The 430,484-nt window shown below is 50.1% G+C and carries 391 protein-coding genes, 1 tRNA gene, 3 pseudogenes and 7 riboswitches (2 of these 402 running past the window's edge); of the genes and pseudogenes, 329 read left to right on the plus strand and 66 right to left on the minus strand.

Annotated features, from left to right (window positions below; all coding sequences use genetic code 11):
• Together NYE70_RS02060 and NYE70_RS02065 are read left to right on the plus strand one after the other, a co-directional pair.
• A protein-coding gene (locus NYE70_RS02060) for a hypothetical protein (RefSeq protein ID WP_341044868.1) crosses the window boundary here: on the plus strand, window positions 1–374 show its 3' portion. The gene continues 208 nt to the left of window position 1, outside the view; only the last 374 of its 582 coding nucleotides appear in the window; the start codon falls outside the window, past its left edge; its stop codon occupies window positions 372–374.
• On the plus strand, window positions 371–673 hold the full coding sequence (locus NYE70_RS02065) for a DUF5316 domain-containing protein (protein WP_213654935.1): 303 nt from the start codon (window positions 371–373) through the stop codon (window positions 671–673). The genes NYE70_RS02060 and NYE70_RS02065 overlap by 4 nt, the downstream gene beginning before the upstream one ends.
• Window positions 674–677: 4 nt before the next feature.
• Here the strand turns inward: NYE70_RS02065 and NYE70_RS02070 are convergent, their stop codons facing one another.
• Entirely contained in the window at window positions 678–1,385 is a 708-nt protein-coding gene (locus NYE70_RS02070; RefSeq protein ID WP_341044869.1) for a M50 family metallopeptidase, read from the minus strand.
• A gap of 162 nt (window positions 1,386–1,547) precedes the next feature.
• On the opposite strand from NYE70_RS02070, the gene NYE70_RS02075 reads away from it, so the two are divergent.
• The 30 genes from NYE70_RS02075 to cysK all read left to right on the plus strand — a co-directional run bounded on the left by NYE70_RS02075 (window position 1,548) and on the right by cysK (window position 25,717).
• Window positions 1,548–3,308 carry a TerB N-terminal domain-containing protein gene (locus NYE70_RS02075; protein WP_341044870.1) on the plus strand — a complete coding sequence of 587 codons (1,761 nt, stop codon included), beginning with the start codon at window positions 1,548–1,550 and terminating at the stop codon, window positions 3,306–3,308.
• A gap of 39 nt (window positions 3,309–3,347) precedes the next feature.
• Entirely contained in the window at window positions 3,348–4,688 is a 1,341-nt protein-coding gene (locus NYE70_RS02080) for an ATP-binding protein (protein WP_341044871.1), read from the plus strand.
• A complete protein-coding gene (locus tag NYE70_RS02085) occupies window positions 4,685–7,012 on the plus strand; it encodes a DEAD/DEAH box helicase (RefSeq protein WP_341044872.1) in 2,328 nt (775 codons plus the stop codon). The genes NYE70_RS02080 and NYE70_RS02085 overlap by 4 nt, the downstream gene beginning before the upstream one ends.
• Window positions 6,996–7,643 carry a pentapeptide repeat-containing protein gene (locus NYE70_RS02090; RefSeq protein ID WP_290408046.1) on the plus strand — a complete coding sequence of 216 codons (648 nt, stop codon included), beginning with the start codon at window positions 6,996–6,998 and terminating at the stop codon, window positions 7,641–7,643. The genes NYE70_RS02085 and NYE70_RS02090 overlap by 17 nt, the downstream gene beginning before the upstream one ends.
• Before the next feature lie 217 nt (window positions 7,644–7,860).
• Window positions 7,861–8,394: a hypothetical protein gene (locus NYE70_RS02095; RefSeq protein WP_341044873.1), complete on the plus strand. Its 534-nt coding sequence runs from the start codon at window positions 7,861–7,863 to the stop codon at window positions 8,392–8,394.
• 104 nt (window positions 8,395–8,498) lie between these two features.
• Window positions 8,499–8,777 carry a hypothetical protein gene (locus tag NYE70_RS02100; protein WP_341044874.1) on the plus strand — a complete coding sequence of 93 codons (279 nt, stop codon included), beginning with the start codon at window positions 8,499–8,501 and terminating at the stop codon, window positions 8,775–8,777.
• Between the two features lie 29 nt (window positions 8,778–8,806).
• The gene (locus NYE70_RS02105; RefSeq protein ID WP_341044875.1) at window positions 8,807–9,313 is read left to right on the plus strand and encodes a hypothetical protein; all 507 of its coding nucleotides are present in this window, start codon (window positions 8,807–8,809) and stop codon (window positions 9,311–9,313) included.
• Between the two features lie 60 nt (window positions 9,314–9,373).
• On the plus strand, window positions 9,374–9,874 hold the full coding sequence (locus tag NYE70_RS02110; RefSeq protein WP_341044876.1) for a GNAT family N-acetyltransferase: 501 nt from the start codon (window positions 9,374–9,376) through the stop codon (window positions 9,872–9,874).
• Window positions 9,875–10,185: 311 nt separating this feature from the next.
• Window positions 10,186–10,509, plus strand: a complete 324-nt coding sequence (locus NYE70_RS02115) for a hypothetical protein (protein ID WP_341044877.1) — start codon at window positions 10,186–10,188, stop codon at window positions 10,507–10,509.
• A gap of 21 nt (window positions 10,510–10,530) precedes the next feature.
• A complete protein-coding gene (locus NYE70_RS02120; protein WP_211021245.1) occupies window positions 10,531–10,896 on the plus strand; it encodes a DUF4180 domain-containing protein in 366 nt (121 codons plus the stop codon).
• A 48-nt stretch (window positions 10,897–10,944) separates the two neighbouring features.
• Window positions 10,945–11,835, plus strand: a complete 891-nt coding sequence (locus NYE70_RS02125) for a TIGR01777 family oxidoreductase (RefSeq protein WP_341044878.1) — start codon at window positions 10,945–10,947, stop codon at window positions 11,833–11,835.
• A gap of 22 nt (window positions 11,836–11,857) precedes the next feature.
• Window positions 11,858–12,418 carry an AAA family ATPase gene (locus NYE70_RS02130; protein WP_341044879.1) on the plus strand — a complete coding sequence of 187 codons (561 nt, stop codon included), beginning with the start codon at window positions 11,858–11,860 and terminating at the stop codon, window positions 12,416–12,418.
• Between the two features lie 22 nt (window positions 12,419–12,440).
• Complete coding sequence (locus NYE70_RS02135; protein ID WP_341044880.1) at window positions 12,441–13,232, plus strand: lipid II flippase Amj family protein; 792 nt, start codon at window positions 12,441–12,443, stop codon at window positions 13,230–13,232.
• A gap of 52 nt (window positions 13,233–13,284) precedes the next feature.
• Window positions 13,285–13,623: a DUF4181 domain-containing protein gene (locus tag NYE70_RS02140; RefSeq protein WP_341044881.1), complete on the plus strand. Its 339-nt coding sequence runs from the start codon at window positions 13,285–13,287 to the stop codon at window positions 13,621–13,623.
• Between the two features lie 29 nt (window positions 13,624–13,652).
• Window positions 13,653–14,207, plus strand: coding sequence for a GNAT family N-acetyltransferase (locus tag NYE70_RS02145; protein WP_341044882.1), 555 nt, complete (start codon window positions 13,653–13,655; stop codon window positions 14,205–14,207).
• A gap of 4 nt (window positions 14,208–14,211) precedes the next feature.
• Window positions 14,212–14,910 carry an HAD family hydrolase gene (locus NYE70_RS02150; protein ID WP_341044883.1) on the plus strand — a complete coding sequence of 233 codons (699 nt, stop codon included), beginning with the start codon at window positions 14,212–14,214 and terminating at the stop codon, window positions 14,908–14,910.
• A 16-nt stretch (window positions 14,911–14,926) separates the two neighbouring features.
• Window positions 14,927–15,409: an NUDIX domain-containing protein gene (locus NYE70_RS02155; RefSeq protein ID WP_290408056.1), complete on the plus strand. Its 483-nt coding sequence runs from the start codon at window positions 14,927–14,929 to the stop codon at window positions 15,407–15,409.
• Window positions 15,410–15,426: 17 nt separating this feature from the next.
• Complete coding sequence (locus NYE70_RS02160; protein WP_290408057.1) at window positions 15,427–16,134, plus strand: class I SAM-dependent methyltransferase; 708 nt, start codon at window positions 15,427–15,429, stop codon at window positions 16,132–16,134.
• A 99-nt stretch (window positions 16,135–16,233) separates the two neighbouring features.
• Window positions 16,234–17,010: a class I SAM-dependent methyltransferase gene (locus tag NYE70_RS02165; protein ID WP_341044884.1), complete on the plus strand. Its 777-nt coding sequence runs from the start codon at window positions 16,234–16,236 to the stop codon at window positions 17,008–17,010.
• Between the two features lie 19 nt (window positions 17,011–17,029).
• A complete protein-coding gene (locus NYE70_RS02170; RefSeq protein WP_213654948.1) occupies window positions 17,030–17,629 on the plus strand; it encodes a GNAT family N-acetyltransferase in 600 nt (199 codons plus the stop codon).
• A gap of 23 nt (window positions 17,630–17,652) precedes the next feature.
• Window positions 17,653–17,994, plus strand: a complete 342-nt coding sequence (locus tag NYE70_RS02175) for a hypothetical protein (RefSeq protein WP_213654949.1) — start codon at window positions 17,653–17,655, stop codon at window positions 17,992–17,994.
• Window positions 17,995–18,318: 324 nt separating this feature from the next.
• Window positions 18,319–18,840: a GNAT family N-acetyltransferase gene (locus NYE70_RS02180; RefSeq protein WP_341044885.1), complete on the plus strand. Its 522-nt coding sequence runs from the start codon at window positions 18,319–18,321 to the stop codon at window positions 18,838–18,840.
• Between the two features lie 26 nt (window positions 18,841–18,866).
• The gene (locus NYE70_RS02185) at window positions 18,867–19,430 is read left to right on the plus strand and encodes a GNAT family N-acetyltransferase (protein WP_213654952.1); all 564 of its coding nucleotides are present in this window, start codon (window positions 18,867–18,869) and stop codon (window positions 19,428–19,430) included.
• Between the two features lie 56 nt (window positions 19,431–19,486).
• The gene (locus NYE70_RS02190) at window positions 19,487–20,068 is read left to right on the plus strand and encodes a DJ-1/PfpI family protein (RefSeq protein WP_341044886.1); all 582 of its coding nucleotides are present in this window, start codon (window positions 19,487–19,489) and stop codon (window positions 20,066–20,068) included.
• A gap of 35 nt (window positions 20,069–20,103) precedes the next feature.
• Window positions 20,104–20,667 (plus strand): histidine phosphatase family protein, encoded by a 564-nt coding sequence (locus tag NYE70_RS02195; protein WP_341044887.1) that lies wholly within the window; start codon window positions 20,104–20,106, stop codon window positions 20,665–20,667.
• A 3-nt stretch (window positions 20,668–20,670) separates the two neighbouring features.
• Window positions 20,671–21,501 carry a class I SAM-dependent methyltransferase gene (locus NYE70_RS02200; protein WP_341044888.1) on the plus strand — a complete coding sequence of 277 codons (831 nt, stop codon included), beginning with the start codon at window positions 20,671–20,673 and terminating at the stop codon, window positions 21,499–21,501.
• Complete coding sequence (gene yqeK / locus NYE70_RS02205; RefSeq protein WP_341044889.1) at window positions 21,498–22,616, plus strand: bis(5'-nucleosyl)-tetraphosphatase (symmetrical) YqeK; 1,119 nt, start codon at window positions 21,498–21,500, stop codon at window positions 22,614–22,616. The genes NYE70_RS02200 and yqeK overlap by 4 nt, the downstream gene beginning before the upstream one ends.
• Window positions 22,617–22,645: 29 nt before the next feature.
• Window positions 22,646–23,260: an NUDIX hydrolase gene (locus NYE70_RS02210; RefSeq protein WP_211021263.1), complete on the plus strand. Its 615-nt coding sequence runs from the start codon at window positions 22,646–22,648 to the stop codon at window positions 23,258–23,260.
• Window positions 23,261–23,302: 42 nt separating this feature from the next.
• Window positions 23,303–24,676 (plus strand): DUF4269 domain-containing protein, encoded by a 1,374-nt coding sequence (locus NYE70_RS02215; RefSeq protein WP_341044890.1) that lies wholly within the window; start codon window positions 23,303–23,305, stop codon window positions 24,674–24,676.
• 105 nt (window positions 24,677–24,781) lie between these two features.
• The gene (gene cysK / locus NYE70_RS02220; RefSeq protein ID WP_211021265.1) at window positions 24,782–25,717 is read left to right on the plus strand and encodes a cysteine synthase A; all 936 of its coding nucleotides are present in this window, start codon (window positions 24,782–24,784) and stop codon (window positions 25,715–25,717) included.
• A 53-nt stretch (window positions 25,718–25,770) separates the two neighbouring features.
• Here the strand turns inward: cysK and NYE70_RS02225 are convergent, their stop codons facing one another.
• On the minus strand, window positions 25,771–26,607 hold the full coding sequence (locus NYE70_RS02225; RefSeq protein WP_341044891.1) for a helix-turn-helix transcriptional regulator: 837 nt from the start codon (window positions 26,605–26,607) through the stop codon (window positions 25,771–25,773).
• Between the two features lie 192 nt (window positions 26,608–26,799).
• On the opposite strand from NYE70_RS02225, the gene fabF (NYE70_RS02230) reads away from it, so the two are divergent.
• Complete coding sequence (gene fabF / locus NYE70_RS02230) at window positions 26,800–28,038, plus strand: beta-ketoacyl-ACP synthase II (RefSeq protein ID WP_341044892.1); 1,239 nt, start codon at window positions 26,800–26,802, stop codon at window positions 28,036–28,038.
• A gap of 82 nt (window positions 28,039–28,120) precedes the next feature.
• Here fabF (NYE70_RS02230) and NYE70_RS02235 read toward each other — a convergent pair whose 3' ends face one another.
• Window positions 28,121–29,023: an AraC family transcriptional regulator gene (locus NYE70_RS02235; protein ID WP_341044893.1), complete on the minus strand. Its 903-nt coding sequence runs from the start codon at window positions 29,021–29,023 to the stop codon at window positions 28,121–28,123.
• A 162-nt stretch (window positions 29,024–29,185) separates the two neighbouring features.
• Between NYE70_RS02235 and NYE70_RS02240 the strand changes: the two genes are divergently transcribed.
• The 3 genes from NYE70_RS02240 to NYE70_RS02250 all read left to right on the plus strand — a co-directional run bounded on the left by NYE70_RS02240 (window position 29,186) and on the right by NYE70_RS02250 (window position 38,029).
• The gene (locus tag NYE70_RS02240) at window positions 29,186–30,964 is read left to right on the plus strand and encodes an ABC transporter ATP-binding protein (RefSeq protein ID WP_211021269.1); all 1,779 of its coding nucleotides are present in this window, start codon (window positions 29,186–29,188) and stop codon (window positions 30,962–30,964) included.
• 118 nt (window positions 30,965–31,082) lie between these two features.
• A complete protein-coding gene (locus NYE70_RS02245; RefSeq protein WP_341044894.1) occupies window positions 31,083–32,174 on the plus strand; it encodes a DUF4349 domain-containing protein in 1,092 nt (363 codons plus the stop codon).
• Window positions 32,175–32,422: 248 nt separating this feature from the next.
• Window positions 32,423–32,511: riboswitch (cyclic di-GMP riboswitch) on the plus strand.
• Between the two features lie 151 nt (window positions 32,512–32,662).
• The gene (locus tag NYE70_RS02250; RefSeq protein ID WP_341044895.1) at window positions 32,663–38,029 is read left to right on the plus strand and encodes a MucBP domain-containing protein; all 5,367 of its coding nucleotides are present in this window, start codon (window positions 32,663–32,665) and stop codon (window positions 38,027–38,029) included.
• 55 nt (window positions 38,030–38,084) lie between these two features.
• Here the strand turns inward: NYE70_RS02250 and NYE70_RS02255 are convergent, their stop codons facing one another.
• Entirely contained in the window at window positions 38,085–38,738 is a 654-nt protein-coding gene (locus tag NYE70_RS02255) for an anthrax toxin lethal factor-related metalloendopeptidase (protein ID WP_211021273.1), read from the minus strand.
• Between the two features lie 90 nt (window positions 38,739–38,828).
• Window positions 38,829–38,916, minus strand: a riboswitch (cyclic di-GMP riboswitch).
• Between the two features lie 86 nt (window positions 38,917–39,002).
• Window positions 39,003–39,091, minus strand: a riboswitch (cyclic di-GMP riboswitch).
• Window positions 39,092–39,443: 352 nt separating this feature from the next.
• Between NYE70_RS02255 and NYE70_RS02260 the strand changes: the two genes are divergently transcribed.
• From NYE70_RS02260 to NYE70_RS02285, 6 genes are all read left to right on the plus strand, one after another.
• Complete coding sequence (locus tag NYE70_RS02260) at window positions 39,444–40,598, plus strand: response regulator (protein WP_341044896.1); 1,155 nt, start codon at window positions 39,444–39,446, stop codon at window positions 40,596–40,598.
• Window positions 40,599–40,797: 199 nt separating this feature from the next.
• Window positions 40,798–45,351: a DUF7601 domain-containing protein gene (locus NYE70_RS02265; RefSeq protein WP_341044897.1), complete on the plus strand. Its 4,554-nt coding sequence runs from the start codon at window positions 40,798–40,800 to the stop codon at window positions 45,349–45,351.
• Window positions 45,352–45,446: 95 nt separating this feature from the next.
• Window positions 45,447–46,247, plus strand: a complete 801-nt coding sequence (gene srtB / locus NYE70_RS02270) for a class B sortase (RefSeq protein ID WP_341044898.1) — start codon at window positions 45,447–45,449, stop codon at window positions 46,245–46,247.
• 249 nt (window positions 46,248–46,496) lie between these two features.
• On the plus strand, window positions 46,497–49,634 hold the full coding sequence (locus NYE70_RS02275; protein ID WP_290408078.1) for a hybrid sensor histidine kinase/response regulator: 3,138 nt from the start codon (window positions 46,497–46,499) through the stop codon (window positions 49,632–49,634).
• Window positions 49,635–49,673: 39 nt separating this feature from the next.
• Complete coding sequence (locus NYE70_RS02280; RefSeq protein WP_211021277.1) at window positions 49,674–50,303, plus strand: GGDEF domain-containing protein; 630 nt, start codon at window positions 49,674–49,676, stop codon at window positions 50,301–50,303.
• A 116-nt stretch (window positions 50,304–50,419) separates the two neighbouring features.
• Window positions 50,420–52,609, plus strand: a complete 2,190-nt coding sequence (locus NYE70_RS02285; RefSeq protein ID WP_341044899.1) for an alpha-galactosidase — start codon at window positions 50,420–50,422, stop codon at window positions 52,607–52,609.
• A gap of 87 nt (window positions 52,610–52,696) precedes the next feature.
• Here NYE70_RS02285 and NYE70_RS02290 read toward each other — a convergent pair whose 3' ends face one another.
• The 4 genes from NYE70_RS02290 to NYE70_RS02305 form a co-directional block, all read right to left on the minus strand.
• Window positions 52,697–54,025, minus strand: a complete 1,329-nt coding sequence (locus NYE70_RS02290) for an IS3 family transposase (RefSeq protein ID WP_211026252.1) — start codon at window positions 54,023–54,025, stop codon at window positions 52,697–52,699.
• A gap of 137 nt (window positions 54,026–54,162) precedes the next feature.
• Window positions 54,163–54,615 carry a carboxymuconolactone decarboxylase family protein gene (locus NYE70_RS02295; protein WP_290405817.1) on the minus strand — a complete coding sequence of 151 codons (453 nt, stop codon included), beginning with the start codon at window positions 54,613–54,615 and terminating at the stop codon, window positions 54,163–54,165.
• 83 nt (window positions 54,616–54,698) lie between these two features.
• Complete coding sequence (locus NYE70_RS02300) at window positions 54,699–55,583, minus strand: sigma-70 family RNA polymerase sigma factor (RefSeq protein ID WP_341044900.1); 885 nt, start codon at window positions 55,581–55,583, stop codon at window positions 54,699–54,701.
• A gap of 115 nt (window positions 55,584–55,698) precedes the next feature.
• Window positions 55,699–56,949 (minus strand): methyl-accepting chemotaxis protein, encoded by a 1,251-nt coding sequence (locus NYE70_RS02305; protein ID WP_290405819.1) that lies wholly within the window; start codon window positions 56,947–56,949, stop codon window positions 55,699–55,701.
• A gap of 301 nt (window positions 56,950–57,250) precedes the next feature.
• Between NYE70_RS02305 and NYE70_RS02310 the strand changes: the two genes are divergently transcribed.
• The 3 genes from NYE70_RS02310 to NYE70_RS02320 all read left to right on the plus strand — a co-directional run bounded on the left by NYE70_RS02310 (window position 57,251) and on the right by NYE70_RS02320 (window position 60,285).
• Window positions 57,251–58,759, plus strand: coding sequence for a DHA2 family efflux MFS transporter permease subunit (locus NYE70_RS02310; RefSeq protein ID WP_341044901.1), 1,509 nt, complete (start codon window positions 57,251–57,253; stop codon window positions 58,757–58,759).
• 285 nt (window positions 58,760–59,044) lie between these two features.
• A complete protein-coding gene (locus NYE70_RS02315; RefSeq protein ID WP_213653792.1) occupies window positions 59,045–59,383 on the plus strand; it encodes a helix-turn-helix domain-containing protein in 339 nt (112 codons plus the stop codon).
• An 11-nt stretch (window positions 59,384–59,394) separates the two neighbouring features.
• Window positions 59,395–60,285 (plus strand): IS3 family transposase, encoded by an 891-nt coding sequence (locus NYE70_RS02320; RefSeq protein ID WP_341044902.1) that lies wholly within the window; start codon window positions 59,395–59,397, stop codon window positions 60,283–60,285.
• A 321-nt stretch (window positions 60,286–60,606) separates the two neighbouring features.
• Here NYE70_RS02320 and NYE70_RS02325 read toward each other — a convergent pair whose 3' ends face one another.
• The 4 genes from NYE70_RS02325 to NYE70_RS02340 form a co-directional block, all read right to left on the minus strand.
• Complete coding sequence (locus tag NYE70_RS02325; RefSeq protein ID WP_213654080.1) at window positions 60,607–63,048, minus strand: GH36-type glycosyl hydrolase domain-containing protein; 2,442 nt, start codon at window positions 63,046–63,048, stop codon at window positions 60,607–60,609.
• Window positions 63,049–63,146: 98 nt separating this feature from the next.
• Window positions 63,147–64,199, minus strand: a complete 1,053-nt coding sequence (locus tag NYE70_RS02330; RefSeq protein ID WP_341044903.1) for a LacI family DNA-binding transcriptional regulator — start codon at window positions 64,197–64,199, stop codon at window positions 63,147–63,149.
• A gap of 151 nt (window positions 64,200–64,350) precedes the next feature.
• Entirely contained in the window at window positions 64,351–65,280 is a 930-nt protein-coding gene (locus tag NYE70_RS02335; protein ID WP_290405821.1) for a molecular chaperone DnaJ, read from the minus strand.
• A gap of 158 nt (window positions 65,281–65,438) precedes the next feature.
• Complete coding sequence (locus tag NYE70_RS02340) at window positions 65,439–66,317, minus strand: C40 family peptidase (protein WP_341044904.1); 879 nt, start codon at window positions 66,315–66,317, stop codon at window positions 65,439–65,441.
• A 285-nt stretch (window positions 66,318–66,602) separates the two neighbouring features.
• Here NYE70_RS02340 and NYE70_RS02345 point away from each other — a divergent pair, with 285 nt between their 5' ends.
• Window positions 66,603–67,595, plus strand: a complete 993-nt coding sequence (locus tag NYE70_RS02345) for an aldose 1-epimerase (protein WP_341044905.1) — start codon at window positions 66,603–66,605, stop codon at window positions 67,593–67,595.
• A gap of 67 nt (window positions 67,596–67,662) precedes the next feature.
• Here the strand turns inward: NYE70_RS02345 and NYE70_RS02350 are convergent, their stop codons facing one another.
• Window positions 67,663–68,028 (minus strand): LytTR family transcriptional regulator DNA-binding domain-containing protein, encoded by a 366-nt coding sequence (locus NYE70_RS02350; RefSeq protein WP_211021287.1) that lies wholly within the window; start codon window positions 68,026–68,028, stop codon window positions 67,663–67,665.
• 175 nt (window positions 68,029–68,203) lie between these two features.
• Between NYE70_RS02350 and NYE70_RS02355 the strand changes: the two genes are divergently transcribed.
• On the plus strand, window positions 68,204–69,295 hold the full coding sequence (locus tag NYE70_RS02355) for a lactonase family protein (protein WP_341044906.1): 1,092 nt from the start codon (window positions 68,204–68,206) through the stop codon (window positions 69,293–69,295).
• A gap of 8 nt (window positions 69,296–69,303) precedes the next feature.
• Here the strand turns inward: NYE70_RS02355 and NYE70_RS02360 are convergent, their stop codons facing one another.
• Window positions 69,304–70,377, minus strand: coding sequence for a bifunctional 3-deoxy-7-phosphoheptulonate synthase/chorismate mutase (locus tag NYE70_RS02360; RefSeq protein WP_211021289.1), 1,074 nt, complete (start codon window positions 70,375–70,377; stop codon window positions 69,304–69,306).
• A 536-nt stretch (window positions 70,378–70,913) separates the two neighbouring features.
• On the opposite strand from NYE70_RS02360, the gene NYE70_RS02365 reads away from it, so the two are divergent.
• Entirely contained in the window at window positions 70,914–71,975 is a 1,062-nt protein-coding gene (locus tag NYE70_RS02365; RefSeq protein WP_211021290.1) for an AI-2E family transporter, read from the plus strand.
• 97 nt (window positions 71,976–72,072) lie between these two features.
• Here the strand turns inward: NYE70_RS02365 and NYE70_RS02370 are convergent, their stop codons facing one another.
• On the minus strand, window positions 72,073–72,588 hold the full coding sequence (locus NYE70_RS02370; RefSeq protein WP_341044907.1) for a hypothetical protein: 516 nt from the start codon (window positions 72,586–72,588) through the stop codon (window positions 72,073–72,075).
• A gap of 309 nt (window positions 72,589–72,897) precedes the next feature.
• Between NYE70_RS02370 and NYE70_RS02375 the strand changes: the two genes are divergently transcribed.
• The 8 genes from NYE70_RS02375 to NYE70_RS02410 all read left to right on the plus strand — a co-directional run bounded on the left by NYE70_RS02375 (window position 72,898) and on the right by NYE70_RS02410 (window position 83,803).
• A complete protein-coding gene (locus tag NYE70_RS02375; protein WP_341044908.1) occupies window positions 72,898–73,920 on the plus strand; it encodes an FUSC family protein in 1,023 nt (340 codons plus the stop codon).
• 282 nt (window positions 73,921–74,202) lie between these two features.
• Window positions 74,203–76,545: an RNA polymerase recycling motor HelD gene (gene helD, locus NYE70_RS02380; RefSeq protein ID WP_341044909.1), complete on the plus strand. Its 2,343-nt coding sequence runs from the start codon at window positions 74,203–74,205 to the stop codon at window positions 76,543–76,545.
• Window positions 76,546–76,632: 87 nt separating this feature from the next.
• Complete coding sequence (locus NYE70_RS02385; protein WP_211021294.1) at window positions 76,633–77,907, plus strand: MFS transporter; 1,275 nt, start codon at window positions 76,633–76,635, stop codon at window positions 77,905–77,907.
• A 103-nt stretch (window positions 77,908–78,010) separates the two neighbouring features.
• Window positions 78,011–78,682 (plus strand): DsbA family protein, encoded by a 672-nt coding sequence (locus NYE70_RS02390; RefSeq protein ID WP_213654088.1) that lies wholly within the window; start codon window positions 78,011–78,013, stop codon window positions 78,680–78,682.
• A gap of 228 nt (window positions 78,683–78,910) precedes the next feature.
• Window positions 78,911–79,588 (plus strand): ribose 5-phosphate isomerase A, encoded by a 678-nt coding sequence (gene rpiA / locus NYE70_RS02395; RefSeq protein ID WP_211021296.1) that lies wholly within the window; start codon window positions 78,911–78,913, stop codon window positions 79,586–79,588.
• 133 nt (window positions 79,589–79,721) lie between these two features.
• Window positions 79,722–80,027 carry a GNAT family N-acetyltransferase gene (locus NYE70_RS02400; protein WP_341044910.1) on the plus strand — a complete coding sequence of 102 codons (306 nt, stop codon included), beginning with the start codon at window positions 79,722–79,724 and terminating at the stop codon, window positions 80,025–80,027.
• 189 nt (window positions 80,028–80,216) lie between these two features.
• Window positions 80,217–80,663: a MarR family winged helix-turn-helix transcriptional regulator gene (locus NYE70_RS02405; RefSeq protein WP_213654089.1), complete on the plus strand. Its 447-nt coding sequence runs from the start codon at window positions 80,217–80,219 to the stop codon at window positions 80,661–80,663.
• The gene (locus tag NYE70_RS02410; protein WP_341044911.1) at window positions 80,660–83,803 is read left to right on the plus strand and encodes an MMPL/RND family transporter; all 3,144 of its coding nucleotides are present in this window, start codon (window positions 80,660–80,662) and stop codon (window positions 83,801–83,803) included. The genes NYE70_RS02405 and NYE70_RS02410 overlap by 4 nt, the downstream gene beginning before the upstream one ends.
• Before the next feature lie 76 nt (window positions 83,804–83,879).
• On the opposite strand, the gene NYE70_RS02415 is transcribed toward NYE70_RS02410, so the two are convergent.
• Window positions 83,880–84,554 (minus strand): tetratricopeptide repeat protein, encoded by a 675-nt coding sequence (locus tag NYE70_RS02415; RefSeq protein WP_211021300.1) that lies wholly within the window; start codon window positions 84,552–84,554, stop codon window positions 83,880–83,882.
• A 171-nt stretch (window positions 84,555–84,725) separates the two neighbouring features.
• Window positions 84,726–85,175: a hypothetical protein gene (locus NYE70_RS02420; RefSeq protein WP_211021301.1), complete on the minus strand. Its 450-nt coding sequence runs from the start codon at window positions 85,173–85,175 to the stop codon at window positions 84,726–84,728.
• A 170-nt stretch (window positions 85,176–85,345) separates the two neighbouring features.
• On the opposite strand from NYE70_RS02420, the gene gpmA reads away from it, so the two are divergent.
• From gpmA to coaD, 6 genes are all read left to right on the plus strand, one after another.
• A complete protein-coding gene (gene gpmA / locus NYE70_RS02425; protein ID WP_211021302.1) occupies window positions 85,346–86,095 on the plus strand; it encodes a 2,3-diphosphoglycerate-dependent phosphoglycerate mutase in 750 nt (249 codons plus the stop codon).
• A 69-nt stretch (window positions 86,096–86,164) separates the two neighbouring features.
• Window positions 86,165–86,878, plus strand: coding sequence for a glycoside hydrolase family 73 protein (locus tag NYE70_RS02430; protein ID WP_213654091.1), 714 nt, complete (start codon window positions 86,165–86,167; stop codon window positions 86,876–86,878).
• 249 nt (window positions 86,879–87,127) lie between these two features.
• Window positions 87,128–87,523: a hypothetical protein gene (locus tag NYE70_RS02435; protein WP_341044912.1), complete on the plus strand. Its 396-nt coding sequence runs from the start codon at window positions 87,128–87,130 to the stop codon at window positions 87,521–87,523.
• A gap of 913 nt (window positions 87,524–88,436) precedes the next feature.
• A complete protein-coding gene (locus NYE70_RS02440) occupies window positions 88,437–88,631 on the plus strand; it encodes a single-stranded DNA-binding protein (RefSeq protein WP_211021535.1) in 195 nt (64 codons plus the stop codon).
• Between the two features lie 21 nt (window positions 88,632–88,652).
• Entirely contained in the window at window positions 88,653–89,246 is a 594-nt protein-coding gene (rsmD, locus tag NYE70_RS02445) for a 16S rRNA (guanine(966)-N(2))-methyltransferase RsmD (RefSeq protein ID WP_290405828.1), read from the plus strand.
• A 1-nt stretch (window position 89,247) separates the two neighbouring features.
• Complete coding sequence (coaD, locus tag NYE70_RS02450) at window positions 89,248–89,748, plus strand: pantetheine-phosphate adenylyltransferase (RefSeq protein ID WP_211021307.1); 501 nt, start codon at window positions 89,248–89,250, stop codon at window positions 89,746–89,748.
• 13 nt (window positions 89,749–89,761) lie between these two features.
• Here the strand turns inward: coaD and NYE70_RS02455 are convergent, their stop codons facing one another.
• Window positions 89,762–90,994: a nucleoside recognition domain-containing protein gene (locus NYE70_RS02455; RefSeq protein ID WP_373316803.1), complete on the minus strand. Its 1,233-nt coding sequence runs from the start codon at window positions 90,992–90,994 to the stop codon at window positions 89,762–89,764.
• Between the two features lie 135 nt (window positions 90,995–91,129).
• Here NYE70_RS02455 and NYE70_RS02460 point away from each other — a divergent pair, with 135 nt between their 5' ends.
• On the plus strand, window positions 91,130–92,155 hold the full coding sequence (locus NYE70_RS02460; protein WP_213654093.1) for a SepM family pheromone-processing serine protease: 1,026 nt from the start codon (window positions 91,130–91,132) through the stop codon (window positions 92,153–92,155).
• Window positions 92,156–92,343: 188 nt separating this feature from the next.
• Here NYE70_RS02460 and NYE70_RS02465 read toward each other — a convergent pair whose 3' ends face one another.
• On the minus strand, window positions 92,344–93,579 hold the full coding sequence (locus NYE70_RS02465; RefSeq protein WP_341044913.1) for a nucleotidyltransferase: 1,236 nt from the start codon (window positions 93,577–93,579) through the stop codon (window positions 92,344–92,346).
• Between the two features lie 248 nt (window positions 93,580–93,827).
• Between NYE70_RS02465 and NYE70_RS02470 the strand changes: the two genes are divergently transcribed.
• The 13 genes from NYE70_RS02470 to trhA all read left to right on the plus strand — a co-directional run bounded on the left by NYE70_RS02470 (window position 93,828) and on the right by trhA (window position 107,361).
• Window positions 93,828–94,343, plus strand: a complete 516-nt coding sequence (locus tag NYE70_RS02470; protein WP_211021311.1) for a YceD family protein — start codon at window positions 93,828–93,830, stop codon at window positions 94,341–94,343.
• 241 nt (window positions 94,344–94,584) lie between these two features.
• Window positions 94,585–94,758, plus strand: a complete 174-nt coding sequence (gene rpmF, locus NYE70_RS02475) for a 50S ribosomal protein L32 (RefSeq protein WP_211021312.1) — start codon at window positions 94,585–94,587, stop codon at window positions 94,756–94,758.
• 240 nt (window positions 94,759–94,998) lie between these two features.
• Entirely contained in the window at window positions 94,999–95,583 is a 585-nt protein-coding gene (gene fapR / locus NYE70_RS02480; RefSeq protein WP_211021313.1) for a transcription factor FapR, read from the plus strand.
• Window positions 95,584–95,585: 2 nt separating this feature from the next.
• A complete protein-coding gene (gene plsX, locus NYE70_RS02485) occupies window positions 95,586–96,587 on the plus strand; it encodes a phosphate acyltransferase PlsX (protein ID WP_211021314.1) in 1,002 nt (333 codons plus the stop codon).
• Window positions 96,584–97,570 carry a beta-ketoacyl-ACP synthase III gene (locus tag NYE70_RS02490; RefSeq protein WP_445323740.1) on the plus strand — a complete coding sequence of 329 codons (987 nt, stop codon included), beginning with the start codon at window positions 96,584–96,586 and terminating at the stop codon, window positions 97,568–97,570. The genes plsX and NYE70_RS02490 overlap by 4 nt, the downstream gene beginning before the upstream one ends.
• Before the next feature lie 47 nt (window positions 97,571–97,617).
• The gene (gene fabD, locus NYE70_RS02495) at window positions 97,618–98,562 is read left to right on the plus strand and encodes an ACP S-malonyltransferase (protein ID WP_341044914.1); all 945 of its coding nucleotides are present in this window, start codon (window positions 97,618–97,620) and stop codon (window positions 98,560–98,562) included.
• An 83-nt stretch (window positions 98,563–98,645) separates the two neighbouring features.
• Window positions 98,646–99,395: a 3-oxoacyl-[acyl-carrier-protein] reductase gene (gene fabG / locus NYE70_RS02500; RefSeq protein WP_211021518.1), complete on the plus strand. Its 750-nt coding sequence runs from the start codon at window positions 98,646–98,648 to the stop codon at window positions 99,393–99,395.
• A 66-nt stretch (window positions 99,396–99,461) separates the two neighbouring features.
• Window positions 99,462–99,695 carry an acyl carrier protein gene (gene acpP, locus NYE70_RS02505; RefSeq protein WP_018750834.1) on the plus strand — a complete coding sequence of 78 codons (234 nt, stop codon included), beginning with the start codon at window positions 99,462–99,464 and terminating at the stop codon, window positions 99,693–99,695.
• A gap of 146 nt (window positions 99,696–99,841) precedes the next feature.
• On the plus strand, window positions 99,842–101,080 hold the full coding sequence (fabF, locus tag NYE70_RS02510; RefSeq protein WP_211021317.1) for a beta-ketoacyl-ACP synthase II: 1,239 nt from the start codon (window positions 99,842–99,844) through the stop codon (window positions 101,078–101,080).
• Between the two features lie 12 nt (window positions 101,081–101,092).
• A complete protein-coding gene (gene rnc, locus NYE70_RS02515; protein WP_211021318.1) occupies window positions 101,093–101,800 on the plus strand; it encodes a ribonuclease III in 708 nt (235 codons plus the stop codon).
• Window positions 101,801–102,052: 252 nt separating this feature from the next.
• Window positions 102,053–105,625: a chromosome segregation protein SMC gene (gene smc, locus NYE70_RS02520; RefSeq protein WP_290405832.1), complete on the plus strand. Its 3,573-nt coding sequence runs from the start codon at window positions 102,053–102,055 to the stop codon at window positions 105,623–105,625.
• Window positions 105,626–105,649: 24 nt separating this feature from the next.
• Entirely contained in the window at window positions 105,650–106,651 is a 1,002-nt protein-coding gene (gene ftsY / locus NYE70_RS02525; RefSeq protein WP_211021320.1) for a signal recognition particle-docking protein FtsY, read from the plus strand.
• Between the two features lie 62 nt (window positions 106,652–106,713).
• Window positions 106,714–107,361 (plus strand): PAQR family membrane homeostasis protein TrhA, encoded by a 648-nt coding sequence (gene trhA / locus NYE70_RS02530; protein ID WP_213654098.1) that lies wholly within the window; start codon window positions 106,714–106,716, stop codon window positions 107,359–107,361.
• Window positions 107,362–107,506: 145 nt separating this feature from the next.
• Here trhA and NYE70_RS02535 read toward each other — a convergent pair whose 3' ends face one another.
• Together NYE70_RS02535 and NYE70_RS02540 are read right to left on the minus strand one after the other, a co-directional pair.
• On the minus strand, window positions 107,507–108,397 hold the full coding sequence (locus tag NYE70_RS02535; RefSeq protein ID WP_341044902.1) for an IS3 family transposase: 891 nt from the start codon (window positions 108,395–108,397) through the stop codon (window positions 107,507–107,509).
• A gap of 11 nt (window positions 108,398–108,408) precedes the next feature.
• Window positions 108,409–108,747: a helix-turn-helix domain-containing protein gene (locus NYE70_RS02540; protein ID WP_213653792.1), complete on the minus strand. Its 339-nt coding sequence runs from the start codon at window positions 108,745–108,747 to the stop codon at window positions 108,409–108,411.
• Between the two features lie 380 nt (window positions 108,748–109,127).
• Between NYE70_RS02540 and NYE70_RS02545 the strand changes: the two genes are divergently transcribed.
• The 12 genes from NYE70_RS02545 (at window position 109,128) to NYE70_RS02600 (ending at window position 121,003) form a co-directional block, all read left to right on the plus strand.
• Window positions 109,128–109,481: a putative DNA-binding protein gene (locus tag NYE70_RS02545; protein WP_211021322.1), complete on the plus strand. Its 354-nt coding sequence runs from the start codon at window positions 109,128–109,130 to the stop codon at window positions 109,479–109,481.
• A gap of 45 nt (window positions 109,482–109,526) precedes the next feature.
• A complete protein-coding gene (gene ffh, locus NYE70_RS02550) occupies window positions 109,527–110,903 on the plus strand; it encodes a signal recognition particle protein (RefSeq protein WP_213654099.1) in 1,377 nt (458 codons plus the stop codon).
• A gap of 63 nt (window positions 110,904–110,966) precedes the next feature.
• Window positions 110,967–111,239, plus strand: a complete 273-nt coding sequence (rpsP, locus tag NYE70_RS02555; RefSeq protein WP_341044915.1) for a 30S ribosomal protein S16 — start codon at window positions 110,967–110,969, stop codon at window positions 111,237–111,239.
• A gap of 22 nt (window positions 111,240–111,261) precedes the next feature.
• The gene (locus tag NYE70_RS02560; protein WP_059053652.1) at window positions 111,262–111,492 is read left to right on the plus strand and encodes a KH domain-containing protein; all 231 of its coding nucleotides are present in this window, start codon (window positions 111,262–111,264) and stop codon (window positions 111,490–111,492) included.
• Between the two features lie 72 nt (window positions 111,493–111,564).
• Window positions 111,565–112,200: a hypothetical protein gene (locus NYE70_RS02565; RefSeq protein WP_341044916.1), complete on the plus strand. Its 636-nt coding sequence runs from the start codon at window positions 111,565–111,567 to the stop codon at window positions 112,198–112,200.
• A 30-nt stretch (window positions 112,201–112,230) separates the two neighbouring features.
• Window positions 112,231–112,749 (plus strand): ribosome maturation factor RimM, encoded by a 519-nt coding sequence (gene rimM / locus NYE70_RS02570; RefSeq protein WP_211021326.1) that lies wholly within the window; start codon window positions 112,231–112,233, stop codon window positions 112,747–112,749.
• 2 nt (window positions 112,750–112,751) lie between these two features.
• The gene (gene trmD, locus NYE70_RS02575; RefSeq protein ID WP_341044917.1) at window positions 112,752–113,561 is read left to right on the plus strand and encodes a tRNA (guanosine(37)-N1)-methyltransferase TrmD; all 810 of its coding nucleotides are present in this window, start codon (window positions 112,752–112,754) and stop codon (window positions 113,559–113,561) included.
• Window positions 113,562–113,757: 196 nt separating this feature from the next.
• A complete protein-coding gene (locus tag NYE70_RS02580; protein ID WP_341044918.1) occupies window positions 113,758–114,459 on the plus strand; it encodes a class I SAM-dependent methyltransferase in 702 nt (233 codons plus the stop codon).
• 45 nt (window positions 114,460–114,504) lie between these two features.
• The gene (locus NYE70_RS02585; RefSeq protein ID WP_341044919.1) at window positions 114,505–115,335 is read left to right on the plus strand and encodes a glycosyltransferase family 2 protein; all 831 of its coding nucleotides are present in this window, start codon (window positions 114,505–114,507) and stop codon (window positions 115,333–115,335) included.
• A gap of 905 nt (window positions 115,336–116,240) precedes the next feature.
• Complete coding sequence (locus NYE70_RS02590; protein WP_341044920.1) at window positions 116,241–119,657, plus strand: collagen-like protein; 3,417 nt, start codon at window positions 116,241–116,243, stop codon at window positions 119,655–119,657.
• Window positions 119,658–119,678: 21 nt separating this feature from the next.
• Window positions 119,679–120,770: a tetratricopeptide repeat-containing glycosyltransferase family 2 protein gene (locus NYE70_RS02595; protein WP_341047496.1), complete on the plus strand. Its 1,092-nt coding sequence runs from the start codon at window positions 119,679–119,681 to the stop codon at window positions 120,768–120,770.
• A 110-nt stretch (window positions 120,771–120,880) separates the two neighbouring features.
• Entirely contained in the window at window positions 120,881–121,003 is a 123-nt protein-coding gene (locus tag NYE70_RS02600) for a hypothetical protein (protein WP_280520362.1), read from the plus strand.
• A gap of 263 nt (window positions 121,004–121,266) precedes the next feature.
• Here NYE70_RS02600 and NYE70_RS02605 read toward each other — a convergent pair.
• Window positions 121,267–121,343, minus strand: a tRNA-Pro gene (locus NYE70_RS02605).
• Between the two features lie 2,074 nt (window positions 121,344–123,417).
• Here NYE70_RS02605 and rplS point away from each other — a divergent pair.
• The 7 genes from rplS (at window position 123,418) to NYE70_RS02640 (ending at window position 129,393) form a co-directional block, all read left to right on the plus strand.
• The gene (rplS, locus tag NYE70_RS02610; RefSeq protein ID WP_211021330.1) at window positions 123,418–123,762 is read left to right on the plus strand and encodes a 50S ribosomal protein L19; all 345 of its coding nucleotides are present in this window, start codon (window positions 123,418–123,420) and stop codon (window positions 123,760–123,762) included.
• Window positions 123,763–123,861: 99 nt separating this feature from the next.
• Window positions 123,862–124,485: a signal peptidase I gene (lepB, locus tag NYE70_RS02615; RefSeq protein WP_211021331.1), complete on the plus strand. Its 624-nt coding sequence runs from the start codon at window positions 123,862–123,864 to the stop codon at window positions 124,483–124,485.
• Window positions 124,486–124,532: 47 nt separating this feature from the next.
• The gene (ylqF, locus tag NYE70_RS02620) at window positions 124,533–125,396 is read left to right on the plus strand and encodes a ribosome biogenesis GTPase YlqF (RefSeq protein ID WP_341044921.1); all 864 of its coding nucleotides are present in this window, start codon (window positions 124,533–124,535) and stop codon (window positions 125,394–125,396) included.
• A 292-nt stretch (window positions 125,397–125,688) separates the two neighbouring features.
• Window positions 125,689–126,306 carry a ribonuclease HII gene (locus NYE70_RS02625; protein ID WP_341044922.1) on the plus strand — a complete coding sequence of 206 codons (618 nt, stop codon included), beginning with the start codon at window positions 125,689–125,691 and terminating at the stop codon, window positions 126,304–126,306.
• Between the two features lie 243 nt (window positions 126,307–126,549).
• Entirely contained in the window at window positions 126,550–128,634 is a 2,085-nt protein-coding gene (locus NYE70_RS02630; RefSeq protein ID WP_341044923.1) for a flagellar hook-length control protein FliK, read from the plus strand.
• Window positions 128,631–128,936, plus strand: a complete 306-nt coding sequence (locus NYE70_RS02635) for an EscU/YscU/HrcU family type III secretion system export apparatus switch protein (protein ID WP_211021335.1) — start codon at window positions 128,631–128,633, stop codon at window positions 128,934–128,936. Before NYE70_RS02630 ends, NYE70_RS02635 begins: the two co-directional genes overlap by 4 nt.
• On the plus strand, window positions 128,929–129,393 hold the full coding sequence (locus tag NYE70_RS02640; RefSeq protein WP_341044924.1) for a YraN family protein: 465 nt from the start codon (window positions 128,929–128,931) through the stop codon (window positions 129,391–129,393). Before NYE70_RS02635 ends, NYE70_RS02640 begins: the two co-directional genes overlap by 8 nt.
• Before the next feature lie 200 nt (window positions 129,394–129,593).
• Here NYE70_RS02640 and NYE70_RS02645 read toward each other — a convergent pair whose 3' ends face one another.
• Complete coding sequence (locus NYE70_RS02645; RefSeq protein WP_341044925.1) at window positions 129,594–131,195, minus strand: YifB family Mg chelatase-like AAA ATPase; 1,602 nt, start codon at window positions 131,193–131,195, stop codon at window positions 129,594–129,596.
• Window positions 131,196–131,642: 447 nt separating this feature from the next.
• On the opposite strand from NYE70_RS02645, the gene sucC reads away from it, so the two are divergent.
• From sucC to pduL, 96 genes are all read left to right on the plus strand, one after another.
• Window positions 131,643–132,803 carry an ADP-forming succinate--CoA ligase subunit beta gene (sucC, locus tag NYE70_RS02650; protein ID WP_290405843.1) on the plus strand — a complete coding sequence of 387 codons (1,161 nt, stop codon included), beginning with the start codon at window positions 131,643–131,645 and terminating at the stop codon, window positions 132,801–132,803.
• A gap of 34 nt (window positions 132,804–132,837) precedes the next feature.
• A complete protein-coding gene (gene sucD / locus NYE70_RS02655) occupies window positions 132,838–133,767 on the plus strand; it encodes a succinate--CoA ligase subunit alpha (protein ID WP_290405844.1) in 930 nt (309 codons plus the stop codon).
• Between the two features lie 88 nt (window positions 133,768–133,855).
• The gene (dprA, locus tag NYE70_RS02660; RefSeq protein WP_341044926.1) at window positions 133,856–134,944 is read left to right on the plus strand and encodes a DNA-processing protein DprA; all 1,089 of its coding nucleotides are present in this window, start codon (window positions 133,856–133,858) and stop codon (window positions 134,942–134,944) included.
• Between the two features lie 117 nt (window positions 134,945–135,061).
• Window positions 135,062–137,164, plus strand: coding sequence for a type I DNA topoisomerase (topA, locus tag NYE70_RS02665; protein ID WP_211021341.1), 2,103 nt, complete (start codon window positions 135,062–135,064; stop codon window positions 137,162–137,164).
• A gap of 39 nt (window positions 137,165–137,203) precedes the next feature.
• Window positions 137,204–138,523: a methylenetetrahydrofolate--tRNA-(uracil(54)-C(5))-methyltransferase (FADH(2)-oxidizing) TrmFO gene (gene trmFO / locus NYE70_RS02670; protein WP_341044927.1), complete on the plus strand. Its 1,320-nt coding sequence runs from the start codon at window positions 137,204–137,206 to the stop codon at window positions 138,521–138,523.
• A 69-nt stretch (window positions 138,524–138,592) separates the two neighbouring features.
• Complete coding sequence (gene hslV / locus NYE70_RS02675) at window positions 138,593–139,135, plus strand: ATP-dependent protease subunit HslV (protein WP_211021343.1); 543 nt, start codon at window positions 138,593–138,595, stop codon at window positions 139,133–139,135.
• A 17-nt stretch (window positions 139,136–139,152) separates the two neighbouring features.
• Window positions 139,153–140,559: an ATP-dependent protease ATPase subunit HslU gene (gene hslU / locus NYE70_RS02680; RefSeq protein WP_213654130.1), complete on the plus strand. Its 1,407-nt coding sequence runs from the start codon at window positions 139,153–139,155 to the stop codon at window positions 140,557–140,559.
• 398 nt (window positions 140,560–140,957) lie between these two features.
• Window positions 140,958–141,365 carry a flagellar basal body rod protein FlgB gene (gene flgB, locus NYE70_RS02685; RefSeq protein WP_213654131.1) on the plus strand — a complete coding sequence of 136 codons (408 nt, stop codon included), beginning with the start codon at window positions 140,958–140,960 and terminating at the stop codon, window positions 141,363–141,365.
• Between the two features lie 6 nt (window positions 141,366–141,371).
• The gene (gene flgC, locus NYE70_RS02690; RefSeq protein ID WP_211021346.1) at window positions 141,372–141,821 is read left to right on the plus strand and encodes a flagellar basal body rod protein FlgC; all 450 of its coding nucleotides are present in this window, start codon (window positions 141,372–141,374) and stop codon (window positions 141,819–141,821) included.
• A gap of 30 nt (window positions 141,822–141,851) precedes the next feature.
• Window positions 141,852–142,160, plus strand: a complete 309-nt coding sequence (gene fliE / locus NYE70_RS02695; protein ID WP_244861424.1) for a flagellar hook-basal body complex protein FliE — start codon at window positions 141,852–141,854, stop codon at window positions 142,158–142,160.
• A 32-nt stretch (window positions 142,161–142,192) separates the two neighbouring features.
• On the plus strand, window positions 142,193–143,779 hold the full coding sequence (gene fliF, locus NYE70_RS02700; protein WP_341044928.1) for a flagellar basal-body MS-ring/collar protein FliF: 1,587 nt from the start codon (window positions 142,193–142,195) through the stop codon (window positions 143,777–143,779).
• A gap of 11 nt (window positions 143,780–143,790) precedes the next feature.
• A complete protein-coding gene (gene fliG, locus NYE70_RS02705; protein WP_341044929.1) occupies window positions 143,791–144,807 on the plus strand; it encodes a flagellar motor switch protein FliG in 1,017 nt (338 codons plus the stop codon).
• Window positions 144,800–145,654: a FliH/SctL family protein gene (locus tag NYE70_RS02710; RefSeq protein WP_341044930.1), complete on the plus strand. Its 855-nt coding sequence runs from the start codon at window positions 144,800–144,802 to the stop codon at window positions 145,652–145,654. Before fliG ends, NYE70_RS02710 begins: the two co-directional genes overlap by 8 nt.
• Window positions 145,641–146,960, plus strand: coding sequence for a flagellar protein export ATPase FliI (fliI, locus tag NYE70_RS02715; RefSeq protein WP_211021350.1), 1,320 nt, complete (start codon window positions 145,641–145,643; stop codon window positions 146,958–146,960). The genes NYE70_RS02710 and fliI overlap by 14 nt, the downstream gene beginning before the upstream one ends.
• 10 nt (window positions 146,961–146,970) lie before the next feature.
• Window positions 146,971–147,414: a flagellar export protein FliJ gene (fliJ, locus tag NYE70_RS02720; protein WP_211021351.1), complete on the plus strand. Its 444-nt coding sequence runs from the start codon at window positions 146,971–146,973 to the stop codon at window positions 147,412–147,414.
• A 42-nt stretch (window positions 147,415–147,456) separates the two neighbouring features.
• Window positions 147,457–148,401 carry a MotE family protein gene (locus tag NYE70_RS02725; RefSeq protein WP_341044931.1) on the plus strand — a complete coding sequence of 315 codons (945 nt, stop codon included), beginning with the start codon at window positions 147,457–147,459 and terminating at the stop codon, window positions 148,399–148,401.
• A 33-nt stretch (window positions 148,402–148,434) separates the two neighbouring features.
• Entirely contained in the window at window positions 148,435–149,841 is a 1,407-nt protein-coding gene (locus NYE70_RS02730) for a flagellar hook-length control protein FliK (RefSeq protein WP_341044932.1), read from the plus strand.
• 21 nt (window positions 149,842–149,862) lie between these two features.
• Window positions 149,863–150,414, plus strand: coding sequence for a flagellar hook capping FlgD N-terminal domain-containing protein (locus NYE70_RS02735; RefSeq protein ID WP_213654136.1), 552 nt, complete (start codon window positions 149,863–149,865; stop codon window positions 150,412–150,414).
• A complete protein-coding gene (locus tag NYE70_RS02740; RefSeq protein WP_213654137.1) occupies window positions 150,411–150,794 on the plus strand; it encodes a TIGR02530 family flagellar biosynthesis protein in 384 nt (127 codons plus the stop codon). The genes NYE70_RS02735 and NYE70_RS02740 overlap by 4 nt, the downstream gene beginning before the upstream one ends.
• Window positions 150,795–150,897: 103 nt before the next feature.
• The gene (gene flgG, locus NYE70_RS02745) at window positions 150,898–151,719 is read left to right on the plus strand and encodes a flagellar basal body rod protein FlgG (RefSeq protein ID WP_213654138.1); all 822 of its coding nucleotides are present in this window, start codon (window positions 150,898–150,900) and stop codon (window positions 151,717–151,719) included.
• Window positions 151,720–151,778: 59 nt separating this feature from the next.
• Window positions 151,779–152,003 carry a flagellar FlbD family protein gene (locus tag NYE70_RS02750; RefSeq protein ID WP_211021357.1) on the plus strand — a complete coding sequence of 75 codons (225 nt, stop codon included), beginning with the start codon at window positions 151,779–151,781 and terminating at the stop codon, window positions 152,001–152,003.
• Window positions 152,000–152,470, plus strand: a complete 471-nt coding sequence (locus tag NYE70_RS02755) for a flagellar basal body-associated FliL family protein (protein WP_213654139.1) — start codon at window positions 152,000–152,002, stop codon at window positions 152,468–152,470. Before NYE70_RS02750 ends, NYE70_RS02755 begins: the two co-directional genes overlap by 4 nt.
• Window positions 152,471–152,510: 40 nt before the next feature.
• Window positions 152,511–153,509 carry a flagellar motor switch protein FliM gene (fliM, locus tag NYE70_RS02760; RefSeq protein WP_211021359.1) on the plus strand — a complete coding sequence of 333 codons (999 nt, stop codon included), beginning with the start codon at window positions 152,511–152,513 and terminating at the stop codon, window positions 153,507–153,509.
• On the plus strand, window positions 153,499–154,767 hold the full coding sequence (fliY, locus tag NYE70_RS02765; RefSeq protein WP_341044933.1) for a flagellar motor switch phosphatase FliY: 1,269 nt from the start codon (window positions 153,499–153,501) through the stop codon (window positions 154,765–154,767). The genes fliM and fliY overlap by 11 nt, the downstream gene beginning before the upstream one ends.
• 27 nt (window positions 154,768–154,794) lie before the next feature.
• On the plus strand, window positions 154,795–155,160 hold the full coding sequence (locus tag NYE70_RS02770) for a response regulator (protein WP_211021361.1): 366 nt from the start codon (window positions 154,795–154,797) through the stop codon (window positions 155,158–155,160).
• 10 nt (window positions 155,161–155,170) lie between these two features.
• Window positions 155,171–155,716: a flagellar biosynthetic protein FliO gene (locus NYE70_RS02775; protein WP_211021362.1), complete on the plus strand. Its 546-nt coding sequence runs from the start codon at window positions 155,171–155,173 to the stop codon at window positions 155,714–155,716.
• The gene (gene fliP / locus NYE70_RS02780) at window positions 155,713–156,477 is read left to right on the plus strand and encodes a flagellar type III secretion system pore protein FliP (RefSeq protein ID WP_211021363.1); all 765 of its coding nucleotides are present in this window, start codon (window positions 155,713–155,715) and stop codon (window positions 156,475–156,477) included. Before NYE70_RS02775 ends, fliP begins: the two co-directional genes overlap by 4 nt.
• Before the next feature lie 69 nt (window positions 156,478–156,546).
• Window positions 156,547–156,816 carry a flagellar biosynthesis protein FliQ gene (fliQ, locus tag NYE70_RS02785; protein ID WP_211021364.1) on the plus strand — a complete coding sequence of 90 codons (270 nt, stop codon included), beginning with the start codon at window positions 156,547–156,549 and terminating at the stop codon, window positions 156,814–156,816.
• A gap of 12 nt (window positions 156,817–156,828) precedes the next feature.
• On the plus strand, window positions 156,829–157,617 hold the full coding sequence (gene fliR / locus NYE70_RS02790) for a flagellar biosynthetic protein FliR (protein ID WP_211021365.1): 789 nt from the start codon (window positions 156,829–156,831) through the stop codon (window positions 157,615–157,617).
• Between the two features lie 14 nt (window positions 157,618–157,631).
• Window positions 157,632–158,726, plus strand: a complete 1,095-nt coding sequence (flhB, locus tag NYE70_RS02795) for a flagellar biosynthesis protein FlhB (RefSeq protein WP_211021366.1) — start codon at window positions 157,632–157,634, stop codon at window positions 158,724–158,726.
• A 23-nt stretch (window positions 158,727–158,749) separates the two neighbouring features.
• Entirely contained in the window at window positions 158,750–160,786 is a 2,037-nt protein-coding gene (gene flhA, locus NYE70_RS02800; protein ID WP_341044934.1) for a flagellar biosynthesis protein FlhA, read from the plus strand.
• Window positions 160,783–162,258 carry a flagellar biosynthesis protein FlhF gene (locus NYE70_RS02805; RefSeq protein ID WP_341044935.1) on the plus strand — a complete coding sequence of 492 codons (1,476 nt, stop codon included), beginning with the start codon at window positions 160,783–160,785 and terminating at the stop codon, window positions 162,256–162,258. Before flhA ends, NYE70_RS02805 begins: the two co-directional genes overlap by 4 nt.
• Window positions 162,255–163,145 carry a MinD/ParA family protein gene (locus tag NYE70_RS02810; RefSeq protein WP_341044936.1) on the plus strand — a complete coding sequence of 297 codons (891 nt, stop codon included), beginning with the start codon at window positions 162,255–162,257 and terminating at the stop codon, window positions 163,143–163,145. Before NYE70_RS02805 ends, NYE70_RS02810 begins: the two co-directional genes overlap by 4 nt.
• A gap of 31 nt (window positions 163,146–163,176) precedes the next feature.
• Entirely contained in the window at window positions 163,177–164,649 is a 1,473-nt protein-coding gene (cheB, locus tag NYE70_RS02815) for a chemotaxis-specific protein-glutamate methyltransferase CheB (RefSeq protein WP_211021370.1), read from the plus strand.
• A 29-nt stretch (window positions 164,650–164,678) separates the two neighbouring features.
• A complete protein-coding gene (locus NYE70_RS02820; RefSeq protein ID WP_211021371.1) occupies window positions 164,679–166,754 on the plus strand; it encodes a chemotaxis protein CheA in 2,076 nt (691 codons plus the stop codon).
• 58 nt (window positions 166,755–166,812) lie between these two features.
• Window positions 166,813–167,274 (plus strand): chemotaxis protein CheW, encoded by a 462-nt coding sequence (locus tag NYE70_RS02825; RefSeq protein WP_211021372.1) that lies wholly within the window; start codon window positions 166,813–166,815, stop codon window positions 167,272–167,274.
• 3 nt (window positions 167,275–167,277) lie between these two features.
• A complete protein-coding gene (locus NYE70_RS02830) occupies window positions 167,278–167,904 on the plus strand; it encodes a chemotaxis protein CheC (protein ID WP_211021373.1) in 627 nt (208 codons plus the stop codon).
• Entirely contained in the window at window positions 167,897–168,394 is a 498-nt protein-coding gene (locus tag NYE70_RS02835; RefSeq protein WP_211021374.1) for a chemotaxis protein CheD, read from the plus strand. Before NYE70_RS02830 ends, NYE70_RS02835 begins: the two co-directional genes overlap by 8 nt.
• Window positions 168,395–168,396: 2 nt before the next feature.
• On the plus strand, window positions 168,397–168,843 hold the full coding sequence (locus NYE70_RS02840; protein WP_211021375.1) for a hypothetical protein: 447 nt from the start codon (window positions 168,397–168,399) through the stop codon (window positions 168,841–168,843).
• 15 nt (window positions 168,844–168,858) lie between these two features.
• Entirely contained in the window at window positions 168,859–169,647 is a 789-nt protein-coding gene (locus tag NYE70_RS02845) for a FliA/WhiG family RNA polymerase sigma factor (RefSeq protein ID WP_211021376.1), read from the plus strand.
• A gap of 43 nt (window positions 169,648–169,690) precedes the next feature.
• Window positions 169,691–171,097: a DUF342 domain-containing protein gene (locus NYE70_RS02850; protein WP_211021377.1), complete on the plus strand. Its 1,407-nt coding sequence runs from the start codon at window positions 169,691–169,693 to the stop codon at window positions 171,095–171,097.
• Between the two features lie 33 nt (window positions 171,098–171,130).
• Window positions 171,131–171,457 carry a hypothetical protein gene (locus NYE70_RS02855; RefSeq protein WP_211021378.1) on the plus strand — a complete coding sequence of 109 codons (327 nt, stop codon included), beginning with the start codon at window positions 171,131–171,133 and terminating at the stop codon, window positions 171,455–171,457.
• Window positions 171,458–171,746: 289 nt separating this feature from the next.
• Window positions 171,747–172,424, plus strand: coding sequence for a hypothetical protein (locus tag NYE70_RS02860; protein WP_213654145.1), 678 nt, complete (start codon window positions 171,747–171,749; stop codon window positions 172,422–172,424).
• Entirely contained in the window at window positions 172,421–173,017 is a 597-nt protein-coding gene (locus tag NYE70_RS02865) for a hypothetical protein (protein WP_341044937.1), read from the plus strand. The genes NYE70_RS02860 and NYE70_RS02865 overlap by 4 nt, the downstream gene beginning before the upstream one ends.
• Before the next feature lie 259 nt (window positions 173,018–173,276).
• Window positions 173,277–173,975, plus strand: coding sequence for a 30S ribosomal protein S2 (gene rpsB / locus NYE70_RS02870; RefSeq protein WP_211021381.1), 699 nt, complete (start codon window positions 173,277–173,279; stop codon window positions 173,973–173,975).
• 129 nt (window positions 173,976–174,104) lie between these two features.
• Window positions 174,105–174,755 carry a translation elongation factor Ts gene (gene tsf, locus NYE70_RS02875; protein ID WP_211021382.1) on the plus strand — a complete coding sequence of 217 codons (651 nt, stop codon included), beginning with the start codon at window positions 174,105–174,107 and terminating at the stop codon, window positions 174,753–174,755.
• A 126-nt stretch (window positions 174,756–174,881) separates the two neighbouring features.
• Entirely contained in the window at window positions 174,882–175,610 is a 729-nt protein-coding gene (gene pyrH / locus NYE70_RS02880; protein ID WP_213654147.1) for a UMP kinase, read from the plus strand.
• The gene (frr, locus tag NYE70_RS02885; RefSeq protein WP_211021384.1) at window positions 175,611–176,165 is read left to right on the plus strand and encodes a ribosome recycling factor; all 555 of its coding nucleotides are present in this window, start codon (window positions 175,611–175,613) and stop codon (window positions 176,163–176,165) included.
• A gap of 71 nt (window positions 176,166–176,236) precedes the next feature.
• Complete coding sequence (locus NYE70_RS02890) at window positions 176,237–177,007, plus strand: isoprenyl transferase (protein ID WP_211021385.1); 771 nt, start codon at window positions 176,237–176,239, stop codon at window positions 177,005–177,007.
• Between the two features lie 21 nt (window positions 177,008–177,028).
• Window positions 177,029–177,832 (plus strand): phosphatidate cytidylyltransferase, encoded by an 804-nt coding sequence (locus NYE70_RS02895; protein ID WP_211021386.1) that lies wholly within the window; start codon window positions 177,029–177,031, stop codon window positions 177,830–177,832.
• Between the two features lie 26 nt (window positions 177,833–177,858).
• A complete protein-coding gene (locus NYE70_RS02900; RefSeq protein WP_213654148.1) occupies window positions 177,859–178,998 on the plus strand; it encodes a 1-deoxy-D-xylulose-5-phosphate reductoisomerase in 1,140 nt (379 codons plus the stop codon).
• Window positions 178,999–179,127: 129 nt separating this feature from the next.
• On the plus strand, window positions 179,128–180,402 hold the full coding sequence (rseP, locus tag NYE70_RS02905) for an RIP metalloprotease RseP (protein WP_213654149.1): 1,275 nt from the start codon (window positions 179,128–179,130) through the stop codon (window positions 180,400–180,402).
• Between the two features lie 21 nt (window positions 180,403–180,423).
• Entirely contained in the window at window positions 180,424–181,875 is a 1,452-nt protein-coding gene (gene proS, locus NYE70_RS02910) for a proline--tRNA ligase (protein ID WP_341044938.1), read from the plus strand.
• A 258-nt stretch (window positions 181,876–182,133) separates the two neighbouring features.
• The gene (locus NYE70_RS02915; protein WP_341044939.1) at window positions 182,134–186,450 is read left to right on the plus strand and encodes a PolC-type DNA polymerase III; all 4,317 of its coding nucleotides are present in this window, start codon (window positions 182,134–182,136) and stop codon (window positions 186,448–186,450) included.
• A 152-nt stretch (window positions 186,451–186,602) separates the two neighbouring features.
• Complete coding sequence (gene rimP / locus NYE70_RS02920) at window positions 186,603–187,064, plus strand: ribosome maturation factor RimP (RefSeq protein ID WP_211021391.1); 462 nt, start codon at window positions 186,603–186,605, stop codon at window positions 187,062–187,064.
• 48 nt (window positions 187,065–187,112) lie between these two features.
• The gene (gene nusA / locus NYE70_RS02925; protein ID WP_211021392.1) at window positions 187,113–188,210 is read left to right on the plus strand and encodes a transcription termination factor NusA; all 1,098 of its coding nucleotides are present in this window, start codon (window positions 187,113–187,115) and stop codon (window positions 188,208–188,210) included.
• A gap of 40 nt (window positions 188,211–188,250) precedes the next feature.
• Window positions 188,251–188,571: an RNase P modulator RnpM gene (rnpM, locus tag NYE70_RS02930; RefSeq protein ID WP_211021393.1), complete on the plus strand. Its 321-nt coding sequence runs from the start codon at window positions 188,251–188,253 to the stop codon at window positions 188,569–188,571.
• Complete coding sequence (locus tag NYE70_RS02935) at window positions 188,564–188,887, plus strand: L7Ae/L30e/S12e/Gadd45 family ribosomal protein (protein ID WP_211021394.1); 324 nt, start codon at window positions 188,564–188,566, stop codon at window positions 188,885–188,887. Before rnpM ends, NYE70_RS02935 begins: the two co-directional genes overlap by 8 nt.
• A complete protein-coding gene (infB, locus tag NYE70_RS02940; protein ID WP_341044941.1) occupies window positions 188,880–191,546 on the plus strand; it encodes a translation initiation factor IF-2 in 2,667 nt (888 codons plus the stop codon). The genes NYE70_RS02935 and infB overlap by 8 nt, the downstream gene beginning before the upstream one ends.
• Before the next feature lie 15 nt (window positions 191,547–191,561).
• The gene (rbfA, locus tag NYE70_RS02945; RefSeq protein WP_211021395.1) at window positions 191,562–191,915 is read left to right on the plus strand and encodes a 30S ribosome-binding factor RbfA; all 354 of its coding nucleotides are present in this window, start codon (window positions 191,562–191,564) and stop codon (window positions 191,913–191,915) included.
• 18 nt (window positions 191,916–191,933) lie between these two features.
• Window positions 191,934–192,911, plus strand: a complete 978-nt coding sequence (locus NYE70_RS02950) for a DHH family phosphoesterase (protein ID WP_211021396.1) — start codon at window positions 191,934–191,936, stop codon at window positions 192,909–192,911.
• A complete protein-coding gene (gene truB, locus NYE70_RS02955; RefSeq protein ID WP_213654152.1) occupies window positions 192,908–193,828 on the plus strand; it encodes a tRNA pseudouridine(55) synthase TruB in 921 nt (306 codons plus the stop codon). The genes NYE70_RS02950 and truB overlap by 4 nt, the downstream gene beginning before the upstream one ends.
• A 53-nt stretch (window positions 193,829–193,881) precedes the next feature.
• The gene (locus NYE70_RS02960) at window positions 193,882–194,829 is read left to right on the plus strand and encodes a bifunctional riboflavin kinase/FAD synthetase (RefSeq protein ID WP_290405864.1); all 948 of its coding nucleotides are present in this window, start codon (window positions 193,882–193,884) and stop codon (window positions 194,827–194,829) included.
• A gap of 162 nt (window positions 194,830–194,991) precedes the next feature.
• The gene (rpsO, locus tag NYE70_RS02965; RefSeq protein ID WP_076168040.1) at window positions 194,992–195,261 is read left to right on the plus strand and encodes a 30S ribosomal protein S15; all 270 of its coding nucleotides are present in this window, start codon (window positions 194,992–194,994) and stop codon (window positions 195,259–195,261) included.
• A 562-nt stretch (window positions 195,262–195,823) separates the two neighbouring features.
• A complete protein-coding gene (gene pnp, locus NYE70_RS02970; protein WP_211021400.1) occupies window positions 195,824–197,929 on the plus strand; it encodes a polyribonucleotide nucleotidyltransferase in 2,106 nt (701 codons plus the stop codon).
• A gap of 208 nt (window positions 197,930–198,137) precedes the next feature.
• Window positions 198,138–199,124, plus strand: coding sequence for a polysaccharide deacetylase family protein (locus NYE70_RS02975; protein WP_341044942.1), 987 nt, complete (start codon window positions 198,138–198,140; stop codon window positions 199,122–199,124).
• A 125-nt stretch (window positions 199,125–199,249) separates the two neighbouring features.
• Window positions 199,250–200,503 carry a M16 family metallopeptidase gene (locus tag NYE70_RS02980; protein WP_211021402.1) on the plus strand — a complete coding sequence of 418 codons (1,254 nt, stop codon included), beginning with the start codon at window positions 199,250–199,252 and terminating at the stop codon, window positions 200,501–200,503.
• The gene (dut, locus tag NYE70_RS02985; protein ID WP_211021403.1) at window positions 200,487–200,942 is read left to right on the plus strand and encodes a dUTP diphosphatase; all 456 of its coding nucleotides are present in this window, start codon (window positions 200,487–200,489) and stop codon (window positions 200,940–200,942) included. The genes NYE70_RS02980 and dut overlap by 17 nt, the downstream gene beginning before the upstream one ends.
• A gap of 153 nt (window positions 200,943–201,095) precedes the next feature.
• On the plus strand, window positions 201,096–201,995 hold the full coding sequence (gene dpsA / locus NYE70_RS02990; protein ID WP_211021522.1) for a dipicolinate synthase subunit DpsA: 900 nt from the start codon (window positions 201,096–201,098) through the stop codon (window positions 201,993–201,995).
• Window positions 201,992–202,585 (plus strand): dipicolinate synthase subunit B, encoded by a 594-nt coding sequence (locus NYE70_RS02995; protein WP_211021404.1) that lies wholly within the window; start codon window positions 201,992–201,994, stop codon window positions 202,583–202,585. Before dpsA ends, NYE70_RS02995 begins: the two co-directional genes overlap by 4 nt.
• Before the next feature lie 231 nt (window positions 202,586–202,816).
• The gene (gene dapG, locus NYE70_RS03000; RefSeq protein WP_211021405.1) at window positions 202,817–204,037 is read left to right on the plus strand and encodes an aspartate kinase; all 1,221 of its coding nucleotides are present in this window, start codon (window positions 202,817–202,819) and stop codon (window positions 204,035–204,037) included.
• Between the two features lie 45 nt (window positions 204,038–204,082).
• A complete protein-coding gene (gene dapA / locus NYE70_RS03005) occupies window positions 204,083–204,946 on the plus strand; it encodes a 4-hydroxy-tetrahydrodipicolinate synthase (protein ID WP_211021406.1) in 864 nt (287 codons plus the stop codon).
• 252 nt (window positions 204,947–205,198) lie between these two features.
• Window positions 205,199–206,878 carry a ribonuclease J gene (locus tag NYE70_RS03010; RefSeq protein WP_211021407.1) on the plus strand — a complete coding sequence of 560 codons (1,680 nt, stop codon included), beginning with the start codon at window positions 205,199–205,201 and terminating at the stop codon, window positions 206,876–206,878.
• 432 nt (window positions 206,879–207,310) lie between these two features.
• A complete protein-coding gene (locus tag NYE70_RS03015; RefSeq protein WP_373316805.1) occupies window positions 207,311–208,075 on the plus strand; it encodes a ClpP family protease in 765 nt (254 codons plus the stop codon).
• Window positions 208,072–208,296, plus strand: coding sequence for a YlzJ-like family protein (locus NYE70_RS03020; RefSeq protein WP_211021408.1), 225 nt, complete (start codon window positions 208,072–208,074; stop codon window positions 208,294–208,296). The genes NYE70_RS03015 and NYE70_RS03020 overlap by 4 nt, the downstream gene beginning before the upstream one ends.
• Window positions 208,297–208,361: 65 nt before the next feature.
• Complete coding sequence (locus NYE70_RS03025) at window positions 208,362–211,028, plus strand: FtsK/SpoIIIE family DNA translocase (RefSeq protein ID WP_341044943.1); 2,667 nt, start codon at window positions 208,362–208,364, stop codon at window positions 211,026–211,028.
• 189 nt (window positions 211,029–211,217) lie between these two features.
• On the plus strand, window positions 211,218–212,084 hold the full coding sequence (sleB, locus tag NYE70_RS03030; protein WP_211021409.1) for a spore cortex-lytic enzyme: 867 nt from the start codon (window positions 211,218–211,220) through the stop codon (window positions 212,082–212,084).
• Between the two features lie 130 nt (window positions 212,085–212,214).
• A complete protein-coding gene (gene yfmF / locus NYE70_RS03035; protein ID WP_341044944.1) occupies window positions 212,215–213,495 on the plus strand; it encodes an EF-P 5-aminopentanol modification-associated protein YfmF in 1,281 nt (426 codons plus the stop codon).
• A 3-nt stretch (window positions 213,496–213,498) separates the two neighbouring features.
• A complete protein-coding gene (yfmH, locus tag NYE70_RS03040; protein WP_341044945.1) occupies window positions 213,499–214,779 on the plus strand; it encodes an EF-P 5-aminopentanol modification-associated protein YfmH in 1,281 nt (426 codons plus the stop codon).
• 1 nt (window position 214,780) lies between these two features.
• Window positions 214,781–215,548 (plus strand): elongation factor P 5-aminopentanone reductase, encoded by a 768-nt coding sequence (ymfI, locus tag NYE70_RS03045; protein WP_211021412.1) that lies wholly within the window; start codon window positions 214,781–214,783, stop codon window positions 215,546–215,548.
• Between the two features lie 111 nt (window positions 215,549–215,659).
• Window positions 215,660–215,914 (plus strand): DUF3243 domain-containing protein, encoded by a 255-nt coding sequence (locus NYE70_RS03050; protein WP_211021413.1) that lies wholly within the window; start codon window positions 215,660–215,662, stop codon window positions 215,912–215,914.
• Between the two features lie 210 nt (window positions 215,915–216,124).
• Window positions 216,125–216,895, plus strand: coding sequence for a DUF3388 domain-containing protein (locus tag NYE70_RS03055; RefSeq protein ID WP_213654158.1), 771 nt, complete (start codon window positions 216,125–216,127; stop codon window positions 216,893–216,895).
• Window positions 216,896–216,969: 74 nt separating this feature from the next.
• Window positions 216,970–218,010, plus strand: a complete 1,041-nt coding sequence (locus tag NYE70_RS03060) for a helix-turn-helix domain-containing protein (RefSeq protein ID WP_213654159.1) — start codon at window positions 216,970–216,972, stop codon at window positions 218,008–218,010.
• Between the two features lie 157 nt (window positions 218,011–218,167).
• Window positions 218,168–218,659 (plus strand): YajQ family cyclic di-GMP-binding protein, encoded by a 492-nt coding sequence (locus NYE70_RS03065; protein ID WP_211021416.1) that lies wholly within the window; start codon window positions 218,168–218,170, stop codon window positions 218,657–218,659.
• Between the two features lie 171 nt (window positions 218,660–218,830).
• Window positions 218,831–219,175, plus strand: a complete 345-nt coding sequence (locus tag NYE70_RS03070) for a hypothetical protein (protein ID WP_213654160.1) — start codon at window positions 218,831–218,833, stop codon at window positions 219,173–219,175.
• Entirely contained in the window at window positions 219,172–219,759 is a 588-nt protein-coding gene (gene pgsA, locus NYE70_RS03075; RefSeq protein WP_213654161.1) for a CDP-diacylglycerol--glycerol-3-phosphate 3-phosphatidyltransferase, read from the plus strand. Before NYE70_RS03070 ends, pgsA begins: the two co-directional genes overlap by 4 nt.
• A 34-nt stretch (window positions 219,760–219,793) precedes the next feature.
• Window positions 219,794–221,059, plus strand: coding sequence for a competence/damage-inducible protein A (locus NYE70_RS03080; RefSeq protein WP_341044946.1), 1,266 nt, complete (start codon window positions 219,794–219,796; stop codon window positions 221,057–221,059).
• Between the two features lie 250 nt (window positions 221,060–221,309).
• Window positions 221,310–222,371, plus strand: a complete 1,062-nt coding sequence (recA, locus tag NYE70_RS03085) for a recombinase RecA (protein ID WP_211021420.1) — start codon at window positions 221,310–221,312, stop codon at window positions 222,369–222,371.
• A 97-nt stretch (window positions 222,372–222,468) separates the two neighbouring features.
• The gene (locus NYE70_RS03090) at window positions 222,469–223,320 is read left to right on the plus strand and encodes a regulatory protein RecX (protein ID WP_341044947.1); all 852 of its coding nucleotides are present in this window, start codon (window positions 222,469–222,471) and stop codon (window positions 223,318–223,320) included.
• Between the two features lie 314 nt (window positions 223,321–223,634).
• Window positions 223,635–225,176, plus strand: a complete 1,542-nt coding sequence (gene rny / locus NYE70_RS03095; RefSeq protein ID WP_211021421.1) for a ribonuclease Y — start codon at window positions 223,635–223,637, stop codon at window positions 225,174–225,176.
• Between the two features lie 76 nt (window positions 225,177–225,252).
• Complete coding sequence (locus NYE70_RS03100; protein WP_213654282.1) at window positions 225,253–226,047, plus strand: TIGR00282 family metallophosphoesterase; 795 nt, start codon at window positions 225,253–225,255, stop codon at window positions 226,045–226,047.
• A 107-nt stretch (window positions 226,048–226,154) separates the two neighbouring features.
• On the plus strand, window positions 226,155–226,415 hold the full coding sequence (locus tag NYE70_RS03105) for a stage V sporulation protein S (protein ID WP_006286829.1): 261 nt from the start codon (window positions 226,155–226,157) through the stop codon (window positions 226,413–226,415).
• A 109-nt stretch (window positions 226,416–226,524) separates the two neighbouring features.
• Window positions 226,525–227,478: a dipeptidase gene (locus NYE70_RS03110; RefSeq protein WP_341044948.1), complete on the plus strand. Its 954-nt coding sequence runs from the start codon at window positions 226,525–226,527 to the stop codon at window positions 227,476–227,478.
• A gap of 226 nt (window positions 227,479–227,704) precedes the next feature.
• Window positions 227,705–229,480, plus strand: a complete 1,776-nt coding sequence (locus NYE70_RS03115) for a 2-oxoacid:acceptor oxidoreductase subunit alpha (protein WP_341044949.1) — start codon at window positions 227,705–227,707, stop codon at window positions 229,478–229,480.
• On the plus strand, window positions 229,467–230,333 hold the full coding sequence (locus NYE70_RS03120; RefSeq protein WP_211021424.1) for a 2-oxoacid:ferredoxin oxidoreductase subunit beta: 867 nt from the start codon (window positions 229,467–229,469) through the stop codon (window positions 230,331–230,333). The genes NYE70_RS03115 and NYE70_RS03120 overlap by 14 nt, the downstream gene beginning before the upstream one ends.
• Before the next feature lie 120 nt (window positions 230,334–230,453).
• Window positions 230,454–231,026, plus strand: a complete 573-nt coding sequence (pduL, locus tag NYE70_RS03125; protein WP_211021425.1) for a phosphate propanoyltransferase — start codon at window positions 230,454–230,456, stop codon at window positions 231,024–231,026.
• A gap of 49 nt (window positions 231,027–231,075) precedes the next feature.
• Here pduL and spoVAD read toward each other — a convergent pair whose 3' ends face one another.
• The 3 genes from spoVAD to NYE70_RS03140 are packed head-to-tail and all read right to left on the minus strand — an operon-like array spanning window position 231,076 to window position 233,463.
• The gene (spoVAD, locus tag NYE70_RS03130) at window positions 231,076–232,086 is read right to left on the minus strand and encodes a stage V sporulation protein AD (RefSeq protein WP_211021426.1); all 1,011 of its coding nucleotides are present in this window, start codon (window positions 232,084–232,086) and stop codon (window positions 231,076–231,078) included.
• A gap of 3 nt (window positions 232,087–232,089) precedes the next feature.
• On the minus strand, window positions 232,090–232,578 hold the full coding sequence (gene spoVAC / locus NYE70_RS03135; RefSeq protein ID WP_211021427.1) for a stage V sporulation protein AC: 489 nt from the start codon (window positions 232,576–232,578) through the stop codon (window positions 232,090–232,092).
• Between the two features lie 24 nt (window positions 232,579–232,602).
• Entirely contained in the window at window positions 232,603–233,463 is an 861-nt protein-coding gene (locus tag NYE70_RS03140; protein WP_211021428.1) for a DUF421 domain-containing protein, read from the minus strand.
• 166 nt (window positions 233,464–233,629) lie between these two features.
• Between NYE70_RS03140 and NYE70_RS03145 the strand changes: the two genes are divergently transcribed.
• The 10 genes from NYE70_RS03145 (at window position 233,630) to NYE70_RS03190 (ending at window position 244,495) form a co-directional block, all read left to right on the plus strand.
• Window positions 233,630–233,836 (plus strand): DUF1657 domain-containing protein, encoded by a 207-nt coding sequence (locus NYE70_RS03145; RefSeq protein WP_211021527.1) that lies wholly within the window; start codon window positions 233,630–233,632, stop codon window positions 233,834–233,836.
• A gap of 205 nt (window positions 233,837–234,041) precedes the next feature.
• Window positions 234,042–235,592, plus strand: a complete 1,551-nt coding sequence (gene miaB / locus NYE70_RS03150) for a tRNA (N6-isopentenyl adenosine(37)-C2)-methylthiotransferase MiaB (RefSeq protein WP_211021429.1) — start codon at window positions 234,042–234,044, stop codon at window positions 235,590–235,592.
• A gap of 56 nt (window positions 235,593–235,648) precedes the next feature.
• A complete protein-coding gene (locus NYE70_RS03155) occupies window positions 235,649–236,110 on the plus strand; it encodes a RicAFT regulatory complex protein RicA family protein (RefSeq protein WP_211021430.1) in 462 nt (153 codons plus the stop codon).
• Between the two features lie 139 nt (window positions 236,111–236,249).
• Window positions 236,250–236,663 (plus strand): PaaI family thioesterase, encoded by a 414-nt coding sequence (locus tag NYE70_RS03160; protein WP_341044950.1) that lies wholly within the window; start codon window positions 236,250–236,252, stop codon window positions 236,661–236,663.
• A gap of 98 nt (window positions 236,664–236,761) precedes the next feature.
• Window positions 236,762–237,541, plus strand: a complete 780-nt coding sequence (locus NYE70_RS03165; RefSeq protein WP_211021528.1) for an NUDIX domain-containing protein — start codon at window positions 236,762–236,764, stop codon at window positions 237,539–237,541.
• Between the two features lie 118 nt (window positions 237,542–237,659).
• Window positions 237,660–239,114 (plus strand): nicotinate phosphoribosyltransferase, encoded by a 1,455-nt coding sequence (locus NYE70_RS03170; protein ID WP_211021432.1) that lies wholly within the window; start codon window positions 237,660–237,662, stop codon window positions 239,112–239,114.
• Between the two features lie 332 nt (window positions 239,115–239,446).
• Window positions 239,447–240,454, plus strand: coding sequence for a 2-oxoacid:acceptor oxidoreductase family protein (locus tag NYE70_RS03175; protein ID WP_213654166.1), 1,008 nt, complete (start codon window positions 239,447–239,449; stop codon window positions 240,452–240,454).
• 26 nt (window positions 240,455–240,480) lie between these two features.
• Complete coding sequence (locus NYE70_RS03180; RefSeq protein ID WP_211021433.1) at window positions 240,481–242,787, plus strand: thiamine pyrophosphate-dependent enzyme; 2,307 nt, start codon at window positions 240,481–240,483, stop codon at window positions 242,785–242,787.
• A 72-nt stretch (window positions 242,788–242,859) separates the two neighbouring features.
• Entirely contained in the window at window positions 242,860–243,855 is a 996-nt protein-coding gene (locus NYE70_RS03185) for an acrylyl-CoA reductase family protein (RefSeq protein ID WP_213654167.1), read from the plus strand.
• 103 nt (window positions 243,856–243,958) lie between these two features.
• Window positions 243,959–244,495, plus strand: coding sequence for a hypothetical protein (locus NYE70_RS03190; RefSeq protein ID WP_211021435.1), 537 nt, complete (start codon window positions 243,959–243,961; stop codon window positions 244,493–244,495).
• Between the two features lie 88 nt (window positions 244,496–244,583).
• Here the strand turns inward: NYE70_RS03190 and NYE70_RS03195 are convergent, their stop codons facing one another.
• The gene (locus tag NYE70_RS03195) at window positions 244,584–245,096 is read right to left on the minus strand and encodes a MogA/MoaB family molybdenum cofactor biosynthesis protein (RefSeq protein WP_211021436.1); all 513 of its coding nucleotides are present in this window, start codon (window positions 245,094–245,096) and stop codon (window positions 244,584–244,586) included.
• Window positions 245,097–245,283: 187 nt separating this feature from the next.
• On the opposite strand from NYE70_RS03195, the gene NYE70_RS03200 reads away from it, so the two are divergent.
• From NYE70_RS03200 to NYE70_RS03220, 5 genes are all read left to right on the plus strand, one after another.
• Window positions 245,284–246,318: a CobW family GTP-binding protein gene (locus NYE70_RS03200; protein WP_341044951.1), complete on the plus strand. Its 1,035-nt coding sequence runs from the start codon at window positions 245,284–245,286 to the stop codon at window positions 246,316–246,318.
• Window positions 246,319–246,430: 112 nt separating this feature from the next.
• Entirely contained in the window at window positions 246,431–246,766 is a 336-nt protein-coding gene (locus tag NYE70_RS03205; RefSeq protein ID WP_211021437.1) for a four-helix bundle copper-binding protein, read from the plus strand.
• Window positions 246,767–246,900: 134 nt separating this feature from the next.
• Entirely contained in the window at window positions 246,901–248,805 is a 1,905-nt protein-coding gene (locus NYE70_RS03210) for an OPT family oligopeptide transporter (RefSeq protein WP_341044952.1), read from the plus strand.
• 12 nt (window positions 248,806–248,817) lie between these two features.
• Window positions 248,818–249,207 carry a PqqD family protein gene (locus NYE70_RS03215; protein WP_244861429.1) on the plus strand — a complete coding sequence of 130 codons (390 nt, stop codon included), beginning with the start codon at window positions 248,818–248,820 and terminating at the stop codon, window positions 249,205–249,207.
• Between the two features lie 92 nt (window positions 249,208–249,299).
• Window positions 249,300–250,196, plus strand: a complete 897-nt coding sequence (locus NYE70_RS03220) for a protease complex subunit PrcB family protein (protein ID WP_341044953.1) — start codon at window positions 249,300–249,302, stop codon at window positions 250,194–250,196.
• Between the two features lie 69 nt (window positions 250,197–250,265).
• Here NYE70_RS03220 and NYE70_RS03225 read toward each other — a convergent pair whose 3' ends face one another.
• The 3 genes from NYE70_RS03225 to NYE70_RS03235 all read right to left on the minus strand — a co-directional run bounded on the left by NYE70_RS03225 (window position 250,266) and on the right by NYE70_RS03235 (window position 254,601).
• The gene (locus NYE70_RS03225) at window positions 250,266–250,631 is read right to left on the minus strand and encodes a RidA family protein (RefSeq protein ID WP_341044954.1); all 366 of its coding nucleotides are present in this window, start codon (window positions 250,629–250,631) and stop codon (window positions 250,266–250,268) included.
• 144 nt (window positions 250,632–250,775) lie between these two features.
• Window positions 250,776–252,842: an ABC transporter ATP-binding protein gene (locus NYE70_RS03230; RefSeq protein ID WP_341044955.1), complete on the minus strand. Its 2,067-nt coding sequence runs from the start codon at window positions 252,840–252,842 to the stop codon at window positions 250,776–250,778.
• A 1-nt stretch (window position 252,843) separates the two neighbouring features.
• The gene (locus tag NYE70_RS03235) at window positions 252,844–254,601 is read right to left on the minus strand and encodes an ABC transporter ATP-binding protein (RefSeq protein ID WP_211021442.1); all 1,758 of its coding nucleotides are present in this window, start codon (window positions 254,599–254,601) and stop codon (window positions 252,844–252,846) included.
• A 441-nt stretch (window positions 254,602–255,042) separates the two neighbouring features.
• Here NYE70_RS03235 and NYE70_RS03240 point away from each other — a divergent pair, with 441 nt between their 5' ends.
• The 4 genes from NYE70_RS03240 (at window position 255,043) to NYE70_RS03255 (ending at window position 260,291) form a co-directional block, all read left to right on the plus strand.
• The gene (locus tag NYE70_RS03240) at window positions 255,043–255,330 is read left to right on the plus strand and encodes a HesB/YadR/YfhF family protein (RefSeq protein ID WP_211021443.1); all 288 of its coding nucleotides are present in this window, start codon (window positions 255,043–255,045) and stop codon (window positions 255,328–255,330) included.
• A gap of 208 nt (window positions 255,331–255,538) precedes the next feature.
• Complete coding sequence (locus NYE70_RS03245) at window positions 255,539–259,159, plus strand: AAA family ATPase (RefSeq protein WP_341044956.1); 3,621 nt, start codon at window positions 255,539–255,541, stop codon at window positions 259,157–259,159.
• A 6-nt stretch (window positions 259,160–259,165) separates the two neighbouring features.
• The gene (locus NYE70_RS03250; RefSeq protein WP_341044957.1) at window positions 259,166–259,645 is read left to right on the plus strand and encodes a hypothetical protein; all 480 of its coding nucleotides are present in this window, start codon (window positions 259,166–259,168) and stop codon (window positions 259,643–259,645) included.
• Complete coding sequence (locus tag NYE70_RS03255; protein WP_341044958.1) at window positions 259,617–260,291, plus strand: hypothetical protein; 675 nt, start codon at window positions 259,617–259,619, stop codon at window positions 260,289–260,291. The genes NYE70_RS03250 and NYE70_RS03255 overlap by 29 nt, the downstream gene beginning before the upstream one ends.
• Window positions 260,292–260,361: 70 nt before the next feature.
• Here the strand turns inward: NYE70_RS03255 and NYE70_RS03260 are convergent, their stop codons facing one another.
• Window positions 260,362–260,868 carry an ADP-heptose synthase gene (locus tag NYE70_RS03260; RefSeq protein WP_211021447.1) on the minus strand — a complete coding sequence of 169 codons (507 nt, stop codon included), beginning with the start codon at window positions 260,866–260,868 and terminating at the stop codon, window positions 260,362–260,364.
• A 201-nt stretch (window positions 260,869–261,069) separates the two neighbouring features.
• Here NYE70_RS03260 and NYE70_RS03265 point away from each other — a divergent pair, with 201 nt between their 5' ends.
• The 3 genes from NYE70_RS03265 to NYE70_RS03275 all read left to right on the plus strand — a co-directional run bounded on the left by NYE70_RS03265 (window position 261,070) and on the right by NYE70_RS03275 (window position 264,863).
• Window positions 261,070–262,047 (plus strand): aminoglycoside phosphotransferase family protein, encoded by a 978-nt coding sequence (locus NYE70_RS03265; protein WP_341044959.1) that lies wholly within the window; start codon window positions 261,070–261,072, stop codon window positions 262,045–262,047.
• Window positions 262,048–262,334: 287 nt separating this feature from the next.
• Complete coding sequence (locus NYE70_RS03270; protein ID WP_341044960.1) at window positions 262,335–264,089, plus strand: ABC transporter ATP-binding protein; 1,755 nt, start codon at window positions 262,335–262,337, stop codon at window positions 264,087–264,089.
• Between the two features lie 483 nt (window positions 264,090–264,572).
• On the plus strand, window positions 264,573–264,863 hold the full coding sequence (locus tag NYE70_RS03275; protein WP_341044961.1) for a hypothetical protein: 291 nt from the start codon (window positions 264,573–264,575) through the stop codon (window positions 264,861–264,863).
• A gap of 77 nt (window positions 264,864–264,940) precedes the next feature.
• On the opposite strand, the gene NYE70_RS03280 is transcribed toward NYE70_RS03275, so the two are convergent.
• Window positions 264,941–265,393, minus strand: a complete 453-nt coding sequence (locus NYE70_RS03280; RefSeq protein WP_213654177.1) for a DUF441 domain-containing protein — start codon at window positions 265,391–265,393, stop codon at window positions 264,941–264,943.
• A 36-nt stretch (window positions 265,394–265,429) separates the two neighbouring features.
• Window positions 265,430–266,422, minus strand: a complete 993-nt coding sequence (locus NYE70_RS03285; RefSeq protein ID WP_213654178.1) for a YpdA family putative bacillithiol disulfide reductase — start codon at window positions 266,420–266,422, stop codon at window positions 265,430–265,432.
• Between the two features lie 219 nt (window positions 266,423–266,641).
• On the opposite strand from NYE70_RS03285, the gene NYE70_RS03290 reads away from it, so the two are divergent.
• The 4 genes from NYE70_RS03290 to NYE70_RS03305 all read left to right on the plus strand — a co-directional run bounded on the left by NYE70_RS03290 (window position 266,642) and on the right by NYE70_RS03305 (window position 269,769).
• Window positions 266,642–267,115 (plus strand): DUF3939 domain-containing protein, encoded by a 474-nt coding sequence (locus tag NYE70_RS03290; protein WP_211021452.1) that lies wholly within the window; start codon window positions 266,642–266,644, stop codon window positions 267,113–267,115.
• Between the two features lie 133 nt (window positions 267,116–267,248).
• On the plus strand, window positions 267,249–267,947 hold the full coding sequence (locus tag NYE70_RS03295; protein ID WP_341044962.1) for an HAD family hydrolase: 699 nt from the start codon (window positions 267,249–267,251) through the stop codon (window positions 267,945–267,947).
• Between the two features lie 408 nt (window positions 267,948–268,355).
• Entirely contained in the window at window positions 268,356–269,444 is a 1,089-nt protein-coding gene (gene rsgA / locus NYE70_RS03300; protein WP_445323826.1) for a ribosome small subunit-dependent GTPase A, read from the plus strand.
• Window positions 269,445–269,628: 184 nt separating this feature from the next.
• Complete coding sequence (locus NYE70_RS03305) at window positions 269,629–269,769, plus strand: hypothetical protein (RefSeq protein WP_211021454.1); 141 nt, start codon at window positions 269,629–269,631, stop codon at window positions 269,767–269,769.
• A 72-nt stretch (window positions 269,770–269,841) separates the two neighbouring features.
• On the opposite strand, the gene NYE70_RS03310 is transcribed toward NYE70_RS03305, so the two are convergent.
• Window positions 269,842–270,081, minus strand: a complete 240-nt coding sequence (locus tag NYE70_RS03310) for a hypothetical protein (protein ID WP_211021455.1) — start codon at window positions 270,079–270,081, stop codon at window positions 269,842–269,844.
• A gap of 360 nt (window positions 270,082–270,441) precedes the next feature.
• On the opposite strand from NYE70_RS03310, the gene NYE70_RS03315 reads away from it, so the two are divergent.
• The 5 genes from NYE70_RS03315 (at window position 270,442) to NYE70_RS03335 (ending at window position 274,238) form a co-directional block, all read left to right on the plus strand.
• Window positions 270,442–271,269 (plus strand): hypothetical protein, encoded by an 828-nt coding sequence (locus NYE70_RS03315; protein ID WP_341044964.1) that lies wholly within the window; start codon window positions 270,442–270,444, stop codon window positions 271,267–271,269.
• A gap of 183 nt (window positions 271,270–271,452) precedes the next feature.
• The gene (locus NYE70_RS03320; RefSeq protein ID WP_211021457.1) at window positions 271,453–271,839 is read left to right on the plus strand and encodes a GntR family transcriptional regulator; all 387 of its coding nucleotides are present in this window, start codon (window positions 271,453–271,455) and stop codon (window positions 271,837–271,839) included.
• On the plus strand, window positions 271,836–272,702 hold the full coding sequence (locus NYE70_RS03325) for an ABC transporter ATP-binding protein (RefSeq protein ID WP_341044966.1): 867 nt from the start codon (window positions 271,836–271,838) through the stop codon (window positions 272,700–272,702). Before NYE70_RS03320 ends, NYE70_RS03325 begins: the two co-directional genes overlap by 4 nt.
• Entirely contained in the window at window positions 272,695–273,333 is a 639-nt protein-coding gene (locus NYE70_RS03330) for an ABC-2 transporter permease (protein ID WP_290405896.1), read from the plus strand. Before NYE70_RS03325 ends, NYE70_RS03330 begins: the two co-directional genes overlap by 8 nt.
• 98 nt (window positions 273,334–273,431) lie before the next feature.
• A complete protein-coding gene (locus NYE70_RS03335) occupies window positions 273,432–274,238 on the plus strand; it encodes an SDR family oxidoreductase (RefSeq protein WP_341044967.1) in 807 nt (268 codons plus the stop codon).
• Between the two features lie 69 nt (window positions 274,239–274,307).
• On the opposite strand, the gene gluQRS is transcribed toward NYE70_RS03335, so the two are convergent.
• Window positions 274,308–275,273, minus strand: coding sequence for a tRNA glutamyl-Q(34) synthetase GluQRS (gene gluQRS / locus NYE70_RS03340; RefSeq protein ID WP_341044968.1), 966 nt, complete (start codon window positions 275,271–275,273; stop codon window positions 274,308–274,310).
• A gap of 15 nt (window positions 275,274–275,288) precedes the next feature.
• Window positions 275,289–276,620 carry a hemolysin family protein gene (locus NYE70_RS03345; protein WP_341044969.1) on the minus strand — a complete coding sequence of 444 codons (1,332 nt, stop codon included), beginning with the start codon at window positions 276,618–276,620 and terminating at the stop codon, window positions 275,289–275,291.
• Window positions 276,621–276,796: 176 nt separating this feature from the next.
• On the opposite strand from NYE70_RS03345, the gene hrpB reads away from it, so the two are divergent.
• Both hrpB and NYE70_RS03355 read left to right on the plus strand, forming a co-directional pair.
• Window positions 276,797–279,349, plus strand: coding sequence for an ATP-dependent helicase HrpB (hrpB, locus tag NYE70_RS03350; RefSeq protein WP_341044970.1), 2,553 nt, complete (start codon window positions 276,797–276,799; stop codon window positions 279,347–279,349).
• Window positions 279,350–279,423: 74 nt separating this feature from the next.
• Complete coding sequence (locus tag NYE70_RS03355; protein WP_213654184.1) at window positions 279,424–279,966, plus strand: general stress protein; 543 nt, start codon at window positions 279,424–279,426, stop codon at window positions 279,964–279,966.
• Window positions 279,967–280,007: 41 nt separating this feature from the next.
• Here the strand turns inward: NYE70_RS03355 and NYE70_RS03360 are convergent, their stop codons facing one another.
• Window positions 280,008–282,197, minus strand: a complete 2,190-nt coding sequence (locus NYE70_RS03360; protein ID WP_341044971.1) for a YhgE/Pip domain-containing protein — start codon at window positions 282,195–282,197, stop codon at window positions 280,008–280,010.
• Window positions 282,198–282,564: 367 nt separating this feature from the next.
• Here NYE70_RS03360 and NYE70_RS03365 point away from each other — a divergent pair, with 367 nt between their 5' ends.
• The 3 genes from NYE70_RS03365 to NYE70_RS03375 all read left to right on the plus strand — a co-directional run bounded on the left by NYE70_RS03365 (window position 282,565) and on the right by NYE70_RS03375 (window position 285,150).
• On the plus strand, window positions 282,565–283,065 hold the full coding sequence (locus NYE70_RS03365) for a PTS sugar transporter subunit IIA (RefSeq protein ID WP_341044972.1): 501 nt from the start codon (window positions 282,565–282,567) through the stop codon (window positions 283,063–283,065).
• Window positions 283,066–283,097: 32 nt separating this feature from the next.
• Window positions 283,098–284,567, plus strand: coding sequence for a PTS transporter subunit EIIC (locus NYE70_RS03370; protein WP_211021467.1), 1,470 nt, complete (start codon window positions 283,098–283,100; stop codon window positions 284,565–284,567).
• Between the two features lie 202 nt (window positions 284,568–284,769).
• Window positions 284,770–285,150 (plus strand): cupredoxin domain-containing protein, encoded by a 381-nt coding sequence (locus NYE70_RS03375; protein WP_341044973.1) that lies wholly within the window; start codon window positions 284,770–284,772, stop codon window positions 285,148–285,150.
• 183 nt (window positions 285,151–285,333) lie between these two features.
• On the opposite strand, the gene NYE70_RS03380 is transcribed toward NYE70_RS03375, so the two are convergent.
• From NYE70_RS03380 to NYE70_RS03400, 5 genes are all read right to left on the minus strand, one after another.
• The gene (locus NYE70_RS03380) at window positions 285,334–285,477 is read right to left on the minus strand and encodes a hypothetical protein (protein WP_341044974.1); all 144 of its coding nucleotides are present in this window, start codon (window positions 285,475–285,477) and stop codon (window positions 285,334–285,336) included.
• Complete coding sequence (locus NYE70_RS03385; protein WP_211021469.1) at window positions 285,461–285,757, minus strand: metal-sulfur cluster assembly factor; 297 nt, start codon at window positions 285,755–285,757, stop codon at window positions 285,461–285,463. Before NYE70_RS03385 ends, NYE70_RS03380 begins: the two co-directional genes overlap by 17 nt.
• A gap of 42 nt (window positions 285,758–285,799) precedes the next feature.
• A complete protein-coding gene (locus NYE70_RS03390) occupies window positions 285,800–287,032 on the minus strand; it encodes a hypothetical protein (RefSeq protein ID WP_341047497.1) in 1,233 nt (410 codons plus the stop codon).
• Between the two features lie 22 nt (window positions 287,033–287,054).
• Window positions 287,055–287,621, minus strand: coding sequence for a DUF2249 domain-containing protein (locus NYE70_RS03395; RefSeq protein ID WP_445323827.1), 567 nt, complete (start codon window positions 287,619–287,621; stop codon window positions 287,055–287,057).
• 92 nt (window positions 287,622–287,713) lie between these two features.
• Window positions 287,714–288,700, minus strand: coding sequence for a multicopper oxidase domain-containing protein (locus NYE70_RS03400; protein WP_341044976.1), 987 nt, complete (start codon window positions 288,698–288,700; stop codon window positions 287,714–287,716).
• A 259-nt stretch (window positions 288,701–288,959) separates the two neighbouring features.
• Between NYE70_RS03400 and NYE70_RS03405 the strand changes: the two genes are divergently transcribed.
• The 46 genes and pseudogenes from NYE70_RS03405 (at window position 288,960) to NYE70_RS03630 (ending at window position 337,215) form a co-directional block, all read left to right on the plus strand.
• A complete protein-coding gene (locus tag NYE70_RS03405) occupies window positions 288,960–289,319 on the plus strand; it encodes a helix-turn-helix transcriptional regulator (protein WP_341044977.1) in 360 nt (119 codons plus the stop codon).
• A 79-nt stretch (window positions 289,320–289,398) separates the two neighbouring features.
• Window positions 289,399–289,595, plus strand: a riboswitch (cobalamin riboswitch).
• A 164-nt stretch (window positions 289,596–289,759) separates the two neighbouring features.
• Window positions 289,760–292,066 carry a 5-methyltetrahydropteroyltriglutamate--homocysteine S-methyltransferase gene (gene metE / locus NYE70_RS03410; protein ID WP_341044978.1) on the plus strand — a complete coding sequence of 769 codons (2,307 nt, stop codon included), beginning with the start codon at window positions 289,760–289,762 and terminating at the stop codon, window positions 292,064–292,066.
• 105 nt (window positions 292,067–292,171) lie between these two features.
• Window positions 292,172–292,798, plus strand: coding sequence for an FMN-dependent NADH-azoreductase (locus NYE70_RS03415; protein ID WP_211021474.1), 627 nt, complete (start codon window positions 292,172–292,174; stop codon window positions 292,796–292,798).
• A gap of 215 nt (window positions 292,799–293,013) precedes the next feature.
• Window positions 293,014–293,115: a YjcZ family sporulation protein gene (locus NYE70_RS03420; protein WP_244861432.1), complete on the plus strand. Its 102-nt coding sequence runs from the start codon at window positions 293,014–293,016 to the stop codon at window positions 293,113–293,115.
• A gap of 636 nt (window positions 293,116–293,751) precedes the next feature.
• On the plus strand, window positions 293,752–294,255 hold the full coding sequence (locus NYE70_RS03425) for a metal-dependent hydrolase (protein WP_211021475.1): 504 nt from the start codon (window positions 293,752–293,754) through the stop codon (window positions 294,253–294,255).
• Window positions 294,256–294,369: 114 nt separating this feature from the next.
• Window positions 294,370–296,055, plus strand: coding sequence for a M20/M25/M40 family metallo-hydrolase (locus NYE70_RS03430; protein ID WP_341044979.1), 1,686 nt, complete (start codon window positions 294,370–294,372; stop codon window positions 296,053–296,055).
• Window positions 296,056–296,181: 126 nt separating this feature from the next.
• Window positions 296,182–296,361, plus strand: coding sequence for a hypothetical protein (locus NYE70_RS03435; RefSeq protein ID WP_341044980.1), 180 nt, complete (start codon window positions 296,182–296,184; stop codon window positions 296,359–296,361).
• 21 nt (window positions 296,362–296,382) lie between these two features.
• Window positions 296,383–297,105, plus strand: a complete 723-nt coding sequence (locus NYE70_RS03440; protein ID WP_213654193.1) for a hypothetical protein — start codon at window positions 296,383–296,385, stop codon at window positions 297,103–297,105.
• Window positions 297,102–298,298: a glutathionylspermidine synthase family protein gene (locus NYE70_RS03445; protein WP_290405908.1), complete on the plus strand. Its 1,197-nt coding sequence runs from the start codon at window positions 297,102–297,104 to the stop codon at window positions 298,296–298,298. Before NYE70_RS03440 ends, NYE70_RS03445 begins: the two co-directional genes overlap by 4 nt.
• On the plus strand, window positions 298,299–298,922 hold the full coding sequence (locus tag NYE70_RS03450; RefSeq protein WP_211021480.1) for a hypothetical protein: 624 nt from the start codon (window positions 298,299–298,301) through the stop codon (window positions 298,920–298,922).
• Window positions 298,922–299,311, plus strand: coding sequence for a DUF350 domain-containing protein (locus tag NYE70_RS03455; protein WP_211021481.1), 390 nt, complete (start codon window positions 298,922–298,924; stop codon window positions 299,309–299,311). The genes NYE70_RS03450 and NYE70_RS03455 overlap by 1 nt, the downstream gene beginning before the upstream one ends.
• 27 nt (window positions 299,312–299,338) lie before the next feature.
• Complete coding sequence (locus NYE70_RS03460; protein ID WP_341044981.1) at window positions 299,339–300,355, plus strand: potassium channel protein; 1,017 nt, start codon at window positions 299,339–299,341, stop codon at window positions 300,353–300,355.
• Between the two features lie 154 nt (window positions 300,356–300,509).
• Entirely contained in the window at window positions 300,510–301,226 is a 717-nt protein-coding gene (locus NYE70_RS03465; protein ID WP_211021483.1) for an MgtC/SapB family protein, read from the plus strand.
• An 88-nt stretch (window positions 301,227–301,314) separates the two neighbouring features.
• Window positions 301,315–303,120 carry an ABC transporter ATP-binding protein gene (locus NYE70_RS03470; RefSeq protein WP_341044982.1) on the plus strand — a complete coding sequence of 602 codons (1,806 nt, stop codon included), beginning with the start codon at window positions 301,315–301,317 and terminating at the stop codon, window positions 303,118–303,120.
• A 5-nt stretch (window positions 303,121–303,125) separates the two neighbouring features.
• Window positions 303,126–303,803, plus strand: coding sequence for a response regulator transcription factor (locus NYE70_RS03475; protein ID WP_341044983.1), 678 nt, complete (start codon window positions 303,126–303,128; stop codon window positions 303,801–303,803).
• Window positions 303,800–304,879, plus strand: coding sequence for a sensor histidine kinase (locus NYE70_RS03480; protein WP_341044985.1), 1,080 nt, complete (start codon window positions 303,800–303,802; stop codon window positions 304,877–304,879). The genes NYE70_RS03475 and NYE70_RS03480 overlap by 4 nt, the downstream gene beginning before the upstream one ends.
• A 122-nt stretch (window positions 304,880–305,001) precedes the next feature.
• A complete protein-coding gene (locus NYE70_RS03485) occupies window positions 305,002–305,697 on the plus strand; it encodes a response regulator transcription factor (RefSeq protein WP_341044986.1) in 696 nt (231 codons plus the stop codon).
• Window positions 305,687–306,796: a sensor histidine kinase gene (locus NYE70_RS03490; RefSeq protein ID WP_341044988.1), complete on the plus strand. Its 1,110-nt coding sequence runs from the start codon at window positions 305,687–305,689 to the stop codon at window positions 306,794–306,796. Before NYE70_RS03485 ends, NYE70_RS03490 begins: the two co-directional genes overlap by 11 nt.
• A 213-nt stretch (window positions 306,797–307,009) precedes the next feature.
• Complete coding sequence (locus NYE70_RS03495) at window positions 307,010–307,942, plus strand: D-alanyl-D-alanine carboxypeptidase family protein (protein WP_341044990.1); 933 nt, start codon at window positions 307,010–307,012, stop codon at window positions 307,940–307,942.
• Between the two features lie 11 nt (window positions 307,943–307,953).
• A complete protein-coding gene (locus NYE70_RS03500) occupies window positions 307,954–308,445 on the plus strand; it encodes an RNA polymerase sigma factor (protein WP_211023939.1) in 492 nt (163 codons plus the stop codon).
• A gap of 58 nt (window positions 308,446–308,503) precedes the next feature.
• On the plus strand, window positions 308,504–308,953 hold the full coding sequence (locus tag NYE70_RS03505; RefSeq protein WP_341044992.1) for a VOC family protein: 450 nt from the start codon (window positions 308,504–308,506) through the stop codon (window positions 308,951–308,953).
• A gap of 221 nt (window positions 308,954–309,174) precedes the next feature.
• Window positions 309,175–310,191, plus strand: a complete 1,017-nt coding sequence (locus tag NYE70_RS03510) for an NAD-dependent epimerase/dehydratase family protein (protein WP_341044993.1) — start codon at window positions 309,175–309,177, stop codon at window positions 310,189–310,191.
• Entirely contained in the window at window positions 310,191–311,267 is a 1,077-nt protein-coding gene (locus NYE70_RS03515) for a dihydrodipicolinate synthase family protein (protein ID WP_341044995.1), read from the plus strand. Before NYE70_RS03510 ends, NYE70_RS03515 begins: the two co-directional genes overlap by 1 nt.
• A gap of 31 nt (window positions 311,268–311,298) precedes the next feature.
• Entirely contained in the window at window positions 311,299–313,353 is a 2,055-nt protein-coding gene (locus tag NYE70_RS03520) for an alginate lyase family protein (RefSeq protein ID WP_341044996.1), read from the plus strand.
• Between the two features lie 144 nt (window positions 313,354–313,497).
• Complete coding sequence (locus NYE70_RS03525; protein WP_211023950.1) at window positions 313,498–314,856, plus strand: ABC transporter substrate-binding protein; 1,359 nt, start codon at window positions 313,498–313,500, stop codon at window positions 314,854–314,856.
• Between the two features lie 66 nt (window positions 314,857–314,922).
• A complete protein-coding gene (locus NYE70_RS03530) occupies window positions 314,923–315,888 on the plus strand; it encodes a carbohydrate ABC transporter permease (protein WP_341047499.1) in 966 nt (321 codons plus the stop codon).
• A gap of 19 nt (window positions 315,889–315,907) precedes the next feature.
• Complete coding sequence (locus tag NYE70_RS03535; RefSeq protein ID WP_290405918.1) at window positions 315,908–316,732, plus strand: carbohydrate ABC transporter permease; 825 nt, start codon at window positions 315,908–315,910, stop codon at window positions 316,730–316,732.
• 238 nt (window positions 316,733–316,970) lie between these two features.
• Window positions 316,971–317,945: a Gfo/Idh/MocA family protein gene (locus NYE70_RS03540; protein ID WP_211023956.1), complete on the plus strand. Its 975-nt coding sequence runs from the start codon at window positions 316,971–316,973 to the stop codon at window positions 317,943–317,945.
• Window positions 317,938–318,897, plus strand: a complete 960-nt coding sequence (locus NYE70_RS03545; RefSeq protein ID WP_341045001.1) for a sugar phosphate isomerase/epimerase family protein — start codon at window positions 317,938–317,940, stop codon at window positions 318,895–318,897. Before NYE70_RS03540 ends, NYE70_RS03545 begins: the two co-directional genes overlap by 8 nt.
• 73 nt (window positions 318,898–318,970) lie before the next feature.
• Window positions 318,971–320,305, plus strand: coding sequence for a transcriptional regulator (locus tag NYE70_RS03550; protein WP_211023960.1), 1,335 nt, complete (start codon window positions 318,971–318,973; stop codon window positions 320,303–320,305).
• Complete coding sequence (locus tag NYE70_RS03555; RefSeq protein WP_341045002.1) at window positions 320,298–321,506, plus strand: M20 metallopeptidase family protein; 1,209 nt, start codon at window positions 320,298–320,300, stop codon at window positions 321,504–321,506. Before NYE70_RS03550 ends, NYE70_RS03555 begins: the two co-directional genes overlap by 8 nt.
• A gap of 74 nt (window positions 321,507–321,580) precedes the next feature.
• Entirely contained in the window at window positions 321,581–322,876 is a 1,296-nt protein-coding gene (locus NYE70_RS03560) for a hypothetical protein (RefSeq protein ID WP_213654207.1), read from the plus strand.
• 47 nt (window positions 322,877–322,923) lie between these two features.
• Window positions 322,924–323,931: a dihydrodipicolinate synthase family protein gene (locus tag NYE70_RS03565; protein WP_341045003.1), complete on the plus strand. Its 1,008-nt coding sequence runs from the start codon at window positions 322,924–322,926 to the stop codon at window positions 323,929–323,931.
• An 84-nt stretch (window positions 323,932–324,015) separates the two neighbouring features.
• Window positions 324,016–324,858, plus strand: a complete 843-nt coding sequence (locus NYE70_RS03570) for an aldo/keto reductase (RefSeq protein WP_341045004.1) — start codon at window positions 324,016–324,018, stop codon at window positions 324,856–324,858.
• A gap of 39 nt (window positions 324,859–324,897) precedes the next feature.
• On the plus strand, window positions 324,898–326,121 hold the full coding sequence (locus tag NYE70_RS03575) for an MFS transporter (protein ID WP_211023970.1): 1,224 nt from the start codon (window positions 324,898–324,900) through the stop codon (window positions 326,119–326,121).
• Window positions 326,122–326,723: 602 nt separating this feature from the next.
• The gene (locus NYE70_RS03580) at window positions 326,724–327,314 is read left to right on the plus strand and encodes a nucleotidyltransferase family protein (protein ID WP_341047500.1); all 591 of its coding nucleotides are present in this window, start codon (window positions 326,724–326,726) and stop codon (window positions 327,312–327,314) included.
• Window positions 327,311–328,062: pseudogene (locus NYE70_RS03585) on the plus strand (DUF817 domain-containing protein). The gene NYE70_RS03580 and the pseudogene NYE70_RS03585 overlap by 4 nt, the downstream one beginning before the upstream one ends.
• Before the next feature lie 36 nt (window positions 328,063–328,098).
• On the plus strand, window positions 328,099–328,497 hold the full coding sequence (locus NYE70_RS03590; RefSeq protein ID WP_211023974.1) for a hypothetical protein: 399 nt from the start codon (window positions 328,099–328,101) through the stop codon (window positions 328,495–328,497).
• 86 nt (window positions 328,498–328,583) lie between these two features.
• Window positions 328,584–329,474 (plus strand): NAD-dependent epimerase/dehydratase family protein, encoded by an 891-nt coding sequence (locus NYE70_RS03595; RefSeq protein WP_341045005.1) that lies wholly within the window; start codon window positions 328,584–328,586, stop codon window positions 329,472–329,474.
• 155 nt (window positions 329,475–329,629) lie between these two features.
• The gene (locus tag NYE70_RS03600) at window positions 329,630–330,949 is read left to right on the plus strand and encodes an MFS transporter (RefSeq protein ID WP_341045006.1); all 1,320 of its coding nucleotides are present in this window, start codon (window positions 329,630–329,632) and stop codon (window positions 330,947–330,949) included.
• 307 nt (window positions 330,950–331,256) lie between these two features.
• Window positions 331,257–332,549 (plus strand): arsenic transporter, encoded by a 1,293-nt coding sequence (locus tag NYE70_RS03605; protein ID WP_213654213.1) that lies wholly within the window; start codon window positions 331,257–331,259, stop codon window positions 332,547–332,549.
• Between the two features lie 158 nt (window positions 332,550–332,707).
• Window positions 332,708–333,604 carry a polysaccharide deacetylase family protein gene (locus NYE70_RS03610; protein WP_341045007.1) on the plus strand — a complete coding sequence of 299 codons (897 nt, stop codon included), beginning with the start codon at window positions 332,708–332,710 and terminating at the stop codon, window positions 333,602–333,604.
• Between the two features lie 99 nt (window positions 333,605–333,703).
• Window positions 333,704–334,636 carry a Gfo/Idh/MocA family protein gene (locus NYE70_RS03615; RefSeq protein WP_213654215.1) on the plus strand — a complete coding sequence of 311 codons (933 nt, stop codon included), beginning with the start codon at window positions 333,704–333,706 and terminating at the stop codon, window positions 334,634–334,636.
• Window positions 334,637–334,743: 107 nt separating this feature from the next.
• Complete coding sequence (locus NYE70_RS03620; RefSeq protein WP_341045008.1) at window positions 334,744–335,643, plus strand: hypothetical protein; 900 nt, start codon at window positions 334,744–334,746, stop codon at window positions 335,641–335,643.
• Window positions 335,640–336,200 carry a hypothetical protein gene (locus NYE70_RS03625; RefSeq protein WP_341045009.1) on the plus strand — a complete coding sequence of 187 codons (561 nt, stop codon included), beginning with the start codon at window positions 335,640–335,642 and terminating at the stop codon, window positions 336,198–336,200. Before NYE70_RS03620 ends, NYE70_RS03625 begins: the two co-directional genes overlap by 4 nt.
• Window positions 336,201–336,273: 73 nt before the next feature.
• On the plus strand, window positions 336,274–337,215 hold the full coding sequence (locus NYE70_RS03630) for a hypothetical protein (RefSeq protein ID WP_341045010.1): 942 nt from the start codon (window positions 336,274–336,276) through the stop codon (window positions 337,213–337,215).
• A gap of 188 nt (window positions 337,216–337,403) precedes the next feature.
• Here NYE70_RS03630 and NYE70_RS03635 read toward each other — a convergent pair whose 3' ends face one another.
• Window positions 337,404–340,592: an alpha-mannosidase gene (locus NYE70_RS03635; protein ID WP_341045012.1), complete on the minus strand. Its 3,189-nt coding sequence runs from the start codon at window positions 340,590–340,592 to the stop codon at window positions 337,404–337,406.
• A gap of 255 nt (window positions 340,593–340,847) precedes the next feature.
• Here NYE70_RS03635 and NYE70_RS03640 point away from each other — a divergent pair, with 255 nt between their 5' ends.
• The 6 genes from NYE70_RS03640 (at window position 340,848) to NYE70_RS03665 (ending at window position 350,976) form a co-directional block, all read left to right on the plus strand.
• Entirely contained in the window at window positions 340,848–342,698 is a 1,851-nt protein-coding gene (locus NYE70_RS03640; protein WP_341045013.1) for a cache domain-containing sensor histidine kinase, read from the plus strand.
• A complete protein-coding gene (locus tag NYE70_RS03645) occupies window positions 342,698–344,260 on the plus strand; it encodes a response regulator transcription factor (RefSeq protein WP_341045014.1) in 1,563 nt (520 codons plus the stop codon). The genes NYE70_RS03640 and NYE70_RS03645 overlap by 1 nt, the downstream gene beginning before the upstream one ends.
• Window positions 344,261–344,576: 316 nt before the next feature.
• The gene (locus NYE70_RS03650) at window positions 344,577–345,506 is read left to right on the plus strand and encodes an ABC transporter permease (RefSeq protein WP_211024006.1); all 930 of its coding nucleotides are present in this window, start codon (window positions 344,577–344,579) and stop codon (window positions 345,504–345,506) included.
• A gap of 18 nt (window positions 345,507–345,524) precedes the next feature.
• Window positions 345,525–346,457: a carbohydrate ABC transporter permease gene (locus NYE70_RS03655; RefSeq protein ID WP_341045016.1), complete on the plus strand. Its 933-nt coding sequence runs from the start codon at window positions 345,525–345,527 to the stop codon at window positions 346,455–346,457.
• Window positions 346,458–346,592: 135 nt separating this feature from the next.
• Window positions 346,593–348,104: an ABC transporter substrate-binding protein gene (locus NYE70_RS03660; protein ID WP_211024010.1), complete on the plus strand. Its 1,512-nt coding sequence runs from the start codon at window positions 346,593–346,595 to the stop codon at window positions 348,102–348,104.
• 73 nt (window positions 348,105–348,177) lie between these two features.
• Window positions 348,178–350,976 carry an endo-beta-N-acetylglucosaminidase gene (locus NYE70_RS03665; protein ID WP_341047502.1) on the plus strand — a complete coding sequence of 933 codons (2,799 nt, stop codon included), beginning with the start codon at window positions 348,178–348,180 and terminating at the stop codon, window positions 350,974–350,976.
• A gap of 89 nt (window positions 350,977–351,065) precedes the next feature.
• On the opposite strand, the gene NYE70_RS03670 is transcribed toward NYE70_RS03665, so the two are convergent.
• The 4 genes from NYE70_RS03670 to NYE70_RS03685 form a co-directional block, all read right to left on the minus strand.
• On the minus strand, window positions 351,066–352,253 hold the full coding sequence (locus NYE70_RS03670; protein ID WP_341045018.1) for an outer membrane protein assembly factor BamB family protein: 1,188 nt from the start codon (window positions 352,251–352,253) through the stop codon (window positions 351,066–351,068).
• A 67-nt stretch (window positions 352,254–352,320) separates the two neighbouring features.
• Window positions 352,321–354,003, minus strand: coding sequence for an RNA polymerase sigma factor (locus NYE70_RS03675; RefSeq protein WP_341045019.1), 1,683 nt, complete (start codon window positions 354,001–354,003; stop codon window positions 352,321–352,323).
• 29 nt (window positions 354,004–354,032) lie between these two features.
• Window positions 354,033–354,356, minus strand: coding sequence for a hypothetical protein (locus NYE70_RS03680; protein ID WP_211024020.1), 324 nt, complete (start codon window positions 354,354–354,356; stop codon window positions 354,033–354,035).
• Between the two features lie 47 nt (window positions 354,357–354,403).
• On the minus strand, window positions 354,404–355,576 hold the full coding sequence (locus NYE70_RS03685) for a multidrug effflux MFS transporter (protein ID WP_341045020.1): 1,173 nt from the start codon (window positions 355,574–355,576) through the stop codon (window positions 354,404–354,406).
• Window positions 355,577–355,960: 384 nt separating this feature from the next.
• Between NYE70_RS03685 and NYE70_RS03690 the strand changes: the two genes are divergently transcribed.
• The 6 genes from NYE70_RS03690 to NYE70_RS03715 all read left to right on the plus strand — a co-directional run bounded on the left by NYE70_RS03690 (window position 355,961) and on the right by NYE70_RS03715 (window position 362,163).
• A complete protein-coding gene (locus tag NYE70_RS03690; protein WP_290408195.1) occupies window positions 355,961–357,649 on the plus strand; it encodes a glycoside hydrolase family 13 protein in 1,689 nt (562 codons plus the stop codon).
• Window positions 357,650–357,683: 34 nt separating this feature from the next.
• Window positions 357,684–358,613, plus strand: a complete 930-nt coding sequence (locus NYE70_RS03695; protein ID WP_341045022.1) for a DUF7916 family protein — start codon at window positions 357,684–357,686, stop codon at window positions 358,611–358,613.
• Between the two features lie 5 nt (window positions 358,614–358,618).
• Window positions 358,619–359,131 (plus strand): metallophosphoesterase family protein, encoded by a 513-nt coding sequence (locus tag NYE70_RS03700; protein WP_341045024.1) that lies wholly within the window; start codon window positions 358,619–358,621, stop codon window positions 359,129–359,131.
• A gap of 203 nt (window positions 359,132–359,334) precedes the next feature.
• Window positions 359,335–360,420 (plus strand): ABC transporter substrate-binding protein, encoded by a 1,086-nt coding sequence (locus NYE70_RS03705; RefSeq protein ID WP_211024030.1) that lies wholly within the window; start codon window positions 359,335–359,337, stop codon window positions 360,418–360,420.
• A 31-nt stretch (window positions 360,421–360,451) separates the two neighbouring features.
• Window positions 360,452–361,366: an ABC transporter permease gene (locus NYE70_RS03710; RefSeq protein WP_211024032.1), complete on the plus strand. Its 915-nt coding sequence runs from the start codon at window positions 360,452–360,454 to the stop codon at window positions 361,364–361,366.
• Window positions 361,366–362,163, plus strand: a complete 798-nt coding sequence (locus tag NYE70_RS03715) for an ABC transporter ATP-binding protein (RefSeq protein WP_290408191.1) — start codon at window positions 361,366–361,368, stop codon at window positions 362,161–362,163. Before NYE70_RS03710 ends, NYE70_RS03715 begins: the two co-directional genes overlap by 1 nt.
• A 79-nt stretch (window positions 362,164–362,242) precedes the next feature.
• On the opposite strand, the gene NYE70_RS03720 is transcribed toward NYE70_RS03715, so the two are convergent.
• Complete coding sequence (locus NYE70_RS03720; protein WP_211024036.1) at window positions 362,243–362,599, minus strand: DUF2512 family protein; 357 nt, start codon at window positions 362,597–362,599, stop codon at window positions 362,243–362,245.
• Between the two features lie 161 nt (window positions 362,600–362,760).
• Here NYE70_RS03720 and NYE70_RS03725 point away from each other — a divergent pair, with 161 nt between their 5' ends.
• The 7 genes from NYE70_RS03725 (at window position 362,761) to NYE70_RS03755 (ending at window position 368,523) form a co-directional block, all read left to right on the plus strand.
• The gene (locus NYE70_RS03725; protein WP_341045027.1) at window positions 362,761–363,669 is read left to right on the plus strand and encodes an NAD(P)/FAD-dependent oxidoreductase; all 909 of its coding nucleotides are present in this window, start codon (window positions 362,761–362,763) and stop codon (window positions 363,667–363,669) included.
• A gap of 31 nt (window positions 363,670–363,700) precedes the next feature.
• Entirely contained in the window at window positions 363,701–363,994 is a 294-nt protein-coding gene (locus NYE70_RS03730) for an antibiotic biosynthesis monooxygenase family protein (RefSeq protein WP_211024040.1), read from the plus strand.
• Window positions 363,975–364,520 (plus strand): GNAT family N-acetyltransferase, encoded by a 546-nt coding sequence (locus NYE70_RS03735; protein ID WP_290408189.1) that lies wholly within the window; start codon window positions 363,975–363,977, stop codon window positions 364,518–364,520. The genes NYE70_RS03730 and NYE70_RS03735 overlap by 20 nt, the downstream gene beginning before the upstream one ends.
• Window positions 364,517–365,125, plus strand: a complete 609-nt coding sequence (locus NYE70_RS03740) for a TVP38/TMEM64 family protein (protein WP_341045030.1) — start codon at window positions 364,517–364,519, stop codon at window positions 365,123–365,125. The genes NYE70_RS03735 and NYE70_RS03740 overlap by 4 nt, the downstream gene beginning before the upstream one ends.
• Before the next feature lie 82 nt (window positions 365,126–365,207).
• Window positions 365,208–365,900 (plus strand): hypothetical protein, encoded by a 693-nt coding sequence (locus NYE70_RS03745; RefSeq protein WP_341045032.1) that lies wholly within the window; start codon window positions 365,208–365,210, stop codon window positions 365,898–365,900.
• Window positions 365,830–367,215 (plus strand): type I pullulanase, encoded by a 1,386-nt coding sequence (pulA, locus tag NYE70_RS03750; RefSeq protein WP_341045033.1) that lies wholly within the window; start codon window positions 365,830–365,832, stop codon window positions 367,213–367,215. Before NYE70_RS03745 ends, pulA begins: the two co-directional genes overlap by 71 nt.
• 81 nt (window positions 367,216–367,296) lie before the next feature.
• Entirely contained in the window at window positions 367,297–368,523 is a 1,227-nt protein-coding gene (locus tag NYE70_RS03755) for an MFS transporter (RefSeq protein WP_341045034.1), read from the plus strand.
• A 91-nt stretch (window positions 368,524–368,614) separates the two neighbouring features.
• Here the strand turns inward: NYE70_RS03755 and NYE70_RS03760 are convergent, their stop codons facing one another.
• Entirely contained in the window at window positions 368,615–369,313 is a 699-nt protein-coding gene (locus tag NYE70_RS03760; protein ID WP_341045036.1) for a metal-dependent hydrolase, read from the minus strand.
• Between the two features lie 120 nt (window positions 369,314–369,433).
• Here NYE70_RS03760 and NYE70_RS03765 point away from each other — a divergent pair, with 120 nt between their 5' ends.
• Entirely contained in the window at window positions 369,434–370,087 is a 654-nt protein-coding gene (locus NYE70_RS03765; protein WP_341045038.1) for a bifunctional 4-hydroxy-2-oxoglutarate aldolase/2-dehydro-3-deoxy-phosphogluconate aldolase, read from the plus strand.
• 110 nt (window positions 370,088–370,197) lie between these two features.
• Here the strand turns inward: NYE70_RS03765 and NYE70_RS03770 are convergent, their stop codons facing one another.
• Window positions 370,198–372,501 (minus strand): Ig-like domain-containing protein, encoded by a 2,304-nt coding sequence (locus NYE70_RS03770; RefSeq protein WP_341045039.1) that lies wholly within the window; start codon window positions 372,499–372,501, stop codon window positions 370,198–370,200.
• Between the two features lie 279 nt (window positions 372,502–372,780).
• Window positions 372,781–373,019: riboswitch (cyclic di-AMP (ydaO/yuaA leader) on the plus strand.
• A gap of 117 nt (window positions 373,020–373,136) precedes the next feature.
• A riboswitch (cyclic di-AMP (ydaO/yuaA leader) is annotated at window positions 373,137–373,310 on the plus strand.
• 170 nt (window positions 373,311–373,480) lie between these two features.
• Here NYE70_RS03770 and NYE70_RS03775 point away from each other — a divergent pair.
• From NYE70_RS03775 to NYE70_RS03795, 6 genes are all read left to right on the plus strand, one after another.
• Window positions 373,481–373,894, plus strand: coding sequence for a hypothetical protein (locus tag NYE70_RS03775; protein ID WP_290408183.1), 414 nt, complete (start codon window positions 373,481–373,483; stop codon window positions 373,892–373,894).
• Window positions 373,895–373,920: 26 nt separating this feature from the next.
• Window positions 373,921–373,998, plus strand: a complete 78-nt coding sequence (locus NYE70_RS25990) for a potassium-transporting ATPase subunit F (protein ID WP_354006027.1) — start codon at window positions 373,921–373,923, stop codon at window positions 373,996–373,998.
• A 26-nt stretch (window positions 373,999–374,024) separates the two neighbouring features.
• Window positions 374,025–375,704: a potassium-transporting ATPase subunit KdpA gene (gene kdpA, locus NYE70_RS03780; RefSeq protein ID WP_290408182.1), complete on the plus strand. Its 1,680-nt coding sequence runs from the start codon at window positions 374,025–374,027 to the stop codon at window positions 375,702–375,704.
• Between the two features lie 19 nt (window positions 375,705–375,723).
• On the plus strand, window positions 375,724–377,754 hold the full coding sequence (kdpB, locus tag NYE70_RS03785) for a potassium-transporting ATPase subunit KdpB (protein ID WP_290408181.1): 2,031 nt from the start codon (window positions 375,724–375,726) through the stop codon (window positions 377,752–377,754).
• A 68-nt stretch (window positions 377,755–377,822) separates the two neighbouring features.
• A complete protein-coding gene (kdpC, locus tag NYE70_RS03790) occupies window positions 377,823–378,458 on the plus strand; it encodes a potassium-transporting ATPase subunit KdpC (protein WP_290408180.1) in 636 nt (211 codons plus the stop codon).
• A 19-nt stretch (window positions 378,459–378,477) separates the two neighbouring features.
• Window positions 378,478–380,808: a histidine kinase gene (locus tag NYE70_RS03795; RefSeq protein ID WP_290408179.1), complete on the plus strand. Its 2,331-nt coding sequence runs from the start codon at window positions 378,478–378,480 to the stop codon at window positions 380,806–380,808.
• Between the two features lie 69 nt (window positions 380,809–380,877).
• Here the strand turns inward: NYE70_RS03795 and NYE70_RS03800 are convergent, their stop codons facing one another.
• A complete protein-coding gene (locus NYE70_RS03800; RefSeq protein ID WP_290408178.1) occupies window positions 380,878–381,798 on the minus strand; it encodes a hypothetical protein in 921 nt (306 codons plus the stop codon).
• 404 nt (window positions 381,799–382,202) lie between these two features.
• On the opposite strand from NYE70_RS03800, the gene NYE70_RS03805 reads away from it, so the two are divergent.
• From NYE70_RS03805 to rpoD, 3 genes and pseudogenes are all read left to right on the plus strand, one after another.
• Window positions 382,203–382,358, plus strand: a complete 156-nt coding sequence (locus NYE70_RS03805) for a hypothetical protein (protein ID WP_213654240.1) — start codon at window positions 382,203–382,205, stop codon at window positions 382,356–382,358.
• Window positions 382,359–382,391: 33 nt separating this feature from the next.
• Complete coding sequence (locus NYE70_RS03810; RefSeq protein WP_290408177.1) at window positions 382,392–383,042, plus strand: DsbA family oxidoreductase; 651 nt, start codon at window positions 382,392–382,394, stop codon at window positions 383,040–383,042.
• Window positions 383,043–383,324: 282 nt separating this feature from the next.
• A pseudogene (gene rpoD / locus NYE70_RS03815) lies at window positions 383,325–384,188 on the plus strand (RNA polymerase sigma factor RpoD); the annotation flags it as partial.
• Between the two features lie 90 nt (window positions 384,189–384,278).
• On the opposite strand, the gene NYE70_RS03820 reads toward rpoD, so the two are convergent.
• Window positions 384,279–385,364: a hypothetical protein gene (locus NYE70_RS03820; protein ID WP_341045040.1), complete on the minus strand. Its 1,086-nt coding sequence runs from the start codon at window positions 385,362–385,364 to the stop codon at window positions 384,279–384,281.
• A gap of 139 nt (window positions 385,365–385,503) precedes the next feature.
• On the minus strand, window positions 385,504–385,917 hold the full coding sequence (locus NYE70_RS03825; protein WP_211024073.1) for a DUF4183 domain-containing protein: 414 nt from the start codon (window positions 385,915–385,917) through the stop codon (window positions 385,504–385,506).
• 422 nt (window positions 385,918–386,339) lie between these two features.
• Here NYE70_RS03825 and NYE70_RS03830 point away from each other — a divergent pair, with 422 nt between their 5' ends.
• The 3 genes from NYE70_RS03830 to NYE70_RS03840 all read left to right on the plus strand — a co-directional run bounded on the left by NYE70_RS03830 (window position 386,340) and on the right by NYE70_RS03840 (window position 388,649).
• Window positions 386,340–387,152 (plus strand): DUF4183 domain-containing protein, encoded by an 813-nt coding sequence (locus NYE70_RS03830; RefSeq protein ID WP_341045041.1) that lies wholly within the window; start codon window positions 386,340–386,342, stop codon window positions 387,150–387,152.
• A gap of 94 nt (window positions 387,153–387,246) precedes the next feature.
• Window positions 387,247–387,666, plus strand: coding sequence for a metallothiol transferase FosB (fosB, locus tag NYE70_RS03835; protein ID WP_341045043.1), 420 nt, complete (start codon window positions 387,247–387,249; stop codon window positions 387,664–387,666).
• Between the two features lie 101 nt (window positions 387,667–387,767).
• Window positions 387,768–388,649, plus strand: a complete 882-nt coding sequence (locus NYE70_RS03840) for a radical SAM/SPASM domain-containing protein (protein ID WP_211024079.1) — start codon at window positions 387,768–387,770, stop codon at window positions 388,647–388,649.
• A 402-nt stretch (window positions 388,650–389,051) separates the two neighbouring features.
• Here the strand turns inward: NYE70_RS03840 and NYE70_RS03845 are convergent, their stop codons facing one another.
• From NYE70_RS03845 to namA, 3 genes are all read right to left on the minus strand, one after another.
• Window positions 389,052–389,903: a 1,4-dihydroxy-6-naphthoate synthase gene (locus NYE70_RS03845; RefSeq protein WP_341045045.1), complete on the minus strand. Its 852-nt coding sequence runs from the start codon at window positions 389,901–389,903 to the stop codon at window positions 389,052–389,054.
• A complete protein-coding gene (locus NYE70_RS03850; protein WP_341045047.1) occupies window positions 389,900–390,640 on the minus strand; it encodes a futalosine hydrolase in 741 nt (246 codons plus the stop codon). The genes NYE70_RS03845 and NYE70_RS03850 overlap by 4 nt, the downstream gene beginning before the upstream one ends.
• Window positions 390,641–390,713: 73 nt before the next feature.
• The gene (gene namA / locus NYE70_RS03855; RefSeq protein WP_211024085.1) at window positions 390,714–391,724 is read right to left on the minus strand and encodes an NADPH dehydrogenase NamA; all 1,011 of its coding nucleotides are present in this window, start codon (window positions 391,722–391,724) and stop codon (window positions 390,714–390,716) included.
• Window positions 391,725–391,917: 193 nt separating this feature from the next.
• Here namA and NYE70_RS03860 point away from each other — a divergent pair, with 193 nt between their 5' ends.
• The 7 genes from NYE70_RS03860 (at window position 391,918) to NYE70_RS03890 (ending at window position 397,047) form a co-directional block, all read left to right on the plus strand.
• Window positions 391,918–393,144 carry a cell wall-binding repeat-containing protein gene (locus tag NYE70_RS03860; protein ID WP_211024087.1) on the plus strand — a complete coding sequence of 409 codons (1,227 nt, stop codon included), beginning with the start codon at window positions 391,918–391,920 and terminating at the stop codon, window positions 393,142–393,144.
• Window positions 393,145–393,226: 82 nt separating this feature from the next.
• Window positions 393,227–393,475, plus strand: a complete 249-nt coding sequence (locus tag NYE70_RS03865; RefSeq protein WP_341045049.1) for a hypothetical protein — start codon at window positions 393,227–393,229, stop codon at window positions 393,473–393,475.
• A 383-nt stretch (window positions 393,476–393,858) separates the two neighbouring features.
• A complete protein-coding gene (locus NYE70_RS03870) occupies window positions 393,859–394,563 on the plus strand; it encodes a response regulator transcription factor (protein WP_211024091.1) in 705 nt (234 codons plus the stop codon).
• Window positions 394,560–395,978, plus strand: coding sequence for a sensor histidine kinase (locus NYE70_RS03875; RefSeq protein ID WP_341045051.1), 1,419 nt, complete (start codon window positions 394,560–394,562; stop codon window positions 395,976–395,978). The genes NYE70_RS03870 and NYE70_RS03875 overlap by 4 nt, the downstream gene beginning before the upstream one ends.
• A complete protein-coding gene (locus NYE70_RS03880) occupies window positions 395,975–396,163 on the plus strand; it encodes a hypothetical protein (protein ID WP_211024095.1) in 189 nt (62 codons plus the stop codon). The genes NYE70_RS03875 and NYE70_RS03880 overlap by 4 nt, the downstream gene beginning before the upstream one ends.
• Before the next feature lie 43 nt (window positions 396,164–396,206).
• Window positions 396,207–396,308: riboswitch (guanidine-I (ykkC/yxkD leader) on the plus strand.
• 84 nt (window positions 396,309–396,392) lie between these two features.
• Complete coding sequence (locus tag NYE70_RS03885; protein WP_211024097.1) at window positions 396,393–396,731, plus strand: DMT family transporter; 339 nt, start codon at window positions 396,393–396,395, stop codon at window positions 396,729–396,731.
• A gap of 1 nt (window position 396,732) precedes the next feature.
• On the plus strand, window positions 396,733–397,047 hold the full coding sequence (locus NYE70_RS03890) for a DMT family transporter (protein ID WP_211024099.1): 315 nt from the start codon (window positions 396,733–396,735) through the stop codon (window positions 397,045–397,047).
• A gap of 67 nt (window positions 397,048–397,114) precedes the next feature.
• Here NYE70_RS03890 and NYE70_RS03895 read toward each other — a convergent pair whose 3' ends face one another.
• Together NYE70_RS03895 and NYE70_RS03900 are read right to left on the minus strand one after the other, a co-directional pair.
• Complete coding sequence (locus NYE70_RS03895; protein WP_211024101.1) at window positions 397,115–397,306, minus strand: hypothetical protein; 192 nt, start codon at window positions 397,304–397,306, stop codon at window positions 397,115–397,117.
• Window positions 397,303–398,457: a DUF4062 domain-containing protein gene (locus NYE70_RS03900; protein ID WP_211024103.1), complete on the minus strand. Its 1,155-nt coding sequence runs from the start codon at window positions 398,455–398,457 to the stop codon at window positions 397,303–397,305. The genes NYE70_RS03895 and NYE70_RS03900 overlap by 4 nt, the downstream gene beginning before the upstream one ends.
• Window positions 398,458–398,645: 188 nt before the next feature.
• On the opposite strand from NYE70_RS03900, the gene NYE70_RS03905 reads away from it, so the two are divergent.
• Window positions 398,646–399,242, plus strand: coding sequence for a nitroreductase family protein (locus tag NYE70_RS03905; protein ID WP_341045053.1), 597 nt, complete (start codon window positions 398,646–398,648; stop codon window positions 399,240–399,242).
• A 63-nt stretch (window positions 399,243–399,305) separates the two neighbouring features.
• On the opposite strand, the gene NYE70_RS03910 is transcribed toward NYE70_RS03905, so the two are convergent.
• The 4 genes from NYE70_RS03910 to NYE70_RS03925 form a co-directional block, all read right to left on the minus strand.
• Window positions 399,306–401,123, minus strand: coding sequence for an SgrR family transcriptional regulator (locus NYE70_RS03910; RefSeq protein ID WP_341045054.1), 1,818 nt, complete (start codon window positions 401,121–401,123; stop codon window positions 399,306–399,308).
• A gap of 404 nt (window positions 401,124–401,527) precedes the next feature.
• Window positions 401,528–402,502: an electron transfer flavoprotein subunit alpha/FixB family protein gene (locus NYE70_RS03915; RefSeq protein WP_290408165.1), complete on the minus strand. Its 975-nt coding sequence runs from the start codon at window positions 402,500–402,502 to the stop codon at window positions 401,528–401,530.
• A gap of 42 nt (window positions 402,503–402,544) precedes the next feature.
• Window positions 402,545–403,312 carry an electron transfer flavoprotein subunit beta/FixA family protein gene (locus NYE70_RS03920; protein WP_290408164.1) on the minus strand — a complete coding sequence of 256 codons (768 nt, stop codon included), beginning with the start codon at window positions 403,310–403,312 and terminating at the stop codon, window positions 402,545–402,547.
• Between the two features lie 43 nt (window positions 403,313–403,355).
• Window positions 403,356–403,937 carry a TetR/AcrR family transcriptional regulator gene (locus tag NYE70_RS03925; protein WP_290408163.1) on the minus strand — a complete coding sequence of 194 codons (582 nt, stop codon included), beginning with the start codon at window positions 403,935–403,937 and terminating at the stop codon, window positions 403,356–403,358.
• A gap of 182 nt (window positions 403,938–404,119) precedes the next feature.
• Here NYE70_RS03925 and NYE70_RS03930 point away from each other — a divergent pair, with 182 nt between their 5' ends.
• The 10 genes from NYE70_RS03930 to NYE70_RS03975 all read left to right on the plus strand — a co-directional run bounded on the left by NYE70_RS03930 (window position 404,120) and on the right by NYE70_RS03975 (window position 417,528).
• Window positions 404,120–406,264: a (Fe-S)-binding protein gene (locus NYE70_RS03930; RefSeq protein ID WP_341045056.1), complete on the plus strand. Its 2,145-nt coding sequence runs from the start codon at window positions 404,120–404,122 to the stop codon at window positions 406,262–406,264.
• Window positions 406,265–406,302: 38 nt separating this feature from the next.
• The gene (locus NYE70_RS03935) at window positions 406,303–408,699 is read left to right on the plus strand and encodes a 3-hydroxyacyl-CoA dehydrogenase/enoyl-CoA hydratase family protein (RefSeq protein ID WP_341045057.1); all 2,397 of its coding nucleotides are present in this window, start codon (window positions 406,303–406,305) and stop codon (window positions 408,697–408,699) included.
• A 24-nt stretch (window positions 408,700–408,723) separates the two neighbouring features.
• Entirely contained in the window at window positions 408,724–409,905 is a 1,182-nt protein-coding gene (locus tag NYE70_RS03940; protein ID WP_341045058.1) for an acetyl-CoA C-acetyltransferase, read from the plus strand.
• Window positions 409,906–409,964: 59 nt separating this feature from the next.
• Window positions 409,965–411,755 carry an acyl-CoA dehydrogenase family protein gene (locus NYE70_RS03945; RefSeq protein ID WP_445323741.1) on the plus strand — a complete coding sequence of 597 codons (1,791 nt, stop codon included), beginning with the start codon at window positions 409,965–409,967 and terminating at the stop codon, window positions 411,753–411,755.
• Window positions 411,756–411,783: 28 nt separating this feature from the next.
• Window positions 411,784–413,493 carry an AMP-binding protein gene (locus NYE70_RS03950; RefSeq protein WP_341045059.1) on the plus strand — a complete coding sequence of 570 codons (1,710 nt, stop codon included), beginning with the start codon at window positions 411,784–411,786 and terminating at the stop codon, window positions 413,491–413,493.
• Between the two features lie 60 nt (window positions 413,494–413,553).
• On the plus strand, window positions 413,554–413,970 hold the full coding sequence (locus tag NYE70_RS03955; RefSeq protein ID WP_211024123.1) for a PaaI family thioesterase: 417 nt from the start codon (window positions 413,554–413,556) through the stop codon (window positions 413,968–413,970).
• 167 nt (window positions 413,971–414,137) lie between these two features.
• Entirely contained in the window at window positions 414,138–414,599 is a 462-nt protein-coding gene (locus tag NYE70_RS03960; RefSeq protein WP_211024125.1) for a MarR family winged helix-turn-helix transcriptional regulator, read from the plus strand.
• Window positions 414,600–414,620: 21 nt separating this feature from the next.
• Window positions 414,621–415,874, plus strand: coding sequence for an MFS transporter (locus NYE70_RS03965; RefSeq protein ID WP_341045060.1), 1,254 nt, complete (start codon window positions 414,621–414,623; stop codon window positions 415,872–415,874).
• A gap of 164 nt (window positions 415,875–416,038) precedes the next feature.
• Window positions 416,039–416,695: a phosphatase PAP2 family protein gene (locus NYE70_RS03970; RefSeq protein ID WP_341045061.1), complete on the plus strand. Its 657-nt coding sequence runs from the start codon at window positions 416,039–416,041 to the stop codon at window positions 416,693–416,695.
• 155 nt (window positions 416,696–416,850) lie between these two features.
• The gene (locus tag NYE70_RS03975; RefSeq protein ID WP_341045062.1) at window positions 416,851–417,528 is read left to right on the plus strand and encodes a succinylglutamate desuccinylase/aspartoacylase family protein; all 678 of its coding nucleotides are present in this window, start codon (window positions 416,851–416,853) and stop codon (window positions 417,526–417,528) included.
• 10 nt (window positions 417,529–417,538) lie between these two features.
• Here NYE70_RS03975 and NYE70_RS03980 read toward each other — a convergent pair whose 3' ends face one another.
• Window positions 417,539–418,399 carry an SDR family oxidoreductase gene (locus tag NYE70_RS03980; protein ID WP_341045064.1) on the minus strand — a complete coding sequence of 287 codons (861 nt, stop codon included), beginning with the start codon at window positions 418,397–418,399 and terminating at the stop codon, window positions 417,539–417,541.
• A gap of 142 nt (window positions 418,400–418,541) precedes the next feature.
• A complete protein-coding gene (locus tag NYE70_RS03985; protein ID WP_211024140.1) occupies window positions 418,542–418,724 on the minus strand; it encodes a hypothetical protein in 183 nt (60 codons plus the stop codon).
• Between the two features lie 267 nt (window positions 418,725–418,991).
• Between NYE70_RS03985 and NYE70_RS03990 the strand changes: the two are divergent.
• Together NYE70_RS03990 and NYE70_RS03995 are read left to right on the plus strand one after the other, a co-directional pair.
• Window positions 418,992–420,248 (plus strand): annotated as a pseudogene (locus tag NYE70_RS03990) (glycosyl hydrolase family 8); the annotation flags it as partial.
• Window positions 420,246–420,647, plus strand: a complete 402-nt coding sequence (locus NYE70_RS03995; RefSeq protein WP_341047505.1) for a discoidin domain-containing protein — start codon at window positions 420,246–420,248, stop codon at window positions 420,645–420,647. The pseudogene NYE70_RS03990 and the gene NYE70_RS03995, both read left to right, overlap by 3 nt.
• A 235-nt stretch (window positions 420,648–420,882) precedes the next feature.
• On the opposite strand, the gene NYE70_RS04000 is transcribed toward NYE70_RS03995, so the two are convergent.
• A complete protein-coding gene (locus NYE70_RS04000; protein ID WP_341045065.1) occupies window positions 420,883–424,221 on the minus strand; it encodes a DEAD/DEAH box helicase in 3,339 nt (1,112 codons plus the stop codon).
• Between the two features lie 137 nt (window positions 424,222–424,358).
• Here NYE70_RS04000 and NYE70_RS04005 point away from each other — a divergent pair, with 137 nt between their 5' ends.
• From NYE70_RS04005 to hemG, 3 genes are all read left to right on the plus strand, one after another.
• The gene (locus NYE70_RS04005) at window positions 424,359–425,339 is read left to right on the plus strand and encodes an aldo/keto reductase (protein WP_341045066.1); all 981 of its coding nucleotides are present in this window, start codon (window positions 424,359–424,361) and stop codon (window positions 425,337–425,339) included.
• Window positions 425,340–426,362: 1,023 nt separating this feature from the next.
• Complete coding sequence (locus NYE70_RS04010; RefSeq protein ID WP_341045067.1) at window positions 426,363–427,130, plus strand: MerR family transcriptional regulator; 768 nt, start codon at window positions 426,363–426,365, stop codon at window positions 427,128–427,130.
• 138 nt (window positions 427,131–427,268) lie between these two features.
• Complete coding sequence (hemG, locus tag NYE70_RS04015) at window positions 427,269–428,657, plus strand: protoporphyrinogen oxidase (RefSeq protein ID WP_341045068.1); 1,389 nt, start codon at window positions 427,269–427,271, stop codon at window positions 428,655–428,657.
• A 362-nt stretch (window positions 428,658–429,019) separates the two neighbouring features.
• Here hemG and NYE70_RS04020 read toward each other — a convergent pair whose 3' ends face one another.
• Window positions 429,020–430,249, minus strand: coding sequence for an aminopeptidase (locus NYE70_RS04020; RefSeq protein ID WP_290408149.1), 1,230 nt, complete (start codon window positions 430,247–430,249; stop codon window positions 429,020–429,022).
• A 183-nt stretch (window positions 430,250–430,432) separates the two neighbouring features.
• On the opposite strand from NYE70_RS04020, the gene NYE70_RS04025 reads away from it, so the two are divergent.
• On the plus strand, window positions 430,433–430,484 hold the beginning of the coding sequence (locus tag NYE70_RS04025; RefSeq protein ID WP_211024155.1) for a hypothetical protein. Its footprint extends 218 nt past the window's final position; only the first 52 of its 270 coding nucleotides appear in the window; it begins with the start codon at window positions 430,433–430,435; its stop codon lies off the right edge, out of view.

The following is a 430,484-nucleotide window of genomic DNA, read 5'->3' on the forward strand; positions in this document are numbered from 1 at the left end:
AAGGGATCATTAACATAGAGGGCGAGGATATACCAGTTCCCGCAGATCAGAGACAACTTAAGATGCCCATTTCAGAAGATGGTTGGGGCGTGATCAGCTATCCTTATTTTGAATACAAAAAAGCGAGTGATGGGACACCAGGAGCAGTAAACAATACACATATATATCAGTATGGCTCTCTATTCATAAATAGTGATTTCAGTAAGGTAACGATTTTGGTCTCGGATCAAAAAGAATCGGATGGTACGGGAGCGTCATCTTGGAGCGCCGAAGATGGTCAAATGATCACTGTACCGGCCAGCAGCAGGTCCGAAGCGATTCGCCTCTCAAATGAGCTGATGAGGGATTTTTTGAAGGGATTTGAATTGAAATGAGGAATTTCGCGATAAGAGCTTTCCTTGTCGGAACGGTTTTGGGTATCGTTACAGCCTTAACTGCCGGACTCTTGAGTCATTGGGAAATGGCCATTAAAATTACCGGGGGAATCGGAGTCGTGTCCTGGCTGTTAGCGGGATTATTATCTGGGGCGTTTATTAGCGGTGACCGGACAAGGGCCAACGAGAGCATCGAAACGGCAGAGGATAAAAGGTTTAGAAGTAAGTTTTCTTCCGTATTGTTTCTGTTTGGCCTGCCGTTTCTAACTGTCGCGTTACTTATTTATTTGCTGACTTAAGAGGTTATCTGACCGCCGCATCATTCATGCTTTTGGCATGACGGCTTTGCCCCCTGTCTTTCCAATACAGTTGTAAAGCGGACATGGCGCAGAAAATCGAAATGACAAAGAAAAGAAGAGACCAGGCAAAAGCCGGCATGATTGTGATGTGCGCCAGATTGGATGCATCCCCGGCTTGACTCGGATCCGTGAGGGATCGCAGCAACAGCGTGAACGGCCCCATTACCGATTCCTCCAGACACAGGAATGCCAGCAATAAATAATAGAAATTTAGAATCCGTCCTCCAAGAAGCAAAAACACAAAATTTACCACGATGAAAATGATCAGCCACCACAGCCCGTATCCCGACCGCACGAACAGGAGAATCATTGCCAGTGCAATGACACTAATGATCATAATCCCTGCCCGTTGTTGATGCTTGTAACGGACATAAAACAAGGCGATCGCAAACAAGGATGCTGAAATGTATCCGGCGAGTGACACGGCAACCTGGCTCCAGCCCGACGTGGCCAGCACGGAGTAAGTTACACCGCTGTGATCGGGATTCAACTCAATGCGCAGCACGCGGCCTGACATCAACAAGGTCATCACGGCATGACCGAGCTCATGGATCATCGTGTCCAGTATACGGAACCAGTCGGAAAATGGAATCAGCCTCGTAAGGATAGCGGCCCCCGCAAGAAACAGGAATGCCTTAAGCCATTTATTCATATTTAATCCCCTTTAAATCCATCTTCGATTACAACTCTTCTACAGCATAATATGAAATCTGGCTGGATGCCAGTCGTGAAAAAGGAATACAATTTGCCTTCAAAAAAGCGAACAAATTTTCGGTTCAATGATATAATGGAGTCGTGATGGAGGTCTGGAGTCATGAACGATAAAACGGACAAACACGACATTCATATAGAGCAGAGCGGACAACAGAATAGACGCGAGCAGCAGTTGAGGTTTGCCGAATTGGAACTCGGCGCGCCGGAACCGCAGGAGCGGGAGACCGTCAGCCGGGTCGTTACGCCGGATGGCTGGGAGCGGAGCCTGGATTGGCAGCAGGATTTTCGGTATGTTTCGCGCGAAGGGCAATTTGTTCAGAAAGCGCGGGAACTTGAATCACAAACTGAGGATCATGCAGAGTTCGTCCCTTTTCAAACTTACTGGCCGACCTATGATCAAATGCAGCCGGGACAGCTTAAATGGTATTTGTACTGGAGGGGAGAGGTCCGTTCGGAACGTTATCATGATACTGACCTATCTTATCTGTTTGTGTACTTGTATGAGCTGATTCACGGAATCGGCTGGAGCGAGCCAGTGCAGGGGGTCCAGTTGATGGACAGGGTATGGCACGCCTACCGGAAAAGGTATCCGAAGCTGGATCAATATGTACGGGAATGGAAGTATGATTTTGCGCTGGTATTCGGGTTGGATCTGCCGCCTTTCGAGCCGCTTGCAAAGCTTCCCAGAAGTCTGTCGCCCGAGCTTAGGGAGCTGGAATGGAAACGGAGATTTTCCGCCGAGCCGGTGGAATTGACTTGGGATTTGGTTTTGCATCTGTGCGACTATGATATTGAAAAAAGCCGTTATTACAATGAACAGGGTCGAAAGGACCTGCGGGAATATATCCCGAAAGTGATAGTGCTGGTAGATGGGTACCTGGCAAAGACTACGGGAAACAAGCTGATTAATCATTTTATGCCCCGTGAAAAGAAGGTTACCCGCTACTTGTTCCGCAGCGCCGTCTATGACTACGAGCAATACGGGCGCACAGCGACGGTTTCTATATTGGCGATCAGTGAGCATCTCCCGCTCCGCGCTTATTTGACACAACTGGTCAGGTTTACGGAAAACAAGCTGCGGGAGCTGTCCGGCTTTAAAGGGAAGCTGCGCGGGATCACCCTTGAAGCTGAGGTGGAGGAGCTTGTTTCCCGCTTTCTGCATAAGGAGTTTGAGCTCCGCAAAGCGGAAGAAGCCAAAGCCCGCGCTCCTAAGGTGAAGATCAACACCGCCAAGCTCCGCAAACTGCAGCATGAATCGGATGAAGTACGGGACATGCTGTTGACCGAGCAGTTTCCGGTGATTCCGGAGAATCAAGGTTCATTGGTGGAGCATCCGGTTTCATCGGGTTTGCCGGCCATGGAGATATCCCTTGGCCACCTCGTTTCGCAGGCCAAGCAGGAGCTAGGTTCATTGCGCAGCCGGAACCGGAATCGGAAAGATACCGACGGCCCCCAGCAGGCAGAGATGGATTTTGAACGCGGCTGGCAGATTTTTGAGGAAGAGTCGCCTGCAAACGTAGCGTTGGAAACAATGAAGAGTGAAGCACCGAAAGGCGATCAGCGTCCAGAATTGTCAGACGAAGATAATTGTGCTGAGGGGATGGAATTACCGGAGGAGTGGCGAGAGTTGTGGGGCCGATTGTCCGAGTCTCACAAGAAGATGCTGTCCGCGTTGCTCAATGGCGATGGGGATGCGGTGCGATACGACATCGCCGAGCAAGCGGGCTCGATGCCAGAGCTGCTCCTTGACGAGATTAACGGGTTGGCAATGGAGTGGATCGGCGATTTGCTGATCGACGGAGATGAGATTACGGAGGAGTACCGGCAGGAGCTTTCGGATATGCTTGGGAGCCGCTGTTGATATAATTATAGTGTTTAGATTTCAAGAGGTGATAACGAGATGAAACAGATGCAAATCCCTAAACGGCTGACTACGGCGCTGGTGAATTCCTTGACGGCGGGAGTGGTGCCGCGGGTCGGACTGGAGCATATCGCGGTTGGAAGAAAAGCCGAGGTGGCGTCGATTCTGCAGGATATGGACAATATCGCAGAGGGCGGAGCGGCGTTTCGGCTGATTACCGGGCGGTACGGGAGCGGGAAAAGCTTTTTGCTGCAAATGATCCGTAATTATGCGATGGACCGGGAATTTGTGGTGGCGGACGCCGATTTGTCGCCCGAGCGAAGACTGGTCGGCACGAAAGGACAGGGGCTGGGCACATACCGGGAGCTGATGATGCATTTATCTACCCGGACAAGACCGGACGGCGGAGCCTTGGAGAGCATGCTACAAAAATGGATTGCCGGACTCCAGCAGGAACAAATGCAGGCCACCGGTCTGCGTCCGGGTGATCCGCAATTGTATGAAGCGGTGGAACTCCAAATCTATGCGGTCAGCAATGAATTACAGAGCCTGGTGCACGGGTTTGATTTTGCCAAGGTGCTGGCCGCATACTGGTCGGGCTACAAGCTGGGGGATGATGACCGGAAAGCGGCGGCGCTGCGCTGGCTGCGTGGGGAATTTCCGACCAAGACGGAGGCGCGCAAAGAGCTGGGGGTCGGCGTTATTATCGATGATGACAATTGGTACGACTACATGAAGCTGTGGTCCGAATTTGCGGTGCGCATCGGCTATAAGGGATTGCTGCTGTTTATCGACGAGGGCGTGAATTTGTACAAAATTACGAACAGCGTGTCCCGACAAAGCAATTACGAAAAGCTGCTGACGATGTTCAATGACACGATGCAGGGAAAAGCTCAATACCTGGGCATTTACCTGGGCGGAACACCACAGTTTGTGGAGGATGAACGCAGAGGCCTGTTCAGCTATGAGGCGCTTCGGTCGCGATTAATGGATGGCCGTTACAGCAGCGGTTCGCGGCGGACATATACTTCGCCGATTCTGAGACTGGACATGCTGTCGCATGAGGAGATTCTGATCCTGCTGCAAAAGCTGCGCAATATTCATGCGATGCACTCCGGTTATGAGCCTCGCTTGAGCGATGGGCAGCTGATTGCTTTCATGCAGGCGGCGGTGGGCCGACTTGGAGCCGAGGAACTGCTGACAACCCGGGAAGTAGTCCGGGATTTCATGGATGTGCTGCATATGCTGCACCAGCATAAAGAACTGACTTTTGAGGAACTGATAGGCGAGCGTGAGCAAGAATATTTGGCATCCGGCCCTTCCGGTAATTCCGGCAGCAAAGACGAACTCGATGACTTTTTGGCGGAGTTTGACCTATGAGCGGATCCGATCGGCATTACGATAACCGAGGCCAAGGCCAAGGGGCGGATCGGGGGCAACAGGGGAATCCTTTTGCCCGGCTGGCCCCGTTCATTCAGGAATACATTTACCGCAAGAAATGGGACACCCTCCGCGAAGCCCAGGTTGAAGCGTGCAGAGTGTTGTTCGATACGCAGCATCATCTGCTGATCGCATCTGGGACGGCATCGGGAAAGACGGAGGCGGCTTTCTTTCCGGCGCTTACCGAGCTGTATCATCGACCATCGGAATCGGTGGGCATCCTTTATATCGGACCGTTGAAGGCGCTGATCAATGATCAATTCGAGCGGATTAGCGAACTGCTAAGGGAAGGGGAAGTGCCTGTCTGGCATTGGCATGGAGACGTATCCCAAGCGGAGAAAACGAAGCTCATGCAACGGCCTTGCGGTGTGCTGCAGATTACTCCAGAGTCGCTGGAGGGGCTGCTCATGAACCGGCCGAATGCGATTCCTGCGCTGTTCCATGATCTACGGTATATTATGATCGATGAGGTGCATGCTTTCATGGGTGCGGACCGGGGCATTCAGGTACTGAGCCAGTTGACCCGGCTGGAGCGGATGGCCTCTTGTACACCGCAGCGGATCGGGCTGTCGGCCACGCTGAGCGATTATGATACCGCCGCCCGCTGGCTTGGGGCCGGAACCACGCAACCGGTGGAGGTGGTATCGCCGCAGGGCGGACGGAAGCTGAAGCTGTCGGTTGAGCATTTCTCGTTCCCGGATGCCCGGGATGAACGGGAGGCTGAGCATCTGGAACTCGCCAAGCAGAATTATTACAATTTCATCTATGACCATACCCACCGGAAAAAAGCGCTCGTCTTCACCAACAGCCGCTCGGACGCCGAGCTCACCACGCTCGAGATGCGCCGAATTGCCGCGAAGCGGGAGGAGCGCGATGTGTTCCATGTGCATCACGGAAGCATTTCCGCGATGCTGCGGGAGGAGACCGAGGCCGCGCTGAAGTCCGGCCAGGGTCCTGCAGTGGCCGCCGCGACAGTGACGCTGGAGCTCGGCATCGACCTCGGCGAGCTGGAGCGGGTCATCCAGCTCGGGGCGCCGTACAGCTGCTCCAGCTTTGTGCAGCGGCTCGGCCGTTCCGGACGCCGGGGGGATGCGGCGTCGGAGATGATGTTCCTCTGTGCGGAGGAAGAGGACGAGGAGGCGCAGTTGCCCGCGCGGATGCCGTGGACGCTGCTGCGGGCGATCGCCGTGATCGAGCTGTACGTCCGCGAGCGCTGGGTGGAGCCGCTAGATCTGCGGCGGAAGCCGGTCGGGGTGCTCTATCATCAGACGATGAGCACTCTGAAGAGTATCGGCGAAGCCGAGCCCGCCGAGTTGGCGCGGGCGGTCCTGACGCTGCCGGCTTTTCGCGGCATTGAGCCGGACGAATATAAGAAGCTGCTGCAATATTTGCTGCAGACCGACCATATCCAGCAGACGGAGGAAGGCTCGCTGATCATTGGACTCGGCGGGGAGAAAGTGGTGAACAACTACCGATTCTATGCCGTGTTCAAGGATGATGAGGAACATGTGGTGTATAACGGTTCGGAGGAGATCGGAAGCATTACCACCGTACCGCCGCCGGGCTACTGCTTCTCGCTTGCCGGCAAGCTCTGGAAGGTCGAGGAAGTGGACGGCAAGCATAAGGCGGTCTACGTGAAATCTTCCAAGGGCAAGGTAGACACCCTTTGGCTAGGAGCCGGCGGCGACGTTCATACCAGGGTAATGCAAAAAATGCGCCAGGTGTTAGAGGAACAAACGCTGTATCCCTATCTGGCGCCCGGAGCGGTAAACCGTCTGGAGCGGGCGCGCAGGCTGGCCCGGGAAAGCGGGTTATTGCGCAGTCCGGTGATTCCGGCGGGCGGAAATTCGCTGTTCATTTTACCGTGGGCGGGAAGCAAGCAGTTCCGTACGCTGGAGCGTTTGCTGAAGCATAATCTTACGGAACCGATGGGACTGCGCCAAGTCGTCCCGATGGAACCGTATTATATGGTCGTGGCCGGAACAGCTGACGCAGAAAGTCTGCTGGCCAGCATTCGGGACGGGCTGTCCGGGGCACATGACCCTGAAGCTTTGCTCGATGCAGCGGAGGCTCCATACCTCGGCAAGTATGACGAGTATGTGCCGCCCGAGTTGGTTCGGCGCGCTTTTGCCGTGGATGGTCTGGATGTGAAAGGACTGGCCGAAGTACTTCGAAAACAATCGGGCGAAAGACCGGTAATCGCAGAGAGAAACGGGCTGGTAACCCGACAACAGAAAGGTGATCAGGATGGCTTCAAAAATTAAAATGATGTCCCCGCAGCTCCCTGCGGATTTATATGAGGTTGATTTGGAAACATTGCTTGAGGACGCGGATCATGAGCTGGTAAACAGTATGATGAATGGTGCCCAGTATGAACATGAAGTTATGGAGAAATGCATTTTGTCCAAGGTGCTGCTTCGCGGCTGTTCCTTCTCGCATACCACCTTTGATCGGATGGATATGACCGATACGGTGCTGGAAAATTGCGATTTCTCCAATGCCGTACTGCAACGGGGCATTATTCACCGCGTTCATTTCAAGGATTGTAAACTGACCGGGGTGAATCTGTCCAAGGCCAACCTGGGGTTTGTGACCTTCGAGAATTGCTTGATGAATCTGAGTGATCTGGTGGAGGGTTCTTTGAAGCAAGTGAGGTTTACTGGTTGTTCCCTGCAAAATGCTAATTTTTACGGATGTAAGTTTAAGGATGTCGAGCTGCAGGAATGCGATCTAAATGAGGCGGATTTTACGGACACTTCGCTTAAAGGTATGGATATCAGCACCTGTACTTTTGATCGGGTCGATATTCCCGTCTCCGCGTTGCCGGGATGCACCGTGTCTCCCGAGCAGGCGACCGGCTTTGCCAAGCTTCTTGGGCTGAAGGTAAAGGAGTAACAAACAGACCGATAGTCAATTTGTCGGGAATACGTAATAATCGGACAGAACTCTTGAGTTTGAAGAGGTCTGTCCTTTTTTGTTTGAGGGTAACAATCGGGAGTTCCGCTTCCAGGATAATGGAAATGAGGTATAATCAGGGTAGAGTTTTATAAGATTTAAAAATCTCCATATAAAAATCAATTGCAAAAAGTGCAGAGAAAGGAGGAGTATCTTTTTGAGAAAAGCTCTGGTTTTGTTGATGATGTTAATTGTTATTGTCGGTTGTAGTAAAAAAACTGATAGTTTGATAAAAGCACAGGAAAAAATTAATAATACAGGGATTCATTTCAATCTGCCCACTTTCCCTAATTACTCAATAAGTTATATACATATCTTGCACCCACCAAGGGATAAATCGGGCCAAAACATGGGGAGTAAGGTTGAGGTCCTAGTCACCTATACGGATCAGTTGGGTGCGTTGGAAGAAGTTGATTTAAGGGGATCAGATCATGAACGAGAGATCGTTTATGGTCCTTATAAAGGAGAAACAATAATCGAAGTAACCTTAACTAACACAATGGTCGGCATGGAAGGATCAGAGCAAATAAAACTTAATGATCAATTAATTCATGTTGCTCAGCCGGATAAAGATACGAGAGTATATTTATATAATAGCGAAAAGAACGCGTTGACAATGACGGTTGACGCTAACCAAATAACTGATGAAGAAGCGAAAGACTATTTTAGGAGAATAATCTCAGAGGGATAGAGAAAGTTCCACCGCGATATTTTGAGATGATAGAAAGTGTTCACACGAATTTCAGCTTCGTTCAATACGACGTGGAGGAACAGATTCGAGATTGGAGGAAAAACATGAATACTAATATTAAATCTAGTTTTATTTTAGGAGCTTCGATCATTATAGGATTCATCCTTTTGGGGCTCATGCAAGGATTGTTTCGTGAGGAAGAAACCGTAATTACCGAAAAAGTTAGTCATGAAGGAAGATATGAATTTATAAGGGCGGCTAATGATAATAATGTAATCATTTTTGATAAAGAAACGGGAGAGTATTGGAGAAAGTTTATCTCTGTTTCTGAGGGACCGACGGATTGGACGAAAGAAGAATCACCCGTGACATCATCCAAATAATCTAAACGAATCAAAGAAGGGAGCATGCAATGCTGACAAGAATGAAGCAAGAGCTTTTACAAAGTGAAAACCTTAGCTGGTTGTGCATCGAACCCATGTTACTTGCAGTTCGAGGGAAGAGTCCTGGTGCGAAACTGGAAATGTTCAATCAATTAAACGAAGGCCAGCAAGCTTTGTATTTATTTTATGCCTTCCATAATCATGCCAATACGGTGGCTGAATTTTATTGGTTTTCATCCTATTTCATAGGTGAACTCCTTGCTTGGAAAGGTTTAAAGACAGGAGTGCTTTTTTTCCAAGGATATGAATTGATAAAGGTATTGGAACAAATGGAAAGCGTGATACATCTCAAAAACAAATTAGCTGATGGAAGTTGGAAAGAGGCATCCCCGGCTGATCTCGAACGGGATACGGAATTGAATGAATTAATATCACCAATCTTCAAAGAGTACCAGATAAACGCACGGAAATTTATTGAGAGTACGAACACGTACATTCAAGACAATCCGCAAGAGTTTATAGAAATCGAAATTTAGATAACAAACCAGATAAAAAAGGCGTTTAACATATTACATAGTCGTTAGGGGGAAGTAAGATTGCCTTATACAATTAGACCTTTATCTCAAAATGATATCCCTTTTATGTGGGAAATGCTGTATGAATCCTTATATGTTCCGGAAGACCATGAACCTTTTAATAGAGAGATCTTAAAGGATCCCCTCATTTCAAAGTATGTTGAAGGCTGGGGGCGGGAAGGAGATTTTGGATTTATCGCGATTAATAAGGACGGTAAGCCGATAGGTTCCATCACAGCACGTAACTTTAATGAAAGTAATAAAGGATTTGGATATATAGATGCGGATGTGCCGGAGTTAGGAATGGCACTGCTGGAGGAACACAGAGGTAAAGGAATAGGAACAGCATTACTGGATCATCTATTTCATGAAGCAAAGCAGAGGGGAATTAAGAGACTGTCCTTAAGCGTCGATCCCGGCAATTTGCCCGCTGTGAAGCTTTACCAACGGTTTGGATTTGAAGAAGCAGGCATGGTTGGAACATCCATAACTATGGTGGCGTGCGTAAACGGGGGGAGATAGTCATGAAATTGAAGTTGCGATTTTTTCTCGAATCCATCATTGTGTCAGTAACCTTGTTGCTATTTTATTATGGCTTTCAGATGTTTCGAGGATTATTGCTTACAAAAAATTATGAACCTGCCATAGTACTAAGTCATGAAACAAATGATCAACTTCAATCGAGCGTTTCTTTTGGGTCGATCTACGAGTATGAGTGGGTAGTTGGATTAGTAAGTTTTGTGCTGATGTCAGTAGTCTATTATGGGGTTCGAAACGGGATGTATCGTTTTATACAGGCAGGCAGACGAAACTAGAAAAGGGATGGTTATAAAATGTTGTTCATTGGAATGGTTATCGGAGCCATTATTTTATTTCTATCCTTTTATATTGTAGGTCCATATGGAGCGGGCATCTTCCTTATTGTCTTATTCGGACTGGTATTCAGCACGTATCAGAAAAATAAAGAGATCTATGAAGACGTGAAAATAATAAGAGAAAAACTGGGACTCTTGCACGAAGAGGAGAAATTTCAACAAGAAATCGAAATGAACCAAAAAGAATACGATAACAACAAAGACGAACCCAAATTTATATCTAAGTTAGATGAAGAGATCGAGGAAGAATTAGAAAAGTATATGAAAGACAATAAAGAGTAGGAATGATTAGGTGAGGACAATATGAATATCACTACAGTTTCTAAGAACGGTGTGGAAATAGCTTCAGTTCATAGCGATGAAATATTAATTAGCGATGTTCAATCTGCTTTGGATCTTATAGCGACGGTAAGCTATGAAGTTGGATGTCATCGAATTATTTTACAGAAGTCTGTCGTTAGTGAGGAGTTCTTTGATTTGAAAACGCGACTTGCCGGAGATATCATTCAGAAGTTCATTAACTATCAAGCTAAAATTGTCATTGTTGGTGACTTCTCCGTGTATTCAAGCAAGAGTCTTAGGGATTTCATATACGAGAGCAATAAAGGAAAAGATTTATTCTTCTTACCCAATGAAGAGCAGGCTATCGACAAATTGAGCTTAGTTTAATTGAAGTTATCATCTTATCGCTCAAGGCGGGGAAGAGAGTGGATACCCATGACCAAAAAAATAGTATTAGCAGGCGGCACCGGGTTTGTCGGAAAATATCTCGAAGAAAAGTTTCAGAATTCCGGGTACGAAGTGATCCTCATTTCAAGGAAAGAAGGTCATGTTTCTTGGAATAATCAAGCGGGAATTTTAGAGGCAATCGATAATTCGGAAATGTTAATCAATCTTGCGGGGAAATCCGTGAACTGCCGTTATAATGCGAAGAACAAGGAAGAGATCTTTAATTCCAGAACAGAGACAACCCGAATACTCGGAGACGCCGTCCTGGAATGTAAGAATCCGCCCTCCCTTTGGATTAATTCCAGTACGGCAACGATTTATAGACATGCTGAAGATAGACCCATGACCGAAGAAGGCGGGGATATCGGATTCGGTTTTTCGGTTGACGTGGCCAAAGAATGGGAGAAGTCCTTTTTTGCTTTTACGTTGCCAGAAACAAGGAAGGTCGCTCTAAGGATGGCTATTGTATTAGGGAAGGACGGGGGTGTCATTCCGACCTACAAGAACTTAGTCAGATTTGGACTCGGAGGGATTCAAGGTTCAGGGAATCAAAAATTCAGTTGGATTCATATAGAAGATCTATATCAGATTATTCTCTTTTTTAGAGAGAAGAAAGAGCTGAGCGGGGTCTTTAATTGTTCTTCTCCTAATCCGGTAACCAATCGTGAGTTAATGAGTCATTTGCGAAAAGCATTGAATACGAATATCGGATTGCCTTCACCAAAATGGATGCTTGAAATGGGAGCTATATTAATTAATACAGAAACTGAATTAATTTTAAAGAGTCGTTGGGTTATTCCGGAACGCTTAGAAAGATCGGGTTTTAAATTTAAATATAGCAGCCTTGATGAGGCGCTCCAGCAAATATTTACGAAGTAATAAAACTATGGAGGCGGCGGGCATGAAGCTTGTAATTATTTTTGGGCCGCAGGCCGTGGGGAAAATGACGGTTGGACAAAGCTTGGCGGCAATGACCGGTTTTAAGCTTTTTCATAACCATATGTCCATTGATTTTGTGTCACAGTTTTTTGATTACGGCACGCCTGCCGGCAAAAGATTAGTAGGATTGATCCGCCAAGGGATTTTTGAAGAGGTATCCAAAAGCGATTTGGAGGGCCTCATTTTTACTTATGTTTGGGGATTTGACATACAAGAGGATTGGAATTATGTCGAACAAATCTCGGAGATTTTTGAATCTAAAGGAGGGACCGTCTATTTGGTAGAGCTTGAAGCCGACTATGAAGAACGCTTAAGGCGAAACAAAACGGAGAACCGCCTGCTAAACAAACCAACGAAGAGAGACACCGAAAAATCGGAAAGAGATCTGATTCGCTCATTTGAAAAACACCGATTGAACTCTGTTGCAGGGGAAATCACGGGTGAAAATTACTTGAAAATAAATAATACAAGCCTAGAACCTGAGGTAACTGCTAAAATGATAAAGGAACATTTTAACTTTTGAATGAGCTTATGGAGATTGAATGATGATTAATTACCTGATAACCATCTTCATATTAACGATGATTATACATACAGCTGAAACACTATCCTATTCGTTAAGATTTGCGGGTGTAAAAATAAATAAAATTGCTGTTGCGCTATCCTTGACGGGAATTATTGTACTTGTATCGAGAACAGCTAACTTGATTCAAGCGCCGTTGACTGCAAAGTTTATAGATTTTGCAAAAAAGGACCCTGCTTTTAATGTTTTGGGGTATATGAGAATAATATTGATTTCCTCATCGATAGGAACGCTTATCGCAATGATTTTATTTCCGACATTTGTTGTCTTATGGGGCAGAGTGATTGCAAAGCTGGAGATTGCGGGCTCATTGCCAAGACTTATTTCGAGTGTGACTATTGGGCAATTAAGAAATACTCGGTATTATTTAAGAAAACCCACATTTCAACTACATCAATTCAGATATTTAGGGATCTCTAAGAGATTTATTATTCTAAATATCCTGGTCACTGCAATTTATACAGTCGGAGTATTGTCCTCACTTTATGCAGCCCATCTGGTGCCTGAATTAAGTACAACTGCCTCTCAGTCTTCGGGTCTGATTAACGGAATTGCGACCATTTTGTTGACTATATTTATCGATCCTCAAGTTGGTTTAATAACGGACCGGGCCATTCATAATGAGGCATACAGAGATCGGTTAGGCAAAATCTATATTCTATTAATGGGATCGCGTTTGTTGGGTACAGTGCTTGCACAATTAATCATCTTACCGGCTGCTTATTTCATTGCTTTTGTAATAAAGCTCCTGTGACTGACAGATGAGAGATTTTTATGCGTGCATGATGGGGAGGAGGCGTAAGGCGATGATCATAGTGATTTGTATTCTTCTCGCATTTTTTCACCTTATATTGAGAATCTGTATTGTGGATAAGGAGCAAAAAGAACTTCCCGAAGAGGGGAAAGAGCTCAGTATCTGGAGTAAACTAATCTTTGCTCTCATAGGAATCGTTGCTTTTATCATTATTCTTATCGCAGACGGTTCGGACGGTATGGCCATGAAATGGTTCTGGATGATACTTGTCGTTGTGGCGTTAGGTCTTCAGGCATTTATCGATTGGAAGTATATAAGAGCATCGAGGCAGCATATCGTCTCGGCCATTGTGCTGGTTCTTGGCGTTATCATGTTTTATTTTTGGATTTAACAATGCGACCTTATTAAGGAGGGATAATCATGGTTATCGAAGAGGTTTACGGGAATCTCCCCGTATTGGAAACGGAAAGACTGATATTGCGCAAGCTCAGACCGGAAGATGAGGATGCTGTGTTTGAATATTGTTCCGATGCAGAAATTTCGAAATACACGGTATGGAGCTCTCATCAATCTATAGAAGATACAAGAGGGTTTTTGAATTTTGTATTCGATAAATATCAACAAAATACGGTCGCACCATGGGGAGTGGAGGATAAGACGTCGGGCCGGATCATTGGGACAACCGGTTATATTACATGGGATACCCATAATTCAAAGGCGGAAATCGGTTATGCTTTAGCGCGGACACATTGGGGAAAAGGGTATATGTCGGAGGCGGTAAAAAGCGTAATCGACTTCGGATTTGATGTGATGAAACTGGTCCGGATCGAGGCAAGATGCCACCCAAACAATACCGGATCGAGCAGAGTTATGGAGAAGTCCGGTATGACATTCGAAGGAATATTGCGGAAGCATATTTTGGTTAAGGGAGTCCACGAAGACGTTAAGATGTATTCTATTCTCTCCGAGGAGTGATTACATGGCTTTTAAAGCCGTATTTCTAGACTTCTACGGTACACTGGTTCATGAAGACGAGGAGATTATCCCGCTCATTTGCGATGAAATCAGAGCAAGCAGTTCTGTTTCCTGCGAAAACGGACAGATTGGCGGGTATTGGTGGCAGCGGTTTTCGAGTGTTTTCAGGCAGAGCTATGGGGATTCATTCCTTCCTCAGCGGGAAATCGGGATTCGATCCTTAACTGATACAATCAACAACTTTCAGGCGAATGGAGTGGCCGAACAGCTCATCCAGAAGCAGTTTGACCATTGGATCAAGCCGGAGATTTACGAAGATACAATACCGTTTTTGCAATTCCTTCAGGAGACCCCGGTGTATATTCTTTCTAATATTGATACCGAGGACATTAAGGAGGCCATCGCCTACCATGAGCTTCGGGTGACCGGGGTCATTACAAGTGAAGACGTGAGAGCCTATAAGCCCAGACCGGAGTTGTTTGAGGAAGGCTTGAGAAGAAGCGGGTTAAGCGCGAAGGATGTTATACATATCGGGGATTCGCTCTCAAGCGATGTGGAAGGGGCTCGGAAGCTTGGGATTGCGACAGTATGGCTTAACCGGTTAAACAAGCGGATACCGGAGAATATCATTCCGGATTTTATTTGCAAAGATTTGAATGAAGTAAGAAACCGGGTGTTTCAGGAATCTAGCCCTCCTTACTAAAGTTAAGAGGTGTCTTATGTCGTATCATATCAGAGTCAGGCCGACCGCTTTAATTATCGAAAATGACCAGGTTTTGCTTATTGAATACTGCGATAAACACGGAGTACATTATAACCTCCCCGGCGGCGGGGCGGAGCCCGGCGAGACTCTTGTCGACGGCGTGCTGAGAGAGTTATATGAAGAGACGATGGCGGAAGCCGAAGTCGGTCCTTTGGCATTCGTGTACGAGTTTGCGCCCCATAAACAATCCGGTGACTATCAATCGGAGATTCACACTTTAAATATAGTGTTTGAGTGTTTTCTTAAGGAGGGTTCCACTCCCAAGCTTCCCGTTACACCGGACCCCGATCAGACGGCGGTAAAATGGATTCCTATAGCCGACTTGAACTCCATCATTCTATACCCCAACATTAAAGATCACATCAAACGCTATATCCAGGAACGAAAAAATATAGAGATCATCGAGGACTATAAGTTAGAAAGTTATACAAAGAGGTAAAGATCGGAGGAATTGTCTTGCTAAGAAATGACGATATTTATGAATATATATCGACGCCTTATGATCTGCTCGTTTCGAAGGAGGATTATGAGGGGAACATTCCCGCTGCCTTGTTCAAAATCGCCGAATTTAAACAAAAGGATGTTGCCGATCTTGGAGCGGGAACAGGCAGATTAACCCAAATGGTGGCTGCGGAGGCCAGGAGCATCGTGGCAGTTGATTTTGCGGCGGATATGCTTAAGGTTGCCGCTAACAAATTGACAGAAGCGGGATTGAAGAACTGGAAGACATGTGTTTCCGATTTGAGGCATATTCCCTCCCTAGAGGATGAGAGTGTAGACATCGTGTTGGCAGGCTGGAGTGTCTGTTACCTAAGCAGCTCTGACCACCAAGAATGGGAACTTCATTTAGAACAAGTCATCACGGAGATGGAACGGATTTTAAGACCTCAGGGAACAATCATCATTCTGGAAACCTTGGGGACAGGCAACACGGAGCCGGTTCCGCCGGATTTTTTGAGAAAATATTTTGAAGCGCTGGAACAGAAGTATGGATTTAACCCGAAAGTCATAAGAACCGATTATGCATTTGATTCAGCCGAGCAAGCGGAGCAGTTATGCCGTGATTTTTTCGGGGATGAGTTGGGTGATGTAATCAGGGAAGAGAAAACGAATATCGTTCCCGAGTGTACCGGGATTTGGTGGCGGAACGCTCTAAAAGGCTGACACAAGCAGCAGCTCCGGGGAATTCTAACATTAACTTTCAATAATACAGCTTATAGAAACGCAAAAATCGGACCGCCTAGAGCGCAAGTGGAGGACATCATGGAATCAAACGAAAAGAACAAGCAAGCATGGGATACGGGGGCTTTCGAGGCATGGATCAAGAGATTCGGAACCCCGGGTGAAGCCGCTCAAAAACTGCAGACCAACCCGCAAAAGAAAATCGGCGAAATCTATCCCTATTTTGGAGAGGTAGCCGGCAAGAAAATGATCAATTTACTAGGTTCCAATGGAATGAAGGCCGTTGCCCTATCGCTGCTTGGCGCAAACGTCACGGTTGTGGATTTTTCCGCCGACAACGAAAAATATGCGAAGGAATTGGCGGAAGCGGCTGGCACTCAAATCCGCTATATCCAATCCGATGTATTTCAGTTGCCGCAGAATGAACTTACGTCAGAATATGATGTCGTGTTCATGGAAAAGGGAGTTCTCCACTATTTCCTGGACCTTCAGCCGCTGTTCGAGGTGGTTGCCAAGCTCTTAAAACCGGGAGGTCGTTTCGTATTACAGGATTTCCACCCGGTAACGACGAAGTTGATCTCATCCAGAGGAACTACCGCCAACATTAGAAAACATAAAGTAACCGGCAATTACTTTGACGATTCGGTCGTCGAACGTGAGGTGGCTTATTCGAAATATAGTGATGAGGATTCCGCCAAGAAGGTTTACCAGAGATATTGGACTTTGGGGGAAGTCATTACTTCGATTGCTACTACGGGGCTATTTATAAAGGAATTAAGGGAGCTGCCCAACCTGTCTTCGGAAGTGTTCGATGCCGGCATCCCCAAGAGTTTTATTGTTGTTGCAGAAAAGCTTTAAGGATTTGAAGGAGCCAGGTATGGATAACAAGCATTTTAGAATTGAATGTAAGGACATCGTATTAATCGAGTTCAGAGCCGAGGATTTTGAAGAAATGCAGCGTCTGACCTGGCAGCCGGAAATCTATGAATTTTTACCTGATTGGAATGTTGCCCCGGAACAACGGAAGGAATGGCTGATTAACTATGAAATTCCTGAGAACCAACGTTTTTTGGAATCGGTGGCTAACGGGGGACGGATCGGTGATTTGCGCCTTCGCCTGGGTATTATTTTAAAAGAGACAGGGGAATTCATCGGTTGGTGCTGTACCGGCCCTAAAGACGAATTGCCTGAGCCGAACAGAGAGATTATGTATGCGATATCGAAGGACTACCGCGGCAAGGGTTACACGACGCAAGCGGCCCAAGGACTCATCCGGTATTTATTCGAGAATACGGAAGTCGAGGTACTGAATGCTTTGGCGCTCACCGAAAATCTGCCCTCCAACAAGGTGATTTTGAAATGCGGATTTAAGCAGATCAACGATATCATAATAGACGAGGAGCAGTACCATTTATACAAACTTCACAAAAGCGACTGGGTAAGCAGACTGCAGGGGAAAGAAGTCAGCCTTACATAAAATCGCAAGGGGGTATGCCTGCTTTGGAGAGAAGGATTGTAAAAAGCGGAATTTATAGTTTTATACTCGGCCTGTTAATCGGAATCGTTTTTTTGAAAGATACTGAAGTGATCCGATACGACGGGTCCACGGTTAAAGAAATCGTTCAGCTTCCAGTAAGAGTGTACCTGTTTAAGCTGCTTCGGTTCTCGTCCGTTTTATCGCTGGTTTCTATGGTGGTTGCCTGGATATCGGGTTACTTTGTGATTACCGGAGAAAAGACGAAGTTCAGCGTTCTTGTGAAAAGTTACTTTAAAGCTTTGATTCTTGGCTTGCTGATTATCCTTGTAGCTGTCTTTATTCAATCTTTGCTGTATCGCAATTGATCGAACAATTCGACTCTCAATAGGAGTGACCATGTAAATTAGGTTTAAAGTATAAGGAACCGGGGATAAAGGATGATCAAAGATGATAAAGCATGATGGTTCACTGGGCAACGTTTGTCTTATTATTAATTAAAAGTATTTGTGAGAAACCGCCTGTGGCGGGAAGGCCGCAGCCTTTCCTCTGGCCGAGGCGGTTTTTTTCGTTGGTTTCTTTTAACAAAAAAATCTCTTGAATTCATGCCGGATACAGGATATGGTCTTGATAAATAAACCTAGGCTGGAAAAAATCTTTAATTTTAATCTTATTAACCGAAGGGGGATTACATGGAAATCCAACTATCTGTCATATCGAATAGTGATCAAGAAAGATTCTTCAATCTCTTTAATTTATATTTATATGAATTATCCCAGTTTACCGGAGAAGATGTTCGTGAGGACGGAAACTTCGATCAAGGCAATAACCATCTATACTTGGAGAAGCAAGCGCTTCATCCTTATTTGATTCGGGCCGATGACCGGATCGCCGGATTCGTGCTGGTATGTTCGCCACCCTACACCCCTGAGGGAGCGGAGTTTTCGATTCAGGAATTATTCCTGCTAAAAAAGTTCAGGGGGCTGAACTTGGCGGCTGAGGCGGTAAACGAAGTATTCAAGATGCACCCGGGCATCTATCATGTGGAGCAGCTAGCTAATAATCAGCCGGCCGTTCGTTTTTGGAAAAAGCTGTACGCTGATCTGAATATTCAATTTACCGAAGAACGGGACTTGATTGAAATCGACGGGCTTCCGGGGGAACATGAGATATTGTCTCAAACCTTCTCCGTAGCCGGAGTAAGAGTTCAATAATAACTTCTGTGGAAAGGAAGATGTGTATGGGCTGGTTTGAACCTATCAAAATCGTGGATAAATACAATCAAATCATTGAGATCAGAACGGCGGTGGGTGCGGATGCCGAGGTGATCCTCGCTTATAATCGGGCGATCCTTTCATCCGAATCTTCTTACTTGCTCACCGTACCGGAAGAATATGATATGACGGTTGAGATGGAAAGGGAATGGATAGAAGAAACTTTGAACAAAGAAAACAGCCTGATTTTGATCGCCGAGGAGCATGGAAAGGTCGTCGGTTTTCTTGATTTCCACAGCGGGAATAAACTGAGGATCTCCCATACCGGATATTTCGGTATGAGTGTTCGCAGCGATTACCAGGGAGGCGGCATCGGAAAAGCCCTGCTGCAGGCGCTCATTGATTGGGCGGAAAAACATCGTCAAATCGAAAAAATTACCCTCGAGGTATTCGCCAATAACAGCAAGGCGATCGAATTATATCGCAAAATGGGTTTTGTGCAGGAGAGCCTGATGCGTAAACAAATTAAATTGCAAGATGGAAAATATGTAGATGTCATTGGCATGGGGCTGCTGCTCAATCCATCCTGAAATGGGATGATCAAGCTTGATGTCAGCGGAAAAATCGTTTCATAGGAGGGACAGTATTGAAGATCGCCTTTGTTGTATTTAACGGGCTGACTTTTTTGGACTTGATCGGCTTTTATGATGTTATTTATCGGCTCAATATGTTTGAACAAACAAAGGGTGTGACCTGGGACTTTTGCGGACCTGCGGATGAAGTGACGGATGAATTGGGTTTGACGATCAAAGTAAACAAGGTAAATCCTGATCTGTCCCAGTACGATATGATTTTTGTGCCCGGAGGTATGGGAACGAGAACGTTGCGGTTCAACGAAGAGTTTGTATCCTGGCTCCGACATGCGGAGGATTGCCCTTATATCGTATCGGTGTGCACGGGTTCACTGCTGCTCGGAGCGGCGGGATTCCTGGAAGGGAAAAAGGCGACGACGCATCCGAATGCCTATGATTTGCTCGAGCCCTATTGCGACGAAGTCATCCGGACAAGAATCGTCAAAGATGGAAAGCTCATTACGGCAGGAGGGGTGGCTACCTCGATTGACCTGGCATTGTACATCGTCAAATGGCTTGCTGGCGAAGAAGCGTTACGGCAGGTAAAAGCGTCAATTGACTACCCTTACGACATGGAGGGCGTCATTGAATTCTAAAGAATAGATTCATTCGGAAGCAGGGTGAAATCGGGATGGAAACGGTCGTTTATTTTGTCAGACATGCGGATTCCGCCTTTGTAGAAGGGCAGGAAAGAGAAAGAGGACTGTCGGAACAAGGTGCCCGGGATGCAAAGATAATCAAGGAGTTGCTGCATGATGAGCCATTGGACGTCTTTGTGTCCAGCCCTTATGTGAGATCCGTTGAAACCATTCAGGAGTTGGCGGATTGGAAAGGGAAGCCGATCAAGCAGTTTGAAGATTTAAGAGAACGAAATATCGGGCGGTTTGCTCCTTTGAGTTTTGCCGATGCAAAGCGGAAAGTGTACGAAGAACCTCAGTTTGCTTTTCCGGAGGGAGAATCCAGCTTGGAAGCAGCGGACAGGGCGGTCCAAGCGTTATTGTCCCTGTTGGTGCAATATGAGGGGCTGACCCTGGTGCTGGGAACGCATGGAGATATCATGACTCTCATGTTACAGACCTTTGACCCAAGGTATGGCTTCGAATTTTGGAGGTCGACAACGATGCCGGATATATACCGGGTTCATTTTGACGGCACCGCCTTAAAGCAAGTATCCAGAATAATGGGAGGCGTTTGAAGCATGAGCCGAATCGTTAGGGACTATTACGATAGCCATGCGGAGCAGGAGTGGTACCGGTTGAACGATCCGTACAGTCAGGTGGAATGGCTTTCAACCCTGCGGCTGATGGACAGGTACCTGCCGGATTCGGGACATATCTGCGATATTGGCTGCGGGCCGGGGCGGTACGCGATCGAGCTGCTGCAACAAGGGTACCAGGTCACCTTATTTGACCTATCCGTAAAGGAGCTTGCCTTAGCGGAGGAACGGATCGGGGAACTCGGACTGCAAGCGGAGGCTTACATATGTGAGGATGCAAGAAATCTGCAGGTTTTGGATGCGGAATTATACGATGGCGTTCTCCTCCTGGGGCCGTTGTATCATGTGCAAGATCGTCAGGAGCGCATAAACATCATCCGTGACGCCTTCAGAGTGTTGAAACCGGGCGGGATCGCCATGTTTTCCTATCTCAATTCCTGGGGTGTTCTGAAGGCGGGGGTGACGGAATTTAGCGACTCTTACAGAGACCCGGAACATATTTATATGTATTTGCAGGAGCAGGCTCTGGATGAGAATCAGGGGTTTACCGAATGTTACTTTTCGATTCCGACGCGCGCGTTGGAGGAAATAGAACTAGGCGGTTTTGATGTCGTCTCGTATGCCGGGGCGGAGAGCTTCCTGGCGGGGATGAGAGCCGAAGTCACCCGGCATTACAATGAGGATCGGCAAGTCTACGATCATCTGGTGCAAGCGGCCAGCGAAACGAGCGAAGCCCCCCAATACCGGGATGCCACGGAGCATGTACTGATTATCGCGCAAAAAAAACCGGAATCAGAACAGGAGCGGGCATGATGGAGAATACAAACGATGAACAAGTACTGGGCAAATATGCCGCTGGTTTTGAGCTGACGGGAAGTCTGTTACAAGATGTCGGCACGTTTTTCAAACTGCATCAGGATACCGATACTTGGGAACATACCCTAAAAGTGACGAGCCATGCGGTCCGTATTGCCCGGCTTTATGGCGCCGATCCGCAAAAGGCCGAGCAGGCTGCGCTGCTGCATGATGTCAGCAACGTCATCCCTGTGAGTCGAATGCTTGAAACGGCAGAGGAGATAGGCATTGAGATCCAGGATGAAGAACGGACCTACCCTCGGATTCTGCATCAGAAATTATCGCGGGCGATGGCGGAGAAGTTGTTTCATATCACGGACGAGGAGATTTTGCGGGCCATCGAGTGCCACACGACTTTGAAGCCACATGCTGCTTTGTTTGATAAGGTGGTTTTCATTGCCGATAAAGTGTCCTGGGATTTGCCTGGCGACCATCCTTATTTGAACGAAGTTCGCAGACAGGTTGATGAACACCAGCTCGACAAGGCGGTATTTGCCTATCTGGATCATGTATGGAGTCAACGGGATAAAATGAAGCTCGTTCATTCCTGGCTGATTCAGGCCAGAGAGGAGCTTCTGGAATTGGCGGAAAACGAAACCGATCCCGTGAAGCGGCATTTGATGCGCGTCTATGATCATATGTCTTGGGCCAATCGCGAGATTATTAATCGTCTGCAAGAAGAGCAAAACGTGCCTGAACGGCCGCTTTCGCTCTTTGGTCATATTTTATCGGCCGAAGCGGTATGGCTCTCCCGTCTGAATGGGTCCATGCAGACAACGCGGGAGATTTGGCCGTCGGAGGGCTTGAATCTGCAGTATTGCGTCGATTTGGCCTTGGCAAACGCGGAGGGCTATCGGCAGTATTTTGCAAACCTGAGGGCGGGCCAGTTAAAAGGTGAGGTTTCCTATCGGAGCAGCAAAGGGGAACCGTTTACGTCAGCTATTCTGGATATTTTAACGCACGTCTCACTCCATGGAAGCTATCATCGGGGACAAATCGCAACCCATTTGAGAATGGAAAATATAACGCCGCCAATGACCGATTACATTCTTTATGCGAGGAATGAAGGATAATCTTCATAGTCACGGAAGGGGAGCGGGTCATGCAACTGAAATGGTTGGAATGGGCCAAGCAGATCCAGGCGATTAGCCAGGCCGGGCTTGCCTATTCAAAAGATATTTATGATCTCGAGCGATTTGAGATGCTGCGGGATTTAAGCGTAGAGATCATGAATCAGTATACAGAGGTAGAGAGTGATAAGATTAAGACGCTCTTTGCCAGCGAAACCGGATATGCGACGCCTAAAGTGGATGTCCGCGGGGTTATATTTGAGCAGGACAAGATTTTGCTGGTCCGCGAAAAGCTGGATGGAGACTGGGCGCTCCCGGGCGGTTGGGCCGATATCGGACTGTCTCCGAAAGAAGTGGTTGTCAAAGAAGTTAAAGAGGAGGCCGGGCTTGAGGTGCAACCGGTCAGGCTGCTGGGCGTACTGGACAAGAAGTTCCATGATCATCCTCCGGCGGCATCCCATGTATACAAGATGTTCATCCTATGCGAGGTGACGGGCGGAGAGGCGCAAGCCGGGCTGGAGACGCTTCAGGTCGGATATTTCAGCGAGGATGAATTGCCTCCGCTTTCGGCGGAAAGAGTCACGCTGAAGCAGATTCAGTGGCTGTTTCAAACAAGGAATTCGGCTCATGAAGTATGGCTGGATTAGCAGGTAAACTGCGAATTGTCATAAAGAAAGGTAACAAACACCATGACCTGTAAATTAGTATTGATCGAAGGGCTGCCCGGTGCGGGCAAGTCAACCCATGCGAGATGGGCAAGTGAAATTCTAGCCGAATTGGGACTAGAGACAAAGCTGTTTCTGGAAGGGAATCTGGAGCATCCGGCGGATTATGACGGCGTCGCCTGCTTCCCCGAAGAGGAGTACCGCAATCTGCTCTCGGATTACAGCACCTTTGCGCCTATTTTTGAGCAAAATTCGGTACGGAGAGGCAGTCACTTTTTTCTGTCGTACCGCAAGCTAAGAGAAGTCGATGGCTTGGATTTTCCCGAGGAGCTCGCCAATTTAATGTTCCGGAATGATATCTACGAATTGCCTTTTGAGCAAAATGCGGAATGGATTGTGCAGAAATGGACCGAATTTGCGGAGATAGCCGAACGGCAGGAAGCGATCTATATTTTTGAATGCTGTTTTATCCAAAATCCTCTTACCGTAGGCCTCGTCAAGCATAATGTTCCAAAAGAGGCAATTCACCGGTATGTGAGGCGCCTGGAACAAGCGGTTCAGAACCTGAATCCTGTAGTCATCTATGTTGATCAAGAGGATGTGGATCACACTTTTCGGAAGGCGGTAGAGGAGCGGCCACAAACCTGGTCAGAAGGCTTTATCGAATATTATACCGGGCAGGGCTATGGAAAAAGCTGCGGTTTGACCGGCGTGGATGGCACCATCGAGGTGCTTCGTTGCAAAAGAGAACTGGCGCTCGAAATCGTTGATACTTTGGAAAGCACCAAAACGATTTTGAACAATACGGCGTACGATTCGGTAAAGGGAAAGAGGAAACTGGCAGAATTCCTAAGCTCGTCAGTCGTACCGCATCATTTCCGCGAAATTGATTCGTTGATCAAGCGGCACTCCTTTATGGACATACTGCAATCCTTCGATCCGATACTGGTGGGCACCTTTCCTATTGATATCCAGGTACAGGGAAGTGATTTGGATATTGCTTGTGAGGTCCATGATTTTGAATGGTTTGAGGACCTTGTGCAGCGAAGCTTCGGTCACATGGACGGGTTCACCATGGTTAGGCGCGAAGTCGGCGGGATTGAAAGATGCAAAGTGAATTTTCGGTGTGAAGGATGGCAGGTGGAATTGTTCGCCCAACCTGTGCCTACCCGGTCGCAAAACGGATACCGCCATATGATGGTGGAGGCTCGGTTGTTGAAGCTGTTCGGGGAAAGTTTTAAGCGGAGTGTTATCGAATTAAAGCAAAACGGAGTCAAAACCGAGCCGGCGTTTGCCCGTTTGCTTAACTTGGATGGCGATCCGTATTCGCAACTGCTGGATTTGGAGACATGGTCGGATGATGCTTTGCTGAACTTGCTGAAGAAATCAAGCGATTGATTTCTCCGTCTGGGTTGGCCGTTATTTTACTTCCGCTCCGGACGGTGTTAGAGTGAAAGAAGGCCGACTTATTACGTCGGAATTTAGTAAAGTGAGGGATTTTTCTTGGGTAATATAGCTAACAATTTAACGGATCTGATCGGAAATACTCCGATGCTGGAGCTTAACAATTTTGGAGAGAAAACGGAAGCTGGGGCCAGACTGGTGGCTAAGCTGGAATATTTCAATCCGGCGGGCAGCGTCAAGGACCGAATCGGCTTTGCCATGATCAAGGACGCCGAGTCCAAGGGCCTGCTGCATCCGGATTCCATCATCATTGAACCGACCAGCGGCAACACCGGAGTAGGTCTTGCGTTTGCAGCGGCTGCGCTGGGATATCGCCTGATTATTACGCTGCCGGAGAGCTTTACGATTGAACGCAGAAAGCTCCTCTTGGCGTTGGGCGCTGAATTGGTGCTGACACCTGCCGCGGAAGGAATGGGCGGAGCCATTCGCAAAGCGGAAGAATTGGCTGCGGAGACGCCGAATTCGTTCATCCCCCAGCAATTTGAGAACCCGGCCAATCCGGATGTACATAAGGAGACGACCGCGGAAGAAATTTGGAGAGACATGGACGGCAAGGTTGACATCTTCGTGGCCGGTGTCGGAACCGGCGGTACGATTTCCGGGGTCGGCGCGGTTTTGAAGGAACGCAATCCTTCGGTACAAATCGTGGCGGTGGAGCCTCATGAATCGCCTGTTTTGTCCGGAGGAAAACGCGGCGTCCACAAAATCCAAGGCATCGGTGCGGGCTTCGTCCCGAGAAACTTTGACGGCAGTCTTGTGGATGAAATCATGCCGGTGAAGGATGAAGACGCCTTTAGCACATCGCGCCTGCTCGCGAGAACCGAAGGATTGTTGGTCGGGATTTCATCGGGTGCCGCGGCCTTTGCGGCACTTCAACTGTCTAAACGGCCGGAGAATGCGGGCAAGAACATCGTTGTGCTGCTGCCGGATACGGCTGAGCGCTACTTGTCTACACCTTTATTCCCGGAAGAATAAAACATGATATGAGTTTTAAAGGCGGCACCTTTTACAGGGTGCCGCCTTTAAATTTATCCCTCGATCAATTTCTTGAGTTTAATTTCCGTTGCCGTTTGCGGTGCCGGCGTATAGATGCTCAGACGTAAATCCGCTTCCCCCTGGACTTGAAGAGAGGATAGATTGAACAGCATTTTGCCGGCTTTGGCATGACGAAATTCAATCATGACCTCGGGAGCGGCACTGACCTCGCTTTGATTCCAGAGCTCCTGGAAATCGGGAAAGGTCCCTGCCATATGCTCGATGAAATTTGAATACCAAGGATCGGCGACATACTGGCCGTAATAGGCCCGGAAGATCGACAGAAATCCTTTGACGAAGTGAGCCCAATTGACGGCGAGACTGCGCAGCTCTTTTTTGCTGAACAACAGGGAAATCAGGTTTCTCTCCGGCTCAGGAATCTGTTCGAAATTTAAGAAAACGTGGGAGGCCGCGGGATTCCAGCCGACGATATGGCAGTGCCGGTCCGAAATCAGGGTCGGACAATATTTCAGCTCTTCTAGGATTTTATGCAGCGAAGGGCTGATTACGGCTTCTTTCTCGCCGCCCAGCTCAGGATGAAATCCGTTGTCGAGCGCCAGATCAAACAAGTATTTCCGCTCATCGCCATTCAGGCGCAGCGCCCCCGCGATGGCATCGAGTACGGAAGCGGACACTTTGATGTCGCGGCCTTGCTCCAGCCAGGTGTACCAGGTTGTGCTGACACCAGCCAACTGGGCGACTTCCTCACGGCGCAATCCGGGCGTCCGGCGCCGCGAACCCGACGGCAACCCTACGCTGTTCGGGTGGAGCTTGGAGCGTTGGCTTTTTAAGAATTCGGAAAGTGCCTTCAAACGGGGATCGGCTTGCATTGTTCTGCCTCCAGTCCTGCTTGGCTTGAGTTGATTTGGTTGATTTAAGGTTAGGCTGTTATTGTATTATACAATATACTAGGATAACTACAAACTTGTAATAGGATAAGGAAGGGATACAATAGGAACAAAGACGGCTGAACTGGTGACAAGGCCGGATGGAACACAAGGAGATTACAAGGAGGTCTTGTTATGGATAGAGTTGTAGTTACGGGAATGGGTATCGTTTCGCCGCTTGGCAATGAAGTGGAGACGTTTTGGAGCAACCTGAAGGAAGGGAAATCCGGAATATCCTATATTGATTTGTTTGATGCATCGGCTTTCGGGACACGGATTGCGGGGCAGGTTCGGGATTTTGATCCGGAAGCGCTGTTCGGCCGTAAAGAGGCTCGAAAAATGGACCGCTTCGTACAATTTGGTCTATATGCCGCAGAACAGGCGGTAAAGCAAGCCAACATTGACGTGAACCTGATCGATCGTGAGCGGTTCGGGGTTTATGTCGGGACCGGAATCGGAGGTATTCAGACGTTGACAGATAACATGGAGGCCTATCAAAACCGCGGGCCCGGCCGTGTAAGTCCGAGTCTGGTCCCGATGATGATTTCCAATATGGCGGCCGCGCAAATCAGCATTCGATTCGGAGCGATGGGGCCAACGCTGTCGCCGGTGACTGCTTGCTCGATCGGCAATACCGCGATAGGCGAAGCGTTCCGCTTGATTCGTAGCGGCGATGCGGATGTAATCCTTGCCGGCGGGACGGAGGCGGCGATCCACCCGCTGTCGCTGGCCAGCTTCGGTAACGCCACGGCGTTGTCCAAGCGCGGCGAGCATCCGGAGAAGGCCAGCCGTCCGTTCGATGCGGATCGCGACGGATTTGTCATGGCCGAGGGCGCCGGTATTCTTGTCTTGGAGTCATTGGACCATGCACTTCGCAGAGGGGCTCCCATCTACGCCGAAGTGATCGGATACGGCGCGAGCTCGGACGCCTATCATGTCGTGGCATCGCATCCCGAAGGGGAAGGAGCTTTCCTGGCTATGAAGCGGGCTCTCCAATCGGCAGGGATTACTCCGGCAGAGGTTGACGTGGTGAGTGCGCATGCGACCAGCACCCAGGTAGGGGATCTGGCGGAAACAAAGGCGCTCAAGAAGTTGTTCGGCGAACAGGCCAAAGACATTCCTATAACGGCGAACAAATCGATGACCGGCCACATGTTTGGCGCTGCGGGAGGGGCGGAGGCGATTGCGTTAATTCGGAGTCTGAATGACGGCATCATCCCTCCTACGATCAATCTGGATCATCCCGATCCGGCTTGCGACCTGGACTACGTTCCGAATCAAGCTCGGGAAGCGGACCTGTCGATCGGCCTGTCCAATTCGTTCGGGTTCGGCGGCCATAACGCAGCAATTCTGCTTGCACGATATCAAGCTTAAGCCCATGGAAACAGGAAGCTAACAATAAAAATAAGACAGCGGCGTGGATGGACTCCACGTCAGCTGTCTTTTTCACGTTTACTTATGATCCAACATCTATCGGCGTTAAATGGAAACATTGATCCATGTTGTTTTTCCGGAAAACACTTGGCGTGCATCCGGCCCAGGCCGCAAATTGGCGGCTAAAGCTCTGTACATTCTCATAGCCGACCCGGTACGCGATTTGCTCGATCGATTCGTTGCTGGTGACCAGCATATGCATTGCTTCCTGCTGTTTAAGCACCATGAGATATTCACGGGGAGGCATTCCGAACGCCTGCGTGAAGATACGGTGACAATGTCTGCGGCTCATTCCGAAGCGGCGGGAAATTTCCTCCAGCCAATCTCCGGTTGAGCTCGATTCGTCCTCATCCCGCCGCAGCACCCTTCCTTGTATTTCCCGGGCGATTCTGGTAGGGAGCTCGCTCTGGAAGGCGGTTTCTTGCTTATCCTTGGCAGCGGCAAAATAATCCTGCATATGCCCCAGTATTGTATAGAGCTCCCGCAGAAGCGGTATCCGCGGACTATTTTCCTGATACAGGGTATTCATGATTCGTCGCATGGAAGGAACGAGGTTATCGTTTAACGGGTGACCCTGCGGATAGTAACTATGGTTGAGTGCGCCGATCAAATGGAGAAATGCCGTATCTTCAAGATCAAGATGGATATGCATCGTAAAAAAAGAGGCGTTGTCCGCCTGCCGCACTTGAAAATCATGCACCTGCATCGGAGATACAATGATAAGATCACCCGCTTGCTGCTCATATTCCTTTGATCCGAGGATCGCCGTTTGGCTTCCGTCCAGCACCAGCAGCATTTCAAGCATCATGTGATGCACATGCCGCCCGCAGATCCAACCTTTTTCCACGTGACGGGTATGAGGCGAGAACAGGCATATTTCTGATCGGAAATGCGGGAACACTTTTTCGGGATAAATCGTGCTCATGTTGACTATCAGCTCCTTTATGTCCGATTTGGTTAAATGTTATGTAATAACGGGGCCGAATATGTTATAGAGAAAGCCGGGCAGGAGCCTTATACTAAACTCTGTCGTTCGACGGGATACACATACATATTACTATCATAAGGGATAAAGCGGGTGAAACCTATGGCAAAAACAGAATCAAATTTGGATTATTCCAAAGCATTTGAAACGGAGCAAGGAACCAGGATCAAACCGTTCAGCCTCCTCACCAGATTGTACAGGGACCATGTGAGCAAAGTGGCCTTATCGGCGCTTTATTATACGATCAAGCATTCGCCGACCTGGGTATTGTCGATCATTACCGCCAATATCATTAACATCGTAAGCTATCCGGATCGTCATTCGATGAGCGAGTTCTGGATCAACCTGGCGGTCATCGTGGTGCTGATCGTTCAGAACATTCCCATGCATACGCTGCACATCAGTTACATCAGCAAGGCTGTCCGTCATGTGGAGGCGGGTCTGCGCAGCACGCTGGTTCGCAAAATGCAGCAGCTGTCGCTCAGTTATCACGGGGACATGAACGCTGGACGGCTTCAATCCAAAATACTGCGGGATGTCGAGGCCATCGATTTTCTTTCCCGGCAGATGCTGATGTCCATCATCCCGGCAGCCATCAATTTAATTATTGTGATCGGGCTGACCCTGTACAATAGCTGGATCGTCGCGCTGTTCTTCTTGTTTATGGCGCCGACCTCGATTTTTCTGGTTCGTTTCTTCCGATCCAAAATGGCGCAGCGTAACCGGGATGTCCGCCAGAATATCGAGGAGATGTCCGGTAAAGTATCGGAGACCGTTGAAATGATTCCGGTTACCCGGGCTCACGGGCTGGAGGATGTGGAAATCCGCAAAGTTGATATGGCGCTGCAAAATATCCGGGAACGCGGCCATCAACTCGACGTTGTCGAAGCCTATTTCGGTTCTTCCAGTTGGGTCGTTTTCCAGCTGTTCCAGGTCGGGTGTCTGTTCTTTACCGCCTTCCTGGCTCATCTGGGCTATATGGAAATCGGGGATATCGTGATGTATCAGGGATTTTTTAATATGATCACGGGCTCTGTGAGTTCGATACTGAACGTGTACCCTAACTTGGTCAAGGGATTTGAGTCCCTGCATTCGGTAACGGAAGTGCTGCTGTCTCAAGAAACGGAAGAGTACAAAGGACGGCAGAAGCCCGACCAAATCGCCGGGGCGTATCGCTTCAAGGGCGTTAGCTTCCAGTATAAAGGCTCTGACCGCCATGTGCTCGATGACTTCTCGCTGGATGTGAAGCCGGGCGAAACCGTGGCCTTTGTCGGGGAATCGGGCTCTGGCAAGTCGACGATATTGAATCTGATTATAGGTTTTTATAAACCGCAGTCAGGTACAATTATGATCGACGGCATTCCGATGAGCGACCTCAGCATGACGAGATACCGGCAGTCCTTGGCGATCGTGCTCCAGAACAATATCTTGTTCTCAGGCACCATCCGGGAGAATATTACGTACGGGCTGCCACATATATCCGAGGAAAAGATCCGGGAAGCGATCTGGATGGCCAACCTGCAGGATGTAATCGACGGCCTGCCGGACGGTCTGGAGACCTCGGTCGGTGAGCATGGCGGACGGCTGTCCGGCGGCCAGCGCCAGCGGATCGCCATCGCCCGCGCATTGATCCGCGATCCGCAGATCATCATTCTGGACGAAGCCACGTCCGCGCTCGATAATTTGTCGGAGCGCCATGTCCAGCAGGCGATGGAGCAGCTCATGCGGGGCAGAACGACGTTCATCGTCGCTCACCGTTTGTCGACCGTCAAGAACGCCGACCGGATCGTCGTCATGAAGAAAGGAAAAGTGGTGGAATCCGGCACGTATGATGAGCTATTAGCCTTGAAAGGCGAATTCTATAAACTGAAAAACTTATAAGCATTTCGATGTTCTGATATCGGATTGAAGATTTAATATTTTCGGCAACTTTCCAGACCTTGGAAGCGTCTTTGATTTTGAATAGAGCCAATATAGATCTAAACAGGGGGCGATTCAAATGAAAAGATGGGGAATCCGTGCAATTGTTTTAACCATGGCATTAGCTTTACTGCTCGGCGGGTGCAGCAGCGCCGACAGGTCCAGCAGCAATGATGCGGGGGCTTATGAAAGCTCGGCGACCAGCACTTCGAATCAGGCTGCGTCCGACTCCAAGGAGAGTCTGACGTCCGAAAGTCCGGCCGCCGATACGGGAGGAAATGTCCCGTCTGGAGAGACAGCGGTCGAATCGGAACGCGCATCATCCGGTTTTCAGGGAACGGATTCGGCAGCAGGCCTGAATAAAAAACTGATTTACCGGGCCAATGTCGTGATGGAAGTCAAGGACTACGGGAAGACGCAGTCGGAAATCCGCAATCTGATCACGCTGGCCGGCGGATACATTGTGGAATTTTCAGAAAATCAATCCCAGCATGAGCGCGGCGGCAATTTTATAATCAAAGTTCCGTCCTCCGGATTTTCTTCTTTTCTGGACCGGTTGGAGCAGTTGAAGCCGGAATCCTTGCAGCAGGGCATCCAGGGACAGGACGTTTCCGAAGAATATGTGGATTTGGAATCGCGTCTTAAAGTAAAACAGGCCATGGAAGCAAGGTATCTTAAATTCGTGGAAGAGGCCACAAAAACGGCCCAACTGGTCGAATTCGTCAACGAACTGGAACGGATTCAGACGGAAATCGAGCAGATTAAGGGGAGAATGCGTTATATTGATAACAATGTTTCCTTCTCAACTATTGAAATCCGTTTGTATCAACCGATGGAGAAATCGATTATTAAACAGGACCAAGATAAAGAGCCTCTCTTCAAGCGGGCCCAAAATGCTTTAAATGGAAGCATCGACGCCATCTCGATTGTTCTTCAATGGCTTGTGGTCGTACTGTCCGGCGCCCTTCCGTTATTGTTGATCACCGCGCTGATCCTGGCCATCGTCTGGCCGATTCGGAGAAGAAACCGTAGTCGCCGCAACCGCGCAAACTGGACCTCAGGACAATCGATAGAAAGAACTCCTTCTTTGCCTGGAGATCCCGAGATTAGAGAATCAACGGTTTCGTCACCGGAAACCACCGAACAAGAGGATGGGCAGGAGCCGAAGTAAGAGGCCGGAACGAAAGGTGTATCCTTTCGTTCCGGTTTTTTCAATTGTATTAATTTGTGCTTTATTGAAAAATGATAGAATAAAGAATGTCGGAATTTATCGAAGGAAAGTTTTTTTGAAATAATATGATATATTTCTCATATTCGTTAGTTGACAAGCTTTTTTTTTTGAAATATATTGAAACCATCATAGGAATGATTAATCTACATAATTCGGATTAACTAGAGCTTGGGACCTTTTAACTAGAAATTGAATATTGGCACACTAATCGAAAGATTAGGTCGCAAAGCCTTGGAGTCTAACAATCTTTGGGATTAATGACCGTCCGGCTGCATAACAATGTATTAATCATTGTCTGTGTAGCCGGTTTTTTTATTTTCCTATGTTCTCAGCGGTTCCAATCCGTGAGAAATAGATGCTCCACAGTAAGGAGGGTAGAAACTAGTGCCTGAAAGGGAGGAATTCCATGAAAAAATGAGGAGGAACCTATGAAACGCGGGTTAAAGATTGTAGTATCTTGGTTATGTTTGTTTTCACTTTTAATTAGTCCTTTGACAGCTTCTGGAGCAGGGACGACTTCGGGCGATCCGGTCTGGCCTAATCCCGGTGCAATTCAATTAAGCAAAACGGCAGAACCTACAGGCAAGTCGGGCGAGTGGAAAATTACGCTCAAAGCCGAGGGGAAAAATATCAAATCGAGCTCTGATGTAGTGCTTGTAATTGATAAGTCCGGGAGTATGGATGACCGAGATTGGTGGTGGGAAACTGACTACAAATTGGCTGACGCAAGAACGGCTGCGAAGAAATTCGTGGACAATTTGCTGTTAAACGGGTCATCGACTAGAATTGCCGTTGTTTCCTTTAATAAGTCAGCCACAAATGTCTCTGACTTTAAAGGCCCTAGTCAAAAGGATGCCCTTAAGACTTCCATTGACAATATCAGTGCGAGTGGCGGTACCAATATTCAAGCAGGTTTGAAAAATGCCCGCGATCTTTTGGCGAACAGCTCCGCTCAGAATAAAGTAATCGTCGTATTAAGTGACGGAGAGCCAACCTACAGTTTCAAGGGAACACAGGCCAAAAGTTCCAGTTGGCAAAATAACAGCTATAGTTTTGCCATTACGAAATTTGATTATGGAACTACGCTTGGAACTGGTGGAGATTATGATCTTTCCAAATCTTCACGGTATGAAATTAACAATTTCTCCGTAAAAGATAACGGTATCGGAACAATTTCGGAGGCGAAGCTCGCTAAAGATGCAGGCCTCAAGATTTTTTCGGTCGGGCTCGACGTTTCCAAAAACAGCAATGCGATCAAAGTTCTGAAGGATGTTCAGAATGAAGGTTATTTTTCTGCCAACAGCGATGAGCTGAACACCATTTTCCGCGAAATGGCCGGGAAAATCTCTTATGCGGCACAAGGCGCAAAAGTAATTGATCCGATGGGAGATATGTTCAACCTCAAACTGCAGGGAGCTCAAATTAGTCCAGCAGATTACACAGTATCGCAAGGGACTGTAACTTGGGACGCCGCTACTGAAAAATTCAATTGGAATGTCGGCAATATTGCCGAGGGCGAACCAGCAACATTCACTTACACAGTGGTCATGGACCAATCCAAAAACCCGGTTTCTAATACCCTCTATCCTACGAACGGTAAGACTACCATGGAATATACGGACGTAAATAACCAAAAAGTTTCGAAGGATTTTGAGGTGCCGAAAGTAAGCATCGGTAATGGTTCCATCCTCATGAAGGGCTATAAAGTCAATGCGAACGGCAAGCCGATCAATGCCGAAGGCGTTGAAGTCGAGACACCGGAATTCGCAGAAGCACTATATAGCGAGTATTACAAGGATCAAAACGGTAAGGAAGCTTTCCCTATGGGATCAACTCATTCTGTACCTGCCAAAACGGTTGCAGGATACCAGTTGAAAGTAGGAGAAAGTCCTAGGAATGTAACTCTGACAGTTACTAATCCTTCACCAGTCATTTGGTTCGGTTATACGGCAGCAGTAGAACAAACCGTAACCGTAAAATATCTGGAAAAGGATTCAGGCAAACAACTGAAGGACCCTACTTTCCAAAAGGGCTTCTCTGGTTCGAAAGTTGAACTGAAGGCTTTGCTCGTGGACGGCTATAGTGTAGTGGCGCCTGATAAACTGGAATATACGTTTACTTCTGAACCAAATCAAGTGCACACGTTCTTCTACACCGCCAACGAACAAAACGTAACGGTGAAGTACTTGAAGAAAGGTACGACGGATGAAGTTGCTCCAAGCACGACAGTGAAAGGCCTGACGGGTCAAACGATCGAACTGACAGCGGCGAACGCTCCGGGCTACACCCCAGAGAAAGCTACTGACAGTTACACGATTAAAGCCGAAGGCAACAACGAGTACATCTTCTTCTACACCGCCAACGAACAAAACGTAACGGTGAAGTACTTGAAGAAAGGTACGACGGATGAAGTTGCTCCAAGCACGATAGTGAAAGGCCTGACGGGTCAAACGATCGAACTGACAGCGGCGAACGCTCCGGGCTACACCCCAGAGAAAGCTACTGACAGTTACACGATTAAAGCCGAAGGCAACAACGAGTACATCTTCTACTACACCGCCAGCGAACAAAACGTAACGGTGAAGTACCTGAAGAAAGGTACGACGGATGAAGTGGCTCCGAGCACGATAGTGAAAGGCCTGACGGGTCAAACGATCGAACTGACAGCGGCGAACGCTCCGGGCTACACCCCAGAGAAAGCTACTGACAGTTACACGATTAAAGCCGAAGGCAACAACGAGTACATCTTCTACTACACCGCCAGCGAACAAAACGTAACGGTGAAGTACCTGAAGAAAGGTACGACGGATGAAGTTGCTCCAAGCACGACAGTGAAAGGCCTGACGGGTCAAACGATCGAACTGACAGCGGCGAACGCTCCGGGCTACACCCCAGAGAAAGCTACTGACAACTACACGATTAAAGCCGAGGGCACTAACGAGTATATCTTCTACTACACCGCCAGCGAACAAAACGTAGAAGTGAAGTACCTGGAGCAAGGCACGAATAAAGTTCTTGCCGAACCGACAACGGCCAATGGCGTAACCGGTCAAACGATCGAGCTGAAGGCGAAGGACATCGCAGGTTATACGGCGGTGGAACCGACTCACAGCTACAAGTTGGACGTTGAAAATGCAGCGCATGTGTTCTACTACACCGCAAACACGCAAAGTGTGAGCGTGAAGTATGTAGATCGCGAAACAGGTAAGGAAATTGCCGAAGCGACAAGCGTGAATGGGGTCACCGGTGATACGGTAACTCTCGAGGCGAAGGACGTAGCGGGCTACACCCCGGAAAAAGCGACCGACAGCTACACGTTGAAAGCGGAAGGCAACGAATATACCTTCTACTACACGGCTAACGCGCAAAGCGTAGAAGTGCAGTATCTCGAGCAAGGCACGAATAAAGTTCTTGCCGAACCGACAACGGCCAATGGCGTAACCGGTCAAACGATCGAGCTGAAGGCGAAGGACATCGCAGGTTATACGGCGGTGGAACCGACTCACAGCTACAAGTTGGACGTTGAAAATGCAGCGCATGTGTTCTACTACACCGCAAACGCCCAAAGCGTGAGCGTGAAGTATGTAGATCGCGAAACAGGTAAGGAAATTGCCGAAGCGACAAGCGTGGACGGGGTCACCGGTGAAACGGTAACTCTCGAGGCGAAGGACGTAGCGGGCTACACCCCGGAAAAAGCGACCGACAGCTACACGTTGAAAGCGGAAGGCAATGAGTATACCTTCTACTACAACGGCGAAAATCGTACAGTGGAAGTATACTATCTGCTTGACGGAACGGATGAAGAACTTGTTCCTCCGGATACGGTAGAAGGCGTAACGGGTAAAAAAGTAAACTTGGAGCCAAAAGTGATACCGGGCTACACCCCGATAACTCAAGGTTACAGTTATACTTTTGAAGTCGAAAACTTACCGCAATACTTCTACTACACAGCTGACGAGCAAAGCGTGGAAGTGCAGTACTTGGAGCAAGGCACGGACAAAGAACTTGCCGATCCAACGACATCCAATGGCGTAACTGGTCAAACGATCGAGCTGAAAGCAAAGGATATCGCGGGCTACACCCCGCTTGAACCTACTTACAGCTATACGCTGGACGTTGAAAATGCACCGCACGTGTTCTACTACAAGGCTAACGAGCCGGATAACAACAGAACCTTGACCGTAAGATATGTTGATTTCATTACCGGCAATGATTTGTTAGATCCGACCGAGCATTCGGGTAAAGTGGGTGAAGAAATCACGCTCACCGCGAATGATTATACGGATTCGGTAACTGGTGCGGTTTATAAACCACACGATTACAGCGTTCCGTATACATTCAAAAACGAGCCGCTTCACGACGTATTCACTTTCACTTACACGCAAGACGTTTCAAGCTTGGAACGGACGGTTCTCGTTCATCATGTTGACAGAGAATCCAATCTGCCGCTTATGGAACCAACTCCTGCCAGTGGAAAAGTCGGTGAGACAATTATTCTGAAAGCAGGTCCGATTTCCGTAGCAGATGCGGTTTATATGCCGGAAGAATTCTCTTATAACTATTCGGTAACCCTTGATTTGGAGCAGCAATTTACGATTTACTATAACCTTGGCGAGCCTTCTGGTGACGTAGTGAAACTCACTATTTCGTACCTCGACAGAGAAACGAATGGGGAAATTGCTTCACAGGAAGTCATCGAAGGAAAAGCAGGAACGCAATTTACGCTGAATGCGAAAAACGTTCCAGGTTATACTCCTGAAATTCCAAGCTTCGAATATCGTTATAGCGACGAACCAAACCAAAATTACGTGTTCTACTATACGAAAAACGCACCAACTGATCAGCAACTCACCGTCAAGTATTTGTTGAACGGAACAAACGAGCAGCTTGCAAGTCCAAGCGTATTTACAGGCAAACCAGGCGAGACGAAAACTCTGACGGCCGTATCGATCTCCGGCTACACTCCGGTGAAATCGACCGATGCCTACACATTTACAACGCAGGCAGGCCAAGAGTATATTTTCTACTACACTAGAAATTCGTCTAACCCGGGTGGATCCGGAGGTTCGAATACCTCGAGCGGATCGACCGTAACTCCGCTGCCGGCCTTGCCGCCGCTGCCAGCTGTTCCGCCAACCCTTGAAATGGAGAATCACTACGACTATATTAACGGGTATCCTGACGGCTCGGTGAAGCCGCTTAACAACATTACCCGCGAAGAAGTAGCAGCGATTTTCTACAGGTTGCTGGATGATGAAAGCCGTTCTGAATACCTGAAAACCGGCAATTCCTTCTCCGACGTAGGGGCTACGCGTTGGTCCAACAAGCATATTTCCACGATGGAAAATGCAGGAGTCATTACCGGATATCCAGACGGTACCTTTAAACCGGGACAATACATTACCAGAGCCGAGTTCGCGGCGATCGCTTCCCGTTTTGACAAGCTTGATGAGCGGGCAAACGATAGTTTCACGGATATTACAGGACACTGGGCAGAAAAGTATATTGCCTCCGCAGCCAATAAAGGCTGGATCAAAGGCTACACGGACGGAACCTTCAAACCGAATCAATACATTACTCGGGCTGAAGCCGCCGCGTTCATCAACAGCGTGCTGAACAGAAAAGTCGATAAGGACGGAATTCATGAAGATGCCAAGATGTGGCCGGATAATGTCTACGGTAAGTGGTATTACTACGACATCCTTGAAGCCACGAATCATCATGACTACTCCAGAGAAGAAGACGCTGAAGTAGAGGTTTGGGAAGAAGTACTTCCTAACCGTGTCTATCCTTAAAAACCCAAAAGGCTCCCTTTCGGTTAGAATCCTTAACCGAAAGGGAGCTTTTTATTTATTGTGCACTCGAGAACAGCTTGTCCAAGAATTCATAGGTTAAAGGCATGTCCTCTTTCAGGTGGTTCCGTGTTTTGTCGCTGTAGAAATACAGCGTTGCGGTTTCCGCAAAATACTCGGTCGAGTAAACCGATACATAGCCGTCGCCTTCATAATCGTTGTTCGCTTCTTTCTTCCAGACCTCAAGAAAATCGGAAGAGGAGCTTACATTGTTCAGAACGATCCGGTCGATCGCATGGAAGGTTTCATGAAGTTCGAGGTTTTGTCCATTGTGTCCTTTGCCTTTGTTGCTGTATCCGATTCTTGCGATAACGACATTAGAGCTGACGCCCGGAACATCGTCCCATGTAAGTCCTGTGTTTTCCCAGCCTCTAGGCGTAACACCTTTGTATTGAGCGAACTCGGGTTCATCGGTAATCTTTCCATTGACCAGTTTGACCTTAACGCCGTTGTCTTTCAAACCTTGCAACAGAGAAGAGGGAATCAAGGACAGCCGGTTCATCATTTTATTCGCATCGGTTTTGTTATATTCACCTTGAGGCAATACGACTATATCATCTATCAATTTGTTGGTAGAATTGGCGTATGCCGGAACAGCAGCTAAATTTAAAGTGAAAATGATAGCGATTGCCAAATAAAAAACACGTTTCATTTCGGTTCCTCCCAAATTGCACCAAAAATTGATGCATACTAACCGAATCAGGAAGTAACGAAATAACATGTATTTACGTTTGGCTTCCATATCGGCAACTGGCTGGCGTTACGGCTTGTCCGTGGTAGCCCCTATAGCTTTGCGTCCCCATCTTTCGATGGATTTGCCTTTATCAATATGAAAATATGAAGTTGGTTTACGATAACAAAAAACCTTCTTACCGAATAAGAAGGTTGAGATCAACAAAAGAGTTGAGCTTCTTCAATCGGTAACTGGCTGGCTTAGCGGAAAATTCCGCCTTAACCCCTATAGTTTTGCGTCCCCACTTTTCAATGGGTTTGCCTTTATCAAATCAAGAAGTATGTAATTAGGTAAAAATATGAATCTAGCTACCATTAGAATAAGTCTAATAGACTATATAGTCAAGCATTCTTTTGGAAACGTTGTGTAGCTTTGAAAAAGTTGAAATTGCTGTTGTATTTCAAGTGAACTGGGATACCATATAGCTGTTTTTTTTGTTCTTATGAGGCACCTAAGTCCTATATTGTTTATGCTTTAAGAGCTTGGCTCAGAGTTTTCGATTTTGTTTTTCTTTCGAAAGTCCCGGACGATGCGCCCGGGACTTCTTTGTTCTCGTCAGTTGTGCTATCCTTTTAATCAGATGGATAAATTTAGGTCATGATTTTTAGCTAAGGAGTCTAGTCTATGAAAGTAGTCCTGGTAGATGATGAACGGCTGGCTTTGGATTATTTGGAGCGTCAATTGAGAAAGCTCGCCATGGATATAGAGATTGTCGGGAAGTATACCGATCCTTTGGAAAGCGTTACAGAGATCATTCGACTTCAGGCCGATCTTGTGTTTCTGGATATCAATCTTCCCGAGATGAGCGGCATCGAATTGGCTGAACAAATTTTGGAGCGGAAGCCGGACATCCAGGTTGTGTTTGTCACGGCTTATGATGAATTTGCGGTCAAAGCTTTTGAACTGAATGCGCTGGACTATATTCTGAAACCGATTAGGTCGGAACGGCTCGAGAAAACATTGAATCGGATTGCGGCGAATATGGATGCAAAACCGATCGAGAATACTGCAAATGATAAAATCAGGCACACACGCATCAATTTGTTCAGGCAAGTCAGCGTCGAAACGGAAGAAGGACGTCAAAGCCTGCTTCAATGGCGAACGACAAAAGCCCAAGAGTTATTTTTATACCTGCTTCAGCATCGGGGCAAATGGGTTCGCAAATCGCTTCTGACGGAAATGTTTTGGCCGGAGTACGAACAGGATAAAGTGTATTCGCAGCTCTACACCGCTATTTATCATATTCGAAAAACGTTGAAGCCTTTCGGTGACCAGGTTCAAATCGTAAATGCATCAGAGGGATACATGATGAATCTGGAGCAAATTCCGCTGGATATTGAAGAGTGGGAATTGAAGCTAACGGCTTTGCCCCCTGTATCCAAGGAATCGATTGAAGATTACATAGAGGTTATGAAGCTGTATACCGGGGATTATTTGCAGGAATATGATTATTGGTGGGCTGAAAGTGAGCGGCAGCGTCTCAGGAACCTTTGGTTAAGGGCTTCTTATTCGATCGGGGAATGGTACGTCGGACAGGAGGAATGGGAGAAGGCCATCTCTATCTACGACAATTTGTGCGAGCTGCATCCTCAGGAGGAAGAACCCTATTTTGCCTTGATGAAAATATATGCTTCGCTCCATAATCCTACTATGGTTGAAAAGCACTATCTCTCATTGAACTCGGTTTTGCAGCAGGAATTTAACGTTCTATTGCCTGACTACATTACCGATTGGTATGAGGAATGGACAAAATGCCTGGAATCGGAACTACATAATTAATAGAGATCGGGGTGCCTGATAAGGCATCCTTTTTTTTGCGTCTTGAATTTGAAATTGTAGAGATTTTGTCCAGATTCAAAAGGTAATATGTACAAACAAGCATTGCAAAAATTGTCGGAGAGGGGTTGAGGGTGGAACGTTTGAATGATTATAAACTGCTACAGACAAAAAATAACTATGAAAATAAGGAGTTGATGAAGTGAAATCCAAGCTAATGAATTGGCTGCTGGTTCTGATCATTCTGATAAGCACCGTAGCTCCCGCCGGCGGAACGGCTATAGCCGCTGAAGATAAGACGGGCGTGCTTACGAACCTGACGGCTGTGGTTATGCAAGATGGAAAGATCATTACGGAAAACGACAAGATCAACAGCAAGAAACCGATTGAGGTTTCAGTTTCCTTCGGTGTTCCGGTGGCAGGAGACAATCCTACCCCGCCAGAGATCATCGAATACGGGGATAAGGCCAGTATTCTGTTAAGTCAAGGTTTCACCGCGATACCGGATCCGATTCCTCCGCTTAAATTCGGACCTAAGCAGCTTGCTAGTGCGAGCCTGTCCCAGGCGGGGAGTACCGTAACTGCGGCGGTTTATTTTGACGGGGACGCCGATATTTTTGATGGGAATGGCGGTTATATGAATGTTGCAGGAGAGTTTACAGCAAAGCTGCAATATGATGACAGCGGAAGCGCCGGGACCGAAGGTGATCATACGGTAACCATTCTTGGAAAGACCTATATCGTAACTGTTCCTCCGGCTGAGATTATCTACAATGTTGAAAAGAACGGGACAGTCGATTTATCCAATCGAGTGATTGATTGGGAGGTGGAGTTAAGTGCGACCCAAAACAGTAATTCACTGGATCTGAAGGATTACATATTTAATGATGATCTGACCGGAGTAGGTGAAATGGTGTCGGGTTCTTTCGAGTTGGGAGGAACTCCTGTTACACCCGATCCGATAACGGGAAATGTAGTTGAGTATACATTCCCTGAGAATTCGGTGAGCCCTCAAATCATTACTTTCCAGACGAAGATTCCGGAAAACAAGTACTATGCTAACAATAGTCAATCCGTAAACAATACTGCAAAATTGATGAAAGGCAATGTCTCCGTTAAGGACGACTCGACCACGGTGACATTTACGCCGCCGAAATGGATTGAAAAGAGTGGGGTAGCCAGCAACGAGATCGTTGGCGGCGTATATGATCCAAATGACCGCACTATCACCTGGACGATTACAGCCAACCGGGCAAAGGCTACTCTAGACAATCTGACGATCAAGGATCAATTACCGGATGGCCTGACCTTTGATTCGGCGGAATGGGAGACTTCTGCAGACGGTACGACATGGACTAATCATAGCGACATTTCCTCGGAGCCTGCAGGCGGCGAATATACGCTTCCGGGCACGGTCAATGAAATCGTTCGCCTGATTATCACGAGCAAAGTGACAGATACCAACATTACAACAGGCACGAGAACATTTTATAATTCCGCGACGCTGGACTGGGACGGCAAGCCAGCCGGAGTGAATCCGGGCACAGGCAATATTGGGGTAGGCATCGGCTACAATGCTATTACCAAGACGGGTACGCTCGATAGAACCAGTCGCGAAATTACATGGACGGTCAACGTGGACGCAAAAGGCCAAAACATCCCGGACATGAAGGTGTACGACCTGCTTGTCTACAAAAACAGTATTAACCTTAATACAGTGACTGGCCTCCCGTCAGGTATTAATAAAGGGGAACTTACTCCGCGTTATGGCTTGAAATTTGTAACAGGCAGTTACACGGGAGACGGAAATTTGAACGTTATACCGATTGAGCAAGACGGGGAGCGAGTTGCAGATCTGCTGGAAATCAGCACTCTTTCAACAACAGCGGCTAACAGTTTCTCATTTAAGACGCTTGTGGTAGACCCTGGAGTTTTCGCAGGAAACAAGACATCTACCGTAAATAATACGGCTTCATTGTTTAGTAATACCACTAGGCTGAATACAGCTACAGGAAACGTGAGCTATGACAGCCGAATGCTGGAGAAGGAACTGCTGAAGCGCGATGCGCAAGCCGATCCAGCCGCAGGCGTTAACATTCATCGCACGACCAACGCTGCGGAAGGCTTTGATTATACCGACAAGTCGGTGATTTTCCGGCTTAGCGTCAACGCAGACGGTTTGGATTTCAATGCCGTGAAAAATGCGGACGATGAGGCACTGGGAGCAGGTACCATTACGGATACCTTACCTGCGGGTTGGGAATTTACGGAGATTGCACCTGGCCAAAACTACCTTGTATTCGAGGGAACGGCGGGCTCAGGCTCTTCTGTGAATGCTGTCGACTCCACGCCGGATACGGTAGCAGGAATGACGGCTGATTTTACTGAGACAGGCAAGGCTGCCTTTACATTCAGCCCGCTGAACAAGCCTTATGTTATTTTAGTGAAGGCTAAGCCGAACAACACTACGCTTGACGCCTATTTTAGCAACAATAAGACTTCGACAGTTACCAACAACTTGGAGCTGAAGGCGGAGAAATGGGCGACAGGAGTATCTAAAACCCGGAACGTATCGATTAAGAGCGAGATTCTGAAAAAATCCTACACGGTTCCCCAGCAGGGCACCTTGAAGTGGACTGTGGATTATAACCCTTATGCTTTGACAAATGTAAGTGAGAAGATTGGGGACACACTGCCCATCGGTCTTGATTTACGCACGGATTCCAAGGGCGTGCTGTTGCTGGACAACAATATTACTGCCACGGAACTAACACTGAAGGAGGATGGAACGCTTGAGGAAGCAAATCCTGTTTCTCTCCAACTGGGCGGTAATATTTCTTACGACAATACAACCCGTGTTTTGACCTTTATCATTCCGGATAGCAGCAAGGCTTACCGCTTAACTTATTTGACGGACATAACTGGTGATCCAGGCTCCGTTACTAACCAGGTACGTTTATCTAATAGCAATGTCAACATAGAAAATCAAGCTGTGAATTATGCAATCAGCATGGCGGACAGCAACGCAACCATGCAAAGAGGCGGTTGGCTTGAAATAACGAAAACGGACGGAGCGACAGCGGCCGTACTTCCTGGTGCCGAATTCACCCTGTTCTCGGAGGATGGAAACACTGTTATTCGTAAGGCTCTCAGCGCCGGTAACGGTAAGCTGACGATGAGAGCAATCCCGGCCGGACAATATGTGCTTAAAGAAACGTCTGCTCCTTTCGGTTATAGATTGGATAATGAAGCCCATTCGGTCAGCGTAGATACTTCCGGTCCTACTGTTGTCACTTCCATTGACGGTAAGACCGGCACGGGCTCTAACCTGCTCACGGTAGTGAACTACCGTGAGAATACCGCAGGCAATCTGGCCATCAGCAAAACAGTTGCCGGAAATGACGGAGATTTGGCCAAGAAGTTCAATTTCACGGTCACATTTACCGGAGCTACAGGAACGTATAGCTACATTGGAACCGGCGGCGCAAGCAATGGTAACATCAGCAGCGGAGGTACGATTGCTCTGGCACATGGGGAAGGCGTTATCATTACCGGCCTGCCTAAAGATGCGGAATATACGGTAACGGAAGCCGATTATTCCTCCGAAGGGTATATCACTGCAAGTATTGACGCTGCTGGCAGCATTGTTGCGGATGATACGGAGTCGGCTTCATTTACGAATACGAAGGATAAGCCGGGCAGTCTGGTTATCAGCAAAACAGTAGCCGGCAATGCGGGAGACCAAAGCAAAAAATTTGATTTTACGATTACTTTTAGCGCAACAGGAACTTATAATTATACGGGAGCAGGCGGTGCGGCTGACGGTACTGTCAGCAGCGGCGATACCGTCTCGCTGGCCCATGGAGAAAGCATTGCTATCGCGGGTCTGCCGAAGGATACGACTTATTCGGTAACCGAGGCGGACTATGCCGCGGATGGATATGTAACTGCAAGCACGGGCGATACCGGCACGATCGTGACAGACGATGTCCAGACAGCCGCATTCGTTAATACGAAAAATGTTTCTGTACCGCCGGGCCCTGGGCCGGGTCCCGGACCGGGTCCTGGACCTTCGGAGCCGAATACGCCTTCCGAGACAGGTGGCCTGACAGTAGGGAAGACTGTTGCCGGCAATGCAGGCGACCGCGGGAAGAAATTCAGCTTCACTATTGTCTTTAGCGGCGCGCCGGGCATCTACAGCTATTCAGGAAACGGCGGAAGCGGGGTTATTCAAAGTGGGGGCACCGTTTCGCTGGCTCACGGGGAGAGCATTACAGTTTACGGGCTGCCTAAGGGAGCAAGCTATACGGTTAGCGAAGCTGATTATACTGCAGAAGGATATGTGTCGGTCAGCACAGGACCATCCGGTGTGATTCAAGGCAATACGACGCAGAGCGCAGCTTTCATCAATTCCAAGAGTGACAATGAGCCTGAACAGCCATCGCCTGAGGAGCCGCAACCGGGAGAAAATGGTGGCGACAACGGCAACAACGGAAATAACGGAAATAACGGAAATAACGGCAGTAACGAAGACGGAGGATCAGCCGGCGGCGATGGCTCTACCGGCAGCAATGAGAGTACCGGAAATCACGGCGGTACAGATCAGGGAGGATCTGACGGTGTTCAAGACGGTACTCCGAAAACGGGGGATAGCTCCCTCAGGCAGATGGCTCAATTAGGACTGATATTCTCCCTAATGGCACTGGCCGCGCTGTTCTCTGCGGATTTCGTGCTGCGGAGAAGAAGCTTGAAGTGATTGAAGCAATAGATTAAGCAGACTATTAAAGAGACAGGAAAGGGCCTGTCCAAAGGAAACCATTCCGTTACAGGCCCTTTTCATAAGGAAGAGATATGAAAAAGAACAGAAGCATGACAAAAACACGCAGGTCCGGTACGCATTTGCTGCTGCGTTTGCTGATGGGAGTATGCCTGCTTGGCGTGTTGAGCTCGGTGTATATTCTCTTTGTATCTCAGCGGGAATATACCCGGGGGGACGCGGCTTATGCACAGGTCCGAACATTATTGGAAGAGCAGCATGAAACCGAGTTGCGCCCGGACAGCGTTTCTGAAGCTTCTGTCGTGGCGGAGGCCAGACAGGTGGATTTCACCGCCTTGAGGCAAATCAATGCGGACGCAGTGGCCTGGATTACGGCGGAGGAAAGTGTTATCGACTACCCCGTAGTGCAAGGCAAAGATAACGATTATTATCTGAACCATCTGTTTACGGGACAAAAGAACAAGCTGGGCAGTCTGTTCGTCGATTATCGGACACCGGGCGATTTTTCCGGGAAAAGCACCGTCATATACGGGCATAACATGAAAGACGGTTCCATGTTCGCGTCATTAACGGATTACAGGGATCAAGCCTATTATGACGAACATTCTGTCATGCAACTATACACGCCCGACGGTTCGTATTCCATTGAGTTTTTTGCAGGGATCCTCGCAGACGGAGATTATGAGTTTCTTCGGCTGGAGTTTGATGATGACCGTGATTTTCTTGAGTACATCGGCGAGCTGAAGGTGGAATCTACCTTTCAGAGCGAGGTGGATGTGCAGGCGGAAGATCGGATTGTGGTATTGTGCACCTGCTCTTATGAATTCAACAATGCCAGGTATGCCTTGTTCGGGAAGCTGATTCCCCTTGACTAGTTTTCGCTCGTAATTATATTGACAAGCGGATGACCTCTGGATTCTTCAGGGGTCATCTTTTTTAATGGAAGTCGAGATTTTGTAGAGTTCGTTACATTATACTTTATCAAATAGACAAGGATATCCAGCTTGAACGAAGTTGAGATAGACGATAAGATCGCCATAAAGGCCCAAAACAGGAGATTACATATATAATATAAGGTTTATAAGCGTCTGCACCTAATTGCCAAGAGAGGATGAAATTTTCCTTTGTCCAACAATAATAAGAATGTCATCTCCAAGAAAAAAATGTTTCTATATTTAGGTGTGTTCCTGCTTATCCTTCTAAGTCTACGTTTGCTTTGGTTCCAATTCAGGACGGTACCGCCGCATCCCCATGCACATCAAGGGGTTATCGATTTGCGAGATTGGAAATTTAACGATAAGCAGGTTGTATATTTAAACGGAGAATGGGAGTTTATTCCCGGAGTCCTTTGGGAGCCGGCGGAAGACGGCGGCTTTATTCCAAATGCGGAACAGAAGGAGAAATGGATCAAGGTACCGGGAAAATGGAACCAGGCGGTGGGCAATAAATCCGGTTATGGATACGGAACCTACCGGCTTAGAGTTCTTGTAGAGGACGCCGGGCAAATCTTCGGACTGAGGATTCAGAACATACAGAGTGCCTCAAAATTATACGTGAACGGCGAGCTGCTGAAGCAAATTGGAAACCCGGCGGCTAACCGGGCTCTTTACCAGGCCCAGAATACCCCGTATACTGTTCAATTCAAGCCTGATGGTAATGAATTCGAGATCGTGATCCAAGCTGCCAACTATAAGATGTATAGCACCGGAGGCATCACCCAATCGATCAAATTCGGTACGGCTGAAGCCGTGTCGAGGGAAGTGTTTTTCACCCAAAGTATGCAGATAATCGTATGCGTGGTTCTTCTGCTGCACGCTCTTTACGCAGGCATCCTATACTTGCTTGGTCATCGCGGCAGAGAACTCGCTTATTTTTCCATAACCCTCTTTTTTGCCATTATATCGATCCTGATTGACGATGATAAGATGCTTTTAGTATGGCTGCCGATAGATTTTGATTGGTCCTTGAAAATAAGAATCGCCGTCTATACCGCAATTCCGGCTTTTTTGACTTTATGTATCCGTGCGCTGCTAGGAAGTCGCGGTTTTGAGAAAGGGACGGCTGCATTTGTCGGGCTATGTGCGGTCAATCTGATGCTGATCATCTGTTTGCCTGTGCAGTACATCATTTTTTGCCGTTATGTGCTTTTGATCATCATGTTGTCGGTAGCCGTGCTTGTTCCTTCCCTCGTTTTTGAAACCATCCGCAAGGGCGAGCGAACGGCATTCTTCATCCTTCTGTCAGCGGTCGCTCTTTCGACCAATATATTGATAGGCGGCGTGTTCAAGAGCAGAGTTTGGCCCGACATGCCTTATTATCCGTTTGATTACATTATTGCTTTCCTCAGCTTTGCTTGTTTCTGGTTCATTCGTTTCTCTCAAATGACGATCCGGTCTCGGAAGCTAGCGGATGAACTCCAAAAAGCGGACAAACTGAAGGATGACTTTCTGGCGAATACTTCGCATGAGCTCAGAAACCCGTTGCACGGGATGATCAATATGGCTCAGGGCGTATTGGAGAACGAATCTCGCACGTTATCAGAGTCAAGCCGCGGGAATTTGCAGCTGATTGTTACTGTAGGCCAGAGAATGTCACTATTGTTGAATGATCTGATAGATGTAACCTTGCTGCGCGAACGAAATGTCCGCTTGAATAAACGGAGCGTTCATCTTCAGGGCGTGATTGTCGGGGTATTCGATATGCTCCGTTATTTGACGGACGGCAAAGCGGTGGAATTGGTGCATAAGGTTCCGGATTCCTTTCCAAAGGTGATCGCTGACGAGAATCGGCTGGTCCAGATTTTATTCAATCTGATCCATAATAGTATTAAGTTTACGGAAAAAGGAATCATCTCAGTCGAAGCCGAACTCCGGGACGGGCTGGCAATCATTAGAGTCAAGGATTCGGGAATCGGGATGGATGAAGAAACCCGGCGGATCATTTTCAGGCCCTATGAACAAGCGGAAACCGTAATGTCGGGAGCCGGCGGAATCGGTCTAGGGCTAAGTATTTGCAAGCAACTGGTCGAACTGCATGGCGGAACATTGGAGGTACAATCGTCACCGGGCGAAGGATCGGTATTTGAGTTCAAACTCGAAGTGGATAACGACCTGGAGAGACTGCCGGAGAGCGAAATCCGACACGAAATCCGGGGGATTAGCGATTTTCCCCTAGTCGCTGAGGGAGTTATAAGAGCGGCGGAGAATGAGGTGGCTACAGCTGCGACTAGCGAATGGAGACAAGATTCCCCGGTTCATTTTATAAGCAAGCCGCGCATTTTGGCCGTCGATGATGATCCCATTAACTTAAAGATTCTCGGGAATATTCTTTCTCCGGAGCAATACGATCTTTCCACGGCTTCCGGCGGGAGGGAAGCGCTGAAATATTTGGAGCAAGGGGATTGGGACCTCGTCATATCGGATGTCATGATGCCGCAAATGTCCGGATATGAGTTGACCCAATTGATTCGTACTCAATATGGGATGACGGAGCTGCCGATTTTACTGCTGACAGCCAGAAGCCGTCAGGAGGATATTTATACCGGTTTTGCGGCGGGAGCCAACGATTATGTGACTAAACCCGTAGGATCGCTCGATTTGAAGGCAAGGGTCCAAGCCTTGATTCATCTCAGGCATTCGGTCGGCGAACGCTTGCGGATGGAGGCCGCTTGGCTTCAAGCTCAAATCCAGCCGCATTTCCTGTTCAACACGCTAAATTCTATCGCCTCGTTAAGCGAGAGTGACCCTGGCAGGATGGTCGGTCTGCTGGAAGAGTTCGGAAACTATTTGCAGATGAGCTTTAATCCTAGAAATTTGCAGCGCTTGGTCTCTCTGGAGCTTGAACTGGAATTGACGCGTTCTTATATGTATATTGAGAAAGAAAGGTTTGGAGACAGGTTGAAAATTCAGTGGGACATCTCGGGATCGTTGTCTGCTGAAGTCCCTCCGCTTTCGCTTCAAACCCTGGTTGAAAATGCGGTTCGGCACGGTATTTTGACGCGGGCCAGCGGCGGTACGGTTACAATCGGCATAACCGAGGATGAGAACGGCTGGCTCATTTCGGTTATAGATGACGGAGTGGGCATAGCAAAGGATAAGCTGGATCAACTTTTGGCGGGGACGGATCATGTTCATCGGGGGATCGGTTTGATCAACACGGACCGGAGATTGAAGCAAATTTACGGCCGGGGACTAAGCATAACCAGTAGAAGCGGCCAAGGCACGACGGTATCATTCAAGATCCCCAAACAGACAGGGAATTAGCGTCAGGATAAACGACAACAGTACGGGTTGGTGATACAAATGAATTTGACAAGTCCTTATGTGCACTATTTTATATATGGATTACTCTTGATTGTCTTCTTGGGAGGAGCGCTCTACATACGTGCTTTGCGGGAGGAAAGAAATGCTTTAAGGGAATTGGTGTACCGGGATCCCGTGACGGGTTTGCTGAATCGAAGCGGGTTCGATGATTTTTGGGAGCATTATCGGAAGAAAGAAAATTTGGCTTTGCTAAGTCTGGATCTGGACGGTTTTAAGGAAATCAATGATACTTATGGCCACTCGGCGGGAGATGCGCTGCTTAAAGAAGTGAGTCAAGGCTTGATGCAGGTCACGAACAAAAACCAACTGGCGTTCCGGATGGGCGGCGACGAGTTCCTGTTCATTATGAAAAACTGCGATCCTAACCAGGTTGAAATTATGGCCTCGTTAATCTTGAAAAAGATTAGCAGGCCGTATTTTATCCAGGACCGGGATATATCCGTAACGGGGAGCATCGGCATCAGCATGTGCGAAGCATCCAAGGCGGACCGGGCCCGTTTGTTGGAAGAAGCCGATAGCGCAATGTACCGTGCCAAGCGGAAGGGGAAAAACGGATACCATGTGTTTTCGCATATTTCAACTAACGGTATCATGAGTTCTGATTTATGAAGAAGATAACACAAAAGTCCATATAGAAAATCACTTTATTATCGTTACTCCTTCTGGATAACATAGTAGAATGAAGGATATCATTCCAGAATTCAGAACATTTCAGGAGGATTCCAATGCCTATCTTTTTCGACGAAGCTCAAAACCTGTTCCATTTACAATCGCAAAACTCCAGCTACATCATACAACTGGTTCGCGGGTATGCCGCTCATGTTTATTACGGACGCAAACTTCGACAGGACAGTAATCTGAAGGGAATGTTGAGTTTTAATGAGCGGGCCTCCTTCAGCCCGAATCCGATACCGGATGACAAATCGATTTCATTGGATACGCTGCCGCAAGAATACCCTCAATACGGGAGCAGCGATTTTAGAAGCCCGGCTTATCAAGTGAAGCTGGCGAATGGTACACGGGTAACCGAGCTTGCCTACCGGACGCATCGAATCCTTCAGGGTAAGCCGGATTTAAAAGGACTGCCGGCCGTGTATACGGAGCACGAGAGCGAAGCCGAAACGCTGGAGCTGGAACTCAGCGATGCGGTTTCCGGTCTGACCGTCATTTTGAGTTATACGGTATTTGCGGATTCCGCTGCGATCACCAGATCGGCAAGGATCGTGAACGAGAGCGGGGCCCCGTTAGAATTGGAGCGGGCATTGAGCGCCTCGCTGGATTTTGCCGATTCCGATTACGATGCCTTGTATTTGTCGGGAGCGTGGGCACGGGAGCGTCATGTTCAGAGAAGAAGGCTTGCACCGGGCGTTACGGGAATCGGAAGCCGTAGAGGTTCCAGCTCGCATCAGCAAAATCCGTTCTTTGCCTTGCTTCGTCCGGATGCGAACGAGCGGCAGGGAGAAGTGTACGGCGTGAGCTTGGTATACAGCGGTAACTTTATCGCTGAAGCTGAAGTGGAGCAGTTCGGCATGACCCGTCTGCAAATTGGCTTGAATCCGTTTGATTTCTCCTGGCATCTGGAGCCGGGTGTATCTTTTCAAACGCCGGAAGCGGTGCTTGTATACTCGAACGAAGGCCTCGGAGGCATGTCCCGGGAATATCACCGCTTATACCGGACAAGACTTTGCCGGGGACAGCACCGTGACCGTGAGCGTCCGATTCTGGTCAACAACTGGGAAGCGACTTACTTCGATTTCAATGCCGACAAAATCGAGGCGATCGCTCAAGCGGGCAGCAAGCTGGGAATCGAGCTGTTTGTGCTTGATGACGGCTGGTTTGGGCGGCGTGACCGTGACAACAGCTCGCTCGGGGATTGGTTTGAGGATCGGCGCAAGTTGCCGGGCGGCCTGAAAGATCTGGCGAACCGGGTGAAGGCAACCGGGTTGCAATTCGGGTTATGGTTCGAGCCGGAAATGGTATCGCCTGACAGCGATCTCTACCGCAGCCACCCGGACTGGTGTTTGCATGTGCCGGACCGCCGCCGGACGGAAGCCCGGGAGCAGCTTGTGCTCGATATGTCGAGAAGTGATGTCCGTGAGTATCTGTACGAGCGTTTAAGTGATATTTTCAGCACGGTTCCGGTCACCTATGTGAAATGGGACATGAATCGCAATATGACGGAAATCGGTTCGTCCGAAATTCCGGCTGATCGGCAGAAGGAAATTGCGCACCGTTACATTCTGGGATTGTATGAACTGCTCGAACGCTTTACCGGAGAATTCCCGCACATTTTGTTCGAGAGCTGTTCGGGCGGTGGCGGCCGGTTTGACCCGGGGATGCTGTATTATATGCCACAGACGTGGACCAGCGATGATACCGATGCTGTCGAGCGGTTGAAGATCCAGTACGGAACCAGCCTCGTATATCCCGTGTCGACGATGGGAGCGCATGTCTCGGCCGTACCGAACCATCAAGTGGAACGTACAACCTCGCTTACGTTCCGCGGCGATGTGGCCATGTCCGGAAACTTCGGATACGAGCTTGATTTGACTAAATTTACGGCAGAGGAACAAGAAACCGCTAAACAGCAAATTGAAACTTACAAGGAGATTCGCGGATTGGTTCAGCAGGGTGAGATGTACCGGCTCCTTAGCCCGTTTGAAGGCAATGAGACCTCCTGGATGTTCGTTAGCCGCGACCGTAATGAAGCCTTGCTGTTCTATTTTAAAGTTTTGGCGGAACCGAATGCGCCGCTTCGCAATGTGAAGCTGGAAGGTTTGGATCCGGAGAAGAATTACTGTTTGGAAGCGAGCGGAGAAATTTACGGCGGTGATCGTTTGATGGCCTTAGGGCTGTCGGTATCTTCATTAAGGGGCGATTTTGCAAGTATGTGGGTCCGGTTGAAGGCCGTATAATACGCTTCATCGTTTTGTTTCATAAAAGAAAGAGCCTGGGGCCATTAAACTGGTACCCTTGTCAAGGACACTTAAAAAAGAGAAGGCTTAGGCAACAGACAATAGATGATTCCTGTACTGAACAGGGGTCATCTTTTTTAATCCCCATTGATACCTGTGATGGTTGTAATATTGAATATAGCGGTCAATTTCGTCTTGCAACTCTTCAAAAGTGATGCAACCTCGACTATCTACATGGTCTTTCATGTGGCCAAAAAATGACTCCTGCGGGGCGTTGTCCCAACAGTTTCCTCGTCTGGACATGGACTGACCTAAACCTTTCTGCTTCAATAGCTTTTGGTACGTGGGGCTTGTATAATGGCTTCCCTGATCTGAGTGGATGAAAGCCTCTTTATGTAATTTAACACGTCTTTGTTTCATGAGTTTATCTATAGTTTGAGTGGCAATGGATAAATCAATTCGCTTTGATAGATGATGTGCCAGTAGTTCCCCCGTAGAAGCATCCAATATAGTCGACAAATAGCCTACCTCCGTACGGTTGTAGGGAAGATACGTAATGTCGGTAAGCAAGACGAACCCCGGAATACCCTTCTTGAAATTCCTCTGTAACTGGTTAGGAAGAGTTCGATGCTCCAGGGTAGCTTTGGCCATACGTTTGTAGGGGTTCGGCTTTCTATGCGGACACACCAGGTTTAGTTTTTTCATTAACCGGCGGATTCTCTTTAGGTTGTAGGTGATACCAAATTCATTCTGAAGAACCATCTTTATGGAGCGAGACCCCTTTTTGAACCCTCTCCAATAGAATGCTTTCTTAATCCAGCCACCTGCCACGACGTCGAGTCTTGCACGTTCTAAGCGGGCGTCTGCAGCCTTTACATAGCTGTAATACCCCGAACGAGATACGTTAAGGAGTTTACAAAGATAGCGAGTCATACGCCCAAGGCCTTGGTCTACGGCCTCTGCAATTAACTCAAATAATTTAGTTTTGCTCAGATTCATTCCTTTTGCTACCAACAACCTTTCGTTCGAGTCTAGCTTTTTTAGTAGTTCAAGTTGGGACTCCAGGAGTTTGATCCGAGCATCTTGCTTGGCAATGACCTCCTCTTGCGTCAGTTCTCGCTGCAAGGGACGCCCCGAGCTGCCTTTACGAGAATCCGTTAAGCCAACGATTCCATCGCGTTTATACGCTCTCCGCCAACGATCAGCACACTGTTTTATACGACTCATCCCTATGACATTTACATCAAATCCATTGGCCTCAAAAATCTCCCTAGGCGTTTTTTGTAACATATTTTGATCGATGAAAAGCTGCTTAAATTCATCTGAATAAGTTATGGCCTTCGCACTTACATTCACCACGTACTTGTTTTGTGATAGGACCTCACGGTCCTCTTCGGTAAATCTCTTCTTGCTCATGCAATCCCCCCCCGATGCTTATTCCAGTATACAAAAAGGTACCCACAGCCTGAACACCTTTTTTCAAAGTGTCCAAACTATGGGTACCAGTTTACATTACCCCGGGCTCTTTTTGTTCGAATGATAGATTGGACTTATCAGGCATTGTCCAGGCAACCTGGGAACATGCCGGTCGTGATCGCGATTCGGTTCCAGCTGTTGATCAAATTGATCGCAAAAATCAGATCCACCGTTTCTTTTTCAGTGTAAAACGTCAAAATCCGGTTAAACAGTTCTTCCGACACCCCGCCCTTTGAAATCAAGGTTACGGCTTCTGTTAGCTCCAGAACCGCCTTTTCCTTGTCCGTATAGCACGGCGATTCTCTCCAGACGCTTACCAGGGCGATCCTTTGCTCTGTTTCGCCCATCTTGCGCAGCTCATTCGTATGCATATCGAGACAAAAGGCACAGCCATTAATCTGCGATGCCCGGATTTTGATCAACTCGTATACAATCCGGTCCAGTCCGCTATCACGGATATGGCGCTCCAGTTGACTCATAGCACGGTATACTTCCGGATTTGCAGTGTAATGGTTCAGTCTCATTTTCATGATTCATTCCTCCACCTTGGATATATTTTTGTCTTCAAATAGATAGACAGGTGGAGAGAGGATTTTGTGACCGAAGCTCACAGTCATTTCTTTGCCGGTACGTGGATTAGCTTGTCCGGATTGGTTATCAGGTAGATATTCACAATATGACCTGTGTGATCCCCTTCAATTAGAATGACTTTCACAGCGACCCCGTTCCGATATAAGACTAGCCCTTCTTGACCATTGATCAAGGTGGGTACCAAATCGCCCTCCATGGAGCCTTTTTTCGTAATCCCGGACCAGAAAGCGATGATCCGTTTTCTCGAGATGATCGGATGAATAGCCGAGCGGACTTTACCTCCGCCATCGCTCCACATCACGGCGTCTTCGTTGAACATCTCCAGCAGGGGAGCAAACTCACCTGTACGCGCTGCTTTCAGGAAGGCGCTAACCCAGCCGGGGACAATTTGATCGCTCGGCGGCGATTCCGGCTGTACCGGTCCCAGTTTCATACGAGCCCGGCTTAACAGCTTCCGGCATGCCGCTTCATTCTTCCCCAGTATCGATGCGATTTCATCATATTCTATGCCAAACGACTCCCTCAGCACAAAAACGGCCCTCTCTTGGGGAGAAAGGTGTTCCAGCATGGTCATAAACGCATACGAAATTTGTTCCTCTCTAAGTATGGGTTCATCCGCCGCATGAGATGTCTGCAGAAAAACGGGCTCCGGAAGCCAAGTACCAAAGTAAGTTTCACGTGACAATCTAGGGGATTGTATAGCGTTTAAACTGCGGTTTACGACCGCTCGCCTAAAATAAGACCCCGGGGCGCGAATATGTTCGAGTCCGGCGGCATTTTCGAACATTGCCAAAAATGTCTCCTGAACGATATCCTCGGCTTCGACCCAGGATCCCGTCAACCGGTAAGACAAGGCGGTCAGGTTCGACTTGTTCTCATGATAATATTGTTCCAAATCAGTGGTCACTTTGACGGGCCCCCTATACACTTCACAAGTAACATCGAGTCTGTTTTTTTACTATATCAAATAAAAAAAGCCTTGTCCTGCGGAATCAGGACGAGGCTCTTTCGGTGACACAAACTTAAAACTTGAAGATATGTATCGTTTTTTGAAGCTGGAATACCGCGTTTTTCATAGCTTCCGTTTCATCGGCCATGGCCTGGATCGACGTAATTTGCTCATTCATGGATGCGGATACTTGTTCCGTACCGGCAGCGGACTGCTGAGTAATTGCCGAAATGTTCTGGATGGATGCGGAGATGTTATGAGCGCTTTCCAGCATCGATTCGCTTTCTTTAGAGAAGGCGGAAATCTGTTCCGTAATATATTGTACGCTTTGCACGATTTCTTGGAAAATCCGTTCCGCTTCATGAATCATATCATTTTGCTGGCGAACGACTTCTTCATTGATTTTGATGTTTTGGCCCGCAAGTTTGACGTCTTGTTCAATGCTGCGAACGAGATTAAAAACTTCTTTGGTGGAGGAAGTGGATTCCTCGGCCAATTTACGTACTTCCTGGGCAACTACGGCAAATCCGGCACCATGTTCTCCGGCCCGAGCAGCTTCGATGGAAGCGTTAAGCGACAAAAGGTTAGTCTGTTCGGCAATTTCCGAGATGGTTGCCGTAATCTTGGTAATTCCCCGGGCGTTTTTCGCAAGCGCTTCGATCGAATCGGCCACTTTTTCGGTCGCTTCAATATTTCTGCGCATGCCGTCCGCCTGCATGGATACGGAATCCCGGCCTTGTTCCACCAGCTTCAGCATTTCAACGGACCGGCTGCTCATTTCCCGAGTGGAATCCGTGTAGTTGCTCACTTTGCGTTCGATTTCGCCGATGGAATCTTTCATGCCGCTCACGTCTTCGGAGATTTCGTTGGCCCCTAGAGCAAGCTCATTGGAGGAGTGGCCTACCTGGGTCATGACGCTGATGAGCTCCTGGTTCCGGTCCGCGATGCTGCGGCTTGAATCCATAACCTTGCGCGTAATTTCCGATGTCTCCTGCAAAATTTTGCGAAGCTTGTCCACCATGCTATTGAAGGCGCGATTCAAGTCTTCCATGCCCCCGGATTCCATGATTCGACTGGTGAAATCCCCTTTGGCAATTTTTGCCGAAGCATTGGTGATATCCTCGAAAGAGCCTGTCAGCGCATTTTGCAAATAACGAGTGAGCGGATAGGTAAGCGCTCCCAGAACTACGATCAGGATGATCCCCACAAGCAACTTACCGACGATTGTGAATACGATCAATGCCGGAATGGCAAAAAGCGCGGCCACAAGATAACAAGCAGCGGAGATTTTCTTGGAAAGAGGAAGTCTGTTGAACCATGACATAGGTATTATGCCCTCCTTGTAAATTAGGATATATCTACCATGATTATAACATCGACAGGGCAATGGGGATAGGACCAAAAAAAATTTAGAATCAAGAAATAGGCTGAACGAAGCTTACAAAAAAGAAATGAATATCCATGTTCTCGTTTGGTGAAATTACCTGTTACTAGGCAGATTGTTGCTTGCTTGACTCCATGATCTGATCATAGTTATATAAAACATACATTAATGCCTTGAATTTGAAATATTAGAGAATGAAATCAATTTTATAAGATTCAAATATTGAGAGAAGGAGATCAAAATGAACAATCATGGAAATGCTGGATCGGCCACATTCAAACGATGGCCTATTGTAATGGCGCTTCTTATTGGCGCGTTTGTCTCCATCTTGAACCAGACCTTGATGAACGTGGCATTACCGCATATGATGATTGATTTAAAAGTTAATGAGACGACCATTCAATGGCTGGTTACCGGGTTTATGCTGGTGAACGGCGTGCTGATTCCGGTCAGTGCCTATCTCATGGAACGATTCACAACACGCACCCTATTTATCTCGGCAACTACCTTATTTGCGATAGGTACGCTGGTGTGCGGAATCGGGTCCAGCTTTGTCATGGTTTTGATCGGACGTCTTATCCAGGCAGCAGGCGCGGGGGTGCTCATGCCACTGATGACTGTTGTGTTCTTAACGATCTTCCCGATTGAAAAACGCGGACAAGCGATGGGGACGATGGGGATTGCCATGATTTTTGCTCCTGCCGTCGGCCCTACCTTATCAGGCTGGATCATTGAGCATCATCCATGGAATATGCTGTTCTGGATCGTATTGCCGTTTTCGGTGCTGTCCATAATTTTAGGCTTTATATTTATGAAGAATGTAACCGAAGTATCCCGTCCCAAGCTGGATTCCTTATCGATTGTATTGTCAACGCTTGGCTTTGGCGGCGTGCTTTACGGTTTCAGCGAGGCGGGCAGCGAGGGATGGGGGGCGACGGAGGTTGTTGTCAGTCTGATTGTGGGCGTAGTCGCGCTTGTTCTGTTCCTCTGGCGCCAGTTGGCAAGCAAACATCCGATGCTGGAGTTCCGGGTGTTCAAGTACAATATGTTCTCTCTGACAACGGTAATTAATGTCGTGGTAACGATGGCGATGTACGCAGCGATGATTCTGCTTCCGATTTATTTGCAGACGATCCGCGGCTTTTCTCCGCTTGAGTCGGGATTGCTGCTGATGCCTGGGGCTATTTTGATGGGGATCATGTCTCCGATTACCGGGATCATCTTTGACAGAATCGGCGCACGTTGGCTGGCGGTCATCGGGTTGGCCATCACGATCGTAACTACTTGGGAATTCAGCCGGCTCACAGACAGCACGACATACACCCATCTCATCCTGATGTACACCGCCCGGATGTTCGGCATGTCCATGCTGATGATGCCGATTCAAACCGCCGGGTTGAATCAGCTTCCCGCGAGACTAAATGCTCATGGCACAGCTATGTCCAATACATTGCGAACGATAGCCGGTGCGCTGGGTACCGCCTTACTGGTATCGATCATGTCTTCCCGGACCAAGGATCGGATTACGGAGTTGGTCCTTTCGGCGGGCATTAATCCTAAGGATCCCGCGAATGCGGATCTGATGGCTCAATTTACGAATGAGGCGACTATTTACGGCATAGATTATGCATTTATCATTGCCACGGGTATTACCGCCGTCGCTTTTGTCCTGTCGTTCTTCATCCGGAAAGTGAAGATCAACCGGGAAGGGCAAGGCAAGGAAGTCGAAGTGAAGCCGGCCAAGGCTTAAGTTAGTATAGTTGAAGAGTATATAAAACAAGCTGAATGCGGGCAGGGCGGGTACCCTGTGGCTTCAGCTTGTTTTATTGTGGTTGGACTATAGCTATAGAGAGGTCACAATTGAAGGAGGCACCTTTGGCACCTTCATTGGATAAATTCCAATGAGAGGCTCCAAGGAGGGGGAATTCGTGAGGCTTGACTGGATAATTTCCAATCAGACTATAAAGCCCCCTAATCACCTTGGACACTTTCAGGCTAAACGATATACAATAAAAATTAGCTGGAGGTAGTTCGAATGAGAGTTCAGCACAGTAAGTTCGATGAGCTGCGAATACAGGTCGTCGAGGAAGCACTGGACCGGGGGAATGTGGCACTAACCGCTCGAAAACATGGTATCTCCCCCTACTCTTTATACAAATGGGTAAAACAATACCGAGATGAGGTGGAGATAACGATGGGTAAGAAGAAAGACCTGAATAACCTTAATCCACAGACTGCCCAGGAATGGGAACAGAAATATGAGCAGGCAGCTAAACTTCTTGGTGAGAAAGAACTTGAGATAGCGATCCTGCGAGAACTTGTAAAAAAAAAGTATCCACACATCCAATTCAAGTGGCCCGAAAATGGATCCTGAAAGGCTACAAGGTGCGTCCCGTGCTTAGGATCTGTGGTGTGCCGCATTCTACTTACTACTATTCTCTCAAGCATACGAGCCCTAAACAAGCACCTAAAGGTGGCCGTCCTGTATCGGGATATTCCTATACTTTTGAAGGGAAGAAAGTGACAGATACACGAATCAAACGCCTGATTATAAAGCTGTTGGAAGGCGAGGAACACACCTACGGATACCGAAAGCTGACCATCGCCTTACGCCGGCAACATAACCTTAAGATTAACAAAAAGAAGGTGTACAGGCTCTGCAAAGAACTTGGTATCCTAGGCAAGCCTGTAAAACCCAAACACTCCTATCCGCGCAGACTAGCGAACAACATGGAAGTAACAGGTCCAAACCAATTGTGGCAAATGGACATTAAGTATGGTTTCATCGCTGGCCTGGAGCGGTATTTTTACACTGCAAGCATTATAGATGTATACGATCGTAGCGTAGTTGGACAGTACCGTGGCAAGGAATCCAAGACAGAAGACTTGCTTACTACTCTGCACAAGGCTCTTTTAAAAAGAAGTGTGTACACGCAAGGAACGCCACTCGTAGTGCGTACCGACAATGGTCCGCAATTCAAGAGCCACAAGTTCAGAGCGTTTTTTGAAAACAACGAAATGCTGATCCATGAAAGAACACCGAATCGAACGCCAAACAAAAATGCGTATATTGAATCGTTTCACAGCATCTTGGAACGAGAGTGTTTCAGATGCCATATCTTTATGAGTTTTGAAGAAGCATTCGATGTTCTTGACCAATTCATGGACTTCTATAATAACCGCCGAATTCACATGAGTTTATACGGCTACTCCCCTGCTCAATTTATAGAAAAGTTAGAGAAAAACGAAGTAACTGCATTTAAAATTGCCGTATAACTGCGTGTAACCAGGGTTTGATCCTAAAGTGTCCAATATTCGGGGGCCCGGCCGCAGATGTCCAAATTTCCCGCAAAAGCAGCCAAATCCCCGGCTTTCATTGGATTTAATCCAACGACAGCGCTGGGTCGATAAGAAGAGGCTTAATTTCATTGGATATATTCCAATGAACTCACAGTTTCAAAAAAGATAGGGCCGGAATCATTGGGAAATCCCCAATAATTCCGGCCCTTTAAGTTGCTCTACCTATGGCAAAGCAATTAACTGCTCCAATCACGAGATACTGGCAAAGCCATGTTTCGTCATTGGCTGTGGAGTGAATTAGCCCAGCGTTACGACAACTTTATGGACGCCGCCGTCGCCGAACGGTGCAATAATGTTGCCTTCTACGGCATTGCCGTCAACCGTCATGCTCTTCACGCCTTTGGATACATGATCCGGGTTGTTGATTTGGATCACGTAAGTGTCGCCGCGGAATACGCGGGTGATTTCAAAGCCGTCCCATGCTGTAGGGATACAAGGTTCAACCTTCAGACCGTTGAAGTCCGCTTGAATACCGAGGATCGCTTGCGTGATCGCTACATAGTTCCAGGCAGCCGTACCGGTCAACCAGGAGTTTTTCGCTTCCCCGTGGCGGACCGCATCCTTACCGGCGATCATTTGCGAATAAACGTATGGTTCCATGCGGTGAACTTCACTGATGTCTTCCAGGTAGGCCGGAGCGATTTTCGAATAAACTTCAAACGCTCTGTCGCCATTGCCGAGTACAGTTTCACCGATCATGATCCATGGGTTGTTGTGGCAGAAAATACCGGCATTTTCTTTGTAGCCCGGAGGATACGTAGAAATTTCACCCAGGTTCAGATAGTACTTGGAATACGGAGGCTGCTGCAGCACGATACCGTATTTCGTGTCGAGTCTTTCCTTGACGGAAGTCATCGCCTTAGCGGCAAGACCTTCTTCTACGCCGATACCGGCCATGACGCACATACCTTGCGGCTCGATGAAGATTTGACCTTCTTCGTTTTCCTTGCTGCCGATTTTTTCGCCGTAGTGGTCGTAAGCGCGCAGGAACCAGTCGCCGTCAAAACCGTGCTCGAGCGTGATCGCGCTCATTTTCTCCGCTTGGGAAACGGCTTCAGCAGCTTCGTCTTCCAGGCCGCGCATCCGGCAGATTTCCGCAAAGTCAGGGCTCACATAGACGAACAGGCCTGCGATAAATACGGATTCAGCCGTACCGCCTGCAATGTTCTCGGTGGTTTGGAACGATTCGCCCGGTTCCTTGGAGAAGCAGTTCAGGTTGAGGCAGTCGTTCCAGTCCGCACGGCCGATGAGCGGCAAACCGTGAGGTCCGAGGTTGTGAATAACATGATAGTAAGAGCGTTTCAAATGCTCGAACAGAGTAGCGGTGTTGTCCGGATTGCTGTCGAACGGAACTTGTTCGTCCAGAATGCTGACATCGCCGGTTTCTTTAATATAAGCGGCTGTTCCGAGAATCAGCCACAACGGATCGTCATTAAAGCCGCTGCCGACTTCGTTGTTGCCTTTTTTGGTGAGCGGTTGATATTGGTGATATGCGCTACCGTCTTCAAATTGCGTAGCGGCGATATCGAGAATCCGTTCTCTGGCGCGTTCCGGAATTTGATGCACGAAGCCGAGCAAATCCTGGTTCGAATCGCGGAAGCCCATGCCGCGGCCGATGCCGGACTCGAAATAGGAAGCGGAACGGGACATGTTGAACGTAACCATACATTGATACGGGTTCCAGATGTTGACCATCCGGTTCAGCTTGTCATCGCCGCTGTTAATTTGGTATTTGGACAGCAAGTTCTCCCAGTAGGAAGCAAGCTCTTCCATTGCGCGATCCACATCGGCGTCGGTAGCGAACTTCTCGATCATCGCTTGCGCCGGTTTCTTGTTGATGACGCTAGGAGCTTCCCATTTATCTTCTTCGGCAACTTCAACATAACCAAGAATGAAGACGAGGCTTTGTTCTTCGCCCGGTGCAAGGGTCAGCTTGACTTCATGCGAGCCGATCGGGGACCAGCCGCTTGCGACGGAGTTGGTTGCTTTGCCGGCTACGACGACCTGCGGTTCATGTAGGCCGTTATAGAGGCCGACGAACGATTCGCGATCCGTATCGAAACCGTCGATGTTCCGGTTGACGGAATAGAAGGCATAGTGGTTTCTGCGTTCGCGGTATTCGGTTTTGTGGTAGATAACGGAGTCCTTAACTTCCACTTCACCGGTGCTGAGGTTACGCTGGAAGTTGGTCATGTCGTCTTGAGCATTCCAGAGACAGAACTCGGCAAAGGAGAAGAGGGAAACCGTCTTCGTCGCCGAGCTTGTATTTTTAACCGTCAAACGGTGTACTTCGCCATTGTAGCCCAGCGGAATGAAGGCGAGCTGGTTGACGGAAATGCCGCCGCGTTCCCCGGTGATCGAAGTATAGCCAAGACCATGACGGCACTCGTAGAAATCAAGGTCGCGCTTTACAGGCATCCAGCCTGGCGTCCAGAAATCGTCGTTGTCATGATCGCGCAAATAATAGTAACGGCCGCCGGTATCCAGCGGGATATTGTTGTAGCGGTAACGGGTCAAACGGCGCAAGCGGGCATCCCGGTAAAAAGTGTAGCCGCCGGCCGTATTGGAGATCAGTCCGAAAAATTGCTCGTTACCGAGATAGTTAATCCACGGATAAGGGGTTTGTGGCGTGTTAATCACGTATTCTTTGCGAACGTCGTCAAAATGTCCGAATTTCATGAATAAAGTCTCTCCCTTCGATTGTGAACGCGCGTTTATTTTAGTGAAAAGGATCGCCTCGCCAATAAGGTGAGGCGTTTACGCAGCTGTAGCAGCGTCTAATTCCCGGCCGGTTTGCATGAATCCCTGATTACGAGTCGGGCGGGAAAACTTACCGTGCTGAAGGTTGGTTCTTCAGCATTGCAGAGGCCGATCACTTTCTCAACAGCCGCTTTGGCCATATCGTCGATCGGCAGTTTGACCGAAGTCAGCTTGGGAGTGATTCGGGCCGAGAGCTGTACATCATCGAAACCGATCATGGAAAGATGGTCGGGGACGCTGATCCCATGCTCGGCAAACGCTTCCATGGCCGATATCGCCATGTCGTCATTCGAGCTGAACAGGGCGGAAGGTAATCTGCCGCTCTCGGCCAGTATTGAGGCTTCCCGGTAGGCGGTTTCCTTCAGAAAGTCGCCTTCCAGAATGAATTCGTCGATAATCGGCAGCCCATGCTTTTTCAGCGTGTTTTCGTAGGCCATATAGCGTTCCCGACCGGAGAAGGTGTTCATTCTTCCCTTGATAATTCCGATTTCCCGGTGACCGAGTTCAATCAGATATTCGATCGCTTCGACCGTTCCCTCGTAATCCATGGAATTGATGACCGCCAGATGATTCTTATTCAGGCGTTCAGCCATAATTTCCGAGATATCGTAGTCGATAAGAACGAGCGGTGACTCCTGGCTGACCAATTCGCTAACGAGCTCAATGTCCTTTTGCGTTCCTACGAGAATGCCGCCGTCAATTCGCTTCTGCAGGAAAGCCTGCTTGATCTTTTGAAAATCGCCCGGTGAGTATACGGTATGGATAAGTACATAGAATCCACGGGCGTTCGCCGTATCGACGACGAGATCGACGATCGGGGCAAAGTAGCTGTTTTGGTAAATGCGGCTCGCGTTTTCCTTCTCGTTCATACTGATAGCGAACAGCCCGATCGTATCGGTCCGCTTGCCGGCCAGCGCTCTGGCAAAGCTGTTGGGTTCGTATTGGTACTGCTCAATGACTCGCAGGACCTTGGCCCGTGTCGCTTCGGGAACGTTGGAATAGTTGTTGATGACGCGGGATACGGTACTGCGGGATACCCCAGCCAACTTGGCAATATCTTCGCTGCGCATAAAGGCTCCCCTCTTTCTTATAAACGCGCGTTTATAACCCTATTGTAGTAGAAGTGTCTCCGTAAATCAATTCCTTATTTTGCACCCGCAGTTACCAAGAATTAAATAATCCCGGAGCCTTATATGGCGCCGGGATTTAAAGTACTGCCGATTACTCAGCGGCATCCGTATGATTCGGATCCAGATACTTTTCAATGAAATGAATTGCTTTATCCTGGTTCTCCGATTCGTATCGTAAGGTGATGATCATATCCTGCATAGCTAGCGGCAGCTGTTTGGCGAGAGGGCTGTCGGTAACCCGGATGCCGTAGATATGTTCCTCGGTTTCTTCTTCTTCGCGTCCTTTGATGAGGTTGTCCTCTTTTAAGAGCGGCTTAAGCACACCATTTGCTACGGAGTCGAGATTCATCAGAGCGCCGCCTCCGCCCAGCCAGTTGAAGGAATTCTCGTCCAAAATATAAACATCCGGCTTCTCGGTTGCTACAACAGCCATAGCTTTCTGCTGGAAGGCTATATCGGTCATTCCGCCGCCTTCTCCTTGCGACGGTAAATAGGTAAGAACGACTTTCAGCCGTTTCCATTCCGGAAACTGTGCAGTCATGGCCTTCTCAAGCCCTTCGTCGCCGCCTTGACTCTGATCGGACATATAATTACCGACAAACATGATCGATAAATCGATCGGAGGCAGGGCAGCCAGCCTCTTTTGCTCTTCCCGGTGGTCGATAAAGGCGTTGATTCCGAATATCAGCGCAGCGACTGCGATAATTCCGATAATGACCTTCGTTTTATGTAACCTGAAGAAATCATCGATTTTCTCGGCGGTACCGGCAAAACTTCCCCATTTATCATAACGCTGCCGGCTCATCTCATTAATTTTGCTGCGACCTTCATGCTCCACGATCATTTTATAAGCTTTGAATTTGAGTTCATACTCGCTATCTCCGGATTCTCCATCGGCCGGGTTATTCACTTGCCGGGAGCGGGATTTTCTAAGCAGAATCTCAAAAGCCTTCTCTACTTCCTCTCTGGAAGCGTTCTCGGGAAGTCCCAACAGTTCATAAGCTTGTTTCAAATCGTCCATCACTAATCTCCTCTAGTTATGTGTACTCTATCATTCATTATACTTTGTAATTCGAAGGAAAGAAAATAGAGGATTCGGAAGGACAGCAGGGACGCGAAATAGGGAAGCCGCCAGGAGACACTCGGGTCCCATGACGGCTGATGTTGGCACACGTTTGCTTATTGTTGAACGCGGCGCATGGATAGAATGGCGTCATGCCAGTATCCGGTGTCGATCGAGCTGATTTCCACGCCGGGGTCGCCCCAGGTATGGATCATTTTCCCGTTTCCGATATAAATGCCGACATGTCCGGGAATTTTATCGTTTGCGAACCGGCCCGGAACCGTAAAGAAGATCAGATCACCGGTCTGCAGATTGGATCTTTCAACGGGAGTCCCCAGCCTTGCCTGATCCCGGGCGAGACGAGGCAGACTGATCCCGAACCTTTTGAATACATGACGTGTAAAAGAGGAGCAGTCGAAAGCTTTGGATTGCTCATAGGTGGAAGCTCCGAAATCGTAAGGTACACCCATAAACTGCTTCGCGTAGGATACAAGCTCGTCCCGGTTTCCGGCCAGGCTGAGGATGCCCATGCGCTGCAGACCCTTTTGCTGCGGGTTGCTGTCCGAGGCTCCGCCGTCATCCTTCATTTGGCCGATATGGAGATTACCTGTCCGTTTGTCATATCGTACATCGGTTTGAAGGAGATCTCCCAGCGCTTCTTCGGTCAGACAGACTTGTCCGTTTTGCGTAATCGGTGCTTGGGAGAGGGAAATTTGTTTGCCGAAAGATACGGCGTGCCTTTGACTGGGCTGGACTTGAAACATGACATCCGTATATCCCATCTGGACCATATTGTCGCTTTCCCGCAGACGCAAACCAAGTGACTCGGCAACCTGGCTTAAAGGCACCCACGAAGTATTTGCCTGATCTCCGCGGCCGTCGGAGCGGATGATGGGATTCTCAGAGGAAGGAACTGATTTCGCGGATGGTCCGTTATTATTACCCCCGCAAGCCGTTAAGGAGGCCAATATCATGCCTGACAATATAATAAGCATGGCCCTATTTGACATCTTACTGCGCATGATCTATCGCACCCCAATCATTTGGTTACAGGTCCTTGGCCTTATAAAAAGTCTATCGCCGCCGGACCGCTTATTCTGAGTATGTAAAAGTAAGAGATTTTTATGTATGGAAATTAAAATTCCCCCGAACTTCCCGCAACCTGCGTTTGTCAGAAGTCCGCAGAATATGTGACCGGGCAGGGTGACTTTTGAACCTGCATTTTGTATAATCCTTACCAGGTTGAGAGAATGGAATAGGCTGAAGGGAGATTTTGAGACATGACACAATTTAAAGCATTCGAAGGAAACTTTCAGGGAGAAGCCGCGGTTTTTCTGCAGGCGGGAAAATATGAGGCGATTATGATCCCAGGGGTCGGCGGAAATCTGCTTTCCTTCCGTGACACCGAAAGCGGTTACCGTTTTCTGCGTGAGCCGGCGGACGGGGAAATGGAGGATTTCAAAAGCAACCCGGGCATTTACGGGATTCCAGTGCTATTTCCGCCCAACCGGTATGAAGACGGGTTGTTTCCATGGAAAGGGGAAGTTTATCGTTTTCCGGTAAATGAGGAGGCGACGGGCAACCACTTGCACGGTTTCTTGCATACGGCGGAGTGGAAGGTGGAAGAATTCGGGCAAACGAAGCAAGAGAGCTATGTAACCGTTGCAGCTAAGGTGGATGAGCAGCATGCCGCTTATCAATATTTGCCTTTCCGATTCACGGTGAGACTGAAATATGCACTGAGCGAAAACGGACTTTCGCAGCATTTGTTTGTCCGGAACGACGGTGACAAGGAGATGCCTTGTCTGCTGGCTTTCCACACGGCGGTCAACGCTCCGTTTGCGCCAGGCAGCCTGGCGGAAGATTACAAGGTGAAGCTTACGATCGGGGAACGCTGGGAGCTTAGCGACCGTATGCTGCCGACAGGTAAGTACCAGCCTTTGACCGAGGATGAGTTGAAGCTGAAGGGAGAAGGGTTGTATCCGTTCTATGCACCAATGGATAACCATTACACCGCAGTTGCGCAAAACGGAAGAAACCGGATGGAATTGACCGATACGAAACTTGGCGTAACTTTGGTTTATGATGTAGGAACTTCCTATAAACAGTGGATGATTTGGAACAATGGGGCAACGAAAGGATTTTTCTGTCCGGAGCCGCAAATCAATCTTGTAAATGCTCCGAAGGTGGAGTTGCCTGCGGATGAAATCGGGCTCTTCGGTTTGGCTCCCGGCGAAATTTGGGAAGAAACGGCTCGCTTTTATTTGAAATAATCCTAAGTAAAGAAAAAGCAGCCGATTCCATTCCGCGGAATCGGCTGCTTTTCTTGCGTCAGGGCGGTTAGACGACCTGATTGATTTCGGAAGCTCTTTGGCTTCCTGCGTCCGGAAGGAGACGCTTGATCTGTTCCAGGTTTCTTCTCGGAACATGAATCGTTTTGATACCGTGCGTTTCATCGCGGAACATCACTACATTGTCCCGGATTTCCGAAATTTTAAACAGATTGACATAACAGTTGGTGCTGATGCGGTAAAACGAGGAGTCCGATACGAGCTTGGATGTTTGCTCGGCAGTGAGTCTCTGTTTTATACTGTAATTTCTACCGTGAAAACAAACCAATCCGTGAGCCCCGATTTTGAAGAAATAAGTATCGTGCGGATTAAGGTCCTCATATACATCTTTCTTCTCCGGTCCGACATTCATCATTCCAAATTCCCCCTTTAGAAGATGTTGTGGAAGCGCTTGCAGTATACCATATTTTTACGGGTTTGTGTAGGGGGAACTGTTTAAATTTTTAAGAAGTTTAGGGAGGACAAGCTGGACTTTTGCGTAGAATTGCGGAAAAATAAAGGGAGAAATAAATTTAAGGAGGCAGTTTATCTTGTCACAAATCAAAGAACGCCTGCTGTTGTTCGTCGGTTCCTATGCCGAGGCGGCAGATCCCGGAGTTTATGTATATGAATTGGATGTGGAAACGGAACAGTTCCGCCGTCTGGACGCTGTATCCGGCATGAAGAATCCAACCTTCGTATGTGTGAATGCCGAGAACCGTAAAGTTTATGCCATTTCGGAAGGCAAAACGGAGGGTGGGGAAAGAACCGGCGAGGCGGTTGCGTTTAGTATTGCATCTGAAACGGGAATGCTGTCGGAACTTAACCGGATAAGAACCATTCAGCCTTCGACCTCACATATACAAAAAGATGATGCCGGCAAATTCGTTGCCGTATCCGGATATCACGGAGGTAACGTAGGGTTGGTCAAACTGGCAGCCGACGGCCGTTTGCTGGAACTGTCCGATGAGCAACAGCATGAAGGGCATGGAGCGGACCCTGTAAGACAGGATCGCCCACACCCCCATTCCGCGCGTTTCAGTCCGGACGGCCGGTTTATGCTTGTCGCCGACCTGGGCCTGGATCTGGTACGCACTTATGCTGTCGATCAAGAAGCAGGAACGCTGAAGCCGGTATCCGATGCTCAGACGCCTCCGGGTTCCGGTCCGCGTCATCTCGCTTTTCATCCCGGCGGAAAGTACGTCTATTCCATCAATGAAGTCGGAAATTCGATTACAGCATACAAGTATGACGCGGAGAGCGGAGAATTGACGCCTTTGGAAACACTGTCGACGTTGCCGGAAAATTATGAAGGCGAGAATACGACCGCGGAAATCGCCGTGTCTAATGACGGTCGATATCTCTACGGCTCGAACCGCGGGCATGACAGCATCGTTCAATTCAGCATCGACCCGGAGAGCGGCAAGTTGTCCTTGGTGGAGCATGTGTCTACCGAAGGCGGGCATCCCCGTCATTTCGCTTTGACACCGGCTGGCGATTACCTGGTGGCTGCCAATCGCGATTCCGACAACCTTGTTCTGTTCAAGGTGGACCGGGAAAGCGGTCGATTGCAGTTTACCGGACGTACGGAAACCGTCTCCAAGCCGGTTTGCGTGCAGCCTGTATTGATTCCTCTGGCTTAGAGTTTCAGCTATTTCGCGAACAGACCGGACTGTAGAATTCCTTCCCACAGCTGTTGGAATTGCGGAATATCGAGCTGCTGGGCTGCGTCGGATAAAGCGGTTTGCGGGTCCGGATGCACCTCGGCCATAATTCCGTCCGCACCTGCGGCAAGCGCCGCTTTCGCGCAAGGGAGCAAAATGTCTTTGCGTCCCGTGGAATGGCTCACATCTACGAGTACCGGCAGATGGGTTTCCTGTTTCAGTAGCGGAACCGCGGAAATATCGAGTGTGTTACGTGTCCACTTCTCATAAGTGCGGATACCGCGTTCAATGAGCATGACCTTCGAATTTCCGCCTACCGCGATATATTCCGCGGCGTGAACGAACTCCTCCAGCGTTGCTGCGATTCCTCTTTTCAGTAATACGGGGATGTTTGCTTCGCCCGCGGCTTTTAACAGCTCGAAATTCTGCATATTTCTGGCGCCGATCTGAATGATGTCGATGTATTGTTCGGCAAGCTCGATATGTGCGGGGTGGACAATTTCACTGATTGTAGCCAGCCCGAATTCATCAGCAACCTCTTTAAGCATTTTCAAACCTTCTATGCCAAGACCTTGGAAATCATAAGGGGAGGTTCTCGGCTTGAAAGCGCCGCCCCTCATTACTTTAATGCCAGCATCCTTTAAGGCGGAAGCGACAGTTCTCAATTGTTCATAAGATTCCACGGAACAAGGTCCCGCGATCATAACTTGGGAGCCGCCGCCAATCAGGGTTCCTTGAACATCGATGACCGTGCTTTCAGGCTGTTTTTTGCGGCTTACGAGCAGTTGGCGTTTATGGTCTTCTTCCTGAAGATTGAGCGAGGCTTTGAAGATTTCCTTGAAAATGTGTTTGACCTCCGCATCCTTGAAAGGACCTGGATTTTTCCGGGTCAACTCCTCAAGCATGGCTCTTTCCCGTACAGGATCGAATTTCGGAACCCCTTGCTTCTCTTTGATTTCACCGATCGACCGGACGATCTCGGCCCGTTCATTCAGCAGCATAAGCAATTCGTGATTGATACCGTTCAGCTTTTCCCGTAATTCTTCCAATGTGTGACTCATAATCCGCTTCACTCCTTATCATTTTGCGCTTGAAAAAACAGAAAAGGCTGCCTATCAAGGGACGGATTTCTCCGCGGTACCACCCTTGTTAGACAACCTTACAGTTTCTCAGCTTGGACACGGATAACGGTGTGCGGCCGGAGTTCCCTACTGCCGGTAAACAGCGTTCAGGAATCGACTCGGGAGCGAACTTCGGCGACGCGGCTCCAGCGGGGTGCTCTCAGTCTCCGGCACCACCGTCCCTGTTTGGACGCATTCGCTTACTTTTCTCCGTCATAGTCCTTAGAATCATGCATTACGTAATTTATTCGAGATTATATGCTGAGACAATCAAATTGGCAATAACTTACACTCAAGCGCGAAAACTGTGAAGCTGTGTTGCGGTAAAGGTGAGGGATGTTTCTTTCCATAGAAAAAAATCAATGTATTATAAAGTGGACGTTGCCTGGTGACTTGCTTTTCAGGCTCGTGCTCGCTTAAGATGAATCCATAGGTTATTTTTCGAAGTTTACTCATAAGGGAGCAGGTTGCTTATAATGACGTTTTTTAAAGAACTGTTTCAAATTCCGGGTTTTCGGCGAGTGCTCGCACTGCTATTCGTTGTGTTAGTGCTGTACTATTCGCGAAGCATGCTTAACATGGTGCTGATTACTTTTATTCTTACGTACCTGATCAACCGTCTGCACAATTTCATTACGCGCAATGTTGACAAAGTGGTACGAATTAACCGAAGTATTACGATCCTCCTGATTTATGTCATCATGATTACACTACTGGTGGCCGCCATTTATTATTACCTTCCGGTTTTCATCGCCGAATTGACGGATCTGGTAAACCAGGTAATCTCGTTTTATGACAATCCGCCAAGCAATTTGCCTGACAATCTCATTTTGAATTTTCTGGTCGAGTCACTTAAGGACATAGACCTGTCCGCTTATATCGACAGCGGCTTCAATTTCCTGCTCAGCACGATTTCCGATATTGGCAAATGGAGCCTGAATCTGTTTGTAGCGATCGTTCTAAGTCTGTTCTTCCTCCTGGAAAAAGAAAAAGTCACCAACTTCACCGCGAAATTCAAAGCAAGCCGGATGTCCGGCCTGTTTGTGGAACTGGAGTATTTCGGAAAGAAATTCGTCCATTCTTTCGGTAAGGTGATCGAGGTTCAATTTTTGATCGCGCTGGTGAATTCGATCCTTTCCACTATCTTTCTCTGGATCTTCGGGTTTCCGAATCTGATCGCGCTGGCCATCATGATCTTCCTTCTCGGGCTCATTCCGGTCATGGGCGTCATTATATCACTCATCCCGCTTTGTGCGATTGCGTTTAAGATCGGCGGATTGATCAAAATTGTCTACGTGCTGATCATGATCGCAGTGGTGCATGCGGTGGAAACATACTTCCTAAACCCAAAATTTATGTCCAACAAGACGCATTTGCCTATCTTCTATACCTTCTTGATTCTGCTCGTTTCGGAGCATTTCTTTGGAGTCTGGGGTTTAATCGTGGGCGTTCCGATCTTTATGTTCTTGCTTGATATTTTGGAGGTGCCGGTTGGAGGCGGAAAAAGGGTGCCGCCGGCCGTAACTGAAGAAAACTAACTCGTTTCCGGGAATTTGGAACCATAATTATAAGATAACGGGAGGATCCTTGGGTACAGGAGGCCTCCCGTTTTTTGTGATAACATTGGGGCCGATTTTATTTAGGTTGGACCCATTGAATTTGGTTGTTCTGGTAATCCATCGTCGGATGCCCGGAACTGTTGCTTTTCCAAGTGCGAGTGATCATCTTTTTTAATTTTTCCGGCAATACCTCTTTCAGCCTGGATGCCTTCTCAGCTTCTAGCTTGCCTTCCGCGACAGCTTTGTCAATATTTTGTACCGCTTTTTCATTGAGCTTTTTGAGGTACTCCTCCTCGCTCCAGCCTTTGGTCGCTTGAGCGACTTGAAGGAGAGATTTGCCTTGCTTGAGCTGTTCGATCACCACTTTGCTCTCGATCCCTAGCAGTTCTGCAGTATCCTTGACGATATGCCCGCCATGGAAATGGCGAAACGGAGGGTGCGGATGTTTGACATGGGGGTCTTTGGACTCCGGCTGAGTCGTTGCATGTACGGGTTGCTGAGCATTCGCGTACGCGGAGCCTGACGCAGCGGGGGCCAAAGCAAGCATTAGGGCCAGACTGCTGGCGGCGGCAAGACCTTTAAGTTGTTTCATAGACTTTTTCCACCTCTTCGTTTAGAATAATTGGGTCCTACATACCCTTATTGTTGACAAAATGAGCGGAAACCTTTCAATTCGGGTAAAAATGAGATGAGAGAGAAGTAAAGGGGCGAGTTCAAAAAGTCAGGTTTTCAGGACCGAGAAGGTTGGATGAAGATAGGGACTGAGTAGCGGAGCGTACATCAGGTACGTGAGCAACGGAAGGCCCGGCTGAATTCAAGATTCGACGTCGAATGCGCTTCATAATCTGCTTCGTCGTGGAAAGATGACTTTTTGAACAACCTCTAACAGGAGGAATTTGTTGTGACGTTTGGCGCTAGAATGCTAAAGACCGGATTGGCTGTAACACTGGCTTTGTATTTGGTCAGCTGGTTTAATTTATCTTCTCCGGTAATCGCGGCGGTCGCCTCGATATTTGCCATGCAGCCTTCCATTTACCGCTCATGGAGATACTTGATGGACCAATTGCAAACCAACACCTTAGGCGCCATTTTGGCCATGGCCGGCGGTTTGTTGTTCTCCAATGAGCCGATCGCCGTGGGCTTGGTATGCATTCTTGTAATCATGATTTGTCTGAAACTAAAAATGGGCGAAACGATAGGGATTACGCTGGTTACGGTCGTAGCCGTCATGGAGGCCTCCGGTCAATGGGAGTTTGCATTGAACCGCTTTGCTTTAAGTTTGGTGGGGATCGTCTCCGCTTTTGTAATCAACATCATCGTTTTTCCGCCAAAACCGAGAGTACAATATGTGAATCAGATCAAGGAAACCTTTGAACAGCTGTCCCTGTTGCTTCGTACTGCCGTTTCCGACGAAATCAAGGAATCGGTATTCCGCGGCGAGAAACGGAAGCTTGAAGATTCGATCAACTCTTTGTCGGATAAATACAAGCTGATGGAAGAGGACCAGAAGAAGCTCAAAACGCCGAAATTCAGCGAGAGCAGGCAGCTTGTAGTGTACAAGCAGATGCTCAAGTCGCTGCGCAAAGGGTACGGGGTGCTGGATGCCGTGGAACAGCATTATTTTCAGGCGGTGCGAACTCCGGAATTGAACAAGGAATTTGACATGCAGTTGGAGAAGTTAATAAAATTCCATGAGCATATCATGTTGAAATTTGATGACAAGTTGAAGCCGAACAATAAAGAGGCCGAACAATTTGAGCATGATAATGATGAGTTTTTGAGGGGAATGCTGGATCGTTATGCCGCGCAGCGGCAAGGGATCCTGAGGCTGTCGATCGTATCTGCGGAAATGTATGAGTACGGGCATCAGTTAGAGCGGCTAAACCGTTTGGCGGATCATAGCCAAGTGCCCGTGGAATCCTAAAAAAGTAATCGCGGGCCTGCGAAACAAACGTGATTTCTGACATCAAAAAAAGTCCTGCCGAATGGCGGGACTTTACTATTTCAGGTGTAAGGTTTAAAAAAATCAATAATGAGGTTGAAATTATCGCATAAAATGGATACAATGAAAGATGGACTGTAGAAATAATGATACGAACAAAAATATCCTAATAGAATTATATCATGGATATTTTGAAATGTCAATAGGTGATTCACTCAATAATCTAGACCGTCTAGAAGTAGTTTACCAGAAGGAGCGATCATTGTGAGCGGAACGGACAATGCTTGGCAGGAAGAACAGCAGCGCGTGGAATATGTGGCAGACCGGATTGAGGACAATATTTCCCGGCTGGAACGGGAGGTAGGAACCGTCCGTGGAGACGTCGTAACCATGCGGAAGGAGTTCTGGGATGAGGTTACCGTCAACTTCAGCGAAGCGGATGATGTGGGGGAAACATCGACAAGCTTGCGTCAGCAATCCCAGGTGTTGTCGGAAAGAGAGAAAAGCCATCAGCATGCTTCTGCTGCATTAGACAAAATGAAACGGCTGAAGCAGTCGCCGTATTTCGGGCGGATCGATTTTGCCGAGGATGGTTATCCCGCGGAGCCGATCTACCTCGGAATTGCTTCCCTTCTGGAGGAAGGGGACGAAGCTTTTCTTATTTATGACTGGAGAGCTCCGATTTCGAATCTATATTACGACGGTGTTCCGGGACCTGCTTCTTACGAAACGCCCTCCGGAAAAATCGAAGGCAAGATGCTGCTCAAACGGCAATTCGTGATTCGCGGGCGCGAGATCAAAGTAATGTTTGACACCGGAGTTACCATTGGTGACGAGCTGCTTCAGCAGGTTCTGAGCCGCAGCTCGGATGCCCAGATGAAGAGCATCGTGGCCACCATTCAGCGGGAACAGAACCGGATTATCCGAAACGACAAAAGCCGGATGCTGATCGTACAGGGAGCGGCAGGAAGCGGCAAAACGTCCGCCGCGCTGCAGCGTGTAGCCTATTTACTCTATAAGCATCGTGAAACGCTGCAAGCCGATCAAATGATTCTTTTCTCGCCGAACCCGATGTTCAATAGTTATGTATCCACGGTTTTGCCGGAGCTTGGCGAAGAGAATATGCTGCAAACAACGTTCCAGGAGTACTTGGAACATCGGCTGGGCCGGGAATACCAATTGGAAGATCCGTTTGTGCAAATGGAATATGTGCTCTCCAGCGAAGAAAATGAGGGTTACTCGGCAAGGATCAGCGGGCTGCGCTATAAATCCTCGTCCTCTTTTTTGGATGCGATCAACCGGTATAAAGCGCTTCTGGAGCGCAAGGAGATGAAATTCCGGCCTTTACGGTTTCAAGGTAAGGAAGTGATCGGTGCGGATGCGATATCGGCGGCGTTTTACGCTTTTGATCCTGCGATCACTTTGGCGAATCGATGTGAATTGCTCAAGGAATGGCTTCTTAAGGAGTTAGCGGCTTTCGGAAAATCAGAGCTCACGGAACCTTGGGTGGAGGAGCAAATTCAGCTGCTCGATACTGAGGATTACCAGAGAGCCTACCAACGCATGCGGAAAAACCAGCAAAAAAAAGGAGATCATTTTAGCGACTACGAAGAAGAAAAGACCATTTTAGCCAAAATGGTCGTAAGCGAACGGCTTAAACCGCTTCGCAGATGGGTCAAATCCCTTCGTTTCGTGGATGTGACCAAGTTGTACAGTCAGCTCTTTCAACAGCCCGAACTCATGGGGGAACTCAGTTCAGGTGAACTACCGGAAGAGTGGGAGGCGATCTGCAGTCAAACCCTCAGCAAGATCAAACAGGGCGAGCTGTATTATGAGGATGCGACCCCGTTCCTTTACTTAAAAGAAATGATTCTAGGCTTCCGCTCCAATACGGCCATCCGACATGTGATCATCGACGAGGCCCAGGATTACTCCCCATTCCAGTTGTACTTCTTGAAACGGTTATTTCCTCGTGCCCGCATGACTGCGCTGGGGGATTTAAACCAGGCGATTTATGCACACGCGTCGGTGCTGCAGCAGTCGACGGCTTTGACCGACCTCTACGGGGAAGCCGAAAGCGAGCTTATTACCCTAGTGCAGAGCTACCGGTCGACGCGCGAAATCGTCGAGTTCACGCGGGGGATGATTTACGGAGGAGAAGCTATCGTTCCGTTCAACCGGGAAGGCGAGAAACCGGAGGTCCGCTTGGTCGGAGACGAAACGGAGCTTCACGGCCGGATCCAGGACGATATTAAGGCGCTAAGGAGCGACGGTTACGATATGATCGCGGTGATTTGCAAAACCGCGGCGGAAAGCCTGAAGGCATACGAAGAGCTGTCGGCTGACCTGCCGGTCAAACTGATCAAGAAGACTACGCTGTCTTTTGAGAAAGGAATCCACATTATCCCGGCATATTTGGCCAAGGGAGTGGAATTCGATGCCGTGCTGATCTATGACGGATCGGACCGGAAATATACGCGTGAAACGGAGCGGAAATTGTTCTATACGGCATGTACAAGGGCTATGCACTTGCTGCACGTTTACTCCGTCGGCGAACCGAGCCGGTTTATCCGCGAAACCGACAAATCGGCGTACGTCCAGATTTGACCGGACGGCCGCTGAGTATATTTTACTGATTAACAACCAAACTACTCTTCATGGAATGATTTATCGAATCTGAAGGGTGGCCGAAAGATGGATAACAAAAAAGGTGATCTGGCTGCGCTGGCATCCATTCCGCTCATCATGACCCTTGGAAATTCTATGTTGATCCCGATATTGCCGCAGATCTCCCGTGAGCTGCGTATATCATCTTTCCAGGTCAGCATGTTGATTACGGTCTATGCGGTAGTCGCCATATTGCTGATCCCGGTCGCCGGATATTTATCGGACAAATGGGGCCGAAAAAAAATCATCATTCCCAGTCTGATCATCGCAGGTGTCGGAGGAGCGGTGTCGGGCGCCGCCTCCTGGTTTGCCGACGGCACGGCCGTCTATTGGATTATCATCGCGGGGCGCTTGCTGCAGGGTGTCGGGGCTGCGGGAGCCTTTCCGATTGTTCTGCCGCTTGTCGGAGACATGTTCGATGATGAAGATGAAGTAAGCCACAGCCTAGGAATTATCGAAACCTCGAACACCTTCGGGAAAGTGCTCAGTCCTATACTGGGCGCTTTGCTGGGAGCGTGGATTTGGTATGTTCCATTTTTGGCTATCCCTGTCTTGTGCTTGATCTCTCTGCTGCTCGTGATCTTTCTGGTCAAGGAACCGGAACGGAATCAGGAAGCCAAGCCTTTGAGGGAATTTATGAAATCGGTCAAGGAAGTTTTTGCGGAAAAGGGCCGGTGGCTGTACGCCATTTTTGCGATTGGCGGAATATGCATGTTTTTGTTATTCGGCGTACTGTTTTATTTGTCCGATCAGTTGGAGAAGAAACACGGCCTGGACGGGGTACTGAAGGGATTGGTACTGGCCATTCCGTTAGCGGCTCTCTGCCTGGCTTCTTATATAACGGGTAAAAAAATCGGCAAGAATAAAAACCTGATGAAATGGTGCGGAGTCATCGGTCTTGTGCTTGCTACCGCAGCACTGTTTGGAATCAGTACATTTAACAATATTTATTTTGTGATCGGTTGCCTGATCATTTGCGGCGTCGGGATCGGCATCGTCCTGCCCAGCTCGGATGCCTTGATTACCGAAGGCATTGATAAGGAACTGCGCGGTACCATTACTTCGATATACAGCAGCATGCGGTTCATCGGGGTATCGCTTGGTCCGCCGGTCATTTCCCTTTTGGTGGGCGGAGGCCATATGATGATGTTTATCGTGATTGGTGCCGTATCCCTTATTGCCGTGGTGCTGTTGTTAATTATGGTTAAACCTGAATCGGGAGAAGGTAAAGGGAGCAAAGGAACCGGCGGGAAAGAAAAAAGGAAAGTTACAAAGACGCCGCGGCCCATTCATCAAAGTTAGCTTACCGTCAGCCAAGTGATTTTCTTCCTAGCTAGTCATACGTACCGCCCTCTATACTGGTCCAAATTATTACTTTTTTGTGCCGGGGAGGAAGATTTTGAGGATGAATGGGAAGAAAATAGGGTTTTGGTTGGTGTGCGGAATTGCTCTTGTGCTGGTCGGGGGATGTATGGAACAAGGTAATCGTGCGGCGAGCTCTCCTGATTTGGAACAGGCGCATGTGGAGACCAATGCGGTTCCTGAAGGTTTTGACCTGGAGCATCAGCCTTATATGGGGGAACCTAACGCCCAGGTCAAAATTGTGGAGTTTTCAGATTACAAATGCCCCGCTTGCAAACGGTGGAAGGATGAAGTGCTAACCGAGCTCAAGAAGGAATATCTGGATACCGGCGCAGCGGTGTTTTACTATGTGGACTTTCCGTTCCTGGCCCCCGATTCCAATTTTGCGGCACTTGCGGGGGAGTCGTTGTATCAGCAGAATCAGGAGTTTTTCTGGGCTTATTTTGATCTGATGATGGAGCATCAAGGCGCAAAAGATGAGGCCTGGGCAAACAAGGACTTTATAATGAAGCTGGTAAAGGAGAATATACCGGATGTCGATATGAAGACCTTTGAACAGGATCTTGAGGAACGAAAATATATAGAGAATGTGAAAAGAGATTTCATGATTGGGGAAAACCATCAGGTTGGTGGTACCCCGACGATTTTCATCAATGGTCAAGCGGTGGAGGATATTTCTTTCGAGGGAATCCGAACGGTAATCGATAACTTGTAACCTGCAACCAAAGAACTTCGTTTCCCTGGATGGTCCTTCGGGCCTGGGAATGCGCAGTTCTTTTTTGCTGTATTTTTTGGTATGATATTAGCTGATTATGTCAGTCAACAAACTGATTGTTACATATGGTACTTGTCGGTCGGTTCGTTCAGAACCCACTCCAGCATCATGAAAACTGTATCCATGAATATAGCATGATCGTATTTTACTTACAGGGGGCGCTATTATATGAACGCAAAACAAGCGGCGGGTTACCGTGCTGCCGAATTGGTCCAAGACGGGATGGTTGTCGGTCTCGGTACCGGGTCAACCGCCTATTATGCCATTGAGAAAATTGGTGAACGGGTAGCGCAGGGCTTGCAGATTCGAGCCATTGCAACATCCAATGCTTCGGAAGAGCTCGCTTTAAAATATGGAATTCCTCTCATTCCGGCTTCGGAAGTGGAACGTTTGGATATCGCGATCGACGGTGCGGATGAGGTGGATCCTGAAATGGCGCTGATTAAAGGCGGCGGCGGTGCGCTGCTCCGCGAAAAGCTGGTAGCGATCAATAGCGACCGGTTTATCGTGATCGCCGACAGCGGCAAGATGGTTCCTCAATTGGGTCAATTTAAGCTGCCGATTGAACTTGTTCCTTTTTGCTATGAGTGGACGCTCGGACAGTTGAAACGAAACTACGACGTCCAGTTCGAAATGCGCACCCGTGACGGGGAATTGTATGTAACCGATAACGGGAATTATATCGTGGACGCGGCCTTCGGGAAGATTCCGTCTCCCGCACAATTGAGCCATGAATTGAAAATGATGACGGGCGTAGTTGATCACGGTTTGTTCGTTGACATCGCAGATACGGTCATTGTCGGATACGAGGACGGTCGGACCGAAATGATCGAGAAAAAACATTAGGAGGACATGCTGTGCTCGTTCGAGTGACATCCTTTCCGGTTCAGTCTGATATTGCCGAATTAATGGAATATGCGACCCGATTCGATCCGAGCAAGAGAAGAAGGCTTGGGAACTGTATGAGTCGGGCGCTGAATTGTACGTCTTTGAAGAAGAAGGGGAAAACATCGGACTGATCGGATTCACTACCAATTCTTCAGGACAAATGGACATTCTTCATCTGGCGGTTCGTCCTGAGGACAGGCTTAAGGGCTATGGCCGGGGATTGATCGTGGAGGCGCTGCTGCTGAAACAGCCGGAGGTCGTTATAGCGGTAACGGATGAGGAAGAGGCTGACTTTTTCAGAAACATTGGATTTACAGTAAACGGGTTTAACCCAGGTCCGGACGAACCCGAGCAGTTCCGCTGCGTGTATGAGTCGGAAGAACCTGCTGAAGACTAAAAAGAAGTTTAGGCTTTTCACCGCTAATTGTAGCCATTTAACCCCTTCGCCGGTGGCGAGGGGGTTTTTGTTGTGCGAGGAAAGTGGATTTGACAATCCACTTGGAACCTCATATAGTTCTATTAGCGAATTGTTTCATTGTAGAACAATTGGGACAAGAGAGACTGAGGAGGGAGAGACTTCGGACTGATGCAAGGATCTAAAGAATTGATAGAGCGTTATATGGCGGCATATTTTACAGTGACGAAGCGACTGCACGGAGAAATTCGTGAAGTTCTGCAGGATGACTTGACGATGGACCAGTTCCAAATCATCGATTATATTGTGACGCGCGGAAACGTGACTTCCACAGAGCTTGCCGAATCTTTTGCCGTGGGGAAGAGCTCGATTACCGCAATCATTACGAGACTGGCGGATAAAGGCATTCTTGAGCGCACCCGGGACGAAGACGACCGGAGAGTCGTTTATCTGTCTCTGACGGACCGAGGATTAGACAACTATAAAAAAGCGCAAGCCAAAATCATGGAGACGGTGTCTACATACCTCGTTCATTTCGGCCATGATGAAGTCGAAGGATTCATCAGTGTATTTGAAAAGCTGGCTAATTTATTGGAGGAAGGGAGTGGGGAATCATGAAGTTTATTTTGAAGGCCAGATGGGTCATTGTACTGGTATGGATCGCCGCCGCGGTTTTGCTGTTCATCTCGGCCCCGTCCATGTCGGATCTGGTTCGCGAAAAAGGGGATATTGCTGTTCCGGAAGGCTATTCCTCTTCCACCGCATCAGCGATTCTGAGTGATATTTCGGATGCGAACGGAGGAGAGAAGTCAACGCAAATCGCACTTGTGTTTCATGCGGATGAAGGGTTGACCGGAGGCGATAAAGACGAGATTGAGCAAGCTCTGGGTACGCTCCGGAACCAAATGGATCAAATCGGCATCGTGTCGATCACCGATCCGTTCACTACTCCGGAAGCGGCGGACAAAATGATTTCGAAAGACGGAACAACGATTTTGACCTCGTTGTCCGTTAAACACTCGGACCGCCCGCTGACCGAGGTGGAGCAGGATATCCACAATGCGCTGGATCAGGTCAAAGCCGAGCATTACTTAACGGGACAAGAGCAGATCAACGAGGATATGGTCGTCAGTTCTGAACAAGGACTGAAAAAATCGGAATATTTTACGGTTATTTTTATTTTATTAATTCTCTTCGTCGTGTTCCGTTCGGTAATCGCCCCGTTTATACCGTTATTGACGGTAGGGATCAGTTATTTGGTATCGCAATCGATCGTCTCGTTTCTGGTTGACGGATTCGATTTTCCGATATCGACGTATACGCAAATCTTTATGGTCGCCGTCATGTTCGGGATCGGGACCGATTACTGTATACTCCTGATCAGCCGGTTCAAAGAAGAGCTCCAGCATGGGAACGACAAATGGGAAGCGATTATCCAGACGTACCGGAAAGCCGGGAAAACGGTGTTCTTTTCGGGTCTTGCGGTATTGGTCGGTTTTTCGGCCATCGGATTTTCGCAATTTGTTCTTTATCGCTCTGCGGTAGCGGTCGCCGTCGGAATCGCAGTGATGCTGATCGCGCTAGTAACGATCGTTCCGTTCTTTATGGCCGTGCTGGGAACGAAGCTGTTCTGGCCGCTCAGCGGTTCTCTGGAGCATAAAGAAAACCGCTTCTGGGGCGCTATCGGTTCCTTCTCTCTGAAGCGGCCATGGGCCGCTCTGTTGATCGTTGCGGCGGTTACCGTACCGTTTCTGATCAGCTACAGCGGGAATGTATCGTTTAACAGCATGGAAGAAATCGGGGATGAGTACGAATCGGTTAAGGCGTACAATCTGATTTCGAACAGTTTTGAGCCGGGAGAATCTTTGCCGACGCAAATCGTTATTAAACACGACAAGCCCATGGACAATGCGGACTACATGACCCTTGCGGAGAAAATCAGCCGTGAAGTTACCGGGGTAAACGGCGTCGCCAGTGTACGCAGCATGAGCCGTCCGACGGGTGACGAGGTTAAGGATTTTGCGCTGAACAGTCAGGTGAAAACGGTTGGCGAAGGGCTTGGCCAAGGAAATGAGGGCTTGTCCAAAATTAAGAGTGGTCTTGCGGAGGCCAGCGCTTCATTGACCGAAAATGAGCCGAAGCTGAAGGAAGCGGCGGCAAGCACGGGCAAGCTGGCTGAAGGTACAGGCAAGTTGAAGGACGGAATCGCTGAGCTGCAAACCGGTCTGTCCGCCATAGAAAAAGGGATTAAAGAAGGTTCTACGGGGGCCGGGGGCTTGAAACAGGGCTTGGGACAGGTGAAAAAGAGCGCCCAGGATTTGGCGGCTGCTCATGATCAACTGTTGCAGTCCTATAAGCAGATCGGAAGCGGGTTAGGGCAATTTGGCGAAGGCATCGGACAAATCAGTAAACAGTTGGATGCAGCCGCCCAAAGCCTTTCCGGTCTATCCGCCCGTTTTGCAAGTTTGGAAAATAAATTTCCTGAGCTCGCCTCCGATCCGGACTACTTGACGATCGTTGGCACCGTAACGGAGATGGGCAAAGGTTTGCCGCAGATGTCGGCAGGTCTGGGGCAAATGGAAGCTGAATTCGGACGCGTAACCGCCGGTCTGAATCAAGCCAATCAAGGATATGAGGCTGCCGCAGCAGGAAGCAAACAACTGGCCGGAGGTTTTGATCAGTTAATTAGCGGGTTGACCCAATTAGAAACCGGGTTGGATCAAGCGGCTGCAGGACAGGGTCAAATCGTCAATAAAATTCCGGAAGTGATAACCGGACTGTCGCAAATCCAAAGCGGGCAGGAGCAAATCCAGAATGGCTTCAGTCAGTTCTCGGGACAGATCTCCCAACTGACGGATGGATTGGATCAAAGTGTGGATGGCCTGGCACAAGTATCGGGCGGGTTGGATTCAGCCAAAGCATACTTAAACGAGGTTGGCGCTGCGGAAGGAGATCTTGCCGGCTGGTATGTACCGGAAGAGGCAATGGAGAACGAACAAATGACCCAAGTGTTCGATATGTATCTCTCTCCGGATCGCAAAGTCATGAAGCTGGACGTCGTATTCTCCAGCAATCCTTACGGGAACGAAGCGATCAATGAGGTAGAACCGATTCGCTTAGCGGTTGAAAAGGCGGTCAAAGGAACGGACTTGGAGAAGGCGGAAATCGCTGTCGGGGGCGTATCCAGTACTTTTAACGACCTGAAAACCATTTCCGGTGAAGACTATACGCGGACTGTAGTATTGATGTTGGCCGGGATTTTCATTATTCTCGTTCTGCTGCTGCGTTCGCTCGTGATGCCGATCTATCTGATCGCTTCGCTGGTACTGACCTTCTACGCATCCATGGGTTTTACGGAATGGGTGTTCGTCGATATTTTCAATTATTCGGGAATCAGCTGGGCTACGCCATTCTTCGGTTTTGTTATTCTGGTCGCGCTCGGTGTGGATTATAGCATCTTCCTTATGGACCGGTTTAATGAAAATAAAGATTGGAACGTGAGCGACGCCATTCTGCATTCGATGCGTAATATGGGGACGGTCATTTTATCCGCCGCCGTTATTTTGGGAGGAACGATGGCGTCCATGTATCCTTCGGGCGTGCTCTCCATGCTGCAAATCGCAACGGTCGTATTAACGGGACTGGCGTTGTATGCGGTGATCGTGCTTCCGTTCCTGATTCCGGTGATGGTAAAACTGTTCGGACAGTTCAATTGGTGGCCATTCCGCCGGAACACCGGGCAAAGCGAAAATGGATAATAAATAAGTGAAAGAACCGCGGGCTCCAGCCAAAGCAATTGGAGCTCGCGGTTCTTTGTTTGTGATCCGGGGGTCATTATAATGTCAGTGACTTAAAATAACTGCGAACGGCCCATTTCCGCTCGTGCCGTTTTTTGTATTTCGGCAAGCTGCGGTAAACGGCAAGCGATTCATTCAGGGCACTCTTAGCCTCTTCCTTTTGGCCAAGCGAGAGGTAAAGACTTCCGAGCAGGTAGTAGGCTTCGCTGGAGGAGGATTGGATCTCCCCGTACTTGGCGGCATAGCCCAGTGCTTTCTGGGGCTCTTTCTCGCGGAATGCAGCTGCCAGGTGCAAATAAGGCTGACCGTATTTTACTCGCTCGTTCAGACTTAATGCGTGCAGAATTTGGGCTTCTCCTTCTTCAAGACGGCCGAGACCGATTAAAGCGGTGCCAAGATCGTCCCAATATTCAGCGGAAGTCTCAGAATAAGGCTTCACTTCTTCCAGCAGGTCATAGGCTTCTTTGAATTTCTTTGTGTCCAGCAACAATCTGGCAAGTTCACGTTTGGAAGATACATCGAAATTATTCAAAGAGAGCTGCTGCCGGAGCTTCGAGATGTTGCGATATCGTTTGAAAGGTTTGGAAATACTGGGGAATACTCCTACAAAGCGCCGGTCCAGGAAGTAAATGATGACAAGCAGAACAAGAATGGCGATCAAAGGATTTCCGGTCAGCCACGACAAAAAAATAAAAAGCATTACCTTGCTCATAGGTTCCTCCACCCGTCATAATGATTTCCCATTATACCACAGATGGAGAACTTGGGCAGTTTATAATAGCTGATGGTCTTTTTGGGTATTAATTATAAGGATGATTTACCGAGTACAGGAAAGCCGCCCTAAAGATAAGGCGGCTGCGTATACTGTATTGGATTTTAGGGGTTATTGGTAGCCCCGCAGATGAACGCCGGGTTGATTCTGCATAAATTGAGTACCGGAGTTCATGGAGCCCGTTGAAAACCCGCCAATTTGACCGGAGTTTCCTTGGCCGAAGCTTTGTCCGCCCAGGGGACGGAGGCCGATGCCTGCGGAAGTTCTGTACTCCGGGTTGCCATAGTTATTCGATACGGAGTTTATATTTTGTTCGATTTGTCCGGCCAGTTGAACGATATGCTGATATTGCTGCATTGCTGTTTGATGGCCTTGCAGAGCCATTTGAATCGTGTGGGCGGCTCTTCTTTCTTTGTCCGCAATCTGTTCAAGCTGTGCAGCATTTTGTTGTTCCTGTTCCAAAAGTTGCTGATACATTGCGGTCGCTTGGCGGGTTTGCTGCTCCAGTTGTTTGATGTGCTGTTCAATTTCCCGAAGTTGCGAAGAAGCTTGATTGTACATGAAATGAAACCCTCCTGATTAAGTTGTTTTGTAGTTGCGAAACCACAAATTAGGTTGCCCGGCCCAACCGAGGATATGCATGATTTGAGCGCGTGAGAGCATTAACATTACCAGCTCCGCCAGGTCTAATGCCGGGGAAGAAGTCACTGGAAGGGATAGGTGAGCAAAGAATGTATAAACTGGTGCTTGTCAGACATGGAGAGAGCGAGTGGAACAAATCCAACCTGTTTACGGGCTGGACGGACGTCGATTTGTCGGAAAAGGGAGTTCAAGAGGCTAAAGAAGCGGGTATTCTGCTGAAAGAAGAGAAGTTTGTCTTCGACGTTGCGTTTACTTCCTATTTGAAGCGGGCGATTAAGACGCTCTATTTCGTCCTTGATGCGATGAACCTGCTGTGGATTCCTACCCACAAAACTTGGCAGCTGAATGAGCGGCATTACGGGGCCCTGCAAGGTTTGAGTAAGTTGACGACGGCGCAGAAATACGGAGAAGAACAGGTGCTGTTATGGCGCAGGAGCTATGATGTTCTTCCTCCTGCGCTGACCAAGGAAGATGAGCGGTATCCTCGCAATGATGTTAAATACAAGGATGTGCCCGATCAGTTTATTCCTTTGTCGGAAAGCCTGAAAGAAACGATTGTCCGGGTGGAGGATTACTGGGAGCGGGAAATCAAGCCGCAAATTCTTGCCGGCAAAAAGGTGATTATTTCGGCGCATGGGAATAGTTTAAGGGCCTTGATCAAATATTTGGACAATTTAAGCGCTGAGGAAATTATCGACCTTAACATACCGACAGGTACTCCGCTCGTTTATACGCTGGATGATCAATTGAAGCCTCTGGAAAAATATTATCTTGGCAGCGAAAGAAGAGTCGAGCACAAAATCGAAAAAGCAGCTGATCCCGACAAAATTATGGAGTAGCGGGATTAAAGGGCGGGATGTCCAAGCGCATCCTGCTCTTTTTTCATAAATTAAAAGGGAGGTGATGAGATGAACAGCACAGAATTTATTGCTAGAATAGCTCCCGATGCAATAAGAGACTGGCTTCGGAGCGGCGTGCCGGCTTCCTTGACCATCGCCCAGGCCGCATTGGAGTCGAATTGGGGATCCAGCGGACTTACCCAGAAAGCAAACAATTTATTCGGAATAAAAGGAAACGGTCCTGCCGGCAGCATAGTTATGCCGACGACGGAGTATCGAAACGGATCATATATCAAAATTAATGCCTCGTTCCGGAAATATCATTCCTGGGCGGAATCCGTTGAGGATCATACCCGCCTGTTGCAAAACAAGCGGTACGCCGCGGTGTTGCACCGGACAGGCAGGCAAGCGGCATATGCCGTATCGGCGGCAGGGTATGCAACGGATCCTGACTATGTAGCCAAGCTGATCTCTTTGATGGATAAGTACAATCTTTATCAATACGATACCCGGGAAGGAGATGAACCGATGACTGCGGAGGAGAAGAAGCAGTTTGAAGCTTTGCAGGATATCGTACGCAAGCAGGCTGATCGGATCGAGGAGTTGGAAAAAAAGGCAAACACAAAGCTGCCGGACTGGGCCAGGGAGGCTGTTCAGGCCGCTGTTAATTACGACAAAAAGGAACCGTTGATCAACAATCCGGAGACGGGGGGCTTTGATTTTTATCGTTTAATCACGATCATGCACCGCCGCGGACTGTTCGACAAAAAGAATGCGGGCTGATGCCGGAAGCGCCGCGAAGCATAGAATACGCAATAATACCCTGCTGGAAAAACAGCAGGGTATTTGACGCTAAATGACGATATTTTAATGTAAAAGTTACGTTTTTGTAAATTGTTTGTATACTTTATTTTGGAAAAGGCTTATACTTAAGCTATGAGAAACATCATTGCAAGGTTGAAAGAGTATCGTGAAGGTTAAATAAAACCCTCTCTTTTTGCTCAATGATTGCTTTAGAAAGGAGTGTGTTTAATGGAGTCGATGGAGCATTTGAAAGAACGCTACAAATCGCTGGAAGAGCGACTTCGCCTGTTTATTCTCGTTCATTCCGACATTGAATACGTCCATGGGTCATCAGAATGCGTCGAGGGCGGGGCCTTCGCATGGTCCGAGCTTTCCGCTGAATCGAAATATATCCAATCGGAACTTTATCACGAATATATATCATTGATCAAGCAATCCAGACAGCATCTCATAAGGATCGGCAGCGGCTACCTGGAAACTTACGACCGCAGCTGTGCCGAGGTCAAAACCTACGTAAAACAAGAAAACTTAGTTTGGGGCCCTTCTTTGCAGGACGTATTTAACACTGTAAAGAAAGAATTGGACCTCCAGCGGGGACTGATCGCTCAGCCCATTTTAATCTAGGCGGCAAGTCATCGCGAAGCAATAACCACGTATCAACACTGTAAGTGGACATCTCCACGAAAACTGAATAATGCTTCTTTTATCGTAAAATCGCCGATCTTACCCCGGCGGTTTTTTTGCGTTTTATCGACGTATCCTTTATTCCAAATAATAATTACCCAATGCAATTGCTTTTAAGCAGTTTTTTTAAAAATTTTAAATAAAATTTTATTGTTTTATTTTTTGATAGAGGCGGAAAATAATTGGATTGGATGTAGGAATTCGTTTTAAAAACGCCTAAGCACAGCATTCGGGGCCAAATTGAAGGAGCTCGAGCAGTTGGGATAAATTCATCGTTACCCGGTCAAAAATGAGCGCGGTAAGATCATGTCAAGGGAGATTTATTTATACGAAAGCCATCATTACGTCCATAATCAGGTTTTCCAGTAGTGTAAAATGCAACACTATAATCAGTTCTGACACAATGCTAGTTAGAACACAGAAAGGGTGATACTATGGGACTACAAAAACATATGGAAGGATCAGCGTATGGCGAACGAGATCAACAAGAATTTGGTTAAGTGCAAAGTTTGTAGTGGAATAGTTGCTACAAGTGCTAGAAGATGTCCACATTGTGGAGCAAGGTTAAAAATGCACCCGGTTTTAGGATGTTTCCTTTGGATAGTAGGATTGATTGTTTTGTTTATTATAGTCATGGTATTCCTAGTTTTATTTATGAATTATCGAAAAATAAGATGATCCAAAGTCACTCATTCGAGAGTGGCTTTTTTATTGTTCAGTGAAGAATCATCGCATATGTTTGAGGTAGTATTGGTGGATTTAGTCATCAATGCACAAAAAAAAGGACAAAAGCCCTCGTAGAATACCACGCTACAAGAGCTTTTGTCCGGGCACCCCTCGCGGGGCGCCCATCATGGGAGAGGAGAAACCGGACGAAGAGCTTATGGGGAAACGTAAGTCTTCTCCGCGGTTGTCTACGACATTTGTGATGTCGATAATTCAAGTGTTGTCCGTTCCTTGCGTGTTTATACATCCGCGAACCAAAATCTTCTCGGATTCGATTTTTCAATCTTTACGCGATTATGGTACGATATCGACAGGTATTTAGACATAAAGGATGGTAACTTGCATGAGAGTGATATCGGGCAGCGCCCGGGGGCGAACGCTGAAAGCGGTCCCCGGCATGGGAACTAGGCCGACGACGGATAAAGTGAAGGAAGCTTTGTTCAGTATGATCGGTCCGTATTTTGACGGAGGAGCTGTGCTTGATTTGTTTGCGGGCACAGGCGGTTTAGGAATCGAAGCGCTAAGCCGCGGCATGGACAAGGCTGTGTTCGTCGACTTGGAATATAAGAGTATTGAGGTTGTCCGTTCCAATTTAAAAGCGGCCGGACTTGAAGATAAAGCCGAGGTATACAAGAATGACGCCGAAAGAGCTTTGAAAGCACTGGCTAAGCGGGAAGCGACGTTTGATCTGGTCTTTCTCGACCCGCCGTACCGGTTGAAACACGTGGACAAGCTGATGGAAACGATGGATAGCCTGAAGTTGCTGAAGCCGGAAGCAACGATCGTGGTCGAATACGATTCTTCCTTTGAATACCCGGACAGCTTCGGTCCCTTCAAGGAAGTCCGTAAAGCGAAATACGGTGAAGCGGCCGTCTCCGTCTACAACTATGAACAACAAGAATCAAGCCCGGTCCAGGAACCGGGCAAGGAGGAGTAACATGGAACACCAGCTCAAAACGCCGCGCATTGCGGTATATCCCGGCAGCTTCGATCCGGTGACCAAAGGTCATATGGATATCATTCAGCGCGCTTCCCGCCAGTTTGACAAACTGATTGTGGCGGTGCTGAACAACCTTAGCAAAAATCCTCTGTTTACCGTAGAGGAGAGAAAAGAATTGCTTGCGACCGTGACGGGGCATTTACCTAACGTAGAAATTGACAGCTTTCGCGATTTGTTAGTGAATTACATGGATTACAAGCAGGCGCATGTCATCGTGAGAGGGATCCGGTCCGTGACGGATTTTGAGTATGAGCTTCAGCTCGCCTCGACCAATCATAAGCTGAACAGCGAAGTCGAAACCATATTTATGATGACCAACCCGAAATATTCTTACCTTAGCTCCAGCGTGGTCAAAGAGATTGCCAGCTTTCACGGGGATGTCGGGGATCTTGTTCCGGCAGAAGTGGAAAAAGCGCTGAAAGCCAAGTTCGTTAAGTAGGGTTCTTGAACCTTTAACTTGACCGTTTTCTGGTGATCAGGGAGAGAATCAGAATTCCGGTAATCAGCAGAAAAAATAATGAGAATTGCATTTGTATGAGTCCGGCGATCTGTTTCCATTCCGGTATAGGAAAGCCCATTCCCTCGCCTGACCTAATGACGGCATAACCGGTTTCCGCGTTAGCGGGAAGAGTCCCCGGCAGCAACCGTGTAAGTGGGCGCCACAGCAAAAGCGTTAATACATAGGCATAAGCTCCGTGAATCAAGCGGTTGACCAGAAAAAGGGCGCTTCCTAGTCCTACTGGCTTAAGCACGGCTCTAACCTGAAGATACGCACAAATACCGCTCCAGCCCAGAAAGGCGCCGAGCAAGGCGCTGACGATTGCAGGAGGCATCGCCGTTTCAGCAACCGCATGGGTACCAAGGTGGATCTCCAGCGCTCCCGCTACGGAATAGGCCGGTATAATGTCGGGAAGAGCGGAAAGAAGCACATGGATCACGACGGCAAAAATAATCATATAACCGCCGACGGTCATTAGTGTCTGCACCCCTGCACTGACGGCATCGCCCAGCAATTTCCCGAAGCTCCGGCCATCGGCTCTGCGGGCGTCCTCCATTTGAACGGCCGCAAGCCGGAAGCGGGAGACCGTTGGTTTGGGGCTGGCTTTAGGTGCAACTGACCCCGTTTTCCGCAGAGAACGAGTCCCCGAGGATAATAAATGGAGCGTAACTCCGGCTGCAATTCCGGACAACCAATGAACGGCCAGCAAAAAAAGGCCTAATTCGGGCCGGCTCATATACCCGGTCCCGATGACCACGACGAGCAGCATCGGACTGCCAAAGTGCGCGGTGCTGGCCATTCTTTCCGCCTCAAGGGCGGTTATTTTGCCTTGTTTATACAAGCTTGCCGACGCGGAGGCGGCGGCCGGAAATCCGGCAGTCAGCCCAAGCGGCAGCACCCAGGCATAGGAACCGGGAAGACCGAGCCCTTTTCGCGTCAACGGCTCCAGCAGTACGCCAAGGCCGTGGGCGAAACCGCTCGCCAGCAATATTTCGGTTAGTACCAGAAAGGGCAGCAGGGCCGGGAAAACGACTCTCCACCAGATCGATAAACCTTGACCGGAAGCATGAAAGGCTTCGCCCGGTGCGTAGACTATACAAATCACGAGCAGGATGGCGGATAGTCCGAACAGGAGTGTCGACGGGAGACTGCCGCCGGCATGGCGCTCGCTATGCAAAGGCTTCACCTTCTTCGAAAATAATGAATAGTACAAGATATGCGAAGGGCAAGGAGTACATGCCTTAATGAAGATATCAGACTTCCAGTGCGTTTTGCGGCACTTCGGAGTATGGGCTTCTTGACATAAGGGGGGAATTAGAGGATGCGTAAATCCAGATCTGCAGTCATCAAGGCGGGGCTGTATTTCATCTCGCTGGCTATATTGGTCTATGTCGTTGTGTATATGCCGACGCCCTATATGATTCATCAGCCGGGATCGGCGGATGAGATCAAGCCCATGGTCAGCGTGGCGGGCGGAGATCAAGAGGAAAAGGGTGCGTTCATGCTGACGACTGTTTCGGTGAGTTATGCGAACCTCGCAATGCTCATTACGACTCAATTCAAGCGGCATGCGGAAATTATTCGCAAGGAGCCCGACCGGAATGACGAGGAGTATGAGACTCAGCAGCGGTACTATATGAGCAGCTCGCAGTCCAATTCCATCATGGCGGCATATAAGCAGGCCAAGATCGATTATGCAGTGGTGCCCGAGTATGTATTCGTTGTCGGCTTTTCCAAAACGGTTACGCCCAAAGGTGATTTTCATCCGGGAGATATTATTAAGAAGCTAAACGGAGAGCAAATCGGGAACTTTGAAGGTTTGGCTGCGGCTTTGAAAGGGAAAACCAGCGGAGATAAGGTACCTTTGGAACTGGAACGCGGTGGCAAAAAGATCGATCAGCAGGTTGAACTTGTGAAAATCGGAGAGGAAAATGGAGAGCCTAAAGCTGGCCTTGGGGTCAGCGTGGGCGAAGTGCGGAAGGTACAGCCGAGCGATCCGGACAAGGAGGTTCATTTTGAAGATACTCGGATTGGCGGACCCTCGGCGGGCCTGATGTTTACTCTTGAAATCTATAACCAGCTTACCCCGGGAGATCTCAGTAAGGGCTACCGGGTTGCCGGAACCGGCACGATGTCGGAAGATGGTAGCGTCGGACCGATCGGAGGCGTACAATTTAAAATTGTCGCATCGGAGCGGCAGCATGCGGATATATTTTTTGTGCCGGAGGACAATTATAAAGAGGCCAAGGCAAAAGCAGATGAGATCAAGAGCGGAATGAAGCTCGTTCCGGTCAAGCAGGTCGACGATGCGCTTAAGTACCTGGAGGAGCTTCCTGCCAAAGGCTGATTCTTGAAGTGCTTTGAACAACCCATAAAGTTCAAAAAGTCGGCTTTTCAGCACCGAGAAGGTTGCGGGAACCCGAAGAAGGAGGAACGGAGTGTAGGGTAACCTACATGAGTACCGGACTTCGAGGGTGAACGCAAGATTTGATGTCAAGTCAACTGCTTGAAAAACTTCGTGATCAAAAGCTGACCTTATAGCCGGATTGGTGGTTGTCGGTAATCCCGGAATAGATCGGACATCTCGCGTTTCGGCATGGCGGAAGCGTAAGCCGCGGAAGCCCGCAGGTCAAGCTCCAGCTGAGGATCGTCCAGCCCGGCGGCCCGGGTGACGACAGGAAGGGAGGAAGTGGTCTTCATCCGCTTCAGCAGCTCCTGTCCTTTGTCGCTAAACCCGAGCACACGCAAGTAACCGGGACCACCGCTCAAAGCTTCCGGAGTTAAGGCTGACCGGTGGTGCTGGAGCAGGACATGCAGCAGGGTGCGCTGCAGCTTGGTATGGGTGTATCGTTTGGTTTTGAGCTGCTTCAGAAGCTCGGTTACCGATGGGCTTTCCAGTCCCGGGAGCAGTTTTTTGATCCGGAATTGTAGCCCTTCGTTCATTTCGTGGTGATCGGCGAGCTCCTCGGGCGTGCAGAGGAGCAGCCGGTGGAACAGCTGTCGTTCGAAGCTGTTCCATGTGACGGGCCCGCGGCCAGCGGCAAATTCGCGGGCCAGGATATCCGCCGTGAGCAGCGGCAGGTAGGGGGCGGCGGCTTCCAGCCCGCCCTCGGCCAGCAGCGCCCGCACGGCGGTAGCGCTCGCGATCGCGGCGTCCGTCGGCGCCGCGTCGTGGTAGCCTGCGGCCCGCCGCCGCACCGTGAGCGGCGCGATGCCGCTCCGCAGCCGCCGCAGCGCGATCAGGTAGTGCAGCCCCAAACTGTTGTTGGGCTGCATCAGAAGCGCTCGCGCTGCGGCGGCATCGCCGCCGTCGCCGGCGCAGGTGCGCGCGGCGGCTGCGGCGTAGGCGGCGGGGTAGCTCGCCCCCGTGGCGAGCTCCTCGGCCACCGCCGCCTTAAGGGCGGCGCTCTCGTCCGCCAGCTGCCGGCTGAGCGGCAGCAGCGCCTCGAGCGCCCCGGCTTCGCTGCCGAAGCAAAGATGCGTCACGACGCCCGTCGCCTCAAGCAGGGCGACAGCGCCGTACGCAAACCATTCGGCCGGCTGCACCGCGTAAGCCACCGGCAACTCAAGAACGAGATCGGCGCCCAAATGCAGCGCCATCTCGGTTCTCGCCCACTTGTTCACGATAGCGGGCTCGCCGCGTTGCAGGAAGTCGCCGCTCATGACGGCGACGACCGCATCGGCTCCGGCCAGCCGCTTGGCCTCCGCAAAATGGAAGGCATGTCCGTTGTGAAGCGGGTTATATTCAACGATTAGTCCGACGGTATTCATGGTTCCACACCTTTTACTTTTGGAGGTTGTTCAAAAAGTCATCTTTTGATCACGAAGCATTTCAGGATCTTTAACCGACTTTTTGAACACGTATTTTAATTGAATTTACTTTTCTGTTTAAATAGTAATATACCATAAGAAGACGAATTGGCCGAAATGACCGCGATATAACAGGAAATGCCGCTGGACGGTTGACAAAACTTACTTAAAATCGGTATAATAATTTTTGTTTGTTTGGAGTGATATTCATGATTTTTCATTTTCGTCAGTTGGCTTCATCCGAGAAACCGTTGGAGATCCATCAGGAGCTTGATGTGAGCCGTGTTATCAAGGGACGCAAGGATATTACCGGAGCCGGACCACTTAAGGCCGATTTGCAGGCGGTGTCTGCTATGGGCGGTATAGTGAACGTATCCGGGAAGCTAACCGGGGAGTTGGACATGTCCTGTTCCCGTTGCCTGAAGCCCTTGACTCACAAAGTCGATATCAAATTTGAAGAAAGCTTCAAGCAAAGCGATCATCCCGAGGCAGAATCGCAGGGTGAAGATGAAGATATTCAAGTGGTGGCCGAAGATCAAGTCGATCTGGTGCCATACATCGAGGAATCTTTTCTTCTGAATCTGCCGTTTGCAGCTTTATGCAAGGAAGACTGCAAGGGACTTTGTCCCAACTGCGGAACCGATCGGAACGAGCGGGATTGCGGCTGCAATACGGAACGGATTGATCCACGTCTGGCCTCGCTCAGCGATTTTTTCAAAGAGTAAATTAATGCGTTATTGATGCAAATTCAAAAAATCAGGTTTTCAGCACCGAGAAGGTTGGATAAATCCAGGAACTGAGCAGCGGAGCGTAGGTGAGCCTACGTGAGCAGCGGAAGGTCCGGATGAATTCAAGATTCGATGCCGAATTAACTAACTTGTTGACTTCGTGATCAAAAGATGATTTTTTGAATTACCTCAAAAACAAACCGGAACCCGGGTTGACTTGAATAAGGAGGTGGGAACCATGGCAGTACCTCAACGGAGAACGTCCAAAACGCGCCGCGACAAACGCCGCACGCATTTCAAATTGGCTGTGCCGGGCATGGTAAAATGTGAACAATGCGGAGAAATGAAGCTTGCTCACCACGTATGCAAAGTATGCGGAACATACAAATCGAGAGAAATTATCAATCAATAATAGTTGATAATCCTCGAGAGACCAAATAGTATCTCATTTCGGTGAGATGCTATTTTTTTTGCCGAAACGGCCTTACGAGACTCTCAAAATAGGGAGATAGGCATTGCCCCTTTCTTTTTTTAGGGAGATGTTTTATACTTTTCCTTAGTACCAGGTTCTAAAATCAAGGTTTAAAATAAACATATAAAAATATAAATGTTTCATCCTGTTCTTTAAAAGGGGGGGATATCCATCGAACGCTTGCCGAAAAGGGCCAGGCAGCAACAGCTTATGAAGCTTATAGAAGAAAATCCGTTTGTTACGGACCAGGAGCTGACCCGGCAGCTTAAAGTCAGCATCCAGACGATTCGCCTGGACCGGTTGGAGCTAGGTATCCCGGAGCTGCGCGAACGAATGAAGCTGATGGCTGAACGTTCCTATGATCAGGTTCGTTCCCTGCCGTTGCACGAGGTGATCGGGGATATCGTCGATCTGCAGTTGGATAAGAGCGGGATCTCTATTTTTGAAATCCGTGAGGAGCATGTATTTTCGCGGACAGGCATCGCCCGGGGGCACCATGTATTTGCCCAGGCCAATTCCCTGGCCGTCGCGGTCATCAACGATGAGATCGCATTGACCTTTTCTGCGGATATCCGTTTTATCAGGTCGGTCCATTTAGGGGAAAAATGCATCGCCAAAGCTTATGTCCGCCCGATGTCCGGGAATAAGGGCAAAGCCAAGGTCGAAGTCTTCACCTATGTCGGTGAAGAAATGGTATTCCAGGGGAACTTCGTCATCTACCGTTCAACAGGCGATGACAATCCCATTCATGAAGGAGGAAATTAGGCATGCGAATCGCGATTGACGCGATGGGGGGAGACCATGCGCCGAAGAGTACGGTTGAGGGCGCTTTGGCGGCAGCCAAGGAATGGAGCGATATCGACATCGTTCTTGTCGGCCGCAAGAGCGACCTCGAGCCGTTGTTGATAAATGCACCGTCCAATCTTACGATCCACTCTGCCGAAGAGGTGATCGACGCGGAGGATGAGCCGGTAAAAGCGGTTCGCCGCAAGAAGGACGCCTCGATGGTCGTCGCCGGCCGCATGGTGCGCGAGGGCCAAGCGGATGCGATGATTTCGGCCGGTAATACGGGCGCCCTGATGACGACGGGCTTGCTCGTCGTAGGCCGGATGGAAGGTATTGAACGGCCTGCACTGGCGCCGATGATTCCGACGCTCGACGGGCGCGGCGTTCTCGCACTGGATTTGGGAGCGAACATGGACGCGAAGCCCGAACATTTGGCCCAGTACGCTCTGATGGGAAGTGTTTACCGGCAAAAGGTGCACGGTATTGCCAAACCCCGGATCGGACTGCTTAATGTCGGTACCGAGGCCAAGAAGGGTAACGAACTGACCAAAGCGGCTTATCCGCTGCTGGAAGAGCTGCCGATCGAGTTTGTAGGCAATGTGGAAGCCCGTGATGTGTTGACCGGAGCCTGTGATGTTCTGGTATGCGACGGTTTTGCCGGCAACATTCTGCTGAAGACGCTGGAGGGCACTGCTGGGGCCATGTTCTCGCTGCTCAAGACGGAATTCACGAAATCGCTCAAGAACAAATTGGCCGCGGCCGTGCTCATGCCATCGATGCGGAGCCTCAAGCAGACGCTTGATTACAAGGAGCATGGCGGCGCACCGTTGCTTGGACTTAGCGGTTTGGTTGTCAAAGGACACGGCTCGTCGGACGGAGAAGCGATCAAGAACGCGATTCGCCAAGCGCGAACCGCGGTTCAAAGCCGGTTGACGGAGAGCATATCAGAGGAAATCAGCGGGAAACAGGGGGCGGAATCATGAGTTTACGTTCGATAGGTATAGTCGGATTCGGGAAATATGTACCTGAAAAGGTGTTGACCAACGCGGATTTGGAAAAAATGGTGGAGACGAACGACGAATGGATCGTCTCTCGGACAGGTATCCGCGAGCGTCATATCGCGGCGCCGGAACAGGCAACCTCCGATCTGGCGTATGAGGCGGCCGTACGGGCGCTTGAATCTGCGGGTATGGCGGCGGAAGATCTGGAGTTGATTATCGTCGCGACGGTAACGCCTGACATGACGTTTCCTTCGACAGCCTGCATTCTGCAGGATAAACTCGGCGCCAAGAAGGCAGCTGCATTCGATTTGTCGGCCGCTTGCTCGGGCTTCGTTTACAGCATGGCGACGGCTAACGGTTTTTTACAAACCGGGATGTACAATAACGCACTCATTATCGGGGCCGATACTTTGTCCCGCATTACGGATTATACCGACCGCAACACCTGCGTCCTGTTTGGTGACGGAGCCGGAGCGGTCGTTCTTGGAGAAGTACCGCAAGGCCGGGGTTTCCTCTCATTTGACCTTGGCGCGGAAGGTGCAGGCGGCCCGCTCTTGAAGTTGGAAGGCGGCGGTTCGCGGTTGCCGGCTTCTCAAGAGACTGTGCAAGGCGGCAAGCATTTCATTTATATGAACGGCCGGGAAGTGTTCAAATTCGCGGTCCGCGTAATGGGCACGGCTACCGAGGAAGTGCTGCGCAAAGCAGGGAAGACCAAGGAAGATATCGACCTTTTCGTACCGCATCAGGCCAATATCCGGATTATCCAATCCGCGATGCAGCGGCTTGATTTGCCTGAGGAGAAGTGCGTTATCAATGTGGATAAATACGCGAATACGTCAGCGGCTTCTATCCCGTTAGCGCTCGTCGAAGCGGCTGAGGAAGGCCGGATGAAGGAAGGCGATACCGTCCTTCTGGTAGGCTTCGGCGGCGGATTAACCTGGGGAGCATCCGTGCTTGTCTGGTAATCAAATCTGGTTCTGATAATAGCGTGACAAGGAGTGCATAGACTAGTATGGGGAAAATAGCTTATGTTTTTCCGGGTCAGGGTTCCCAAAGCGTAGGAATGGGCAAAGATATGTATGACAGCGCGCCGGAGACTCGGCGTATGTTTGATCAGGCCGATTCCGTGCTCGGATTCCCGCTGACACGATTGATCTTCGAAGGCCCGGAAGGGGATTTGAAGCAAACGGCCAATACGCAGCCTGCGCTGCTGACTACGAGTGTCGCTTTATATGAGGCATTTGCGAGCAAAGGCTTCAAACCCGACTACATGGCGGGCCACAGCCTGGGCGAATACAGCGCCCTGACGGCTGCGGGAGCCATCTCGTTTGAGGATGCCGTAGCTACGGTGCGCGCCCGCGGCGAGTTCATGGAGCAGGCCGTGCCCGGCGGGCAGGGAGCTATGGCGGCCGTGCTGGGCGGCGAGCGGGAAGCTCTGGCTGGATTATGCGCGGACATTACGAGCGGCGGCAACGTCGTGGAACTGGCAAACATCAATTGCCCCGGGCAAATCGTGGTCTCCGGAAGCAAAGAGGGCGTGTCTCAAGTTGTGGAGCGAGTGAAAGAGATCGGAGCTAAGCGGGCAATCCCGCTGGAAGTTAGCGGACCGTTTCATTCTTCCTTGATGACTTCGGCGGCCGAACGCTTAAGTGAGAAGCTGGCGGATGTTACGATTCGCGATGCTTCTGTCCCTGTCGTTGCGAATGTGACGGCACGGCCCGCCCAGAGTGCTGGAGAAATCCCGGAGCTTCTCATCCGGCAGGTATACAGCCCCGTATTGTGGGAGGACAGCGTTTCCTGGTTAATCGCCCAGGGTGTCGATACGTTCATTGAATTCGGGCCGGGAAGCGTGCTGACCGGTTTGATCCGGAAAATCGACAAAAGCGTCCGTACCTTTAATGTGAGCAGCTTGGAAAGTGTGGAGCAAACAGCGGAAGCTTTGCGAGATACGGTTTGAAACCCACTGACAAGCCGATCCTTTTCTGGTATTTTATAGTTTAAGGTACCTCCGTAAGCTCTTGGAAAGGAGATGAATGAACGATGGCAAAAATCCTGGAAGGGCAGAATGCCCTGGTCACCGGCGCATCGCGCGGCATCGGCAGAAGCATCGCTCTGGCGCTTGCCGAGGCAGGAGCGAATGTAGTTGTGAACTATGCCGGGAATGCAGCGGCGGCTGACTCCGTTGTTTCCGAGATCGAGGCGCTTGGCGTGAAGGCATACGCCGTCAAAGCCCATGTAGGCAACAGCGAGGAGTTTGAAGGCATGGTCAAAGGTGTTCTCGAAGCATGGGGGCGGCTTGATATTTTGGTAAACAACGCCGGCATTACAAGAGATAATTTGATTATGCGAATGAAAGAAGAAGAGTTTGACGCTGTGATCGAAACGAATCTGAAAGGTGTGTTTAACGGTATCAAAGCCGTGACTCGTCCGATGATGAAACAGCGCTCGGGGCGGATTATCAACATTTCCTCCGTCGTGGGTGTCTTGGGCAATGCCGGTCAAGCCAATTATGTCGCTGCCAAAGCCGGAGTAATCGGTTTGACGAAATCGTCGGCGCGCGAGCTTGCTTCGCGGGGAATTACCGTGAACTGCATTGCTCCGGGCTTTATTGAGACGGATATGACGGAGCAGCTCTCCGAGGAGCTCCGTCAGGGAATGCTGGGAAGCATCCCGCTTGCCCGGCTCGGCCAGCCTGAAGAGATCGCCAAGGTCACTGTTTTCCTGGCCTCGGACGGCGCGTCATATATGACGGGGCAGACGCTTCACGTAGACGGCGGGATGTATATGTAATTTGCAATCTCGCTTCTGGCATTTTATTCTCAATTCTCGTATAATACCATGGAGGAGGTGAACCGGATGTCCGATGTATTGGATCGCGTAAAACGCATTGTGGTGGATCGCCTTGGTGCAGATGAAGCCGAAGTGACGCTTGAAGCGTCTTTCAAAGATGATTTGGGTGCTGATTCGCTCGATGTTGTAGAACTAGTTATGGAACTCGAAGATGAATTCGACCTGGAAATTTCAGACGAAGATGCAGAGAAGATCACGACCGTAGGTGAAGTTGTAAACTACATACAATCTCATACCTAAAGTCATCTTTAAAAGTCCCGTACCTCCTTATCAAGCAGGCGGGACTTCTCCTCATCTTAAGAGGGAAATTTCTTTGACCGCCGGTTGTTATTGGATGGTATATGGAATTTGATATTACACATGAAGTCTATACGAGGTGAGTGTGTTTGAAACATAGAGTGGTAGTAACCGGCATGGGTGCAGTAACGGCCCTCGGACATGATCTGGAGACGTTCTGGAGCAATCTTACGTCTGGTAAATCCGGCGTATCTTTGATCGAGTCCTTCGATGTCAGCGAATATCCGACGCAAATTGCCGCTTCGGTGAAAGACTTTAATCCCGAAGATTATATTGAACGCAAAGAAGCAAGAAAGATGGACCGGTTTGTCCAGTTTGCGGTGGCCGCGGCAACAAGCGCACTGAAGGACAGCGGTTTGAATATTGCCGAACAGGCTGATCCTGAACGGGTTGGCGTAATGATCGGCTCGGGCATCGGCGGCCTGGGCACGTGGGAGGATCAGCATAATATTTTGCTGCAAAAAGGTCCGAAGCGTGTAAGTCCGTTCTTTATCCCTATGATGATCGCAAACATGGCCTCCGGGCATGTATCGATCCTGTTCGGAGCCAAAGGTCCGAACAGCACGGCGGTGACTGCGTGCGCGACCGGAACTCATTCCATTGGTGATTCGTATAAGCTGATTCAGCGCGGCGATGCCGATGTGATGATTTGCGGCGGCGCGGAAGCAACGATCCGTCCTACGGGGCTCGCGGGCTTTTGTGCGATGCGGGCGATGTCTACCCGCAATGACGAGCCTGAGAAGGCAAGCCGTCCTTTTGATACAGAACGGGACGGATTCGTCATGGGCGAGGGATCGGGGATTCTTATCCTCGAATCGCTGGAGCATGCGCAAAAACGCGGAGCAAAGATCTATGCCGAGGTCATCGGTTACGGTCTCAGCGGCGACGCACATCATATGACAGAGCCGGATCCTAACGGACCGGAGCGCTGCATGAAGATGGCGATCCGCGATGCGGGCATCGATCCTAGCGAGGTGGATTACATCAATGCGCATGGAACATCCACCCCGGTCGGTGACAAATCGGAAACGATCGCCATCAAGCGTGCTTTAGGCGAACATGCATCCAAGGTCGCGATTAGTTCAACCAAATCGATGACAGGTCACTTGCTCGGTGCTGCCGGCGGCGTAGAAGCCGTCATCTGCGGTCTGACGCTGCAAAACGGTGTCATCGCTCCGACGATCAACCTGGAGAATCCGGACCCGGAATGTGATTTGGACTATGTTCCGAACGTAGCCAGAAAAGCGGATGTACGGGTGACCATGTCTAACTCCTTCGGATTTGGCGGGCATAATGCCACGATTATTCTGAAGAAATTCGAAGCATAAGGGGACAGTCTGTTGAGTGGAGATCTTAAGCAGTTACAACAAAAACTTCAACTGGCATTCCAAAATAAGCAGCTCTTGAAACAGGCCTTCACCCATGCGTCCTATGTGAACGAGCATCGGTTTAGCCAGCATGAGGACAATGAACGGCTGGAGTTTCTTGGAGATGCGGTTCTTGAACTGACGGTATCGGAACATTTATACCGGATTTTCCCGGATCGGCCTGAAGGCGAGCTCACCAAGCTGCGTGCAGCGATCGTTTGCGAGCCTTCCCTGGTCAAATTCGCGGAAAGTCTGGAATTCGGCAAATACGTTCTTCTTGGCAAAGGAGAAGAGTTGACTGGAGGAAGAACTCGTCCGGCTCTGCTGGCGGATGTGTTTGAATCCTTTGTCGGCGCGCTCTATCTTGACCAAGGCCTGGAGGCGGTAACGACATTCCTTCATAGTCACGTATTCTCCCAAATTATGCTGGACGGCAAATTGCAGACGACGGATTACAAGACGGAGCTGCAGGAGCTGACCCAACATCATAATATGGGCGTACTTGAGTATCGGATCGTCGAGGAACGCGGACCTGCGCATGAACGGGAATTCGTGTCCGAGGTATTCATGGAAGGACGCGGCCTGGGCCGGGGAACCGGCAGATCGAAGAAAGAGGCCGAGCAGCAGGCGGCGGCCGTTGCATTGGAACGGCTTAAACAAAGCGAGCAGAATCCTTCCTAACCGGACGGGTGGCGCTTCGTATGATGCCAGGCATAGATTAGGAAATGCAGCCTTAGTCGGTCTTTTTGGCCGGGTAAGGCTGTTTTTTGTTACATTCAGCACGAGTTCCGGTTACAAGTAAATTTATATGGCAGTCCGGGGGAATCGTTTAACTAAAATTCGGGCTAAATCCTGCTGCGGAATCTGTTTTCTTCGCCTGTCCTACGGGGCCGCGGGTATGATACAATAGTCGTTAGAGGTGATCGTGAACGTATGTTTTTGAAACGGATCGAGTTAGCAGGTTTTAAATCTTTTGCCGACAAGACGGAAATGGAATTCGTCCGGGGCATTACCGCTGTAGTAGGACCTAACGGCAGCGGAAAAAGCAACATCTCCGACGGGATTCGCTGGGTGCTCGGCGAACAGAGCGCCAAATCGCTGCGCGGCGGAAAGATGGAGGATATTATTTTCGCCGGAAGTGATGCCAGGAAAGCGGTAAATTACGGGGAAGTCTCCCTGACGCTGGACAATACCGACCATGCTCTGCCGCTCGACTTCAGCGAGGTAACCGTTACCCGCCGGGTTCACCGCAGCGGAGACAGCGAATATCTGATTAACAAGCAGTCTTGCCGGTTGAAGGATATTACCGAGCTGTTTATGGATACGGGGATCGGAAAAGAAGCCTATTCGATTATCGGACAAGGGCGGATTGAAGAAATTCTGAGCACCCGTTCCGAGGATCGCAGAGGTATTTTTGAAGAAGCCTCGGGCATAGTCAAATATAAGAGCCGGAAGCGCGATGCCCGGCGCAAGCTCGATGACACCGAACAAAATCTGCTGCGCATTCACGATCTGGTCAGTGAACTTGAGGATCAAATCGGCCCGCTTAAGGAGCAGTCGGATAAGGCTCACAAATACAAGGAACTGCGCGAGCAGCTGAAAAATAAAGAAATTTCGTTATATGTCCATCAAATCGAGCAAATTCATGAGACCTGGAGCGAGGCTAACAGCAGGCTGACCAAGCTGCAGGAAGAGCAGACCGCCTTGTCCACGATCGTGTCGGCCCATGATGCAAAGCTGGAAAGCGACCGGCTAGCGCTTCGGCAGGTGGAAGATCAGATCGAGGTTCTTCAGGGGCAGTTGCTGGAATACAGTGAAAGCTTCGAGAAGAGCGAAGGATTTGGCGAAGTGCTTAAAGAGCGTGCCAAGAACCTGACGCAGAACAGGGACCAGCTTCGGCAATCGCTCGCCGTCAGTGAAGAGCGTTATGCTCAGCGGGCTGCGGAACTGGACGGTCTGGCGACTAAATTCGCTGCTGCGGAGCAGCAACTTACGGAGCTGCGAACGGAGCTGTCGGCCGAGGAAGCAAAGCTTATAGGCGTTACCGGGGGTATCAGCCAGGCGCAGGAGGAGGGCCTTAAAGGCCAACTGCTCGAAATCATGAACCTGATGGCTCAAGCAAGGGGTGAGATACGTTCCGCCGATCAGCAAAAGGAAAGCGTACAGCGCCGGATGACCCGTTCCGAAGAGGAGGGAGCCAAATGGCGCGATGAGCTTGACCGGCTGAAGGGCAAGAAGAGCGAGCTTGAGCGTGTGCTGGAGCAGCTCGGCAAAGAAATCGCCGACTTGCGAGGCAAGTACATTTCCGAGAGCGAACGCTACCAGTCGATGCAAAGACTGGCGGAAGAGAGCCAGAACGGCATCCGGAAATGGGAACAGAAGCGGGAAGGACTAGTGTCCCGCCGCGATACGATGAAGGAAATGGAAGAGGATTTCGACGGCTTTGCTCTGGGGGTAAAGGAAGTCCTGAAGGCTTCCCGTAAATCAGCCTTGAGCGGGGTGCACGGCGCGGTTGCCGAGCTGATCCGGGTACCGGAGAAGCTGGAAATCGCCGTGGAAACGGCGCTCGGCGCTGCGATGCAGCACATCGTGATGGAGAACGAATCCGTGTCCCGGCAAGCGATCGCTTTCTTGAAGCAGCGCCAGCTGGGCCGAGCGACGTTCCTGCCGCTCGACGTGATCCGGCCGCGGCAAATTTCGGCCGCTGATAAGCGCCAAATGGAGGATGCCGACGGCTTTGTCGGCATCGGTGCGGAGCTTGTTGGCTTTGAGCCGAGATACGCCGATATCGTTGGCAGCCTGCTCGGCAATGTGGTTTTCGCCAGCGATCTGGAGCGGGCGAACAAGATGGCGGCGCGCTGCCAGTACCGGTTCCGCATCGTGACGCTGGAGGGTGATGTTGTCAACGCCGGCGGCTCGATGACCGGGGGCAGCCAGCACAGAAAGAACAGTAACCTGCTGGGCCGGAAGCGCCAGCTGGATCAGCTGGCAGGGGACATCAAAGAGAGCGAAGATATGCTGGATAAACTCCGCAAAGGCCTTAAAGATGTCCGCGAACAGATGGAGGCGGCGGAACTTGAATTGGATCGCCTTCGTGAAGCTGGCGACAACAAGCGTACGGAGGAGCAATCCATAGCCGGCGACTTGAAGCAGGTCGATCATGAATGGAGACATGTTTCGGAACAATTCCAGCTATATGGCCAGGAAAAGGGTCATTACCTCAAGGAATTGGAGGATCTGGACAAGAATAAGGCGGACGCTGAAGCGAAGCTGGCGGAACTGGAGAAAGAAGAGCAGACTGTCCAGCAGTCCATTCAAGCCGCCGAGTTTGCGCGTAAAGCCAATGAATCGGCCAAAGAAGAACTGCAGGATCTTCTCACTGGTCTTAAAGTTCGCGAAGGCAAGCTGGATCAGGAAGGCTTTTCGCTCCGCGAGCAGCTGCGGCGCGCCGAAGAAGATTGCGGCATCCTGAAACAGGAGCTTGATCAGAACCGCAGCATTTTGCAGTCGATCGAGTCTGATTTAAAACAGAATGAGCGGCAAAGCGTAACCCAGCGCCAAGATCTTAACGATTTTAAATTGAAGAAGGAACGCGCCGGCGAGCAATTGGAATTGGAACGGGCCTCCCGCTCCGTGCTCGTGAAGAAGCTGGAGGAAGGCGAAAGCGAAACAAAAGAGCAGCGCCTTGGGCTGAAAACGGTCGAAGAACAACTGCGTCAAACCGAAATCCAAGCCAATCGTCTCGATGTGGAGCTGGATAATATTTTGCGCAAGCTCGGCGACGATTACGAACTTAGCTATGAGCGGGCCAAGATGCTTTATACAGTGCCCGAGGATGTTCCGCAGACTCAGGCGGACGTTAAGGAACTGAAGCGGCAGATTACGGTGCTGGGCGAAGTGAATTTGGGCGCCATCGAGGAATATCAGCGGGTCGGCGAAAGATACCAGTTCCTGAGCGAGCAAAAGAATGATCTGGTGGAAGCGAAAACGACGCTGTACCAGGTCATCAAGGAAATGGACGACGAAATGTCCAAACGATTCAAAACGACATTTGATGCGATCCGCCGCGAATTCGTCATCGTATTCTCGAAGCTCTTCGGCGGAGGACGTGCCGATCTCATCCTGATCGATCCGGAGAATCTGCTCGAAACCGGGATTGATGTCGTAGCTCAACCGCCGGGCAAAAAGCTGCAAAACCTGCAGTTGCTTTCGGGCGGAGAACGCGCCTTGACCGCCATGGCCCTGCTGTTTGCCATTCTGCAGGTTAAGCCTGTGCCGTTCTGCGTGCTCGACGAAGTGGAGGCCGCGCTGGATGAAGCGAACGTGGTGCGGTTTGCCCAATATTTGCGTGAGTTTTCCGAACAAACCCAGTTTATCGTCGTTACGCACCGCAAAGGAACGATGGAAGAAGCGGACGTCCTCTACGGGGTAACTATGGAAGAGGGCGGCGTGTCGAAGCTCGTATCCGTGAAGCTCGAAGACGAGGAAACGATGGAAATCGCTTGATGAGAATATACTAGGAGGGAACCTATGAGTTTCTTTAAAAAACTAAAAGAGAGCATCGCCTCCAAAACCGAGTCGGTAACTAAACAGTTCAAGGACGGACTGGAGAAAAGCCGCAAAGGGTTTGTGGAAAAAGTAACCGAGCTGGTGACGCGGCGCAAAAAAATAGACGAGGAATTTTTTGAGGAGCTTGAAGAAATTCTAATCGGTGCCGATGTCGGCGTGAATACGGTAATGGACCTGATCGATGAGCTGCGTTCCGAAGTGAAAAAACGCCGGATCGAAGATGCGGCAGAGCTTCAGCCGATCCTGTCCGAAAAGCTCGTGGGGCTGCTGCGCGGAGACGAGAACAATGACTTGAAGCTGAATCCCGATGGAATCACCGTCATTCTGTTTGTAGGTGTCAATGGAGTCGGTAAGACGACGACGATCGGGAAGCTTGCGCACCATTACAAGCAACAGGGGAAAAAAGTGATTATGGCGGCAGGAGACACGTTCCGTGCCGGTGCGATCGAGCAATTGGAAGTTTGGGGCAATCGGGTCGGCGTAGATGTCATCAAGCAGCAGGCCGGTTCCGATCCGGCCGCGGTGATGTTCGACGCGGTTCAGGCAGCCAAGCAGCGCGGAGCGGACATTCTGCTATGCGATACGGCGGGCCGCTTGCAGAACAAGTCCAACCTTATGGAGGAGCTGAACAAGATCTTCCGCGTCATTCAGCGGGAGATTCCGGGCGCTCCGCATGAGGTTCTCATGGTGCTTGATGCTACTACCGGCCAAAACGCGCTAAGCCAGGCGAAGCTGTTCGGCGAGAAGAGCGGCGTCACAGGCCTTGTATTGACTAAGCTGGACGGTACGGCCAAGGGCGGGATCGTCATTGCAATCCGCCAGGAACTGAGTTTGCCGGTGAAGCTTGTCGGCCTCGGCGAAAAGATGGAAGACCTGCAGAAGTTCGATTCCGAGCAATTCGTACACGGCTTGTTCGCCGGTTTGATCAAGGAAGAGGAAGAATCCGAGGAAGAGCAAGTGTAACCGTTTTGGGCTAATGTCCATATGTTTATAGAATAATGAGATCAAAAAAAGGAGGCGAAATGATGGCCAATACGCATACTTATCCACGCCGGGAGGAGATCGCTAATGCGATAACTCATGGGATCGGAGCGCTGCTCAGCTTGGCGGGACTGGTGCTGCTGATCGTCTTCTCCAGTATGAAGGGTACGGCCTGGCATGTCGTCAGCTTTACGATTTACGGGGTGAGTATGCTGCTGTTGTATTCGTGTTCGACATTGGTACACAGCTTCAAAGAGGGCAAGATTAAGGATCTGTTCGAATTTTTCGATCATTCCTCTATCTATATTTATATCGCTGGAACGTACACTCCGTTCTTATTGGTAGCGGTCCGCGGCCCGCTTGGCTGGAGCTTGTTCGGGATCGTCTGGGGGATTGCCTTGCTCGGTGTCGTGTTTAAAGCCTTCTTCGTCAAAAGATTCCTGTTCATGTCTACGATCTTCTATCTCATCATGGGGTGGCTGATCGTGATTGCCTGGGGTCCGTTAGTGGCGGCCGTGCCTAATCCGGGCATTGTGCTGCTGGTTACCGGAGGGCTTCTCTACACGCTTGGCACCGTGTTTTATGTGTGGCGTGCGTTTCCTTATCATCACGCCATCTGGCATCTGTTCGTCCTTGCGGGCAGCGTGACGCATTTCTTCGCGATCCTGCTGTATCTTCTCCCGCATCGATGAGAGAGGTGAACAACCACTGGAGCTTATGCTCCGGTGGTTGTTGCTTTTTTTGTAGCACTGTTGTAACTTGATTGGATAAATTCCAACGATCCGGCCGGGCCCCCGAATATTGGACACTTTAGGATCAAACCCTGGTTACACGCAGTTATACGGCAATTTTAAATGCAGTTACTTCGTTTTTCTCTAACTTTTCTATAAATTGAGCAGGGGAGTAGCCGTATAAACTCATGTGAATTCGGCGGTTATTATAGAAGTCCATGAATTGGTCAAGAACATCGAATGCTTCTTCAAAACTCATAAAGATATGGCATCTGAAACACTCTCGTTCCAAGATGCTGTGAAACGATTCAATATACGCATTTTTGTTTGGCGTTCGATTCGGTGTTCTTTCATGGATCAGCATTTCGTTGTTTTCAAAAAACGCTCTGAACTTGTGGCTCTTGAATTGCGGACCATTGTCGGTACGCACTACGAGTGGCGTTCCTTGCGTGTACACACTTCTTTTTAAAAGAGCCTTGTGCAGAGTAGTAAGCAAGTCTTCTGTCTTGGATTCCTTGCCACGGTACTGTCCAACTACGCTACGATCGTATACATCTATAATGCTTGCAGTGTAAAAATACCGCTCCAGGCCAGCGATGAAACCATACTTAATGTCCATTTGCCACAATTGGTTTGGACCTGTTACTTCCATGTTGTTCGCTAGTCTGCGCGGATAGGAGTGTTTGGGTTTTACAGGCTTGCCTAGGATACCAAGTTCTTTGCAGAGCCTGTACACCTTCTTTTTGTTAATCTTAAGGTTATGTTGCCGGCGTAAGGCGATGGTCAGCTTTCGGTATCCGTAGGTGTGTTCCTCGCCTTCCAACAGCTTTATAATCAGGCGTTTGATTCGTGTATCTGTCACTTTCTTCCCTTCAAAAGTATAGGAATATCCCGATACAGGACGGCCACCTTTAGGTGCTTGTTTAGGGCTCGTATGCTTGAGAGAATAGTAGTAAGTAGAATGCGGCACACCACAGATCCTAAGCACGGGACGCACCTTGTAGCCTTTCAGGATCCATTTTCGGGCCACTTGAATTGGATGTGTGGATACTTTTTTTTTACAAGTTCTCGCAGGATCGCTATCTCAAGTTCTTTCTCACCAAGAAGTTTAGCTGCCTGCTCATATTTCTGTTCCCATTCCTGGGCAGTCTGTGGATTAAGGTTATTCAGGTCTTTCTTCTTACCCATCGTTATCTCCACCTCATCTCGGTATTGTTTTACCCATTTGTATAAAGAGTAGGGGGAGATACCATGTTTTCGAGCGGTTAGTGCCACATTCCCCCGGTCCAGTGCTTCCTCGACGACCTGTATTCGCAGCTCATCGAACTTACTGTGCTGAACTCTCATTCGAACTACCTCCAGCTAATTTTTATTGTATATCGTTTAGCCTGAAAGTGTCCAAGGTGATTAGGGGGCTTTATAGGATCTCTCGTCAGAACGGCCCGATTTCAAGGAAGCATTGGATAAATGCCAACGAGATTCCATGAATCAATGCTTGGGGGCGGATTTATGCTTAACTCGTTGGATTATTTACAATCAAAAGGCATGGAAATACAAAAACAAGCAATATAGTTGGATAATCTCCAACGAAGCATGCCATCACAGCAACCTTTTCAAGTGATTGCAGATGTTAAGGGAATTTACTTGACAACGGGTTCTCCATTCGGGTATGATAGGAAACGTTGATGCGCTGTAAAGTGTTTTTCCTTGACGGAGGGGGTGCCCAGATGAGTCAAGAGAATAGGCTTGAGAAGACAAACCGGATCAACCTGTTGTTTGATTTTTACGAAACTTTGCTGACTGAGAAGCAGCAGACATTTCTCAAATATTATTTTCTCGATGATTTTTCCTTGGGTGAAATCGCCTCGGAATTTGAAATCAGCCGCCAGGCGGTTTATGAGCATATCAAGCGGGCGGAAGAGATGCTGGAAGTTTATGAAGACAAGCTCGGCTTAGTCCGTAAGGACGAAGAGCGCAGCGAGTTGCTTGCAAGACTGGGGAAAGTGCTAGAGGACAGCGAGATGTCCGCTTTACATAAAGAAACGGCCAAACAGCTCCTGCGGCAAGCTGAACAGCTGTAGCATTGGCGGCTGGATTTTAGACAATGGAACGGAGGTGACCGGGGAATGGCTTTTGAAGGATTGACAAATCGATTGCAAAGCGTGTTTAGCAAGCTTCGCGGCAAAGGTAAAGTTTCAGAGGATGATGTAAACGAAGCGATGCGCGAAGTGCGTCTGGCCTTGCTGGAAGCGGATGTCAACTTTAAAGTGGTCAAGGAATTTATCGCCAAGGTGAAAGAGAAAGCCGTTGGCAGCGAGGTCATGGAGAGCTTTACGCCAGGCATGGTAATCATCGACATCGTAAACAAGGAATTGACCGATCTCATGGGCGGCAGCCAAGCCAAGCTGGCCAAGAGCAACCGTCCGCCGACCGTAGTCATGATGGCGGGTCTGCAAGGTGCCGGTAAGACGACGACTTCGGCCAAATTGGCCAAGCTGCTTCTGAAGGGCAACCATCGTCCACTCCTGGTAGCCGGGGATATTTACCGGCCGGCTGCGATTAAACAGCTGCAGGTGCTGGGCGAACAGATCAAGGTACCTGTATTTACGCTTCCGGAAGGCAACAGCCCGGTTGAAATTGCACGTCAGGCTTTGCAGCATGCAAAGGATAACGGCAATGACTACCTGCTGATCGATACGGCGGGCCGGCTGCATGTCGACGAGGCTTTGATGGAGGAACTCCGTCAAATCCATGAAGTGACCAAGCCGGATGAAGTACTCCTGGTCGTGGATGCCATGACAGGTCAGGATGCGGTAAACGTAGCCGAGAGCTTCAATCAGCAACTGACACTGACCGGTGTCGTACTCACGAAGCTGGATGGCGACACCCGAGGCGGCGCGGCCTTATCGGTTAAAGCCGTGACGGGTTGTCCGATCAAATTTGCCGCCCTCGGCGAGAAGATTGATGCGCTCGAACCGTTCCATCCGGAACGGATGGCTTCCCGGATTCTGGGCATGGGCGATATGCTGTCCCTGATCGAGAAGGCGCAGTCCAATATCGATGCCGAGAAAGCTAAGGAAATGGAACGGAAAATGCGCAATGCGGAATTTACGTTCGACGATTTCCTGGAGCAGATGGACCAGGTGAAGAAGCTTGGACCGCTTGACCAGATCATGGACATGATTCCGGGCATGGGCAAAATGAAACAGATGAAAGACATCAAGGTCGATGAGAAGCAAATGGGCCGGGTGGAAGCCATCGTTCATTCCATGACCAATCAGGAGAAGCAAAATCCTGACATGATCAATCACAGCCGCCGCAAGCGGATTGCCGCAGGCAGCGGGACTACGCTTGCGGATGTAAACCGCTTGATCAAGCAGTTCGACGAAATGCGGAGAATGATGAAGCAGTTCTCCGATATGATGGGACCTAAAGGCAAAGGTTCGAAGATGATGAAGCAGCTCGGCAAAGCGGGCAAAGGCATGAGATTTCCATTCCGGTAACAGGACCTTACCTTGCCGGATGAAATATAAGCATGGATTGATTTTTTAAAGGAGGTGAATTTCGTGGCAGTTCGTATTCGTTTGAAACGCATTGGTGCTCATAAAGCTCCTTTCTATCGTATCGTGGTGTCGAATTCCCGTTCCCCGCGTGACGGCCGTTTTATCGAGGAGATTGGTTTCTACAACCCGGTTGCTGAACCGGCAGTAGTTAACATCGACGAAGAGAAAGCTTTGAAATGGCTGCAAGACGGTGCACAAGCATCTGATACCGTTCGCAACCTGCTCAGCAAAGCGGGCGTAATGAAGAAATTTCATGAGCTTAAGCAGCAGAAATAATTGCTGATTCGGAGGGTCTCATATGGAACAATTAGTCGGCGTTATTGCGAAGGCTCTTGTTGATCATCCGGACGATGTCCGTGTGGAGGTCGTGGAGAAGGAACATCTGATTGTGTATGAACTTTCCGTACATCCCGATGATGTAGGTAAAGTGATCGGCAAGCAGGGAAGAATCGCCAAGGCACTCCGCACGGTTGTAGCATCGGCAGCCGTTAAGATGGATAAGCGGGTTACCGTGGACATTCTGTCTTAAAGCTATACGAAAGAGGGTTAGGATGTTTGTCCTAACCCTTTTTCGTACATGCTGAAGCTGGGGAGGAACGGAATGAAAAAGAGATTTGGATTGTGGGCGTGGACCAGCTGCATTCTGCTGGTATGCTTGCTGGCCAGTCTTTATTATAATTTTAAAGGGTTGCCCTACAAAAAGGCACAGGACCAAAGTTATTCAGCGATGATAAATCAGTCGTTCGGTAATGGATTGAAAAATGCGTTGACGGAAACCGATATGGTCATTGAAAGTTTAAGAGATCGTGCATCGGATGCCTCGGTTATGCAACGTCTGGGCATTTTGTCGGCAAATCTAAAAACGGTGGAGACCGCTTTTATATCCATGGATCCTGCTTTTGCAGCACAGGGCTCTTCCACCTATTTAATGTACAATGTAATGACGGATTATTATAACTTTGTCCAACAGGATGTGGCCGAAGAAATCAATAATCATATGTTGGATAAGGATGAAGGGCGTAATAAGATTATCAGGGCTATGGAAATGATGACTGAGGATCTTACCGAGCTTCATCGCCAGTTTCCTGAGGATGAGGTCATCATGTGGAGACCTGCCCGAATGGAAGCGGAATGGCGGGAGACGGTCCGCAACATCGTATTGCGTAAAGATCAGCTCGATTTATATGAACGGCTGAAGATTAAATACGGCTTCGATGCGAATGATAACGCTTCGTGAGGAAGCCAGAACAATGCTTTGGAGGTAATTATGTCGGAATCATTATTGTCAGTTGGAAAAATAGTGAACACGCATGGAATTCGCGGCGAACTGAAAGTGCTGCTTCAAACGGATTTTCCTGAGGTGCGCTTTGCACCGAAGGCAAAGCTGATGATGACACACCCGGAACGGGGCGAGCAAATCTCGGTTACGGTGGCTGCTGCTCGTCCGTATAAGCAGATGTACATCGTAAAATTTAACGAGTTCGACAATATCAATGAAGTAGAAAAATTTAAAGGGTTCGAGTTAAAGGTATCCAAGGACAATTCCGTTGAACTGCCGGAAAATGAATACTATTTTCATGAAATCATCGGTTGCCGCGTTGTGAATGAAGCAGGTGAAGAAATCGGGGTTATCGAGGAAATTTTGCGTCCCGGCGCCAATGATGTATGGGTGGTTAAACTCCCGTCGCGCAAAGAACTGCTGCTGCCTGTCATCGATGACGTTGTGCTGGATGTGGATGTAAAGGCTAAACTGGTCAAGATCCACCTGATGGAAGGACTGCTGTAATCATGCGGATGGATGTATTAACCCTGTTCCCGGAAATGTTTGACGGGGTATTTCACAGCAGCATTCTTGGAAAAGCCCAGGAAAAGGGGATCGTTTCTTTAAATGCGGTCAATTTTCGGGATTATTCCGGAAATAAGCATGGAACCGTCGACGATACGCCCTACGGGGGCGGAGGCGGCATGGTGCTTAAGCCGGAGCCGATATTCCGGGCTGTCGAGGACTTGCTGTCCAAGAGCAACGAAAGAACAGGTGAGCAGCTTCAAACCACTGCTGATGATTCAATCCCTGCCGTAGTCGCGACTGAATCCCAGCGACCTCCACGCGTCATTCTGATGTGTCCCCAAGGGGAGCCGTTCTCTCAGCGGAAGGCGGAGGAATTGGCCGGCGAGGATCATCTGATTTTTGTTTGCGGCCACTATGAAGGCTACGATGAGAGGATTCGGGAGCATTTAGTGACGGACGAACTATCGATCGGTGACTATGTTCTGACCGGAGGAGAACTTCCGGCCATGGTCATGATCGACAGCATTACCCGTCTCTTGCCTGGTGTGCTGGGGAATGAAATGAGCGCGGTAACCGATTCGTTCAGCACAGGATTATTGGAATACCCGCATTATACCCGTCCGGCCGAATTTCGCGGCTGGAAGGTGCCGGACATCCTGCTGAGCGGCCATCATGCCAATGTTGCCGACTGGAGGCGCAAAGAAGCACTGCGCCGTACCTGGCAGCGCCGTCCCGATCTATTGGAAACATTGGATTTATCCCCGCAGGATATAAAATGGCTTGAAGAGTTTCGGAATGAGACTAAATAATTGAATTACTCGAGCGAATAGAGTTTATTTATAAGGGACCGACAAGAAGGACCGCGGCATTGCTGCGGTTCTTTTTTGTGTTCAAAGGGAATAGGACGTCGTTTGGAATACATACGATATGATATTTCCCGATTAATTTAGCGAGGGCTAGGGGAAGAGTTTTGTGTTGCTCGCAAGGGAGATATGGAGGTGACGGATGCATCGATTTTGGGAAAAGGTGATTAAGCCTTTGATTTTATCGGTACAGCCGAAAGTGATCGTAGAAATAGGTTCCTTCACAGGAATGAATACGTTCAAACTACTGGATTATTGCCGTTATACCGGAGCCAAGTGCGTGGTGATTGATCCCGCTCCTTTGTATGACGTCCAATTAATGCAGCGTTATTACGGTGATACAGTCAGCCTGTACGAAACCTTGAGTCTGGAGGCACTTCCCCTAATCGGGGCATATGACATGGTATTAATCGACGGGGATCATAATTGGTACACCGTTTATCATGAGCTAAAGCTTGCAGAGCAGATGGCCCAAAGAGAAGGGCTTCCTTTTCCGGTCACGGTGCTTCACGATACGGGCTGGCCCTATGGAAGAAGGGATATGTACTACTCTCCGGAAACCGTCCCTGAAGCTTACCGGCAGCCATGTAAAAAGAAGGGGTTACAGCGCGGCTACACAGGGCTTTTGGAAGCTGGAGGTTTCAACAGTACGGTTCATAATGCGGTTCAGGAGCATGGTCCTAAAAACGGCATCTTAACGGCGATCGAGGATTTTTTGATGGAGACGGAGCACGCTTTGTCTTTTTACGAACTATCATCAAATAACGGGTTGGGGGTTATTGTTCCGGATAACGAACGGCTGCGAGGCTCGGTCAAATATATATTGGACTCATCGGGTCTATGAGAATTGTCCTCAGTGGCTCTATCTAATGTGAAAGGAGTAAACCTTGTGGTACTTGTTTCCATCTTAATTTTGACCAAGAATCGGCTGGATTTGACAAAGCGTTGCATAGAAAGCGTCTTGAAGCACACACCAGAACCTTTTGAATTTGTGTTTGTTGATAACGATTCCGATGACGGGACTCCAGATTATTTGAGGTCTTTAAATTTTGGAAAGGTTATCCGCAATAAAATAAACCGGGGATTTGCCGGGGGGATCAATCAGGGATTGCGCGAAGTTAGCGGGGATTACATCCTGCTGTTAAACAATGATACGGTCGTTACCCCGCATTGGCTTGGTAAGCTGTTGGCCTGTATTGAACGTGATCCGAACATCGGGGTAGCCGGACCTATGTCATACCACGTCGCTCCAATTCAGCGGGTTTCGGACGGGGGACCTGATGGTCTGGAGGAACTTGATGAGTATGCGGAACGAAGGGGAATACAATATGCGGGGAAAGGCTTTTATGGTCATAAATTAACCGGATTTTGCATGTTAATCTCATCGGATGTGGTGAAGCGGATCGGCGGATTTGATGAGCGCTTTTTTCCTGGCAATTATGAGGATGACGATTTCTGTATCCGGGCCCGTATCGGCGGGTATCGACTTTGGGCAGCGGAGGATGTGTATGTCCATCATGAAGGTCATGGGACGTTCAAGGTACTATCAGAAGATTATCGGACTTTATCGCTTCAAAATGCAGAGCGTTTCCGTGAAAAATGGAATGTAGGGCGGTCCGCCTATGAGATTGATGTGTTTGGATACAATCCGTCGGACGTTGTGGAGAGGGAGACTTTCTTCGATCCGGCAAGGTATTTTATTGCTTTGAAAGATGGTTAATGGTTGCATGAAACAAGATTTTTGCGCTGAAAGTTTCACGTTAGGAGGAGTAGAAGAATATGTTGGCATTAGTATGATTTAACGGTCTGTCGTGAAAAAGATAAAGCCCTATTTCAAATGAAATGGTTGAGGTGAAGTGAATGCCTACTGGAGGGCGAAGGCGGTCGGTCAGGATCAGGAGGAGATATAGACTAAGGGGCCGTCGAAGGTTGAGTTTTATTTTTACCCGTTGGGTATCCCGGTTTGTAGCAGAGATTCGGCCGCTTTGGCCTAATATAAATGTGGAACAGACTCAGGTTGTTTTTCGCCGGATGCGGAGGCTTCAAGGCTTGCTTATTCTGATGCCTTTTACATCTAAAGAGAAACGATTGATTTTTAATGATGCAAGGCAGTTATTGGCTGTTCAAACCCGCTTTTCTATTCCCGAGTTTCATATTCGATTACAAAGATTCATCACCACGATATATCCGTTTGTCGAAAGATTAAGCGGCAGGAGCAGGCAGGCTAGAAGTTTGTCTAATGAGCTCCGTATGTTTATGGAAAGGGCAAATGACAACGGATCCGATAAAATGGCGGGAATACAACCCTCACCGGCTGAAAATAATACAGCACCTCAGGTAATCCTGCCAGTCGCAGAACCCCCAGACCCCGCTGCTCCCACACTCACCATCCCAAAACCAAACCCTTCCGTTTTAGTGAATTTATTAAATAATCTACCTTCCTATGTGATAAATACGGCAGTGAGTCCTGACCCGGCTAGCCAGAGTCGATTAAATAATGTTTTAAACGCAATTTCAACTCAGCTTTCAAATCCAGAAGGAGCATCAAATCAGAATGTTGAGTTTCAAAATGAAATACAAAATTTGAATCAGCTTTTGAGCGAAGACCCTATATCTTTTCAAGCAGTGAGCCAGGCCATTGAAGCTTTGGTGGAAGGAATTTCGGTTTCCATTGCCTCGTCAGGTCTTTCTTTTACTGAAGCCGCAAACGTTCAGCTTGCCTTGTCGACCGCCGATTTGGCGAGCCAGCAAAGATTAGCTGATTTACAAAACGCTCAGGAATGGAGCCCGACTCAAGCTGCGAATCTGCTATATGGTGCCCTAGCCGCAGTAGACATTGTGGAAAATGTGGGTACACCGGAAGCAATAGGAGAAAGAGAAGATGTAGGAGCAGCAGGGGTATCAGGTGTAATAGGAGCAACAAGAGCTACAGGGGCCACCGGTGCTACCGGAGTGACAGGTGCAACGGGTGAAGCTGGGGCGACCGGGGCGACGGGAGCAACTGGCGCAACGGGAGTAACGGGAGCAACAGGAGCAAGGGGAGAGACAGGAGTAACAGGAGCAACGGGTGAAGCTGGGGCGACCGGGGCGACGGGAGCAACTGGTGCGACTGGAGTAACAGGAGCGACAGGAGAAACTGGTGCCACTGGGGAGACAGGGGTAACCGGAGGAACTGGAGCAACGGGAGTAACCGGGGCAACGGGGGAGACGGGAGCAACGGGGGAGACGGGAGCAACGGGGGAGACGGGCGCTACAGGAGCGACAGGGACAACAGGTGCCACTGGGGAGACTGGGTCGACAGGAGCATCGGGTGTAACAGGAGCAACGGGAGGAACTGGAGCGACGGGAGGGACTGGTGCAACAGGAGAGACTGGAGCGACAGGAGTAACAGGGGCTACCGGAGTTACCGGAGAGACTGGAGCAACAGGAGCAACAGGAGCAACAGGTGCCACTGGAGTAACGGGCGTAACAGGTGCGATAGGAGCAACGGGAGAGACGGGGGCAATTGGGGAGACTGGTGCGACAGGAGGAACTGGAGCAACTGGGGCGACAGGAGAGACTGGGGCGACAGGTGAGACGGGAGTAACAGGAGAAACTGGTGCAACTGGTGTAACTGGGGCAACAGGAGGAACTGGAGCAACGGGGGAGACAGGCGTTACCGGAGCAACAGGAGAAACAGGAGCACCAGGAGGAACTGGAGCGACGGGAGCAACAGGAGAGACAGGTGCGACAGGAGAGACTGGGGCGACAGGTGAGACGGGAGTAACGGGAGCTACAGGAGAAACTGGTGCAACTGGTGTAACTGGGGCAACAGGGGCGACGGGAGAAACTGGGGCTAGGGGAGTAACAGGAGCAGCGGGAGAGACAGGGACGACGGGAGAGACAGGGACGACGGGAGCAACAGGAGAGACAGGAGCAACAGGTGCAACGGGAGTAACAGGAGTCACTGGAGCTACCGGAGCGACAGGAGCAACAGGTGCAACAGGTGCCACTGGAGTAACGGGCGTAACAGGTGCGACGGGTGAGACAGGTACGACAGGAGCCACCGGAGCAACGGGTGTAACAGGAGCAACAGGAGGAACTGGAGCAACAGGTGCAACAGGTGCAACAGGAGTAACAGGAGCAACAGGTGCAACGGGTGTAACAGGAGCAACAGGAGTAACAGGAGCAACAGGAGAGACAGGAGCAACAGGTGCAACGGGAGTAACAGGAGTCACTGGAGCTACCGGAGCGACAGGAGCAACAGGTGCAACGGGAGCAACGGGAGTAACCGGGGCAACGGGAGAGACAGGCGCTACAGGGGCAACCGGAGCAACGGGTGAGACGGGGTCAACAGGAGCGACAGGAGTAACAGGAGTAACAGGAGTAACAGGAGTAACAGGTGCTACAGGAGAGACAGGATCAACGGGAGAAACTGGAGCTACGGGAGAGACTGGAGCTACAGGAGCGATAGGGACAACAGGTGCCACTGGGGAGACTGGGTCGACAGGAGCATCGGGTGCAACAGGAGCAACGGGTGAGACGGGGGCAACAGGAGTAACAGGAGTAACAGGTGCCACTGGAGTAACGGGCGTAACAGGTGCGACGGGTGAGACAGGTACGACAGGAGCCACCGGAGCAACGGGGGTAACAGGAGCGACAGGAGCAACGGGAGCAACAGGAGAGACTGGGGCCACCGGGACTACTGGAGCTACCGGAGCGACAGGAGCAACAGGTGCAACGGGAGTAACAGGAGTCACTGGGGAGACAGGAGTAACAGGAGTAACAGGTTCCACTGGTGCCACCGGGACCACCGGGGCTACCGGAGAAACAGGAGCAACAGGGGCAACGGGAGCGACGGGTGAAACTGGAGCGACAGGAGTAACAGGGGCTACCGGAGCTACCGGAGAGATAGGAGCAACAGGAGCAACAGGAGCAACTGGGGCAACGGGAGCAACGGGAGAGACTGGTGCTACAGGGGCAACAGGAGCAACGGGAGCAACGGGAGCAACGGGAGCAACTGGAGCAACTGGAGCAACTGGAGCAACAGGTTCAACAGGTGCAACAGGAGTAACAGGAGCAACAGGGGCAACAGGAGCAACAGGGGCAACAGGTGCAACGGGAGCAACTGGAGCAACAGGAGCAACAGGAGCAACGGGAGCAACAGGAGCAACAGGAGCAACGGGAGCAACAGGAGCAACTGGAGCAACCGGAGCAACCGGAGGAACTGGAGCGACGGGAGCAACGGGAGCTACCGGCGAGACTGGGGCGACGGGAGAGACAGGGTCAACGGGTGCTACAGGAGCAACAGGAGCAACAGGAGCAACAGGAGCAACGGGAGTAACAGGAGTCACTGGAGCTACCGGAGCGACAGGAGCAACAGGTGCAACTGGAGCTACAGGAGCAACGGGAGTAACAGGAGTCACTGGAGCTACCGGAGCGACAGGAGCAACAGGTGCAACTGGAGCAACAGGAGGAACTGGAGCAACAGGAGCAACAGGAGCAACAGGAGCAACAGGTGCAACAGGAGTAACAGGAGCAACAGGTGCAACAGGAGCAACAGGTGCAACAGGTGCAACAGGAGTAACAGGAGTAACAGGAGCGACAGGAGCCACTGGAGCAACGGGAGCAACAGGAGGAACTGGAGCAACGGGAACGACAGGAACCACAGGGAGTTTTGGGCAATTTCAGGTATCGGAGAACTCTCCTAATACTTCAGGAAGCTCGACTATTCCTATTGCTGCCGCGGCGACGACATTAAAAACAGTTACGATGACCAGTGTTCCTGCCGCAAGCCGGGTCTGGTTGACCGGGGTTATTGGTTGGCAGTCCACAGCCGGGACTACTATTACCCAGTTTCAAATTCTCCGTGGTGCAACCGTGATTTTTAGTACCAATCACCATGCAGCTGGCAATAGTTTTTATGTAACGACCCCTATTGATCATGTTGATTTGAGCCACGGCACGGGGAACGTAACTTATACTTTGAGTGCTTTAACTATTACAGGGACGGCTAATGCTGTTGGAGCAATTACTCTTACAGCGGCAATCATAAATCCTTGATTTTGCAGCGAGGTGGGGATGCTGTTTACTATCAGTCTGTGTATGATTGTCAAGAATGAAGAAGATACTTTAGATCGGTGTCTGGATTCGGTAGCGGAAATTATGGATGAGATCATCATCGTTGATACGGGGTCCACGGATCGGACAAAAGAGATAGCCCGGCGTTATACAGATTGTGTCTATGACTTCGAATGGATAGAAGATTTTGCGGCTGCTAGAAATTACGCTTTCGGTTTAGCGACTCAGAGCTATATTTTTTGGCTGGATGCGGATGATGTGCTCGAGGAGCCGGATCAGATAAAACTGATGGAATTAAAAAATGCATTAGAGCCAGACATCGACACGGTTTCTATGGAATATCATCTGGCTTTTGACGAATTTGGAAATGTAACGAGCAAATTAAGGAGAAACCGACTTGTCAAAAGGGAAAATCAATTTCGCTGGATCGGTGCGGTTCATGAATATCTTGAGGTTTATGGAAAAGCAATTCATAGCGATATTGCTGTAACTCATCGGAGCGTCCGGCATGATAGTGACAGGAATCTTAAGATCTATGAGAACAGGCTTGAAAAAGGTGAAACATTTTCCCCGAGAGATATTTTTTATTTTGCCAATGAACTTAAGGATCATAGACAGACTGAGCGGGCTATTCGCTATTACGAGGAATTTTTGGATAGTGGGCAAGGCTGGGTAGAGGATTGTTATTCCGCCTGCGGGAGAATGGCGGATTGTTATCACATGCAGGGTGATCAGGAAAAAGAACTGGAGGCAGTGCTTCGCTCCTTCCGCTACGGAAAACCTAGAGCGGAGTTCTGCTGCAGACTGGGCTTTTATTTTTTACAAAATCAGAATTTGGAGACGGCTATTTACTGGTATACCCAAGCTACTTGTGACACCGACTTTAATTCCCGCTGGGGACTCAGCAACCAGGCTGTGTACACTTGGTTACCTCATTTACAGTTATGCGTTTGTTACGATCGGATCGGCAATTATGAGCTAGCTCAATTCCATAATGAAAAGGCAGCTGCATTTCGTCCGGAGGATCCGCGTATTATATACAATCGGACTTATTTAGCGAAGAGGTTGTCTGGGGAAGAGGCACAAATAAATTAGACGAATCAACAGATTTTTTTTAAGAAGCAGGTGCATTTCCTGAAGAACGGGGTAATAAATAGATAGCAAGATCAGTGATTTGTTGATTCGTGCAGGAGGTAAGAATGAATATGGAACAACAACAAGAGACATCAGAGATGCAAGTTCAGCATCAGCAAGAAGATATACAGCGGGACGAGGAACGTATGCTGACGGTTGATGATATTTTAGAGTTTTATGCTGGCCGTCACTAGCGCGCTCTCTCAAAAAGGAGGTTATCATCATGATGGGATTTTTAATTGATCCACTTGAAACGGAGCAGGAATTGTTAAGCGAGGTATTACCTTACGAGTAATAACCGGTTCCAGGCTATATGTTCAATTCTGAATTTACTTTCAATCCATGGTTTAAGCGATAAGATGATTTCTGGATGTATCAGAAGTCATCTTTTTTAATGGGCGAAAAACAAAAAAAACCACTTCCTTCCCATAGAAATGGGAGAGAGCGGTATTAAGTATGGTCGGAGTAGCGGGATTCGAACCCAAGGCCTCACCCACCCCAAGGGTGCGCGCTACCTGACTGCGCCATACCCCGATCCAAAGACGCAATAAGTCGCCGGTATAATAGCTTGATTATGCGGATTTGCGGGCATTGTACGATAGCCCGAGCGAATGGTTTGCGTCTCAAAATATCGTTTTCAACGTAATTATAGCGTATAGGCGCGCACCCCTGTGCTAACTTTTCGCGAGTAAACACAGCATTTTCTGCAGCGCATAAAGCTAACCCATCGGCTCATTTCTTGGAAATCTTCGGAGTGTGGGCGCTATTTTATTTGCTTCGATGTCCCAATTTGCGAAATTGCTGTCCGTATGTTTGTCAAATTGGGAATTATTCGAGGAGCGTATTATCATCTGAACAATTATAGCAACAGCGTTCGGCTACGAACTCATTCGCTATGCTCACAAATTGCTGAGAGTCTTCGCCGGGAAACAAGACGCGAGAACTATGACAATTGTTTGGCCAAACGATGAGCGAGTACGATCCGGACGACTGGGTGCTGTAATGCCTCGAAGCGGTAGAGCGTTCCGCAGACCGAGTATGACGACGTTTTGCAATACGTATCAACATGCGTGATCTGACGCACGGGGCCGAGATGGCTCTCGACGGATATGCTCGCGCTCTTTAGTGAGTGAGCATTGATTATTGTTTGTCGTTTCGGCAGCAGCTTCACGTGCTGATTGATGCATGTCGTCGATGTGGGAATTGCGGATTTTACGTACTAAATTACATAGGGCTTCGGCCTTTACGCATTGATTGACCAGATTATGTACCTTGCGATGAGTAAAGGGAAGGCTGCGTAATGTGGCAGCGAATCCGTACGAGGAATGGCGCAAGGGATTCGAAGCGGGCAACTAAATGAACCAGAAGCCATACTATATCTGGACGCCGAGTGAGCGTGGGAAGGCTGAGACCAAAGGAAATAATCCGGAGTCGGACCGAACGAGCAACGGTCTGACTCCGGATTAACGCTTCTTACCGCCGGGACCTCCTGATGAGCCGCTACCGCTCATAAATTGTGCAGAATGCAGCGAAAATATCTACGAAGGTGACGAGGCGGCGCGGACCAGCAAGGACGAATACAGTCATGACGAATGCCTGACGAAGTATTTGCGGAGGAGGTATGTATGGGAGCGCGGCGTTATTGGCGCGGGGTTGACGATTGATTGGAACTACGCGGAACACTGTTTATAGAGTCATGGAGCTTGCAGATGAGTGATCAAAATCTGCCTTCTAGCTTTATGGAAATTAACTTTTTGTTAAAAAACGTGATATAGATATCACCATGACCCATATTATTTATGCTGTTAGGGGCCGTATAGTAATAGACTTCCCTTACACCGTTTTCACTTAGATCGCTGTATGTTCGGTGTCCCTCCCCGCCTACTATATCCGTAACCTGAGTGTAGGTCATCCCGATACTCAGTTTCTCGTATTCAGACTCCGATAAGACACTATAAAAGAGCGGGTCCCAAAATTCTATACTAAAATTAATCAAAAGAAGTATCGTAACTACAATAATGAAATTAATTGTCATTTTAATTTTTCTCATATTAATATCCATCCTTCCTGAATTTCTATAGAGACAATTTTACAATCAATAATGGTTTGGTTGTAGGAAATATCTACCAGAACGATAAGGGGCGGATCATCATCAGATACGTAAAAATAGATACAGCGAAAAAGGAACGCACTCGACAACGCTTCGGGCGTCACTCCGCGACAGACACAGGATAAGTTACGCTAGATTCCAGAGGACATTATGGATCGCGGCGAGAGGATAGCGGCTGTACGCGCGCTACCGGGGTGCGCTTGAGGAACAGCAGATACCTCTTGTATTCTATAAAAAACAAAAAATTACCGCGTTTTTTACTTCGATGCTTAATAATTAGGTAATCCAGGTTATATTATATGAAGGAAGACGATTTGATCATAAGCGCAAACCGGAGTATCCCCCTGCTCTGAAGCGCATAAATACCTTGCTATGCTTTGAAAAATGTGATAAGATTTCTTTTGTTGTGAATTCGGTGGTCCGCTGCGGATGATGAAGGAAAACATGAGATTTTTCCGGAAGAGGCATGAACACCTGAGTGGAAGGAGGGAGTCATAGATGAATATCGTTCAAGCGATTACGCAAGAACAACTTCGCAAAGATCTTCCGAGCTTTCGTCCTGGTGACACTTTAAAAGTGTTCGTAAAGGTTATCGAGGGAACTCGTGAACGTATCCAGTTGTTTGAAGGTGTTGTTATTAAGCGTCGCGGCGGAGGAATCAGCGAAACTTTTACAGTTCGTAAAATTTCGAATGGTGTAGGTGTGGAAAGAACTTTCCCGCTTCATTCCCCGAAACTCGATAAAATCGAAGTGGCTCGCCGTGGTAAAGTGCGTCGTGCGAAGCTGTACTATCTTCGTGAACTTCGCGGTAAAGCAGCGAGAATTAAAGAAGTACGTCGTTAATTCATTAACGATCAGGGGGGCTTGGTTGAACAAGCCCCTTTACTATTTTTAAAAACAGTGATACGTTACATATTCCTTAACAAAGAGAGGTCAGGATCCATGGAGCATCAAGTTCAATCCGAGCAATCGGTCCCGTCGGACTCCCCGCAGGACCCGCCCAAGAAAGAAAAGAGCGAGGCGCTTGAGTGGTTGAAAGCTATTGTCATCGCCGTCGTACTGGTCCTCCTGATTCGCTGGCTTTTCTTTGCACCGTTTATCGTTGACGGTCCATCGATGCAGCCGAATTTCCATACCGGAGAAAGAATTATAGTGAACAAGATTATCTATGATATTCGTGGTCCGAAGCATGGGGAAGTCGTCGTATTCCATGTGCCTTCCGAAGGACGTGATTTTATCAAGCGGGTGATCGGGGTTCCCGGAGATGAGGTTAAAGTTGAAGGGGATACGGTTACAGTCAACGGTCAAGTGATTCAAGAGACATATATTCAAGACGTACTGAATGAGAAACATAACAATAATGAACTATACAATATTGAAGCCAATTTTCCGAATGAACAAGTGCCGGAAGGTACTGTGCCGGAAGGATATGTTTTCGTACTCGGGGACAATCGTTCCAATAGTACGGACAGCCGAAGAATCGGATATGTGCCTTACGGAGATATCATTGGGCGTGCCGATCTCGTCTTTTGGCCTCTGAAAGATATTGAGTTTATAAAACATTAAAAGACATCCGGTTGGGGTGCCTAATCGGGAGCTAGAGGTGAAAGAGCATGACAATTCAATGGTTTCCCGGACATATGACCAAGGCGCGGCGTCAGATTCAGGAAAAGCTGAAGCTGATTGACGTGGTAATCGAGCTGGTGGATGCACGACTTCCTTTATCCAGCAGAAATCCGATGATCGATGAGATTTTGCAAGGAAAACCCCGCTTGATCGTACTGAATAAATCGGATCTTGCCGATCCTTCGGTAACAAGACAGTGGATTGATTATTTTAAGCAAGAGGGTCATGTGGCCATCCAAGCAGATGCATCAAGTGGGCAAGGGATTAAGGAAATCCCGCAAATGGCCAAGGAGCTCATGAAGGAAAAGATAGAGAGACAACTGGCGAAAGGGATTAATCCCCGAGCAGTCCGTGCGTTAATTGTCGGGATTCCAAATGTCGGCAAATCTACACTGATCAACCGCTTGGCCGGACGCAACATCGCCGCTACAGGCGACCGTCCTGGTGTGACCAAAGGTCAACAGTGGATCAAAGTGGGGACGGAGATGGAACTGCTGGATACTCCCGGAATTCTGTGGCCGAAGTTTGAAGACCAGAATGTCGGTTACCGGCTGGCGCTTACGGGCGCGATTCGCGAGGAAATTTTGAATATAGAAGACATCGCCTTTTTCGGCGTGAAATATTTGGTGAAATATTACTGGGAGCCGTTCAAGGAACGGTTCGATTTAAAGGATCAGCCTCAGGATTTTGAGAATCCGGATGAGATCGTAGCCGTTATGGAGGCGATTGGACGCAAGCGGGGCTGTATCGTCAGCGGTGGACGCGTAGATCTGGAGAAAGCTTCGGGAATTCTGCTCCGCGAGCTTCGGGCCGGAAAACTGGGCAGATACACTTTGGAGGCACCTTATTGATTTGAACGATGTGTCTTCCAATTGATGGGAATCGCGACAAGTGATTCAAAACGAGCAGGCGTAAAATCCATATGGGTTTTACGCCTTTTTTACGCTGAAAATGGATATTTCTGCAGCTTGCTTCTCTCAAAATGGGGGCTGCTTACCGATATTAATAATATATAGTAATGTATCATCTCAGATAGCTTCCAAATCATTACCAAAACCAGATGGTTGGCGGCCCGGATGAACTTGATAAAAACGACCAAGATAAGTAAGCTTGTACTTAGGTTCGGGATTTGAAGGAGGAACTATGAGTGATTTGTTAATGTACGAAAAAGAGTACTGGCAGTCCTATCCCCATATTGCGGGCATCGATGAAGTGGGACGAGGATGCCTGTTTGGCGATGTAGTGGCATCTGCCGTTATTTTGCCGCAAGGATTAATACTCGAGGATGTAAATGACTCCAAGAAGCTGAGCGCAAAGAAGCGCGAGCAATTATATGACATTATAATGGAACACGCGGTTGCAGTGGGCATAGGCTTTTCCGATGCGGATACCATAGATCGAATTAACATCAAACAGGCTACGCGTCTCGCTATGAAGCAGGCGGTGGAGCAGTTGCCCGTTGTGCCGGATTATTTGCTGATTGATGCGGAAAAGGTGGATACGCAAATTCCGCAGCTTTCGGTGATCAAGGGAGACGCTACGAGTCAGTCCATCGCGGCTGCTTCGATTGTCGCTAAAGTTACGCGGGATCGGCTTTGCCAGGGAGAATGGGATGCACGTTATCCGGAGTACGGGATTGGGATACATAAAGGATATGCCACGAAGCTGCACCGCGAGCAAATCCAGGCGTTAGGGCCAACTCCCATGCATCGTAAAAGCTTTATGCGCAATTTGTTTGTAGAGGAACAAACTCTATTTTAAGTGCGAGTTTAAAAAGTCAGGTTTTCATGACCGAGAAGGTTGGATGAAGATAGGGACTGAGTAGCGGAGCGTACAGGAGGTACGTGAGCAACGGAAGGCCCGGCTGAATTCAAGATTCGACGTCGAATCCGCTTCATGATCTTCTTCGTCGTGGAAAGATGACTTTTTGAACAACCTCTTTAAAAATACCCGCCTAGCAAGGCGGGTTTTCCATATGAATCAAGGGCGGATGGGAGAGGAATTATGAATATCGGACCATTGCTACGCAGTGTGTTGGGAGATGCCAAACCCGGGACGCCGAAGACGCTGGAATTGAAGCCGGGCCAGGTGGTCAGGGGCACGGTATTGAGCGTATCGGAGGACGGTCAGGAGGCAGTGATACAAGTTCAAGGCGTCAAACTGCATGCGGCTCTCGAAACGCCGCTGCAAGAGGGCCAAACGACTTTGCTGCAGGTTCAGCCTCAGAACGAGGACGGCCTAATGAAGCTTAAGCCGGTTCAGTTACCGGCATCGGGAACTTTATCTGCGGCTTCGTTAGCAAGCGCTTTGGAAGCTTTGGGAATGGACGATACTCCCGGAAACCGGGAAATGCTCCAATTGATGCAGAATAACGGAATCCCTCTGACCAAAGAGAATGTTAAGCAGCTATTGAGTTTAAATGCCCAGAAGCCGGCTTCGTTGCCTATGTCTGAATGGTTCCACGCGATAGGAATTGCAATGAACCGGGGATTGCCGCTTACGGGTGAAACCGTTAAGGGATTACATCAGGCGGTATTTGGTCCGCCGTTGCATAGTTTGGTGTCTGCTTTGGAGGAGCAATTGGGAAGCTGGCTTCAGATTCAGGAGGGGCCGGAAAATTCCGGACTTACCGCAGGAAAGGCACAGAATGGCGAGAATGCAGCTGGACAAAGCGGAACCGGGATTTCTGGAGGGGCGGCTGTCGCTTTGGGAGGCGCCGAAAGATCGGCAATGTTAAATAAAGCAGGTGCAGGAGCGCCTCTCTCCTCCTTAAGTGATATTCAGGAAGGTGTGCCATCACCGGGGGCGGGTGCAAATGCGACGGCAACTTCTCAGGCTGGTGCAGGACAAGCGGCAATTCAGCAAACGGGGTCGATGAGCGATCAATTGCTTATAAAGCTGCAAAAAGTGCTTGCCGAGCTGAAAGGGGCTGTGCTGCTGGAAGGCACGGCAAATGGGGAGCCGGCGCCGGCCGGTGCGGGAACGGCCGGGCAGCTTGCCGCCAGCGGCCGGGAGGCGCTGGCGAAGGGTGCAGCTGCCGCGGCTGAGCCGGCGGCAGCCGCATTGCCAGGCGAAGGGCCCGCAGGGCCTTCGCTACAGGCACGCCCCGCCCTCACGGCTGAGCCGTGGGTGGGGCGCGTGCTGAAGCTGCTCGGTGCGGAGCACGAGCAGCAAGTGCTGCGCGCGGGCGCCTCCGGCGAACCCGCGCAACCTGCGCCTGCCGCAGGCACGGCGCAGCAGGCCGCCGCCAGCGGCGGGGGCGCGCCGCAGGCAGCGCAGCATGCGCAGGCGCCCGGCACAGCCGCGCCTGTGCCCGCGGCGGGCGGCGCATTGCCGGGCGGCGTCGCTGCGGAAGCCGCGCCGGTGACGCAGGCGCCGCCACGCGGCGAAGCTGCGGGCGCAGCAGCGCCAGGCGGACACGGCGGCCAGCCGGCGGGGCCCGCCGTCGCAGGGGGCAAGGCCGCTGCGCAGGCAGCCTTGTCTTCAGCGGCGCTGGCGGATGCCCCAGCGCCGGAAACCGGTGCCGCGGCAGGCAATTCCGCCCGCGACACGCTGAAGAGCCTGCTGCTGCAGGTTGCCGCAGCGGATGACCTGCCTGCGCCGCTCCAAGAGGCGGCCCGGCAGATCGTTCAGCAGCTGACGGGCCAACAGCTGCTATTGACGACGGACCGGACCACGCCATTCGCGCAAGTCACGATGTTCCTGCCGTTTATCGGTCCGGACGGGGAGCAGACCGCGTCGGTCCATATCGAGTCCCGGCGCGGTCGCAAAGGCGAATTGGACGCCTCCAACTGCCGCCTCTGGTTTGACCTGCAAATGAAAGCGTTAGGTCAGATCATGGTCGACGTGCAAGTTGCGGATAAAAAAGTTCTGTTGAAAATTTTCAGCGAGCAAGAAGCTACGGGCGTGTTCTTGGAATCCAGACAGCCGGAAATTGAAAGCGCCTTGGAGTCTGCCGGATACCGGCTGTTATCCCTGAAAGCAGAGCCGCTGATTCCCGCGGAAGCAGGGGAGAGTACGGGCCAGGAGCTGGGGCAATCGCAGTCCTATGCGCCAAGCCCCTATAAAGGGGTGGATTACCGGGTATGAGCAAGAAAGAGAATGAAGTATCTGTCAGTTACAAAAAGGCGGTAGCCTTAAAATATGATCCTATGCAAAATGAAGCGCCGGTGGTGACTGCTAAAGGGAGCGGGCTTTTGGCGGAGAGAATTCTGGAATTGGCACATGAAAATGCGATACCGGTTCAAGAAGACGCCGCACTTGTCGAAGTCCTTTCGAAATTGGATCTGGACCGCCAGATTCCTCCGGAGCTATATACCCTGGTTGCCGAGATATTAAGCTTTATATACCGTTCCGATAAACTTGCGGAAAGAGGGATGAAGCGTGAGTGAGCGTAAAGCCCATAATCCCCATAATCCCCATAATCCCCATAAAGCAAATTTATCTGGTGCAGGTAATACAGGCGAATTTACGAAACGTCCCGCAGATCGTCGAAAAGCTCTCGGGCAGCGCGCTGAACAGCTTGCGGCCGATTACCTGACGGGATTAGGCTACATCATTCAAGAAAGGAATTGGAGATGCCGTACCGGCGAACTGGATCTCATTGCATGGCAGGGTGATATTCTTGTTATTGTGGAGGTGCGCAGCAGAAGCAGTCGTACCAACGGCTTCGGTACGCCTGCCGAATCGGTTACTCCGCGCAAAATCAAACAAGTTCGAGATACGGCGGCTGTTTATTTGCACCATAACTCGAAGAGCAATGCCCCTATTCGCTTTGACATGATCGGTATAGTGTTAAAGCCCGATGGAGAAGCGGAGTCTTTGAATCATGTAATCGCCGCATTTTAAGATTAATTTGTGAGCGGTTCAGGGATTTGTCCATTCCAGAAGGACAAAATCTGAAAATGTCCGCCTAAAAGTGGACAAAGGGGAATAGGTCCGGCAAAACCAATAAATCTACATAAGAGGACGATTCCATAACTGAAACCTAAAGAACCCGCCCAATGCATCAAGCATTGGCGGGTTTTTCAGTCATATAAGGAGAGCCATTAAAACATCGTATCGTGACTTCGCTTGTCCAGATGCCTGTACTGGATTGCCTCAGCTACATGACTGGCCAAAATCTCGGGGCAGCCGTCCAGGTCGGCGATGGTCCGGGATAATTTTAAAATGCGGTCATGGGCCCGCATACTTAGGCCAAGTGCGTCGAATGAGGATTTTAACAACAATCCGGCATCCGGATGTAGTTTGGCATACCGCCGCAGAGCGCTGCCGGACAGCTCGCTGTTGCGGGAAATTCCTTGGTTGCGGTATCTGTGGAGCTGGATTTGCTCGGCTTTCTCCACCTCGAACCGCATTTCTTCAGAAGATAGCGGGGAAGTGTCGTTTTGCCAGTTGGTTGGCCGCGGCACCTCCACATGCATATCAATCCGGTCAAGCAGCGGTCCGGAGAGTTTTTCCCGATACTGGGCGATGCGATAGGGGTTACAGGTGCACACCGGCTGTGGGGGCTCAGCTCCAGAAAAACCGCACGGACAAGGATTTAACGAAGTTGCCAGCAAAAAACGGGCCGGAAAAGTAAACGAAGCCCTGGAACGGCTAATCGTTACCCGGTGTTCCTCCAGCGGTTGGCGCAGCATTTCTAACACTTGGCGCGAAAACTCGGGGAGCTCGTCCAGAAACAATACGCCGCGGTGGGCCAGGCTAACTTCTCCAGGTTTGGGAATGCTGCCGCCCCCGACCATACCTCCGCCAGAAATAGTATGATGCGGAGCGCGAAACGGCCGTTCCGTGATCAAACCGGTTTCCGATGGATTGAATATGCTCGCGGAGCTGTAAATTTTGGTGACCTCCAGGGATTCGTCGGAGGTCAGCGGAGGAAGAATGGTTGGCAGCCTGCGGATCAGCATGGTTTTTCCGGTACCCGGAGGACCGATAAGCATGATGTTGTGCATTCCTGCCGCCGCTATGGTAAGCGCACGTTTAATGTGCCGCTGCCCCAACACATCGCTATAATTTTCCGGTGGTTTGGATAAGCCATGAGCGTTAGTTGAGGGCTCTGAGGAAGGCGGAAGCGGGCTCCGCTGCAAATGGGCCAGCGATTCAAGTATCAGCGAATCCTCCGTGCCCCGGGATCCTCGCGATCCCATTCCTTCGGGAGACAGCTGGTTTAAATGACTAAGTCCGTATACGGTAATTCCGTCCAGCAGTAACGCTTCCGGAACATTGCCCTCCGGAACGAGAACGGAATGAAAGCCGTGACGCCTGGCCAAATCAACCATGGGCAGAACGCCGGGAACGGGTCTGAGCGCCCCTTCAAGCGATAGTTCGCCGATAATTAAGATACGCTCGTTTTCAGGCAGGGCGACCTGTCCGCTGGAGATCAACAGTCCTAGTGCAATCGCCAGATCGAAAGCAGTTCCCTCTTTCCTGAGGTCGGCCGGAGCAAGATTAATAGTGACCCGTTGGAGCGGGAAGGTATACCCGCAATTTTTGATCGCAGCCCGGACGCGGTCTACGGCTTCACGGACCGCGGAATCCGGAAGACCGACGACATGAGTCTGGGGGATACCGCTCGACAGGTCAACCTCCACTTCGATCATTACTCCGTCAATGCCATATAAACAAGCGCTGTACAGTTTGCCATACATAATAAAAGCACCTCTCTCCCGTTTGTATCGGCCGTTCAATGCGCGCGGCCGTCCAAGTGGAAAAAAGGTGCTTCCATATTTTCCGATATACTCTTGGTCCGTATATTAGAATTTTATCCTGAAAAAGTCAATAGCTCTATATTCGGATTTTCAAGATTTCAAGAATGCAAGTGCTAAGTTCACATTTTTCCAAGAAGACATCATGGTGAAAAAAGATGAATTTTATCGATAATGATCGCAATTTGATATTACTTTTTCGATAGAATTCACACAATAATACCTTACAGGTTTGTGATTGATCTCGAAATGAGATGAAAACGATATAAAAAAGTTGTGTATAAATCATGAACTTTTTAAGGAAAGCGTTTTAAAAACATGGTACAATTATTTAGGTTTAATCATTTAGCTATACCTCTAATACCGCCTGTTGATAGGAGGATTCCAAGCATGAATATCCATGAATATCAAGGAAAAGAAGTTCTGAAGCAGTATGGTGTCGCTGTTCCCGAAGGACGGGTGGCATTTACGGTTGATGAGGCCGTAGAAGCGGCGGAGGCGCTAGGCAGCCCGGTAGTGGTTGTAAAGGCGCAGATTCACGCAGGGGGCCGGGGTAAAGCCGGCGGCGTGAAAGTTGCTAAAAATTTGGATGAAGTACGGAACTATGCACAGGAGATTCTTGGCAAAGTACTGGTCACGCACCAGACGGGGCCGGAGGGCAAAGAGGTAAAACGCCTGCTCATTGAACAAGGCTGCGACATTAAGAAGGAATATTACGTCGGCGTCGTGGTCGACCGGGGCACGGGAAGCGTCGTTATGATGGCTTCGGAAGAAGGCGGAACGGAAATTGAAGAAGTAGCGGCGAATACGCCTGAAAAAATATTCAAAGAAATCGTTGACCCGGCACTAGGGCTCCAGCCTTACCAGGCTCGGAGACTGGCTTTTGCCATCAACATTCCTAAAGAGCTGGTGAACAAGGCTGCAGGATTCATGCTTGCCTTGTATGAAGCGTTTGTCGATAAGGATTGCTCCATCGCCGAGATCAATCCGCTCGTAGTTACCGGAGACGGCGACGTGATGGCGCTGGACGCCAAGCTTAATTTCGATTCCAATGCGTTGTTCCGCCATAAGGATATTTTGGCTCTGCGCGATCTGGAGGAAGAAGACGAGAAGGAAATCGAAGCATCCAAGTTCGATCTTAGCTATATCGCCCTTGACGGCAATATTGGCTGCATGGTCAATGGTGCGGGCCTGGCTATGGCTACGATGGACATTATTAAATATTACGGCGGCGACCCAGCCAACTTCCTGGATGTGGGCGGCGGTGCAACGGCCGAGAAGGTTACGGAAGCCTTAAAGATTATTTTGTCGGATTCGAAGGTGAGAGGAATATTCATTAACATCTTCGGCGGCATCATGAAATGCGATGTTATCGCTTCCGGGGTCGTTGAAGCGGCCAAGCAGGTCGGCCTGGACCGTCCATTGGTGGTTCGTCTGGAAGGAACCAATGTCGAGCTCGGCAAGAAGATTCTCGCCGAATCGGGACTGGCTATCGTTTCTGCGGATTCCATGGCCGATGGGGCCCAAAAAATCGTTGCACTCGTATCGTAACTAAACACCTTATCCATGATGGGAGGCTCGAAGTATGAGTATTTTGGTCGATAAAAATACAAAAGTCATTACCCAGGGAATCACAGGGAAAACCGCCTTGTTCCACGCCAAAGGGGCGCTGGATTACGGGACGCAAATGGTCGGAGGAACTTCTCCGGGCAAGGGCGGGACCTCGGTAGATATTGCGCTCGAAAACGGGGAAACCGTTAGTCTTCCCGTCTTTAATACGGTAAAAGAAGCCAAAGCGGCTACGGGCGCTACCGCCAGTGTCATTTATGTGCCGCCGGCGTTTGCCGCGGATTCCATACTTGAAGCGGTTGAAGCTGAACTGGAACTGGTTATTTGCATCACGGAAGGTATTCCGGTGCTGGATATGGTGAAGGTGAAGCGTTATATGGAAGGAAAAAATACAATTCTGATCGGGCCAAACTGTCCGGGCGTCATTACGCCTGGCGAGTGCAAGATCGGTATTATGCCTGGGTACATTCATCTTCCCGGCCATGTCGGCGTTGTTTCGCGCAGCGGAACGCTCACCTATGAGGCGGTTCATCAACTGACGACTCGCGGTATCGGACAGTCCTCCGCGGTCGGTATCGGCGGCGATCCGGTGAAGGGATCGGAATTCATTGATATTTTGCGGATGTTTAATGAAGACGAACAAACGCATGCAGTCATCATGATCGGTGAAATCGGCGGAACAGCGGAAGAAGAAGCTGCCGAATGGATCCGTGATAACATGAAAAAACCTGTCGTAGGATTTATCGGCGGTGTGACGGCTCCTCCGGGCAAACGGATGGGTCATGCCGGCGCGATTATTTCCGGCGGTAAAGGTACCGCGAAAGAAAAGATCTCGAAGCTGGAGGAGTGCGGCATCCGTGTAGCTCCGACTCCATCCGAAATGGGCTCTACGCTCGTCAGCGTGCTTGAAGAACGGGGCATCCTGAATAGCTGCACGACACACTAAGGTAAATCTGTTATAATAAGGTAAAGGTAAGCAACCTTCTGATCCCTATGGGCGGAAGGTTGCTTTTTTTTGTGAATGGGGGATGAAAATGGATAAACACAGCATTTTGATCGGGCTGCATGAAAGCCCGGGACTGGGGTGGAAACGGATTTCCGACATTGTAACCAACAGAACGGATTGGGAACATGCATTACAATTTTCTCCGGGCGATTGGATGGAATGCGGACTGGAGGCGGAACTGGCTCTAAAGATGGCCGGGCATTTTAAGGCATCCTGGATTCAAGAGCGGATGGAACTAATGGAACGGAAGGGGGTTGTTCCGGTCACCGTTTTTGACGATGCGTATCCTATATTAATGAAGGAAACGGGCAGACCCCCTTGGGTACTGTATACGGTCGGCAACCAAAGACTGCTGGCAGACCTCTCCATTGCAATGATCGGGACGCGCATGCCGACAGCTTATGGTCGTAAAGTCGGCATCATCCTAACCGAAGCATTATGCTCTCGCGGAGTCACGATCGTCAGCGGATTGGCACGAGGCATAGACGGCGTTTGCCATGAGGCTGCGCTCCAAGCCGGGGGAGCTACGATTGCGGTTCTGGGGACGGCCGTCGATGAAATCTATCCCCGTGAGCATGCCTCGCTCTACAGGCGAATTGTGGAGCAGGGATTAATTGTATCCGAATATCCGATAGGCACTAAGGGGCACCCCGGCATGTTCCCCCAGCGGAATCGCATCATTGCCGGAATGACCCGGGGAACAGTAGTAGTGGAAGCGGATATGCGCAGCGGCTCGCTGATTACGGCGGATCAGGCGCTCGAGGAAGGTCGCGACGTCTTTGCCGTGCCAGGCCCCGTGACTTCGCCAAAAAGTCGAGGAACGCTGGGACTGCTTAAGCAAGGGGCCAAAATCGTGACGGAGCCAAGTGATATTCTGGAAGAATACGAGCACCTGCTTTCAGTCGCTTCGCCCTCAGTCACACAGGAGCCGCCGAGAAACGAGTTGACAATAGACGAGCGGCGCATATACCATATGTTGGAGCAGGGGAACTCCACTTTTGAAGAGCTGATGAAGGAGTCCGGGTGGGATTTTGGACTTTTACATTCAGTTCTGTTATCTTTAATCATGAAAAAAGCGGTAGTTCAATTACCCGGTTCTGTTTATAAGATTATATAGTCCATTCCTAACCGAGAGTGGCTTGAAACGAAGACTATATACTATTTTATCTAAAGGATAGCCCTGATTTTAAATGATGCATAAGAGTAACGGACTGTTTGAGAGGAGGATGAACCTGTGGCGGATTCACTCGTCATCGTGGAGTCGCCTGCCAAGGCGAAGACGATTGGCAAATATTTAGGGAGCAAATACATCGTGAAAGCTTCAATGGGTCATGTGCGTGATTTGCCCAAAAGCCAAATCGGGGTTGAAGTCGAGAACGACTTCAGTCCAAAGTATATAACTATAAGAGGAAAAGGTTCCGTCTTAAAGGAATTGAAGGATGCCAGTAAGAAAGTCAAAAAAATCTATCTGGCGGCTGACCCCGATCGCGAAGGTGAAGCGATAGCTTGGCATTTGGCCCATGTCCTGGACGTGGACCAGACGGAGACCTGCCGAGTCGTGTTCAATGAAATAACGAAGCAGGCCGTTAAGGATGCTTTTAAGACCCCGCGCAAGATCAACATGGATTTGGTCAATGCCCAGCAGGCACGACGGATTTTGGACCGCCTAGTCGGTTACAAAGTTAGTCCGCTTCTCTGGAAGAAAATCAAGAAAGGAATGTCGTTCGGGCGTGTTCAATCCGTTGCGTTAAAGATCGTGTTGGACCGTGAGAACGAAATTTCCGAATTTGTGCCGGAAGAATACTGGAGCATCACGACAAAACTTAAAACGGACGATACTTCGTTCGAAGCAAAATTTCACAAATTTAATGGCGAAAAGCTGGAGCTAAAGAATGAACAGCAGGTTCAAGATGTTTTGAAATCGATTGGAGAGTCTGCGTTCAATGTCACCGAAGTGAAGGAGAAGGAACGTTTAAGACATCCTGCCGCTCCTTTTACGACCAGTTCCCTGCAGCAGGAAGCCGCGCGCAAGCTGAATTTCCGCGCCGCCAAAACGATGTCGGTCGCCCAACAGCTTTATGAAGGCGTCGATCTGGGCAAAGAAGGCACTGTCGGTTTGATTACCTATATGCGTACAGATTCGACGCGGATTGCCTCTTCAGCCCAGGAAGAAGCCAAAGAATATATAACGGGTAAGTTCGGCGATGATTATGCTCCTGAATCCCCGCGTCAATATTCCAAAAAGGCAGCCAGCGCCCAGGATGCGCATGAAGCGATCCGTCCTACCTCTGCGTTGCGCGACCCAGAGTCGGTCAAAGCGTTTACGAGTAGGGATCAATTCAGGTTGTATAAATTGATTTGGGAGCGTTTTATGGCCAGCCAAATGGCATCTGCGGTCTTGGACACGATGTCGGTTGATATTGCCGCAGGAGATGCCATTTTCCGAGCTGTCGGTTCGAAAGTCCGTTTTCCCGGGTTCATGAAGGTTTATGTAGAAGGCAATGACGACGGCACGACGGATGATAATAAATTTCTGCCTCCTCTTCATAAAGGAGAACAGCTCATATTAGAAGAAATCGAGCCGAAACAACACTTTACCCAACCGCCGCCGCGCTATACCGAGGCGCGTCTGGTCAAAACGCTGGAGGAACTCGGCATCGGGCGTCCGAGTACGTACGCACCGACCTTGGAGACGATACAAAAGCGCGGGTATGTTGCAATTGAAGAAAAGAAGTTTGTGCCAACTGAATTAGGCGAACTCTTAATCGAGCAAACGGAGCAGTTTTTCCCCGAAATACTCAACGTGGAGTTTACCGCCAATATGGAAGAAGATCTTGACCATGTCGAAGAGGGCTCCGAAGATTGGGTACGGGTGCTCGGCGAGTTTTATGAATCGTTCGAAAAACGGTTGCGTGTGGCCGAGGAAGAAATGAAAGAAGTCGAGATCGAAGATGAGGTTTCGGATGAAATCTGCGAGAAATGCGGTAAGCCGCTCGTGTATAAGCTTGGCCGATTCGGTAAGTTTCTGGCCTGCTCGGGATTTCCCGACTGCCGCAACACAAAGCCGATCATCAAGGATATCGGAGTAACTTGTCCGAAATGCAAGGAAGGTCACGTCGTCGAACGCCGCAGCAAGAAAGGCAGAGTGTTCTACGGCTGCGACAAATATCCGGAATGCGATTTTGTTTCCTGGGATAAGCCTTCACCGAAACCATGTCCGAAATGCGGCTCACTGGTGGTGGAGAAGCGGAACAAGCAAGGGGGCAAGCTTCAATGTACCTCCTGTGATTTCGTGGAGCAAATTGAAGAGCAGGACGATGACGCGGCGGAAGAATAGGCATAAGAAAAAGAACAGCATGATCTGGGGGGATTTAGCGTGGCAGATACAAATAGGGTGACCGTCATCGGCGCAGGGCTTGCCGGCAGCGAAGCTGCCTGGCAGCTCGCGAGCCGGGGCGTGCCCGTGACTTTATATGAAATGCGCCCGGTGGTGAAGACGCCGGCGCATCACACTGACAAATTTGCGGAGCTCGTATGCAGTAATTCGCTGCGTGCGAACGGCCTCACTAACGCGGTAGGCGTATTAAAAGAAGAAATGAGGATGCTGAACTCGCTCGTTCTGGGATCGGCAGACCGTAATGCCGTGCCAGCGGGGGGAGCTCTAGCCGTCGACCGGGACGGCTTTTCCGGCGAGATTACCAGAACGCTCCATGAGCATCCGTTCGTGGAGGTTGTGAATGAAGAGATTACTGAAATCCCGCAGGAAGGCATCGTGATTATCGCGACGGGTCCGCTAACTTCACCGGCACTATCCGAGCAGATCCGCAGCCTGACCGGGGAAGACTACTTTTATTTCTATGATGCGGCCGCTCCGATCGTGGAGAAGGACTCGATCGATATGGATAAGGTGTATCTGGCTTCGCGTTACGATAAAGGAGAAGCCGCTTATCTCAATTGCCCGATGACGGAGCAGGAGTTCGACGCTTTTTACGAAGCGTTGATTACAGCCGAGGTTGCACAACTGAAGGAATTTGAAAAAGAAGTCTATTTCGAAGGCTGCATGCCGATCGAAATCATGATGCGCCGGGGCAAGCAAACGGCGCTATTCGGCCCGATGAAGCCGGTTGGCCTTGTAAATCCCCACACGGGTACATTGCCGCACGCCGTAGTACAACTGCGTCAGGACAATGCGGCGGGAACGCTTTACAATCTGGTGGGCTTCCAGACCCATTTGAAGTGGGGGGAACAGAAACGGGTATTTTCCATGATTCCCGGTCTGGAGAATGCTGAATTTGTCCGTTATGGGGTTATGCACCGCAATACCTTTATCAACTCGCCGAAGCTGATGGAGCCGACGTATCAATTGAAACAGCGTCCGACCCTCTTTTTCGCCGGTCAAATGACGGGCGTGGAAGGTTATGTGGAGTCTGCTGCTTCCGGCTTGATCGCCGGGATCAACGCCGCCAATGCGTTTAGAGAACAAGAAGGCATCGTTTTCCCGGAAGATACGACACTCGGCAGCATGGCGCGCTATATCACGACCGCCGATTTCCAACATTTTCAGCCGATGAACGCCAACTTCGGTTTGTTCCCGAAACTGGATAAACGGTACCGCAAAAAGGCTGAGAAAAACGAGGCGCTTGCTCATCGCGCGCTGGACAGTTTGCGTTCTTTTATAGACGGTAAGGGGCTATAGAGCCAAGTTGAAACATAGCCTAGTAAAGGCAGATCTTGAGTAAAAACGTAAAGGAAGGAAGCGGTATCCATGGTTCCTAGTTTTCATGCCACCACGATTTGCGCCGTCCGTCAGAACGGTAAGGGAGCGATCGCCGGAGATGGACAGGTTACATTTGGCGAGAGCGTCGTCATGAAGCAGACAGCGAAAAAGGTCCGCCGGCTGTACAGAGGTCAAGTACTTGCCGGCTTTGCCGGCTCGGTGGCGGATGCGATCACGTTGTTTGAAAAATTCGAAGGCAAGCTGGAAGAGCATCACGGAAATCTTCAGAGAGCCGCTGTAGAGCTTGCTAAAGAGTGGAGACAGGACCGCGTGCTCCGTAAGCTGGAGGCGCTCCTGATCGTAATGGATAAGACCGGCATGCTGCTGATCTCAGGCGGCGGAGAAATCATCGAGCCCGATGATGATGTGCTGGCCATAGGCTCAGGGGGGAACTTCGCCTTGTCGGCTGCCCGGGCGCTCAAACGCCATGCGTCGCAGCTGGAAGCGAAGGATATAGCCCGTGAAGCGCTCCAGGTCGCTTCGGAGATTTGCGTATATACTAACGGCAACATTATTGTCGAAGAACTGTGATCGGGGGGACGTAACCTATGTCAAACGGGAATTTAACGCCGAGACAAATTGTCGCCGAACTGGATAAATATATCGTGGGACAGAAGCAGGCGAAGAAGTCCGTTGCGGTGGCACTCCGCAATCGCTACCGCCGCAGCCTGCTCAGCGAAGATGTCCAGGATGAAATCGTACCGAAGAACATTCTGATGATCGGACCCACCGGTGTGGGTAAAACAGAAATTGCCCGTCGTCTGGCCAAGCTTGTAGGCGCCCCTTTTATTAAGGTGGAGGCAACGAAGTTTACGGAAGTCGGCTATGTGGGGAGAGACGTGGAGTCCATGGTGCGGGACCTCGTCGAAATTGCTATTCGGACCGTCAAGCTGGAGCGGACGGAGAAAGTGAAGGATAAGGCGGAGGAACTGGCGAATGAACGGCTGGTCCAAATTCTCGTGCCATCGGAAAGTAAATCCAAGAACACCCGCAATCCGTTCGAAATGCTGTTCGGAAACCAGAATGCGAACGATAATAAAACAACGCAAGATACCCCTGAAGAAGACAGCAATTTGACGGAACGCCGCCGTCAGGTCCGATTCAAGCTATTGGCCGGGCAACTGGAGAATGATATCGTCGAGGTCGAGGTTGAAGATAACTCTCCGACAATGATGGATATGTTTGCCGGGCAAGGAAACGATCAGATGGGGATGAATATGCAGGAGATGTTCGGAAGCCTGCTTCCACGTCGAACGAAGAAAAGAAAGCTGTCCATCAAGGAAGCACGGAAAGTGTTGACCCAGGAAGAAGCCTCCAAGCTGATCGACCAGGACGATCTTACCCAGGAAGCGGTGGAACGTGCCGAACAGTCCGGCATTATTTTCATTGATGAAATCGACAAAGTAGCAAGCAAAGGCCAAGGCTCCGGACCGGATGTATCCCGTGAAGGGGTGCAGCGTGACATATTGCCGATTGTGGAAGGGTCTACGGTAATGACGAAATACGGGCCGGTCAAAACGGACTATATTCTCTTTATTGCCGCCGGCGCTTTTCATGTCGCCAAACCATCGGATCTTATCCCCGAGCTTCAGGGGCGTTTCCCGATCCGGGTGGAATTGGGCAGTTTGTCGTTGGAGGATTTCGTATCGATTTTGACGGAGCCCAAAAACGCCCTGACCAAGCAATATATCGAGCTGCTGCGGACGGAAGAGATTGAGATCGAATTCTCTCCCGAATCCATTCGGGAAATCGCAGCCATCGCGGCCAACGTTAATGCGAATACGGAGAACATCGGAGCGAGAAGGCTTCATACGATTTTGGAAAAACTACTTGAGGATTTGTCATTCGAAGCTCCAGAGCTAACGTTGGATAAAATGACGATTACCCCCGAATATGTGCGTGAGAAGCTTGGGGACATTGCCAAGGACAGAGATTTAAGCCAGTATATTCTTTAATCGGGACCTGTTATTCTGTTCACTTTGATTTTTTTAAGGCCGTAAGACCCAAGTAATTTGGGTTTTACGGCCTTTTGTCATTATTACTACTAAATCGATTGAAATTATAAAATTTGAAATTGTGTCGAGATAACTCGAAAAAATTGAAAAATTTTCAAAAAGTGCAAAAAATATCGCTAATTTCGTCAAAGATAGTGCTTTTTTCTTATTGTAATAAAATCCAATCTCCATGAAACTTAGGATATATGACATTCTATACTTTTATTCTACATTAGGACGTTTGAAAGACATGAAATATGAGATTATTGTCGAAAAAAGAGGAATTGTTTAGGGAGTCGTTGAATATGTATTTCTAGTGATTTTGGATTTTTGGATTTGTTTTTTAGGGGGGCAGCTAAATGCAATTATTGAATGGTATCGGATTCCAGCGGCTGGAATCAGCAATACAGGCAGCCAATCTTAGGCAGGGGGTTCTTGCCAATAATATCGCTAATGTGGACACCCCTTATTTCAAACGATCTAGCGTATCTTTTGAAAGCCTTTTGCAAGACCAGATAAACGATTCGACTCCGACTTTGGAAGGACGGCGCACAAACGCAAAACATTTCGACATAGGTCTATCGTCCCGCTTAAAGGAACCGGCAGTGCTGACGGATCGGTCAACCGCTATGAACAACAATGAGAACAATGTAGATATTGAAAGCGAAATGACGCAATTGGCGGAAAACCAGCTTCGCTACAATGCCTACATAGAACAGGTCAACTACCAAATTAAAATGAAGCGCACTGCATTGGAAGGGAGATAATCGATTTTGAAAATCAGCAATAGTTTCAGTATCAGCGCTTCGGCATTGACGGCTCAACGCCTACGGATGGATGTCATCTCCTCCAATATCGCCAACGCAGAAACCACTAGAGCTCAAGTAGTGGACGGCAAGGCGGTTCCGTACCGCCGCAAAATGGTGGTCATGTCCCCGATGAAGACAGAATTTGGACAGGCTCTGAATTCCGCGATGGGAACCACCACCTCCAGTCAAGGGGTTAAAATCACGCAGATCAAGGAAGATGCGGCCCCGTTCAAACCGGTATACAACCCAACGCATCCCGATGCGGACAGCGAAGGATATGTATATATGCCTAATGTGGACACGTTGAAAGAGATGGTGGATGTTATTTCCGCCTCCCGCTCGTATGAAGCTAACGTCACCGCATTGAATGCCACGAAGGCTATGATGACGAAAGCACTTCAAATCGGGAAATAGAAATTCATAAGGAGTTAGGAGTGTTGATCTTTGATTCAGGCAATGAACTTTAATACTTTAAAGTCAGTAGACAGCGTCGTCGCACCGAGTAAACCGGTTGCTCCCACCCCTGCGGAGTCCATGAAGGAATTCAGCTCATACTTGAGCAATGCTTTGGACGGGGTAGCTGCACAAGAGAAGAACGTGGCAGCCATGAACAATAAATTTCTGCTTGGTGAAGTAAGCGCGGATCAAGTGATGATCGCTTCGGAGCAAGCCATGTTAAGTTTGCAGTTGACTACGCAAGTAAGAAATAAAGTGATAGAAGCTTATCAAGAGATAATGCGTACGCAAATTTAATAAAATTAGCATGCTTCGGATGAGGTGACGTTGTGAATGAAAGAATTGCCCAGTATCGGGACAAGTTGACCGGGTACTGGAACCATTTCAGCAAGAAACAAAGAACATTACTTATTTCAACGATAGCAATCATACTGTTGGCCGTGGTCCTGCTAACGATCCAATTCTCCAAAACGGAGTATGAGGTAGCCTTTACGGGACTTGACGCTACGGATGCGGCAGGGATCATTAGTTACCTGGATTCGAGCAAGATTCCGTATAAGCTTGGTCCGGACGGAACGAGCATTTCCGTTCCCAGCAAAGAAGCATCCCGCGTTAAAGTGAACGTCGGTTCGCAAGGCATCGTCCAGAACGGTTCTATCGGTTGGGAAGCTTTTAATGAAAGCTCGTCTCTGATCGGGATGACTGACAATGAATTCGGAGTGAAATACAAAAGCGCATTGAACGGTGAGATCGAACAGCTCTTGAAGAGGATGCAGGGGGTTCAAGACGCAAAGGTATTGATTAACTTACCGACAGAGAATGTGTTTGCCAGCCCTGATGAACAAGAAAAAGCATCCGCTTCTGTCGTTGTAACATTCAAGCCGGGATATCGTCCGAATCAGGAAGCGGTTGATGGATATTTTAATCTAGTCAAAACTTCGGTGCCGAATCTGCCGGTTGAGAACATCTCGTTGTCTTCCAGTGATGACACGGTGCTTCTGCCTACAGGGCAGGGCGGTCAGATCGGCTCGCTGACTACGGCCGTGCAAGAAAATATGGCTCTTCAGAAAAAGTTCGAGAGCGACGTAAAACAAAGCGTCAGACAGTTCCTGGCTAAATTGATGGGACAAGACAAAGTGGAGGTCTTGGTTACTTCCAAACTCAACTTCGATCAGATTAGCCAGAAGGAAAATCTGGTAACCCCCGTTGATACCGAGAATATGAAGGGTATCGAGATCAGTGCCCAAAAAATTCAGAAAAGCTATACCGGTGAAGGAAGTCCTGATAGCGGCGTAGCGGGTACCGGGGAAACGGATGTATCCAACTATCCTGGAACGGATACGCAAAGCGGAGGTTCGTCTTCGGAGGAATCATCATCCACCATCAATTACGAGGTCAACCGAATTACCAAGGATATTGTGGCCAGTCCTTACGTTATAAAAGATTTAACCATTAACGTAGCAGTTGAACCACCAGATGGACAACAAACTTTAGATCCGGCGACTCAAACGGCGATCGAGAACATTTTGACCAACATTGTCGGATCGTATCTTGCAGATTCCGGTACTACTTATACAGACGCTGATTTAGAGAAGAAAGTTTCTGTTTTCTCTCAAGCTTTTCATAATCCGGATACTAAAGCTTCCGGCTTGAGCCTTTCCAGCCCGCTGGTATGGGGCGTCGGAGCCGCGGCATTGCTGGCAATTGCGGGTATCGTATTCTTGTTAATCCGCCGGAAAGGCAAAAAAGAAGAAGTGGAAGAAGAAATCCCGATGCCGCTTACGCCGGAGTTTCCTTCCATTAACTTGGAAACTGTCACAAACGAGAACCAAGTGCGCAAACAGCTGGAGACGCTGGCCAAGAAGAAGCCGGACGAATTCGTCAACTTGCTTCGCACCTGGCTGGCTGACGAATAGAGGTGAACGCATTGTCAAAATTAAATTCCCAGGGATTAAGCGGAAGGCAAAAAGCGGCAATATTGCTGATTACGCTTGGTCCGGAAGTTTCTGCTCAAATATTCAAACATTTGCGCGAAGAGGAAATCGAGCAGCTTACGCTTGAGATCGCCAATGTGCGCAAGGTAGACAGCACCGAGAAGGACATGATCATGGCGGAATTTCATCAGATCTGTCTTGCTCAGGAATATATCACGCAAGGCGGCATTACGTACGCGAAGGAAATTTTGGAGAAAGCGTTGGGCCAATCCAAGGCGATCGACATTATCAACCGTTTGACTGCAACCCTGCAGGTTCGCCCATTCGATTTTGCACGCAAAGCGGAACCGAACCAGATCTTGAACTTCATTCAGAATGAAAATGCTCAGACGATCGCTCTCGTCTTATCTTACCTCCAGTTCGAGCAGGCAGCGGTCATTCTTTCCTCGCTGCCTCAGGAGAAGCAGGCGGAAGTGGCGAGAAGAATCGCCGTGATGGACAGCACCTCGCCGGAAGTCGTATCCCAAGTGGAACGTGTACTGGAACAGAAGTTGTCCGCAACGGTAACTCAGGATTATACAAGCGCCGGCGGTATCGAGGCCATCGTACAAATCCTGAACGGTGTCGACCGGGGGACGGAGCGTACGATTCTGGACTCCTTGGAAATTCAGGATCCGGAGCTTGCGGAAGAGATCAAGAAGCGGATGTTTGTATTCGAGGATATCGTCAACATCGACAACCGTTCCATTCAACGGATCATCCGCGACATCGAAAATGCGGATTTGCAGCTTGCGCTTAAGGTTGCGAGTGAAGAAGTCCGCGAAGCGGTATTCCGCAACATGTCGAAGCGGATGTCCGATACATTCAAGGAAGAAATGGAATTTATGGGTCCTGTTCGGCTGCGTGACGTGGAAGAAGCTCAGACCCGTATCGTAGCAACCATCCGCAGACTGGAAGATGCCGGAGAGATTATAATCGCCCGCGGCGGAGGAGATGACATTATTGTCTAATTTGATCAAAGTATCCCAATACGTGCCGGTAGACATCCTTAAACAGCTAAACTTAGCCAAAACGTATGAGACTTATGAGGAACAGCGATCAGATGAGGCGGCTTCGGGAGAGGTTCAGGAGGATATCCGGTCCACTCATGACGAGGCTGCCGAAGAAGCAAGACAACAGATGCTGACCGATGCCAAAGAATTTGCCGAAAATCAGGTCAGAGCCGCTTCGGAACAGGCCGAGCAAATGTTGGCCGAGGCCAGAGAGCAAATCGAAGTCTGGTGGAATGAGCGCAGGGAACAGGATGAGCATCTGGTGGAAGCCGTGAAATCCGAAGCGTTCAATGAAGGCTATGAAGAAGGTAAGCTGCAGGCAGAGGAAACGCTGCAGGCAAAAATAGAGGAAATGATGGCGGAAGCGAGCTCCGTTCTCGAACAAGCTTATTTAGAGAAAGAACGGATCATTCAGGAAGCGGAACCGTTCCTGGTGGAACTGAGCTGCGCGATTGCCGAGAAAATTATCGACAAGCAATTGGATCTCGAACCGGATTATACGGTGGATTTGATCAAGCAGAGCTTGTCCCGCAAGCGGGAGCAGGGGATTTTGACATTATGCGTGGCGCCTTCCCAGTTTGCCTTCGTGCAAGCCGCAAGGGAAGAACTGAGTCTGGTCATCGACTCTCAAGCCGAATTGCAAATCTTGCCGGATCCGACCGTGCAGGATCGAGGCTGCGTAATACGATCTTCCTTCGGAAGCGTGGATGCCAGAATTGATACGCAACTGACGGAGATCAAAAAAGAGCTGTTGCGCATTTCGCGCCAGGCCGAGGAACGGGGATTGCCGAATGACGAACATTAATTCAGGGCGTTATATCGACCATCTTCGGCAATTGGACCCCGTCCGGATTAACGGGAAAGTGACCCAGGTCATTGGGTTAATGGTGGAATCCGAGGGGCCGGATGCGAGCATCGGCGACGTCTGCTACATTTATCCGAGCAAATCGTCACAGCCACTGCAAGCGGAAGTCGTCGGCTTTCGCGACAATAAAGTGCTGCTGATGCCGCTCGGGGAACTGACTTCGATCGGTCCGGGCTGCGATGTCGTGGGAACCGGCAAGCCGCTTACCGTACAGGTCGGCTCTGAACTGCTGGGCAAGGTGTTGGATGGATTGGGTCAGCCGCTCGACGGATCGGTATTGCCGTCGAGAATGGGACATTACTCGACATTTAACAAACCGATGAACCCGTTAAACCGTCCGCGTGTAGCGGAACCGATAAGCATCGGCGTCAGAGCGATCGACGGACTGCTGACCATCGGGAAAGGACAGCGTGTCGGTATTTTTGCCGGTTCGGGCGTCGGGAAGAGTACCCTTATGGGGATGATCGCCCGGAATACGGCGGCGGATGTCAATGTCATCGCTCTGGTCGGGGAACGGGGGCGCGAGGTGTTGGATTTCATTGAGCGCGATCTCGGTCCCGAAGGATTGGAACGTTCCGTTGTTATCGTGGCCACCTCCGATCAGCCGGCGTTGATCCGCATGAAGGGAGCGCTCATCGCTACCTCCATTGCGGAGTATTTCCGGGACAGAGGGCTTAATGTCATGCTCATGATGGACTCGGTCACTCGTTACGCCATGGCGCTACGTGAAGTCGGTCTCGCAGTCGGCGAGCCTCCGGCGATGCGGGGATACACCCCTTCCGTTTTTGCGGCGCTTCCGAAATTGATGGAACGTGCGGGAACCGGGCCAACCGGTTCGATAACCGCTTTTTACACCGTATTGGTTGATGGGGACGATATGAATGAACCGATCGCCGACGCGGTGCGGGGAATATTGGACGGCCATATTGTGCTGAACCGGAACATTGCGAATAAAGGCCATTTCCCGGCCATCGACATTCTCGCCAGCATCAGCCGGGTGATGAAGGACATCGTGTCGGATGAACAAAACGATGCCGCAGAGAATCTGAAGCGTCTGCTGGCTGTGTATAAGGATTCCGAGGATCTTATCAATATTGGAGCTTATCAGCAGGGTTCAAATGCGGAAATAGATGAAGCGATCGGCTACATCCAAAGTATATGGGGTTTTTCCAGACAGAAAGTGAACGAGAAGGTTACGTTGCCCGAAGCGCAGGCACAACTAATTTCCGAATTTGCGAGGAGATGACGGTTAAAGGATGAGATTCCGTTACGTTTATCAGAAAGTCGTGGACTTGAAGACCAATGAGAAGACCCAGGCAGAATGGATGCTCTCGGCTGCGGTCGGTATTCTTCAGTCGGAACAATGCTCATTGGAGCAGCTGCTGGAGGAAAGATCCCGGACGCATTCCGTAATTCAGAACGAGATGGAGAATAAGGCATCCATGATCAAGCTGCAGGAGCTTCAACGTTATATGGATTATCTCGAAGACTGCATTAACCGCAAAATCGGAGATGTGAAGCGAGCGGAAGTCAACGTGGATCATAAAAAAACGGTGCTCAGCGGCAAAATGCTGGACGAAAAAGTTTGGATGAAGGCAAAAGAAAAGGCAAAAGAAAAATTTCAACAGGAAATGCTTCTTCGGGAACAAAACGAACTGGATGAGATGGCAACGGTCCGGTTCGCCATGAGAGCCCGTTAAAGGAGTTAGGGCCAAGAATGGGTTTGCGAAGGAGGGATGAAGATGGCACGGACGGAATTGGATGAGGAGCTGGAGGAATCCGGCGGAGGCTTTTCGAAGTTTCTGTTCTTTATGACTCCAATTTTGTTTACTGTCGTTTTGCTGGCTGTGCTTCTTACGCTTTTTAGTCCGAGTTTCAAGAACACGATGTTAGAAATCGGGGACAAAATCCCGTTTATTAACAAAATCATTCCGGACCCGGAATCGAGTAAATCGGATAAAGAAAAGGAAGCGGACAAAAAGGCCGAACAGAAGAAACAGGAAGAGAGCACAAAAGCTACTTTGAACCAGTTAAAGGAGCAAGTGGCGAAGCAGGAAGCCGAATTGGAAGAGGCAGGCCGGCAGGTTGCGGAGAAAGACAGTAAGGTGAAGGAACTGGAGACTCAGCTCCAATCCGCTCAAACGAAAGCGGAAGAAGAAAAAGCGGCTGAGGAACAGGCTGCTTATCAAAAAGAGGTTAAGAAGCTTGCGCAAATTTATTCCGAGATGAGTCCGAGTAAAGCGGCCGCGATCTTTGACAAGCTGACGACCGATGAAACGCTCCAGATGTTTAGCGTGATGAGCAATGAGAGTAAGGTAGCGATTTTGGAGAAGATGGATCCGCAAAAGGCGGCCGACATCTCGATCATGCTGAAGGACGTGAAGCCGGCTGAAGAGCTGGCGATTGCCGCGCTGCAATCGAGGCTCAAGAAAGAAGCAGCCGAAGCAACACCGGCTCAATCGTCGGGGAATGCGCTCGATGAAACGCAGCTGAGCCAAACCTTTGGATCGATGTCCGCGGACGCCGCATCCAAGCTGATTATTCAAACGTACAAAATCAGTCCCGAGAAGGCTTTGAAAATTTTAAAGGCCGTAAACGACACGACACGCTCTAAAATATTGGACGCCATGACCAAAGAAGACGAAAAGCTCTCGGTCAAAATCGTGAACCAACTGATAAGCAAATAGCAGATCATTCCGTGAAAGGAGGTGAATAAGAAAATGAGCCAAACTTTATCTAATGTATCGGCAGGATCAGCGGTAGGCGGATTGTGGTATGGATCAGGCGGTAAAAATGTTTCCGGTCAAGGGGCAACCGTTTCTTTTGATCAAGCTTTGCTCTCGATGATGGGCGGCGGTACCCAGCCGCAGGAAACACAGCTTACCTCGCAGCTGGCGATGTTGGCAGGGCTGACGGATACGGGAGAAGGATTAATGCCGGAGGGCGAAGAAGGCGGCTTGGATGCGCTGCTTCAAGGGCTGTTGGAGCAACTGGACCAGTTGGATCAAGCGCTGGCGGAAAATCCGGACCTGTTGGCCGTGCTGCAAGGCTGGATTCAGAATGTTCAACAATTCCTTCAGAATAATGACCCGGGACAGTCCGCGGATAACGGAGACGCCGAAGCATTGCTTCCGACATTGGCAGAGCATCCGCAAACCGTGCGTTTTGCGGTTCAAGATGCATTGCTACAGCTTGCGACAGCTTCAAGTGCTAAGGCTATGACGGCAACACCAGTGGATTCGCTTCATGCCAAAGCTTTGATGGAATCCTTGCAAAGTCTGATGGCTGACGCAGGTTTAAACAGCGACACCAAGCTGGCAAGCGGTAAACAGGCAGGAGGGATTTTTAATCTGCCAGGAGCCGAACTAAAGGAACATTCCGCGATGCAAAGCCAGAATGGACAAACCGTAAGTTCCAAAGCTAATGATGCTCAAACCAATAGTCTCACTCAGAAAGCTGATCTTGACGTAACCGTCAAAGCCGGATCCGTAACCAGTCAAGCTGTGATTGCAGCAAGTGAGGAATCGACGCTTGGTGATCATGCGACATCGGACGGAGATCAGCCGCTAGCTTCCGGAAATATTACGACCGCAGGTCAACTTGCGCTTCGCGATAGCGCGGCAGCAGCCGTAAAACCTGCAGCTCCTCAAGTACCGGTCGAGAAATTCGGACAGGAAATGAGCCGCTTTCTGGTCAGTAAGCTGGAAATCGTAAAGGCTGGGGGATTGTCTGAAGCAAGAATATCTCTCTATCCGGAGCATTTGGGACAGGTAGATGTGAAGATCACGATGCAAAACGGACATATGGTAGCTCAATTCGTAACCGAGCATGCTTTTGCTAAAGAATCGCTTGAAGCACAGCTGGCGCAACTGAGAACGGCTTTACAATCCCAGGGTCTTCAGGTCGGTAAGCTCGAAGTAACACAGAACGCGTCTTTATCCTCTCATATGTATCAGGATGGACGCCAACAAGGTAGCGGCACCAATCAACAGCAAAACGGGAAGCGCCGGGAATTGATGCTTGAAGAGGAACTGGTCGGAATTCAGGATTTGAACGAAGAATGGAATGAATGGATTTCCGAAATCAGAGAAAGAGAAGCCGGAAGTTCGTTTGTAGCAAAAGCCTAAGTGAAAGGAGGATGATAAGCGATGGCAGACATCGTTTCAACCGGAGTTATGTGGCCGAATTACGCTGCGGAGAATGTTTCGAAGGCCAGCAAGAAGGATACTCAACTTGGCAAAGACGACTTTTTAAAGCTAATGATGGCCCAAATGCAATATCAAGACCCGTTGTCGCCGATGGATAATTCTCAAATGATTGCCCAGATGGCACAATTCACTTCCGTCGAACAATTGACCAACATTTCTAATCAGCTCACTGCCATGAGTCAGTCGCTTGGCAACAGTTCGGGACTCATCGGTAAATTGGTTAGTTGGGTAGGCGAAACCAAGACGGGAAATTACGATGTGAATACAGGAAAGACCGAAGTGATTCAAACTATTGAAAGCGGTCTGGTTGATTCCATTATCGTACGTAGCGGAACTCATTATGTGAAGGTTGGCGGAAAAGAGGTCGAGCTTTCCCAAATCCAGCAGGTGGAGAACGCACCGGTACCGGAGGAGCCTTCAGAAGAAGAAGGAAGCCATTCCAATTCAGGCGCTGGTAATGACGCGACTGGAGAAGGAGCGGGTGCGCAATGAACGATCCCATCCGGATAGGCAGTTTATATCCCGGCCGAATTCAGCCTAACGCCTTAAGCCAAAACAGAACGGTCAAATCTGCGGAAGCGCAAGGACCTGCGTTTAAGGATTTGCTTCAAAACCGGCTTTTACATTTTAGCAATCATGCGGTTAAACGGCTTGAACAAAGAGGCATTGAGCTGAAGCCCGAACAATTGAGCCAGATAGAATCGGCCATCGACAGCGCCGCCGCCAAGGGGGCAAAGGATTCACTGATTCTGATGAAAGATATGGCCTTGATTGTCAATGTCAACAACCGAACGGTTGTAACGGCGATGGACGGCAACAGCATGAAAGACAATGTTTTCACCCAAATAGACAGCGCTGTAATAATTTCTTAGTTCATATGGCTGGCCCGGATTCGGAAAGCCATCATTGACCGCTGATCGACTGATGCGGTCAAAAGTATCGATAAAACTTTTAATCCTGGGAGGAATTTTCGAAATGTTAAGATCAATGTATTCGGGTGTTTCCGGTATGCGCGGCTTTCAAACGAAACTCGATGTCATCGGCAACAATATTGCCAACGTAAACACGGTAGGCTTCAAAGCGGGACGCGTGATGTTCAAGGATATCATGAGCCAAACGGTTTCGGGCGTAACTGCTCCGGCAGAAGGCGAAAGCGGCGGTATCAACGCGAAACAGATCGGCCTAGGGGTATCCATCGGTTCGATCGATACCGTGCACACCGGCGGCAGTGCGATGACGACGAACAATCCGCTTGATCTGCGGATCGACGGAGACGGATTTTTCCTGGTGAAGCTTTCGGCAGATCAGGAAGTTCCGTTCTTGACCCGTGCAGGTGACTTTCACCTGGATGCTGCCCGACAACTGGTAACTTCGGATGGCCTGCTTGTTTGCGACGCAGGCGGCGCTCCGCTTGAGCCGATCGGGGAAGATGTAACTGCATTCTCGATCTCTGCGGACGGAACTATCGTCCAGAAATTGAGCACGGGAGAAACCGAACCAGGCGCTCAAATTGGTGTGGCTAAGGTTTCGAACCCGGAAGGTCTGGAGAAAATCGGCGGCAATCTATATCGCATGACTTTGAATGCGAACGCGGAAGGCGAGCTCGTTCCTACAACGGCGAACAACACTGAAGACGGAACCGGTGCTATCGTTGCGGGTCAGCTGGAAATGTCCAACGTCGATCTGACGGGGGAATTTACCGAAATGATCGTTGCCCAGCGCGGATTCCAGGCGAACTCCCGCATTATTACCACATCGGATGAAGTGCTGCAGGAAGTTGTCAACCTGAAGCGTTAAGATGAAGGATAGCGGGGGAGGAACACCTTTCTTCCCCCGTTCTACTTGGGAGGGAAATCATGATTTCAGTAACACGACTGAACGGTTCTCAGATGTGGCTTAACGCGATGATGATCGAAACCGTGGAAGAAACACCCGATACGTACGTAACCCTGATCACAGGCAAACGTATTATTGTGTTGGAGAAGGCGGTTGAAGTGCTTGCGATGATTAAAGAGTACTACACCGAGATCGGTATCCACGCAGCAACTATTAAAGTGCAACAAACGGAGGAATTGTCATGAAAAAGATGGCGCCATGGCTGATTACGATTCTGCTTTCGATTACATTGATCGTATTGGCCGCCTTTCTGCTGATTAATCAAATGTCAGGCCCAGCAGGCGGCGAAGCAAAAGCTGCTGTAAATGAAGAGGCTGTACCGAGACATTTGACAGCGGATGAAATTGTAAAAGTAACTTCGACGATCGATGACATCAAAACCAATTTGTCTGATCCGAACTATGTCGTGGTGATGAATTTTGCCTTCCAACTCGATAATGGGGCTTCTAAAGAGGCTTTTGATAAAATCAAGGACTTCAAAGTTAAGCCAATTATTATTAAGACGCTCGCTGACACCAAACCGGAAGATTTGACAGGGGCAAAAGGCAAGGACAATTTAAGTTCCAAGCTGACGAATCTGATCAACAAGACACTGCCGGAAGGGAAACTGATTCAAATCGATATCACTTACTTTGTTATGACAACTATCTAGAGCATATCGATGTAGACTTTCTTTCAAGGGGGTGAATTGTTTGGTAGATGTATTATCGCAAAATGAAATTGATGCCTTACTTGCGGCGCTGTCCTCTGGAGAAATGGATGCCGAGGAACTGAAAAAGGAAGAAACGCAAAAGAAGATCCGGGCTTACGACTTTAAAAGAGCGGTTCGATTCTCCAAAGATCATATCCGCAGCTTGACCCGGATTCATGAGAATTTCGCCAGATTTCTTACAACCTATTTTTCGGCCCAACTGCGGACTTTCGTTCAGATCAACGTTGTTCAGGTTGAACAGCTTCCTTACGATGAGTTCATCCGCTCCATTCCGAAGATGACCATTCTAAACATTTTCGAAGCGGAGCCGCTTGAAGGCAGAATGGTGCTGGAGGTTCACCCCAACGTAGCTTTTGCCATGCTGGACAGGCTGCTGGGAGGAATCGGGACCTCACCGTCCAAAATCGGTTCTTTGACAGAGATCGAGACGATTATTATGGAGCGCATCTTCAGTAGGGCTTTCGAAAGTCTTCAGGAAGCCTGGAAAACCGTGATTGATATCAATCCGCGGATGGAGGCACTTGAAACTAATCCTCAATTTATGCAAATCGTTTCCCCGAACGAAACGATTGCGCTTATCTCGCTGAGTACGAAGATCGGGGACACTTCGGGGATGATCAACCTTTGTATCCCTCATGTCGTAATTGAACCGATCATGCCCAAGCTGTCGGTTCACCATTGGTTTGTATCCCAGAAAAAATCCCGGGTTCCCGAAGAGGTTGACGCCCTTCGGCATCGGGTGCATAAAGCCAAGCTGCCGATTGTTGCGGAGCTCGGCGAATCCCAAATCACGGTCCAGGAATTTCTGGAGTTATCCGTGGGCGATGTCATCTCCCTGAACAAACCGGTTCAGGAGGGACTATCCATCCGCGTAGGCGACCGGCTGAAATATATCGGAAGCCCGGGAACGCTGAAGGATCGCGTCGCCGTTCAAATTGATGAAATTGTTAGCGAAGGAGTTGAGGAACTTGACGAGTAAAGATTATTTGTCCCAGGAAGAAATAGATGCCCTGCTGAAACAAACGAGCATGGACTCGGCTCCTGAACCAACCGTCTCCGATTATTTGTCGCTGCTGGAACAAGACGCACTCGGCGAAATCGGAAACATCACTTTCGGAAGTGCAGCAACGGCCCTGTCGACACTGCTTAGCAAAAAGGTTGATATTACAACGCCTAAAGTATCCATTATTACGCGTTCGCAGTTTGAATCCGAGTTTCCCAAGCCTCATGTCGCCATTCACGTTCAATACGTTGACGGCTTCGAAGGAGTCAACTCGCTTGTCATTAAGACAAGGGACGCACAGGTTATAGCCGATCTGATGCTGGGCGGCGAAGGCAACCCTGCGGATGAAGAGCTGAACGAAATTCATATCAGTGCCGTGCAGGAAGCGATGAACCAGATGATGGGTTCTTCCGCAACATCGATGTCAACGATCTTTAACCGGTTCGTGAACATCTCCCCGCCGGGCATCGATATTTTGAACATGACTAACGGAAGCGGAGTAACCAGCCTGCCGCCCGATGAAATTCTGATCAAAATTTCGTTCCGCCTGACGATCGGGGATTTGATCGATTCAACAATCATGCAGCTGTTGACGGTTAAATTCGCCAAAGAAATGGTCGATAGCCTGATCAACGGTTCATCTTCGGAACCTGCCGTTCAGGAAGTAGCTGCTGCAGCGGCACCACCGGCTTACGCTGAGCCTCCTGCACCTGCTTACGAACCGCCTGCACCTGTTTATCAGCAGCCGCCTATGGTCGAGCAACATGCTCCACAGGCTATGCAGCCGCCGATGCAAGCACCGATTGGAGCGCCGATGCAAGCGCCGATGCAAGCGCCTCCGGGATACTATTATCCGCCTCAGGAACGGCCTTACAGCGAGCCTCAGCATTATGGCGGAATGACCGGACGAGGGGTAAACGTACAGCCTGTCCAGTTTGCGAATTTGGGAAATCCCTCATTCGGGCAAGCTGACGCAAATAATTTAAACTTATTGATGGACATTCCCCTTAAAGTCACCGTAGAATTAGGGAGGACCCAAAAGCAGATTAAGGATATCCTGGAGCTGTCCCAAGGTTCGATTATCGAACTGGACAAGCTTGCCGGTGAACCGGTGGACATATTGGTGAACAACAAGCTGATAGCAAAAGGCGAGGTTGTTGTCATCGATGAGAACTTTGGCGTACGCGTCACGGATATTGTCAGTCAGTGGGACCGCATTCAAAAATTACAATAGTAGAAGTTTAGGGAGGATTTTAAATCAATGGCAAACCGAATTCTAATCGTAGACGATGCAGCTTTTATGAGAATGATGATCCGCGATATTTTAACGAAAAATGGGTTCGAGGTTGTCGGTGAAGCTCAGGATGGCGGGCAAGCGATCGAGAAATTTAAGGAATTGCATCCGGATCTCATCACTATGGATATCACGATGCCTGAAATGGACGGAATCGCAGCACTGAAGGAAATTAAGAAGTTGGATCCAAATGCCAAGGTTATTATGTGCTCGGCTATGGGACAGCAGGCTATGGTTATCGATGCGATTCAAGCCGGTGCGAAGGACTTCATCGTTAAGCCGTTCCAGTCCGATCGTGTAATTGAAGCTATCAACAAAACGCTTGGATTGTAGGCGATAAGCCATGTACCTATCACAATCCGGCACCCCCGAAGAATATGGGGGCGGAGATGTCAATCTTTGGGGTAACTTGATAACGGTCATCGCCGTTTTAGCAATAATCATCGTTCTGATTATTCTGTTAATTCGTTTTCTCGGGAAAAAGAATTCGTTTTTATCCCAAAGCCGCTCGATCCGTACGATGGGAGCCGTCGGCCTCGGGCCGAACAAGTCGCTCCAGGTGATCGAGATCGGTAGCAGCATTTACCTTGTCGGTGTGGGCGAGAATATCACCTTGGTCGACAAGATTTCCGATCCGGAAGAAGTGATTGTATTGCAGCAGGCTTTTGAAGAGGAGGGGACGGAGTTTGCCGGGTTCGCTTCGGCTATATCTGGTCTCGTCTCCCGATTCCGCAAAGAGCCTCCGCAAGAAGTCGAGGAACTGGAAGGGAAGTCCTTTCATGAGGTGTTTCACTCTCAGGTAAAGAGAATGCCAAGCCGCAAGACTCAAATGGAGGAACTTTTAAAGGATCAGGAAGAACAATCTACAGATCGGTTGAGGGATTCATGAAGAACAAAGTCCTAGTCGTGACATTATTTTTCGCTTTATGGAGTCTGTTTGCGGTTTCCATAGCTTCTGCCGAACCGGTCGATCCGATTCCAAATATAGGGATCCAAATCGGAGGGGACACGGGCTCGGGTGCGGGGACAAGCTCACTGTCCCTTATTCTGATGATTACGGTCTTGAGTGTAGCACCAGCCATTCTCGTTCTAATGACAAGCTTTACGCGAATCGTGATCGTGCTCGGATTTGTCCGCAGCTCTCTCGGAACTGCGACATCGCCTCCCAATCAAGTGCTTGTCGGGTTGGCTCTTTTTTTGACGATATTCGTGATGAGTCCGACGTTGTCGACGATTAATGAGGTGGCACTGCAGCCGTATATCAAAGGGGAAATTACTCAAACGGAAGCGCTGAGCAAAGCATCAGAACCGATGAAGAAATTTATGTATTCGCACACGCGGCCCAAAGACCTGCAATTATTCATGAGTTATACCAAAACGGAGAAGCCGCAGAGCTATAAAGATATACCGATTACAGTTATGGTTCCGGCTTTCGCAATCAGTGAATTGAAGACCGCATTTCAGATGGGCTTCATGATATTTATTCCGTTTTTGATTATCGATATCGTCGTGGCCAGCGTTCTGATGGCCATGGGGATGATGATGCTGCCGCCGGTCATGATTTCCTTGCCGTTCAAGATATTGTTGTTCGTCCTGGTGGACGGTTGGTATCTGATCGTCAAGTCACTGCTGGTCAGTTTCAGTCCATAGTTATGTAAAAGGATGGCTTCGGTCTAGCGCAGGTCATTCATATTTTTAGTAAAGAGGGGGAAGACGGTTATGAGTTCGGATTTTATTATCGGTTTGGCCGGACAAGCCGTTTATACCGTATTGAAGGTTAGTGCCCCGATGCTGATTATCGGTTTGGTCGTCGGTTTGATCGTGAGTATTTTCCAAGCTACCACCCAAATTCAAGAGCAGACGCTGGCCTTCGTTCCCAAGATCGTCGCCGTACTGTTGGCATTGCTGATGTTTGGGCCGTGGATATTAACGACGCTTGTCGATTTTACCTACAGCATATTTAACAACCTATCTAGTTATATCGGTTAGGCCGAAGAAATTATGGAGATTATACTGCACGGAATTTCTGTCTTTATGCTTATTTTTTGTCGAATGACGGCGTTTTTTGTTGTCGCTCCGGTTTTTTCTTCACGTGGCGTTCCTAACACATTCAAAATTGGGCTCTCCGCTATGATCGCATTGTTAATTTTGATGATTCAAGGAACGAATCAGGTGATACCCCAAGATCTTGGATACGTCTTAATGATTATCCGCGAGGTCTTGATCGGCCTGTTGATGGGGTTTGTGGCCTACCTGATCTTTTCGGTCATTTTGACTGCCGGATCATTTATCGATATTCAGATCGGATTCGGTATGGCGAACGTGCTTGATCCGATGACAGGCGCTTCCGCTCCCGTCCTCGGCAACTTTAAGTATATTATCGCCACGCTGGTCTTTTTAAGCATTAACGGACACCACTATTTGCTTGACGCAGTAATTCGTAGTTATAACTGGATCCCGTTATCAAACGATGTTTTTCAAAGGATTTATCGTGGAGGCGTTACGGAGTTTCTGGTCAGCACCTTCAGTCAGTCGTTTACGCTTGCTTTTCAAATGGCTGCGCCGCTGGTGGTTGCCTTGTTTTTAACGGACGTTGCTCTCGGCTTTCTGGCTCGTACGGCACCTCAGTTCAACGTTTTCGTAATAGGGATTCCCCTGAAGATTATTGTGGGACTGGTTGTACTGCTCCTTTTGATTCCGGGCTTCATCTACGCGTTTGAACATTTGTTTGAAGTGATGTTTAATGCGCTGCACAATTTATTTGGAACGCTGGGGAGTCGGCCGACATAGGGAGGGAATCGCTGATGACGTACCGGTATCGTTATAAACTGGATTTGCAGATGTTTGCCGGGGAGAAGACGGAGAAAGCGACGCCCAAAAAGCGGCAGGAAGCAAGAAAGAAAGGCCAGGTTGCGAAAAGCCAGGATATATCCGGCTCGATCATTCTATTATCTACCTTTATGTGTCTTATGGCCTTTGGCGGCTATATCAAAGAAAGATTGGTCGCTTTGTTTACGGATATTTTTTACCACCGCTTGACGATGGATGTGACCAAGGAAAATGTAATGATCATGCTAGGGGATTATGCGGTTCAGATTCTTCTGCTGATTGCTCCGGTCTTTTTGGTTGTCGTTGTGATGGGGGTTATCGCCAACTATGCCCAGGTAGGATTCCTTCTTACCGGTGATCCGCTGAAAATGCATTTCAACAAGCTTGACCCGATCAAAGGGTTCAAAAAAATATTTTCCATGCGCTCGCTTGTGGAGTTTTTCAAATCGATATTTAAGCTGACGATCATCGGGTACCTGGTATATACGACGATATGGGGGGCTAGAAGTCATCTCGCAACCCTTGGGAGAATCCCGGTGGAACAGGCATTTCACTTCACAGCGGAGCTCACAATGAACCTCGGCATTAAAATCGCCGCCGCTTTACTGGTTTTGGCGGTGCTGGATTATATGTATCAAAAGTATGAGCATGAGAAGAGCCTTAAAATGTCCAAACAGGACGTGAAAGACGAGTACAAGAAAATGGAAGGCGACCCGCTCATCAAAGGCAAAATCCGGGAAAGACAGCGCCGCATGGCGCTGCAACGGATGATGCAAGAAGTGCCGAAGGCAGATGTGATCATTACCAACCCGACGCATTTTGCCGTAGCGCTGAAATATGACGGATCGCAAATGGAGGCTCCGCAGGTCGTGGCCAAAGGGCAGGACTTTGTCGCACTCCGGATCAAGGAGATTGCCAAGGAGCATGGTGTTGTTACGATTGAAAATAAGCCGCTGGCAAGGGCGCTGTTTCAGAGAGCGGAAATCGGGGATATGATTCCCGGCGATCTCTTTCAAGCCGTTGCCGAAGTACTGGCATATGTATATAAACTGCAAGGCAAAGTGAAATAAGTTCGGGATCGGAGGAAGAACCGGTGAAGAAGTTCAAAGATATATTCATCCTAGTAGGCATTATCGGCATTGTTCTAATCATGATCGTTCCGATCCCGACTTTGCTGCTGGATATTCTTCTCATCATTAACATATCGATTGCATTAATGATTTTGCTCGTAGCCATGAACACGAAGGAAGCGCTGCAGTTCTCCATTTTCCCGGCAATGCTGCTTATTACGACCCTGTTCCGGCTGGCGCTGAACGTATCGACTACGAAGTTGATTCTAGGACAGGCCGAAGCAGGCCATGTCGTAGCGACCTTCGGGTCCTGGATTTCAAGAGGGGAGCCTGTTGTTGGCTTCGTAGTCTTCCTGATTCTGGTGGTTGTGCAGTTTATCGTAATCACGAAAGGGTCAGAGCGCGTAGCCGAAGTAGCGGCCCGCTTTACTCTCGATGCGATGCCAGGTAAGCAGATGAGTATTGACGCCGACCTCAACGCAGGGCTGATCAATGAACAGCAAGCCCGCGAGCGCCGGAGCAAGATTGAACGCGAAGCCGATTTCTATGGCGCGATGGATGGGGCGAGTAAATTCGTCAAGGGCGATGCGATTGCGAGTATCATCATCCTCCTTATCAACCTGATCGGCGGCTTTATCATCGGGATGACCATTCATGGTATGTCGTTCGGGGACGCTCTCTCGACTTATTCGATCTTGACGATCGGGGACGGTCTGGTCAGTCAGATTCCCGCACTGCTTATTTCTACGGCAGCGGGTCTTATCGTTACGCGGGCTTCCTCTGAAGGAAACCTGGCCGATGACATCACAGGCCAGTTGTTTACGTATCCCAAGCTTCTTTATATCGTTGCCGGTACGGTCGCGCTGCTCGGGTTGTTTACGCCGATCGGTCCTTGGACCACCCTTCCTTTTGCGGGATTGATGATATACGCCGCTAGGCGGATGCAAAAGAATCTCGACAAGAGGCAAATTGAGCAGGAGATTCAGGAAGAGGAACAGCAAATCGAAGAGGTACGAAGTCCGGAGAGCGTGATCAACCTGCTGCAGGTCGATCCGATCGAGTTCGAATTCGGTTACGGGTTGATCCCGCTCGCCGATACGGGACAGGGCGGAGATTTGCTCGACCGGATTATTATGATCAGGCGCCAATGCGCACTTGAAATGGGGCTTGTCGTACCGGTTATCCGCATTCGCGACAATATTCAACTAAAACCGAATGAATATGTCATCAAAATTAAAGGAAATGTCGTGGGCGGTGGTGAATTACTACTTAATCACTATTTGGCAATGAGTCCCGGGATGGATGACGATTCGATTACAGGCATTGAGACTCAGGAGCCTGCTTTCGGGCTTCCTGCGCTTTGGATCGATGAATCCACTAAGGACCGGGCAGAGTTGTCCGGCTATACCGTGGTCGATCCGCCGTCCGTTGTTGCTACGCATCTAACCGAATTGATCAAGAAACACGCGCATGAGCTGCTGGGAAGACAGGAGACAAAGGCGTTGGTCGACAATTTGAGAGAGAATTACGCTGTCCTTGTCGACGAACTGATTCCTTCCTTGCTCTCCATCGGGGATGTGCAGAAGGTGCTGGCCAAGTTGCTGCGTGAGAAGATTTCGATTCGCGATATGGTAACGATTTTTGAAACCCTGGCTGATTACGGGACTTATACGAAGGACCCCGAGGTTTTGACGGAATATGTCAGACAGGCGCTATCCAGACAAATCACCCAGCAATATACGCAGCAGGGTGAAACGATGCGGGTAATCACCGTGGGGCCTACGCTGGAGAAGAAGATTGCGGAAAGTGTGCAGCAGACCGATCAAGGCAGCTATTTGGCGCTTGATCCGATGTCGACACAGACTCTTTTCCAAAAGCTATCGGAGCAGATTAACCGCCTGCTTCAGACCGGTCAGCAGCCGATCGTATTAACTTCACCAACGATCCGGATGTATTTGCGGCAGGTTATTGAGAGAAGCATGCAGGATATTCCGGTACTGTCCTATAGTGAACTTGAACCTAACGTAGAAATTCAGAGTGTCGGAGTGGTGAACTTATGAGAGTAAAACGTTATATCGTCGACACGATGCCGGACGCCATGTCCAAAATACGCACCGAACTGGGAGCCGACGCCGTCATCTTGAGCACCAAAGATATGAAGGTTGGCGGATTTATGGGATTGTTCGGCAAAAAAAAGATCGAGGTCATTGCGGCTTCCGAAGGTAATGAAGCAGCTCCTTCCAAGCCACAAGCGCAGCCGGCCCGAATTACACAGACTCCGATGGCGAGGCAGGCGGTTCCGGATGTTTACCGGAAATCCTCTCAATTAACGTCGCCTCCTTCATCGGGGGCAGGCAACACGGTCTTGCCTCCGGCTGCACAGCCTACCCGACCTGCTCAACCAGCCCGTCCCGCGATCACGGCCGGGCTGCAGGAAAGGGAGGGGGTGCCGGTCGCGGCGTCCATGCCGATGCCGACAGTCTCATCCGAGCGAAAACAGCCATCCGATGGGATCGCTAGGCCTGACATCGCCAGGGAGGAGACGGCTGCCAGTAGATGGGACGAAGCGTTGCGACAAGCCTCCTTGGAAGAGAAGAGGCCCCCTGCTCCTTCAGCATCGCCGGCCCCTAAGCCGGCAGAAGTGCTTAGCCTGAAGGAAGAGAAGCTGCTCGAAGAGATTCGCGAGATGAAGTCCTGGATCGGTCAATTGGCGAGACAGCAGCACGAAAGCAGAGAGCTTCCTGAACCCCTGCCGGCGATTAAGAGCCGGCTGGAAAGCCAGGAGTTGTCCGCGGACCTGATTGAGAAGTGGATCGATGCCGCTTATCGGGAATGGATCGAATCCGGCAAATCGGCTTCATCGGAAGTGCTGGAAGCTGCTGTAAGAGCCGAGGCCGCTTCCTTCCTGCAAGGTCGTATCGGGGAAGGCATACAGGACGAGACCAAAATCGTCTACATTGCCGGACCTACCGGAGTCGGAAAGACGACTACGATTGCGAAGCTGGCTGCGGATCAAATTTTCCGGGCACACAAAAAGGTAGGCTTTATAACGGCTGATACGTACAGGATATCGGCTATAGAGCAGCTCCGAACGTATTCTTCGATTTTAAATGTGCCGCTTGAAGTCGTTCAATCACCGGGCGACGTGCAGAGAGCGATGCAAAGGCTCTCCCATTGCGATTTGATCTTGATGGACACGGCAGGGCGGAATTATTTGAACGAAATTCATGTGGCCGAACTGCACAGCATGCTCAGTACGTCGGAGCAAAGCGAGACTTATCTGGTCCTAAGCCTGACGTCAAAGACACAAGACATGAAGAAAATTACGGAGCATTTCAGCCGGTACGGGCTGGACAAAGTGATTTTCACCAAACTGGATGAAACGGAAAGCGTGGGCCCTTTGTACAACTTGATTCACGACTACCCTCTGCGGGTTTCCTATATTGCCAACGGACAAAATGTCCCTGACGACTTGCTGACGGCGGATTCTGAATTGCTGCTGGATTTGATTACAGGAGCTCGTAACTCATGAGCGACCAGGCGCAAGCTCTTCGACAACTGGTAACTTCCCGAAGCGGTTTTGACCCGCAGTCAATAAGTAAAAAGAGCAATGCCCGTATTATTACCGTAAGCAGCGGAAAGGGTGGGGTCGGAAAATCCAACTTTACTCTCAACTTCGCTCTCGCTTTAAAGTCGTTTGGAAGCAAAGTCCTCATTTTTGACGCTGATATCGGCATGGCCAATATCGACGTTTTGATGGGAGTTCGCCCGAGATACAGTCTGTATCATTTATTGAAAGGCGAACGGGACATCACGGAGATCATCGAGCTTGGAACCGGCGGACTTCCCTTTATTGCGGGAGGTTCCGGCATGGCGGATTTGTTTACCTTGTCGGAACAGGATCTCAACTACTTTACTTCTCAAATCGAGCAGATATCGGAAGAGATGGATTTCATCCTTTTTGATACCGGGGCAGGACTCTCCAAGGAAACTTTGAAGTTTATAACTGCCGCCGACGAGTGTTTGGTTGTAACGACCCCTGAGCCGACCTCGATAACCGATGCTTACGCACTCATCAAGGTGGTGCACGGGCTGGAGAAGGATGTAGCGTTCCGGCTGGTCATCAACCGGGTCGCGGGTGAAAGCGAAGCCAAGCAGGTTGCTGATAAAATTTCGCTAGTCGCGAAGCAGTTTCTGGATATGGATATTCCTACTCTTGGGTATTTGAGCGATGACGCACACGTCATGCAGGCGGTGAAGAAACAGATTCCGTTTTCTGCCGCTTTCCCGGGTTGTCCGGCAGCACGAGACATTCGAAGCCTGGCAATGAAATATATGGATGTTCCACAACTGAAGTCAAAGGATACTTTGTCAGGAATCAAAGGATTTATGCATAAATGGCTTAAGCGCGCAAAATGATTCTGTATAAAGGACAGGAGTGGAACGAGATATGCCTTATCGGGTGATGGTAGTTGACGATTCGGCGTTTATGCGGAAAATCGTTTCCGATCTTATTGAACAGGATCCGGCATTTCAAGTGCAGGGTACCGCCAAGAACGGAAGGGAAGCGCTTGATCTTATAGAGTCGCTCTCGCCGGACCTTGTCACCATGGACGTCGAAATGCCGGAGATGAACGGGCTTGAGGCACTAAAGCACATTATGGAGCAGCACCCTTTACCGGTGATTATGCTATCGGGCATCAATGAGCAGGGAATGCGGGAGACGATTATGGCTCTAGAACTCGGAGCGTTTGATTTTATCCGCAAGCCTTCGGCATCCACCAGCTCACATGATATCGAACAGGTGGGACGAGAGCTCAGGGAGCAAATCAGGGTTGCGATGCTGGCTAAGGAGCGAAGGGCGGCTAGGGCGGCTGCGCTGGAGACCAAAGCTCCGGAGCGGCTGCCTCCGGTCGAACTGGGCTTCTCGGCCTTGCATCTGACAAGCCTAAGCACGGCGCCGGCCCAAAGGAAACCCGGAAAGTCCAGGGAGTCCTTGTTGGACCGGGGGATTTCGGCAGATCAACCGAAGCGGAATTCGGAAGCGAAGGAAGTTCCGGCTTCCCGCAAGCCTTTGGCGAAACCTATAACCGACGCCAAACCGGCTCCGGCTGCATCGGCTACAAGGCCGGAGAGCAGGACGGCCATCGTCCAGAGCGACGCCAAAGTAGACAAGGAAGATTTGCACCAGGCGGTTTCGCCTAAGACCCGAAGCAAAGCGGAGACGCTTGCAACGGCGAAACCAGGGCAACGTCGTCCGGCCGAACCGCCGTCAAGGCAAGCTGCGGAATTAGAGCAGGCTGCGCGGGAGAGGGAAAGAGCAAAAGAAGCCGCGGCCCGCACGGAATTCACCGACCTGGTTGCGATCGGAACTTCAACCGGCGGTCCCAAAGCGTTAAAGGCTGTGCTGGAAAAGCTTCCTGCCAACTTCCCGGCTCCTATCGTGATCGTGCAGCATATGCCGCCGAATTTTACCAAATCGTTGGCCCAGCGCTTGAACAGTTTGAGTGAATTAAACGTGGTGGAAGCGGAAGAAGGAATGAGGCTTGAGGCGGGTACCGCTTATGTTGCACCCGGCGGCTATCATTTAAATGTAGTTCCGGCCTCGGACGGAAGCTATAAGGTGTCTCTGACGGGGCAAGAGCCCCGCAATGGGCACAGGCCGTCTGTCGATGTCATGTATGATTCACTTCTGCCCTTGCAAACTCTTAAGCGGCACATTGTACTCCTTACCGGTATGGGCAGCGATGGAGCCAGAAGCATGAAACGGCTGTACGAAGCCGGTGTAACTTCCACGATCGCGGAAAGCGAGGAATCCTGCGTTGTGTACGGAATGCCCCGCTCGGCGATCGAAATGGGCTGCGTCAGTCAGGTACTGCCGTTGCATGAAATTGGTTTCAAGCTTGCACAAGTTGTGAAATAAACGGAATCTCTTGAAGGAGGTGCCTCACCATGGACATGAACCAATATTTATCCATGTTTATCGATGAGTCGAATGATCACTTACAGTCATTAAACGAAAATATGCTGGAACTGGAGAACCGTCCTGATGATCTCGGGATCGTACAGGTAATCTTCCGCTCCGCCCATACACTGAAGGGCATGGCTGCCACAATGGGCTTCGAGGACTTGTCCTCCCTGACGCATCAAATGGAAAATGTGCTGGATCTGGTGCGCAACGATAAACTTAAAATGCAGGATTTTATTTTTGATACCTTGTTCCAAAGTCTTGATGCTCTGCAATCCATGGTTCAAGATATTACCCAGGGAGGGGAAGGCAAAGAGGATGTAAGTTCGATCGTTGCCTCCTTGCAATCGATTGTCCGCGGCGATATAGCGCCTTCCGGGCAACAATCGGGCGCGAAAGCGGCTGATAAGGCTTCGTCTGCAAGCGGTGCGGCCATTCGGCTGGATGAATTCCAATACTCGGTCCTCGAGCAATCGATTACCGAAGGACACAAAGTAATGTACATCGAAGTGGCCGTAAGGGAAGACTGCCAATTGAAAGCCGCTCGTGCTTATCTGGTGTTCGACCTGTTGGAACGGTACGGGGAAATTGTGAAATCGCATCCGTCTGTCCAGGAAATCGAGCAGGAACAGTTCGACCGGAGCTTCTCTCTCTATTACATAACTCAAAAAGAGGCTGCGGAACTTCAAGGCATGATTATGAATCTGTCCGAGATTGATTCGGCTCAGGTAGCGCTGCTGGATCATGAGACACTGAGCCAGCTGGATTCAGGAATTAAAGAGGCTTCAGTCGCTGTAGAAGCTGCCGAGCCGACTGCGAATAATGCGGAGAAGCCGGCTGCCGGCAGTAAAGCAGCCAAGCCGGAAGAAGGCAAAACGAGCGCCCGTCCTTCCGCCGTGTCGGCAGCACCTTCCAGAACGATTCGGGTCGATATCGATCGCCTGGATGTACTGATGAATTTGTTCAGTGAGCTTCTGATTGACCGATCCCGCCTTGAACAGCTGGCTTATGAAGTGAAACGCTCCGATCTGACCGAAACCGTGGAGCATATGAGCCGGGTCAGCAGCGATTTACAAAACATTGTCCTGAAGCTGCGGATGGTTCAAATCGACTCCGTATTCAACCGTTTCCCGCGGATGATTCGGGATTTGGCCAAATCGCTGGACAAAAAAATCGATCTGATCATCGTCGGGGCCGAAACTGAACTCGACCGGACCGTGATCGATGAAATCGGGGACCCTCTGGTCCATCTGCTGCGGAACGCCGTGGACCATGGCGTAGAGCCTTTGGAAGAACGGATTGCTGCGGGCAAACCGGAAACCGGAACAGTGGAATTGCGCGCGTTCCACAGCGGAAACCACGTATTTATCGAAATCGAGGATGACGGCCACGGCATCGATCGCGACAAAGTGCTTGCGAAGGCTTTGAAGAACGGCGTTGTTACTGAGAGCGAAGCCAGTACCCTGACCGATGAGCAGGTATTTATGTTATTGTTTGCTCCGGGCTTCAGTACGGCAGAAGTGATCTCCGATATCTCCGGCCGCGGCGTAGGACTTGATGTAGTTAAAACAAAAATCGAGTCGCTCAGCGGAGTTGTCTCGGTAGATTCCAAGCTTGGAAAGGGCACGAAGTTTTCGGTTCAGCTCCCATTGACGCTGTCGATCATTTCAGCGATGTTGATCAAGGTCGGATCTGAGAAATATGCGATTCCATTGTCCTCCATCGTGGAAACGGGACTTATCAGACGGGAGCAAATTCGTAAGGTTCACGGCTACACGATGATCCCGTACCGTGATTCCCATATCCCGCTAATGTCATTAGCCGAGCTGTTTGATGTACGGGACTTCGATGAGAAGTCCGAAGAAGAGACGGAAATCGTTGTCGTCCGCAAGGGGGACAGGCTTGCAGCTCTGACGGTTGAGGACTTTATCGGTCAGAACGAAATTGTAATCAAGAACCTGGGTAAGTATCTGCCTCCTGTTCAAGGTGTAGCCGGTGCTACCATTCTAGGGGATGGGCAAGTCGCTTTGATTATAGATCCGAATGCTTTCATTAAATAAAGCTGCTTTTCAACCCGGCTGCGCAAACTTAAGCCGGGACCAATAAGGAGGGATCCCCATGGGAGAGGAAATTAAAGTCATCGTTTTTAAACTGGGGCAAGAAGAATACGGCATCGAAGTGGACAAGGTTCAAACGATCGAACGCATGATGCCGATTACCCGTGTGCCCAAGACTTTTTCTTTTGTCAAAGGCGTAATCAATCTGCGCGGCGTCGTTATTCCGGTCATTGATTTACGCGGACGTTTTGGCCTGCCGGAAGCAGAGCATAGCGATCAAACACGGATTATTATCGTGGCGGCCAATGAGATGGAGGTTGGGTTTATCGTCGATTCGGCGAATGATGTCATCGACTTGAATTCGGACTCTATCGATTCTCCTCCCGATGTGGTCGGAGGCGTCAAAGCGAAGTATTTGCAAGGGGTGGCGCGTCTTTCCGACGAACGTCTGCTTGTAATGCTGAATTTATCAGAAGTACTGAACCGCAGTGAAATTATTCAATTGGAAAGTTTAGAGGGATAACCGGTGGATCTGTTTAAGGACTTTGAGGAATTCAAAATGGACGTGTTGAAGGAGGTCGGCAATATCGGCGCTGGAAACGCGGCCACCGCACTCTCCAGACTGCTGGATAAGCCGATTGACATGGCGGTTCCTAAAGTTCAGATGCTGCCGTTCGAAGCGATTGCTGAGCGGGTAGGCGGAGCCGAGAAGATCGTGCTTGCCGTCTTTTTCCGGGTCGAAGGGGATACGCCGGGCAATTTATTCTTTATTCTTAGCCCGGAGGCGGCCAAGAAGCTCTTGCATCGCCTTGCAGGCATCGAAGTCGAAAGCGGGGACAGCTTTTCCGAAATGGAATGGTCTGCGATCTCGGAGATCGGAAATATATTGGCCGGGTCCTATATTTCTTCCCTTGCCGATTTCACCTCGCTTTCAATGACCCCAACCGTTCCAGCGCTTGCGATGGATATGGCGGGAGCAATACTAAGCTATGGGCTGCTGCAATTTGGAGAAATGGGCGATTCCGCCATGCTGATTGATACGACCTTCATTGAAGGCAAGCATGAAGTGGAAGGACAGTTTTTCCTGATTCCAGACCCCGAGTCCTTTGCAAAAATTTTCGCTGCTTTGGGAGTGCCAATGAGCCATGATTGATGAGCAGCATATCGTTAAGGTTGGCATGGCGGACCTGAATGTGATTCGCGGACAGGGGTTAATCCGCACAACGGGGCTTGGATCATGTGTAGGGGTAACATTATTTGATCCATTGCTCAAGCTGGCCGGCCTTGCTCATGTCATGCTCCCTTCGTCCTCAATCGCGCGGGAAGGTGCGTTGAACATTGCCAAGTATGCCGACACGGCAGTCCCGGAGCTGGTTAACAAGCTAAAGGCGCTCGGCGCCTCGCAAAGTCGACTGGTTGCCAAAATGGCAGGGGGATCGCAAATGTTTACCTTTGCCGGAACCGGAGACTCGATGCGGATCGGTCCAAGAAATGTGGAATCCTGCAAAGCGATGCTGTCGCAGCTCGGCATTCCGCTCCTTGCCGAAGATACGGGGGGAAATTACGGAAGAACGATCGAACTCGACTGTGAAACGGGTATATTATTCATACGCAGTGTACAAATGGGTATAAAGGAATTGTAGCTATGTCAGGAAAATTCAGGTACTTTCTTCTTATTGGATTTATCGGATTCTTAATTACTTTTGCCGTTTCGGCCGGGAATAATCTGTTTATGACCAGTTTTATCCGGGGACTTATCGGATTTGCAGCTTGGTTTTTCCTGAGTTTCGCGGGAAGCTGGGTCTTCGGCTTTTTGAAGGAGCAGGACGTCCGTTCGGATGCCAGTGATCTTTCTGCAGCGCTGCAGGAACAAGAGCAAGTGCAAGAGTTAGACAAAGGAAACAGCCTCGATTTTACGACGCCGGATCAAAGCGAGGAATTGAACGAATTATTGAAGCAGTCGCCGGACAACCAGTCGCAATCACAGGCTCACGAGTTTACACCACTCCATCCGCCTAAATTAGTTAAAACACTTGACGACAAAGATCCTGAAGAGCTGGCTAAGGTCGTTCGTCACCTGACAGAAAAATAAGGAGGGTGAAGGCAATTGAACGAGCGGAAGACATCCCCTCTGAATTACGCCGATGTTTGGGAAAGATGGAAGGAACACGGTGATTTAGAGGCCAAGAAACAACTTATCGAGAAGTATCTGCATATTGTCGACTACGTTTCGGGACGTCTGGCGGTCGGTCTGCCCAAGAATGTTTCCAAAGATGATTTATCCAGCAACGGAGTTATGGGGCTGATTGACGCTGTCGAGAAATTCGATTATAAACGCGGACTACAGTTTGAAACATATGCTTCGTGGAGAGTTAGAGGAGCGATCTTGGACGGACTGCGCCAGGGGGACTGGGTTCCCCGTTCCGTAAGAGAGAAAGCCAAAAAAATTGAAGAAGGATACCAGCAGCTCGAACAGCAGTATCTTCGGACTGTCACGGATATGGAAATGAGCGAGCACTTGAACATCAGCGAGAAGGAATTTCAGAACATGCTCCAGGAAGTCGCGGTTATGACGCTCTGCTCACTGGAAGATCCGATCCGGGAAGAAGAATCGGAGACACGGCTGTCCATGCTTGTTGACGATAAAGCAAAGAATCCCGACTATAAAGTGCAGGAGTTTTATTTGCGTGAATCACTTGCCAAAGGGATTGAAAAATTGACGGAGAAGGAACGCACGGTCGTGTCTCTGTTATATTATGAAGATTTATCGCTGAGTGAAATCGCAGAAGTGATGTCTTTATCGCCTTCACGGATCTCCCAATTGCATTCCAAGGCAATACTGCGGCTGCGCGGCAGTTTGGAAAAGCACCGCGACCTGCTTATGCGGGAGGATTAGAGGAGCTCATTTTCTTACAAGTAGATGGAAGGAGGAACGACTCATGCAATTTACGGATGATTTGGGGCAAATCCTGAGTATCACTTTAAATGACGACAAGACAGTAGCCTACTTGCAATTTATGAAAAAAGAAGAGGACTTCTCCTGTACTATGGATGCGCTCCATCAGTTTCTGAATTCCCAGGGCATTAAATATGGAATTCAGGAAGATATCGTGAAACGGTTTGCCATCAATCCGAGAGAATACTTCTTCAGCAAAACGCCGATTGCGATCGGCGTAGAACCTCAGCAAGGGGAAGATGGTTCAATTCGTTATGCGGTTCCTATGGATGATGTCAGATTTAAGCCTTTGGAAACCGATGACGGCAAAGTGGATTACAAAGAGGTTAGTCGTCTTAATAATGTCCGGAAAGGGCAGTTAATCGCCGAATTAGTTCCTCCGCTTCCCGGTCGGCCCGGAACGGCAGTAACCGGTGAAGCCATTCCTAATAAAGCGGGAAAAGACGCCAGATTCAAGGTCGGCAAAAATGTGGTGTTGAATCCCGAGCAAACCGCTATGTACGCGGCCATCGACGGGTTGGTTACCCAGACGGACAAAGGAAAGTTGAATGTGTTTCCTGTCTACGAGGTTAACGGTGATGTCGATTACAGTACGGGAAATATTGATTTTGTAGGTACCGTCGTCATCCGCGGCAATGTTCTGACCGGTTTCAAAGTCAGTGCGGCCGGGGATATTCGTGTTGTTGGCGGCGTAGAAGGGGCCGAATTGTATGCGGAAGGTTCTATCGAGATTACCGGCGGAATCATCGGTTATAACAAAGGCTTGGTCAAAGCCGGACAAAATATCAAGAGTTCTTTCATCCAGGACGGCAACGTGCTGGCGGGTGAAAATGTAGTAGTGACCCAAAGTATCATGCATTCCAATATCCGTGCAGGAAAAGACGTCATTTGCAGCGGAACCAAAGGCTTAATCGTAGGCGGCAGCATTCAAGCCGGCGAAAAAGTGACTGCACGAATTATCGGGAATCCGATGTCGACGACGACATCGATTGAGGTCGGCGTGCTGCCCGAGCTTCGAAATGAATTGATGGAACTACGTCAGCAAGTCAAAGAAATTATGGCAAACTTGGACAAGTCCGAAAAGGCCCTGACTCTGTTGGACCAACTCGCTTCTTTGGGCAAATTGACTCCGGATAAGGTAGAGATGCGCTCAAAACTGGGATTGACCAAAAAATTGCATATCCAGGAAATGAACGACCTGAAAGACCGGATGCTTAATATTGAAAAGGCGTTGGAAGATACCGGAAAAGCTCAGGTGGATGTCCTGAAAATGATATACGGCGGTTCAAAAATCGTTATTGGCCGGTATACCAAATACATTAAAGAACCGATTTCACGCATGTCCTTTTATTTCAGCGAAGGTGATATTACTATGTCGGCTTACGTATAGAACCTTATGTCGATTGAATGATGAGGTGATCGTATGGATTTGAAAGCTGTTGAATTGCAAATCGCCGTTCCCCGGACCCAGGAAGTTGGACGTATTCAGCAAGAAGCGCAGCAAAGACCTCAGATCGATCAAAGTTTATTATCCACGGCGAACATGAAGGAACGCGAGCTCGACCGTCACCGGAGTTCGAATGTTGACGAAAGCGCGCACAACAGGACAATAAAACGGGAGGACAGTTCTTCCTCGGGTAATCAACGCCAGGGCCAAGCTTCACCAGAAGAGAAACAGGCGGCACAGGAGAAGGAACAACAGCCGGCTGATCATCCGTATAAGGGGAAACATATCGACTTGTCCCTTTAGACTATTTATTTTAGAGGTTGTTCAAAAAGTCATCTTTCCACGACGAAGTAGATCATGAAGCGGATTCGACGTCGAATCTTGAATTCAGCCGGGCCTTCCGTTGCTCACGTACCCCATGAGCAAATGCTTACGAAGTCGTTTTCTACGAAAACGTTTAGCTCCGCTACTCAGTCCCTAACTTCATCCGACCTAAAGCGTTTTACAAAAACGCACTTCGAAAGCATACGCTTCGGTCCTGAAAACCTGACTTTTTGAACACGCATTTTTACAGCAAAAGGTGAGGATTACATTGTCATTTGGAGATCCATGGTTTTATATTGTACTTTTGGGGGCGGCGGCGCTTGTCTATGCATTGCTTCTGCCGGGACGAAGTCCTGCTGCGAGCTCTAAGCCTGGAGTTTCGGACGGATTTGAAGCTACGCTGGAGCAGTATATGGCCGAGATCGAGAGAGAGAATGAGGAATTGATCGACCTTGTAGCTCAGATGAAGCAGGATTTTACTTCAAAACAGCTGGCCCATCAAGAGCAGATTGCCGAGCTGCGCCAGCGTTTGGCGGATGTGGAGTTTACATCCAGGTCTAATGCTTCCCGGCTGGAGCAATTGGAACAGGACGAGCAGGTTACGGCGGCTGTTCAGGGTAAGATTTCTTCGGATATTGACTCGACAACCTGGAAGCCTGAAGTTGCTGGTGCACCGTATAATGTTGCGGAAGGACTTCCCGGTGTCGCCGCTTCCCAGGTGTCCGGGCTCGCTGAATCTATCATTCCCGCAACCGCTCAACCGGAACCTTCCCAGCCGGACACGCTCGAGCCGGAGTTGACCGAGTCCGTTCGCGACCGGTACCCGGAGCTGTTTGATTTGTATGCAAAGGGGAAATCCGTGGATACGATCGCCAAAAGCACAGGTCTCCAACGCGGGGAAGTTCAGCTTATTCTTCAGCTTGCCAAGAGGGAGGAATCCCGATGATCCGCAATCGTCAATTTATGACAGGTCTTGGCATCGGTCTGATCGTAGGCGCGTTGCTGTTGCAGATTATGATGATCGGCCAGGGGCCAAACGGTAAGCTGCAAACAAAGGAACAGATCGAGCAGGCGGCAGCCGCATTGAATTTGAAGGTTGTCTCGGCCGATCAGGAACTATTGACCGAGGAAGAGTGGCAGGAGAAGGCTGAGCAAGAGCAAGCAGGATTGGATGAAGGAATCGAATCGGAAGATCCCTTGGATCCTTCAAATCCCGATGCGCCGAACACACCGGGCGCCCCTGACGATCCTGATTTACCGGGGGGAAAAGGCGCTGTCTCCGTCCCTGAAACGACCTCTCCGGCATCTCCGAAGGAGCCTGACAAAGCCACGGTGACCTACAAGATCTCCCACGGCAGCACGCTGACCGGCGTGGCGGAGGGTTTGCTCAAGGCAGGCGTGATCAGTGACAAGGAAGCCTTCTTGCAGGCTGCGAAAGACAAGAAGATCAATTACAAAGTGCGTACAGGTACCTTTACCTTTGAACAAGGTGAAGATTTCAGCTCCATTATTTCCAAGATTTCAAGTACCGTAAAATAAAGAGAAAATATTGTGGTTTGGATACAGCGAGCTCCTGAATAGGGGCTTTTTTTGTTTCTTAATTGGAGATCTTCTCGCTTTTTGGCGTCCAAGCCGCAAACTTGGTTGCATCGTGTATTTACTTATGGTATATTAATTGACGGTGTTATAACGCACGCTGACCGATTTCATCAAGGGTGCTCTCATAATGAGAGTCTTGACGGAAGATGAGGCCGGCGGAGGAAGCATCAAAAAAACCAAACTTAGGAGGTGCGTGAAGATGGCAGTAATCTCCATGAAACAACTGCTTGAAGCAGGCGTTCACTTCGGACACCAGACTCGTCGTTGGAACCCGAAAATGGATCGTTATATCTTCACTGAAAGAAACGGAATTTACATTATCGACCTGCAAAAAACGGTCAAGAAAGTTGAAGAAGCTTATAACTTCGTTAAAAGCGTAGCTGAAGAGAATGGCACCATTCTTTTCGTAGGCACGAAGAAACAAGCTCAAGACTCCGTGAAGGAAGAAGCAGAACGCGCTGGTCAATTCTACATTAACCAACGCTGGCTCGGCGGTACGCTGACCAACTTCCAAACGATTCAAAAACGGATCGACCGTTTGAAGCAATTGGAATCTTGGGAAGAAGACGGTACTTTCGCTGTCTTGCCTAAGAAAGAAGTTATCATTCTTCGCAAAGAAAAAGATCGTCTCGAGAAATTCCTGGGCGGAATCAAGAACATGAAGGGCTTGCCAAGCGCTCTGTTCATCATCGATCCTCGCAAAGAACGCATCGCGGTTGCTGAAGCCCGCAAATTGGGTATCCCAATCGTAGGTATCGTTGATACCAACTGCGATCCGGACGAAATCGACTACGTGATTCCTGGTAACGATGACGCGATCCGCGCGGTTAAACTGCTCACCAGCAAAATGGCTGACGCTGTAATCGAAGCGAACCAAGGCGAGCAAACTACGGCTTAATATTGAAACAATACCGATAGAATTAAATTAAAAAGGGTGGTTGGTAGGTGTCAAACCTCTCACTACCCTTTTTTTAAGAGATATTTTAAAGTGAAAGTTATCCAATCTTATTGTGGAGGTAATATAAACATGGCTGTTGATGCTAAATCTGTAAAAGAACTGCGTGAAAAAACAGGTGCGGGTATGTTGGATTGCAAAAAAGCACTTGAAGAAGCAAACGGAGATTTGACGAAAGCGATTGAGATTCTTCGTGAAAAAGGTCTTTCCGCTGCAGCGAACAAAGCTGGACGTATCGCTACGGAAGGCGTTGTAGAATCCTACATCCATGCCGGCGGCCGGATCGGCGTACTGGTTGAAATCAACTGCGAAACTGACTTCGTTGCGAAGACAGATCAGTTCAAAGATTTCGCTCGTGACATCGCAATGCATATCGCGGCTATGAGCCCACGTTATGTACGTCGTGAAGAAGTTCCGCAAGAAGAAGTGGAAAAAGAGAAGGAAATTTTGAAGGCTCAAGCGCTTAACGAAGGCAAGCCTGAGAAAATCGTTGAAAAAATGGTTGAAGGCCGTATCAGCAAGTACTACGAAGAGTTCTGCTTGCTTGAGCAATCCTTCGTGAAAGACCCTGACAAAACGATCTCCGCATTGGTTAATGAGAAGATCAGCGCTATCGGCGAGAACATCTCGATCCGTCGTTTCGTTCGTTATGAACTGGGCGAAGGCATGGAGAAAAAAGTGGATAACTTCGTTGAAGAAGTTATGGCTCAAGTTAGACAATAAGATTAACAAGTTAGAACCATCATATAATTGAATGTCTGAAAAGTTGGAACACGCCGTGTTCCTTCTTTTTTAACCTGACACCCGCATAGCTTATTTCAGTAGGGGGTCTATAGTGGAGGTATACAATTGAAACAGCCAGTTTTTAAACGTGTTGTCTTGAAGGTTAGCGGTGAATCGCTGGCCGGGCAAAATGGGTACGGTATCGATGCCGAGACGATTTCGTCGATCGCCCAGCAGGTGAAAGAAGTCGTTGAGCTCGGAGTTCAAGTCGCCATCGTATGCGGAGGCGGTAACATTTGGCGGGGCATTGCAGGCAGCGCCAAAGGGATTGACCGCGCAACTGCAGACTATATGGGGATGCTGGCCACGGTTATGAATTCGCTGGCTTTGCAGGACGCGCTCGAACAAATCGAGGTCCCTACACGGGTGCAAACCTCCATCGCAATGCAGCAAATCGCCGAGCCGTACATTCGCCGCCGGGCTATCCGTCATTTGGAAAAGGGCAGAGTCGTGATCTTTGCCGCCGGTACGGGAAATCCGTTCTTCTCTACCGATACGACCGCCGCGCTGCGCGCAGCGGAAATCGAAGCAGAAGTAATTTTGATGGCGAAGAACAAAGTAGACGGGGTTTATTCGGCGGATCCTTTTGTCGACCCGACTGCGGAGAAATACGAAATGCTCACTTACTTAGAAGTGCTTAACAAAAACCTGGGTGTTATGGATTCGACAGCATCGTCGCTGTGCATGGACAATAACATCCCGCTGATTGTATTTGCCATTACGGAACAAGGGAATATCAAACGTGTCGTTCTGGGCGAGAAGATCGGGACGATTGTCAAAGGGAGTGTAGATTAAATGCCGCAAAGTATCAAAACTCATGCCGAAGAACGCATGGATAAAGCGATCCAGGCACTTAAACGAGATCTTGCTACGCTTCGGGCCGGAAGAGCCACGCCTTCTCTGCTTGATCGGATTCAAGTGGATTACTACGGTTCTCCGACTCCGGTAAATCAGCTTGCCAACATTAATACACCGGATACCCGCACCCTTATGATTCAGCCTTGGGACAAATCGTCCTTGGCCGATATCGAGCGGGCGATCCAAAAGTCCGACCTGGGCTTGACACCTGCCAACGACGGGACGTCGATCCGACTCTCCATTCCGGCTTTGACGGAAGAGCGTCGTTTGGAACTTGTGAAAATGACGAAGAAGTTCGGAGAAGAGGCGAAAGTAGCGATCCGCAACATTCGCCGCGATGCGAACGACGATATCAAAAAGTTGGAGAAAACCGACATCTCTGAAGACGAATCGCGCAGACATCAGGAAGATATCCAAAAAACGACCGATAAATTTATCGCGGAAGTGGATAAAGTGCTTGCTGCGAAAGAAAAAGAGATCATGGAAGTTTAAGAGACATATTGCGGCCCCTCCTTTTACGGTGGGGTTTTGTCTCTTTTTCATCACCGGCTGGAGGAAGAGCAATGAAAAATGTTTTTGGGTTCTGGCGAAAAAAAGGGAATGGCTCTGTGTCTGTATCTGTGCCTGACAGCGATAATATCCCTAAGCATGTCGCTATTATTATGGACGGCAACGGCCGTTGGGCGCGCAAGCTCGGCTTGCCGCGTATCGTCGGTCACCGGAACGGAATGAAGGCTGTTAAACGGGCAACGATTGCGGCGGATGAGCTTGGAATTTCCGTCTTGACGCTTTATGCCTTTTCGACAGAGAACTGGAAACGGCCAAAGGATGAGGTCGACTTTTTGATGTCGCTTCCCCAAGAATTTTTGGCACTGGAACTCGAGGAATTGATACAGAAAAACGTTCAGGTCCGGATGATGGGACATACCGAGGAACTTCCGGAGCATACGATTTCCGCCATGGAAGAAGCCATTGAGCGGACCAAAAACAATACGGGACTTATTTTGAATTTTGCGCTCAACTATGGAAGCCACCGGGAAATCACGGAATGCGTCAAAGAACTTGCCCGCGATGTGAAAGATGGCAAAATCCAGCCCGAGGAAATTACTCAGGATATGATCGGTTCCGGCCTCTTGACCGGCGGATTACCTGACCCTGATTTGCTCATTCGGACCGGCGGCGAGCTGCGGCTCAGTAATTTTATGTTATGGCAAACGGCATATAGCGAACTATGGTTTACGGATCTGTACTGGCCTGAATTCGGACGCGAGCAATTGTTTGCTGCGGTAACGGAGTATCAAAGACGAACTCGGCGGTATGGCGGATTATCCTAGCGGGATGGAAGGTGTAGACAGTTGAAACAACGGTTGATAACTGGAATTATAGCCGGAGGCGGATTCCTCGGGCTCTGTCTGGCAGGAGGGATTTGGTATCATGGGCTTGTCTTGGTCATGGCCTTGATCGGATTTTATGAATTCGTGCGTATGACGAAGACTCCGGCTTTTGGCGGCACCGCTGTGATCGGGTATCTGGGCGTACTATACGTCGTGTTTCCGTGGAAGCTGCTCGGACTGGACATGCCGCTGAACTTACTGTCGGTATTCTGGCTGCTGATGCTGCTGTTTCTTGTCGTTACCGTTGTTTCCAAAAACGGGATTCCGATCGGACAAGTTGCACTGCTGTTTCTTGGCATGGTTTACGTCGGCGTGGGATTTGCTTATCTTGCTGATACGCGAAGTACTGCGGATGGGCATGGACTGTTTTGGACCTTCCTGATGCTTGCTTCGATCTGGAGCAGCGATGCCGGTGCTTATTTTGTGGGCCGGAGATTCGGCAAGAACAAGTTGTGGCCTGCAATCAGCCCTAATAAGACTGTGGAAGGCGCGATTGGAGGCATCATATGCGCGGTTATCGTCGCCGTTATTTTTGCATTGGCTTCCGGTGGCCTGCTCACGATTGGAAGAGCGCTTATTCTTGGCGTGTCGGCTGCTGTAGTGGGTCAGATGGGCGACTTAATCCAATCGGCTTACAAACGGGTGTACGGCATAAAGGATTCCGGTAATTTGCTGCCCGGTCATGGCGGTATTCTGGATCGCTGCGATAGTTGGATCGCCGTTTTTCCGTTTGTACATATATTATCTTTACTTCCGGTGTTCTGAAATTATTGAGGTGAGAGGTGCGCGTAATGAAAAAACTAGCAATCATCGGCTCGACCGGCTCCGTCGGTACCCAGACCCTCGATGTCATAACTCAGCATGCTGATCAGTTTGAGGTGGAAGGGCTGGCTGCAGGTTCCAATGCCGATCTCTTCGTGGAGCAGGTAAACAAGTTCCGTCCGAAAAAAGCTTCCGTCTCGACTAAAGAAATTGCGGATCGGGTCCGCCCCTTGATACCGTCGGGAGTGGAGTTGTATTACGGAGAAGAGGGACTAATCGAGGTAGCTGCCGGAACCGAAGCGGAAACGGTCGTTACTGCGATTGTAGGGAGTGCGGGGTTGCCGGCTACATTGGCTGCGATTTCCGAAGGCAAACATATTGGACTGGCTAACAAAGAAACGCTGGTGACTGCGGGTCATCTCGTAACCGGATTGGCCAAAAAAAAGGGAGTATCCCTGTTGCCCGTGGACAGCGAACATTCCGCGATTTTTCAATGTCTTAATGGTGAACGGATGGAAGATGTGGAGCGGATTACGCTCACGGCATCCGGAGGCTCCTTCCGTGATTTGAGCAGGGATCAGCTACAGCATGTCACCGTTGAGGATGCTCTTAAGCATCCGAACTGGTCCATGGGTGCCAAAATAACGATCGATTCGGCCACGATGGTCAACAAAGGATTGGAAGTGATTGAGGCCCGCTGGTTGTTCGGGATGAGCTTCGAACAGATCGGCGTTCTACTGCACCCGGAAAGCATCGTCCACTCTTTCGTTGAGTATCGTGACGGGAGCGTGATCGCTCAGCTCGGTACGCCGGATATGCGTGTGCCGATCCAATACGCGCTTAGCTATCCGGAGCGTTGGACTTCAAGCACCAAACGGCTGTCCTTGGCCGAAGTGGGCAAGCTTCATTTTCGCGAAATGGATATGGTACGTTATCCTTGTTTAAGACTGGCCTTCGAATGTGGTAAAATAGGAGGAACGGCAACTAGCGTATACAATGCGGCTAATGAAGTCGCCGTAGCCCGGTTTTTGAACAGAGAGATCTCTTTTTTGCAAATTGAACATATTATCGAAAGTGTTCTGTCCAGACATGAGGTTCAGGCTGAACCGGATCTGGAAGCTATCAAAGAAGCCGACCGGTGGGCCCGCGAAACAGCGCGGTCTTTGTAAGTCCCGAGGAGTATTTTTTCTTTCGGAGCGGAAAAGTTCCATCCCGGTATTCTCTTGTACCTGATCGGAGAATAATGATAATCTAAAAGAACGTTGGACGATCCGTGGCCAAAAGGAGGATGCTTACGATTGGAATTGCTTAAAATTATATTTTTGACTGTTCTCATGTTTTTCGTGATAGTTACGGTGCATGAGTGGGGACATTATTTCTTTGCCAAGCGCGCCGGAATTCTCGTAAGGGAGTTTGCGATCGGCTTCGGTCCCAAACTGTTCTCTTACAAAAGGGATGAGACGCAATTTACCCTTCGGCTGCTGCCCTTCGGCGGGTATGCCCGGATGGCCGGGGAAGATCCGGAGCTAGTCCAGATTTCGAACGGGCAAACCGTAGCGTTAAGGCTGGATGGCGAAGAAGTCCGAAAAATATATCTGGATCGTCTTGATAGCCGGAAAAATGTAATCCGCGGCGAAGTGAGCGATGTAGATCTGGAAGACCGGCTCATCGTCAAGCTGGATGTCGACGGAGAAGAGTTAAACTATCGCGTGCATCCGCAAGCGATGCTGGTGGCGAAGGGCAAAGAAACCCAAATCGCCCCGAAGGACCGCCAATATGGCAGCAAAACGGTGGGCCAGCGTGCCCTGTCTATTTTTGCAGGCCCGCTGATGAACTTTATTCTCGCCTTCGTACTCTTCGCGCTGCATACGCAGATGGCCGGTATTCCGCTTGCGGAGCCTAGTCATTTGCAAATCGGCGAAGTAATGAAAGGCATGCCGGCTCAAGAGGCTGGCGTTCAACAGGGTGATATTATCGAATCGGTGAACGGAAAGCCGGTCGGTACCGATGCGAACGGTTTGATCGACATGATCAAAGCATCCAAGGACAAGCCGATGGAATGGACGGTTAAACGGGGAGATCAGACCCTGGCGATTACGCTGACCCCACGTTCAGTGGATAAGGAAGAAGGCGGCAAGGTCGGAAGCACAATCGTTACTTATTTCCCTACGCGGAGCGCTTCGTTTGGAGAAACGTTCACCGTGGCAGGCAAAGATATGGTTTACACGACCAAAGCGATATTTCTCGGCTTTCAGCAGCTGATCAATAAATTCTCGATGGATGATTTAGGCGGTCCGGTGCGCACTTTTGAAGTTACCGGGCAAATCGCGAAGCAAGGAATTTCACAGTTGACCTACTGGGCGGCTATTCTTAGTCTATATCTGGGGATATTCAATCTGCTGCCGATTCCTGCGCTGGATGGAAGCCGGCTTGTGTTCCTGGGGGTTGAAGCCTTGCGGGGCAAACCGGTGGATCCGAACCGCGAGGGGCTTGTGCATTTTATCGGGTTTGCGATGCTGTTCTTGCTGATGATTGCGGTCACTTATAATGATATTTTGCGATTGATAGGCTAATTACGGGAGGACTAGGGTTTAATGGCTAACGAGGAGAAACAATTTGTTACGGAAATTACTCCGCAAGGAGAAGATTTTTCACGCTGGTATATTGATGTAATCAAGAAGGCGGATTTGATGGACTATTCGCCTGTACGCGGATGCATCGTTTTCAAACCGGACGGGTATGAAATTTGGGAACATATCCAGGCGGAGCTGGATCGCCGTTTTAAAGAAACGGGCCACCGCAATGCCTACTTCCCGTTGTTTATTCCCGAGAGCTTTTTCCAGAAGGAAAAAGAACATGTCGAGGGCTTCAACCCGGAGCTTCCTTGGGTAACCGAAGCGGCTGGCGAAAAGCTGGAGGAACGTTTGGCGATCCGTCCGACTTCGGAAACCATGATCGGGCATATGTATGAGAAATGGATTCAGTCTTATCGTGATTTGCCGGTATTGATCAACCAATGGGCCAACGTGGTTCGTTGGGAGAAACGGACATTGCCGTTCCTGCGCACGAGCGAATTCCTTTGGCAGGAAGGTCATACCGCGCATGAGGACGAAAAGGATGCCCGCGAAGAAACGATGCGGATGCTGGAAATTTATCGCGATTTCGTAGAGAACTATTTAGCGATTCCGGTAATTGTTGGCCAGAAGACGCCTTCGGAGAAATTCGCCGGCGCAGTGGATACGTATTCGATCGAAGCGATGATGAAAGACGGTCGTGCCGTTCAAGCGGGAACTTCGCATTATCTCGGTACGAACTTTGCGACCGCATTCGATATCCAATATTTGAACCGTGAAAATATCCGCGAGTATGTGCATACGACATCTTGGGGTGTCAGCACCCGGTTGATCGGCTCGCTGATCATGGTTCATGGCGATGACCGCGGCCTGGCTTTGCCGCCTAAAGTGGCACCGAAGCAGGTCATGATCATTCCGATCGGCCCTCCTAAAACCCGGGATGCCGTTGTAGGCCGGGCAGACGAACTGTTTGCCGAATTGAAAAAATCCGGCGTTCGCGTCGGGATTGACGACCGTGCGGATGTCCGTCCGGGCTGGAAGTTCAATGAATACGAAATGCGCGGCGTTCCGGTTCGTCTGGAAATCGGACCACGCGATATGGAGAACGGGGTTTGCGTGCTTGTATCCCGAATCAGCGGAGAGAAAAAGGTAATATCCCAGGAGAACCTGGTGGAAGAAGTGAAATCCATGCTGGATCAGGTGCATCAGGAAATGTTTGAACGCGCCAAAGCGTTCCGGGAGGAACACTTCTATTCCGTAGATACATTGGATGAAATGAAAGCAAGCATCGAAGAGAAGCGCGGCTTTACACTCGCCGGCTGGTGCGGCTCCGAAGCGTGCGAGCGTCATGTGAAGGAAGAAACGGGCGCTACAAGCCGGAACATTCCGTTTGATCCGGAGGTTACCAAAACGACTTGTCTGGTGTGTGGGGAAGAAGCGCGGCACACGGTTGTTTTTGCCAGAGCCTATTAGAGGTTGTTCAAATAGTCATCTTTTGATCACGAAGTACTTCAGGTTGCAAATTCGACATCGAATCTTGAATTCAGGCGGGCCCCAACCTTCTCGGTGCTGAAAAGTCGACTTTTTGAACACATATTAGTAGTCGACAAACCTTTATTTTAGAAGGCTTCCGGCAGGAAACTGTCGACAGGTTCGATTCCTGTCGGACCCCCGCGCCGGGAGCCTTGTTGTTTGAGGAATACAAAAGCGTGTCGTATGGGAGGGGAAATCATGTCCGACACTCAGGGAAAAAGAATGCGTCTCGAACTGTTGATGAAGCAGGCGGAAATGCCGCCAACCGTGGTTGATCCGTATTTTCTCGATGGATTTATCGATCAGGTGGAAGTCAGCCGCTCCAATAAAGAATGGAAAATAACGCTTTGTAAAAGCACGCTTGTTCCGGGCCAGATCTATCGCACCTTTTACTTACGGATTAAAGAGCGGATGGAGCATATTGCGAACATCTCTTTCTTATTCCGCTACGAGGACCAGATTAGCGAGAGCGAGATCGTACAGGAATATTGGAAACTGTTCCTGGAGTGGGTGCAGCGGGAGGTACCGTCCGTCAACGGCTGGATGGCTCGGGCGTCGCTCGAAGTTGAGGGAGATCTGATTTCGGTAGCTTTCACGGATGCCATGACATTGGAATTAGCCCGCAAAAAGGGGATTGATCGTGCGATCACGGTATATTATGAAACCCACTTCGGTTTAAGTCTTCGGGTTAAGTTGATTTCGGGTGAGAACAGCAGCGAAGTGTTTGAAGAATTCCAGCAGCGGATCGTCGAGGAGAATCGCGAAGCGATCCAGCAGCTGATGGAGAGCGTACCTGAGGAAGCTCCGGCTGAAGAAGTGGACGGAGAAGTTATCAAGTTGCAGATTGGTTACGACATCAAAGAACAACCGATACCGCTTCAGGAGATTCAGGATGAAGAGAAGAAGATTACTATTCAAGGCACAATCTTCGGCCTGGACCGTAAAGAGCTTCGCAACGGGAACACGCTGTTTACTTTTTACCTGACCGATTTTACCGATTCCCTGCAAATGAAAATGTTTGCCAAGACCAAGGATGATTTGAAGATCATGGGGCAGTTGGCGAACGGCAAATGGGTGAGAGCCCGCGGTAAAGTGGAAATGGATCGCTTTATGCAAATTCCCGAGCTGGTTATGATCCCTTCCGATCTTTGCGAAGTTTCTGCGCCCCCGTCCCGAAAAGATAATGCCGAGGAGAAGCGCGTGGAATTCCATCTTCATACAACAATGAGTACGATGGACGCCGTTACTCCAATTGGAGAATATGTCAAAACGGCGGCGAAGTGGGGACATAAAGCAATTGCCGTTACGGATCACGGCGGAATTCAGTGTTACCCGGACGCGGCCAAAGCGGCGAAGAAGAATGGAATCAAAATGATCTACGGAGTGGAAGCCAACGTTGTCAACGACAATGTGGCGGTCGTCCTTAATCCTCGTCCCGAAGATTTAAAGACGACGACCTTTATCGTATTCGATATCGAGACCACCGGTTTGTCGGTTACTCAGAACAAGATCATTGAAGTCGCTGCCGTCAAAATGAGCGAGGGCAAAGAAATTGACCGGTATGCCACCTTCGTCAATCCGCATGAGCGTATTCCGTATCATATTCAGCAATTGACGAACATCAACGATGAGATGGTTCAGGATGCTCCCGATGTGGAACCGGTATTGAAGGATTTTATCGAGTTTGCCAAAGATTCGGTACTCGTGGCTCACAATGCCCGGTTTGACGTGGACTTTGTGAATGCGAAACTGAAGGAGCTCGGCCTGCCTGTCATGGACAACCCGGTGTTGGATACGCTGGAGATGGCCAGAATGTTATTCCCTTCCATGAAAAATCACCGCTTGAACACATTGGCGGCTAAATATAAAGTTTCGCTGGAGAACCATCACCGTGCGATCGACGATACGTTGGCGCTGGGACAGATTTTAAACGGACTCATTGAGGATGCCGCAAAAATCGAAGGGATCACATCCCTGGAGCGGTTGAACGACAAGGTCGGCAAGGATTTATCCAATGCCCGCCCGTTCCACTGCGGGATTTATGCCCTCAATATGACCGGCAAGAAAAATTTATATAAATTGGTGTCGATGTCTCATACTCAATATTTTAAACGGGTCGCCTGTATTCCGAAGTCCAAGCTTGCGGAAATGCGCGAAGGCCTGCTCATCATTTCGGGATGTGAGAAAGGCGAATTTTTCGAGGCGGTGCTGAACAAATCGGTAGAGGAAGCCGAAGGAATCGCCGAGTTTTACGATGTGCTGGAGATCCAGCCGCTGACAATGTATATGCACCTAGTAGATAAAGGGCTGGTCGGGAGCGCAGAAGAGCTGCAGACGGCCGTTCGTAAAGTAGTGGAAATCGGCGCTAAGTTGGGTAAACCGGTGGTCGCTACGGGGAACGTTCACTACCTGGATCCGCGCGACAAGCTATACCGGGATATTACGATTCACGGAATTACCGGCTTCAGCCCGCTAAAAGATATCCGCAAACCCGATGCTCATCTCCGCACAACGGACGAAATGCTGAAGGAGTTTGAGTTCCTGGGCAAGGAGAAAGCCTATGAGGTCGTCGTAAAAAACACCTCCGATCTAGCGGATTCCTTCGAGGATCTGGAACTGTTTCCGGACAAGCTGTATACCCCGATTATCGATGGGGCGGATGAAGAAATCCGTAATACCTGTTATGCGACGGCAAGATCCATTTATGGGGAAGATTTGCCCGATGTAGTCGTCAAACGTCTTGAGAAAGAGCTGGAACCGATTATCAAATACGGATTCTCGGCCAACTATCTGATTTCCGAACGCTTGGTGAAAAAATCCAACCAGGACGGCTACCTCGTCGGCTCGCGGGGATCGGTCGGTTCGTCGGTTGTCGCTACATTCCTTGGCATTTCCGAAGTAAATCCGCTTCCGGCCCATTATATTTGTTTGAATCCCGAATGCCGGCATAACGAATGGTTCCTTGACGGCAGCGTGCCGAGCGGATTCGATTTGCCGGACAAGGATTGTCCGAACTGCGGAAACAAGCTGAAGGGAGAAGGGCAGGATATCCCCTTCGAGACATTCCTGGGCTTTAAAGGCGACAAAGTACCCGATATCGATCTTAACTTCTCCGGGGAATACCAACCTCAAGCGCATAATTATACCAAGGTGTTATTCGGGGAAAAGAGTGTGTTCCGTGCCGGAACGATCGGTACGGTCGCCGAGAAAACCGCATTCGGATTTGCGAAAAAGTATGAAGAAGAACACCACAAGAGCTGGCGCGGCGCAGAGCTCAACCGGCTGGCCTCCGGCTGTACCGGCGTTAAGCGCAGCACGGGCCAGCATCCCGGCGGGATCGTGGTCGTTCCGGACTATATCGAGGTCGAAGACATCACGCCGGTACAGTATCCGGCTGATGACACGAGTTCGGAATGGATGACCACGCATTTCGATTATCACGCGTTTGACGCAAACTTGCTCAAGCTCGATATTCTGGGCCATGACGACCCGACAATGATGCGGATGCTTCAGGATTTGACCGGTATCGATCCGACGACGATCCCGATGAACGACCCGAAAGTCATGAGCATGTTCAATTCGACGGAAGCGCTCGGAGTTTCACCTCAGCAAATCCGGACCCCGGTTGCCACGTACGGAATTCCCGAAATGGGAACCAAGTTCGTCCGCCAGATGCTTGTGGAATCACAGCCGTCTTCGTTCGCGGATTTGTTGCAGATATCCGGTCTGTCCCACGGTACCGGCGTATGGCTGGGAAATGCCCAGGAACTGATCAAGAACGGAACCTGCAACATCAAGACGGTGATCGGTTGCCGGGATGACATCATGCTGTTCCTGATCTATAAGGCGGGAATGGACGCCGGGCTGGCTTTTAAAATTACGGAGAGCGTCCGTAAAGGGAAGGGCTTGTCGCAGGAATGGATCGATGAGATGAAAAAGTGCAAGGTGCCCCAGTGGTACATTGACTCTTGCCTGAAGATCCAGTACATGTTCCCGAAAGCGCACGCCGCTGCTTACGTTATCTCTGCGGTGCGGACAGCTTTCTTCAAGCTGTATCATCCGATCGAGTATTACGCGACTTACTTCTCGGTCCGTGGCGAGGATTTCGACATCGAATTGTTCTGCCAGGGATATGAGGCGATATACCGCAAGATCGAGGAGATCGAGCAAAAAGGTTTCCAGGCGCTGCCGAAAGAAAAGAACATGCTGCCGATTCTGGAGATGGCGCTCGAAATGACATCGCGCGGTTTCCGCTTCAAGGGAATCGACCTGTACCGTTCGGATGCGACGAAATTTATCGTCGACGGCGACGCGCTCATTCCGCCGTTCTCCGCGCTGGCGGGTATCGGCGACAACGCCGCCCGTAACATCGCGGCGGCGAAGGAGCAAGGGGAGTTCCTCTCCATCGAGGATTTCCAGCAAAAGTCCAAGGCGAGCAAAACGGTCGTCGAACTGCTCGGTACGATGGGCTGTTTCCGGGGGCTGCCGGAAAGCAACCAGCTATCGCTGTTTTAGCCCGGCGTAAAGGCGTTTTACTTGTCACTATTACCGGACTATGTTATAATTTTTTTGGTAATCATGAAGATAGAACCGTTGCTTAAAGAGTGGGGAAACCCACTCTTTACTCTTTGGTATATAGGAAAGAACCATATGGAGGTAATGTACGCTTGAGCACACCGAAGATCAAAGCGGCCGTGGAAGAGATGGTCAAACCTTTTTTGGATGAGAACGGCTTTGAACTGGTCGACGTCGAGTACGTCAAAGAAGGGAGCAATTGGTTCCTGCGCGTATTCGTGGATAAAGACGGAGGCATCGATATCGATGACTGCGGTCGGATCAGCGAATTTCTAACCGAGAAGCTGGATGAGAACGATCCGATTCCATCAGCTTATTTTCTGGATGTGTCCTCCCCCGGGGCGGAACGTCCGTTGAAGAAGGCGGAGGATGTATTAAAAGCCGTCGGCAAAGATGTATTTGTGACTACATATGAACCGGTAGACGGCTTGAAAGAATTCGAAGGCCGGCTTCTTTCTTTTGAAAATGAGGAGCTTGTCGTCGAAATCGGCAAAAAGAGCCATACCATTCCATACAGCAAAGTTGCCAGCGCCAGGTTGGCCATTATTTTCTAAACAAGGTATTGAAACGTAGGGGATTATGAAAGGGGGAACTCGAGGCAAATGAGCATGGATTTTATCGAAGCCTTGAATGAGTTGGAAAGGGAAAAAGGGATCAGCAAAGATATACTGTTCGAAGCGATTGAAGCTGCTCTGATCTCCAGTTACAAGCGCAACTTCAATACAGCGCAAAATGTGCGCGTGGATATGAACCGTCATACTGGTGCAATCAAAGTCTTCGCCCGTAAACTCGTGGTGGAAGAAGTGCTTGATCCGCGGACGGAAATCTCGGTGCCGGCGGCACGCGAAATCAATCCGGGCTTCCAACTGGAAGATATCGCGGAAATTGAAGTGACGCCGCGTGATTTCGGGCGTATCGCTGCCCAAACTGCCAAGCAGGTCGTAACGCAGCGCATCCGCGAAGCGGAGCGCGGGTTGATCTATAACGCGTTTGTGGAAAAGGAAGAGGATATCGTCACAGGGATCGTTCAGCGCCAGGATATGCGCAACATTTTCGTCGATTTGGGCAAGGTTGAGGCTCATCTTCCATTGAATGAGCTTATGCCGAACGAGAAGTTCAAGCACGGCGACCGGATCAAGGCATATATCACCAAGGTGGAGAACACGACGAAGGGTCCGCAAATTTTGTTGTCCCGTACTCATCCCGGTTTATTGAAACGGCTGTTTGAACTGGAAGTTCCTGAAATTTTCGATGGCGTTGTAGAGATTCGTTCCGTGGCCCGCGAAGCGGGTTTTCGTTCGAAAATCGCCGTATATTCGCGCAACAGCGAAGTGGATCCGGTCGGCTCCTGCGTAGGGCCTAAAGGCACTCGCGTGCAAACGATCGTGAATGAGCTGCGCGGCGAAAAGATCGACATCGTCCGTTATTCGGAAAGCGTCGAGGAGTATGTGGCAAATGCGCTTAGTCCTTCCAAGGTGCTTGAAGTTCAAGTGTTTGAGTCGGAAAAAATGGCCCGCGTCATCGTGCCTGATTACCAGCTCTCGCTGGCGATCGGGATCAAGGGACAAAACGCCCGTCTGGCCGCGAAACTGACCGGTTGGAAAATCGACATCAAGAGCGAAACCCAGGCGGAAGAGGAATTCGGAAGAGAAAGAACCGAACAGGATGAAATGCCGCAGGATTCCGTTTCCGTCGACTAACTCTAAATGGACTTGGGAGCAAGAAACGGGGGTCTTTTAAATGAAACCTAGAAAAATACCGCTTCGCAAATGTGTGGCATGCCAACAAATGATGCCCAAAAAGTCCCTGATCCGCGTCGTCCGTTCGCCGGAAGGGGAAGTATCGATCGACCTGACCGGGAAGAAGTCGGGACGGGGCGCATATCTCTGCGGGCAAGTATCTTGCTTCAAGCTTGCGCATAAGAATCGTGCGCTTGACCGTGCATTGAAGGCTCCTGTAGGGGCGGAGGTATATGAACAGTTGGCGCGCGATTTCCTGGCGGTGGAGGATGAATTCATCTCCACCCGGGACCGGACCGAGGAGGAAGGCGACGATGAGTAAGGCGTTGAATCACCTCGGCCTGGCTACGCGGGCAGGGAAGCTGGTTACCGGAGACGAACTGGTTCTGAAAATGATCCGTTCCTCCGAGGCAAAGCTGGTTATTGTTGCCGGAGACGCATCGCCCAATACACAGAAGAAATTCCGCGACAAATGCGCAACGTACGAAGTCCCCTTGATGATCGGTTTTGACAGGGAACGGCTCGGTTCCAGCGTTGGAAGACCGGAACGGGTTGTACTTGCGCTGACGGACCAAGGGTTTGCCGATATGATTACCAAAGAAATCGTGAAAACGTCGGAGGTGGAGTATATTGAGTAAACAAGAAAACAAAGATAAACTCAGGGTGTACGAATATGCCAAATCGCTCAATATGAGCAGTAAAGAAATCATTACCATTCTTAAGCGTCTTAATATTCCGGTCAATAACCACATGAGCGTTATGGAAAATGACTCTGTATCTCGTGTGGAACAATTCTTTAAGGATATTAAGAGCAACGCCGCTGCCAAGAGAGAAGGTTCCGGACGCGCTGAAGCTCCAGCTAAATCGTCGGCCCAGGCTTCCGCAGGAGGAAGTCAGACACCGAAAACATCCGCCGGGGAAGGAACCGGCCAGCGTGGAGTTCAAGGCCGAAATGTCCAGGAGAACCAAGGACAAGGCAATCGGGCGACCATCAACCAAGGACCAAGCAATCAAGGACAAAGTAACAACAAAAATCAACAAGAAAAGCAGGTAAGCATGAATAATAGACCAAATAACAACAACTCATCGGCTGCCACGAGCAGCACCCAAGCCACTCAGGAAAGAAATAACCGCCCATCCGGCGGCAACCATTCGTCCCAAGGAGCCAGACCTCAAGGTCAAGGCTCAGGACAGAATTCCAACCGCAGTTCGCAACCGAACCGCGGGCAAAACCAAGGAGGCGCGCCACGCAGTGATGCTCCTCGTTCGGGGAATGCAGGTCAGCGCAGTCCGCAACCAAACCGCAACGCTTCTTCAGGCAACAATAGCGGCGGAGGCAACTTTGGCGGAAACCGCAGCCAAGGCGGCCAAGGCGGCCAAGGTCAGGGCTTCAAAAAAGGAAATAATAACAACAACAACAGACCGAACAAAGGCTTTGACGATAATCGCCAGGGCGGATACAAAAACAATCGTGGCGGTAAAGGCGGTCGCGGCGGAAGAGGCGGATACAACCAGCAGCCTCCGCGCGAGAAAATCGACAACACGCCTAAGAAAATTATCGTTCGCGGAACGATGACGGTCGGCGAAACAGCGAAGCTGCTTCACAAGGATGCTTCCGAAGTCATTAAGAAGCTGATCTCGCTCGGCGTTATGGCTACGATCAATCAAGAGCTTGATATCGATACGATTCTGCTTCTTGCCGGCGATTTCGGCGTAGAAGTCGAAGTGAAGATTCCGGTTGAAGATGATCGTTTCGAAACGATCGAGGAAGTGGATGAAGAAGCAGATCTGTTGGAACGTCCACCGGTTGTAACGATCATGGGTCACGTTGACCATGGTAAAACAACATTGCTCGATGCTATCCGTTCGACGAACGTTTCCGGCGGCGAAGCCGGCGGGATTACCCAGCATATCGGTGCTTATCAAGTTGAAATCAATAGCAAGAAAATCACGTTCCTGGATACTCCGGGTCACGAAGCGTTTACGGCAATGCGTGCCCGTGGTGCCCAATTGACCGACATTACGATTATCGTAGTGGCAGCGGACGACGGCGTTATGCCGCAGACGGTTGAAGCGGTGAACCATGCCAAGGCGGCTGGCCTTCCGATTATCGTAGCCGTGAATAAGATTGACAAGCCGGATGCTAATCCGGATAAAGTGAAACAAGAATTGACCGAGTATGGTCTGGTTCCGGAAGAATGGGGCGGAGAAACGATCTTCGTCAATGTTTCCGCCAAGCAAAGAATGGGCCTTGAAGACCTGCTTGAAATGATTCTGCTGGTTGCAGAGGTCAATGAATATAAAGCAAACCCTGACAAACGCGCTCGCGGTGCCGTTATTGAGGCCGAGCTCGACAAGAGCCGGGGTCCGGTTGCCCGTATCCTGGTGCAGCACGGCACTCTGAAAGTCGGCGACGCATTTGTGGCAGGGAATAGTTTCGGCCGCGTCCGGGCAATGGTAAATGATAAGGGACGTCGTCTCAAAGAAGCGGGTCCTTCCACGCCGGTGGAAATCACCGGTCTGAATGAAGTGCCGCATGCCGGCGATCCGTTCATGGTATTCGAGGATGAGCGTAAAGCTCGTTCCATCGCCGACAAACGGGCGATTACCCAACGTCAATCCGACCTTGGAGCCAATACCCGCGTAACGCTTGACGACTTGTTCCGTCACATTAAAGAGGGCGAGATCAAGGATCTGAACGTCATTATCAAAGCGGACGTACAAGGTTCGGTCGAAGCGCTCAAGAGCTCTTTGGAGAAAATCGAAGTGGAAGGCGTCCGCGTGAAAATTATTCACAGCGGTGCCGGTGCCATTACCGAATCCGACATCATTCTTGCCGCAGCTTCTAATGCGATCGTCATCGGCTTTAACGTCCGTCCGGACAGCCAGACGAAAGCAACGGCAGACCAAGAAAAAGTCGATATCCGTCTGCACCGCGTTATTTATAACGCGATTGAGGAAATCGAACAGGCGATGAAGGGCATGCTGGATCCGGTGTACAAAGAAACGGTCATCGGACACGCCGAAGTCCGCAACACATTCAAAATCAGCAAAATCGGAACGATTGCGGGTTGTATGGTTACTTCGGGCAAAATTTCGCGCGCTGCGGAATGCCGCCTGATCCGCGACGGCATCGTCGTATTCGAAGGCAAAATCGACTCGCTTAAACGGTTTAAGGATGACGCGAAGGAAGTTGCGCAAGGTTACGAATGCGGTATTACCCTTGACAATTATAACGACCTCAAAGAAGGCGACGTTATCGAAGCGTTCATTATGGAAACCGTCGAACCGAAATAAGGTGAGGTGTCACACATGGCCAAAAATCGTACCGGCCGCGTAGGCGAACAGATCAAAAAAGAACTCAGTGTGCTGATCCAGAGCGGGCTCAAGGATCCCCGCATCGGATTTGTCACCGTGACCGGCGTTGATGTGACGAGCGACTTATCACAAGCCAAAGTGTATCTGAGCGTGTTTGGGGATGAAGAGACCAAGCAGGCTTCATTGAAAGGTTTGGAAAAGGCAGGCGGCTTTTTGCGGACTGAGCTCGGCAAACGGATACGCCTTAGACACACGCCTGAGCTTATTTTCAAGATCGACGAATCGATTGCCTACGGCAGCCGAATCGAGAAGCTTCTTGGAGATATTTCGCACGAAGATGAAAATTAGATTTTAAAGGAGACGGCAATGCAGACCAATGAACGGGAGTTCCGGCAAGCGCAGCAGTTTTTGACGGAGCATGATCATTTCCTAGTAGTGTCGCATGTACAGCCGGACGGAGACGCAGTCAGTTCTACCCTTGTGGTGGGCTGGCTTCTCTCATGTCTGGGTAAAAATTACGTTATGGTCAACGAAGGGCCAATTCCGAAAAGGATGGAGTATTTATCGGAATCGGAACAGATCGTTGATCTATCGCAGGCTCCGCTGACCGAGTCCCATAAATATGTGATTTGCGTAGATTGCGCCGATTTCAAGCGGACGGGCAAGAGCAGCCTCCATTTTTCCGAAGATGCCCAGATTCTCAATATTGACCACCATCCGACCAATGACGGATACGGGACTGTTAATCTGATCGTTCCAAATGCGGCGGCAACGGTTGAAATATTGTATGATCTGATCCGGTTTATGAATCTGGAGATGAATCAGAACGTGGCAACTGCCATCTACACCGGGCTTTTAACCGATACCGGAGGATTCCGCTATTCGAGTACATCGCCCAAAGTAATGGAGATCGCATCAAAACTGCTAGAATATGGCGTAGATGGGCCAGGCTTATCGGAACTGCTATTGGAGCAGATGACCCTACCGCAACTTAAGCTGCTGACACGTGCCCTTAACGGGCTGCAAATCAGTGAAGATGGTAAAATCAGCTGGGTATCCGTCGATGATAACGATATGGAGATTACGGGCGCAATCCATGAGGACCTCGAAGGAATCGTGAATTACCCCCGTAACATTCAAGGCGTTGAGGTTGGCCTGTTGTTTAAAGTAATCAACGAAAACGCAGTGAAGGTAAGTATGCGTTCAGCCGGAAAGGTCGACGTGGCAAGCGTAGCCCAAAGCTTTGGCGGCGGTGGACATGTCCGTGCAGCCGGCGCACGCATCGAAGGAACTTTGGAAACCATCGTACCGCGCGTGATTGAGCAGGTGAAGAAGCAGCTATGAATTCTTACGAAGGCATCCTGCCGATTCTAAAGCCTGCCGGCTTTACATCGCATGATGTCGTGGCCAAAAGCCGCGGCATTCTTAAGATGAAACGGATCGGGCACACCGGGACTCTGGATCCTGCGGTAACCGGCGTTCTTCCTCTGTGTCTGGGGCGGGCGACCCGTATGGTCGAGTATTTGCAGGAGCTGCCCAAGGAATATGAAGCTACGCTAATTCTTGGTCTGGCTACGGATACGGAAGACATGACGGGAAACGTTCTGGAGCGAATGGAGCAGGTCTCCGTAACTGAAGCCGAGGTTCGGGAAGTGTTAGCGAAGTTTGTAGGAACTATCTCGCAAATTCCACCGATGTACTCAGCCCTGAAACAGGACGGCAAGCGCTTATACGAACTGGCCCGTGAAGGTAAGACCGTGGAGCGCCAGCCTCGTGAAGTAACGATTCACGAGTTGGAGCTGCTCTCGTTTATACCCGATCCAGTACACCCTAGAATTTCTTTTCGTACCTTGTGCTCCAAAGGAACTTATATCCGTACGTTATGCGTTGATATTGGCAAAGCCTTGGGCGTTCCCGCAGTCATGGAACAATTGAAACGGACCATGTCGGCCGGTATCCGGGAAGACCGTTGTCTGACCCTGGAGCAATTATCCGAGCAAGTGGGGAATGGAACCTTGGCTTCAGGACTGATTCCGGTAGATGAAGCGGTGAATCATTTGCCCGCGCATACGGTGCAAGAGGAGAAGGTAAAGGCCGCGTTGCAAGGCCAGCGCTTGTCTCATTCCGTAGTTCATCCGTCAGCAACTCCTGGCGATACTATCCGGTTATATAGTCCTGAACAGCAGTTTTTAGGCATATATCGTGCGGATGAGACCACCGGCGCCGTGACACCGGTAAAGGTTTTTCTTCCCGGACAATAATTTTATAATGATCTAAATCTAGCGAATCCGCGTAAATTGCAGGTGAGATGATTTTGGAAACGATACACTTAACTTATCCTTTGACAGCCGAGACTATAGCCGACACGGCTAGACCTCAAATACTGGCGATCGGCCAGTTCGACGGACTTCATTTGGGCCATGCCAGCGTTATCGAAACAGCGATTCGGCTTGCGGCGGAGGCCGGTCTTCCGTCTGCGGTCATGTCTTTTCATCCGCATCCGAAGGAAGTCATGAAAAAGGGCGACTATGAAGGTTACCTGACCCCGCCGGAAGAGAAGGAACGAATTCTTCGCGGTATGGGCGTGGATTACTTATATGTTGTGGAGTTCAACGATGCCTTTTCGCGGGTCAGCCCGCTCAATTTTGTTTGCGGAATGCTCATGCCGCTGCAGATCCAGACCGCTGTAGTCGGCTTCGATTTCCGGTTCGGGTACCGCGGGGAAGGGCATGCAAGCATGCTCAGAGAACTGAGCGAAGATTCGCTGGAAGTAAACATCGTACCGCCGTTCCTGATTGAAGGTGAAAAGGTCAGCAGCTCGGACATCCGCAAAGCTTTGCAGGAAGGCAATGTCCGGCTCGTTGAACGCTGGTTGGGCCGTCCTTATGCGATGAAGGGGACGGTTATGCACGGAGAGAAGCGCGGCCGGAAGCTGGGCTTTCCGACGGCAAACCTGCAACTGGAGGAGCACTTTGTGCTGCCGGCCAAGGGGGTTTACGCCGTTAGAGCAAACTATGGCGGCACCGCTCTCTCAGGCGTCATGAATGTTGGCGTCAAGCCGACTTTTCATGACAACGTCTCCCGACCTTCCCTCGAGGTCCATTTATTCGACTTTAACGGTCAGCTTTATGGGGAGTCATTGCTGGTGGAAGTGATTGATTTTATTCGTGAGGAGCGTAAATTCAACGGAATCGATGAATTAATTGCGCAAATTACGAGGGACGCCGAAACCGCGAAGCAATTACTGAGTTCCTCAGATTAGGCTTGTCTTTGCGGCATTTACTTTTATAACTGATCTGTGCTATACTAATCTACGTTGTTCATGCGGGACTCCCGCATAGACACGGATAACCTTGGCTTGGTTACCGGTCTCACCGTCCGGTTACTAGGCTAACGGCGATTTGATTATAAGGAGGTGAACAGGATGGCATTAACTCAAGAGCGCAAACAACAACTGATTGAAGAGCACAAGACTCATGAATCCGACACAGGATCCCCAGAGGTGCAAATTGCTATCCTTACGGAGAACATCGTGAATTTGACGGACCACTTGCGTACGCACAAGAAGGACCATCATTCCCGTCGCGGTCTTCTGAAAATGGTTGGTCAACGCCGCAAGCTGTTGGCTTACTTGAAGAACAAAGACGTTAAACGTTACTCCGCTTTGATTGAGAAGCTCGGATTGCGTCGTTAATTTGCTTTTGTTTGACCAAAGCAGCCCGGTTGCCGCTGGTTCCGCCGATAAAGCGGACGGCGTGCCGCTGGGTTGCTTTTTAAAAAGCTGGAAATGAATACGTTTTTGCAGCGTCGTAAAATCATCTTGGAAGCTCCTGCCGGGGCTTTTGTTAGCTTAGATGATCAGTCCCTTGAATTAAGCTTCTTACTAATGTTAGCTGGAAAACCTCCATCTAATTCCGCCAAAGACTCCGGATATTCGTATAAAGCAGGTAATTAGCGGGAGGTTTTCCAGTTAATCGAGGGAATTTGAAGATACGCGCTGAATTAACGGTATGTTTCCAGCTAATTGTTTTTGCTTCAGCCGATAAAGGTGAACACATACTCGATTCACAGGACGGCTGGACTTTCACGAACGCCGCAAGGCGTTTTCTTGGTGTGTAGAAGGATATTTTTGTGAGGGACAAGTCTTTTGAATTAGCTAAAACCTTTCCGCTTGATAATCTATGTTTATGAATGTGATGAAAGCAGGAAATAATGAGACTTGTACCGAACTGTTAATTGTGACAAGGAGGGATTTCATGGAAAAACATGTAAAAATGCAGTTGGGGGGAAGACCTCTTATACTGGAAACCGGACGTTTGGCTAAACAGGCGAACGCTGCAGTAATGGTACGATACGGAGAAACCGCTGTTTTGTGTACAGTAACGGCTTCGGCGGAACCTAAAGACCTTGATTTCTTCCCGCTTACAGTCAATTATGAAGAAAAGTTGTATGCCGTAGGTAAAATTCCCGGCGGCTTCATTAAAAGAGAAGGACGTCCGAGCGAAAAAGCGATTCTGGCCAGCCGCTTGACCGACCGTCCGATCCGCCCATTGTTCCCGGAAGGATTCCGCAATGACGTACAAATCGTCAATCTCGTAATGAGCGTGGATCAGGACTGCGAGCCTGAAATCGCCGCTATGATTGGTACCTCCGCAGCGCTGAGCATTTCCGACGTACCTTTTAACGGCCCGATCGGCGGAGTAGCTGTCGGTCGTGTGGACGGACAATTCGTTATCAACCCGAATATCGCCCAGCAGGAAGCCAGCGACATTTATGTCGTGGTTGCAGGTACTAAAGACGCGATCATGATGGTGGAAGCGGAAGCCAACGAAGTTCCGGAAGAAGTTATGCTGGAAGCGATTATGTTCGGCCATGACGAGATCAAGAACATCGTAGCTTCTATTGAAGAACTGGTTGCCGTAGCTGGTAAAGAGAAGATGGAAGTGAAGCTGCACGCTGTCAATGAAGAAGTAAACCGCGAGGTTCGCGAGTTTGCCGAAGCACGACTTGTGGAAGCTGTTAAAATCGTTGAAAAGCATGAGCGCCAGGATGCGATCGACGTAATTAACGATGAAACGGTAGCCCATTTTGTGGAGAAGTACATAGAGTCTCCTGAACTTCTTGGCGACGTGAAGGAAGTGCTGCACGACATCGTCAAAGAAGAAGTGCGCCGCCTGATTACGCATGATAAAGTTCGTCCTGACGGACGGAAGCTGGATGAAATTCGTCCGATCGAGTGCGACATTAACCTGTTGCCGCGTACGCATGGATCCGGTCTGTTTACCCGTGGTCAAACTCAAGCGCTCAGCATTTGTACATTAGGAGCTTTGGGCGATGTGCAGATTCTGGACGGCATCGATTTGGAAGAATCGAAACGGTTCATGCACCATTATAATTTCCCTCCGTTCAGCGTAGGGGAAGCTCGTCCGCTCCGCGCTCCTGGACGTCGTGAAATCGGACATGGCGCACTCGGCGAAAGAGCGTTGTCCAAAGTAATTCCTCCGGAATCCGAGTTCCCGTATACGATTCGTCTCGTATCCGAGGTGTTGGAATCCAACGGTTCGACTTCGCAAGCCAGCATTTGCGCCAGCACGCTGGCAATGATGGATGCTGGTGTTCCGATCAAAGCGCCGGTAGCCGGTGTGGCAATGGGCTTGATCAAGGACGGCGAGCATGTATCCATCCTTACTGACATTCAAGGAATGGAAGATCATCTCGGAGATATGGACTTTAAAGTGGCCGGTACATCGGAAGGTGTTACTGCCATTCAAATGGACATCAAAATCGACGGTATTGACCGCCAGATTCTGACCGATGCCTTGTCTCAAGCTCGGGAAGGCCGCATGTTCATCCTGTCCAAGATGATGGATCGCATTCAGAAGCCGAAGGAACATTTGTCTCCTTATGCGCCTAAGATCATGATCATGAATATCAACCCTGACAAAATCCGCGACGTTATTGGTGCCGGCGGTAAAATCATCAATAAAATTATTGAAGAAACCGGCGTGAAAATCGATATCGAGCAAGATGGACGAGTATTCATCGCTTCTACCAATGAAGAAATGAACAACAAGGCCCGTTCGATTATCGAAGGCATCGTGAAGGAAGTCGTTGTTGGAGAAATCTATGTGGGTACCGTAAAACGGATCGAGAAATTCGGCGCTTTCGTAGAGATTCTTCCGGGTAAAGACGGTCTCGTACACATTTCCCAGATTTCTACTGAGCGCGTGGCTAAAGTGGAAGATGTGTTAGCTATCGGGGATACCGTCACTGTAAAAGTAACCGAAATCGATCAGCAAGGTCGGGTTAATCTTTCCCGCAAAGCGGTATTGACCGCTGAAACGGAGAAATCGCCATCCTGATTTCTTGCATCATGGTCTAACGCAAAAAAGAGGCAGAATGAAATATTTCTGGCTCTTTTTTATTTTTGACTCCTTTGTATTTTGCTTACAGAAGCGTGTGTGTTATGTGATTCTATTAAAATGGGGAGTCGAAGTTCCCCTTGTCCGCATAAATGCCTGCCTAATCTCATAAGATGAGGACAAAACCCTCTGAAGGGATGAGTCTGTCATGAATCGGAAAAAGGTCGCTTTGGTATTTTTTTGCATGATTCTGGTATTTGTGCTTGGGCAATTTACCGGAATCCATGCTTTCGTAGATGGCGGAGACCGGCAGGATCGCGGCCAAGACGCTTTCGGAAGGTTCGCGGACAGCCGGGGAGAAGGTAAACTCCTGACTAAGATCAAGGAAGAGGCAGCCAAGCGGAGGATTGAGCCGGTGGATGCAGTTGTTGATCGGGTTTGGCGGGCAATTCCCGGGTACAACGGTCTGGAAGTTGACATTGAGAGCACTTACCAAAAGGCGAGATTAAAGCCGGAAGGTACGGAAATTGAATATGTGTATAAGGAAATCAAGCCTAAGATTAACCTCGATGATTTGGGAGCTCACCCGATTTATCGGGGGAATCCCAACAAGCCGATGGTCGCTTTTATGATCAATGTCGCTTGGGGCAACGAGTATATCGTTCCGATGCTTGATACGTTAGATGAGGCCAAAGTGAAGGCGACTTTCTTTTTTGATGGAAGCTGGTTGAAAAAGAATGCCGATATTGCGCTGGAGATTCAAAAACGCGGCCATCAGCTTGAGAATCATGCCTATTCGCATCCTAACATGAGTCAACTGGACGACAGCAGGGCCAGGCTTGAAATTTCTAAAACGAAGGATGTACTCAAGGAGAAACTTGGGGTAGACAACCGTTGGTTCGCTCCTCCATCCGGAGACTTTAATGACCGGACCGTTCGTCTGGCCGCCGAACAAGGTTTAAAAACGGTGTTGTGGACTGTAGATACGATCGATTGGCGGAAGCCGCCAGCGGAAACGATTATATCTCGAATCTCAAGCAAAGTAGAGCCGGGTTCGCTTATCCTTATGCATCCCACAGCTTCCTCGCGAGATGCGCTTAAGGGGATGATTCAGGTCATCCGTAAAAAAGGACTTCAGTTAGGAACTGTAGACGAAACGCTGTCAAGTGACCGGGTGGTTTTGCCGGGGAGTTGAGGATTCGGTGTTTTTTTGATAGGATATTGTTGCATTTGATTCCTTTCGAAGATAGTTTTACTGCTATGCATTTTATTCAGTCAAAGCTAGCTAGAACATAAGCAGAACTTTTAGGAGGGCCATTCGTGAATAAAACGCAACTAAAAAACGGCCTTCGGGTGGTTATGGAGAAAATACCGACCTGCCGCTCGGTGTCGTTCGGCATATGGGTAAAGACGGGTTCCCGTAACGAAACGCCTGAAATGGGCGGTATTTCGCATTTTATCGAACATATGTTGTTCAAGGGTACGGATCGGTTCAGCGCCAAGGATATCGCCGAGGAATTCGATGCCATCGGCGGTAACGTGAACGCCTTTACGTCCAAGGAATATACATGCTATTACGCCAAAGTACTGGATGAGCATTTACCGATCGCGGTGGATGTGCTCTCGGATATGTTTTTCCGTTCTTTGTTCGATGAAGAAGAATTGCGCAAAGAGAAGAATGTAATCGTAGAAGAAATCTCAATGTATGAGGACACCCCTGACGACATGGTCCATGACCTGCTCGCGGAAGCGGCTTATGGCAGCCATGCGCTTGCTCTGCCCATACTTGGTACGGAAGAGAAGTTGCAGGCCATGGGTCCGGCGGATCTTCGCAAATACATGAACGAGAAATATACGATCGAGAATACGGTAATCGCCGTCGCGGGTAATATCGATGATTCAATTCTAGAGCTGCTCGAGAAATATTTCGGGGATTTTGCAAACCGGGGGAAAGCCGATATTTTGAGCGCTCCCGATTTTCTCGGCGGACTCAAATTTCATCGCAAAAAGACGGAACAAAACCATATTTGCCTCTCTTTCCCGGGGCTTCCGATCGGGGATCCGAACCAATACGCAATGGTACTGCTGAACAATGCTTTGGGCGGCGGCATGAGCTCCAGACTGTTCCAGGAAATTCGCGAAAAGAGAGGCCTAGCCTATTCGGTGTATTCCTACCATAGCTCCCATGCGGATAGCGGTTTGTTTACCGTTTATGCCGGGACCGCACCTAAACAAACTAAAGAGGTGCTGGACCTGACAAAAGAGATCTTGCATGAGGTAGCCGTAAAGGGCATCAGTGAGAGTGAACTCCGTAAAGGCAAGGAGCAGTTAAAAGGAAGCTTGATTCTTAGCCTGGAAAGTACGGGCAGCCGGATGAACCGGCTTGGCAAAAATGAATTGATGCTGGGGCGCCATTATACGCTTGACGAAATGATTGCCCGCATTGAAGATGTGACTATGGATAATGTGAACGAGGTGCTCAAAACGATGTTTAACCAGCCGTATGCGCTTGCTATGGTAGGTGCTTCGGATCGTGTGCTGTCGGGAATAAGGAGAGATGAACTTGTCGTATGATGTTCAGATTCAATTAATTGCGGGAAATGAAGACATTGAGTTACCGCGCAAAATGTCGGAGCTGGCTTCAGGGTTTGATTTGTATGCTGCGGTAACCGAGGAACTGGTGCTGCACCCGGGAGAGCGTCAGCTAGTGCCTACCGGGATAGCCATCGCTATGCCCGGCGGTCTGGAGGCTCAGATTCGCCCTCGGAGCGGGCTTGCGTTCAAGCATGGCATTACCTGCCTCAACACGCCAGGCACGATCGATGCCGATTATAGAGGCGAAATTAAAGTACTTCTGATTAATCTCGGACAGGAGCCGTTCACGATCAAGAGAAATGAGCGGATTGCCCAAATGGTCTTCCAGATCGTTCCGGAAGTGAATTTGTCCCGGGTTGACGAATTGTCGGAGACCGTCCGCGGCGCCGGCGGATTCGGCCACACTGGAACCAAATGAATCAAAAACCGTTAAGGACCTCGTCACTCAGTGACGGGGTCCTTATTTTTTTTCGCGGGAATAAGGTATTATTCGTCTCCCGGTTTTCACCACTTTGTAGGCCACGGCATAAGATGCTCTATATTGTATTGCCTGGAAGGAGTGCCGAAGTTGATGCTAACTGGCCTAACCATCGTCTTTCTGGGCGGAGACGCCCGCCAGGTGGAAGTGATTAACAAATGTGTGGAGTTGGACGCTGCGGTGCGGGTGGTTGGCTTTGAAACCCTGGATACCCCGCTTGCCGGCGTCACTCTTGAAACGCTGACCCCGGAGCTGCTTCAGGAAGCGGACGTGATCGTGCTTCCCGTAGTAGGATGTTCCGATCAGGGAGAGATACCCGCACCGTTCTCCAAAGATAATCTGGTCTTGAAGAAGGAACTGTTTTCAGCGATAAAGGAAGGTACTTTGGTTTATACGGGAATAGCCAAAAGTTTCTTGAAGCGAATGGGAGCGGAATACGGTTTTCGCTTGATCGAACTGTTGGAAAGAGATGATGTAGCGATCTACAACTCGATTCCGACGGCCGAAGGAGCGGTAATGATGGCGATCCAGAACACGGATATCACCATCCACGGCTCCAATTGCATGGTTCTAGGAATAGGGCGAACAGGTTTTACACTGGCAAGAACTCTGCAGGGTTTGGGAGCGAATGTACAGGTGGGAGTACGCAGGGAGGCCGATGTGGCCAGGGCGGTGCAAATGGGCTGGAAGCCTTTTGCGGCAACGGATTTGAACGCTTACGGAGTCGGGATTGACTTGATTTTTAACACAATTCCGACTATGATAGTCACAGCGCAAATCATCTCGAAACTGCCCCGTCAAGCAGTTATTATCGACCTTGCCTCGGCTCCCGGCGGAACGGATTTCCGGTTTGCCGAGAAGCGCGGAATCAAGGCGCTCCTTGCTCCCGGTTTGCCCGGAATCGTCGCTCCCAAAACGGCTGGAATCATCATGGCGAAAACGCTCAGTCAGTCGATTATGGAAGAGTTTCATTTACGGGGGGATGAAGAGTGAATTGGCAGGGGAAAACAGTAGGTTATGCTGTGACGGGATCGCATTGCACCTTGGCTGAGGTTATGTCTCAGATCCAACGATTTGTCGATGACGGCGCCAAAGTGGTGCCGATCATTTCGCAATCCGTACTGAGCACGGATACCCGATTCGGCAAATCGGATCATTGGCAAAAGCAATTGAAAGATATAACAGGTAATGATATTATTTCTTCAATTGTCGACGCGGAGCCGCTCGGACCTACCAAATTGCTTGATGTGCTGGCCATCGCTCCTTGTACGGGGACTACGACCAGTAAGCTGGCAAATGCGGTTACGGACAGTCCTGTCCTGATGGCTGCCAAAGCGACGCTTCGCAACGGGCGCCCGGTAGTGCTTGCGGTTTCGACCAACGACGGATTGGGCTTCAATATGGCGAACATCGCCAAATTGATCGTTGCCAAAAATATATATTTCGTTCCATTCGGACAGGATAACCCGGATAACAAACCAAATTCGCTCGTAGCGCGAATGGAGCTTGTGCCGGAAACCTGCTATGCGGCAATCGAGGGGAAACAGCTTCAGCCGCTGATCATTGAACGATTTCGGGACTGATTGAACTCATTCAAACTTTGCAAATCGACAAACTCCGAAATAACGGATATACTTTGGAAGAAATGAAAAATGGATCGTGAAACGAGAAAGAAGATATTCGGGGACGATTCGATTCAGGTTCCGTGGAAACTGAACCTGTGGATCGTCTCGAATTATCTGCAAATGAACACACATTAGAACAACGGAATGAAGAACTGCTTTACTCCGCTTACTTAAAATGGAGGAATACCCATGCGCATCTTGGTGCAGAAGTTTGGTGGCACGTCACTCTCGACAAAGGAAGCCAGAGGACATGTCATCTCGCATATCCGCCGGGAACTGGATAACGGTTACCGGCTTATCGTTGTGGTTTCAGCTATGGGCCGTAAGGGGGATCCTTACGCCACGGATACTCTTTTGGATTTGATAGCTTCAGGCGGAGGCTCGCTGCCTTCGCGCGAACAGGATTTACTGCTTTCCTGCGGTGAAATTATTTCGGCAACCATGCTTTGCAGTTTGCTGCAAGAACAATCCATCAGCTCCGTCGTGCTAACCGGAGCACAAGCTGGTTTCCGGACGGACAGTCAATTCGGCAATGCCAGAATTCTGGATATGGTCCCTACAAGGGTCCTGGAAGAACTGCAGACCCATGATGTGGTCGTGGTTACCGGTTTCCAGGGGCAAAACCAGAACGGCGACTTTACTACGCTCGGCCGGGGAGGAAGCGATACTTCGGCAACGGCGCTGGGTGCGGCGCTGCATGCTGAAATGGTGGACATTTACACCGATGTGGACGGAATCCTCACCGCCGATCCGAGAATTGTAGAAGACGCCAAGCAGCTTGATTATGTCAGCTATGCTGAAATATGCAATATGGCCCACCAGGGGGCGAAGGTGATTCATCCCCGCGCCGTAGAAATCGCCATGCAAGCCGGCATCCCGGTTCGGGTTCGTTCCACATTTTCTCAAAGCGAAGGTACCCTGGTTGCCAATCCGGAAGGTTTTAAAGACGTGCAAATCGGGATTGTCGACCGTTTCGTGACCGGAATCGCCTATGTGGCTAACGTGACACAGATCAAGGTTGAAGCCGGCGGCAGCGGTTCGGACAACCTGCAGTTGCAGGTGTTTAAAGCGATGGCCGAGAATGCGATCAGCGTCGATTTTATTAATGTTACCCCGTCAGGGGCGGTTTATACCGTTTTTGACAGCGAGGCCGCTAAGGCTCGCCGGGTTCTGGACGATTTGGGACTTCATCCTCAGATTTTATCCGGCTGCGCCAAGGTATCGGTCATCGGCGGAGGCATTAACGGTGTACCGGGAATCATGGCCCGGATCGTAGAGGCGCTTACCGAACAGAAAATCCAGATCCTCCAATCGGCCGATTCCAATACGACGATTTGGGTTCTAGTGAACAAAGAAGATATGGTGCAAGCCCTACGTGCGCTGCATGCCAAATTCGAACTTGGCAAGTAGCAAGCTCCGTAGGGAATTAGTCATAAATATTAAGGAGGAGACAACGTGGATTTCGGAAGATTGATAACAGCGATGGTAACTCCCTTCGATAACAAGAATGAGATCGATTGGGAACAAACCGCACGACTTATGGATTATTTGATTGATAATCAAAAGTCAGACAGTCTTGTCATTTGCGGAACAACAGGGGAGTCTCCCACTTTATCCGATAAGGAAAAATTGGAAATGTTCGCTTTTGCCGTCAAACATGCGGCCGGACGCTGTAAAATTATTGCGGGAACGGGTAGTAATAACACGGCTCATTCGATACAGTTATCGAAGGATGCCGAAGCTACCGGGGTAGATGCACTCTTGCTTGTGGCTCCTTATTACAACAAGCCGAATCAGGAAGGGCTGTACCGTCATTTTGAGGCGATCGCGACCTCAACGAAGCTGCCGGTCATGATCTACAACGTACCTAGCCGGTCCGTGATCAGCATTAGCAAAGAAACAACGCTTCGTCTGGCGCAAATCCCGAATATCATTGCGACGAAGGAATGCGCTCCGTTGGAGCAGGTGGCGGGAATTGCCGCAGAAGCCCCGGAAGGCTTCAAGGTTTATTCCGGTGACGACGCATCCGCATTGCCTGCCATTTCCGTAGGCGCTTACGGCGTTGTTAGCGTAGCCGGCCATATTGTCGGCCCAGCTATGAAAGAAATGATTGAATCGTTTGTCGCCGGGAATGTAGAGAATGCGGCAAAGTTACATCAGAAGCTGCTTCCGGTATTCAAAGGCTTATTCGAATGTCCAAGTCCGGTAGCCGTAAAATATGCGCTTAACGAATTGGGACAATCTGTTGGTTCCGTACGTCTTCCCCTGATTCCGCCAAACGATGACGAAGCGGCCAGAATCCGCGCACTTCTTGGCTAACAGCCAAAAATATGTTTCATTTCCATAAACCGATGCCGTCTTAGAGGCATCGGTTTTTTTACGATGGAGCAAGGTAACGTTATGAAGGCGGCAGGCGGCTGACTTGTATTTTGCCAAATTAATCATGTATAATGGTTTCAAGTGACTGGGTGCGGTGATTTATTAATTAACAATTAATATAAGAAAAGCACTGATCGGTGCATTTTCATTTACAAATTATGACGTCCAAAATAATAGGAGGGTTAGATTCACTTGTCTAAAAAAATGAATACTGATAAATTGATGATCTTTGCCCTGGGCGGCGTCGCTGAAATCGGGAAGAACATGTATGTTGTCCAGTATGGTAATGACATCGTCGTTATCGATGCCGGCTTGAAATTTCCGGAAGAGGACATGCTCGGTATCGACATCGTTATTCCCGATATCACTTACCTGACGGAGAACCGTGACAAGGTAAGGGGTATCGTATTGACCCACGGCCATGAAGACCATATCGGCGGATTGCCTTATGTGCTCAGAAACTTGAATGTTCCGGTTTACGGGACAAAGCTGACGCTGGGCCTTGTCGAGAACAAATTGAAGGAAGCCGGATTGCTCGGAGATACGAAGCGGGTATTGATCCATGCTGACTCGGAGATTCAGTTGGGATCGTCGATGAAAGCCACTTTCTTTAGAACGAACCACAGTATCCCCGATTCCGTCGGAGTGTGCATCGAGACGCCGGAAGGCAATGTCGTTCACACCGGCGACTTCAAATTCGATCATACTCCAGTCAATGATCAATTTGCCGACCTGCATCGAATGGGGGAAATCGGAAAGAAGGGCGTACTTGCCCTGCTGTCGGATAGTACAAATGCCGAGAAACCGGGATTTACCCCTTCGGAGAAAAACGTAGGGATCGTGCTTGACGATATTTTCCGTAAAGCGGAACAGCGCGTCGTCGTGGCGACCTTTGCATCGAATGTGCATCGGATTCAGCAAGTCATCGACGCTGCATTCTCAACGGGACGCAAAGTAACGATTATTGGCCGCAGTATGGTCAACGTAGTATCGATCGCTTCGGAACTCGGTTATTTGAATGTTCCGGACGGCATTTTGATCGAACCTGAAGAAGTGAATAAAATGGCGGCGGACCGGGTCGTTATTTTATGTACAGGCAGTCAGGGAGAACCGATGTCGGCGTTGACGCGTATGGCGCGTTCGACTCACCGCAAAGTGGATATTTTGCCTGGCGATACGGTTATCATTGCGGCTACCCCGGTACCCGGCAATGAGAAGTATGTTGGACGAACTATTGATGAATTGTTCCGCCTGGGAGCGGAAGTTATATACAGCGGTTCCAATTCCGGAGTACACGTATCCGGACACGGCAGTCAGGAAGAGCTGAAGCTGATGCTTAACCTGATGCGTCCTAAATATTTCATTCCGATTCACGGCGAGTACCGGATGCTTCGCAAGCATGCGCTGCTTGGGCAATCGGTCGGTGTCGAACCGGAGAACATCTTCCTGGTCGATATCGGGGATATCGTTGAAATCCAAGGCGGGGTTGCCCGCAAAGCCGGTAAAGTACCTGCCGGTAATGTCCTGATCGACGGGCTCGGCGTAGGCGATGTAGGTAATATCGTTCTTCGCGACCGCAAGCTGCTGTCCCAGGACGGTATTCTCGTAGTTGTCGTAACGTTGAGCAAACAGGATGGCACGATCGTATCGGGACCGGACATCATTTCCAGAGGTTTTGTCTATGTTCGTGAATCCGAAGGTCTGCTTGATGAAGCAAACCGGATCGTCTCCAGTACGCTGGAGAAATTGATGAGCGAGAACGTAAACGAATGGGCATCGCTCAAAACAAGCGTGAAGGATTCGTTGGGTCGATTCCTGTATGAACAGACCCGCCGCAGACCGATGATTCTTCCAATTATTATGGAAGTTTGATTGGCGGCTATGACAAATTTATAACTAGGCACACAGTCGCCTCTTCTCCTGCCGGTAATATTGGACGGTTCCTTGCGGGAGAGGAGGCTTTTTGAGTTGAGTTTAAGAAACTTATGGTAAGGGACTTTTTGGTTTGAAGTGCGTGTTCAAAAAGTCGGGTTTTCCGGACCAAGAAGGTTGGATGAAGATAGGGACTGAGTAGCGGAGCGTACATAAGGTAAGTGAGCAACGGAAGGCCCGGCTGAATTCAAGATTCGACGTCGAATTTTTATCCTGATCTGCTTCGTCATGGAAAGATGACTTTTTGAACAACCTCTTGAAGCTGACAGTAATTCGGCGGGAATAGAGACCGGGAGAAGGTCGGCATACTAGCTCATGTATGGATCGCAAGCGACGACAACAGGCCCGAGGGCTGGAAGGAAGCGTGACGACATGAACAAAGAAACCGGAAGATCAGCGGCGAACCAGGAGGCGGAAATGCCACCGGTACAGCCGGATTCGGAAAAAAAGACCGCAGCGGTAACTGAAGCCATTCAACAGCTGGGACAAACCGCCGTGCCTACCCCTGGCGAATCAAATGTGTACTGTTTGACGATCATTGGTCAGATCGAAGGACATCTCGTGCTTCCTCCACAAAATAAAACGACGAAATACGAGCATTTGATTCCCCAACTCGTGGCCGCGGAGCAAAATCCGCGGATTGAAGGTCTGCTGATTATTTTGAATACGGTGGGAGGGGACGTGGAAGCGGGCCTCGCCATCGCGGAAATGATAGCTTCATTGTCCAAGCCGACCGTTACGGTTGTCATTGGCGGAGGGCATAGCATCGGTGTGCCCATTGCCGTAGCCTCGGACTTTTCCTTTATTGCCGAAAGCGCGACGATGACAATTCACCCGATCCGGATGACCGGACTTGTCATCGGAGTACCGCAAACCTTTGAATACATCGAAAAGATGCAGGAGCGGGTCGTCCGCTTCGTTACTGCGCATTCACGGATTCCTGAGGATACCTTTAAAGAGCTGATGTTCAAAACGGGAGAATTAAATCGGGATATCGGTACGGCTGTTGGCGGCAATGATGCGGTCAAATACGGATTGATTGACGGTATTGGCGGTATCGGCGAAGGGTTGAGTAAATTGAATACCCTGATCGAATCGCGGAGGAATGTACAGCCTGCAGGAGGGATTACGCAATGACCCACTATACGATCATACCCGAAGAGGCTTATTGGGAACAGCCGGAAATTAACGATATGTACAATGAGATCGAGGTTGGCGGAATATTGATGCAGGTACGTATGGAGCCGGGAAACCGTGCCACCATTGTTCGTCTTCTCCGATGCGGTTTAGATGATTATTTAAACCCGGCTTACGCTCCGGGAAGTCAAATTGCTTTTTTGCCCGTTCCGTTAAGATAGCGGGAACATATGTATGGTACCCTCCGGTGATTATGGTATAATATTCATCTGGGGGGTGTTCCTGTTTGGCACGCAAACGTAAGAAGAAAAAGGCAGCTCTTGGAAGTATGCTCAAATATGAAATTTATGGGATCATCCTGATCACTTTATCCATCATTGCCTTGTCCGGGGAGGCAGCCGTCGGCAGAACGCTCTCGAAAATGTCGGCGCTCATTCTTGGCAAGTTTTATTTCGTGATTCCTTTAATCGGCATTTTTGTCGGACTGGCTGTGATGATCAGACGGAAATGGCCAACGAAGTGGACAACGCGCCGCAGCGGATTTTTACTTGCTGTCCTCGCTTTTGTATTGATGAGTACGATTTCGGCAATGGGGCAAAAATTGTCTCCTGTCGTCTCATTAAGCTTCGGCAATATCATGGGCCAAATTCATCGTGATCTTCAAGGGGCCTTGTTTCATCCTGCATCGGCGGATTCCGGATTCAGTTTGCTGAACTTGAATATTAGCGGCGGGTACATAGGTGGTCTGGAATTTGCGCTGCTCTATTCGCTATTCGGGATGGCAGGGGCAAAACTGATTATGATCGTCATGCTTGCAATCAGCTTCATGCTGGTTACCGGTTTATCATATGTGGAGATGGTCCGGCTGCTTCGTTCCAGAATGGGCGGTTTCGGAGAGCTTCTCGGCAAAAAAATCCGCATGCTCCGTCCTGTGCCCGTGACGAACAAAGCGAAGAAGACACCGAAACCAGTCATCACCGTCCCGAAAGAAGTGGAGGAAGAGGAGGAAGAATTGTCGCCTCCGGTTCCGTCATCCAAGCAGAAACAAAAGCCGGTATTTTTTCAGCTCTTCGGTTTCAAGGAGAAACCGGTCGAAGCTCATGAGCCTGAGCAAAATCCCGCTTATGAGGACGAGGATTCGGCTGGGAATCAAGATATTAACTGGAATGAACTGGAGTATCGAGGTTTTACAGGGAATGAATCTGCGGATGATGATCGTCCGATTCCAGGAGCGGCCGTTGAACGTTCATCTGTTGAAACGGGTCCGATTATCCGGGACTTTTTTGATCATATTCAGCGCGAAGGCCAACCCGGTTTGGATGACCCCGAATCGGAAGAACTGCAAGATGCAGTGTTTGAAGGTAATCCGGCTGCGGAGATGGAAGCTCTGTCCGGTGATCTTGAACCGGTAGCCGCGGACGGCTTATTGTCTGCCGAAGGGCAGGAGACAGGCCCGGAAGCGGGAGCGGATAGTCTAGAAGGTGCGGCGGATGATATAATCATTGCCCCTCCGCCCAAACCGGCTCCCAAGCCGTACAAGCTGCCGTCATTCCGGCTGTTATCCAAACCTGGAGGCGGGGCGAAATCCGGCGATCAGGCTGATTATATGCAGACAGCCCGCAAGCTGGAAGCTACGCTGGAGAGCTTCGGCGTTCGGGCGCGCGTGCTTGAAGTCGTACGCGGACCAGCAGTGACGCGCTATGAAATCCAGCCCGATATCGGGGTCAAAGTAAGCCGGATCGTCAACCTTACCGATGACATTGCCCTGGCGCTGGCAGCTAAAGACATCCGGATGGAAGCGCCGATCCCGGGCAAATCGGCGATCGGCATTGAGGTGCCGAACAATGAGGTATCGCTGGTAACCATGCGGGAAGTGATGGAGACGCCGACCTTTGTGGATGCGGAATCCAAGCTGTCCATCGCATTTGGCCGCGATATTTCCGGACAAACGATCGTCGGCAATCTGGCGAAAATGCCCCATCTGCTCGTAGCAGGTGCTACGGGCTCCGGGAAGTCCGTATGTATCAACGGGATCATAACGAGCATTTTGTATAAGGCGAAGCCGGATGAAGTTAAATTTATGATGGTCGATCCCAAAATGGTCGAACTCAACGTATATAACGGAATTCCGCATCTTCTGACACCTGTGGTGACCGATCCGCGCCGGGCTTCACTTGCCCTCAAGAAGATCGTCGTGGAAATGGAGAAACGGTATGAGCTGTTCTCCAAGTCAGGTGCCCGCAATATTGAGGGTTACAACTTAATGATGAAAGAGAATCCGGACGCGGTGCTGCCATATATCGTCGTTATCGTGGACGAGCTTGCCGACCTGATGATGGTCGCAGCAAACGATGTGGAGGACGCGATCGCACGTCTGGCCCAGATGGCCCGGGCGGCAGGGATCCATCTGATCATCGCGACCCAGCGTCCGTCCGTCGACGTTATTACCGGGGTTATCAAGGCGAACATTCCGTCGCGGATCGCCTTCGGCGTATCCTCACAGGTGGATTCCCGTACCATACTCGATATGGCCGGCGCGGAGAAGCTGCTCGGACGGGGCGATATGTTGTTCATGCCGATGGGCGCTTCCAAACCGGTCCGAGTGCAGGGTGCATTTATGAGTGATCAGGAAGTGGAAGCAATTGTAAACTATGTACGCGGACAAGGACAGGCCGAATATGATGAAAGCCTTGTTCCTGAGATCGAGGAAGACACATCCGGACAGGAGGAAGTGCTGGACGAATTGTACGACCAAGCCGTACAAATCGTGCTGGAGGCTAAACAGGCTTCCGTATCGCTGCTACAGCGGCGGATGCGCGTCGGGTATACCCGAGCGGCCCGTTTAATCGATTCTATGGAGGCCAGAGGCATTGTAGGGCCTTATGAAGGCAGCAAGCCGAGGGAAGTATTGATGAGTATGGATCAGTACAAAGTCGGTAAAATTTCGTCCTGATCGACAATGAAATCGTCAGGATATCAAGCCCCGCCGTTATAACGGCGGGGTTTTTTGCATGGATTTTAACCGGCTGCAGCAGCTCGCCAATTCCGGCAATTCTGTGTGGTGAATAGGAAGGGTCTGGGCTTGTCATAATAATGTCATCCAACTATGTTAATCCACAATAGAAAGGTAGAGCTAAACGTTATGAAAAATATGAAGATATGGTTTGCCGCAGGTTTAGTGCTGCTTTTGTTCGGAATCTTTTACGGATACAGCTATCTGCGTCAATCAAACGATGTAGAACTGAAGCAAGAAACGCCCAAGCATGCCGTTCCTGTTTTTAGCGAACAGGTCATCGACTACGGTGCGTTTGGCAAAGACGTTTATGAGCTGCAGGGGCGCCTGGCTTTTCTAGGGTTTTATCATGGTAAGCTGGACAGCCAGTTCGGTCCAAAAACAAAGGAATCGCTCAAATGGTTCCAATCGGAATTCGGAATGAAGGTTGACGGCTTGGCCGGTCCCAAAACAAAGTTGAAGCTATATAATGCGACAAAAGCTTGGAAGCCCGGCATGGAGTATGCCAACCAGGGCCAGGGGCAAGGACAAGGACAAGCTGGTCAGGCAAATGGTCAAGCAGGCAAAGAAACGGCACAAACCGGAAATGAGAAGCCTAAAGCCGAAAACACGGATTTGTCTCCGTCAAACGGTATGGGGCTCTCGGAGAATGATCTGAAAATCATGGCCAACGCGGTTTATGGTGAATCCCGGGGCGAACCCTTTGAAGGTCAAGTAGCTGTAGCTGCCGTCATTTTAAATCGGGTGAAGTCGCCGAGTTTTCCGAACACGGCTTCCGGCGTAATTTTTCAGCCTGGCGCGTTTACTGCGGTAGCGGATGGACAAATCTGGCTGGAACCGAATGAGAATGCCCGAAAAGCGGTACAGCAGGCTTTAAACGGATGGGATCCTACCGGAGGATGTCTGTATTATTTTAATCCGGAAACAGCGACCTCCAAATGGATTTGGACTCGGCCTCAAGTTAAAACGATAGGAAAACACATATTCTGCATGTAAATTTTACGCATGGAAAAGAAGCAGCCGCTTGATCCGCCAGGTTGCTTCTTTCCTTTGAATTGGTATAGAATGGAACTGAATTTTGTTATCGCAGCGCGCACCAATAGTCTCTCGTAAAGGAGTTTTGGTCTTGAACAAGACGATTTTCGAACGCGGCAGCGCGGGTCATATTCGGATCCATGTTCTGCCTACGACCCGCTTCAAGACGTTTGCCGTTTCCCTGTATGCGGGCATCCCGCTGGACAGCAAGACGGTAACAACGACGGCATTAACCCCTTTTGTCCTAAGAAGGGGCACGGCCTCTTATCCGGAAACGATTCAGTTCCGGGAGCAGCTTGAGCGTCTTTATGGCGCAGGCTTCGGTTTTGATGTGTATAAACGTGGAAATTATCAAATCGTGCAATTTAGAATGGATACCATTAACGATTCATTTGTGCAGAGCGATGAGTCGCTGCTGGCAAAGTCTTTCGCTTTTCTCGGTGAAGTCGTCACCAAGCCGGTTTTGGAGAACGGGGCTTTCCGGCCTTCCTATGTAGCTTCCGAACGGGAAAATGTCCGCCAGAAGCTGGAGAGCATCATCAATGATAAAATCCGGTACGCAGCGGAACGTTGCATCGAGGAGATGTTCAAAGATGATCCTTACCGTCTGCATCCGCTCGGACAACGCAGCGATCTGGACGGCATAACGCCGGATTCGCTATACGCCGCTTACCGGAATTGGCTGGAGCAGGCCAGCCTGGATCTGTATGTAGTCGGGGATACTTCCCTTTCGGAGGTGCAGGACCTTGTAGAGAAGATGTTCGATCTTAAGCGCTCCTCTACGCCAGAGTATGCTCCAGAGCACAGTGAAGTTGTCTCCAAAGAAGTACGGACCATCAAAGAAAGCCTGGACGTCAATCAGGGCAAGCTAAACCTCGGTCTTCGCACGCCGATTACTTACGGGGACGAACGATATGCCTCCGCCTTGCTTTACAGTGGAATTCTGGGCAGCTATCCGCATTCCAAGCTGTTTATGAACGTACGCGAGAAAGAAAGCCTGGCCTATTATGCAGCTTCGCGTTATGACGGCCATAAAGGTCTGATGACGATTCAGTCGGGCATCGAGATTGAGAACTACGAGAAGGCGCTTACCATTATTCAGGCCCAGCTTGCGAGTATGCGTGCCGGAGAAATCTCTGAACTTGAAATAAGCCAGACCAAGGCGATGATCCGCAACAGTCTGCTTGAAATGCAGGATTCGGCCTTTGAAATGATCGCTTACGACTTTAACCGGGTACTTTCCGGGAAAGACCGCCCGGCGGAACTGCTGTTAAGCCAAGTGGAGCAGGTGGGCACGAAAGACGTGGTCGATGCGGCCGAAACGTTCCAGCTTGACACCATTTACTTTTTAACAGGGCAAAAGGAGGGATGACCGGTGGAAGCGATCACTTATGACAGATTACAGGAAACGTTGTACCGCGAAACGATGGATAACGGGCTGCAGGTGTACGTTCTGCCCAAGCCGGGATTCCAGAAAACCTACGCTACCTTTTCGACGAAATACGGTTCTATCGACAATCATTTCCGGGTAGCCGGAGAAGAAGAGGTTTCCGTACCAGACGGAATCGCCCATTTCCTTGAGCACAAAATGTTCGAGGAGCCGGAAGGCGACATTTTTGCCAAGTTCGCTTCCCAAGGGGCTTCCGCCAACGCTTTTACTAGCTTTGATCAGACGGTTTATTTATTCTCGGCCACCGAGAATATCAAGGAAAACCTGGAAACGTTGATTAACTTTGTGCAGCATCCTTATTTCACGGATCAGAATGTGGAAAAAGAAAAGGGAATTATCGGCCAGGAAATCGGCATGTACCGCGACAATCCGGATTGGAGAGTTTATTTCGGCCTGATTGAAGCGATGTATGGCGTCCACCCGGTACATATCGATATTGCCGGTACGGTGGAGTCGATCGGGACGATTACGAAGGAAACGCTGTATACCTGCTATAACGCATTTTACCATCCAAGCAATATGCTGCTGTTTATCGTCGGAGGCGTGAATGCCGAGGAAGTGTTCCAACTGGTTAGGGAAAACCAGGCCACCAAGGAATATAAGCCGCAAGGCGCCATCGACCGCCTGTTTGACGAAGAACCGCTTGCCGTTAATGAAAAACGCCGCGAATCCAAGCTGCCTGTGTCACTCCCTAAATGCCTGTTCGGCTTTAAGGAAACCAAGCTGGGATTTGAAGGCGAGGAATTGCTGCGGCGCGATCTTGCAACCAAGCTGGCGCTGGACTTGTTGCTCGGTTCAAGCACCCGGCTGTACCAGAAGCTGTATGATCTTGATTTGATATCCGACAGCTTCTCTCACGAGTACAATAGCAACCCGAATTATGCCTTTTCCGCGATCGGCGGGGACACGAAGGACCCGGAACGCCTGATGCAGGTTATCACCGAGGAAATCAAGAGCGTGACGGCCGCCGGGTTCCGCGAAGAGGATTTCGAACGTGCCCGCAAGAAGAAGATTGGCGGCTATTTAAGAATGCTTAACTCTCCGGAAAATATCGCTCATGAGTTCACCCGCTATCGCTTCCGCGGCGGGGATTTGTTTCAGGTGCTTCCGGTCTATGAGTCATTGACGCTGGAAGAGGTAAACACCCGCCTGCGTGAGCATATCGATTGGGAACAGCTGTCCGTCTCGCTGGTGGTGAGTCCGTAAGATGGTATCAAATCATGGGATAGAGAAGAACATCGGTGAGATGACCGTATTGGTCACCGGCGCCAGCAGGGGAATCGGAGCGCAAATTGCGCTCCGATTCGCGTCGGTCGGTATGAATGTTGTGATCCACTACATGAACTCGCATGAGGCGGCTAACGAGGTCGCCCGCAAGTGCATGGAAGAGGGAGCCAAGGTGTACACGGTTTCGGCGGATTTACGGAGCAAGGAACAAATTCTCCGGATGAAGGATAAATTGGAGAGTCATGGGTTAAGGCCTGATATTGTCGTTAATAACGCCGGCATATCCCATTACGGACTGCTTTCCGATGTGGATGAAGCGGAATGGGATGACGTGATGGACGTAAATCTGAAGAGCGTATTCCTGTGCAGCCAGGCTTTTATGCCGTACATGATTTCTCAGCGGTTCGGGCGGATCATTAACGTGTCCTCGGTATGGGGGATTTCAGGCGGTTCTTGCGAGGTTGTTTATTCTGCAGCCAAGGGAGGCGTAAATGCCTTCACGAAGGCGTTGGCCAAAGAATTGGCGCCTTCGGGCGTTACAGTGAATGCCGTTGCTCCCGGCGCGGTAAAGACGGAAATGATGGCCCGTTTTGACGAAGATGAACTGAAGCAGCTGGAGGAAGAAATTCCCGCCGGAAGACTGGCTTCTCCGCAGGAAATTTCTTCGCTCGTCTATTTTCTTGCGTTGCCGGAGTCGGGATATATTACCGGACAAATAATTAGTCCCAACGGTGGCTGGGTAACTTAAAGGAATTCGTGTTGACGGAATTACCCAGACCGTCTGAGCGAATAAAGACACGGCAATCATCGCATATTACAACTGTTGATTTTAAATCGCCAATCGAAGGAGGATTTATAAATGTCAACAGTACTCAAAAATTTCGATAACTGGAAAAAGTTTCTCGGTGACCGCGTCAAACACGCGGAAAATACGGGCATGAGCGAGGAAGCTATCGCTAATCTCGCTTATGAAATCGGCGGGTTTCTTGACGACAAGGTGGATCCTCAAAACGAGTCCAACCGCGCACTGAAGGAAATTTGGGACGTGGGCAGTGAAGAGGAACGCCGAACCATAGCCAGACTGATGGTTAAGCTGGCCAAGAAAAACGCATAGTCCGGTCAGAAAAGCTCCCTTACAGGGGGCTTTTCTCCAATCTAAATACCGCGGCTTGCCTTTCAATTCTATTTTATATATCATAAAACACGTATTCATATTCTGTTCGCATTTTTTGGCCATTGAACCGACAGCTGACTTTTCATGAACTGTGCAGGAAATCGGGCCGATTTTGTCGAATAGTGTAGAGGACTTAGAGAAGGTGTATGGATGGAGTCGAAACAATGGTATTTGGAATATAAAATACATAAAAACCGTCCCGGTTTGCTTGGAGACATTGCCTCTACGCTCGGGATGCTTGAAGTTAATATTTTGACGATTAACGGAGTGGAGGGGGAAACCCGCGGTCTGCTTCTGGAAAGCGATGATGACGACAAAATCGCTCTGATTGACCGGACTCTCCGCAAGGTCGACAGCATTACGGTTACCGCCCTGCGAAGCCCCCGGTTGGTCGATCTTTTGGCCGTGCGGCACGGCCGTTACATCGTTAGGGATTCCGACGACCACAAAACATTCCGTTTTACCCGGGATGAGCTTGGGTTGCTTGTTGATTTTTTGGGTGAAGTATTAAAAAGGGACGGTCACCAGGTCATCGGCCTCAGGGGAATGCCCCGCGTGGGTAAGACGGAGTCCATTATCGCAGGGAGCGTCTGCGCGATGAAGCGATGGACCTTCGTATCCTCGACGCTGCTCAGGCAAACGGTACGCAGTCAGCTGTCCGAAGACGAAATGAACCCGAATAACGTGTTTATCATCGACGGGATCGTGAGCACGCTTCGTTCCAATGAAAAGCACTTCCAACTGATTCGTGACTTGATGAAAATGCCTTCGACAATCGTTATTGAGCATCCGGATGTTTTTATCAAGGAATCCGAATATAATTATGACGATTTTGACATTATTATAGAATTGCGTAACAATCCTGACGAGCAAATCGTTAATGATACGTTCACTACAAATTATTATAGCGATGAGCTATGAACTTAAATTTAAGATATGTAAATAAATCCATACATGGATTTCATGATATTTAATAATTACAGGAGGTGATGGTCGTGTCGGATTTGGGCCAGCAATTAAAGGAAGCCCGACTTGCCAGAGGCTTGTCTCTGGATGATGTTCAAGAAATGACAAAAATTCGCAAGCGGTATTTGGAAGCCATCGAGGCGGGGGATTATAAAGTTTTACCGGGAAGTTTCTACGTGCGGGCCTTTATTAAGACATATGCCGAAGCGGTGGGTGTGGACCCAGATGAACTGCTGAACGAACATAAGCAGCATGTTCCGGATGTGGCCCCTGAACCGACGATGGAGCCTGTACTTCAGAAGCGGCGCAGTTCCAGAACGGCGGAGAGAAATTCTAAATGGTTGTCGACGACACTGATGTGGTCGTTTGCCGTGCTGATTCTCGTAGTGATTTATATGTATTTCACGGTTTGGGGCAAAAGCGACGAGGCCAAGGACAACCAGCCTGATCAAACACCGGTGACGGACACCAGATCGGAAGGAAACGGCGGGACCGGAAACACGGGACAGAACGGGACTAATGCGGGTACAGGCAATGAGGGTACTGCCGGAAACGGTACTGCGGGCAATAACGGTACAAATGGAACCGATAACGGCAGCAACGGTACGGAAGGTAACGGTAGTACGAATACAGGTACTGACACCGGTACGGATACCGGCGTAGGGACTGTGGTTGTCGCTCCCGACGGGAAGGAAGGAAGCACGACCAAATTTCTGGTTCAATCAGCCGGAAGCCAGCCTGTCCAGGTAGTGATCAATGCTACGGGCAAAAGCTGGGTAGAAGTCCGCAAAGGCGACAAGGGCGGAGAAAAACTGTATTTCGACAATACCACCGAGGGTGAGGTTCTCACCTATGAACTGGGACCGGAAGGCTTGTTCATTAAGTCGGGTGCGTCTTCGAATACGACGATTACCGTCGGAGACCAAGTGGTCACGGACGGGAAGAACACTTCCAAAATCCAGTTAAACCTGGGCAGTGCCGACGCAGGATCGGCTAATGGAAGCAATGGATTGGATAACAGCACAACCGATGGAACCAGCAGTGACGGTAGTGCAAATAACGCCGAATAATACGGGCGTCTTTGACCGGATAACGGTCAGGGACGTCCTTTATTTTTTATTGGGAAAGCGCGTCGACTCGACTTTGCGAAATCTTTTACATATAATTATGATATGTGTTGAATAAGGTGACTTTTTGAACTACCTCTATTGGAAAGGAATGTGAATGATGGCTTCTGAAAGTTCTTTTGACATCGTATCGAAAATGGACATGCAGGAATTGACCAACGCGATCGACCAGACCGAGCGGGAAATTGCCAACCGGTTTGATTTTAAAGGCAGCAAAAGCGAGTTGAAGGTCGAAAAGGATGTGCTGGTGATCCTGTCCGATGACGAGTACAAGCTGAATGCGGTAATCGATATTTTACAGTCGAAAATGATCAAGCGCGGTTTACCGATCAAAAACCTGGACTACGGAAAGGTTGAGCCGGCTTCGCTCGGCACGGTCCGTCAACGGATCAACCTGAAACAGGGAATCGATCAGGAGAACGCTAAGAAGATTAACGTGCTGATCCGGGACTCCAAGCTGAAAGTGAAGAGCCAGATCCAAGGCGATCAAATCCGCGTCACCGGCAAGAGCAGGGACGACCTGCAGCAGATTATTCAAATGCTCCGTAAAGCGGATCTTACCGTTGATTTGCAATTTACGAATATGAAATAAGCAAGCATCCGGTCTCTCGCTGTGCCAGTGGCTCCGCGCGGGGCTCTTTTTTTCAATGAACATCGATTTTTGGTTGTTATATGTGGTTTTGACAGTATTGTTTCGGAAATATTATACTTAATTAGGTTTTTAAAATGGGAGCATGGCTTATAGCAATGGGGGATCGAATTCATGACAGAAATAGTGAAAGTCGTTACACTCGGGGCTTCGACTGGGGATAGGCCGATTCAAGTCAGAAACCCGATGTTTAATTATGAAGAGGGCTCGCCGCTCTTTCGGAGTACCGTCCGGTATTCGACCTACATAAAATATGATGAAGAAGAGGCCGAGGAACGGCGTGCCGGCACGTTGATAAAGATTCAGCGTTCTTCCGCTAAAGATAACGGAAACAAGCATAGCAGGCAGGGTGTTGATAATCATGCGGCGGTCGGCAGTTTAGCCGGTATGAGGGATCTGGTCAAAGTCCGCATTACACCAGCTTGCGAGTATGATCTGTCAGGGGAGGCAATCCTATGAATCTGCCCAATCGCATCACGTTAGCCCGTATATTTATGATTCCGCTGATGCTTGTATTTTTGCTGTTGGATTTGGAATGGTGGTCATATGGGCTGACGCTGGGAAATTATTCGCTTCCCGTAAATCAGTTGATCGGCGCTGTTTTGTTTATTGTGGCGGCAAGTACGGACGGGATTGACGGGTACATCGCCCGCAAGCATAATCTCGTTACGAATCTGGGCAAACTGCTCGATCCTTTGGCGGATAAGCTGTTAGTTGCTGCCGTTCTCATTGCGCTTGTCGCAATGGGGAAATGCGACGCCTGGATTGCGGTCATAATCATCAGCCGTGAGTTTGCCGTGACCGGCTTGCGCGAAGTGGCGCTGCTTGAAGGCTCGGTGATCGCCGCCAGCAAATGGGGTAAGGCAAAAACCATTACGCAAATTATCGCGATCTCAGCGCTTTTGCTGAACAATTTCCCGTTCGAATGGATACACTTCCCTTTTGATCAAATCGCAATTTGGCTGGCTGCTCTTATTACGATTTACTCGGGAATTGACTATTTCGTAAAAAATAAGAACGTGCTTAACTTTTCAAAAATGTAATACGAACGCTATCCTCCGGAAGGAGACATGACCAGTGAAGGCAGAAATCATCGCAGTCGGTACCGAGCTGCTGCTCGGCCAAATCGTAAACACAAACGCACAATATTTGTCTCAGGAACTAGCTTCCATTGGGATTGACGTCTATTTTCAAACCGTGGTTGGCGATAATGTAGAACGCTTATCACAGGCCATCAAACTCGGCTCCGAGCGGGCTGATCTGCTCATATTCACCGGCGGACTAGGTCCGACTCAGGATGATCTGACCAAAGACGCCGTGGCTGCGGTGCTTGGAAGATCGCTTCATATCGACCGGATGGCTATGGACAATATCGACCGGTTTTTCCAGGGACGCGGCGTTCCGATGACGGAAAACAACCGCCGGCAGGCTCTTGCTATTGACGGTGGGACTCCTTTGCCTAACGAGACCGGACTTGCGGTTGGCAATGCCGTCGCCGAGAACGGAAAGTTTTATATTTTGCTTCCGGGACCGCCTTCCGAGCTGAAGCCGATGTTTGAACAGCAGGCCAAGCCGTGGATTTTGCAGCATGTTTTGACGCAGGAGGAGCCGCTTTATTCCAAAATGCTTAAGTTCGCCGGCATCGGGGAGTCCGGGCTTGAGACCCGCCTGCTTGACCTTGTAGAAAATCAATCCGATCCGACGCTTGCCCCTTACGCTAAGGAAAGCGAAGTAACGATCCGGATCTCGACCAAGGCAAAGACACAAAGCGAGGCTATGGAGAAGCTGGATAAGCTGAAAGAAGAAATCGCTTCGCGCCTGTCGGATCACCTCTATGCCGAAGAGGATGTCCCGATCGAGAAAACGATCGTCGATATGATGACAGAGCGGGGACTTACCGTCAGCGCGGCGGAGAGCTGCACAGGGGGGCTGCTGATGCAGTCGATTACAAGCATACCCGGCAGTGCAACTGTGTTTCTCGGCGGAATCGTCTGCTATTCCAATGCGATGAAGGAGAAGCTGCTGAACGTGCCTCATGATTTGCTGGAGGGCGAGGATGCCCCGGGTGCGGTCAGTGCGGAAACGGCGAAGGTGCTGGCCGAGCAGGTTCGCATGATTGTAGATACGGATTTCGGCTTGTCGATTACCGGGGTGGCCGGTCCAGGCTATTCCGAGCGCAAGCCGGTCGGCCTTGTATACATCGGGATCTCTCGCCGCGGCGGCGACACTGCCGTGTTCGAATTGAATTTGAAAGGGAACCGGGATACGATCCGCATTCGTTCTGCGAAAACGGTGTTGTATCACCTCTGGAAGCAGCTTAAAACGGAAGCCGTCGAAGCCTAGAGGCGTGCCCTTGCCAGTTCTGCGGCAGCGGAGTATAATTGAACACAGCGGAAGAACCGCAGCAAACTGAATTGTTTTGCTGTGGTTCTTTTTTTGTTGTTAGACGGAATTAAGTGGGAAAGGAGGATTTTTCAGGCTCAAAAAAATTACGAATGTATGTTCGAAAAAATGCTTGGCAAACGTTCCAAAACAAGGTACAATTATAAATGTAGTAATCATGTATCCAATCATATTTAAGGATGTGAGCTGATTGTCAGATCGTAAAGCTGCGCTGGAAATGGCGCTTCGTCAAATAGAAAAACAATTCGGTAAAGGTTCGATCATGAAGCTGGGAGAATCCACGCATATGCAAGTGGAGATCGTTCCCAGCGGATCGTTGGCACTAGATATCGCACTCGGTACCGGGGGACTTCCCCGCGGCCGGATCATTGAAGTATACGGACCGGAATCTTCCGGTAAAACAACGGTAGCGCTGCATGCCATCGCTGAAGTGCAGAAGATCGGTGGACAAGCCGCATTTATTGATGCGGAGCATGCGCTGGATCCTTCCTATGCAAGCAAGCTGGGCGTAAACATCGACGAACTGTTGCTGTCTCAGCCGGACACCGGCGAACAGGCTCTGGAAATCGCCGAAGCCCTCGTACGCAGTGGCGCGGTGGATGTCATCGTTATCGACTCCGTAGCAGCTTTGGTTCCAAAAGCGGAAATCGAAGGCGAGATGGGGGATTCCCACGTCGGTCTCCAAGCCCGTCTCATGTCCCAGGCTCTGCGTAAATTGTCTGGTGCCATCAGTAAATCCAAGACGATTGCCATCTTTATTAACCAATTGCGTGAGAAAGTCGGCGTTATGTTCGGTAATCCCGAGACTACTCCAGGCGGTCGTGCCTTGAAGTTCTATTCTACGGTTCGTCTTGACGTCCGTCGTGTAGAAACGATCAAGATGGGGAATGATATGGTAGGTAACCGGACCCGGATTAAGGTCGTCAAGAATAAGGTTGCGCCTCCATTTAAACAGGCGGAAATCGATATTATGTATGGTGAGGGTATCTCCAGAGAAGGCAGTATTATCGATATTGGCGCTGAGAAAGATATCGTGGATAAGAGCGGTGCCTGGTATTCCTATGCAGGGGAACGTCTGGGACAAGGACGCGAGAATGCGAAGCAGTATCTTAAAGAGCACAAGGAAATTGCGAATGCGATTGAACAGAAGATTCGTGAAGCCAGCAACTTGACGACTTCGGTACCTGCTGCTTCAGCTAGCGAACTTGAAGCTGAGTCACAAGAAGAACAGGCGCTTTTCGAAGAAGAATAAACCGATGCTGACGAAGCGCTCTGTGGCCCGGGGGATCCCGGAACAGAGCGCTTTTTTGATTCGAGATTATATGAAATGACAAAGGAGCGGAAGAAGGGTGGATCAACGATATGGAAGCCGCGGTAGTCGGCCGAAAGGACAACAGGGACGGAAGGATGAACCGGGCGAGATCGTGGACATTTCGGACGAAAGTTTTTGGGAGATGACCCGCGGCACTGCCGGGGGAAATTCTTCGAACGAACTGGCGGGGGAAGGGGGCGGCGACGGGATTGACGCTTTTCCCGAGGACATCGAACTGGCCATTACCTCCGTATCGTTGCTGAAGCGTCCGAAGTTCCGGTATCGTATTTCGTTCGGGTCTTACTCATTGGAAGTTCACGAAGACGTCATGATCAAGTACAGAATGATCAAGGGTGCTGTATTTACCAAGAGCGAGTTGGAAGAGATTGTTTTTGCCGATGAACGGCAGCAGGCCTATGCCGATGCCTTGCACTATTTAAGCCGTAAGCCTCGAACAGCCTACGAGATTACTATGCGTCTCGGTGAAAAAGGATGGGGCGAGGAGACGGCGGCCGAGGTTGTTCGCAGGTTGACGGAAGATGGTCTGGTCAATGACGCCGCATACGCTCAGGAATGGGCCGGCCAGCGCGTTCGGGGCCGGGGGAAGGGTAAGTTATGGGTGCGTCATGAACTCCGCCAGAAAGGGGTTCCAAAGCCGTTAATCGAGGAGGCCCTTCAAACCGTCAGCGAAGATGATGAATTTGAAAGTGCCATGGAGCTGGCAGCCAAGAAGTGGCGTACTTCGACAGGAGAACCGGCTGACCGGAAACGCAAGACAGGGTCTTTTTTAATGCGGAGAGGATACTCCGGATCCCTGGTTTCCAGAGTCATTCGCGAGTTGGGGCGGGAAGACGGATTCAGCGATGAAGAAGAGTGGGAGAATGATTAGTTTGGCAAAACGGACATTGCTTGTCATTTGCTTGACAATTTCTTTCATCAAATAATAAAATGAACATGAATCTATTTTTACTTGGGCCCTTTTTTTCCTTCCAAAATTATGGGCTCTGTGAGGATTCTCTATTTTGTAAATCATGAAGGCCAAATTTTCCGTTTGTGGCTGGAGGAAACTTTGCATCACTCACACATGGAAAGCCTTGCCTTAAACGGCCTGTAATGAATTCTTTGTATGATGATGAATGAGAAAATTTACAACTGCAAACATCCCAAGGAATGCCTTGGAGGAAACAACGGGGAGGTGAACAGATGAGTACAGGAATCTGGATCGTTCTCGTTGCAGCCGCTTTATTCTTTGGGTTCGGAATCGGATATTTTATTCGCAAATCTCTTGCAGAAGCTAAAATTTCCAGTGCGGAACAAGCTGCAAGTCAAATCTTGGAAAACGCGAAGAAAGACGCAGAAGCACTGAAGAAAGAAACGGTTCTTGAAGCGAAGGACGAAGTCCATAAGCTAAGAGCCGAAGCTGATAAAGACATTCGTGAACGTCGGAATGAAATTCAACGACAAGAAAGACGATTGTTGCAAAAGGAAGAGTCGCTGGATAAAAAATTGGAATCGCTGGAACGTAAAGAAGAGCAAGTGGCGGGCAAAGAGAAACGGATTGAAGAAACTCAGCAGCAAATTGATCTGATTTACAAGAGTCAGGTTCAAGAGCTTGAACGTATTTCGAATTTGAGCATGGAGGATGCCCGTACCATCATTTTAAACAATGTGGAGCAGGAAGTTCGCCATGAAACGGCTCAAATGATTAAGGACATCGAACAGCAGGCGAAGGAAGAAGCGGACAAGAAATCCCGCGAAATCATCACGCTCGCCATCCAACGCTGCGCGGCGGATCATGTCGCGGAAACTACAGTTTCCGTAGTATCGCTGCCAAACGAAGAGATGAAGGGTCGGATTATCGGTCGGGAAGGCCGCAATATTCGTGCTCTGGAGACGCTTACCGGTATCGATTTGATTATCGACGATACGCCGGAAGCGGTTATCTTGTCGGGCTTTGATCCAATTCGCCGTGAGATTGCCCGTACCGCACTTGAGAAATTGGTGGCGGACGGACGTATTCACCCGGCACGGATTGAAGAAATGGTTGATAAATCCCGCCGTGAAGTTGATGAACGGATCCGCGAGTATGGCGAACAAGCCACCTTCGAGGTCGGCGTTCATGCGCTGCATCCGGATTTAATCAAAATTTTGGGACGTCTCAAATTCCGGACAAGCTACGGACAAAATGTGCTTAAGCACTCCATGGAAGTAGCTTACCTGGCTGGACTTATGGCCGGTGAACTGGGCGAGGACATTACGCTCGCCAAACGGGCCGGACTGCTGCACGATATCGGTAAAGCGCTTGATCATGAAGTGGAAGGATCTCATGTCGAAATCGGCGTGGAACTGGCTAAGAAATACAAGGAACATCCGGTCGTTATCAACAGTATCGCTTCGCACCATGGGGATTGCGAGGCAACTTCGGTCATTGCGATGCTGGTTGGCGCAGCTGACGCCTTGTCGGCGGCGAGACCCGGAGCGCGTCGTGAAACACTGGAGACGTATATCCGGCGGCTGGAGAAGCTCGAGGAGATTTCCGAATCGTTCGAGGGCGTGGAGAAATCCTTCGCTATTCAAGCGGGCCGCGAGGTGCGCGTGATGGTGCAGCCTGAGAAGATCGACGATGCGGAAGCGTTCCGATTGGCGAGAGATATTACGAAGACGATTGAGAGTGAGCTCGATTATCCGGGCCACATCAAAGTTACCGTCATTCGCGAAACTCGGGCGGTTGAATACGCTAAGTAAAGGTTATGCTGAAAAGTGGCCCCTCAGTGGGCCGCTTTTTCATTCTGTCAGAAGCCGACATTGAGGAGGAACCGACATTAAAGTTCTGTTTATTGGAGATATTGTAGGAAATACGGGGCGTAAAGCATTAAAGGAAACGCTGCCGCGCTTGAAATCAAAATACAATCCGCACATCATTATCGCCAACGGAGAAAATGCGGCGTCCGGGCGGGGGATTACCGCCAAAATCGCTAGGGAATTTTTTGAGCTTGGCATCCACGGGCTTACGATGGGCAATCATACGTGGGATAACAAGGAGATTTTTGACTTTATCGATGACGAGCCTCGCATGGTTCGGCCTGCGAATTATCCGCCAGGCACGCCTGGGCTAGGCTCTACTATAATCAAGGCTAACGGAAAGGAACTGGCTCTCGTCAATTTGATGGGGCGCACGTTTTTGCCGGCGATCGATGACCCGTTTCGGATGGCGGACGATATCGTCGATGAACTGTCCAAGAAGCACAAATGCATCTTGGTCGATTTTCATGCGGAGGCAACTTCGGAGAAAATCGCTATGGGTTGGCACCTTGACGGTCGGGTTTCTTTGGTCGTCGGAACGCACACCCATGTCCAAAGTAACGATGATACCGTGTTGCCGCAAGGTACGGCCTATTTGACGGACGCCGGCATGGTCGGCTCCCGTGAAGGTATACTCGGTATGGAGCGCTCCGCCGTGCTGCGCAAATTTACGACCCAGTTGCCGGTGCGTTTTCAGGTTGATGAAGGCAAATGGCAGTTTCACGGCTGTGTAGTCGACATTGACGAAGCTACGGGCCATGCCAAGAAAATAGAGAAGATCCGTCTGCTCGAAGACGAATGGATTATGGATTAAGCTTTATGGAAGGTGCCTCCGAATAAAAAAGAAGGAATTTTTTGAAGTCTCACGAATATCTTCTAAGTAGTGGGATCAATCAAACCTATTCCCAGGAGGTACTAACCATGGAAGTATTAAAAGTTTCAGCAAAATCCAATCCTAACTCCGTTGCCGGTGCGCTTGCAGGAGTACTAAGAGAACGCGGCGCTGCTGAACTTCAGGCCATTGGGGCGGGTGCACTCAACCAAGCTATCAAAGCTGTAGCGATTGCCCGGGGATTTGTGGCGCCAAGCGGTGTCGATTTGATTTGTATTCCGGCTTTTACGGATATCGTCATCGATGGCGAAGATCGCACTGCTATTAAATTGATCGTAGAACCTAGATAAAATAATTGCATTTTTTGCGGGAGAGGCCTGTTTACGATAGAGTAGACAGGTTTTTTTGCATTCTTTTCCCCGAATCGGGTAATAAAGTTAAGAGAGCGGAGGGATCGGCTTGGCGTATAAGGTCGTAGATTTTCATTGCGATGCGCTCAGTAAAATGCAGCTGGATTCGGAGTTAGAGTTTACGCGTGACACTCGCCTGGATGTCAACCTGAAGCGGATGGAGCAGGGCGGGGTGGGCCTTCAATGCTTTGCGATATATCTCTCGGAGCGGCTCGGTAAGCCCGGTTTCGGGCATATTCTGGACCAGATAGATTTGTTTAAGCAAAAAGTGCTGCAATCCGGTGTGGCGGCTATTACCTCGGTTGAAGAGCTGGTAGAAGCTGAGGCGGCCGGGCAGCCCGCGGGACTGCTCTCGATAGAAGGTGCGGACGGACTGGAAGGGAATTTTCACTATTTGCAGGTTTGCTATGAGCGGGGTGTCCGCTGTCTGGGATTGACCTGGAATTATTCCAATTGGGCTGCGGATGGCATTCTTGAACCGCGGGGAGGAGGGTTTACCACCCGGGGGCTCGAACTTGTCAAGGCTTGTCATAAGCTAGGCATGATACTCGATGTATCTCATTTATCGATTAAAGGCTTCTGGGAACTGGCTGAGCGGGCGGAGCAAAAAGGGATCCCGTTCATCGCATCCCATTCCAACGCGTACCGTATATGCTCTCATGCAAGAAACTTAAGGGATGATCAAATTCGAGCCATCGTTTCTCTAGGAGGCAGAATAGGGATCACCTTTGTTCCGTGGTTCGTTAAAAAATCCTCTGTGGTAGAAGCGAGCGATCTCCTTCCCCATATCGAGCATATTTGCTCTTTAGGCGGAGAGAAGGCGATCATGTTCGGCTCGGATTTCGACGGAATCGAGAGTCATATCAAGGATTTGCGTCATTCGGGTCATTATTTGGAATGGGCGAATCTGCTGCTTCGCCACTATCCGGAGGAGCTTGTTAGAGGCTGGTTGTCCGGTAATGCACTGTCTTTTTTGAAGGCGTGGTTACCACAAAAAAAGTAAGCGCTTTAATTGATCCAATTAAGAGATTGGTTTCATCGAAAACTACTATATGAAAAAGGGTAGAAAACGCTTGCTTTTTATATGTTTGCGACATAAAATTGACATGACTCTGAAACAGAATGTTCACAAATGTCGGGGGTAATTATGCTATTCCTCACAGGTTTACATTCTGTCTGCACTAATATCAACTAAATTATAGTGCGATACCATAAAGGGGTGGGCGATCTTGATTAGTCAATTGTCTTGGAAGATCGGTGGACAGCAAGGTGAAGGTGTTGAAAGTACTGACCGGATTTTTTCAACGGCCTTGAACCGACTGGGTTACTATTTATACGGCTATCGGCATTTTTCTTCACGTATTAAAGGCGGTCATACGAACAACAAAATCCGGATCAGTACCAAGCCGATTCGCGCGATTTCCGACGACTTGGACATTTTAGTCGCTTTCGACCAGGAGAGTATCGATTTTAATGCACATGAGCTTCGCAGCGGCGGAGTTATCGTGGCGGACGCTAAATTCGGACCGGTCGTTCCGGAAGGCGTGGATGCCAAGTTGTTCGCCGTTCCGATTACGAGCATTGCGGAGGAACTGGGCACTTCGTTGATGAAGAATATGGTCGCTTCCGGCGCATCCTGGGCGCTTCTGGGATTGCCGCTCGAAGTATTCAATAAAGCAGTGGAAGAAGAATTCGGACGTAAAGGTCCGGCGATCGTGGAAAAGAACATTGAAGCGGTCAAACGGGGCGCGGAATTTGTCCTGGAACTTGCAGGGGGACCTCTTGAAGGCTTTAAGCTGGAACCGGCCGACGGCAAGCAAAAGCTGTTCATGATCGGTAACGATGCGATCGGACTGGGCTCCTTGGCAGCCGGTTGCCGGATTATGAGTGCATATCCGATTACTCCGGCTTCGGAAATTATGGAATATCTGATCAAAAAGCTGCCGAAGTTTGGCGGAACCGTGGTTCAAACGGAAGATGAAATTGCTGCAATTACGATGGCGATCGGAGCCAGTTATGCAGGGGTACGGACGATGACCGCTTCGGCGGGGCCGGGCCTGTCGCTCATGATGGAAGCGATCGGACTTGCCGGTATGACCGAAATCCCTGTCGTTATTGTCGACACCCAGCGCGGCGGTCCTAGTACGGGCCTTCCGACCAAACAAGAGCAGAGCGATATTAGCGCCCTGATCTACGGAACGCACGGGGAAATCCCTAAGATCGTTCTTGCACCAAGCTCGATCGAAGAATGTTTCTACGATACGATTCAGGCCTTCAATCTGGCCGAGAAGTATCAGGTGCCAGTTATCCTGGCGACGGATCTTCAATTGTCGCTCGGTAAACAATCCTGCGAAGCGTTGGATTTCGAAAAAATCCAAATCGACCGGGGCTATATGGTCAAGGATATTCCGGACCGCGAAGATTCGAGCATGTTCAACCGTTACGCATTTACCGAAAATGGCATCTCGCCGCGGGTCCTTCCCGGAGAGAAAAACGGCATTCATCATGTGACCGGCGTGGAGCACGATGAGGCGGGCCGTCCTTCGGAAAGCTCGGTGAACCGCAAGAAGATGATGGATAAACGTTTCCGTAAACTGGCTAAGCTCGATGTAGAGAATCCGATTCACCTGCACGCGCCTCACGCAGAACCGGACCTTCTGATCGTAGGCATGGGCTCTACCGGCGGAACGATCGACCAGGCTCGCCTGCGTTTGAACGGAGAAGGCATCACTTCAAACCATATGACGGTTCGCTTGTTGCATCCTTTCCCGGTTGAAGAAGTACGGGAGCAAATGGAGAAAGCAAAGAAAATCGTCGTTCTTGAAAATAACGCAACCGGCCAATTGGCTAATTTGATCAAAATGAATGTCGGACATCACGATAAAATCGTGAACGTTCTGAAATATGACGGGAATCCGTTCCTGCCTGCGGAAATATTCGAAAGATGCAAAAATGCAGCCGGCAATTTGACTCAGGAGGAGTTGGTGAAGAATGGCAACCTTTAAAGAGTTCCGTAATAACATCAAACCAAACTGGTGTCCGGGATGCGGCGATTTCTCCATCCAAGCGGCGATTCAACGCGCTGCCGCCGCAGTAGGGCTTGAGCCGGAAAACCTGGCTGTCATTTCAGGGATCGGCTGTTCCGGCCGGATTTCCGGTTACATTAACGCATACGGTCTGCACGGGATTCACGGACGTGCGCTTCCGATCGCCCAAGGCGTCAAACTGGCGAACCGTGATTTGACGGTTATCGCTTCCGGTGGCGACGGAGACGGCTTCGCTATTGGTATGGGACATACGGTACATGCGATCCGCCGGAATATCAACATCACTTACATTGTCATGGACAATCAGATTTATGGACTGACGAAAGGCCAAACTTCGCCTCGTAGCGGAGAGGGCTTCAAAACGAAGAGTACGCCGGAAGGATCTGTGGAATCCACGCTTTCTCCGCTGGAAATCGCGCTGGCTTCAGGAGCGACCTTTGTTGCCCAATCGTTCTCCAGCGATCTGAAGCAGTTGACTTCCTTGATCGAGCAGGGGATTCAGCATGAAGGCTTCTCGCTCATCAACGTATTCAGTCCTTGCGTGACTTTTAATAAAGTCAACACTTACGACTGGTTCAAGGAAAATATCATCAATCTGGACACGGTGCCGGATTATGATCCAAGCAACCGGGCGATGGCAATGTCGAAGCTGATGGAAACGGGCAGCATGATTACCGGTCTTATTTATCAGAACAAGGAAAAGAAGAGTTACGAAAATATGGTGCATGGTTTCAAAGAGGAACCACTTGCCCAACAATCGCTTGCTTTGGAAAAAGCGGAGTTTGACAAACTTGTTGCAGAATTCGTTTAAGACCCAAAAAAGGTGTCCGCCATACGCGGACACCTTTTCCTTTTTGTTTGAAATAAGTGTATAATGGGTAACGATGTGAATCGTCATCGATATAGAGAATATACGAGGAGTGTTTCAAACATGAGCAAAACTGTACCTGTCGGCGTATCGGCACGTCATATTCACCTGACACAAGAACACATCGAGGCGTTGTTCGGTCAAGGTTATCAATTGACAGAATTCAAGCCATTGTCCCAACCCGGACAATTTGCAGCAAACGAAACCGTTGCTGTAATCGGATCTAAGGGACAATTCGACAAAGTCCGCATTCTCGGACCTGCACGTCCTGCTTCCCAGCTGGAAATTTCCCGTACCGATTCCTTCGCCATCGGCGTGAAGGCTCCGGTTCGCGAATCCGGCAACATTGAAGGTACTCCGGGAATCAAGGTTAAAGGCCCGGCTGGCGAAATCGAATTGGAGCAAGGCGTTATCGTAGCTGCGCGCCATATCCATTTCCACACTTCCGATGCCGAAAAATGGGGCATTGCGGACAAGCAATTGCTTAAGGTTCGCCTGGGTGGCGAACGCGGCCTGGTGCTTGAAAATGTAATCGCGCGCGTTTCGGATTCCTTTGCGCTGGACATGCATATCGATACAGACGAAGCGAACGCAGCAGGCGCCAACAATGGTGACACGGCTGAAATCGTTGACTAATTAATAGTTGCAAAAGGACCCCGCCGAATGACGGGGTCCTTTTTGTTATCTAGTTTCCGCTCTCTATGGAGACGGCGTGCGCAATGCACGGGATACTTTCGCCTTGCTGAAAGGACAGAGGGGAGAGCAAGGCTCCGGTGGCTACAACAAGGATCCGCTTCAACTCGCCTTTTTTCACTTTTTTCAGGAGATGACCGTAGGTGACTACCGCTGAGCAAGCACAGCCGCTGGCTCCGGCTTGAACATTTTGATTCTCGTAGTCATAGATCATCATGCCGCAATCTTGATAATTGGTTTCACGGATGGGAACGCCGTGTCTTTCCAGCAGCTCGTTGGCGATTTCGAAGCCAACCTTTGATAAATCGCCGGTCACGATCAGATCGTAATGGGAGGGCTTGATCTGTAAATCCCGCATGTGGGCCTCAATCGTGTCAACAGCGGCAGGCGCCATAGCTGCCCCCATGTTGAACGGGTCGGTGATCCCCATATCGACGACCCGTCCGATCGTGGCCGAGGTCACTACGGGACCGTCTCCTTCGAGCGAAAGCACGGCCGAACCCGAACCGGTAACGGTGAATTGGGCAGTCGGCGGCTTTTGCGAACCGTATTCCGTAGGATATCGGAATTGTTTCTCGACGCTGGCATTGTGACTGCAGGTTCCGGCCAAGGCGTAATTGGCGCCGCCTGAATTGACGATATACGAAGCCAGCGCCAAGCTTTCCATGGAAGTCGAGCATGCGCCGAACAGACCGAGGTAGGGGATGCTCAGCGTTCTGGCCGCAAAGCTGCTGCTGATGATCTGATTCATCAGGTCACCACCAAAGAAGAATTGCACCTGTTCTTTGGTCAGGCCCGCATGTTCGATGGCTAGTGAAGCGGATTCTTCGAACAGAACTTTTTCCGCCTTCTCCCAGCTGTCTTGCCCGAGGTAAAGGTCGGCGTGAATGATATCAAAATCATTGGCCAGCGGGCCTTGTCCCTCAAATGGACCAACTACGGTCGCGGTGCTGATAATTTTAGGCTTATTCTCAAAAATCCAGCTCTGATGTCCCTTTAGCATAGGTTAATGGCCTCCTCCCGCAAAGTCCGGCACGAATATGGCATAAATAAGGCCGATGATAAAAGCCGCCACCGTACCGAAAACGATTACCGATCCGGCTAACTGAAACATTCCCGCACCGACTCCAAGAACAAGACCTTCACTCTTATGCTCAATGGCGGAAGAGGCCATGGAATTGGCAAACCCGGTGACCGGTACCGCGGTTCCGGCTCCGGCCCATTGCGCGATCTTATCGTAAACTCCCAAGCTGGTCAGGATGACCGACAGAATGACAAGCACCGCGACCGTCGGGTTGCCGGCCTCCTTATCGCTAAATCCACCGTAATGAATAAAAGCTTGGCGAATGCATTCCCCGATCAGGCAAATAAGCCCCCCAACCAGGAAAGCGCGAAGACAATTGACAAAAGCGGGGCGCTTCGGTTCGATGTCAGCCGATAAACGCTGGTACTGTTGCTGAGTCGGAGTTGATTTTTTGTTCTTCTGCTTGGACATTCGGGCGATCCTCCTTTTATCACTTTATCTGGACAAGACGGGCTTAACTTCATCTATAATCTTCAGCAGTCTTTCGGAGCAAGCTCCGTACATTTGTTTTGCGGACGTTTCTTTTGTAGAGAGGGCAAACATTTCAAGATCGGCTTCGCATTTTTTAAGCTGAGCAAGGAGTGTTGCTTTTTCCTGTGGAGCGGGAACTTGAATTTTATCATCGTAAAGATCTACATAAAATTGACCGTATCCGTCAACTTGGCCTAAATTCACGTTATCCAGGGAAACGCCCAGCTTCTCCAGCTCGGTGTGGAGCCATTGCCGGTTCAACCCGTTCGTGGCCAGCGGCTCATCCATAATTTTTCCGTCGATAATGACGGTCTGCGGTTCCGGCTCAGGGGATACTTTAATCCCAAGATGGGAGGGGGTGAGCGGCTGGTATTCTTTTTTGAGCAGGGCATTGATTTCACCATCTGGTTCGATCAAGGCAAATTCAACCTGGGCAGTCTGGAAAATGCTCTTTTTTCGCAGCTGCTCGAGCAGTTCGTCGTTCGTCAATTTTTCCTTCTTCAAGTTTTCTTCCAGAATCTTGCCGTCTTTAATCAGAATGGTTGACTTACTGTCGATCCAATCCCGGGCTAATTTGCTCTTGATCTGAAGATACTCGATGCCGAGTGAAACGAGAAACCAGACCCCCATCGAGATGATCCCCAAATACCAGTGAGTATCGACGTCCACGGACAGGTAAGCCGTGATGCTCCCGATCGTAATCCCGGTAATGTATTCAAAGAAGGACAACTGGGAGATCTGCCTTTTGCCCAGCATGCGTGTCAAAATAAAGAGGATCACTGCGGAACACAGTGTTCGCACAATGACTTCCAACCATATCGGCATAACTCTGCTCCTTTCAAACCCGTAAGTGAATTATTCCAATTATGCGCAGCCAGCGGTATTTTCACTAAAGCAAAATCTGGCATCCTTGTACTCGAATAACGAAGAAGGACCGGGGTTACATTATGGTTCGTGCAATATGCAGATTTGGAACAAGGTGGTGAAAAATATGACAGTGGCAGCTCAAGTGAAAACAACGCTGGCCTCGCTGAAAAGCGCTCAGGCCAACCTGGAGCAATTCGCACTCAATACGCAGAATCAAGATGCTAAGAACCTGTTTACGAGTGCGGCGGAACAAACCCAGCAAATCGTCACCCAAGTGGAAAACAGAGTTCAACAGCTGGAAAACGAAGAACCACAATACAAAGGATTTTAATTTAAAGACCTGCTTCAAAATAATTCGGCCCGTTCCCAGGAACGGGCCTATTTGCTGCGCCTATATTCCGGTATTCGATCACGCTTGATAATCTGGATATCACCTGTGAATCATGATATAATTTGGTGTAATGCATTTTTTGGCTTTGGATTGAATTTCTAACACACTGAAATAGATAGATTGGCAAAAGGAGTGAGCCGGCATCATGGCTAAGGAGAGTAAGGATTACTCCAAGTATTTTGACTTCTCGGACGCGAAGGTCATTTCGGAGGACGAGCGGGGGAAGAAGATCAGAATCCGCGGACGGGAGATCCAGATTCTTTCGGAACCGAATCACCGCATAGAGAAGCAACGCGGCAAGGAAGATATTCAGGTGCTGTATGAAACGGCGGTTCCGGACGAGATGAAAGCGATCGGGAACGGCAGACATTATATTGTGTATACGTTCGGGTGCCAAATGAACGAGCATGATACCGAAACGATCAAGGGTCTCCTTGAACAAATGGGATATCAGCCTACCGAGGACCGGAAGCAAGCGGACATTATTTTGTTGAACACTTGCGCAGTCCGCGAGAACGCCGAGGATAAGGTATTTGGAGAACTCGGTCACTTGAAAGGACTTAAAACGGAAAAACCGGATCTTTTGCTTGGGGTTTGCGGATGCATGTCTCAAGAAGAGGGCGTCGTCAACCGGATTATGCAAAAGCACGGGTTTGTCGATCTCATTTTCGGAACGCATAACATTCATCGTCTTCCATATCTCATTCAAGAAGCATTATTCAGTAAGGAAATGGTTGTCGAGGTTTGGTCCAAGGAAGGCGACATCATCGAGAACCTGCCGAAGAAGCGCGAAGGCATGAGGGGCTGGGTCAACATTATGTACGGCTGCGATAAATTCTGTACATATTGCATCGTTCCGTTTACCCGCGGCAAGGAACGCAGCCGCCGTCCGGAGGATGTCATCGCCGAAGTTAGGGAGCTTGCGCGTCAAGGATTTAAGGAAATTACGCTACTGGGTCAGAACGTAAACGCCTATGGTAAGGATTTTACCGATATTCAATACACGTTTGCGAATCTTATGGATGATATCCGCAAGATCGATATTCCGCGAGTGCGGTTCACAACTTCACATCCACGGGATTTTGACGATCATCTGATCGAGGTGCTCGCCAAAGGCGGCAATCTGGTGGAACATATCCATTTACCGGTGCAATCAGGCAGCAGCGAAGTGCTGAAGAAGATGAGCCGGAAATATACGCGGGAGCATTATCTGGAGCTGGTGGGCAAAATTAAAGCCGCCATTCCGGGCGCGGTGTTGACGACGGATATTATCGTTGGCTTCCCGGGCGAGACGGAGGAGCAATTCCAGGAGACGCTCTCCTTGATGCGTGAGGTTCGGTTTGACTTCGCATACACCTTCTTATATTCACCACGTGAAGGAACGCCAGCCGCGGTAATGGAAGATAATGTGCCGATGGAAGTGAAGAAAGAACGGCTGCAACGGCTTAATGAGGTAGTGAACGAGAACAGCCGCATAAGCAACGACACGATGCAAGGCCGAATTGTGGAAGTGCTCGTGGAGGGCGAGAGCAAGAACAACGCCAGCGTGCTTGCAGGCAGAACGCGCAGCAATAAACTGGTTCACTTCGAAGGCGGTCCCGAATTGATCGGTCAATTCGTCAACGTGGAAATCACGGATCCAATGACCTGGTACATTAAGGGCAACATTGTGCCCGAGCCTGTATCTATGGCCTAAAAACATAGAAATAACGAAGATTCATAGAAGTTATAATGTAATGAGGGGGTAAGACCTTGGGAGAACATCATAACCATCAGGATCAAAGTGATTGCGGGGTACCGAAATTCGATTCCCGCGACCTGGTCATCCGCGAAGATATTATGTCGAAAGCGAAAGAATTGGCTGCATTAATTGGAACTAGCGAGGAAGTCCAGCAGTTCCAGAAGGCTGAGCAGCTTATTCAGCGTCATGAGCGGGTTCAAACCTTGATCAGTTCGATCAAGAAGAAACAGAAAGAAATCGTAGCTTTCGAAAGTTTCCAGAACAAGGCTATGGTGGAGAAAATCGAGCGTGAAATTGAGGAGCTGCAGGACGAGCTGGACGGCATTCCGGTTGTCACCGAGTTCCAGCAAAGTCAAAGCGATATCAATTATTTGCTGCAGCTCGTCATTTCGGTCATCCGGGATACGGTCTCCGATAAAGTGAATGTGGAGGCAGGCAGCGAGCCGGCAGCGACTTCCGGCTATGGCGAGTAATTGGTTGAAGTCGGTGCGGGAGTTATCTTCCGCACCTTTTTATTCTTCATAAGGCTGAATCGGTACCATGACATAAAAGAAGTACATAACGGGCATGGTCTAAATAGAGGATGCCTAAACAGGGTGGAGGTCACGATTCATGGATTGGAACGAAATTATGAGTAAGGAAGAGCATTCATTCTGGGGTCTATTGGGAATGAAGCTGATTTCTGCAGACAGTAGCCGGGTTGAGATCGGACTGACGGCAGGGGATCAACACCTGAATTCGATGGGAATCGTTCACGGCGGAGTTTTGTCATCGATGATGGATCAAGCAATGGGTACGCTGGTGGCAGCGATTAGAAAAGGCACCCAAGGGGTAACGACTCATTTGAACGTCAATTTTCTAAGCGCTATGCGCAAGGGAGAACTGGTTGCTTCGGCGTTTCTGTTGCATGAAAGCCAGCGCACGATGACCCTGCGCGCGGAAGTTCGTAACGAAGAAGGAACACTCGCCTGCATCTCTACGGCAACATTTCGTCTGCCGCGCGAGCGGAGTGAAAGTACGAACTAGTTCATCTTATATAAATAATTATTAACATGATTAATTATCTGGAACGCCATGTTCATGCGTGAACAAAGCGTTATCATATGACTGATGTGGTGATCGTAATGAGCAATAAGAAGCAGCAAGCCGAGCCGGAGGATGAAGTACAAAAATACCGGACGCCGGACGGCATACCGGCTGATATTGTCATGTTTACCTTGACCAGGCAGGAGCGGAAAGCATCCACGAAATCGCTGCCGCGCTTTGACCTCAAAGTCATGCTGATTCGCCGCAGAAGCTGGCCGTTTGCCGGCGCTTGGGCGCTTCCGGGCGGGTTTTCCCAGGAGGATGAATCCCTTTTTGAGACGGCGCGCCGGGAATTGAAGGAGGAGACCGGGGTAGACGGTCACCATCTGGAGTATTTGGGTGTCTATAGCAAGCCGGGACGAGATCCGCGCGGATGGATCATATCGCACGCTTTTTTTGCGCTGGTGGAGGAGTGGGTGCTCGAAAAGCGCCAATCCGCGGATGATGCGCAGGAGGTAGGCTTGTTTACGGTGCGGGAAGCCCTGGAAGAGCTGGACCTGGCTTTTGACCATCGCGAAATTTTAGAGGATGCTTACCGGAGAATTCAGCAGCAAATGCTGCAAACGACGATTGCCAAGCAGTTTTTGCCGCCGCATTTTACGTTGGGTGAGCTGTACCAGGTTATTCAAACCGTGGTTCCGGATTTTGCCGAGCTTAATTTTATTCGCAAAATTACCTCAACGCGAAGCCGTCAAGGCATTTTGGAAGAAGTGCGCGATGAGAACGACAAACCGATGCTGTCCAATCAGTATTCGCAACGTCCGGCGCAGCTGTACCGGTTTACCGATTTCACGCCGCAACTGTCCATCTACACTTAGCCCCAACCAGTTGGGCTATACATACTCTATTTAAAGAGTTTAAAAGAGAGAACCATTGTAATCTATTGGATAATGCTGCCCTTTCTGTCATCAGGACAGCCAGAGAGGATGAGACATCATGCTGAGCGAACATTTGGCGCTGCATACGGATAAATATCAAATTAATATGATTTATGCGCACTGGATTCATGGAAGCCATAACCGTAAGGCTGTTTTTGAAGCCTATTTCCGTAAACTTCCTTTCGGTAACGGATATGCCGTGTTCGCGGGATTGGAGCGGATCGTCCATTACATCCGGAATTTGCGCTTTACCGAGAAAGACCTTGCTTACTTGGCCGAACAGGAAGAAAATTATAAGCCTGAGTTTTTGCAACTGCTGCGGGACTTTTCTTTTCGCGGGACGCTGTTGTCGTTAAAAGAAGGGGACTTATGCTTTCCGAATGAGCCGCTGATCCGGGTGGAAGGCACCATTATGGAGACGCAGTTGATTGAGACGGCTTTACTTAACTTCATGAATTTTCAGACCCTGATCGCTACGAAGGCCTCGCGGATCAAACGGGTAGCGGAAAACGACGTGCTGCTTGAATTCGGATCGCGACGGGCACAGGAAGCCGATGCAGCGGTTTGGGGAGCCCGAGCCGCTTACATTTCCGGTTTTGACGCAACATCGAATTTGCTCGCCGGCGAAACCTTCGGCATTCCAACCAAAGGTACGCATGCCCACTCCTGGGTGCAGATTTTCGATTCCGAACAGGAGGCGTTTGAGCTTTATGCCAAAGCGCTGCCGGATTACGTCTCCCTGCTGGTCGATACCTTTGACACGCTTGAAAGCGGGGTTCCCCATGCGATCCGGACGGCCAAGCAATTGGAATCCGAAGGCAAGCGGCTCGGAAGTATACGACTGGATAGCGGAGACCTCGCCTACCTGTCCGTTCAGGCCCGAAAAATGCTTGATGAGGCGGGTTTGCCCTATGTGAAGATTGTGGCCTCTAATGATCTGGACGAGAACACGATCTTCAACCTTAAGGCTCAGGGAGCCAAGATCGATGTCTGGGGCGTAGGGACTCAACTGATCACAGCGGCGGACCAGCCGGCATTGGGCGGGGTATACAAGCTTGTGGAACGCGAACGGAACGGAGTCATGGAGCCGACGATCAAAATTTCCGGCAATCCCGAAAAGGTAACCTCGCCGGGGAAAAAGGATGTGCTGCGCATCGTCAGCAAGGAGAGCGGTAAAGCTATTGCCGACTATGTCTGTCTGCCGCATGAAGAGCAGGCTCGTTCCGGCGGAAAGCTGCGCCTGTTCGATCCCGTACATCCTTATCTGAAGAAGTCGGTGAAGGATTATGAAGCGGTCCCGATGCTGGAGCCCATTTTCGTAGAGGGTGAACTGGTGTATGATCTTCCGGATTTGGAGGAGATCCGCACCTATCATCAGGCTCAGTTAAATATGTTCTGGCCCGAGTACCTGCGCAAGCTGAATCCGGAAATCTACCGGGTCAATCTTAGCCAGGAAGCCTGGGAATTAAAACAGAAAATGATCGAGGAGCGAATGAGCCACCTGGATGAGTAAAAGAAGAGGTTGCCCCGATAGTCTGAACAAGACTGTCGGGGCTTTTTCTATGCTTGGAAATGACTATAAATTATTTCTCGGGAAAGCGCAGGAATCGAGTTTTTCGGATATTTCGAGAGCTTTATTCGACATGTTTTGATCGACAATCAGCATCATATATGACAACCAACGCACAATTGTATTTTGAGATTGTCCATATGACTTTTGTTACATTCGTCACACTGTTTCTATGATAAATTGAAACATTAAATAAGGATTATTTTTGTGAGACTTAAATTTTACTCATTTTACGTCGTTATGATTTCACAGTGACGAAGAAGGGAGTCAAACGCGTGGTACATTTGCCGAAACTGAACGAACTCGGTTTTTTTGAAATCCGCCTTGAATCAATTGGAGGGCTCGGAGCTAACCTTGCCGGAAAAATGCTGGCTGAAGCCGGAGTGGAGGGCGCTGGTCTCAATGGGGTCAGCTTCTCGTCCTATGGTTCTGAGAAAAAAGGATCGCCGGTAAAAGCCCATATTCGCTTTTGCGATTTGGAGACTTCCATCCGGGATACCTCTCCGGTAGAAAGACCGCATATCGTTAGTATTTTTCAAGAAGCGCTCGCGAAGACGGTTAACGTGATCAGCGGGATTTACGAGGACAGCACCGTACTTGTAAATTCGCGCAAAACACCGGAACAACTGAAAGAAAGAATGAAGCTCATCGGCGGAACGATTGCTGTCATCGATGCGACCGGAATTGCGCTGGAAGAGAAGAACCGCGTCAATATGGCGATGTTGGGGGCGATGTTCCGGTTATGTCCGTTTCTGGACCCGGAAACGATGAAGGGTGTCATCCGTAAGTCGCTTGAAAAGAAATACCCGCAGACGGTAGCGCCGGCTTTGGCGACATTTGAACGCGGATATCAAGAAGTGGTCTTCCAGACGTTTGCTCTGCCTGAAGGTGCGAGTATGCCAGCTTTTGTACGGGCGGACACGCCGGTTCTTGGGTATGAGACTCAGCCGCTTGGGGGACTGATCGTGAACCCCGGCAACAGCATATTGAAGGATCTCAGCATTTCCCGCTCAGGGATGATGCCTCACTTCAAAGAAGAATCATGTATCCATTGCGCCCAATGTGACAACGTCTGTCCGGACAATTGTTTTGTCTGGGAAGAGCTGCCGGACAAGAAAGGCCGTCCGCAAATGTTCCTGAAGGGAATCGACTATCAATATTGTAAAGGCTGTCTGAAGTGCATTCACGCCTGCCCAACGGACGCGCTGTCCGGGGAACGTGAGGAAGACAATTATGCCGATGAGCATCGTGTTCCTCACTTATTCGATTTAGTGGTCCAATAATATATTCGGAAGGGCGGTATACCTGCATGGCGATCAATTTGGAAAAAGAACGCAGAACGGCCAAGGTGGAACAACGCGTCGTTTTTGAGTCGGGTAACGAGATGGCGGCCTACGCCGCCCAGCAAATCAATTATCATATCATGGGCTATTTTCCGATTTCACCATCTACGGAAGTAGCTCAATTTTTGGATCTTATGAAGGCGAACGGCCAGCATGACGTTAAACTGATTCCCTCGGACGGAGAACACAGCTCCGCAGGGATTTGTTTTGGGGCATCGACCGGTGGCGGGCGCGTATTTAACGCGACCAGCGCTAACGGTTATATGTACATGCTGGAGCAAATGCCGGTACAGTCGGGGACCCGTTTCCCTATGGTCATGAATCTGGTTTGCCGGTCCGTCTCCGGTCCTCTTAATATCCACGGGGACCATTCGGATTTGTATTTTGCGTTGAACACAGGCTGGCCGATTCTGATGTGCCGCGATCCTCAAGCCGTTTACGATATGAATATCATGGCGATCAAGCTGGCCGAGGATCCAGAAGTCCGTTTGCCGGTGCTCGTAGCCTCGGACGGTTATTTCACATCCCATCAAAAACGGAGAGTCAGCACGTTCGCCCATAGCGAAGACGTGCTCAAATTTGTCGGAGAGACCCCGCCGGCCGGATTCCTGCATACGCTGGACCGGAACAATCCGATTACCGTCGGTCCTTATATGAATGAGCCTGATTATATCAACAACTGTTATCAGCAGTCGCAAGGCATGTATAACGCGGAGCGGGTGTTTGAACGGATTGCGGACGAATATGCGGAATTGACGGGCCGGGAATATCCGATGCTGGATCTTTACCGCATGGAGGACGCTGAAGTGGCCGTGTTCCTGATGAATTCGGCTTCGGAGATCATCAAGGATGTCGTTGATGAACTGCGTCGTCAAGGGATCAAGGCGGGCTCCATCGCGCCGAACGTCATTCGCCCGTTCCCGCAGAAGCAAATCGCAGAGGCGCTGAAACATGTTAAGGCGGTGACGGTCGGTGACCGTGCCGACTCTTATGGCGCTCATGGCGGGAATATGACGAATGAGATCAAAGCGGCCTTGTTCACTTACGGAAATCACTCGACCAAGGTGGTTAGCCGGGTTTACGGGCTTGGCGGCAAAGAATTTTATGCCGAGGACGGACATCATTTGTTCTCTCTGGCAATCGACGCCGCTAAGCAAGACCGGGTTGAGGTGCCGTTCGATTATTACGGGCATACGCCTGGCGACAAAGAAAAGGCGCCGAAGCGCATGATGAATCCGCTCCGGTTTGAAGATTTGAAGACCGGGCTGATTACGGTGACCCGGAATGAAGAAACCGGCAAGCTCGGCGTCCGGATTCCTCCGCTTCGGGCTTTAACCAAGAAACCGAAACGGATTGCACCGGGGCACGGGGCATGTCCGGGCTGCGGTATTTTCTCAGGTCTGGAGCTGTTCTTTAAAGGCATTGAGGGCGACATTGTAGCGCTGTTCCATACCGGCTGCGCCATGGTGACTACGACCGGGTATCCGTATTCGTCCCACAAAGCGACTTACATCCATAACCTGTTCCAAAACGGAGCGGCTACGCTGTCCGGATTAGTGGAAATGTTCTGGGAGCGCAAACGCAGAGGCGAGTTCGATAAGCTCGGATTAAGCGATGACTTTACCTTTGTCATGGTGACCGGAGACGGTGGTATGGACATCGGGATGGGACCGGCGATCGGCGCGGCATTGCGGAATCACCGGATGATCATTGTGGAATACGATAACGAAGGATATATGAATACAGGTGCGCAGTTGTCTTATTCGACGCCGCTCGGTCACCGGACATCGACTTCGAATCTCGGTTCTGCACAGCAAGGGAAAGTGTTCCATCACAAGGATACGGCGCAAATCATGGCGGCGACGAATATCCCTTACGTATTTACGGGAAGTGAAGCGTATCCGCAGGATCTCGTGAAGAAAGCGGCGAAAGCCCAATGGTATGCGCAGAATGAAGGCCTTGTTTATGGTAAAATATTAATAGCGTGTCCGCTCAACTGGATCAGTAAGGACGATGAGGGAACTAATATCGTGGATGCAGCCGTAAATTCCTGCTTCTTCCCGCTATATGAGGTAGAACATGGACAAACGGCAATTACGTACAATCCGGACGATAAAGGTAAACGGGTACCGTTGACCGACTGGTTGAAAACGATGGGCAAAACACGCCATCTGATCAAGCCGGAGAATGAAGTAGCGCTCAAGTCCTTTGAGCAGGAAGTGGAACGCCGCTGGCAGGTATTGCTGGCCAAACATGAGCATCCATATTTATAACAAATTCATGATATAAAATATCGTTTGGGCAAATACCAGTTACCGTACTTATCACCTGAGGAGGAAGTCAACATGGAGCAATTTCGGGCATTTCGCGTGCATAAGGATGAATCGGGATTCCGGTCGGGAACGGAGTCAATTACCTTGGAAGACCTGCCGGAAGGAGACGTGGTTGTCCGTGTCCATTATTCCAGTGTCAACTACAAGGATGGTTTGGCATCGATTCCTGACGGAAAAATAGTAAGGCAGTACCCGTTCATTCCCGGAATTGATCTGGCAGGCGTGGTGACGGACTCCCGGGACGAACGGTTCCGTATCGGCGACTTTGTGCTGTGTACGGGTTATGGGCTTGGCGTCAGCCACGAAGGCGGGTTCGCCGAGTTCGCCCGCGTTCCGGCGGATTGGCTGGTTCCGCTGCCGAAGGGCTTATCGCCGCTGGAGGCGATGGGTATTGGTACAGCCGGCTTTACGGCAGCCTTGTCGGTGGAGCGCCTGTTGGCGAATGGACTGGCACCGGATAGCGGTCCGGTGCTAGTCGCAGGGGCGACCGGCGGCGTCGGCAGCATGGCGGTATCGATCCTGAGCAAGCTCGGCTTTGAAACGGTTGCCGTGACCGGCAAGTCCGGACTGACGGACAAGCTGCTGGCGCTCGGCGCAAGCCGGGTGCTTAACCGGACGGAAGCGGAGTCCGGTGCGAAAGGAGCGCTCGGCAAGGAGCAGTGGGCCGCCGTTGTCGATCCCGTTGGCGGGGCCGTTACCGGCGATTTGCTGAAGAGCGTACGTTATGGCGGTTCGGTCGCTCTGTCCGGCATGGCTGCCGGAGGAAACTTCGATGCCACGGTTTATCCGTTCATTTTGCGGGGCGTCAACCTGCTTGGCATCGATTCCGTGCTCTGCCCGATGAAGCTGCGACTGAAGCTGTGGGAGCAGTTGGCCGGAGTGTGGAAACCGGAAACGGCACTTGCAGATTGGATTACGGTATATGAGCTTGACCGGCTACCGGAGGCATTAGCTACCGTATTGGGCGGTAAAGCGGAAGGCCGCCAAGTGATCTCACTGTTGCCATAGCGGTTCGCGGTTATTTGCTGGCCTTGGTATAAAATGGTCGCCGAAGAGGTATTCTAACACCATCGAAGGATGCGAAGCCAACCTTGAAAAGGAAGGGATAGCTATGAGATGGTGGGCGATAGGCCTGGGATCATTGCTGGCGCTGACTCTCACTGCAGGCTGCAGTGAGGGCGGAAAGCGGATGGCCAAGGATGAATTGGATATGTATAATATGAAAAGTTATGCGGAAGGTAACCAACGCCAATTGAACAGCGGCACTACGCTGAATACCGCGCTTCTCAAAGCATTAAAAGCGGAAAGTTCCAAACGAAGCATCCGGCTTACGCATGAAACGTATGCGGAAGGCCTTGACGGCAATATCAGCTACAGTTATTTCATTAACGGCGATGCTCGTCATTTTGTGATCGTACATGTTTATCCGAGCGAAAGCGACCGGGTCCGGGAAATCGGTGAAATGTATGGAGCCATTAATGGATCGACTAAAGCCGCTGCGGCTTCCGAGACATCCGTAATTTCTGAGAAGGGCAACGCCGCGCTTGTTTATGCTTCAAGCGGTATTCAAAAAAGCAAATACAGCGAGGACATTAAAGCTGTGTTTAAATCAGTGCTGGACGGAATGAACTTGCAGCCCAATCGCTAATAAATAAAATCCCTCTTCCAAGGAATGAATGTTACCCATGGAAGAGGGATTTTTTTAGTTGCTGAAGTTATTTGACCTGGCATTACTTTTACTTTTTATAAATTTCCCGCATGACATGCCGCAGCTCGGGCAAGATGATTTTTTCCATGGCCAGCTTTACGGCCCCTTGAGAACCCGGCATTGAGAATACGGCCATATTTCCGATCGTTCCTGCGATGGCTCTGCTTAAAATGGCGGCAGGACCGATATCCTCGGTGTAGCTTAAATAACGGAATATTTCTCCGAACCCAGGAAGCTCTTTATTCAGCAGGCTTCGAACAGCTTCGTAAGTTGTATCGCGCGGGGCAATCCCCGTACCACCGGTAAGCAGCACGGCTTCGATTTCCCGGCTGGATACCGCTTCGCGCAACAATTGACGGATGCCGTCATATTCGTCCTTCACGATCGTGTATCTCACAACTTTATAACCATGCGCATTAAGGAGTTCCTGCATCAACTGGCCGCTCGTATCATTCTCTACGGTCCGTGTATCGGATACAGTCACTACCATGCAGGCCACTTCCTGAGGCGCTTCGCTGCGATGCTCGTCAACGGATTTCATTTCGCTCATATCCTTTCTGGATGTAGGATCGGTATATATACTTTACCACAAACCGCTAAAAACGTTCACTTCGGTCTGGTGCAGGGACATCTATTTCTGCCCAGGCCGTCATGAAAGTTGCATGAACCGGCGGCTTGGTGTAAACTCGCTTTCATGGAAAGAGGATGGATTGACGGAGGAATGCATAATGGAAAGAGACATTGACAAAGAAAAAAGTGAAATGACACCGGTATATATTTTGTCCGGTTTTCTAGGAAGCGGTAAAACGACTTTGCTTCAGCGGCTGATTGCATACTGGAAGGATCTCGGATTGAAGCCGGCGGTCATTATGAATGAGATCGGAGAGGTCAATCTGGACGGCCAGCTCGTCGATGAGGAGGTGCCTATGGCCGAAATGCTTGGCGGATGCATCTGTTGTACGATCCGGGGAGATTTGAGTATGCAGTTATACGAACTGATCAAGGGGGATCAGCCGGATCTGGTCGTAATTGAGGCGACGGGAGCAGCCAACCCGATGGAGATTTTTGATGCGGTCACGGAATCTTCCCTTTACTTGAAGCTGGACATCCGTCCCATGATTACAGTCGTTGACGCAGCCCATCTGGCAGAGCTCTATTCGTCGCAGCAGGGAAAGACGTACCGTCTGATGCTGGATCAAATCCGCTGCGGTTCGGACTTGATTCTGAACAAAATCGACCGGATCGAGCCCGGGCAGCAGCAGGAAATGAAGGATCTGCTTACCCGGTTGAATCCTTTTGCCCGCATCATTCCGGCCGTTAAATGCGAAGTTGACTTGCCATCTTTGCTGGAGAACGGTACGCGGATTGAGCATGTTCATGATCATGTATCCGGAAAAGAGGAGGATCATGATCTTCTTAAAAAACATGACCACCACCATGACCATGACGTACACTCGCATGCATCTCATGAACATGTGACCGTCTATACCCATTATTTTTCCGGTCCGGTAGACAGTGTGGAGTTTGAACAATTTATTAAGGACCTGCCCCGGGAAATTTACAGAGGCAAAGGGATATTACAATTTTCCGATACGTCGAGCCGGTTTTTGTTTCAATATGCGTACCGGGAAGCCGACTACCTCAAAATCACCCCGCAGGGCGACGTTCCGAATGTGGCGGTGTTCATCGGCGAACACTTTGACAAGGTGGCGCTGGCCGAACAATTGAAAGCAATGGAGAAAGAAGCCGGGCAATCGGACTAACCAACAACAGACAGGGTATTATTTCCTATCCGTTTCAGGATCTCGCGATAAAGGTAATACATAAATGAGCGTGTTTACACTTGCAACTCATCATCGGGAGGTTATTTGAACTATGATCCAAGAAAAATACCGTGAATGCATCGATGCTTGTCTCCAATGTATGAATGCATGTAATTACTGCTATGTATCCAGTCTTAAAGAATATGAACTGGCAATGTTGAGAGATTGCATCCGTTTGGACCGGGAGTGCGCCGACATTTGCGCTTTCGCTGCCGAGGCTTTGTCCCGGAATACGCCGTTTGCGATGGAAATTTGCGAACTGTGCGCGAAAGCGTGCGATGCTTGTGCAGAGGAATGTGAAAAGCATGAGCATGAGCATTGCAAAGCATGTGCGGAGGCTTGCCGGCGTTGCGCCGAGATTTGCCGTAAAATGAATACTGCCGCTTAAAAGGCTGGATCATGACAGCTGGAAAGCCCGGATTTTCCTACCGTTTCAGGGAGGTGAATCCGGGCTTTTCGTTTATTAAATGGGGGAATCGGGTATTATATTACTGCTTTTTCACAGTGAAGGGAGATTTCGCCATGGAGAAAAAACCAACCGATTCCTCAGCATCATTCGTACCTTACATCTCCGCATCCCGAACCCTGCCCGAATTAACTGCAGTGGCGATCAGTTTGGGGATTGTGCTAGCGGTCGTGTTTGCGGCGGCTAACGCTTATTTGGGACTGAAAATCGGTTTGACGGTCAGCGCCTCGATTCCGGCAGCCGTAATTTCTCTGGCGGTGCTCCGTGGTTTGTTCCGCAGAAAGTCGATACTGGAGAACAATATCGTCCAAACGATGACTACGGCCGGAGAGGCCGTAGCTGCAGGCGCAATTTTTACGATTCCGGCGTTGTATATGTGGGACTTGAATCCGGGTCAGCAAATGATCAGCTTCATCGTGCTGGTAGGCGGGTTTCTCGGGGTGGCCATGATGGTGCCGCTGCGCCGGCTGCTGATCGTGAAGGAACATGAAACCCTGCCTTATCCGGAAGGGACGGCGTGCGCCGAGGTGCTGGTTTCCGGTGAGACGGGGGGACGTAGCGCCCGCATGGTGATGCTCGGGTTTGGCGTCGGAGGACTGGTGAAAGCGCTAGGAGACGGATTGATGTTGTTTCGAACCGAGATCGAGACAGCGGTATTCAAATTTAAAAATGCAGTAATCGGCATGGATACTTATCCCGCCTTACTGGGTGTCGGGTATATTATCGGCCCGCGCATTGCCGGACAAATGCTGGCAGGAGGGATTTTGGCCTGGCTGGTGCTTATTCCAATGATCGGTTTCTTCGGGGCTGGAGCCACGGGATCGATCGCTCCCTCACAAACCCCGATCAGCCAACTTGACGCTTGGGGAATTTGGGGCGATTACATTCGATATATCGGAGCAGGTGCGGTAGCCGCAGGAGGGTTGATCACGCTGGTGAAGACCCTGCCGATGCTATTCAGCTCGTTGGCAGCCACCTTGCGGGGCTTAGCAACACGCGGTGACGAGAAGGTAACCCTGGACCGGACTAACCGGGATATTCCGGCCAAATGGGTATTTGCGCTCATTCTTGTACTCATCATTTTGCTGGCGTTTGACCCGATTACGAAAGTCGGGATATTAGGCGCCGTAGCCATCGCCTTGTTCGGATTTCTATTCGTTACGGTCGCTTCACGGATTGTCGGACTAGTCGGCAGTTCGTCTTCTCCCGTCTCCGGGATGACCATCGCCACCTTGCTAATCGTGACCGTCCTGTATAAGCTCACAGGCGTATCGGGAACCGCCGGGATGGTAACGGCTCTTACTGTAGGCGCGATCGTTTGCGTGGCTCTAGCGGTAGCTGGAGACATCTCGCAGGATCTCAAAACCGGTTATCTGGTCGGTGGCACACCATGGAAGCAGCAGGTTGCCATGATGATCGGCGTGCTTGTATCCGGTCTGGTCATCGGGTTTATTTTGAATGTGCTAAATGCATCTTATGGCTTAGGTTCGGAGCAGCTGCCCGCCCCAAAAGCCGTGTTGATGCGGCTGATTGTAGAAGGAATCATGTCCGAGAATCTGCCTTGGGATCTGATTTTTATCGGGGTTGCCGCAGCGATTGTATTTGAATTTCTTGGGTTGAATTCGTTGACTGTGGCTGTGGGCATTTATTTGCCGGTTCATGTCAGCACTCCGATTATGGTCGGCGGTTTAGTACGGTGGTTCGTAGAATTCATATCCCGTCGTAACGAAGGCTTGCTGAAGAGCCGGATCGAGACAGGAACGCTGCTGGCTTCCGGCTTAATTGCTGGAGAATCTCTGGTCGGCGTCATAATTGCGATCCTGATTTGGGCGGGTGTTCAGGTTCCAGGTACATTGGCCGTACAGAATCACCTGCTTCCATTTATCGTGTTCCTGGCTGTAACGATCCTGCTAACGGTGATTTCGCTTCGCAGCAAAGACGGGATTACTCAAAAAAGTTAGGAGGATGATGTAATGGGTCGAAGAACTAAACGTCCGGTCAGTAATTTACTTGAAATGATTCCATTGCTCCGTCCTCATCTCGATACAGTAGAAGACGATGAGGGAAAAGTAACACTGTTGTTGCCGAGAACCAGCTGGCTGGAGCGGCAATCCATCCGTTATTTGAAACAGCCAGCCTGGATAAAGGTTCATTTGGATGAGCTCGGAAGCAGCGTGGTATCTCATTGCAATGGACAGTATACCGTTGCCGAAATCGCATCGAACATCAAACGAAAATTTGGTGCAGAAGCGGAGCCGCTGCATCCCCGTTTGAGCAAATATTTGGAGGTCCTGGAGGCCAACGGCTGGCTAACCTGGCTTCAATCTGAAGCTGATGACGGCGAAGCGTCCGCCGGAGGGTGAGGATATTATCCAGTCTGTATATTTAATTTATAAGGAAAAAATATGCAACCTTTCTTATAATTCCTGCGTCTAGGGGGCAGAGGTGATTCCACATGAAAAAGAATAAGCTGAACGCAGTGGCCGCTTTGGTCTTGTCCGGCTCTTTGCTGCTTGCTTCATCGGCATCGGCTTTTAACGATGTCCACGGACAGGATGCAAAAATTACTGAGTCGCTGCAACAAAAAGGTGTAATCCAAGGTATTTCCAAAGACAAGTTCGTTCCCAAAGGCAAGCTGACCGGAGCTCAAGGCGTTTATATGATCGTCCAGGCACTCGGGTTGGAAGGGAAAGAAGGTAAGGAAGGTAAGAAGAATTCAAACAAGCACCACGGTAAAAATTCATGGTATTACTCAGCTCAAAAAGCATTAGAAGACCGCGGAATCAAGCTGCCTGACAAATTCAAATGGAACGGCGAAATTTCGAAGGAACAGTTCGCTTATATTCTGGATCAGGCGATATCTTCAACCGGGAACTATCCGATGATCAAAATGTATATCGACGTAAAAGATGCGGATCAGGGAAATGTTCTCTACTCGGGCAGTATTCAAAGATTGCTTCTGATGAAAATTACCGAGCTGGATGATAAAGGAAAGTTCTATCCGACTTCCCCGCTGACTCGCATCGAAGCGGCCAGAATGGTCTACAATGCGGCCGAGTATGTGAAGGAATTTAAAGAAAACGAAGAAAAAAACCGCCAAAACGTGTCAGTTAGCGTGGAGCGGATCAACGATCAGGTCAACAAGGTGACTTTGACCCGGTATCAGCAGCCTCATCCCGGATATGGGATTCGGGTGGCCAAGGTAGAATTCACGAAGCAGAACAAAGCGATCGTATATTATGAATTGCTGTCTCCGGACCCGGATATGATGTATCCTCAGGTCATTACGGATTCCAAGACTGAAACCTATGTATCAAATCAGTATACCGTTGAGATTGAGCAGTTGAAATAACAAGCAAAATCAAGGAAAGCCGCTCTGCGAGTTTAGTTGAAGATTCGCAGAGCGGCTTCTTTCTTGTTATTATGTATGGCGCGATGATGTCAATCCGGGATTGTAGGCAATCCCCTCGATCATTATCAAGCAATCCTTATCAAAAAACTCCGTGGTGTCGGTCATTCTTGCGGGATATTGATCTTGTGCAAAATAATCGCAGAAAATTTGTTCCATTGCCGGCAAATTCTCAATATGCTTCAAATGGACTGAAACTTGGACGATCTGATCCAACGAAGTATCGCATTGCTCAAGAGTGTTCTTTAAATGAACAAATACATCCCGGATCTGTTCCTCGAACGTGTCGCCAAAACCGCGATGCAGTCCGATGAATACATAGTCTCCGGCAGCTACCGCCGAGGAATAACTGAACGGAGTAGATATTCTCTGGATCATACTAACTCCTCACCTTCAATTAAAATGGAAATACAAGCGAATCATAGAACAAACGTTCTTGTTTCGCAGTGATATTATTGATAGACAAATAAAAACCCAGCTGAAGAGAGGCTTCTAGGCCTCATCTCCGACTGGGTTTGTAAATTATATGCGATTTACGGCCGGCTGCATTGCTATGCCGGTTGCTTCCGGTGCTTCGGCAGCAGCCCCAAGCTGAAGCCGGTACATTTGATAATAGCGTCCGCCGAGCGCCAGCAATTCCTCGTGGGTGCCGCGTTCGACAATTTCGCCGCGGTGCAAGACGAGGATCTGATCCGCCCCGCGGATCGTGGACAAACGGTGGGCGATAATAAATGTCGTCCGCCCGCGTTTGAGCACTTCGAGCGCGGATTGAATCAGCGCCTCGGTTTCCGTATCGATGTTGGCGGTAGCTTCATCGAGAATGAGGATCGCCGGATCGAAGGCCAGCGCCCTGGCAAACGAGATCAGCTGGCGTTCGCCTGCGGACAGGGTGCTGCCTTTTTCCACGACCGGCTCATCCAGCCCTTTAGGCAGATGCGATAGAATCCGCATTGCGCCTACATCCTCTAAAGCTTTCTGGACCGTCTCGCGTGAAATGCGCTCGTCGCCCAGGCTCACGTTCGAAGCAATCGTGCCGGTAAAAAGGTAAGGGTCTTGCAGCACGATCCCCATATGCTGGCGGATCCACTGCTTCGGCAAGTCGATTACAGGTTGACCGTCGATCGTGATGATTCCTTTCTGAGGATCATAGAACCGGAACAGCAGGTTGATGATCGAGCTTTTGCCTGAACCGGTATGACCGACCAGGGCCACGGTTTGGCCTTGCTTCGCTTCGAAGGAAATGTTCTTCAACACGTAATCGCGCTTGTAGGCGAAGGAGACGTTTTTAAATTCCACATTACCTTTGTAGCGCGGCATCGATCCGTCGGTTACGGGTTCGCCCGGTTCATCCATTAGCGTGAATACGCGTCCGGCGGATACGAGGGACGAGTCCAGAGCCGCAAGCTGGTTGACCATCCCTGTAATCGGCTGGAACAGCCGGCCGAGCACGTCAACGAAAGCATACAGCACACCGAGGGAGATGATGCCCGCGCCTGTCAGCTGCGCAGATCCGAAGTACCAAAGTACGACGGCGAAGGAGAAGCTGCGGATCACATTAACCAGGTTGTGCGATGTAAAGGCGTTCAAATTCAGCATTTTATTCTGATGCTTCATGTAATCGTCGTTCAGGTTTTCGAACTCTTCCTTGGTCTGCGCTTCGCGGCGGAAGATCCGGATGATCGACATGCCTTGAATCGATTCGTTGATGATGGCATTAATCTCACTCAGCCGGGAGCGGATGATCGTATTGTATTTGGTCGCAAACTTCCGGTACAGCACCACCCACAGCCAGATGATCGGTACAACGAATAGACAGATCAGGCCGAGTCTGACATCCAGTAAGAATAGAGCTACATAGACTCCCAGCATATTGATGATGCCCGAGAAGAAGTTGGATAGGACGGCGATAAACAAATCCTTGACCGCCTCCGTATCGTTCGTGACCCGGGAGACGACTTTACCTGCCGGCAGGTTGTCGAAGAAATGAACCGGCAGGCGCTGAATATGCGCGTACACATCCATCCGCAGCTTCTGAATAACTTTGTTGGCCGAGGATTGGAGCCAGTAGGTTTTTCCGAATTCCATGATGATCGAGATCGCCAAGAAAACGAAATACCAGCTGACCAAAGTGAATATTCCCGGAACCTCGGGTTTGTAAAAAGCAAATACCTCGGAAGCCGTCAGCTTTTGAGCCGGGTATTCGGTGACCTTGCCGTTATGGTTGAAGGTCAGCACGCCGTCCTTGAAGCTGCGATCGCCTGATATTTCGGCTACGGCAGCGTTTACGAAGACAAATGACTTGCCGACCTGCAGCACACGGGCTTCGGCCCCGCGTGCTTCTCCATCTGCAAACCGGTCGCCGCGTTTGTAGTAGCGACCGTCATAAGAAACGGTTTTGTCGCCGGCAGCCGCTGTTTCAAAAAAAGGCTTCTCGATCGCCAGCATATGATCGTCGATCATCGTCCGGGCGATAAACGGGCCGGCCAGTTCGGCGGCTACGCCGATCGCCAGCATGATGAGCGCCAGAATAAATGTATTTTTCGCCGTTAGGGCGTATTTGAACAGTGATTTTCCCGTATGGGTGTGCATCTTAGGACACCTCCCCGTCAGTCAGGTTCGATTCGACCTGCTGGCGTTCGTATTGTTCGCGGTACCATCCGTTCTGCTGAAGCAGTTCTTCATGAGTACCTTGCTCGATAATTCGCCCTTTTTCCAGCACCACGATCCAGTCGGCATGTTCGATCGCCGACAAGCGGTGGGTGGAGATCAGGGTTGTTTTGCCGGAGCGTTTGCTCCGGATATTCTCGATGATCCGGGCTTCCGTCCGGGCATCGACCGCGGACAAGGCGTCGTCGAGAATCAGGATGTCGGGATCGGCGATAAAGGCTCTCGCCAGCGAGACGCGCTGCTTCTGTCCGCCCGAGAGGGCGACACCCTTCTCGCCGACAAGCGTATCCAGTCCGTCGGACAGCGTTCCTAGATCCTGGTCGAAGGCAGCGGTGCGAATCGCTTCCATAATGACATCATCCGATGCGCCGGAGCGTCCGAATTGGATGTTCTGCCGTACCGTTTTGGAGAACAAGACTTGTTCTTGCGGAACGTAGCCGATCCAGCCATGAAGGCGGTTCAGTGTGATTTGGCCGATCGGTACACCTGAAATGACCAGTTCTCCGGTACCGGACGGATATTCGTGCAGCAATTGTTTCAATAGCGTCGACTTGCCGCTGCCGGTTCTGCCGACGATACCTAGCGTTTCGCCGCGCTGGATCGACAGGTCGATATTCTCCAGATTGTTGATCGTCGAGGTAGGATACCGGAAGGTTACATCCTTGAATTCAATGCTCTCCGGTACAGCCACTTCGACCGGATGCTCGGGATCCTGTACATCGGGCCGAACATTCAGCGTTTCGTTTACGCGGTCCAGCGAGGCGCCGCCGCGCTGCATTACATTGATCAGTTCACCGATGGCGAACATCGGCCAGATCATCATCCCCAGGTACATATTGAAAGATACGAGATCGCCCAGGGTCAATTCATTATGAAATACGAGATAAATGCCATAAGTCAATCCGATCGCATAGCTGAGTCCTACGAACAGGCGGATGGTCGGTTCAAAGTAGGCATCCACTTTGGCCACCGCCAGGTTCTTTTTATACACGTCATTCGTGATGTCCGCAAACCGTTTCTCATCATTCCGTTCCTGAACATAGGCACGGATTACGCGAATACCGGCCACGGATTCCAGCACCTGATCGTTCATGTCTCCAAACGCGTCTTGTGCGAGGGTGTATCGCTCATGAATGATCTTTCCGTAAATTTTCATCGCCAGGGCGATAAAAGGGAGAGGAATGATCGCAGCCAAAGTCAGCTTCCAGCTGATCAGCGTGCTCATGGCGATAAAAATAACCGAAAGGTAGGCGGTGGAGTCCGTCAGCGTCAGCATACCGAACCCGACCGTCCCGGCTACGGAACGAAGATCGTTCGTTGCCCGGGCCATTAAGTCCCCGGTACGGCTACGCTCGAAGAACGGCGGCGTCATGCCAAGAAGATGGTTCATAAAGCGGGTGCGCAGCAGGCGCTCTACCAGGTTGGAGCCACCGAACAATTTATGCATCCATATGTACGTTATCAGGTAAATAATAGCGAGCACCGCGATGATGAGCAGAATGTAGGTGGTCAATGATGACCAGGTAACGGTGCCAGTGGCAATGTTGTCAATGGCTTTACCGAGCAGCCTGGGTGGGGCAAGTTCCAGGACTCCCGCCAAAATCAGCAGGACAAGGCCGATCACGTAGCGCCTCTTTTCCCTTTTAAAGAACCATCCCAAATTTTTAAGCACTGCAAACATAGTGAGGTTTCCTCCTTTTTCTATTCCGAAATAACCCGTGAAGCCGAAAAAACAGCAAAAAAGGCACATCGTCCGAAAACGATATGCCTTAATAATTCAGAACATATGAATGCGTACGCTACTTCAATTCGAAGTAACCGCCGCCAAGAATGAAAAAGCTGCTTTCCCAGATGCTCATTGGCCACGAAAGGTCGGATCAGAACGCTTTCAAAGCCGGTCGGGTTACTTCGGTATTCAGTTGTGTGTATGTCGCATGATCAAATGCGCTCTGATTAAACATCTTAAACACCGTCGTCACCCTTTCTTAGTTAATGGTAATAAATTCAATTGCTGATCTCGTATGTTTGAGATTTTAACACCCGTTTTGTAAAGGTGTCAATTTATTTTTTTGCAAAAATGCCGGTTTGGTCTAAAATGAAGAGAGTATAGGAGGGATTACACATGATCGAAATATCGAGAGACGCCGCCAACTGGTTTAAAAAAGAGCTGAGCTTAGAAGAAGGACAGACCGTGCGGCTATTCGCCAGATACAGCGCGGGAGGTAAGATTCACCCCGGCTTCTCATTGGGAATTCAGGTCGAAGAACCGGTGTTTCCGGGCCTTTCCTCCACGGTGGAGGGAATCACGTTTTTTATGGAAGAGCATGACCAATGGTACTTGGACGGTCATAAGCTGAAGGTTGTTTATAATGCTGCCGAAGACGATATTGATTATGAATATGAGAATTGAGGCAGAAAAATAAGTGTTTTCTAATGCAATAGGCCGTACCCGGATCGCGGGACGGTCTTTTGCTTTTTTATAATGGAAAAAAGAATTCTATATCTTAAGCCCTAATTTTCTAATTTTTATCTTTATTCTCAAAGGGTTCCATACCTTCCATGACGAAAAAGAGAGATTGGGTATTTACTATTCGTTGTTATTGAACGGAGGCTTATCGTTGGACATCAGGCAGATTCTGAAATTTATTTTTCCTGAATATCAGATTATCGAATCGGTTCGTAAACATGGGTTTATAGCGAAAAAGTCGACAGCAGAATCAAGTTCCGTGAAGCCGATCGCATCCATACCGGGGTCCTCGGCGGATCCGGGGATGCATAACGAAGGGGAAGCGGCCGCCTCAGGCGGCGGGAACGATAAAATTCCTTACAGCGGAACGATCAGGGATACCGTGACGGCTGACTCGCTGGATAAGAGCATTGCATTCGCCAAAGAGGATGTCCTCCGGCAGTTTATCGGGCAGCGACCGGCGGTGGAGCATTTGTTTATTGCGATGAAAAGACCGTTTGTGAGCGGGTTTGACGGAGATAAACCGAGAAATACGCTGTTTCTTATCGGCGGGGAAAGCATGGGGAAGCAAACGTTGGTGAACACGGCCGTTGCTGCTATGAAGGAGCAGAAGCTGCTCAGCTATGAAGTCCCGTCCCGGATCGACCTCGGATTATATCCCGCATTGTCCGACAAGGGGCTCTTCCTCTCCGACTTATATAAGGCGATGTATACCAACTCCGATGTTGTCGTCGTTGAGCGATTCGAGTTGGCTCACAAGGCTTTTATTGATGTTCTCTCAGGACTGATCGTACAAGGGAAATACCAATTAGGCGCACGGTACGCGATGCAGAACAACGTCCTCGTGGAGGCGACCGGAGTGCTGGCCCATAACTCGGTCAGTGAGCTTTCCGCGAACGGGAAATTTTTCGTGTTTGTTACGGGCAGCTCCAAGAGCCGGATTGAAGAGGCGTGGAGCCCGAAAGTGATGGAGGTCGTAGGGGACTTGATCCGGTTTGAGGATTATTCGGAGCAGGATATTCGTGCAATAACGTTAAAGCTGCTGCGGGATATGGAATTGCGCTGCAAGAATCAGCTGTCGCTCCGCGTGGGTTTTACCGACAATTTCGTCGCTTGCTGCAGTTCCCGGTTCAAAAAAACGACAGGAATCAGAGCGATCGAGGAGTACATATTCAATTTTATATATAAAGCTTTATCCGATTACAAATTAAGAAATCCGCTGCCTCCAATGACGGAGGCTAGTCTTGATTATGTCGCGGGACGGCCGCTGGTTCGTTTAAACACAGGAGCCGCTGTGATTACAACGGTGGATCTGTCGGAGTCCGAGTGGTTTCCGGACAAAACGAACGCGCAAATCGACGAAGTCCGCAAAGATTTAAACGCCGTGGTCGGTCTGGATAAGGTCAAAGAATATGTGTATAGCCTGGAAAACCACGGAAAGGTCCAGCATATGCGGGAAGAGGCGGGCTTCTTATCGTCATCCATTACGAGGCATATGATATTTACGGGGAATCCCGGTACGGGCAAAACGACCATTGCCAGAATCGTCGCAAAATATCTTAAGGCGATCGGAGTGTTGTCGACAGGCCAACTGCGGGAAGTCAGCAGGGCGGACCTGGTCGGACAATATACCGGACAAACGGCCAAGCAGACGAATGACGTGATTCAAGCCGCGTTGGGCGGCGTTCTTTTTATAGATGAAGCCTATGCGCTGTGCAGGGATAAGCATGATACTTACGGACAGGAAGCCGTTGATACACTGGTCAAGGCGATGGAGGATCACAGGGATGATCTCGTCGTTATTCTGGCCGGATATCGTGATGAAATGGAGCGTTTCCTCAAAACAAACAGCGGGCTGAAATCAAGGTTCCCGGTACAGATCGAATTCGAGGATTACACGGCTGAAGAAATGGCCGCGATCGCGGAAATAACGGCGGCTTCCAAGGGATACCGTATTAGCGAGTCATGCCAAGGGCAGCTGCTTGAACTATTTGAGAAGAGCCAGATCAAGGGAAGGAATGACGGCGGCAATGGCCGGCTGGTCCGAAATGTGATTGAAGGGGCCATTTTGGAGCAGGGCAAGAGGATTGCACAAGCTGCAAACCCCGAAATGGATCTTCTCTGCCCCGAGGATTTCCGATTTGCAGACAAAACGGTGTTTGATCTGGAGCAGTCGTTGTCCGAAATTATCGGCTTGGAAGAAGTTAAGGATTTTCTCCGCATTCAGTATAAACTTTTGCTGGCTAATGAAAAAAGAAAGCAGGCAGGAATCACGGTCGATTCCTCCCAATCGCTGAATATGGTATTCACGGGTAATCCGGGAACCGGCAAAACGACAATGGCACGAGTTGTCGCGAATATGGTTAGAGAAATGGGGCTGCTGAAGCAGGGTCATCTGGTGGAGACGGACCGCAGCGGACTTGTCGCGGAATATGCCGGGCATACGCCGAAAAAGACCGAAGAGGTATTCCGCAGCGCGTTGGGCGGCGTGTTATTTATTGATGAAGCTTATACATTGAAAGATAACGGAAGCGGGTATGGGAAAGAGGCGATCGATACCCTGGTGAAGCTGATTGAGGATTACCGGGGTGAAATCGTCGTTATTTTGGCCGGGTACAACAAGGAAATGACGGATTTTATGAAATCCAATTCGGGTCTCGCCTCCAGATTCCCTTTGACCATTGAGTTTCCTGATTACAGCGGCGATGAACTTTACCGGATCGCTTTGAAAATGATCGCCGAGAAAGGCTTTACCCTGACGGAACCGGCCAAAACGATGCTGTATGATCAATTGATGGTAGCTAGGAAGGCAGCCTCCGCGCATACCGGGAATGCCAGAATGGTTCGTAACCGGATTGAGAACATCATGCGGAACCAATCGGCAAGGGTGGCCGATCAGGACGACGTTACCGTACAGGGATTGACGGAAATTATCGAGACGGACATTCAACCGGAGAAGACGGGCGATACCGGTTTTGATCTTGAACAATCGCTCTCCGGGATCGTAGGACTGGATGAGGTCAAAGACTATGTGCGGAGTCTGCACGCAAGGTTGAAGATGGAGAATGAACGCAAAAAGCTGGGCCTTGGAAAAGAACAGCCGCAAACCTTCCATATGATTTTCATGGGGAATCCCGGCACGGGCAAAACGATGATGGCACGGACAATTGCACATGTGCTCTATCACATGGGAATCGTCAAAACAAGCAAGCTGGTCGAGACCGACCGCTCCGGCCTGGTAGCGGGCTATGTGGGACATACGGCGTTAAAAACTACGCATGTGGTCAACGAGGCATTGGACGGTGTACTGTTCATTGATGAAGCTTATGCGCTTGCGAAGGGGAATGAACAGGATTACGGCCGGGAAGCGATCGATACCCTGGTAAAACTGATGGACGATCACAGGGAGCGGCTTGTCGTGATCTTGGCCGGTTACGGAGAAGAGATGATGGAGTTTTTGGCGACCAATCCGGGCTTGAAATCCCGCTTTCCGAACATTATCGAATTTCCGGATTACTCGCCCGATGAGCTTATGGTCATCGCGGATGGTTTTTATTCTTCAGGCAGCTTCGTTCTCAGCAACGAAGCAAGAGAGAAGCTGTACCGGGTATTTGAACATGCCGTAACGCAAGAATCCTTCGGCAACGGACGATATGTCCGAAATGTGGCCGAACGCTCGGTCAACCGCCAGGCGCTCCGTTTGACCGCCAAGCCGGAAATCTATAAAGAAGAGCTGGTAGTCATCGATGCTGACGATATTGAGGAGGTATAGCACATTATGCGTAGTTGGAAATCTGTATTTGGAACCATCGCGGCGTGGATTTATTTTTTGGCGGTTATGACCTGGCTGCTTCCCATGCTGTTTCTGGTTCCGATTATGACGCTCTCGGATATGGGAACCGTAATGGAATCCGGGTTTGCAGTCCCGAACACGGGCGTATTCTTGACGGCATTGTTTGGATTGTTTATCGGCTTATCTCTGATGATTCCGGCGTTCCGCAAGATGTATGACAAGTTGCCCTGGATGTTTCCCTACGTAAAAATAATGCTCATCAATACGATCATCGTGAGCGTGGCATTGCTGATACTGAATTTTGGATACGAAGTGCAGAGCGACAGCAGACATATGGTGTGGACCATAGTGATGGTGGTCCAGATTATATTATGCCGGATTTTAATGAGTCTTTATTTTCACCGGAAAAGAGCCGCTTTAACGGGAGGGATGGCAAATGAGCGAACATTATCGGCACGATCGTGAACGTGGTGAGGTTGAAAAGCGTGAGCAAGCTCAGCAGCGGACGGCGGACGCCGATACGACCCGGCAGCAATCGGGAGGAATGCTGCCGTTTGCCGGGGATTCCGGACCGGAGCAGCCTGTCACTCCGAAGGCTGGTGGCGACCGGAACAAGAACGGATCGTCCTATAAGCGGTTCGGCGCGTTCTCCATCGCTGCATTTTTTATTGTTATGATCGTTTATATGTTCTCCAGCCAATCCGTAGATACGTCCGATGCTGCCGTAAAAGCGCTGGCCGATCGGACCTCCACATCGCTGCTCGCCGGTGCGGTATTGCTGAAGGAGGACAAGAACATCGGCAAACAGGATTATACGATTACGCATAAGTCGCTAAGCGCGGATACGAAAATCTGGGTCTGGGATTATGCTGCGGAAGACGGCGATTACGTGCAGGTGCTAGTAAACGGAGCGCCCGTAGGCGATGCGTTTATGATCAAGCATAAACCGAGGGTATTAACCGTTCCGGCAGTTGGCGAGGTCCAAATAAAGGGCGTAAAAGACGGGGGCGGCGGGATCACATACGCGATCCGGTATGAGGTGAACGGAACGAATTATTTTAATACTGCACCTCAGGGGGAGTTTAATACCTATACCCTGCAAAAAGAATAGCCGGAATTGAAGAAGCACAGGATGCAGAATTTCTTCTGTACCCTGTGCTTATCTTTTGTCATAATGCTGTTTATGAGAAAATGCTGTCCTCCATCGCAAAGTCGAAATCTCCGATATCAAATACCTGAACCGGGGCTTCGGCGGCGATGATCCGGCGGATCAGCTCTAGCTGGTCTGTTAAAATAGGGGCGTTCTCCCGCTGCGCGGCAAGCACGATTTCGGTTTCGATAGGATCGAGCAATTCGCCGTACTGTTCATTGTCAACCGAGTTGATGACGATCCAGGAGATATTGTCGCCAAACAGAATAGCAGGACTCTTTGACCAAGGGACGGCAAGCGCCCGTTCCAGCTTCTTCCGGTTCAGCGGTTCTTCCAGATAAGAGATCAGTTCGTTGATCTTGTTCTTGACGTGCAGGTCGTCCGAGGGATCGTTCATAAGCGGTTCCGGACTGTTTTGAAATTCATAGAGCTCCATGACGGTGGTGTAAGGGACAATATATTCGACAGGTGCTGAAGGCACCAGCAATTCACCGTAAATCGCCACCATCACGGCCTCGATTACAAATCGACGTGACATGGTTATCCTCCTAATGCGGCTGCTGCCTTTCGCTGCCTGTTCTTTGTTGCGTAGCGGTGAAAGTGGGGCTGGTACTTATGCGCCGCATCTTTTGCCGCGTTACAGGCAGTGACATGTTATTATGGAGTATATCATTATTGTGTTTACAAATACAGCTTTAAGGGAAAAATACGCGGTTGTCCAAAGAAGGGAGGCTGTTGTATGGAAATAAACGTTAGAACGGAAGGGCAGCTATTGCCGCAGTCGGTACTTACTTGGGTTGAGGAGCATGCGGGTAGACGGACCGGAAAATTGGCCAGAGTGGAGCAAGTGATGCCGATGCAAGGGGGAATTTCTTCTGCGGTGTATGCATTGGAAATTTCAATGGCTGACGATAAAGAGCACCTGAATTGGGTACTGCGTCAATTTACGGACAAAGTCTGGCTTCAGGCTGAGCCGGATCTGGCCGAGCATGAAACGGCAGCATTGCAGGCCGCGAAATCGGCCGGAATACCTTCTCCGGAGTGGATTGCCGCAGATCCGACCGGCGAGCGGTGCGGATTGCCGATGGTGCTGATGAGCCGTCTCCCCGGTAAGGTAGTATTGCCGATGAGCCCTTCTGAGAGCTGGATTCGGGGAATGGCTGAAGCGGCAGCCGCCTTGCATGGTAATCAGGCTTCGATGAATGAACCGATAGTATGGAACTATTTTACTTATAATAAAATAGAAGATCTTCAGGTACCTGCATGGACGACTACTCCTTCCGCTTGGGCCAAGCTGATTGATTGCGTTAAGAGACCGGCCCCCAATTATGTGCCTCGTCTCATTCATCGGGACTATCACCCGGCCAATGTGCTTTGGCTGCAGGACCGCGTGAGCGGCGTCGTGGATTGGGTAAATGCATGCCAAGGTCCTGCAGGGATCGATACCGGTCATTGCCGATTGAATCTGGTTCAACTGTACGGAGTGGAAACGGCGGATGCTTTTATGGAAGCTTATCTGGCTTCTCCTGGAAGCGTGATAGAAGCAGCGGATCCTTATTGGGACATACTTACCTTGATTGAGGTACTGCCGGGCCCTCCCGGGGTATATAAAGGTTGGGAAGATCTTGGCTTTCAAGGACTGACCGCCGAATTGATCGAAACGCGTCTTGATGCGTATGCAGAGAGATTGGCAAATGAAATAGGATTGCAAAAGTGATTCAGTTCCATGTTGATCGGATAGAGAAATAGGGGACATAAGGGGCGCTATTTGAGAGATTATAAACTATACAGGAGAAATAAGGTGCCTTTAGGGTCTTATTTTGCAAACTGAGACCTGGACAGCCGACTTCAAGCATATTTAAGACAAATAAGGCCCCGGAAGGGTCTTATTAACGAGGAAAATACTGATTTTGATAAAATAAGACCCAAAAAGTCCTCTATGGTTTGTTTTTCAAAATCAATTGTTCATTTTTGTAGAGAAAAGCAGAGGGAAGTGCAGCCGAGTTGAAACAATGGAAAGCTTATTTTAAATTTGTTAAGCCTTATACGAAGTGGATTATATTAACCCTGATCATCGGGATTTTGAAATTTGGGATTCCGTCCCTATTACCGCTCGTTCAGAAGTATGTAGTGGATGACATACTGCTCAATCAGGCCGTGGATATAACTGAAAAAATAAACCGGCTTTTGGTTGTGCTTGGAGGTACGTTCTTTTTATTCGTGATTGTCCGGGGACCTGTCGAATATGCAAGGCAATATTTCGCTCAGTTCATTACAGCCAAAATTCTGTTCGACCTGCGCAACAAGCTGTATGCCCATTTACAGCGGTTGTCGCTCCGCTATTATCAAAATACCAAAGTGGGTGAAGTCATCTCCCGCTTTATCAATGACGCCGAGCAAACGAAGAATATCGTAGAAGTCGGCATGATGAATGTATGGCTGGATTCGTTCACTTTGGTGTTCGTGCTAGGTTTCATGTTCTATCTTAACCCGCTGCTTACCCTTGTCGCGATTTCCATATTTCCGCTTTATGCCATCGCGGTCAAAGTGTTGTACAAGCGGCTGAAGAAGCTTACCAAGGATCGCTCCGCCGCGCTGGCCGGGATCCAGGCTTATTTGCATGAGCGGATCCAGGGGATCTCGGTGATCCGCAGTTTTGCGCTGGAACGCCACGATGCGCGGCAGTTCGAGGGGATCAACGGTAAATATCTTAGCAGGGCAATGGCGCACAGCCGATGGAATGCATGGACATTCGCCATTATAAATACACTAACAGATATTGCGCCGCTGCTTGTCATCGGATACGGGGGTTACCAGGTGATCCAGGGTCATTTAACGCTGGGAACGTTCGTTGCGTTTTTTGGCTATCTCGATCGGTTATATGCACCGCTGAAACGCTTGATCAACTCTTCCACAATCCTGACCCAAGCATCCGCTTCCTGGGAAAGGGTGCTGGAATTGCTGGAGGAGCCGTATGAAATGACGGATGCCAAAGGTGCAGAGGTGATGCCGGCCGGCACTCATGGTATTACTTTTGGGAATGTATGGTTTAAATATCAGGAGCAAGGGAACTGGGTGCTTAAAAATATTTCGCTGCAGGTCAACCCGGGGCAGACGGTTGCTTTTGTCGGGATGAGCGGAGGCGGAAAGTCTTCTCTTGTCGGCTTGATTCCTCGCTTCTATGACATCCAGAAGGGTACGCTGACGGTCGGAGGAAAGGATGTCCGGGACTGGACGATGGAAAGCTTGCGCAGCCGGGTTGGTATGGTGCTCCAAGATAACTTCCTGTTTAGCGGGAACGTGCGGGACAACATCAAACTGGGCAATCCCGAGGCGGATGACGAAGACATCGTAGCCGCGGCAAAAGCGGCGAATGCGCACGAATTTATCATGGCGCTGCCGCAGGGCTATGATACCGAAGTGGGCGAACGGGGCGTGAAGCTGTCCGGTGGCCAGAAGCAGCGGGTTGCCATTGCCCGCGTATTCCTGAAGGATCCGCCGATCCTCATTCTGGACGAAGCAACATCAGCGCTTGATTTGGAATCGGAGCATCTGATCCAGCAATCGCTCCAGGACCTGTCCAAGAGCCGGACCACGCTGATCGTTGCTCACCGCTTATCCACGATTACACATGCGGATCTTATTATCGTGATGAAGAATGGGGCGGTAGCCGAACGGGGCACCCATGAAGAGTTGATGGCCAAGCCGGAAGGCGTCTACGCGCAATTGTATAATATTCAAAACCTGAATCATCAGTAAATGGATCAAAAAGATGGATCGCCTCAGTTGCCGGAGTACCGGCACACTGGGGCGATTATTTTTTCTATATAAATAAATTGTAACTCAACTTTCGCAGCTTATTTTCGGTAGGTAAGCCTTGATGTAAATGGGTAAACCTGCAATCAGATTGCTGAAGTTATGTTTGGATAAGCGTTGTAATCATGCTGGAGCATACATATCGGAATTATTGAGGAATATTAGAGGAATCATGCAAAAGTGCAGTAATTTATTTATTAACCGGTTTGAAAGGGAAGCATTACTGCAAAAATACATCATTACTCCTCATTCTGAGTAACTTTATCTCTACAAGCCCAAAAATACTGCACAATTGCATCCGTTCCGCTAATATTACGTTGTCGTGGCTTAAATTAATGTAGTATTGCAGAAATTTAAAACGATATCAATATAATGAGATCGCAAGGTTACCAATACCCTCGACATTGTTGACGTCAAGCCGCGCAGTTGCGTGTTGCTTGCGCCAATGATAGCTACGGTATATTTAAGACTAGGGCTGGCCAAGGTTCTCAAGTTGCCCTTGCCGATAGCAGTAGTGGCAAAATACTAATTCTTTTAACCAGCATCATTGTAGGAATATTAATTATGTTTTCGCCAGTATTTATTACAGGATCTTATTATGACGTTAATAAAGTAATGGGAAATATTTTGAGTGCTGAAATGGTCGTTAGAACTCTGGCTGTAGTTATAAAGTTATTAACTATGTATGATGGTGTAAAGACATTTTTTAAAAAATAAAATATCCTGAATTTGAAGTAAGACAAAAGGCTGTCTTTTGAATGAATGTTCAAGAGACAGCCTTTTCCAATTATGCTTTACATTTTGCCGATAAACAACGAAAGGATTCCAGCAGCGATCAATGGGCCGACCGGCACGCCGCGGAAAAAGGCGACGCCAAGCACCGTGCCGATCAGGAGTCCGGCTACTACGGTAGGCTGGCTGCCCATCAGGGTGGCGCCTCGCCCGCCAAGCCAAGCGACCAGCATTCCTACAGCGATGGCGAGCAGAGACTTCCAATGAAAGAAGGAAGACCATAGGGTTTGAAGCGACAGCTTCCCGCTGGCGACGGGGGCCATTACGCCGATAGTCAGGATAATGATACCTACCGTAAGACCGTATTTCTCCAACCAGGGAAAGGCGTAATGCATATGGAGAACACGGATCAGCAGCAGGACAATCATAGCAACGGTGATCGGCATATTGCTGCTGAAAATTCCCAACCCGGCCATGAGCAAAAGTAAAAGTGATACAACATCGATTTGATTCATGTATGAAATTCTCTCCTTACTCCATTCCTATGGAGTCTATGCCTTATCGGATAACAGATCGCTGATATGCTCTGCGAGCAGGCGTCCGTGATCGCGTCCGGATTCGATGAATACTTCGTTTGCGTTGCGGCCGGAAGCGATAACGCCGGCGACATAGATGCCGGGGATATTCGTCTCCATCGTCTCCGGATTAAAGACCGGTTTCTCCATCTCGCCGGACATTTCCACGCCGGCGTCCAGCATCAATTTCCGATCCGGGCGAAAGCCCGTCAAAGCGAGGACGAAATCATTCGGAAGCACGGTTCTTTCCCGCATATCCACGGATTCTACGATAACTTCCCGTTTATGGATCTCGATCACTCTCGATTCCAGCAAAAGCTTGATTTTCCCCTTGTTTACCATGCTTTCAAACACAGGCTTCACCCAAGGCTTGACGGATTCGGACATCTCCTTGCCGCGGTAAACAACCGTAACCTCGGCATCCACACGGATCAATTCCATCGCGGCATCGACTGCGGAGTTACTGCCCCCGATGATCGCAACTTTCATCCCTGCATAAGGGTGGGCTTCCTGGAAGTAATGGGTTACTTTATCGGTATCTTCCCCAGGGATTCCTAAAATATTTGGATGGTCAAAATAACCGGTAGAAATGACTACATAACGAGTAGGGTATTCCCACTTTTCACCACTGCGGGTGATGGAATGAACGATAAAAGTGCCGTCCGGCTGACGTTCGATCCGGGTAGCTTCTTCGTAAGCGGCAATATGCACGCCGTAGTGTTGGGTAACCCGGCGGTAATAGGCGAGCGCTTCGTGACGGAAAGGTTTCTCGTTGGGAGAAACAAAAGGGATGTCGCCGATCTCCAGCATTTCTGCGGTACTGAAAAACTGCATATGTGTAGGATAGGAAAAAATCGAATGGACGAGGCAGTTTTTTTCAAGAATGAGCGTATGTAAGCCGCGCCGCTGACATTCGATGGCGGCGGATAGTCCGCAAGGACCCGCTCCGATGATTATGACGTCTTGCATGAGAGTCCTCCTAAAGTAAATTTGGTTGCCGAACATTAACATCCTACCGCAAACGCCAAAGAATATCCAGAGACGTGCCCTTTATAGGGCATGGCTTGTCCAGGGTATGACTTTTCTATGAAGATTTGCATAAATAGCGTTCAAATTTAAAATTTAAGGATACAATAGTATTGAAAGCGCTTCCTACCCATGAAAAATCCAAGTTGGGAGGTACCATTCATGTTATTCTGGATGAAAAATAACCGTAAGCGCAGTAAAGTCGCCGGTTCCCCTCCTGCCGTGCAGGTGTCGTTGGAAGAAGTAAAACAAGCCGTTCGAAAATATGAGACCGATATGCCGGAAGGAATTAACCGCAAATCCTTGCTGTTACCTGACGGAAGTCTGGATTTGCAACGATTGTCCCGTTATTTGGGCGGGGTGAGTGACCAGAAATTTTATTTGTCGCGTGAAACTTACGAGATTTTTGCAGAGGCAGACCGGGAAATTCCTTATTATCTGGATCTTGTACAGGTAGCAGTGGATACGTATATGGAGGAAACCGGCAAGCTGCCTGTCTTGAAACCGCAAGCGCCATATCAGGTTGATTTCAGGCTGCTGCATACGGAGCATTATCTCAAAGAGATACCACCTTTTCCGCTATATATCACGGATCAGGAAATGCTGCTCACGCACCGTCCCAAACAGGTAATATAGTAGGTTATAAAGATTTAACCTGATTTAAGCGCAAGCTCCGTAAAAGGAGATGCGCTTTTTTGTTTTGCCGAGGCGATTTGACAGGCAGTTTTACAATAGAGGGAGAGAGATATACAGAAATGGGGGAGTAGGTATGGAACAGATTAAAGCGGTTTTGTTCGATTTAGACAACACGCTCATGGACCGAGACCGGACTTTCCGGGGATTCGCCAGGCAATTAATAAGCGAACGGGTGAAGGTCAGCGGTCCGGAGGAGACGGAACGGATTATTGAATATATGATTGAGAGCGACGCGGATGGATACCGTCCGAAAGAGGGCTTTTTCAAGGAACTGATACAGGAACTGCCATGGATAGTCAAGCCGGATTTGACGGAGCTGAAGTCTTATTATGATAAAAACTACATGTCTCACGCCCGTATAATGGAGCATGCGGTTGAAACTTTAAAGGCTTGCCGTTCGCTGGGACTTAAGTTGGGTATCATTACGAACGGATTTAGTCATTTGCAGCATAGGAAAATTGATCTGCTGGAGCTGAGGGATCATTTCGACGCAATAGTCGTATCCGGTGATATCGGCATCAAAAAGCCGGATGAAAGAATCTACCGACTCGCATTGAAAAAACTTGGCGTCCGTGCGGAGGATACGGTGATTGTCGGCGATCATCCCCGCAACGACATCTGGGGAGCCGCTCAGATAGGAATCCGTGGGATATGGCTGCTTCGAAAGCACGTTTGGTCTCCTGATCTGGAGGGCGGCACACCTTGGCACACGATCAAGGAATTGGATGAAGTCGCTCCATTGCTTCAGGCATCCTGTTTAACGGCGAAGTGAATTTCAAGTACAGGTTGACAAATGTTTCCTGATTCGAATATGATGTAGACAAATCTTTTCAAGGAGGCTGGTAATTATGTACGGAGTAAACCAAACGGTATTCACAACAATCCAACATATGATTACGGTCTCTGAACGGGATAACTGTTAGCAGGCGTTTTTCGTTGTTTATCGGAACAACGATAGAACTGTCTTGACAATGGAATATTGCCGCAGGACCGTAACGGTCCTGCGGTTTTTTCGTCTCCGGAGTTTTATTTGCTGTTCTTGCGGAGATGAGGGCGCGGGTGCTTTTGGCCGCGTCTTTTTTGTTTTTATTGTCCCTTTGAAAAGAAGCAACTATATAGCGAATTGGAGGAATTCGATTTGAATTCAAAATTAAAAGTAAACAGTTTGCAAGATAACACCCTGGATATGAATATGCTCGGTTGGGGCCTTAGATGGGAGACGGCTTTTGCAGAGCTGAAGCTGGAAGATGCCGAACCTGGACGGATCGTAGCCGATCACGGGCATAAATACCGCGTAATTACAAAGCGGGGGGAAGGATGGGCCGAACTATCCGGGAAGCTTCAGCATGAGCTTCCGGACAGAAGCGACTATCCGGCTGTAGGGGATTGGGTAGCACTGCGGTATTTTTCCGACGGGGAAAAGGACGGCATGATCCATGGTATTCTGCCGAGATCCAGCCGGATATCCCGTAGGGCTGCAGGCTCGGTGCCGGTAGAGCAAATGATCGCCGCAAATGTTGACGTATTGCTGCTCGTGGCTGCACTGAATTTGGATTTTAATCTTCGCCGTTTGGAGCGTTATCTGGTTATGGCTTGGAATAGCGGAGCGAGTCCTGTCATTTTGTTGAGCAAGGCGGATCTTTGTGAGGATCCTGCACGTTTTGTAAGGGAAACGGAAAATATCGCTCCGGGAGTTCCGGTCATCGCGGTCAGTGCCGCCCAAGATCAGGGAAGAGAAGAGCTGGAGGCCCTGCTGCAGCCCGGCATGACCATTGCTCTAACCGGCTCTTCGGGCGCGGGCAAATCGACGATCCTGAACTGGCTCGCCAATGAGGAGGTCCAGCTTACCCAGGACATCCGGGAAAGCGACAGCCGCGGCCGCCATACGACGACTCACAGAGAAATGTTCGTGCTCCCGCAAGGAGCGGTGATGATCGATACGCCGGGAATGCGGGAACTGCAGCTATGGGACGATGCCGGAAGCGGCTGGTCCGAGGCCTTTAACGATATTGAAGAACTTGCTGCGCAATGCCGGTTCGGAGATTGCCTGCATGAGCGGGAAGCCGGATGCGCGGTGCAAGAGGCCGTAAACAGCGGCGAGCTGGACCGTAAAAGGCTTGATAATTACCGTAAAACCCGGAAGGAATTGAAATTCCAAGCCTCGAAGGAGCGGCAACGCCAGAGAAATGATCGGAGAACAAAAGGTAAAAAAGAGGCCCCTCGGGGGAAAGGGGAGCAGCGTAGACGTTTCGAGCAACAAATGGAATAATAAGGAATTAAAGGACGGCTTAGGTAGCAAGTCAGCGAACCGGAAGAAACATGTCGAACACTAAGAATCCTTGTCAGACGCGGCGTTTAGCCGTTTAAACCTCGAGAATCGGGTTAAATTAGGAGTAAGAACAAGGCAGGAAAAATGTTCCTGCTGAGAGATTACCTGATGGAGGATGAGGAATATGGCCATAGACCGGTTTATTATTAAGAAAATACAAACCTGCACCTATGAACCGATGCGTGTGAATCTGCTGCGTTTGTTGCTGATCCGGATCGAGAAGGCGATGCATGAAGAAGAGGCCCACAAGACGACAGCTTATTAACCGTCGCCCGGGCCTCTTTATTTTCATAAATCATAAATATGTCTGTAACATGCAAAGTGTTACGTGCTTTGCTTAATAAAGCGAAAGAGCCAAGGAATCAAACTCGCTCTTGCTGTGAAGGATCGCCTCGGAGCCTTCAATTTCGATACTGATCAATGAATTCAGGCATTTCTTCAAAGCTTGTTTTCCGGTGCGAATCTTATTTTCCAGTGCACTAGTCAGTAGTTTCAATGTACGTTGTACGGGTTGTTTGGTATCGGTGTTAAAATATACGGGAACTTGGTTGTCTTGGAAAGTTATTAAAATTTTCATAGCTAATCACCTCTATACAGTGGTCTCATAATACACATTGTAAAGCAGAAATCTTAAAAATAGATTAAGATTACATTATAATTCAATTAAGGTTTTGTGACGGGCAGCCAAAAATGATAGAATTCTATGGTTGCCTTTTCATTTTATTACGGATAAATACGAAAATAAGTTTCATACTGCGTAAAAAAATGTGATTCAGCTCCTAGATTAATGGGTACTTTGTAATAGATTACCATAAATTTCCGATCAACAGCATTTTAAACAGTGGTATGATTACAACATCCCGAAAAATAACAGTATATCAATTTATGTTCATAAAGAGAGAGCAATCGACGAATTGAAGCAAAGGAGGTTAATAGAATGATAGTAGCTAATACGTCGCAAGAATCAGCTTTAACGCTAGATTCAAAAGAATTATTTTATTTGGCGGATTTGCTGGGCGCGGATTGCCTGGACTGTATGGAGAATCCCTTTCGGGGATATTTGCAGAATGAAGCAACGGAGAACCGGGATGATGTCCGCGAATCTCTGATTGCAAAAGGCGTCATAAATAGAGCTGTGGGAGATATCGCAATTCCACAGGAGATGTTCTCCAGACTGGCCGCACTGTTGTTCTCGGATAAAGCCTGCTGGATGAAATACAAAACCGGAACGCAAATAAACGAAGAATTTTTACATATTACAAACGAGCGGGTCGTCACGCTGGAGAGGATGCCTGAGGATCCGACCCTCCACCGGATGGATGAGATTGGCGAGGTAAACAAAGCATGCGGGGTGCTGGCCGGCAAGCTGAAATGGAATATGCATACCCCGGGAGAATTACCGGCTCTACTGCTGTCCAGGCGTCAATTTGAAGAAATCGTGAAGCATTTGGATGAATTGGAGATGGATGATATTTTAGCGGAGTTGTCCAAAGTATCGGATGACCAAGAGGGAATCATTGCACTCGCCAAGTGCATGAAAACCAGCGTGTCTCACGGAGACCTAAGGTTCTATGCCCGTCATGGAGAGAACTGGGAGAGACAGAGCGCTAAATTTATCAATAATCATCATATGAACTGGCTGATCCGTACCAGTTCCAGAGAGGATGAGGATTGGCTGATCGCCACTCCGACACCGAGCGAGAAATTTCAAGAAATGCTGCAGCATTGGTTTCAGCAGCCAAGCGGACAAGGTCTTACGGAATAGATATATATTAATTACGTCTCCGGTGTAACCGGGTAATGGCATAATACAAGGAACAGCTCCGGGTCAGGGGCTGTTTTTTTGCATTTATTTTTTTTATTGTAATTATATTGACTGAATCGTGTATAGTGTATATATTGTATATATACATTAACGACAAAGTGAACAGTGATAAGGAAGGTGACCATGAACATTTTACTGTCTCCTTCTTCGGGCGAGCCGATTTATTTGCAGATTGTCAGACAGATGCGAGGGAGCATCTTGCAGGGAGAACTACTCCCTGGAACCCCGCTGCCGTCCATCCGCCAATTGGCGAAGGATTTGCAAATCAGCGTCATTACGACAAAACGCGCATATAACGAGCTTGAACAAGAGGGACTTATCGATTCCGTGGTCGGGAAGGGTTCCTTCGTGGCCGGAGGAAACCAGGAGTTTATCCGCGAACAGCGGATACGCATGCTGGAGGACAAAATCAAAGAATTGCTGGAGGAAAGCCGCAGCATTCCCGTCAGCGTGGATGAATTAATCGATTGGATCAGATTGCTGGAGAATGAGGGAGGTCCTGATAAATGAATGCAGTTGAAGTGAAGGGGTTATCCAAAAGCTATGGCGGCTATGCGATGAACGATATTTCTTTTCCGGTGCCGCGCGGTTATATTACGGGACTTATCGGGCCAAACGGGGCCGGTAAGAGCACGATTATCAAGGCAATTATGGGGATGATCGTACCTGACGGGGGAGTCATCACCGTGTTGGGTCAAAATGCCGGGGCGACGGAAGGAAATTACAAACAAGAAATCGGGTATATTTCGGACGAAAATATTTTTTACGAGTATTTGTCCATGGAACAGATGAAGCGGATTATCGCTCCTTTTTATGCCCGGTGGGATGAAGATCTTTACCTTAAATATATGGATTTGTTTGAATTGCCGTCCCGGAAAAAAATCAAGGATTGCTCCAAAGGCATGAAGACCAAATATGCGATCGCACTGGCTCTGTCGCATCATCCCTCGCTCCTGATCATGGACGAGCCGACGGCCGGTCTGGATCCTGTCTTTCGGCGGGAACTGCTCGACCTTCTGGCGGACTATATTTTGGAGGAGGAAAATACGATTCTTTTCTCATCGCACTTGACGACGGATTTAGACCGGGTAGCCGACTATGTGACGTTTATTGACCGCGGCCGGCTTGTATTTTCGGATAACAAAGATGAAATCTTGGAGAGATACTCGGTCGTCAAGGGCGCGAAGGAATTGCTGGACGGTGACATCCGTAAAGAAATGATCGGGATCCGCGAGACGGAGGTTGGATTCGAAGGGCTGTCCGGAAACCGGGATAAAGCGGTAAAGCTTTTCGGGGACAAAGTGCTTTATCAACGGCCTACCCTGGAGGATATTATGTATTTTACGTCTAAAGGGGGTAAACAGCATGCCTAAAATCATCTGCTTGGTTCGCAAGGATCTCATTCTTGTTCAGCGTTATTTATGGCTGATTGTAATCTATGCATTCATTTTTTCGGGATTTATCCAAAGTAATGATTCTGCGCTCCTATATGGATTGCTCCCGGGCCTGCTGCTCATTTTAGCGATCGGGACGGATATGAGACTGCCGAACCAGCAATTTCTGGTCAGCCTTCCGGTGAAACGAAATTATCTCATTTTTTCGAAATATGCGTCCTCCTTTATTTTTCTGATTTTGGGGATCGCTGTTTGCTTATTGATGAACATGGTCACGGATTTAGTGGATTACGGAACATTAAAAATAAACGCTTCGCTCGTAATCGGAACATTCATTTCCATGACGCTGTTTACGTCCATCTACTTGCCGCTCTATTATTGGCTCGGATTGAAGGGAGCCCAGTTTCTGAATATGGCGATGATGATCATCATTATGGTCAGCAACGGAGCGGTATCGTCATTGCTGGGCAGCGAGGACATGTCCCGACCGCTGGAATGGGTATCCGCCCATTCATTGGCAGCGAGCGTCCTTATTGCGAGCGCTACGGCGCTGGTGGTGTTTATATCGTATCAAATATCGCTTGCAATTTTCAGGAAAAAGGATTTGTAAGCTTGGCGGGTGATTAAACCGCACCTCTTTTTGGGTAATCTTGAGACAGGAACTTTACTAAGTCCTTAACCCATTTAATAATAGGAGCGTGTGGCATCATGGCTGAAAATCAAAGCAATCGTCAGCGTTTTCAGGGAAAGACAGCGATCGTGACCGGAGCGGGGTCCGGAATTGGCAAAGCGACGGCGATCAAGCTGGCAAACGAAGGGGCCAAGGTCGCGCTCTTTGATCTGATGAATGATCGCACCCGCACAACGGAACACCAGATCAACAATATTTACCGCGGCGTTTCGCGCGCCTTCGACGTGGACGTATCCGATCCGGTGCGGATGGAGGAAGCGGTGGAAGAGGTAGTCAAGGCGTTTGGCGGGATCGACATCGTGTTCGCTAACGCGGGAATCAACGGCGCTTTGGCCCCGGTGGACGAAATGAGCTTCGAGGACTGGGAAAAAACGATGCGCATTAACTTGAACGGCACGTTTCTGACCGTGAAATATACTGTACCTCACTTGAAAAAGCAAGGAGGAGGCAGCATCATCATCACCAGTTCGATCAACGGGAACGACCGTTTTGCCGGATTCGGGATGTCGGCGTACAGTACGACCAAGGCAGGGCAGGTCGCTTTTACGAAAATGACAGCCCTGGAACTGGCTAAGTTCAAAATCCGGGTCAATGCGATCTGTCCCGGAGCAATCGCTACGAATATCGATTCAACCTCCGAAATCAGCGAGGAGCTGGAAGAGATCATTATTCCGGTGGAATACCCTGAAGGGGCTCAGCCGTTGGCCGACGGTCCGGGGCAGCCGGAAAATGTAGCCGATTTAGTCGCATTCTTGGCTTCCGACGAGTCTGTACATGTAACCGGTGCGAGAATCGTAATCGATGGTGCGGAATCTTTGCTGTAACGGAGCATCTAAGTAGACATTAATAAAACCTTCAAGCCCCAGTAAAAGGGGGTTTGAAGGTTTTACTGTTTAATGGCAGGTTAAGAGCTGTTGTAAATGAGCCGGCTTCAGAATAAACGGTTCCCGGGAAACGTGATCCAAACTGAAGCCGGAGATCAGTTCAACGGCAGCGACCGGTTCGAACCGGTCGATCAATCCGCTGATATAGGCCAGCCAGCCGATGACGGCCTCGGGGCGTGTACCCGCAGCCCGCAAGCTGGCGAGTCCGAGATCTCCGTGGCGCTTGGCCAGCCGGCGACCGTCTTCGCCCAGCAGCAGCGGAGCATGCGCAAACGCCGGCGGTGTATAGCCCAGTGCGGTGTAAATCTCAAGCTGGCGCGGCGTCGAGTCCAGCAGATCGCCGCCTCGCAGCACATCGGTGATGCCCATCAGAGCATCATCGACCGTTACGGCGAGCTGATAGGAATACATCCCGTCCGCCCGCCGGACTACGAAATCACCGCCGCTGCCCGGCGGAAAGCTCTGCGGTCCGAATATACCGTCCAGGAATCGGACCGGTTCGTTTCCGATAGCGAACCGGAGCGACGGCGTCTTGCGGGCCTCCCGTTCCTGGCGCTCTTCGAGGCTTAGGCTGCGGCAGGTTCCGGGATACGGCGCACCTTCGGACGATAGTCCGTGCGGCGCTCCGGCCACGGCCAGCAGCTCGGCCCGGCTGCAATAACAAGGGTACAGCCTTCCGGCTTCCTGAAGTTTCCGAAGGGCTTCTTCATAATAAGACCCGCGCTGACTTTGCCAATAAGGGCCGCCGGCGGGATCGGTACCCGGGCCTTCATCCCAATCCAGCCCGAGCCATCGAAGGTCTTCCAAAATCCGCTCCGTAATTTCCGGTTTGGAGCGCTGTATGTCGATATCTTCAATCCGCAGGATAAATACCCCGCCCGCCGCCCTCATCTGCAGCCAGGAGAGCAGGGCGATTTTTGCATTTCCGAGATGCATGTCGCCGGAGGGCGTAGGGGCAAATCTTCCCCTTTTCATTGTGATTCACTTCCTTTAAAAACCGTCGGTCTCTTCAATTTGTTTGGGGCCATCCATTTTCTCGATCTCGATTTTCCGTATGCGGCTATCCTCCCGTTCCAGCACCGTAAAGCTGAACTCGCCATAATCGAGCCGGGTTCCTTCTTCAATATCGATGTCATGGCCGTAGACCCAGCCCCCGATTGTATCGGTATCGTCGTCCTCCAAATCCGTGAGCAGGAGATCATTGATGTGGGAGATCGATACTTTGCCGTCCACGATAAGATGATTCTTCTTGAGAATCGTAATTTCCTGCTCCTCTTCCGTATCGAATTCGTCGCGGATTTCGCCGACGATTTCCTCCAGTACATCCTCGATCGTGATCATCCCGGAGGTGCCGCCGTATTCGTCGATCAGGAGGGCGATATGGGAGCGTTCTTTTTGCATACGGGCAAGCAGCTTGGTCAAAGGGATGTTTTCCGAAGCGGTCATTACCGGCCGAACCAGCGAAGCTAGAGGAGCATCAGGCTGGTCTTCGTAATTCAAGAACAGCTGCTTCGTATTAATCACGCCGATAATGTCGTCTTTATTCTTACGGATGACGGGAAAACGGGTATATTGCTCCGATTTGATGATCTCCAGGTTTTCTTCCCGCGTTTTGTTGGCATAGAGACAGACCATATCTGTCCGCGGAACCATGATATCCTTGGCGGACAGCTCGTCGAACGCAAAGATTCGGCTCAAATAATTATATTCATTGCTGTTGATCTCTCCGTGCTCCAGACTTGCGCTGAGCAGCTCCTGAAGCTCCTCTTCCGAGTGCGCATCATCGCTCCCTGTTGTGGAACGTAGCCCCAGAATGGAGACGATACGGCCGGAAGAGCGATTGAGGAGCCAGACCAGAGGAGACATCATCCCGGTGAACCATAGCAGCGGCCGGGACGCGGCGAGGGCGAAGGACTCGCCTTTTTGGGCGGCCAGCATTCGGGGCACCGTTGCGCCTAGAACTACATGCAAATAAGTTATTACCAGAAATGCTATGGCAAAGGATAATACCGCTTCGAGCGTTTCCGGAAGCATGACCAGCCTGAAGAGGGGGTTCAGCCAAACTTGGGCCAACGGCTGCGCCAACCATCCGAGAAGAAGCGAAGTTACCGTGATGCCGAGCTGGCAGGCAGAGAGCGCCTGTTGCGGCCTGCGCATCAGTTTCACCAGTGCAGCCGCGGATCTGCGGCCCTCGCGAAGCAGCGTCTCCGCCCGGCCGGAACGCAAACCGCGGAGAGAAAACTCCGCGATGACGAAAAAAGCGGTCATCATGACCAGCAGAATAATCAGCAAGAAACTCCAAGGGGTTCCGTCCGGATTCATGATCGTTAAATTTCCCTCCCGTGACCGGCAAACCTTTTCTAATTATACAAGAGAGATTCCAGTGCATCAAAGAAAACACCGGGCTTTTCGAGTATGATAAAATGAGTTATCCGTGAAGGCTTGTTTATGCCGGATTGTTCGATTTTGAAATAGTGTAACCCCGTAAGGAGATAAAGATGAATACATTATCGATGCCTATAGATGAAGTGATACCTAGTCTTCGGGAACAATTGAATTCCGCCGGGGCCGCCGTGCTGATTGCGGAGCCGGGTGCGGGAAAAACGACGCGTACGCCGTTGGAGCTATTGAACGAGCCCTGGATGGAAGGACAGCAGATGATTCTGCTGGAGCCTCGCAGGCTCGCCGCCAGATCGGCCGCGCTCTATATGGCCGGGCAACTGGGCGAGCGAGTAGGGGAGACGGTGGGGTACCGGATCCGCACCGAGAGCAAGGTGTCCTCCCGTACCAGAATTACGGTGGTTACGGAAGGTATTCTCACGCGAATGCTGCAGAATGACCCGGCGCTGATCGGCACGGGCCTTCTGATCTTCGATGAATTTCATGAGCGCAGCCTGCATGCCGATCTGGGACTGGCGCTGGCGCTTCAGAGCAGGCAGCTGCTGCGCGAAGACTTGCGCATTCTAGTGATGTCCGCCACGCTGGACGCAAGTCCGGTGGCGGAGCTGCTCGGGAATGCGCCGGTGGTTCAAAGCCGGGGACGGATGTACCCGGTGGAGACGGTGTTTGCCGGCCGTCCGCAAGGGGAGACGCTGGAAGCGGCGGTCGCGCGGACGGTGCATCGGGCGCTGGCCGAGCATGAGGGCAGCGTCCTGGTCTTTTTGCCCGGCGCGCGTGAAATTCGCCGGGTCGAATCGGCGCTCGCGGGGCAGGTGCCCGCGGGCGTGACGGTGGCGCCGCTGTACGGCGCGCTGCCGCAAGAGCAGCAGCAGCGGGCGATCGGGGCGGCGCCGGATGGCGGGCGCAAGGTCGTGCTGGCCACGTCGATCGCCGAGACCAGCCTGACGGTGTCAGGCGTCACGGTCGTGATCGACAGCGGGCTGCGCCGGACCGCGCTGTTCTCGCCGCGCACCGGCATGAGCCGGCTCGTCACGGTGCGCGCCGCCCGCGATGCCGCCGACCAGCGGCGCGGCCGGGCGGGCCGCACGGCGCCCGGGACGTGTTACCGCCTCTGGACGGAGGCGGAGGACCGGGCGCTTGCGCCGAGCACGCCTCCGGAAATGCTGGAGGCGGACTTGACGCCGCTGGCGCTGGAGCTGGCGGCCTGGGGCGCCGAGTCCCCGGCCGAGCTGGCGTGGCTCGACGCGCCCCCGGCGGCGCCTTACGGCCAGGCCGTGCAGCTGCTGCGCCAGCTCGGCGCGCTCGATGCCGCCGGCCGCATCACCGGCCACGGCCGGCGTATGGCCGCGCTCGGCCTGCACCCGCGGCTCGCGCATATGCTCCTGCGCGCCCGGCCGCTCGGCCTTGGGCGGGCAGCATGCCGCCTGGCCGCGCTGCTGGAGGAACCGGGCCTCATCAAAGGCCCGACCGCGGGCAGCGACGGCGACCTGCGCAGCCGCCTCGCGATTCTAATGGCCGCCGGCGGAGATAGCGGCCATACCCATCATGCTACCCACAATGATGGGCATACGGCCGGCAGCGCGGACATCCAGCGGCTGCTTACGGTCAGCCGGCAGTGGGAGAACCGGCTGGAGGCTCAGCTGCCGGATTCGGTCGTTACCGATGCCGCCGGAGACTGGTGGAACATGTGCGGCCTACTCATTTCGTTTGCTTATCCGGATCGAATCGCCCGGCGCCGAGGAGACGGGAGGTACTTGCTGCGTTCCGGCAGAGGCGCGGCTTTTGCCCGCCAGCAACTGCTTAGCGCGGAAGACTTTCTGGCGATCGCCGAGGTGGATGACGAGGGCACGGAAGGCAGGATTCTTCTGGCTGCTCCGATGCAAGAGTCCTGGTTGACCGAATATTACGGGGACGAGCTGAAGGAAGAGAAGACGGCTGAATGGAACGAGGAAATCGGAGCCGTTCGGGCACGAATTATCTTGTCCCTCGGCGCTATCGTGCTGAAGGATCAACCGGATCCCAAGCCTTCGCCGGAGCTGGTCCTTCAGGCCCTGCTGCGAATCGTGGCGGAGCAGGGGCCAACCATTTTGCCTTGGAATGCTAAATCGAGGCAGCTTCAGGCCAGAATTCTGTTCTTGCGGCAGATGAATGAAGAACGATGGCCGGACGTCTCTGATGAAGCCTTGTCGCAGGAAGCGGCCGAATGGTTTGCTCCCTACGTGGCCGGCTTCCGCAAAAAGTCGGATTTGCAGACCTTGTCCCTACACCAAATCCTTGAAAATCGCCTTGGCTGGCAGCTGGTACAGGAGCTGAACGAAGAAGCTCCAACCCATTTGCTCGTGCCGAGCGGTTCAAAGATCCCGGTCCAATATGACGGGCCGCAAGCGCCCTATGCATCCGTGCGTCTCCAGGAAGTGTTTGGGATGATGGAGACGCCGCGGATTGGTTACGGACGGATTCCGATTACGCTGCATCTGTTGTCACCTGCCAGCAGGCCGGTGCAAGTGACGGCAGACTTAACCAGTTTTTGGAATAACACCTATTTTGAAGTGAAAAAAGACCTGAAGGGCCGATACCCCAAGCATTATTGGCCGGATGATCCCTTGGAGGCAACCGCGACCCGCCGGGTCCGTCCAGGGAATGGAAAATAGAAAAAGGGGACGGGTTTGAGGCTCGCAACCTAAGGGTAATGAAGGGAAACCAGTTTACCAGGAGGTTGATCCCTATGAGCAAAAAAATAGTCGGTGTTTTTGAAAGCGAAAGGGAAGCTACTGCTGCCATCGAAGCACTCCAACAGCAGGGATTTTCAGCGGAAGAGATTTCCGTGTTGTCCCGGGACCGCCGGGACCGTGAAGCGATCCAGGATGAGACAGGAAGCAAGGCGCCGGAAGGCGTAGCCGTGGGCGCGACGACAGGCGGTTTGTTGGGCGGCGTAGCCGGTCTGCTGGCAGGCATCGGAGCTCTCGCCATTCCCGGGATCGGTCCGGTCATAGCCGCAGGTCCGATTGCGGCGGCGTTGACCGGGATGGCTGCCGGGGCTGGAGCGGGCGGCCTTGCCGGAGGACTGATCGGTCTCGGTATCCCGGAAAATGAAGCGAAAGCGTACGAGTCCTATCTGGATGAAGGCAAGATTCTTGTCCTGGTGGATGAGGACAACCGCAGCAGCCATGTCTATGACACTTTCCGGAGTAATCGTTCGCTGAACTCGGATATTTACGCTGCCGGTCTGGTCGACCCGTACCGCGACGATCCTTCGAGTCGTTTGTAACCAATTATTGTAACTCATAAGACATCACGCCCGGGCGGCGTCTAATGGATCAAGTGGCCGGATTTGGCCTTCTCGACCCATTTGGCGGCCGCCTTATTTACGGACTTTTTGAGCCCAAGTCCCAAAGCGAGTGATAATCCCGCATAGAGCAACAATACATAAATGTCTCTGGTGACGATGTCCTGCACGCTCCCGCCGACAGCTTCCCGCATCAGGCTAATGCCGTACGTAAAGGGAAGGAAGGGATAGATCGCTTGAAAAAACGGCGGAGTCACCTGGATCGGGAATGTGCCTCCCGAGCCGGCTAACTGTAATACCAGCAGGACGATGGCCATCGCTTTTCCTACGTTCCCGAATACGGAAACGAGCGTATAAATGATGAGCATAAATACCGCGGCGAGCAGCAGCCCATACAGTACGAATCGGACCGGATCGGCGGCGTACGTGCCGAGAATCAGGAGGTCACCCACGGTTGTGAACACGGTTTGCAGAAGCGCCAACGTCAAGAAGGTGAGAAACCTCCCCAAATATTCGTGGTAACTGCGGATACCGTCAAGCCGGTCATGGACCTCGACGGTAAGCATGGATACAAGCAGCAATCCCCCGACCCAAACCGACAACGTCGTGAAAAACGGAGACATCGCCGAACCGTAATTCGGAATAGGGAACACCCGGTTCTCCTTCAAAATGACCGGCTCGGCGAAAAACTCACTTTCCTTGGCAAAATCCAGGCTTAGTAATCCGATCAGATCCTCCAAGGTTCCTTCCTTCTCGAGCGAGGTGATCCTCCGGGTTACTTCCTGGAGCTTTTTTTCGGCTGTCGGGAGTTCCTTGCGAATCTCCTCGGCCCCCTTAATAGCTGCAGTAAGCCCTTTTCCGGCATCGGTAAGCACCTTGTCGATGACGGGAAGATCACCCGTCGCTTCCTGAAGTAATTTCCCGGCATGGCTTGCTTCCTGCTTCAGTGTATCCATCGCCGATTTAATAGCGGGCTGAATGATATTGTCGAAGTTGCCGGACAGCCGGTTAAGCCGGTCGGCTGCCGATTCAGCCAAGCCATGCAGCTTGGTCAGCGCTGCTATTGCGGCGTCTTTAAGGCCTGGAGCGGCTCCGGTCTCAACGGCCGAGGAGCGAACGCCAGGGAAGAGACCGGCCATTTGATTGAATTCGCCGCCGGCTTGGCGAAGTTCGGCAACGGCTCCGGTCAGTTTGTTCCCGGGCGCCGAGGGCTCCAAACGTGCCAGCATGTCAGCGAGTGATTCGGCCATACCCGCCGCAACGGAAAGACCCTGGGTCAGATGCTCGGACTGCTGCGGGGTCAGCAATTCTTTACTTTCATCTTCATTGTCTTGTTCCAATTTCGCCAACAGAAGTCCGGTGGTACGGGATGCCAGGTCCGCCGCTTGCGTCAACTGGATAAGGGTATCTTTTACGATAGGAGAAGATGTCTCCAAAACCTCGCCGCCCCGGTTCAGAAAAGCTGAAGTGTTGTCGGCCCATTGCTTTCCTTTATCCGCCAATTCAGCGGCATGCGGCAGCTCATTCTGAACTTTGCCTACGATGTTTTGAGTGGCATGCAAATCATCTACAGCCGTCCCTGCTGCCTGGTTGATTTCCGGGTACAATTCCTGAAATCGCAATGCCAAGGTTTTCATTTTACGGATTAACGGAAGCTCCTGCTTTAGTTCTAGTCCGATCTGATTGAAGATGCTGAAGATCGCCCCGTTAGCCGTTTTGATGAAATTCCGGTTTACTTCGCTGGTGACAGAGCTCGCGCCCTTGGCGGTGATTTTCGGAGCGACCGCGTTTATTTTTTCGTTCACATAATACAGAATCTCTGCTTTCTCCGGGGTCGGCGTTAATACCGAAGCAATCCGCGCGGAAAAGGAATCGGGAATCACGATTACGGCGTAGTACTGCCCTCTTTTTAATCCTTTCATCGCTTTATCTTCGCTGGTGAATATCCATCCTATATTATGATTTTCTCGAAGTGAGGAGATGATTTCATCGCCGATCTTCAAGGATTGTCCCCTCAAAGTCGACCCTGCATCCTGGTTTACGACCGCAACCCGAATCCCGGAAGTTTGGCCGTAAGGATCCCAGGAAGCTTTTATATTGAACCAGGCATAGAGCGAAGGGAGGATGATCAATCCGCCTATAATCACCGCCGCAGCCCAGTTCGTGACGATTCCTCGCAGATCTTTTATATAAATTGCAAATATCGGTTTCATGAGAGGCCCCGTTTCGTCTTTTGAGCGCTAGTATCCCACCAGGACCCCTAATCCATTCGAATAGATACCGCTTTCAAAATTTCTATTGACGAGTGGGAGATGCTTGATTTATGATTAGCACATAACAAAAAACCGATTTCATATGGCGTGTTACCGTTACTGCTAATGGGCATGAGCCAAGGAAAGCTGACCTAGTTCAATAGGCTTCTTTTCTTGGCTCTTTTTATTGCCTTTTGAAAATAATACATCGACTCGCCAGGCATAATATTAAACATCATGCAACATGCAATCGGTATAAAATAGTGGGGATTTAGCCGTTGTTTTACACTGCAGTCACTCACTCAATTCGGATAGGAGGGTCCAAAAGATGTTTTCAAAATGGAGAAAGAAATCTGCTGAGTCTAAAGTTGTAGAGGTTGCCGCGCCGGTTACAGGGCGGGCCGTTCCTTTGTCGGAGGTTCCCGATGAGGCTTTTGCCGGAGGGCATATGGGGCAGGGGATCGCTATTGAGCCTGAGGAGGGGAAACTGATTGCGCCGTTCGACGGGACCGTGGTCCATGTCATTAAGTCCAGTCACGCGGTAATGGTTGAGAATGCTGAAGGAATGCAATTTTTGTTCCACATCGGGATCAACACGGTGTCTTTAAAAGGGGAAGGTTTTAACTCCCATGTGTCTACGGGAGATAAGGTGAAAGCAGGGCAAGTCCTGATCGAGTTCGACATCTCGAAAATCAAAGAAGCAGGATATCCGGTCATCACCCCGATCATTGTTACAAACGCTGACGAAGTGGCTAGCGGACTAGAGACACTCACCGGACCTGTGACAACAGGCAGAGATGTCATTTTAAAAGCGGTTTTGAAGTCTTAGATAGTACTACAAAAAGGAAAGGATGATTTGGAATGTTGGCTTTTCTTCAAAAAATCGGGAAGTCATTGATGCTACCGGTAGCAACGTTACCAGCGGCAGCAATCCTGAATCGCTTCGGCGCCGTTGATTACATCAAAGATTTTCACTTCGGAGATAGTGTTGGGGGGTTCTTTAATACTTACATCGCCCCGTTTCTGACTGCGGGCGGGGGCACGATCTTTGACAACCTGCCTTTAATTTTTGCAGTCGGTGTTGCGATCGGGCTTGCGGGTGACGCCGTTGCGGCTTTGTCAGCCGTCATTGGACAGTTAATTTTACTTAAAGTGCTTGCTATCGTACCGGGAATATTTCCGGGCTTAATGCAAGCAGGCGCGGATACTAAATTGAACATGGGTGTTCTCGGGGGTATCTTTGTAGGTTGTATCTCAGCTTTTCTATACAATAAATATCATAAGATCAAGCTTCCGGATTGGCTCGGCTTCTTCGGAGGCAAACGTTTCGTTCCTATGGTAACCGCTTTTACAATGATTTTCGTTGGTTTGATTTTCGGTTTGATCTGGGGGCCGATTCAAAGTGTTCTGGATACCTTCGGCAACTGGGTTACAAGCCTTGGCGGGGTAGGATCCGCAATTCATATTGTTGCTAACCGCCTCCTCGTACCATTTGGACTGCATCACATTATTAACTCGATCGTTTGGTTCCAAATCGGCGACTTCACGAACGCTGCAGGCGATGTTATTCATGGTGACTTGTATCGTTTCTTCGCGGGAGACAGATCAGCAGGTATGTTCATGACAGGGTTCTTCCCGGTTATGATGTTCGGTCTTCCAGCAGCAGCATTCGCTATTATCCATACAGCTAAACCAGAAAGACGTAAAACGGTTGCGTCTATCTTCGTGGGTGCTGCATTTGCTTCTTTCTTGACGGGTATTACTGAACCTCTGGAATTTGCGTTCATGTTCGTTGCTCCTGTTCTTTATGGTGTGCACGTCGTATTATCCGGTATCGCAGCGTATGTTACTACCGCGCTTGGCATGAAACTTGGATTTGGTTTCTCGGCCGGTTTCATTGACTATGCGATAAACTACGGAATTTCTACAAAACCGCTGTTACTCATTCCAGTGGGTCTCGTCACCGCCTTGGTATACTATGTGTTGTTCCGCTTCCTTATTGTGAAGATGAACCTGAAAACACCGGGCCGTGAAGATGATTTTGATGATGTTGAGGTTGTAGAAGAAGAAACAACTTCTGGTGGAGCTGTATCTTCAAACAGCCGTTCTGCTCAAATCTTGACTCAACTTGGCGGACCTAGCAACATCGAATCCGTGGATGCTTGTATCACACGTCTGCGTCTTATCGTTAAAGATGAGAAGATTGTAAACGACGCCGGATTGAAAAAGCTTGGTGCTTCCGGGGTTATGAGGCTCGGCAAAGGTGCTGTTCAGGTCGTATTTGGACCACAATCCGAAGGAATCAAGGATGAAATCAAAACAATGCTGTAAAATTAGATAAGGCTAAGCAAGGCCTCTGTAAGCAGGGTGGATCAAGATCCACCCTGCTTTTTAATGTGCAAAGGGGCTTTTTCTTGGATTAAGTACGCGAATAAAACGATAACGACTCATTTGTGATGGGAATCACAAGCGGGGCGGAAGAGGCATCATACAATAAGTTTAGAGGTGTTTACCTGTAAAAGGAGGAAGCCGTATGATCGAGAAATTAACGAAACGCACTCTTGCCCTCGCCATTACAGCGGCTTTAGTCGTACTGCCGGCTTGCGGTAAGATTGGAGATCAAAATGCTATAGGTCAGGCCGGGAAAGGTCCTGTTAAGCAATTTACAGTTCACGCCCGCAGCACGGGCTATGATATGACGGAGATTAAAGTCAAGCAGGGGGATACCGTAAAGATCACGCTCAAAAACGAACAAGGCATGCACTCGCTGAAAATTAAGGGATACAATAAGGAAGTAAGAGGCGGAAAGACTATTACGTTCGTAGCGGATAAAGCGGGGAAGTTTGTGTTTTCCTGTAATATCTCTTGCGGCAAAAATCATAAGGCCATGACAGGGAAGTTGATCGTCAAATAAAAGGGGAATGGGCTGAACTAAATAATCAATGCGGGCAAAATATAGACTGAGCTAATGTGAACTGATGGGGACAAGTACGTAAAATGTTCCTTCGATCGTTGTTGGTTCCAGATTTCTTGATATTATCAATTCTTAAGGGGTAGAAATCCGGAACCAAAGGCGAACGCTCCGCTTCTGACGGAATCATTTTACTCCCTTGCCTGCATCAATTTCTAAACTCAGTCTATATAATTGATTTTTTAGTTCAGCAAGGGAGAAAAGTAAAAAAGCACCTGCAACGGCTTTCGCACGTTGCAGGTGCTTTTTTTGTTTAAAATCCCAACTCACGTTTGGCTTCCGGTGACATCATTTCCGGGGACCAACGGGGTTCCCAGACCAGATCGACATCGACGACAGCGACGTTCAACTGATCCTCTATCACGTATTTGACACCCCCGACAATCGTGTCATGCATCGGGCATCCCGGGGTAGTGAGTGTCATCTGTACATAAATTTGATCACCCAGATCCCGGATGTCGAAGACAAGCCCTAGATCGACAATGTTGACGCCCAGCTCGGGGTCATAAACTTCTTTTAGCATTTCGCGAATTTGTGCAGTGCGGTCCATTTTTGAGCCCTCCATAAAAATATAGTTTATTGGATCAAGGGATTAACGCGAGAAGACGAGTGCAATCAACGCAATATAGGCAAGCGAGACTAGTGAGAACAAGGCGCCGAATAAGGCAATCACCCACGAAGAGTTCAGGGCGATGCCGACCAGAACGGCCAATTGGGTGCATGCGATAAGAGTGAGCCCGAGATTTGCTTTTTTCTCGTTCAACAGATCGGCCATGACCGGTGTACCCGGCTTTCCGACCTGCTTGCCGTATTTGTGGGTCCACCAAAGGAACGGAACGATCTTGGAAGCATAACAGAGAATCATAAAGGATACCCAGCCGTTCAGATAGACCCAGCCGATCATCAGCATCGTTCGTGTGTCCATCAGTTGATCAGGGGCGGTTGCAAGCTTCACCAGAAGAGCCGCGGCAAACACCGCGAACAGTTGGTTCCCGTAAATCGTCCAGCCAATTCCGGCCCCAGGATTTTTCTTATGCCGCTTATTGCGGATTTGCAGCAGGTGGATATTGTAGGCAATCAGCGCCAGCATAATGATGACCAGGGCGGTCCAGGTCAGCCATATCGTCGTCCCGATGAGGAGCGAAACAGCTCCGAGCAGTACGCCGAGATTCCATAATCCGGGCGTTACCCATTGAAGGCGGGTGTCATATTCATGCGACAAGTAAAACATCGGCAACAGCTTGTAGCTAAAGCCGGTGATCAAAAGACCGAACCAGCCGAGCGTTCCGAGCCAGATGTGTGTGTGGAACAGGTTCTCATGCAGATCGCCCAACCAGCCGGTGGCGAAGTCAAGCCCCATGGTCATGCCGGAGAGACCGGTTAGCAGCAGGTAAAAAACGGCGCAAGTAGTGCTGATTGTAATCGCATCCCACTTGGCCGCGCGGAACAAGGTACATGCCATATTCCAAACGAACAGAACCAGCCCGATAAATGCGAGAGTCGCAAATCCGGCAATCCAAGAAATCTCTCCTTGAATAAAGCCGAACAGTAACCCGAATAGTCCAATCGTAAAACAGAAGTAGTGGATATAACCCAGCCGTTCGCTATAAATCGTAGTCTGCAAAATTACGTTGATTAGCTGGTAGACTGCTCCCATAGCGAGCATGGATGCCCATCCCAGAACAAACAGATGAACGTGAAACCAGCCGGCCGGCCCCCGGATGTCATCGCCGATCCAAGCGGTCAATGACATCAGCGAGGTGGCATGGAATAATATGAATCCGAATATGCCCGTAATAATAAACAGGAAAGGGAGGCGGGACATTTTTGACACGATGTTCAACCCCCTATGCTTTTGTGATAGTTACGATAGCCGATCCATCCGGTTGTTCTTCAACAGTGAAAGGGCAGCCCAGACTGTTCAATTCCTCGATCAAAAAAACGGGTACCCGGTCATTATGGATCCGGACCTGATCTCCGGGCTTGCAGCGATTCACCGCGGCAAGCGTTCTTACCATCGGCTGCGGGGGCTCTAGGCCTCGGTTATCAAGCTCGATCAGCTTGGATTGCCGTTCCTCGGGCACGGGTCCGTTGCACTCTGTTGATGCTTGGTTTATCGTATCCTGGGAAGCAAGGTCCTCGGAATTCGACTCGTCGAGCCATTGTTTATTTTTTTTGCTTACGAAGGTAGTAATCCAGTGCTCCTTGTTTTCCTGCTGGACGGCTTTTCCGACGAGGCTTTTCATTTTGAGGAAGCCCAGCAATGGAGTTGGCTTGAACGTGGCGTGCAAGACGAAAATATCGTCCGATTCCAGCGTTTTGACGGTATCCATAATGAGCTGGAACGGCTCCAGCTTGTTACGCAGCTGCTCTCTAACATCCAATTCAACGATTTTGGCATCTTTTCGATCCATCATGAATCACCTCTTCTTCATTATAAAACGCACATTCAGACCCATTGTGATTTCTGTCACATGTATTTCTGGTTTAGAAAGCTTGACTCTTGTTAATGGCTCATGGTGGATGGCTCTCCGTGATCCTTACCGTCCGCGGTAACCCGCAAAATGGCCGACGCTCCTTTGTTGGCGTCTTTCAATTGATGGGTCAAAATCGGGTAGTCGCCTTCTTCGGTTACGGTAAATTCGACAACCGCTCCGCCGCCTGCCGGAATCATGGCCGTTTGCAGCCCGTACATCACGTTTTTCGGATTTCCGTCGATATACACCCGGTCCATCGTGGTGCCGACGACATGGAAGGAGGACACTTCGTTAGGTCCTACGTTGGCGACGTACAATCTGACTTGATCCCCAACTTTGGCGAGCAGAGGGTGTTCCTTGAGCGTAAAGTCATCACCGTTAAAAACGACATATTCCGGCGGTTCATTCATGAACGCCTCTTCGTCATGCTCTCTGTACCACTCGCTTTGAACGATTGTATACTCCCGGACGATCTCGGCGTCGCTTTCATACCCGGCCTTCGGTTCGACAATAATCATTCCGTACATTCCGTTGCCTACATGGAGCAGAACCGGACTTGTACCGCAGTGGTACATAAAGACGCCGGGCGTCGTAGCCGGATAAGAGAAATTTCCTTGTTCATTCGGCATCACGTCGACGAATTTTTTGCTCGGGGCGGCATGAACCGCATGGAAATCCATGGAATGGGGCATGTCGGGGTCCATATTTTTCAGTGTAAAATCCAGCGTATCCCCTTCTTTGACCCGAATTACCGGGCCAGGCACCGTGCCGTTAAAGGTCCATGCGTTATAGAAAACCCCTTCCGAAATTTCCACATTGGTCACTTGGGCTGTCATTTCTATATGGACGGTCTGTCCCTCACGCCGGATGACCGGCTCAACCGGAGGTTGATTAACCACAGCAACTTCTTGCTCGGAGCCCGCTTCTTCGGCCGGAATAGCCGGGGAGGGGTACCAGACCGCCAGGATGATGACCAGACAGGAAAGGACCAGAAAGGCGGGTTTTGCATATTTCATAGGCGCAGCTCCTTTCACGGAGAGATATTTAAATTTTTATATTTTAAGACTAAAGGCAAACCGAAATAGCCCTTGTGACGGAAAGCACATTTATACGCATGTCGAAAAATCGTAACAATTGAGGCTAATTATGAGCCTGTTAATATTATTTCAAGATATGAAAAATTCACAATAGAAAATAATATTTTACGCGTATCTAGCCACTATTGTGAAATTTTCACAGTTGAGCTATATTGTTCTTGTAACGGGAGGTGTCAACATGGCATTTATGATCGCCCAAAGGGCATATATCAAGCTATTTTTAATTACAAAAGTGGAGCAGCGCCGGGGATACGGTTATCAAATGCTTGAGGAGTTGAAGCAAGAATTCGCGCCGTTCGGTTACGTTCCTCCGCAAAGCGAAATTTATCGGGCTCTGCACGAATTAGTGCAGGAAGGCGTATTATTTCGGACCAAGCAGCTTAAAGGCAGCGATCCCAGCGTGGATTTCCAGGAGATTGTGCTGTATCAATTTACGGATGACGGTACGGAGAAAGCCGAACTTTACAAAAAGCAGGTGAAAAGTGATCTGGATCGCTGCATCGGGATGTTGAATAAGGCAGTAAGGGATAATTATTAGAACAGCATTTAATTCCGACAAAGTTAGTATTGATTAATAATTGCACATCTTGTAAGATTAGTGAAACGAACTTCACAACTTCATAATTGTGGGAATAGGTGCTTCAGCCGCGGTTGAAGCTTAAAAGGGAAGTCCGGTGCAAATGCCGGCGCGGTCCCGCCACTGTAACAGAGAAGCCGAGATGCAATCATGGCCACTGGTGTTCAAGAACACTGGGAAGGCAGCATCGGGTGATGATTCTGAAGCCAGGAGACCTGCCTATTCTAGCAACACTGCTGTACCTACGGGAGATAGGGAGGTGTTAAAGATGAAAGCCATCGCACATATATACGAAGGTCCTCTTTAGCATTGACTAGAGAGGGCCTTTTTTGCGCACCGCGAGAACATCATAGGAAATGCATAGCTTTGTTAAATTTTATAGGGAAAAAGGGGAGAATTCGATGAGTAAGTATGTCAGCAGTAATCTAGGCTTTCCAAGAATCGGCAGAGAACGGGAATGGAAAAAAGCGATTGAAGCGTTCTGGAACGGGAAAATTAACGAGGGGGAGCTTCACGACCGCCTTTCCGATATTCGCAGGACTCATTGGAGACTTCAGCAGGAAAAAGGGATCGAGCTGATCCCGGTAGGTGATTTTTCGTATTATGATCAGGTCCTGGATATGACGGTGATGTTCGGACTGGTTCCGGAGCGTTTTGAATATGACGGCGGCCCGGTACCGCTCGCCACGTATTATGCCATAGCGAGAGGCAATGAATCGGCCGCAGCGAGCGAAATGACGAAATGGTTCAATACGAACTACCATTATATTGTTCCTGAGCTTGGCGGAAGGGAACCAGAATTGACGAAAAACACACCGCTGGAAGCTTATCGCGAAGCCAAGTCTGAGCTTGGCATCGAGGGGAAACCTGTGCTGCTCGGATTGTACACGTTTTTGAAGCTGTCCAAGGGGACACCTTCCTTTAGTATCGAGGAATGGAGCCGCAAATTACTGCCCTTGTACGTGCAGGTCTTGCGTGAACTGCAGGAAGAAGGAGCATCCTGGGTACAAATCGATGAGCCTGCGCTGGTTACCTCTGTATCGGATGAGGATTTGGAGCTGGTTCAAGAAATTTATGGAGCGATTGCACAAGAAGTTCCGGGACTGGCGGTTTTATTGCAAACCTATTTCGATTCGGCGGAACGTTACGAGCAAATCGTGAGTCTTCCGGTAAAAGGAATCGGTCTCGATTTCGTGCACGGTAAAGCGGGGAACCTTGAGGCGCTTCGTCAATATGGATTCCCGGCGGACAAAACGCTCGGAATAGGACTGATCGATGGCCGCAATATCTGGCGGACCGATCTTCCCGAAGCGCAAGTATTATTAGAAGCGATTGCCGCATTGATTCCGGGTTCCTCTGAATACATCATTCAACCTTCATGCAGCCTGCTGCATGTACCGGTATCGGCACAAGCGGAGAATGGACTGCCTTCCGTCCTTCAAGAATCGTTAGCTTTCGCGGAAGAAAAGCTGGATGAAATTAACGCTTTATCCATTGCAGCGAAGACAGGAGATGCTCCAGCTCCAGCTCTGTTCGCTAAGAGCAAGGAGGCTTTACAACGATTGGCCGGCGATGCATCACGCAGCCGGAGAGAAGTTCAGGAAGCGGTGAGCACCATCTCTGTCCAGCCATCGGAACGAAGCAGTGTTTTTTCCATCCGTCGCTTGAAACAACAGGCCAAATGGAATTTGCCGCTGTTGCCAACGACGACGATCGGCAGCTTTCCTCAAACCGCAGAGGTGCGTGCTGCCAGACAGAAATGGCGCAAGGGCGAATGGTCAACCGAGAAATATGATGAGTTCGTCGCGGCGGAGATCAAGAAGTGGATTGACATTCAGGAAGAAATCGGACTGGACGTGCTTGTCCATGGGGAATTCGAGCGCACGGATATGGTTGAGTTTTTCGGGGAAAAGCTTCCCGGTTTCGCATTTACTCGCGGGGGCTGGGTTCAATCGTATGGAACGCGCTGTGTGAAGCCTCCTCTGATTTATGGCGATGTGGAATTCGACCGGCCGATGACGGTAAAAGAAACGGCGTTCGCTCAGTCGCTGACCTCCAAACCGGTGAAAGGGATGCTGACCGGTCCGGTCACGATTCTAAACTGGTCCTTTGTTCGCAGCGATATATCCAGAGAGACCGTGGCATACCAGATCGCGCTCGCGCTTCGCAAGGAAGTGGAGGCACTGGAGGAAGCCGGGATCACAATGATCCAGGTCGACGAGCCGGCGCTTCGGGAAGGATTTCCGCTTAAACCGAAAGATAGAAGCGCTTATCTGGATTGGGCGGTTAAGGCGTTCAAGATCTCTACCTCAACGGTGCGGGAGACGACACAGATCCACACGCATATGTGCTATTGCGAATTCCATGATATGCTGGATTCCATTCAGGCACTGGATGCCGATGTGATTTCCATCGAAACTTCACGGAGCCACGGCGAGCTCATTCGCAGCTTTGAAGAGAATACGTACCCGCTTGGCATCGGGCTAGGGGTGTATGATATTCACAGTCCCCGGGTACCTTCCGAAGAGGAGATGGTCGCGATGATCTCCCGGGCGCTTCAGGTATTGGATCCCGAACTATTCTGGATCAACCCGGATTGCGGTCTTAAAACAAGAGGCCAGGAGGAAACTGTAGCGGCCTTGAAAAATATGGCTTCCGCAGCTCAACGCAGCAGGAATTCTCTTGCTTCAGCGAGTTTGGGGATATAACTATAGTAAAAATCTTCATTTGACAGGCCGATTTCCATCCTGTACTATAAATAATATAGTACTAGAATAATAGTTAGTATATAGACACCAGGAGGGAAATCTATAATGTCACATGTATTATTTATTAAAGCAAATAACCGTCCGGTTGATCAATCGGTCACAGTTAAACTTTATGAAAGTTTCTTGAAAACGTATAAAGAAACTCATCCGGATGACTTGGTCACCGAGCTGAACTTGTTCGAAGCGGATCTGCCGTACTATGACAACGATATGCTGACCGGCTTGTTCAAACTGGGTAAAGATATTCCGACGACTCCGGAGGAACAGAAAGCGGCCGATCTGGCGAATACTTACCTGGATCAATTTCTTGGCGCCGACAAAGTGGTTTTCGCATTCCCGCTTTGGAACTTCACGATTCCGGCACAGTTGCTCACTTACATGTTCTACTTGAACCAAGCTGGCAAAACGTTTAAATATACGGCTGAAGGTCCGGTTGGGCTCGTAGGCGACAAGAAAGTAGCTTTGTTGCAAGCACGCGGCGGAGTTTACTCCGAAGGACCGATGGCGGACATGGAAATGTCGATGAAATACGTGACCACATCGCTTGCATTCTGGGGAATCACGAACCCGGAAACCGTGATTGTTGAAGGTCACAACCAGTTTCCTGACCGCGCCGAAGCTATCGTTATGGACGGCGTAAAACGTGCTGCTGATCTGGCTGCCAAGTTCTAATTAAATACGCGGAGGCAGTTTTAACCTCTGAATCAAAGGGCTATTCTGACATGGCGAGCGATCGTCACCTGCAGAATAGCCCTTTTTATAATGAGCTGAGATATTTTCAGTTTAAATGCAAAATCAAATGGCAAATGGGTTATAGTCCATACAAGGATAAACGGAGTTACATAGTATGTTTGTGTAATCTAATTACTCTTGAGGAGGGGAAATTAATGGGTGAATGCAATGGTGGAGGATACGGTGGCGTGTTTACATCGACTGCAACAATTTTAGTTCTTTACATCTTGTTGGTCATTGTTCTTAGAACGTTCTAAGTAGATAACAAAGTAATAACGAGCAATTCATATAGCACTAAGGTTAGAATGAGTTCATCATCGTTGTTAAAAGGACTTCCCCAAAATGCACGTTGTGTTCCATGATAGGGGTTGCGTACTGCTAAGTACAATATGCCCCTGTTACAATTAACGATTCTACCTACGAACGTTTGACCGTCTAACGTGTCAATTTTAACGACCTTGTTTGCATGCAGGTTGCAGATTTGGTGAACCCGATTTCTTGCATCGTGCAAGTTTTGAACCAGATGTTTGTCAGCCTGATAGAGCACATTATGCTGGTAACTTCCATGTTGAAGACTCATGATCAGCGATTCCTCCTTTGTATAAGTAATCTATACTATGCTTTGCAGCAAAGCTTCGTTCATCATTACAGAAAATGTATAAATGAAGCTTGTGGCAGTAGTGGACTCGACCCGCGAGTTCCTGCTGCCACTGTTATTTTGAGAAGGATATTAATTTTTAATAGAGTAATAGACTCCTGTTACTTTATTTTCCCGCCAAAATATCATATTGCGAACACTAGTTCTTGTCCGATATAATGAAAATACATATTTTACGATAAACCCGATGCTATAATGACCTGAGACATCAAGAAACGACTTGGAGGACTTACATATGCTTCAGAAAACACACAGCCTGGCCGGCTTATTGACGGCCGAGTGCGTACTGTCTTATTATCACCAGCCATTACTTACATGGGAGGCGGGCGCGGCCTTGCTTCTGGGATGCCTGGTCGGACCGTTGGCCGATATCGACAAGAAAGGCTCTACCATGGCGAAGATATTACTTCCGGTATCTTGGATTTTGCATTTGCTTAAAGTTAAGCATCGGACGCTGACACATTCGCTTCTATTTATATTGTTGTTGACCAGCTTGTCGACGGCGATGCCGGAATTGTTGTTCTGGACGTTTATCCTTGCTTACGGATCGCACTCATTAATCGATATGCTCAATGAGCAGGGGGTCGCCCTGTTCTGGCCATGGAAACGTAAAATTCGTCTTCTTCCGAAATTTATGGCGATCGACACCGGTTCCTTTGCTGAAGGCATCTTCCGCTTAGCTTTGGGGGCAGCTGTGATTATTTATCCGATCCTGAGCGGGAGCTTGCGGTGGATGTGATTTGAAGGGCGTACCCGCTCTGTTTGAGCGGGAAAAATGCTTGGCAACTCCTCCGTTGTTGACTATGATGGTGGAAGAATATTTTTCCAATCATTCCTGTTGAGGAGGGGTACTTTGGATTATTTGCCTACATCCTTAGGCGACACGCGTCTGGCAGCCCGAAGAGGACCGTTTAAATGGCTGCAGAGAGCATTAATTATTCTGTGCATCGCAGGCGCAATTCTTATCGGTTTGCTGCAGATCAAGGCGCCGAAATCTGCGGATTTGAACGCACCGCCTGAAGATTTCTCTGCGGCCCGTGCCATGAAACAGCTTGAAATCATCGCCGAAGAACCGCATCCAGTAGGCTCGGCAGCCCATGATACCGTGCGAGATTACTTAATGTCGGAACTGAAGGGACTCGGTCTAACACCGGAAATACATAAAAGTCAGGCGGTATTGAACGGAGCGGGGATGGTCAATCTCGAAAATATCGTAACCCGGATTCCAGGCAATGCGAACACCAAGCCGGTCATGATTGCCGCGCATTACGATTCGGTGCCGGCAGCACCAGGGGCAGCGGACGACGGAGCAGCGATTGCCGCCATGCTGGAAACGGTTCGCGCTTTGCAAACCTCCGGTCCCTTGAAGAACGACTTGATCTTGCTCATGACGGATGGAGAAGAACTGGGTTTGACCGGGGCCAGAGCGTTTATGGCGGAACATCCGTGGGCAGGAGAGCCGGGAGTTGTCCTGAACTTTGAGGCCCGCGGGAATCGAGGTCCGTCGTTTATGTTCGAAACGAGTGACCGGAACGGGTGGCTGATCTCCGAATTCATCAAGGCCGCACCGAATCCTATCGGATACTCTCTGATTTACAATGTTTACAAATTGATGCCGAACGACACGGATATGACCGTGTTTAAAGAAGGAGGATTAGCAGGGCTGAATTTTGCTTTCGGCATGGGAGCTAATGCTTATCATGACGAGTTGGATACGCCGGAGAATCTGGATCAGGCGAGTCTTCAACATCATGGCGAATATATGCTTAGTTTAACCCGGCATTTCGGAGACCTGAATTTGAAGGATGTTCGCCAAGAGGATGCTGTCTATTTTAATATTTTCGGCTGGAAAATGGTCCACTACCCTCAGTCCTGGGCAATCTGGATCCTGGCCTTTACAGTATTACTGTATGTGCTGACTTTATGGCACGGGATGAGCCGCCGCAAAATCAGTCTTAAAGGTACATTAGGCGGTGCTGCCGCCTTTCTCCTGCTGCTTGGAGTGGTATACGGCGTTGCAGCACTTGCATGGAGCCTTGTGCGCAGCAGCGTCAGCCGGGAGCAGTTACGAGTCATCGGGCTGGACCCGATAATTAGCGTTTATTGGTTTGCCGGATTCTTGGCGGTTACAATCGGTATCATATGGCTGTTGATCCGGTGGATTTCCAGATACAACCATGCGGAGAATGTCTGGAGCGGGACATTGTTGGTTTGGCTGCTGCTTAGCGCGGCAACTTGTTTGTATTTGCCTGGCGGAAGCTATTTGTTCGTGTGGCCGCTGATTTTCAGCTTAATCGGCCTGAACCTGTCGATGCTCAGACGAATTAACGACTCGGGCTGGACATCCGCGATCTTTGCGGCTCCCGGATTTATTCTTTTTACGCCGATTTGTTATATGGTATTTGTAATGATGACCTTGATGATGGCCGGTGAACTGATGGTATTTGCAACAATAGCCCTATCGCTCGTATTTCCCGTCTTTTGCACCAAGGAACAACGGAGGAAGATCAAGCAAGCAGCGAACAAATCCTTCCCGTAAAATGTGTATTGTTTTTTGTTGTGAGATGAAACTATCGGACGTCAACCTCGTATCATTAAATAGTCGTTTATTTGGAAAGGATGGGTCAGTGTGGAGAACAGCATGAATGTTAAAATGTTTGAGAAAATGTCTGACGGAAATATTGAACAAATTGACCAGCGCGCATGGAGTCCGGCGATGATCACGGCGCTGGAGCATGTAAATTATATCGTCGTGGGCGGACGTGAATTTGAAACGGTGGAAGGCCGGTTGAACGTAGACGAGGGGATACTGGAGCTATTGCTCGTACCGGTTCGGAACGAGTAGGCTCCGAAAGGAGGAACTGTTTTGACTAACGAAGAGAACAAGAAGAAAGAAGAAGGTACATCTAAGCTGTTTACACCGGATGGCAAGCCGCTCCGGGTATTATCGACTTCCCTAGGGATTGCGTTGCTGGCGAACGCATTTTTAGTTCCTGGCGGTGCTGTTACGGCCGCTGGCAGCGACGCTGCCGGAGATGAACCTAAACTCGTGGCTTGGTCCAATGAAGAAGTAAAGGCGTATTTTGATAAGAACGTCGATTGGAATCTCCCGCTGCCGCTCGCGGAACAAGGCGAGCAACAGGAGGAAGACACGGGAGGAACGGGCGCGGCTTCAGGCGGAACGACGGTTATCAACAATTATGGTGGCTATGGAACCGGCTTCGGCTGGGACGATATGCTGCTGTATCATTTGCTGTTTAACAGCGGTTCGAATTATTCCTCAAGCGGCTGGCATAAAAGCCGTGGCGGATATTACACCGGAACGAATACGGCATATAAGCCTCGTTCCTATTCCAGCGGTACTTTCCAGAACAAGCCGGTAGCAGGCTCGGTCGTGCCGCCTAAAACGTCGACTTCTACAAAGGGATCGATTGTTAGACGCTCCACGTCGTCGAGCCCGGGAGGCATCGGGGGCAAATCCAGCGGACTGGGATCTTCGTCATCCAGCTCGAAATCCAGCACGAAGAGCTCCGTTTCAGGATCGTCCAGTTCCAAATCAAGTTCGAGTAAAGGGTTCTTCGGAGGATGACCGGTCAAGCGTTTGATGTTATTGGTACTCCGCATAGCGACCGGGAATCCCGCGTAAAGCAGCTTTTTGAGCTGGGTTTTACCTGGGCTGATCTAGAGGATGAAGAGTATTGGATCGATCAGATTGTACTCATGAAGCAGCCGCTGTATGAAGAGTTGGAGCAAGCGGCAACAGCGTTATGGGGAATTCTGGACAAAGCGGTCCGCTATGTTCATCGACGTCCGGATCTTTATGAATTGCTGGGCATTCCGCCGGTGATGTGGGAATTGCTGGATCAAACTGAGCTGGCGGAACCCGGGTTGATCAGCCGGTATGCGCGATTCGACTTTGCGATATCCAATGACGGCAGCATCAAGCTTCTCGAATTGAATGCAGATACGCCGACGGGTTATGTGGAATCTTCTATAGCTACGCCTTGGATTCTGGAACAGGCTGGATTATCATCTCCGAATAAGGGGATGAAGGATTTGGTTGCCGCCGCATGGGCGGTGGAACAACCGGATACTGCAGCATGTGTGGCTTATGGCCAACATATGGAGGATTCCGGGACAATTGAAGCGCTTGTCCGCCACAGCGGACGGGAAATGACGTGCGAGGATTGTCTGGAGCTTTGGTTTGATGACGGCTATTTAAAGAACAAATCCGGGGAAATCATCCGGAGGATGTTTGCTCTTTATCCGAAGGAATGGATGGCCGTAGACGATGCCGGAGAAGCCATGGCGTTTGCGATTGAGACGGAGAGGCTTACGCTGTTTAATCCTCCGCACAGCCTTTTGCTGCAATCGAAAGGTTTATTGGCAGCCGTGTGGGGGCTGTATGAACTTGGCCTGCTGTTCAATGAGAAGGAAAGAGAAGCCATCTCGGCTTATGTACTGCCTACTTACAATAAGCCGGTTTTCTCGGGCAGCTTTGTGTCCAAATCGATGTTTGGGCGCGAGGGCGGTTCGGTGCGCATGTATGACGCTGAAGGTCAATTGGAAATCGAAGATCAAGAAGGCTTCGACAGCAGTGTGCTGTTTCCGTCGGTGTACCAGAAACGGGCTGAGCTGGCGAAAATCAATACGGCTGTAGGAGAACTTCATCTACTGACCGGCATGTTTGTTATCAACGGGACTCCCTGCGGCCTGTTGGGCAGAGCGGGCGGCCCCATCACGGGCAATGCCAGTCATTTTATAGCGATGGGAGTGAAATAAATGCGAAACAAAAGAGCGCTTTGGCTATTATTGGCCGGGGTTCTGCTGTTGGTGCTTAGCGCTTGCGGTAACTCAACCAGCGTATTTCATACCGACTCCGGCTCGGAAACTTCTTTGTCGACGGTACGCGTACCTTGGGATTATCGCATTCAGGAAGGAACCGTCGGAGATCTGATCGGAAGCGATATGACGGTTCTGCCTGACAATGAACTGCTGCCGAATGACGGCAATTACGCAACCGGGGACAAAGTTTGGGTGTTGCAGTTTATGGATGCAGAATTGACCACGGACGAAAACCAGAAGAATGAAGTCCGGTTATCGGCCTGGAATACGATTAAATCGTATCCCGATAAGACCGCGGCGGATAAGGATATCGCCGAATTGAAAGTGTCCGTCACGACCGATGTCGATCTGGTTGGTGTGTATAAGACCGAATACCAGAAAAAGACGAGAAATTTCGCCGTGCTGGAGCTGCCGACCGGTAACCGGATCAAGCAGCCGATTGATGACGCGCGATATAAAGACCTGGAGAAGAAGAAGACAGCTTCCGTCGTGCTTGAGGAAGTGCATGATTTTGCCGATTATGATTCGGCCTTTGCGAAATTTAGGGGGTGGGCGAAGTAATGGTATTTATAAATATTATAGTGAGCGTAATTGTCATTATCGGGCTGCAATTGCTGGGCATGGTGATTTTTAGCTGGATGACGCCGTATAAAGACATGGAAGAATTGAAAAAAGGTAACAAGGCGGCCGCTTTAGCTATGGGCGGAAAGTTTATTGGTACGGCCATTATTTTGGGCGTAGCTGCGTACACAAACACGTCGATCTGGTTTATGATCCTATGGTTTGCTGTCGGATACGTATGCCTTATCGCAGCCTATTGGATCTTCGAACTGGTGACCCCAGGGTTTAAAGTATCCGATCATTTGCAGCAAGGAAATGTGGCCGTGGGGCTCTTTCTTTGTCTTGTATTTATCGGGACTGCCTTTGCGGTCAGCAGCCTCATCATCTAAGGGTCAACCAGGGAGAGGGGCAGGCCAGTGCATTTTTTTCTTAGATTTACCACGAAATTAATGCGTTTACGGAAAACGTCAATCGCTTTGATCATTCTCGGTTTTATCGTTGCCAGCGCGACCATCGCTTTTCTGCTGGAACCGGGTACCTTCGGAAACTGGTTTAATGCGCTGTACTGGGTTATGACAACGATGGCGACCGTAGGCTATGGTGATTATTTTGCGAAGACGGAATTCGGCAAAGCATTTACAATTTTTTTATACATTTTTGGCATCGGCCTGCTCAGTTTGGTTATCGGGAAGGTCATCGATTCTCTGGGCAGCCTTCAACGGCAGAGAGGAGCCGGGACTTTGAACTTTCATGGCGAGGAACATGTCCTGTTGATAAACTGGAGCAAAAAGGCGCAATCGGCGGTAGATGAAATTTTGTGCTACTCCCCGAAAAGCCAAATTGTGATCATCGATGAATCCAATCAACATCCATTGGAGCATCTGCATCAGGTTCATTTCGTCTCTGGAGATCCAGCGGCAGATGATATTCTGGAGAAGGCGAACATTTCAAAAGCGAGAGCGGCTATTATATTTGCGGATTCGCGGATCGAAGAAGCGTCGCTGATTGACGGGAAATCTCTGCTCATCGCCTCCAGCATCGAGCGGCTTGCGCCGCATGTACATACAACGGTAGAGATCACGCAGGAAAAAAATATTCAGAATTTCCGTTATGTTCAGATCAATGAATTTGTCTTGTCGCATGACGCCATTTCAAGACTGGCCGTAAGGTCGGCACTGCAGGAAGGTAATTCGGATGTGATTCGTCAGTTGCTTAGCCGTCAGCATGGTGATGATATTTATGAAGTCAAGGTTCAGCAAGGCTGGAAAACTTATCGGGATGCTTTTCAGGATTTGTTGAGTCAGGGAGCGACCTTGCTTGCCGATCGCAATGATCTGGGGATCAACCGGAAACTGGATCAGCTAATCCCCCCGGATGCACGGTTATATATTGTTTCGGACGAGACGACTTACCGGCGTATTGCCGGACTATAAACCAATTTTAATTCATTACCCCCGGTCATAGGAGCGGGGTTTTTTTTATGATTAAAGACATTATTAGATTTGCGGGTAAAGTAGAGTAAAGTGCATTTGCGCAAAACCGCGGAATACACTTATACTCACTCTATAATGTTTAAGGAGAGGTATTATGGAGCAGATCGATTTGGAAATGATTTTTAAGCTGTGCATGGCATTATTATTCGGTCTGTTTATCGGTATTGACCGTCAATTGAAACAGAAGCCGCTGGGGATCAAAACGAGTATGGTCATATGTATCGCGAGCTGCCTGGTTACGATCGTCTCGATCGAAGCCTTTGAAAAGTTCGCCGGTCCGGATCACCCGAATATGGACCCGATGCGTCTGGCCGCGCAAATTGTCAGCGGGATCGGTTTTCTAGGGGCCGGAGCGATTTTGCGGAGAAGTAATGAGGGAATCTCCGGCCTGACGTCGGCCGCGATGATTTGGGCCGCCTCCGGGATCGGGATTGCGATCGGAACAGGCTTCTATATAGAGGCTGCTCTAGCGGTCATTCTGCTGATTCTGTCGGTCAACTTTATTCCTTATTTGATCAAATGGATCGGGCCCTACAAGCTGAATCAGCGCGACGTATCCATCAAGGTCGTGATGGGGGATCACGGAGATGTGGCGGAGCTCATCCGGATTATCGAGCGTAAGGATGGTACCGGCCCGGGAGCGAAAAGAAACCAGCACCGCATTCGGCGCCTGAAAATTAAAGATCTTGAGGAAGGCCGTCAACGGGTAGATATGGTCATCTCCGCATCGGAAAGGGAATACACCACCGAAATTTATCATTTTGTGCGGCATATCGATCATGTCATCAGCGTTGAGGTAGAAAATCTTTAAATTCGATTTCATGCTGTTTACATTCAGTTTAAATACGTAGTTTATCCTTTCCCTATACTAGATAAGGAATGGAGAGGGGAAAATAAACATGGCATTGAATGGAACGGCAGAAGCCATAGAGTCGTCTGGATCGACTGCATCAGATAAATCAAATAAAGGGGCCTTTTTCCGCTTGATGCGGGAAACAAAACCGTCGATCGGACTTTTGACAACGGCAGTGCTGCTTAGCGTAGTTTCCACGTTGGTCGGGCTGGTCATCCCGATGTTTACAAAAAATCTCGTTGACGGTTTTTCGTTGGCCGCCTTGGACCGGACTCAAATTATCGCCCTGGTTGCCGCATTCGCGGGTCAAACGCTCGCGTCGGGCTTGGGGATTTTTCTGCTGAATTATATCGGTCAGAAGATGGTTGCTTCGCTGAGGGACCGTTTGTGGAAAAAGCTGCTGGTCCTGCCGGTGTCTTATTTTGACAATAACCGGACCGGGGAATCCGTAAGCCGGATGACCAATGATACGGGTGTGATCAAGACTCTGATCTCCGAGCACGTCGCCGGTTTTTTCAGCGGCATTATTTCCATAGTCGGTTCGATCATTGTATTGCTGTATTTAAACTGGAAGATGACGGTGATCATGTTCATCGTCATTCCTCTAGCTGCGTTGGTTCTTTATCCGCTGGGGCGGAAAATGTACAAAATATCCATCGGAATGCAGGATGAGACGGCTTCGTTTACGGCTACCCTCAGCCAGGTGTTGTCGGAAATCCGTTTGGTCAAAGCTTCCAACGCCGAGCCCAGAGAATATGCCAGCGGAAGCAAAGGCATTACTGGCCTGCTGAAATTCGGAGTGAAGGAAGGGCTGGTGATGGCCTGGATCAGTCCGCTCATATCCGTCGTGATGATGATGCTATTGGTCGTTGTCATTGGATATGGGGGAATGCAGGTGTCTTCCGGGGCGTTGACGGCAGGGGAACTGGTTGCGTTTATATTGTACCTGATTCAGATCGTCATGCCGATGACGCAGCTAACGACCTTTTTCACCCAATTGCAAAAAGCAAAGGGCGCCACAGAGCGGATCATGGAAACGTTGGAAGCGGAGGAGGAAGCCTTCGATATCGGTCAAGAAGTGAGATATGCCAACCGTCCGGTAACGATCGAACGTCTTTCTTTTGGTTACAAGCAGGAGGAGCCTGTACTCAAGGAAGTCAGCTTCCGTATGGAACCCGGTACGGTAACGGCTGTGGTTGGTCCGAGCGGCGGAGGGAAAACGACGCTGTTCTCGATGCTCGAGCGGTTCTACCTCCCTCATGAAGGACGAATTCTGCTAGGCACGGAGCCGATCGATAGCTTCTCGCTGCGGTCCTGGCGCTCGATAATCGGATATGTGTCCCAGGATAGTCCAATGATTGCGGGCACGATCCGGGAAAATCTTTGCTACGGAGTCGAGCGCAGCGTAAGTGACGAAGAGCTCCGGCAAGCGGCGGAAATGGCTTATGCCGACGGGTTTATCGCTGAGCTGCCGAACGCGTATGACACCGATGTAGGCGAGCGGGGCGTCAAGCTGTCCGGAGGCCAGCGCCAGCGGATCGCGATTGCCCGGGCGCTGCTGCGCGATCCGAAGATCCTGATGCTCGATGAGGCGACATCCAGCCTGGACAGCCGCTCGGAACAGGTCGTTCAGCAAGCGCTGAATAACCTGATGGCGGGTCGTACAACGATCGTGATTGCGCATCGCTTGTCGACGGTCGTTGGGGCGGATCAGATCATCTTCGTAGAGAAAGGGACGGTCACCGGCCGGGGAACGCATGACGAATTGCTGAAGAATCACGAAATGTACCGGGAATTCGCGGCGCAGCAGCTGCAAATTGCCGAAGGTATTTTAGATGAAGCAAGGGACTGAGAGTTATGCCTAAAATACTTATTGTTGATGATGATCCGCATATCCGCGAGCTTGTGCGGGTCTTTCTGGAGGAAGCGGGGATGGAAGCGGATGAGGCGGAGAATGGTTTGAAAGCTCTCGCCTCTCTGGAACAAGAGAAGGCCGACTTGGTCATTCTCGATGTAATGATGCCCGGGATGGACGGCTGGGAACTGTGCCGGGAGCTTCAGCGGCTGTATGAAATGCCGGTTCTGATGCTGACCGCCAAGGGAGAAACGAAGCAGATTGTGAAAGGCTTCGATCTCGGCGCGGACGATTACCTGGTCAAACCGTTTCAGCCGGCGGAATTGATCGTTCGGGTCAAAGCGCTGCTGAAGCGATACCAGGTGATTGCTTCTCAGACCGTGGCGATCGGCAGCGTCCGTATGAATCGCCGTACTTTTGAGGCAGTGGCTGATAACGAAAAGTTCACACTGCCTTTAAAAGAATTCGAACTGTTGTTCAGGCTCGGCAGCAGCCCGGGAAGAACCTTGACTCGCGAGCAATTGATCGAGGAAATTTGGGGATACGATTTCGAAGGCAACGAGCGGACGCTTGACGTGCATATAAACCGGCTGCGCGAACGTTTTTCCGAGGATAAATACGGATTCAAGATTCGAACGATTCGCGGCCTCGGGTACCGGCTGGAGGTGGGCGGAGATTGAAAACGGGAATGGTAAGAGCTCTTAAAGTCACCTGGAGTATCCTAAAGCATTTATTACAGGTGACCGCCCTCTTTTTGGTTTTGACGATTTGCTGGACAGGTGCGATTTATCTTACCAAGGCGCTCTATGGTTATACAGGGAGTCCTTCCTCGGATTATGTCATTCAGCTCATCAACTTCATATTTGGGATTATCTTGTTTATATGCTGCATGCTGCTGTTCGGTATTTATTTACACCGTAAAGAAATGGCGATGTTAAAGGCAATTATCGATGCGATGCGGCGGATCTCGAAGGGCGACTTTTCGGTCAAGCTGGAGTATCGAAGCAATCAGCGGGAGTTTGAAAAGATTGCTCACAGCATTAATGAAATGGCCGGTGAACTGGGCAGAATGGAAACGATGCGGCAGGATTTCATCTCCAATGTATCGCATGAAATCCAGTCTCCGCTGACCTCCATCCAGGGTTTTGCTACAGCGTTGCGCAATCCTGCTATATCCCCGGCAAAACGAGAACATTACCTGGACATTATTGAGCGCGAGAGCCAGCGGTTGTCGCAAATGAGTGATAATCTGTTGAAGCTATCGTCACTAGAAAGCGATCCCGGCGCATTTGCAACCGGCCGCTTTAGGCTGGACCGTCAATTGCAAGCGGTCGTGCTGGCCAGCGAGCCGCAATGGATGGCCAAAACCATACAAGTCGAGCTTGAATTGCAGGAATGCGAAATCGACGGAGCCGAAGATTTACTGAGACAGGTCTGGGTGAATTTGCTTCACAACAGCATCAAGTTTACGCCGGAGGGCGGAGCGGTTAAAATTTCGCTTCATCCGAACAATGGCGGTATGGAGGTTGTCTTTGCCGATACCGGCATTGGGATCGGGGAAGCCGATTTGCCGCGCTTGTTCGAACGTTTCTATAAGGCCGACAAATCCCGGAACCGGAGTGTGGGAGGAAGCGGACTTGGCCTATCGATCGTAAAAAAAATCGTGGACATCCACCGGGGAGAAATTACGGTGCAGTCCGAACCGGGTCAGGGAACAAGCTTTGCGGTTACTCTTCCCGGTTCTTTGGAAAATTGAAGGATCGTTAATCTTAATAACTTCGTAATCCTTTTTTAACCTTTTATTAGTTTTAGGGGCGAGAGCTCATGGTATGATAGAATGGTGAGTTAAGCCAGGTCAAATAAAGGATGAGTAAAACAATGAGCAAACAAATTCTGATTGTCGATGATGATGAGAAGATAGCCAAGCTGATCGAAATCTACCTGCTTAATGAGGGATATGCCGTTCATCGGGCGGATAACGGACTCCTCGCACTTGAAATGATGGAGCGGGAAGAAATCGATCTGGTTGTGCTGGATATAATGATGCCGGGACTGGACGGAATTTCGGTATGCCTGAAAATCAGGGAAACCCGGACTACCCCGATCCTAATGTTAAGCGCCAAGGACGGAGACATGGATAAAATCACCGGGCTCATGACCGGGGCGGACGATTATATGGTCAAGCCGTTTAATCCATTGGAGCTGGTTGCCCGGGTGAAGTCGCTTCTGCGCAGATCCTCCTATGCGGTTCAACCCGCACCGCAGCCTCAGGATCATCTGATCAAGCTGGGGTCCCTGCAAATCGATAAAGAGACCCATACCGCTATGGTTGACGGCAGGCCGGTTAAATTGACGCCGATCGAGTTCGGCATTTTATTTTTGTTGGCTAGCCATCCAGGCCGTGTGTTCGGGTCGGAGGAGATTTTCGAGCTGATCTGGAAGGATAAATATTTCGAGAGCAACAACTCCGTTACAGTGCATATCAGCCGTCTTCGGGACAAGCTGGAGAAAGAAATGGACGGAGAGAAGCTGATCCGGACGGTTTGGGGGGTCGGCTACAAAATTGAAGGCTAGTTTAAGATTTCTTGCCTGGTTGTTTTGGACGATTGTAACCTCGCTCGTTTCCCTGCTGCTGCTGGTATTTCTGGCGAGAGCTTTCTATTTCTTCTATCCGCGGGTCACCTTCAATACGGTTATTTTGTGGGTCGGCCGAAATATCGGGTTTCCTGAAGCCTACTACCTTTCGGGCGTACCGATTATGCTGCTGTTCGCGCTTTATTTCTACCGGCGGAGCGTCCGGCGACACGAGCAGAAATACCTCAAACTGCTGATTGAGGAAGTCCATCGCGTCGAGGAAGGCTCGGCAGCTAAAATTCCGGTGGAAAACGTCGGCCAGTTAGGACAACTCGCGACGGATATCAACCGGATGGTCGAACGGCTGCGCACCTCCATGGAGGAAGAACGGAGAGCCGAGCAAACGAAGAACGAGCTGATTACGAACGTATCGCATGACCTGCGAACGCCGCTTACTTCCATTACCGGTTATTTGGGACTGATCGATCAAGACCGGTATCGCGATGAAGTGGAGCTTCGCCATTACGTCAATATGGCTTATGAAGAGTCGCTGCGCCTGAAGCAGCTGCTTCAAGACTTGTTCGAGTACACGCGGCTACAAAATAAAGAAATGAAGCTGCACAAAAGCAGAATCAATCTGGCGGAAATGCTGTACCAGATTACGGCCCATTTCGGGTGGCAGCTGCAGGAAAACAAGATGGAATGCCGCTTGTTTATGAATCAGCAGCCGTTATTCGTCATAGCCGACGGGGATAAGCTGCGCCGGGTATACGAGAACCTGATCACCAACGCTATCCGTTATGGCAACGATGGCAGGCTACTCGATATTCGCGGCCGCCTTGAAGGAAACGAGGTCGTCACCGAGGTGATCAACTATGGCGATCCGATCCCCGAGTCGGATCTGCCGCATTTGTTTGACCGGTTTTACCGGGTGGAAAAATCACGCGCCGCGCATACGGGGGGCTCGGGCATCGGCCTCGCGATTGCCAAACATATCGTCGATCTGCATGGCGGCGTAATTTCCGCGGAAAGCGATGACGATCGAACGGTATTTACGGTCCGGCTGCCACTGGACGTTATGGATCGGCGCCAAAATTAAAAGGGGATGGATAGAAACGGCTGACCTTGGGTCAGCCGTTTTTTTGTTTTTTGTATGGATAATCACTTCATCTTTATGGGTTTTAGTTCCAGTTTAAGGAATTCGCAGTGAAATCTTAAGGGAATCTTAAGAATTTCTTATCCGGCACGCAAACTCTGGGCGGCATAATGTTAAACATAAACAACGTTTTGGATATAAAGAGGGGTTGGCAGCTTGTTTAGAAAAAAGCGTTACTTTCTACTGATTCTTATTATTCTCATATTCCTGTTTCATGACAAATTATCGTTTCAAAACGTGCAGAAGCACGGTAATGCCTTCATTCAACAAGTAGAGCAAAAATGGCGCGGCGTGCGAACCCCTGAACTGGCAGGTGTGGAAGGGCAGGCCGTACTGATTATGGACCGGGATTCCGGCGAGCTGCTGTACAGCGATAATGGAAAGAAAAAGATGTATCCGGCCAGCACTACGAAAATTTTAACCGCGCTCATTTTATTGGAGAGAAGCTCGCCGGATGATATGGTAACGGTCGGAGACGAGGTATTGCTGAGAACGTCGGACGAAAGCTCGGCCGGACTTGTGCAAGGCGAGCGATTGACGGTCAGGGATTTGACGGCGGCCATGATGCTCCCTTCGGGCAACGATGCGGCGAGAACTGCCGCCGTTTATGTGGCTGAACTGGAGACTGGGACACAGCAAAGCCCGGAACAAGCCATGTCTTATTTTGCCGAATTAATGAATGAGAAAGCGAAGAAACTCGGGGCGGTCAAGAGCCATTTTGTGAATCCGCACGGCTTGCATGACCCGGATCATTATTCGACCGCTTACGACATGGCTCTGATTGCCAGAGAAGCGATGAAGCTCGAAGAATTTAATGAAATTGTTGGGGAATCCGAATATGCAGCAGCAGCCCAAGGTCAGGGAGAGCACTTATTCCAGAACCGGAACAAGCTGTTGAACAGCAGCGGAGAATGGTTTTTTCAAGGGGCAAACGGAATTAAGACGGGATATACAGAAAAAGCCGGGTATTGTTTGGTAGGCTCGGCTACCCGGGAAGAGAGAGAACTGATCACCGTAGTGCTTCATTCCACCGAGCAGGGTGTCTGGTCAGACACGGTCAAGCTGCTCGACTACGGGTTCAGAATTTGAGGAGGGGCCATATGAATAAGTCATCTATGGATATGATCTACCGTGAATATAAGAACGATGTTTACCGTTATCTGTATTATCTTTGCCGGAATCACCACAATGCAGAGGACTTGATGCAGGAAACGTTCTACCGTGCATGCAGCCGGCTGGACAATTTGGAAGGCGGAAGAACAAAGGCGTGGCTGCTTCGTGTCGCCCATAATGCCTATATTGACAGATTGCGGAAGGAGAGCCGTTCTTCAGTGTATGAAAATGAATTTTTCCACAATGTTCCGAGCGAGGAAACCCCGGAAGCCAGCGTGCTTACAGGGGAAAGCCGGCAGGAACTGCACGCTATGCTATCGATGCTGCCTCCTAATCAGCAGCACGCCGTATTGTTATACGATATCCACGGATTTTCATATCAGGAATCGGCTGATTTGATGGGAATTCCTTTATCGCATTTTAAAATCATTCTTTACCGGGCCAGACAAAAATTAAGGAAGGGCAGAGAGACGGCCTAGTCAATCGGAAAATTTTGATGTAGGATATAGAATACAATACCGATTGGGAGGGATACGAATGATACCGCAGCGGGTTACTTTGGTCACTTTAGGCGCGTTGGATCTTGCGGCGCTTAGAGCTTTTTACACAAGATTAGGATGGGAAGACACCCCGACCAGTTCTGACGATTACTGTGTTTTCACAACGGCCGGAGTGCTGCTGAGCCTGTTCCCTTACCGAGAATTGGTGAAGGACGCCAACCTGGAAGATTCGGTCCATGTGCCGGCGGCGGATGCAAAACCCTCATTTCGGGGGATCACGCTGGCGGTGAATGTGGAAGAGCCGGAAGAGGTTGATGCGGCCATCGAAAAAGCAAGGCAAGCCGGGGCGGTGATCCTCAAGGAGCCCGAAGAGGCATTTTGGGGCGGTCGTTCGGCCTATTTTGCCGATCCCGAGTATAATGTGTGGGAAGTTTGCTGGAATCCGTCTGCGATTTTCGACGAAACAGGCGCGATGATTTCATTTTAACGAAAGGCGGAGACGCGTGTCTCTACTTTCGAGCCATATGGCAAGGCCGGGAGATCTCTCCCGGCCTTTTTTTGTGTTTGCCCTTTAAGCTTTTTTGGCATGTACACCGTTTTAAGGACCATTTAAAGTCGTTGTCTTTTAATCGGTCGGATCCTAACATGGAAATGTGAACAGGTAAATTTATTCGCATCAGCATCCATCGACTAGAAGAGGTGAATGGAATGAAAACAATAAGTGAGCTGGAGAACAAGCTGAGCACGCCCTCCGATCGGCTGATCCGGGATCTGGCAGGAGTGGACGGGGATATTCTCGTTCTCGGGGTCGGAGGCAAGATGGGACCGAGTCTGGCGAAGCTTGCGCAACGAGGTATCCGGGAAGCCGGAAAGAACGCCAAAGTCATCGGAGTTTCCCGTTTCTCGTCGGGAACGTTACAGGAAGAGCTGGAGGCCGAGGGTATTGAGACGATCGCGGCCGATTTATTGGATGAAGAGGCGCTGTCCGGGCTGCCGGACGTCCCTAATGTGATTTATATGGCCGGAAATAAATTCGGCACGACAGGCAAGGAGTATTTTACATGGGCGATGAACGCCTATTTACCGGGAAGAGTGGCCGAGAAGTTTAAGGATTCGCGAATCGTCGCTTTCTCGTCCGGCAACATTTATCCGTTCACGAAAGTTGCCCTTGGGGGAGCTTCGGAGGAGACGGCACCTTCGCCGGTGGGCGAATACGCACAGTCTTGTCTTGGCCGGGAGCGGGTGTTCGAATATTTTTCGCGTAAAAACGGGACGCCTGTTCTGAATTTCCGGTTAAATTATGCAATTGATTTGCGCTACGGGATTCTGCTAGAGGTAGCTACGGCCGTAAAAGAAGGGCGTCCGATCGATCTGAACATGGGAGTTGTGAACGTCATTTGGCAAGGAGATGCGAATGAGATGGCGATCCGTTCGCTGCTTCATTGCGGCTCCCCGCCGGTGACGCTTAACGTGACCGGGCCGGAAGCGGTGTCCGTGCGGTGGCTGGCCGATCGCTTCGGTGAAGCCTTCGGGACGAAGCCGGTATTTACCGGAGAAGAAGGGCTGACGGCGCTGCTCAGCAATGCTTCGAATAGTCATCACCTCCTGGGCTATCCGAGCGTACCGCTGAGACAAATGATTCAGTGGACGGTGGAATGGGTCCTGGGCGGCGGGGCGACTTTAGGTAAACCGACGCATTTTCAAGAGCGGGAGGGTGCGTTTTAATGAAAGAGGCCAAGCAATTATCCCAGGCAGCTGAAGAGCTGCTTCAACGCGGGACCGTGATCCCGGCACATCCTCTGGCCCTGAATGCCTCGCGTGAGCTGGATGAGGCCAGGCAGCGTGCTTTGACCCGGTATTATATCGCTTCGGGATCCGGAGGTATGGCGGTTGGGGTGCATTCGACCCAATTTGAAATTCGAGACCCAGGAATCGGGCTCTATGAGCCGGTGCTGCGGCTTGCGGCAGAAGAAGTGGACGCGGCCGGGCTCGAACGTCCGTTTCTGAAAATTGCAGGAATATGCGGCCCGACCGAGCAGGCCTTGGCGGAGGCGGAATTGGCGGCAAAGCTCGGCTATGATCTGGGGCTTGTGAGCATGGGCGGACTGAAGGAATGGAATGAAGACGAGCTGCTCGAAAGAATGGAAGCGATTACAAAGGTCATTCCCGTATTCGGTTTCTATCTTCAGCCTGCGGTAGGCGGCAGACGTCTTGGCTACTCGTTCTGGCGCCGGTTAGCCGAGCTGCCTGGAGTGAAGGCGATTAAAATGGCGCCGTTCAACCGCTATGAAACGATCGACGTAGTCCGGGCCGTATGCGAATCGAGCCGCAGGGACGAAGTAGCGCTGTATACCGGTAACGACGATAACATCGTCTCCGATTTGCTGACGACTTACCGTTTTCCGGTCCATGGCGAAATCGTTGAGAAGCGCATCGTCGGCGGTTTGTTAGGACATTGGGCCGTATGGACGGCCAAGGCCGTAGCGCTGATGGAAGAAATTCATGCGATTCGGGACTTGAAGGGGCCGATTCCGGTAGAGCTGTTGACGCGCGGCCAAGAGATAACGGACGTCAATGGGGCTTTGTTCGATCCGTCCCATGGATTTAGCGGCAGCATTCCGGGAATCCACGAAGTGCTTCGGCGTCAGGGCCTGCTGGAAGGGCGCTGGTGCCTGAATCCCGATGAGGAGCTGTCCCCAGGCCAGTTGGAAGAGATTGATCGTGTCTATACAGCCTATCCGCATCTTAATGATGACGAGTTCGTAAGGCGCCATTTGAAGGAGTGGCTAAGCGACCATTAAGGCATTTTGCTGAACAGAAGGGGGAGAGTTGATGAATCCGGCAATACGGCATGACAGAGTCTATTTTTGGGAGTCGTCGGATCGTTCGTTTATTGTGGATACTTGTCTGAGCGAGTGGCCGGAGGAAGCCGCTGAAGTGCTGTACCGGGCCGATCTTGCCTGCCGCAGCACGTTTATATATACGCATCGTTGGGATATGGAACGGTGTGAAACCGAGGTGGCTTTTCCGGACGGGATCAACTGGAGCTATCGCCATAACGAAGACATCGAGTGGATGGTCATGCTGAACCGGGCCAGGTATATGAGCGAGCTGGGGCAGGCCTATTGGCTGACCGGTGAAGAAAGGTACGCCGAAGCGTATATATCGCTAATGAAGGACTGGATTCGGCAAAACCCGCTGACGGAGGAGGAAGTTCTGGCTAGCCAAAGCCGGGCCTATAACGTCAAGGATACATGGCGCAAGCTGGACAGCGGAATTCGGATTGTGAATTGGCTGAAGGGTTATTATTGCGTTCGGCAATCCTCATTGTGGCAAAGCGAAGAAGAGACGTTATTCCGGGAAGCCGTTCGGCGGCACGGTATGTATCTGAATATCGCCTACACGCCGCATGACCGGCAGAGCAATTGGGGATTCCTCGAAACGAACGGCCTATTCCAGCTTGCGCTGATGTTCCCGGATATCGAGGAATCGGAGACGTGGCTGAAGCAAGCGGTGCAAAGATTGGCCGAAATGTGCCCGGTCCAGGTTTTTGAGGACGGTATGCATAACGAACAGTGTACGATGTACCACCATGAAGTGTTGCATTGTCTGTTTGAACCGGTATGGCTGGCGGAATTGAACGACGTACCGCTCCCGCCGGAGCTGCGGAATTCGCTAGACCGCATGTACAGCGCATCGCTAGCCTTGGTGCAGCCGGACGGCCGCCAGCCGATGCTTGGAGACAGCGACGGAACGGATATTCGGGATGTACTGACGCGCGGAGCCGTTTTGTTCGCAAGGGGCGATCTGAAAGTGATGGGATACGACAAGCTGGATTACGAGGGAATCTGGTACTACGGAGAAAAAGGCTGCAAACGCTATGAGCAGCTTCACATTGAAGAGCCGAAAGTAACCTCGGTGGAATTGGCGCAAAGCGGCTACTATGTGATGAGAACCGACTGGAAGCCGGATGCCCGGTATTTGGTGTTTGACGCCGGTCATATGGATGTCATTCGGGCGCACGGGCATGACGATTTGCTGCATATCAGTCTGTTTGCGTACGGCAGAGAGTTTCTGACCGATCCGGGCCGGTACACGTACATGGAAAATGATTTCAGACGGTATTTTAAGGAATCCTTGCAACATAACACGGTAGCTGTGGATGGAGAGACGATTTCAAAGTACGTGGATTCCTGGAACTGGAATCATGTTGCCAATCCAATGGACCGTTTCTGGAGAACAGAGACGGAAATCTACGATTATGTCCAGGCATCTCATGACGGGTACTTACGCCTGAACGATCCGGTATTGGTGCGAAGACAGATTTTGTTCGTTAAGCCGGATTACTGGATTGTCGTTGATACCTGCAAAAGTAATGGGGAACATGAATATACTTTGCCGTTCCATTTTGCCGAGGGATTGAACGTTGAAGTGGAAGCTGACGGAACCCTGCTTGCTTCCTCCTCGAGACAGGAGCCGGCATTGCGAATCATTCCGATCAAGCCAGGAGAAGCGCTGGTGGATGCGTCATGGGTAGCCAGGGATTATAACCATAAAGTCACCTCCCTCAAAGCAATGTTCCGGCAAAAAGGGAGCGGGCTTTCCAAATTTGTGACCGTCCTGTATCCGTGCCGCACTCGGGACTGTGATCAGCCCGACATCTCCCAGATTGAGGTGTTGGACAGTTATGGGGATACCGTTTCCGAAGAGCTGGTAACAGCATTGACCATACAGAATGGAGCCGAACGCGTTCATGCTCTTTTTTCCCATCAAGGTCCTCGCGGGTATCAATTTGCCGGAAGGCATATAACCGGGGAAGTCCTGCTGGTGCGGGAAAATAACACCCCATGGGAGGAACATGAAGATACTTATATTGTAAAGGTCTAACGGGATCAAAACGGTTTACGGTCTTTTTAAGGACGTTGACCTTTAATTGAAGATACCTTAACTTTAGATTAAGTTCACAATTTAGTCACAAGTTTTAGAAAGCGCTTTAATTGGTGGGAAACTCAATGATTAGGGGGTCAAGTAATGAAAAGGAAGTTTAAATCATGGGGTACTTTCTTACTCAGTATAACGCTGGTATCCGCACTGCTCCTGACAGCCTGCTCCGACGGAAAGAGTAAATCGGGAGCGGGAGGAAACGGCGATAAAGGCGGAAAAGCGGAAAAGGTGGAGCTTAAGCTCGGTTTCTATTCTTCCGCCCAGTCCGATGCCAAAATGCAGGAACTGATCGACAAATTCCAATCCGAGCATCCGAATATTACGATCAAGACGGAATCATCGCCATATAATCAGTTTTTCCAGAAGCTCGACACGCAAATCGCTGCGGAAAGTGCGCCGGATCTATGGTTGTCGGATGGGGTGCTCGTACCGAAATATGCGGAGCGCGGGGTGCTGAAGGATCTAACGCCTTTGATCGAAAAAGACTTGAAAAAGGACGATTACTTCGGTCTGGATTTCAATAAAGACGCAAACGGAAAATACTGGGGCGTACCTCAGGGCATACAGATCGCGGTGCTCTATTACAACAAGGATATGTTTGACGAAGCGAAGGTGGAGTATCCTACCGAGGATTGGACCTGGGATGACTTGAAGGCGGCGGCCGAGAAACTGACCAAGGATTCCACCGGGAAGTACGCGAATGACTCGGCTTTCGACAAAAATAAAGTGAGCCAATACGGACTGACCTTCTTCAGTATTACTGAAGGTTGGATGACGGTGCTGAAATCGTACGGAGGCGGCGTGCTGGATGAGACGCTTACGAAATCGGTGATCAATACGCCGGAGAACAAGCAGGCTTTGGACTGGATTGTGGACGGAATGCAGCGGGAGCTGTTGCCGACGCCTTCCGATTTGAAGAGCTTCCAGAGCAACATGGCGCCATTCCCGAGCAAGGCGGCTGCAATGCGGATCGGGATTTACGCCCGGACCATCGATGCTAACGCGGCGGAGCTGAACTATGATGTGACGCTGCTGCCGAAGGGACCGGACGGCAAACGCTTTTCGCCGGTCATTGCGAACTCCTGGGTCATCAATAAAAAGGCCGAAGGGGCGAAAGGCGACGCGGCTTGGGAATGGGTGAAATTCTGGGCGACGGAGGATGAAGTCCAGAAGGAATGGGCTTCCCTGGGCGAAGCGGTTCCGGTGAAAAAATCAGTGGCGAATTCCGAGGAGTTCTTAAGCGGGAAGCCGGAAAATAAACAGGCGTTCCTTGACAGTTTCGAGTTTGCAGGAACGCTGGACGTCAACGCCGTGTGGAGCGAATGGGTCGGAAAGTTCAACGACAATATCAATCGCGCGTTTGAGGGTGAAATTCCTGCCGATCAGGCGTTGAAACAAGCGGATACTGAGGTACAACAGGTTCTGGACGAATTCTATAAAAAGTAGGATAGGATAACATGCGCGGAGGCTTCGGCCTCCGCCCCTTAAATCGCTACAGAAAGTGTGATGAGCATGGTAGAAAACACAGGAACTGTAAAGGCTGAAAGGGGTCGCGCTATTGAGCCCAAGAAAATTCGAAGGAAAAAACTGAACAGTGACGGTAAGTGGGGGCTCCTGATGGTGACCCCTTATCTCATCCATTTTGTTGTTTTTGTATTTGGCTCGTTGCTCGCATCACTTTATTTCAGCTTCTCGGATTACGATATCCTGAATCCGCCGAAATGGAAGGGCTTGGATAACTATACGAAGCTGTTTCATGAGCCTGTGTTTTGGAAGGCGCTGTGGAACACGCTTTATTTCACGATTTTGTTCGTGCCGCTGCAAACCGTACTGGCTTTGATTTTGGCGGTAGCGCTGAACCAGAAGCTGCGTGCGTTAAAGCTGTTCCGGCTGGCGCATTTTCTCCCCGTAATCTCATCGTGGACTGTCATCATGTATGTATCGGATGCGATCTTTAACCCTAGATTCGGGTTCGCCAATTCGTTTCTGATCAAAATCGGCCTAGACCCCCAAAAATGGCTGCAGGATGAGCATCTCGTCATTCCGCTGCTGGTCATCATTGCGGTTTGGAAGGGGATCGGGTACATCATGGTCATTTTTCTGGCGGGATTGCAAAACGTTCCAAGCGATGTATATGAGGCTGCGGAAATCGATGGAGCGGGCACCTTCCGCAAGTTTTTGAACATTACGGTACCGCTTATTTCCGGTACGACGTTTCTGGTGCTCATTCTAAGTACGATTTCTACGTTCCAGGCGTTTGAACAGATCTACGTCATGACCGGAGGCGCAATGGATGCTTCTTCGGCCGGCGGACCTCATAAAGCAAGTCTCGTGCTTATGATTTATTTGTATCAGGAAGGATTCTCATTCCTGCGCATGGGCTACGCTTCCGCGATCGCCTGGGTGCTGTTCGTCATCTTGTTTGTGCTTACCGTCGTGCAAATGCTTTTGCAGAAAAAATGGGTGCATTACGAATGAGGAAGGGAGGAGTGACGTCATGAAGCTGAACCGAACCCGAAAAATTGCAGGATACACCGTCATCATTCTGAGCTCCCTGATCATGGTGATGCCTTTTCTTACTACCATTTTTAACTCTCTAAAATCATACGCTCAGTATACCAAGGTGCCGCCACAATGGATCCCGGATCCCGTACAGTGGAACAACTACGCCGAGGTTTGGAAGCTTGGTCCGTTCGGACAGTATACGACCAATAGCGTCATCGTTACGGTGCTGTCCGTAGTCGGCGCGCTGTTCTCTTGTTCTATGGTGGCATATGCTTTTGCTAGATTGAAATTTCCGTTGAAAAATACGCTGTTCCTCGTCGTGCTTGGCACGATGATGATCCCGCCGGTCGTGCTGATCATTCCGCAGTTTGTTATTTTCAAATCTCTGCATATGCTGGACACCTTAACTCCGCTCTGGATTATCGAGTGGCTGGCCCAGCCGTTTGGCATCTTTCTGATGCGCCAGGCGTTTCTGGCTATTCCGAAGGATTATGAGGAATCGGCGAAGCTGGACGGCTGTAATCCGATCCAGATTTACTGGCGCATCTTCCTGCCCATGTGCAAACCGACGTTTGCGACCTTGGCCGTCTTCACCTTTATGACGAAGTGGAACGAGATCCTGTCGCCGGCCATTTTCCTGACTTCCAAGGAAAACTTCACTCTGCCGATCGGCATCCTGTCGATGGCTGGGCAATGGTCCGGCAACGAGCAGTACATGGTCGCCGCCGCGCTCATGAGCCTCATCCCGATCCTGCTTGTCTTCCTGTTCGCGGAGAAATATTTTGTGCAAGGCAGCAACTCTGCGGGGATCAAGTAACGGGTGTCTGGCACCGAATTCGGATGTTGCTCTATGAAGTGGATTTGGAGCAGAAGGATACTGAATATAGACAATTTACTTGTTTGAGATAAAAGTCCTCTTTGTCCACTTTTAGGTGGACATTTCAGTCATTTGTCCATGTGAGGAAGACGGGGCTTAGGGATAACAACGAAAGAATGTATGGGGGAGATACAAGAGAGAAGGAAAGCATGACTTCGCGATGAGAGGAGGTAACTATATGGTCTACCGAGTAGTATTGATTGGAGCGGGGATTATTTCGCGTAATCATCTGGAAGCGATCCGGCAGGTTGGGACGTTGGAAGCTGCGGCTGTAGCCGATACGGACGAATCCAAGGGGAAGGCTTTGGCGGAGGAGTATGGGATCTCTTTTTACCGGGATTATGAAGAAATGGTGACCAAGGAAAAGCCGGATATCGCGGTAATTGCTTTGCCTCATCATTTGCATGCCTCCTGTGCGGTATGGTGCGCCAAACAGGGTTGTCATTTGCTGCTGGAGAAGCCGATGGCGTTAAATGTTGATCAATGTGATGAAATTCTGCAAGCGGTTGCAACCGCGGGCGTCAAGTTGATGGTCGGGCATACGCAGCATTATTGGCCGGCCAATATTCAGGCGAAGCAGTTGATTGCAAGCGGCGAACTCGGCCGATTGCTGGCTGTTCACGATACCCGGCACCTCTATTACTATCGGGACAACAGACCGGACTGGTTCCTGGAAAAAGCCAAGGCCGGAGGCGGGATTCTGATGAATCTGGGCGCCCATTCCATCGACAAAATTCAATGGTTGACGGATAGCCGTGTCCATCGAGTGAAGGCTTCGGTAACCTATGAAGGACCGAGAGGCGATGTGGAGGGCAGTGGCTGTATTTTTCTGGAGACGGATAGCGGACTTAGCGGTGTTATTGTTCAATCCGGATATGAAGGACCGCCCAAGGATGAGACGGAATTGATTTTCTCCCACGGCATGGCCAAGCTGATTTCCGCAAAAGGCTTGTGGATCAGCAAGGGGGGAGAGTACGAGCAAGTGGAACCGATTCCCGAAGAGGACCCGTTTGTGCTTCAATTCAAGGACTTGCTTCAAGCGATCGGGAACGAACAGGACCCGGACAGCAGCGGCGAATATGCCAGGTCGGTCATCGCAGCGCTGGAAGCCGTTTACCGCTCGGACCGGACGGGGGTGGAACAGCATGTTTGAACCCGGGGATAAAAAGAGCGATAGAAAGCATGAACTCGTGGACCGGGGCGGGTTGGAACTAGGGGGCGACAGCATGTTTGAACCCGCGAGACGGAACCGGAAGAATGTCGCCAGAGAGGGCCGTATTCGCTTCAGCATGTGTTCAACCGGTTTGAAGCAGGCGCCGATAGAAGCGGTGCTGGATTTGGCGCAGGACCTAGGACTGCAAGGGGTGGAGCTGTGGGTAGGCCACCTGGAAAGCTACAGCAAACGCGGCGGAACGCCGGAAGACATGCGCAAACTGCTTGAGAGCCGCGGACTTGAAGTTCCGGCCATCAGCGAATATATCTATTTTTCCAAAGGGGAAGAGGAAAGGAAGGGGGAGCTGGAACGGATCCGGCGGGCGGCGGAGTGGGCCGCAGAGATTGGTTGCCCGAGGATCAGAACTTTTGCCGGACACAAAGCGTCGAGAGAAGCGCTGGCCGTGGAATGGGACGATGTGGTTTCCGGTTTGGATGAAGCATTGGACATATGCAGGGCGCAAGGAGTTCGATTGGCGGTTGAAATTCACAACAATACTTTTGCGGATACTGCAGAGAGCCTGGCGGCATTGCTGAGGGACGTATCCGGGGAAGGTCAGGGGGAAGGGCAAGGGTTGGAGCTGATTTATGACGGCTTTAATCTTTTTGTCGATTATCTGGAGCCGATTCCGGTGTTGGAGCAGTTTTTTTACGATATTCATCATGTTCATTTCAAAGATTATAGGTGGAACCATCAAGACTGGAGTCAAAGTGTGCCGGTACCGGTGCTGCAAGGGGATGCGGGTCATGCCGCAATTTTGCAAAAATTGTTGGACCTTGGGTATGAAGGATACATTTCATTCGAGTATATGGGGGACTACGAACAAGTCGTTTTAAACACGAAACGGTCACTTGCCGAGGTTAGAGATTTTGGCGAACAGTTAGAGGCTTAGTCATCCCATATATCTGATTGGGTTGTGGGTCATTGTTGACGATGCTTAAAAAAGGGAGCGGGAGGTGCCGGCCATGACGATCAAGCTGCGGGTTGCGGTGATTGGGCCCCGGGATTTGGTGGAAGCTGTACTGGAATTCGGTTCTTATTTTGCGGAATTGGCTATGTTTCCGGCGCCATATCAACATGAGCGGGAAACGCTCGAGGTGGTCGACCGGATCAGGGACCAGGCGGATATTTTGCTGTTTACCGGTCCGATCCCGTACCGGATCGCGCTTGCGGCAGCTCCCGACAAGCCGATGGTACACGTTTACTATTCGGGAACAGCCCTGTATAAAGTGCTTTTCGATCTCTATCGTCAAGACGTACTGGATATGCAAAAGGGATTGAGGCTGAGCATGGATGTCCTGCAATACAACGAAGTAGAGGAACCGCTGCAGGAGATCGGCCTGCCGGTAGATGAGCTCCTGGTCAAAACCTATGAATCCGGAATGACCAACGAGGAACTGGTGTCCTATCATTATGAGTTATGGAAAAACGGCCGAGTTTCCGTGACCGTTACGTGCGTAACCTCGGTATACCAGAAGCTGAAGAAACTTGGCGTGCCTGCTTACCGGGTAGTTCCGACTCAGTCCGCTATCCGCGATTGCCTGAACCGGGCTCTTTTGGAAGGAAAAAGTGTCCGCTTGAGCAGCACGCAGATTGCCGTAGGGATCATGAATATCGACAATTTTGCCAAGGTAGCCAAGGAGGCCGCCTCCGAATACGAGATTCAGCGGAAAAAGATCATTCTGCAACAAATCCTCGTCGATTTCGGCGAGGAGACGCAGTCGCTTATTAAGTGGAGCGATTCGGACGAGGTTTCTTTTATTACGACGCGAGGCATCATCGAGCAGGTTACCCGTAAGTTCCAGGATGCTCCCTTGCTTCTGGAGGTGATGGAAAGGCTCCAGTGGAATGCCAGCATCGGGATCGGGATCGGCCGGACTGCGAACGAAGCCGAAGGCAAAGCCAAGGAGGCGCTGCTGAAGGCGAAATCCGGGGGCGGGGGAAATTGCTATTTGATTATGCAGGACGGAATTGTCTATGGTCCGCTCGGGTCGGATTTGACGCTGGAGTACTCCGCCCGCAGCGAGAATCCCGAGTTGATTTCCATGGCTAAAAAAGTAGGGCTCAGCGTAGGTACGATCAACAAGCTGGTGTCGCTTTGCCGTCGGCTAGGGACGTCAACTTTTACGGCTTCCCAGCTTGCCGAAGGATTTGGAATTACGCTGCGAAGCGCGCGCCGAATCATGGCGGCACTGGAGAAATATGAGATGGCGAGCATCGTCGGAGAAGAGCAGCCTGCCGGACGAGGACGCCCGAGACAGATCTATACGCTGAATCTGGAGGAAGCGCAGTATGAATAAAGTGAATTTTCGTGAGGCCGCCGCATCGTTTGGCGAGGAAATCGTTTCAATTCGCCGCCGTCTTCATCAGGTACCAGAACTTGGATTCAAAGAGGTGATCACCTCCGCATTTGTTTCCGATTATTTGGAGCAGCTAGGACTGGAAGTGCGCCGGGGCGTAGCCGGCACCGGGGTTGTCGCGCTGCTGGACACCGGACGACCGGGGCCGTGCATCGCCATACGCGCGGACATGGATGCGCTGCCGCTGCAAGAGGCGACAGGATTGCCCTTCGCATCGCGGCACGACGGCGTCATGCATGCCTGCGGCCATGACGGGCATATGGCGATGGCGCTCGGCGCCGCCGCGATGCTGACCGCTGCGCAGCAGGAGCTGCGCGGGACGGTCAAGTTCATTTTTCAGCCGGCCGAGGAGATGCTGGGCGGAGCCCGGCATATGGTCGAGGCCGGCGTGCTGGAGTCGCCGCGCGTGGACGGCATAGTAGGCCTGCATCTATGGCCGGACCTGCCAACCGGGCGCTTCGGCGTCAAGGCCGGGACCGTGATGGCGAGCATGGATCATGTCGGCATCACGGTCCATGGCCGTGCCGGGCACGGCGCCGCCCCGCATCAGGGCGTCGACGCCATCATCGCTGCCGCGCAGGTGCTTACGGCGCTGCAGGTGCTGGTCAGCCGCGAGGTCGACCCCGCTGAGCCCGTGGTGCTCAGCATGGGCTCCATCCGCGGCGGCAGCCTGCCCAACATTATCGCGGATCGCGTCGAGATCCGCGGAACCGTGCGCGCCGTCAGCAACGCGGCGCGCGAACAGATGCACCGCAGGGTCACCGCGCTGGCGGAGGCGGTCGCCGGCGGGCTGAACGCCCGGGCCGAGGTCGATTACGAGTTCGGCTACCCGCCGACCGTCAACGACCCCGCCCTGATCCGGCGCGCCGAAGCCGCACTCCGGGCACTCTACGGCCCGGAGGCGATTGAAATGCTGGTCCGCTCGCCGATGACGAGCGAGGACATGGCTTACTACATGGAACAGGTGCCCGGCGTTTTTCTTCTCGTAGGCGCGAGCGGAGCCAGTCATGGCGGATTTCCGCTGCATCATCCGCAAATGACCATCGACGAAGAGGCGTTGACAGGCGGCGCCGCGTTTCTGGCGGAGTTTGCCCGAGATTTTTTGTTGCTTGAAAATAGGGCTTCAGGGCAGGACAGTTAATGCCGGTTGTGGAATAGAATCTTCATTGGGGAGAAATTGTCTCCCCGGAACCAATCCGATATAGGGGGATGAAGATGAACAACGGTTTGATTCTGCCTGCCCGTCCTCTGCTTGCAAATGAGGACGCTTCCCGAATAATTAAGGATTATGAACGGTTTCAGGGCGGCCTTCCGTCCGGAGTCGAATCTTATTTGCTTGAAACTTATGGGCTCGACGTCTCTTCCCGCTACGGAATTCATGCCATCCGGAATCCGTTCGGCAAGGCGTCGGGCCAATTGTCGTTAAATTTACGTCAAGTTCAGGATGATGCCGATGCCGGACTCGGCTTTGTCGTGCTTAAAACAGTGATTGCGGAAAATGCGGCGGGCACCCGCTCCATGGAAGAGTGGGCGGTGAAGGAAACCCGGATGATTGTGGACACAATCACGGGCAAGGAGACGGGGGAGCCGGGCTGGAACGTCACCTGGCAAGGGAGGGGATGGCACGGCTCGTTCCCGAGTTACCTGGAATTTGCCCGTCAAGCGCTGGAGATTGGTAAAACGGCCGGTATGGTGGTCGTTCCGTCCTGCAAATATCACTTGCCGGGTCCGGAAGAAGCCGAGTTCCGCATGGAAGAGTACCATCACACGACGAGAGGTTTATATGAAGTTTGGAAGGAGTGCGGATTCCCGGGCCCGCTGCAAATGGAAAAAGACTTCAGCCCTACGCTGGCCGGTTCAGGCCGGGCTAAACAGCAGGATACCGTGCTCCGCTGGCTGCGTGAAGTGCCGCACCGCATCAAGTCCTGTCTTCCGGACGGCGAACTCGTGCTTGGCATCAAGCTGATGAACACGGTGTTTGAAGACGACTTCCAGTTGAACGCATTCCGCGCTCTTTTGGAAGAGGGGGAAAGTGTGCCGGACTATGTCGTTTACGCCAACCGGCTCTATGACCAGGGACGTGAATTTGCCGGAAAAGTGGGCGCCGCTTATGGCGGTCCCGATCTAAGCCGGCGGAATTTACGGATCCTCACGGCGCTCCGGAGACTCGAACTGGAAGGAGACCTTCGGAAGCCGGTGCCGCCGGTGTCGGGTACCGGGAATGTTGGAACCGGCAAGATGGCGCTGGAATATGCGCTGCGCGGGGCGGAAAGCCTGCAAATGCATACGGTTTTTCAAAAGCCGGGCAGTGCCTATAGCATGAAACAGGGCTCAAAAACGGAACGGGCGCTTCATGATCTTTATTTTCATCCGGAGCACGGTCTTGTGGCCTGGATGCTTCATTTGCGGAATGCCGAGGATCTGGTCGACGCGGCCAATGTAACCTCGTTTAAAGATGTGGCTTCCTGGTACAGGGATAAGGGAAGAGACTGGTTTTTGAGGCAGTCGTGACAACTATACATAGTTAGTAGGAAATAGTGAATTAAGGAGGCGGCAGCATGGTTCTGACGATGGAGCAAAGAATGGCTAAAACCGTCCAAGCCATGACCGGCGGACTTATTCCGGCAGTCCCTGTTCCCAGACATAAAAACGGAGAAATCCACAGCGAGGCACAGGAGGCTTACGCGGGATATATGAGCCGGCAACAAATCGCGGGTGTCGCGGTATGGGTTCATACAGGCAGAGGACTTCATTTGCAGGCGGAGGAGCGAAAACGAATTTTTCAATCCTGGAAGTCACATTTAAATGAAGCGCAATTGCTTGTTGCCGGAGTAGGTTCATTAATTGACACTACGTTATCCGAACCTCTTCGTCTGCAAAAATGGCGGCAAAATAGTATCGCTATGGCGGAAGAGGCTGCTTCCGGTGGAGCCGATGCGCTGCTGGTTTTTCCCCCGGTGATTTTTAAGGAATTAGAGAGTTCCCGGCGGGATGCCGCGATCATCGAATATCATCGCGAGCTGTCAGCGCTTGGCGTTCCGTTGATTCTATTTTATTTGTATGAAGAAGCGGGAGGACTCGCCTATTCGAAGGAGGTACTGAGGGAGCTGCTCGGCATGCCGTCTGTCGTCGGCATGAAAATGGCCGCGCTGGACAGCGTGATGACGCTGCAGGAAGTGTCATCGCTCTTCTCGTCCGAATTTCCGGGCAAGCTGCTCATCACCGGGGAGGACCGGATGTTCGGCTATTCATTGATGTGCGGGGCAACCGGAGCACTGGTCGGCTTGGGAGCCGCTTTTCCAAATATCCAAAGCGACTTGATCACGGCCTACCGCAGCAAGGATTACCCCCTATTTATGGATTTGTCATCCAGAGTGGACGCTTATGCGATGTCGACGTTTACGCAGCCGATGGACAAATATATTTTGCGGATGCTGTGGTGTCTCGCACTGCAAGGGATTATCCCCCGGGAGGCTGCCCATGATATGAATGGGACTGGCTATGAAATGGAAGAGATGGAGCTGGAGATGTTGCGGCAAACGATACAACAATGCCGATTGCATTAGACGGCTTTAAATTTGGACCGATGTCGGTCATAATAGACTTGGAACATTTTGTTTAACACAACCCAACCTAAGGAGGAATTATTCATGCCTAACAATTTGCAGGACACTGTAAAACTTAACAACGGAGTAGAGATGCCATGGTTTGGTTTGGGGGTATACAAGGCTCAGGAAGGCGAAGAAGTCATCCAGGCCGTCAAAGCGGCGATTCGCGCCGGCTACCGCAGTATAGATACTGCTGCTGCATACAATAATGAAGAGGGTGTTGGACAGGCGATCCGCGAAGCGATGGAAGAGAACGGATTGTCCCGGGACCAAATCTTTGTGACTTCTAAAGTGTGGAACAACATGCAAGGCTATGAAACGACGCTGGAAGCTTTTGAAACCAGTTTAAAGAAATTGAACTTGGAGTACATCGACTTGTTCCTGGTTCATTGGCCGGTGAAGGGCAAATATAAAGAAACTTGGCGTGCGCTTGAAAAAGTTTATAAAGAAGGTAAAGTTCGCGCCATCGGTGTGAGTAACTTCCAGATTCATCATTTGGAGGATTTGCTGGCTGACGCGGAGGTTGTCCCGACTGTAAACCAAGTGGAGCTTCATCCGCAGTTGACCCAGAAAGAACTGTTGAAGTTCACAAAGGAGAAGGGCATTGTTTTGGAAGCTTGGTCCCCGCTCGGACAGGGTAATCTGCTTGAGAACGAAACCCTGGTATCCATCGGTAATAAATACGGAAAAACCGCGGCACAAGTTATTTTGCGCTGGGATTTGCAGGTTGGCGTCATTACGATTCCGAAATCGGTCAACGAAGGACGGATTAAAGAGAACGCCGACATTTATGATTTCGAGTTAAGCGCCGAGGATATTGCGGCTATCGATGCATTGAACCTGAATCAACGGTTCGGGTCGGATCCGGATAATTTTAATTTCTAATTTATAGACAAAGATAGAAGATCGGATGGAGAGATTGACATGAACAAAGAGGCAGCAGGCAAGCCTACTGCGCAGGCTATGACGGTATATCCGATCCTGTTTGCGATCAGCATGGTACACCTTCTTAACGACACGATGCAATCGGCTATTCCGGCCTTGTTCCCGATTCTGAGAGACTCACTGACGCTAAGCTACGGACAGATTGGCTGGATTTCGTTCGCCATGAATATTACGGCATCGGTGTTCCAGCCGCTGGTCGGGCTATACTCGGACATCCGTCCCCGTCCGTACATATTGCCGCTCGGGGTTTGCTTTACCCTGATCGGCGTTGTGATGTTGGCATACGCCCCAGCTTATAGCATTATTCTGCTGGCTGTGGCTTCGATCGGGCTGGGTTCCTCCGTGTTTCATCCGGAATCCTCCCGAGTTGCGTATCTGGCAGCAGGGGAGCGCCGCGGTTTGGCGCAGTCGATTTTCCAGGTTGGCGGCAACATCGGAACCTCGTTGGGACCGCTTATGACGGCGCTCATCTTTATTCCGCTGGGACAACGCAGCGTGGTTTGGTTCGCTTTTGCGGCGATTGCGGCGATCATTATTCAGTTTTTTGTCGCCCGTTGGTACGCCTCGCTGAATGTGCGGCCCCGTCCGCGCCGTGCTGCCCAGAACCCGAGCGAAACACAGAGAACCGGACTGAGCAAAAGGAAAGTAGGTTTGGCTATTTCCGTGCTGATTCTGCTGCTTTTCTCCAAAAATGTGTACTCCATCAGCATTTCAAGCTTCTACGCCTTCTTCATGATGGATCATTATGGCGTCGGCAAAAGTGCCGCCCAGTGGTACGTGTTCGCTTTCCTTGCGGCCGCTGCCGTAGGAACGTTTTTCGGTGGCCCGATGGCCGACCGCTACGGGCGCAAGAACATCATCTGGCTCTCGATTCTCGGAGCGGCTCCGTTCTCGCTGCTGCTGCCTTACGCCAACTTGTTTTGGTCCGGCGTACTCGTCGTGCTGGCCGGGTTCATCATGTCTTCCTCTTTTTCAATTATCGTCGTCTATGCGCAGGAATTGCTTCCGGGCAAGGTCGGCCTCGTGTCCGGCCTGTTCTTCGGACTTTCCTTCGGCCTGGGTGGCCTCGGCTCGGCGGTGCTCGGCCATTTTGCAGACCAGTGGGGCATCTTCTTCATCATGCAGCTTTGCTCCTACTTGCCGTTGATCGGGTTACTGACCGTGCTGCTGCCCAAGGATGAAGCGTTGAAGTCGGCGGTATGATCATTGATCACTCCAATCAAGTACAGTTTTACGAAATGCGGTTATGTTCCGATGAGGATATAGCCGCTTTTTTGTGTTTAATGAGGGTAGCTGGTCAGGAGCCAGCAATAGAAAAGCCAATGAGCCAAATGTAACGGACATAGCGGACGTTAATTCCTGTTATTTTGCGAGTTTAGGAATTTAACGGACAGGAGAGCCGTTAAACGTTGGATTGCATCGACTTTGACGCTGTTTTGATGGAAATAAGGTCTCCTGTGACCGTTAAACTGAAATCCAAGTGATTTTGACTTCAATAGAGTCCCGTGTGTCCGTTAGAAGTCGAAGAGTAAGCGTAGATAACGAAGAAGTGTAAATTAAGAGAAGTGTGGATTAGAGAAAGTGTGGATTAAGGTGAAGCGCAGATTAAGAGGAAGCGTAGATAAAGAAGGAGCTGTCGATAAAGAAGGAAGCGAGGATTAAGAAGGAAGCTACACAAAGAAGAAGCGAAGAGTAATCTAAAACTGAATGTACCAGCCTCCGGTTTTTCTGATGTATAATATAGGAACTGTTGGTTTCGGAAGTTTAGTTAGGGAGGAGGGGATGGGTTGCAGAACGTAAAGCTCATGGCTGACTTTCATATTTCCAATGTCGATGACTTGAAAAGAGCGATCGGCAAACAGCCGGAAATGATGGCTGATCTGGAGGCGGTTGCTGCGCTAGGGTTGCCCCAGGGCTGCATTGCGGCGGGATATTTCCGCAATTTTGTCTGGGATGTTTTGCATGGATACACTGTAAGAACTCCGCTACATGATGTCGACGTGCTTTATTACGACCCGGATTTCCTGGAGGAAGAGGCGGAAAAAGAATACGACGCCCGCTTACGAGAAATAAATTCGTCGCTGAATTGGTCGGTCAAAAATCAGGCACGGATGCATCTGAAAAATGGTGAACCGCCCTACCGTTCGGTCGAGGATGCCATGCTGCACTGGCCTGAGACGGCAACTGCCATAGGTGCCCGGCTAAAAGACGGCGCAGATGGTGTAAATATTGATATTGTGGCACCGTTCGGCTTGGATGATCTACTTGGTTTTCAAGTAAGGCAAAGTCCGTTTTTTCAGAATCGCAACGTTTTTATGGACAGGATCAGAGATAAGGAGTGGCTGCCGATCTGGCCGAGCCTTCAGGTTGTAGCGTTAAGGGAGAATGAATTATGACTTTTATCCGCAGTTTATTGCAATTCGCCTGGCTGCAGGCGTTGTGCTGCATTTTTCCGGTCGTTATTTTCGGGACGCTGGCATTGACGAAAGTGGTATCGATTCCCGGTCTGCATCGGTATGATCTCATTTTACTGATCTGCTTGCTTGCTCAAGTGGGCATGGTCGTGTTCAAACTGGAAACGATGGACGAACTGAAGGTCATCTGCGTGGTCTGGAATTGTTCAAAGTACATATGGGCTCCTGGTCGTATCCGGGGGAAGGATGGAGCAAGGTAGGCGGAGTTCCGCTATACAGCGGGTTCATGTATGCCAGCGTTGCAAGTTACATTTGCCAGGCTTGGCGCAGGATGGACCTGCAAATGACCGGTTGGCCCAGAGCGATTTATTCGGTGCTGCTTTGCGCGGCGATTTACTTTAACTTTTTTACGCATCATTTTATCGGAGATTACCGATGGATTCTGACGGGACTGCTGGTGATTGTGTTTATTCGGACCCGCGTACATTTCACGGTGCTGGGCAGAACCTATTGGATGCCGTTGACGTTGTCTTTTTTGCTGATCGGCTTCTTTATCTGGGTGGCGGAAAATATTTCGACGTTCCTCGGAGCCTGGAGCTATCCGGATCAAGAGAAGGTATGGCGGCTCGTGCATATCGGCAAAATCAGCTCCTGGTTCCTGCTCGTCGTCATCAGCATAATCATCGTCGCGCAGTTGAAACGGGTAAAAGCAGGGATGACGGGGAACTAGCGATTCGCAAATTGATACATGGGAGAGAGTCGGTTCATGAATAAATCCAAAGGATATTTCTATTATTTGCTGTGGATTCTCGGCGCGCTTGTCCTGGTCTACTACGGCAACCGTTTTGTGGGGATGATGGAACAAAATCCGGAGAAGGTTCTGAAAATCAGTTACAGCCTGATCGGCAATATCGTCTACGGCCTAGTTCTCGGTGCTTATGTCAGCCTGCTTGGAGGCTTGCCGAACAAAAGAAAGTTTCATCGTCCGCTTTTCTTTTTCGTGGTCATCCCGAGTTTAATTTTAATGCTCTATCCAGTGCTGAACCTGTACCTAAAAATGCCCTATTACTCGTTATATAAAGATGTGGCGGCCCAAGAGGGATATTTCTATTTTTCCATGCTCTGCGGCCTGGGATTGATGAAGAGCTTGTTCGGCAGCCGTTAAGAAATTGCAATGCAGTTATAACCCGAAGGCAATCAGCAGGGTATGGAAGTATTGCCAATATATTAAGGAGAACGGGGGATTCCGGAATGGGAAAAGTGCTCGTGTTGGGCGGAACGAGGTATTTTGGCAAAAGACTGGTGAACTTGCTGCTTGAGGAAGGCGTTCATGAAGTAACGGTGGCGACTCGCGGATTGACCGAGGCGGAATTTGCCGGACCGGTGAATCGGCTGGTCTTGGACCGCAGTGATGAATCATCCCTGGCCAAAGCGGCGGAAGCAGGTCCGTGGGATGTGATTTACGATAACATCTGTTATTCGCCGAATGAAGCGATGGCAGCGGTGCGCGCTTTTGAAGGACGGGTGGGGCGTTATGTTCTAACTTCCACGCTGTCCGTATACGGCTTCGGCAAGTCTCCGCTGAGTGAAGAGGATTTTAACCCCTATGAATACAAGTGGGCTGCAGGAGAACGGGGCGAGATGGAATACGGGGAAGCCAAAAGACAGGCTGAGGCGGCGCTCCTTCAAGAGGCAAGTTTTCCCGTGGCAGCCATGCGGATTCCGATCGTGCTCGGGCCGGATGATTACACCCGGAGACTTCACTTCCATGTGGAACGGGTCATGAACGGGACGCCGATCGGTCTGCCGAATGCAGAGGCCGCAATGTCGTTTATTTCCTCGGCGGAAACGGCGTCGTTCCTCCGCTGGCTGGGTAGCTCGGATTTGACGGGCCCGGTGAATGCCAGTTCGGATGGGGAACTGACGATTTCCCGATTGCTTGCTATGATTGAACGGGAAACCGGAAACAAGGCGAGAGTTCTTTCCGAGAACGAGGCTGGGCCTGAGAACGAGTCGCCGTTCGGTGTCCCTTCCTCCTGGGTGATGGATACCACCAAAGCGAAGGCAGCAGGATATGACTTTGATAATGTGATGGACTGGATGCCGGATCTGATCAAGCAAATCGCAGCGGGTCAAGCGTGATCGAGTCGGCCTAGCCAAATTAATATAAAGGAGTTAATTATACCAATGAGACCGATTTGAGTTTATCGCTTCTTCGCATTCATTTCTTAGTCCCTGGTAGGTTACACGTTACACCCGGGAACTAACTACACAATTGAATAAGGAGCGGACAAAGTATGTTCAAACGGTCTTTTTACTATTTATGGGGGTCGCAGACGTTGTCCAACACCGTCGATGTCCTCTATTTGGTTGCACTTACAACCTTTATTCTGGATCAGACGGGTTCCGTCGTCTTTGCGACGCTGGTACCTTTTTTGCGGGTGACCTCACAATTGTTCAGTGGGTTAATCGCCCCTCTGATGGTGGATAGATACAGGCTCCCGTTCTTGCTTACTGTATCTCAGTGCGGTCAGTTTATACTGTTCGTCCTGCTGGCGGGATATCTGTCGCCATGGGTAGGAGGGGAGCAAATCCTGCCGGTCTATACGATCATCATCTGTATTTCGTTTCTCGACGGCTGGACGACTCCCGCCCGCAATGCGTTGGTACCGCGGCTCGTGGCTGATCAAGCTCTGATGAAGGCGAATGGCATAGTGGCCACGACCGACCAGATCGTACAATTTGCAGGTTGGGCGATCAGCGGTGTGCTGGTCGCAGCGTTCGGCTCCTTTCCGGTTCTGGTTGTCGTGGCGGTTGGCTACGGCTTAGCCATGGCGGTCACATTATTGATCGAGGATCCGACCGAACCGAAACGTCGTACTTTTTGGGACGTGCGCACGGGGAAAGATCAAGCCAGCCGTACAACGGTAATTGGCGAGCTTGATGAGGGGGCAGGACAGGCAGAGATAAAACCTCCTTCCCGCTGGGATACGCTAAAAGAAGGTTGGGTCGCCCTGTGGAAATCACCTCGTCTGCGATCATTGACCTTGATGGACATGACCGACATGCTTGGCGGATCCGTCTGGGTCGGAGCGTTTATGCTGGTGTTCGTTAATGAAATCCTGCTCAAAGATGAGCAGTGGTGGGGTTATATTAATGCCAGTTATTTTGCGGGAGCCGTCATCGGCGGCTTGCTGGTCGTCGCTCTCGTGGAACGGCTGGAAAAACGAATATTTGCGGTGATGCTGCTAGGCATGCTGGGTTACGCCGTATTGACGGTCTGGTTTGCATTGAATGATTTTGCGCCGCTGGCATTGCTTATCGTCCTGTTGACCGGACCCTTCACGGAGCTTGCCGCTGTCTCCAGAAGGACCTTGATTCAGCGAAGTGCAAGTCCGGAGCTTCTGCCAAAAGTATTTTCCGCCCAGTCCACGTTGCTAAATACCGTTTTTGGACTTTCTCTGCTGTTTATGAGCGGTGTGGCCGAGTGGTTCGGTATTGTAAATATGTATCTGTTCGCTGCTGCGATCAGCGTATTGGCGGCGGGGGTCGGCTGGCTTAACCGGAGGGCATTTGTAGGAACTGTGAAAGAGAGTATTGAAGGTGAAGCAGAGTAATTTAAAGTGAATTTTTGGTTCGCAAAGAAAAGTGGCAGTTGTTTGTGAATAGATTGTCCTTTGGAGACGGATTATTTTAAGAAAATGTCCACCAAAAGGTGGACATTTTCTGATTAGTTTTTTGCCTTCTGACTATTTTAAATATCCGTATATAGTGGTATTAGTATTGTGAATTGCTGGATATAGATGTTCTGCTTGCCAGACGCTATATGTACCAATTGTCCACTTTTAGGTGGACAATTTCATGTTTTTGTCCACGAAGAGTGGACGTTAAGTGCTGTAATTGACGGTAGAGGAGACTTTGAAGTTGGAGTATATTGCTGGATTTATTTTTTTACTTACTTTGGTGTTTGTCATCTGGCAGCCCAAGGGGCTCGGCATAGGATGGTCCGCCATGGGCGGAGCGGTGCTGGCTTTGGCTTTTGGGGTAGTAAGCTTCACGGATGTAGGGGATGTAACGGCGATTGTCTGGAACGCCACGTTAGCCTTCGTTGCGATTATTATCATATCGATTTTGCTTGATGAAATCGGCTTTTTTGAGTGGTCAGCGCTGCATATGGCTTCACTAGCCGGAGGGAGCGGCAAGCGGATGTTCGTTTATGTCATTTTGCTTGGTGCAGCCGTGTCGGCTTTGTTTGCAAACGATGGCGCTGCCCTGATTTTGACGCCGATCGTGTTGGCCATGGTTCGGGCGCTTCGATTCGATGACCGGATGGTGCTGCCGTTCATTATGGCTAGCGGTTTTATTGCGGATACCACCTCGCTGCCGCTCGTGGTCAGCAACTTGGTGAATATCGTTTCCGCCGATTATTTCGGCATCGGATTCATGGAATATGCGATCCGCATGTTCGTACCAAACCTGGTTTCGCTTGGAGCGAGCATGCTGGTACTTTACCTGTTTTTCCGTAAGCAAATTCCGGGCAATTATGACCTGACACACTTGAAAAAACCGCAAGATGCCATCCGCGATCCGCGCATGTTCAAACTGGCCTGGATCATTCTCGGTCTGCTGCTAATCGCCTACCTGTCTGCTGAATTCATTGGAATTCCGGTATCGCTGGCTGCAGGGGCTGTGGCTTTATTTTTTATAATAGCTACGCGTCGCAGTCCTGCGGTTGAAACCCGGCGAGTGATTAAAGAAGCGCCTTGGTCCATTGTTGTTTTTTCCATCGGGATGTATGTCGTGGTGTATGGGCTTCGCAATGTCGGTTTGACCGCTCACTTGGGGGATGTCATTCAGTGGCTGGCCGATCAGGGGGTATATGCCGCCACGGTCGGCATGGGCTTCATTGCTGCCATCCTTTCATCGGTGATGAACAACTTGCCTACCGTTATGATCGATGCACTTGCTATTCATAGTACGAATACCGAAGGACTGGTGCGGGAAGCGCTGGTTTATGCGAACGTCATTGGCTCCGATCTCGGGCCGAAAATCACGCCGATCGGCTCCTTGGCCACCTTGTTGTGGTTGCATGTTTTATCCAAGAAAGGGATCAAAATTACTTGGGGCCGGTATTTTAAAACCGGTATTCTGCTGACGGTGCCGACCTTGTTCATTACGTTAAGCGGGCTCTATGTGTGGTTGATGATTATTTCATAGAGCAAGTTTATCAAAGTGAAATATTACTATTTACATTTGGAATTCCTATTGTATAATGGCTGTAACTTAATGCTTCGAACAATAAGGACGCAAACACTTCGCCGTGGTTGCGTCCTTATTTTTATTTGTACAATTCATCACTCACAGGAGGAAGAATTATGATACGAAAATTAGGCTTTGCGGCAGATGACCGTTTGTTAATCATCAATGCAGACGATTTTGGCATAACAAAAGGAACCAACGAAGCCATTGTTAGTTTGTTCGAAAATAACTCCATTACATCCACATCGATTATGATGCCTTGCTTGGACTCAAATGAGGCAATTGAGTTAAGCAATCTAAAGGGGGTAAGGAATATTGGGATACATCTTACTCTTACAAGTGGTGGGTCGCAATTTTATAAGCCTGTATGTCAAAAAAGAACATTGAATAGTTTAATCACAGAAGAAGGTTATTTTCACATTGACAGTGCTTATCTAGAAAAAAACGCCGATGAGAGCGAGGTTCGCATGGAGCTTGAATCTCAAATTAATAGTGCCATCTTAAAAGGGATGGATCCGACTCATTTGGATAGCCATGGCGGGAGCGTTATGGGATTATCCACCGGAAGAGATTTCTTGGAGATTACATTTGATTTATGTGAAAAATACCGGCTGCCGTTCAATTTACCTAAGCGGATCGTAGAACAGCCTTTCATTAATCCAGATCAGCTGAACTTATTTCATAAACGAATTTCTTCGGCAAAAGACAGAGGAATCTTACTGATTGATGACATAGTCTCCCTCCCATATGGTTTCGATTCCAACACAGGATACAGTACAATGAAGGATCTGATGGCCGACATGTTAAAAAATTTAAAACCCGGAATTACTCAGTTGACTGTTCATCCAGCTAAAATAACAGAGCAGTTAAAAGCGATAACGAGCTGTTTTAGAGAAAGGGAAATGGAGTATGATCTATTGAATGATATTGAAATTAAGCAATTGATTAAGAATGAGCGGATTAAGCTTATATCGTGGAATGACATTCGGGATTTGCAGAGAAGATTAGTCTAAGTTTACACCCACCCTCCCATATGCCACAATGGAGTCAGCACAGTGACACTCGTATTTCAATTACTACATATATAACAAACATTCCAAGGAGGAATTTTGATGAGAATCGGGATAATCGGATTAGGAGATATTGCGCAAAAGGCGTATTTGCCGGTGATTACGGCGCGGGAGGATATCGAGCTTGTGTTCTGTACCCGAAACAGGGAGACGTTGGGGCGGCTGTCCGCTAAGTTCCGGGTCCGGGAAGCGGTGCAGACGGTGGAGGAATTGATCGCGTCGGGCATTGATGCGGCGTTTATTCATTCGTCAACGGAGTCGCATGTCGTCATAGCGGAGCAGTTGATGCGCAGCGGGGTTCACGTCTACGTGGATAAACCGATTTCCTATCATTACGAGGAAGCAGAGAGACTGACGGCGCTGGCCGAGCAGCTTGGCGTAATACTCATGGTCGGCTTTAACCGCCGGTTTGCCCCGATGGTGGCGGCGATGAAGGAGAAGAATGATCGTCGCATGGTTATGCTGCAAAAAAATCGCCTTTTCTCGCCGGACTTCGCTCGCAGATTCGTGTATGACGATTACATTCATGTTATTGATACGATCCGGTTCATGGCCCCGGGGGAAATTATCGGAGCACCGCGAATCTCCACGTTCGTACAAGAAGGGAAATTATATCACGCCCAGTTGCAATTGGAAGGGAACGGTTTTGTCTGCACCGGAATTATGAACCGGGATTCGGGAACGAATGATGAGATTCTGGAGGTCATGAATCCGGGGAACAAGTGGATTGTAGACGGTCTGAACACGACGGCCCATTTTGCCGGCGGAGAAGAGTCCAGGCAGAAATTCAATGACTGGGAGCCGGTGCTGTCCCGCCGGGGATTTACGCAAATCATCGATCATTTTTTGACCTGTGTCCGTGAAAATAAACAGCCTTCCATTTCCCTGAAGGACGCGTTGGAAAGTCACCGTATCTGCGAACTCATTGTCGAGCATGCGGAGAAAAACGGCGGATTCCCTTGGGAGAAACGCTAAGCCGTAACAGGCTCCAATCCATTTAGCGGGCAACTATTTGTCTTCAATAAGCGTTTATATTGCATACCCTCGCGCATTTTTGCGACTCCAACAGGAAAGGAAATGCAATGAAACGAATCATTTTTGTTATCGTGCTGGTATTGGTGGCGGGGAGCTGGGGAGGCAATTTGTGGTTCTATCACAAGTCCCAGCTGCCGGAGCCGGTTTTTTTCAACCATTATATAGAAGTGGAAAATTCGCCGGGCTTCTCCTTCGATCTGTTGTATTTGGAGAATAAATCGGCCAAAACGAAAATAAATTGGATCGAGATTCCCGAGCTTCCCAATGTTCAGATTTGGCCGAACCCGGCAGTAAACACTTACACCCATCAGACCCAAGGCACGATGCGTGTGGAAATTATGGATTTTGATCTGGTACAGCCCGAATTTCCCGAAAATGGACCTTTGGTGATTCATCGGGTTGTTGCGCATTTTGACGATAATTCCTCGAAAGAAATGGAAATCGGTGAAATCCGGGTGCATCCTGCCGACCCGAAGCCTGGAGAAGCTCCGCTTCAAGGCTCATCCTGGGGCTCTTCTTCGGAGAAAGCGGGGTATACCCGGTTCAAGTTTACGAAAGATGCCCGGTTGACCGGCATAACTTCCGCTTATTTGCCGCAGTTGTCGGACCGGTTAAATGTGATCCTGGATGCCGCGAGCATTCGGAATCTGGAGCAAAAGGAGATTAATTTCTCCTCACAAGGTATTTATAGCGGCGTCCCCTTGGAGAAGGTTCCTTTTCCTCTAAGTTTCAAGTCCGGGGAATGGGCTACTGTCACGTATCAGCTTGATCTTCCTGATAGCGCCGGCCCGGTCGCTAAGACGGATGTATATCGCTTCCTTTTGTATATGGAGCTGGAGACAGACCAGGGAGTTTCGTCCAAAGAACGAATATTCGTGGATTTCGCTCCTTATCTGACCAATCGGGAAGTTGCCGACTTTGTGAAAGACAGGAGGTCGGGACTATGAAGACTTTATTTTACCGAATCGGTTATGGCATGGTTTTTGTCATTTTTAACATTCGAGTAGTGGTGGACCTGCTCCCTAATGTCATTGGGTACCTTATGATCTTGTCGGCTTTGTCGGAATTACGAAAAAAAGAACACAGCTTTACTCTTGGGATGTGGGCGTCGTTGGCGCTGAGCGTAATCTCGATCCCGAGTTTTTTTCAGGCTCATGAGTTGCACTTGAATCAACCGGTATTGTCCCTGAACTTTCTTCTGGTTCTCAATCTGGCCGAAACACTCTTGCAGTGGGTTCTCATTTATAGTATCTGCGACGGAAGCTTTAAACTGGCGGGTATCCGGGGAAAAGGGGACCTGGCCAGTTCGATCCGGTTTCGTTGGCGGTTTTACTTCGGCTGTTCCGCTCTTTACATGATCGCTTATCCTTTCGTATTGAACACTCAGGAGGTAGCGGTTGTCTTGTTTAGCAGCGTAGCTACATTCATCGCCATGTTTATGATTATGCTGGTGATCCGTCGTGCCGGCAGGGAGCTGTCGGTACCGTTTGAGCGAAGTGTATGAGTGGCGGGAACAGGAGGAACTTAGTAAGTTGGGTTTATTGAACTGGCAGGCTGACAGCAAGAGATGAAAGGATGTGAAGCAATTGTTCGAAGATCTTAATGAACGCATGGCCGAACTGAAGGAACAGGGACGCAAGAAGGAAAAGTGGGAGAATCGTCTGAATCAGTTGAAACAAGAGGTTTCCCGTATGGAAAAGTCCAGGCAGGAAGCCAGAAACAGATTGGCAGCGGAAGAAAAGGACGTCGACCGGCTCACCGGCATGTCTTTGTCCAATATGCTGTATACGATGATTGGAAAGAAAATGGAGAAGCTGGATGAGGAGCAGAGGGAGGTCGTGTCGGCCCGGCTAAGATATGAAGAGGCGGATCGGGCGGTCCGGGATGCGGAGGAGCAAATCGGGCAGTTGGAACGTCAGCTTCAAGAGGTCAAGTTTTGGAAAAACGACTACGACCGCATTTTCCAGTCCAAGGAGAAGCAGATTCTTGACAGCGACCCTGAGCTCATGGACCTGGCGGAGCGTCAAGCTGTGCTTACTGTGGAAGTCAGGGAACTGGACGAGGCTGTCCGGGCCGGCCGTTCGGTTCAGGACGATCTTGCCCGAGCGGAAGAAGGGCTTCAATCGGCACGAAATTGGGGAACTTACGATATGTTAGGCGGCGGTATGCTCTCCACGCATATTAAACACGGCCGGATCGACGAGGCGATGGATCATATTTACGCGGCGCAAACCAATTTGCGGAGGTTCGAAAAGGAACTCCAGGATGTGGGCGGCAGTTTGAATACGGCCGGGCTGGAGGTAGGCGGGTTGTTAAAATTCTCGGACTATTTCTTCGACGGCTTGATTGCCGACTGGATGGTCCAAGGCAGAATTAAGGATGCACTGGAGCAAGTGCAGGGGAGACGGCGGGAAATCGGACGCTTGGTCTCCGAACTGACTTCGACTAAGCAGCGTACGGAGAACGAGCTGGCCACGGTTCGCCGGAAGTACGTGCAATCGGTGGAAATGTATAAGTAGGGCGCTATATCAGATGGTCTATTTCAAATAGATGTGGGGCAAGTAAGTAAAATGTTCTTACAATCGCTGTTCCCGTCATATTCTCAAATGATCAGTATAGCAAATCCCCCCTGCAGCATCTTCAATGATGCCGCAGGGGGGATTTTTCATGCTGGTGTTAGGAATCTCTTTGCGTTGCCACTCGATACTTAGGCACGCAAATCAATTTCGAACGTCTTGATTTCATAAGGGTTCAGGACGAAGGAAACCGCCGCATTTGATTGCCACTCTTCCTCCGAACGTTCCATCAGATCGCATTCTCGCCAAGCGGCGATGGTCAGATCGCTTTCCAATTGGAGCGCTTTGCGGCTGCCCGAGAAGTCGTGCACGCGGACGATGACGGTGTCGCGGTCCTCGGCTTTTTTCACCGCAGAGATCATCGCCGTACGGCCGGACAGCTTGAACATGGAGCGTGCCGCGGTCGAAGCGGCAGCGCCTTCCGACACGCGCAGCGGATTGTTCAAATGCCACGCTTCCTGTACGGTATCGCCCTGCAGCCAGTCCCCTTGATGCGGGAACAGTGAGTAGGTGAACCGGTGGTAACCTTGATCGGCTTCGATATCCGGGTGAATCGCGCATTTGATCAACGACAGCCGTAGCACATTATCCTTGATATCGTATCCGTATTTACAGTCGTTCATGAGACTCACGCCGTAGCCCTTGTCGGACAGATCCGCCCATTGGTGGCCGACGGTCTCGAATCGGGCCGCATCCCAGCTCGTATTCCAGTGCGTCGGCCGTTTCACGTTGCCGTACTGCACATCATAAGTCGCTTCCGTGGAACGGATGTCGACAGGGAAGGCCACTTTGAGCAGTTGCTGGCGTTCATGCCAATCGGCTTCGGTGACGAAGTCGATTCGGCGGCTAGCAGCGTACAGGATCATGTCTTGTTCGATCTTGGACTGTCCGTAGGTCCAGCTAAAGTGAACCACGGTGCGGATTGGACCGGATTCGGTCACACGGCAGTCTTGAAGATCTCCGAGCTCCCGCGATTTTTGCTGATAGAAAATATCGATATCCCAGGCTTCATGGGCGAGAGGCTTATCCTCGAACAGCTGGAACAGGTTGCCCCGCTGGCCGGCGGCAAGCACTTCTCTTTGTTCCTCCCGGTCATACAGACGCGTCAACTGACCCTGCTCATTCCAGTCCAGTTCATAGAATGGAGTGGTAATTCCACGCTCCCGCAGAACGAACGGAGATGGCTGCTCCGCAGGGGTTGCAGCGGCAGCGTTGAACCGGATAATAGCGAATCCGAGGGACGGAATATCCGGCACTTCCACGCTCCAAACGTTATCGCCTCGCTGTACGGATAATCGGTTGCCGGATTCGTCGGTCCAAACGCCGGACTCCATACCGGGCTGAACCGGAATTTCCGCAAGCCGGGTTTCCGTCCAAGGCGAGGAGTTCCATACCGTAAAGATTCTGGAGGATATTTTGTCCGTGTCAGCATCGTCATTATGATTTCCCGCTGTACCTAGACTCACGGCCGCGCTAACAGCAGCTTCCCATGCCTGCATTCCGAGTAGTTCCGCTTCCTCATATTCGATTTTGCTGTCTTCGTAGACTTCCCGGATCGAAGAGCCCGGAATGATGTCATGGAACTGGTTCCGCAAAATGATCTTCCAGCCCTCATGCAGCTTCGCGCCGGGGTACGACGCCCAGTTGCCGTTCATTGCGCTTTGCATGGCGTTTAGCCATTCCGCTTCACGATACAGAAGCTCCAGCTTGCGGTTCATCCGCTTATTGTGCGCCTGGCTCGTATACGTCCCCCGGTGATATTCGAGATACAGCTCACCGTCCCATGTATGCACATAGCTGTCGCTTTCAGCGACCGTCTCGCCGAGCTTGCGGAAATAATCGCCGGCTGTGCCGGTGCCGAGATTCGGCATTCCGGGCAGCTTGTCGAGCCGGCGCCGCATCTCCAGCATGTCGCGGTTGACGCCGCCGCCGCCGTCCCCATAACCGTAAGAGAGCAGGAGCTCTTGGTTCAGCTCTTTATCGCGGTAGGCGTCCCAGCTGCCTTTTACCGTTTTCGGGGTGATTTGGCCGTTATACGTATAGAACCAGGAACCCGGCTGGGACCATGGCTCGGTGGTGGTGATGAAGTGGGTCAGAATTTCAGTCCCGTCGATGCCGCGCCATTTGAACGTATCATGCGGCATCCGGTTGTACTGGTTCCAGCTGATCTTTGTCGTCATGAACGTATGGATGCCCGACTTTTTCAAGATTTGCGGAAGGGACCAGCTGTAGCCAAATACATCGGGCAGCCACAAATAATCGCAGTCGGCTCCGAATTCCTGCTTGAAGAAACGGGTGCCCACCAGCAGCTGACGCACGAGCGATTCGCCGGAGGTCAGGTTGCAGTCGGCTTCCAGCCACATGCCGCCGCCGGCTTCCCAGCGGCCTTCCGCAACGCGTTCCCGGATGGATTCGTACAGCTCCGGATAGTCTTCCTTCACGTAATCGTAAAGCTGAGGCTGAGTCTGCAAAAAAGTATATTCCGGATACATTTCCATCAATCGCATCACCGTGGAGAAGGAACGGGCGCATTTTTCGCGGGTATGCTTCAGGCGCCAGAGCCAAGCCACGTCGATATGAGTGTGACCGACGCACGTAATGTTCACCAGGGACGATTTATCCATCCCGGCGATTTTGTCGTTGAGAAAATCTCTTGCCGCATGGAGTGATTCGTAAAACTCATCCGATCCGGGTATCCGCCAATCGATCAAAGCCAGAGACTGGTCGGCAGCTTGCAGCAGCTTGGCCCGCTCAGGCAGGTTCTCGTCCAGCACATTCACCGTTTCAGAAATTGCCAAAATGGTGTAGTAGTAATCGTCGACGGCCTCATCCAGCCAGCAGATCTCCGCCAGCTTGACGCCGTGAGTCTGGTTTCTCGGCTGCCCGCCGCCTTCAAGTCCGGACCATAGACGGAAAAGCAGTTGCTGCTTCGTCCCGGCCAGAGTCTCCGGCAGGAATACTTCTTTATGATTGGAATCCACGCCCTGATATGGCTTGCCCTGCAAATAAAACAGGGATTCGAAGCCGGAGTTGTTACCTGCCCCGGTTTCGCCGAAATCAAAGCGGCCAAGTATTTTATGTTCCGCCCATTCTTGAGGGATATCAACTTCAGAAAATAGCCACAAGTACAAGTCGCGGCCGCTCCAGGTATCTCCGGTCTTCATGGTGTCCCATGTATCCGAAACGGCTGGGATCGAAGGATTGATTTCTTTACGTTCGTCTTCAAGACGGTAGAAGTAAGGAATCGGTCTGCTGTCGCGGTACCGGTAGGACGATAGCTCGTGGATGCGTGATTGCAGTTTCTGCTGAGTGAGAAACATCAGGAAAGAACCCCCTTAAATTATCTTAGGGGCAAGCGTAGAAAAGAAAGGAAGGCGAAGCCACATGACGGACTTCGTAACTTTATGTTGAGGTGATCTTAGGGGATCAAGGTCTATTATAGTCAGGGGCCGCCAAGAATTCAAATATTAAAATAGCTGGTATCGGCTTCCAGAAAATACGGATTGCACTCAAGCGCTTGGCGGTGATACACTGAAACGCGAACCAAAAAACGTCAGGACAGGAAGTGTCCCGCTTTGAACAAATTTCGCCGTTTTTATCTGAATCACTTGAAACGGAAAATGTTTAACAAAATTATTTTACTGTATTCCGCCATTATGATGATCTTGTTCCTGATTGCCGCCGTAATGGCGTACGAGTTCCAGGTACAGCGGATCATTCGGGAGGAGACCGACGCCAATTTAAAGACCGCGCATGTGCTCAGCATTTACTTGAACCGGCAGTATGAGAACATACAGAACACGGTGCAGCAAATATACGGCGATGCGGCGTTAAGTGATGACCTGGTCTATTTTTTGAATAACCGGTATGAAAGTTATCTGAGCCATCGTTTGAATTTATTCAGCAGGCCGGGAGAACAGCGTATTCGCTCATTCAGCTCGCTTCTGAAATCTTATCTGGAACAAAATCCGGGGGCTACGGGGGTTACGATATATAGCTATCCGTTAGACTTTTACATGCAAATCCGCCCGGAAAGCCAGCAGCTGAAATATGAAACCGGTTCCAAGAGCGAGTGGGAAAAATGGTTTGAACGCCGCAAAATTTATGCTTGGGATACGATTCATCAGTATGGGCGGTTTTGGGATACCGTCGATCCTGCCGCGTCCCGAATGAGGTATTCTTATTCCCGTGAGCTTCAGGATCCCTGGACGCTGGATAAGATGGGGATGATGATGGTTGAATTCGATGCCGGGCAAATATCCGCTTGGCTTAATTCCCGTGCGCCTGAAGTGCATGGCCGGATCCTGGTGATGAGTTCTCAGGGAACGGTTATTTATGATTCTCAGACAACGGATAGCTACTTCGGACAGACTTATCCGTACCAGGCCAAGCTTGATAATACGGGAAAATGGATTCAACTGGACGAAATGTCCAAGGTGAATGTGCTGAGTGTCGGAAATGCGGAATTGTCGGTCGTCGGTATCGTGTCCAAATCATCGATACATGACAGTACGGTTTCTTTGAGGAACAGCCTGATTATCGTTACGCTGCTGTTCATCGCCGCCAGCTTTATTATTACGAGTACGATCATGCGAAAATACTCCAAGAAAATCCAGCGTATCATCCGTTCCATGAGCCGGATCGGGGAAGGCGACCTCACCACGCGGATCCAGATGCCCGGCGAGGATGAGCTTCAGCAGATTTCGCAGCGCGTGAACGATATGTGCGAGCGGCTGGAGCTTTATATCGACAAGATGTATACGTCGGAAATCCGGCAGAAGCATGCCGAGCTTGTCGCGCTTCAGTCGCAAATCCATCCTCATTTTCTGTACAACACTTTGGAATCGATCCGGATGAAGGCGTATTCTTCCGGAGCCAGAGATGTGGGGCAAATGATTTACAGCTTATCCGTCATGTTCAGAAGCATGGTCAAAAAGGATACGATCGTGACGATTCAGGAAGAGATCGAGCTGTGCTCCATTTATCTGGACCTGTTCCGCATGCGTTATGAGGGCCGCTTGAAGGTGGATATCGAAATGGACGACGAAATCGGCGGCTGCCGGATTATCAAGCTGCTTATCCAACCGATCGTGGAAAATTACATTGTGCACGGCTTCCGTTCACTGGAGAGCGATAATGTAATTTCACTTCATGCCGTAAAGGATCTGGAACGGGATAGAATCGTGATTACGGTAGTCGATAACGGTAAGGGGATACCGGCCGGAAGGCTGGAGGAAATCACTCGAATGCTTGCTTCTCCGTCCCAGCCGGCCGGAGGCGCCCAAGCGTCCATCGGTCTGATCAATGTCCATGAAAGAATACGTATGAACTATGGGGATGACTTTGGAATCGCCGTTTGCAGCGAAGAGGGCAAAGGAACGGCGATACGGATTGAAATACCGTTGCTCAGGGAGGGGTTCATGTGATGAAAAAAGTGTTGTTTGTAGATGACGAACCGCTGATTGCTCAGGGCTTAAGCTCTATTCTGGACTGGAAAAAATATGGAATCGAGATCGCGGGAACGGCAAACGACGGGTTAAGCGCTCTGGAGATGATCCGTGAAGAGCCCGTAGATTTGCTGGTGACGGACATTATGATGCCGCGTATGAACGGGCTGGAATTAATCCGGAAGATCAAAGACAACGAAGAGAACAAGACTAAATTCATCGTGCTGAGCGGGTATGAAGAATTTGAATATGTCAAAGCAGGCATTCAGCTTGGCATCGAAAATTATATTTTAAAACCGATCAACCTCGAGGAACTGGAGTCAACGATCCGCCATATCCGCGGGGATTGGGAGCGGGAGGAGATTCAGCAGGTCCAATTCGAAGAGGATTGGGAGGTTTTGCGCAGCAATATTCTTCAGCGATGGGTCAGCGGGGAGATCGAGAGCCAGGAGTTCAAACATCGGGCCCAGTTGCTGGGCTTGCCGCTAGACCGTGAAAAGTACCGGTTGTATGTCATACGACCGATCCTGACAGAGAACTGCGATATCATTCAGAAAGTCGGTGCGATAATGGCCGATCCATGCCGGGAGCTTATCCGGGCAATGGAACGCTTGAAGCCAAGGGAGACGGAAGTCATTAGTTTTATGGACCCGGACGGGGATATGGTGATTCTTTATGCTTCCTGTGGTCAAAAAGACGATGCGGCGGTTCAACGGCAGGTGAAGGCTACGGCTCAAGCTTTGCCGGGCAGCCTGGAGGCGAGTTTTTGGATTTCCGAAGGGGGTCCGGGGGCCGACTTTAAAGGCGTGCAGTTCAGCTATGCACGGGCAAAATCGGTATTCCACCGTTTCCTGATCACTGGAACGGATCGAATCCGGTTTACCGATGCAGATGAGCAGGGTACAGCTGCGTCCCCGATGATCGAGTGGAACAGCGAGAAGTATGTCGAACTGCTGATTGAAGGCAATACGGAGCCGGTGGAGCATTTCATCGGGGAGGTGCTTTGGAGCGCCTGCCGGGAGAATTTAACGCCGCGCGAAGCCTGCGTCAACACAGCTCTGCAATTAATGCTCGCGGCGAAAGAGAGAGAAGAGAATCCCGACTACAGCGAGGTGTTCGGTCCGTTAAGCAGGATCAGCACCTTGCCCTCCTTGATCCGGCATGTAACCGCAACGGTCAGCAAAAGCATGGAAAGGCAAGACACCGTCCGGGGGGAATATAGCCCGCACGTAGCCTTTTTGGTTGAGCAGGTCCACCGGCATTATGCCGATGAATTGTCACTGAAGACATTAAGCCAGAAAGTCGGCTTACATCCGAATTATTTGGGCCAGCTGTTCCAGCAGGAGTTGGGTCATAGTTTCTCCGACTTTGTAAACCAATACCGGATCGAAAAAGCGACCCAGCTCCTGATGCATACGGACCGCAAAACGACGGAGATCGCGCTTAGCGTCGGGTATTTGGACACCTCCTATTTCTATCGCCAGTTCAAGAAATATGCCGGGGTTTCGCCAACGGAACTGCGTCATATGTATACTAAATAAGTCCTCATTTCCTGAGAGGATCAGCATGGCAGGCGCAACCGAAAAGGTTGCGCTTGTTGTTTTTTTATAGTCGGTCTTTAATTTATCCATGAAATTCTAGGGTTTTTCAACTTGTTGAAGATAGCGCTTACTTGGCACAATAGAGTTAGTTAAGGGCAAGCGAAACAGAAGGGGCGGTTCAGCCGCCGAAGCTTTGTTTTGATCTTAGGGGATCCATGACGAAGCGGTTTCATCACGTGTCCAGCAAACATTTCAGCATCCCTTGGAAACGCTTTAATTCCTTCCAAAGGGGACAGCAGGCAAAGGAGGAATGAACGTGGCAGCATTTTGGAAAAAAGTCATCAGAAATCGTGCGCTGCTGTTCATGGTTATACCCGGAACCGTCTGGTTCCTCATCTTTGCCTACTTGCCGATGTTCGGTTCAATCCTAGCATTTAAAGATTTCCGAATCAGCCGCGACGGATTTTTCGCCAGCGTGTTCAACAGCAAGTGGGTAGGATTCAAAAATTTCGAGTATTTGTTCACGACTAGCGATGCTTATGTAATTACGAGAAATACGATATTGTACAACCTGGCCCTTATTTTTCTCGGTCTGGTGATCTCCGTCGGTTTAGCGATAATCCTAAGCGAACTTGTCAACAAACGGATGGCGAAGGTATATCAAACCGGGATGTTTCTCCCGCACTTCCTGTCCTGGGTCATTATCAGTTACTTCGCCTTTACCTTCCTGAGCATGGATAAGGGTACGCTGAACCAGATCATTACCTTCTTCGGAGGAGAACGGATCAGCTGGTATTCCGAACCGAAGTATTGGCCGTTCATCATTGTATTCGTCGGGATCTGGAAGAGCGTTGGATACAACAGCGTTATCTATCTCGCGGCAATCACCGGAATCGACAAGTCTTATTACGAAGCGGCCGTCATTGACGGGGCGACCAAATGGAAGCAGATCCGCTATATTACCGTACCGCTGCTCAAACCGCTCATGATTATTTTGACGATCCTCGCTATCGGCGGCATTTTCCGGTCCGACTTCGGATTATTTTACCAGTTGCCGAAGGATGCGGGAGCCTTATACCCTGTAACCAATGTCATCGATACCTTCGTTTATCGCGGCTTGATCAATATGGGGGATATCGGTATGAGTACCGCTGCGGGCTTGTATCAATCATTGGTCGGACTGGTGCTCATTCTGGTCGCCAATGCCATCGTCAGAAAAATTGAAAAAGATCATGCGATCTTTTAGAGCGCGGGGGGTTAGCAGATGATATCAAATTCAACTCAGTTAGACGTAAAAAAACAGCGGGATTTCAATGAGATCACCCCGGGTTGGAATGTGCTTTTTAACATCCTCATCGGCCTGTTCTCCTTCTCATGCGTATTCCCGTTCCTGTTCGTTATTATTATATCTTTGACCGATGAACAGACGCTGGCGCTCGAAGGCTTCAGCCTTTGGCCCAGCAAATTCAGCACCGAAGCTTACAGCTATATTTTTCAGACGGGGCATGAATTGCTAGTATCGTTCGGAGTCACGCTGCTTGTCACCATTATGGGTACGTTGATCACCTTGATTCTGGTAACGACCTATGCCTATGCGGTATCCAGAAAGAGCTTTGAATTCCGTGGCTTCTTCAGCTTCCTGGCGTTTTTCACGATGCTGTTTTCCGGAGGGATGGTTCCCGGTTACATCGTAATGACCCAGTTCCTGCATCTGCAGAATACGATTTGGTCCTTGATCTTTCCGTTATCCTTGAGCGCTTTTTCGATCATCGTTATGCGTACGTTTTTCCAGACTACGGTTCCCGATGAAATCATAGAATCCGCCAAAATTGACGGGGCGGGCGAACTCAAGACGTTTATAAGAATCGTACTTCCCGTGTCGCTGCCGGGCATCGCCACAATCGGGCTTTTCGCCTGCCTGGCTTATTGGAACGACTGGTTCAATGCGCTGCTCTATTACAACAAACCGGAATTGACGCCGCCGCTGCAGTTTTTGCTGATGAAGATTGAGAAGAACATGGACTTCTTGATTAAGAACGCCCAGAATCTCGGTACTTTTAACGCGGCTGCCGGCTTACCGACGGAAACCGTGCGAATGGCGATGGTGGTGCTCGCAACTCTTCCAATCGTGCTTGCGTATCCGTTTTTCCAGCGTTACTTTGTGCAAGGCTTGACCGTAGGTTCGGTTAAAGGCTGATTCCAGGCCGTACAGGCCGCATACTCATGGTTGTTTCCGCGTCATCCCGGCCGTAGAATCACGCAGCTGCCCGGCCGGGCACATAGCGGTTTCAATAGATGCTCTTCATACAACTTGTACGTAGGGGGAAACAAAATGAAAAAGAAATCCTTTTTTATGGCTTTGGCGCTGATCCTGGCGTTGTCCGCAATTCTTGCGGGCTGCGGCGGAAACAAGAAAAGCAGTGAGCCGGCCAAGGAAGAAGCAGCCGTCCAAAGCGACGGAACTATCGATGTCTCCAAGCTGGACCCGGTCACGCTGAAGCTGTACCTGATCGGTCCAAGCCAGAAAGACCTGCCGAAGGTGCAGGAAGAAATCAATAAATACGTAGGCGAAAAAATCAATGCCAAGCTCGAAATTACGATGATCGACTGGGGCGACTATAGCCAGCGGATGCAGGTTATAACCAGCTCCGGCGAAGATTATGATATCGCCTTCACCAGCTCCTGGGCTTTCGATTATCTGCCGAATGCAGCTAAAGGCGCGTTCATGCCGTTGAATGATCTGATTGATCAATACGGCAAAGGCATCAAGGAAGTGCTCGATCCGCGTTTCCTCGAAGGTACGAAAGTGAACGGAGTCAATTACGGGATTCCGGCCAACAAAGAATTGGCACAACAATTCGTTTGGCGTTTTAACAAAAAGTACCTTGATAAATACAATCTCGACATTTCCAACGTAACGACGCTGGAAGATTTGGAACCGCTCTTGAAAACGATTAAAGAGAACGAGCCGGCTGACATTACTCCTTTGGCCGTTCCAAAAAATTTCAAGCCGTATCTGCCATTCGACTTTGTGTTGGGCGATGAGATTCCAATCGGCATGTACATCGATACCAAAGACAATAAATATGTGAACATTCTTGAATCGCCTGAGCTCAAAGCAGCCTTGCAGACGATGCGTAAATATTACAAAGCGGGTTATGTCCGCGAGGATGTCGCCACTTTGGAAGGCATCGACAATATGAAAACCGGCAAATGGCTGGTTGACCGCGAAATCACGCAGCCTTACGCCGAACTCGGATGGTCGAGAAGCGCGGGTTACGACATCGTGACCAAACCGATGCATGATCCGATTATTTACACCAGCTCTGCCGCAGGATCCATGCTCGCGATTTCTTCCTACTCGAAAAATCCGGAGCGGGCGATGATGTTCCTGAACCTGCTGAATACGGACGCTTATCTGCGCAATCTGATTCAATACGGAATTGAAGACGTTCACTACAAAAAGGTGGAGGACCCTTACATCGAGGATCTTCCGGCAATGAATGAAAATTATGCGATGCCGGGCTTTGCGCTGGGCAACATGTTCCTGACTTACCTGCATGAAGGCGAGCCGAAGGACAAATGGGATGCCTTTGAAAAGTTCAACTCGTCGGCGATCGTTGCGCCTACATTTGGCTTTAACTTTGATACCGCGCCTGTGAAGACGGAAGTTGCAGCGGTCACGAACGTAGCCAAAGAGTTTATTCCGGCGCTGTACACCGGATCGGTAGACCCGGACGAATATTTGCCGAAGGCGCTCCAGAAGTTCAAGGACGCCGGAATCGATAAAGTCATTGCGGAAGCTCAAAAGCAGTTCGATGCCTGGAAAGCCGAGCAAAAATAGAAATTTGGAGAAACGGGCGGCTGGTACGACCGTTTCTCTATTTTCCATAGCCCAAAACACAGGAGGTTGAATGATGAAGAGAGTGAAGCTGAACTATTTTACGAAGACGAAGTGGAAAAAGAGGTTGATGACTACAGCCGGAGCTATGCTGCTCGCCGGAGTAATACTCGGAACCCCCGGAAAAGCGGAAGCGGCTCAGCCGCATTCGTCTTACTGGTATCCGGATACTTTGCTGGAATGGTCTCCGGCTACCGATAAAGACGCGGCGTTTAACCGGGGTACGGTGAAGCTTCAAAAAGACCGCTTCCTTGGGGAGATCGTGAATCCAAACGCCAAGCCGGAGGCGAAGGTCATCGCGCTGTCCTCCATGTTTCCGAGCACGAGCGGGGCTCCTTCCCAAGGGTCCGAGAAGTTTCACACGTATACGTTCAGCTTCTGGCAGTATATCGACAAGCTCGTCATGTGGGGAGGTTCGGCCGGCGAAGGATTGATTGTTTCCCCAAGTGCGGATGTGATCGATGCGGCGCATAAAAACGGGGTACCGGTTTATGGAACCGTTTTCTTACCGCAGACCGAGCATGGCGGGAAGCTGGAATGGATGCATGATTTGCTGCAGCAAAGGGAAGACGGTACATTCCCCGTGGCGGATAAGTTGGTGGAGGCAGCCCGGTATTACGGGTTTGACGGCTGGTTCATCAATCAGGAGACGCAGGGAGCTTCCAAAGAGGATGCCGCGGACATGCAGCGCTTCCTTGCATATTTACAGAAAATCAAAGGCTCCGAGCTGGAGATCATCTGGTACGATTCCATGATTAACGAGGGTAACATCAAGTGGCAGGGTGCGCTGACCGACAAAAACCAGATGTTTTTCCAAAACGGGACCCAGCGGGTATCTGACTCGATGTTCCTGGATTTCCGCTGGCAATACAAAGATGAAGTGAACGGAAAATACGATTACGTAACTCCGTATCTGAACTCCCCGATGAAAGCGAATGAACTCGGAAGAAGTCCTTACGATTTATTCGCCGGCATCGACGTAGAGGCAAACGGGTATGAGGGCAGCTACAATTGGCCGATTCTGTTCCCGGACGGAAAAAAGGCAACTACATCGCTTGGTATCTATCGCCCGGATTGGGCGTTCAACAGCTCGGAGACGAATGAACAGTATATGAACAAAGAGGAGATGTTCTGGGTCGGACCTGCCGGTAATCCCGCGGTGGGAACAACAGCAGCTCTGAATGGAGCGAAAACCGGAGATCCTTACGCCTGGCGGGGAATCGCCTATGATATTGCCGATAAGAGCGTGATTTCCGGAACCGAGTTTATTACGCATTTCAATAGCGGCAACGGCCACATGTTTGCGGTCAACGGTAAAGTCATGCGGGAGAAGGACTGGAGTAATCGAAGCCTGCAGGATATATTGCCAACATGGCGCTGGATCTCCGAATCGGGCGGCACCGGGAAAGCGCTGACTCCGGACTTCGATTACACCAAGTCTTATTACGGCGGCAGCTCGCTGAAAGTGATAGGAGATCTGTCCTCTGACAATCCGACCCAAGTGAAGCTGTATAAAACGAATATTCCGGTTGCGGCAACGACGGAATTATCGCTGATTTATCAGGATAATGCAGCAGCGGAGGGAGCGGTTCAAATCGGGGTATCTTTCTCGGATGCACCTGAAGAGACGGTATTTTTCCAACCGAAAAAATGGACAACGGCAGGAGACGAAGGTTCGTGGAAAGAGGGAAGTGTCCAGCTCAATAAGTATAAGGGCCGCACGATTAGCAGTATTTCGCTCAAATTTGTCTCTTCCAAACCAGTATCCGGGTATGAGGCGTTTATTGGAGAACTTGCGGTAACGCAAAAGCAGGATAAGGCCAAACAACCGAAGGTTGTGACCGGCCTGAAGGTGACGGAGAACGACTTCCGGGACGGGATCTACGGCGATGCGCGATTGGCTTGGGAAGCGCCGAAGGACGGCAGCGACGTGCAGTATTACCAAGTTTACCGCGTCAAGCCGGACGGCGCTTATGAGTTGATGGGGATGACCGGGAACACGGTCTACTATGTGCCTGAAATGAAGCGGTTGAACAAAGAGATCGCCACGAAAATGGTCGTCATTCCTGTGAATCGTCAGTATGAACAAGGAAAGCCCGCTACAGTCTCTTTCAACTGGCCGGCCTATCCGAAGCCGATCGCCGCTTTTGAAGCGGACCGTACACTAATCGCTCCGGGGGAAAGTGTACAGTTTACCGACAAGTCCTCGGAAGTGACGGAAGGTTGGGCATGGAGCTTCCCGGGCGGGGAGCCTTCTAGCAGCACGGAGCAAAACCCTAAGGTCACTTATAAGGAAGAAGGCAGCTTCGAAGTGACCTTGAAAGCTGTCAATGAAGTCGGAGAAGACGTGGTGAAGCGGCAAATGATCACCGTCACGAAGGAAGCTGCCGGCGGGGTATCCGATCTGGCCCTTGGCAAGAAAGCGACGGCCTCGAGTTATGTGAATGAGAAGGAAGCTCCGCCGTTTGCCCTGGACGGTGACGACAAGACGAAATGGTGCGCGGTGGGCGATGCTCCTCACACACTGACTGTAGATCTTGGCGCTGAACATAAGATCAGCGAGTTCGTCATCAAACACGCGGAAGCGGGTGGAGAAGCTGCGGCTTTCAATACGCGCAGCTTCCGGATCCAGCTCAGCATGGACGGGGAAAACTGGACCGATTCGGTGCAGGTGACCGACAATGCGAAGGGCGTCAGCAAGCATGCTATCGCTTTGACTTCGGCCCGCTATGCCCGGCTTGTCGTAGAAAAGCCGACCCAAGGCGGGGACACGGCCGCGCGGATCTATGGATTTGAAGTAATGGGGTTAAAGTAACGCAGATTTATCGAAGTGTAAGGATAACAAAAAAGACGGCGCAAGGATTATAAACCTAAGCGCCGTCTTTTTTATATTATTTCACACGTCTAATGGAGCGCGTACAAGTACCCGTCAAGAGTAGCAAAATAAACGGCCCCATCTGCGACGACCGCCGTGGAAAGAATCGGAGACTTCGTACCCTCAAATCTCCATAGCTCTTTGCCGCTGTCTAGGTCAACCGCATAAAAAGCATCTCTCGCTTTGCCGCCGTCGGTATAAGCTGAACCGAAATACATGATGTTATCCGCAATCACGGGGGAAGCAAACACGCGGCTATCCAGCTTGAAATCCAGTTTGTGCTCGCCGGCTTCCCGGTCAAACACGTGGACTACCTTGGAGTCGGAAGCACCGATGACGACATGCTTTTCGCTTGCGGCCGCAGAGGAAACGACCCAGGATCCGCCCGGTGAGAGGTGGGACCACCGGATATTACCTGTATTGGCGTCAAGTGCATAGACATATTGATCTCGTGAACCGAAATAAATGATTCCCTCTTTATAAGTGATGCTGGATTGCACCGTGCCGAAGTTAGCCGACCACAATTTTTTGCCTGTCTGCTGGTCCAGGGCCGTGACTTCACCGCTCATATCCGCGATATATATTTTTCCGTCTGCAATAGCCGCTTTGCCATGTACGTACGAGGCTGTTTCCGTTTCCCAGAGGATGGAGCCGTCCTTTCGCTCCAAGGCATAGAATCTCGGACCTTCGCCGCCTACATAGATATAATCTCCGTCCACCGCCGGTGACCCGATATAATAATCCCATAAGTCAGGCAGTCCTTCATCTTTAAGACTATCGTCCAGTTTTTGCTTCCATTTCAGCTTCCCGGTCTCCCGTTCCAATGCATACAATGTGGAGGTCGTGTCCGTGAAGTACAGATCGTCCTCGAGAACGGCCGCGGATGACCTAATCTTTCCCGGAAAATCGGTTTGCCAGACCGTTTTCCCGTTGTTGGCATCGACTGCGTAAAACCGGCCTTCCTCGGAGCCAAAATACAACGTATCCTTCATCATTACCGGAGAACTCTGAATGTGCGCGTCCATTTTGATACTCCATTTCTCCCCCTTCAGAGCAGGCAAGCCTTTTGTGGCAGAAACCCCGGTATTTGCCGCATCTCCTCTAAAAAGGAATGTGTTTTGGGTCTTTGTGGAACGTTCAGAGCCGCAACCGCTAAGAGCCGCTGCACTTAATAGAAGTACCGCGCACCAGCCTGCCAACCTTCGTTTTTTGATCATTTTTTCATAACCCCCCATGGAATTGAATCACGTTACTTAGATTCTGATGCCAAGAAGGAGAAGAGTCTTACATACTTTCCGAGTCGCATAACGATAAAAATAATTTTTTCAGAATTTGCAGTCCCAGACCCTCGTTTGATTTTGCGTGGTCTAGCAGCCGGAGAGCCATTTTTCTGCATTCTGGTTCTTCGGGGTGTCCTCCGCCAGGGAATGGAAAGAGCATGCACATTTGGCGGAGAGCGTCCGCAGTCTTCCTGTAGTAATCAGCAGCTTCGCCGGCAAGCCGGGAATTCCGGTTGCCGTAAACCTCGGGACGACTGGCTACCAGTTCAAGAAATTGGACGGCAAAGGACCTGGCATTGGATGTACACCATACAAGGTAGGCATGACCAAAATGATCGATGTGGTCCCTGGAAAGAGCGCTAATCCATAAATCATAGGCGTACAATCCCTGCACATAATCGGCGTGCGGCGTTCGTTCCCGTCCTTCGGCGTGGGTAACGATCATGCCGAGCGCGCCATGCAGCGCATCTAAAGGGGTCACAGGAGCGGGCGTACCTAACGATATTGCGAATAAATCGGCACTCCATTCGCGGCCAAGCTGGTCATAGCCGAGATGAGTTTGCTCAAACAATCCGGTGATGCGAAATAACCGACGTTCATCATCATAGCCGTGGATAACGGCGAAGGTAGGCAGTTCTACGCCCCATACAATGACAGGCTGGCCCTGATCAATCGTACGGTGAATGAACGAGAACGCCTCGACCAGCAATTCATTGGATTGCGGAATACGGCTTCCGTCCCCGACCGAGCGAGCCGCAAAGCCAAGGTTTAACAGTCCTCTGCCAAAAACGTTGCGCCAGTCAAAAGCCGTCACCCCGATAAAATCGGTCCGCTCACGGTGTACTTGAAGCCGGAAAGCCAGACCGGTAAGGCCCATAATTTCAGTCATAGTGTAATGAGTGAGGTCCGTATATTGCAATGCGTGCTGGATACTTAATGCAAAGGTATCCCAAATTTCTCCAAAATAGACGGCCGGTTCCTGAAGCTGATTATGAGTTCGCGGAGATGATAGTTGCTGACGGCTATGCAAATAGTTTGCCAGGTTGGCTTCATATCTTGCCTGGCTGATCTTTTTTCTTGTGCGGGATAGGATCGTGTAGATGTTGCCGGAAGAGGTGGAATACATAGCAGCAATTTCTTGAGGAGAATAGTGACTGAAGAAATGGGCTTCGAATATTTCGCGTTCCCGGGTACTCAGGTCTTGAAGCATCGCGCGCAGCATTTCGTAAGTATCGAGCATGATGATCTCCCTAACGGGGTCTTCGTTTTGCTCGCGCTCCATGGTCGTATTTTTGGCAAGTGTGGCGAGAATGAATTCGATTTGCTCAAAATCCTTACCCGTATATTCAACGGATTTGCTGATGCAAGAAGAGAAGGGGCGTTCCTTGGCGTAAGGTCCTCCCCGTCTTACATGCATTAAAGCCTGATTGGTAATGATGCGGCGGAACCAGGGAACGAATTTTTCGATTTGTTTCAGCGAACCCAAGTATGTAAAAGCACTGATCAACCCTTCCTGGACGATATCTTCGGCCAGGTGAGGGTCTTCGGCAATTTGTCGCGCCCAGTGAAGCGCATGGTGGCGGTGCCGCTCCATCAACAGGTTGAACGCATCCTGATGACCGGAACGGGCTTGCTCCACCAATTCTTGATCGGAAGGCGAATTTACGGGTTTACCTGAACGGAACACGAAGATACCACCTTTTTTATAACCTAGGATTAGTCTTTTGCATTCAATTTAAAATCCTTTAAAGATTCTAAGGCTGACTTCGATTTCGCTTTAGGTCTGGCGTTAGCCGGATAGGGAGAAGTAGTTGAGACTGGCTTTTCCGTTCTATCAAGCAGGATCTCCAGGTATTCACGGTTTTCGTCCAAACGATCAAGGATGAGGGCTAATGCAAAAAATATGATCGCGATCACAATCCCGCCAATGATTTGCAGAAGAGCTGCCAGCCACCCGCCTCCATATATACCTTGGGTAATCCCTGCAAGAAAACTGACGATGATGGAAGCAAATCCTATGCCATTAAGTAATTTCGACATGATCTATTCCTCACTTTCGGTTTGGATTGGGGATTAATCTTCATTTATTAACCTCGTTTACGCATGGGCATAACGAGGAAAAGATAACACAGGACGGCACTGACATTGGAGATGGCAATGACCAGGCCCATCGGCAAGGCGGTCTCTTCGCCGCCGAGACCTACCAGCGGCGCGACGGCCGCTCCGAGAATGTATGGCAGCAGGCCGAGCAAAGCGGAAGCGCTCCCCGCGGAGTCCCGCTGGTTTTGCATGGCGAGCGTAAAGCTGGCGGTGCCGACGATACCTACGCAGGATACGACAAAGAACAGCGGGATCAACACGGCGGCCAAGCCTCCGCCCGTCAAAATGCCGCCAAGCAACACAAGCGACGCGGCGGCGGCCAGGCCGATACCGAAACGGAGTAAGGTAGACTCGTCGATTTTCCCCGCCAGGCGTCCGGTAATCTGGCTGGCAAAGATGATTCCGAGGCCATTCATGGCAAAGATGAGACTGAACGTTTGCTCGGAGACATGAAACAGGTTTTGCAGGACGAAGGAAGATCCCGAAATATATCCGAACATCGCCGCAGAGATGAGTCCCTGGCAGAGGCAGTAGCCGATAAACAGCCGGTCGCGGAGCAGCCGCGAAAAGGTCGATAGCGTTTCGCCCAGACCTCCGCTTTGACGGCGCTCTTTGGGCAAGGTCTCCGGAAGGCCGAGCAATACGGACAGCAGCATCAAGACGCCGATCAGGGTGAGGACGACGAATACGCCGCGCCACGAGACGAAGGTCAGCAGCTGTCCTCCGAAGATCGGAGCAAGGATCGGTGCCGCGCCATTGATCAGCATCAGCAGCGAGAAGAATTTGGTCAGCTCGGAGCCGGAATACATATCCCGCACGATCGCACGGGACAAAACGATGCCGGCGGAGCCGGACAGACCTTGAATGAAGCGAAGTATGTTCAAGACGGCCACGTTCGGTGCGAAAACGCAGAGCAGTGAACTGATGGCGTAGGCAGCCATCGATATAATCAGCGGAGCGCGGCGCCCCCGCGTGTCACTTAGCGGGCCGACGATAAGCTGTCCGAGGGCAAGACCGAGCAGACAAGCCGTCAGGCTGAGCTGAATCATCGGAGCGCTGGTGTGAAGATCGCCAGCCATTTTGGGCAAGGCGGGCAAATACATATCCAGCGACAGCGGGCCGAAGGCCGATAAGCTGCCCAGAATGATCGCGGCCTTCATGCGGCTTGACCGTGATTTTGGCGCTTGAGAAACAGAAGTATTTTCTACAGTAAGACTCATGGATGTGTTCCTTTCTAGTGCAAGTTCAAAAAGTCAGGTTTTCAGGACCAAGAAGGTTGGATGAAGCTAGGGGCTGAGTAGCGGAGCGTACATTAGGTACGTGAGCAACGGAAGGCCCGGCTGAATTCAAGATTCGACGTCGAATCCGCTTCATGATCCTCTTCGTCGTGGAAAGATGACTTTTTGATCCACCTCTTCTGGAATAGATTTTCTAATTATACTACAAGGTTATCGAATCGGGGAGCCGCTGACTTTCATGTGAGATGCGGGAAACCTTGCTGAATCGGGTATGTTATAGATAAGGAAAATAAGGAGGCATGGCAGATGAATCCGAAATGGTGGAAAGAGAGCGTGGTATATCAAATCTATCCGATCAGCTTCATGGACTCGAACGGAGACGGAATCGGGGATCTTCAGGGGATCATATCCAAGCTGGATTACTTGAAGGACCTCGGCGTCGACGTAATCTGGGTTTGCCCGATTTACAAATCACCTAATCACGACAACGGATACGATATTAGCGACTACTGCGATATAATGAAGGAATTCGGGACGATGGCGGATTTTGATCTCATGCTGAAAGAGATTCATATCCGCGGCATGAAACTGATGATGGACTTGGTGCTTAATCATACTTCACATGAACATCCCTGGTTTCTTGATTCGAAGAGATCCAAGGATGATCCCAAACGGGACTTCTACATATGGCGCAAAGGGAAGAACGGAGGTCCGCCGAACAACTGGGAGTCTTATTTCAGCGGGTCGGTATGGGAGTATGATCCGGAGACGGACGAATATTACCTTCATCTATACTCCAAATATCAGCCGGATCTGAATTGGGAAAACCCGGAGGTGATCGAGAAGCTGCATGATATGGTCGAGTGGTGGTTGAAAAAGGGCGTCGACGGCTTCCGGTTCGATGCTATCGCCCATATCGTCAAGCAGCAGGGACTGCCGGATGCGGAAAATCCGCATCAGTCGCCCACGGTTCGTGCTTATGACATGTTCTCCAATCTGGAAAACGTACACACCCTGCTTCAAAATCTTTACGACAAAGTGTTGTATTTCTACGATATTATGACGGTTGGAGAGACGTCCGGTCTCGGGCCAGAGCAAGCGCTTGACTACGTAGGTGATGGCCGGCGTGAGTTGAACATGACGTTTCAGTTTGAGCATATGTTTCTGGATGCCGCCTCCGCCGGCAGCGGAAAATGGGATATGGTACCCTGGAGCCTAATCGAACTTAAGAAAATCATGAGCAATTGGCAGAATGTCCTGCACAACCGGGGCTGGAATGCGAATTATTTATGCAATCACGACCAGCCGCGCTCGGTTTCCAGGTTCGGCAATGATGTCGTATGTAGGGTACCGTCGGCTAAAATGCTGGCCACATTCATTCATACGCTTGAAGGGACGCCATATATATATCAAGGCGAAGAAATCGGGATGACCAACGTCGCGTTCGACTCTATCGATGAATACCGGGATGTTGAAACGCTGAACTTTTATGAGGAAAAGCGGCAGCAAGGCGTTCCCGAAGAAGACATCATGAGGGCGATCCACAACAAAAGCCGGGATAACGCGCGGACGCCCATGCAGTGGGACGCTACTGAGAATGCGGGCTTTACAACAGGGCAGCCCTGGCTGAAGGTCAACTCGAATTACATGGAAATCAACGTGGTTCGCGCTATGAAAGATCCGGATTCGATCTATCATTACTATAAGAAGTTGATCGAGCTCCGCAAGAAACATAAGGTGATCGTATACGGCGAATATAAGCTGCTGCTTCCGCTTCACGAAGAAATTTACGCTTATACCCGAACATTGGAGAATGATCAGTTGCTAGTCATATTGAACTTTTTCGGGCAAGAGCCGGTATTTGAAATGCCTGAAGGTATAGATCCTTCAGGGATGGAACTGCTGATCTCCAATTTCGAACCCAAAAAAGGGGAAGACCTTACCCGCCTGAAGCTTCGCCCCTATGAGGCAAGAGTGTACCTTAAGCGGCTATAACGATTATTATATGAACTAATGATGAGGTGACCGTATGAAAAGAATACTGGACTGCCGGGCTTCGGATTTTCGGCAAATAGGGCGTAAGGAGCTCAAAGGCGCAATTCTGGCGGCAGAAGGCCGGACGGTGATGGCGGAGACAGTCGTCGTCTCGCAGCCGCTGCTGCCGGAAATCACGAATGCCGAGCTGGCGAAGGCGTTTGGAGCAGATATGATTCTGCTTAACGTGTTCGATGTGTTTCGACCGGAGGTACGCGGTATTGTTCCGTTCGATATTTTCAACCCGGACAGCGGAGTGGGAACAGTTGGCAATCCGATCGCGGAAATTAAACGATTGACCGGGCTTCCGGTCGGTATCAATCTGGAGCCGGTGGATGCATCGGCCGATGCGGTGGAATCCCTGAACGTATTGCCGGAAGGCCGCCGCGCAACGGCCCGCAGTCTGGCAAAGGCGAAAGAGTTGGGTTGCGATTTCGTCTGCCTGACGGGCAACCCAAAGACCGGGGTGACCAATGCCCAGATCCTACAGGCGATCGGAACCGCGCAGGAGCATTTCGGCGGCTTGATCATCGCCGGTAAAATGCATGGCGCCGGCACGCGGGGAAGCGTCATCGACAGGGAGGCCGCCGTATCCTTTGCCGAAGCGGGTGCCGACATCGTTCTGTTTCCGGCACCCGGAACCGTTCCGGGGCTCCGGGAAGAGGAACTCGCGGGAATCATCGCGGAGGTGAAAGAGAAAGGAGCCTTGGCATTGGCGGCAATCGGAACGAGTCAGGAAGGCGCCGATGAAGGCACGGTCCGTGCGATTGCACTCAGCGCGAAGCGCGCAGGCGCCGATTTACTCCATATCGGCGATGCCGGATATTCCGGAATGGCGAACCCCGAGAACATCATGGCTTTGTCGATAGCGATTCGCGGGCGCAGGCATACTTATATCCGGATGGCGGCTTCGCCGCTGAGGTAGGGAGGATGCGGATCGGAGTCGTGTCGGATACGCATATGCCGCGCAAAGCAAAGGCCTTGCCGCCTGCACTTTTGAAAGCTTTTCGCCGGGTGGATATGATCATTCATTTGGGAGACTGGACTTCCATGGATGTACTGGACCAGCTTGCTTTGCTGGCTCCGGTTGAAGGGGTGGCAGGCAATAACGATCCTGCGGAGATAGTCCGCAGATTTGGATACCATAAGGTGATCACGGTAGGCGGGGGAGCCGTAAGAATCGGCCTCACTCATGGCTTTCTGCCGGAAGGTCGGGGGACCGCAAAAGACAAGGCGCTTCGAACGTTTGCAGCCCAGCCACTGGACGCGATCCTTTTCGGCCATTCCCATCAGCCCCTGCTTGAACGGAAGGATGGAATTCTGCTGTTTAATCCGGGATCGCCGACCGATAAACGGAGACAGCCGAGGTATTCGTTCGGCATTTTGGAATGGACAGAGAGCGGACTGAAAGCAAAACATCATTTTTTTGATTCCAAAGTTTAGAGTCCTGAAAACGGACTCTTTTTTTGATTGACGGATAATTGACCACCATTTAATATAGGAATAATACATCGGTGAGCGGGATTGCATCCCTTCACACCTTCTTGCTTTAATACTTTCATCTGTAAAAGCGGTAACAGGATCATGCTTTCATGGCCTAAATCTTTCAGGCCGACATTATTAAAATGAGAGAGGGGTTTTTTAGAATGAAAAAGAGGAACAAGCTAAGCATGTTTTTGGCGGTGACGGCTCTATTGATCGGCGTTGTGGGCTGCGGAAACAACTCGGCGAAGACGCCGGACTCCGCTAACACGAACACCGGCGCCGGAAACGCGGCAAAAACGTCGAATGAAGGGGCTGCCAATGATACGGCAAAAGGCTCTTACAAAATCGCAATCTCGCAGTACGTCGAGCATCCGTCCCTGGATGCAACCCGGGAAGGTTTCATGGCGGCGCTGAAAGATGCGGGCTTGATTGAAAAAGAAAATCTGACCGTAGATTATAGCAATGCCCAAGCCGATCCTACGAACAATATGTCCATTGCTCAAAAGATCGCAGGTGAGAAATATGATCTGGTTCTGGGGATCGCTACGCCTCCGGCTATCGCACTCGCCGGGCAAGTGAAGAATTCTCCGGTTTTATTCGCAGCTGTGACAGATCCGCTGGATGCGAAGCTCGTCGATAATTTGGAGAAACCGGGCGGCAATATCTCCGGTGCCTCCGATACGAATCCGGAAGCGATTACGAAGCTGATGAATTTCATCGCCACGAACTTTAAAGATGTGAAAAATGTAGGCGTCGTACTCAATCAGGGCGAACCGAATGCGGTTGTCATGGCTGATCTTGCCGAGAAGGAATTGGAGAAGAGCGGCATTAAAATGGTAAGAGCTGCGGTAACCAATACTTCCGAGGTAAAACAAGCTGCGGAATCTCTTGTAGGCCGCGCAGACGCCATCTATATTACCCTGGATAATACGGTTGTCGAAGCCGTCAATTCGGTCATTAAAGTGGCAAACGATAACGATATTCCTTTCTTCTCCGCAGACCGTGATACCGTTGAAAATGGAGCTTTTGCAACTGTAGGCTTCAAATATTTCGACCACGGCTATCAAGTCGGCCAGATGGCAGTTGAAGTACTCAAGGATGGCAAGAAGGTGGGCGACATGAGTGTGACAGTTCCCGACAAGCTGGATCTGATCCTCAACTTGAAAGCCGCTGCAGAGCAGGGCATTGAAGTGACTGACGCCATGAAAAACGAAGTGCAGGATCAGGAGAACAATTTGATCCAATAGGGCCTTGCCTAAAATGTAGGAGGAATACATCATGACGATCCAAATGCTTGGAGCCCTCGAATCCGGATTGCTGTACGCCTTGATGGCGCTTGGCGTTTACATTACGTTTCGTATCCTTGACTTCCCGGATTTAACGGTTGACGGGAGCTTTACAACGGGCGGTGCGATCGCCGCGGTTATGATCTCGGGGGGAAGCTCTCCCTGGATCGCTACCCTTGCCGCCGTGCTGGGCGGCCTGGTTGCCGGAGCGGTAACCGGATTGCTGCACACGAAAGGGAAAATCAATGGACTCTTGTCCGGGATTTTGATGATGATCGCACTTTATTCGATTAATATGCGGATTATGGGTAAGCCCAACATCAGTTTGCTTGGCGAAAATACGGTGTTTAACTCCATTGCGCCACTAATTTTGATGCCGATTATCGTCGTAATTGTAAAAGTGCTGCTTGATCTGTTTCTGCGTACCGACCTCGGGTTGGCGCTCCGCGCGACCGGGGACAATCAGCGCATGATCCGCAGTTTCGGAACACATACGGACAATACGATTATTCTGGGGCTCAGTATTTCCAACGGATTGGTGGCATTGTCCGGTGCGCTGATCGCCCAGCAATCCGGCTTTGCCGACATCTCTTCGGGGATCGGAATGATCGTAATCGGGTTGGCTTCCGTCATTATCGGCGAGGCGATCTTCGGAGCGCGGACCGTATTCTTCGCCACCTTAGCGGCCGTGCTCGGTTCCATCGTCTACCGTGTGGTCGTAGCGCTGGCTTTGCGGATCGACTGGCTGGAACCGACCGATTTGAAGCTGATTACGGCGGTGATTGTAGTAATCGCTCTGGTAGTCCCATCCGCACGCAGGACGTGGAAGCAAAAGAACATGGCGCGTATCCGCTCTGAGGAAATGATCTCAATGCCGGACCGTAAACAAGTGGGGGGTGGGCTCTGATGCTGCAACTGAATCATGTATCCAAGCTGTTTCATCCCGGTTCCCCCGATGAAAAGATCGCTCTGATCGACGTGAATCTTGATTTGCGTCCAGGCGATTTCGTAACGGTCATCGGCAGTAACGGGGCCGGCAAGTCCACACTCATGAATATGATTTCCGGCGTATTGAAACCTGACGCAGGTGAGGTACGGATCGACGGTCAGGAAATCAGCCATTTGCCGGAATATCGGCGCAGCCGTTGGGTAGGCCGGGTATTCCAGGACCCGATGGCCGGGACGGCGCCGCATATGACGATTGAGGAGAACCTCGCGATGGCTTATTCCCGGGGGAAATCCCGCGGCTTAAGCTTCGGAGTCACTTCCAAACGGCGCGGTATGTTCCGCGAGCAGCTTAGCCGCCTAGGCATCGGTTTGGAAGGCCGCCTCAAAGCGAAGGTAGGCACCTTGTCCGGCGGGGAACGCCAGGCGCTCAGCCTGTTGATGGCGACGTTCACGGAGCCGCAAATCCTTTTGCTTGACGAGCATACAGCCGCACTTGATCCGGCCCGTGCAGAGCTGGTTACCCGGCTTACGCAAAATATCGTCAGCGAGCTGAAGCTGACGACCCTCATGGTTACCCATAACATGGAGCAGGCGATCCGTCTGGGGAACCGGCTCATCATGATGGATGCCGGTCGGATCATTCTTGACGTTGATGATGAAACGAAGCGCGATTTGACGATGGAGCGCCTGATCGGCGAATTTGAACGCATCAGCGGGCATAAGCTATCGGATGACCGCGTGGTCCTCGGCTCCTGAGACATTATTAAAAGCCTATTGCTGAACGGAATTTCCCGTCTGGCAATAGGCTTTTTTCATAGCTTGCACCGCTGCAAGATCATCGCACACGTACGCTGCTGTCCCGCCGGATTCCGTCTCTCAGCAGCCAGATATGGAAGGCATATTCGAATATGCCAAGCACGAGGGCGGTCGATAAAATCTCGCCCATGGAGAGGGTCCAGGCAGCATTGGCGGAAATAGCCCAAATAAATGCGAAAGCCAACACCCCGTCTGTGAGGGTCGCAATCATATTGTTGGTCCGCGGAAGGATGAACAAATCGCCGAACAAATAAGCCAAAGCGGATAGTGCAACCGCCGTAAGAAGCGAACCGATAAAAGAGGCGTTGCTGAGAATCATCATCATGGCAACGACGATGACTCCGTTTCCGAGCAGCTTCACCAAAATTTTATCCATGATTTCACCTCCTTTAAAAATGCCGAAATGTGTTTAATATACCGCATAGGTTCTCCCGGTTCATTACCTCGTATGCATAGTGAGCGAAACAGAAGGCCGGGATGCATTTAACGATTCATCCGCGGGGACATTAATCAGGAAGATCGGAAAGGAGAATGTGCATGGTCTATGATTGTATTATAGTGGGCGGCGGAATCGCCGGATTACAGGCCGCCATTCAATTAGGCAGATATGACCGCCATCAAGTGCTTGTTATCGACGCGGGGGATGGCAGATCGGTTATTTGCCGAAATTACCGCAACATCCTGGGGTTTCCGGACGGCATTTCGGGTCCGGAGCTCCGCAGCCGGGGGCAAAAGCAGGCTGAATCTTTAGGGGTTTCTTTCAAACACGACCGGATCTTGCACGCGGAACAAACCGATGAACAGTTTAAATTAACAGGAGCGAACGGGACGGAATATAGAGCTGCAACTCTGCTGCTGGCAACGGGAGTGATGGACCGATTCCCCGATATTCCCGGACTTCTGTCTGTTTTGGGTTCCACGGTGTATATTTGTCCGGATTGCGATGGACATGAAATTCAGAACCGGCGTACGGTGCTGATGGGTTCAGGGAATGCCGGCGCAGATATGGCAATGATCCTAGCGGATCGGACGAAGGAACTGGTTTATTTGAACCATGAATCAGAAACGGTATCCCCTGACAGAAGAGAACGCCTGAAATCGCTAAACATCGGATATGAGGAGGGGCAAATAGCTGAAGTGATAATAGGGAGTGAAGGAAGCGAAGGAGATATTAAGGCAGTGGTGATGACGAATGGTCGCAGTTTCGAGGCGGAACGGGGATTTATCGCATTCGGAGGGAATCAAGTACATTCCGAGCTGGCCGGTCAGCTCGGAATCGCACTGAGTCATAATAAGCATATCGAAACCGATCCCCGCAGCAAAGAGACTAATATCGCGGGCGTATTTGCGGCCGGAGATCTGGGCGTTCATGCGGAGCAGGTTACCGTTGCCATGGGGGAAGGATCGATCGCCGCGATTTGGATTCATAAAGCATTGAGTACATGATATAATCATTAAAATGGAAGGGGATGAAGTGATGATACTTGAGGTAGCCGAGCTGCGCGTGAAGCCCGGAACTATCAATGATTTTGAGAGCAATTTCCGCAAAGCTTCCAAAATTATTTCTCAGATGCACGGGTACATAGACCATGAGCTCCATAAGTGTGTAGAAACTGCGGATAAATATATTTTACTCGTAAAATGGAACTCCATTGCGGATCATGAAATAGGCTTCAGAAAATCACCTCAATACGAGGAATGGAAGGCTTTGCTGCATCATTTTTACGATCCCTTTCCGACGGTAGAACACTATGTACAGATCAGAAATTGACGGTTACACGATTGAAGACGCCAAGCGGACCGATCTGGGAGCCATCGTATCGATCTACAATGAAACGATTGCCGGGCGGATGGTGACTGCCGATCTGGAGCCGGTTACCGTGGATGGCAGGCTCCGCTGGTTCGAAGAGCACACTCCAGATTCAAGGCCGCTTTGGGTCATGAAATCCGGTGAGGAGATCGTCGCCTGGCTTAGCTTTCAATCTTTTTACGGAAGACCGGCATACAATTCGACTGCGGAAATCAGCATCTATATTTCGGGGAATCATCGCGCCAAAGGTCTAGGAAGCATCCTGCTGAAGAAGGCCATCGAGTTTAGCCCGAGGATTTCCGTAAAGACGCTCCTTGGTTTTGTGTTTGCACATAATGAGCCAAGTCTTTCCCTGCTGCGTAAATTCGATTTCGAAGAATGGGCCTTTTTACCGCGGGTGGCCAACCTGGACGGGGTTGAACGCGATTTGGTCATTTTGGGAAGAAGAATAGACGGGAACGAGGAGAATGGAGAAGGACTACATTGAATGAGTGGATTGAACAATTTACCGGGTGGCTGCTCGAAGTCACTCAGATCGAAGGCTTCTGGATTTTACTGATTACGATTCCTCTTGCCTTGATCCAAGGCATCATCGGCATTTTTCCGTTTGCCACAATCGTTATGGTGAACATTTCCGTACTCGGCGTGATGAACGGGTTGCTGGCCAGCTGGATCGCCGGTTCGGTAGCCGGGATGGCCGTATACATGATCTGCAAATTTCTGTTTTCCGACTGGTTTAACCGGAGGTGGCTGTCCAAGCTGCAAAAATACGAGCGCTGGCAAAAAAGCCTGAACCGGTATGGAGTCTGGGCCGTTATCTTCTTACGCACGGTTCCGATCATGCCTAATAATCTCATTTCATTTATGTCGGCGGTATCCAGTTTGAAGACGATATCCTACACCTGGTCCAATATGATCGGCAATCTGTCAAGTATTTGGCTGTTCGGAATCCTTAGCGCATCGATTGTGTTTCCGAATATGGACCTCCGTCTGCTGATTTTGTCCTATGCTATATTTTTACTGGCCCTGCTCGCCGCTTTTTTTGTAAGACAACGTTTTATGATGAAGAAAGACCGCGGTATGACCGTGTAAACCAACACTGCTGCATTTGCATCGCCTGTGCGTATAACTGGAAGTTCGGAGGAACACTTTATGGTTATATATGAAGTGTAGAATGTATCCGAACCAAGGAGGGACCGATTTGGCGGTTCAACAGGAAAGAAAAATGGTAACTGACTATGGAGATCCAGCCGTAACCGGGGGGATCTCTGTTTTTTCGCGTGAATTTGATAAAGCCTACCGGTATGACGGCAACGATCTGGGTTCGATATATAGTCCGGAACAGACGCAGTTTCGACTTTGGGCACCAACTGCTTCGGAAGCCAAGGTGAGATTATATCCGAATACCGAGAGCGAATCGTTTGAGGAATTTGTGATGACCCGGAGCGAGTCGGGGACTTGGGTATTGACGGTGAAGCGCGATCTGGACCAGGTATTATATACTTTTGTCGTCCGGATCGGGAGCAACTGGAACGAGGCGGTAGACCCTTATGCCAAAGCGGTAGGAATCAATGGGGACAAAGGGGTTATCCTGGATTTGCAGCAGACCAACCCTCCGCGCTGGACCCCGGATAAGCCTTCGTTTGTCTCTCCAACCGATGCCGTGATATATGAGGTGCATATCGGAGATTTCTCGCTACACCCGGAGAGCGGGATACGGCATAAGGGGAAATACCTGGGTTTCACGGAAACGGGAACAAGGGGACCGAAAGGCATTCTAACCGGACTGGACCATTTTGAAGCATTTGGGAATCACCCATGTGCAGCTTCTTCCGGTTCAGGATTTTGCAAAAGCCAGTGTGGATGAAGAAAAGACCGCAGCGCCAGACAAGGAGAATTTGCAGTACAACTGGGGATACGATCCGAAAAACTATCATGCGCCGGAAGGCTCGTATGCCAGTGATCCTTTTCAGCCCAGAATCCGGATCCGGGAGCTGAAGCAAGCCGTCCAGGCGCTACATGAACAGGGATTACGGGTAATTCTGGATGTGGTCTACAACCACGTTTACGACGGATACATTGCTCATTTCACGAAACTGGTGCCGGGTTATTATTTGCGTTACAAGAAGGACGGGAGCTTCTCGAACGGATCGGGCTGCGGCAATGATTGTGCTTCCGAGCGGTTCATGATGTCTAAATATATTATTGACTCCGTTGTTTACTGGGCAACCGAATACCGGGTGGACGGGTTTCGATTCGATCTGATGGGCTTGCTTGATGTCGACACGATGAACGAAATCCGCCGGAGATTGGATGAAATCGATCCGTCTATTCTAGTGCTCGGTGAGGGATGGATTATGGAGACGGAGCTTCAGGCTGAGCGCAGGGCTAATTTACAGCAAGCCGGCAGGATGCCGGGCATTGCCCATTTTAACGGGGAGCTTCGAAATGCGCTTAAGGGAGATATTTTCAAGCCTGATCAAACTGGCTTCGTGAGCGGATGGAAAGGGCTGGAGCCGGAAATCATGAAAGGCGTCGTCGGATCGATTTCCTATAACAATGAAGTGCACGGATTTGCGTCTGAGCCGACGCAGTGCGTGAATTTTGCCGAATGTCACGATAATCATACGCTATGGGATAAACTGTCCTGTTCCGCCGCGAAAGCCGATGAAAATGAACGCAGGCGAATGCAGCGTTTGGCTGCGGGAATTGTGCTGACCAGCCAAGGTATCCCGTTTCTTCATGCGGGCCAGGAATTTCTGCGTACCAAGGGCGGGATGGGCAACAGCTATCAGGCTCCCCCGGCCGTAAATCAACTGGATTGGCCCCGGTGTGCGGCATATCAGGATGAAGTTGAGGCCATTCGGAAGATGATCGAACTGAGGAAACGGCATCCTGCTTTCCGATTGAAAACCGCAGCAGAGATTTCCCGGCATCTTCGGTTCGAGCCGACAGCGGGTGCGGAATCCGCCGTTGCTTTTACGTTAAGGGAACATGCAGGAGGAGACCCGGCCCGGAATTTATATGTTCTATATCATGCTTCATCTTCATCACAAACCTTTTCTTTACCGGAGCTGGGGAAATGGGAAGTATCTTTTGGCGAGGATATCGTGACAGAACTACATTCCGGTCATTTAAATGTGAAAGGGATCGGTATGGTTGTGCTGTCAAATTTTTTGTGAAAAAAATAGCATTATTTGCTAAAATAAGATGCAAGATATGAGATAGAAAAATTGATTTTGAGGATGAGTGGGGGAATACAAATGAATACTGCTGAAATTGCGCCTAAGCCCAAACAGCGGAAGCTGCTAATGAGCGCCGGCCTCAGCTGGATGTTCGATGCGATGGACGTAGGCATCATTTCGTTTATCGCCGCGGCACTGGCGGCCGAATGGAGCCTGACACCGCAGCAGACCGGGTTTTTCACCAGCATTAATTCGGTCGGCATGGCGTTCGGCGCGGCGATCGCCGGCATCATGGCGGACAAGTACGGCCGCAAAGCGGTGCTGCTTTGGACGCTCCTTATTTTTTCGATCGCCAGCGGTTTGTCCGCAGCGGCAACCGGGTTTGCGGTATTATGCTTGCTGCGTTTTGTAGCCGGCTTCGGTCTGGGTGGGGAGCTGCCCGTGGCGTCGACGCTTGTATCGGAATCGGTAGCGGCAAAGGACCGGGGAAGAATGGTAGTTCTGCTGGAAAGTTTCTGGGCCGCCGGATGGATTTTATCTGCTTTGATCGCCTATTTCGTCATTCCGAAATTCGGCTGGCAGGCCGCTTTTCTGATCGGGGCGGTACCGGCTCTCTACGCGCTCTATTTGCGCAAATCGATTCAAGACCCGCCGCGGTTTACTCAGAACATGGCCGGGGGCAGGCAGAAAAAGCTGTCGGTCCGGGAACGGTTCGTATCGGTTTGGGCTGGACCGCACAGACGATCTACGATTATGCTTTGGATCCTTTGGTTTACAGTCGTTTTTTCGTATTACGGCATGTTTCTGTGGCTTCCTAACGTTATGATGCTCAAAGGCTTCAGCCTGGTGAAGAGCTTTGAATACGTACTGATTATGACGCTCGCGCAACTGCCGGGATATTTCACGGCCGCTTATTTTATCGAAAAATTCGGCCGGAAATTCGTGCTTGTCGTGTATTTGCTGCTGACTGCGGCAAGCGCTGCCTGGTTCGGCAATGCGACAAGCGAAGGCATGCTCATTGCGGCAGGAATCTGTCTGTCGTTCTTTAATCTTGGAGCATGGGGCGGGATGTACGCTTATACGCCCGAATTATATCCGACCCGGGTTCGTTCTACGGGAGTAGGTTTGGCTGCTTCCTTCGGCCGGGTGGGAGGCATTATCGGCCCTTACCTTGTCGGTATGCTGGTTGCCCGGCAGGTGTCCATCGGTGCAATATTCTGGATCTTCTTCATTACTATCCTGGTTGGCGCCGTGGCGGTATTGCTGCTGGGAAGCGAGACAAAGGGCAAGGAGTTAACGGACTGAACCTTTAATTATTGTTTTGAATGTTCATAAATAAATAAACTCCACAGACCTTCGCCAGGAAGATTTGTGGAGTTTTGTTTTGCTTTTGCAGTTATTGGTCCAGGCTGGAGGTGTCCAGGCTTTCTCCTGGTTTGAGCACATGGCCGATGATGTTTTTGTGTTTTAATTGATCCACAAATTTCGCTCCGTCTTGGGCGACGAGTCCGAAGGTATTGTAGTGAATAGGGACGACATGCTTGGGATGAAGCCATTCGGCCGCAAGCAGCGCATCCTCCGGTCCCATAGTGAAATAATCACCGATCGGCAGGAAAGCAAGATCGATCTGTCGCCGGTCTCCGATCAGCTTCAAGTCGCTGAACAATGCCGTATCGCCGGCATGATAGAGAACGAATCCGCCGAGATCCAGCAAGATTCCTGCTGCTACGCCCAGATACACATTGGTGCCGTCAATCTCTACGGATGAGCTGTGGAGGGCGGGGGTCAAGGTCAATTTCCCGAACGGGAAAACGAACGATCCGCCCAGATTCAAGCCAGCGGTTGTTAATCCTTTGTTTTTGAAGAAGTCAGCCAACTCCACAATACCGATGATCGTGGCCCCGTTGGCTCTGGCAATAGCTTCAGCATCTCCGATATGGTCGAAATGTCCATGGGTTAGGAGTACATAATCGGCTTTGATTTCATCGGCTTTGGCCGAAGCCACCGGATTTCCTGTCAGAAAGGGGTCGATGATGAGTGTGAATTCGCCCGTATCGATAAGCACGGAGGAATGTCCCAAATAAGTCAGCTTCATAATTATCACTCCTATGGAAAGGTTTACACTACCTTTTCATTATATCGGGTCAAGCTCCTCAAGTCATGGTCTATAGGTTAAAATATAGGCAGACTCAAATACATATTAAGGGGGAACGAGATGACAACTTCCTTATTGGATCGGCTGAAGGCGGAGAAAATCATTGCTATCCTGCGCGGTGTGCCGAAGGAGCAGGGGAAAGCTGTTGCCGAAGCGCTTAGCTTGGGAGGGATTGTGTTTGCCGAAGTGACGTTGAATACGGAAGGCGCGCTAGGAATGATCTCAAGCTGGAGGGAGACATTCGGAGAACGGATGAAGATTGGGGCAGGCACCGTGCTGGACCTCGAGGAGGCCAAAGAAGCGGTCCGGGCTGGGGCGGAATATCTGGTTTCCCCGAATCTGGATGAGGCGGTTGTGGCTTATGCGCTTGAACAAGGAATAGCCGTTTTTCCCGGAGCGATGACGCCTACGGAAATCGTGAAGGCCTGGAAAGCGAGAGCGACTGCGGTGAAGGTGTTTCCGATGGCCTCTCTTGGAGTGGGTTACCTGAAAGAGATAACCGCCCCGCTCGACCGGATTCCTTTGATTGCGACGGGAGGCGTGCGTCTCGACAATATTCATGGATTTTTAGAGGCGGGTGCTACAGCGGTCGGATTAGGCGGATGCCTGGTAAATCCTGCTCTCATTCGGGAAAAGCGTTACGAAACGATCACTCAGAATGCAGCGGATATGGTTGGCGCGGTAAGATCTTGGCGTCCGGGAGATCTTAACTAACACCGGGCTATTGCGACTGGCAAATCGACAGTTAAAGCAGTTGCCAAAATGTAAAAGGGACTGCCTACAGGTCTTATTGACCCGTAGGCAGTCCCTTTCGTTTACTCAGATCACTCATTTTCGGGCCAAGACACGGTAACGGTATGCGGACGGTCATAAGCGGAAGCCCAATAATATCCCTGGGCGGCGATCCGTTGCGGCCAGAAGCCGACAAGCCCCGCTGCCTTAGGTAGCGTTTCGGAAGTAGCGGTGGCGGATCCGGCAGCATTTGTGATCAGATCTACATATTTTCCGCCGTTGTAGGTAAACCGGCCATGAACGTCAGCAGTAATTCCTTCGCCGGTTTCCAGATCGATGACTTGTAGCGTTACTTTTCCCTGCGTGCCGTTAAACACGATGTTCATGTCCCCGATAATCATAGGGCGCAGGGTCGTATTTCCGGTCACGGCTGAAACTTCGCTAGAAAGTGGACCGATGTTCCCGCTGATATCGACGGCGGCTACCTTGTAATAATAAACGGAGTTAGGAAGCAATCCGGTATCGCGATAAGTCAGGTTTCTCGACGTTCCCCCGATGTTGGAATCATCCGGCGTAAATCCGGGCTCGGTGCCGCGGTAAATAATATACTCCTCAATATCGGAATCGTCGGAGGCTCTGCCATAGGAAAGTTCAATGGTACTGAAATCGAACGCAGTGGCTTGCGGTTCCCTGCTTACTCCGGTAGGAGGAGCTGTATCCGGCGGATTCATGGTCCACTTAAATCCACTAGGTCCCCAAGCGGAAGGAAGCCAGCGTATCGAGTCATAATGGTGCATCGCAATGCCGCCGAAAGCCGGATCTCCGGAAAAGGCAGTATAAACTTTATCCAGTTCACTCTCCATATAGGTCCGGCCTTCCTCCCGGAATGTGATTGTTTCGGGGTCTCCGCTGTTGGCAATGTCCAGCGTTTCTACCCCTACGATGACCGAATCCGGTTTCCCGATCGCATTGGCATAGGCAAGCTCGGCCTGAGCCTGAGGTATAATGCCAGGGCCGCCCTCGGCGGTGTCCCGGTAATCCATGATTGAAATATAATCGCTGATGTCCTGTACATGCTCGGACAGCCACTTGGTCTGACCGTTCCAGGTAATATTGCTGGAAGTGTCGCTGCTATCAAACCATCTTGGGATCGCCGGGCCGAAAGGAAGGTCAATGCCGGCGGCGTCTCTGCGCTGAATCATTTTTTGAAGCACATCTAAATATTGAAGCTGTACGGCCGGTTTATCGGTCTTAAACTCAGGTAAAATATAAGGCTCGATATCGACATTCACCCCATCAAACTGCTCATCTGCGGAGGAGGAGAGGTTGTAATTGATGACCTTTTCCATCTCATGGATTGCATTGCCGTGATATGGAGCCAGGGCGCCATAATAGGGAGGTACGGTTCCTCCGGCGATACAGGCGTGGACCCGATAGCCGTTGTCATGCGCCCACTTTACGAACTCCCGGACAGCCTCAGGCTGGTCTTCAAGGATGTCTACACCCTCATACGGAAAAACGCCGATATAAAAGGTGGTGATCGGATCGGAGCCGAAGGTTCCGGTATCATCGGCAAGCGCTTTTAACGCCGATTTGGAGCCCGGGTTCAAAAAGAGATTGTAGGCGGCTTTTTCCCAGATCCACATCGCACGGTCTTGCTTTTCAAGTGTAACCGGTTCGGGAGCCCAGTTCCCGGTATGAGCATAAACCGTAGTGCTCCGGCCTTCATTGCCGAATTCGTCGAAGGCCCTTGCCTCCAGACTGGAGGTCCGGTTACCGAGATTTTTGGCGTCCCATTTGAATTGATAGTGGTTCCCGGTTTGCTTTGCTTTCATCCATGGCCCGCCGTTGATTCGAATCTCTACCAGCTCAACGGAATTCTTGGCGTCGACGGTGATTTTTACAGGGACCGAGCCGTGGACGGTTTCATCGTCCGAAGGATTTGTAATCTTCACAACAGGGAGGCTGGCTTCGGGATTATTGACATACACCGATGTCGTAGCCGTGGAGATTCCATAACGAGACGAACTCTGCACTCCCTTGGCAATCAGCGAGATGTTGCCGTCGTATTTGGATACGTCGACATCCGCATACCAAGTGCCGCTTTCGGGTCCATTTAAGTCCTCTCTTACGGAGTTAAGCTGTTCGGTTCCATTAATAATCAATTTGATGTCATAAGTTTCGGTATACCCTCCCGTAACCCGCAGCCATCCCGGAGGTACCTGATCACCTTCCGCCGGAGAATCGATGGTCAGCATGGATTCGGCGTGAGCGTAGGGGATCTGAGCCACGAGGATAAAAGAGAAGCAAAGGAATAGAGAAGCAGTCAACCCTTTGAAAATCAATGAACCTACAACTTGATTCAATAAGGCTTTCTTTTGTTGACGAATCGGCATGAATACCCCTCGCTTTCTATCCGGAATAATTGTAAACGTTTACAATTGTATTGTAGCCGTAGTATTTTTCTTAGGGCAATAACCGTTTAATGACCTTTAATATAATGGAATGAAAAATGAAGCATTAAAGAGATATGACGTAAATGAGAGAGTTTAACCATTATGAAAACGCTCCCGTTTCATATAATTGGCAATTGCAAACTGTTTTTAACCGGTTGCCTGACTTTACTGGATTCGGCGCCGGAGTTATGATTCAATCCATGAAACAAATATAATACCATTTGTCGATCGCTGAATTTCCCGGCAACGGGAAAACGGGGGAACCAAATTGCGGCGCATCTATCTTGGCTCCTAGGCCAAGAAGCCGTTTCGTTCGTTTGCCGTCTTTAATGTGAGAGTTAAAGACCGCAAACGGACAGGGGTGAATCCCGGACGGAAACCATGGATTCCGTTCGGGTAGGGCGACTCTCACCGCCCGAATCCGACAGCTAACTTCGTAAGCGTGGATGAAGAGAGGATGGGTGAACTGTCAGCCGTATGAGTAGGCCACAGAGCGCCAAGGTGCCTCTGTGGTTTTTTATTGCCTAAATTGAAAAATTGACTGAAATTGTTATGAAAAATCGAAATGAAAAATAATGTCTTTTTCGCTGAATTCTGCGAACGCAGAAGCGGGGGAACCAACGAAACGCCGATCTGGGATCGGAACGTTTCATGGGGTGAATCGCCGGAAATATCCTTAATTTCCAGCGTAGGGCGACTCTCGCGCCCGAATCCGACAGCTAACCTCGTAAGCGTAATTGGGAGAGGCAACCGCCATAAGCTCACCATGGTTATGAACACCATGCCAGAAGCTGCGGAAAGGTTCCTTCCTTTCCTGCGGCTTTTTTGCTGTGCAAAGTACTGGATTGAGCTTACTAGTAAAGTCTACCTCACCAGGAGGAGCTTTAGGTCTTGCTATTATCTGAGGGAGGAAACAAAGGTGGAGGAAGATTGTATCCTCATTGCTGCGCCAAATCAGGCAGGGCTGAATTTTGTACGGCTGCTGTTGTCTAAGCGGCGGAATGTTGCGGTTCTCGTGAACAACAAAACTGAGGAGAAACGGGCTCGTAAATTGGGGGCGGTTCAAGTGATCCGGGTGAAGACGGAGGATGAAAAAACTTGGAGGATTCCCGAATTTCGGATCGGGAGGGTCTTTATTTTTGAAACTACGCTAACTTTAACATGTCGATATTTGCAGTTATGCCGTCAATGGACATCGAGTCCAATAATCGTGATTACGCCGGAGCGGCATCCGAGAATGATTTACAAGGGCCTTGGAGCGACTTATGTGATTCATTCCGGTTCCTGCGAGGTCGGATTTTTAGCAAACGGCATTCCGGAAACCGGGGATTAACAGGAATTAAAGGAGGGGGATACGCCATGATAGGGATCGGGTTGGTCGTCCTGTTCGTATTTCTTTATTTGATCTATGCCTTGATTCATCCTGAGAAATTTTAAAAAGCCTACTTTTGAGGGGGATCCCAATGGATTTAGTGCAAATGTTAGTTGTGATCGGCGTCATCATTGTACTGGTGAAACCGCTGGGCACTTATTTATACCATGTGTTTTCCGGGGAATCGAACCGTACCGACAACATATTCGGAGGTTTCGAAAGACTGATCTATAAGCTGGTCGGTTTCAAACGCCGTGAAGGCATGAGCTGGAAAAAATACGCCTTTAGCATGATTGTGACGAACGTCGTTCTGGTGGGAGTAAGCTATTTGGTTCTGCGGATTCAACAGTTTCTTCCCTTGAATCCTAATGGGATGGGAAACATGGAATCGTCGCTTTCATTCAATACGGTCATCAGCTTTATGACCAATACGAATCTACAGCATTATAGCGGAGAGTCGGCCCTGTCTTATTTCTCTCAAATGGCCGTCATTACGATGATGATGTTTACCTCAGCCGCCAGCGGCTTGTGTGTAGCGATATCATTTATCCGCGGTTTGACGCAGAGAGGGCAAACGATAGGAAACTTCTTTGAAGATTTTATTAAAGCACATGTCCGTGTATTTCTGCCGTCAGCTTTGCTCGTTACCTTAATTCTCGTGGCACTGCAGGTTCCACAGACGTTGGACCCGACCTTGACGGTTCATACGCTGGATGGCGCGTTGCAGCGAATTTCGATGGGGCCCGTCGCCTCGCTCGAGTCGATCAAGCATTTGGGGACGAACGGCGGGGGATTTTTCGGAGTGAACTCCGCACATCCGTTTGAAAATCCGAACGGTTTGAGTAACGCCGTGGAAATGTGGTCGATGTGGATGATGGGTGCTGCATTGCCATACACATTCGGATTGTTCGCCAAGAATAAGAAACAAGGCTGGGTCATTTTCTCCGCCATGATGATTCTATTTCTCGTCTTTTTATCCACCGTCTATTTCTCGGAAAAAGCGGGGAACCCGGCAATCAACGCACTGGGTATCGATGCTGCACAAGGAAGCATGGAAGGGAAAGAAGTTCGCTTTGGGATCGCCGGATCCACGCTGTTTACCACTGTAACGACGGCCGCTACGACAGGGAGTGTCAACAATATGCATGATACTTTAACGCCGCTCGGCGGGATGGTTCCGTTGGTTCAAATGATGCTGAACGTCGTATTCGGCGGAAAAGGCGTCGGCCTTATGAACATGATGATGTACGCCATTCTAGGTGTGTTCATTTGCGGCCTGATGGTCGGCCGGACGCCGGAATTTCTGGGCCGCAAAATCGAGGCCAAGGAAATGAAGCTGATCGCCATTGCGATATTGGCGCATCCGTTTATCATTCTTGTGCCGACTGCGATCAGTTTTATGACGGATCTGGGGCAAAGTGCAATCACGAACCCCGGTTTCCATGGTTTATCTCAGGTGCTGTACGAATACACTTCCTCTGCCGCAAATAATGGGTCCGGCTTTGAAGGACTGGCGGACAATACACCGTTCTGGAACATTACGACCGGGCTGGTCATGTTGTTTGGGCGTTATGTTTCCATCATAGCCTTGCTGGGCGTTGCGGGTTCCTTGATGTCCAAGGAGCCGATTCCGGAAACGATCGGTACCTTACGTACCGACAACCGCCTGTTCGTCGGCATATTGATTGGAACGGTGCTCCTTATCGGTGCGCTCACTTTTTTACCGGTCATTGCTATGGGCCCGGTTGCCGAGTTTTTAACTTTAGGATAAGCGAAAGAGGGGTTAAAGGATGTCGAACAGTCGTAAAACTATGCTTACTGGTCCAATCATTCGTAAGGCTGCGGCGGAAAGCCTGGTCAAGTTGAATCCGGCCACAATGATGAAAAATCCCGTCATGTTCGTGGTCGAGATCGGAATGGGGATCGTACTGCTCCTTTTGCTGTTTCCGAACCTGTTCGGTTCCGGCAATGGATTCGGATTTAATTTGTCGGTGTTCTTGATTCTGCTCTTCACGGTGCTGTTTGCCAACTTTGCTGAAGCTTTGGCGGAAGGGCGGGGAAAAGCGCAGGCTGATTCGCTGAAAAAGACGAAGCAAGAGGTAACTGCAAATAAGCTTGTAGGCGGAGCGCTTCGCGAAGTGCCATCTACGGACTTACGCAAGGGGGACATCGTCGTTGTTGAACAAGGCGAGATGATTCCCGGCGACGGAGAAATTATCGAAGGGCTAGCCTCTGTGGATGAGTCTGCGATCACCGGGGAATCCGCCCCGGTCATCAAGGAAGCCGGCGGTGACTTCAGTTCGGTGACCGGCGGCACACTGGTCGTGAGCGATGTCATCGTTGTGCGGATCACCAGCGATCCCGGAGAATCGTTCATCGATCGTATGATCTCGCTGGTCGAAGGCGCGAAACGGCAAAAGACGCCGAACGAAATTGCTCTGAGCACGCTGCTTACCGTACTGACTCTGATCTTCTTGATCGTAGTTGTCACGTTAAAGCCGATCGCTGACTTTTTAAACATTCCGCTTGAAATTCCCGTCCTCGTGTCTTTGCTCGTTTGTCTCATACCGACGACCATCGGCGGCCTGCTGTCCGCCATCGGCATCGCAGGCATGGACCGGGTCACCCGGTTCAATGTGTTGGCGATGTCAGGTAAAGCGGTGGAAGCGGCAGGGGATATCAATACGATGATCCTGGATAAGACCGGAACGATCACGTACGGGAACCGTATGGCATCGGAGTTCCTTCCTTCGCAAGGGGAACAAGAGAGCGAGCTTGCCGCTTGGGCGGCGATAGCGTCCCTCCGGGATGAGACGCCGGAAGGCCGTTCCGTCATCGAGTTTACGAAGGTGCGCGGATTTACATTTGACGCGGAAATGGCTGAGGGCGGAGAAATTGTGGAGTTCAAGGCGGAGACGCGGATGAGCGGCATCGACTTGAAAGATGGCCGCAAAATCCGTAAGGGAGCGGTAGATGCCGTGCGCGAATGGGTTCAAGCACAAGGCGGAACCATCCCGGCCGATTTGGAACAGAAGAGCCAACACGTTGCGACAGAAGGCGGAACTCCGCTTGCCGTTGCCGTAGACGGCCGGATTTACGGGATTATTTATTTGAAGGACACGGTGAAACCGGGAATGAAGGAACGCTTTGATCAACTGCGGAAGATGGGCATAAAAACAATCATGTGTACGGGGGACAATCCGCTGACGGCGGCAACGATCGCCCGTGAAGCCGGGGTCGACGATTTTATCGCCGAGAGTAAGCCCGAGGACAAAATTGCGGTGATCCGCCGTGAACAGGCACAAGGCAAACTCGTCGCCATGACCGGGGACGGCACGAATGATGCTCCGGCGCTGGCCCAAGCGGACGTCGGCCTGGCGATGAACAGCGGTACGGTGTCGGCGAAGGAAGCAGCCAATATGGTCGATCTCGATTCCGATCCGTCCAAGATCATCGAAGTGGTTGCCATCGGCAAACAGCTGCTGATGACCCGCGGCGCGCTAACCACGTTCAGTATCGCAAATGATATTGCCAAGTATTTTGCTATTATTCCGGCAATGTTCATGCTGGCTGTACCGCAAATGAATACCCTGAATGTCATGGGGCTCGGCTCCCCGTTATCCGCAGTCTTGTCGGCCTTGATTTTCAATGCGGTTATTATCCCGTTGTTGATACCGCTCGCGATGCGCGGCGTCGCCTATAAACCGATGAGTTCACAGCGGCTGCTCTCCAAAAATTTGCTGATCTATGGAGTCGGTGGTGTCATAGCCCCGTTTATCGGCATCAAGTTGATCGACCTGGTGGTTCATTTGTGGATTTAACAAATATGCAGACCGGTTTGCTTCGGCAAACCGGATCCCCTTAAAAATTGGAAAGGGAGTTTTCCTTCATGAATCATATCCAAACTCAAGATACCAAGAGCGCTTCATTGACAGCTTCATTCGGAACTACTTTTTGGGCCGCCTTGCGGTTCAGTCTTATTTTGATCGTTATTTGCGGCGTTCTTTACCCGCTGGCAAGCACAGGTTTAGCTCAGCTGTTGTTCCCTCATCAGGCTAACGGAAGTCAGTTGAAGAATAGCGAAGGAATCGTTATCGGCTCCGAGTTAATTGGCCAATCCTATACGGACCCTCAATGGTTCCAAGGCCGCGTGTCGAGCATTGAATACAATGCCGAAGGGTCGGGTTCTAACAATTATGCACCCTCGAATCCTGAATTGATGAAGCGGATGCAGGCCTCGTTGAACGATTGGTCCAAGAATAATCCGGATATACCGGTAAACTTGGTCCCTATTGATTTAATTACGAACTCCGGGTCAGGGCTGGACCCGCATATCACCAATAAAGCCGCAGAAGTTCAAATTTCTCGTGTAAGCAAGTTGTCCGGAGTTTCGGAAGAGAAGTTACGAGATCTTATCAAAGAGGCTTCACAAGGTAGGGATCTGGGGATATTCGGCGAACCGAGAGTAAACGTACTTAAGCTGAATTTGGCTTTACAAAAGGAAATGGCCGGAATGAGCCGATGATAGGAGCGAAATGCCAGCGATGACGACCTTTCGCAGAAAAACGCCGGAAGAGCTGCTGGAATCGATCGAGCGGCTAAAGCATGGAAAATTCAAAATATTGATTGGAGCCGCCAGCGGTACGGGAAAGACCTACCAAATGCTTAGGGAGGGTCAGCAGTTAAAGGAGCGGGGTATCGATGTCGTGATCTGTGCGGTGACGACACTGCAACGACCCGAGACAGTAGAGCAACTTGCCGGATTGGACCGGATTCCAAGTATCCATTGGATGAAGAATGGTGAGGAAAAAAAGGATTTGCCAGTGGAGGAGCTTGTTAAGCGGAATCCGGAGGTGGTACTAGTCGATCATCTGGCACATCGCAACCGGCCTGGGGCTAAATTCAACACCCGGCTTGAGGACATCCTGTTTCTGCTCAAACAAGGAATCAGCGTGATTACCACGATCAATGCTTATGAGCTGGCAGGAGCGGATGAGATAGCACTACAGCGAACCGGTATTCAGGCAGAAGAGACTATCCCGCCGGGGACACTGGATCTGGCGGATGAAGTCCGGTTGATCGATGTTGCGCCGGAAACGGTGATGAAACGGATCGAAGCGGGATTGCTCGGAAAAAAGGTACATCCATCGATTTGCCGCCGCGACAATCTGGCGGTATTGCGCGAATTATCGTTGCGGTTAGTAGCCGAAGGCGTGAATGAGTTGTTGAACCGCCATCGTGAAACAGAAGGACTGTCCGGTCCTTCCGGGGCCTCGGAACGGATTCTCGTTTCGGTGCAATATCACTGGAACGCTTCAATCTATATTCGCCGGGGACAACAGATTGCCAAACGTCTGGGCGGTGATTTATTTGTGGCCAGTTTCGTGAAGCCAGGAATCAAGCTTACGAAGGAGCAGGAGGCTTTTAAACGCTCGATTGTTAAACTCTGTAGTAAGATTGGCGCCCAGTTTACGGAGTGGCCTTTGCCGGGCCGCCGTCTTTTGCCGGTCAAGCTGAAGGAATTGTCAACCAGAATGGGGGTGACGAGGATTGTAATGGGGCACTCCAAACTGAGCCGGTTGCAGGAAATCTTTAAAGGCTCCGTCATCCATGGATTACTGCGCAAGCTAACGCATACCGATTTGTTCCTGATGGCCGACCGGGCGGATACAGAAGGAGAGCGTATTATGCCGATACGACATCATGAATACGAACAAGGCCTCCCGAATGCAAATGCTAAAACATTCCGCAGGCATACTCCCGAAGAAGCGGAGCAGCAGAAGATACGGCTTAACCGGGGGACGTTCAAGGTGTATATTGGAGCTTCGCCAGGTGTCGGTAAAACCTATACCATGCTTCGGGAAGGAAACCTGCTGAGAAGCAACGGGGTCGATGTTGTCGTTGGGCTGCTTGAAACGCATGGGAGACGCGAAACGGTCGCACAGCTTGGTGGTTTGGAGATCATTCCACGGCGCAAGGCGGTATACCGGGGATCACAGTTGGAAGATATGGATACGGAAGCTGTGCTAAGTCGCTACCCCGAGGTCGTTTTAATTGACGAACTGGCCCATACGAACATCCCCGGAAGCCTGCACGTGAAAAGGTACGAGGATATTCTTCAAATTTTGGATGCTGGTATATCCGTCATTACCACGGTAAATGTGCAGCATCTTGAGAGCCTGAACGATGCGGTAGAGCAGGTGACAGGGGTACGGGTAAGGGAAACCGTACCCGATGATTTACTTCGGAAGGCCGATGAAGTGGAATTGATTGATGTGACTCCGCAGATGCTCCAACAGCGATTAAGAGAAGGCAAGATTTATGCTTCTTCCAAGGTAGATCAAGCATTGCAGTCCTTCTTTAAGATCGGGAATTTAATCGCTCTGCGTGAATTGGCGTTGCGGGAGATCGCCGATGATGTCGACGAAAGGCTGGAGTCCTGGGATCGCGGAAATTCGCTCCGCGGTCCTTGGCGAAGAAAAGAATTGATCTTCGTATGCGTAGACAAAGGCCCGAATGCCGAGAGGATTATTCGGCATGGATTCAGGCTTGCTTACCGCCTGAAGGCGGAATGGCATGTCGCGTTTGTGGATATACGTAAACAGGCTTCCCTACAAGAAGATCAGGAATTGTTACAAATAAAAAGATTAACGCAACGGCTTGGAGGGACATTTGATCTGTTGTCCAGCCCTCGGCGTTGCAGGATAGCCGATACGCTTTTATCGAAAGCGGACAAATTAGGAGCTACTCAGATTATAATGGGGCAGACGCGCAGACGTTGGCAGAGATGCTTGAGTATCAGTCCCGCTATTGGACTTGGCGTAATTCGAAAATCAACCGCCCGTGATGTACTGATTGTGTCAAGGAATAAATAGGCTGGCCTAATGAAATACAAAACCCCGGCCATATCCGATATTTACGGATTCTGACCGGGGTTAATGTTTTTAATTTATTGGCTTGTCCCGTTGAACCAGGTCCATCCATCCGACCAGGTCATGCACGGCTATTCCGCCAAAGGACGAATGAGTGGAGGCTAACTTCTCAAGCTCAAGCATTTGTTCATTCAGAACGCCGTTACCTTCCTCATAGAAAGTAATGAAGTTGCCTTCAGAGGAGGGCTTTGTTTCCACGCCGGTGTACACCTTTTTGTTCAGCCGCTCTCCTTCTAAAAGCTCGCCCTTGGCCGTATTATAAATGGCGCTGGCATTGTCGCGGTAAGACATCAGCGTAACGGATTCAAAGCGGGAAATCATCCAGGAACTTAAGGTTTGATCGCTGTCCGGAACCTTGTAGTTGTCATTGTCCAGCCAGAAAGGCAACGCTGCGGAAAGAGGCAATTCTGCCGCGTTCGCCTGTTCTACGAGATCGTCGATATTTTTCTGCCATTGCCCGACCAGGGAAGCCCAGTCGGTCTTCCATTGCGGAAGCAGGTACGGCTCGATATCGACGTGAATGCCTTTTAACTTTTCATTGGGAGCAGCTGTGGCCTGGTAATCGTTAATCCATTTCATAAAAGCATCCAATTTGGGTTTGCTAGTAGCAAGGGCCCAGTCCGGGGCACCGTTTAGCGCATGGACCTCGATTCCTTTCTCGCCAGCCTGACGGATGAAGCTCTTGTAGGAAGCAGGTTGCACTTTAGTGCTTATTTGAAGATAAATAATATCGATTCCTTGGGATTCGGAAAAATCAAGAAGTTCGGCTGGTGAAGTTTGAATTAGTTGGGTATGCCAGAGCCAGGTCGTCTTGGTCAATGTGCTCGTCTCTGGTTCTGCCAAAGCCGGTTTCAGCGCATAACCGAAAGACGAAATCATTAGAGCACATACCATGCTCAAAGTAAATCTGCGGAGGAAGGATCCTGTTTTCAAGAGAAAGTACACTCCTTTATAGAAATAGTAAGTTCGTTCATTGCGGGATAGGAGCAACGTAGAGACATGATGAGAGGATTCTCTTATAATCGGGTTATTCCAGGCCTAACCTCCTGCATAGCATGTATTATCCCGTATTTAAGCCGAATCTTGTCCCGGAAATCCGGGAATGATTTGCGACCTGAGAAAGGGGTATGTTATTATATTCGTCATAAATGGCACATAAAGCCATAGGACTTATGGATTAATTCGTAATTGTAATTGGACTTTTTTATTCGGGGTAACCTAAGCCATGGAATATTTGCTCCTCATTGTACGTAGAACTTCTTTAGCTTCAAAATCCGATGATCCGGTTAATCAGGGAATAAGGACGGAAGACGAACGGAAAAGGGGGCAATGGGTCCATGAAAATTATGATCACCCAGCATGAAGCTCTGGAAAAAGGCATATGGAAACAAGTGATGAGCATGTTCGGAATTACAAATGATGATGAGATCTGGGAGACGGAGCAATTTATACTTACAGAAGAACAGGCCAAAGAGCTTGGGTTGATTCGCTGAGACAGCTAAGAAGCAAATGGGAGGCAATACGTTATGAAGGTGGAGATTTGGTCGGATTACGCTTGTCCGTTTTGTTATATCGGTAAAAGAAGATTCGAAAAAGCGCTGGAGCAATTCCCTCATAAAGATGAAGTGGAAGTTGTGTTTCGCAGCTTTGAGCTGGATCCTTCCTCTCCGAAGGAAATCAGGACGAGTATGCAGGAGATTTTGGCAGCAAAATACGGGATGTCGTTGGATGAGGCGAAAGCAGCCAATGACCGTGTTGCGGGGCAAGCTTCGGAAGAGGGGCTGGTTTACCGGTTCGACACTATGATTCCGACGAATACGTTTGATGCTCACCGCTTGACTCATTATGCGGGGGAGCAAGGAAAAATGGCCGAGATGTCCGAACGGATATTTAAAGCTTATTTTACGGATTCTCTACATATCGGCGATATGGATACACTTAATTTTCTGGCCCAAGGAATTGGATTAGATGGAAAGGAAACAGCCGATATATTAGCGTCTGACGCCTTTGCGGATGAAGTTCGGAGAGATGAACGGTTGGCTGGAGAAATCGGGGTCCGCGGGGTGCCGTTCTTTGTCTTGGACGAGAAATATGCGGTATCTGGAGCTCAGCCGTTGGAAGTTTTCCAGAAAGCACTGCAGCAAGTGTGGGAAAAGCGCACGGAACAGCAGGATTAATACCGAATTATATGAAGAAAATAAAAAAACGCTGATCTCTATAGACCAGCGTTCATTTCCATTAGTAAAAAATGATCTTGTAAAGCCATAATAAATATGTTAAAATGACGGATAGTCAAATCAATGGGCTAACTTAATCAACATCGCTTATATAATAGCATATTAGCACTAATTTGTCAAATAGAGTATACCGTTGTTAGAGAAAAATCTTGTTATTCTTTTCCATTTATTAGGGTGGGGGTCTGAGCCATGACAGAGGATTTGACAAAGCGCAGTGAACTTGATTTTACAGATGACCTTACGCTGCCGCCAGGCGTAAAAATCGATGATCCGGTCCGTATGTATTTAAAGGAAATCGGACGGGTACCTCTTTTGTCCGCCGATGAGGAAATTCAACTCGCTCAACGCATCGAGCAGGGGGACGAAGAGGCCAAGCGTCGTCTGGCTGAAGCGAACCTGCGGCTGGTCGTGAGTATTGCCCGGCGCTATGTAGGGCGCGGTATGGTCTTCCTGGATTTGATTCAGGAAGGAAATATGGGCTTGATTAAAGCGGTTGAGAAATTTGACTACTCCAAAGGCTTCAAATTCAGCACCTATGCGACATGGTGGATTCGTCAAGCCATTACAAGAGCGATCGCCGACCAAGCGAGAACGATCCGGATTCCGGTGCATATGGTGGAAACCATTAATAAGCTGATTCGTGTATCCAGACAGCTTCTGCAAGAGATCGGGCGGGAACCGACGCCGGAAGAAATCGCCAAGGAAATGGATCTTACGCCTGAGAAAGTTCGGGAGATTATGAAGATCGCCCAAGAACCGGTTTCCCTGGAAACGCCGATCGGTGAAGAGAACGATTCCAATCTGGGTGATTTTATCGAAGATCATGACGCTCTGGCTCCGGCGGAGGCAGCCGCTTATGAGCTTTTGAAAGAACAGTTGGAAGAAGTGTTGGATACGCTAACCGAGCGGGAAGAAAACGTGCTCCGGCTGCGCTTCGGTATGGATGACGGCAGAACACGGACCTTGGAGGAAGTGGGTAAAGAGTTTGGCGTAACCCGGGAACGGATTCGTCAAATCGAAGCCAAGGCGTTGCGGAAGCTCAGACATCCAAGTCGCAGCAAGCGTTTGAAGGACTTTATGGAATAAGAGCGTAAAGTACGACCACATATGAAGAGGAAAGCATTCCTTGACCCGGCCGATTGAGCCGCTAGGAAAAGGGGCTTTCCTCTTTTTATTTTATGATTTGGATACAAAGCGGCATTGTTTTGGACGCAACGCTTTTTCCGTTTTACGACCTAACGGACGAACGCACATGTATTTTTGCTTACCGCCTCTAGCCGGTGCCAGGATCGAACGTCTACCGGAGCGCGCGACACGGGTACCGAATACCTTCATGAACCATTCGACGGGATAGGCGATGGATAGACGGCCTTCTTCCGTACCCGCGAAATTAACGGCTGCGGCAAGATTGCCCCGGCGTGTCAGCCAAACGGAACCGGAATCTCCGCCTAGCGATACCGGACGCTTGCCCCGGATCACGCTCTGGTTCTTGAAAGTGATCGTTCCCAAATTACCGTAATCTCCATAGTTGACCTGAATATCCGTGTGAATCGATTCAACGGTTCCGGTAACGGCTCCTGTTGTCCGGCCGACCTTTTTGAACTTGTCGCCAATGGCGTAAGAGCGGACGAAGCCAGGTACATTTCCGTAAACCGCATAAGACGGGGATAGAAGGTTGCGGCGCAGCGGCTTTGAGAGCGCCGCATCGAGGAAGTTGGGCTTATTCTTGTGAAGCTTGACGAATCGTTGCACGCTTCCGATTTTGTCCCGAGGTACGGTACCGCTGTCAGCTCCGCCCGGCTGGACCGTCGCGGAAGGCCGATTCGAATTTTCGTTGACCAGCACATGGTTGTTGCTTAGAATAAATCGGCTTCCGGGCTTTTTTTTGTCGCTGACAATCAAGCCTACGGTTCCCGAGACATTAGGAGTACCCACACTGTATCCGGCAGGGACAGGTCGAATTCTTCGACGGAAGCGTGAGGGAAGCAAGCTGTTTTTATGAAATTTGGTTGATCTCACAATGCGCACCGGAATTTCGGCTTTCAGTTTTGCGGGCAGAGAGAGGGCCTTGGGCTTAGATTTGCCTTTCCTGTTTTTGCCGGACGCAGCGGAAATTGCGTCCGCATATACGATGAGGGCTGCTCCTTTATGCGGTTTCGACGGCTCTTTAAAGCCGACCCCGACGCCATGAATTCCCCGTTGTCTTAGCATTCGTGCGGAATAACGCTGCTTAAGTAAATAAGCTTTACGAAAACTGGCCATTACATCACCTTTTCTTCTTATTTGCTCTATACTATGCACAACAGGCCAAGAGTACTGGGCGGATTCCAGCTCTGGATTCGAAGCAATTATGGAATTGTGACCCGGCCAATGGCCGGGTCGATCCATGTTCATCGGCGAATCAGGTGATGATCGTGATGGTGGGAGCCGATATGACGGGCTGGGTCGTAATATCCGAAGTTACACCCGTAAAGCTTCCAATTTCCAGTTGGACCGGAACTCCTTCGATCAAATCAACCGTGTCCAATACCAGACTGGCGGTGGAAAGCGTCGATAAGGACGCCTGCTGCAAAACCCCGTTAATATAAACGTTAAAATAATCGCTGGCAGCCAAAGCCGGCAACGCTGTGATGGCCGCATCCGCGTCATCCGTAAAGCTTGCGGCAGCAATTGTAGTGTCGGTTGCTCCGATCATAGCAGCCGTTATTGTTGCAAAATAGCGGGTAATGGACGGAGTTATTGAAGTGGTGATTACTCCGCCGGTAGATACCGGAGCACTGGCAACAGCAGTGAAAACAGGCTTGATTACTGGCATTATGGTTTCACCTCCTAATCAGCAGGATATCGAGACAATCCTCGATTCCTTAACAGTTAATGATCAGTTTTTCTCGATGAAACGGCGTTTCTTCCTCCTTGAGGTCAAATGTTCCTGATTTCAGGCAGTTCGTCTATTTCATAGCCGGGAGATTGACATATGATATTGAAGGTTATAGGACAATGGGAGGTGATCCTTTGTTTAAGAGGAAAAGACACTTTTCCTATAAAAAGAAAAGAAGTCGTTCCAGCGTATGTCCTCCGCCCAAACCATGTAAGAGGCGGGCTCGCCCCGGCCATGGTAGGCTTAAACGCAAATCGCGGCAATTGGATTCGCCAGGTAAGGCAAAACATTCGATAATACCGGGCCGGAAGGGATCGTTGGGGCGTAAGAGAAAGCGGAGAAAGCCCATCCAGCGGAGAGTGTTTGGAGCTGCGGGTCCGCCCGGGAGAAAAGGCAGAGATGGACTACGCGGCCCCGCCGGACCTATAGGACCCGCCAGACCGACGGGGCCGATGGGGATGAAGGGGGAACAAGGAGTTCCGGGTCCGGTTGGACCGCAAGGAGAACGCGGGTCACCTGGAGCGGAGGGACCTCAGGGATTGCAGGGGTTACAAGGACCTCAGGGCCCTCAAGGGGAACGAGGAGAGCAAGGGGTAAAGGGCCAGCGGGGAGAACAAGGAATGCCGGGTCCGGTTGGACCGCAAGGAGAACGCGGGGCACCTGGACCGGAGGGCTTGCAGGGACCGCAGGGATTGCAAGGTCCGGACGGACCGCGAGGAGAGCGTGGAGAGCGAGGGTTACAAGGACCGGAAGGCACTCAAGGACCACAAGGAGAACAAGGTGTATCCGGTCCGGAAGGGCCTCAGGGACCACAAGGAGAACAAGGGATTCAGGGTCCCCGAGGCCAGCAAGGCCCGCCGGGCAGCTCGGATATAACGATTGTGCCGAGGGTTTACAGATATTTTTATATTCCCGATACCGAATTAGCAGCTTTGACGGTCGTTGAAGCCAGCCAATTTACAAACGATGTTGGGGAACCGGTAGAAGCGATTGAAGGCTTGTCATTGAATTGTTATTCCCGTTTGTTTGTGAATGGGATGCTGCAAGAGAGCAGGCTATATTCTATTGATCCTTCAGCTTTGACGCTCCACCTAGGCTTGGATATGATATTGGCAGGGACTCCGATCATTATTGAGAATGTGGAGATGAATGTGCAGCCGGTAACAGCATAGTTTCTGCGATGGGCGCATACCGGCGTTGTACGCCCAAAATCGGCGGGATCGGGAGCTCCGGTCCCGCTGGGTGGATCGAAACGGAGGGAACAGGATGAAGCTTCAAGGAATAAACCATTTTTGCTTTTCCGTATCGGATCTGGAAAAGTCCATTTTATTTTATCAGAGCGTTTTTGACGTCAAGCTGCTCGTAAAGGGAAGGTCTTTGGCTTATTTTGACCTCAATGGCCTCTGGATTGCCTTGAATCAGGAAGATGTCAAACGGGACAGGGACGTCCATACATATACGCATATCGCTTTCACGGTCGAGGAAGCAGACTTGGATCGATGGAAGGATAAACTGGAGCAGGCGGGTGCTGTCTTACTGGAGGGGCGCAGCCGGGATGCACGGGATTTTAAGTCGGTTTATTTCTTGGATCCGGACGGACACCAATTTGAATTTCATACCGGAACGTTGGCGGATCGTATGGAATACTACAAGGCGGACAAGCCGCACATGCAATTTTTTGACTAATGCTGCCACCCCTATAAATTTGCTGTTGGGATGAATGAGAAAATACGATAGAATAGGTTCTATGTGTGAAAATACCGTAGAGAAGCAGGTTAAAGGTTATTATGAAAAAATTCAAAAAATTCTATATTGAAACAACGAGTATCTGCAATCTGGCTTGCAGTTTTTGTCCTCCGACCCACCGTCAATCTCAATTTATCTCGGTGGAGGATTTCAGCAAAATTCTTGATGATATCAAGCCGCACACCGATTATATTTATTTTCATGTCAAAGGAGAACCGCTGCTGCATCCCAAAATCGATCAGTTGCTGGATATCAGTCATGAAAAAGGGTTTAAAGTCAACATTACGACCAACGGTACACTGATTCGCAAAAACGCTCATAAGCTGTTAGGTAAGCCGGCTCTCCGGCAGATGAATTTCTCTTTGCACAGCTTTGACGGGCATGAGGGATCGACGGACAGAGAAGGGTATATCACCAGTGTTTTGTCCTTCGTGAGGGAAGCGACGGCAGCCTCCGAGATGATCGTATCGTTCCGTCTATGGAATTTGACGAAGGACAACGAGACCAACCTGGAACGCAGCCGAAACAGGGCGACGTTGGAGCTGATCGAGAAGGAATTCGGGTTGGATTTTCGGATCGAAGAGAAGGTGGTGCCTGGCAGCGGCATTAAACTGGCTGACCGCATTTACCTGAATCAGGATCATGAATTTGACTGGCCGGATTTAAGGGCTAAGGAAGACGACGGCCGCGGTTTTTGCCATGCGCTTCGCAATCAAGCCGGAATCCTTGTAGACGGGACGGTCATTCCTTGCTGTCTGGATGGGGAAGGCATCATCAATCTGGGAAATGTCTATGAGACACCGTTCTCGGAAATCGTGGAAGGTGAACGGGCGAACCGGTTGTACGACGGATTCTCGCGCCGTATTGCGGTGGAGGAATTGTGCCGCAAATGCGGATACCGTCAACGGTTTGGCGGGGCGTAAGAAGTGGGCCAGTGTTAGGCAGTAATTTGAATTACTTTGAATTTCGGTCTAACGAATCTGAGCATCGCTATGTGCCCATTTTTCATTAGCTTTTGAAGCTAACGAACTCCAGATTCGCTATTTGAGCGAAAATTGGTCTATTGGGTAGTTATTTTGCCAAATAAGGTTTACTGAGTTCGTTAAAAACATGAAGAGGGAAAAAAACGATAAATAACGATTGTAGGGTTCGTTAGCCCTGGAACCTATGATGCAAAAGCAGGCTATTGGATAGGCTGATATGCGGATAAACAGTAGATGGAAGGATAAGCAAAAATGAAGGCGCGCCGGGAGCACCGCGCGAACCTAAAGCAAACCACCCTGGGACATATAATCGCCTCAGGGTGGTTTTTTATTTCCTATTTGTTATTTAGTAACATTGGATCCCGCTTTAAGCCGGGAGAGATCGACTGCGGGAACTAGCCCTTCCCGGGCAGCTCGATCAAGCAAAGCCGTAATTGCAGCGTAACCGTCATCGCCCAGATTCGCCGTGTATTCGTTGACGTACAGGTTAATGTGGGCCTTTGTGACGTCCGGGGACATTTCCTGAGCATGCTGGAGTACGTATTCCGCAGAGGCTTCGGGATGGGCCCAAGCGTATTCGACGGAAGCGCGGATCCAGCCGGAGACGGCTTCCAAATCCAGCGAGCGCCGGGCGATGATGGCCCCGAGCGGGATGGGAAGGCCGGTATCCGACTCCCACCAGCTGCCGAGATCGGCGAGCATATGCAGACCGTAGGTCGGATACGTGAACCGGGCTTCATGAATGACGAGCCCGGCGTCGATGGAGCCGTGTTGTACGGCAGGCATAATTTCGTCGAACGGAAGTACGACGATTTCACCGATGCCGCCCGGCACGTTTTGTGCGGCCCATAGCCGGAACAGCAGGTAGGCGGTCGAGCGTTCGCTCGGGACGGCGACCCTTTTACCGGCAAGGGCTGCCGGATCTTGCTGGCCGTCCGCCGTCAGGACGAGCGGACCGCAGCCGCGGCCGAGCGCCCCGCCGCAAGGCAGCAATGCGTACTCGTCCAGCACCCAAGGCAGGGCGGCGTATGAAATTTTCAGGAGATCAGGACCGTTGCCAGAGGCTGCGAGGCCGTTGGTTATGTCGATATCCGCGTAAGTAACATCAAATTCCGGCGCACCGGGAATGAGCCCATGCACCAGGGCATGAAATACAAAAGTGTCATTGGGACAAGGGGAAAAAGCAATATTCATGATTGCAGCACCTCCGGTAGTAATGAGCAGGCTTGTTCAAGCGCTTGAAGCGCTTCGCCAATCTTCCACAGCTCGCGCTGGCGCGGGCCGACGCGATTCGAAATCGCACGGATTTCCAACGCGGGAATGCCGAGGCGGTGGGCGGCTGCGGCGACACCGTAGCCTTCCATCGCCTCCGCGGCCGCACCGGGGACACGGTCGGCCAACAGGTCCGCCGTGGCCGCCGAGCCGGTGACCGTGGACAAGGTCAACACGGGTCCCTGGCAAACGGGGAGGCCGGCGTCCCGAGCCGCCTCAGCCCAGCGTGCGGCCAGGCCGCCATGGACGGGCACGCGGGCCGAGCCAAAGCCGAGCTCGTCCACGCTGGAGAAGCCGTCCGGCGTCTCCGCTCCGAGATCGGCGGCGATGATCTCGCTCGCGACCACGAGCGAGCCGACCGGCGCGCGGCTCTCGAAGCCGCCGCCAATGCCGGCGCTGACAACGAGGTCGTAAGCGCCGACCGCCAGCTCGGCCGCCGTAGCCGCCGCGGCCAGCGCAGGCCCGACCCCGGCCAGCCGCACGTCCACGGCCGGCTCGCCGCCAGCTTCTGCTGCGGAGGAAGAACCCGCAGCAGAAGCGCGGCTCAAACTGCGGAGCACGGCGTCCCGTTCCGCCTCGACCGCGGTCATGATAAGCACCCGCTTGACTGGCGCTTGCGGGTCCCGCCCTATGGACGGATTGCTTGCTCTATCTGTCATTCTTTTGCCAACTCCTTATGTGATCCTCTTTCTCTTATCTTTCATTAACGCTTCAATGGAATTAACGGTGGGATCAGGCTCTCCCATATTGCTGAGGCCGGTCGATCTCGGCGCCGAGTTCCTTGGCGGCATTTAAAGCCCAATACGGATTGCGGAGCAATTCCCGTCCGAGGAATATCAAATCAGCTCGTTCATTGCCTAGAATCTCTTCGGCTTGAGCGGTATTGGTGATCAAACCGACGGCTCCGGTTGCGATGCCGGCCTGGCTGCGGATTTGATCGGATAAATCTACCTGGTAACCGGGAAAGACGTTGATTTTTGCAGGCACTACAGCGCCAGAGCTGCAGTCGATCAAATCTACGCCTTGGGTTTTCATTTTACGTGCGTATTCAATATATTGGTCGAGCGTATTTCCGTTTTCGTCATATTCATTAGCGGAGACGCGTACGAAGATCGGACCGTCCCATACGGTCTTAACCGCCTCAATGATTTCACCGAGCAGCCGATATCGCCCGTCCGCGCTGCCGCCGTATTGATCCTGTCTATGGTTGGCTAGCGGGGACAGAAATTGATTAATCAGGTAACCGTGGGCGCCGTGCAGCTCAATAATATCAAATCCGGCTTCCTTCGCCCGGCGGGCTGCATCCTTGAATGCGCCGACAACCTTCTGTATGTAATCACCATCAGCCTCGACAGGTGTTTGCATTCCCGGAAAAGGAATGGCCGACGGAGCATAAATCGGCTCGTCCAGCTCGGCTTTCCGGCCGGCATGGGCAAGCTGAATCGCCGCTTTGGCTCCGTTTTGGTGAATCAGGTCCGTAATTTCTTTTAAGCCGGTGACATGTTCATCGTTCCAGATGCCCAAATCCCGATAAGAAATCCGGCCTTCCGGCAGAACAGCCGTCGCTTCAACAACGATCAGACCCACGCCGCCGACGGCCCGGGTTGCATAATGGATCCGGTGCCAATCTGCGATTTTCCCGTCTTTGTTCGGGGAAGAGTACATGCACATTGGGGACATGACGATACGGTTTTTTAAAGTGACATTTTTTATGGTGTACGGTGTGAATAGTTTGTTGTTCATGATTTCGCTCCTTTGTTTATCTAAGTCTATATGGAGTAGATCTCAATCCCTCTGTGTCTATGTTAGATCAAAGAAATCGGTGATACAAGTCGACCCTGCGAAATCTCCATATTCGCTTCACAGTTTCTCCATACATTCGGGGTAAGTTTATAAGGCCGGAAATATGGAAATATGGAAAATGGAGGGATTTATTATGAACAATAAAAAATGGACGATCGGCCTATCCTTACTCTTACTCACCGGCGTTGTGATCGCCGGATGCCAGTCATCGGCCGGCAGCGGCGCGGAGGGGAGCAATAGCAATGCAGTGAAGGCCGCGGCCGCAGAAGAAGGGGGTGGACAAGGGCAAGCCCCTTGGATCGCAACCAAAAATACTACCAGGGTCAATTCATCGGATCCGGCTGAAGCAGCGGTTTTGGTGTCGAGGTCGTTATGGCCCGCAACCGCCAAGAGCAATACTCCGGGAAGCGTGGTACTGGTGGATCCCGGAAACTGGGGAATCGCGGCTGCCAGTGCCGATCTGGTTCACCATCCCAACAACGGGCCGATATTGTTCGTGACAAAGGACGGGTTACCGAGGGTTACAGCTGATGAACTGAAGCGCCTCGCACCTACAGGGGCGGAAAGCAATCGCGGAGTTCAAGCCGTGCTTGTTGGTCCCGTCTCTGAAGCCGTAAAGGTTGAATTAAAGCAAATGAAGCTCAAATTTGATCATATTCAAGGGGACGAGCCTGCGGCCGTCGCGGAAGCCATTGACGCTTATTACGCAGAAGCCGCCGGCGAGCTTCCAAAATCCGTCGTTGTGGGCTCCTTGGATAATCCGGAATATACGCTTCCCGCAGTCAATTGGATTGCCCATATGCCGGAGCCGCTTCTCTATGTAACGAAAGACGCCATTCCGGCGGAAACGGAGAAAGCGTTGAAAAAAAGAAACGGCCAGGCTCATATTTATTTGATCGGACCCGAAGCGGCCGTTTCGAAGGATGTTGAGAGCAAATTAGAGAACTACGGAAAAGTAACGCGAATCGCTGGTGATGATGTCTATGAGAACGCGATCGCTTTTGCAAAATTCAAAGACCCGGAAACCGGCTTTGGCTGGGGCATTACGACACCGGGCCATAATTTGTCCTTCCTGAATAAGGGGAAGATAGAACTTGCCATAGCGGCGGCACCGTTTTCCCATCTCGGCAAGCATGCTCCGCTCATTTTTACGGACAAGGACAAGATGCCCGGCTCCGTGATGGACTATGTCATGTCCATTCAGCCCAAGTATGAGCATAGTCCGGCGGAGGGTCCTTACAATCATGCTTGGCTGACAGGGAATGAAGAGGACCTGACCTATGCGGCACAGGCCGAGATCGACGAGATGCTCGAAATCGTATCCGCTAAAGGCGAAGGACACGGAAGCATGGGACATTAGTTTTGTTCACGGCGTTTTCACACGGTCCCCACAAAAACTACAAACTTATTAAGTAATATGGGGTCTAAGGAGGCGAAACACTGTGAACAAAAAATGGATTGCCGACTTGGGAGCCATCCTGTTGACGCTAGGGATCGGAACTGCCGTTTATGCGGCGGACGGGACTCCTTCATTCCGGGACATGCTGCCGTTCATGCAAAAGATGCATCCACAGCTGTCCGAGGGAGAGCTCAATCAAATGTATCAAAACTGCCATCAGGGAAATGGAATGCAGCAAAGCGGGACTATGATGCAAAGCGGGTACCGCTTTGACGATACTTCCAATTTGTGATCTGATGATGATTCAACAAAAGAGCTCCGGGGTTGAGTGCCGGGGCTCTTTTGTTGAAACCGCAACTCCTAACGGACACCAGAGCCGTTATCTCCAGAAAATTCGCTGTTTTGAAAATCTAACGGACACAGGAGACCTTATTCGCTAAAAAAGGGACCCCAGCTGGGTAAAAACGCCTTATTAAGCGCTGTGGTGTCCGTTAGAATTCAAAACCGATTTATTTTGCCCAAATAACGGCCGCTGTGTCCGTTAGGATAGATATAAACCTGGCGAGGCCGAGACGGAGGCCGTCCCATCCGCTCAACATGCTTCATTTTTTCTACATAATTATCAGATATAATATAAACATATTTCGAAATCGATAGTAGCAGGTGACATAGCTTATGAAGTTAAAGGTACTCATCGTGGATGATGAATGGAATATGCGGAATCTGCTCCGTATTTACTTGCTAAAAGAAGGCTTTGAGGCAAAGGAAGCCTCGAACGGGCATGAAGCGCTGGCGTGGATCGACAGGGAGGAATTCGACATCGTCCTGCTCGATGTGATGATGCCCGATATGGACGGGTGGCAGGTTTGCCAAGGAATCCGGGCCCGCAGCCAGGTTCCCGTCCTTATGCTGACCGCCCGCTCGGAGACGAAGGATAAAGTGCGCGGCTTGGGACTTGGGGCGGATGATTATTTGACGAAGCCGTTTGAACCGGAGGAACTAATCGCCCGCATTTACTCCTTGATCCGCAGGTCTGTCGTAAATAAGCAGGCGGTCCAGCCTGAGTTCAAGCTGAGGTTTACCGATCTGCTGATCTTGCCGGAAGGCCGTCAGGTCTATGTCAAAGACCGGCCGGTAGATTTCACCCCGAAGGAATTCGATCTTCTGGTTGCTCTGGCTGAATCCGGGAAACGTGCATTTCCTAGAGAAGAGCTGGTGGAACGGGTGTGGGGGAACGATTATTTTGGCGACCCCCGGGTCGTGGATACCCATGTGAAGAATATAAGGGAAAAAACGAGTAAGGCCGGTTTGGAATACAATCCCATTCAGACCATTTGGGGGATCGGCTATAAGTTTTTTGACGGTGACACAGGACCATGATCAGCAACCGGATCGGAAAAAAGCTGGGTTTAATTATAGTGGCTGTATTCTTGGTCGTTCTGGTAGCGCTTGGCCTTGCTCTTGACGTGATGTTCTCCAACTTCTATCGTACCGAGATGACGACAAGGGTAGAAGAACTGTCCAAGCATATGGTAGCCATGGCTTCCTCTCCGAACACGACGACCCAGGAAATGATCAAGGACTTTGCTGAATTTTCTGAAGTCAGCGTTTTTTATGTAGATGGAAAAGAGAACATTGTACTTCATTCGGGACGGCATATTCCGGCTGACCGGTCATTTATTCAATCGGAAGATGTCTCTTCGATTATTTCAGGAAGTAAGGTTCGGGAGGAATATACGGATGACCGTGGCCAGCGGTTTTTTATGATCGGGATGCCTGTCAGCCATGGAGACGGTCCAACGGAAGCCCTTTATGTTCTGGCCTCTTCATCTCATATGGAATCTTCACTTCGCAATGTTCGGCAGCTGCTGGTTTTGGCGGGGCTTGGGGCGTTTTTGCTAGCGCTTGGAATCACGTGGTTGATTGCGCAGATCCTGTCGCGGCCTTTACTTCAAATGCAGCGTGCCACGCGAAAAATCGCGGCGGGGGATCTGGAGACCCGGCTGGATATATCCAGTAGGGATGAGGTGGGTTCCCTTGCGGAATCCATCAATGATCTGGCGGCACATTTGCAGAGGTACCGGGATTCCCAGCAGGAGTTTTTTGCCAATATCTCACATGAGCTCCGCACTCCAATAACTTATCTCGAGGGGTATGCCAAGGTACTGAAGAACCGGCTGTATGAGACTGATGAAGAGCGGGATCAATACCTCGGGATTATCGAGCAGGAGAGCCTTCGCCTGCAACGGCTGGTCAATGATTTGTTTGAACTGGCCAAAATGGAAGAAGGCCGGATTGAACTGCAACCGGACCTGCTGGAGTTCGAGGAAATCGTGGAGCAGGCCGTCCACAAAATAGAGTGGAGGGCCAAACAGAAGGGGCTGGAGCTCAAGCTGGATTGCCATGGCCCGCTTCCGAGGCTGCGAGGGGATGGGCTGAGAATGGAACAGATCGTGATCAACCTGCTCGACAATGCGATAAGTTACACGGAAGAAGGCTCGATCATTGTCACCGTTGACACGAGAGAGAGCCGGTTGCTATTTGCTGTGGAGGATACGGGAGTGGGAATTCCCGAGAATGAATTGTCGTTGATATTCGAACGATTCTACCGCGTGGAAAAATCCAGATCCCGAAAGTATGGAGGAACCGGACTTGGTCTGTCCATCGTTAAAAAACTTGTGGAATTGCAAGGCGGGGAGATCTATGTGATAAGCACACCAGGAACGGGAAGCCGGTTTGAAGTCACATTTCCATTTCCTTCGCCGGCGGAAGAAACGGGAGGAACTCCGCGATGAAGAAATTCGAGTGGCTATTGCCCGTAGCCGTTATGCTGTTGGGCATCCTGTGCTTGTTCGTATCGGCTTCTTCGTTCCGGAGTGATTGGATGGCGGTGGGTGTTCGTTTCATTCGTTGTGTTATAATCGGCGGGGTTGCTATTTTCGTGTTATATATGCTTATTGGCCTGTTCAGGAAAAAGTAACCGCCCTCTTGACCGGGTTAGCCAAATCGTGTAATATTAGTGTCACTTTGTTCCCTAGGGTTCCGCGGCGGTTCGCCGGTCTTGGTCCGAGAGGGAACACGCAGAGCATACTCTGCGGACACGGAGGGATAAAAGCCCGGGAGGATATCGAAGCCAGATATCTTCCCGGGCTTATTGTTTGTTAGCCGAGAGGGAAGATATACGGCGGAAACTGGAGGGGGAGAAGATCATGAAACGTTATTGGAATCTCATTTGGGTCGCGGGACTGCTGGAAATCGGCTGGGTTATCGGTTTAAAGCATTCGCACGATGTCTGGTCATGGGCAGGAACCGGCTTTGCCTTGATCATGAGCATGTATTTGCTTATCCTTGCAACTAAGAAATTGCCGGTCGGAACCGCTTATGCGGTATTTACCGGAATCGGAACGGCTGGCACCGTAATTGCCGAAATGGTGCTTTTCGGGGAACCGTTCCGGATCATGAAGCTGTTGCTGATTCTTTTGCTGTTATCCGGAGTGATCGGATTGAAAATCGTTACCGTGGAGCCTCAAACGAAGGGGGTGCAGTAACATGGCATGGCTATTATTAGTTCTAGCCGGTTTGGGCGAAGTCGTCGGAGTTGCCGGAATCAACCGCTTAAACCGGTCGCGGGATTTTAAATCTTTTGCCTTACTTTTCGGAGGCTTTATATTGAGTCTGGTGCTGCTCTCGTTCGCCATGGAGTCGATCTCTATGGGGACCGCCTACGCCGTATGGACAGGAATGGGTACGGTCGGTAGCGCTTTGGTCGGCATGTTTATTTTTGGAGAGTCCAAAGATATTAAGCGGCTTATCTTCATCGCGATGGTTTTGTCCGCAGCCGTCGGCCTGAAATTGTTGGCCTAATTGCATTATCTCGCAGAAACAAAAAAACCGCTCTATTCGGTCAAAGAACCGGTAGAGCGGTTTGTGTTTATGCCCTTTTTGAGGCCTGGGCAAATCGGTCTTTAATTTGTTTGTTGTTGCGTTTCATGGCGGTGCGCTGTTCACGCAATATTTGCGAGGAATTTTTATTTAAGGGAGCAAACAACAGCGCTTCCTTGGGCTGAATTCCGACAGCTTTGCTTACCCGGCCGTTCTTGGATACGAATACTCCAGTACTCATGGCTGCATTCCTCCCAAAAAAAGTTTGATAATTTCGATGATCAGCGGATTTTTACTCATTATAGCATGGTTGACACTTTCTTTGTAGTGGATGAATTTCTTATAATTCCAGTCCGGATCGGCCGGATAATGCAGAGTAAGGACATAATTTCCCGTCCTGATGCAGTGGTAGAACATACTCTTCGCTTCTTTAAAAAACACTTGTTCTCCAGGATCGCCTAAATCGACGGTGAGCACCGCGTAAGAGCTCTTATCGTCCAGTGCAAACAGGGCGACGGAGGCCGCGCTTCCCGATTTGGACACCAGATTCAGGCCGTTTTCACGGAGCTCGTAAAGTGTGGCTGCACAGCAATCACTGTAATACCCAACGCATTCGGACATATAGGGCCCATAAGTTTGCTCGATCGACCCGCCGGATAAGCGGTGCATAATCAATTCAAGGAACTTATCGGCTTGTCGGAATCCGGAAATGCGCAGATTCGGCAACAAGCCGGTCATAAGCTCGAATGCTTCGTCAAACCGGTCAAGCCGGTCGGCATTCTGCTCAATGGAATCCTCCAACGGCAGCAACAGGGAGCCTCTCCGCAGCAGATCGCTGAAATACACCTTCCAATCTATCATTACCCCGAGTGACAAGTCGTCAATATACACTTTCCGCATTAGCATGTCATAAAGCAAGTACCAGACATAAGGATCGATATTTTGCGGAACCCGTTCGTCTCCTTGTAGCATTTCCATCATATGTGACGGGGTTGGAAATCGCTCTTCTTTGTTAATAAAACCGTCGATATATTGATCGAGAATAGGCTTGACCTGCCCGAAGAAAGCGGCTTTGACCTCGACGTCTCCAAATACGAGAATCGTTTTTTCCTGCTCATGCGCCTTGATGAATTCCATATGTGTTACAGTTCTCTTCGCTTTTGAATGATATGTACCGGCTTTCCCGCCAATAAACAGCAGATAGATGTCGCATTCCTCCACCGCTTCCAGACAGCGGACCACGGGGTCAACATGAGCGGGCCAGGGGCCCAAATTTTCTTCCCACATGACCGGTTCGTGCCCTAAAGCTTCAAGCTCCCGGAAAACGTTGCGGCGCAAAGGTTTTAGGCCGTCTTCATTTACGGAACTGATGAAAATTTTAGTTCTTGCCAAGAAAGTGACCTCCCCCAAAGGTGCTTGTTTCTCCCATTATAACCCAGACTTAACAAAAAAGATTGGGGGAAATCTAATTATTGCAATCTCATGCTTGCAAATCAAATTATGTTCATGTAATATACTATCCATAGTCACTTAAAAAACGTAAGTAAATAATTTTAAAGCAACAAAAGGAGAGAAATTTAATGAGTCAATTTTTAAATGCAGTTAAAACAAGACGCAGCGTATATGGAATTAGCAAAGATATTCCGGTATCGGAATCCCGGATCCAAGAGATCGTGGAGGAAGCAGTTAATCATACGCCATCTTCCTTCAACTCGCAAAGTTCAAGAGTAGTTGTTCTGTTTGGTGAGCAGCACGACAAGTTTTGGGATTTGACCAAGGAAACATTGCGTAAAATCGTACCTGCTGACAGCTTTGCTCCGACGGAAGAGAAAATGGGCGCTTTCCGCAGCGGACGCGGCACCGTTTTGTTCTTTGAAGATCAAGCCGTTATTCAAGGATTGCAGGAGCAATTCGCGGCTTATGCCGACAACTTCCCTGTATGGTCCAATCAATCCAACGGCATGCTGCAATTTGTAGTATGGACGGCTCTGGCAAACGAAGGCGTAGGCGCATCGCTGCAGCACTACAACCCGTTGATCGACGAGCAAGTATCGAAGGAATGGAACCTGCCTGAGAGCTGGAAGCTGCTGGCTCAAATGCCGTTCGGCAGCATCGTGGCTGAGCCTGGCGAGAAACAGTTCGCACCGATCGAAAGCCGCGTAAAAGTTTTTAATTAAGCTGGATTATATACTTAGAAAAAAGCGTTTGACAGTTCGGCTGTCACACGCTTTTTTGCATTTTCAAGCTCTTCGGGCATCGAGTTCAGACTCGTTCCTTTTTGTGAGCCAAATATCCTTAAAATCCATCCAGCCCAGATTATTGATAACGAGCCCGCGGATGGAGGGATGAACGTAGGTGTTGAGCTTCTGGTGCACGAGAAACAGCAGTTGGGCTTCGTCCTGCAGCCGGTATTCGATCTGCTGAAGCAAGGCGCTGCGTCTTCCTTTGGACGGAGTGGCGAAAATTTCATTAGTGATCCCGAAGATCCACTGTCTGAGCCCCGGATCGAGATGCTGATAAATCATGCTGTTCTCCTGCAGGAAGCTCTCCAATTCGCAAATCTCATCATCGGCAAAGACGAGGCACATCAGCAAGGCATCCGCCTCCTGGGATGTTTCCGTTTTAGTGAGCGAGCTTTTTTCTTCGTACCGGATGATAACCGGTATACCAATGGAGGCGCATTGCTGGCGAATCCACTCCGCATCCTCGCATTCCGATTCCCCGGTAATTAGCACGAAGGGGGTGCCGTCGTACCCCGATTGCTCAAGCAAACGCTTGGCGGCAGAGGCATCATGCCAATGGACGCCCAGTGCGGCTTCTTCCCTCGGTAAGAAACTCCTTGCGGGATATCCGGATTTTCCGGAATGTTGAATCAGGGCCGAGCGGTCGATGATCAGATTAACGGCTTGCCGGAAAGAGAGGGATTGCTGCGGGCCTTCCTTATTTCGGTTCCAGCTGATAAGACTGCATCCTTTGCTGAGCGTTTCGATTCGCTGCCAGTCTCCCTCAGCCTTCGCTGGAGTATGCGATTCATTCGCCACGAGATGCTCCCATTTTAATTTGGATGCGTTAGGGATGTTCTCCGGCATAAAAATAAGCTTAACCCCGTCCAAGTAAGGTCTTCCCATAAAATACCCATCATTTACTACCAATTCTATGCGGTTGTTGCACCAATGTACGATTTTGAACGGCCCCGTGCCGCTAGGCAATCTCCAGTAGCTCCGTTCCTCTTTGGCGGATAAATCCGAAGGTACGATGGAGGCGCAGGAAGAGCACATTAAGCGGGGAAACAGCCAGTTGGGTTGCCGCAGGGTGACTTTTACGGTTCTGGTGTCAATTGCTTCTACGCTATTCATCATGTTGACCAGCCAGGAATTCATCGAGGTCCGCAATCGTTCCAAGGTAAAAACCACATCCTCTGCGGCTAGAACCTTACCATGATGGAACTGAATTCCTTTGCGCAAATAAAAAGTCCATTCGGTACCCGAATCGTTATGTTCCCAGTGATGAGCGATTCTCGGCATGATTTCCTCACGTTCAGAGTCGTATTCCACCAGCCGGTCGAACAATTGCCGTACCAGATGGGAATCAAATCCGAAAAAAAGCATCGACGGGTCCAGCGAGACGGGAGAGCGATAAACTGGGAGACGGAATACGTCCTTTCCCTGGGCATCCGCGGTGATTTTTTCCACGCCGAACTGGTCGTTTAACCATTTAATAAACTGGTCCAAAATAGTCTTATCCTCTTCGAACTGATGCAGGAACTCGAAAGCCGACCGGTATTCCCCTTTTTGCGCAAGCCGCTTGGCAAACTCCAGCAGAAACAGATCCCGATTCACCATAAAACGAATCCGGGAACGGTTACCGCGGCCACGACCAGGTAGCCAGCAAATCAATTCCTCCTCCTGAAGCTTGCGGACGATCAGTTTCACGTTCCGCTCCGTACAATGAAAGAGTTCGGTTAAATCTTCAAGCGTCGCTTCATACTCATCCTGCTCTCCGGACACCGGCCCGGCAAAGTGGTTTAGCAGCGTAATGTAACGTTCTGCCGTAAGCATATAACACCTCCCCAAAGCAATCCGGTCATCCCCCGAAATGCAATGTCCAACTGTCATTTTTCCTTGCGTCATCGGCCTTTGCACGTTAAAAGGGGAAACGCGTTTTACATAGTGTACACTTTTTCTTCCTGATTTCATAGCAGATAATGGTAACAAATATCATAGCGGAACAGCGATGGAGTAGGAAGGGAGAGGGGCAAGTTGAGTTACGAAGAATTTTACAGAAGAGAACTGGAATTGAAGACATTTCATAATCCGAAAGTCAGTATCGCCCAGGTCAGGAATGAATGCAGGGAGCGGAGGATGACGTACCGCCTCGGGAAAAAAAAGAAAACCTGGATGACCAGGTTTCTGGGAATAATGCCGGGTATGAAAAATTCCCCATAGTGTATTTATTTAAGAAATCAAGCCAGGGCCTGTTTGAATTCCTGGGTTAAAAGAGGAACAACTTCGAACAGATCGCCGACGATGCCATAATCGGCAACTTTAAAGATCGGCGCCTCCGGGTCTTTGTTAATCGCGATAATAACGCGTGACTGGCTCATGCCGGCGAGGTGCTGAATAGCGCCGCTAATCCCGCAGGCAATATAAATTTCGGGCGTCACAACCTTTCCGGTTTGCCCGATTTGGAGGGCGTAATCGCAGTAGCCAGCATCGCAGGCGCCGCGGGATGCGCCGACAGCTCCTTGCAGCACCTCGGCCAGCTCTTCGAGCGGCTTAAAGCCTTCAGCGCTCTTGACGCCGCGACCGCCGGAGATGACGACCTTGGCCTCGGTCAAATCGATTTTGCCCGTCGCTTTACGGACGACATCCTTGATCACCGAGCGCAGGGAAGACGCAGGTGCATAATCGAAAGCGGTGATTTCAGCCGGGGAGGAAGCCGGTCCGGCGGGCGGAATGTTGTTGGGGCGCAGGGTAATAATGCCGGATCCTCCAATGAGCCGCTTCTTCTCGAAGGCTTTACCCGCATAGACCGGGCGAGTATAAATGATATCGCCGCCAGAATTTTCGATCGCCGTTACATCGGAGATCTGACCGGCCTGGAGGCGGGAAGCGACTTGCGGGGCGAGGTCGCGGCCAACGGTCGTATGACCGAACAGAACCAAGTCAGGGGTTATGGAGCTCAAGACTTGAGAGAGCGCGGAAATATAGGTTTCCGCCAAATAGGACTTTAAATCCGGGTGATCCACAACGAGAACCCGTCCTTGAAAACAACGGGCCAGCTCTTCCGCGGGTCCTATAAGTTCATATCCGAGCAGAACGGCGGTCACTTGATCGCCGTCTTCTTTTGCCAATTCCGCGGCCTGAAGCGCTTCCAAAGAAACCTGGCGCAATTTTCCGTCACGCGTTTCCGCTACGACCATAAACGTTTTACTCATGAATATCCCTCCTCAATAAGTAGACGTTGACGCTTTCATCAGCTATAGAACCTTCGCTTCGGTCTTCAACAGTCGAACCAGCTCAGCAGCTTGTTCGGCCAATCCGCCTTGCAAAATGATCCCCGCTTTGCGCTCCGGCGGGTTGAAAAGCTCGATCCGTTCGGTCTTGGAGACGATGGATTCCGCATCGATGCCAAGCTCGTTCAAGCCGAGTTGTTGAAACGGCTTTTTCTTGGCTTTCATGATGCCGGGCAGGGAGGGATACCGCGGCTCATTCAGGCCCTGTTGGGCAGTGAACAGCGCAGGAAGGGAGATTTCAACGGTTTCGCTGTCACCTTCCGCGTCACGGACGGCGACGGCCTGCCCGCCGGATACATCCAGCTTCACGATCGCGGAAGCATGAGGAATGTCCAGCAGCTGGGCCAACCGGACAGCGACCTGTCCCGCGCCGTTGTCGACGGAGAAGTAGCCGCCGAGAATAAGGTCATAGCTTTGGCTTTCGAAGTAGGAGGCGAGCAGGGCGGCGATACCGGACTCATCGGTCCGGATCGACGGGTCAGAGATCAGCACCGCCTCATCGGCGCCCATCGCCAGTGCGGTTCGCAGCGCCTCGGCGGTCCGATCCGGTCCTACGGATACGACGATCACGGTAGCGCCATGCTGTTCTTTTAGCCGAAGAGCTTCTTCCACGGCATACTCGTCGTACGGATTAATAATGTACTTCACACCGTCATCAAGAATCTCACCGTTTTGAATAACGATTCTTTCCTCCGTATCAAAGGTCTGCTTCAGAATTACGTAAATGTTCATCAGGCACGTCTCCTCTCAAAATGATCATTATTGAGACAACCTTTTACCGTAAACCTCTCAGAAAAAAATCCACCGTTCCGTCAACCTGAGCGGACAAGGAATACTTCCGTCCCGAGATGAGCCAGGAAGTGACGACCTCGTCCATGGCCCCGAAGATGAGCTGGCGAGTCAGCTTCGTATCCAAATCAGCGCGGAACGACTGTTCTTCCATCCCCCTTTTTAAAATATGCTCGATCAACTGAATATAGGGCTTTACCGACAAGCCGATCGCCTTGCGCAGTTCCAGGGAGCTCTGGCGCAGCTCGATTTGAGTCACATAAGCCAGGTCCACATTTTGCTCGAGCTGGGTGAAGTGGATTTCACACACTTTGTGAAGCGCTTCGGCCGCCGTATTCGATTCCTGAATGTTGGCGTTGAAGAGGGCGACCAGTTTCCCCAATCGGTCCTCGAACAGGGAGATGAGGATATCTTCCTTCTTCTTGAAATATAAATAAATCGTACCGTCCGCGACTCCGGCCTCCTTGGCGATTTTGGATACCTGGGACCCGTGAAACCCGTTCTCCGCAATGACTTTTTCGGCGGCGTCCAAAATCATTTCAAATTTTTCCTGTTTCCTACTTGTCATGACGACACCTCAATGCTAAAATTTAAGTCAACTGAATGAATACTCATTCATTTTTCTTAATCTTAGGGGAACCCAAGCGCTTTGTCAATAGAAGCGCCATTTTTAAAAATCACGTTGTAAACGCTTACCTAGGCTTGGACTAAAGAAATTCTAACTAGTCTTGAAGAAGGGTGGGGGCAGGGATGGTGTGGCAGATCATCAATTTGGCATTGTTTTTGGCGGTAACGGGCTGGGGCATTTATTTGTTCTGCAGGGTCGTCTATCATCGCTACCTTTATTTAAAACTTGGGCAGCCCTCGGATTTCAGGCAACGTCTTAAAGGGGGTTGGAGCGAATTTCTGGCTCAGGTGTTCGGGCAAAAGAAATTGTTGAAGGACCGCAAAAGCGGAATCATGCACTTCGTCATTTTTTACGGATTCATCATTTTGCAGTTCGGAGCGATCGATTTGATCGTAAAAGGATTGACGGAGGGAGGGCATCTGCCGCTCCCGGCCTATGACGTATTCGGATTGCTGCAGGAACTGACGGTTCTGCTGATTCTGATCGCTATGGGTTATGCGGCGTACCGTCGTTACGGCGAGAAGCTCCCTCGTTTGAAAAGAGGCTGGAAACCCAGTCTGGTCGTTTTCTTCATATACTCGCTTATGTTCTCGGTGGTTTTGTCGCTGGGCTTCGAGCGTCTATGGCTCGATCTGGAACCTTCGGCATTGGCTCCGGCTTCCTCACTTATAGCAGCAGCGTTCTCCGGCCTTTCGGCCTTGGCGGCGAAAATTTTATTCTACGTGTTCTGGTGGCTGCATCTCCTGATTTTGCTCTCCTTTCTTGTTTATGTACCTCAGTCGAAGCATTTTCATCTTATTACGGCTCCTATCAATATCGGTTTGCGGCGCAGGGAGCCGGTCGGCCGATTGAAATCCCTCGATCTGGAGGATGAAGAAGCGGAAAGCTTCGGCGCCGGGAAAATCGAAGAATTCACACAGAAACAGATGCTGGATTTCTATGCCTGCGTAGAATGCGGTCGCTGTACGAATGTTTGTCCGGCCTCGAACACCGGTAAGGCGCTGTCTCCGATGCATCTGATCACCAAGCTGCGGGATCATTTGACCGAAAAAGGCACCGCTATCACGGAAAAATCGCCTTGGGCACCGGAGTTTGCGTTCGCGCCGGGAGGGCTGTCCACGCATGGAATGACGGGGGAAATGACTCCCGGAGTGAATTGGAATGATTCCGTGGGGATTACGGATATCCGGCCAACACTGAATTGGCAAAAGGAAACATGGGGGAAGCGGGAGCAAGGTGCAGATCCCGTGAGTCTGGAGCTGATCGGCGACGTAATGACGGAGGAGGAGATCTGGTCCTGCACGACCTGCCGCAATTGCGAAGACCAGTGCCCTGTCGGCAATGAACATGTGGACAAAATTATCGACCTGCGCCGTCATCTCGTCCTGATGCAGGGCAGCGTGCCGCAGGAAGGCCAGCGGGCGCTTACCAACATCGAGCGACAGGGTAATCCTTGGGGTATCAGCCGCAACGACCGGGCCAAATGGACGGGGGAAGTGGAAGGGATCACCGTGCCGACCGTCAAGGAGAATCCGGAGTTTGAGTATTTGTTCTTCGTCGGTTCGATGGGCTCTTATGATCTGCGCAGCCGCAAAGTGTCGCGGGCGTTTGCCCGCCTGCTCAAAGAGTCCGGCGTAAGCTTCGCGATTCTCGGGAACGAGGAGAAAAACTCGGGGGACACGCCGCGCCGCATGGGCAATGAGCTGCTGTTCCAGCAGCTTTGCCTGGAGAATATTGAGACTTTCCGGAAATATGGGGTCCGGAAAATCGTTACCGCTTGCCCGCATACTTTTAATACGTTCAAAAATGAGTACCCGGAGTTTGGTTTGGAAGGCGTGGAGGTATGGCATCATTCGCAGCTGCTGGACCGGTTGATCACGGAAGGCAGACTGACGCCCAAGCATGAAGTGAAGGAGCGGATCACTTATCATGATTCATGTTATTTGGGTCGCTACAACGATGTTTATGACCAGCCCCGGAATGTGCTCAAAGCGATCCCGGGCGTGGAACTCGTCGAGATGGAACGTGCCCGGGAGAATGCGATGTGCTGCGGAGCCGGGGGCGGGATGATGTGGATGGAGGAGACGGGCGGCAAGCGCGTCAACCTGGCCCGCACGGAGCAAGCGCTGGAGGTAAAGCCGACGGTGATTAGCAGCGCCTGCCCTTATTGTCTGACCATGCTGGAGGACGGCACCAAGATGAAGGAGGTCGAAGATCAGGTCCAGGCCCGGGATATCGCCGAGTTGTTGGAGATGTCGGTGTTCTAGCTATATGAGATGAACAAGTGAAATGGAGGGTTCGGAATATGAATAAACCAATTCGCAAAGCGGCCGTTATCGGCTCCGGAATCATGGGCTCGGGAATCGCCGCCGTACTTGCCAACGCAGGCATTCCCTGCTTGCTGCTGGATAGGGTCCCGACCGAGTTGACCGAGGCGGAAGCCGCTAAGGGGTATACACTGGAGCACCCGAGTGTGCGCAACCGGCTGGCGGTTTCGGCGATCAAAGGAATGGCGAAAAGTAAGCCTGCTCCGCTCTATGATAACGATTTTGCCGAGCGTATTACCCCGGGCAATCTGGAGGATCATTTGTCGCAGATTAAGGAAGTCGATTGGGTCATTGAGGTGGTCGTTGAGAATTTGGGGGTGAAAAAAGAACTCCTGGCCAAAGTGGAGCAGTATTGGTCGCCAGGAATGATCGTCAGTACGAATACCTCCGGGATTTCCGTTAATGCGATGGCGGAAGAAAGGTCTCCGGAGTTCCGGAAGCATTTCCTAGGCACTCACTTCTTCAACCCTCCCCGGTACATGAAACTGCTTGAGATCATCCCCGGTGAAACGACGGATGCCGGGCTGGTAGCGGACTTAAGCGGGTTTTGCGAGCGTACGCTGGGAAAAACGGTCGTACTGGCCAAAGATACGCCGAATTTCATCGCCAACCGGATCGGTACTTACGGCTTGCTCGTTACCCTTAGCGAGATGATACGAAAAGGTTACACGGTAGAGGAAGTGGACGCAGTCACCGGACCCGCAATGGGACGGCCCAAGAGCGCAACGTTCCGCACTCTGGATTTGGTCGGGCTCGATACCTTCCTTCATGTGGCGGACAATGTGTTTTCGAACGTTTCGAATGAATCGGAGAAATCCGTGTTTGAGGCGCCCGAGGTGCTGAAGCAGATGGTGGCGCAGGGCAGATTGGGCGAAAAATCCGGCCAGGGCTTTTACAAGAAGGTCAAGGGGCCGGAAGGCAGCCAAATCCTGGCTCTGGATTTGCAAAGTATGGAGTACCGGCCGCAGGGGAAGGCGGCTTCAGGGTCGCTGGAGGCCGCCAAGCTGGCGAAAGGCGCCAAGGCCAAAACTGCTGCGCTGTTGGCCGGAGGCGACCGGTATTCGGATTTAGCATGGAGCATTTTGAAGCAGGTGCTCATCTATGCCGCCGAAAAACGGGGTGAAATCGCAGATACCGTGCGGGAAATCGACGAAGCGATGAAATGGGGATTCAACTGGGAACTCGGTCCGTTTGAAACCTGGGATGCGATCGGGCTGGTCAAGTCCGTATCCAGGATGGAAGCCGAGGGGATGACGGTTCCGGCTTGGGTGAAAGACTGGATCGCGGAGGGAAACACCTCTTTTTATAAGAAAGAAGACGGTAAGCTGTTCCATGTATCGGATGGGCGTTATAAACAGGTGGAACAGCCGCCGGAAGTCATCTCGCTTCGGGACCTGAAAGCGCAAAACCGGGTGGTGAAGGGAAACAGCGGAGCAAGCCTGATCGATCTCGGCGACGGCGTGGCCTGTTTGGAATTCCATTCACCGAACAATGCGATCGGCGGGGATATTTTGGCGATGATCTCGCAGAGTGTAGAGGAGGTTCGCAGTAATTTTAACGGGTTGGTCATCGCCAATCAAGGCAAAAACTTCTGTGTCGGGGCCAATCTGATGCTGCTGCTGATGGAAGCGCAGGATGAGGAATGGGATGAAGTGGATGATATTATCCGCCTGTTCCAGAACACGATGTACCGCCTGAAACGCTTTGAGAAACCGGTAGTAGCCGCACCGCATCGAATGACGTTGGGCGGAGGTGTGGAGGCTTGTATGCCCGCCGATCAGGTGATTGCCTCTGCTGAAACCTACTATGGATTGGTGGAGGTCGGCGTCGGTCTCATTCCCGCCGGGGGCGGCTGCAAGGAGCTTGCCCTGCGGGCCAGTCAACAGGCCGGGCTGCCTGAAGCGGATCTGCAGCCATACATTAACCGGATCTTCGAAACGGTCGGAACGGCGAAAGTATCGACTAGCGGACATGATGCGAAGAAGTTGGGCTACTTACGACCGTCGGACCGGGTCGTGCTGAATCCCGACCATACGATTTATGAAGCGAAACAGGCGGTTCTTCGCATGGCGTCATCGGGATACGAACCGATTGCCGAAACGAAGCTGCGTGTAGTCGGTAAGGAAGGCAAAGCGGTTTTGCGGTTGGGAGCGCTGGGCATGAGGGAGAGCGGATATATCAGTGACCATGATCTGCTGATCGCCAACAAGCTGGCCCATGTGCTGGCGGGAGGAGATGTTCCGCCCGGCTCTTGGGTAACGGAGCAGCACATGCTGGACTTGGAGCGGGAAGCATTCCTGAGCTTATGCGGCGAGCCGAAAACAAGACAACGGATGCAGCACATGCTCACCAAAGGCAAACCGCTGCGGAATTAGAAAAAGGAAAGGGAGGGTGAGTTTATGAAAGAAGCAGTGATTGTGTCTATGGCACGAACGGCGGTGGGCAAGGCCAAGCGGGGCAGTTTGGCACAGACTCGTGCCGACGATCTCGGGAAAGCTGTGTTGGAAGCCGTCGTTGAACGGGCGCCGGGGCTGAATAAAGAGGATGTGGATGATATCATCATCGGCTGCGCGATGCCTGAAGGTGAGCAGGGGCTTAATTTTGCCCGTATCATGTCGCTGTATGCCGGATTTCCGGTGACGGTTCCCGCAATTACGATCAACCGGTTTTGCTCCTCCGGTCTGCAAGCGATCGCCTCTGCTGCGGAGCGGATCATGCTCGGCCATGCGGAAGTAATGATCGCCGGAGGCGTCGAAAGCATGAGCCATGTCCCGATGACCGGGTTCAAGGTATCACCGAATCCGAGAATTGTGGATGAGATGCCGGAAGTGTATATGGCCATGGGACATACGGCCGAACGGGTGGCGGAGAAGTTTGGCATCTCCCGCGAAGATCAGGATGAATTCGCATTCCGCTCGCATATGAAAGCGGCGAAGGCGATTGCCGAGGGGAGGTTTAAAGAAGAGATCGTTCCGATTCAGGCGGAGCTTTCCCAAATTGGGGACAGCGGAAAACTGGTGCGGAACACAGTCGTTTTCGATACCGATGAGGGTGTTAGGACGGATACGACACTTGAAGCTTTAGCGAAGCTGAAGCCCGGCTTTAAAGCCGGCGGCACAGTAACGGCAGGGAATACGTCGCAGATGAGCGACGGTGCGGCCGTGGTTGCCCTCATGAGCCGCGAGCGCGCCGACCAGCTCGGCTTGAAGCCGCTCGCGACGTTTCGCTCCTTTGCTTTGGCCGGCGTAGAGCCGGAATTGATGGGCGTCGGCCCGGTGAAGGCGATTCCGAAGGCGCTCAAGATGGCAGGCATCAGCCTGGACGACGTCTCGCTTTTCGAAATTAACGAGGCCTTCGCGTCGCAGTGCCTGCACATCATCCGCGAGCTCGGCATCGACGAAGACAAAGTCAATGCCAACGGCGGAGCGATTGCCCTTGGCCATCCGCTCGGCTGCACCGGAACCAAACTCACCGCCACGCTGATCAACGAGCTTCGCCGCCGTGGAGGCGGATACGGCGTGGTGTCCATGTGCATCGGGGGAGGAATGGGCGCGGCTGGCGTGTTCGAGGTTCATGCATAGGGATGAAGCACAGTGAGGTTCGTTAGCAGGGAAATTCAAACCAAAGGAGAGGATCGCAAGTGAGTCATGAGACGATAAGCAAAAGCAAAGTACTGGGCGGCAGCTTTGTCATTGAAGATGTGGACTACCGGGGGATCGTGACGCCGGAGGATTTTACCGAAGAGCAGCGGATGATCGCGGAAACGACGGAGCAGTTTGTGGAAGGCGAGGTCGCTTCCCGCGATGAAGAGGTCGAAAAGCTGGATTACAAGCTGACGGTGGAGCTCTTGAACAAAGCCGGTGAGCTGGGTTTGCTTGGAGCTGATGTTCCCGAAGCCTACGGGGGCATGGGGCTGGATAAAGTGAGCACGACGCTGATTAATGAAAAGCTGACGAAGGCTTCATCCTTTGCGCTCTCCTTTGGCGCACATGTCGGCATCGGGACACTGCCGATCGTTTATTTCGGCACCGAAGCCCAGAAACAAAAATATTTGCCGCTGCTGGCCACCGGCGAGAAAATCGCCGCCTACTGCCTGACGGAACCGTCCTCCGGGTCGGATGCGCTCGGCGCCAAAACGACGGCGAAGCTGTCGGAAGACGGTTCGCATTATGTGCTGAACGGCACGAAGCAATTTATCACAAATGCGGGGTTTGCTGATATTTTTATCGTGTATGCCAAGGTCGACGGCAAGGATTTCAGCACATTCATCGTGGAGCGGGAAATGGACGGCGTCAGTATCGGACCGGAAGAGAAGAAAATGGGCATCAAGGGCTCGTCCACCTGTCCGTTGATCCTTGAGGATGTTAAGGTGCCGGTAGAGAATCTGCTGTGGGAAGTAGGCAAAGGTCATTTGATCGCGTTCAACATTCTGAACATCGGGCGTTTCAAACTGGCTGCCGGGTGTGTTGGCGCGGCGAAGGATGCCATCGAGCTCAGTTCCGCATATGCTAATGAACGGAGTCAATTCGGCCGTAAAATCTCATCCTTTCCGCTCATCGGTAAAAAGCTGGCAGAGATGAATATCCGCACCTTTGTACTGGAGAGCATGGTCTACCGGACTGCCGGGCTGTTTGATATTAGTCTGGCCGAAGTGGACCATGGCAGCGCGGATGTCGGTTACCAGTCCGCCAAAGCGATTGCTGAATACCAGTTGGAATGCTCTATCAACAAGGTTTTCGGGTCCGAGGCACTAGATTTCGTTGCGGATGAAGGTGTACAGATTCACGGCGGTTACGGCTTCATTCAAGAGTACCCGATTGAACGGATTTACCGCGATTCGCGGATTAACCGGATTTTTGAAGGAACGAATGAAATCAACCGGCTGCTCATTCCGGGAACGCTGGTCAAACGGGCGATGAAGGGCGAGCTGCCTCTGATGCAAAAAGCGATGAAGCTTCAGGCGGAATTGATGGAGCCTATGCCGACGCAGGAGTTCGGAGGGACGTTAGAGCCGGAGACACATCTCCTTGCCATGGCGAAAAAGATCTTCCTGATGACCGGAGCTCAAGCGGTGCAAAAATACCAGTTGAAGCTGGAGCAGGAGCAGGAAATTTTGAGCCATTTGGCGGATATCATGATTTCGATTTTTGCGATGGAAAGCGCTCTCTCCCGAACCAAAAAATGTATCGACCGTTCCGGAGAAGACAAGGCCGGGCTCGCAATCGCTATGACGGTAGCGTTTGTCCAGGAGCAGTTTGGCCGGATCGAGACCTGGGCAAAAGAGGTGCTTGCGGCCATGGAGTCCGGTGATGTGCTCCGCACGCAGCTATCCGTGCTTAAAAAGTTGACGAAACGCTCCGCCGTAAATACGCTTGAACTGAAACGCCAAATTGCATCCAAAGTTATTGAGGCGGAGAAGTACGTGGTGTAATGAAGCTGATCGGATGGGAGGTAAGGCGATGTTGTTCAACAAGCCATGGTTAAGACATTATCCTGTCGAAGTACCACCGACCTATAATTATCCGAAGCAAAATTTAGCCCAGTTTCTTATTCAAACAGCAGAACGCTATCCACAGGTGCATGCGCTTGATTTTCTGGGGAAAAAAATGACGTATGCCGAGCTGTTGGAAAAAAGTTATCGGTTTGCCCGAACGCTGCAGCGCCTCGGGATTAACAAGGGGGACCGTGTAGCGATTATGCTTCCAAATTGTCCGCAGGCGGTCATCGCCTACTATGGTACGCTTCTGATCGGCGGCATCGTTGTGATGACCAATCCTCTGTACATGCCTCGGGAGCTGGAGCACCAATTGACGGACTCGGGAGCTCGCCTGATCGTTACCTTGGACGCGCTTGTCCAAAGGGTGCAGAACTCGATGGGCACTAAGCCCATGGAATTTATCCTTGTGACTTCCATTCAAGATGCGCTGCCGTTTCCGAAAAACTTGCTGTATCCGATCAAAGCCAAAAAAGACGGCATGGCCGCGCACGTGACTTACAACGAGCAAGTACTATCTTTTAAGGAATTGCTGAAGCAATCTTCGGGTGATCCGGTTCAGGTACTGGTGAGCGCGGATACAGACCTTGCACTGCTGCAATATACCGGAGGAACGACCGGGTTTGCGAAAGGGGTCATGCTGACCCATTCCAATCTGGTCGCCAATACCCTGCAAACCAAGCTGTGGTTCTATCGCTCCAGGCAAGGTATGGAACGGTATATGGCCGCGCTGCCGTTTTTTCACGTATTCGGTTTGACTGTATTGTTGAACCAGGCCGTCGCCCTCGGCGGAACGCTGATTCTCGTTCCCCGGTTTGAGATTAACCAGGTGCTTCAGACGATCCATAAAAAGAAGCCGACGGTGTTCCCCGGAGCGCCGACCATGTATGTGGCGATTATCAATCATCAGGCGATTGGGAGTTATGATTTATCTTCAATCAATGTCTGCATCAGCGGGGCAGCTTCGCTGCCCCTGGAAGTTCAGACCCGATTCGAGACGATTACCGGAGGCAAGCTGATCGAAGGCTACGGGCTAACGGAGGCGTCCCCGGTGACGCATGCCAATAACATTTGGGAGAAACGAAAGACCGGCTCGATCGGCATTCCTTTTCCAGATACCGACGCTAAAATCGTTCAGCCGGATACCCTTGAAGAAGTTCCCCTCGGGGAAATCGGGGAGCTTGCGGTCAAGGGTCCTCAGGTGATGAAGGGATACTGGAATCAGCCCGAGGAAACCTACAAATGCCTAAAGGACGGCTGGCTGTTGACCGGGGACCTGGGGAGAATGGATGAAGACGGGTATTTCTATATTTTGGACCGAAGAAAAGACCTCATTATCGCGGGTGGTTACAACATTTATCCCCGGGAGGTGGAGGAGGTACTTTTCGAGCATCCCGATGTGGAGGAAGCAATCGTTGCCGGAATTTTTGACCCTTATCGGGGCGAGACGGTGAAGGCATATATTGTGCCTAGGGCTGGAGCGGTGCCGGATGCGGATGAACTGAAGCAATGGTGCAAGGAGAAGCTCGCCGCCTATAAGGTCCCGAGGGTATACGAATTCAGGGATAGTCTTCCCAAGACGCTGGCCGGTAAAGTGCTGCGCCGGAAGTTGATCGAAGAAGAAGCTGCACGAAACAATAGCGAACAGGACAGCGTGAATTTCGATAAAGGATGAGGCAAGCAAAACAGTTTAGACGTGACGACGTAGATGACAAGCGGCGAGGAGGACAAAATCATGGAAGCGGATTCATTTCGGAGGCACCCGAAATGGGAGGAGTGGAATCGGGCGGCGGCAGGCACATTCTGGGACGTACTCGGATGCACGATCGAAACGGTAAATGACCGGCAGGTTGTCGTGTCGTTTGAAATCCAGCGTCATCATTTGAATTTGATCGGCATTGTTCATGGCGGAGTGTATGCTTCAGTGATCGATTCGGCTATGGGCATGCTGGCCATGATTGCCAAGCCGGAGGCAAGCGTGGTCACCACAAATCTCAATATGAACTATGTTGCCAAAGCCGGGCAAGGGCGCATCACGACTACCGCCGAGCTGCTTCATTCTTCTCGCAAGTCAATTACCGCTCAGGCGTTCTCCAGACTGGAGGATGGCACGCTCTGTGCGTTCGGTACAGGGACTTTTCGGGTTACCTAACCTGACATTAAACTTATTTTACCTAAACAGCATGACGACTTCCTTATTAGCCCGCCCGGGATACAGCCTGGGCGGGTTTTACACGTTGCAAGACAACTTGACAAATATAGTTGTCTTTTATATAGTTGTCTATGCAACTATTATTCAAGAGTGAAAGGAACATTCAAATGACTACACAAGACCAAAGCGGAAATTTGGCCATTGGGTTTATTATGGGTGTCACTTACAGAAAAATAGCGACTCTATTGCAAAAAAGATTGAAAGAACATGACATTACGCCTGAACAATGGTCGGTTCTGCATCAGATTGACCGTTCCGAAGGAATGATTCAGCGCGAAATTGCGGCGCGGACCGGAAAGGATAAGCCGACCACGACACGCATTCTGGATCATCTGGAAAGCAAAGGTCTGGTGTACAAACAAACGGGCCTGCAGGACCGAAGATCTTTCCTTGTTTACAGCACAGAACGGGGAAAGGAACTGATTCGCGAAACATTACCCATCGAGGAGGGAGTAACGGAAGAGGTCAAACGCTGTTTGTCTTCCGAAGAGTATGCCCTGCTTACGGAATTTCTATTGCGGATCAATGAACATGTCACACAAATAATAGATACTAACGAGAAGGAATAGACAGGAGATAGGAGAGAAAATATGCATCAAGAAGAACAACAGGGAATCTTATGGACAAAATCGTTTATTTCATTAACGCTTTGTGCGTTTTTATTATTTTTAAATCTACAGATGTTATTATCGTCATTCCCGGCCTACGTTAAAAATGAATTTCAAGCCGGCGATTTGCAGGTAAGTCTGGTAACAAGCGTATTTGCTCTTTCTGCCATCGTTACACGTTTTATGACTGCGGCTTTACTGAGAAAAATATCCCGTAATGCACTGCTGTTTGCCGGTCTGGTGATTGCGGCCGTTACAACCGGCATCTATGTGTTCGCCGGATCCGTGGGCACGCTATTAGTTATGCGAGCAGGATATGGTATCGGGTTCGGAATTGCCAGCACAATTCTTCCGACCCTAGTTTCGCAAATCATTCCGCTTCGCCGTATGGGTGAAGGAATCGGGTATTTCGGCTTGTCTACCAGCCTGGCGATGTCCGTCGGACCGATGATCGGTTTGAATGTGATGAAACAGTCGAGTTTCGGCACGCTTACCGTGATCGGGACGGTAACTGTTGTTTTAATTATTCCGATCCTCTTACTGACTCGCTCGCTACCGGCAGCTCCTCGGATTGAACCGAGCGGCGGGGAAGTCAAGCAGGCGGAACGGGGGCGTTTCAATCGTAAGCTGATTTTTCCGGCATTGCTTAATGTAGTCTTGTCTATTACATATAGCGGGCTGCTCAGCTTTATCGCACTGTTCGGAGAATTCGTCCATCTGGAGCAGGTAGGTCTGTTCTTCCTGTTTAATGCGGTCACCATCATTATTATCCGTCCGATTTCCGGCCGGGTGTTTGACCGCAGAGGACATGCGGCCGTATTACTTCCCGCAGCGCTGCTCGTGGTGGCCAGCATGACGGTGTTGTCCTTCGCAACGTCGCTGCCGTTATTGATCGTGTCGGCATTGTTGTACGGGCTTGGATTTGGAGCGATTCAGCCGACGATTCAGGCTTGGATGCTGCGCACTTCTTCCCCGGATCAATATGGGGCGGCCAACAGTATGTTTTATAACTCTACCGATTTCGGTGTGGCGATCGGCGCGATCCTACTTGGTGCCATTGCTTCGGTTACGAATTACGCTGAAATGTACCGATATTCCGCGGGTTTTATGGTGCTGTTTATCGTATTATATTTGACGATTTACCTGGTTTCCCGTTTCAAGAATAAGGGATTGCCGGAGGAGGAAATTTTATCCTCCGAGACCCTCGGAGATTCCTCCGTCTCGGCTAAGATGTGACTATAAGGCTGCGGTGCTATGCCACCGTGAGCCTTTTTTATGTTGACGGTGCTATTCAGCAGGAGTTAAGAGCGGGGACTAAATTTGGTAAAGGGATTTTCCAGGGGTTATACTCTAAGAGACGAATACTTGTCTACATAAGGCAGAGAGGATTTAGAGACAACATGTTTCAGTATGATGACCGGCAGGAAAAATCCAGCCGCCCAGTGCCGATTACTACAATTACCGGGACGATTTGTGCAGTGGCTTTTATCCTTATCGCCGCTGCGGTACAAAGCGGCCGGATTAGCCGGTTTGACCGGACCGTGATCGATTTCGTTCAAGGAAGGGAAGCACCGGGGCTTACCGGAGTCATGGAGTTTTTCACCAGCATCGGTAATGGAACTTCGGTGGCCGTCCTTACTATCGTTGCCATGGCTTTTTTATACGGAGTGATGGGGCATCGCAGAGAACTGTTGCTACTTTGCTGCGTGATGTTCGGTTCTTCGGTACTAAATAGCTTGCTTAAAATCAGTTTTATCCGGGAACGTCCTACGTTTCACCGTTTGATTGAAGTAACCGGGTACAGTTTTCCCAGCGGACATTCCATGGCCGCATTTTGTCTTTACGGCACACTCGCCTATTTGCTTTGGCGGCATCTTCCCGTCAGAAGAAGACGGTTTGTGCTCCTGTTGCTAAGCACGGTGTTCATTGTCGCAATTGGCCTAAGCAGAATATATCTAGGCGTTCATTACCCGAGCGATGTGCTTGGAGCGTACTTTGCCGGAGGCTTCTGGCTTTCATGCTGCATTTGGTTGTATAAACGCTATATAGTTCAATAATAAATCCTGAGATGTAACTGACATGTATACAGAACGGCCATCGGAGAAATATCTCCGGAGAACCGGGTAGAGGTCCAAGCTGTGTTACTCAAAACGGAATACGATATTAAACGAAGATAAATAAAGGGGGTTTTAAAAAAGAGGGGGCGAGGTTCATGCCGATTCAGAAAAAGTGGTTGGCATCCGGGTCGTCTTACGCTACTCCTTATTATGATTTCCAGTCCCAAAGGAAGGGGCCGACGGTGATGGTGGTAGCCGGGATTCACGGGAACGAAACGGCAAGCATACAGGCTGCGAAACAACTGGTTGACAGACTGTTTTCCCAAGAATTAGCGCTCAAAAAAGGGAGGCTGGTGATCGTCCCGGTCGTTCATCAAACCGCGTACCGCCAAAGAATTCGCGGGATTCCCGATTTGAACCGGACGTTTCCCCGCCGATCCGGTAAAAAGGCCGGCCATCCATTGTCTTCTGCCCTTTATCAACTGGCGGTACGCATCGGGCCGACCTGGTATCTGGATTTACACGAAGCAAACGGATTATCCCAGATTCGCGCCAGCAGTCTCGGACAAACGCTGATTACCAACCCCGGTAATCGCAGTATTCCCCAAGCCCGGCGCTTGATTAAAGACATAAATCGCACGATTTCCAAGAAGTCTCATCATTTTAATCTCCGGTTACATGAACTGCCGGGCTCGTCCCGCACAGCGGCAGCCCGGTTGTTAAAAGCTCGGGCTGTGACGGTAGAAACTTGCTGGAGTTTAGCTAAAGCGGATCGGGTCCGCTATCAAATTTATTTAGTTAAAGGTTTTCTAAGGAAGGCAGGCTTGCTGTAGCAAGCCTGCTTTATTTTTTGTTTCCCTTACGGGTCAATTCTGCGAGACGATCCCACTCTTCCTGGCTGACGGAAGAAAGATCGTTAAACTGGCCGGCACCGCGCAGCCATTCCCCGCCATCTATGGTAACGACTTCACCGTTGATATAGCTGGCGGCATCCGAAACGAGGAATGCGGCCAAGTCCGCCAGTTCCTCCGGTGACCCGGTTCGACCAAGAGGGAGGCGAGACATCATTTTTTCTTCCAGAGCCGGTGTAGGAGAGAGGCGAGAGGAGGCCCCATCCGTCGGAAACGGGCCCGGGGCGATCGCCACTTGCCGAATTCCATAAGGTGCCCATTCAACGGCGAGGGAGCGGGTTAATGCCAGAACGCCGGCCTTCGCTGCAGCGGAAGGGACAACGTATCCCGACCCTGTGTTGGCATAAGTGGTCACAATATTCAGCATCGTTCCGGATTGCTGACGGCCGATCCAGCTCTTTCCGACTTCGAGCGTCATGTAAAATGTGCCGTGAAGCACGATGCCCAGTACGGCGTCTACGGCACGATGGGACAAACGTTCCGTAGGGCTGATAAAGTTTCCTGCTGCATTATTGACGAGCACATCGATGCGGCCGAATCGTTCCTCTACGGCAGCCACAAGGGCTTGAACCTGGTCGGGATCTCTTACATCGCAACTTTTATAGAATATCTCATTATGTTCCGTTCCAAGGTCTTCCGCTGTTTGAATTAGGATATCCTCACGCCGGCCGCATATGGCGAGTTTCGTTCCTAATTCCAGAAATCTGCTGCCCATGGCCCGCCCGAGGCCGGTTCCTCCGCCGGTGATCAAAACAACCTTGTCCTGCAGCAAATCGTCCGCAAACACCCCCATGCTTATCCTCTCCGTTTCATAAAAGAATTTACTATTCATTAATCAATTATTCGACTAAGGCAGGTTTTAGCCCTTCCGGTTCGTTTCGTTTAACAGCAAAGTAAAAAACCGCCCGGTATTCCGGGCGGTTGTGATTTGCAATCTATTCTTTTTTACTGTCCGATTCAGTAAAGGCTACCGGTTTGGCAACCCATTCGTCGGCCTCGGGCTCGATATCTACGCCGTTCTCCATTTTTTTCTTTTCAGCAAGGGAATCCCCTTCATGATCCGGTTTATTCCGCAGTTCTGCTTCATCTTGAAAAGATTGATTATCTTGATGTGGCATGTTAATGTCCTCCTTCTGTGACTGTTCTGTGGTAATTCCTTATTTATAGTTACCCGTTACCGCTATTTACAAACATTCTGTACAGACGTGGAGCTCAAGTGGTTTATATTTACCCGAAATTGTAATATGATGCCTTTATAGGACATCCTTGCTAAGACATCTTCCGCTAGCGTAGTTCATTTATTTACTACTTAAGGAGGAATGATCATGGATTTAACAAGGACAAAGGCGCTCCCAATCCGCCATGGAAAGCCGAAGGTGCTGAAGATGCTTCTTGCGCTTGCGTTCCTGCTCCCCGCGGGTTTTGGGATCCCAGCACAGACCTCGTACGCCGCCGGAATAAGTAAACCTTTTCCTCAGCAAGTCGATTACCCCGGAATGATCAAACCGAGCCATGTTACTCAAAATGCGATGAACAAATCTGTCTCCGATTATTACGATTACTGGAAGGCCACGTATTTGAAGCATGATTTGTCCTCACTCCCCGGAGGATATTATGTCAAGGGAGATATTACCGGAGATCCGGAGGGCTTCAAAGCGCTGGGATCCTCCGAAGGTCAAGGGTACGGCATGATCATAACGGTTTTGATGGCCGGCCATGACCCCAATGCACAGAATATTTACAACGGTTTGTTTAAAACTGCACGCGCTTACAAGAGTTCGGGCAATCCCCATCTGATGGGTTGGGTTGTCGCTGACAGTCCTAAAGCCCAAGGCCATTTCGGTTCGGCTACCGACGGCGATCTTGATATTGCCTATTCATTAATTCTGGCTCATCAGCAGTGGGGCTCGGATGGGGCCGTTAATTATTTGGATGAAGCCCGAAAAATGATCAATGACGGTATCAAAGTAAGCTATGTTACTACGAACAACAGACTTAATCTTGGCGACTGGGATGCCAAGGATGCTTTGAATACCAGACCCTCCGATTGGATGTTGAGTCATTTTCGAGCATTTTATGAGGTGACCGGAGATGCGGGATGGATCCAGGTCATCGACAATTTATATTCGGTATATGATCAGTTCACAGCCGCCTATTCGCCGACAACCGGGCTGGTATCCGATTTTGTGGTAGGCAATCCGCCGAAACCGGCCCCTGAATGGTATCTGGATGAATTTAAGGAAACGAATCAATATTATTATAACGCCAGCCGTTTTCCGTTAAGAGTAGTGATGGACTACGCCTTTTACGGGGATCCGAGAGGTAAAGCCGCTGCAGATAAGATAACCGGCTGGATCAAGACAGAGGCCAACGGCTCGCCGGCCAATATCAAGAACGGCTACAATTTGAAAGGCACCGCCATTGGCGATTATGCAACTGCCGTGTTCGTAGCGCCCTTTATTTCGGCCGGAACCGCCGACAGTGCTAATCAGGCCTGGATTAACGCCGGTTGGGACTGGATGAAGAACAAGCGCGAGGACTATTTTAGCGATACTTATAATTTGTTAAATTTGTTATTTATCTCAGGCAACTGGTGGGTGCCGGAGGGGCAGGCAGAGCAGCCGGCTGTAAACCTCGCTTTGAACAAAACGGCCGTATCCAGCTCGATCGAAGGCTCGGATTTTGAAGCTAACAAGGCTTTTGACGGAAATCTGATGTCGCGTTGGGCCAGCGATGAAGGAAGCGATCCGGAATGGATTTACGTTGACCTCGGGAGTGTGCAAAGCATCTCCGGTGTGACGCTGAAGTGGGAAGCCGCATACGCCAAGCAATATAAGATACAGGTCTCGACAGATTCGAGCGGTACCCCGGTCCAATGGACGGATGTAAATTCAACGACAGATGGTAATGGGGGAGTGGATGAGATCCGTTTTTCGCCACAGAACGCCCGTTATGTAAGGATGTTAGGCTTGGAAAGAGGAACGCCCTACGGTTACTCGCTTTATGAATTTGAAATATACGGGGGGACGTCTTCACCATAAAATAACAGGCAACATCAAAACAAGCCGGGTCTGGAGTGTGTCCAGTCCGGCTTGTTTGTGTCTCATGAATCATGATCTGCAGCAGGGATCACAGATCAATGCGTTCGCGAAAATAATGTTGTTCGTTTATTACATAATGACATGAAGAACAAACATCCCGACATTCATTAATGTGAATAGAAGAAAGTATAATCGGGAGGAAGTAACTTAAATTCGTTCATTATTTTAACATGGCTCAAATCATTAAAATATCGCGAATTTCCTGCTCGGTCAGAGAGGATACGGCTTCCTGGCCCGGTTGAATGATCTCGTCGATCAGGTCTTTCTTTTTTTGCTGGAGCTCGTACATTTTTTCTTCAACGGTATCTTCAGTAACCAGACGGATGACGTGAACGATATTGGTCTGCCCGATCCGGTGAGCCCGGTCGGCCGCCTGCTGTTCGACCGCAGGGTTCCACCACAGGTCATAAAGAATGACGGTGTCCGCCCCGGTCAGATTAAGCCCGGTTCCTCCGGCTTTCAAAGAAATCAGGAACAGGTCGCGCTCGCCCTCATTATATCGGGTGCAAAGCTCGACTCGCTCGGAACCCGGCGTTTTTCCATCAAGATAGAAGAAAGGTACGCCTCTGTATCCTAGCTCTTTGCCAATAATGCCAAGCATTTCGGTGAATTGGGAAAAAATCAGCATCCGTTTCCCTGCGCTGCGGCACTCCTCGACGATTTCCAGCAACTGTTCAAATTTAGCGGAGCTGCCCTCATAGTTGTCCACAAATAAGGCGGGATGGCAGCATAGCTGGCGCAGCCGGGTTAATCCGGCTAAAATCCGGATGCGGTGCTTCTGGAAGCTGTCCTCGTTCAAATGCTTCAAGGTTTCTTGCTGAAGTTGAGCCAAAAAGGCGGCGTACAGCTTCTTCTGTTCCGGCAGCAATTCCGATGCCTGCACGGATTCAATCTTCTCGGGAAGCTCTTTTAACACGTCGGTTTTCAAACGGCGGAGCAGGAAAGGACGAATCATTTTGGCGACCTGTTCCCGAGTCAAATCATTGAATTGCTTACGGCTTTGGAACAAGGTCGGGAACACGGCATCAAAAATCGACCAAAGCTCCTCCAGCGCATTTTCGACCGGTGTACCCGTGAGAGCAAAGCGGTGCTTGGCCTGTAAGGCCTTGACCGCGTGTGCAGTCTGGGTTGTATAGTTCTTGAACGTTTGCGCTTCGTCGAGAAAGAGCGTGTGGAACGACTTGGCGGCAAACTGTTCTATGTCCATGCGCAGCAGCGGATAAGAGGTGATCACCACATCCGTATCCCGCGTGTTGTTAAGGATTCGAAGGCGTTCTCCTTTGCTTCCGTCGGCGATCGCACAGCGGATTTCCGGAGCGAATTTCTTGAGCTCGTTCCGCCAGTTGTATACCAGCGACGCGGGAGCGACGATGATGGCGGGCAGCTCCTGAGCCCGGATTTCCGGCAATACGGAGACGAGGAAAGCGATGCTTTGCAGCGTCTTTCCCAGTCCCATGTCGTCCGCCAGGATGCCGCCAAAGCGGTAGAAAGCAAGCATTTTCATCCAGTGATATCCATAGGCCTGATAATCCCGCAGCACCGGGGCCAAGGATTCGGGTACGGGAAAATCCAGATTGTCCGGATTTTTGATGTGATGCAGCAGTTGGCGGAAGCTCTTCCCAAGCTTGATCGTGTTGCCGTAACGCTGTTCATCCAACAGATGAAGTCCTCTCGTCACTGGGACGGTAAATCCGGTTCCGTCCTCAAACAGCCGATGCGGACCGATTTCGTTCATGAAATTAACGATATGCTTGAATTCTTCGCTATCAAGCGGCATCAGCGCCCCATCGGGGAGGCGGTAATACTTACGTTTCACTTCCAGTGCCTCCAGCACACCGCGAATGTCCTGTTCGGAAATTCCGTTCAGGTCAAATGTGATCTCCAGCCAGTCCGTACGTTCGCCGAGCCGGACGGATACTTTGGGAGGAGCAGACACCGGCCGTATGCGGACCTTGACCGCCGATGTGGCGTAGACGTCCAGCATTTGTTCCAGCCTTGGCACGACATGCACCAGGAAGTCGTATTCCGCATCTTCATCATCAAGGAAATATCCGCTTTCCGTTCTTGTAAAATCGCTCTCATCCATCAAATCGAGGATGCTTCGTTCCGTTTCGTCGTCTCGCAGCACGATGAGCTCGCTGCCTCTGCCGGTTCCTTCCTCTAAGGGATTCAGTACGATATCCCCGTATTGGAACTCGAGACCGGCCAGCAGGCGATTCCGTACTCGGTCCAGATAGAGCCGGGCTTTGAGCGGCGTTTGAACCATGCGGTCCGCGACGGAGTCCGCAATCTCTACGTTTCCAAGCTTCAGGAGGCCGGGAAGCACTTTTTGCATGAACGGTTCGATTTGTTCGGAGGCAATTCGGATATGCTGCCGGCGCGAGGCTTCCAGCATGTTTTTCATTTCGGCCAAACGGCGGCAGCCGTCTTCCGGAAGCTTCAGCAGGTTCTTGTCGGCCAGCACGAGCCCGTACGGTTCCAGGATCGTAAGCTCATCAAGCCCTTGAACGCCAAGCCGATATCCTTCCTCGTCGGCCTGGTCGAAATAGTACCGTACCGGAAGAGGCTCATCGGACAAGCTCAGGTTCCAAGCCGGACCACGTTTTGGTTCAATTTTTACGGACGCAGCCGCCAGCAGTTTCGGGAGCATCTGGTTCCACGCATAAGGAGGAATTAGCAGCATTCGTTCATCAACGCCGCCGGAACGCCGTCCCGAATTGTTCTGAGCAGAGAGGCTTTCCCGATAAAGACGTTCATTTCTGGAGACGGCAATCAGTTGGCGGATGATGTCGTCGTCGGTGCGTTCAAAGCTGTGCAGTGCCGGATCGTAGGTGAAATGTTCTGAAAAGAGCACCTGTCTTCCAGCATCCAGCGATTCGAGAAATTCACGGACTTGTTTTACGATGTAAAGCCGTTTGTTCCTGATTTTTAGCTCGATGCCGAAAATATGCCTGCCTGCCCCGTAAGGCACCAGTTTCAAAATAAACTCAGCCTGGATGCGGGTACGGGAGTCAAAACGGGTTTCACTCCGGTTCCTCCGCGGCGTTTTGGGATCGAACAGTCCCATCATATCGCGGGCCAGCCAGACGTCGCGCGTCGAACCGTTTGGCGGTTTAGGAAAGTTCCTGCTCCCCAATCCATTGTTTGTCTCTTCATATAGAGAGGTTGAATCATAGCGGTCTTCCTGATGCAGTAATGAGATGGAATGCACCGGTGAAAAGGAACCGTTTTCCATCTCATGTATGCCCAGAAGTACGGCTGCTATATGCTTGCAGTAGTTGTTATATGAAATAAAGGCGGAGCAATTGCATTCAGCATTTACATCTCCGTTGAGATCGATATGCACGTATACACGATGCGAATCGGTCCCGTACACATTTGCCTGATATTGGCCGGATTCCGGATCGGTATGCGTGAAGCTCACTTTTTTCTGCCGGAGATATGCCTCGCCCCGGTCATAGGAGATGCGGCCGCAGAGCAGTTTGATTATCCGCTGTGTTAAGGGTGAACTCATTGGATCTACCTTTCTTGATAAAAAGATTTGAAGCTACATTAATGATACCAGATTGTTAGCGAGATGGAAGGGAGGTGGTGGAGGGCTGGGTTACTGCGAAGGAAAAATATAAAACATACACGAGGAGCGATAACGATATGAAATACAGCTATTTGGGACGTTCTGGATTAAAAGTGAGCAAGCTGTGTTTGGGAACGATGAACTTTGGAGTCGATACGGAAGAAAGCGAAGCGTTCAAAATTATGGATGCGGCCGTTGATGCGGGGATCAACTTTTTTGATACCGCCAATATTTATGGCTGGGGCGAAAATGCCGGTAGAACGGAAGAAATCATCGGTAAGTGGTTTGCGCAAGGCGGCGGACGCCGGGAAAAGGTTGTGCTGGCCACAAAGTTTTACGGTGAAATGAACGACGCAAATGACGGGCCGAACAATGCGGCCGGGCTATCTTCCTATAAAATGCGCCGGCATTTGGAAGCATCGCTCCGCCGTCTGCAAACCGATCACATCGAGTTGTACCAGATGCACCATGTGGACCGGAATGTATCTTGGGACGAGCTTTGGGAAGGGTTCCATATTGCGCTGCATCAGGGGAAAATCGGCTATGTCGGCTCCAGTAACTTTGCCGGACGCGACTTGGTGAAGGCGCAATACGAGGCGAAGGCGAAGGGGATGCTCGGATTGGTCTCCGAGCAGCATAAATTCAGCCTGCTCTGCAGATTGCCAGAGCTGGAAGTGCTCCCGTCCGCCGATGAGCATGGCATCGGCGTCATCGCTTGGAGCCCGCTGGACGGCGGCCTGCTCGGCGGGAATGCCTTGCGTCCGGCGCCGGGCTCGAAGCGGGCAAACAACCCGGGCCGCGTCGAGCAGCATCGCGCCCAGTTGGAAGCATTCGAGCAGCTATGCCGCGAGCTCGGCGAGAGCGAAGCGAACGTCGCGCTGGCTTGGACGCTGACGCGTCCGGCGATGACCGCGCCGATTATCGGGCCGCGGACGCTGGAGCAGCTGGAGACCGCGCTGCGCGTCGTCGACATCAAGCTCGGCGAAGCCGAGCTGAAAAGACTGGACGAAATCTTCCCCGGACCTGGCGGAGAAGCGCCTCAAGCCTACGCTTGGTAAGCTGCGATTCGTCGCATAGCTTTCACATCGTTTATCCCATCCTGATTTCTATAGGATGGGATTTTTATATGCTTTTGTTTTACTTAAGTCATCAACAGTTGATGTTTGATCAGATTTGGAATTTTAACGGACGTGAGAGACGTTAATCAGCTCTTTTTTACCGCTTTTTAAATCTAACGGTCACCAGAGACCTTAACAGCAGGATATTCGGCAGATTGAGCCTCAAACCAGACAAATAAGGTCTTCTATGTCCGTTAGCCGCTCAAACTTACCTTTTTTAGTACTTTAAGGTCTCTCATGACCGTTAGGCATGGGATCGTCGAAATGTTGACCAGAACATCAGCACATCAGCATATCAGCGCAAGCTTGGATATCCGAGCACAACAGTCGACCAGGAGTAACAAGCTACACCAGAGAAACCAAACAAAAAGGGAAACTAACACATTAGACTAAACCCAACAAACTAAACGCAACAGAGAAAATGATCACGAGGGACACAATTAGAACAACAAACTAACCAAAATAAGTAAACACAACAAAGTAACCACAACAGCTTAACCACAGCAAACCAGCCACAGCAAACCAGCCACAGCAAACCTCAAACCTTAACACAGCAGAGAAACTTTGATGCACTGGATCGACACGAGCGAATCAGGGTATCAGAACGCAAAGGTTAGCTAAAGAGACTAAAGCATCAATAGGCGCATGAACATCAAAGTGCAGCAGTGTGATACTTAGATCATTAGAACACCAAGCAAATTGAAGCAACATAGTTCGACAGAGTAATATAGCAAACGACACTGCTTGAGCCCATTGAGCAGCATAGCGATCCAGAGCAACAAGTATCTTTTAGCAACAATTTCCCGTAGAACTCAATATGATCCGTCCTCGATAAACATCTCAACACCGCACACCGTGTGCTGCGCCTTAGTGTGATCTTTCACTTTTTAGGGTAAATTTATTTTAGTTGTTGACCTTGACGCAACGTCAAGGAGTACACTTGGGTTGTCGGGAGGCGATGACATGGAATATACGGTTCAGAAGCTGGGGCGTCTGGCGGGAATCAGTACGAGGACGCTGCGATACTACGATGAAATTGATATTCTCAAGCCGGCGAGAATAAATTCATCCGGGTATCGGATTTATGGTCAGGCAGAGGTAGACCGGCTGCAGCAAATTTTGTTTTATCGGGAGCTTGATTTTTCCCTGGAACAAGTCAAGATGTTGCTCACCGATCCATCCTTTGACGGGACCCAAGCGCTGATCAAACACCGTGAACGGCTCCTAGACAAAAAGAAGCAATTAGACGCGCTAATCGCCAACGTAGACAAGACGATTGCCGCGCAGGAAGGGAGAATAACGATGACGGATCAAGAAAAATTCGAAGGCTTCAAGCAGAAGCTGATTGATGAAAATGAAGCGAAATACGGGGCGGAAATCCGTGGGCAATACGGCGACGCAACGGTCGATAAATCGAATGCCAAGCTTAAAAATATGACCGAAGCCGAATATGAGGAAGTTCAGCGATTGGAACGGGATATGTTCGCAGCCTTGGCAGAAGGGATGCAAACTGGTGACCCTGCCGGAGAAGCGGCACAACAGGCGGCTGATCTGCATAAGCAATGGCTCACTTTTTATTGGGATCAATATTCAAAGGATGCACATGCGGGGTTAGCGCAAATGTATGTGGCCGATGAGCGCTTCAAGGCCTATTACGATCAAACCCGACCGGGTACGGCGGAATTTCTGCGCGATGCCATACTGATTTATACAGGCACGAATCACCAATAAGTAAACAGCCCGGCCATAATCTGGCCGGGTTTTCACATTTCCGCCGCAAAGTGACTGCAATCATTGTTTCCCGCTTCGTAATTGGGGTATCATGTAATTTAGTATGTGAAACAGTTCTCTAATCGAGGTGGAATCAATTTGAAAACAGTCGTCATCATTGGCGGAGGTATTACAGGCATGTCCGCGGCCTATTATCTGAATCGCGAGATTAAGGAGCGGAATCTGGATGCCCGCATTGTGGTCGTGGAGTCTTACGGCAAATTAGGCGGTAAAATCAATACTATTTCAAACAATGGTTTTGTCATGGAAGCTGGCGCAGACTCGATCGTGACGAGGAAGCCTAATATGGATCAATTGATCGACGAGTTGGGCCTGCGGGATGAGGTTGTCTATAATGCAACAGGCAAATCGTTCATATACGCGGATGGCAGACTAAAGCCGATTCCGGAAGAGGCGGTGTTCGGTATCCCGTTGAGCCTGGAATCGCTGGCGAACAGCGAACTGATTTCGGCCGAAGGAAAAGTGGAAGCCTTAAAGGATTACTACACAACGAACGACGGACAATTTACCGAAAATGATTCGGTAGGCCAATTTCTCGAAGCCTTTCTCGGCAAAGAGATTGTGGAAAAGCAGATCGGTCCCGTCTTGTCCGGGGTTTATTCCGGCAAGCTCCATGAGCTTACGATTGCATCTACACTTCCTTATTTGCTGGATTACAAAAACAAGTACGGCAGTATCATGAAGGGATTGGCGGAAAACCGTCAGGTCTTCAAGGGGAAGGGAGACCGCAAATTTTTCTCTTTTCACAACGGGGTTTCCACTTTGGTGGACAAGATGGAAAGCGAATTGCCCGATGCGGAATTCATAATTGGAGTGGGAGCCGAATCGATTGCAAAATCAGGCGAGCAATATACGATTACGCTATCCGATCAAAGGGAGATTGTAGCGGATTGCGCCGTACTTGCCACTTCGCATGCCGTAGCCCAATCCGTTCTTAAAGATTCTGAGTTGAACGAAGATTTTAACGAATTGAAAAATAGCTCAATGATCAGCGTGTATCTCGGCTTCGATATTCCCGACGAGCAATTGCCTGCGGACGGGACCGGTTTTATCGTATCGGAATCGGAAGATGTTATATGCAACGCTTGTACCTGGACTAGCCGCAAATGGAGCCATACTTCAGCAGAGAGCCGTCTTTTGGTGCGCCTGTTCTATAAGAGCTCGGGATCGTCGTTCGGCAAGCTTCAAAGTATGTCAAAAGAGGACCTGCTGCAGGTCGCTCTTCAAGATATCAAAAGCAGTTTAGGTATTGAAGCTCAGCCAGTCACACATTTGGTGACCAAGTGGCTGGAGGAGATGCCGAATTACCATATTAAGCATCATGAGCTGGTGCAATCGCTGGAGAAGAAAATGTCCGCAGCTTATCCAGGTATTTTTTTGGCGGGTTGCTCCTATTATGGAGTCGGTATTCCGGACTGTATCGCTAACGGGCAAAAGACAGCCGAACGGATTGCCGAACGATTGTAGATTTTATTTGGAAAACTGATTCATGGACGATGTGACGGTTATATATAAGATAAGTGGGAAGTGGTAATGATCAAAAGCAGACGGATGTCATATATTTTATGCTCCGGAAAGGCGTTGATTCACCATGAACTCTCTTGGAAAAAGGAAGAGACGAAAGAAATTGCTTCGTTTCTTATCCGGTAGAATACCCTAGCAATTGGAAAATTGCTTAATCTCGTAATATCGCTTCCCACGTTTAGAGGGCTCTGCGGTTTCCAAACCGCGGAGTCTTCTTTTTGTGCAAAAATAAAAAGATCACTGTCGTTCGCTAATCCAATGGATGAGCTTAGACAATGATCTTTTTTAATGGGAAGATTCAAGTATTAAGCCCAGTTCCCTTTGCGGAAAACCGGTTCGATCGTTCCGTCTTCCAGTTCGCCATCGATGTCTAATTCAGCAGAGCCGATCATAAAGTCGACATGCGTCAAGCTGACGTTCGCCCCTTTTGCCAAAAGTTCCTGTTTGGAAAGTTTGGTGCCCCCTTCAATATTCACAGGATAAGAGCTGCCCAGCGCAAAATGACAGGAGGCGTTCTCATCCACCCCCGTGTTGTAAAAGATACGATTCAAACGCGATATGGGAGAGTCATGCGGAACGAGCGCGACTTCACCAAGGAAGGAAGCTCCTTCATCGGTGGCGAGCAGGGAAGTAAGGTGCTCACGACCGGATTTCGCTTGATAGTCCGTTACTTTTCCGTCCTTAAACGTCAGTTGGATGCCTTCCACCAGCCGTCCGTTCAAATTAAGAGGCAGTGTGCTTGTAACTGTTCCGTTGACCCCTGTCCGATGGGGCATGGAGTAAATTTCTTCGGTTGGCATATTCGCAACGAAATAGACGCCAGCTTCATTGTGATCGCCGCCCCCGAGCCACAGATGTCCTTCCGGAAGCTCTACCTTGAGGTCCGTACCAGGAGCTCGATAGTGCAGGCGCTTATAACGTTTGTTGTTCATGTAATTTTGTCTTTGTTTCAGATTGCCGATATGTTCTTGCCAAGCAGCTACGGGATCATCGTTGCCGACCCGGTTCATTAAAAATACCGCTTCCCACATCGCATCAATCCGTTCGGACTCAGGCAGATCTGCAAATACTTTGTTTGCCCAAGCTTGAGTCGGGGCCTTAATCAGCGACCAGCTGACTTTATTGGTGCGGATGTAGCCTTGAAATTTCTCACGGGCCATGGCCGCAGCTTTGACGGCGGTGGATACTTTCGCTCCATCAACCCCCTTAAGCAGCATGGGATCGGGAACTTTAATGTGCAGCAGAGCGCCTCCGCCTTCGGCCAATTGCTCCATCATATCAGCCTGCCATTTTGGGTAATACTCAAAGGAATTATCCGGGGCCTTCTCGTATCGAATGCGTGAGATCATTTCATCATCCCATTCGACTTGAACATATTTTGCACCGGCTTCATAAGCCTTGGAAACAATTAAGCGGGTGAATTGAACGGTCTCGAGCGGAGATTGAACGATGAGAACCTGCCCGGGCTGTATATTTACGCCTACCTTTACGACCAACTCGGCGTATTTTTCCAATAACTTGTCGAAATCTTTCATTATATAATTCCTCCCTGTTAAAGCTCCTTAATTTAATAATTATAAGGGAACGGGGGGACAGGGGCAAAATGAAGTGGGAGAGGGTTCGCGCTAGGTGGGCTCCATGGGCTTTGAAGTATAATATCCGCGGCTTTGTCTCAGATTAGGAATGAAGAAGAAACCGACTTTGAGGAGGCAATAATCGTGCAGGAAAATCCCTTTTCCAGTTTACAATCGCAAAACCCGATATCCCACG

The sequence above is a fragment of the Paenibacillus sp. FSL R5-0407 genome (assembly GCF_038009185.1).
GTDB lineage: Bacteria > Bacillota > Bacilli > Paenibacillales > Paenibacillaceae > Fontibacillus > Fontibacillus vini.

Coding starts and splice junctions, on each gene's coding strand:
- NYE70_RS02065 (WP_213654935.1), top strand. CDS start 371: ATGAGGAATTTCGCGATAAGAGCTTTCCTTGTCGGAACGGTTTTGGGT.
- NYE70_RS02070 (WP_341044869.1), bottom strand. CDS start 1,385: ATGAATAAATGGCTTAAGGCATTCCTGTTTCTTGCGGGGGCCGCTATC.
- NYE70_RS02075 (WP_341044870.1), top strand. CDS start 1,548: ATGAACGATAAAACGGACAAACACGACATTCATATAGAGCAGAGCGGA.
- NYE70_RS02080 (WP_341044871.1), top strand. CDS start 3,348: ATGAAACAGATGCAAATCCCTAAACGGCTGACTACGGCGCTGGTGAAT.
- NYE70_RS02085 (WP_341044872.1), top strand. CDS start 4,685: ATGAGCGGATCCGATCGGCATTACGATAACCGAGGCCAAGGCCAAGGG.
- NYE70_RS02090 (WP_290408046.1), top strand. CDS start 6,996: ATGGCTTCAAAAATTAAAATGATGTCCCCGCAGCTCCCTGCGGATTTA.
- NYE70_RS02100 (WP_341044874.1), top strand. CDS start 8,499: ATGAATACTAATATTAAATCTAGTTTTATTTTAGGAGCTTCGATCATT.
- NYE70_RS02105 (WP_341044875.1), top strand. CDS start 8,807: ATGCTGACAAGAATGAAGCAAGAGCTTTTACAAAGTGAAAACCTTAGC.
- NYE70_RS02115 (WP_341044877.1), top strand. CDS start 10,186: ATGTTGTTCATTGGAATGGTTATCGGAGCCATTATTTTATTTCTATCC.
- NYE70_RS02120 (WP_211021245.1), top strand. CDS start 10,531: ATGAATATCACTACAGTTTCTAAGAACGGTGTGGAAATAGCTTCAGTT.
- NYE70_RS02125 (WP_341044878.1), top strand. CDS start 10,945: ATGACCAAAAAAATAGTATTAGCAGGCGGCACCGGGTTTGTCGGAAAA.
- NYE70_RS02130 (WP_341044879.1), top strand. CDS start 11,858: ATGAAGCTTGTAATTATTTTTGGGCCGCAGGCCGTGGGGAAAATGACG.
- NYE70_RS02135 (WP_341044880.1), top strand. CDS start 12,441: ATGATTAATTACCTGATAACCATCTTCATATTAACGATGATTATACAT.
- NYE70_RS02140 (WP_341044881.1), top strand. CDS start 13,285: ATGATCATAGTGATTTGTATTCTTCTCGCATTTTTTCACCTTATATTG.
- NYE70_RS02145 (WP_341044882.1), top strand. CDS start 13,653: ATGGTTATCGAAGAGGTTTACGGGAATCTCCCCGTATTGGAAACGGAA.
- NYE70_RS02150 (WP_341044883.1), top strand. CDS start 14,212: ATGGCTTTTAAAGCCGTATTTCTAGACTTCTACGGTACACTGGTTCAT.
- NYE70_RS02155 (WP_290408056.1), top strand. CDS start 14,927: ATGTCGTATCATATCAGAGTCAGGCCGACCGCTTTAATTATCGAAAAT.
- NYE70_RS02165 (WP_341044884.1), top strand. CDS start 16,234: ATGGAATCAAACGAAAAGAACAAGCAAGCATGGGATACGGGGGCTTTC.
- NYE70_RS02170 (WP_213654948.1), top strand. CDS start 17,030: ATGGATAACAAGCATTTTAGAATTGAATGTAAGGACATCGTATTAATC.
- NYE70_RS02180 (WP_341044885.1), top strand. CDS start 18,319: ATGGAAATCCAACTATCTGTCATATCGAATAGTGATCAAGAAAGATTC.
- NYE70_RS02185 (WP_213654952.1), top strand. CDS start 18,867: ATGGGCTGGTTTGAACCTATCAAAATCGTGGATAAATACAATCAAATC.
- NYE70_RS02195 (WP_341044887.1), top strand. CDS start 20,104: ATGGAAACGGTCGTTTATTTTGTCAGACATGCGGATTCCGCCTTTGTA.
- NYE70_RS02200 (WP_341044888.1), top strand. CDS start 20,671: ATGAGCCGAATCGTTAGGGACTATTACGATAGCCATGCGGAGCAGGAG.
- yqeK (WP_341044889.1), top strand. CDS start 21,498: ATGATGGAGAATACAAACGATGAACAAGTACTGGGCAAATATGCCGCT.
- NYE70_RS02210 (WP_211021263.1), top strand. CDS start 22,646: ATGCAACTGAAATGGTTGGAATGGGCCAAGCAGATCCAGGCGATTAGC.
- NYE70_RS02215 (WP_341044890.1), top strand. CDS start 23,303: ATGACCTGTAAATTAGTATTGATCGAAGGGCTGCCCGGTGCGGGCAAG.
- NYE70_RS02225 (WP_341044891.1), bottom strand. CDS start 26,607: ATGCAAGCCGATCCCCGTTTGAAGGCACTTTCCGAATTCTTAAAAAGC.
- fabF (WP_341044892.1), top strand. CDS start 26,800: ATGGATAGAGTTGTAGTTACGGGAATGGGTATCGTTTCGCCGCTTGGC.
- NYE70_RS02235 (WP_341044893.1), bottom strand. CDS start 29,023: ATGAGCACGATTTATCCCGAAAAAGTGTTCCCGCATTTCCGATCAGAA.
- NYE70_RS02240 (WP_211021269.1), top strand. CDS start 29,186: ATGGCAAAAACAGAATCAAATTTGGATTATTCCAAAGCATTTGAAACG.
- NYE70_RS02245 (WP_341044894.1), top strand. CDS start 31,083: ATGAAAAGATGGGGAATCCGTGCAATTGTTTTAACCATGGCATTAGCT.
- NYE70_RS02250 (WP_341044895.1), top strand. CDS start 32,663: ATGAAACGCGGGTTAAAGATTGTAGTATCTTGGTTATGTTTGTTTTCA.
- NYE70_RS02255 (WP_211021273.1), bottom strand. CDS start 38,738: ATGAAACGTGTTTTTTATTTGGCAATCGCTATCATTTTCACTTTAAAT.
- NYE70_RS02260 (WP_341044896.1), top strand. CDS start 39,444: ATGAAAGTAGTCCTGGTAGATGATGAACGGCTGGCTTTGGATTATTTG.
- srtB (WP_341044898.1), top strand. CDS start 45,447: ATGAAAAAGAACAGAAGCATGACAAAAACACGCAGGTCCGGTACGCAT.
- NYE70_RS02280 (WP_211021277.1), top strand. CDS start 49,674: ATGAATTTGACAAGTCCTTATGTGCACTATTTTATATATGGATTACTC.
- NYE70_RS02285 (WP_341044899.1), top strand. CDS start 50,420: ATGCCTATCTTTTTCGACGAAGCTCAAAACCTGTTCCATTTACAATCG.
- NYE70_RS02290 (WP_211026252.1), bottom strand. CDS start 54,025: ATGAGCAAGAAGAGATTTACCGAAGAGGACCGTGAGGTCCTATCACAA.
- NYE70_RS02295 (WP_290405817.1), bottom strand. CDS start 54,615: ATGAAAATGAGACTGAACCATTACACTGCAAATCCGGAAGTATACCGT.
- NYE70_RS02305 (WP_290405819.1), bottom strand. CDS start 56,949: ATGTCATGGTTCAACAGACTTCCTCTTTCCAAGAAAATCTCCGCTGCT.
- NYE70_RS02310 (WP_341044901.1), top strand. CDS start 57,251: ATGAACAATCATGGAAATGCTGGATCGGCCACATTCAAACGATGGCCT.
- NYE70_RS02315 (WP_213653792.1), top strand. CDS start 59,045: ATGAGAGTTCAGCACAGTAAGTTCGATGAGCTGCGAATACAGGTCGTC.
- NYE70_RS02325 (WP_213654080.1), bottom strand. CDS start 63,048: ATGAAATTCGGACATTTTGACGACGTTCGCAAAGAATACGTGATTAAC.
- NYE70_RS02330 (WP_341044903.1), bottom strand. CDS start 64,199: ATGCGCAGCGAAGATATTGCCAAGTTGGCTGGGGTATCCCGCAGTACC.
- NYE70_RS02335 (WP_290405821.1), bottom strand. CDS start 65,280: ATGGACGATTTGAAACAAGCTTATGAACTGTTGGGACTTCCCGAGAAC.
- NYE70_RS02340 (WP_341044904.1), bottom strand. CDS start 66,317: ATGCTTATTATATTGTCAGGCATGATATTGGCCTCCTTAACGGCTTGC.
- NYE70_RS02345 (WP_341044905.1), top strand. CDS start 66,603: ATGACACAATTTAAAGCATTCGAAGGAAACTTTCAGGGAGAAGCCGCG.
- NYE70_RS02350 (WP_211021287.1), bottom strand. CDS start 68,028: ATGATGAATGTCGGACCGGAGAAGAAAGATGTATATGAGGACCTTAAT.
- NYE70_RS02360 (WP_211021289.1), bottom strand. CDS start 70,377: ATGAGTCACACATTGGAAGAATTACGGGAAAAGCTGAACGGTATCAAT.
- NYE70_RS02365 (WP_211021290.1), top strand. CDS start 70,914: ATGACGTTTTTTAAAGAACTGTTTCAAATTCCGGGTTTTCGGCGAGTG.
- NYE70_RS02370 (WP_341044907.1), bottom strand. CDS start 72,588: ATGAAACAACTTAAAGGTCTTGCCGCCGCCAGCAGTCTGGCCCTAATG.
- NYE70_RS02385 (WP_211021294.1), top strand. CDS start 76,633: ATGGATAACAAAAAAGGTGATCTGGCTGCGCTGGCATCCATTCCGCTC.
- NYE70_RS02390 (WP_213654088.1), top strand. CDS start 78,011: ATGAATGGGAAGAAAATAGGGTTTTGGTTGGTGTGCGGAATTGCTCTT.
- rpiA (WP_211021296.1), top strand. CDS start 78,911: ATGAACGCAAAACAAGCGGCGGGTTACCGTGCTGCCGAATTGGTCCAA.
- NYE70_RS02405 (WP_213654089.1), top strand. CDS start 80,217: ATGCAAGGATCTAAAGAATTGATAGAGCGTTATATGGCGGCATATTTT.
- NYE70_RS02410 (WP_341044911.1), top strand. CDS start 80,660: ATGAAGTTTATTTTGAAGGCCAGATGGGTCATTGTACTGGTATGGATC.
- NYE70_RS02415 (WP_211021300.1), bottom strand. CDS start 84,554: ATGAGCAAGGTAATGCTTTTTATTTTTTTGTCGTGGCTGACCGGAAAT.
- NYE70_RS02420 (WP_211021301.1), bottom strand. CDS start 85,175: ATGTACAATCAAGCTTCTTCGCAACTTCGGGAAATTGAACAGCACATC.
- gpmA (WP_211021302.1), top strand. CDS start 85,346: ATGTATAAACTGGTGCTTGTCAGACATGGAGAGAGCGAGTGGAACAAA.
- NYE70_RS02430 (WP_213654091.1), top strand. CDS start 86,165: ATGAACAGCACAGAATTTATTGCTAGAATAGCTCCCGATGCAATAAGA.
- NYE70_RS02435 (WP_341044912.1), top strand. CDS start 87,128: ATGGAGTCGATGGAGCATTTGAAAGAACGCTACAAATCGCTGGAAGAG.
- NYE70_RS02440 (WP_211021535.1), top strand. CDS start 88,437: ATGGGAGAGGAGAAACCGGACGAAGAGCTTATGGGGAAACGTAAGTCT.
- rsmD (WP_290405828.1), top strand. CDS start 88,653: ATGAGAGTGATATCGGGCAGCGCCCGGGGGCGAACGCTGAAAGCGGTC.
- coaD (WP_211021307.1), top strand. CDS start 89,248: ATGGAACACCAGCTCAAAACGCCGCGCATTGCGGTATATCCCGGCAGC.
- NYE70_RS02460 (WP_213654093.1), top strand. CDS start 91,130: ATGCGTAAATCCAGATCTGCAGTCATCAAGGCGGGGCTGTATTTCATC.
- NYE70_RS02465 (WP_341044913.1), bottom strand. CDS start 93,579: ATGAATACCGTCGGACTAATCGTTGAATATAACCCGCTTCACAACGGA.
- NYE70_RS02470 (WP_211021311.1), top strand. CDS start 93,828: ATGATTTTTCATTTTCGTCAGTTGGCTTCATCCGAGAAACCGTTGGAG.
- rpmF (WP_211021312.1), top strand. CDS start 94,585: ATGGCAGTACCTCAACGGAGAACGTCCAAAACGCGCCGCGACAAACGC.
- plsX (WP_211021314.1), top strand. CDS start 95,586: ATGCGAATCGCGATTGACGCGATGGGGGGAGACCATGCGCCGAAGAGT.
- NYE70_RS02490 (WP_445323740.1), top strand. CDS start 96,584: ATGAGTTTACGTTCGATAGGTATAGTCGGATTCGGGAAATATGTACCT.
- fabD (WP_341044914.1), top strand. CDS start 97,618: ATGGGGAAAATAGCTTATGTTTTTCCGGGTCAGGGTTCCCAAAGCGTA.
- fabG (WP_211021518.1), top strand. CDS start 98,646: ATGGCAAAAATCCTGGAAGGGCAGAATGCCCTGGTCACCGGCGCATCG.
- acpP (WP_018750834.1), top strand. CDS start 99,462: ATGTCCGATGTATTGGATCGCGTAAAACGCATTGTGGTGGATCGCCTT.
- smc (WP_290405832.1), top strand. CDS start 102,053: ATGTTTTTGAAACGGATCGAGTTAGCAGGTTTTAAATCTTTTGCCGAC.
- ftsY (WP_211021320.1), top strand. CDS start 105,650: ATGAGTTTCTTTAAAAAACTAAAAGAGAGCATCGCCTCCAAAACCGAG.
- trhA (WP_213654098.1), top strand. CDS start 106,714: ATGGCCAATACGCATACTTATCCACGCCGGGAGGAGATCGCTAATGCG.
- NYE70_RS02540 (WP_213653792.1), bottom strand. CDS start 108,747: ATGAGAGTTCAGCACAGTAAGTTCGATGAGCTGCGAATACAGGTCGTC.
- NYE70_RS02545 (WP_211021322.1), top strand. CDS start 109,128: ATGAGTCAAGAGAATAGGCTTGAGAAGACAAACCGGATCAACCTGTTG.
- ffh (WP_213654099.1), top strand. CDS start 109,527: ATGGCTTTTGAAGGATTGACAAATCGATTGCAAAGCGTGTTTAGCAAG.
- NYE70_RS02560 (WP_059053652.1), top strand. CDS start 111,262: ATGGAACAATTAGTCGGCGTTATTGCGAAGGCTCTTGTTGATCATCCG.
- NYE70_RS02565 (WP_341044916.1), top strand. CDS start 111,565: ATGAAAAAGAGATTTGGATTGTGGGCGTGGACCAGCTGCATTCTGCTG.
- rimM (WP_211021326.1), top strand. CDS start 112,231: ATGTCGGAATCATTATTGTCAGTTGGAAAAATAGTGAACACGCATGGA.
- trmD (WP_341044917.1), top strand. CDS start 112,752: ATGCGGATGGATGTATTAACCCTGTTCCCGGAAATGTTTGACGGGGTA.
- NYE70_RS02580 (WP_341044918.1), top strand. CDS start 113,758: ATGCATCGATTTTGGGAAAAGGTGATTAAGCCTTTGATTTTATCGGTA.
- NYE70_RS02600 (WP_280520362.1), top strand. CDS start 120,881: ATGGAACAACAACAAGAGACATCAGAGATGCAAGTTCAGCATCAGCAA.
- rplS (WP_211021330.1), top strand. CDS start 123,418: ATGAATATCGTTCAAGCGATTACGCAAGAACAACTTCGCAAAGATCTT.
- lepB (WP_211021331.1), top strand. CDS start 123,862: ATGGAGCATCAAGTTCAATCCGAGCAATCGGTCCCGTCGGACTCCCCG.
- ylqF (WP_341044921.1), top strand. CDS start 124,533: ATGACAATTCAATGGTTTCCCGGACATATGACCAAGGCGCGGCGTCAG.
- NYE70_RS02625 (WP_341044922.1), top strand. CDS start 125,689: ATGAGTGATTTGTTAATGTACGAAAAAGAGTACTGGCAGTCCTATCCC.
- NYE70_RS02630 (WP_341044923.1), top strand. CDS start 126,550: ATGAATATCGGACCATTGCTACGCAGTGTGTTGGGAGATGCCAAACCC.
- NYE70_RS02635 (WP_211021335.1), top strand. CDS start 128,631: ATGAGCAAGAAAGAGAATGAAGTATCTGTCAGTTACAAAAAGGCGGTA.
- NYE70_RS02645 (WP_341044925.1), bottom strand. CDS start 131,195: ATGTATGGCAAACTGTACAGCGCTTGTTTATATGGCATTGACGGAGTA.
- sucC (WP_290405843.1), top strand. CDS start 131,643: ATGAATATCCATGAATATCAAGGAAAAGAAGTTCTGAAGCAGTATGGT.
- sucD (WP_290405844.1), top strand. CDS start 132,838: ATGAGTATTTTGGTCGATAAAAATACAAAAGTCATTACCCAGGGAATC.
- dprA (WP_341044926.1), top strand. CDS start 133,856: ATGGATAAACACAGCATTTTGATCGGGCTGCATGAAAGCCCGGGACTG.
- hslV (WP_211021343.1), top strand. CDS start 138,593: ATGGTTCCTAGTTTTCATGCCACCACGATTTGCGCCGTCCGTCAGAAC.
- hslU (WP_213654130.1), top strand. CDS start 139,153: ATGTCAAACGGGAATTTAACGCCGAGACAAATTGTCGCCGAACTGGAT.
- flgB (WP_213654131.1), top strand. CDS start 140,958: ATGCAATTATTGAATGGTATCGGATTCCAGCGGCTGGAATCAGCAATA.
- fliI (WP_211021350.1), top strand. CDS start 145,641: ATGACGAACATTAATTCAGGGCGTTATATCGACCATCTTCGGCAATTG.
- fliJ (WP_211021351.1), top strand. CDS start 146,971: ATGAGATTCCGTTACGTTTATCAGAAAGTCGTGGACTTGAAGACCAAT.
- NYE70_RS02725 (WP_341044931.1), top strand. CDS start 147,457: ATGGCACGGACGGAATTGGATGAGGAGCTGGAGGAATCCGGCGGAGGC.
- NYE70_RS02730 (WP_341044932.1), top strand. CDS start 148,435: ATGAGCCAAACTTTATCTAATGTATCGGCAGGATCAGCGGTAGGCGGA.
- NYE70_RS02735 (WP_213654136.1), top strand. CDS start 149,863: ATGGCAGACATCGTTTCAACCGGAGTTATGTGGCCGAATTACGCTGCG.
- NYE70_RS02740 (WP_213654137.1), top strand. CDS start 150,411: ATGAACGATCCCATCCGGATAGGCAGTTTATATCCCGGCCGAATTCAG.
- flgG (WP_213654138.1), top strand. CDS start 150,898: ATGTTAAGATCAATGTATTCGGGTGTTTCCGGTATGCGCGGCTTTCAA.
- NYE70_RS02750 (WP_211021357.1), top strand. CDS start 151,779: ATGATTTCAGTAACACGACTGAACGGTTCTCAGATGTGGCTTAACGCG.
- NYE70_RS02755 (WP_213654139.1), top strand. CDS start 152,000: ATGAAAAAGATGGCGCCATGGCTGATTACGATTCTGCTTTCGATTACA.
- NYE70_RS02770 (WP_211021361.1), top strand. CDS start 154,795: ATGGCAAACCGAATTCTAATCGTAGACGATGCAGCTTTTATGAGAATG.
- NYE70_RS02775 (WP_211021362.1), top strand. CDS start 155,171: ATGTACCTATCACAATCCGGCACCCCCGAAGAATATGGGGGCGGAGAT.
- fliP (WP_211021363.1), top strand. CDS start 155,713: ATGAAGAACAAAGTCCTAGTCGTGACATTATTTTTCGCTTTATGGAGT.
- fliQ (WP_211021364.1), top strand. CDS start 156,547: ATGAGTTCGGATTTTATTATCGGTTTGGCCGGACAAGCCGTTTATACC.
- fliR (WP_211021365.1), top strand. CDS start 156,829: ATGGAGATTATACTGCACGGAATTTCTGTCTTTATGCTTATTTTTTGT.
- flhB (WP_211021366.1), top strand. CDS start 157,632: ATGACGTACCGGTATCGTTATAAACTGGATTTGCAGATGTTTGCCGGG.
- NYE70_RS02805 (WP_341044935.1), top strand. CDS start 160,783: ATGAGAGTAAAACGTTATATCGTCGACACGATGCCGGACGCCATGTCC.
- NYE70_RS02810 (WP_341044936.1), top strand. CDS start 162,255: ATGAGCGACCAGGCGCAAGCTCTTCGACAACTGGTAACTTCCCGAAGC.
- cheB (WP_211021370.1), top strand. CDS start 163,177: ATGCCTTATCGGGTGATGGTAGTTGACGATTCGGCGTTTATGCGGAAA.
- NYE70_RS02820 (WP_211021371.1), top strand. CDS start 164,679: ATGGACATGAACCAATATTTATCCATGTTTATCGATGAGTCGAATGAT.
- NYE70_RS02825 (WP_211021372.1), top strand. CDS start 166,813: ATGGGAGAGGAAATTAAAGTCATCGTTTTTAAACTGGGGCAAGAAGAA.
- NYE70_RS02835 (WP_211021374.1), top strand. CDS start 167,897: ATGATTGATGAGCAGCATATCGTTAAGGTTGGCATGGCGGACCTGAAT.
- NYE70_RS02840 (WP_211021375.1), top strand. CDS start 168,397: ATGTCAGGAAAATTCAGGTACTTTCTTCTTATTGGATTTATCGGATTC.
- NYE70_RS02850 (WP_211021377.1), top strand. CDS start 169,691: ATGCAATTTACGGATGATTTGGGGCAAATCCTGAGTATCACTTTAAAT.
- NYE70_RS02855 (WP_211021378.1), top strand. CDS start 171,131: ATGGATTTGAAAGCTGTTGAATTGCAAATCGCCGTTCCCCGGACCCAG.
- NYE70_RS02865 (WP_341044937.1), top strand. CDS start 172,421: ATGATCCGCAATCGTCAATTTATGACAGGTCTTGGCATCGGTCTGATC.
- rpsB (WP_211021381.1), top strand. CDS start 173,277: ATGGCAGTAATCTCCATGAAACAACTGCTTGAAGCAGGCGTTCACTTC.
- tsf (WP_211021382.1), top strand. CDS start 174,105: ATGGCTGTTGATGCTAAATCTGTAAAAGAACTGCGTGAAAAAACAGGT.
- frr (WP_211021384.1), top strand. CDS start 175,611: ATGCCGCAAAGTATCAAAACTCATGCCGAAGAACGCATGGATAAAGCG.
- NYE70_RS02890 (WP_211021385.1), top strand. CDS start 176,237: ATGAAAAATGTTTTTGGGTTCTGGCGAAAAAAAGGGAATGGCTCTGTG.
- NYE70_RS02900 (WP_213654148.1), top strand. CDS start 177,859: ATGAAAAAACTAGCAATCATCGGCTCGACCGGCTCCGTCGGTACCCAG.
- proS (WP_341044938.1), top strand. CDS start 180,424: ATGGCTAACGAGGAGAAACAATTTGTTACGGAAATTACTCCGCAAGGA.
- NYE70_RS02915 (WP_341044939.1), top strand. CDS start 182,134: ATGTCCGACACTCAGGGAAAAAGAATGCGTCTCGAACTGTTGATGAAG.
- nusA (WP_211021392.1), top strand. CDS start 187,113: ATGAGCATGGATTTTATCGAAGCCTTGAATGAGTTGGAAAGGGAAAAA.
- rnpM (WP_211021393.1), top strand. CDS start 188,251: ATGAAACCTAGAAAAATACCGCTTCGCAAATGTGTGGCATGCCAACAA.
- NYE70_RS02935 (WP_211021394.1), top strand. CDS start 188,564: ATGAGTAAGGCGTTGAATCACCTCGGCCTGGCTACGCGGGCAGGGAAG.
- rbfA (WP_211021395.1), top strand. CDS start 191,562: ATGGCCAAAAATCGTACCGGCCGCGTAGGCGAACAGATCAAAAAAGAA.
- NYE70_RS02950 (WP_211021396.1), top strand. CDS start 191,934: ATGCAGACCAATGAACGGGAGTTCCGGCAAGCGCAGCAGTTTTTGACG.
- truB (WP_213654152.1), top strand. CDS start 192,908: ATGAATTCTTACGAAGGCATCCTGCCGATTCTAAAGCCTGCCGGCTTT.
- rpsO (WP_076168040.1), top strand. CDS start 194,992: ATGGCATTAACTCAAGAGCGCAAACAACAACTGATTGAAGAGCACAAG.
- pnp (WP_211021400.1), top strand. CDS start 195,824: ATGGAAAAACATGTAAAAATGCAGTTGGGGGGAAGACCTCTTATACTG.
- NYE70_RS02975 (WP_341044942.1), top strand. CDS start 198,138: ATGAATCGGAAAAAGGTCGCTTTGGTATTTTTTTGCATGATTCTGGTA.
- dut (WP_211021403.1), top strand. CDS start 200,487: ATGAACTTGTCGTATGATGTTCAGATTCAATTAATTGCGGGAAATGAA.
- dpsA (WP_211021522.1), top strand. CDS start 201,096: ATGCTAACTGGCCTAACCATCGTCTTTCTGGGCGGAGACGCCCGCCAG.
- dapG (WP_211021405.1), top strand. CDS start 202,817: ATGCGCATCTTGGTGCAGAAGTTTGGTGGCACGTCACTCTCGACAAAG.
- NYE70_RS03015 (WP_373316805.1), top strand. CDS start 207,311: ATGAACAAAGAAACCGGAAGATCAGCGGCGAACCAGGAGGCGGAAATG.
- NYE70_RS03020 (WP_211021408.1), top strand. CDS start 208,072: ATGACCCACTATACGATCATACCCGAAGAGGCTTATTGGGAACAGCCG.
- sleB (WP_211021409.1), top strand. CDS start 211,218: ATGAAAAATATGAAGATATGGTTTGCCGCAGGTTTAGTGCTGCTTTTG.
- ymfI (WP_211021412.1), top strand. CDS start 214,781: ATGGTATCAAATCATGGGATAGAGAAGAACATCGGTGAGATGACCGTA.
- NYE70_RS03050 (WP_211021413.1), top strand. CDS start 215,660: ATGTCAACAGTACTCAAAAATTTCGATAACTGGAAAAAGTTTCTCGGT.
- NYE70_RS03055 (WP_213654158.1), top strand. CDS start 216,125: ATGGAGTCGAAACAATGGTATTTGGAATATAAAATACATAAAAACCGT.
- NYE70_RS03065 (WP_211021416.1), top strand. CDS start 218,168: ATGGCTTCTGAAAGTTCTTTTGACATCGTATCGAAAATGGACATGCAG.
- NYE70_RS03070 (WP_213654160.1), top strand. CDS start 218,831: ATGACAGAAATAGTGAAAGTCGTTACACTCGGGGCTTCGACTGGGGAT.
- pgsA (WP_213654161.1), top strand. CDS start 219,172: ATGAATCTGCCCAATCGCATCACGTTAGCCCGTATATTTATGATTCCG.
- rny (WP_211021421.1), top strand. CDS start 223,635: ATGAGTACAGGAATCTGGATCGTTCTCGTTGCAGCCGCTTTATTCTTT.
- NYE70_RS03105 (WP_006286829.1), top strand. CDS start 226,155: ATGGAAGTATTAAAAGTTTCAGCAAAATCCAATCCTAACTCCGTTGCC.
- NYE70_RS03120 (WP_211021424.1), top strand. CDS start 229,467: ATGGCAACCTTTAAAGAGTTCCGTAATAACATCAAACCAAACTGGTGT.
- pduL (WP_211021425.1), top strand. CDS start 230,454: ATGAGCAAAACTGTACCTGTCGGCGTATCGGCACGTCATATTCACCTG.
- spoVAD (WP_211021426.1), bottom strand. CDS start 232,086: ATGCTAAAGGGACATCAGAGCTGGATTTTTGAGAATAAGCCTAAAATT.
- spoVAC (WP_211021427.1), bottom strand. CDS start 232,578: ATGTCCAAGCAGAAGAACAAAAAATCAACTCCGACTCAGCAACAGTAC.
- NYE70_RS03140 (WP_211021428.1), bottom strand. CDS start 233,463: ATGCCGATATGGTTGGAAGTCATTGTGCGAACACTGTGTTCCGCAGTG.
- NYE70_RS03145 (WP_211021527.1), top strand. CDS start 233,630: ATGACAGTGGCAGCTCAAGTGAAAACAACGCTGGCCTCGCTGAAAAGC.
- miaB (WP_211021429.1), top strand. CDS start 234,042: ATGGCTAAGGAGAGTAAGGATTACTCCAAGTATTTTGACTTCTCGGAC.
- NYE70_RS03160 (WP_341044950.1), top strand. CDS start 236,250: ATGGATTGGAACGAAATTATGAGTAAGGAAGAGCATTCATTCTGGGGT.
- NYE70_RS03165 (WP_211021528.1), top strand. CDS start 236,762: ATGAGCAATAAGAAGCAGCAAGCCGAGCCGGAGGATGAAGTACAAAAA.
- NYE70_RS03170 (WP_211021432.1), top strand. CDS start 237,660: ATGCTGAGCGAACATTTGGCGCTGCATACGGATAAATATCAAATTAAT.
- NYE70_RS03180 (WP_211021433.1), top strand. CDS start 240,481: ATGGCGATCAATTTGGAAAAAGAACGCAGAACGGCCAAGGTGGAACAA.
- NYE70_RS03185 (WP_213654167.1), top strand. CDS start 242,860: ATGGAGCAATTTCGGGCATTTCGCGTGCATAAGGATGAATCGGGATTC.
- NYE70_RS03190 (WP_211021435.1), top strand. CDS start 243,959: ATGAGATGGTGGGCGATAGGCCTGGGATCATTGCTGGCGCTGACTCTC.
- NYE70_RS03195 (WP_211021436.1), bottom strand. CDS start 245,096: ATGAAATCCGTTGACGAGCATCGCAGCGAAGCGCCTCAGGAAGTGGCC.
- NYE70_RS03200 (WP_341044951.1), top strand. CDS start 245,284: ATGGAAAGAGACATTGACAAAGAAAAAAGTGAAATGACACCGGTATAT.
- NYE70_RS03205 (WP_211021437.1), top strand. CDS start 246,431: ATGATCCAAGAAAAATACCGTGAATGCATCGATGCTTGTCTCCAATGT.
- NYE70_RS03210 (WP_341044952.1), top strand. CDS start 246,901: ATGGAGAAAAAACCAACCGATTCCTCAGCATCATTCGTACCTTACATC.
- NYE70_RS03215 (WP_244861429.1), top strand. CDS start 248,818: ATGGGTCGAAGAACTAAACGTCCGGTCAGTAATTTACTTGAAATGATT.
- NYE70_RS03220 (WP_341044953.1), top strand. CDS start 249,300: ATGAAAAAGAATAAGCTGAACGCAGTGGCCGCTTTGGTCTTGTCCGGC.
- NYE70_RS03225 (WP_341044954.1), bottom strand. CDS start 250,631: ATGATCCAGAGAATATCTACTCCGTTCAGTTATTCCTCGGCGGTAGCT.
- NYE70_RS03230 (WP_341044955.1), bottom strand. CDS start 252,842: ATGCACACCCATACGGGAAAATCACTGTTCAAATACGCCCTAACGGCG.
- NYE70_RS03235 (WP_211021442.1), bottom strand. CDS start 254,601: ATGTTTGCAGTGCTTAAAAATTTGGGATGGTTCTTTAAAAGGGAAAAG.
- NYE70_RS03240 (WP_211021443.1), top strand. CDS start 255,043: ATGATCGAAATATCGAGAGACGCCGCCAACTGGTTTAAAAAAGAGCTG.
- NYE70_RS03250 (WP_341044957.1), top strand. CDS start 259,166: ATGCGTAGTTGGAAATCTGTATTTGGAACCATCGCGGCGTGGATTTAT.
- NYE70_RS03255 (WP_341044958.1), top strand. CDS start 259,617: ATGAGCGAACATTATCGGCACGATCGTGAACGTGGTGAGGTTGAAAAG.
- NYE70_RS03260 (WP_211021447.1), bottom strand. CDS start 260,868: ATGTCACGTCGATTTGTAATCGAGGCCGTGATGGTGGCGATTTACGGT.
- NYE70_RS03265 (WP_341044959.1), top strand. CDS start 261,070: ATGGAAATAAACGTTAGAACGGAAGGGCAGCTATTGCCGCAGTCGGTA.
- NYE70_RS03280 (WP_213654177.1), bottom strand. CDS start 265,393: ATGAATCAAATCGATGTTGTATCACTTTTACTTTTGCTCATGGCCGGG.
- NYE70_RS03285 (WP_213654178.1), bottom strand. CDS start 266,422: ATGCAAGACGTCATAATCATCGGAGCGGGTCCTTGCGGACTATCCGCC.
- NYE70_RS03290 (WP_211021452.1), top strand. CDS start 266,642: ATGTTATTCTGGATGAAAAATAACCGTAAGCGCAGTAAAGTCGCCGGT.
- NYE70_RS03295 (WP_341044962.1), top strand. CDS start 267,249: ATGGAACAGATTAAAGCGGTTTTGTTCGATTTAGACAACACGCTCATG.
- NYE70_RS03305 (WP_211021454.1), top strand. CDS start 269,629: ATGGCCATAGACCGGTTTATTATTAAGAAAATACAAACCTGCACCTAT.
- NYE70_RS03310 (WP_211021455.1), bottom strand. CDS start 270,081: ATGAAAATTTTAATAACTTTCCAAGACAACCAAGTTCCCGTATATTTT.
- NYE70_RS03315 (WP_341044964.1), top strand. CDS start 270,442: ATGATAGTAGCTAATACGTCGCAAGAATCAGCTTTAACGCTAGATTCA.
- NYE70_RS03320 (WP_211021457.1), top strand. CDS start 271,453: ATGAACATTTTACTGTCTCCTTCTTCGGGCGAGCCGATTTATTTGCAG.
- NYE70_RS03325 (WP_341044966.1), top strand. CDS start 271,836: ATGAATGCAGTTGAAGTGAAGGGGTTATCCAAAAGCTATGGCGGCTAT.
- NYE70_RS03330 (WP_290405896.1), top strand. CDS start 272,695: ATGCCTAAAATCATCTGCTTGGTTCGCAAGGATCTCATTCTTGTTCAG.
- NYE70_RS03335 (WP_341044967.1), top strand. CDS start 273,432: ATGGCTGAAAATCAAAGCAATCGTCAGCGTTTTCAGGGAAAGACAGCG.
- gluQRS (WP_341044968.1), bottom strand. CDS start 275,273: ATGAAAAGGGGAAGATTTGCCCCTACGCCCTCCGGCGACATGCATCTC.
- NYE70_RS03345 (WP_341044969.1), bottom strand. CDS start 276,620: ATGAATCCGGACGGAACCCCTTGGAGTTTCTTGCTGATTATTCTGCTG.
- hrpB (WP_341044970.1), top strand. CDS start 276,797: ATGAATACATTATCGATGCCTATAGATGAAGTGATACCTAGTCTTCGG.
- NYE70_RS03355 (WP_213654184.1), top strand. CDS start 279,424: ATGAGCAAAAAAATAGTCGGTGTTTTTGAAAGCGAAAGGGAAGCTACT.
- NYE70_RS03360 (WP_341044971.1), bottom strand. CDS start 282,197: ATGAAACCGATATTTGCAATTTATATAAAAGATCTGCGAGGAATCGTC.
- NYE70_RS03365 (WP_341044972.1), top strand. CDS start 282,565: ATGTTTTCAAAATGGAGAAAGAAATCTGCTGAGTCTAAAGTTGTAGAG.
- NYE70_RS03370 (WP_211021467.1), top strand. CDS start 283,098: ATGTTGGCTTTTCTTCAAAAAATCGGGAAGTCATTGATGCTACCGGTA.
- NYE70_RS03375 (WP_341044973.1), top strand. CDS start 284,770: ATGATCGAGAAATTAACGAAACGCACTCTTGCCCTCGCCATTACAGCG.
- NYE70_RS03385 (WP_211021469.1), bottom strand. CDS start 285,757: ATGGACCGCACTGCACAAATTCGCGAAATGCTAAAAGAAGTTTATGAC.
- NYE70_RS03390 (WP_341047497.1), bottom strand. CDS start 287,032: ATGTCCCGCCTCCCTTTCCTGTTTATTATTACGGGCATATTCGGATTC.
- NYE70_RS03395 (WP_445323827.1), bottom strand. CDS start 287,621: ATGGATCGAAAAGATGCCAAAATCGTTGAATTGGATGTTAGAGAGCAG.
- NYE70_RS03400 (WP_341044976.1), bottom strand. CDS start 288,700: ATGAAATATGCAAAACCCGCCTTTCTGGTCCTTTCCTGTCTGGTCATC.
- NYE70_RS03405 (WP_341044977.1), top strand. CDS start 288,960: ATGGCATTTATGATCGCCCAAAGGGCATATATCAAGCTATTTTTAATT.
- metE (WP_341044978.1), top strand. CDS start 289,760: ATGAGTAAGTATGTCAGCAGTAATCTAGGCTTTCCAAGAATCGGCAGA.
- NYE70_RS03415 (WP_211021474.1), top strand. CDS start 292,172: ATGTCACATGTATTATTTATTAAAGCAAATAACCGTCCGGTTGATCAA.
- NYE70_RS03420 (WP_244861432.1), top strand. CDS start 293,014: ATGGGTGAATGCAATGGTGGAGGATACGGTGGCGTGTTTACATCGACT.
- NYE70_RS03425 (WP_211021475.1), top strand. CDS start 293,752: ATGCTTCAGAAAACACACAGCCTGGCCGGCTTATTGACGGCCGAGTGC.
- NYE70_RS03435 (WP_341044980.1), top strand. CDS start 296,182: ATGTCTGACGGAAATATTGAACAAATTGACCAGCGCGCATGGAGTCCG.
- NYE70_RS03445 (WP_290405908.1), top strand. CDS start 297,102: ATGACCGGTCAAGCGTTTGATGTTATTGGTACTCCGCATAGCGACCGG.
- NYE70_RS03450 (WP_211021480.1), top strand. CDS start 298,299: ATGCGAAACAAAAGAGCGCTTTGGCTATTATTGGCCGGGGTTCTGCTG.
- NYE70_RS03455 (WP_211021481.1), top strand. CDS start 298,922: ATGGTATTTATAAATATTATAGTGAGCGTAATTGTCATTATCGGGCTG.
- NYE70_RS03465 (WP_211021483.1), top strand. CDS start 300,510: ATGGAGCAGATCGATTTGGAAATGATTTTTAAGCTGTGCATGGCATTA.
- NYE70_RS03470 (WP_341044982.1), top strand. CDS start 301,315: ATGGCATTGAATGGAACGGCAGAAGCCATAGAGTCGTCTGGATCGACT.
- NYE70_RS03475 (WP_341044983.1), top strand. CDS start 303,126: ATGCCTAAAATACTTATTGTTGATGATGATCCGCATATCCGCGAGCTT.
- NYE70_RS03485 (WP_341044986.1), top strand. CDS start 305,002: ATGAGCAAACAAATTCTGATTGTCGATGATGATGAGAAGATAGCCAAG.
- NYE70_RS03500 (WP_211023939.1), top strand. CDS start 307,954: ATGAATAAGTCATCTATGGATATGATCTACCGTGAATATAAGAACGAT.
- NYE70_RS03505 (WP_341044992.1), top strand. CDS start 308,504: ATGATACCGCAGCGGGTTACTTTGGTCACTTTAGGCGCGTTGGATCTT.
- NYE70_RS03510 (WP_341044993.1), top strand. CDS start 309,175: ATGAAAACAATAAGTGAGCTGGAGAACAAGCTGAGCACGCCCTCCGAT.
- NYE70_RS03515 (WP_341044995.1), top strand. CDS start 310,191: ATGAAAGAGGCCAAGCAATTATCCCAGGCAGCTGAAGAGCTGCTTCAA.
- NYE70_RS03520 (WP_341044996.1), top strand. CDS start 311,299: ATGAATCCGGCAATACGGCATGACAGAGTCTATTTTTGGGAGTCGTCG.
- NYE70_RS03525 (WP_211023950.1), top strand. CDS start 313,498: ATGAAAAGGAAGTTTAAATCATGGGGTACTTTCTTACTCAGTATAACG.
- NYE70_RS03530 (WP_341047499.1), top strand. CDS start 314,923: ATGGTAGAAAACACAGGAACTGTAAAGGCTGAAAGGGGTCGCGCTATT.
- NYE70_RS03535 (WP_290405918.1), top strand. CDS start 315,908: ATGAAGCTGAACCGAACCCGAAAAATTGCAGGATACACCGTCATCATT.
- NYE70_RS03540 (WP_211023956.1), top strand. CDS start 316,971: ATGGTCTACCGAGTAGTATTGATTGGAGCGGGGATTATTTCGCGTAAT.
- NYE70_RS03545 (WP_341045001.1), top strand. CDS start 317,938: ATGTTTGAACCCGGGGATAAAAAGAGCGATAGAAAGCATGAACTCGTG.
- NYE70_RS03550 (WP_211023960.1), top strand. CDS start 318,971: ATGACGATCAAGCTGCGGGTTGCGGTGATTGGGCCCCGGGATTTGGTG.
- NYE70_RS03555 (WP_341045002.1), top strand. CDS start 320,298: ATGAATAAAGTGAATTTTCGTGAGGCCGCCGCATCGTTTGGCGAGGAA.
- NYE70_RS03560 (WP_213654207.1), top strand. CDS start 321,581: ATGAACAACGGTTTGATTCTGCCTGCCCGTCCTCTGCTTGCAAATGAG.
- NYE70_RS03565 (WP_341045003.1), top strand. CDS start 322,924: ATGGTTCTGACGATGGAGCAAAGAATGGCTAAAACCGTCCAAGCCATG.
- NYE70_RS03570 (WP_341045004.1), top strand. CDS start 324,016: ATGCCTAACAATTTGCAGGACACTGTAAAACTTAACAACGGAGTAGAG.
- NYE70_RS03575 (WP_211023970.1), top strand. CDS start 324,898: ATGAACAAAGAGGCAGCAGGCAAGCCTACTGCGCAGGCTATGACGGTA.
- NYE70_RS03580 (WP_341047500.1), top strand. CDS start 326,724: ATGGCTGACTTTCATATTTCCAATGTCGATGACTTGAAAAGAGCGATC.
- NYE70_RS03590 (WP_211023974.1), top strand. CDS start 328,099: ATGAATAAATCCAAAGGATATTTCTATTATTTGCTGTGGATTCTCGGC.
- NYE70_RS03595 (WP_341045005.1), top strand. CDS start 328,584: ATGGGAAAAGTGCTCGTGTTGGGCGGAACGAGGTATTTTGGCAAAAGA.
- NYE70_RS03600 (WP_341045006.1), top strand. CDS start 329,630: ATGTTCAAACGGTCTTTTTACTATTTATGGGGGTCGCAGACGTTGTCC.
- NYE70_RS03610 (WP_341045007.1), top strand. CDS start 332,708: ATGATACGAAAATTAGGCTTTGCGGCAGATGACCGTTTGTTAATCATC.
- NYE70_RS03615 (WP_213654215.1), top strand. CDS start 333,704: ATGAGAATCGGGATAATCGGATTAGGAGATATTGCGCAAAAGGCGTAT.
- NYE70_RS03620 (WP_341045008.1), top strand. CDS start 334,744: ATGAAACGAATCATTTTTGTTATCGTGCTGGTATTGGTGGCGGGGAGC.
- NYE70_RS03625 (WP_341045009.1), top strand. CDS start 335,640: ATGAAGACTTTATTTTACCGAATCGGTTATGGCATGGTTTTTGTCATT.
- NYE70_RS03635 (WP_341045012.1), bottom strand. CDS start 340,592: ATGTTTCTCACTCAGCAGAAACTGCAATCACGCATCCACGAGCTATCG.
- NYE70_RS03645 (WP_341045014.1), top strand. CDS start 342,698: ATGAAAAAAGTGTTGTTTGTAGATGACGAACCGCTGATTGCTCAGGGC.
- NYE70_RS03655 (WP_341045016.1), top strand. CDS start 345,525: ATGATATCAAATTCAACTCAGTTAGACGTAAAAAAACAGCGGGATTTC.
- NYE70_RS03660 (WP_211024010.1), top strand. CDS start 346,593: ATGAAAAAGAAATCCTTTTTTATGGCTTTGGCGCTGATCCTGGCGTTG.
- NYE70_RS03665 (WP_341047502.1), top strand. CDS start 348,178: ATGAAGAGAGTGAAGCTGAACTATTTTACGAAGACGAAGTGGAAAAAG.
- NYE70_RS03670 (WP_341045018.1), bottom strand. CDS start 352,253: ATGATCAAAAAACGAAGGTTGGCAGGCTGGTGCGCGGTACTTCTATTA.
- NYE70_RS03680 (WP_211024020.1), bottom strand. CDS start 354,356: ATGTCGAAATTACTTAATGGCATAGGATTTGCTTCCATCATCGTCAGT.
- NYE70_RS03685 (WP_341045020.1), bottom strand. CDS start 355,576: ATGAAGGCCGCGATCATTCTGGGCAGCTTATCGGCCTTCGGCCCGCTG.
- NYE70_RS03690 (WP_290408195.1), top strand. CDS start 355,961: ATGAATCCGAAATGGTGGAAAGAGAGCGTGGTATATCAAATCTATCCG.
- NYE70_RS03695 (WP_341045022.1), top strand. CDS start 357,684: ATGAAAAGAATACTGGACTGCCGGGCTTCGGATTTTCGGCAAATAGGG.
- NYE70_RS03700 (WP_341045024.1), top strand. CDS start 358,619: ATGCGGATCGGAGTCGTGTCGGATACGCATATGCCGCGCAAAGCAAAG.
- NYE70_RS03705 (WP_211024030.1), top strand. CDS start 359,335: ATGAAAAAGAGGAACAAGCTAAGCATGTTTTTGGCGGTGACGGCTCTA.
- NYE70_RS03710 (WP_211024032.1), top strand. CDS start 360,452: ATGACGATCCAAATGCTTGGAGCCCTCGAATCCGGATTGCTGTACGCC.
- NYE70_RS03715 (WP_290408191.1), top strand. CDS start 361,366: ATGCTGCAACTGAATCATGTATCCAAGCTGTTTCATCCCGGTTCCCCC.
- NYE70_RS03720 (WP_211024036.1), bottom strand. CDS start 362,599: ATGGATAAAATTTTGGTGAAGCTGCTCGGAAACGGAGTCATCGTCGTT.
- NYE70_RS03725 (WP_341045027.1), top strand. CDS start 362,761: ATGGTCTATGATTGTATTATAGTGGGCGGCGGAATCGCCGGATTACAG.
- NYE70_RS03730 (WP_211024040.1), top strand. CDS start 363,701: ATGATACTTGAGGTAGCCGAGCTGCGCGTGAAGCCCGGAACTATCAAT.
- NYE70_RS03735 (WP_290408189.1), top strand. CDS start 363,975: ATGTACAGATCAGAAATTGACGGTTACACGATTGAAGACGCCAAGCGG.
- NYE70_RS03745 (WP_341045032.1), top strand. CDS start 365,208: ATGTATCCGAACCAAGGAGGGACCGATTTGGCGGTTCAACAGGAAAGA.
- NYE70_RS03755 (WP_341045034.1), top strand. CDS start 367,297: ATGAATACTGCTGAAATTGCGCCTAAGCCCAAACAGCGGAAGCTGCTA.
- NYE70_RS03760 (WP_341045036.1), bottom strand. CDS start 369,313: ATGAAGCTGACTTATTTGGGACATTCCTCCGTGCTTATCGATACGGGC.
- NYE70_RS03765 (WP_341045038.1), top strand. CDS start 369,434: ATGACAACTTCCTTATTGGATCGGCTGAAGGCGGAGAAAATCATTGCT.
- NYE70_RS03770 (WP_341045039.1), bottom strand. CDS start 372,501: ATGCCGATTCGTCAACAAAAGAAAGCCTTATTGAATCAAGTTGTAGGT.
- NYE70_RS25990 (WP_354006027.1), top strand. CDS start 373,921: ATGATAGGGATCGGGTTGGTCGTCCTGTTCGTATTTCTTTATTTGATC.
- kdpA (WP_290408182.1), top strand. CDS start 374,025: ATGGATTTAGTGCAAATGTTAGTTGTGATCGGCGTCATCATTGTACTG.
- kdpB (WP_290408181.1), top strand. CDS start 375,724: ATGTCGAACAGTCGTAAAACTATGCTTACTGGTCCAATCATTCGTAAG.
- kdpC (WP_290408180.1), top strand. CDS start 377,823: ATGAATCATATCCAAACTCAAGATACCAAGAGCGCTTCATTGACAGCT.
- NYE70_RS03795 (WP_290408179.1), top strand. CDS start 378,478: ATGACGACCTTTCGCAGAAAAACGCCGGAAGAGCTGCTGGAATCGATC.
- NYE70_RS03805 (WP_213654240.1), top strand. CDS start 382,203: ATGAAAATTATGATCACCCAGCATGAAGCTCTGGAAAAAGGCATATGG.
- NYE70_RS03810 (WP_290408177.1), top strand. CDS start 382,392: ATGAAGGTGGAGATTTGGTCGGATTACGCTTGTCCGTTTTGTTATATC.
- NYE70_RS03820 (WP_341045040.1), bottom strand. CDS start 385,364: ATGGCCAGTTTTCGTAAAGCTTATTTACTTAAGCAGCGTTATTCCGCA.
- NYE70_RS03825 (WP_211024073.1), bottom strand. CDS start 385,917: ATGCCAGTAATCAAGCCTGTTTTCACTGCTGTTGCCAGTGCTCCGGTA.
- fosB (WP_341045043.1), top strand. CDS start 387,247: ATGAAGCTTCAAGGAATAAACCATTTTTGCTTTTCCGTATCGGATCTG.
- NYE70_RS03840 (WP_211024079.1), top strand. CDS start 387,768: ATGAAAAAATTCAAAAAATTCTATATTGAAACAACGAGTATCTGCAAT.
- NYE70_RS03845 (WP_341045045.1), bottom strand. CDS start 389,903: ATGAATATTGCTTTTTCCCCTTGTCCCAATGACACTTTTGTATTTCAT.
- NYE70_RS03850 (WP_341045047.1), bottom strand. CDS start 390,640: ATGACAGATAGAGCAAGCAATCCGTCCATAGGGCGGGACCCGCAAGCG.
- namA (WP_211024085.1), bottom strand. CDS start 391,724: ATGAACAACAAACTATTCACACCGTACACCATAAAAAATGTCACTTTA.
- NYE70_RS03860 (WP_211024087.1), top strand. CDS start 391,918: ATGAACAATAAAAAATGGACGATCGGCCTATCCTTACTCTTACTCACC.
- NYE70_RS03870 (WP_211024091.1), top strand. CDS start 393,859: ATGAAGTTAAAGGTACTCATCGTGGATGATGAATGGAATATGCGGAAT.
- NYE70_RS03875 (WP_341045051.1), top strand. CDS start 394,560: ATGATCAGCAACCGGATCGGAAAAAAGCTGGGTTTAATTATAGTGGCT.
- NYE70_RS03880 (WP_211024095.1), top strand. CDS start 395,975: ATGAAGAAATTCGAGTGGCTATTGCCCGTAGCCGTTATGCTGTTGGGC.
- NYE70_RS03885 (WP_211024097.1), top strand. CDS start 396,393: ATGAAACGTTATTGGAATCTCATTTGGGTCGCGGGACTGCTGGAAATC.
- NYE70_RS03890 (WP_211024099.1), top strand. CDS start 396,733: ATGGCATGGCTATTATTAGTTCTAGCCGGTTTGGGCGAAGTCGTCGGA.
- NYE70_RS03895 (WP_211024101.1), bottom strand. CDS start 397,306: ATGAGTACTGGAGTATTCGTATCCAAGAACGGCCGGGTAAGCAAAGCT.
- NYE70_RS03905 (WP_341045053.1), top strand. CDS start 398,646: ATGAGTCAATTTTTAAATGCAGTTAAAACAAGACGCAGCGTATATGGA.
- NYE70_RS03910 (WP_341045054.1), bottom strand. CDS start 401,123: ATGCTTACGGCAGAACGTTACATTACGCTGCTAAACCACTTTGCCGGG.
- NYE70_RS03915 (WP_290408165.1), bottom strand. CDS start 402,502: ATGAGTAAAACGTTTATGGTCGTAGCGGAAACGCGTGACGGAAAATTG.
- NYE70_RS03920 (WP_290408164.1), bottom strand. CDS start 403,312: ATGAACATTTACGTAATTCTGAAGCAGACCTTTGATACGGAGGAAAGA.
- NYE70_RS03925 (WP_290408163.1), bottom strand. CDS start 403,937: ATGACAAGTAGGAAACAGGAAAAATTTGAAATGATTTTGGACGCCGCC.
- NYE70_RS03930 (WP_341045056.1), top strand. CDS start 404,120: ATGGTGTGGCAGATCATCAATTTGGCATTGTTTTTGGCGGTAACGGGC.
- NYE70_RS03935 (WP_341045057.1), top strand. CDS start 406,303: ATGAATAAACCAATTCGCAAAGCGGCCGTTATCGGCTCCGGAATCATG.
- NYE70_RS03940 (WP_341045058.1), top strand. CDS start 408,724: ATGAAAGAAGCAGTGATTGTGTCTATGGCACGAACGGCGGTGGGCAAG.
- NYE70_RS03950 (WP_341045059.1), top strand. CDS start 411,784: ATGTTGTTCAACAAGCCATGGTTAAGACATTATCCTGTCGAAGTACCA.
- NYE70_RS03955 (WP_211024123.1), top strand. CDS start 413,554: ATGGAAGCGGATTCATTTCGGAGGCACCCGAAATGGGAGGAGTGGAAT.
- NYE70_RS03960 (WP_211024125.1), top strand. CDS start 414,138: ATGACTACACAAGACCAAAGCGGAAATTTGGCCATTGGGTTTATTATG.
- NYE70_RS03965 (WP_341045060.1), top strand. CDS start 414,621: ATGCATCAAGAAGAACAACAGGGAATCTTATGGACAAAATCGTTTATT.
- NYE70_RS03970 (WP_341045061.1), top strand. CDS start 416,039: ATGTTTCAGTATGATGACCGGCAGGAAAAATCCAGCCGCCCAGTGCCG.
- NYE70_RS03975 (WP_341045062.1), top strand. CDS start 416,851: ATGCCGATTCAGAAAAAGTGGTTGGCATCCGGGTCGTCTTACGCTACT.
- NYE70_RS03980 (WP_341045064.1), bottom strand. CDS start 418,399: ATGGGGGTGTTTGCGGACGATTTGCTGCAGGACAAGGTTGTTTTGATC.
- NYE70_RS03985 (WP_211024140.1), bottom strand. CDS start 418,724: ATGCCACATCAAGATAATCAATCTTTTCAAGATGAAGCAGAACTGCGG.
- NYE70_RS04000 (WP_341045065.1), bottom strand. CDS start 424,221: ATGAGTTCACCCTTAACACAGCGGATAATCAAACTGCTCTGCGGCCGC.
- NYE70_RS04005 (WP_341045066.1), top strand. CDS start 424,359: ATGAAATACAGCTATTTGGGACGTTCTGGATTAAAAGTGAGCAAGCTG.
- NYE70_RS04010 (WP_341045067.1), top strand. CDS start 426,363: ATGGAATATACGGTTCAGAAGCTGGGGCGTCTGGCGGGAATCAGTACG.
- NYE70_RS04020 (WP_290408149.1), bottom strand. CDS start 430,249: ATGAAAGATTTCGACAAGTTATTGGAAAAATACGCCGAGTTGGTCGTA.